431 protein-coding genes, 5 tRNA genes, 3 rRNA genes, 4 pseudogenes and 1 riboswitch (2 of these 444 running past the window's edge) are annotated in these 452488 nt (G+C 71.0%); of the genes and pseudogenes, 135 read left to right on the plus strand and 308 right to left on the minus strand.

Going from position 1 to position 452488, the window contains the following annotated elements:
• The 4 genes from HEP81_RS15800 to HEP81_RS15815 form a co-directional block, all read right to left on the minus strand.
• Positions 1-1097, minus strand: partial view of a serine/threonine-protein kinase gene (locus tag HEP81_RS15800; RefSeq protein ID WP_037657654.1) — the 5' portion only. It extends 604 nt beyond the left edge of the window; only the first 1097 of its 1701 coding nucleotides appear in the window; the start codon lies at positions 1095-1097; its stop codon lies off the left edge, out of view.
• A 163-nt stretch (positions 1098-1260) separates the two neighbouring features.
• Positions 1261-3942, minus strand: coding sequence for a protein kinase (locus HEP81_RS15805; protein ID WP_037657653.1), 2682 nt, complete (start codon positions 3940-3942; stop codon positions 1261-1263).
• 170 nt (positions 3943-4112) lie between these two features.
• The gene (locus HEP81_RS15810; protein WP_106979958.1) at positions 4113-6065 is read right to left on the minus strand and encodes a serine/threonine-protein kinase; all 1953 of its coding nucleotides are present in this window, start codon (positions 6063-6065) and stop codon (positions 4113-4115) included.
• Between the two features lie 218 nt (positions 6066-6283).
• Positions 6284-7993: a glycerol-3-phosphate dehydrogenase/oxidase gene (locus HEP81_RS15815; protein WP_037657650.1), complete on the minus strand. Its 1710-nt coding sequence runs from the start codon at positions 7991-7993 to the stop codon at positions 6284-6286.
• Between the two features lie 279 nt (positions 7994-8272).
• On the opposite strand from HEP81_RS15815, the gene HEP81_RS15820 reads away from it, so the two are divergent.
• Entirely contained in the window at positions 8273-9481 is a 1209-nt protein-coding gene (locus HEP81_RS15820) for a nucleotide sugar dehydrogenase (protein ID WP_037657646.1), read from the plus strand.
• A gap of 162 nt (positions 9482-9643) precedes the next feature.
• Positions 9644-10192 carry a hypothetical protein gene (locus tag HEP81_RS15825; protein ID WP_037657644.1) on the plus strand — a complete coding sequence of 183 codons (549 nt, stop codon included), beginning with the start codon at positions 9644-9646 and terminating at the stop codon, positions 10190-10192.
• A 98-nt stretch (positions 10193-10290) separates the two neighbouring features.
• Here HEP81_RS15825 and HEP81_RS15830 read toward each other — a convergent pair whose 3' ends face one another.
• The 4 genes from HEP81_RS15830 to HEP81_RS15845 form a co-directional block, all read right to left on the minus strand.
• On the minus strand, positions 10291-11415 hold the full coding sequence (locus HEP81_RS15830) for a GuaB3 family IMP dehydrogenase-related protein (protein WP_037657642.1): 1125 nt from the start codon (positions 11413-11415) through the stop codon (positions 10291-10293).
• 105 nt (positions 11416-11520) lie between these two features.
• Complete coding sequence (gene guaB, locus HEP81_RS15835) at positions 11521-13023, minus strand: IMP dehydrogenase (RefSeq protein WP_037657640.1); 1503 nt, start codon at positions 13021-13023, stop codon at positions 11521-11523.
• 139 nt (positions 13024-13162) lie between these two features.
• Positions 13163-13750 (minus strand): sigma-70 family RNA polymerase sigma factor, encoded by a 588-nt coding sequence (locus HEP81_RS15840; RefSeq protein ID WP_037657637.1) that lies wholly within the window; start codon positions 13748-13750, stop codon positions 13163-13165.
• A gap of 498 nt (positions 13751-14248) precedes the next feature.
• Entirely contained in the window at positions 14249-14860 is a 612-nt protein-coding gene (locus HEP81_RS15845; protein ID WP_003948568.1) for a response regulator transcription factor, read from the minus strand.
• A 380-nt stretch (positions 14861-15240) separates the two neighbouring features.
• On the opposite strand from HEP81_RS15845, the gene HEP81_RS15850 reads away from it, so the two are divergent.
• A complete protein-coding gene (locus tag HEP81_RS15850) occupies positions 15241-15570 on the plus strand; it encodes a WhiB family transcriptional regulator (protein WP_037657636.1) in 330 nt (109 codons plus the stop codon).
• Positions 15571-15757: 187 nt separating this feature from the next.
• On the opposite strand, the gene HEP81_RS15855 is transcribed toward HEP81_RS15850, so the two are convergent.
• Positions 15758-16660, minus strand: a complete 903-nt coding sequence (locus HEP81_RS15855; RefSeq protein ID WP_037657635.1) for a LysR family transcriptional regulator — start codon at positions 16658-16660, stop codon at positions 15758-15760.
• Positions 16661-16740: 80 nt separating this feature from the next.
• Between HEP81_RS15855 and HEP81_RS15860 the strand changes: the two genes are divergently transcribed.
• From HEP81_RS15860 to HEP81_RS15870, 3 genes are all read left to right on the plus strand, one after another.
• A complete protein-coding gene (locus HEP81_RS15860) occupies positions 16741-17409 on the plus strand; it encodes an MOSC domain-containing protein (protein WP_037657633.1) in 669 nt (222 codons plus the stop codon).
• Positions 17410-17472: 63 nt separating this feature from the next.
• The gene (locus HEP81_RS15865; protein WP_037657632.1) at positions 17473-18246 is read left to right on the plus strand and encodes an SDR family NAD(P)-dependent oxidoreductase; all 774 of its coding nucleotides are present in this window, start codon (positions 17473-17475) and stop codon (positions 18244-18246) included.
• An 83-nt stretch (positions 18247-18329) separates the two neighbouring features.
• Positions 18330-19037 (plus strand): ester cyclase, encoded by a 708-nt coding sequence (locus tag HEP81_RS15870; RefSeq protein ID WP_037657631.1) that lies wholly within the window; start codon positions 18330-18332, stop codon positions 19035-19037.
• 193 nt (positions 19038-19230) lie between these two features.
• On the opposite strand, the gene groL is transcribed toward HEP81_RS15870, so the two are convergent.
• The 4 genes from groL to HEP81_RS15890 form a co-directional block, all read right to left on the minus strand.
• Entirely contained in the window at positions 19231-20859 is a 1629-nt protein-coding gene (gene groL, locus HEP81_RS15875; protein ID WP_037657628.1) for a chaperonin GroEL, read from the minus strand.
• Positions 20860-20981: 122 nt separating this feature from the next.
• Positions 20982-21290, minus strand: a complete 309-nt coding sequence (gene groES / locus HEP81_RS15880) for a co-chaperone GroES (RefSeq protein WP_037657627.1) — start codon at positions 21288-21290, stop codon at positions 20982-20984.
• A 318-nt stretch (positions 21291-21608) separates the two neighbouring features.
• Positions 21609-22250: a polysaccharide deacetylase family protein gene (locus HEP81_RS15885; RefSeq protein ID WP_051850278.1), complete on the minus strand. Its 642-nt coding sequence runs from the start codon at positions 22248-22250 to the stop codon at positions 21609-21611.
• 291 nt (positions 22251-22541) lie between these two features.
• A complete protein-coding gene (locus HEP81_RS15890; protein ID WP_037657625.1) occupies positions 22542-23459 on the minus strand; it encodes a polysaccharide deacetylase family protein in 918 nt (305 codons plus the stop codon).
• Positions 23460-23550: 91 nt separating this feature from the next.
• Here HEP81_RS15890 and HEP81_RS15895 point away from each other — a divergent pair, with 91 nt between their 5' ends.
• Positions 23551-24786, plus strand: a complete 1236-nt coding sequence (locus tag HEP81_RS15895) for a THUMP-like domain-containing protein (RefSeq protein ID WP_037657680.1) — start codon at positions 23551-23553, stop codon at positions 24784-24786.
• A 54-nt stretch (positions 24787-24840) separates the two neighbouring features.
• On the opposite strand, the gene HEP81_RS15900 is transcribed toward HEP81_RS15895, so the two are convergent.
• Positions 24841-25878 carry an LCP family protein gene (locus HEP81_RS15900; protein WP_479681815.1) on the minus strand — a complete coding sequence of 346 codons (1038 nt, stop codon included), beginning with the start codon at positions 25876-25878 and terminating at the stop codon, positions 24841-24843.
• A gap of 114 nt (positions 25879-25992) precedes the next feature.
• A complete protein-coding gene (locus tag HEP81_RS15905; protein ID WP_037657623.1) occupies positions 25993-27030 on the minus strand; it encodes a LacI family DNA-binding transcriptional regulator in 1038 nt (345 codons plus the stop codon).
• 105 nt (positions 27031-27135) lie between these two features.
• Here HEP81_RS15905 and HEP81_RS15910 point away from each other — a divergent pair, with 105 nt between their 5' ends.
• From HEP81_RS15910 to HEP81_RS15925, 4 genes are all read left to right on the plus strand, one after another.
• A complete protein-coding gene (locus tag HEP81_RS15910; protein WP_037657621.1) occupies positions 27136-28473 on the plus strand; it encodes an ABC transporter substrate-binding protein in 1338 nt (445 codons plus the stop codon).
• A gap of 95 nt (positions 28474-28568) precedes the next feature.
• Positions 28569-29384, plus strand: coding sequence for a carbohydrate ABC transporter permease (locus tag HEP81_RS15915; RefSeq protein ID WP_106979959.1), 816 nt, complete (start codon positions 28569-28571; stop codon positions 29382-29384).
• 4 nt (positions 29385-29388) lie between these two features.
• Positions 29389-30288, plus strand: a complete 900-nt coding sequence (locus HEP81_RS15920) for a carbohydrate ABC transporter permease (RefSeq protein WP_037657617.1) — start codon at positions 29389-29391, stop codon at positions 30286-30288.
• Between the two features lie 34 nt (positions 30289-30322).
• Complete coding sequence (locus HEP81_RS15925; protein ID WP_037657616.1) at positions 30323-32650, plus strand: beta-xylosidase/alpha-l-arabinosidase; 2328 nt, start codon at positions 30323-30325, stop codon at positions 32648-32650.
• Between the two features lie 233 nt (positions 32651-32883).
• Here HEP81_RS15925 and HEP81_RS15930 read toward each other — a convergent pair whose 3' ends face one another.
• Genes HEP81_RS15930 through tsaB form a run of 4 tightly spaced genes read right to left on the minus strand, consistent with a single transcriptional unit; the run spans position 32884 to position 35369 of the window.
• Positions 32884-33141, minus strand: a complete 258-nt coding sequence (locus HEP81_RS15930; RefSeq protein ID WP_037657613.1) for a hypothetical protein — start codon at positions 33139-33141, stop codon at positions 32884-32886.
• Positions 33138-34226, minus strand: a complete 1089-nt coding sequence (gene tsaD / locus HEP81_RS15935) for a tRNA (adenosine(37)-N6)-threonylcarbamoyltransferase complex transferase subunit TsaD (protein WP_037657611.1) — start codon at positions 34224-34226, stop codon at positions 33138-33140. The genes HEP81_RS15930 and tsaD overlap by 4 nt, the downstream gene beginning before the upstream one ends.
• A complete protein-coding gene (gene rimI / locus HEP81_RS15940) occupies positions 34219-34695 on the minus strand; it encodes a ribosomal protein S18-alanine N-acetyltransferase (protein WP_051850281.1) in 477 nt (158 codons plus the stop codon). The genes tsaD and rimI overlap by 8 nt, the downstream gene beginning before the upstream one ends.
• 17 nt (positions 34696-34712) lie before the next feature.
• A complete protein-coding gene (gene tsaB, locus HEP81_RS15945) occupies positions 34713-35369 on the minus strand; it encodes a tRNA (adenosine(37)-N6)-threonylcarbamoyltransferase complex dimerization subunit type 1 TsaB (protein ID WP_037657609.1) in 657 nt (218 codons plus the stop codon).
• Positions 35370-35482: 113 nt separating this feature from the next.
• On the opposite strand from tsaB, the gene HEP81_RS15950 reads away from it, so the two are divergent.
• Complete coding sequence (locus tag HEP81_RS15950) at positions 35483-36043, plus strand: hypothetical protein (protein WP_037657608.1); 561 nt, start codon at positions 35483-35485, stop codon at positions 36041-36043.
• Positions 36044-37014: 971 nt separating this feature from the next.
• On the opposite strand, the gene tsaE is transcribed toward HEP81_RS15950, so the two are convergent.
• The 5 genes from tsaE to HEP81_RS15975 all read right to left on the minus strand — a co-directional run bounded on the left by tsaE (position 37015) and on the right by HEP81_RS15975 (position 42165).
• Positions 37015-37545 carry a tRNA (adenosine(37)-N6)-threonylcarbamoyltransferase complex ATPase subunit type 1 TsaE gene (gene tsaE, locus HEP81_RS15955; protein WP_037657605.1) on the minus strand — a complete coding sequence of 177 codons (531 nt, stop codon included), beginning with the start codon at positions 37543-37545 and terminating at the stop codon, positions 37015-37017.
• Entirely contained in the window at positions 37508-38746 is a 1239-nt protein-coding gene (locus HEP81_RS15960) for an alpha/beta fold hydrolase (RefSeq protein ID WP_037657603.1), read from the minus strand. Before HEP81_RS15960 ends, tsaE begins: the two co-directional genes overlap by 38 nt.
• 144 nt (positions 38747-38890) lie before the next feature.
• The gene (alr, locus tag HEP81_RS15965) at positions 38891-40069 is read right to left on the minus strand and encodes an alanine racemase (RefSeq protein WP_037657601.1); all 1179 of its coding nucleotides are present in this window, start codon (positions 40067-40069) and stop codon (positions 38891-38893) included.
• 210 nt (positions 40070-40279) lie between these two features.
• A complete protein-coding gene (locus HEP81_RS15970; protein ID WP_172636879.1) occupies positions 40280-41713 on the minus strand; it encodes an NAD(P)H-hydrate dehydratase in 1434 nt (477 codons plus the stop codon).
• 80 nt (positions 41714-41793) lie between these two features.
• Positions 41794-42165: a holo-ACP synthase gene (locus HEP81_RS15975; protein ID WP_037657599.1), complete on the minus strand. Its 372-nt coding sequence runs from the start codon at positions 42163-42165 to the stop codon at positions 41794-41796.
• Between the two features lie 52 nt (positions 42166-42217).
• Between HEP81_RS15975 and HEP81_RS15980 the strand changes: the two genes are divergently transcribed.
• The gene (locus HEP81_RS15980) at positions 42218-43009 is read left to right on the plus strand and encodes an SDR family NAD(P)-dependent oxidoreductase (RefSeq protein WP_037657597.1); all 792 of its coding nucleotides are present in this window, start codon (positions 42218-42220) and stop codon (positions 43007-43009) included.
• Between the two features lie 15 nt (positions 43010-43024).
• On the opposite strand, the gene glmS is transcribed toward HEP81_RS15980, so the two are convergent.
• Entirely contained in the window at positions 43025-44872 is a 1848-nt protein-coding gene (glmS, locus tag HEP81_RS15985; protein WP_078967450.1) for a glutamine--fructose-6-phosphate transaminase (isomerizing), read from the minus strand.
• A gap of 186 nt (positions 44873-45058) precedes the next feature.
• On the opposite strand from glmS, the gene HEP81_RS15990 reads away from it, so the two are divergent.
• Both HEP81_RS15990 and coaA read left to right on the plus strand, forming a co-directional pair.
• Positions 45059-46606, plus strand: coding sequence for an FG-GAP-like repeat-containing protein (locus tag HEP81_RS15990; protein WP_051850277.1), 1548 nt, complete (start codon positions 45059-45061; stop codon positions 46604-46606).
• A gap of 136 nt (positions 46607-46742) precedes the next feature.
• Complete coding sequence (gene coaA / locus HEP81_RS15995) at positions 46743-47711, plus strand: type I pantothenate kinase (protein WP_051850276.1); 969 nt, start codon at positions 46743-46745, stop codon at positions 47709-47711.
• 97 nt (positions 47712-47808) lie between these two features.
• On the opposite strand, the gene glmM is transcribed toward coaA, so the two are convergent.
• From glmM to rplM, 3 genes are all read right to left on the minus strand, one after another.
• Complete coding sequence (glmM, locus tag HEP81_RS16000) at positions 47809-49167, minus strand: phosphoglucosamine mutase (RefSeq protein ID WP_037657590.1); 1359 nt, start codon at positions 49165-49167, stop codon at positions 47809-47811.
• 194 nt (positions 49168-49361) lie between these two features.
• Positions 49362-49874, minus strand: coding sequence for a 30S ribosomal protein S9 (gene rpsI, locus HEP81_RS16005; RefSeq protein ID WP_010036632.1), 513 nt, complete (start codon positions 49872-49874; stop codon positions 49362-49364).
• 41 nt (positions 49875-49915) lie between these two features.
• Positions 49916-50359, minus strand: coding sequence for a 50S ribosomal protein L13 (gene rplM, locus HEP81_RS16010; RefSeq protein WP_037657589.1), 444 nt, complete (start codon positions 50357-50359; stop codon positions 49916-49918).
• A gap of 276 nt (positions 50360-50635) precedes the next feature.
• Between rplM and HEP81_RS16015 the strand changes: the two genes are divergently transcribed.
• Complete coding sequence (locus tag HEP81_RS16015) at positions 50636-51532, plus strand: hypothetical protein (RefSeq protein WP_037657585.1); 897 nt, start codon at positions 50636-50638, stop codon at positions 51530-51532.
• A gap of 12 nt (positions 51533-51544) precedes the next feature.
• Here HEP81_RS16015 and truA read toward each other — a convergent pair whose 3' ends face one another.
• The 37 genes and pseudogenes from truA to HEP81_RS16195 form a co-directional block, all read right to left on the minus strand.
• Positions 51545-52399: a tRNA pseudouridine(38-40) synthase TruA gene (truA, locus tag HEP81_RS16020; RefSeq protein ID WP_037657583.1), complete on the minus strand. Its 855-nt coding sequence runs from the start codon at positions 52397-52399 to the stop codon at positions 51545-51547.
• A gap of 146 nt (positions 52400-52545) precedes the next feature.
• Positions 52546-53019 (minus strand): 50S ribosomal protein L17, encoded by a 474-nt coding sequence (rplQ, locus tag HEP81_RS16025; protein WP_037657581.1) that lies wholly within the window; start codon positions 53017-53019, stop codon positions 52546-52548.
• Positions 53020-53180: 161 nt separating this feature from the next.
• Positions 53181-54203, minus strand: a complete 1023-nt coding sequence (locus HEP81_RS16030) for a DNA-directed RNA polymerase subunit alpha (RefSeq protein WP_003966937.1) — start codon at positions 54201-54203, stop codon at positions 53181-53183.
• 131 nt (positions 54204-54334) lie between these two features.
• Positions 54335-54739, minus strand: coding sequence for a 30S ribosomal protein S11 (gene rpsK / locus HEP81_RS16035; RefSeq protein WP_003956432.1), 405 nt, complete (start codon positions 54737-54739; stop codon positions 54335-54337).
• 66 nt (positions 54740-54805) lie between these two features.
• Complete coding sequence (rpsM, locus tag HEP81_RS16040; protein WP_037657579.1) at positions 54806-55186, minus strand: 30S ribosomal protein S13; 381 nt, start codon at positions 55184-55186, stop codon at positions 54806-54808.
• Positions 55187-55377: 191 nt separating this feature from the next.
• Positions 55378-55491 (minus strand): 50S ribosomal protein L36, encoded by a 114-nt coding sequence (rpmJ, locus tag HEP81_RS16045; RefSeq protein WP_003998809.1) that lies wholly within the window; start codon positions 55489-55491, stop codon positions 55378-55380.
• A 60-nt stretch (positions 55492-55551) separates the two neighbouring features.
• The gene (gene infA, locus HEP81_RS16050; protein WP_004927214.1) at positions 55552-55773 is read right to left on the minus strand and encodes a translation initiation factor IF-1; all 222 of its coding nucleotides are present in this window, start codon (positions 55771-55773) and stop codon (positions 55552-55554) included.
• 167 nt (positions 55774-55940) lie between these two features.
• Entirely contained in the window at positions 55941-56780 is an 840-nt protein-coding gene (gene map / locus HEP81_RS16055; RefSeq protein WP_037657578.1) for a type I methionyl aminopeptidase, read from the minus strand.
• Positions 56781-56883: 103 nt separating this feature from the next.
• Positions 56884-57549 (minus strand): adenylate kinase, encoded by a 666-nt coding sequence (locus tag HEP81_RS16060; protein WP_037657576.1) that lies wholly within the window; start codon positions 57547-57549, stop codon positions 56884-56886.
• A complete protein-coding gene (secY, locus tag HEP81_RS16065) occupies positions 57549-58862 on the minus strand; it encodes a preprotein translocase subunit SecY (RefSeq protein WP_037657574.1) in 1314 nt (437 codons plus the stop codon). The genes HEP81_RS16060 and secY overlap by 1 nt, the downstream gene beginning before the upstream one ends.
• A 189-nt stretch (positions 58863-59051) precedes the next feature.
• The gene (rplO, locus tag HEP81_RS16070) at positions 59052-59507 is read right to left on the minus strand and encodes a 50S ribosomal protein L15 (RefSeq protein WP_037657572.1); all 456 of its coding nucleotides are present in this window, start codon (positions 59505-59507) and stop codon (positions 59052-59054) included.
• Between the two features lie 2 nt (positions 59508-59509).
• On the minus strand, positions 59510-59692 hold the full coding sequence (rpmD, locus tag HEP81_RS16075; protein ID WP_003974250.1) for a 50S ribosomal protein L30: 183 nt from the start codon (positions 59690-59692) through the stop codon (positions 59510-59512).
• Positions 59692-60297, minus strand: a complete 606-nt coding sequence (gene rpsE, locus HEP81_RS16080; protein ID WP_007494753.1) for a 30S ribosomal protein S5 — start codon at positions 60295-60297, stop codon at positions 59692-59694. Before rpsE ends, rpmD begins: the two co-directional genes overlap by 1 nt.
• A 36-nt stretch (positions 60298-60333) precedes the next feature.
• Entirely contained in the window at positions 60334-60717 is a 384-nt protein-coding gene (gene rplR / locus HEP81_RS16085) for a 50S ribosomal protein L18 (RefSeq protein WP_037657570.1), read from the minus strand.
• A gap of 3 nt (positions 60718-60720) precedes the next feature.
• Positions 60721-61260 (minus strand): 50S ribosomal protein L6, encoded by a 540-nt coding sequence (gene rplF / locus HEP81_RS16090; protein WP_037657566.1) that lies wholly within the window; start codon positions 61258-61260, stop codon positions 60721-60723.
• A gap of 24 nt (positions 61261-61284) precedes the next feature.
• Entirely contained in the window at positions 61285-61683 is a 399-nt protein-coding gene (gene rpsH / locus HEP81_RS16095; RefSeq protein WP_037657563.1) for a 30S ribosomal protein S8, read from the minus strand.
• A 211-nt stretch (positions 61684-61894) separates the two neighbouring features.
• Positions 61895-62080 carry a type Z 30S ribosomal protein S14 gene (locus HEP81_RS16100; RefSeq protein WP_003948630.1) on the minus strand — a complete coding sequence of 62 codons (186 nt, stop codon included), beginning with the start codon at positions 62078-62080 and terminating at the stop codon, positions 61895-61897.
• A 5-nt stretch (positions 62081-62085) separates the two neighbouring features.
• Entirely contained in the window at positions 62086-62643 is a 558-nt protein-coding gene (gene rplE, locus HEP81_RS16105; RefSeq protein WP_037657562.1) for a 50S ribosomal protein L5, read from the minus strand.
• Positions 62643-62966 (minus strand): 50S ribosomal protein L24, encoded by a 324-nt coding sequence (rplX, locus tag HEP81_RS16110; protein ID WP_037657560.1) that lies wholly within the window; start codon positions 62964-62966, stop codon positions 62643-62645. Before rplX ends, rplE begins: the two co-directional genes overlap by 1 nt.
• 2 nt (positions 62967-62968) lie before the next feature.
• Complete coding sequence (rplN, locus tag HEP81_RS16115) at positions 62969-63337, minus strand: 50S ribosomal protein L14 (protein WP_003998823.1); 369 nt, start codon at positions 63335-63337, stop codon at positions 62969-62971.
• Positions 63338-63466: 129 nt separating this feature from the next.
• Positions 63467-63751 carry a 30S ribosomal protein S17 gene (gene rpsQ, locus HEP81_RS16120; RefSeq protein WP_018543912.1) on the minus strand — a complete coding sequence of 95 codons (285 nt, stop codon included), beginning with the start codon at positions 63749-63751 and terminating at the stop codon, positions 63467-63469.
• Positions 63751-63975, minus strand: a complete 225-nt coding sequence (rpmC, locus tag HEP81_RS16125; RefSeq protein ID WP_007494763.1) for a 50S ribosomal protein L29 — start codon at positions 63973-63975, stop codon at positions 63751-63753. The genes rpsQ and rpmC overlap by 1 nt, the downstream gene beginning before the upstream one ends.
• On the minus strand, positions 63975-64394 hold the full coding sequence (rplP, locus tag HEP81_RS16130) for a 50S ribosomal protein L16 (protein WP_018564810.1): 420 nt from the start codon (positions 64392-64394) through the stop codon (positions 63975-63977). Before rplP ends, rpmC begins: the two co-directional genes overlap by 1 nt.
• A 5-nt stretch (positions 64395-64399) precedes the next feature.
• Positions 64400-65221: a 30S ribosomal protein S3 gene (rpsC, locus tag HEP81_RS16135; protein WP_014674374.1), complete on the minus strand. Its 822-nt coding sequence runs from the start codon at positions 65219-65221 to the stop codon at positions 64400-64402.
• Positions 65221-65568, minus strand: coding sequence for a 50S ribosomal protein L22 (gene rplV, locus HEP81_RS16140; protein WP_026252021.1), 348 nt, complete (start codon positions 65566-65568; stop codon positions 65221-65223). The genes rpsC and rplV overlap by 1 nt, the downstream gene beginning before the upstream one ends.
• A gap of 45 nt (positions 65569-65613) precedes the next feature.
• Complete coding sequence (rpsS, locus tag HEP81_RS16145; RefSeq protein ID WP_003974263.1) at positions 65614-65895, minus strand: 30S ribosomal protein S19; 282 nt, start codon at positions 65893-65895, stop codon at positions 65614-65616.
• Positions 65896-65907: 12 nt separating this feature from the next.
• Positions 65908-66744, minus strand: coding sequence for a 50S ribosomal protein L2 (gene rplB, locus HEP81_RS16150; RefSeq protein ID WP_030811669.1), 837 nt, complete (start codon positions 66742-66744; stop codon positions 65908-65910).
• Between the two features lie 40 nt (positions 66745-66784).
• Entirely contained in the window at positions 66785-67204 is a 420-nt protein-coding gene (gene rplW / locus HEP81_RS16155; protein ID WP_037657557.1) for a 50S ribosomal protein L23, read from the minus strand.
• Positions 67204-67854, minus strand: a complete 651-nt coding sequence (gene rplD / locus HEP81_RS16160; RefSeq protein WP_037657555.1) for a 50S ribosomal protein L4 — start codon at positions 67852-67854, stop codon at positions 67204-67206. Before rplD ends, rplW begins: the two co-directional genes overlap by 1 nt.
• A gap of 8 nt (positions 67855-67862) precedes the next feature.
• Positions 67863-68507 carry a 50S ribosomal protein L3 gene (gene rplC / locus HEP81_RS16165; protein WP_005481233.1) on the minus strand — a complete coding sequence of 215 codons (645 nt, stop codon included), beginning with the start codon at positions 68505-68507 and terminating at the stop codon, positions 67863-67865.
• Positions 68508-68524: 17 nt separating this feature from the next.
• Positions 68525-68833, minus strand: coding sequence for a 30S ribosomal protein S10 (rpsJ, locus tag HEP81_RS16170; RefSeq protein WP_003948644.1), 309 nt, complete (start codon positions 68831-68833; stop codon positions 68525-68527).
• Positions 68834-69301: 468 nt separating this feature from the next.
• The gene (locus HEP81_RS16175) at positions 69302-69763 is read right to left on the minus strand and encodes a hypothetical protein (protein ID WP_233360031.1); all 462 of its coding nucleotides are present in this window, start codon (positions 69761-69763) and stop codon (positions 69302-69304) included.
• A gap of 94 nt (positions 69764-69857) precedes the next feature.
• Positions 69858-70010, minus strand: a complete 153-nt coding sequence (locus HEP81_RS42340; protein WP_338058779.1) for a hypothetical protein — start codon at positions 70008-70010, stop codon at positions 69858-69860.
• Positions 70011-70136: 126 nt separating this feature from the next.
• Positions 70137-70961 (minus strand): annotated as a pseudogene (locus HEP81_RS42345) (alpha/beta hydrolase); the annotation flags it as partial.
• Positions 70962-71687: 726 nt separating this feature from the next.
• Positions 71688-72131, minus strand: a complete 444-nt coding sequence (locus HEP81_RS16185) for a hypothetical protein (protein WP_037657552.1) — start codon at positions 72129-72131, stop codon at positions 71688-71690.
• 126 nt (positions 72132-72257) lie between these two features.
• Positions 72258-72449 carry a DUF397 domain-containing protein gene (locus tag HEP81_RS16190; protein ID WP_037657551.1) on the minus strand — a complete coding sequence of 64 codons (192 nt, stop codon included), beginning with the start codon at positions 72447-72449 and terminating at the stop codon, positions 72258-72260.
• Positions 72446-73291: a helix-turn-helix domain-containing protein gene (locus HEP81_RS16195; RefSeq protein WP_037657549.1), complete on the minus strand. Its 846-nt coding sequence runs from the start codon at positions 73289-73291 to the stop codon at positions 72446-72448. The genes HEP81_RS16190 and HEP81_RS16195 overlap by 4 nt, the downstream gene beginning before the upstream one ends.
• 142 nt (positions 73292-73433) lie before the next feature.
• Between HEP81_RS16195 and HEP81_RS16200 the strand changes: the two genes are divergently transcribed.
• Positions 73434-73844 carry an ATP-binding protein gene (locus tag HEP81_RS16200; RefSeq protein ID WP_037657548.1) on the plus strand — a complete coding sequence of 137 codons (411 nt, stop codon included), beginning with the start codon at positions 73434-73436 and terminating at the stop codon, positions 73842-73844.
• Positions 73845-73935: 91 nt separating this feature from the next.
• Here the strand turns inward: HEP81_RS16200 and HEP81_RS16205 are convergent, their stop codons facing one another.
• From HEP81_RS16205 to HEP81_RS16215, 3 genes are all read right to left on the minus strand, one after another.
• Complete coding sequence (locus tag HEP81_RS16205) at positions 73936-74595, minus strand: hypothetical protein (RefSeq protein ID WP_154822698.1); 660 nt, start codon at positions 74593-74595, stop codon at positions 73936-73938.
• Positions 74508-75041 (minus strand): hypothetical protein, encoded by a 534-nt coding sequence (locus HEP81_RS16210; protein WP_167739854.1) that lies wholly within the window; start codon positions 75039-75041, stop codon positions 74508-74510. Before HEP81_RS16210 ends, HEP81_RS16205 begins: the two co-directional genes overlap by 88 nt.
• A 107-nt stretch (positions 75042-75148) precedes the next feature.
• On the minus strand, positions 75149-75781 hold the full coding sequence (locus HEP81_RS16215; RefSeq protein WP_037657676.1) for a hypothetical protein: 633 nt from the start codon (positions 75779-75781) through the stop codon (positions 75149-75151).
• A 28-nt stretch (positions 75782-75809) separates the two neighbouring features.
• Here HEP81_RS16215 and HEP81_RS16220 point away from each other — a divergent pair, with 28 nt between their 5' ends.
• Entirely contained in the window at positions 75810-76490 is a 681-nt protein-coding gene (locus HEP81_RS16220) for a YrhB domain-containing protein (RefSeq protein ID WP_063755246.1), read from the plus strand.
• Positions 76491-76505: 15 nt separating this feature from the next.
• Positions 76506-76772: pseudogene (locus HEP81_RS16225) on the plus strand (toxin glutamine deamidase domain-containing protein); the annotation flags it as partial.
• 34 nt (positions 76773-76806) lie between these two features.
• Here the strand turns inward: HEP81_RS16225 and HEP81_RS16230 are convergent.
• The 17 genes from HEP81_RS16230 to HEP81_RS16310 form a co-directional block, all read right to left on the minus strand.
• Positions 76807-77787, minus strand: a complete 981-nt coding sequence (locus HEP81_RS16230; protein WP_051850273.1) for a hypothetical protein — start codon at positions 77785-77787, stop codon at positions 76807-76809.
• Positions 77788-77875: 88 nt separating this feature from the next.
• Positions 77876-79069: an elongation factor Tu gene (gene tuf / locus HEP81_RS16235; RefSeq protein ID WP_037657541.1), complete on the minus strand. Its 1194-nt coding sequence runs from the start codon at positions 79067-79069 to the stop codon at positions 77876-77878.
• Positions 79070-79224: 155 nt separating this feature from the next.
• The gene (gene fusA, locus HEP81_RS16240) at positions 79225-81351 is read right to left on the minus strand and encodes an elongation factor G (protein ID WP_037657540.1); all 2127 of its coding nucleotides are present in this window, start codon (positions 81349-81351) and stop codon (positions 79225-79227) included.
• A 39-nt stretch (positions 81352-81390) separates the two neighbouring features.
• Positions 81391-81861, minus strand: a complete 471-nt coding sequence (gene rpsG / locus HEP81_RS16245) for a 30S ribosomal protein S7 (RefSeq protein WP_003992340.1) — start codon at positions 81859-81861, stop codon at positions 81391-81393.
• Between the two features lie 2 nt (positions 81862-81863).
• Entirely contained in the window at positions 81864-82235 is a 372-nt protein-coding gene (gene rpsL, locus HEP81_RS16250) for a 30S ribosomal protein S12 (protein WP_003948652.1), read from the minus strand.
• Positions 82236-82507: 272 nt separating this feature from the next.
• Positions 82508-82930 (minus strand): hypothetical protein, encoded by a 423-nt coding sequence (locus HEP81_RS16255; RefSeq protein ID WP_063755245.1) that lies wholly within the window; start codon positions 82928-82930, stop codon positions 82508-82510.
• Between the two features lie 16 nt (positions 82931-82946).
• Positions 82947-83771, minus strand: coding sequence for a hypothetical protein (locus tag HEP81_RS16260; RefSeq protein WP_157854463.1), 825 nt, complete (start codon positions 83769-83771; stop codon positions 82947-82949).
• Between the two features lie 52 nt (positions 83772-83823).
• On the minus strand, positions 83824-87723 hold the full coding sequence (locus HEP81_RS16265; RefSeq protein WP_037657538.1) for a DNA-directed RNA polymerase subunit beta': 3900 nt from the start codon (positions 87721-87723) through the stop codon (positions 83824-83826).
• A 97-nt stretch (positions 87724-87820) separates the two neighbouring features.
• Positions 87821-91306: a DNA-directed RNA polymerase subunit beta gene (gene rpoB / locus HEP81_RS16270; RefSeq protein ID WP_037657535.1), complete on the minus strand. Its 3486-nt coding sequence runs from the start codon at positions 91304-91306 to the stop codon at positions 87821-87823.
• Positions 91307-91874: 568 nt separating this feature from the next.
• The gene (gene rplL, locus HEP81_RS16275) at positions 91875-92258 is read right to left on the minus strand and encodes a 50S ribosomal protein L7/L12 (protein ID WP_037657531.1); all 384 of its coding nucleotides are present in this window, start codon (positions 92256-92258) and stop codon (positions 91875-91877) included.
• 111 nt (positions 92259-92369) lie between these two features.
• On the minus strand, positions 92370-92900 hold the full coding sequence (rplJ, locus tag HEP81_RS16280; protein ID WP_037657529.1) for a 50S ribosomal protein L10: 531 nt from the start codon (positions 92898-92900) through the stop codon (positions 92370-92372).
• 295 nt (positions 92901-93195) lie between these two features.
• Positions 93196-94137 carry an SCO4651 family lipoprotein gene (locus tag HEP81_RS16285; protein ID WP_037657528.1) on the minus strand — a complete coding sequence of 314 codons (942 nt, stop codon included), beginning with the start codon at positions 94135-94137 and terminating at the stop codon, positions 93196-93198.
• A 168-nt stretch (positions 94138-94305) separates the two neighbouring features.
• On the minus strand, positions 94306-95031 hold the full coding sequence (gene rplA, locus HEP81_RS16290) for a 50S ribosomal protein L1 (RefSeq protein ID WP_037657526.1): 726 nt from the start codon (positions 95029-95031) through the stop codon (positions 94306-94308).
• 97 nt (positions 95032-95128) lie between these two features.
• Entirely contained in the window at positions 95129-95563 is a 435-nt protein-coding gene (rplK, locus tag HEP81_RS16295) for a 50S ribosomal protein L11 (RefSeq protein WP_037657523.1), read from the minus strand.
• 179 nt (positions 95564-95742) lie between these two features.
• Complete coding sequence (gene nusG, locus HEP81_RS16300) at positions 95743-96666, minus strand: transcription termination/antitermination protein NusG (RefSeq protein WP_037657521.1); 924 nt, start codon at positions 96664-96666, stop codon at positions 95743-95745.
• Positions 96667-96746: 80 nt separating this feature from the next.
• A complete protein-coding gene (secE, locus tag HEP81_RS16305) occupies positions 96747-97019 on the minus strand; it encodes a preprotein translocase subunit SecE (RefSeq protein WP_172636883.1) in 273 nt (90 codons plus the stop codon).
• A gap of 118 nt (positions 97020-97137) precedes the next feature.
• Positions 97138-97210, minus strand: a tRNA-Trp gene (locus HEP81_RS16310).
• Between the two features lie 257 nt (positions 97211-97467).
• Here HEP81_RS16310 and HEP81_RS16315 point away from each other — a divergent pair.
• Both HEP81_RS16315 and HEP81_RS16320 read left to right on the plus strand, forming a co-directional pair.
• Positions 97468-98694: a pyridoxal phosphate-dependent aminotransferase gene (locus tag HEP81_RS16315; protein WP_037657669.1), complete on the plus strand. Its 1227-nt coding sequence runs from the start codon at positions 97468-97470 to the stop codon at positions 98692-98694.
• Between the two features lie 133 nt (positions 98695-98827).
• The gene (locus tag HEP81_RS16320; RefSeq protein ID WP_037657514.1) at positions 98828-99859 is read left to right on the plus strand and encodes an adenosine deaminase; all 1032 of its coding nucleotides are present in this window, start codon (positions 98828-98830) and stop codon (positions 99857-99859) included.
• On the opposite strand, the gene HEP81_RS16325 is transcribed toward HEP81_RS16320, so the two are convergent.
• From HEP81_RS16325 to HEP81_RS16355, 7 genes are all read right to left on the minus strand, one after another.
• Positions 99856-100818: an IS481 family transposase gene (locus HEP81_RS16325; RefSeq protein WP_190275998.1), complete on the minus strand. Its 963-nt coding sequence runs from the start codon at positions 100816-100818 to the stop codon at positions 99856-99858. The genes HEP81_RS16320 and HEP81_RS16325 overlap by 4 nt on opposite strands.
• A 127-nt stretch (positions 100819-100945) precedes the next feature.
• Positions 100946-102001, minus strand: a complete 1056-nt coding sequence (locus HEP81_RS16330; RefSeq protein WP_037663363.1) for a UDP-N-acetylmuramate dehydrogenase — start codon at positions 101999-102001, stop codon at positions 100946-100948.
• 60 nt (positions 102002-102061) lie between these two features.
• The gene (locus HEP81_RS16335) at positions 102062-102463 is read right to left on the minus strand and encodes a hypothetical protein (protein ID WP_037663360.1); all 402 of its coding nucleotides are present in this window, start codon (positions 102461-102463) and stop codon (positions 102062-102064) included.
• A gap of 149 nt (positions 102464-102612) precedes the next feature.
• Positions 102613-102789, minus strand: coding sequence for a DUF397 domain-containing protein (locus HEP81_RS16340; RefSeq protein WP_037663358.1), 177 nt, complete (start codon positions 102787-102789; stop codon positions 102613-102615).
• A 5-nt stretch (positions 102790-102794) separates the two neighbouring features.
• Positions 102795-102971 (minus strand): DUF397 domain-containing protein, encoded by a 177-nt coding sequence (locus tag HEP81_RS16345; RefSeq protein ID WP_190275999.1) that lies wholly within the window; start codon positions 102969-102971, stop codon positions 102795-102797.
• Positions 102972-102976: 5 nt separating this feature from the next.
• Complete coding sequence (locus HEP81_RS16350) at positions 102977-103186, minus strand: DUF397 domain-containing protein (RefSeq protein ID WP_037663355.1); 210 nt, start codon at positions 103184-103186, stop codon at positions 102977-102979.
• Positions 103183-104058, minus strand: a complete 876-nt coding sequence (locus tag HEP81_RS16355; protein WP_037663375.1) for a helix-turn-helix domain-containing protein — start codon at positions 104056-104058, stop codon at positions 103183-103185. The genes HEP81_RS16350 and HEP81_RS16355 overlap by 4 nt, the downstream gene beginning before the upstream one ends.
• Before the next feature lie 156 nt (positions 104059-104214).
• Between HEP81_RS16355 and HEP81_RS16360 the strand changes: the two genes are divergently transcribed.
• On the plus strand, positions 104215-104640 hold the full coding sequence (locus HEP81_RS16360; protein WP_037663351.1) for an ATP-binding protein: 426 nt from the start codon (positions 104215-104217) through the stop codon (positions 104638-104640).
• Here HEP81_RS16360 and HEP81_RS16365 read toward each other — a convergent pair whose 3' ends face one another.
• The 7 genes from HEP81_RS16365 to HEP81_RS16395 all read right to left on the minus strand — a co-directional run bounded on the left by HEP81_RS16365 (position 104641) and on the right by HEP81_RS16395 (position 108401).
• Positions 104641-106104: an MFS transporter gene (locus HEP81_RS16365; RefSeq protein ID WP_037663350.1), complete on the minus strand. Its 1464-nt coding sequence runs from the start codon at positions 106102-106104 to the stop codon at positions 104641-104643.
• Between the two features lie 116 nt (positions 106105-106220).
• Positions 106221-106796: a TetR/AcrR family transcriptional regulator gene (locus HEP81_RS16370; RefSeq protein ID WP_172636884.1), complete on the minus strand. Its 576-nt coding sequence runs from the start codon at positions 106794-106796 to the stop codon at positions 106221-106223.
• Positions 106797-106933: 137 nt separating this feature from the next.
• Positions 106934-107362: a MaoC family dehydratase gene (locus HEP81_RS16375; RefSeq protein ID WP_037663347.1), complete on the minus strand. Its 429-nt coding sequence runs from the start codon at positions 107360-107362 to the stop codon at positions 106934-106936.
• Positions 107363-107369: 7 nt separating this feature from the next.
• Positions 107370-107822 carry a MaoC family dehydratase N-terminal domain-containing protein gene (locus tag HEP81_RS16380; protein WP_037663344.1) on the minus strand — a complete coding sequence of 151 codons (453 nt, stop codon included), beginning with the start codon at positions 107820-107822 and terminating at the stop codon, positions 107370-107372.
• A 132-nt stretch (positions 107823-107954) separates the two neighbouring features.
• Complete coding sequence (gene rpmG, locus HEP81_RS16385; protein ID WP_003948671.1) at positions 107955-108119, minus strand: 50S ribosomal protein L33; 165 nt, start codon at positions 108117-108119, stop codon at positions 107955-107957.
• A gap of 90 nt (positions 108120-108209) precedes the next feature.
• A tRNA-Met gene (locus HEP81_RS16390) sits at positions 108210-108282 on the minus strand.
• 46 nt (positions 108283-108328) lie between these two features.
• Positions 108329-108401 (minus strand) — tRNA-Thr (locus HEP81_RS16395).
• Between the two features lie 1012 nt (positions 108402-109413).
• Here HEP81_RS16395 and HEP81_RS16400 point away from each other — a divergent pair.
• Positions 109414-110664, plus strand: coding sequence for an amidohydrolase family protein (locus HEP81_RS16400; RefSeq protein ID WP_037663342.1), 1251 nt, complete (start codon positions 109414-109416; stop codon positions 110662-110664).
• Between the two features lie 27 nt (positions 110665-110691).
• Positions 110692-111348, plus strand: coding sequence for an SDR family oxidoreductase (locus HEP81_RS16405; protein WP_037663341.1), 657 nt, complete (start codon positions 110692-110694; stop codon positions 111346-111348).
• A gap of 28 nt (positions 111349-111376) precedes the next feature.
• Here the strand turns inward: HEP81_RS16405 and HEP81_RS16410 are convergent, their stop codons facing one another.
• Positions 111377-111589 (minus strand): hypothetical protein, encoded by a 213-nt coding sequence (locus HEP81_RS16410; RefSeq protein ID WP_037663339.1) that lies wholly within the window; start codon positions 111587-111589, stop codon positions 111377-111379.
• A 135-nt stretch (positions 111590-111724) separates the two neighbouring features.
• On the minus strand, positions 111725-111949 hold the full coding sequence (locus tag HEP81_RS16415; protein WP_037663336.1) for a hypothetical protein: 225 nt from the start codon (positions 111947-111949) through the stop codon (positions 111725-111727).
• A gap of 345 nt (positions 111950-112294) precedes the next feature.
• Between HEP81_RS16415 and HEP81_RS16420 the strand changes: the two genes are divergently transcribed.
• The gene (locus HEP81_RS16420) at positions 112295-112987 is read left to right on the plus strand and encodes a hypothetical protein (RefSeq protein ID WP_157854660.1); all 693 of its coding nucleotides are present in this window, start codon (positions 112295-112297) and stop codon (positions 112985-112987) included.
• Positions 112988-113126: 139 nt separating this feature from the next.
• Here HEP81_RS16420 and HEP81_RS16425 read toward each other — a convergent pair.
• Positions 113127-113208 (minus strand) — tRNA-Tyr (locus HEP81_RS16425).
• Between the two features lie 224 nt (positions 113209-113432).
• Here HEP81_RS16425 and HEP81_RS16430 point away from each other — a divergent pair.
• Positions 113433-113921: a YajQ family cyclic di-GMP-binding protein gene (locus tag HEP81_RS16430; RefSeq protein WP_037663331.1), complete on the plus strand. Its 489-nt coding sequence runs from the start codon at positions 113433-113435 to the stop codon at positions 113919-113921.
• A gap of 73 nt (positions 113922-113994) precedes the next feature.
• On the opposite strand, the gene HEP81_RS16435 is transcribed toward HEP81_RS16430, so the two are convergent.
• Complete coding sequence (locus tag HEP81_RS16435; RefSeq protein WP_037663330.1) at positions 113995-114264, minus strand: GlsB/YeaQ/YmgE family stress response membrane protein; 270 nt, start codon at positions 114262-114264, stop codon at positions 113995-113997.
• Between the two features lie 270 nt (positions 114265-114534).
• Between HEP81_RS16435 and HEP81_RS16440 the strand changes: the two genes are divergently transcribed.
• Positions 114535-114936, plus strand: coding sequence for a YccF domain-containing protein (locus tag HEP81_RS16440; RefSeq protein WP_037663327.1), 402 nt, complete (start codon positions 114535-114537; stop codon positions 114934-114936).
• Positions 114937-115056: 120 nt separating this feature from the next.
• On the plus strand, positions 115057-115614 hold the full coding sequence (locus tag HEP81_RS16445; RefSeq protein WP_078967751.1) for a DoxX family protein: 558 nt from the start codon (positions 115057-115059) through the stop codon (positions 115612-115614).
• Positions 115615-115681: 67 nt separating this feature from the next.
• Here the strand turns inward: HEP81_RS16445 and htpX are convergent, their stop codons facing one another.
• The 11 genes from htpX to HEP81_RS16500 all read right to left on the minus strand — a co-directional run bounded on the left by htpX (position 115682) and on the right by HEP81_RS16500 (position 127217).
• Complete coding sequence (gene htpX, locus HEP81_RS16450) at positions 115682-116545, minus strand: zinc metalloprotease HtpX (RefSeq protein WP_037663326.1); 864 nt, start codon at positions 116543-116545, stop codon at positions 115682-115684.
• A 204-nt stretch (positions 116546-116749) separates the two neighbouring features.
• Positions 116750-118396 carry an NADH-quinone oxidoreductase subunit N gene (locus HEP81_RS16455; RefSeq protein WP_078967750.1) on the minus strand — a complete coding sequence of 549 codons (1647 nt, stop codon included), beginning with the start codon at positions 118394-118396 and terminating at the stop codon, positions 116750-116752.
• Complete coding sequence (locus HEP81_RS16460) at positions 118393-119967, minus strand: NADH-quinone oxidoreductase subunit M (protein WP_037663324.1); 1575 nt, start codon at positions 119965-119967, stop codon at positions 118393-118395. The genes HEP81_RS16455 and HEP81_RS16460 overlap by 4 nt, the downstream gene beginning before the upstream one ends.
• 6 nt (positions 119968-119973) lie before the next feature.
• The gene (locus HEP81_RS16465) at positions 119974-121968 is read right to left on the minus strand and encodes an NADH-quinone oxidoreductase subunit 5 family protein (protein ID WP_037663321.1); all 1995 of its coding nucleotides are present in this window, start codon (positions 121966-121968) and stop codon (positions 119974-119976) included.
• Positions 121965-122339 (minus strand): NADH-quinone oxidoreductase subunit NuoK, encoded by a 375-nt coding sequence (nuoK, locus tag HEP81_RS16470; protein WP_037663320.1) that lies wholly within the window; start codon positions 122337-122339, stop codon positions 121965-121967. The genes HEP81_RS16465 and nuoK (HEP81_RS16470) overlap by 4 nt, the downstream gene beginning before the upstream one ends.
• Positions 122339-123016, minus strand: coding sequence for an NADH-quinone oxidoreductase subunit J family protein (locus HEP81_RS16475; RefSeq protein WP_051850679.1), 678 nt, complete (start codon positions 123014-123016; stop codon positions 122339-122341). The genes nuoK (HEP81_RS16470) and HEP81_RS16475 overlap by 1 nt, the downstream gene beginning before the upstream one ends.
• Entirely contained in the window at positions 123013-123594 is a 582-nt protein-coding gene (locus tag HEP81_RS16480; RefSeq protein ID WP_037663318.1) for a NuoI/complex I 23 kDa subunit family protein, read from the minus strand. Before HEP81_RS16480 ends, HEP81_RS16475 begins: the two co-directional genes overlap by 4 nt.
• Positions 123594-124562 (minus strand): complex I subunit 1/NuoH family protein, encoded by a 969-nt coding sequence (locus tag HEP81_RS16485; RefSeq protein ID WP_037663316.1) that lies wholly within the window; start codon positions 124560-124562, stop codon positions 123594-123596. Before HEP81_RS16485 ends, HEP81_RS16480 begins: the two co-directional genes overlap by 1 nt.
• Positions 124559-126157 carry an NADH-quinone oxidoreductase subunit C gene (locus HEP81_RS16490; RefSeq protein ID WP_063755292.1) on the minus strand — a complete coding sequence of 533 codons (1599 nt, stop codon included), beginning with the start codon at positions 126155-126157 and terminating at the stop codon, positions 124559-124561. The genes HEP81_RS16485 and HEP81_RS16490 overlap by 4 nt, the downstream gene beginning before the upstream one ends.
• On the minus strand, positions 126154-126756 hold the full coding sequence (locus HEP81_RS16495; RefSeq protein ID WP_037663315.1) for an NADH-quinone oxidoreductase subunit B: 603 nt from the start codon (positions 126754-126756) through the stop codon (positions 126154-126156). The genes HEP81_RS16490 and HEP81_RS16495 overlap by 4 nt, the downstream gene beginning before the upstream one ends.
• A complete protein-coding gene (locus HEP81_RS16500) occupies positions 126747-127217 on the minus strand; it encodes an NADH-quinone oxidoreductase subunit A (protein WP_106980092.1) in 471 nt (156 codons plus the stop codon). Before HEP81_RS16500 ends, HEP81_RS16495 begins: the two co-directional genes overlap by 10 nt.
• A 183-nt stretch (positions 127218-127400) precedes the next feature.
• Between HEP81_RS16500 and HEP81_RS16505 the strand changes: the two genes are divergently transcribed.
• From HEP81_RS16505 to rarD, 7 genes are all read left to right on the plus strand, one after another.
• Complete coding sequence (locus tag HEP81_RS16505) at positions 127401-128582, plus strand: sensor histidine kinase (protein ID WP_037663311.1); 1182 nt, start codon at positions 127401-127403, stop codon at positions 128580-128582.
• A gap of 156 nt (positions 128583-128738) precedes the next feature.
• Positions 128739-130112 carry a sensor histidine kinase gene (locus HEP81_RS16510; protein ID WP_037663310.1) on the plus strand — a complete coding sequence of 458 codons (1374 nt, stop codon included), beginning with the start codon at positions 128739-128741 and terminating at the stop codon, positions 130110-130112.
• A gap of 199 nt (positions 130113-130311) precedes the next feature.
• Positions 130312-130971, plus strand: a complete 660-nt coding sequence (locus HEP81_RS16515; RefSeq protein WP_275939554.1) for a response regulator transcription factor — start codon at positions 130312-130314, stop codon at positions 130969-130971.
• 273 nt (positions 130972-131244) lie between these two features.
• On the plus strand, positions 131245-133173 hold the full coding sequence (locus HEP81_RS16520; protein WP_190276000.1) for a 2-oxoacid:acceptor oxidoreductase subunit alpha: 1929 nt from the start codon (positions 131245-131247) through the stop codon (positions 133171-133173).
• Positions 133166-134227: a 2-oxoacid:ferredoxin oxidoreductase subunit beta gene (locus tag HEP81_RS16525; protein ID WP_154822712.1), complete on the plus strand. Its 1062-nt coding sequence runs from the start codon at positions 133166-133168 to the stop codon at positions 134225-134227. Before HEP81_RS16520 ends, HEP81_RS16525 begins: the two co-directional genes overlap by 8 nt.
• Before the next feature lie 184 nt (positions 134228-134411).
• Entirely contained in the window at positions 134412-135266 is an 855-nt protein-coding gene (locus HEP81_RS16530) for an SDR family oxidoreductase (protein ID WP_037658543.1), read from the plus strand.
• A gap of 140 nt (positions 135267-135406) precedes the next feature.
• On the plus strand, positions 135407-136393 hold the full coding sequence (gene rarD, locus HEP81_RS16535) for an EamA family transporter RarD (protein WP_051850333.1): 987 nt from the start codon (positions 135407-135409) through the stop codon (positions 136391-136393).
• A 27-nt stretch (positions 136394-136420) separates the two neighbouring features.
• Here rarD and HEP81_RS16540 read toward each other — a convergent pair whose 3' ends face one another.
• Positions 136421-137716 carry a hypothetical protein gene (locus HEP81_RS16540; RefSeq protein WP_063755253.1) on the minus strand — a complete coding sequence of 432 codons (1296 nt, stop codon included), beginning with the start codon at positions 137714-137716 and terminating at the stop codon, positions 136421-136423.
• 196 nt (positions 137717-137912) lie between these two features.
• Between HEP81_RS16540 and HEP81_RS16545 the strand changes: the two genes are divergently transcribed.
• The gene (locus HEP81_RS16545) at positions 137913-139031 is read left to right on the plus strand and encodes an amidase (RefSeq protein ID WP_037658545.1); all 1119 of its coding nucleotides are present in this window, start codon (positions 137913-137915) and stop codon (positions 139029-139031) included.
• On the opposite strand, the gene HEP81_RS16550 is transcribed toward HEP81_RS16545, so the two are convergent.
• From HEP81_RS16550 to HEP81_RS16565, 4 genes are all read right to left on the minus strand, one after another.
• Positions 139021-139896, minus strand: coding sequence for an ABC transporter permease (locus tag HEP81_RS16550; protein ID WP_037658547.1), 876 nt, complete (start codon positions 139894-139896; stop codon positions 139021-139023). The two genes, HEP81_RS16545 and HEP81_RS16550, sit on opposite strands and share 11 nt — an antisense overlap.
• The gene (locus HEP81_RS16555; RefSeq protein ID WP_051850334.1) at positions 139883-140866 is read right to left on the minus strand and encodes an ABC transporter ATP-binding protein; all 984 of its coding nucleotides are present in this window, start codon (positions 140864-140866) and stop codon (positions 139883-139885) included. The genes HEP81_RS16550 and HEP81_RS16555 overlap by 14 nt, the downstream gene beginning before the upstream one ends.
• A 46-nt stretch (positions 140867-140912) precedes the next feature.
• The gene (locus tag HEP81_RS16560; protein ID WP_037658549.1) at positions 140913-142154 is read right to left on the minus strand and encodes a LolA family protein; all 1242 of its coding nucleotides are present in this window, start codon (positions 142152-142154) and stop codon (positions 140913-140915) included.
• 293 nt (positions 142155-142447) lie between these two features.
• Positions 142448-143458 (minus strand): polyprenyl synthetase family protein, encoded by a 1011-nt coding sequence (locus HEP81_RS16565; RefSeq protein WP_037658551.1) that lies wholly within the window; start codon positions 143456-143458, stop codon positions 142448-142450.
• Between the two features lie 532 nt (positions 143459-143990).
• Positions 143991-144208, plus strand: a riboswitch (cyclic di-AMP (ydaO/yuaA leader).
• A gap of 3 nt (positions 144209-144211) precedes the next feature.
• Between HEP81_RS16565 and HEP81_RS16570 the strand changes: the two genes are divergently transcribed.
• Positions 144212-144697, plus strand: a complete 486-nt coding sequence (locus tag HEP81_RS16570) for a transglycosylase SLT domain-containing protein (protein WP_037658556.1) — start codon at positions 144212-144214, stop codon at positions 144695-144697.
• Between the two features lie 45 nt (positions 144698-144742).
• On the opposite strand, the gene HEP81_RS16575 is transcribed toward HEP81_RS16570, so the two are convergent.
• The 3 genes from HEP81_RS16575 to HEP81_RS16585 all read right to left on the minus strand — a co-directional run bounded on the left by HEP81_RS16575 (position 144743) and on the right by HEP81_RS16585 (position 148288).
• The gene (locus HEP81_RS16575; RefSeq protein ID WP_037658558.1) at positions 144743-145555 is read right to left on the minus strand and encodes a Cof-type HAD-IIB family hydrolase; all 813 of its coding nucleotides are present in this window, start codon (positions 145553-145555) and stop codon (positions 144743-144745) included.
• A gap of 161 nt (positions 145556-145716) precedes the next feature.
• The gene (locus HEP81_RS16580; RefSeq protein WP_037658560.1) at positions 145717-146928 is read right to left on the minus strand and encodes an FAD-dependent oxidoreductase; all 1212 of its coding nucleotides are present in this window, start codon (positions 146926-146928) and stop codon (positions 145717-145719) included.
• Between the two features lie 97 nt (positions 146929-147025).
• Positions 147026-148288, minus strand: coding sequence for a carboxylate--amine ligase (locus HEP81_RS16585; protein WP_037658562.1), 1263 nt, complete (start codon positions 148286-148288; stop codon positions 147026-147028).
• A gap of 239 nt (positions 148289-148527) precedes the next feature.
• Here HEP81_RS16585 and fahA point away from each other — a divergent pair, with 239 nt between their 5' ends.
• Together fahA and HEP81_RS16595 are read left to right on the plus strand one after the other, a co-directional pair.
• Complete coding sequence (gene fahA / locus HEP81_RS16590; RefSeq protein ID WP_037658565.1) at positions 148528-149748, plus strand: fumarylacetoacetase; 1221 nt, start codon at positions 148528-148530, stop codon at positions 149746-149748.
• Between the two features lie 177 nt (positions 149749-149925).
• The gene (locus HEP81_RS16595; protein ID WP_037658566.1) at positions 149926-150864 is read left to right on the plus strand and encodes a M56 family metallopeptidase; all 939 of its coding nucleotides are present in this window, start codon (positions 149926-149928) and stop codon (positions 150862-150864) included.
• A 45-nt stretch (positions 150865-150909) separates the two neighbouring features.
• On the opposite strand, the gene recQ is transcribed toward HEP81_RS16595, so the two are convergent.
• A complete protein-coding gene (gene recQ / locus HEP81_RS16600) occupies positions 150910-152913 on the minus strand; it encodes a DNA helicase RecQ (RefSeq protein WP_037658567.1) in 2004 nt (667 codons plus the stop codon).
• Between the two features lie 283 nt (positions 152914-153196).
• Here recQ and HEP81_RS16605 point away from each other — a divergent pair, with 283 nt between their 5' ends.
• Entirely contained in the window at positions 153197-153742 is a 546-nt protein-coding gene (locus tag HEP81_RS16605) for a hypothetical protein (protein ID WP_037658568.1), read from the plus strand.
• A 109-nt stretch (positions 153743-153851) separates the two neighbouring features.
• Here the strand turns inward: HEP81_RS16605 and nuoN are convergent, their stop codons facing one another.
• Genes nuoN through HEP81_RS16675 form a run of 14 tightly spaced genes read right to left on the minus strand, consistent with a single transcriptional unit; the run spans position 153852 to position 169847 of the window.
• Positions 153852-155501 carry an NADH-quinone oxidoreductase subunit NuoN gene (gene nuoN / locus HEP81_RS16610; protein ID WP_037658569.1) on the minus strand — a complete coding sequence of 550 codons (1650 nt, stop codon included), beginning with the start codon at positions 155499-155501 and terminating at the stop codon, positions 153852-153854.
• The gene (locus HEP81_RS16615) at positions 155498-157069 is read right to left on the minus strand and encodes an NADH-quinone oxidoreductase subunit M (protein WP_037658571.1); all 1572 of its coding nucleotides are present in this window, start codon (positions 157067-157069) and stop codon (positions 155498-155500) included. Before HEP81_RS16615 ends, nuoN begins: the two co-directional genes overlap by 4 nt.
• A 5-nt stretch (positions 157070-157074) precedes the next feature.
• Entirely contained in the window at positions 157075-158970 is a 1896-nt protein-coding gene (gene nuoL, locus HEP81_RS16620; RefSeq protein ID WP_037658573.1) for an NADH-quinone oxidoreductase subunit L, read from the minus strand.
• Positions 158971-158985: 15 nt separating this feature from the next.
• Entirely contained in the window at positions 158986-159285 is a 300-nt protein-coding gene (nuoK, locus tag HEP81_RS16625; RefSeq protein WP_037658575.1) for an NADH-quinone oxidoreductase subunit NuoK, read from the minus strand.
• The gene (locus tag HEP81_RS16630) at positions 159282-160124 is read right to left on the minus strand and encodes an NADH-quinone oxidoreductase subunit J (RefSeq protein ID WP_037658577.1); all 843 of its coding nucleotides are present in this window, start codon (positions 160122-160124) and stop codon (positions 159282-159284) included. The genes nuoK (HEP81_RS16625) and HEP81_RS16630 overlap by 4 nt, the downstream gene beginning before the upstream one ends.
• The gene (gene nuoI / locus HEP81_RS16635) at positions 160121-160765 is read right to left on the minus strand and encodes an NADH-quinone oxidoreductase subunit NuoI (protein ID WP_037658578.1); all 645 of its coding nucleotides are present in this window, start codon (positions 160763-160765) and stop codon (positions 160121-160123) included. The genes HEP81_RS16630 and nuoI overlap by 4 nt, the downstream gene beginning before the upstream one ends.
• The gene (nuoH, locus tag HEP81_RS16640; protein ID WP_037658579.1) at positions 160758-162134 is read right to left on the minus strand and encodes an NADH-quinone oxidoreductase subunit NuoH; all 1377 of its coding nucleotides are present in this window, start codon (positions 162132-162134) and stop codon (positions 160758-160760) included. The genes nuoI and nuoH overlap by 8 nt, the downstream gene beginning before the upstream one ends.
• Positions 162131-164635: an NADH-quinone oxidoreductase subunit G gene (locus HEP81_RS16645; protein WP_037658580.1), complete on the minus strand. Its 2505-nt coding sequence runs from the start codon at positions 164633-164635 to the stop codon at positions 162131-162133. The genes nuoH and HEP81_RS16645 overlap by 4 nt, the downstream gene beginning before the upstream one ends.
• Complete coding sequence (nuoF, locus tag HEP81_RS16650) at positions 164632-165981, minus strand: NADH-quinone oxidoreductase subunit NuoF (RefSeq protein WP_172427610.1); 1350 nt, start codon at positions 165979-165981, stop codon at positions 164632-164634. Before nuoF ends, HEP81_RS16645 begins: the two co-directional genes overlap by 4 nt.
• Positions 165978-166847, minus strand: a complete 870-nt coding sequence (nuoE, locus tag HEP81_RS16655) for an NADH-quinone oxidoreductase subunit NuoE (RefSeq protein WP_037658594.1) — start codon at positions 166845-166847, stop codon at positions 165978-165980. Before nuoE ends, nuoF begins: the two co-directional genes overlap by 4 nt.
• Positions 166844-168166: an NADH-quinone oxidoreductase subunit D gene (locus HEP81_RS16660; RefSeq protein ID WP_037658595.1), complete on the minus strand. Its 1323-nt coding sequence runs from the start codon at positions 168164-168166 to the stop codon at positions 166844-166846. The genes nuoE and HEP81_RS16660 overlap by 4 nt, the downstream gene beginning before the upstream one ends.
• On the minus strand, positions 168163-168921 hold the full coding sequence (locus HEP81_RS16665) for an NADH-quinone oxidoreductase subunit C (protein ID WP_037658596.1): 759 nt from the start codon (positions 168919-168921) through the stop codon (positions 168163-168165). Before HEP81_RS16665 ends, HEP81_RS16660 begins: the two co-directional genes overlap by 4 nt.
• Positions 168918-169472, minus strand: a complete 555-nt coding sequence (locus HEP81_RS16670; protein ID WP_009190037.1) for a NuoB/complex I 20 kDa subunit family protein — start codon at positions 169470-169472, stop codon at positions 168918-168920. Before HEP81_RS16670 ends, HEP81_RS16665 begins: the two co-directional genes overlap by 4 nt.
• Before the next feature lie 15 nt (positions 169473-169487).
• On the minus strand, positions 169488-169847 hold the full coding sequence (locus HEP81_RS16675; protein ID WP_030494815.1) for an NADH-quinone oxidoreductase subunit A: 360 nt from the start codon (positions 169845-169847) through the stop codon (positions 169488-169490).
• A gap of 669 nt (positions 169848-170516) precedes the next feature.
• Here HEP81_RS16675 and HEP81_RS16680 point away from each other — a divergent pair.
• The gene (locus tag HEP81_RS16680; protein WP_037658599.1) at positions 170517-171347 is read left to right on the plus strand and encodes a C40 family peptidase; all 831 of its coding nucleotides are present in this window, start codon (positions 170517-170519) and stop codon (positions 171345-171347) included.
• A 152-nt stretch (positions 171348-171499) separates the two neighbouring features.
• Entirely contained in the window at positions 171500-172123 is a 624-nt protein-coding gene (def, locus tag HEP81_RS16685; RefSeq protein ID WP_037658601.1) for a peptide deformylase, read from the plus strand.
• Here the strand turns inward: def and HEP81_RS16690 are convergent, their stop codons facing one another.
• Positions 172124-173407 (minus strand): geranylgeranyl reductase family protein, encoded by a 1284-nt coding sequence (locus tag HEP81_RS16690; protein ID WP_037658603.1) that lies wholly within the window; start codon positions 173405-173407, stop codon positions 172124-172126.
• A 97-nt stretch (positions 173408-173504) separates the two neighbouring features.
• On the opposite strand from HEP81_RS16690, the gene HEP81_RS16695 reads away from it, so the two are divergent.
• On the plus strand, positions 173505-174035 hold the full coding sequence (locus HEP81_RS16695) for a GNAT family N-acetyltransferase (protein WP_037658607.1): 531 nt from the start codon (positions 173505-173507) through the stop codon (positions 174033-174035).
• A gap of 109 nt (positions 174036-174144) precedes the next feature.
• Positions 174145-174453 (plus strand): PASTA domain-containing protein, encoded by a 309-nt coding sequence (locus tag HEP81_RS16700; RefSeq protein ID WP_078967510.1) that lies wholly within the window; start codon positions 174145-174147, stop codon positions 174451-174453.
• Positions 174454-174484: 31 nt separating this feature from the next.
• On the opposite strand, the gene HEP81_RS16705 is transcribed toward HEP81_RS16700, so the two are convergent.
• The 7 genes from HEP81_RS16705 to HEP81_RS16735 all read right to left on the minus strand — a co-directional run bounded on the left by HEP81_RS16705 (position 174485) and on the right by HEP81_RS16735 (position 179736).
• The gene (locus tag HEP81_RS16705; protein ID WP_037658609.1) at positions 174485-175177 is read right to left on the minus strand and encodes a demethylmenaquinone methyltransferase; all 693 of its coding nucleotides are present in this window, start codon (positions 175175-175177) and stop codon (positions 174485-174487) included.
• Between the two features lie 88 nt (positions 175178-175265).
• A complete protein-coding gene (locus HEP81_RS16710) occupies positions 175266-175868 on the minus strand; it encodes a hypothetical protein (protein WP_037658610.1) in 603 nt (200 codons plus the stop codon).
• A gap of 7 nt (positions 175869-175875) precedes the next feature.
• Positions 175876-177075, minus strand: a complete 1200-nt coding sequence (gene mqnC / locus HEP81_RS16715) for a cyclic dehypoxanthinyl futalosine synthase (RefSeq protein WP_037658612.1) — start codon at positions 177073-177075, stop codon at positions 175876-175878.
• Between the two features lie 42 nt (positions 177076-177117).
• Entirely contained in the window at positions 177118-177840 is a 723-nt protein-coding gene (locus HEP81_RS16720; RefSeq protein ID WP_037658614.1) for a prepilin peptidase, read from the minus strand.
• Positions 177837-178340 (minus strand): nuclear transport factor 2 family protein, encoded by a 504-nt coding sequence (locus HEP81_RS16725; RefSeq protein ID WP_051850335.1) that lies wholly within the window; start codon positions 178338-178340, stop codon positions 177837-177839. Before HEP81_RS16725 ends, HEP81_RS16720 begins: the two co-directional genes overlap by 4 nt.
• Positions 178341-178383: 43 nt before the next feature.
• Positions 178384-178845: a hypothetical protein gene (locus HEP81_RS16730; RefSeq protein ID WP_157854493.1), complete on the minus strand. Its 462-nt coding sequence runs from the start codon at positions 178843-178845 to the stop codon at positions 178384-178386.
• A gap of 42 nt (positions 178846-178887) precedes the next feature.
• Positions 178888-179736, minus strand: a complete 849-nt coding sequence (locus HEP81_RS16735) for a menaquinone biosynthetic enzyme MqnA/MqnD family protein (RefSeq protein ID WP_037658617.1) — start codon at positions 179734-179736, stop codon at positions 178888-178890.
• A 287-nt stretch (positions 179737-180023) separates the two neighbouring features.
• On the opposite strand from HEP81_RS16735, the gene HEP81_RS16740 reads away from it, so the two are divergent.
• The 3 genes from HEP81_RS16740 to HEP81_RS16750 all read left to right on the plus strand — a co-directional run bounded on the left by HEP81_RS16740 (position 180024) and on the right by HEP81_RS16750 (position 181422).
• Positions 180024-180227: a cold-shock protein gene (locus HEP81_RS16740; protein ID WP_003992177.1), complete on the plus strand. Its 204-nt coding sequence runs from the start codon at positions 180024-180026 to the stop codon at positions 180225-180227.
• A 175-nt stretch (positions 180228-180402) separates the two neighbouring features.
• A complete protein-coding gene (locus HEP81_RS16745) occupies positions 180403-181071 on the plus strand; it encodes a class I SAM-dependent methyltransferase (RefSeq protein ID WP_037658621.1) in 669 nt (222 codons plus the stop codon).
• A gap of 171 nt (positions 181072-181242) precedes the next feature.
• Positions 181243-181422, plus strand: coding sequence for a hypothetical protein (locus tag HEP81_RS16750; protein WP_037658622.1), 180 nt, complete (start codon positions 181243-181245; stop codon positions 181420-181422).
• 840 nt (positions 181423-182262) lie between these two features.
• On the opposite strand, the gene HEP81_RS16755 is transcribed toward HEP81_RS16750, so the two are convergent.
• The 6 genes from HEP81_RS16755 to HEP81_RS16780 all read right to left on the minus strand — a co-directional run bounded on the left by HEP81_RS16755 (position 182263) and on the right by HEP81_RS16780 (position 188563).
• Complete coding sequence (locus HEP81_RS16755) at positions 182263-185283, minus strand: AfsR/SARP family transcriptional regulator (RefSeq protein WP_106979978.1); 3021 nt, start codon at positions 185281-185283, stop codon at positions 182263-182265.
• Between the two features lie 171 nt (positions 185284-185454).
• The gene (locus HEP81_RS16760; protein WP_037658627.1) at positions 185455-186249 is read right to left on the minus strand and encodes an AfsR/SARP family transcriptional regulator; all 795 of its coding nucleotides are present in this window, start codon (positions 186247-186249) and stop codon (positions 185455-185457) included.
• A 115-nt stretch (positions 186250-186364) separates the two neighbouring features.
• Complete coding sequence (locus HEP81_RS16765) at positions 186365-187168, minus strand: ATP-grasp domain-containing protein (protein WP_051850336.1); 804 nt, start codon at positions 187166-187168, stop codon at positions 186365-186367.
• Between the two features lie 152 nt (positions 187169-187320).
• Positions 187321-187509 carry a DUF397 domain-containing protein gene (locus HEP81_RS16770; protein WP_037658628.1) on the minus strand — a complete coding sequence of 63 codons (189 nt, stop codon included), beginning with the start codon at positions 187507-187509 and terminating at the stop codon, positions 187321-187323.
• The gene (locus tag HEP81_RS16775; protein WP_037658629.1) at positions 187506-187757 is read right to left on the minus strand and encodes a DUF397 domain-containing protein; all 252 of its coding nucleotides are present in this window, start codon (positions 187755-187757) and stop codon (positions 187506-187508) included. The genes HEP81_RS16770 and HEP81_RS16775 overlap by 4 nt, the downstream gene beginning before the upstream one ends.
• Positions 187754-188563, minus strand: coding sequence for a helix-turn-helix domain-containing protein (locus tag HEP81_RS16780; protein ID WP_106979979.1), 810 nt, complete (start codon positions 188561-188563; stop codon positions 187754-187756). The genes HEP81_RS16775 and HEP81_RS16780 overlap by 4 nt, the downstream gene beginning before the upstream one ends.
• A 162-nt stretch (positions 188564-188725) precedes the next feature.
• Between HEP81_RS16780 and HEP81_RS16785 the strand changes: the two genes are divergently transcribed.
• Positions 188726-189175: an ATP-binding protein gene (locus HEP81_RS16785; RefSeq protein WP_037658631.1), complete on the plus strand. Its 450-nt coding sequence runs from the start codon at positions 188726-188728 to the stop codon at positions 189173-189175.
• An 863-nt stretch (positions 189176-190038) separates the two neighbouring features.
• Here the strand turns inward: HEP81_RS16785 and HEP81_RS16790 are convergent.
• Together HEP81_RS16790 and HEP81_RS16795 are read right to left on the minus strand one after the other, a co-directional pair.
• Positions 190039-190800 carry a G1 family glutamic endopeptidase gene (locus HEP81_RS16790; protein WP_037658633.1) on the minus strand — a complete coding sequence of 254 codons (762 nt, stop codon included), beginning with the start codon at positions 190798-190800 and terminating at the stop codon, positions 190039-190041.
• Between the two features lie 207 nt (positions 190801-191007).
• Positions 191008-192930: an AMP-dependent synthetase/ligase gene (locus HEP81_RS16795; protein WP_037658634.1), complete on the minus strand. Its 1923-nt coding sequence runs from the start codon at positions 192928-192930 to the stop codon at positions 191008-191010.
• Between the two features lie 264 nt (positions 192931-193194).
• Here HEP81_RS16795 and HEP81_RS16800 point away from each other — a divergent pair, with 264 nt between their 5' ends.
• The gene (locus tag HEP81_RS16800) at positions 193195-194037 is read left to right on the plus strand and encodes a MaoC family dehydratase (protein ID WP_037658635.1); all 843 of its coding nucleotides are present in this window, start codon (positions 193195-193197) and stop codon (positions 194035-194037) included.
• 46 nt (positions 194038-194083) lie between these two features.
• The gene (lgt, locus tag HEP81_RS16805) at positions 194084-194929 is read left to right on the plus strand and encodes a prolipoprotein diacylglyceryl transferase (RefSeq protein WP_037658693.1); all 846 of its coding nucleotides are present in this window, start codon (positions 194084-194086) and stop codon (positions 194927-194929) included.
• A 25-nt stretch (positions 194930-194954) separates the two neighbouring features.
• Here lgt and HEP81_RS16810 read toward each other — a convergent pair.
• The 5 genes and pseudogenes from HEP81_RS16810 to HEP81_RS16830 all read right to left on the minus strand — a co-directional run.
• A pseudogene (locus HEP81_RS16810) lies at positions 194955-195099 on the minus strand (DNA-binding response regulator); the annotation flags it as partial.
• 157 nt (positions 195100-195256) lie between these two features.
• Positions 195257-195919: a TetR/AcrR family transcriptional regulator gene (locus HEP81_RS16815; RefSeq protein WP_037658636.1), complete on the minus strand. Its 663-nt coding sequence runs from the start codon at positions 195917-195919 to the stop codon at positions 195257-195259.
• A gap of 102 nt (positions 195920-196021) precedes the next feature.
• Positions 196022-196321, minus strand: coding sequence for a DUF4229 domain-containing protein (locus tag HEP81_RS16820; RefSeq protein WP_037658639.1), 300 nt, complete (start codon positions 196319-196321; stop codon positions 196022-196024).
• A 92-nt stretch (positions 196322-196413) separates the two neighbouring features.
• Positions 196414-196938: a GNAT family N-acetyltransferase gene (locus HEP81_RS16825; protein WP_037658642.1), complete on the minus strand. Its 525-nt coding sequence runs from the start codon at positions 196936-196938 to the stop codon at positions 196414-196416.
• Positions 196939-196954: 16 nt separating this feature from the next.
• On the minus strand, positions 196955-197605 hold the full coding sequence (locus HEP81_RS16830) for a UdgX family uracil-DNA binding protein (protein ID WP_037658694.1): 651 nt from the start codon (positions 197603-197605) through the stop codon (positions 196955-196957).
• 296 nt (positions 197606-197901) lie between these two features.
• Here HEP81_RS16830 and HEP81_RS16835 point away from each other — a divergent pair, with 296 nt between their 5' ends.
• Positions 197902-198066: a hypothetical protein gene (locus HEP81_RS16835; RefSeq protein ID WP_157854495.1), complete on the plus strand. Its 165-nt coding sequence runs from the start codon at positions 197902-197904 to the stop codon at positions 198064-198066.
• A gap of 16 nt (positions 198067-198082) precedes the next feature.
• Here HEP81_RS16835 and mqnE read toward each other — a convergent pair whose 3' ends face one another.
• From mqnE to HEP81_RS16860, 5 genes are all read right to left on the minus strand, one after another.
• On the minus strand, positions 198083-199246 hold the full coding sequence (mqnE, locus tag HEP81_RS16840) for an aminofutalosine synthase MqnE (RefSeq protein WP_037658646.1): 1164 nt from the start codon (positions 199244-199246) through the stop codon (positions 198083-198085).
• A 38-nt stretch (positions 199247-199284) separates the two neighbouring features.
• Complete coding sequence (locus HEP81_RS16845) at positions 199285-199740, minus strand: Lrp/AsnC family transcriptional regulator (RefSeq protein ID WP_037658649.1); 456 nt, start codon at positions 199738-199740, stop codon at positions 199285-199287.
• Between the two features lie 76 nt (positions 199741-199816).
• A complete protein-coding gene (locus HEP81_RS16850; RefSeq protein WP_037658651.1) occupies positions 199817-200467 on the minus strand; it encodes a UbiX family flavin prenyltransferase in 651 nt (216 codons plus the stop codon).
• 96 nt (positions 200468-200563) lie between these two features.
• Positions 200564-201445 carry a menaquinone biosynthesis prenyltransferase MqnP gene (gene mqnP, locus HEP81_RS16855; RefSeq protein WP_037658696.1) on the minus strand — a complete coding sequence of 294 codons (882 nt, stop codon included), beginning with the start codon at positions 201443-201445 and terminating at the stop codon, positions 200564-200566.
• A gap of 14 nt (positions 201446-201459) precedes the next feature.
• A complete protein-coding gene (locus tag HEP81_RS16860) occupies positions 201460-202911 on the minus strand; it encodes a menaquinone biosynthesis decarboxylase (RefSeq protein ID WP_037658699.1) in 1452 nt (483 codons plus the stop codon).
• A gap of 181 nt (positions 202912-203092) precedes the next feature.
• Here HEP81_RS16860 and HEP81_RS16865 point away from each other — a divergent pair, with 181 nt between their 5' ends.
• The 5 genes from HEP81_RS16865 to HEP81_RS16885 all read left to right on the plus strand — a co-directional run bounded on the left by HEP81_RS16865 (position 203093) and on the right by HEP81_RS16885 (position 209482).
• A complete protein-coding gene (locus HEP81_RS16865; RefSeq protein ID WP_243279430.1) occupies positions 203093-203776 on the plus strand; it encodes a DUF6232 family protein in 684 nt (227 codons plus the stop codon).
• Positions 203773-204123 carry a hypothetical protein gene (locus HEP81_RS16870; protein ID WP_037658652.1) on the plus strand — a complete coding sequence of 117 codons (351 nt, stop codon included), beginning with the start codon at positions 203773-203775 and terminating at the stop codon, positions 204121-204123. The genes HEP81_RS16865 and HEP81_RS16870 overlap by 4 nt, the downstream gene beginning before the upstream one ends.
• A gap of 188 nt (positions 204124-204311) precedes the next feature.
• The gene (locus HEP81_RS16875; protein WP_037658653.1) at positions 204312-205718 is read left to right on the plus strand and encodes a condensation domain-containing protein; all 1407 of its coding nucleotides are present in this window, start codon (positions 204312-204314) and stop codon (positions 205716-205718) included.
• 105 nt (positions 205719-205823) lie between these two features.
• Positions 205824-207908 carry a hypothetical protein gene (locus tag HEP81_RS16880; RefSeq protein ID WP_106979980.1) on the plus strand — a complete coding sequence of 695 codons (2085 nt, stop codon included), beginning with the start codon at positions 205824-205826 and terminating at the stop codon, positions 207906-207908.
• Positions 207908-209482, plus strand: coding sequence for an ABC transporter substrate-binding protein (locus HEP81_RS16885; RefSeq protein ID WP_037658655.1), 1575 nt, complete (start codon positions 207908-207910; stop codon positions 209480-209482). Before HEP81_RS16880 ends, HEP81_RS16885 begins: the two co-directional genes overlap by 1 nt.
• A 27-nt stretch (positions 209483-209509) precedes the next feature.
• On the opposite strand, the gene HEP81_RS16890 is transcribed toward HEP81_RS16885, so the two are convergent.
• From HEP81_RS16890 to hemL, 10 genes are all read right to left on the minus strand, one after another.
• Positions 209510-210583 carry a CU044_5270 family protein gene (locus tag HEP81_RS16890; RefSeq protein ID WP_051850337.1) on the minus strand — a complete coding sequence of 358 codons (1074 nt, stop codon included), beginning with the start codon at positions 210581-210583 and terminating at the stop codon, positions 209510-209512.
• Positions 210580-211263: an RNA polymerase sigma factor gene (locus tag HEP81_RS16895; protein ID WP_037658656.1), complete on the minus strand. Its 684-nt coding sequence runs from the start codon at positions 211261-211263 to the stop codon at positions 210580-210582. Before HEP81_RS16895 ends, HEP81_RS16890 begins: the two co-directional genes overlap by 4 nt.
• A 45-nt stretch (positions 211264-211308) precedes the next feature.
• Positions 211309-211707, minus strand: a complete 399-nt coding sequence (locus tag HEP81_RS16900; protein WP_037658657.1) for an SRPBCC family protein — start codon at positions 211705-211707, stop codon at positions 211309-211311.
• A 25-nt stretch (positions 211708-211732) separates the two neighbouring features.
• A complete protein-coding gene (ccsB, locus tag HEP81_RS16905; RefSeq protein ID WP_037658659.1) occupies positions 211733-212830 on the minus strand; it encodes a c-type cytochrome biogenesis protein CcsB in 1098 nt (365 codons plus the stop codon).
• On the minus strand, positions 212827-214533 hold the full coding sequence (resB, locus tag HEP81_RS16910; RefSeq protein ID WP_037658661.1) for a cytochrome c biogenesis protein ResB: 1707 nt from the start codon (positions 214531-214533) through the stop codon (positions 212827-212829). Before resB ends, ccsB begins: the two co-directional genes overlap by 4 nt.
• Before the next feature lie 3 nt (positions 214534-214536).
• Entirely contained in the window at positions 214537-215289 is a 753-nt protein-coding gene (locus HEP81_RS16915) for a cytochrome c biogenesis CcdA family protein (RefSeq protein ID WP_037658705.1), read from the minus strand.
• 31 nt (positions 215290-215320) lie between these two features.
• Entirely contained in the window at positions 215321-215911 is a 591-nt protein-coding gene (locus tag HEP81_RS16920; protein WP_051850338.1) for a TlpA family protein disulfide reductase, read from the minus strand.
• A gap of 127 nt (positions 215912-216038) precedes the next feature.
• Positions 216039-217289 carry a polysaccharide deacetylase family protein gene (locus HEP81_RS16925; protein ID WP_037658665.1) on the minus strand — a complete coding sequence of 417 codons (1251 nt, stop codon included), beginning with the start codon at positions 217287-217289 and terminating at the stop codon, positions 216039-216041.
• A 182-nt stretch (positions 217290-217471) separates the two neighbouring features.
• On the minus strand, positions 217472-218125 hold the full coding sequence (locus HEP81_RS16930) for a histidine phosphatase family protein (RefSeq protein ID WP_106979983.1): 654 nt from the start codon (positions 218123-218125) through the stop codon (positions 217472-217474).
• A 53-nt stretch (positions 218126-218178) separates the two neighbouring features.
• A complete protein-coding gene (gene hemL / locus HEP81_RS16935) occupies positions 218179-219495 on the minus strand; it encodes a glutamate-1-semialdehyde 2,1-aminomutase (protein ID WP_037658709.1) in 1317 nt (438 codons plus the stop codon).
• Positions 219496-220437: 942 nt separating this feature from the next.
• Between hemL and HEP81_RS16940 the strand changes: the two genes are divergently transcribed.
• Positions 220438-220875, plus strand: a complete 438-nt coding sequence (locus HEP81_RS16940) for a hypothetical protein (RefSeq protein WP_037658670.1) — start codon at positions 220438-220440, stop codon at positions 220873-220875.
• An 80-nt stretch (positions 220876-220955) separates the two neighbouring features.
• Here HEP81_RS16940 and HEP81_RS16945 read toward each other — a convergent pair.
• From HEP81_RS16945 to HEP81_RS16965, 5 genes and pseudogenes are all read right to left on the minus strand, one after another.
• Positions 220956-221075 (minus strand): annotated as a pseudogene (locus tag HEP81_RS16945) (flavoprotein); the annotation flags it as partial.
• A gap of 26 nt (positions 221076-221101) precedes the next feature.
• On the minus strand, positions 221102-221635 hold the full coding sequence (locus HEP81_RS16950; protein ID WP_421673931.1) for a hypothetical protein: 534 nt from the start codon (positions 221633-221635) through the stop codon (positions 221102-221104).
• Between the two features lie 94 nt (positions 221636-221729).
• Positions 221730-223715 carry a hypothetical protein gene (locus tag HEP81_RS16955; RefSeq protein WP_172636886.1) on the minus strand — a complete coding sequence of 662 codons (1986 nt, stop codon included), beginning with the start codon at positions 223713-223715 and terminating at the stop codon, positions 221730-221732.
• Complete coding sequence (locus tag HEP81_RS16960; protein ID WP_037658674.1) at positions 223712-224890, minus strand: 5'-methylthioadenosine/S-adenosylhomocysteine nucleosidase family protein; 1179 nt, start codon at positions 224888-224890, stop codon at positions 223712-223714. Before HEP81_RS16960 ends, HEP81_RS16955 begins: the two co-directional genes overlap by 4 nt.
• Positions 224891-225634, minus strand: a complete 744-nt coding sequence (locus HEP81_RS16965; RefSeq protein WP_243279431.1) for an NUDIX hydrolase — start codon at positions 225632-225634, stop codon at positions 224891-224893.
• 178 nt (positions 225635-225812) lie between these two features.
• On the opposite strand from HEP81_RS16965, the gene HEP81_RS16970 reads away from it, so the two are divergent.
• The 4 genes from HEP81_RS16970 to HEP81_RS16985 all read left to right on the plus strand — a co-directional run bounded on the left by HEP81_RS16970 (position 225813) and on the right by HEP81_RS16985 (position 230019).
• Positions 225813-227468 carry a PP2C family protein-serine/threonine phosphatase gene (locus HEP81_RS16970; RefSeq protein ID WP_051850339.1) on the plus strand — a complete coding sequence of 552 codons (1656 nt, stop codon included), beginning with the start codon at positions 225813-225815 and terminating at the stop codon, positions 227466-227468.
• Complete coding sequence (locus HEP81_RS16975) at positions 227468-228553, plus strand: cobalamin B12-binding domain-containing protein (RefSeq protein WP_051850340.1); 1086 nt, start codon at positions 227468-227470, stop codon at positions 228551-228553. Before HEP81_RS16970 ends, HEP81_RS16975 begins: the two co-directional genes overlap by 1 nt.
• Positions 228550-229005: an STAS domain-containing protein gene (locus HEP81_RS16980; RefSeq protein WP_063755254.1), complete on the plus strand. Its 456-nt coding sequence runs from the start codon at positions 228550-228552 to the stop codon at positions 229003-229005. Before HEP81_RS16975 ends, HEP81_RS16980 begins: the two co-directional genes overlap by 4 nt.
• 168 nt (positions 229006-229173) lie before the next feature.
• Positions 229174-230019 carry an RNA polymerase sigma factor SigF gene (locus HEP81_RS16985; RefSeq protein WP_182788753.1) on the plus strand — a complete coding sequence of 282 codons (846 nt, stop codon included), beginning with the start codon at positions 229174-229176 and terminating at the stop codon, positions 230017-230019.
• Positions 230020-230103: 84 nt separating this feature from the next.
• Here HEP81_RS16985 and HEP81_RS16990 read toward each other — a convergent pair whose 3' ends face one another.
• Both HEP81_RS16990 and HEP81_RS16995 read right to left on the minus strand, forming a co-directional pair.
• Positions 230104-230532, minus strand: coding sequence for an ATP-binding protein (locus HEP81_RS16990; RefSeq protein ID WP_243279435.1), 429 nt, complete (start codon positions 230530-230532; stop codon positions 230104-230106).
• 92 nt (positions 230533-230624) lie between these two features.
• Positions 230625-231008 carry an STAS domain-containing protein gene (locus HEP81_RS16995; RefSeq protein ID WP_237533710.1) on the minus strand — a complete coding sequence of 128 codons (384 nt, stop codon included), beginning with the start codon at positions 231006-231008 and terminating at the stop codon, positions 230625-230627.
• 238 nt (positions 231009-231246) lie between these two features.
• Between HEP81_RS16995 and HEP81_RS17000 the strand changes: the two genes are divergently transcribed.
• Positions 231247-232311 carry a serine/threonine-protein kinase gene (locus HEP81_RS17000; protein ID WP_243279436.1) on the plus strand — a complete coding sequence of 355 codons (1065 nt, stop codon included), beginning with the start codon at positions 231247-231249 and terminating at the stop codon, positions 232309-232311.
• A gap of 29 nt (positions 232312-232340) precedes the next feature.
• On the opposite strand, the gene HEP81_RS17005 is transcribed toward HEP81_RS17000, so the two are convergent.
• Both HEP81_RS17005 and HEP81_RS17010 read right to left on the minus strand, forming a co-directional pair.
• Positions 232341-233018, minus strand: a complete 678-nt coding sequence (locus HEP81_RS17005) for a GAP family protein (RefSeq protein ID WP_037663469.1) — start codon at positions 233016-233018, stop codon at positions 232341-232343.
• A 193-nt stretch (positions 233019-233211) separates the two neighbouring features.
• Positions 233212-233823: a peroxiredoxin-like family protein gene (locus HEP81_RS17010; protein ID WP_051850686.1), complete on the minus strand. Its 612-nt coding sequence runs from the start codon at positions 233821-233823 to the stop codon at positions 233212-233214.
• Between the two features lie 75 nt (positions 233824-233898).
• Between HEP81_RS17010 and HEP81_RS17015 the strand changes: the two genes are divergently transcribed.
• Positions 233899-234513 (plus strand): TetR/AcrR family transcriptional regulator, encoded by a 615-nt coding sequence (locus HEP81_RS17015; RefSeq protein ID WP_037663465.1) that lies wholly within the window; start codon positions 233899-233901, stop codon positions 234511-234513.
• 58 nt (positions 234514-234571) lie between these two features.
• On the opposite strand, the gene HEP81_RS42670 is transcribed toward HEP81_RS17015, so the two are convergent.
• The gene (locus tag HEP81_RS42670) at positions 234572-235183 is read right to left on the minus strand and encodes a M55 family metallopeptidase (protein WP_421673932.1); all 612 of its coding nucleotides are present in this window, start codon (positions 235181-235183) and stop codon (positions 234572-234574) included.
• Positions 235184-235269: 86 nt separating this feature from the next.
• Between HEP81_RS42670 and HEP81_RS17030 the strand changes: the two genes are divergently transcribed.
• Entirely contained in the window at positions 235270-235545 is a 276-nt protein-coding gene (locus HEP81_RS17030; protein WP_037663463.1) for a hypothetical protein, read from the plus strand.
• A gap of 113 nt (positions 235546-235658) precedes the next feature.
• Positions 235659-237485, plus strand: coding sequence for a phosphatidylglycerol lysyltransferase domain-containing protein (locus HEP81_RS17035; protein WP_078967757.1), 1827 nt, complete (start codon positions 235659-235661; stop codon positions 237483-237485).
• Positions 237486-237566: 81 nt separating this feature from the next.
• Here the strand turns inward: HEP81_RS17035 and HEP81_RS17040 are convergent, their stop codons facing one another.
• The 4 genes from HEP81_RS17040 to HEP81_RS17055 form a co-directional block, all read right to left on the minus strand.
• Positions 237567-238961: a sensor histidine kinase gene (locus HEP81_RS17040; RefSeq protein ID WP_220512168.1), complete on the minus strand. Its 1395-nt coding sequence runs from the start codon at positions 238959-238961 to the stop codon at positions 237567-237569.
• Between the two features lie 18 nt (positions 238962-238979).
• Positions 238980-239708: a response regulator transcription factor gene (locus HEP81_RS17045; protein WP_078967756.1), complete on the minus strand. Its 729-nt coding sequence runs from the start codon at positions 239706-239708 to the stop codon at positions 238980-238982.
• A gap of 147 nt (positions 239709-239855) precedes the next feature.
• The gene (locus HEP81_RS17050; protein ID WP_037663456.1) at positions 239856-240431 is read right to left on the minus strand and encodes an FMN reductase; all 576 of its coding nucleotides are present in this window, start codon (positions 240429-240431) and stop codon (positions 239856-239858) included.
• On the minus strand, positions 240428-241546 hold the full coding sequence (locus tag HEP81_RS17055) for an LLM class flavin-dependent oxidoreductase (protein ID WP_037663454.1): 1119 nt from the start codon (positions 241544-241546) through the stop codon (positions 240428-240430). Before HEP81_RS17055 ends, HEP81_RS17050 begins: the two co-directional genes overlap by 4 nt.
• A 96-nt stretch (positions 241547-241642) precedes the next feature.
• Between HEP81_RS17055 and HEP81_RS17060 the strand changes: the two genes are divergently transcribed.
• Genes HEP81_RS17060 through HEP81_RS17070 form a run of 3 tightly spaced genes read left to right on the plus strand, consistent with a single transcriptional unit; the run spans position 241643 to position 242998 of the window.
• Entirely contained in the window at positions 241643-241981 is a 339-nt protein-coding gene (locus tag HEP81_RS17060) for a YnfA family protein (protein WP_037663453.1), read from the plus strand.
• Positions 241982-242030: 49 nt separating this feature from the next.
• Positions 242031-242807 carry an SDR family NAD(P)-dependent oxidoreductase gene (locus tag HEP81_RS17065; protein ID WP_037663451.1) on the plus strand — a complete coding sequence of 259 codons (777 nt, stop codon included), beginning with the start codon at positions 242031-242033 and terminating at the stop codon, positions 242805-242807.
• Entirely contained in the window at positions 242804-242998 is a 195-nt protein-coding gene (locus HEP81_RS17070; RefSeq protein WP_037663450.1) for a hypothetical protein, read from the plus strand. Before HEP81_RS17065 ends, HEP81_RS17070 begins: the two co-directional genes overlap by 4 nt.
• 26 nt (positions 242999-243024) lie before the next feature.
• On the opposite strand, the gene HEP81_RS17075 is transcribed toward HEP81_RS17070, so the two are convergent.
• From HEP81_RS17075 to HEP81_RS17085, 3 genes are all read right to left on the minus strand, one after another.
• Positions 243025-243339, minus strand: a complete 315-nt coding sequence (locus tag HEP81_RS17075; RefSeq protein ID WP_198422744.1) for a hypothetical protein — start codon at positions 243337-243339, stop codon at positions 243025-243027.
• Complete coding sequence (locus HEP81_RS17080; protein ID WP_086805898.1) at positions 243327-243617, minus strand: hypothetical protein; 291 nt, start codon at positions 243615-243617, stop codon at positions 243327-243329. The genes HEP81_RS17075 and HEP81_RS17080 overlap by 13 nt, the downstream gene beginning before the upstream one ends.
• 114 nt (positions 243618-243731) lie before the next feature.
• Positions 243732-244925, minus strand: coding sequence for an RtcB family protein (locus tag HEP81_RS17085; RefSeq protein WP_037663448.1), 1194 nt, complete (start codon positions 244923-244925; stop codon positions 243732-243734).
• A gap of 241 nt (positions 244926-245166) precedes the next feature.
• Between HEP81_RS17085 and HEP81_RS17090 the strand changes: the two genes are divergently transcribed.
• From HEP81_RS17090 to HEP81_RS17115, 6 genes are all read left to right on the plus strand, one after another.
• Entirely contained in the window at positions 245167-246000 is an 834-nt protein-coding gene (locus HEP81_RS17090; RefSeq protein ID WP_037663444.1) for a hypothetical protein, read from the plus strand.
• Positions 246001-246126: 126 nt separating this feature from the next.
• The gene (locus HEP81_RS17095) at positions 246127-246978 is read left to right on the plus strand and encodes a DUF3558 domain-containing protein (protein WP_243279438.1); all 852 of its coding nucleotides are present in this window, start codon (positions 246127-246129) and stop codon (positions 246976-246978) included.
• Between the two features lie 119 nt (positions 246979-247097).
• A complete protein-coding gene (locus tag HEP81_RS17100) occupies positions 247098-248528 on the plus strand; it encodes a DUF2637 domain-containing protein (RefSeq protein WP_063755293.1) in 1431 nt (476 codons plus the stop codon).
• A 180-nt stretch (positions 248529-248708) separates the two neighbouring features.
• Entirely contained in the window at positions 248709-249131 is a 423-nt protein-coding gene (locus HEP81_RS17105) for an RlpA-like double-psi beta-barrel domain-containing protein (RefSeq protein ID WP_037663441.1), read from the plus strand.
• A gap of 14 nt (positions 249132-249145) precedes the next feature.
• Entirely contained in the window at positions 249146-249754 is a 609-nt protein-coding gene (locus HEP81_RS17110; RefSeq protein ID WP_106980093.1) for a cell wall protein, read from the plus strand.
• 18 nt (positions 249755-249772) lie between these two features.
• On the plus strand, positions 249773-250636 hold the full coding sequence (locus HEP81_RS17115; RefSeq protein WP_037663437.1) for a MauE/DoxX family redox-associated membrane protein: 864 nt from the start codon (positions 249773-249775) through the stop codon (positions 250634-250636).
• Positions 250637-250699: 63 nt separating this feature from the next.
• Here HEP81_RS17115 and lysS read toward each other — a convergent pair whose 3' ends face one another.
• A complete protein-coding gene (lysS, locus tag HEP81_RS17120) occupies positions 250700-252439 on the minus strand; it encodes a lysine--tRNA ligase (protein WP_037663435.1) in 1740 nt (579 codons plus the stop codon).
• Positions 252440-252649: 210 nt separating this feature from the next.
• On the opposite strand from lysS, the gene argS reads away from it, so the two are divergent.
• A complete protein-coding gene (gene argS, locus HEP81_RS17125; RefSeq protein ID WP_037663433.1) occupies positions 252650-254431 on the plus strand; it encodes an arginine--tRNA ligase in 1782 nt (593 codons plus the stop codon).
• A 6-nt stretch (positions 254432-254437) separates the two neighbouring features.
• On the opposite strand, the gene HEP81_RS17130 is transcribed toward argS, so the two are convergent.
• Entirely contained in the window at positions 254438-255445 is a 1008-nt protein-coding gene (locus HEP81_RS17130) for a helix-turn-helix transcriptional regulator (RefSeq protein WP_051850684.1), read from the minus strand.
• An 82-nt stretch (positions 255446-255527) separates the two neighbouring features.
• On the opposite strand from HEP81_RS17130, the gene HEP81_RS17135 reads away from it, so the two are divergent.
• Positions 255528-255908 (plus strand): VOC family protein, encoded by a 381-nt coding sequence (locus HEP81_RS17135; RefSeq protein WP_154822744.1) that lies wholly within the window; start codon positions 255528-255530, stop codon positions 255906-255908.
• 10 nt (positions 255909-255918) lie between these two features.
• On the opposite strand, the gene HEP81_RS17140 is transcribed toward HEP81_RS17135, so the two are convergent.
• Both HEP81_RS17140 and HEP81_RS17145 read right to left on the minus strand, forming a co-directional pair.
• Complete coding sequence (locus HEP81_RS17140; RefSeq protein WP_154822745.1) at positions 255919-256896, minus strand: polysaccharide deacetylase family protein; 978 nt, start codon at positions 256894-256896, stop codon at positions 255919-255921.
• A 28-nt stretch (positions 256897-256924) separates the two neighbouring features.
• Positions 256925-257929 (minus strand): glycoside hydrolase family 11 protein, encoded by a 1005-nt coding sequence (locus HEP81_RS17145; RefSeq protein ID WP_154822746.1) that lies wholly within the window; start codon positions 257927-257929, stop codon positions 256925-256927.
• A gap of 306 nt (positions 257930-258235) precedes the next feature.
• On the opposite strand from HEP81_RS17145, the gene HEP81_RS17150 reads away from it, so the two are divergent.
• Entirely contained in the window at positions 258236-259063 is an 828-nt protein-coding gene (locus HEP81_RS17150; protein ID WP_037663431.1) for a DUF4253 domain-containing protein, read from the plus strand.
• Between the two features lie 27 nt (positions 259064-259090).
• On the opposite strand, the gene HEP81_RS17155 is transcribed toward HEP81_RS17150, so the two are convergent.
• The gene (locus HEP81_RS17155) at positions 259091-260551 is read right to left on the minus strand and encodes a helix-turn-helix domain-containing protein (protein WP_037663480.1); all 1461 of its coding nucleotides are present in this window, start codon (positions 260549-260551) and stop codon (positions 259091-259093) included.
• Positions 260552-260727: 176 nt separating this feature from the next.
• Here HEP81_RS17155 and HEP81_RS17160 point away from each other — a divergent pair, with 176 nt between their 5' ends.
• Positions 260728-261495, plus strand: coding sequence for a DUF4232 domain-containing protein (locus HEP81_RS17160; RefSeq protein WP_037663428.1), 768 nt, complete (start codon positions 260728-260730; stop codon positions 261493-261495).
• 26 nt (positions 261496-261521) lie between these two features.
• On the opposite strand, the gene HEP81_RS17165 is transcribed toward HEP81_RS17160, so the two are convergent.
• From HEP81_RS17165 to hemB, 3 genes are all read right to left on the minus strand, one after another.
• On the minus strand, positions 261522-262157 hold the full coding sequence (locus HEP81_RS17165; protein ID WP_037663427.1) for an NAD(P)-dependent oxidoreductase: 636 nt from the start codon (positions 262155-262157) through the stop codon (positions 261522-261524).
• 21 nt (positions 262158-262178) lie between these two features.
• The gene (locus HEP81_RS17170; RefSeq protein ID WP_037663425.1) at positions 262179-263201 is read right to left on the minus strand and encodes an LLM class flavin-dependent oxidoreductase; all 1023 of its coding nucleotides are present in this window, start codon (positions 263199-263201) and stop codon (positions 262179-262181) included.
• A 71-nt stretch (positions 263202-263272) separates the two neighbouring features.
• A complete protein-coding gene (gene hemB / locus HEP81_RS17175) occupies positions 263273-264265 on the minus strand; it encodes a porphobilinogen synthase (protein ID WP_037663424.1) in 993 nt (330 codons plus the stop codon).
• A gap of 207 nt (positions 264266-264472) precedes the next feature.
• On the opposite strand from hemB, the gene HEP81_RS17180 reads away from it, so the two are divergent.
• From HEP81_RS17180 to HEP81_RS17190, 3 genes are all read left to right on the plus strand, one after another.
• On the plus strand, positions 264473-265468 hold the full coding sequence (locus tag HEP81_RS17180; RefSeq protein WP_037663423.1) for a phospholipase D-like domain-containing protein: 996 nt from the start codon (positions 264473-264475) through the stop codon (positions 265466-265468).
• A gap of 229 nt (positions 265469-265697) precedes the next feature.
• Positions 265698-266789 carry a lytic polysaccharide monooxygenase auxiliary activity family 9 protein gene (locus HEP81_RS17185; RefSeq protein ID WP_037663421.1) on the plus strand — a complete coding sequence of 364 codons (1092 nt, stop codon included), beginning with the start codon at positions 265698-265700 and terminating at the stop codon, positions 266787-266789.
• Between the two features lie 307 nt (positions 266790-267096).
• Positions 267097-267702 carry a methyltransferase domain-containing protein gene (locus tag HEP81_RS17190; protein WP_157854662.1) on the plus strand — a complete coding sequence of 202 codons (606 nt, stop codon included), beginning with the start codon at positions 267097-267099 and terminating at the stop codon, positions 267700-267702.
• A gap of 32 nt (positions 267703-267734) precedes the next feature.
• Here the strand turns inward: HEP81_RS17190 and HEP81_RS17195 are convergent, their stop codons facing one another.
• The gene (locus tag HEP81_RS17195) at positions 267735-268061 is read right to left on the minus strand and encodes a nucleoside triphosphate pyrophosphohydrolase (protein ID WP_037663417.1); all 327 of its coding nucleotides are present in this window, start codon (positions 268059-268061) and stop codon (positions 267735-267737) included.
• Positions 268062-268189: 128 nt separating this feature from the next.
• The gene (locus HEP81_RS17200) at positions 268190-268639 is read right to left on the minus strand and encodes an ATP-binding protein (protein ID WP_037663415.1); all 450 of its coding nucleotides are present in this window, start codon (positions 268637-268639) and stop codon (positions 268190-268192) included.
• A gap of 160 nt (positions 268640-268799) precedes the next feature.
• Here HEP81_RS17200 and HEP81_RS17205 point away from each other — a divergent pair, with 160 nt between their 5' ends.
• Positions 268800-269633 (plus strand): DUF5753 domain-containing protein, encoded by an 834-nt coding sequence (locus tag HEP81_RS17205; protein ID WP_037663412.1) that lies wholly within the window; start codon positions 268800-268802, stop codon positions 269631-269633.
• Positions 269630-269812 carry a DUF397 domain-containing protein gene (locus HEP81_RS17210; protein WP_037663410.1) on the plus strand — a complete coding sequence of 61 codons (183 nt, stop codon included), beginning with the start codon at positions 269630-269632 and terminating at the stop codon, positions 269810-269812. The genes HEP81_RS17205 and HEP81_RS17210 overlap by 4 nt, the downstream gene beginning before the upstream one ends.
• A 74-nt stretch (positions 269813-269886) precedes the next feature.
• Here the strand turns inward: HEP81_RS17210 and HEP81_RS17215 are convergent, their stop codons facing one another.
• The 5 genes from HEP81_RS17215 to HEP81_RS17235 all read right to left on the minus strand — a co-directional run bounded on the left by HEP81_RS17215 (position 269887) and on the right by HEP81_RS17235 (position 275555).
• A complete protein-coding gene (locus HEP81_RS17215) occupies positions 269887-271590 on the minus strand; it encodes a bifunctional uroporphyrinogen-III C-methyltransferase/uroporphyrinogen-III synthase (protein ID WP_037663408.1) in 1704 nt (567 codons plus the stop codon).
• A complete protein-coding gene (gene hemC / locus HEP81_RS17220; RefSeq protein WP_037663406.1) occupies positions 271587-272546 on the minus strand; it encodes a hydroxymethylbilane synthase in 960 nt (319 codons plus the stop codon). The genes HEP81_RS17215 and hemC overlap by 4 nt, the downstream gene beginning before the upstream one ends.
• The gene (locus tag HEP81_RS17225; RefSeq protein ID WP_037663404.1) at positions 272543-274222 is read right to left on the minus strand and encodes a glutamyl-tRNA reductase; all 1680 of its coding nucleotides are present in this window, start codon (positions 274220-274222) and stop codon (positions 272543-272545) included. Before HEP81_RS17225 ends, hemC begins: the two co-directional genes overlap by 4 nt.
• Complete coding sequence (locus HEP81_RS17230) at positions 274219-274983, minus strand: redox-sensing transcriptional repressor Rex (RefSeq protein WP_037663401.1); 765 nt, start codon at positions 274981-274983, stop codon at positions 274219-274221. The genes HEP81_RS17225 and HEP81_RS17230 overlap by 4 nt, the downstream gene beginning before the upstream one ends.
• Before the next feature lie 281 nt (positions 274984-275264).
• Positions 275265-275555 carry a glutaredoxin family protein gene (locus HEP81_RS17235; protein ID WP_037663399.1) on the minus strand — a complete coding sequence of 97 codons (291 nt, stop codon included), beginning with the start codon at positions 275553-275555 and terminating at the stop codon, positions 275265-275267.
• Positions 275556-275674: 119 nt separating this feature from the next.
• On the opposite strand from HEP81_RS17235, the gene HEP81_RS17240 reads away from it, so the two are divergent.
• From HEP81_RS17240 to HEP81_RS17250, 3 genes are all read left to right on the plus strand, one after another.
• Positions 275675-276604 (plus strand): HAD family hydrolase, encoded by a 930-nt coding sequence (locus HEP81_RS17240; protein WP_078967753.1) that lies wholly within the window; start codon positions 275675-275677, stop codon positions 276602-276604.
• Positions 276605-276902: 298 nt separating this feature from the next.
• Entirely contained in the window at positions 276903-277697 is a 795-nt protein-coding gene (locus HEP81_RS17245; RefSeq protein ID WP_037663396.1) for an ECF subfamily RNA polymerase sigma factor, BldN family, read from the plus strand.
• A gap of 247 nt (positions 277698-277944) precedes the next feature.
• On the plus strand, positions 277945-279162 hold the full coding sequence (locus tag HEP81_RS17250) for a DUF5667 domain-containing protein (protein WP_037663394.1): 1218 nt from the start codon (positions 277945-277947) through the stop codon (positions 279160-279162).
• A gap of 80 nt (positions 279163-279242) precedes the next feature.
• Here HEP81_RS17250 and HEP81_RS17255 read toward each other — a convergent pair whose 3' ends face one another.
• The 14 genes from HEP81_RS17255 to proC form a co-directional block, all read right to left on the minus strand.
• Positions 279243-280322, minus strand: a complete 1080-nt coding sequence (locus HEP81_RS17255) for a lysophospholipid acyltransferase family protein (protein WP_037663392.1) — start codon at positions 280320-280322, stop codon at positions 279243-279245.
• A gap of 2 nt (positions 280323-280324) precedes the next feature.
• Positions 280325-281398, minus strand: coding sequence for an NAD-dependent epimerase/dehydratase family protein (locus HEP81_RS17260; RefSeq protein ID WP_037663390.1), 1074 nt, complete (start codon positions 281396-281398; stop codon positions 280325-280327).
• A 215-nt stretch (positions 281399-281613) separates the two neighbouring features.
• Entirely contained in the window at positions 281614-281712 is a 99-nt protein-coding gene (locus tag HEP81_RS17265; RefSeq protein WP_003948845.1) for a 30S ribosomal protein bS22, read from the minus strand.
• A gap of 134 nt (positions 281713-281846) precedes the next feature.
• Positions 281847-282059 (minus strand): helix-turn-helix domain-containing protein, encoded by a 213-nt coding sequence (locus HEP81_RS17270; protein WP_157854661.1) that lies wholly within the window; start codon positions 282057-282059, stop codon positions 281847-281849.
• 129 nt (positions 282060-282188) lie between these two features.
• Positions 282189-282986 carry a phosphatase gene (locus HEP81_RS17275; RefSeq protein ID WP_374193142.1) on the minus strand — a complete coding sequence of 266 codons (798 nt, stop codon included), beginning with the start codon at positions 282984-282986 and terminating at the stop codon, positions 282189-282191.
• 97 nt (positions 282987-283083) lie between these two features.
• The gene (locus tag HEP81_RS17280; protein ID WP_078967752.1) at positions 283084-284256 is read right to left on the minus strand and encodes an acetoin utilization protein AcuC; all 1173 of its coding nucleotides are present in this window, start codon (positions 284254-284256) and stop codon (positions 283084-283086) included.
• Positions 284207-285424 carry an MFS transporter gene (locus tag HEP81_RS17285; RefSeq protein WP_037663385.1) on the minus strand — a complete coding sequence of 406 codons (1218 nt, stop codon included), beginning with the start codon at positions 285422-285424 and terminating at the stop codon, positions 284207-284209. Before HEP81_RS17285 ends, HEP81_RS17280 begins: the two co-directional genes overlap by 50 nt.
• Before the next feature lie 23 nt (positions 285425-285447).
• Positions 285448-286194, minus strand: coding sequence for a VC0807 family protein (locus HEP81_RS17290; protein WP_037663382.1), 747 nt, complete (start codon positions 286192-286194; stop codon positions 285448-285450).
• A 105-nt stretch (positions 286195-286299) separates the two neighbouring features.
• Positions 286300-286944, minus strand: a complete 645-nt coding sequence (locus HEP81_RS17295; RefSeq protein WP_037663379.1) for an HAD family hydrolase — start codon at positions 286942-286944, stop codon at positions 286300-286302.
• 9 nt (positions 286945-286953) lie between these two features.
• Complete coding sequence (locus HEP81_RS17300) at positions 286954-287766, minus strand: DUF3050 domain-containing protein (protein ID WP_243279440.1); 813 nt, start codon at positions 287764-287766, stop codon at positions 286954-286956.
• 118 nt (positions 287767-287884) lie between these two features.
• A 5S ribosomal RNA gene (rrf, locus tag HEP81_RS17305) occupies positions 287885-288001 on the minus strand.
• Positions 288002-288072: 71 nt separating this feature from the next.
• A 23S ribosomal RNA gene (locus HEP81_RS17310) occupies positions 288073-291194 on the minus strand.
• 307 nt (positions 291195-291501) lie between these two features.
• A 16S ribosomal RNA gene (locus HEP81_RS17315) occupies positions 291502-293026 on the minus strand.
• Together the 16S, 23S and 5S rRNA genes form the textbook arrangement of a ribosomal RNA operon.
• Before the next feature lie 641 nt (positions 293027-293667).
• Positions 293668-294480 (minus strand): pyrroline-5-carboxylate reductase, encoded by an 813-nt coding sequence (gene proC, locus HEP81_RS17320; protein ID WP_037664338.1) that lies wholly within the window; start codon positions 294478-294480, stop codon positions 293668-293670.
• 263 nt (positions 294481-294743) lie between these two features.
• Here proC and HEP81_RS17325 point away from each other — a divergent pair, with 263 nt between their 5' ends.
• The gene (locus HEP81_RS17325; protein WP_243279444.1) at positions 294744-296642 is read left to right on the plus strand and encodes a lamin tail domain-containing protein; all 1899 of its coding nucleotides are present in this window, start codon (positions 294744-294746) and stop codon (positions 296640-296642) included.
• A gap of 154 nt (positions 296643-296796) precedes the next feature.
• Here the strand turns inward: HEP81_RS17325 and HEP81_RS17330 are convergent, their stop codons facing one another.
• The 5 genes from HEP81_RS17330 to HEP81_RS17350 form a co-directional block, all read right to left on the minus strand.
• The gene (locus HEP81_RS17330; RefSeq protein ID WP_037664340.1) at positions 296797-297570 is read right to left on the minus strand and encodes an ABC transporter permease; all 774 of its coding nucleotides are present in this window, start codon (positions 297568-297570) and stop codon (positions 296797-296799) included.
• A complete protein-coding gene (locus HEP81_RS17335; protein ID WP_106980125.1) occupies positions 297567-298370 on the minus strand; it encodes an ABC transporter ATP-binding protein in 804 nt (267 codons plus the stop codon). Before HEP81_RS17335 ends, HEP81_RS17330 begins: the two co-directional genes overlap by 4 nt.
• A 61-nt stretch (positions 298371-298431) precedes the next feature.
• Positions 298432-299202 carry a class I SAM-dependent methyltransferase gene (locus HEP81_RS17340; RefSeq protein ID WP_037664345.1) on the minus strand — a complete coding sequence of 257 codons (771 nt, stop codon included), beginning with the start codon at positions 299200-299202 and terminating at the stop codon, positions 298432-298434.
• Positions 299203-299360: 158 nt separating this feature from the next.
• On the minus strand, positions 299361-299867 hold the full coding sequence (locus HEP81_RS17345) for a hypothetical protein (protein ID WP_037664347.1): 507 nt from the start codon (positions 299865-299867) through the stop codon (positions 299361-299363).
• 110 nt (positions 299868-299977) lie between these two features.
• Entirely contained in the window at positions 299978-300232 is a 255-nt protein-coding gene (locus HEP81_RS17350; RefSeq protein WP_037664348.1) for an SH3 domain-containing protein, read from the minus strand.
• Positions 300233-300377: 145 nt separating this feature from the next.
• On the opposite strand from HEP81_RS17350, the gene HEP81_RS17355 reads away from it, so the two are divergent.
• Positions 300378-302492 (plus strand): serine/threonine-protein kinase, encoded by a 2115-nt coding sequence (locus HEP81_RS17355; protein ID WP_037664349.1) that lies wholly within the window; start codon positions 300378-300380, stop codon positions 302490-302492.
• Between the two features lie 72 nt (positions 302493-302564).
• Here HEP81_RS17355 and ilvD read toward each other — a convergent pair whose 3' ends face one another.
• From ilvD to HEP81_RS17375, 4 genes are all read right to left on the minus strand, one after another.
• The gene (gene ilvD / locus HEP81_RS17360; RefSeq protein ID WP_037664350.1) at positions 302565-304418 is read right to left on the minus strand and encodes a dihydroxy-acid dehydratase; all 1854 of its coding nucleotides are present in this window, start codon (positions 304416-304418) and stop codon (positions 302565-302567) included.
• Positions 304419-304597: 179 nt separating this feature from the next.
• On the minus strand, positions 304598-305233 hold the full coding sequence (locus tag HEP81_RS17365; RefSeq protein ID WP_037664351.1) for a TetR/AcrR family transcriptional regulator: 636 nt from the start codon (positions 305231-305233) through the stop codon (positions 304598-304600).
• Positions 305230-306042 (minus strand): sugar phosphate isomerase/epimerase family protein, encoded by an 813-nt coding sequence (locus HEP81_RS17370; RefSeq protein WP_037664354.1) that lies wholly within the window; start codon positions 306040-306042, stop codon positions 305230-305232. Before HEP81_RS17370 ends, HEP81_RS17365 begins: the two co-directional genes overlap by 4 nt.
• Before the next feature lie 84 nt (positions 306043-306126).
• Positions 306127-307059, minus strand: coding sequence for a Ppx/GppA family phosphatase (locus HEP81_RS17375; protein WP_037664356.1), 933 nt, complete (start codon positions 307057-307059; stop codon positions 306127-306129).
• A gap of 71 nt (positions 307060-307130) precedes the next feature.
• On the opposite strand from HEP81_RS17375, the gene HEP81_RS17380 reads away from it, so the two are divergent.
• On the plus strand, positions 307131-307970 hold the full coding sequence (locus tag HEP81_RS17380) for a DUF3109 family protein (protein WP_037664357.1): 840 nt from the start codon (positions 307131-307133) through the stop codon (positions 307968-307970).
• A gap of 572 nt (positions 307971-308542) precedes the next feature.
• On the opposite strand, the gene HEP81_RS17385 is transcribed toward HEP81_RS17380, so the two are convergent.
• On the minus strand, positions 308543-310222 hold the full coding sequence (locus HEP81_RS17385; protein ID WP_338058746.1) for a BACON domain-containing protein: 1680 nt from the start codon (positions 310220-310222) through the stop codon (positions 308543-308545).
• A 324-nt stretch (positions 310223-310546) separates the two neighbouring features.
• Here HEP81_RS17385 and radA point away from each other — a divergent pair, with 324 nt between their 5' ends.
• Positions 310547-311956 carry a DNA repair protein RadA gene (gene radA / locus HEP81_RS17390; RefSeq protein ID WP_037660303.1) on the plus strand — a complete coding sequence of 470 codons (1410 nt, stop codon included), beginning with the start codon at positions 310547-310549 and terminating at the stop codon, positions 311954-311956.
• 80 nt (positions 311957-312036) lie between these two features.
• On the plus strand, positions 312037-313161 hold the full coding sequence (disA, locus tag HEP81_RS17395) for a DNA integrity scanning diadenylate cyclase DisA (RefSeq protein WP_037660305.1): 1125 nt from the start codon (positions 312037-312039) through the stop codon (positions 313159-313161).
• Positions 313162-313209: 48 nt separating this feature from the next.
• Here the strand turns inward: disA and HEP81_RS17400 are convergent, their stop codons facing one another.
• Positions 313210-314046 carry a hypothetical protein gene (locus HEP81_RS17400; RefSeq protein ID WP_190276002.1) on the minus strand — a complete coding sequence of 279 codons (837 nt, stop codon included), beginning with the start codon at positions 314044-314046 and terminating at the stop codon, positions 313210-313212.
• 179 nt (positions 314047-314225) lie between these two features.
• On the opposite strand from HEP81_RS17400, the gene HEP81_RS17405 reads away from it, so the two are divergent.
• The 7 genes from HEP81_RS17405 (at position 314226) to HEP81_RS17435 (ending at position 320736) form a co-directional block, all read left to right on the plus strand.
• Positions 314226-315101: an HhH-GPD family protein gene (locus HEP81_RS17405; protein ID WP_037660308.1), complete on the plus strand. Its 876-nt coding sequence runs from the start codon at positions 314226-314228 to the stop codon at positions 315099-315101.
• A gap of 281 nt (positions 315102-315382) precedes the next feature.
• Entirely contained in the window at positions 315383-315922 is a 540-nt protein-coding gene (locus tag HEP81_RS17410; RefSeq protein WP_037660309.1) for a SigE family RNA polymerase sigma factor, read from the plus strand.
• The gene (locus HEP81_RS17415; RefSeq protein WP_220511611.1) at positions 315910-316575 is read left to right on the plus strand and encodes a hypothetical protein; all 666 of its coding nucleotides are present in this window, start codon (positions 315910-315912) and stop codon (positions 316573-316575) included. Before HEP81_RS17410 ends, HEP81_RS17415 begins: the two co-directional genes overlap by 13 nt.
• Positions 316576-316626: 51 nt before the next feature.
• On the plus strand, positions 316627-317331 hold the full coding sequence (gene cseB / locus HEP81_RS17420; protein WP_037660313.1) for a two-component system response regulator CseB: 705 nt from the start codon (positions 316627-316629) through the stop codon (positions 317329-317331).
• Positions 317332-317341: 10 nt separating this feature from the next.
• Positions 317342-318700, plus strand: coding sequence for a two-component system sensor histidine kinase CseC (gene cseC, locus HEP81_RS17425; RefSeq protein WP_037660315.1), 1359 nt, complete (start codon positions 317342-317344; stop codon positions 318698-318700).
• Positions 318701-319010: 310 nt separating this feature from the next.
• The gene (locus HEP81_RS17430; RefSeq protein ID WP_078967571.1) at positions 319011-320294 is read left to right on the plus strand and encodes an MFS transporter; all 1284 of its coding nucleotides are present in this window, start codon (positions 319011-319013) and stop codon (positions 320292-320294) included.
• Positions 320295-320328: 34 nt separating this feature from the next.
• A complete protein-coding gene (locus tag HEP81_RS17435) occupies positions 320329-320736 on the plus strand; it encodes a MerR family transcriptional regulator (protein ID WP_051850454.1) in 408 nt (135 codons plus the stop codon).
• A gap of 171 nt (positions 320737-320907) precedes the next feature.
• Here HEP81_RS17435 and HEP81_RS17440 read toward each other — a convergent pair whose 3' ends face one another.
• Positions 320908-322470: an MDR family MFS transporter gene (locus HEP81_RS17440; protein WP_051850455.1), complete on the minus strand. Its 1563-nt coding sequence runs from the start codon at positions 322468-322470 to the stop codon at positions 320908-320910.
• Positions 322471-322594: 124 nt separating this feature from the next.
• Between HEP81_RS17440 and HEP81_RS17445 the strand changes: the two genes are divergently transcribed.
• Positions 322595-323200, plus strand: coding sequence for a TetR/AcrR family transcriptional regulator (locus HEP81_RS17445; RefSeq protein WP_037660317.1), 606 nt, complete (start codon positions 322595-322597; stop codon positions 323198-323200).
• Between the two features lie 72 nt (positions 323201-323272).
• On the opposite strand, the gene HEP81_RS17450 is transcribed toward HEP81_RS17445, so the two are convergent.
• Positions 323273-323821 carry a M23 family metallopeptidase gene (locus HEP81_RS17450; protein ID WP_037660319.1) on the minus strand — a complete coding sequence of 183 codons (549 nt, stop codon included), beginning with the start codon at positions 323819-323821 and terminating at the stop codon, positions 323273-323275.
• A 457-nt stretch (positions 323822-324278) separates the two neighbouring features.
• On the opposite strand from HEP81_RS17450, the gene HEP81_RS17455 reads away from it, so the two are divergent.
• Positions 324279-324911 carry an HAD family acid phosphatase gene (locus HEP81_RS17455; protein WP_037660321.1) on the plus strand — a complete coding sequence of 211 codons (633 nt, stop codon included), beginning with the start codon at positions 324279-324281 and terminating at the stop codon, positions 324909-324911.
• Positions 324912-325954: 1043 nt separating this feature from the next.
• On the opposite strand, the gene HEP81_RS17460 is transcribed toward HEP81_RS17455, so the two are convergent.
• Positions 325955-328477, minus strand: a complete 2523-nt coding sequence (locus tag HEP81_RS17460; RefSeq protein WP_037660323.1) for an ATP-dependent Clp protease ATP-binding subunit — start codon at positions 328475-328477, stop codon at positions 325955-325957.
• Between the two features lie 429 nt (positions 328478-328906).
• On the opposite strand from HEP81_RS17460, the gene HEP81_RS17465 reads away from it, so the two are divergent.
• The gene (locus HEP81_RS17465; RefSeq protein WP_190276003.1) at positions 328907-329530 is read left to right on the plus strand and encodes an SCO3374 family protein; all 624 of its coding nucleotides are present in this window, start codon (positions 328907-328909) and stop codon (positions 329528-329530) included.
• Between the two features lie 43 nt (positions 329531-329573).
• Here the strand turns inward: HEP81_RS17465 and HEP81_RS17470 are convergent, their stop codons facing one another.
• From HEP81_RS17470 to HEP81_RS17515, 10 genes are all read right to left on the minus strand, one after another.
• Positions 329574-329909 carry a histone-like nucleoid-structuring protein Lsr2 gene (locus HEP81_RS17470; protein WP_037660325.1) on the minus strand — a complete coding sequence of 112 codons (336 nt, stop codon included), beginning with the start codon at positions 329907-329909 and terminating at the stop codon, positions 329574-329576.
• A 214-nt stretch (positions 329910-330123) separates the two neighbouring features.
• Positions 330124-330657, minus strand: a complete 534-nt coding sequence (locus HEP81_RS17475) for an amino-acid N-acetyltransferase (protein ID WP_037660327.1) — start codon at positions 330655-330657, stop codon at positions 330124-330126.
• Between the two features lie 9 nt (positions 330658-330666).
• Positions 330667-331086, minus strand: a complete 420-nt coding sequence (locus HEP81_RS17480; RefSeq protein ID WP_037660328.1) for a BlaI/MecI/CopY family transcriptional regulator — start codon at positions 331084-331086, stop codon at positions 330667-330669.
• Positions 331087-331245: 159 nt separating this feature from the next.
• Positions 331246-331425: a hypothetical protein gene (locus HEP81_RS17485; RefSeq protein ID WP_037660329.1), complete on the minus strand. Its 180-nt coding sequence runs from the start codon at positions 331423-331425 to the stop codon at positions 331246-331248.
• A 229-nt stretch (positions 331426-331654) separates the two neighbouring features.
• Positions 331655-332260 carry a hypothetical protein gene (locus HEP81_RS17490; protein ID WP_037660330.1) on the minus strand — a complete coding sequence of 202 codons (606 nt, stop codon included), beginning with the start codon at positions 332258-332260 and terminating at the stop codon, positions 331655-331657.
• A 156-nt stretch (positions 332261-332416) separates the two neighbouring features.
• A complete protein-coding gene (locus HEP81_RS17495; RefSeq protein ID WP_037660331.1) occupies positions 332417-333214 on the minus strand; it encodes a type III pantothenate kinase in 798 nt (265 codons plus the stop codon).
• Positions 333215-333219: 5 nt separating this feature from the next.
• On the minus strand, positions 333220-334197 hold the full coding sequence (gene nadC / locus HEP81_RS17500) for a carboxylating nicotinate-nucleotide diphosphorylase (protein ID WP_037660332.1): 978 nt from the start codon (positions 334195-334197) through the stop codon (positions 333220-333222).
• A 29-nt stretch (positions 334198-334226) separates the two neighbouring features.
• Positions 334227-335924 (minus strand): L-aspartate oxidase, encoded by a 1698-nt coding sequence (locus tag HEP81_RS17505; RefSeq protein ID WP_037660334.1) that lies wholly within the window; start codon positions 335922-335924, stop codon positions 334227-334229.
• Entirely contained in the window at positions 335921-336922 is a 1002-nt protein-coding gene (panC, locus tag HEP81_RS17510) for a pantoate--beta-alanine ligase (RefSeq protein ID WP_037660336.1), read from the minus strand. The genes HEP81_RS17505 and panC overlap by 4 nt, the downstream gene beginning before the upstream one ends.
• On the minus strand, positions 336919-337938 hold the full coding sequence (locus HEP81_RS17515; RefSeq protein ID WP_037660338.1) for a Rossmann-like and DUF2520 domain-containing protein: 1020 nt from the start codon (positions 337936-337938) through the stop codon (positions 336919-336921). Before HEP81_RS17515 ends, panC begins: the two co-directional genes overlap by 4 nt.
• A gap of 179 nt (positions 337939-338117) precedes the next feature.
• Between HEP81_RS17515 and HEP81_RS17520 the strand changes: the two genes are divergently transcribed.
• Positions 338118-339317, plus strand: coding sequence for a threonine aldolase family protein (locus HEP81_RS17520; RefSeq protein ID WP_037660340.1), 1200 nt, complete (start codon positions 338118-338120; stop codon positions 339315-339317).
• Positions 339318-339360: 43 nt separating this feature from the next.
• Here the strand turns inward: HEP81_RS17520 and HEP81_RS17525 are convergent, their stop codons facing one another.
• Both HEP81_RS17525 and HEP81_RS17530 read right to left on the minus strand, forming a co-directional pair.
• The gene (locus HEP81_RS17525; RefSeq protein ID WP_037660342.1) at positions 339361-340032 is read right to left on the minus strand and encodes a response regulator; all 672 of its coding nucleotides are present in this window, start codon (positions 340030-340032) and stop codon (positions 339361-339363) included.
• 31 nt (positions 340033-340063) lie between these two features.
• Positions 340064-341269, minus strand: coding sequence for a sensor histidine kinase (locus HEP81_RS17530; protein ID WP_037660344.1), 1206 nt, complete (start codon positions 341267-341269; stop codon positions 340064-340066).
• A 118-nt stretch (positions 341270-341387) separates the two neighbouring features.
• On the opposite strand from HEP81_RS17530, the gene HEP81_RS17535 reads away from it, so the two are divergent.
• On the plus strand, positions 341388-342413 hold the full coding sequence (locus HEP81_RS17535) for an SAM-dependent methyltransferase (protein WP_037660346.1): 1026 nt from the start codon (positions 341388-341390) through the stop codon (positions 342411-342413).
• 24 nt (positions 342414-342437) lie between these two features.
• On the opposite strand, the gene HEP81_RS17540 is transcribed toward HEP81_RS17535, so the two are convergent.
• The 3 genes from HEP81_RS17540 to HEP81_RS17550 form a co-directional block, all read right to left on the minus strand.
• The gene (locus HEP81_RS17540) at positions 342438-343589 is read right to left on the minus strand and encodes an NADH-quinone oxidoreductase subunit D (protein ID WP_037660348.1); all 1152 of its coding nucleotides are present in this window, start codon (positions 343587-343589) and stop codon (positions 342438-342440) included.
• 82 nt (positions 343590-343671) lie between these two features.
• Complete coding sequence (locus HEP81_RS17545; protein WP_172636891.1) at positions 343672-345117, minus strand: hypothetical protein; 1446 nt, start codon at positions 345115-345117, stop codon at positions 343672-343674.
• Between the two features lie 96 nt (positions 345118-345213).
• Positions 345214-346338 (minus strand): alpha/beta hydrolase, encoded by a 1125-nt coding sequence (locus HEP81_RS17550; protein WP_037660349.1) that lies wholly within the window; start codon positions 346336-346338, stop codon positions 345214-345216.
• A gap of 226 nt (positions 346339-346564) precedes the next feature.
• Here HEP81_RS17550 and HEP81_RS17555 point away from each other — a divergent pair, with 226 nt between their 5' ends.
• The 6 genes from HEP81_RS17555 to HEP81_RS17580 all read left to right on the plus strand — a co-directional run bounded on the left by HEP81_RS17555 (position 346565) and on the right by HEP81_RS17580 (position 351674).
• Positions 346565-348379, plus strand: a complete 1815-nt coding sequence (locus HEP81_RS17555) for a phosphatidylglycerol lysyltransferase domain-containing protein (protein WP_037660352.1) — start codon at positions 346565-346567, stop codon at positions 348377-348379.
• 68 nt (positions 348380-348447) lie between these two features.
• Entirely contained in the window at positions 348448-349326 is an 879-nt protein-coding gene (folP, locus tag HEP81_RS17560) for a dihydropteroate synthase (protein WP_078967573.1), read from the plus strand.
• A complete protein-coding gene (locus HEP81_RS17565; protein ID WP_037660354.1) occupies positions 349323-349865 on the plus strand; it encodes a nuclear transport factor 2 family protein in 543 nt (180 codons plus the stop codon). The genes folP and HEP81_RS17565 overlap by 4 nt, the downstream gene beginning before the upstream one ends.
• Positions 349866-350135: 270 nt before the next feature.
• On the plus strand, positions 350136-350495 hold the full coding sequence (folB, locus tag HEP81_RS17570; RefSeq protein ID WP_037660356.1) for a dihydroneopterin aldolase: 360 nt from the start codon (positions 350136-350138) through the stop codon (positions 350493-350495).
• Positions 350492-351103 (plus strand): 2-amino-4-hydroxy-6-hydroxymethyldihydropteridine diphosphokinase, encoded by a 612-nt coding sequence (gene folK / locus HEP81_RS17575; RefSeq protein ID WP_037660357.1) that lies wholly within the window; start codon positions 350492-350494, stop codon positions 351101-351103. Before folB ends, folK begins: the two co-directional genes overlap by 4 nt.
• 79 nt (positions 351104-351182) lie before the next feature.
• Positions 351183-351674 (plus strand): DUF3180 domain-containing protein, encoded by a 492-nt coding sequence (locus tag HEP81_RS17580; protein ID WP_037660358.1) that lies wholly within the window; start codon positions 351183-351185, stop codon positions 351672-351674.
• 36 nt (positions 351675-351710) lie between these two features.
• On the opposite strand, the gene folE is transcribed toward HEP81_RS17580, so the two are convergent.
• From folE to dacB, 6 genes are all read right to left on the minus strand, one after another.
• Complete coding sequence (gene folE / locus HEP81_RS17585) at positions 351711-352316, minus strand: GTP cyclohydrolase I FolE (protein ID WP_037660359.1); 606 nt, start codon at positions 352314-352316, stop codon at positions 351711-351713.
• Between the two features lie 124 nt (positions 352317-352440).
• Positions 352441-354480, minus strand: coding sequence for an ATP-dependent zinc metalloprotease FtsH (ftsH, locus tag HEP81_RS17590; protein ID WP_037660360.1), 2040 nt, complete (start codon positions 354478-354480; stop codon positions 352441-352443).
• A 219-nt stretch (positions 354481-354699) separates the two neighbouring features.
• The gene (gene hpt, locus HEP81_RS17595) at positions 354700-355260 is read right to left on the minus strand and encodes a hypoxanthine phosphoribosyltransferase (RefSeq protein WP_037660361.1); all 561 of its coding nucleotides are present in this window, start codon (positions 355258-355260) and stop codon (positions 354700-354702) included.
• 90 nt (positions 355261-355350) lie between these two features.
• Positions 355351-356418, minus strand: a complete 1068-nt coding sequence (gene tilS, locus HEP81_RS17600; protein ID WP_037660362.1) for a tRNA lysidine(34) synthetase TilS — start codon at positions 356416-356418, stop codon at positions 355351-355353.
• Positions 356419-356610: 192 nt separating this feature from the next.
• Positions 356611-357711, minus strand: coding sequence for a zinc-dependent metalloprotease (locus HEP81_RS17605; protein ID WP_037660363.1), 1101 nt, complete (start codon positions 357709-357711; stop codon positions 356611-356613).
• A 134-nt stretch (positions 357712-357845) separates the two neighbouring features.
• Positions 357846-359402, minus strand: coding sequence for a D-alanyl-D-alanine carboxypeptidase/D-alanyl-D-alanine endopeptidase (dacB, locus tag HEP81_RS17610; protein ID WP_037660365.1), 1557 nt, complete (start codon positions 359400-359402; stop codon positions 357846-357848).
• A gap of 124 nt (positions 359403-359526) precedes the next feature.
• On the opposite strand from dacB, the gene HEP81_RS17615 reads away from it, so the two are divergent.
• Together HEP81_RS17615 and HEP81_RS17620 are read left to right on the plus strand one after the other, a co-directional pair.
• Complete coding sequence (locus HEP81_RS17615) at positions 359527-360018, plus strand: inorganic diphosphatase (protein ID WP_037660367.1); 492 nt, start codon at positions 359527-359529, stop codon at positions 360016-360018.
• 114 nt (positions 360019-360132) lie between these two features.
• Positions 360133-361788: a threonine/serine exporter family protein gene (locus tag HEP81_RS17620; protein ID WP_037660369.1), complete on the plus strand. Its 1656-nt coding sequence runs from the start codon at positions 360133-360135 to the stop codon at positions 361786-361788.
• 5 nt (positions 361789-361793) lie between these two features.
• On the opposite strand, the gene HEP81_RS17625 is transcribed toward HEP81_RS17620, so the two are convergent.
• Entirely contained in the window at positions 361794-362825 is a 1032-nt protein-coding gene (locus HEP81_RS17625; RefSeq protein ID WP_037660371.1) for a DedA family protein, read from the minus strand.
• 134 nt (positions 362826-362959) lie between these two features.
• Between HEP81_RS17625 and HEP81_RS17630 the strand changes: the two genes are divergently transcribed.
• Positions 362960-363325, plus strand: a complete 366-nt coding sequence (locus HEP81_RS17630) for a YbjQ family protein (protein ID WP_037660373.1) — start codon at positions 362960-362962, stop codon at positions 363323-363325.
• Between the two features lie 36 nt (positions 363326-363361).
• On the opposite strand, the gene HEP81_RS17635 is transcribed toward HEP81_RS17630, so the two are convergent.
• Entirely contained in the window at positions 363362-364123 is a 762-nt protein-coding gene (locus tag HEP81_RS17635; protein WP_037660374.1) for a MerR family transcriptional regulator, read from the minus strand.
• Positions 364124-364301: 178 nt separating this feature from the next.
• On the opposite strand from HEP81_RS17635, the gene gad reads away from it, so the two are divergent.
• Entirely contained in the window at positions 364302-365708 is a 1407-nt protein-coding gene (gene gad / locus HEP81_RS17640; RefSeq protein WP_037660375.1) for a glutamate decarboxylase, read from the plus strand.
• A gap of 74 nt (positions 365709-365782) precedes the next feature.
• Here gad and HEP81_RS17645 read toward each other — a convergent pair whose 3' ends face one another.
• The 3 genes from HEP81_RS17645 to HEP81_RS17655 form a co-directional block, all read right to left on the minus strand.
• Positions 365783-366325 (minus strand): DinB family protein, encoded by a 543-nt coding sequence (locus HEP81_RS17645; RefSeq protein ID WP_037660376.1) that lies wholly within the window; start codon positions 366323-366325, stop codon positions 365783-365785.
• A 120-nt stretch (positions 366326-366445) separates the two neighbouring features.
• Positions 366446-367906 (minus strand): aldehyde dehydrogenase family protein, encoded by a 1461-nt coding sequence (locus HEP81_RS17650; protein WP_037660378.1) that lies wholly within the window; start codon positions 367904-367906, stop codon positions 366446-366448.
• 75 nt (positions 367907-367981) lie between these two features.
• The gene (locus tag HEP81_RS17655) at positions 367982-368806 is read right to left on the minus strand and encodes a helix-turn-helix domain-containing protein (RefSeq protein WP_051850460.1); all 825 of its coding nucleotides are present in this window, start codon (positions 368804-368806) and stop codon (positions 367982-367984) included.
• Positions 368807-369150: 344 nt separating this feature from the next.
• On the opposite strand from HEP81_RS17655, the gene HEP81_RS17660 reads away from it, so the two are divergent.
• The gene (locus tag HEP81_RS17660; protein WP_243279447.1) at positions 369151-369648 is read left to right on the plus strand and encodes an ATP-binding protein; all 498 of its coding nucleotides are present in this window, start codon (positions 369151-369153) and stop codon (positions 369646-369648) included.
• A gap of 68 nt (positions 369649-369716) precedes the next feature.
• On the opposite strand, the gene HEP81_RS17665 is transcribed toward HEP81_RS17660, so the two are convergent.
• The gene (locus HEP81_RS17665; protein WP_051850457.1) at positions 369717-369986 is read right to left on the minus strand and encodes a DUF397 domain-containing protein; all 270 of its coding nucleotides are present in this window, start codon (positions 369984-369986) and stop codon (positions 369717-369719) included.
• Between the two features lie 450 nt (positions 369987-370436).
• Here HEP81_RS17665 and HEP81_RS17670 point away from each other — a divergent pair, with 450 nt between their 5' ends.
• The gene (locus HEP81_RS17670; RefSeq protein ID WP_243279448.1) at positions 370437-370946 is read left to right on the plus strand and encodes a hypothetical protein; all 510 of its coding nucleotides are present in this window, start codon (positions 370437-370439) and stop codon (positions 370944-370946) included.
• A 145-nt stretch (positions 370947-371091) separates the two neighbouring features.
• Positions 371092-371610, plus strand: a complete 519-nt coding sequence (locus HEP81_RS17675) for a DUF4232 domain-containing protein (RefSeq protein WP_037660382.1) — start codon at positions 371092-371094, stop codon at positions 371608-371610.
• A gap of 26 nt (positions 371611-371636) precedes the next feature.
• Here the strand turns inward: HEP81_RS17675 and HEP81_RS17680 are convergent, their stop codons facing one another.
• Positions 371637-372746, minus strand: a complete 1110-nt coding sequence (locus tag HEP81_RS17680) for a DUF2786 domain-containing protein (protein WP_037660384.1) — start codon at positions 372744-372746, stop codon at positions 371637-371639.
• A 142-nt stretch (positions 372747-372888) separates the two neighbouring features.
• Here HEP81_RS17680 and HEP81_RS17685 point away from each other — a divergent pair, with 142 nt between their 5' ends.
• The gene (locus tag HEP81_RS17685) at positions 372889-373632 is read left to right on the plus strand and encodes a Clp protease N-terminal domain-containing protein (RefSeq protein WP_037660386.1); all 744 of its coding nucleotides are present in this window, start codon (positions 372889-372891) and stop codon (positions 373630-373632) included.
• Between the two features lie 48 nt (positions 373633-373680).
• Complete coding sequence (locus HEP81_RS17690) at positions 373681-375387, plus strand: bifunctional 3'-5' exonuclease/DNA polymerase (protein ID WP_037660387.1); 1707 nt, start codon at positions 373681-373683, stop codon at positions 375385-375387.
• A gap of 849 nt (positions 375388-376236) precedes the next feature.
• On the opposite strand, the gene HEP81_RS17695 is transcribed toward HEP81_RS17690, so the two are convergent.
• The 3 genes from HEP81_RS17695 to HEP81_RS41510 form a co-directional block, all read right to left on the minus strand.
• Positions 376237-379551, minus strand: a complete 3315-nt coding sequence (locus HEP81_RS17695) for an AfsR/SARP family transcriptional regulator (RefSeq protein ID WP_063755266.1) — start codon at positions 379549-379551, stop codon at positions 376237-376239.
• Positions 379552-380002: 451 nt separating this feature from the next.
• Complete coding sequence (locus HEP81_RS17700; RefSeq protein WP_037660388.1) at positions 380003-380896, minus strand: glycosyltransferase family 2 protein; 894 nt, start codon at positions 380894-380896, stop codon at positions 380003-380005.
• A gap of 158 nt (positions 380897-381054) precedes the next feature.
• A complete protein-coding gene (locus HEP81_RS41510; RefSeq protein ID WP_051850458.1) occupies positions 381055-381264 on the minus strand; it encodes a hypothetical protein in 210 nt (69 codons plus the stop codon).
• Positions 381265-381399: 135 nt separating this feature from the next.
• On the opposite strand from HEP81_RS41510, the gene HEP81_RS41515 reads away from it, so the two are divergent.
• On the plus strand, positions 381400-381954 hold the full coding sequence (locus HEP81_RS41515; protein WP_274599515.1) for a WYL domain-containing protein: 555 nt from the start codon (positions 381400-381402) through the stop codon (positions 381952-381954).
• Positions 381955-382114: 160 nt separating this feature from the next.
• On the opposite strand, the gene HEP81_RS17710 is transcribed toward HEP81_RS41515, so the two are convergent.
• From HEP81_RS17710 to HEP81_RS42675, 5 genes are all read right to left on the minus strand, one after another.
• Complete coding sequence (locus HEP81_RS17710; protein WP_037660390.1) at positions 382115-383299, minus strand: cellulose-binding domain-containing protein; 1185 nt, start codon at positions 383297-383299, stop codon at positions 382115-382117.
• 164 nt (positions 383300-383463) lie between these two features.
• Positions 383464-383952: a methylated-DNA--[protein]-cysteine S-methyltransferase gene (locus HEP81_RS17715; protein ID WP_037660392.1), complete on the minus strand. Its 489-nt coding sequence runs from the start codon at positions 383950-383952 to the stop codon at positions 383464-383466.
• Between the two features lie 12 nt (positions 383953-383964).
• Positions 383965-385452, minus strand: a complete 1488-nt coding sequence (locus tag HEP81_RS17720; protein WP_190276004.1) for a DNA-3-methyladenine glycosylase 2 — start codon at positions 385450-385452, stop codon at positions 383965-383967.
• 111 nt (positions 385453-385563) lie between these two features.
• Positions 385564-385812, minus strand: coding sequence for a hypothetical protein (locus tag HEP81_RS17725; protein WP_037664394.1), 249 nt, complete (start codon positions 385810-385812; stop codon positions 385564-385566).
• A 391-nt stretch (positions 385813-386203) separates the two neighbouring features.
• Positions 386204-386377: a hypothetical protein gene (locus HEP81_RS42675; protein ID WP_243279855.1), complete on the minus strand. Its 174-nt coding sequence runs from the start codon at positions 386375-386377 to the stop codon at positions 386204-386206.
• Here HEP81_RS42675 and HEP81_RS17730 point away from each other — a divergent pair.
• The 5 genes from HEP81_RS17730 (at position 386325) to HEP81_RS17750 (ending at position 392048) form a co-directional block, all read left to right on the plus strand.
• Complete coding sequence (locus HEP81_RS17730; protein ID WP_243279807.1) at positions 386325-387395, plus strand: MFS transporter; 1071 nt, start codon at positions 386325-386327, stop codon at positions 387393-387395. The genes HEP81_RS42675 and HEP81_RS17730 overlap by 53 nt on opposite strands.
• A gap of 171 nt (positions 387396-387566) precedes the next feature.
• On the plus strand, positions 387567-389417 hold the full coding sequence (gene asnB, locus HEP81_RS17735; protein ID WP_037664390.1) for an asparagine synthase (glutamine-hydrolyzing): 1851 nt from the start codon (positions 387567-387569) through the stop codon (positions 389415-389417).
• 148 nt (positions 389418-389565) lie between these two features.
• Positions 389566-389778 (plus strand): hypothetical protein, encoded by a 213-nt coding sequence (locus tag HEP81_RS17740; protein WP_154822781.1) that lies wholly within the window; start codon positions 389566-389568, stop codon positions 389776-389778.
• A complete protein-coding gene (locus tag HEP81_RS17745) occupies positions 389765-391198 on the plus strand; it encodes an Asp-tRNA(Asn)/Glu-tRNA(Gln) amidotransferase GatCAB subunit A (protein ID WP_051850773.1) in 1434 nt (477 codons plus the stop codon). The genes HEP81_RS17740 and HEP81_RS17745 overlap by 14 nt, the downstream gene beginning before the upstream one ends.
• A 22-nt stretch (positions 391199-391220) precedes the next feature.
• Complete coding sequence (locus tag HEP81_RS17750) at positions 391221-392048, plus strand: thioesterase family protein (protein WP_051850772.1); 828 nt, start codon at positions 391221-391223, stop codon at positions 392046-392048.
• A 74-nt stretch (positions 392049-392122) separates the two neighbouring features.
• Here HEP81_RS17750 and HEP81_RS17755 read toward each other — a convergent pair whose 3' ends face one another.
• Positions 392123-393370 carry a cytochrome P450 gene (locus tag HEP81_RS17755; protein WP_037664388.1) on the minus strand — a complete coding sequence of 416 codons (1248 nt, stop codon included), beginning with the start codon at positions 393368-393370 and terminating at the stop codon, positions 392123-392125.
• Positions 393371-393462: 92 nt separating this feature from the next.
• Between HEP81_RS17755 and HEP81_RS17760 the strand changes: the two genes are divergently transcribed.
• On the plus strand, positions 393463-394368 hold the full coding sequence (locus HEP81_RS17760; protein ID WP_037664386.1) for a LysR family transcriptional regulator: 906 nt from the start codon (positions 393463-393465) through the stop codon (positions 394366-394368).
• A 97-nt stretch (positions 394369-394465) separates the two neighbouring features.
• Here the strand turns inward: HEP81_RS17760 and serA are convergent, their stop codons facing one another.
• From serA to HEP81_RS17825, 13 genes are all read right to left on the minus strand, one after another.
• Positions 394466-396052, minus strand: a complete 1587-nt coding sequence (gene serA, locus HEP81_RS17765) for a phosphoglycerate dehydrogenase (RefSeq protein WP_037664384.1) — start codon at positions 396050-396052, stop codon at positions 394466-394468.
• A gap of 80 nt (positions 396053-396132) precedes the next feature.
• Positions 396133-396456 (minus strand): ferredoxin, encoded by a 324-nt coding sequence (gene fdxA / locus HEP81_RS17770; protein WP_037664382.1) that lies wholly within the window; start codon positions 396454-396456, stop codon positions 396133-396135.
• Between the two features lie 32 nt (positions 396457-396488).
• On the minus strand, positions 396489-397550 hold the full coding sequence (locus HEP81_RS17775) for a 2-oxoacid:ferredoxin oxidoreductase subunit beta (protein ID WP_190276005.1): 1062 nt from the start codon (positions 397548-397550) through the stop codon (positions 396489-396491).
• Positions 397543-399405 (minus strand): 2-oxoacid:acceptor oxidoreductase subunit alpha, encoded by a 1863-nt coding sequence (locus HEP81_RS17780; RefSeq protein WP_190276006.1) that lies wholly within the window; start codon positions 399403-399405, stop codon positions 397543-397545. The genes HEP81_RS17775 and HEP81_RS17780 overlap by 8 nt, the downstream gene beginning before the upstream one ends.
• Positions 399402-400253, minus strand: coding sequence for a VOC family protein (locus HEP81_RS17785; RefSeq protein WP_051850657.1), 852 nt, complete (start codon positions 400251-400253; stop codon positions 399402-399404). The genes HEP81_RS17780 and HEP81_RS17785 overlap by 4 nt, the downstream gene beginning before the upstream one ends.
• 4 nt (positions 400254-400257) lie before the next feature.
• Positions 400258-401598, minus strand: coding sequence for a hypothetical protein (locus HEP81_RS17790; protein ID WP_037663098.1), 1341 nt, complete (start codon positions 401596-401598; stop codon positions 400258-400260).
• Positions 401595-402680 carry an NAD(P)/FAD-dependent oxidoreductase gene (locus HEP81_RS17795; RefSeq protein ID WP_037663097.1) on the minus strand — a complete coding sequence of 362 codons (1086 nt, stop codon included), beginning with the start codon at positions 402678-402680 and terminating at the stop codon, positions 401595-401597. Before HEP81_RS17795 ends, HEP81_RS17790 begins: the two co-directional genes overlap by 4 nt.
• Positions 402677-404008, minus strand: coding sequence for a SidA/IucD/PvdA family monooxygenase (locus tag HEP81_RS17800; RefSeq protein ID WP_037663094.1), 1332 nt, complete (start codon positions 404006-404008; stop codon positions 402677-402679). The genes HEP81_RS17795 and HEP81_RS17800 overlap by 4 nt, the downstream gene beginning before the upstream one ends.
• Before the next feature lie 65 nt (positions 404009-404073).
• Positions 404074-404442 carry an aspartate 1-decarboxylase gene (panD, locus tag HEP81_RS17805; protein WP_037663093.1) on the minus strand — a complete coding sequence of 123 codons (369 nt, stop codon included), beginning with the start codon at positions 404440-404442 and terminating at the stop codon, positions 404074-404076.
• A 69-nt stretch (positions 404443-404511) separates the two neighbouring features.
• Complete coding sequence (locus tag HEP81_RS17810) at positions 404512-406113, minus strand: class I tRNA ligase family protein (RefSeq protein ID WP_037663091.1); 1602 nt, start codon at positions 406111-406113, stop codon at positions 404512-404514.
• A complete protein-coding gene (locus HEP81_RS17815; protein WP_037663089.1) occupies positions 406113-406466 on the minus strand; it encodes a cupin domain-containing protein in 354 nt (117 codons plus the stop codon). Before HEP81_RS17815 ends, HEP81_RS17810 begins: the two co-directional genes overlap by 1 nt.
• 41 nt (positions 406467-406507) lie before the next feature.
• Positions 406508-407752, minus strand: coding sequence for an FAD-dependent oxidoreductase (locus HEP81_RS17820; RefSeq protein ID WP_037663118.1), 1245 nt, complete (start codon positions 407750-407752; stop codon positions 406508-406510).
• Positions 407753-408449: 697 nt separating this feature from the next.
• Positions 408450-409064: a TetR/AcrR family transcriptional regulator gene (locus HEP81_RS17825; protein ID WP_037663086.1), complete on the minus strand. Its 615-nt coding sequence runs from the start codon at positions 409062-409064 to the stop codon at positions 408450-408452.
• A gap of 414 nt (positions 409065-409478) precedes the next feature.
• Between HEP81_RS17825 and HEP81_RS17830 the strand changes: the two genes are divergently transcribed.
• Positions 409479-410717 (plus strand): IS701 family transposase, encoded by a 1239-nt coding sequence (locus HEP81_RS17830; protein ID WP_078967741.1) that lies wholly within the window; start codon positions 409479-409481, stop codon positions 410715-410717.
• Between the two features lie 262 nt (positions 410718-410979).
• On the opposite strand, the gene HEP81_RS17835 is transcribed toward HEP81_RS17830, so the two are convergent.
• The gene (locus tag HEP81_RS17835; RefSeq protein ID WP_037663083.1) at positions 410980-411714 is read right to left on the minus strand and encodes an SDR family NAD(P)-dependent oxidoreductase; all 735 of its coding nucleotides are present in this window, start codon (positions 411712-411714) and stop codon (positions 410980-410982) included.
• Positions 411715-411803: 89 nt separating this feature from the next.
• Positions 411804-412448, minus strand: coding sequence for a ScbR family autoregulator-binding transcription factor (locus HEP81_RS17840; protein WP_037663116.1), 645 nt, complete (start codon positions 412446-412448; stop codon positions 411804-411806).
• A gap of 124 nt (positions 412449-412572) precedes the next feature.
• Between HEP81_RS17840 and HEP81_RS17845 the strand changes: the two genes are divergently transcribed.
• Entirely contained in the window at positions 412573-413505 is a 933-nt protein-coding gene (locus HEP81_RS17845) for a ScbA/BarX family gamma-butyrolactone biosynthesis protein (RefSeq protein ID WP_037663082.1), read from the plus strand.
• Between the two features lie 83 nt (positions 413506-413588).
• Here the strand turns inward: HEP81_RS17845 and HEP81_RS17850 are convergent.
• The 11 genes from HEP81_RS17850 to bldG all read right to left on the minus strand — a co-directional run bounded on the left by HEP81_RS17850 (position 413589) and on the right by bldG (position 430416).
• Positions 413589-413662, minus strand: a tRNA-Thr gene (locus tag HEP81_RS17850).
• Between the two features lie 137 nt (positions 413663-413799).
• Positions 413800-415425: an alpha/beta hydrolase gene (locus tag HEP81_RS17855; RefSeq protein WP_037663081.1), complete on the minus strand. Its 1626-nt coding sequence runs from the start codon at positions 415423-415425 to the stop codon at positions 413800-413802.
• A gap of 100 nt (positions 415426-415525) precedes the next feature.
• Positions 415526-416731, minus strand: coding sequence for a DNA polymerase III subunit delta' (locus HEP81_RS17860; RefSeq protein WP_037663080.1), 1206 nt, complete (start codon positions 416729-416731; stop codon positions 415526-415528).
• 145 nt (positions 416732-416876) lie between these two features.
• Entirely contained in the window at positions 416877-420149 is a 3273-nt protein-coding gene (tmk, locus tag HEP81_RS17865; protein WP_037663078.1) for a dTMP kinase, read from the minus strand.
• 157 nt (positions 420150-420306) lie between these two features.
• Positions 420307-423141, minus strand: a complete 2835-nt coding sequence (gene topA / locus HEP81_RS17870; protein WP_037663076.1) for a type I DNA topoisomerase — start codon at positions 423139-423141, stop codon at positions 420307-420309.
• Positions 423142-423409: 268 nt separating this feature from the next.
• Positions 423410-423607 carry a hypothetical protein gene (locus tag HEP81_RS17875; RefSeq protein WP_037663074.1) on the minus strand — a complete coding sequence of 66 codons (198 nt, stop codon included), beginning with the start codon at positions 423605-423607 and terminating at the stop codon, positions 423410-423412.
• Positions 423608-424175: 568 nt separating this feature from the next.
• Positions 424176-425696, minus strand: a complete 1521-nt coding sequence (locus HEP81_RS17880; RefSeq protein WP_037663072.1) for a N5-glutamine methyltransferase family protein — start codon at positions 425694-425696, stop codon at positions 424176-424178.
• A 148-nt stretch (positions 425697-425844) separates the two neighbouring features.
• Complete coding sequence (locus HEP81_RS17885; protein ID WP_037663071.1) at positions 425845-426477, minus strand: hypothetical protein; 633 nt, start codon at positions 426475-426477, stop codon at positions 425845-425847.
• A 192-nt stretch (positions 426478-426669) separates the two neighbouring features.
• The gene (locus HEP81_RS17890; RefSeq protein WP_037663068.1) at positions 426670-429078 is read right to left on the minus strand and encodes a sodium-translocating pyrophosphatase; all 2409 of its coding nucleotides are present in this window, start codon (positions 429076-429078) and stop codon (positions 426670-426672) included.
• Positions 429079-429434: 356 nt separating this feature from the next.
• Entirely contained in the window at positions 429435-429872 is a 438-nt protein-coding gene (locus HEP81_RS17895; protein ID WP_037663067.1) for an ATP-binding protein, read from the minus strand.
• Positions 429873-430074: 202 nt separating this feature from the next.
• The gene (gene bldG / locus HEP81_RS17900; RefSeq protein WP_010986038.1) at positions 430075-430416 is read right to left on the minus strand and encodes an anti-sigma factor antagonist BldG; all 342 of its coding nucleotides are present in this window, start codon (positions 430414-430416) and stop codon (positions 430075-430077) included.
• Positions 430417-430496: 80 nt separating this feature from the next.
• On the opposite strand from bldG, the gene HEP81_RS17905 reads away from it, so the two are divergent.
• Positions 430497-433016, plus strand: a complete 2520-nt coding sequence (locus tag HEP81_RS17905; RefSeq protein WP_078967738.1) for a DEAD/DEAH box helicase — start codon at positions 430497-430499, stop codon at positions 433014-433016.
• A 1098-nt stretch (positions 433017-434114) separates the two neighbouring features.
• On the opposite strand, the gene HEP81_RS17910 is transcribed toward HEP81_RS17905, so the two are convergent.
• From HEP81_RS17910 to ssd, 7 genes are all read right to left on the minus strand, one after another.
• Positions 434115-434594 (minus strand): Rv3654c family TadE-like protein, encoded by a 480-nt coding sequence (locus HEP81_RS17910; RefSeq protein ID WP_051850655.1) that lies wholly within the window; start codon positions 434592-434594, stop codon positions 434115-434117.
• Positions 434591-434965, minus strand: a complete 375-nt coding sequence (locus tag HEP81_RS17915) for a TadE family type IV pilus minor pilin (protein WP_243279451.1) — start codon at positions 434963-434965, stop codon at positions 434591-434593. The genes HEP81_RS17910 and HEP81_RS17915 overlap by 4 nt, the downstream gene beginning before the upstream one ends.
• On the minus strand, positions 434952-435152 hold the full coding sequence (locus HEP81_RS17920) for a DUF4244 domain-containing protein (RefSeq protein ID WP_093681769.1): 201 nt from the start codon (positions 435150-435152) through the stop codon (positions 434952-434954). Before HEP81_RS17920 ends, HEP81_RS17915 begins: the two co-directional genes overlap by 14 nt.
• A gap of 74 nt (positions 435153-435226) precedes the next feature.
• Positions 435227-436006 (minus strand): type II secretion system F family protein, encoded by a 780-nt coding sequence (locus HEP81_RS17925; RefSeq protein ID WP_106980089.1) that lies wholly within the window; start codon positions 436004-436006, stop codon positions 435227-435229.
• Between the two features lie 16 nt (positions 436007-436022).
• Positions 436023-436886, minus strand: coding sequence for a type II secretion system F family protein (locus HEP81_RS17930; protein ID WP_182788647.1), 864 nt, complete (start codon positions 436884-436886; stop codon positions 436023-436025).
• Positions 436879-438201: a TadA family conjugal transfer-associated ATPase gene (locus HEP81_RS17935; protein ID WP_243279453.1), complete on the minus strand. Its 1323-nt coding sequence runs from the start codon at positions 438199-438201 to the stop codon at positions 436879-436881. Before HEP81_RS17935 ends, HEP81_RS17930 begins: the two co-directional genes overlap by 8 nt.
• Positions 438198-439295 carry a septum site-determining protein Ssd gene (gene ssd, locus HEP81_RS17940; RefSeq protein ID WP_037663066.1) on the minus strand — a complete coding sequence of 366 codons (1098 nt, stop codon included), beginning with the start codon at positions 439293-439295 and terminating at the stop codon, positions 438198-438200. Before ssd ends, HEP81_RS17935 begins: the two co-directional genes overlap by 4 nt.
• Before the next feature lie 603 nt (positions 439296-439898).
• On the opposite strand from ssd, the gene HEP81_RS17945 reads away from it, so the two are divergent.
• Positions 439899-440729, plus strand: coding sequence for an HAD family hydrolase (locus HEP81_RS17945; RefSeq protein ID WP_037663065.1), 831 nt, complete (start codon positions 439899-439901; stop codon positions 440727-440729).
• 399 nt (positions 440730-441128) lie between these two features.
• Here the strand turns inward: HEP81_RS17945 and HEP81_RS17950 are convergent, their stop codons facing one another.
• Complete coding sequence (locus tag HEP81_RS17950) at positions 441129-441944, minus strand: Fic family protein (RefSeq protein ID WP_037663062.1); 816 nt, start codon at positions 441942-441944, stop codon at positions 441129-441131.
• 101 nt (positions 441945-442045) lie between these two features.
• Here HEP81_RS17950 and HEP81_RS17955 point away from each other — a divergent pair, with 101 nt between their 5' ends.
• The gene (locus HEP81_RS17955) at positions 442046-443062 is read left to right on the plus strand and encodes an ATP-binding protein (RefSeq protein ID WP_190276007.1); all 1017 of its coding nucleotides are present in this window, start codon (positions 442046-442048) and stop codon (positions 443060-443062) included.
• A 31-nt stretch (positions 443063-443093) separates the two neighbouring features.
• On the opposite strand, the gene HEP81_RS17960 is transcribed toward HEP81_RS17955, so the two are convergent.
• Positions 443094-444365: a polysaccharide deacetylase family protein gene (locus HEP81_RS17960; protein WP_037663061.1), complete on the minus strand. Its 1272-nt coding sequence runs from the start codon at positions 444363-444365 to the stop codon at positions 443094-443096.
• A 358-nt stretch (positions 444366-444723) separates the two neighbouring features.
• On the opposite strand from HEP81_RS17960, the gene acs reads away from it, so the two are divergent.
• The 5 genes from acs (at position 444724) to HEP81_RS17985 (ending at position 450177) form a co-directional block, all read left to right on the plus strand.
• Positions 444724-446682: an acetate--CoA ligase gene (gene acs / locus HEP81_RS17965; protein WP_190276008.1), complete on the plus strand. Its 1959-nt coding sequence runs from the start codon at positions 444724-444726 to the stop codon at positions 446680-446682.
• 206 nt (positions 446683-446888) lie between these two features.
• Positions 446889-448331 carry a Na+/H+ antiporter NhaA gene (gene nhaA / locus HEP81_RS17970; protein ID WP_037658506.1) on the plus strand — a complete coding sequence of 481 codons (1443 nt, stop codon included), beginning with the start codon at positions 446889-446891 and terminating at the stop codon, positions 448329-448331.
• 98 nt (positions 448332-448429) lie between these two features.
• Entirely contained in the window at positions 448430-448918 is a 489-nt protein-coding gene (locus tag HEP81_RS17975; protein ID WP_037658505.1) for a phage holin family protein, read from the plus strand.
• Positions 448915-449859: an alpha/beta fold hydrolase gene (locus tag HEP81_RS17980; RefSeq protein WP_037658503.1), complete on the plus strand. Its 945-nt coding sequence runs from the start codon at positions 448915-448917 to the stop codon at positions 449857-449859. The genes HEP81_RS17975 and HEP81_RS17980 overlap by 4 nt, the downstream gene beginning before the upstream one ends.
• A gap of 138 nt (positions 449860-449997) precedes the next feature.
• Positions 449998-450177, plus strand: a complete 180-nt coding sequence (locus HEP81_RS17985; protein WP_078967505.1) for a hypothetical protein — start codon at positions 449998-450000, stop codon at positions 450175-450177.
• Between the two features lie 13 nt (positions 450178-450190).
• Here the strand turns inward: HEP81_RS17985 and HEP81_RS17990 are convergent, their stop codons facing one another.
• From HEP81_RS17990 to nth, 3 genes are all read right to left on the minus strand, one after another.
• Entirely contained in the window at positions 450191-451390 is a 1200-nt protein-coding gene (locus HEP81_RS17990; RefSeq protein ID WP_037658501.1) for a MarP family serine protease, read from the minus strand.
• Positions 451391-451513: 123 nt separating this feature from the next.
• Positions 451514-452209 (minus strand): NUDIX hydrolase, encoded by a 696-nt coding sequence (locus HEP81_RS17995; protein WP_037658499.1) that lies wholly within the window; start codon positions 452207-452209, stop codon positions 451514-451516.
• 55 nt (positions 452210-452264) lie between these two features.
• Positions 452265-452488: the 3' portion of an endonuclease III gene (gene nth, locus HEP81_RS18000; protein WP_037658497.1), read on the minus strand. 799 nt of this gene lie beyond the right edge of the window; 224 of the gene's 1023 nt are visible here — the last part of the coding sequence; its start codon lies beyond the right edge, outside the window; its stop codon occupies positions 452265-452267.

Genomic DNA, 452488 nt, shown 5'->3' on the forward strand with positions numbered 1-452488 from the left:
GCGCCGCCGCCGAGCACGGCCGCGGCGGCGACGACCAGCGCGAGCGTGCGCAGCCTGCGCCGGGGCCGGACCGGCCGCCCGCCGCCGTGCCCGCCCGGCACCGGACCCACGGCGGTGGGCCCGACGGCCGACGGACCGACCGGCGTGGCCGGAACGCCGGTGGCCGAGCCGTTCACGGCGCGGGCGTTCGCGGTCTGCCCCGGCGTGCCGTAGCCGCCGGTGCTCCCCGGCCCGTGCAGGCCGGAGGTCTGGGTCGGCACATACGCCTGCGCGGCGTTCGGCCGGCGGCCCTCGGCGGCCTCGGCGAGCATCTGCTCGGCCTCCTCCGCGCTCGGCCGCCGCTCCGGCTCCTTGCGCAGCAGCGCGGAGATGACCGGGCCGAGCGGCCCGGCGTTCACCGGCTGTTCGGCCTCCTCCTCGACGACCGCCTGCATGGTGCTCAGCGGCGAGGTGCGGCGGAACGGCGAACGCCCCTCCACGGCCGTGTACAGCGTCGCGCCGAGCGCCCACAGGTCGGAGGCGGGGCCGGGGTCGTGGCCGCGCACCCGCTCGGGCGCGAGGTAGTCGACCGAGCCGACGACCTCTCCGGTGCGGGTGATGGTGGAGTCGCCCTCGATCTGGGCGATGCCGAAGTCGGTGAGCAGCACCCGTCCGTCGCGGCCGAGGAGAACGTTGCCGGGCTTCACATCGCGGTGCAGCACCCCGGCGGAGTGCGCGGCGCGCAGCGCACGCAGCACCCACAGCCCGATCCGCGCGGCCTCCCGCGGCTCGATGCGCCCCTGCTCCTTGACCGCGTCGGCCAGCGAGTTGCCCTCGACCAGCTCCATCACGATCCAGGGCCGGCCGTCGTGGTCGAGGACGTCGTGCACGGTGACGACCGCGGAGTGGTTGATGCGCGCCGCGGCCCGCGCCTCGGCCCGGGTCCGGGCCAGCAGGACCGCCTGGTCGCTGTCGGAGACATAGAGCGCGGCGGTCAACTCCTTGACGGCGACCGCCCGGTGCAGCACCTCATCGTGGGCACGCCAAACCCGGCCCATGCCGCCGCTGCCGATGGATTCGGCAAGCCGGTAGCGGCCCGCTATGAGCAGGCCCTGCATCTGATTCACGTTGCCCCGCAATGCTCTTGTCAGGGTCAGACTAAGGACCGGCCCGTTCGCAGGGAACAAGCGGGGTCCCAAGGAAACCGCACTGTGACGATGGTCATTTCCGCGTGAGAACGGGAACCGGCGCGCCGGGCCGGGCCCGTTGTGTACGCCGTGCTCAACCGGTGTAGCGGTACGTCGCGGTAGCTTCCTCGTACAGCCTGGTCACCTCGTCCCGGTCGGCGTCCGGGCCGCGGACCTGGAGGATGTGGTACCGGCCGTTCAGCAGGATCGCCATGTTGCGTACGTAAAGATCGCGGCCCTGTCCGTCGGTCCAGGTGAACTGCCCTTCGGCCATGGTCCGTCCGCCCACCTCGATGGTGCGCAGCCCGGTGGCGGTGGCCCAACTGGAGTCCCGGTACGGCTGGAGCTCGCGCTCCTTGTCCCGCTGATAGGCCATCGGATCGCTGCCGTACGCCGCCGAGCCGTCCCGTCCGGGTACGACCATCAGCTCGAAGTCGCCGTGCGCGTAGACGACTTCGCCGCTGCCGTTCTTCGGAGTGCGCGTCCAGCCTTGGGCGACGGCGATGTCGAAGCCCTCGGGGTCCTTGCGCAGGGTGAACCCGGCGGGCACGGAGGAGGTGCCGCCCGCCTGGGTGTCGGAGGCGGAGGGGCTGTGCCGGGAGGCGGCGGGTGCGGGGCTCGACCGCCCGGCCGAGGGGGTCGGGCCGGTCCCGCTCCGCCCGTGCGACGCGTGCTTCGGCATGAACAGCATCGCGTACGCGACCGCGCCGGCCAGCAGCAGGAGGATCAGCACGAGCAGCATCCGGCCGAGCCTGCTCGGCGAACCCCCCTCCTCCCGGTCCCGCTTGTGCCGGGCGTGCGCGTCGGGGAGCCCGGCGCGGCGCCGCCGCACCAGTTCGCCCCGGCGCCGGACGATCGGCAGCCGCCGGGGGTCGGGCGGCACCGGCACCACCCGGGTACCGGCCTCCGGCTCGGGCGCGGACCGCACCAGCGAGCGCAGCCAGCCGCCCAGTTCCTCGAAGTCGGGCCGCTCGGTGGGGTCCTGACGCAGCAGGGACTCCACCACCGGCCGCAGCGGACCGCACTCCTCGGCGTACGCGGGCGGCTCAGCGCACACCAACTGCACCAGTTCGGCGGTGGATTCCTCGGGATAGGGCGCGTGCCCCTGCACCGCGCGGAACAACAGCGCGCCCAGCGCCCACAGATCGGTGGCCGGCCCGACCGGCGCGGCCAGCTGCCAGTTCTCGTGCACGGGCCCGGCCTGCTCCGGCGCCCATCGCTCGGTCACCGGCCCCACCACGGCCATCCGCGCCTGCCGCGCCCGCTCGGCCGCGAGCGCCCCGCCGGGCCGCGCCCCGGAGGCGGCCGCCGCCTCGTCCCAACGGGCCTGACCCCCCGGCGGTACGGCGGCCACCGGGGCCGGGGTGTCGTGCCGCGCGGGTTCGAGTCCCCGGGGTCCCGGCGCGCCACGCGTCCCGTAGGGGTCGGCGGTACGACCGGGCGGCGGGACGTCGGGACGGGGGGCGGGTACGGCGGGGTACGGCGAGTCGGCCGACCGGTGCGGCGCCGGGGCCGCGGGGCGGGGCGCCTGGCCCTGGCGGTGGGGCGCGCCTTGCGGGTGCGGCTGCTGGGGGTGCGGCGGTCCTTGGGCGTACGGGGGACCCTGGGGACGCGACGCCCCTTGGGGTTGCGGCTCTTGGGGATACGGCTCTTGGGAGTACGGCCCCTGCGGGTACGGCGGCCCTTGGGGGTACGGCGACCCCTGGGGGTACGGCGCCGATCGCGCCGTACCCTCGTTCCCGCCCGCGCCCACGCCCTCGTGCTCGGCGGCCCGGTCGGCGTCCATGTCGCCCTCTGCGGCTCGCCGGGCGCCGGGCAGCGCGGCCCGTTCGCCCTGCTGGGCCTCCTGTACCCGGGCCGCGGCGCGGGCGCCCGCCCGGTACGCGGCGATGGCCCCGGCCCGCGCGGCACGGATGTCGGCGCCGCTCTCCAGCGCCCGCTGTCCCGCCGTACCGGACGCCTGGGACCCCCCGGGCGCCTCGGGCCCGCCGGACACGCCGTTCGCGCCGGGGACGCCCGGCGCACCGGCCGCCCGTGCCTGGATGGCGGCGCGCCGCGCCGCCTCCGGGTCCACGGCGTCGGGCACAACGATGTCAACGGGCCGTCGGGCACCCGGCAGGGCCTCGACGGCGCCCCCCGCATCGCCGTCCTCCTCCGCCCCCGGCACCGGGTCGTACCCGCACAGCGCCTCCTCCGCGGCGCCGGCGGCGAGACCGGTCAGCAGGACCCGGCCGTCGTCACAGACGAGGACCGTACGGGCGGTGACATTGCGGTGGACCCAGCCATGGGCGTGCAGGACGCGCAGGGCCATGAGGACGTCGGAGGCGACCTCGGCGGCGCGATAGGGCGTGAGGGGGCGCTCGGCGAGGAGCGCGGACAGCGGGCGGGCGGCGACCCACTCGCTGACGATCCACAGCGAGCCGCCCTCGGCGAAGACGTCGAAGACCTGGTCCAGCCGTGGATGATCGGGGATACGGGCCGCCGCCTGGGCGGCCTCCACGGCGCGCCGCACCGCGGGCTCGGCGGGCCGGCGTGTCGCGGCCCGCGCGGCCGGCACGGAACGCGCCCCGCGCCCGCGCGCGGTGAACCCCTCGGGCAGTCCGTCCGCGTCGAGCACCTCGGCCTCGACGACCTCCGGCAGCGGCACCTGACGGACCAGCACCTCCTGGCCGCTGTAGGTGTCGAAGGCGCGGGTGGCGGTCGGTTCGTACGCGTCGGACGGCGGCAGCGGCAGGCGGTAGCGGTCCGCCAGCACCCGGCCCGCGTAGTCGTCCATCCCGCCTGCCCCTCCCCCGGCCGCCCGGTTTGGTCACATCCGTTCGTCTCGTGGCCCGTTTCGCACCCGCGTCCGGCTCCGTACGGTCCTCAACCATTCACGATACGTGCCGGAGGCAACCCGCACCGCGCGGTTGCCCGATTCCGGTGCCACGAACCGCCTTCCGGGCTCTAGGACTTGGGCTTGAAGGACGCTGTCAGCGTCTTCCAGGTGTCCTTGCGCAGATCGCCGTCCCAGTCGCCGGCCTTCGCGGTGTACATCAGCGCGTACCCGAGGTGGTCGTTCACCACGAAGCCGCGGTCGACGGTGCGGTACTCGGTGCCGCCGTCGACGTAGGTGAACTCCCAGTCGGCCGTGTTCCAGCCCCGGTAGTCCGCCTCCTCGATCCGGATCCGGTGGTACTGGGAGCGCACCATGTAGTGCTCCTGGCTCTTCCAGTCCGCCACCGGGTCGTCCTTGGGCGTACCGGTCCAGGCCACGAGCAGTTTCTGCCCGTCGGGGCCGGTGTAGCGGTCACCGGCCGATCCGTGCGACTGGTACGACCATCCCTTGGGCAGCCCGAGCGAGTAGCCCTGGCCGCCCTTGCGGGTGGAGACGGCGGGCGCGCTGCCGGCGTCGGCGGACGCGCCCGCGCTGACGTCCTTGCCGGTGCCGGTCCCGGTCCCCGTGGCGGTGGGCGCCGTACTCCCGCCGTCCGTACGGGTACCGGCGGCCGGGCCCTTGCTCCGCCCCGCCCCGGCGGACGCGCTCGCGCCGGCCGTGGTCCGGGCGGCGCCCTTGTCGTCCTTGTCGTCGCCGCCGCTGAGGGCGACGGCCAGCACGGTGCCGATCACCGCGAGGGCGACCACCACGGCCACGACCACCAGCGTGCGCCGGGGCACCACATCCGTGAGCGAGGCCTTCGGCGCGGGCCTGGGCGGCAGGTCCAGATCCGGCGGGGGCATCACGGGCCAGCCCGAACGGGGCTTCGCCGACCCCGCGTTGCCCGCCGGGCTCCCGGCGGGGTTCGGCGTGGCCGCGCCCGGCCCCTTGCCGGAGGCGTTGCCGGAAGCCGAGGCGGAACCGCCGCTCTTGGGTCGCGCCGCGTCCGCCGCGGCACCGGTGGCGGCGCCGGCCGCGGCCCCCGCCGCCGCCTTGCGCACCGAACGCAGCGCGCCGCGCAGCTTCTCCGCGGCCTCCTCGCTGCGCTTGCCCCCACCCTCGGCCGGCTGCGCGGGCAGCGGTACGACCCGGGTGGCGTCCAGTGGTTCCGGCTCGCGCGCGTGGATGACCTTGTCGAGCAGGACGCGCGCCCCGGCGTCGTCCAGCCGCTCGGCCGGGTCCTTGGTGAGCAGGCCGTAGATGACGTCCCGCAGCGGGCCCGCGTTCTTGGGCTCGTCCAGCTGCTCGGTCATCACCGCGGTGAGCGTGGCGATCGCCGAACCCTTGTCGTACGGCGGCACCCCCTCGACCGCCGCGTACAGCAGCCCGCCGAGCGACCACAGGTCGGCGGCGGGGCCCGGCTTGTGGCCGCGGGCGCGCTCCGGGGAGATGTAGGAGGGGGCGCCGACGAGCATGCCGGTCGAGGTGATGGACGGGTCGCCCTCGACCTGTGCGATGCCGAAGTCGGTGAGGACGACGCGGCCGTCGTCGGCGATGAGCACATTGGACGGCTTCACGTCCCGGTGCAGGATGCCCTCGCGATGGGCGGAGCGCAGCACATCGAGGACGGCGAGGCCCACCTCGGCGGCGCGCCTGGGCTCCAGCACGCCGTCCTCGCGGATGACCTCGGCGAGGGACTTGCCCTCCACCAGCTCCATGACGATCCAGGGCCGGTCGTCCTCGTCGACCACGTCGAAGACCGTCACCGCGCTGTTGTTGCGGATCCGGGCGATCGCCTTGGCCTCACGCAGGGTGCGGGTGATCAGGCGCCGCTTCTCCTCCTCGTCGATGTTCGTCGGGAACCGCAGCTCCTTGACGGCGACCGTGCGGCCGAGGGTCTCGTCCTCGGCGCGCCAGACCGTGCCCATGCCACCGCGGCCCAGCACGTCTCCCAGCCGGTACCGCCCGGCGAGGAGACGCCGTCCGCTCTTGCCCTGCCGAGTCTCCTGACGAGATGTCCCCGCCCGCTCCGCCTCCGACATGCGTCCCCTCATGCAACCCGCCCTGACAGAGCCTCCATTGTCTCTCACCCGACAAGTGCTCCACGCCCTGGGGCCCCTCCCCCGGCCACCGCGAAGCTCCCCGAAGGCGCGCTTCGGCTTGACGGCATGACGGCCCGTGAGACCCCGGCGACCCGCGGTGCCGACCCTTCGGTCACACCCGGTCAAACCCCCTGCGCCGGACGCCCTCCGGCACCCCGTCAGCTGAGCGGCACGATGTCCGGCGCGCCCAGCCGCGCCGCGTCCGCCGTCAGGTCGTCGGGCTGGAGTTGGGACTCGCGTTCGGCCTCGACCCGCTTCTCGTAGTGCTCGACCTCGCGTTCGATCTGGTCCTTGTCCCAGCCGAGGACCGGGGCCATCAGCTCGGCGGCCTCGCGGGCGCTGCGGGTGCCGCGGTCGAAGGTCTCGATGGAGATGCGGGTGCGCCGGGTGAGGACGTCGTCCAGGTGGCGGGCGCCCTCGTGCGAGGCGGCGTAGACGACCTCGGCGCGCAGATAGTCGTCGGCGGCGCGCAGCGGTTCGCCGAGCGCGGGGTCCGCCTCGATGAGGTCGAAGATCTCCTCGGCCATCGAGCCGTACCGGTTCAGCAGGTGTTCCACCCGGACCGTGTGCAGTCCGGTGCGGGCGGCTATGCGGGCCCGCGCGTTCCACAGCGCGTGGTAGCCCTCCGCGCCGAGCAGCGGGGTCTCCTCGGTGACGCAGTCCGCGACACGCCGGTCCAGGCCGTGCACCGCCTCGTCGACGGCGTCCTTCGCCATCACCCGGTAGGTGGTGTACTTGCCGCCCGCCACGACCACCAGGCCCGGCGCCGGATGGGCGACGGTGTGCTCGCGGGAGAGCTTGCTGGTGGCGTCGGACTCGCCGGCCAGCAGCGGTCGCAGCCCCGCGTACACCCCCTGCACATCGTCCCGGCGCAGCGGCACGGCCAGCACCGAGTTGACGTGTTCCAGCAGGTAGTCGATGTCGGCGCTGGAGGCGGCCGGGTGGGCCTTGTCGAGGTCCCAGCCGGTGTCGGTGGTGCCGACGATCCAGTGCCGGCCCCAGGGGATGACGAAGAGGACGGACTTCTCGGTGCGCAGGATCAGCCCGCTGGTGGAGTGGATGCGGTCCTTGGGCACGACCAGGTGGATGCCCTTGGAGGCGCGGACATGGAACTGGCCGCGCTCGCCCACCATGGCCTGGGTGTCGTCGGTCCACACCCCGGTGGCGTTGACGACCTGCTGGGCGCGCACCTCGTACTCCCCGCCGCCCTCGACGTCCTGCACCCGGGCGCCGACGACCCGCTCGCCCTCGCGTATGAACCCGGTGACACGCGCCCGGTTGGCGACCCGCGCGCCGTACGACGCCGCCGTGCGCACCAGGGTGGCCACGAGACGGGCGTCGTCCACCTGGGCGTCGTAGTACTGAAGGGCGCCGACCAGGGCGTCCTTGCGCAGACAGGGTGCCACGCGCAGGGCCTGACCGCGGGTCAGATGGCGGTGCACGGGCAGGCCCCGGCCGTGGCCGCGGGCCATGGACATCGCGTCGTAGAGCGCGACGCCCGAACCCGCGTACAGCCGCTCCCAGCCGCGGTGCTGCAACGGGTAGAGGAACGGCACCGGTTTGACCAGGTGCGGGGCGAGCCGCTCCAGGAGCAGGCCGCGCTCCTTCAACGCCTCGCGGACCAGCGCGAAGTCGAGCATCTCCAGATAGCGCAGTCCGCCGTGGATGAGCTTGCTGGAGCGGCTGGAGGTGCCGGACGCCCAGTCACGGGCCTCGACCAGACCGGTGGACAGGCCGCGGGTGACGGCGTCGAGCGCGGTGCCCGCGCCGACCACTCCGCCGCCGATCACCAGTACGTCCAGCTCGTGCTCGGCCATCGCCGCCAGTGCCTCGGCGCGCTGCACCGGTCCCAGAGTCGCTGTCCTCACCGCTGCCTCCCGCTGTCGCTGACTCGCTCGCGTCGGCCGCACCCGGAGGGCGAGGCCGGTCACCACCACCTCATGCCCAAATTCTGACCGGCATGCCCGACTTCAGCCACCACGCGCCCGCGACCTGTGGACAACCGGCGCACATCCCCCGAGAGACACACGAACAGAATCCCACATAACGGTCATATTTACTCCTAGTGTGACAGTGCGCTCGTTCATCCTGTCCACAGCGGTTGCGCATCGGTTCCACTTCGGTTACTGGGAAGGACGGCCCACGCCATGTCCGCAGACCTCGCCGTCATCGGCCTCGGCCCCTACGGTTTGCCGCTCGCCCAGGCCGCGGTGGCCGCCGGCATCCCCACCCTCGGCTATGCCACCGGACCCGAGGCGGGGCCGCTGAGCCCCGCCGAGCTGCGCCGGATGCACGCGACCGGCTTCCGGCGCGCCACCGACCCGGCCCAGCTCGGCCGGGTGCGCACCGCGGTGATCTGCGCGCCCACCCCGCCCGGCGCCGACGGCGGCCTGGACCTCGGCCAGGTCGAGGCCGCCGCCCACACCCTGGCCGGACGGCTGCGCCCGAACACCACGGTCATCCTGGAGTCGCCGGTGCCGCCGGGCACGACCGAGGAATTCCTGCGTCCCCTCCTGGAGGAGGGCTCCGGGCTGCGCGCGGGCCGCGACTTCCATCTCGCCTACTCGCCCAGCCGGGTCGACCCCGGCAACCGCGCGCACACCCCGGCCGGCACCCCCAAGGTCATCGGCGGCCTCACCCCCGCCTGCACCGAGTCGGCCGCCGCCTTCTACGGCCGGCTCACCGACAAGGTGGTCCGCGCGCGCGGGCTGCGCGAGGCGGAGGCGGTGCAGATCCTGGAGACCAACTTCCGGCACGTCAACATCGCGCTGGTCAACGAGATGGCCGTGCTCTGCCACGAACTCGGTGTCGACCTGTGGGACGTCATCCGCTGCGCAGAGACCAAGCCGTTCGGCTTCCAGGCGTTCCGGCCGGGCCCCGGCGTCGGCGGCCACGCCGTCCCGCAGGACCTCACCGGATACGCGAGCCGCGCCCTGCGCATGGTGGAACTGGCCCAGCAGGTCAACAACCGGATGCCCGCATACGTCGTACAGCGCGCCGCGACGCTGCTCAACGAGCACGGCAAGTCCGCCCGGTGTGCGCGCGTGCTGCTGCTCGGCGTGACCTACAAGGCGGACCTCCCCGACCAGCAGGGCGCCCCGGCCAGGGAGATCGCCGCACGCCTGATGCAACTCGGCGCGTCCGTGAGCTACCACGACCCCTACGTGCCCGCCTGGAGCGTCCTGGACCGCCCGGTCCCACGCGTCGACTCCCTCTACGAGGCCGCCGCGGCCGCCGACCTGACGATCCTGCTCCAGCAGCACCGCACGTACGACCTCCAGGGCCTGTCGGTAAAGGCCCAACTCCTCCTGGACACGAGGGGAGCAACCCCGACGGGCGCGGCGAACCGGCTCTGAGGAGCGCTCCGTTCGAAACTCCGCACCAGGTCACGATAGGAAAACAACCGGGGCGTCGTCGGCCCTGCCTGTTAGTCTCCCCCGGACTTACCGCACACAGGTGCGAGTGGTCTCCCGTTCCACCTCATCCAGTTTGTGCCACAGCACGGGGGGATTTCTGTCATGAGCCAGTCAGCACCACCGCCGCAGCCGCAGCCCGGCCCGGTCGACGCCAACCCGTACGCCCAGCAGGCGCCGGCCGGTATGCCGTACCCGCCGCAGCCGGGCGCCCCCGGCATGCCGCTGGCCCCCGTCGCGCCCGCGCCGGTCCGCGGCAACCCGGCCCTCGGCCTCGTCGCCGCGGTGGTCGCCGCCGTGGTCGCCGCCGGGCTCTACGGCCTGATCATCGGCGGCACCAAGCACGAGATCGGCTACGCGGCCGTGGGTGTCGGCTTCGTCATCGGCCTCGCGGCGGGCAAGGCGGGCGGCCGCAACGCCGTCCTGCCGATCGCCTCCGTGGTGCTGGCGCTGGTCTCGGTGTACTTCGGCCAGCTGGTGGGCGAGGCGATGATCGGCGCCAAGGCGACCGGCCTGAGCTTCTCGCAGGTCTTCTTCGACCACTTCGACGTGGTGCAGAAGGCCTGGAAGCAGGATGCCGACCTGCTCACCTTCGTGTTCTTCGCCATCGCGGGTTTCGCCGCGTTCTCGGCCGCCAAGAAGGCCGCCCGGTAAGACGCGCCCCGAGCACGCGAAGGGGTCCGGCCACCGCTGCGGTGGCCGGACCCCTTCGCGTCGTACGAAGCCCCTGTACGAGACCTTCGAACCTCGGATCAGCGCTTGTGCTGGCTGTCCGCGACCGTCACCTCGACCCGCTGGAACTCCTTGAGCTCGCTGTAGCCGGTGGTGGACATGGCGCGGCGCAGGGCGCCGAAGAGGTTCATCGAGCCGTCCGGGGTGTGGGACGGGCCGGTGAGGACCTCCTCGATGGTGCCGACGGTGCCGAGGTCGACCTTCTTGCCGCGCGGCAGCTCCTCGTTGACCGCCTCCATGCCCCAGTGGTGGCCCTTGCCGGGCGCGTCCGTGGCGCGGGCCAGCGGGGAGCCCATCATCACCGCGTCGGCGCCGCAGGCGATCGCCTTGGGCAGATCGCCGGACCAGCCGACACCGCCGTCCGCGATCACGTGCACATAGCGGCCGCCGGATTCGTCCATGTAGTCGCGGCGGGCCGCGGCCACATCGGCGACGGCGGTGGCCATCGGGACCTGGATGCCCAGCACATTGCGGGTGGTGTGCGCGGCGCCGCCGCCGAAGCCGACCAGGACGCCGGCCGCGCCGGTGCGCATCAGGTGCAGGGCGGCGGTGTAGGTGGCGCAGCCGCCGACGATCACCGGGACGTCCAGCTCGTAGATGAACTGCTTCAGGTTCAGCGGCTCGTGCGAGGAGGACACGTGCTCCGCGGAGACCGTGGTGCCGCGGATCACGAAGATGTCCACGCCCGCGTCCACGACCGCCTTGGAGAACTGGGCGGTGCGCTGCGGGGAGAGCGCGGCGGCCGTGACCACACCGGAGTCGCGCACCTCCTTGATGCGGGCGCCGATCAGCTCCTCCTTGATGGGCGCCGCGTAGATCTCCTGGAGGCGGCGGGTGGCGCGCTCGGCCGGCAGCTCGGTGATCTCGTCCAGCAGCGGCTGCGGGTCCTCGTACCGCGTCCACAGACCTTCGAGGTTGAGCACGCCGAGGCCGCCCAGCTCGCCGATACGGATCGCGGTGGCCGGGGAGACCACGGAGTCCATGGGAGCCGCCAGGAAGGGCAGCTCGAAGCGGTAGGCGTCGATCTGCCAGGCGATCGAGACCTCCTTCGGGTCCCGCGTACGGCGGCTGGGGACGACGGCGATGTCGTCGAAGGCGTACGCCCGGCGGCCGCGCTTGCCGCGCCCGATCTCGATCTCAGTCACGTCTGTGGCCTTTCCTGTTGCGTTTCAGCGCCTTCCAGTATCGCCGACGGGTACGACAAAGGCGGCCCCGGATGTTCCGGGACCGCCTTCGGCACGCTCCGGTGACTACTTGGCGCTGTAGTTCGGCGCCTCGACCGTCATCTGGATGTCGTGCGGGTGGCTCTCCTTGAGACCCGCCGAGGTGATCCGCACGAAGCGGCCCTTGGACTCCATCTCCTCGATGGTGGCCGCGCCCACGTAGCCCATGGTCTGGCGCAGACCGCCGACCAGCTGGTGCAGCACGTTGGCGAGCGGGCCGCGGTAGGGCACCTGGCCCTCGACGCCCTCGGGCACGAGCTTGTCGTCGGACGCCACCTCGGCCTGGAAGTAGCGGTCCTTCGAGTACGACCGGCCCTGGCCGCGGGACTGCATGGCGCCCAGCGAGCCCATGCCGCGGTACGACTTGAACTGCTTGCCGTTGATGAACAGCAGCTCGCCCGGGGACTCCTCGCAGCCGGCCAGGAGACTGCCCAGCATCACGGTGTCGGCGCCGGCCGCGAGGGCCTTGCCGATGTCGCCGGAGTACTGGAGGCCGCCGTCGCCGATCAGCGGGATGCCCGCCTGGCGGGCGGCGCGGGACGCCTCGTAGATGGCCGTGACCTGCGGGACACCGATACCGGCGACCACCCGCGTGGTGCAGATCGAGCCCGGTCCGACGCCCACCTTGATGCCGTCGACACCGGCGTCGATGAGCGCCTGGGCGCCGTCGCGGGTGGCGACATTGCCGCCGATCACGTCCACGTTCACGCTGGACTTGATCTTCGCCATCCAGCTGAGGGCGTTGCTGTTGTGGCCGTGCGAGGTGTCGACGACCAGGAAGTCCGCGCCCGCCTCGGCGAGCGCCTGGGCGCGCTCCAGCGCCTCGGGGCTCGCGCCGACGGCGGCACCGACGAGCAGACGGCCCTCGGCGTCCTTGGCGGCGTTCGGGTACTGCTCGGCCTTGACGAAGTCCTTGACCGTGATGAGGCCCTTGAGGACGCCCGCCTCGTCGACCAGCGGCAGCTTCTCGATCTTGTGCTTGCGCAGCAGCTCCATGGCCTCCGGGCCGGAGGTGCCGACCTTGCCGGTGACCAGCGGCATCGGGGTCATGACCTCGCGCACCCGACGGCTGCGGTCGCTCTCGAAGGCCATGTCGCGGTTGGTCACGATGCCGAGCAGCTTGCCGGCCGGGTCGGTGACCGGGACACCGCTGATGCGGAACTTGGCGCACAGGGCGTCGGCCTCGGCGAGCGTGGCCTCCGGGTGCACCGTGATCGGGTCGGTGACCATGCCGGACTCGGACCGCTTCACCAGGTCGACCTGGTTGACCTGGTCCTCGACGGAGAGATTGCGGTGCAGGACGCCGACGCCACCGAGGCGGGCCATGGCGATGGCCATGCGGGACTCGGTCACCTTGTCCATCGCCGCCGACAGCATCGGGATGTTCACCCGGACGTTGCGGGAGATGCGTGACGAGGTGTCGACCGCGTTGGGGAGCACCTCGGAGGCCCCCGGCAGCAGCAGCACGTCGTCGTAGGTCAGCCCGAGTGTCGCGAATTTTCCGGGCACTCCGTCGACGTTGGCAGTCATGACACCTTCCCCAAATGGCCTTGCTCGGTGCGGATGTCCATGCTAACGGCAGGCATGGCCAGCAAATTCCACGGCGGAAGATCACCTTCGGCTTCGTATGTTCATACGGTGTTCGCGAAGACGCCGGGCGCCGATGCCGCTACTGCTCGGCGAGGGCCCGCAGTCGGCTCAGGGCCCGGTGCTGGGCGACCCTGACCGCTCCGGGTGACATTCCCAACATCTGTCCGGTTTCCTCCGCCGTGAGGCCCACCGCGATGCGCAGCAGCAGCAGTTCGCGCTGGTTCTCGGGGAGGTTGGCCAGCAGTTTCTTGGCCCACTCGGCGTCGCTGCTGAGCAGGGCGCGCTCCTCGGGGCCGAGCGAGTCGTCGGGCCGCTCGGGCATCTCGTCGGAGGGCACGGCGGTCGAACCCGGATGGCGCATCGCGGCGCGCTGGAGGTCGGCGACCTTGTGCGAGGCGATGGCGAAGACGAACGCCTCGAAGGGGCGCCCGGTGTCCCGGTAGCGGGGCAGCGCGAGCAGGACGGCGACACAGACCTCCTGGGCGAGGTCCTCCACGAAGTGGCGCGCGTCGCCGGGCAGTCGCGACAGCCGGGTGCGGCAGTAGCGCAGCGCCAGCGGATGGACGTGCGCGAGCAGGTCGTGCGTGGCCTGTTCGTCGCCGTCGACGGCACGAAGCACGAGAGCACCGATCGCCCCCTGGGCCGTGCCCGCCTCGTCGTCGCGCATCGGTCCATGGTGCCCTGCGGCCGTCCGGTCCGTCGCATCGTGCTGATGGTTGTGCACCGAAGCGTTATGAGCAGGTGCGCCGGCACTCATCCCCTGCGCCCTCCCCTTCCGCTCGACCGACTCGTCCCCGAGAGACTCCACACCCTCAAGGATGCGGCATCCGCGCCGAAACGAGCAGCGCCCGTCCGGTGGGCCGCCTTGCACGCCGCCGAACGGCACGCCCTGGCGGAGCGTACGCGGTATCTTCCGGCCGGCCGCGACGGACACCGGCCTGCGAGAACCCGCGGGGGCGGGCACCGGGGCGCGGGAAGCCGACGGGGACGCACGACACGGACGGCACCGCCGGGAGCGGGGCGCGCCGCGCCGACCGGGGGTCTGCCACGGCTCCGCTCGCCGGACCGGCGAGGGTCCCGGGCACCAGGGGCGTCTTCACGACGGCCCCCGAGAGCCAGGACTCGCCCGGCCCCGCGCGGCATGGCGCGCGGGGCCCGCCGGGTCCTACCTGACCAGGCCCCAGCGGAAACCGAGGGCCACCGCGTGGGCACGGTCCGAGGCGCCGAGCTTCTTGAACAGGCGCCGGGCGTGGGTCTTGACGGTGTCCTCGGAGAGGAACAGCTCACGGCCGATCTCGGCGTTCGAGCGGCCGTGGCTCATCCCCTCCAGGACCTGGATCTCACGCGCGGTGAGCGTGGGCGCGGCGCCCATCTCGGCCGAGCGCAGCCGGCGCGGGGCCAGCCTCCAGGTCGGGTCGGCGAGGGCCTGGGTGACCGTGGCCCGCAGTTCGGCGCGCGAGGCGTCCTTGTGCAGATAGCCCCGGGCACCGGCGGCGACCGCGAGGGCCACGCCGTCCAGGTCCTCGGCGACGGTCAGCATGATGATGCGCGCGCCGGGATCGGCGGACAGCAATCGGCGCACCGTCTCGACGCCGCCCAGGCCGGGCATGCGCACATCCATCAGAATGAGGTCGGAGCGATCGGCGCCCCAGCGGCGGAGGACTTCCTCGCCGTTGGCCGCCGTCGTCACACGCTCGACACCGGGCACGGTCGCGACCGCGCGGCGGAGCGCTTCTCGGGCAAGCGGGGAGTCGTCGCAGACGAGGACGGATGTCATGACCGCCCTCCGCAGCTGATGCGCGTCACCTTGAGCCTCCAGGCTGGTACGGAATCTCACCTGTGCGGTCGACCGTCTCGGACGCCTGCCCGAGCGCTTGTTTTTTCAACCGCCTCCGCACTCTCAACGACGGTCACTCGAAAGAGTTACGGGGCTGCACACCGTCATCGGCACTCTACGTGAGGGCACCGACACGGTGCAGACATGCTCAACGGACCCTCAACTTTTCATCACAACCTATGCCCCATTCAGCTGCTTTTCTTCCCGTTTCGTAGTGTTCGGGGCTAGATTCGCAATGAGTCATATTTACATCTCCTTAGACCGGAGATGTACGGTCGTTGGCACCGTATCCGCCCAGAACGGCTACAAGGGGTCACGTAATGGCAGATTTCTCCCGCCTTCCCGGACCGAACGCGGACCTGTGGGACTGGCAGCTGCTGGCTGCTTGCCGCGGGGTGGACAGCTCGCTCTTCTTTCACCCGGAGGGCGAGCGCGGGGCGGCTCGGAGCGCTCGCGAGAACTCGGCCAAGGAGGTCTGCATGAGGTGCCCGGTCCGTGCGGAGTGCGCGGCGCACGCGCTTGCCGTGCGCGAGCCGTACGGCGTCTGGGGCGGCCTGACCGAGGACGAGCGCGAGGAGCTGATGGGGCGGGCACGCAACCGCCTGGTGGCCGCCTCGACCACCGGCGGCGACACCGCCCACAGTCACTGAAGGAACGTTTCTGCACCCAGGGTCCGCCGGACGCTCCGGCGCCCCCACCCCCCTCCGGGCACGCCACGCGCGCCCGCGATTCCGCGCGGCTTCACGCCTCGGCGCCGCCCGGGGTCCCTGCCGGGCTCCTCACCTGGAGCCCCTACCGGGCTTCTTCACGCCTACCGGGCTTCTTCGCGGCGCGGTGTCACACCGCGCGCCCGGCCGCCCGCGACAGCTGCTCCAGGGTCGCCGCCACCGCCGGAACCTGTGCCAGATCGGGCAGGGTGAGCGCGACGATCTCTCGCCGCACCGCGGGTTCGAGGCGCACCGCGCGCACCCCTCGCGGCCGTACCGACTCCACCGCGAGCTGCGGCAGTACGGCCACGCCCAGACCCGCGCCCACCAGGCCGGCGACCGCCGGATAGTCGTCGGTGGCGAAGTCGATGCGCGGCGCGAACCCGGCGCCCTGGCAGACCTCCACCAGCTGGCCCCGGCAGCGCGGGCAGCCCGCGATCCAGGGCTCCTCGGCCAGCTCCCTGATGGCGACGGTCTCGGCGCGCGCGAGCCGGTGCCGCTCGGGCACCAGGGCCACCAGACGGTCGGTCAGCAGGGGGCGTACGACCAGGTCGTCCCAGTCCTCGGCGACCGCCGCGCCCTCGTAGCGAAAGGCAAGGGCGAGATCGCAGTCGCCCTCGCGCAGCAGCTCGACGGAGCGCGGGGGTTCGGCCTCCTCCAGGGAGACCCGGGTGCCGGGGTGCGCGGCGCGCAGGGCGGCCAGGGCGGTGGGGACCAGGGTGGAGCTTCCGCTGGGGAAGGAGACCAGCCGGACCCGGCCGGCCCGCAGGCCCGCGATGGCGGCGACCTCCTCCTCGGCGGCGGTGAGCCCGGCGAGGATGCCGGAGGCGTGCCTGACCAGGGCCTCGCCCGCCTGGGTCAGCCGCATCTCGCGGCCCGCGCGGATCAGCAGCGGGGTGCCGACGGAGGTCTCCAGGGCCTTCATCTGCTGGCTGACGGCGGGCTGGGTGCAGCCCAGCTCGCGCCCCGCCGCCGAGAAGGAGCCGGTGGCGGCGACGGCGCGCAGGACACGGAGATGACGGGCCTCGATCATCCCTCAAGCATAAGGCCGTCTTGGGGTCGACGTCCGAAATTCGCTCGACGCTTTGAGTAACGATCCCGTACGGTGCGGGCATGAAGCTTCTCTCCGTCAACGTCGGACAGGCCCGCCCGGTGCCGTACACAAGCCATCCGGGCGGCCTGACGGGCATCGACAAGAGGCCGGTCGAGGGGCCTGTCATGGTGTCCGCGCCGGGTCCGAAGGGGACCGCGGGCAGCGGGCTCGCCGGGGACACGGTGTGCGACCTGAAGCATCACGGCGGGGACGACCAGGCGGTGTACGCGTTCGCGCGCGAGGACCTGGACGACTGGGAGCGCGAGCTGGGCCGCACCCTGGCCAACGGCTGCTTCGGGGAGAACATCACGACCGGCGGGCTCGATGTCTCCGGAGCGCTGATCGGCGAGCGCTGGCGGATCGGTCCGGCGGTGGAGCTCCAGGTGACCTCGGGCCGTATCCCGTGCCGTACCTTCCAGGGCCATCTGGGCGAGCCGGGCTGGGTCCGCAGGTTCACCCGGAAGGCGGCGACGGGTGCCTACCTCCGGGTGATCGAGCCCGGCGAGATACGCGCGGGCGACGCCGTCGAGATCCTGCACCGGCCCGGCCACGGAGTGACGGCGGCGATGGAGTTCCGCGCGACCACCACCGAGCGGGAGCTGCTGCCCCGTCTGCTCGCCGCGGGCGACGACCTGCACCCGGAGGCGCTGGCCGCGGCCCGCAAGTACGTCGCGGAGCAGGCCCGCTGAGAACCCGTCACCGCATGGCGGACACGGCGGGTCCGGATCGTCCGCGATCACTAACCTTGGGTCATGACAACGGCTCTGATTACGGGATCGACCGCGGGGATCGGCGCCGCCTTCGCGCGGCGGCTGGCGGCTGACGGGCATGACCTCGTCCTGGTGGCACGGGACGCCAAGCGGCTGCGCGAACAGGCGACCGAGCTGCACGACCGGCACGGCATCGAGGCGGAGGTGCTGCCCGCCGACCTCTCCGAGGACAAGGGCATCGAGACCGCCGCCGACCGGCTCGGGGACCGCAAGAACCCGGTCGACCTGCTGATCAACAACGCCGGTTTCGGCAACAAGGGCCGCTATCTGGAAGTCTCCATGGCGGACGAGCTGACCATGCTCAAGGTGCACTGCGAGGCGGTGCTGCGGCTGACCTCGGCGGCGGCCGAGGCGATGCGCGAGCGCGGCCGGGGCGGGGTGGTCAATGTCGCCTCGGTGGCGGCCTTCGTGCCCCGGGGCACCTACGGCGCGTCCAAAGCGTGGGTCGTGCAGTTCACCCAGGGCGCGGCGCGGGACCTGGCCGGTACGGGGGTGCGGCTGATGGTGCTGTGCCCCGGGTTCGTGCGCACCGAGTTCCATCAGCGGGCCGGAATGGGGACGGACAACATCCCCGGCTGGATGTGGCTGGACGCCGACAAGCTGGTCGCGGCGGCCCTCACCGACCTGGCGCGCGGCAAGTCGCTGTCGATCCCGGACCCCCGTTACAAGGCGCTGATGGGATTGGTGAAGGTCACCCCGCGCGGGCTCCTCGGCGGGGTCACCTCCCGCACCGGGCGCAAGTACGGCCCGCAGTAGGCGGGGCCCGCGGGCGGGTGCCGACGGCGGTCCGGTGGGAAACTGGGGGTGACGACCGGATCAGGGGGGCCGGAGGCGGCGCCATGACCTTCGTACAGCTCATCGAGTGCAGGACGAACCGGCCGGACGAGATGAACCGGCTCATGGACGACTGGGTCGCGCGGGCCAGGGGGCGGCGGACGGCGACGCACACCCTGGTCGGCCGGGACCGCTCGGACGCCGAGCACCTGGTGGAGGTCGTGGAGTTCCCGTCGTACGAGGACGCGATGCGTGGCTCCGGCGGGCCGGAGAGCGACCGGGTCTTCCGGGAGATGGCCGCGCTGTGCGACGAGGCGCCCGTACTCATGGACCTCGACGTGGTGCGGGCCGAGCGGCCGGCCGAGGACACCGTACGACGCTTCTTCACCATCCTCGCGGCCCCCGGCGAACTCCCCCCGCTCAATGACCTGCTGGCCGAGGACGTGCACAGCCACGACCCGGTGAACCCGCAGGACACCATCGGCCTGGACCACGCGCGCGCCGAGTACCGCATGTGGCGCGCCGCCTTCGACTGCGCCTTCACCGTCGAGGACGTCCTCGTCCAGGACGACCGCGCCTGCGCCCGCTGGACCTGGCGGGCCACCCACCGGGGCGACTTCCTCGGCATCCCCGCGACCGGCCGCGATGTCACCATGAGCGGCACGACCCTCTTCCGCCTCGCCCCCGACGGCAAGATCACCGAAATCTGGTGGCAGCACGACCAACTGGGCCTGATGCAACAGCTGGGCGCGCTGGACGAGTTGGAGAACTAGCGGGCGCCCGGGGTTCCCGCCCGGACATAGCGGACTTCAAGGCCGGTGATGACGGCGATCGGCCGGGGCAAGAAGATCGCGGCGCCGAAGTCAGAGCGCTACGAGTTGACCAAGGCGCGTCCGAGGGGCGTGCGGCAGCGCGAAGGCCCGGCGCCCCAGAGGGGTTGCCGGGCCTTCGTCGGAGCGTCGAGGCTCAGTGGGCGTGGCCGTGGCTGTGGCCGTGGCCCGCGGCGCCCTCCGGCTCCTCTTCCTTCTTCTCGACGACCAGGGTCTCGGTCGTGAGCAGCAGGGAGGCGATGGAGGCGGCGTTCTCCAGGGCGGAGCGGGTCACCTTGACCGGGTCGATGACGCCGGCCTTGACCAGGTCACCGTACTCACCGGTGGCGGCGTTGTAGCCCTGACCCTTCTCCAGGTCCTTGACCTTGGAGACGATGACGTAGCCCTCCTGGCCGGCGTTCTCGCCGATCCAGCGCAGCGGCTCGACGACCGCGTTGCGGACCACGGCGACACCGGTGGCCTCGTCGCCGGTCTTGTCGAGGTTGCCCTCAAGGACCTTGGAGGCGTGCACCAGAGCGGAGCCACCACCGGAGACGATGCCCTCCTCGACCGCGGCGCGGGTCGCGGAGATGGCGTCCTCCAGACGGTGCTTCTTCTCCTTCAGCTCCACCTCGGTGGCGGCGCCGACCTTGATCACGCACACGCCGCCGGCCAGCTTCGCGAGGCGCTCCTGGAGCTTCTCGCGGTCCCAGTCGGAGTCGGTGTTCTCGATCTCGGCCTTGATCTGCGCGACGCGGCCGCTCAGGTCCTCCGACTTGCCGGCACCCTCGACGATCGTGGTGTCGTCCTTGGTGACGGTGACGCGGCGGGCGGAGCCGAGCACGTCGATGCCGACCTGGTCGACCTTGAGGCCGACCTCTTCGGAGATGACGGTGGCGCCGGTGAGGACGGCCATGTCCTGGAGCATCGCCTTGCGGCGGTCGCCGAAGCCGGGGGCCTTCACCGCGACGGCGTTGAAGGTGCCGCGGATCTTGTTGACGACCAGGGTCGACAGGGCCTCGCCGTCGACGTCCTCGGCGATGATCAGCAGCGGCTTGGAGCCGGACTGGATGACCTTCTCCAGGAGCGGCAGCAGGTCCGCGATCGCGGAGATCTTGCCCTGGTGGATCAGGATGTACGGGTCGTCGAGGACGGCCTCCATACGCTCCTGGTCCGTCACGAAGTACGGGGACAGGTAGCCCTTGTCGAAGGCCATGCCCTCGGTGAAGTCCAGCTCGAGGCCGAAGGTGTTGGACTCCTCGACGGTGATGACACCGTCCTTGCCGACCTTGTCCATGGCCTCGGCGATCAGCTCGCCGACCTGCTGGTCCTGGGCGGACAGCGCGGCGACGGCGGCGATGTCGGACTTCTCGTCGATCGGCCGGGCCGTGGCGAGCAGGTCCTCGGAGATCGCCTTGACGGCGGCGTCGATGCCCTTCTTCAGGGCGGCCGGGGAGGCACCGGCGGCGACATTGCGCAGGCCCTCGCGGACCAGCGCCTGGGCGAGCACGGTGGCGGTGGTGGTGCCGTCACCCGCGATGTCGTTGGTCTTGGTCGCCACCTCCTTCACCAGCTGCGCGCCGAGGTTCTCGTACGGGTCCTCGATCTCGACCTCACGGGCGATCGTGACACCGTCGTTGGTGATGGTGGGGGCGCCGAACTTCTTGTCGATGACGACGTTGCGACCCCGGGGGCCGATCGTCACCTTCACCGTGTCGGCCAGCTTGTTGACGCCGCGCTCGAGGGCGCGACGGGCGTCCTCGTCGAACTTCAGGATCTTCGCCATGACAGCGGGAGCCCTCTCGAAATCTTGTGGGTAAAAGACGAACTGCGCCCCGGACGCCCGGCTTCGTTATCGGTCGCGGGGGCCAGGGGCGCAGCTCAGAGCAGAGGTTTGCTCGGGGTGAATTACTTCTCGATGATCGCGAGCACGTCGCGAGCCGAGAGGACGAGGAACTCCTCGCCGTTGTACTTCACCTCGGTGCCGCCGTACTTGCTGTACAGGACGACGTCGCCGACCTTGACGTCGAGCGGCAGGCGCTCGCCGTTCTCGAAGCGACCCGGACCGACAGCGAGGACGGCGCCCTCCTGGGGCTTCTCCTTCGCGGTGTCCGGGATGACCAGGCCAGAGGCCGTGGTCTGCTCGGCGTCGAGCGGCTGGACCACGATGCGGTCCTCGAGCGGCTTGATGGCAACCTTGGTGCTGGCGGTCGTCACGATCCGACCTCCCCCTTCGGAGATCTCACGGGGTTAACTGTCTGAGGTGGCGACCAGGTCGATCCGTCGTCGCGGGTGCCGGACCTGCCCGTCGCGTTGTTGGCACTCTCCAGTGGGGAGTGCCAGAGCCGAGACTATGACCGGGATTAGCACTCGGTCAAGCGGAGTGCCAATTCCGTGCGGCGCGTCGGCCGAAAACGCAGGTGCGGGAGCGTTTGCCGGCGGGCGGTGTCGGGCGTGCCGTACCAGGGGCTGCGGCCCCGGACCTCCGCTGTCGGCTTGCGGCCTCCGTCCTCGGACGCCGGACGGGCCGGATGGCTACAGGTAGTCCTCCAGCCGTGCCGCCGTCAGGTTTCGGCTGCGGATGGCGTCCAAGAGGCGGGCGGTGGGGGCGTCCGGGAGGAGGCGGACGATGTCGCCGCGGCGGAGGTGGTGCGGGCCCCGGGGGTAGGTGAGGCCCGTCGGGGTGAGGGTGGCGCGCCACAGGACGACGGCCGTGACGCCGCAGTCGGCGGCCGCGCGCAGGGTCGTCGGGTCGTACGCGCCCCGGGGCGGGCGCAGGAGGTGGGTGCGGCGGGCGCAGAGCGCGGCGCGCTGGGTGGCGTACGGCGTGCCCGCCAGGGGGCGGGGCCCGGGGGTGAACCGGCTCACCGGCAGGCGGAGTTCACCGGGCGCGGCGGGGCGGTCGGTGGCGTCGTAGGTGAGGAAGACGACCCGGTCGCGGGTGGGGACGTGGTCCACGACCGGGGGCAGGGGCAGGCGGGACGGCGGCGCGGCGAGCGGCCGGACGTGCGGTCGCACCCCCTCCGCCGCCTTCCTGCCGAGCCGTTCGATGGGTACGACGGGCTGGGCGCACCCGGCGAGGAACAGGACCGCGGCGAGCACCCCGGCCGGGACGGACAGCAGAACCGCACCTCGCGAACGCCACCGCGCCGAAGGCTCACCGGCCGAGCGCCGCACCGGCACCCTCCCGGCCGCCCACCCCACCGGCGGGCGGCCGGGCCGGGCGGCGGCGGACGCCGTGCCGGGCCCGGCAGCCGGCCCGCGTACTCGGTGCGGCCCGCCTCCCGTCGTCCCACCGGCCGGGCCTCTCTCCCTCGCCCCACCGGCGGCGCCACCGTGCCCCGTCGGCGACGCCCCGGCCGGCCACCCGACCCGCCGTCCACCGGCCGCACGGCTCACCGTCGGCCCACCGGCCGTCGACGCCCCGCCGCACACCTCACCGCGCCCCCCATGACCGGCGCCGCCGACTCACAGGTAGTCCTCCAGCCGCGCCACCGCGTACCCCTCGCGCGTCACCTTGTTCAGGAAGCGGCGCATGTCGTCGACCATCGTGCCGTCCCAGTCGCTGCGGCCCCGGAAGTGGGTGAGGACGATGTCGCCCCGGCGCAGCTGCTGGTCGTCCTCGCGGAACTCCCAGTGGTCGACGTACACCTCCTCGTTCCAGATCGGGGCGTACTTGATGCCGCAGGACTTGGCGGCGACCAGGGTGTCCTGGTTGTAGTTGCCGTAGGGCGGGCGCAGGACGGTCGGGCGTCTGCCGAACTGCTTCTGCATGATGTCCTGCATGTCGCAGATCTCGTGCTTCTGCTCCTCGTAGGACAGCCCCGGCAGATAGGGGTGGGTCAGGGTGTGGTTGTTGAGGGTGTTGCCGTAGGACTGCGCCTTGCGGAAGTAGCCGTAGTCGTCCTTGACCAGGTAGTTGCTGAGGAAGGCGGTGTACGGGATCTTCAGGTCCCGCATCATCTGGAGGAACCGGGGGTCCTTCTCCGAGCCGTCGTCGATGGTGAGGAAGACGACCTTGTTCTTGGTCGGGACCGTGGTGAAGACCGGCGGCAGGCCCCAGTCCTCCTGGTGGTCCACCTCGAAGCCGGCGCGCGCGGTGATGCGGGGCTTCACCTTGGGCGGCGCCGGGGGTGCGATCGGGACCTCGTCCAGGCCCCAGCGTTTCGCGGCGGCGACCATGCGGGTGTGTTCCGCGGCCCGGGCGGCGCGCGGGTCGGGGGCGGCGTGACCGGCCGCGCCCTGCCCCGCCGCCGGGCGGGCGGTGCCCGGGCCGGAGCCGGAACCGGAGCAGCCGGTGACGAGGGCGGTCGAGGCGAGGACGGCGGCGGCACAGCCGAGGGCGACCCGTGCCCGACTTTTGTCATTTTGTACTACTAGTCGCATGGTCCTGGATCTTCGCAGGCACCACCCCCGCTCCCCGGACGACAACGCCGCCCTGACGCGCACCATCCACCGACTGGCCCACAATGACCCCGTGAACGACCTCGCTCCTCTCCTCACCCCCGAAGGCCGGGCCCTCCTCGAAGAGGTCCGCGGCACCGCCCCGGCCGATGAACTGGCCGTCGCCACCCGGCTGCGCCGCGACCACCCCGCCGACCTGGTGTCGGCCGCGCTCGGCCAGGCCCGGCTGCGGCAGCGCGCGGCGGCCAAGTTCGCGGCGGCGGACGCGGAGCGGATGTTCTTCACGCCGAACGGGGTCGAGCAGTCGACGCGGGCGAGCGTGGCGGCGTACCGGGCGCGGCGGCTGACCGATCTCGGGGTGACCTCGGTGGCGGACCTGTGCTGCGGGATCGGCGGTGACGCCATCGCGCTGGCGCGGGCCGGGATCCGGGTGCTCGCGGTGGACCGGGACCCGCTGACCGCGGCCGTGGCGCGGGCGAACGCCGAGGCGCTGGGGCTCACCGAACTGATGGAGGTGCGGGAGGCCGATGTCACGGAGGTGGACACCGCCGGGTACGACGCCGTGTTCGTGGATCCGGCGCGCAGGGGTGGGCACACAGGAGGAGGCGCGCGAAGCGCGTCGATGAGGGGCGGTGGCCGGGCGACGGGTGGGCGGATCTTCGACCCCGAGGCGTACTCGCCGCCGCTGTCCTGGGCCGTGGCCACCGCCCGCCGGGCACCGCACGCCGCGCTGAAGATCGCGCCCGGCATCCCGCACGAGACGGTGCCGCCGGAGGCCGAGGCGGAGTGGATCTCGGACGGCGGCGATGTGAAGGAGGCGGTGCTCTGGTTCGGGACCGGGGCGCCGGGCGCGGTGCGCGCCACCCTGCTGCCCGGCCCGCGCACCCTGCTCGGACGGGGCCTGCCGGATCCCGAAGTACGGCCGGTGGGGCGGTACTTGTACGAGCCGGACGGCGCCGTGATCCGCGCGCATCTGGTCGCCGAGGTGGCCGAGGAGGTCACAGGCGGGCTGATCGACGCGACCATCGCGTACCTCACCGCCGACGAGCTGCACCCGACCCCGTACGCCACCCCCTACGAGATCACCGACCAACTCCCCTTCAACCTGAAGAAGTTGAAAGCACTGCTGCGCGAGCGCGAGGTCGGGACGCTGACCGTGAAGAAGCGCGGGTCGGCGGTCGAGCCGGAGGAACTGCGGCGCAAGGTCAAGCCGCAGGGTCCGAACGCGGCGACCGTGTTCCTCACCCGGGTCGCGGGGGCGCCGACGATGCTGGTCGGCGGGCCCGCACGGCCGCCCGAGGGCCCCTGACCCGCTGCCGGCGCATCCGGCGCTCCGCGCGCCCGGCGGTCAGCGCCCTTGCGGTCAGCGCAGGGTCGCCCACAGGTTCTCGGCGTCCGGCTCCTTCGCGATCACCCGGTTGGGGTCCGAGGGCGCCGTGACGACCGGCATCATCACGGTCTTCACCTGGTCCGCGCTCAGCCCCTTCAGGCTCTTGCCCAGCTCGGTCAGCTCGCTCAGGGAGTCGAGGCCGGTGTCGGTGGTGAGGCTCTTGGTGACCGCGTCGGCGACCGTGTACAGCTCGGCCGGGTCGGTGAGCAGGTTCGTGCCGGATATCCGCTCCAACAGAGCCTTCACCAGCAGCTGTTGCAGACCTATGCGGCCGAGGTCACTGCCGTCGCCGATGCCGTGCCGGGTGCGGGCGAGGGCCAGCGCCTGCTTGCCGTCGAGGTGATGGGTCCCGGCCGCCAGGTGGAGATGGCTCTTGTCGTCGTCGATGTTCTGGGTCGTGGTGACGTCGACCCCGCCGAGCGCGTCGACCAGCTTGGCGAATCCGGAGAAGTCGATCTCGACGAAGTGGTCCATACGCACCCCGGTGATCGACTCGACCGTCTTGACCGCGCACACCGGACCGCCCACCGAGAAGGCGCTGTTGAACATCGAGCCGTACGCGACCGCCGTCGAACCCCCGTCGGGCAGCGGGCAGGAGGGGCGGGTGACGAGGGTGTCGCGCGGGATGCTGACCACGGTGGCGCGGGTGCGGCCCGCGTCGAGGTGCACCACCATCGCGGTGTCCGAGCGGGCGCCCGAACTGTCCCCGCCGCCCAGCTCCTTGTCGGCCTTGCCGCTGCGCGAGTCCGAGCCCAGCACCAGGATGTTGAGCGAGCCGGCCGGCAGCGGGGCGGCCGCGGCCGTGGGGGCGCTCGGGGAGGGCGCGATCATCGCGTGCGCGGGGCGGTCGTCGCCCAGCGCGCTGTCGATGTCGACGCCCTTGATGTTGTGGTCCAGATGCCAGTAGGCGTAGCCGGCCGTGGCCACCCCCAGCACCAGGGCCGCCGCCAGGGTGAGTCCGGCGATCCGCAGCACTCTCGAACGCCGGCCGTGCTCCTCGTGTCGCGTCACGACAGGAACGTAAGTCCGAATTATTAGGGGACTGTTAGCGGAAGCCTCCCGAAGAGGTTTTCTTCCGAAATTCTCATCGGCGGGGGGCAGTTGGCACGTCCTCGAAAGTTTCGATCACGCGGACGGCCGCCGCACCTCCGCCGTGCTGGAACGCACCACCAGACTGGTCGCCAACTCCATCCGGGTGGCCGCCCGTTCCTCGTGCGCGCTGCCCAGTTCGAGCACCAGGCGGGCCGCGGCCTCGGCCATCTCGGTCAGCGGCTGCCGTACGGTCGTCAGCGGCGGACCCACCCAGCGGGCCACCGGCAGATCGTCGAAGCCGACCACGCTGAGGTCCTCCGGGATGCGCAGCCCCAGCTCGCGCGCGGCCTCGTACAGGCCCACGGCCTGGAGGTCGTTGCCCGCGAAGACCGCGGTCGGCCGGTCGGGGCGGCGCAGCAGCTCCATGCCCAGGCGGTAGCCGGCGTCGTGGTGGAAGTCCCCGGCCACGATCAGCGAGGGGTCGACAGGCAGCCCGGCCGTCTCCAGGGCGGCGCGGTAGCCGTCGATGCGGGCGCGGCTGCACATCATCCGGGACGGGCCGCTGATCGCGCCGATCCGGGTGTGGCCCAGCTCCACCAGATGCCGGGTGGCCGCGAGCCCGCCCTGCCAGTTGGTGGCACCGATGGAGGGCACGTCCGGGCCCGGGTCGCCGGCCGGGTCGACCACCACGAACGGGATGGACCTGCTGGTCAGCAGCGCCTGCTGGGCGCCGTCCAGCTCGGACAGGACGAGCACCACACCGTGCGGGCGGCGGGCGGCGACCTGGTCGGCCCAGGAGCGGCCGGGGGTGAGCCGCCCGGCGGACTCGGACAGCACCACGCTGAGCCCCGCCGACTGCGCCACGTTCTCCACGCCCCGGATGACCTCCATCGCCCAGGCGCTCTCCAGCTCGTGGAAGACCAGGTCGATCAGTGGTGAGCGGGAGGCCTCGGCGCGCCTGCGCCGGTAGCCGTGGGCGCGAAGCAGCTCCTCGACGCGGGTGCGTGTCGAGGGCGCGACATCGGCTCTGCCGTTGAGGACCTTCGAAACAGTCGGAGCGGACACCCCGGCCTCGCGGGCGATCTCCGCGAGCGTCGCGGTCTGCGTTTCCACGGACTTCCCAGGCTTCATGCCCGCGATCGTAATCCCTGCGCGACCCCTTGACGAAGCCCTTGTTCCGCCATACGTTCCCGGAACATTCGGAACCCCACTCGAAACATTGCGAGGGCCAGGGTCATGGAGTCCACCACGTCCAACGGCGGGCGCGCGTTCAGCAGGCGCTGGGTGCTCGGCGCCGGTGCCACCACACTTGTCGCCGCCGGCACCGCCGGACTCACGGCCTGCGGCTCCTCCGGGGGATCGGGCGGCGGGGGCGCCCTCACCGCGTTCGTGTACGGCGACGACGCGGCCAAGATCCAGGTCGCGGCGATCGACCGGTTCAACTCCTCGGCCGCCGCGAAGAAGGCCAAGGGCAAGATCAAGCTGGAGAAGGTGCCCGGCTCCGAGTACCCGGCGAAGCTGCGCACCGCGATGGGCTCCCCCAACGCGCCCGACATCTTCTTCAACTGGGGCGGCGGCTCGATCAAGGCCTACCGCGACGCCAAGCAGCTGGTGGACCTCACCGACACCATCACCTCCGACCCGGTCCTCAAGAGCGGCTTCCTGCCCTCGGTGATCACGGCCGGCGGCATCGGCGGGCACAACTACGGCATACCCATGCGCGGCATGCAGCCCGTGATCCTCTTCTACAACAAGTCCCTCTTCGCCGAGCGAAAGCTCCAGCCGCCCACCACCTGGGACCAGTTGCTGGACATCAACACCAAGCTGAAGAAGGCCGGGATCACCCCGTTCGCGCTCGGCGGCTCGGACATCTGGCCCGAGCTGATGTGGCTGGAGTACCTGGTCGACCGGATCGGCGGGCCCCAGGTCTTCGACCGGATCAAGAACGGCGACGCCTCCGGCTGGGGCGACCCGGCCGTCCTCAAGGCCGCCCAGACGGTCAAGCAGCTCATCGACGACGGCGCCTTCGGCAAGGGCTTCAACTCGGTCGCCTACACCAACGGCGGCGCCCCGGCCGTGTTCGCCAAGGGCAAGGCCGCGATGCATCTGATGGGCTCGTGGGAGTACTCCACCCAGCTCGGCAAGTTCCCGGACTTCGCCCGCAAGAGCCTCGGCTGGACCGCGTTCCCGACCATCGAGGGCGGCGCGGGCGACATCCGCAATGTCGTCGGCAACCCCACCAACTACTGGTCGATCAACGCCCGTACGTCCAACAAGGACGCGGCGCTCGCCTTCCTGCGCGACTGCGCCTCCGAGACGTACGCCAAGGCGCTGATCGCCAACGGCGACATCCCGACCACCACCAACGCCGAGAGCCTGCTCGACGCCTCGCCGAACCCGGAGTTCGCCAAGTTCCAGTACAAGATGGTGCAGAACGCCCCGGCGTTCACGCTGAGCTGGGACCAGGCCGTCGACCCGAACGTGTCGACGCCGATGCTCACCGAGGTCAACAAGCTGTTCGTCGGCAAGTCCACGCCGAGCCAGTTCGTCTCGGCGCTCCAGGGGCTGAAGTGACCATCGGTACGACCAAGGGCGGCTCGCGTACCGGCACGGGCCGCCCCCGCCGGGGCACCGGGGCGAACGCGGGCCGCCCGCACGCCGCCCTGGCGCTGCCCGGCGTCCTGTTCTTCCTGTTCTTCGCCGCCGTCCCGATGGTGCTGGCCTTCTGTCTGTCCTTCACCGAGTGGAACGGCCTCGGCAACCCGCGGCCCGCCGGGCTCGCCAACTGGCGCAAGCTGTTCGACGACGACCGGCTCACCCAGTCCCTCACGGTCACCGTGCTGCTCACGGTGGTCAGCTGGGCCTTCCAGACGGTCGTCTCGATGCTGCTCGGTGTCTGGGCGGCGGGCCGCCAGCGCAACCGCGCGATCCTCTCGGCGATCTTCTTCGTGCCGTTCCTGCTGTCCTCGACGGCGATCTCGCTGCTGTTCTACGCCCTGCTCGACCCCAACTTCGGGATCATCCACGGCGACACCCTCGGCTCCACCAATGGCGCCTTCCTGGCGATCGTGTTCGTCGGCGGCTGGCAGTTCATCCCCTTCCACACCCTGATCTACCAGGGCGGGGCCCGGCAGATCCCCGAGGTCCTCTACCAGGCGGCGGCCATCGACGGCGCGGGCCGCTACCGCCGGTTCTTCTCCATCACGCTGCCCCAGTTGCGCAACACGGCGACCACCTCGGGCGTGCTGATGGTCGTCGGCTCGCTCACCTACTTCGAGACCGTCCTGATCCTCACCCAGGGCGGCCCCGGCACCGACACGGCGATCCTGCCGTACCTGATGTACGAGGCCGGCTTCAAGAGCTACGACTTCGGCTACGCCAGCGCCATCGCCTCCTTCCTGGTGGTGGCCGCGACCGCGCTGTCGCTGCTGCTGGTGCGGCTGTCCGGCTTCGGCACGATGCGCAGTACCCGGGAAGGAATGTGACGAAGTGTCACACGACACACTGCCCCACCCCGTGAAGACCGGCGCCGCGCCCGCGGCCCGGCAGGACGGGCGCCGCCGCCGGCACTGGACCCGGCGGCCCGATCCGCTGGCCGGCCTCGGCTCGGTCGTCTGGCTGGTCGTCGTCATCGTGCCCGTCTACGCGATGATCACGGCCTCGCTCACCCCGCGGGACGAGGCCCTGGGCAACAACGCCCTGAAGCCGCCCGCCCATCCGACGCTGGCCAACTACAGCACCGTGCTGCACAGCGGGTTCTTCCACTACCTGTGGAACACCGTGCTGGCGGCGGTGGCCGTCGTGGCGATCGTGCTGGTGCTGTGCGTGCCGCTCGCCTATGTGGCCGTGCGCACCCGGGGCTTCTGGTCCGGGGCCGCCTTCCGGCTGTTCCTGCTCGGCGTGGCGATCCCGGCGCAGGCCGTCGTCGTACCGCTGTATCTGATGATCGCCAAGCTGAACCTCTACGACAGCCTGCTCGCGATCATCCTGCCGACGGCCGCGTTCGCCATGCCGGTGGCCATCCTGGTGCTCACCGGCTCCCTCCGGGACATCTCCGAGGAGGTGTACGAGGCGATGGCCCTGGACGGCGCCTCGCCGCTGCGGATGCTGTTCCAGCTGGTCATCCCGATGTCCAAGGGCGGTATCAGCACCGTCGGGATCTACTCGGCGCTCCAGGCGTGGAACGGCTTCCTCTTCCCGCTGATCTTCACCCAGTCCGAGGGGCCGCGTGTGCTGACCCTCGGGCTCTTCAACTACGTGAGCCAGTTCGGTGTGGACATCCCCGCCCTGCTCGCCTCGGTCGTCCTCTCCGGCATCCCGATCTTCGCCGTGTATCTGGTGGCCCGTCGCGCCCTGGTGGGCGGCCTGATGGGTGTGGGCGGCAAGTGACCGCCGCCCGCGCCCCCTTCTCGACAGGAGTTTCATGAGCACCGCCCCCGGCACCGCGTCCGGCACCGCCCCCTGGCGCGACCCCGCCCTGCCCGCCGCCGTCCGCGTCGACGACCTCCTGGCCCGGATGACCCTGGAGGAGAAGACCGCCCAGCTGTACGGCGTCTGGGTGGGCGCGGCCACGGACGGCGACGGGGTCGCCCCGCTCCAGCGCGAGATGACCGCGGACCACGACTGGGACGAGCTGATCACCCTCGGCCTCGGCCAGCTGACCCGCTCCTTCGGCACCGCCCCCGTGGACCCGGCGCTGGGCGCGCAGGCACTGGCCCGCGCCCAGCGCCGGATCGCCGAGGCCGGCCGCTTCGGCATCCCGGCCGTGGCCCACGAGGAGTGCCTGGCGGGCTTCACCGCCTGGCAGGCGACCGCGTACCCGGTGCCGCTGGCCTGGGGCGCGACCTTCGACCCGGCTCTCGTCGAGGAGCTGGGCGGGCGCATCGGCCGGGATCTGCGCGCGGCCGGCGTCCACCAGGGCCTCGCACCCGTCCTGGACGTGGTGCGGGATCTGCGCTGGGGCCGGGTGGAGGAGACCATCGGCGAGGACCCGTACCTGGTCGGCACCATCGGCACGGCGTACGTCCGGGGTCTGGAGTCGGCCGGGGTCGTCGCCACGCTCAAGCACTTCGCCGGGTACGCGTCCTCAGCAGGCGCCCGCAATCTGGCGCCGGTGCGCGCGGGCGGGCGGGAGCTGGCGGAGGTGACGCTGCCGCCGTTCGAGATGGCGCTGCGCGAGGGCGGCGCCCGCTCGGTGATGGCGGCCTACACCGAGACGGACGGCGTCCCGGCCTCGGCCGACCCCCGGCTGCTGACCGGACTGCTGCGCGAGGACTGGGGGTTCACCGGCACGGTCGTCGCCGACTACTTCGGCATCGGCTTCCTCCAGTCGCTGCACCGGGTGGCCGCGGACCCCGCCGAGGCCGCGCGGATCGCGCTGGAGGCGGGCATCGATGTCGAGCTGCCCACGCTGAGCTGCTACGGCACACCGCTGGTGGACGCCGTACGCGACGGGCGGATCCCCGAGGCGCTGGTGGACCGGGCCGCGCGCCGGGTGCTGCTCCAGAAGTGCGAGCTGGGCCTGCTGGATCCCGACTGGACGCCGGAGACCGGCGAGAGGGTCGACCTGGACTCGGCCGGCAACCGGGCGCTGGCCCGGCGCCTCGCCGAGGAGTCGGTGGTACTGCTGGACAACCCGGGCGGGGCGCTGCCGCTGGTCCCGGACGCGCGGATCGCGGTCGTCGGGCCGCGCGCCGCGGACGCGCTGGCGATGCTGGGCTGCTACTCCTTCCCGTCCCATGTGCTCACCCACCACCCCGAGGTGCCGCTGGGCATCGACATCCCGACCGTCCTCGACGCCCTGCGGGCCGAACTCCCGGACGCCAAGGTCGCGTTCGCGGAGGGCTGCGGGGTCTCCGATCCGGACACCTCCGGTTTCGCCGAGGCGGTGGCGCGGGCGTCCGAGTCCGAGGTGTGCGTGGCCGTCCTCGGCGACCGGGCCGGGCTGTTCGGGCGCGGCACCTCGGGCGAGGGCTGCGACGCGGAGGACCTGCGACTGCCGGGCGCGCAGGCCGAGTTGCTGGACGCGCTGGTCGCGACCGGCGTCCCGGTGGTGCTCGTGCTGCTGACCGGCCGCCCCTACGCGCTGGGCCGCTGGCAGGGCCGGCTCGCCGCGGTCGTCCAGGCGTTCTTCCCGGGCGAGGAGGGCGGACCGGCGCTCGCCGGGGTGCTGTCCGGCCGGGTGAACCCCTCCGGGCGGCTCCCGGTGAGCGTGCCGCACCGGCCCGGCGGCCAGCCCTGGACCTACCTCCAGCCCCCGCTCGGCCTGGCCGGCGAGGTCAGCAACCTGGACCCGACCCCGCTGTATCCGTTCGGGCACGGCGGCTCGTACACCGCGTTCGCCTGGGAGGACTTCACCGGGCCCGAGGCGGAGATCCCGACGGACGGCGGGTACGACCTCTCGCTCACCGTCCGCAACACGGGTGAGCGCGCGGGCGCGGAGGTCGTCCAGCTGTATCTGCACGATCCGGTGGCCTCGGTGACCCGCCCGGACATCCGTCTGATCGGCTACCGGCGGGTGGAACTCTCCCCCGGCGAGGCCCGCCGCCTCACCTTCCGCTTCCACACCGACCTCTCCTCCTTCCCGGGCCGCACGGGCACCCGGATCGTGGAGCCGGGCGAGCTGGAGCTGCGCCTGGCCGCGTCCGGCACGGACGTACGGCACCGGGCGCGGCTGCGGCTGACCGGGCCTGTGCGTCCGGTGGGCGCGGGGCGGCGGCTGCGGTGCGAGGTGGCGGAGACGGAGGTCTGACCGAACGGGGCCCGACGCAAACACCCCGCCTCCGGAGTACCGGAGGCGGGGTGTGAGTGGAGCGCCGGGCAGGCCTTGCACCTGCATCTCCCCGCAGGAAGCGGGACGTCTTTCCTTGGACCACCAACGCACTGCGTTCGTACCGGCTTTCCGGCCGTTCGCTGTGTGATGATCATAGACCGATGCGGAAGGCGGCCGCAAACTCGCCCGGGACAAAGGGGACTCAGCCACCCCTACTCGGACGCGACCGCCTCGAAGCGCCAGCGGTGCACGGCTCGCGTCACCAACCGCGGGTCCGGTTCCGGGAGTTCCGGCAGCGTCGCGTCGTACGCGTCGGCCCACCACGTGATGACCAGCACCCGGTCCTGCGGCGCGCGGAAGGTCTCGCGGCGCAACGGCTCCCGGTCGAGCCGCTGTTCGCGGGCCCAGGCGAGGAGTTCCCCGCCCCGGCCCTCGACCGCGCGCGCCTCCCACATCAGCGCGACCGTCATGAGTACAGGTTCTCCTTGCTGACCTCGTGCACATGGTCGTGGTTCCCCGGCACGTGCGGGTCCGTGACCGGCAGGGAGGAGTCGGCCGACAGGTCCCAGCTGGAGGCGGCCCGGTTGCGGGCGACCATCTCGGCGCCGAGCGCGGCCACCATCGCGCCGTTGTCCGTGCACAGCTTGGGGCGCGGCACCCGCAGCCGGATGCCGGCCGCCTCGCAGCGCTCCTGGGCGAGGACACGCAGCCGGGAGTTGGCCGCCACCCCGCCGCCGATCATCAGATGGTCGACGCCCTCGTCCTTGCAGGCGCGCACGGCCTTGCGGGTGAGCACGTCCACCACGGCCTCCTGGAAGGACGCGGCCACATCGCGCACCGGGACCTCCTCGCCGGCCGCGCGCTTCGCCTCGATCCAGCGGGCCACGGCGGTCTTGAGGCCGGAGAAGGAGAAGTCGTACGCCGGGTCGCGCGGGCCGGTCAGACCGCGCGGGAAGCTGATCGCGGCCGGGTCGCCCTCCTTGGCGTACCGGTCGATGACCGGGCCGCCGGGGAAGCCCAGGTTCAGCACCCGGGCGATCTTGTCGAAGGCCTCGCCGGCCGCGTCGTCGATGGTCGCGCCCATCGGCCGGACGTCGGAGGTGATGTCCGAGGACAGCAGCAGCGAGGAGTGGCCGCCGGAGACCAGCAGCGCCATCGTCGGCTCGGGCAGCGGGCCGTGCTCCAGCTGGTCCACGCAGATGTGGGAGGCGAGGTGGTTGACGCCGTAGAGGCGCTTGCCGAGCGCGTAGGCGTACGCCTTGGCGGCGGAGACGCCGACCAGGAGGGCGCCCGCGAGACCGGGACCCGCGGTCACCGCGATGCCGTCGAGGTCCTTGGCGCTGACCCCGGCCTCCTTCAGGGCGCGGTCGATGGTCGGGACCATCGCCTCCAGATGGGCGCGGGACGCCACCTCGGGGACGACACCGCCGAAGCGGGCGTGCTCGTCCACGCTGGAGGCGACGGCGTCGGCCAGCAGGGTGGTGCCGCGCACGATGCCGACGCCGGTCTCGTCGCAGGAGGTCTCGATGCCGAGGACGAGGGGTTCGTCAGCCATTGATCTCGGTTCCTTGAACAGATGCGGAAGGGTCGGTCAGGCGCATCACCAGGGCATCCACGTTCCCCGGCTGGTAGTAGCCGCGCCGGAACCCGATGGGGGCGAAGCCGAAGCGCTCGTACAGCTTCTGCGCGCGGAGGTTGTCCACCCGCACTTCGAGCATCACCTCGTGGCACTCGAACGCGGTCGCCGCCCGCAGCAGATCGGTCAGCAGCCGGCCGCCGAGCCCCGAGCCCTGGAGGTCGCGGGCGACGGCGATGGTCTGGACGTCGGCGAGGTCGCCGGAGGCGGCGAGGCCCGCGTAGCCGACGACCCGGCCGGTGCCGTCCTCGGCGGTGACATAGCGCCGGGTGGCCGTGGCGCCCCGGGAGTGGGCCAGCTCGGACCAGAACATGCCCCGCGACCAGGCGTCCTCGGGGAACAGGTCCTTCTCCAGCTCCAGGACCTGGTCGATGTCCCACCAGCGCATCTCGCGCAGTTCGACGGTCACTTCGGGGTGACCACCTTGTAGTTCTTGGGGACCTGGGCGTCCGGGCGGCGCAGGTACAGCGGCCGCGGCGCGGGCAGTTCCTCCCCGGCGGCCAGCCGCTCGGCGGCGAGCGCGGCCAGCGCGGCGGCGGACACATGCTCGGGCTCATGGGCGCGCGGGAACGTGTCCGGATAGAGCAGGGCGCCCGCGCCGACCGCCGGGAGTCCGGCGACCTGCTCGGCGATGTCGGCCGGGCGGTCGACGGCCGGGCCGGTCAGCCGGGTGCGGGAGTCGGCGTACGTCGCCCAGTAGACCTCCTTGCGCCGGGCGTCGGTCGCCACGACGAAGGGGCCCTTCTCGATGTCGGCGGCGTAGGCGAGGCCGTCCAGGGTGCACACGCCGTACACGGGGACGCCGAGCGCCAGGCCGAAGGTGTCGGCGGTCATCAGACCGACACGCAGTCCGGTGTAGGGGCCGGGTCCGGTGCCGACGACGATCCCGGTGACCGTCTCCAGCGTGAGTCCGGCCTCGGTGAGGACCCGGTCGACGGCCGGCAGCAGCAGCTCCCCGTGCCGGCGCGCGTCCACCTGCTTCGACGAGGCGATGACGTCCGTGCCGTCGTGCAGGGCGACGGTGACGGCGGGCGTTGCGGTATCCAGAGCGAGCAAGAGCACGCGAACAGCCTACGGCGCCCGCGCCTCGCGCACGGCCGCACGGGGCGGAGGGTCACCGGCTGCTACGGTCTGTACGAAGTACGACATATCGCGCGCGGCGGAGGTGGAAGCAGGTGGCAGGGACCAGCTCGGGAATCGTGGCCGGCCTCACCGCGGCTGCCGTCGGGGTGGTCGGCTTCCTGGCCTACGAGGCGTACGCGACGGTACCCGCGGGTCTGGGCGCCCGCCCCGCGGCGAACGGCTCACCCGGCGGGCAGGCCACGAAGGCGCCCCGGGACCGGCTCCACCCGAGCGCCCTGCCGAGCGGCTCCGGCACGGGTGAACGGGTGGTGTACTCGGTGGACGACGACCGGGTCTGGCTGGTCGGCACCGGCCACCGGGTGCTGCGCACCTTCCGCGTCCACCCGGGCACCGTGGACCCGCCCATCGGCACGTACTGGGTCACCTCCCGCTCCCACGCCGTCACCGGCACGGACGGCATCCCCATCGAACACGTGGTGCGCTTCACCACGGTCGACGGCGTCACCATCGGCTTCTCCGCCCCCGCCACCGCCGACGCCGTCCCGGCCCCCGACGCGGGCACGAAGACGGGCGGCATCCGCGAGTCCCGCGCGGACGGCGACGCGATGTGGAAATTCGCCACGATCGGCGAACGGATCATGGTCATCCGCTGAGGGCTCCGCCGGGGAAGCCGACACCTTTGGGGGCCGGCGACGTTTCAGAGCCGAAGCCCCGCGGGGCGGTGGCCCGAGAGCCGGCGGGACGGCCCCGGGACCCGGCGACCCTCTGGGGGAACGACGCGCTCACGGGGGGGCGAGGCAACCCTGTGAAGGACGCGCCCCTGGGGCCCGGGCGGTCCTGGCGGCCCGATGCCTCCCACGGGGCCGACAGACCTGTGGGAACGGCGATCCTGCGCGGCGGCGAGCGACCCTGCGCGGGGCGGCAGCGCCTGCAAGCCGCCGCCTTGCCCCTCGCGGGGCGGCAATCTCACGGGAGGGCGGCGCCCCTCCGGGTGCGGCTCCTCGCGGCGTGCCGGGCGACGGACCGGGCGAGCTCGCGGGGCCGGTGACCCGCTGCCAGGGGGGCGCGACAATCCTGCGGGCCGACGATCTCGCGGGAGCACCGGCACACCGCAGCGACCCGCCCGCCGATGGACGGTCCGACCGCGCCGGAGGTGGCGGCGCGCCCGGGAACCGGACTCCTCCGGCAGGCCGACCGGACACCGGCAGCGCCGGGCCCTGCCGCAGGCGGCCGGGCCCGCCGGGACCGGCGACCCGCGTCCTTGGAGCCGGGCGGCCTCGCACGTGCTTGCCGGCGGCGACCCCCGCGGGAACCGCTCCCGGTGGCCCGCGGCCCGGCCGCCGGGGGCTTACGCGGCTCGGCGAGGGCTGTCCGCCCGCTGCGGGGCCCGGGGCTCCGGGGGGCGCGGGGGGCTGGAGATCTGGGCCGCGGCGGCGCAGGACGCCAGGAGGGCGTGCATGGGGACCGGGGCGGGGGGCTTCGGGGGGTGGGGGGCGGGCATGGGCGCCTCCTGAGGTGCGGCGGCGTAGTTAGGCATGCCTGACTACGGGCTGGACACCATGTCATCACGCCCGCGATGGCCACGCAACATCTTGCCGACGGCCTGTCGGAAAACCCGGCCGGGTTAAGCCGTGAGGGTCTCCAGGCCCGCCTCGGCCCAGCGCGCGCCGAGCCCCGTGAGGGTCACATGCCGTACCTCGTCCGTGGTGTCGCCGACCGCGCGGTGGATGACGAGCTGAAGCCGGTCGTCGGTCAGCTCCTCGACCTTGCCCTCGCCCCACTCCACCACGATCACCGAGTCGGACAGCGAGACATCGAGGTCCAGGTCCTCCATCTCGTCCAGACCGCCGCCGAGCCGGTAGGCGTCCACATGCACGAGCGGCGGGCCGTCGCCGAGGGACGGATGCACCCGGGCGATCACGAAGGTCGGCGAGGTGACCGCGCCCCGCACCCCGAGCCCCTCCCCCAGCCCCCGGGTCAGTGTGGTCTTGCCCGCGCCCAGTTCCCCGGACAGCATCACCAGGTCCCCGGCGCGCAGCAGCTTGGCGAGGCGCCGGCCCAGCTCGCGCATCTGCTCGGGCGAGGTGATCGTCAGCCGGGTCTCGGCCCGGTCGTGCTCAGCGGGGTCGTACGGTGCTGCTGCTGGACGTTCCATAGGAACTTACGGTAGCCGCTGCGGGCACCGCTCCCGCGCGGGTGAGCAGATCGGCGAGGCGGTCTATGACCACCTCCGGGTGCTCCAGCATCACCAGATGCCCGGCGTCCGGCACCAGCACCAGCTCGGCGTCCGGCAGCTCGTCGGCTATGGCCTCGCTGTGCCCGCTCGGCGTCACCAGGTCCTGCACACCCGCGAGCACCAGCACCGGCATCTGCCGGAAGCGGGCCAGCGCCCCCGTCTTGTCGTGGTCGGTGAAGGCCGGATAGAACTCGGCGACCACATCGATCGGCGTGGACTCGATCATCCGCTCGGCGAACCGCTCCACCGCCGGGTCGATGTCCCGCCCGGCGAACGAGTACCGCTTGATGATCCCGGCGAACAGCTCCGCCGTCGCCCGGCGCCCCTTCTCCACCAGCTCCGCCTGCTGCCCGAGCGCCCTGAGCACCCCCGGCAGGATCCGGCGTATCGCGTTGACACCGGCCACCGGCAGCCCGAAGTTCACCTCGCCGAGCCGCCCCGAGGACGTGCCCACGAACGCGGTGGCGGCCACCCGCTCCGCGATCAGCTCCGGGTACTGCGCGGCGAGCGCCATCACGGTCATCCCGCCCATCGAGTGGCCGACCAGCACGAGCGGACCCTCGGGCGCGGCGGCGTCGACGACCGCCTTCAGATCCCGGCCGAGCTGATCGATGGTCAGCGGCTCCCGGTCCCGGCTCTGGGCCACGCCCCGCCCGGAGCGGCCGTGGCTGCGCTGGTCCCAGTGCACGGTGCGTACCACCCCGCGCAGGGCCGCCCGCTGGAAGTGCCAGGAGTCCTGGTTGAGGCAGTAGCCGTGGCAGAAGACGACGGTGACCGGGGCGGGCGCCTTGCGGCCGAAGAGCCGGAGCCGGCGCGCGGAGGGCGTCCCGGCCGTGTCCGGCGCCACCTCGTCGACCTCGTAGTACAGCTCGGTGCCGTCATCGGCGTACGCCTTGCCCGGGGTGCCGCGCAGGGTGCCGTAGGGCCCCGCGGAGTCCAGGGCGAGACGTGCCTTGCGGCGCACCGCGCGGCCCACCGTCATCCGCTCGACGGCGACCCCGGCCGCCGCGCCCGCGGCGAGGACGCCTATCGCGGCACCGGCGATGCCCGTCGCCCGGCGCCAGCTCCCGGCCGCCGAGGCGACGGCGTCCGTCATCGCATCCGCCCTGCTGTCGCTCATGCGCCGCTCCTCCTCGCCGTCGTACCGGCTCACCGAACCGATTCGCCGTACCGATGTTCGCCGAGACAGGGGCGACCGGGTGCGCGGATGTGACCGTTGTTACACGTGACTTGGGTCAGCCGGTCGCGGTCTTCCTCGGACGGGTTATCCGCGCACGTCCTCGTTGACGTCATCGACATAGACGCGCGGCACCCGGGTTCCGATGCGCGTGACGATCTCGTACACGATCGTGCCGCAGGCCGTCGCCCAGTCCTCGGCGGTGGGCTCGCCCCGGTCGCCGGGGCCGAAGAGCACGGCCTCGGAGCCGACCGGCGGTTCGTCGCCGCCGAGGTCCACCACGAACTGGTCCATGGCGACCCGCCCGGCTGCCGTCCGCCACTTGCCGTCCACCAGCACGGGCCCGGCGCCGGAGGCGTGCCGCGGGACGCCGTCGCCGTAACCGAGCGGGACAAGGCCGAGGGTGGTGTCGCCGGGGGTGACGTAGTGGTGGCCGTAGCTGACCCCGTGTCCGCCCGGCACCCGCTTGACCAGGGCCAGCGAGGCGCTGAGCGTCATCACCGGGCGCAGTCCGAAGTCCGCCGGGGTGCCGACCTCGGGGCTGGGCGAGAGGCCGTACATGGCGATACCGGGACGGACCAGGTCGAAATAAGTCTCCGGAAGGGTGAGCGTGGCGGGCGAGTTGGCGATGTGCCGCACCTCGGGGCGCACCCCCTGCTCCTCGGCGTACGCCACCATCTCCCGGAAGCGGGTGAGCTGGGCGTCGATGGAGGGGTGGCCCGGCTCGTCGGCGCAGGCGAAGTGCGACCACAGTCCGGTGACCCGGACCAGTCCCTCGGCCTCGGCGCGCAGCGCGGCGGCGACCAGCTCCGCCCAGTCGGCCCCGGGCTGGCAGCCGTTGCGGCCGAGCCCGGTGTCGGCCTTGAGCTGGACGCGCGCGGTCCGTCGGGCGGCGCGGGCGGCCTCGGTGACCTCCCGCAGCGCCCACATCCCGCTGAGGGACATGTCGATGTCGGCCTCGATCGCCTGCCGCCAGGGCCCGCCGGGCACCCACAGCCAGCACAGGACGCGCTGGGTCAGCCCGGCCGCGCGCAGCGCGAGGGCCTCCTCGGGCAGGGCGGTGCCGATCCAGGTGGCCCCGGCCTCGACGGCCGCGCGGGCGCAGGGCACCGCGCCGTGGCCGTATCCGTCGGCCTTGACGACGGCCATCACGGCCGCGTCCCCCACCCGGGCACGCAGGGTCCGCACATTGGCGCGCAGCGCGCCCAGATCGATCTCGGCACGGGCGCGCGGGGGGACGGTCGGCACAGTCGCAGTCTCAGTCATGGCGCCCCCAGTCTCTCAGAGCGCGCGCCCGGCTCCCGGTGGCGGTGCGGATACGGCCACCTGGCGGGCGCAGCGGGCGGTACGGGTACGGCAGTTGACCGGCGCCGGTTCCCGCGACGTCCCGTACCGCGCCCCGCCGCCTCGGTCCCGCGCGCCCCGCCGCCTCGGTCCCGCGCGCCCCGCCGCCTCGGCGCCGCACATCCAGCCGCCTCAGTCCTCCAGCACGTCCCGCCACGCCTCCGGCACGCACTCCGCCACGTCATGCGCACCGGCCGGCGCGCCCTGAGCCGCGAACCGGCCCGCCAGGCCGTGCAGATACGCGGCGACGCTGCCCGCGTCCAGGGCGGACAGGCCCGCGGCGAGCAGCGAGCCGCCGAGGCCGGAGAGCACATCGCCGCTGCCCGCGGTGGCCAGCCAGGGGGTGCCGGTGGCGTTCACCCGTACCGCGCCGCCCGCCGCGTCCGCGACCAGCGTGGTCGAGCCCTTCAGCAGCACCGTCGCCCGGTACACCGCCGCCAGTTCGCGCACCGCGGCCAGCCGGGCGCCCTCGACCTCCTCGCGCGCCACCCCGAGCAGGGCCGCGGCCTCGCCCGCGTGGGGTGTCATCAAGGTGGGCGCGTCCCGCCCTCGTACGGCGTCCCGGTCCGCGAGCCGCAGCCCGTCCGCGTCCAGCAGCACCGGCACCTCGGCGGCCAGCACCTCGGCGACGGTCGCCGCGTCGTCGCCCGCGCCGGGACCGGTGACCCAGGCCTGCACCCGGCCCGCCTTGGCCGGTCCCCGGTCGGAGACCAGGATCTCGGGGAAGCGGGCGATGACCGCCTCCGCGGCCGGGCCGACGTAGCGCACCGCCCCCGCGCCGCCGCGCAGCGCCCCGGAGACGGCGAGCACCGCGGCGCCCGGATAGCGCCCGGAGCCGGCCGCGACGCCGACCACGCCCCGCCGGTACTTGTCGCTCTCGGCGGCCGGACGCGGCAGCAGGCGCGCCACGTCCGCGTGTTGCAGCGCCTCCAGTTCGGGCTCGGCGGGCGGTTCCAGGCCGATGTCGACCAGCCGTACGACCCCGGCGTACTCCCGCGCCGGGTCCACCAGCAGTCCGGGCTTGTACGTGCCGAAGGTGACGGTGAGGTCCGCCTGTACGGCCGCGCCCCGCACCTGACCGCTGTCCGCCTCGACCCCGCTGGGCAGGTCCACCGCGACCACCGCGGCCCGGGTCCGCGCCACCGCCTCCACCAGCCGCTCGGCGTCGGGCCGCAGCCCGCCCTTGCCGCCGATCCCGACGATGCCGTCCACCACGAGGTCGGCCCGCCCGATCGCGTCGCCGGCCGCCTCGGGCGCGACACTCACGCCCCCGGCCCGCCGCAGCGCGGCCAGCCCCTGGGCGTGCGCCCGCTCCGGCGACAGGAGGACGGCCGTCACTCCGGCCCCCCGTCGCGCCAGCCGGGCACCGGCGTACAGGGCGTCGCCGCCGTTGTCGCCGCTGCCGATCAGCAGGACCACCCGGCTGCCGTACACCCGGCCCAGCAGTTCGGCGCAGGCGGCGCTCAGTCCGGCGGCCGCCCGCTGCATCAGCGCCCCCTCGGGCAGCCGTGCCATCAGGGCCCGCTCGGCCGCCCGCACCGTCTCCACGCTGTACGCACTCCGCATGGCACCGAGTCTGCCCCGTAACCCCCACCGTCCACACCCGGGCCCGGCCGGTCGGCCCCGGACGTCCGCGCCGGAGCCGGTCAGCCCTCGGCGACCACCACGGCCGAGGCGATGCCCGCGTCATGGCTGAGGGAGATGTGCCAGGACCGCACCCCCAGCTCGGCGGCGCGCGCGGCGACCGTGCCACGCACCCGCAGCCGCGGCCGCCCGTTGTCCTCGACGTACACCTCGGCGTCCGTCCACAGCAGCCCCGGCGGTGCCCCGAGCACCTTGGCCAGCGCCTCCTTCGCCGCGAACCGGGCCGCCAGCGAGGCGATACCGCGCCGCTCGCCGCTGGGCAGCAGCAACTCCGCGGCCACGAACAGCCGGTCGGCCAGCTGCGGGGTCCGCTCCAGGGACGCCCGGAAACGGTCGATCTCCGCCACGTCGATCCCGACTCCGATGATGCTCATGGGCAGCACCCTAGGCGGGTGGCGTCCCGTCCATCCCCTCTACGCTTCCGGCATGACGAGCACCACGCCCCAACAGGGCTACCTCACCGACCTGTTCTCGCTGGACGGCCGTGTCGCCATGGTGACCGGGGGCAGTTCCGGCATCGGCCGGGCCATCGCCGGGGCGCTGGCGCGGGCCGGGGCGAGTGTGGTGGTCGTGGCCCGGGGCGAGGAGCAACGGGCGGCCACCGTCGAGGAGTTGACGGCAGACGGCTGCCGGGCGGCCGGGGTGGCCGGGGACCTCGGCAGCCGGACGGGCGTCCGGGCGGCGGCCGAGGCCGCCGCGGAGGTGTTCGGGGAGCCGGACATCCTGGTGAACTCGGCCGGGATCAATCTGCGGCCCCCGATGGACGAGCTGACCGAGGACGTCTGGGACGCCACCATGGCCGTGAACCTGGAGGCGCCCTTCCTGCTGGGGCAGCGGTTCGGGCCCGGCATGGCCGAGCGCGGCTTCGGGCGGATCATCCACATCAGCTCCCAGCAGGCGCACCGGGCCTTCGTGGGCAGCGGCGCGTACGGCGTCTCCAAGGGCGCGCTGGAGTCGCTCGCCCGCTCGCAGGCGGAGGCGTGGTCGCCGTACGGGGTCACCTGCAACACCCTGGTGCCGGGCTTCGTGATGACCCCGCTCAACGCGCGGCTGTCCGCCGACCCCGGGAAGGTCGCGGCGCTGGCCGCGCGCACCATGACCGGGCGCAACGGCCTCCCAGGGGACTTCGCGGGCGCCGCCGTCTTCCTCGCGAGCCGCGCCTCCGCCTACGTCACGGGCCAGTCGATCCACGTCGACGGAGGCTTCTCGGTGCATTAACCGTCGCCGGGCGCGCTACTCCACGGTCACCGACTTGGCCAGGTTCCGCGGCTGGTCCACCTCGTTGCCCCGGGCCGCGGCCAGCTCGCAGGCGAAGACCTGGAGCGGCACCGTGGCCACCACCGGCTGGAGCAGGGTCGGCGTGGCCGGGATACGGATCAGATGGTCGGCGTACGGGACGACCGCCTCGTCGCCCTCCTCCGCGATCACGATGGTGCGCGCCCCGCGCGCCCGGATCTCCTGGATGTTGGAGACGATCTTGTCGTGCAGCAGCGAGCGGTTGCGCGGCGACGGTACGACGACCACCACCGGCATGTCCTCCTCGATCAGCGCGATCGGCCCGTGCTTCAGCTCGCCCGCCGCGAAGCCCTCGGCGTGCATATAAGCGAGTTCCTTGAGCTTGAGCGCGCCTTCGAGGGCGACCGGGTAGCCGACGTGCCGGCCCAGGAAGAGCACGGTGTCCTTGCCCGCCAGGGTGCGCGCCAGTGCCCGTACCGGCTCCATGGTCTCCAGGACCCGCTCGACCTCCTCGGAGATCTTGGACAGGTCCTTGATCACCGCCTGGATCTCGTCGCCCCACTTGGTGCCGCGCACCTGGCACAGGTACAGGGCGACCAGGTAGCAGGCGACCAGCTGGGTCAGGAACGCCTTGGTGGAGGCGACCGCGACCTCGGGCCCGGCGTGCGTGTACAGCACCGCGTCCGACTCGCGCGGGATCGTGGAGCCGTTGGTGTTGCAGATGGCCAGCACCTTGGAGCCCTGCTCACGGGCGTGCCGCAGCGCCATCAGGGTGTCCATGGTCTCGCCCGACTGGGAGATCGCGATCACCAGGGAGCGGCCGCCGAGGATCGGGTCCCGGTAGCGGAACTCGCTGGCCAGCTCGACCTCGCAGGGGATCCGCGTCCAGTGCTCGATGGCGTACTTGGCGATCAGCCCGGCGTGGAAGGCCGTACCGCAGGCCACGATCACGACCTTGTCGATCTGGCGCAGATCGGCGGGGGTGATCCGCAGCTCGTCCAGGGTGAGCGAGCCGGACGGGTCGATCCGGCCGAGCAGGGTGTCGGCGACCGCCTTGGGCTGCTCGGCGATCTCCTTGAGCATGAAGTAGTCGTAGCCGTCCTTCTCGGCGGCCGAGGCGTCCCAGTCCACGTGGTAGGAGTGCACCTCGGCGGGCAGCCCGTCGAAGCCGGTCACGGTCACCCCGTCGCGGCGCAGCTCCACCACCTGGTCCTGGCCCAGCTCGATCGCCGAGCGGGTGTGCGCGATGAACGCGGCGACATCGGAGGCGAGGAACGCCTCGCCCTCGCCGACGCCGACCACCAGCGGGGAGTTGCGGCGCGCGCCGACCACCACGTCCGGGGCGTCCGCGTGCACCGCGACCAGCGTGAACGCGCCCTCCAGACGCCGGCACACCAGCCGCATCGCCTCCGCGAGATCGCCGGCCACCGAGTACTCCTCGGCCAGCAGATGCGCGACGACCTCGGTGTCCGTCTCGGAGTTCAGCTCATGGCCGCGTTCGGCGAGTTCGGCACGCAGCAGCGCGAAGTTCTCGATGATGCCGTTGTGGACGACGGCGACCCGGCCCGCGTTGTCCAGATGCGGGTGCGCGTTGTCGTCGGTGGGGCCCCCGTGGGTGGCCCAGCGAGTGTGTCCGATGCCCGTCGAACCGGCCGGCAGCGGCCGTTCGACCAGGTCCTTCTCCAGGTTGACCAGTTTCCCGGCCTTCTTCGCGGCGGCCAGACCGCCGTCCGCCAGCAGGGCGACGCCCGCCGAGTCGTATCCCCGGTACTCCAGTCGCTTCAGCCCGGCCATCACGACATCGAGCGCCGACTGCGACCCTACGTATCCCACGATTCCGCACATGAGCCGCAGCCTACGGGCCGATCGACCGTCAAAAGTGGCGCCGCGTGCCCGATTTCGGAAATCCTGGGCCCGTTCAGAGCACATCCGCGGCCTGTTCGTGACGCATCCGAGCCATCCGCACAACCGTGCGACCGTGTCGGGGGTCTACCGGCTGAACGTCGTAAGCGAACACCGGGAGACACACAGGTGAAGCGTAGACATCGCACCGTCCTCGCCACGGCCGTCGCCGCGACGCTGGCCGGGGGCCTGACCGTAGGGCTGTCCGGACCCGCCACCGCGGCCGGCTCGGGCACGACGACCGGCTCGGGCACGGTGGCCGCGAAGCGGCCCCTGACCGACTTCAACGGCGACGGGTACGGCGACTTCGCCGTCACCGCCCCGGCCGCCCGGCTGAACGGCAAGTGGCGGGTGGGCGCGGTCACCGTCCTCTACGGCTCCGCCCAGGGCGCCTCGGCGGCCCGGCGCACCACCATCACCCAGGACGCCTCCTGGGTGCCGGGCGCGGCCGAGAACGGCGATCTGTTCGGCGCCGCCACCACCGCGGGCGACTTCGACCACGACGGCTACACCGACCTCGCCGTCGGCACCCCGCTGGAGGACGTGGGCACGGACGTCAACGGCGGCCTGGTGCAGATCATGTGGGGCTCCCCGAAGGGCCTGACCTCCGCCACCACGATCCCCGACCCGGCCCCGGCCGCCCACGACCGCTTCGGCGCCTCGCTCGCGGCCGGCGACTTCGACGGCGACGGCCGCACCGACCTGGCCGTCGGCACCAACGGCTCCACCCTCTACACCTTCCGCAAGGGCATCTCCCGCGGCGGCAAGGCCGGCGCCCTCGCCACCCGCACCCTGCCGCTGCGCGCCGCGCCGGAGGCCGGGATCATCAACCTCACCGCCGGGGACGTCACCGGCGACGGCCGCGCGGACCTGATGGTCAACGGCCTGAACCCGGCCAAGGGCGCCGACGGCACGTACTACAACGTCAACTACTTCGTGCCCGGCACCGCCACCGGACCCTCCACCACCAGCGCCAAGAAGATGCCCGGCGGGGTCGCCGGCGCCATCGGCGACCTCGACGGCGACGGCCGTGGCGACATCGTCACCGGCGTCTACTGGGGCAGGAACAGCGCGAACGGCCCGATCGGCGGCAAGGTCGTCGTCACCTACGGCTCCGCCTCGGGCCCCTCCAGCCGCGTCCAGACCATCACCCAGGAGTCCGGCACCGTTCCCGGCGACTCCGAGAGCTGGGACAAGTTCGGCCAGTCGGTCGCCCTCGGCGACATCAACGGCGACGGCCTGCTCGACCTGGCCATCGGCGCCCCGCAGGAGAACATGCGGCTGTGGGGGCACATGTACTACAACATGGGCACCGTCACCGTGCTCTACGGCTCGAAGTCGGGCGTCGACACCAGCGCCGCGCCGCAGTACTTCTACCAGGGCAACCACGACGTCCCCGGCGACCCGAACGGCAACTTCGGTACGGCCGTGCTGCTCACCGACCTCGACCACGACGGCGGCGCCGACCTGATCGCCGGCACCCCGTGGGCGGACAACGGCGACGGCACCGTCACCGTGCTGCCCTCCGGCATCGCGGCGGACGGCACCCGCCGGATCGGCACCGCGGGGGCCCAGTTGTTCAAGCCCGGGCAGGTCGGGATGGAGATCCTCAACGCCATCCCGGAGTTCGGCAGCGTTCTCCAGAACTCCCGTCAGGTGTCCCTGATCAACACCTGACCGGCGCCCGAGGCACCGGCCGGTGCGGGGGTGGGGGCGTCCGCGTGACACACACCACTGTCGGCGTGACGTACCCCACCCCGCCACCCCGTTCAAACTCCGTTAACAATGGAATGTGATCTCACCGGTCCCCTCGATGCCCCGGAGCGCCCACCGGCACAGGCCGGAGGCGACTCCCTACGTCGACCTCACCCGAGCCGAGTGGAGCGCGCTGCGCGACAAGACGCCGCTGCCGCTCACCGCCGAGGAGGTGGAGAAGCTGCGCGGTCTGGGCGATGTGATCGACCTGGACGAGGTGCGCGACATCTACCTCCCGCTGTCGCGCCTGCTGAACCTCTACGTCGGCGCGACCGACGGCCTGCGCGGCGCGCTGAACACGTTCCTCGGTGAGAAGGGCTCCCAGTCCGGCACGCCGTTCGTGATAGGCGTCGCCGGCTCGGTCGCCGTCGGCAAGTCCACCGTCGCCCGTCTCCTCCAGGCCCTGCTGTCCCGCTGGCCCGAGCATCCGCACGTGGAGCTGGTCACCACCGACGGCTTCCTGCTGCCGACCAGGGAGCTGGAGGCCCGCGGCCTGATGTCCCGCAAGGGCTTCCCCGAGTCCTACGACCGCCGCGCGCTGACCCGTTTCGTCGCCGACATCAAGGCCGGCAAGAGCGAGGTGACGGCCCCCGTCTACTCGCACCTCATCTACGACATCGTCCCGGAGCAGAAGCTCACGGTCCGCCGCCCCGACATCCTGATCGTGGAGGGCCTGAACGTCCTTCAGCCCGCCCTGCCCGGCAAGGACGGCCGCACCCGCGTGGGCCTCGCCGACTACTTCGACTTCAGCGTGTACGTCGACGCGAGCGGCGAGGACATCGAGCGCTGGTACCTCAACCGCTTCCGCAAACTGCGCCAGACGGCCTTCCAGGACCCGGACTCGTACTTCCGCAAGTACACCCAGGTCTCCGAGGACGAGGCCCTGGACTACGCCCGCACCCTGTGGCGCACGATCAACAAACCCAACCTGACCGAGAACATCGCCCCGACCAGGGGCCGCGCCACCCTGATCGTCCGCAAGGGCCCGGACCACAAGGTCCAGCGCCTCCGCCTGCGCAAGCTGTAGAGGCGCCACGAAGGGGCGCGGGGAACCGCGCGACCGGCCACGGCGAGAGCCGCGGCCGGCGACGCACGGTCCCCCGCGCCCCGAACCCGCAAAATCCTTATCCCAGGGCCGACTTCACCGCATCGGCAAGGCGCGACGCGACCGACCTCGCCTGCTCGATGTCCGCCGCCTCGACCATGACGCGCACCAGCGGCTCGGTCCCCGACGGCCGCAGCAACACCCGCCCCGTGGAGCCGAGTTCCCGCTCGGCCTCGGAGACCGCCGCGGCCAGGTCGGCGGAGGTGCGCACCCGCGACTTGTCCACGTCCGGCACGTTGATCAGCACCTGCGGCAACCGCTCCATCGCGGACGCCAGTTCACGCAGGCTACGGCCGCTCTGCGCCACCCGCGCCGCCAGCAGCAGGCCCGTCAGCGTCCCGTCACCCGTCGTCGCGTGGTCGAGGACGATCACATGCCCGGACTGCTCACCGCCGAGCGCGTACCCGTGCTGCTTCATCTCCTCCAGCACATACCGGTCGCCGACCGCGGTCTGCACCAGCTGGATCCCGGCCTTCTCCATCGCCAGCTTGAAGCCGAGGTTGGACATCACGGTCGCCACCACGGTGTCGGCCCGCAGCGCGGAGCGCTCCCGCATCGCCAGTGCCAGCACCGCGAGGATCTGGTCGCCGTCGACCTCCTCGCCGGTGTGGTCCACCGCGAGGCACCGGTCGGCGTCACCGTCGTGCGCGATGCCGAGATCCGCGCCGTGCTCGACCACCGCCGCCTTGAGCAGTCCGAGATGGGTCGAGCCGCAGCCGTCGTTGATGTTGAGTCCGTCCGGCTCCGCGCCGATCGTGACGACCTGGGCACCGGCCCGGGTGAACGCCTCCGGCGAGACCCCCGCGGCCGCGCCGTGCGCCTCGTCCAGGACGATCTTCAGCCCGTCGAGCCGGTTGGGCAGCGCCGACAGCAGATGGCCGACGTACTGCTCGAAACCCTCGTCGTACGGCCGCAGCCGCCCCACTCCGGCGCCCGTCGGCCGCTCCCAGGGCTCACCGTGCCGGTGGGACTCGTAGACCGCCTCGATCCGGTCCTCCAGCTCGTCGGCGAGCTTGTGACCGCCGCGCGCGAAGAACTTGATGCCGTTGTCCGGCATGGCGTTGTGGCTGGCGGAGAGCATCACACCGAGGTCGGCGCCGAGCGCGCCGGTGAGATGGGCCACCGCCGGCGTCGGCAGCACGCCGACCAGCAGGACGTCCACGCCCGCGCTCGCCAGGCCCGCGGCCACCGCGGCCTCCAGGAACTCCCCGGACGCACGCGGGTCCCGACCGACCACGGCCTTCGGCCGATGGCCCGCGAAGGTACCCGCCTCGGCCAGCACATGCGCCGCGGCCACGGAGAGGCCGAGGGCCATCTCCGCGGTCAGATCCGCGTTGGCGACACCGCGCACGCCGTCCGTGCCGAAGAGTCGTCCCACTTGTCCTCCTGAGGAAGCGTCGATGGCGTAAACGGACGGGCGCCGCAGGAATGGGGGGCGCCTCGCCATCCGATCACACAAGCCTTTGAGCGTCTTGTGTCGTTATACGCCCTTGGCTGGGATAAACGAACGCCCCGACGGCACATGTGGCGTGCCGCCGGGGCGTTCGGAGTACGAGCAGCAGCTCCCGCTGTTTAGCGCTTGCTGTACTGCGGAGCCTTGCGGGCCTTCTTCAGACCGGCCTTCTTCCGCTCGACCGCGCGGTCGTCGCGGCGCAGGAAGCCGGCCTTCTTCAGGGCACCACGGTTGTTGTCGACGTCCGCCTCGTTCAGCGCACGGGCGACACCGAGACGGAGCGCACCGGCCTGACCGGAGACGCCGCCACCCGCGATGCGGGCGATGACGTCGTAGCGGCCCTCGAGCTCGAGCACCTTGAAGGGCTCGTTGACCTCCTGCTGGTGCACCTTGTTCGGGAAGTAGTCCTCGAGGGTGCGGCCGTTGATCTTCCACTTGCCGGTGCCCGGGACGATCCGGACGCGGGCAATGGCGTTCTTGCGACGGCCCAGGCCGGCGGCCGGCTGGGGCTCGCCGAAGCGGGAGGCCATGGACTCCGAGGTGTACTCACCCTCGACGGGGACCTCGGACTCGGTGGTGTAGCTGTCGATGTCAAGCTCTTCGAGCGGCTGCTCGGCAGTGGTCTCGGCCACGATTCTCCTCAGATTCTCTTCAGCTTTGGGGGTGGCCGGAATTACTGCGCGACCTGGGTGATTTCGAACGGCACCGGCTGCTGGGCAGCGTGCGGGTGCTGGTCACCCTTGTAGACCTTCAGCTTCGAGAGCATCTGACGGCCCAGAGTGTTCTTGGGGAGCATGCCCTTGACGGCCTTCTCGACGGCCTTCTCGGGGTTGTTCGCCAGCAGGTCGTCGTAGCGGACCGCACGCAGACCACCCGGGTAGCCGGAGTGGCGGTACGCCATCTTCTGGGTCCGCTTGTTGCCGGACAGGTGCACCTTGTCGGCGTTGATGATGATGACGAAGTCACCGGTGTCGACGTGAGGCGCGTAGATCGCCTTGTGCTTGCCCCGGAGCAGGGACGCGGCAGTGGTGGCGAGACGACCCAGGACGACGTCCTGAGCGTCAATGACGTGCCACTGGCGCGTCACATCGCCGGGCTTGGGGCTGTACGTACGCACGGTTCGTAGCCTTCGCTTCGAGTGAATGGTCCTGAACAGGTCACCGAAACGATCACGACAGCCTCGACCGCACCGCGGTGACGCAAACCGCGTGCTGATCGCTGGTCATCGGCCCGGTGGACCGGTGTAAGGGCCCGTCCCGTGAGAATGAGCAAGCCAATACACAACGAAGAAGCAGGTTACCTGGCGGCCCCCGGACGGGTCAAAACGAGGCAGGCCGCCCGGCGGGCCGCCGCTCGGTACTCGCCGTGATCCCCCGCGTCTAAGATGCGCCCCATGAGTAATGGGCAGGGGGGACCCCAGTCTCAGTGGGATCCCTGGAAACCGCAATCGCAGCAGCCCCAGCAGCAGCCTCAGCAGCCCTGGAGCGGCGGCGGCGACGAGGGGACACCCGACTGGGCCGCGCTCGCGGAGGCCTCGGAGAACCGCGGCAGGCGGCGCAAGCTGCTGTTCATCGGCGGCGGCGCGCTCGCCACGGTCGCCATCGGCGCCGCGGTCGCCCTCGCCGTCGTCTCCGCGAACGGCCACAACGACGCCTCCGGGCACCCCACCAAGGCGCCCAGCGCCTCACTGCCCGACGGCTCCCCCACCGCGCCGTCCTTCGCGCCCACCAGCGCCCCGCCGCCGCTGGACCCGAAGGTCTTCATATCCAGCGCCAAGAAGGACACCGCGCCGCTGAGCCCCGCCACCCTGTTCCCGGACGCGCGGCTCACCATGGGCAGCACGGTGTACAAGAAGGGCGCCACCGGCGACACCACCAGCTGCGCGGCGGCGGCCGGCGGCTCGCTGCCCAAGATCCTCGCCGCCGACGGCTGCACCCGGGTGATGCGCGCCACGTACACCAACGGCGACATCGCGGTCACCGTCGGCGTCGCCCTGTTCGACACCGAGGCCCAGGCCACGAAGGCCCGGCAGCAGACGGACGACCACAGCATCGTGCGCGCGCTGCCCGGCAAGGGCGTCGCCGCCTTCTGCGACGGCGCGACCTGCCGCTCGACCCGCAACGCCTACGGCCGCTACGCCTACTTCACCCTCGCCGGCTTCACCAACGGCAAGAACGTCACCACCAAGGACACCGCGGTCTTCCGCGCCGGTGACGATGTGGCGGAGTTCACCTTCCAGCAGATCCACCGACGCGGCCAGGCCCAGGCGTCGGCGGCGGCGAACCGCTAGAGAGGTCCTAGCTCAGCAGCACCCCGCCGACGGCAGCGAGCGCTTGTTGCGGGCCTCCTTGTTACGGGCGGCCAGCAGCTCGTCGGCGGGGTAGCCGACCTCTTCGAGGGTCAGCCCGTGCGGTCGTACGACATGGACGGCGGAGTCGCGCACCCCGGCGGCCAGCACCTTCCCGGGCCACTGAGGGCCCCGGTGCCCGTCGCCGACGAACAGCAGCGCGCCGATCAGCGAGCGGACCATGTTGTGGCAGAACGCGTCCGCCCGGACCGTCGCCGTGATGACCCCGTCCGCGCCCCGCACCAGGCTCAGGTCCTGGAGCGTGCGGATGGTGGTCGCGCCCTCCCGCTTCTTGCAGTACGCCGCGAAGTCGTGCTCGCCGAGCAGCGCCCGGGCGGCCTCGTTCATGGCGTCCACGTCGAGCGGCCAGTCGTGCCAGAGCACATGGCCGCGCAGCAGCGGGTCCACGCCCCCGGGATTGTCGGTGACCCGGTACGCGTACCGCCGCCAGATCGCCGAGAACCGGGCGTTGAACCCCTCCGGCGCCTCGGTCAGCCGCCAGATCCGCACATCCTTGGAGAGCCGCCCGGCGAGCCGCTTGAGCAGCTTCTCGCGGTGCTCCGCCCACAGCTCGGCCGGCAGATCGACATGTGCCACCTGCCCGCGCGCGTGCACCCCGGCATCGGTGCGCCCGGCCACGGTCAGCTCGTACGTCTCCTTGGACCGCGTCACCGTGCGCAGCGCGTCCTCGATCTCCCCCTGCACGGTCCGCTTCCCACCGGCCTGCTTGGCCCAGCCGTGGAAGTCGGTGCCGTCGTAGGAGAGATCGAGGCGGATACGTACATGCCCGGGCAGCGCTTCGTCACTCACACACAGATCCTCTCAGCTACAAAAAAGCGGGCCCGCCCCTTGGAAGGGAACGGGCCCACAAACGCGCCCCGAAGGGGCGCGGGGAACTGCGCGACCAGCCACGACAACAGCCGCAGCCGCCGACGCACAGTCCCCCGGCAGAACGCTTACGCGTCCTTCGACTCCTCAGCCGCAGCCTCGACCGGAGCCTGAGCCTCTTCGGCGTCCTTCGCGGAGCGCTTCGTCGCGGCCTCGGCCTCGCCCACGGCCTTCTGCTGCACCGTCAGCGCCTCGACCAGCTCGATGACAGCCATGGGCGCGTTGTCGCCACGACGGTTACCGATCTTGGTGATGCGGGTGTAGCCACCGGGACGGTTCTCGTACCGCGGGCCGATCTCGGTGAAGAGCGTGTGCACGATGCTCTTGTCCGTGATGACCTGGAGCACCTGACGGCGGTTGTGAAGGTCGCCCTTCTTCGCCTTGGTGACCAGACGCTCGGCGTACGGGCGCAGGCGGCGGGCCTTCGCCTCGGTCGTGGTGATGCGGCCGTGCTCGAAGAGGCTCTTCGCGAGGTTCGCGAGGAGCAGCTTCTCGTGCGCGGCGCTGCCGCCCAGACGGGCACCCTTGGTGGGCTTCGGCATAGTTCTTCTCCTGTGTGTCTGCCCCGGCCGTGTCAGGTACCGGGGTCAGTATCCGAGCAGACGGTTGTCTGTCGGAGACCCGCGCCCCGAAGGGGCGCGGGGAACTGCGCGACCAGCCGCAGCCGGCCGGCAGACGAAATCGAGCCCTGAGGCCCGAGTTCTCAGTACTGCTCGGTCTCGACGAAACCGGCGTCCGCGTCGTCGTCCGCGCCAAAGGCGTCCGCGGCGGCCGTCGGGTCGAATCCGGGCGGGCTGTCCTTGAGCGCCAGGCCCATGCCGGCCAGCTTCGCCTTGACCTCGTCGATGGACTTCGCACCGAAGTTGCGGATGTCCAGCAGGTCCGCCTCGGAACGCGCCACGAGCTCACCCACGGAGTGGATGCCCTCGCGCTTGAGGCAGTTGTACGACCGAACGGTGAGCTCAAGCTCCTCGATCGGCAGCGCCAGATCCGCGGCGAGCGCGGCGTCCGTCGGGGACGGACCCATGTCGATGCCCTCGGCGTCGATGTTCAGCTCGCGCGCGAGACCGAACAGCTCGACCAGGGTCTTGCCGGCGGAGGCCATGGCGTCACGCGGACGCATCGCCTGCTTGGTCTCGACATCCACGATCAGCTTGTCGAAGTCGGTGCGCTGCTCGACACGCGTGGCCTCGACCTTGTACGTGACCTTGAGAACCGGCGAGTAGATGGAGTCGACCGGGATACGGCCGATCTCCTGGCCCACCTGCTTGTTCTGCACCGCGGAGACGTAGCCGCGACCGCGCTCGACGGTCAGCTCCATCTCCAGCTTGCCCTTGCCGTTGAGCGTGGCGAGGACGAGGTCGGGGTTGTGCACCTCGACACCGGCCGGGGGCGCGATGTCGGCGGCGGTCACCAGACCCGGGCCCTGCTTGCGCAGGTACATCACGACCGGCTCGTCGTGCTCCGAGGAGACGACCAGCTGCTTGATGTTGAGGATCAGGTCGGTGACGTCCTCCTTGACGCCCGGCACGGTGGTGAACTCGTGCAGGACACCGTCGATCCGGATGCTGGTGACAGCGGCACCGGGGATCGAGGACAGGAGGGTACGGCGGAGGGAGTTGCCGAGGGTGTAGCCGAAGCCCGGCTCCAGCGGCTCGATCACGAACCGGGAGCGGAACTCGTCGACGACCTCTTCGGTCAACGAAGGACGCTGAGCGATCAGCATGGTGGAGATCCTTCAGTCAGGGGCGCCCGCTATTTGACGCCCGACTCAGTACTGCAAGGGTACGGGCGGTACGGCTTCCTCACAGAGGCCGTACCGCCCGAAACCGCAAAAAACCAGCGGAGCGCTGCGCGTCAGACGCGGCGGCGCTTCGGCGGGCGGCAGCCGTTGTGCGGGGTCGGGGTGACGTCCTGGATGGAGCCGACCTCAAGACCCGTGGCCTGGAGGGAGCGGATCGCGGTCTCACGACCGGAACCCGGGCCCTTGACGAACACGTCGACCTTGCGCATGCCGTGCTCCTGGGCGCGACGGGCAGCCGACTCGGCGGCCATCTGCGCGGCGAACGGCGTGGACTTCCGGGAGCCCTTGAAGCCGACGTGGCCGGCGGAGGCCCAGGAGATCACGTTGCCCGAGGGGTCCGTGATCGAGACGATCGTGTTGTTGAACGTGCTCTTGATGTGCGCGTGGCCGTGAGCGACGTTCTTCTTTTCCTTGCGGCGCACCTTCTTGGCAGCGCCCTGACGACCCTTGGGGGGCATCTACAAACTCCTAGAGGGAGGTGGTCGGTCCTACAGCGAAGACCGTGGAATGTGGTCCGCTGCGGACTACTTCTTGCCCGGCTTCTTCTTGCCGGCGATGGCGCGACGCGGGCCCTTGCGGGTGCGGGCGTTGGTGCTGGTGCGCTGACCGCGGACGGGCAGACCGCGACGGTGACGGAGACCCTGGTAGCAACCGATCTCGACCTTGCGGCGGATGTCGGCCTGGATCTCGCGACGGAGGTCACCCTCGGTCTTGATGTTGCTGTCGACGTACTCGCGGATCGCGACCAGCTGCTCTTCGCTCAGGTCACGAACACGGGTGTTCGGGTCGACGCCGGTCGCAGCCAGCGTCTCCTTCGAGAGGGTCCGGCCAATGCCGAACACGTAGGTGAGGGCGACCTCCACGCGCTTTTCGCGCGGGATGTCAACACCGGAAACGCGTGCCATTCAATGGCTCCTGGTGAATCTTCGGAGGTCTTCCGCAGAACCGGATCCCGGCCGCCGTACCAGGTACGAACCGGGTCCCCGGCCTCCGAGCCGGGGGTGTCGAGCCCATCGGCTCGGGATCTGCGTATGAACAATTCAGCTCGCGTCGCGCGAAGACTCTGCGATAGAGGTGCAGAGAGGGTGGTCGTGCGTCAGCCCTGGCGCTGCTTGTGGCGCGGGTTCTCGCAAATGACCATGACCCGACCGTGACGGCGGATCACCCTGCACTTGTCGCAGATCTTCTTGACGCTCGGCTTGACCTTCATGGGGTGAGGTTCTCCGGGTCAGTGCCATCGCACCGGGCGGGCCCGGGGCGCGGGCAAGATCTACTTGTACCGGTAGACGATCCGGCCACGCGTCAGGTCGTACGGAGACAGCTCCACCACGACCCGGTCGTCAGGGAGGATGCGGATGTAGTGCATACGCATCTTGCCGCTGATATGTGCCAGGACCTGGTGGCCGTTCTGGAGCTCGACCCTGAACATGGCGTTCGGCAGAGACTCGACGACAGTGCCCTCGATCTCGATGGCACCTTGCTTCTTGGCCACGCTTCGCCCTTCGAATCGACTACCTTGATCGACTCCCCTGCTTTCCCTTACGGGCGCATGCGGACATGCGGGTGCACGAGAGCCGACGAGTCAGTCTACGTCGGAGGAACCCGAAACGCGAATCGAGGGAGTCTTCCCCACAGGAGCGACCACTATGCGAGCTCTGTTCACTGCGCCAGGGGGTCGGGGGCCGTCGTGATGCCGAACTCCGCCAGCTTCGCCTTGCCGCCGTCGACCGCGGTGAGCACCAGCGGGCCCTCCTCCGTCAGCGCGACGGAGTGCTCCCAGTGGGAGGACCAGGTGCCGTCGGTCGTGATGACCGTCCAGTCGTCCTCGAGGACCTCGGTGCGCGGGGTGCCGAGGGAGACCATGGGCTCGATCGCCAGGCAGAAGCCGGGGACCAGCTTCGGGCCCTTGCCCCGGCGCCGTTCGACGTAGTTCAGCAGATGCGGGTCCATGTGCATCTCGGTGCCGATGCCGTGGCCGCCGTAGTCCTCGATGATCCCGTACCGGCCGCCGCCCGGCTTCGGCTGGCGGCGGATGTACGTCTCGATGGCCCGGGAGATGTCGACCAGCCGGTTGCCCAGCTTCATCGCGGCGATGCCGGCCCACATCGAGCCCTCGGTCACCCGGGACAGCTCGACCAGCTCGGGGGCGTGGCCGGAGCCGACGAAGGCGGTGTACGCCGCGTCGCCGTGCCAGCCGTCCACGATCGCGCCGCAGTCGATGGAGATGATGTCGCCGTCCTTGAGGACGACGTCCTCGGACGGGATGCCGTGCACGACCACATCGTTCACGGAGGTGCAGATGGTCGCGGGGAAGCCGCCGTACCCCAGGAAGTTCGACTTGGCGCCGTGCTCGGCGAGCACCTTGCGCGCGACCTCGTCCAGGTCCTTCGTGGAGGCACCGGGCACCGCGGCCTCTCGGGTGGCCGCGTGGATCGCGGCGACGACCAGGCCCGCCGCACGCATCTTGGCGATCTGCTCGGGCGTCTTGATCTGCACCATGGGGGGCCTGCGCTCTCCGTCACTCACGTCGGCTGGGTGTACCTGTACAACACTACGGCCGCGGCGCCCTCGGAAGGGCACCGCGGCCGGAAGGCGGCCGGACTCAGTGGTTCTCGGCCTGCTCGCTCTTCAGCGCCTCCAGCGCGCGCTCGGTGACCTCGTCCACCGGGCCCATCGCGGAGATCGTGCGGACCAGGCCCTGCGACTTGTAGTAGTCGATGATGGGCTCGGTCTGCGTGTGGTAGACCTCCAGGCGCGTCCGCACCGTGTCCTCGGAGTCGTCCGCGCGCTGGTACAGCTCGCCGCCGCAGATGTCGCAGACGCCTTCCTGCTGCGGCGGGTTGTACGCCACGTGGAAGACGTGCGAGGAGTCCTTACGGCAGATCCGGCGGCCAGCGATGCGCTTGACCACCTCGTCCTCGGGGGCCTCCAGGTCCAGCACCGCCTCGAGCGTCATCTTCTCGGTGCGCAGCAGCTCGTCCAGCGCCTCGGCCTGTGCGACGTTCCGCGGGAAGCCGTCGAGCAGGAAGCCGTTCACGGCGTCCGGCTGCTCCATGCGGTCCTTGGCCATGGCGATGGTGACCTCGTCGGGCACGAGGTTGCCGGCGTCCATGTAGGACTTCGCGAGCTTGCCCAGCTCGGTCTGCCGGCTGATGTTGGCCCGGAACAGGTCGCCCGTGGAGATGTGCGGGACAGCCAGCTTCTCAGCGAGCCGGACGGCCTGCGTTCCCTTACCGGCACCGGGCGGCCCGACGAGGACGATACGCATCAGCGGAGGAACCCTTCGTAATTGCGCTGCTGGAGCTGGCTCTCGATCTGCTTCACCGTCTCGAGACCGACACCCACGATGATGAGGATGCTGGTGCCGCCGAAGGGGAAGTTCTGGCTTGCTCCGAAGCCGACCAACGCCATTGTCGGTACGAGAGCGATCAGACCCAGATACAGCGAACCCGGCCAGGTGATCCGGTTGAGCACGTACGACAGGTACTCAGCGGTCGGTCGGCCAGCCCGGATGCCCGGGATGAAGCCACCATACTTCTTCATGTTGTCGGCGACTTCTTCGGGGTTGAAGGAGATCGCCACGTAGAAGAACGCGAAGAAAACGATGAGCAGGAAGTACGCGGTGATGTAAACCGGATGGTCACCCTTGGTGAGGTTCGTCTGCACCCACTGCTTCCAGCCCGAGTTGCCGCCCGCGAACTGGGCGACCAGGGCCGGGATGTACAGCAGGGACGAGGCGAAGATCACCGGGATCACACCCGCCTGGTTCACCTTGAGCGGGATGTACGTGGACGTACCGCCGTAGGACCGGCGGCCGATCATCCGCTTCGCGTACTGGACCGGGATGCGGCGCTGGGCCTGCTCGACGAAGACCACGAGCGCGACCATGACCAGGCCGACCAGGATCACGGTGCCGAACTCGATCCAGCCGCCGGCCAGGGTGCCCTGCTTCTTGATGGCCCACAGCGCGGACGGGAAGGTGGCGGCGATCGAGATGAACATCAGGATCGACATGCCGTTGCCGATGCCGCGGTCGGTGATCAGCTCGCCGAGCCACATCACCACCGTGGTGCCGGCGGTCATGCAGATGACCATGGTGATGGTCGTGAAGATCGCCTGGTCCGGAACGATGCTGGTGGCCACCGAGCAGCCGCTGAAGAGCGCGCCGCTGCGGGCGGTGGCGACGAGGCCGGTGCCCTGGAGGATCGCGAGGGCGAGGGTGAGGTATCGGGTGTACTGCGTGATCTTCGTGGTGCCGGCCTGGCCCTCCTTCTTGAGGGCTTCCAGGCGCGGGATGACCACGGTCAGCAGCTGAAGAATGATGCTGGCCGTGATGTACGGCATGATGCCGAGCGCGAAGACCGTGATCTGCAGCAGCGCACCGCCGCTGAACATGTTCACGAGGCCGAACAGGCCCTGGTTGGCCCCGGCCTCGCCCACGCACTGCTGGACGGCCTTGTAGTTGACGCCAGGGATCGGAATGTGGGTACCCACGCGGTAGGCCACGATGATGCCCAGCGTGAAGAGCAGCTTCTTGCGCAGGTCGGGCGTCTTGAACGCCCGGGCGAACGCGGTGAGCACGGTGCCTCCTGCGACCCCCGCGCAACTGCGTCAAGGGTGACGGTCTGAGGTTCGACGAATACGAGTGAGAACAGTGTTGGCCACCTTACCGGCGACCATGCCCCCCTTGGAACGACCAACCGGGGATACCTCATTGTGAGGTATCCCCGGTAGGGATCGTTTACGTCATCGCAACGTCGTCTGAGGGAGTCAGACGAGCTCGGTGACCGTACCGCCGGCGGCGGTGATCTTCTCCTTGGCGGAGCCGGAGACGGCGTCGACCGTCACCTGGAGCGCCACGGAGATCTCGCCCTGGCCGAGGACCTTGACGAGGCTGTTCTTGCGAACGGCACCCTTGTCGACGAGGTCCTGGACGGTGACCTCTCCACCCTGCGGGTAGAGCGCGGCCAGCTTGTCCAGGTTCACGACCTGGTACTCGGTCTTGAACGGGTTCTTGAAGCCCTTGAGCTTCGGGAGACGCATGTGGAGGGGCATCTGGCCACCCTCGAAGCGCTCCGGAACCTGGTAACGGGCCTTGGTGCCCTTGGTACCACGACCGGCCGTCTTACCCTTCGACGCCTCACCACGACCGACACGGGTCTTCGCGGTCTTGGCGCCCGGGGCGGGACGGAGGTTGTGGATCTTGAGCGGGTTCTGCTCCGCCATGATCAGTCGACCTCCTCGACCGTCACGAGGTGGCGGACGGTGTGCACCATGCCGCGGAACTCGGGGCGGTCCTCCTTGACGACCTGCGTGTTGATGCCCTTGAGACCAAGGGAGCGCAGGGTGTCGCGGTGGTTCTGCTTGCTGCCGATGTAGGACTTCACCTGCGTGATCTTGAGCTGAGCCATCACGCACCCGCCCCGGCACGCGCACGCAGCAGGGCAGCGGGAGCAACGTCCTCCAGAGGCAGACCACGGCGAGCCGCGACCTCCTCCGGACGCTGCAGACCCTTGAGGGCCGCCACCGTGGCGTGCACGATGTTGATCGCGTTGTCGGAGCCGAGCGACTTCGACAGGATGTCGTGGATACCGGCGCACTCGAGCACGGCACGCACCGGACCACCGGCGATAACGCCGGTACCCGGAGACGCGGGCTTGAGCAGCACGACGCCGGCAGCCTTCTCACCCTGGATCGGGTGCGGGATGGTGCCCTGGATACGGGGGACCTTGAAGAAGTGCTTCTTGGCCTCCTCAACACCCTTGGCGATGGCGGCCGGCACCTCCTTGGCCTTGCCGTAACCGACACCCACGGTGCCGTCACCGTCGCCCACCACGACCAGCGCGGTGAAGCTGAAGCGACGACCACCCTTCACAACCTTGGCGACACGGTTGATCGCGACGACGCGCTCGACGTACGCGGTCTTCTCGGCGGCAGCAGCGCCGCCGTCACGGCCCTTCCGGTCCCGCCGCTCGCCGCCACCGGCACCGCCTCCGCGGCGCTGGGGTCCAGCCATTGGATTACCTCTCTCTTTCCGCTAGCTACAAGCGGCTCAGAACTTGAGCCCGGCCTCGCGGGCGGCGTCCGCCAGGGCGGCGATGCGCCCGGCGTACTGGTTGCCACCACGGTCGAACACGACGGCCTCGACGCCCGCGGCCTTGGCCCGCTCGGCGACCAGGGCGCCGACCTGCTTGGCCAGCGCGGACTTGTCGCCCTCGCCACCGCGGATCGAGGTGTCCAGCGTGGACGCCGACGCGAGGGTGTGACCCTTCAGGTCGTCGATCACCTGCGCCACGATGTGGCGGTTGGAGCGGGTCACGACCAGACGGGGGCGCTCCGCCGTACCGGACACCCGCTTGCGGATCCGGATGTGACGGCGCTTGATCGCGGCGCGCTTGTAGGCGTCGCCCTTGAGGATCTTCTGCCCGTATGCCATGGCTTACTTACCCGCCTTTCCGACCTTGCGGCGGATGACTTCGCCCTCGTACTTGACGCCCTTGGCCTTGTACGGGTCAGGCTTGCGCAGCTTGCGGATGTTGGCCGCAACCTCGCCGACCTTCTGCTTGTCGATGCCCTCGACCTGGAAACGGGTCGGGGTCTCCACCTTGAAGGAGATTCCTTCAGGCGCCTCGACCAGGATCGGGTGGCTGTAACCGAGAGCGAACTCCAGGTTGGAACCCTTGGCGGTCACTCGGTAACCGACACCGCTGATCTCGAGCTTCTTCACGTAACCCTGGGTCACGCCGGTGATCATGTTCGCCACCAGCGTGCGGGACAGGCCGTGCAGGGCCTTGTTCTGACGCTCGTCGTTGGGGCGGGTCACCTGAAGGGTGCCGTCTTCGCCCTTGGCGATGTCGATCGGTGCCACGACGGTGTGGGTCAGCTCGCCCTTGGGGCCCTTGACCTTGACCGTGCGGCCGTCGATGGTGACGTCCACGCCGGCGGGAACCGCGATGGGGAGCTTGCCGATACGCGACATAGCTGTTTCCTCCGTTCCCTTCTGCTACCAGACGTAGGCGAGGACTTCCCCACCCACGCCCTTCTTGCCGGCCTGCTTGTCGGTGAGGAGCCCGTGCGACGTGGAGATGATCGCCACGCCGAGGCCACCCAGCACCTTGGGCAGGTTGGTGGACTTCGCGTACACCCGGAGACCGGGCTTGGAGATCCGCTTGATGCCCGCGATGGAGCGCTCACGGTTCGGGCCGAACTTCAGCTCGAGGACGAGGTTCTTGCCGACCTCGGCGTCCTCGGTCTTCCAGCCCGTGATGAAGCCCTCCTGCTGGAGGATCTCCGCGATGTGCGACTTGATCTTGGAGTGCGGCATCGACACCGAGTCGTGGTAAGCCGAGTTCGCGTTCCGCAGACGCGTAAGCATGTCTGCGATCGGATCAGTCATGGTCATGAATTGGCCTGTGGCCTTTCTCGCCGGGGTTTCCTATATGCGCCATCCCTCTCCCCGTACTGGGACGGGACGGGTGCGGCGCGGGGACCTACGGCGTAGTAAGTCGTTCAGGGCGGCAGAGGCCCAACCCTCCTAGCCTAAGCCATGAGAGTGGGCGCCCCTGCCGTCCCGGTTGCTTACCGAGAGGTCCAGGTATCCCTAAAAGCAGGGACTACCAGGAGCTCTTGGTCACGCCCGGCAGCTCGCCACGGTGAGCCATCTCACGAAGGCACACGCGGCACAGGCCGAACTTGCGGTACACGGAGTGGGGGCGGCCGCAGCGCTGGCAGCGGGTGTAGCCACGCACACCGAACTTGGGCTTGCGAGCAGCCTTAGCGATCAGAGCCTTCTTCGCCATCTCGCTCACGCCTCCTTGAACGGGAAGCCGAGGTGACGAAGGAGCGCGCGGCCCTCAGCGTCGTTGGTCGCCGTGGTGACCACGGTGATGTCCATACCCCGGACGCGGTCGATCTTGTCCTGGTCGATCTCGTGGAACATGACCTGCTCCGTGAGACCGAAGGTGTAGTTGCCACGGCCGTCGAACTGCTTGGGGGACAGGCCGCGGAAGTCGCGGATGCGCGGGAGCGCCAGCGACAGGGTGCGGTCCAGGAACTCCCACATGCGGTCGCCACGGAGCGTGACGTGGGCACCGATCGGCTGACCCTCACGCAGCTTGAACTGCGCGATGGACTTCCGGGCCTTGGTGACGGCCGGCTTCTGACCGGTGATCGTGGTGAGGTCGCGGATGGCGCCCTCGATCAGCTTGGAGTCGCGGGCGGCGTCGCCCACACCCATGTTGACCACGATCTTGACGAGGCCGGGGATCTGCATGACGTTCTCGTACTTGAACTCGTCACGCAGCTTGCCCGCGATCTCGTCACGGTACTTCTGCTTCAGACGCGGAGTGGTGGTGGTAGCCATCAGATGTCCTCACCCGTCCGCTTGGCAACGCGGATCTTGTTGCCCTCTTCGTCGAAGCGGTAGCCGACACGAGTGACGACCTTCTCGCCGTCCTTCTCCACGACCAGCTGGACGTTGGAGACGTGGATCGGCGCCTCGGTGGTCACGATGCCGCCGGCCTGGGAGCCACTGGCGGTCGGACCGGCCTTCGTGTGCTTCTTGACCCGGTTGACACCCTCGACCAGGACACGCTCGTCGCGCGGGTAAGCGGCAATGACCTTGCCCTGCTTGCCCTTGTCCTTGCCGGTGATGACCTGGACCAGGTCGCCCTTCTTGATCTTCATGCTTACAGCACCTCCGGCGCGAGCGAGATGATCTTCATGAACTTCTTCTCGCGCAGCTCACGGCCGACCGGGCCGAAGATACGGGTGCCGCGAGGGTCGCCGTCGTTCTTCAGAATGACGGCGGCGTTCTCGTCGAAGCGGATGTACGAGCCGTCCGGACGGCGGCGCTCCTTGACGGTGCGAACGATGACCGCCTTGACGACGTCACCCTTCTTCACGTTGCCACCGGGGATCGCGTCCTTGACGGTGGCGACGATGACGTCACCGATGCCCGCGTAGCGGCGACCGGAGCCACCGAGCACACGGATGCAAAGGATCTCCTTCGCACCAGTGTTGTCGGCGACACGCAGTCGCGACTCCTGCTGGATCACGTCTATCTCCTGAATGTCTGCCGGTTCCCCGGGGGCTGCTCGATCGAGCGGCCCCCGGAGCCTGGCGGAACTGTCCTGCGAGGGGCGCCCCGCAGGAACCTACTGGTGGAATTCCCTTGCGGGAATTACCTACTTGGCCTTCTCAAGGATCTCGACGACGCGCCAGCGCTTCGTCGCGGACAGCGGCCGGGTCTCCATGAGGAGGACACGGTCGCCGACACCCGCGGCGTTCTGCTCGTCGTGCGCCTTGAGCTTGTTCGTACGGCGGATGACCTTGCCGTACAGCGCGTGCTTCACACGGTCCTCGACGGCGACGACGACGGTCTTGTCCATCTTGTCGCTGACGACGAGACCCTCACGGGTCTTGCGGAAGCCGCGGGCCTCTGCGTTCTCAGTCACGTTCTTCTCGCTCATCAGGCGTTCTCCACCGTTTCGATGCCCAGCTCACGCTCGCGCATCAGGGTGTAGATCCGCGCGATGTCCTTGCGGACCGCCTTCAGACGGCCATGGTTCTCGAGCTGACCAGTCGCCGCCTGGAAGCGGAGGTTGAACAGCTCTTCCTTGGCCTCGCGGAGCTTCGCAAGAAGCTCCTCGTTGCCCAGCTCGCGCAGCTCGGACGCCTTGGTACCGGCCGACATCACGCTTCACCTGCCTCGCGCTTGACGATCCGGCACTTCATCGGCAGCTTGTGGGCCGCACGAGTCAGCGCCTCACGGGCGATCTTCTCGTTGGGGTACGACAGCTCGAACATGACGCGTCCGGGCTTGACGTTGGCGATCCACCACTCCGGAGAACCCTTACCGGAACCCATGCGGGTCTCGGCGGGCTTCTTGGTGAGGGGACGGTCCGGGTAGATGTTGATCCAGACCTTGCCGCCACGCTTGATGTGGCGGGTCATCGCGATACGAGCCGCCTCGATCTGGCGGTTCGTGACGTAGGCCGGGGTCAGCGCCTGGATGCCGTACTCGCCGAACGCAACCTGCGTGCCACCCTTGGCCATACCATCGCGCTTCGGGTGGTGCTGCTTGCGGTGCTTGACCCTACGGGGGATCAGCATTTCGGTCAGGCCTCCGTTCCGGTGCTCTCAGCCGGAGCGGCGGCGGGAGCCTCGGCCTTGGGGGCCTCGGCGCCGGCAGCCTGCTGCGGCTTGCGACCGCGCCGCTCGCCACCACGGCCACCACGGGCCGGGCGGTCGGCACCGCCACGGGCCGGGCGGTTACCCGCACGGGCCGCAGCGTTCTCGGCGCGGACCTCGGCGATGTTCTTGACGTCGCCCTTGTAGATCCAGACCTTCACACCGATGCGGCCGAAGGTCGTCTTGGCCTCGAAGAAGCCGTAGTCCACGTTCGCGCGGAGCGTGTGCAGGGGCACACGGCCCTCGCGGTAGAACTCCGAGCGGGACATCTCGGCGCCACCGAGGCGGCCACCGCACTGGATCTTGATGCCCTTGGCGCCCGCCTTCATCGCCGACTGCATGCTCTTACGCATGGCACGGCGGAAGGAGACACGGGAGGAGAGCTGCTCGGCGACGGCCTGGGCCACCAGCTGAGCGTCCGTCTCCGGGTTCTTGACCTCGAGGATGTTGAGCTGAACCTGCTTGCCGGTCAGCTTCTCCAGGTCACCGCGGATGCGGTCGGCCTCGGCGCCGCGGCGGCCGATGACGATGCCCGGACGAGCGGTGTGGATGTCCACACGGACACGGTCACGGGTGCGCTCGATCTCAACCTTCGAGATGCCGGCGCGCTCCATGCCGGACGTCATCATCCGACGGATGGCGACGTCTTCCTTGACGTAGTCCTTGTACAGCTTGTCGGCGTACCAACGCGACTTGAAGTCGGTCGTGACACCGAGCCGGAACCCATGCGGGTTAACCTTCTGGCCCATTACCGGGTTCCTTCCTTGCTGCTGACGACCACGGTGATGTGGCTGGTCCGCTTGCGGATCCGGTAGGCACGGCCCTGGGCACGCGGACGGAACCGCTTCAGGGTCGGGCCCTCGTCGACGTAGGCCTCGGAGATGACCAGGCTGTCGACATCGGTGTGGTCGTAGTTGTGCGCGGCATTGGCAATGGCGCTGTCCAGCACCTTGCCGACCGGAACCGAGGCTGCCTGCGGGGCGAATCGCAGAACAGCCTGGGCCTCCGTGGCGTCCATGCCACGGATGAGGTCCACCACACGGCGGGCCTTCATGGGCGTGACGCGGATGTACCGCGCCTGGGCCCTGGCTTCCATGGTTGTCCCTTCAGAGTTACTTACTTGTCTGAATGCGATCCGCGATTAGCGGCGCTTCGACTTCCGGTCGTCCTTGACGTGGCCGCGGAAGGTGCGCGTCGGCGAGAACTCGCCGAGCTTGTGGCCGACCATCGACTCGGTGACGAACACCGGGATGTGGGTCTTGCCGTTGTGCACCGCGATCGTGTGGCCGAGCATGGCCGGGACGATCATCGAGCGACGGGACCAGGTCTTGATGACGTTCTTGGTGCCGGCTTCGTTCTGCGTGTCCACCTTCTTGATCAGGTGGTCGTCGACGAAGGGCCCCTTCTTCAAGCTACGAGGCATCTCAACCCGTCCTTAGCGCTTCTTGTTCGTCTTGCGGCGGCGGACGATGTACTTGTTCGACGCCTTCTTGGGCGAACGAGTACGGCCTTCCTTCTTGCCCCACGGGGACACGGGGTGACGGCCACCGGAGGTCCGGCCCTCGCCACCACCGTGCGGGTGGTCGACCGGGTTCATGACGACACCACGGACGGTCGGGCGAACGCCCAGCCACCGCTTACGGCCGGCCTTACCCCAGTTGATGTTGCTCTGCTCGGCGTTGCCGACCTCACCGACGGTGGCGCGGCAGCGGACGTCGACCAGGCGGATCTCGCCGGACGGCATGCGCAGGTGGGCCATGGAGCCCTCCTTCGCGAGCAGCTGCACGGAGGCACCGGCGGAGCGGGCGAACTTGGCACCGCCACCGGGACGGAGCTCGATCGCGTGGATCGTGGTACCGACCGGGATGTTGCGGAGCGCCAGGTTGTTGCCCGGCTTGATGTCGGCCCCGGGACCGTTCTCGACGCGGTCACCCTGCTGGAGGTTGCGCGGGGCGAGGATGTAGCGCTTCTCGCCGTCGGCGTAGTGCAGCAGCGCGATGCGCGCGGTGCGGTTGGGGTCGTACTCGATGTGCGCGACCTTCGCCGGCACGCCGTCCTTGTCGTGACGACGGAAGTCGATCACACGGTAGGCGCGCTTGTGTCCGCCACCCTGGTGGCGAACGGTCACACGACCGGCGTTGTTACGGCCGCCCTTGCTGTGCAGGGGACGGACCAGCGACTTCTCCGGCGTGGACCGCGTGACCTCGACGAAGTCGGCGACGCTGGCGCCACGACGGCCCGGCGTAGTCGGCTTGTACTTGCGGATTCCCATTTCTCAGTCCTCGTCCGATATCGGACGATCCGGACCGCCCTTAGGCGGTCGGACCGCCGAAGATGTCGATACGGTCGCCCTCGGCGAGGGTCACGATCGCGCGCTTGGTGGCGGCACGCTGACCGAAGCCGGTCTTCGTGCGCTTGCGCTTGCCCTGGCGGTTGATCGTGTTGACCCCGGTGACCTTGACGTCGAAGACCGCCTGGACGGCCTGCTTGATCTGGGTCTTGTTGGCGTTCGGGTCGACGATGAACGTGTACTTGTTGTCGTCGAGGAGCGCGTAGCTCTTCTCCGAGACGACCGGCTTCAGCAGGACGTCACGGGGGTCCGTGTACGACTTGCTCAGCGGCGTCTCGACGGTGTTCTTGCCCTCGGTGGCGTGGCGACGCGCCTTGGCGACGCGCGCGGCCTTGGCGGCCTTGGCGGCCTTCGAGGCAATAGCGGGGTGACGGATAGCCATCAGGCCTCGCTCCCTTCGGTGTCAGCGGCCTTGGGGCCAGACACGAAGGACTCGAAAGCGGCCTGGGTGAAGACCACGTCGTCCGAGACGAGAACGTCGTACGTGTTCAGCTGGCCCGGCTCCAGGATGTGGACCTGGGGCAGGTTGCGGGCGGACAGCCACGCGGCCTCGTCGGAGCGGTCGACGACCAGGAGCAGGTTCTTGCGCTCCGAGATCTTGCCGAACAGGCTCTTCGCGGCCTTGGTGGACGCCTGGCCCTCGACCACGCCGGCGACGACGTGGATGCGGTTGTGACGCGCCCGGTCGGTGAGGGCACCGCGCAGGGCGGCGGCCTTCATCTTCTTCGGGGTGCGCTGCGAGTAGTCACGCGGCACGGGACCGTGCACGACGCCACCACCGGCGAACTGCGGAGCGCGGGTCGAACCCTGACGGGCGCGACCGGTGCCCTTCTGGCGGTACGGCTTCTTGCCGCCACCACGGACCTCGCCACGCGTCTTGGTCTTGTGCGTGCCCTGACGGGCCGCGGCCAGCTGCGCGACGACGACCTGGTGGATCAGCGGGACGCTGACCTTGGCGTCGAAGATCTCCGCGGGGAGCTCGACGGAACCGGCCTTCTCGCCCGCCGGCGAAAGGATGTCAACAGTGCTCATCGGTTACCTCAGGCCCCCTTGGCCGCGGTGCGGACCAGGACGAGGCCGCCGTTCGGACCGGGAACCGCGCCCTTGATGAGCAGCAGACCCTTCTCCGCGTCAACGGCGTGGACGGTCAGGTTCTGGGTGGTGACCCGCTCGTTGCCCATACGACCCGCCATGCGGAGGCCCTTGAACACGCGGCCCGGGGTGGCGCAGCCACCGATGGAACCGGGCGAGCGGTGCTTGCGCTGGGTGCCGTGTCCGGCGCCGAGGCCCTTGAAGTTGTGACGCTTCATGACACCGGCGAAGCCCTTGCCCTTGCTCTTGCCGGTCACGTCCACCTTGACGCCCGCCTCGAAGACCTCAGCAGAGATCTCCTGGCCCAGCGTGTACTCGGAGGCGTCCGCGGTGCGGATCTCGACGAGGTGGCGGCGGGGGGTGACGTCGGCCTTGGCGAAGTGGCCCTTGAGGGGCTTGTTCACCTTGCGCGGGTCGATCTCGCCGAACGCGATCTGGACGGACTCGTAGCCGTCGACGTCGTTCGTGCGGACCTGGGTGACGACGTTGGGGCCGGCCTTGACGACGGTGACCGGAACAACACGGTTGTTCTCGTCCCACACCTGCGTCATGCCGAGCTTCTCGCCCAGGATGCCCTTGATCTGCTTAGCCATTCTCAGATCACCAGCCCTCAGAGCTTGATCTCGATGTCGACACCGGCCGGGAGGTCGAGTCGCATCAGAGAGTCAACGGTCTTGGGGGTCGGGTCGAGGATGTCGATCAGGCGCTTGTGCGTGCGCATCTCGAAGTGCTCGCGCGAGTCCTTGTACTTGTGCGGCGACTTGATGACGCAGTACACGTTCTTCTCAGTGGGCAGCGGCACCGGGCCCGCGACCGACGCACCAGTGCGGGTCACCGTCTCGACGATCTTCTTCGCCGAGGAGTCGATGACCTCGTGGTCGTAGGCCTTGAGCCGGATGCGGATCTTCTGTCCCGCCATGGCTACTCAGTAGTCCTGTCTCTTCTAACGCTCTGGGACCCGGTGGTTTCCGGTACCCGCCTTCTCCGACCCACGCGGTCGGGCGTGTCGCGCTCCCGCTGACATGAATGTCCCTTGTTCGAACATCCCTGCGGGGAATGCACACGGCCCTTCCGGAAACCGCGGACCGGGGACCTCGGGCCCACCGGGCGCCTGGTCGGTGTCGCGCCCACACTTCCCGGAAGATTCCCGTACGTCCGCCCCAGTGCTGCCCGAGGGCAGTTAGGGCGACGAGTACTGTGGGACTCGCTTCCGGTCCTCCCGGCGGGAGGCGCGCAGCATCAACACTCGACCGAGCAACTCGGACAGTCTGCCATACAGCCGGGGGGCTCCGCCAATCGAGCCGAAGAGATTACCCCTGGAGTGACGTAGGTCAAGCCGAACCCGCGGTCGGCGCACCGGTGAGCGCGGAACGTGTGGCCGCGCCGCTCAGAAATGTTCGACCTCCTGGCCGTCCGGGACCTTGTAGCAGCCGGAGACGACATGGAGGCTCAGCTTCGGCGGGTCGTTCTTGGCCATCTGGACGATGTTGACGCCGGCCTTCCGCTGATCGTTGTCGGCGGTCAGGTTGACGTTCTTGTTCCTGCTGGTGTCCGGCCCGTACGTGACGATCTTCCAGCCGTGCCGCGGCAACTCGGTCCTGAGCCGTTCCATCGCCACGTCGAGGTCCTTCGCCGACGCCGGGTAGAAGCTCCACCAGTGGAAGATCCGGAAGTAGGTCTTCGTGTCCTTGCCCGGGCATTCGGCGACGAACGGATGACTGTCCGAGGTCCTCCCCTTGACGCCGATCAGGTCGTAGATGCCGCTGGACAGCTTCTGCATCGCGTCGGAGGCGTCACGCGAGGTACTCGTACCGGCGGACGGAGTCGGGTCGGAGTCTTTGTCGGTCATGCCGCATCCAGTGAGGGTGGTCATTACAAGGGGCAGGGCGAGCACACAGGCGCTCAGTCTGGTCTTCACGTCGGCGAGCCTTACGTCGTCGTAGCTACTTCACATGCGCCCACTCGTTCGGCGGCGGCTTCAGCGCCACGTCATCGCCCTTCCCGACGACGACCAGAGCCTGGTTCTTCAGGCTCTGCGAGGGACCGTGGGACGTCTCGTCCCAGTAGCCGCTGTGCCCTTCGGTGTCCGTGGTCATCTGGTTGGCACCGAAGTGCGGATCACTGGGGATGATGAAACCGTCCCCGCCGTGCCCCCATCGGCCGATGTCCGGGACCACGTCTCCGTCGGCCTCCTCGTTCCACACATGCCCCTGGGGCACGTCCAGTTCGTCGGCACGGGACACCTTGACCCCGGGACTGCCGGCGAAGACGAGGTCATCGGCGCTGACATGCCCCTTCTGGGCCGCGGCGCCGACGAGGGTCGTCCCGTACGAGTGGGCGATGACCGTACGGTGCGGATCCGTGTCCCCGGTGTGGGAGGTGTCGAGCCCGTCCAGGAACTTGTCGAACGCCGGCGCCCCGTCGTACGCGTAGTGCTCGAACGGCGCGTCCTTCCAGACGCTGTCCGGCGCGTCGTAGCCGAGCCAGGTGATCGTGGAGACGGACTCCCGTCGGCCTCGTCGTTGGCCGCGTGCCAGACCTTGGTCATCCGGTCGATGCCGCCACCGATGTTCCCCAGTTCCGACCCGGTACCGGGAACATAGACCGCCTGGTGGTCCGCGGTGTCCGGGTTGCCGTTGGCGATGATGGCGCGGCCGTCGCCGTCCGTGCTGAATCCCAGCAGGTACGCCTCGGGCAGCCCGTTCACCCCTGTCGCGTCGAAGCGTGTCTGGATCGCGTCCATGCCATCGAGGGACTTGCGCGCGTTCTTCCGCGCCTCCTCCCAGTCCTTCCACTCCTGGCTCTCGACGCTGAGGCCCTTCGGCATGGACCCGGTGTACGGGTCGATGTAGGGCTGGTACCGCTCGGGTTCCGGGTGCTTCTTCAGCCAGGCGTCGTAGTCCAGCCGGGCCTTCGCGTGCGCCTCGTCGAGCACGGTGCGGTTGGCCTGGTCCCGCGCGGTGGCGGGCAGTCCGTCCAGCGCGCCCACCGCGTCGGGGTGCGCCGACAGGTAGTCCGATCGCTGCTCGTCGGTCAGGCCCTGCCACCAGGCGGCGTTCTTCTTGGGATCGTCGTGCTCAGGCGGTCGGGGCAGTGAGTCGAAATAGTCCTTGCCCGCGTCGCGTACCCCGGCCGTGTCCGACGTGACGTCGGTCCAGTCCTTGTCGGAGACCACCAGGTCGTCGTCGGCCTTCAGGGCGCGCAGCTTCGGAGCCCACTTGACGTCGGCGTCCGTGGCCTCCTTCAGGGCGTCGCCGATGCGGTCGGCGAAACCGACGGCCTTGCCGAAGTTCGGGTTCGGGTGCATATGGACGGCCTGGCGCTCCAGCGCGGCCGACGTCGGGTCCGTCGGACTGGTGCTCACCCGCACCGTGCCGCCCTCCGGCACCTTGCCGTCGACCTCCTTGCCCCCGGCCGGGAAGCTCACCGAGCCGTCCGCGCCGACCGTGCAGCCCGCCGCCGCGGCGTCCTCCAGCGCGGCCTCCAGCTTCCGCTTGGCCGCGGCCATGTCGAAGGCGAAGCCGTCCAGCGCGGCGCCCGCCAGCGCGCACTCGGCGGCGGCGTAGTGGAAGTCCTTGGACAGCTCCTTCAGTTCGCGCAGGGCCGCCTTCGCGGTCTCGCCGGAGAGCTGGTTGCGGATCCCCGCCGAGATCCGGCTGTCCAGCGCCTCCCCGGCCTTGCCCGCCATCTCGCTCGTGGCGCGGTAGCCGTCGGCGGCGTCCTGGTACTCGGACGGCTTGAGGGACTTCAACGCGGCAAGATCCACGACCCGCTCACTTGCCCTTCGCCCGGCCGCCGACGGCCTCGGTGTCCTGGTACTCCGTCTTGATCTTCTGCAAGCCGTCCCGGACGTCCCCGTCGGTCATCGACAGATCGCGCCCCGCGCGCTCCAGCAGACCGCCCAGCTTCCCGCAGCGGCCGCTCACATCACCGACGTACTTCTTCCAGGAGTCGTAGAGCTCCTTCTGCGCCGCGGCCGACTCGCACCCGGCGCCGTCCCCCACCCCCGACTGCCCGTGCTCCAGCTTCCCCAGCGCCGTGCTCACATCGGTCCGCAGCGCCGTGACGTCTCCGCCGGCCGCCGACCAGACCTTCCGGTCCGACTTCAGCGGGTCTCCGTCGCCACCGGCGTCCGGCACGTGGTTCAGCCGCATCCGTGCGGAACCGGAACGCGTGGCGGCATCCGCCTTCAGCTGCTCCCATTCGTCCCAGGGCATGCCCGTGGTCCTCCCCCGTGCCCCACCTTATGAGTGAGGTATGAACTTCTTATGGGCCTCCTAAGTTAACAAGACGTCACTGCCGCCACATCCGCCGCGGGGGCTACAGCAGTTGAGTACCCGTACTCATTGCGTCCGCGCCGAGTACGTGACGAACGCGGTCCAGGTGCCGGGCGCGACGGTGAGGCAGGGACCTTCGGTGTTCTTGGAGTCGCGGATGTGGATGGTGGTGGGGGTGGGGGCGAACTCGACGCAGTCGTTGCCGTTACTGCTGTCGCTGTAGCTGCTCTTGAACCAGTGGAGTTCCGGGGTGCTCATAGTTCTCCCAGCGCTTGCTCGATGAAGGCCAGAGACTCCTCTGGCGTGAGCGCCTGAGCCCGGATGATGCCATAGCGCAGGTCGAGGAACCGGACTTGCCTGGGGCTTGAGACCGGGCGACCCGAGAAGTCACCGTCGGTACGCCCCATTCCCGTGCCATCGGCAAACTTGAGCACCTGAATCCGACCACCCGTCCCGGGGTGATTCGCACGGTCGGTCGGCATGACCTGAAGCTCCACGAACGGCAACTTGGCCACCTCCAGCATGTGTTGGAGCTGTCGGCGCAGCACCATTGTGTCGCCGATCGGGCGGCGCAGCGTCACCTCCTCCTGTACGAAGCTGAACTCCGGCGAAGGTGACTGCTCGAAGACGGACTTCCGGGCCATTCGTGCCGCCACCATGCGCTCCAGCTGGTCGGTCGAGTAGGCGGGACGCCAGGTACGCAGGAGTGCTCGCGCGTACTCCTCCGTCTGCAACAGGCCGTGGATGTTGTGATTGCTGTACAGCAGCATCTCCACCGCCCGCCCCTCCAACTCCGCCAGCTCCCGCACCTTCTTCGGGTACCGCGCCTTCCTCATGTCCTCCATGAAGGCCCGGAGGTGCCCCTGCGCCTTCAGGAGCGTGTCTGCCTTGTCGAGGAACTCCGGCCGAGGAATGCGCGCTCCCCGTTCGATCTTGCGGATCATGTCCTCGCCGTACCCCATGGCCTCGGCCAGCTCGGGTACGGTCATCCCGACCGCTTCCCGGCAGACCTTGAGCAGGCGCCCCACCGCTTGCACGATCGACTCGATCTCGTCGCCCGGCTCGACATCCCAACCCGCCTCGTCCACACCTTCGCTCACAGCTCCTCCTCCGGCGCGTGCTCGCTCGTACTCGTAACAACGCCCGAGACAGCCGAGACAGCCGAGACAAAGCCGAGACGGTCACCGTACGTACGGACACTGTTGCTTACTCAGCGAACCATCCGCCGCCACGCTGAGTGATGTGAACCAAGAAACCGTCGCCGCCACCCGCGACTTCATGCTGCTTCTGTCCCCCACCCCCCGCGGCGCCCGGCTCGCCCGGCTGCTCGCCGCGGAGCAGCTGCGGAGCTGGGGGATCCTCTCGGACGCGGCCACGCAGGTGATCGCCGAGCTGGCGGCGAACGCCGCGACCCATGGCCGGGTGCCGGGACGGAACTTCCAGCTCACGCTGAACGTCGTCGGCGACACGCTGCGCGTCGAGGTGACCGACACCCGCCGCGAGCGCCTGCCCGAGGCCCAACACCCCTGCGCGGAGGAGGAGTCGGGGCGCGGACTGCTCATCGTGGAGGCGCTGGCCGACCGCTGGGGCGTGTCGTCGGACGTCGTGCCGCGCAAGACCGTGTGGGCCGAGATCACGGTCCCGGGTCTTTGACGAATACGCGTGCACTGGGCGCGGCGCTCGCCTCACGCCGGCCGGGGCGCACGCGTGGGGCTGCCCCCGGCCACCGTGCTGCTCGGAGCGGTCAAGCCGCCAGCCGTACGCCGGTGCAGCCGCGCCGCTTCGCCTCGTGGTCGGCGAAGGCGCGCAGGGCGTCGCGGGCGAACGAGGCGGAGTAGTGCGGGACCGGGTAGGTGTCGGTGTCCCTGTCGTGCAGGTGGTACAGCACGAACACCGCCTGCTGCGCCGAGCGCGGGCAGGTCGCGGTCGCCCAGGCGTAGTCACGGTCGCCGTGCGTGGGACCGTAGCCCTTCTCCAGCTGATCGCCCTCGCTGGCCAGGAAGTCCTTGGCGGCGGCGCCGTAATAGGCGTACAGGCCGTAGCCGGGCTTCTTCGCCTTCGTGACCAGGTAGCAGTTGGTCTGCGGGGCGTCCGGGTCCGCCGGGTACTCCATGGCCTCGGGCGTGTCGGCCGCTGCCGCGTCCGTTCCGCGCAGCGCTGCGCAGGAGCCCTGGGCCCGCGCCAGGGGCTTCGCCGTTCCGGACGCGCCCAGCCGTGCGGCGGACAGTCCGCTGAGCCGCTCGCCCGCCTTCACCTGGCAGCCGTGCTTCTCGGCCGCCTTCTCGGCGGTCTCGGTGGTCACCCGGCCGAGACCGGTCAGGCTCGTGCCGTTCGACGCGCCGAGCAGGTCACCACAGGCGACCAGGGCCTTGTCCTTCTGGTTGACGCAGTCCAGTGCGGCCATGACCTGGTAGGTGCCGCCCGCGTACCTGAGGACACCGGCCCGGACTCCTGGGCGCGGACCCGGCAGGCGGCCAGGTAGTCGCCGTCGCCGTCCTCCTCGGCACTGAAGTCCGACGCATGCAGCGCCTCGCTCAGCCCGCCCTGGGCCAGCGAGCCGCCGCATGCCCGGTCCAGCGACTCCTCGCCGCCCCCGGAACCGAAGGCACCGCCGCCGTAGAGCACCGCTCCCACCAGCGCCAGTACCAACAGGCACGCCCCCGCGTACCACCCGGCGTGCACCTGTCGGGTCCCGGATTTCGTCTGCCACGACGTCATGATGTGAGCCAGCGGCTGGACGAGGTTCTTCGGCAGGTCCTGGGCGTGCTCGTCGGTGTGCAGCTCGTCCTGCGCCAGCCGCCCCACCAGGCCCTGCACCTGTTCACCCCAGATCTTGTGCGCCTTGCTCACGGCCCCGGACGTGAGCCAACCGTGCCCGATGTCCTTGTACAGGGCGTTCGCACTCGCCCTGCTTGGCGCGTTTCCGACGGCTCCGAAGACGGGCACCCAGCGCGTGCCTAGAAGGGCGGTGGCCCCCACGCCGGGGGCATCGGCGGAGCCATGAGCCGGCGGCGGTGGCGGCCGCGGCGGATCGCGGTCACGATGCAGATGGCCGGGACCGCGAGCGCCGCCGTGAGGAAGCAGCCGACCGCCGCGACCATGCCGACGGCCATGCCCCGCACCTGGGGCTTGTCGCCGAGGGCGAAGTCGGCGGACGGGAGGTCCGAGGTGCACAGGACGGGGTAGTCGCCGGTGGTCTTCGGGGTGAACTCGAAGACGCGTTCCCAGGAGCGGGCGCCGAGGGTGACGCGGAAGGTGCCGGACGGCTGGGTCACGGAGTCGGCGAGGGCCCGCGGCACGCGGCAGTCGACATGGCCCGGCGCGGACTGGGAGACGTAGATCGAGCGGGTCCTGCCCTGGGTGAAGCTGAACGTGCGCTGCTCGCCGCTGTTGAACGGGTGCGCCGTGTCGACCAGGTGCACCGTGTCCTTGACCGCCAGCACGCCGAACGCGATGCCGGCGCCGACCAGGACGAGGCCGAGCAGTGCCGCCACGACGTACCAGATACGCCGGGGCCGTAGATCCTTCGCGGGGGGCGGCGGGGCGACGTGGCCGCCGTACGGTGTGCCCCAGGTATTGGGTATGGACATGACGCCGCATCGTAGAGGAGGGGGCCGGATGGGGACCCGAGAGGAAGCCGTGGCGGCGGCCGGGCGGTGGCTGCGGACGACGGCGTATCCGGAGCGCGCGGATTCCGTCGTGCTGCTGCCGGAGACGGCCACGTGGTATCCGTACGCCTGGACGGTCCGCTTCGACTTCCGGGAGCATCTGGACACCGGGGACCCGGCGCAGGCCCCGTTCAGCGCCCTCGTCATCGTGCCGCACGACGGTACGGGGGCCCACTGGTCGCCCACACACCTGCCGGCGGAGCGGTATCTGGCGATGCGGGCGGCGCAGGGGCCGCGGGCGGACGATCCCTGGGTGCGCGCCGCGGCCTGGCTGCGGGACGTCTACGGCGGCCTGGTGGAGCTCGCCGTGCCGCCGAACCGGCAACCGGTGTACGAGACGGGCGCCGCCTGGCTGCTGGCCTGCCGGGCGGTCCCCCAGCCCGGATTCCCCGAGGAGCCCATGCTCGCGGCCTCCGTCGTGGTGCCGAAGGACGGCGGCACCCCCTTCCACCCCTCCCCCAGCGACCCGCTCGCCGACGTGGAGGCCCTGGCGCCTGGTACGGCGGCCCGGCGCGCGGCCGGGGAGCAGCTGCACGCCCGCGGCTGCCTCGTCGCCGTGCACTGCGGGATCGACGGCATCCCGGTGACCGCCCTGCCCTGGCGCCCCTTCCACGAGGCCCCCGGCTGGTGAGAGCGGCTCGGGCGGCGCTACTTCCCGCGGTTCGAGGCGGTCGCGGTGCGGGACTGGGACGATGTGGTCCGCGCCGTCGAGGCACCGGGGCCCGGCACCCGGGGCATCGTCCGGGTGCGCCGCCGGCTGCGCGACCAGGAGGTCAGCGGCAATCTGCTCTATGTGCACAACAACCAGGGCCGGGTCGTCTTCCTCGACGGTCTGGCGGGCGCGCTCGGCCGCCTCGATCCGCCGCCCCGGCTGCGCGAGCTGACCTTGCTGCGGACCCTGCCTGAGGGGTAGTCAGGCCCCAGGGAGAGTCAGGCCCCAGGGGTAGTCAGGAACGCGCCGCCGGCACCAGGTTGACCGCGCTGAGCAGGCCGCCGCCCGCGGGGAGGCCGAGGGTGGTGCGCAGGGTGCCGACGGCCGGGTCGCGCAGCGAGACGACGAGGCGGTAGGGCGGCGGGCCGGTGACGGTGCCGGTGGAGTCGGCGGGCGGTACGAGGGACCTCGCCACGGAATCGCCGTCGTGGCCGGGGCACAGGGCCTCGGCGGGGACGACGATCTCACCGCCGCCTCCGTCGCTCACGTCGACCGAAGCGCCCGAGGCACCCGAGGCACCCGATGCGCTCGCACGGGCGGCGGAGGGCCAGCTGACGGGCAGGCCGTGGGCACCGGCCACCAGGCCGTCCGGGCCCTCGATCTCCACGGCCGCGCCCTCACCGCCGAGCGTGCGCGAAACCCGGAGCGGTTTCTTCGTGCCGGGCGTGGTGAAACGCAGCCCGATGACGATGCCGCCCTCCCCGTCAGGGTCCGCCGCGTAGCCGTAGTGGCTCAGCGACAGCTGCGGGCCGGAAGCGGGGGAAGCGGGGGACGGCGGCTCGACGTCGGTGGCGCCCGCGGGGAGCGGGAAGTGGTGGTAGCCCTTGGTGCCGCACTGATCGCCGTCGGAGGTGCCGCCGCCGGGCAGGGAGACCGCCTCGGCCGGACCGGAGGCGGACCCGGCGGCCGGTGCGGGCGGCGAGGACCGCGGGACCGGGATCAGGCCCATCTGGAAGGCGCCGAAGACGACCACGGCCGCGACCGCGGTCCAGGGCGCCGCGGCCGCCAGCCAGGCGGTGGCCGACCGGGCGGTCCCCGACCGGGGACGCCGCGGCCGGCGTGGGCGCCGTACCCGGGCGGCCGCCAGCCGGTCCCGTGCCGACGCCTCCTTGGGGGCGCCCGCGCCACCGCCCTCCATCGCGTCCCGCAGGAACGCCTCCCACTGCTCGTCGGACGGGGACTCGTCGGGGCCTTGGGCGGGCGGAAGGCTGCTCACGGGCTCAGAGTACGACGAAGAGGCCCGTACGACCGAAGTCGTACGGGCCTCTCCAAAGGTCGGTCAGTGACCTTCAAGCAAGCGGAACTTACTTGACGATCTTGGTGACCTGGCCGGCGCCCACGGTGCGACCACCCTCACGGATGGCGAACTTCAGGCCCTCCTCCATGGCGACGGGCTGGATCAGCGAGACAGTCATCTCGGTGTTGTCGCCCGGCATGACCATCTCGGTGCCCTCGGGGAGGGTCACAACGCCCGTCACGTCCGTCGTACGGAAGTAGAACTGCGGACGGTAGTTGTTGAAGAACGGCGTGTGGCGGCCGCCCTCGTCCTTGGACAGGATGTACGCCTGCGCCTCGAACTCGGTGTGCGGGGTGACCGAACCCGGCTTGATGATGACCTGGCCGCGCTCGACGTCCTCGCGCTTGATGCCGCGGAGCAGCAGACCGACGTTCTCACCGGCCTGGCCCTCGTCGAGCAGCTTGCGGAACATCTCGATACCGGTGACCGTGGTGGTGGTCTTCTCGGTCTTGATGCCGATGATGTCGACGGTCTCGTTGACCTTCAGGACACCACGCTCGATACGGCCGGTGACGACCGTACCGCGACCGGTGATCGTGAAGACGTCCTCGATCGGCATCAGGAACGGCTTGTCGACGTCGCGCTCCGGCTCCGGAATCGCGGTGTCGACGGCGTTCATGAGGTCCAGGACGGACTGGGTCCACTGCGCGTCGCCCTCGAGGGCCTTCAGCGCGGAGACACGGACGACCGGCAGGTCGTCGCCCGGGAACTCGTACTCCGAGAGAAGCTCACGGACCTCGAGCTCGACGAGCTCCATGATCTCCTCGTCGTCCACCATGTCGGCCTTGTTCAGGGCGACGACGATGTACGGAACGCCGACCTGGCGGGCCAGGAGCACGTGCTCCTTGGTCTGCGGCATCGGGCCGTCGGTGGCGGCGACCACCAGGATCGCGCCGTCCATCTGCGCGGCACCGGTGATCATGTTCTTGATGTAGTCCGCGTGACCAGGGCAGTCGACGTGGGCGTAGTGACGCGCCTCGGTCTGGTACTCGACGTGCGCGATGGAGATGGTGATACCGCGCTGGCGCTCCTCGGGCGCCTTGTCGATGTTGTCGAACGGGGTGGCCTCGTTCAGCTCCGGGTACGCGTCGTGCAGCACCTTGGTAATGGCGGCCGTGAGGGTCGTCTTACCGTGGTCGATGTGACCGATGGTGCCGATGTTGACGTGCGGCTTAGTCCGCTCGAACTTCGCCTTCGCCACTGGGGTCCTCCTGTGGAGTGGTTCTGTACGCCTTACTTCATCGGCGCCAGGTGATCTTTGCTGGATAGCCCGGAACCCGGGGCATTCATCCTGGTATTCGGCTGAATGCCCCTTGAGGCTCCGGAGTCAAGCCTAAAGCGTGCGAACGCGGTGCGTTACTCGCCCTTGGCCTTCGCGATGATCTCCTCGGCGACGTTCCGGGGAACCTCGGCGTAGGAGTCGAACTGCATCGAGTAGCTTGCGCGACCCGACGTCTTGCTGCGGAGGTCGCCGACGTAGCCGAACATCTCCGAGAGGGGCACGAGGCCCTTCACGACGCGGGCGCCAGCCCGCTCCTCCATGGCCTGGATCTGGCCACGGCGGGAGTTGATGTCGCCGATGACCTCACCCATGTAGTCCTCGGGCGTGGTGACCTCGACGGCCATCATCGGCTCAAGGAGCACGGGCGAAGCCTTGCGCGCGGCCTCCTTGAAGGCCTGCGAGCCGGCGATCTTGAAGGCGAGCTCGGAGGAGTCGACCTCGTGGTAGGCACCGTCGTGGAGGATGACACGGACACCGGTCATCTCGTAGCCGGCCAGGATGCCGAACTGCATGGCCTCCTGCGCACCGGCGTCCACCGAAGGGATGTACTCCTTCGGGATACGGCCACCGGTGACCTTGTTCACGAACTCGTACGAGGTGTCGCCACCCTCGAGCGGCTCGATGCCGATCTGCACCTTCGCGAACTGACCGGTACCACCGGTCTGCTTCTTGTGGGTGTAGTCGACGCGCTCGACGGCCTTGCGGATCGTCTCGCGGTACGCCACCTGCGGCTTGCCGACGTTGGCCTCGACCTTGAACTCACGGCGCATACGGTCGACCAGCACCTCAAGGTGCAGCTCGCCCATACCACCGATGATGGTCTGGCCGGTCTCCTCGTCCGAGTGGACCTGGAAGGACGGGTCCTCCTCGGCCAGGCGCTGGATCGCGACGCCGAGCTTCTCCTGGTCGCCCTTCGACTTGGGCTCGATGGCGACCTGGATGACCGGCGCCGGGAAGTCCATGGACTCCAGGATGACCGGGTTCTTGTCGTCGGACAGCGTCTCACCGGTGGTGGTCTGCTTCAGGCCCATGACGGCGACGATGTCACCGGCGCCCACCGACTCGATCTCCTCACGCTTGTTCGCGTGCATGCGGTAGATCTTGCCGATGCGCTCCTTCTTGCCCTTGACGGAGTTCAGCACCGAAGAGCCGGACTCCAGGCGGCCCGAGTAAACCCGGACGAAGGTGAGCTTGCCGAGGTGCGGGTCGCTCATGATCTTGAACGCCAGCGCGGACAGCGGCTCGTCGTCGGACGGCTTGCGCTTGACGACGACCTCGGGGTCCTTGACGTCGTGGCCCTCGATGGCCTCGATGTCGACCGGCGAGGGCAGGTAGCGCACGACCGCGTCGAGCAGGGGCTGCACGCCCTTGTTCTTGAACGCGGTGCCACAGAACACCGGGGTGACCGTGGTGCCCTCGCTCTTGCCGGACGCGATGGTGATACGACGGATCGCGGCGTACAGCTGCTCCACGGAAGGCTCTTCGCCCTCCAGGTACAGCTCCATGATCTCTTCGTCGTTCTCGGCCACGGCCTCCAGCAGCTTGCCGCGGTACTCCTCGGCAGCCTCGGTGTGCGTGTCCGGGATGTCGACGACGTCGTACATCTCGCCCTTGGTGGCCTCGGCGGACCACACGAAGGCCTTCATCGTCACCAGGTCGACGACGCCCTTGAAGTCCGCCTCGGCACCGATCGGCAGCTGCATGACCAGCGGCTGAGCGCCCAGGCGGTCGACGATCATGTCGACACAGCGGTGGAACTCGGCACCGGTGCGGTCGAGCTTGTTGACGAAGCAGATACGCGGAACGCCGTAGCGGTCCGCCTGACGCCACACCGTCTCGGACTGGGGCTCAACGCCGGCGACGCCGTCGAACACCGTCACGGCACCGTCGAGCACGCGCAGGGAGCGCTCCACCTCGACGGTGAAGTCGACGTGGCCCGGGGTGTCGATGATGTTGATCGTGTGGTCGACGTCTTCCAGCGGCCAGTGACAGGTGGTGGCAGCAGAGGTGATCGTGATGCCACGCTCCTGCTCCTGCTCCATCCAGTCCATGGTGGCAGCGCCGTCGTGGACCTCACCGATCTTGTAGGACACACCGGTGTAGAACAGGATCCGCTCGGTGGTGGTCGTCTTGCCCGCGTCGATGTGGGCCATGATCCCGATGTTGCGGACCTTGGCCAGGTCAAGTGAAGTGGTAGCCATAAGGCTTCAGTCTTCTCTCGGTCTCGATGTGGGTAGCGACTACCAGCGGTAGTGCGCGAAGGCCTTGTTGGACTCGGCCATCTTGTGGGTGTCCTCGCGCTTCTTCACAGCGGCGCCGAGGCCGTTGGACGCGTCGAGAAGCTCGTTGAGCAGGCGCTCGGTCATGGTCTTCTCGCGACGGGCGCGGGAGTAACCGACGAGCCAGCGCAGCGCGAGCGTGTTGGCACGACCGGGCTTGACCTCGATCGGAACCTGGTACGTCGCACCACCGACACGGCGGGACTTGACCTCAAGGGTGGGCTTGATGTTCTCAAGCGCGCGCTTCAGCGTGATGATCGGGTCGTTGCCCGTCTTCTCACGCAGACCCTCCATGGCGCCGTAGACGATGCGCTCGGCGGTGGAGCGCTTGCCGTTCAGCAGCACCTTGTTGATGAGGGAGGTCACCAGAGGAGAGCCGTACACCGGGTCGATGATGACCGGGCGCTTCGGGGCGGGGCCCTTACGAGGCATTCTTACTTCTCCTTCTTGGCGCCGTAGCGGCTGCGGGCCTGCTTGCGGTTCTTGACACCCTGGGTGTCGAGGGAACCGCGGATGATCTTGTAACGAACACCGGGCAGGTCCTTCACACGGCCGCCGCGCACGAGCACGATGGAGTGCTCCTGCAGGTTGTGTCCCTCACCCGGAATGTAAGCAGTGACCTCGATACCGCTGGTCAGACGCACACGCGCGACCTTACGCAGGGCCGAGTTCGGCTTCTTCGGGGTGGTCGTGAACACACGCGTGCAGACGCCGCGACGCTGGGGCGAACCCTCGAGTGCGGGCGTCTTGTTCTTCTCGACCTTGTCCTGCCGGCCCTTCCGGACCAGCTGCTGGATCGTAGGCACTACTTCTCCGGTTTCTGTGTGCCGAATAGGTAAAGCTAACCTGGAACGCCTCCGACCCACGCGGTCGGGTGTGTCGAATCCGCCAGACTCCCGCCGCGAGGCGAGAAGGGCGCGAATTACGGTGGCCAGTCGTGGCTCGCCGTACGGTTTCAAGGCACGCACAGCAGCCAGGGCACACCCCAGGCACAAGGTCTGAGAGTACCTACCTCATTCGCTGTGGTCAAAACAAATGAAGCCGCACCCGACACGCCGGGGCTTGACACGCTCCATGTTCACCCATCCGAGTGAGCCAGGTAGTCCCGGATCAGCTTGGCATCATCCTGGTCCTTTTGCCTGCCCAACCTTTCCTTCCAGGTCAGGACCTCACGAAGAGGGGAGAACGGGATGCCCTGCACCCATTCCGCGTCCTCGATCATCTGATCGGGGCCAGGAGAGCCCGGAAGCCACCGGTCGAAGACCTCGACACTCCCCCCGCAGAGCGACACCAGGCTGCCGTACCCGGATGGCGGCGCTTCGGGAGTTCCAAGGCGCAGTACGGCCTGCCACGCCTTTCCCCGGGCCACGATGTCGAGATCGTGTACGACGCTCCGTAGCCCATGTGCGAGGAGCGGGCCGCTGCCCGTCACGACGTAGTCGGTGGCCGGCAACTCAAGTGAACGGAGCACACGAACCAGAGGATGCCCGGCCAGTTCCAAGGCGTCTTCCCCGCTACTAGAGGACAGGCATACCAACCGCCGAGCGTGCCGCCATGCTCATGGCCAGCGCCGCTATGACACTGGCCAGCGTACCGATGAGGAAGTACTCGGACGCGTGCTTGCCGTGTTCGGCGCTGGGGACGCGGGCCAGGGACTTCGCCGCGAGCACCAGAGCGGCCGCCTCTGGCTGGCCGGCCGCAAGGAACGCGAAGAGAAGCCCCCTTTCGAGCATCCCGATGAACGGGCCGCCGTTCATGAACTCCATCGCGGCCGAACGCTGGGGCCCTTCCTCCAACGCCGCTATCTCGCGCCGTACCGGTACTGTCGCGGTCTTCGCCAGGGTCCCGCCGCCGAATACTGCGACGAGCAGTGCGGAGATGAACACGGCCGCACGGTCGCTCCTCAGCAGTTCCAGTAACAGCGAGGTTGCCCGCCCGCCGGCGGTGCAAGCCGACAGAAGCAGCGCCGCCATGACGGCAGCCAGGCCAAAGCGCCTCGACGTGGCCCGCGATCCCGAGTCCCAAAACCGTACGTCCCAGAATCCCGGGCGCCACGGGTCACCCGAGCGTTGTAAGAGCATCGCTCCCGAGGCAGCCAGAACGGCGACACAGAGGGCGAACCACGGGCGCACGCGATCCACGTAGGGAAAGACGGTATAGGCACTCCAAAGGAGCACAGCAAGGGCTGCGGGACCGGGCCGTGAGCGATACCAATCCAGGCCGAACGGCACCACGAGCGCCGCCGCCAGACCGAAGAAGATACGAGCCGTCTCCAACAGATCTCCCCCCAACACCCATGCGACGTAGGGCACTTGGCCGACGCCGATCATTGTGGCGGACACGCCGAAGGGCGGCCACCCCCCATGGGAAGTGGCCGCCCTTCAGACTGCTCGCTTACTGGTTGTACGGACCGTAGTCGTAGTCCTCCAGCGGAACGGCCTGGCCGGAGCCCGTGCCGAAGGGCGAGTAGTCGATGTCGTCGTAGCCGACGGCCGAGTACATCGCGGCCTTGGCCTCCTCGGTCGGCTCGACCCGGATGTTGCGGTAGCGGGACAGACCCGTACCGGCCGGGATGAGCTTACCGATGATGACGTTCTCCTTGAGGCCGATGAGGCTGTCGGACTTGGCGTTGATCGCCGCATCCGTCAGGACTCGGGTCGTCTCCTGGAAGGAGGCGGCCGACAGCCAGGACTCCGTCGCCAGCGAGGCCTTGGTGATACCCATCAGCTGCGGACGACCGGAGGCGGGGTGACCGCCCTCCTGGACCACACGACGGTTCTCGGTCTCGAACTTCGAACGCTCGACCAGCTCGCCGGGCAGCAGCTCCGCGTCGCCCGACTCGATGATCGTCACACGGCGCAGCATCTGCCGGATGATGATCTCGATGTGCTTGTCGTGGATCGACACACCCTGCGAGTTGTACACCTTCTGGACCTCGCCGACCAGGTGGACCTGGACGGCACGCTGACCCAGGATGCGCAGCACGTCGTGCGGGTTGGTGGCACCCACGGTGAGCTGCTGGCCCACCTCGACGTGCTCGCCCTCGCGGACCAGGACCTTGGCACGCTTCGAGATCGGGAACGCCGTCTCGTCGCTGCCGTCGTCCGGGGTGACGACGAGCTTCTTCGTCTTCTCGGTCTCCTCGATCCGCACCCGGCCGGAGGCCTCGGAGATCGGGGCGACACCCTTCGGGGTACGGGCCTCGAAGAGCTCGACGACACGCGGCAGACCCTGGGTGATGTCGTCACCGGCCACACCACCGGTGTGGAAGGTACGCATCGTCAGCTGGGTACCGGGCTCACCGATGGACTGGGCGGCGATGATGCCGACCGCCTCACCGATGTCGACCAGCTTGCCGGTGGCCAGCGAACGGCCGTAGCACATCGCGCAGGTGCCGACGGCGGACTCACAGGTCAGGACCGAGCGGGTCTTGACCGTCTCCACACCGTGCTTGACCAGCTCGTCGATGAGCACGTCGCCGAGGTCGGTACCGGCCGGGGCCAGCACCTTGCCGTCGACCACGATGTCCTCGGCGAGGCAGCGCGCGTACACGGACGTCTCGACGTTGCCCGTCTTGCGCAGGACACCGTCCTCGCCACGCTCGGCGATCGCCAGCTTGAGGCCGCGCTCGGTGCCGCAGTCCTCCTCGCGGATGATGACGTCCTGGGAGACGTCGACCAGACGACGGGTGAGGTAACCCGAGTCGGCGGTACGCAGAGCGGTGTCCGCCAGACCCTTACGGGCACCGTGGGTGGAGATGAAGTACTCCAGCACGGACAGGCCCTCACGGAACGAGGCCTTGATCGGACGCGGGATGGTCTCGTTCTTCGCGTTCGACACCAGACCACGCATACCGGCGATCTGCCGCATCTGCATCATGTTTCCTCGGGCACCCGAGTCAACCATCATGAAGATGGGGTTGGTCTTGGGGAAGTTCTCGTTCATCGCCTCGGCGACCTCGTTGGTCGCCTTGGTCCAGATCGCGATGAGCTCCTGAGTGCGCTCTTCCTTGGTGATCAGACCGCGCTCGTACTGCTTCTGGACCTTCTCGTCCTGGGCCTCGTAGCCCGCGACGATGGCCTTCTTGGCCTCGGGCACGACGACGTCGGAGATGGCCACGGTGACACCCGAGCGGGTACCCCAGTAGAAGCCGGCCGCCTTCAGGTTGTCGAGCGTCGCCGCCACGATCACCTTGGGGTAGCGCTCCGCCAGGTCGTTGACGATCTCGCCGAGCTGCTTCTTGCCCACCGAGTAGTCGACGAACGGGTAGTCCTCGGGCAGCAGCTCGTTGAAGAGCGCGCGGCCCAGGGTGGTGCGCAGACGGAACGAGTCCCCCTGCTGCCACTCGGGCTCGCCCTCCTCGCGGGCCGGCGGGGTCCAGCCTCGCGGCGGGATGGTGCCCACCGGGAAGCGGATGTCGACCGGCGACTGGAGCGAGAGCTCGCCGGCGTCGAACGCCATGGTCGCCTCGGCCGTGGAGCCGAACGCGCGGCCCTCGCCCTTGACGTCACGCAGCTCGCCGTCGGTGGTGAGGAAGAACAGACCGAGGACCATGTCCTGGGTCGGCATCGTCACCGGGCGGCCGTCGGCCGGCTTGAGGATGTTGTTCGAGGACAGCATCAGAATGCGGGCCTCGGCCTGCGCCTCCGCGGACAGCGGGAGGTGCACGGCCATCTGGTCACCGTCGAAGTCCGCGTTGAACGCGGTGCAGACGAGCGGGTGGATCTGGATGGCCTTGCCCTCGACCAGCTGCGGCTCGAAGGCCTGGATACCGAGGCGGTGCAGGGTGGGCGCACGGTTCAGCAGCACCGGGTGCTCGGCGATGACCTCTTCGAGGACGTCGTACACCACGGTGCGGCCGCGCTCGACCATGCGCTTGGCCGACTTGATGTTCTGCGCGTGGTTCAGGTCGACCAGGCGCTTCATCACGAACGGCTTGAACAGCTCAAGGGCCATCGCCTTGGGCAGACCGCACTGGTGCAGCTTGAGCTGCGGGCCGACGACGATGACGGAACGCGCCGAGTAGTCGACTCGCTTGCCGAGCAGGTTCTGACGGAATCGACCCTGCTTACCCTTCAGCATGTCGCTGAGGGACTTCAGCGGACGGTTGCCGGGGCCCGTCACCGGGCGACCGCGACGGCCGTTGTCGAAGAGGGCGTCGACCGCCTCCTGGAGCATGCGCTTCTCGTTGTTCACGATGATCTCGGGCGCGCCGAGGTCGAGAAGCCGCTTCAGGCGGTTGTTGCGGTTGATGACACGGCGGTACAGGTCGTTCAGGTCGGAGGTCGCGAAGCGGCCACCGTCCAGCTGCACCATCGGACGCAGGTCCGGCGGGATGACCGGGACGCAGTCCAGGACCATGCCCTTGGGGCTGTTGGAGGTCTGGAGGAACGCGGAGACGACCTTCAGCCGCTTGAGGGCGCGGGTCTTCTTCTGGCCCTTGCCGGTGCGGATGATCTCGCGGAGCTTCTCGGCCTCTTCGTCGAGGTCGAAGGACTCCAGGCGCTTCTGGAGCGCCGCGGCACCCATCGAACCGTCGAAGTACGTGCCGAAGCGGTCGCGCAGCTCGCGGTAGAGCAGCTCGTCGCCCTCCAGGTCCTGGACCTTGAGGTTCTTGAAGCGGTTCCAGACCTCGTCGAGGCGGTCGATCTCGCGCTGCGCACGGTCGCGCAGCTGCTTCATCTCGCGCTCGGCACCCTCGCGCACCTTGCGGCGCACATCGGCCTTGGCGCCCTCGGCCTCCAGCTCGGCCAGGTCGGTCTCGAGCTTCTTGGCGCGGGCCTCCAGGTCGGAGTCGCGGCGGTTCTCGATGTGCTGACGCTCGACGGAGACATGCGCCTCCAGGGAGGGCAGGTCGCGGGTGCGGCGCTCCTCGTCGACGTACGTGATCATGTACGCCGCGAAGTAGATGACCTTCTCCAGGTCCTTCGGGGCGAGGTCCAGCAGGTAGCCCAGGCGGGACGGGACGCCCTTGAAGTACCAGATGTGGGTGACGGGAGCGGCGAGCTCGATGTGGCCCATCCGCTCACGGCGCACCTTGGCGCGCGTGACCTCGACGCCACAGCGCTCGCAGATGATGCCCTTGAAGCGGACACGCTTGTACTTGCCGCAGTAGCACTCCCAGTCCCGGGTAGGACCGAAGATCTTCTCGCAGAAGAGTCCGTCCTTTTCGGGCTTCAGGGTGCGGTAGTTGATCGTCTCGGGCTTCTTGACCTCGCCGTGGCTCCACTGACGGATGTCGTCAGCGGTGGCCAGGCCGATCCGGAGCTCGTCGAAGAAGTTGACGTCGAGCACTATGCGTCAATCCCTCTCAGGGTCGTGAGTCTGTGGTCTGAAACGGGGGCCTGGGGGTCGGCGGGGCCCTGTGGGTGAGGGCCCCGCCGGACTCCCGTCAGACCTCTTCGACGCTGCTCGGCTCGCGCCGGGACAGGTCGATGCCGAGCTCCTCCGCAGCGCGGAAGACATCCTCGTCGGTGTCACGCATCTCGATGGACATACCGTCGCTGGACAGCACCTCCACGTTCAGGCAGAGCGACTGCATCTCCTTGATGAGCACCTTGAAGGACTCGGGGATGCCGGGCTCGGGGATGTTCTCGCCCTTGACGATGGCCTCGTACACCTTCACGCGGCCGGTGACGTCGTCGGACTTGATGGTGAGCAGCTCCTGGAGGGCGTACGCGGCGCCGTAGGCCTCGAGGGCCCACACCTCCATCTCGCCGAAGCGCTGGCCACCGAACTGCGCCTTACCGCCCAGCGGCTGCTGGGTGATCATCGAGTACGGGCCGGTCGAACGGGCGTGCAGCTTGTCGTCGACCAGGTGGTGGAGCTTCAGGATGTACATGTAGCCGACCGAGATCGGGTCCGGGAACGGCTCACCGCTACGGCCGTCGAACAGCCGCGCCTTACCGGTCGGGAGCACCATGCGCTCGCCGTCGCGGTTCGGGATGGTGTGCTGGAGCAGACCCGCCAGCTCGTCCTCGCGGGCACCGTCGAACACCGGGGTGGCGACGTTGGTGCCGGGGGCGACCTGGTCGGCGCCGATGGCCTGAAGGCGCTCGGCCCACTCCTCCGCGAGGCCGGAGACGTCCCAGCCGCGGCTGGCGAGCCAGCCGAGGTGGATCTCCAGGACCTGTCCCGGGTTCATTCGGGATGGCACACCCAGCGGGTTGAGGATGATGTCGACCGGGGTGCCGTCCTCCAGGAACGGCATGTCCTCGATCGGGTTGATCTTGGAGATGACGCCCTTGTTGCCGTGTCGGCCGGCGAGCTTGTCACCGTCGGTGATCTTGCGCTTCTGCGCGACGTAGACGCGGACCAGCTGGTTCACGCCCGGCGGCAGCTCGTCGCCCTCCTCGCGGTCGAAGACGCGCACGCCGATGACCTTGCCGGTCTCGCCGTGCGGCACCTTCAGCGAGGTGTCGCGGACCTCACGGGCCTTCTCACCGAAGATGGCGCGCAGCAGGCGCTCCTCGGGGGTCAGCTCGGTCTCACCCTTGGGCGTGACCTTGCCGACGAGGATGTCGCCGGCGATGACCTCGGCACCGATACGGATGATGCCGCGCTCGTCGAGGTCGGCGAGGACCTCCTCGGAGACGTTCGGGATGTCCCGGGTGATCTCCTCGGGGCCGAGCTTGGTGTCACGGGCGTCGACCTCGTGCTCCTCGATGTGGATCGAGGAGAGGACGTCGTCCTGCACGAGGCGCTGCGACAGGATGATCGCGTCCTCGTAGTTGTGACCCTCCCACGGCATGAACGCCACGAGCAGGTTCTTGCCCAGGGCCATCTCACCGTTCTCGGTGGCCGGACCGTCGGCGAGGACCTGGCCCTCGATGATCCGGTCACCCTCGTTGACGATGACCTTCTGGTTGACCGAGGTGCCCTGGTTGGAGCGGGAGAACTTGTGCAGGCGGTACGTGATGTACGTGCCGTCGTCGTTCGCCGTGGTGACGTAGTCCGCGGAGACCTCCTGGACCACACCCGCCTTCTCGGCCTTGACGACGTCGCCGGCGTCCACGGCGGAGCGGTACTCCATGCCGGTGCCGACGAGCGGGGCCTCGGACTTGATCAGGGGCACGGCCTGGCGCATCATGTTCGCGCCCATGAGGGCACGGTTGGCGTCGTCGTGCTCCAGGAAGGGGATCATGGCGGTCGCGACCGACACCATCTGGCGCGGCGAGACGTCCATGTAGTCCACGTCCTCGCCACCGACGTAGTCGACCTCGCCGCCGCGGCGGCGGACCAGCACGCGGGCCTCGGCGAAGCGCAGCTCGTCCGTCAGCGGGGCGTTGGCCTGCGCGATGACGAAGCGGTCCTCCTCGTCGGCGGTCAGGTAGTCGACCTCGTCGGTGACCTGGCCGTCGATGACCTTGCGGTACGGGGTCTCGACGAAACCGAACGCGTTGACCCGGCCGTAGGAGGCGAGCGAGCCGATCAGACCGATGTTCGGGCCTTCGGGCGTCTCGATCGGGCACATGCGGCCGTAGTGCGAGGGGTGCACGTCACGGACCTCGAAGCCGGCCCGCTCACGGGAGAGACCACCCGGGCCAAGAGCCGACAGACGGCGCTTGTGGGTGAGACCCGACAGCGGGTTGTTCTGGTCCATGAACTGCGACAGCTGGCTGGTGCCGAAGAACTCCTTGATGGAGGCGACGACCGGCCGGATGTTGATCAGGGTCTGCGGCGTGATCGCCTCGACGTCCTGGGTGGTCATGCGCTCGCGCACGACGCGCTCCATACGAGCCAGACCCGTACGGACCTGGTTCTGGATGAGCTCGCCGACGCTGCGCAGACGACGGTTGCCGAAGTGGTCGATGTCGTCGGTCTCGACGACGATCGTGCCGCCGTTGTCACCCGTCGTCTCGGTCTCGCCGGCGTGCAGCTGCACGAGGTACTTGATCGTCGAGATGATGTCCTCGACGGTCAGGATGCCCGCGTCCAGCGGGGCGTCGGCGCCCAGCTTCTTGTTGACCTTGTAGCGGCCGACCTTCGCGAGGTCGTAGCGCTTCGGGTTGAAGTAGAGGTTCTCAAGAAGCGTCTGCGCGGCCTCACGCGTGGGGGGCTCGCCCGGACGCAGCTTGCGGTAGATGTCGAGCAGCGCGTCGTCCTGGCCCTGGGTGTGGTCCTTCTCCAGGGTGGCGCGCATGGACTCGTAGTCGCCGAACTCTTCGAGGATCTGCTCGGTGGTCCAACCGAGCGCCTTCAGAAGAACGGTGACCGACTGCTTGCGCTTGCGGTCGATACGCACACCGACCATGTCGCGCTTGTCGATCTCCATCTCCAGCCAGGCACCCCGGGACGGGATGATCTTGGCAGAGAAGATGTCCTTGTCGGACGTCTTGTCGATGGAGGAGTCGAAGTAGACACCGGGGGAACGGACCAGCTGGGACACCACGACACGCTCGGTGCCGTTGATGACGAAGGTGCCCTTGTTCGTCATGAGCGGGAAGTCGCCCATGAAGACCGTCTGGGACTTGATCTCACCGGTCTCGTTGTTGGTGAACTCGGCGGTGACGAAGAGCGGGGCGGCGTACGTGAAGTCGCGGTCCTTGCACTCGTCGATGGAGTTCTTCGGCGGCTCGAAGCGGTGGTCCCGGAACGTCAGGGACATCGACCCGGAGAAGTCCTCGATCGGGGAGATCTCCTCGAAGATCTCCTCCAGACCGGACTTGGTGGGGACGTCCTGACCGTTCTCCAGAGCCTCCTCGACCCGACTCTGCCAGGCGGTGTTGCCGAGCAGCCAGTCAAAGCTCTCGGTCTGCAGCGCGAGCAGGTTCGGAACCTCGAGAGGCTCCTTGATCTTTGCAAAGGAAATGCGCAGCGGGGCGGTGCTTGCGCCGTTGTTCGTATTCGCGGTCGAGGCGTTGCGCGAGGCGGCCAAGAGGGGGTCCTTCCGAGGGCTCGGACTCACTACGCGCGTACCGGCCCCTCCCTCAAACACGGAAGCGGAAACCCCAGGTCAAAGGGGCTTCGGTCATCGATGCTCGAGTGAGGGCAGACCCCTGGTGACGGGCAGGGGACAGCTAACAGGCAGCGCAAAGGGTCAGTGTAGCCACTTGGCACACTGATGTCCAGTGCGGGTTTGTCGAGACCCTCGCTGTGCTCACCGCTCTTGTCAACGCCCTCGGCATGCTGCCCTTCAACGCACGTTGATACTGCCCTCTTCGCCGTCGATCCATGCCTCGGATTCGGATCCTTGTGACGACGCGTCCTGAGAATTGCGCGCTGCGTGCGGTTCGTCAAGAGCCTCCCACCGGAACCCGGCCGTCCGGAGGCACGACGAAGATCACCATACCTCTCGCCCTCACGAGCGCAAGGCAACCGCGGTCACTCTCCGGATACGCCGAAGAGCGACCACCCGGATGGATGATCGCTCTTCGGTGCGTTCGCGTTACAGCCCTACAGGGCCGAGTTCAGCGCGCGTTCGAGTCCTGCGGACCCGTGAGGTCTTACTTGACCTCGACGGAGGCGCCGGCGCCCTTGAGGGACTCGGCGGCCTTCTCCGCGGCCTCCTTGTTGACCTTCTCGAGGACGGGCTTCGGGGTGCCGTCCACCAGGTCCTTGGCCTCCTTCAGGCCGAGGGAGGTCAGCTCGCGCACGACCTTGATGACCTGGATCTTCTTGTCGCCGGCACCGGTGAGGATGACGTCGAACTCGTCCTTCTCCTCGACGGCCTCGGCCGGGGCACCGGGGGCGCCCGGGGCGGCAACGGCGACCGCGGCGGCGGCGGTGACGTCGAACTTCTCCTCGAAGGCCTTCACGAACTCGGAGAGCTCGATGAGGGTCATCTCCTCGAACTGGGCAAGCAGCTCGTCCTGGGTGAGCTTCGCCATGATGGCGGTCCTTCCACTCAATCGGCAGGTGCCGGATGTACTGGGTAAGGCGGGCGTACGTCGGCCCGCTGCGACCCGCGCCGGGTGGTGCGGGTCAGAAAGCGAGCCGAATTACTCGGCACCGCCCTGCTCGGCCTGCTTGGCGCGCAGCGCGTCCACGGTGCGGACGAGCTTCGACGGCAGCGCCTGGAAGAGGGAGGCAGTCTGGGACTGCTTCCCCTTGAAGGCACCGGCCAGCTTGCTGAGCAGAACCTCGCGGGACTCGAGGTCCGCAAGCTTCTTGATCTCGTCGGCAGACATCGCCTTGCCGTCAAGGACGCCGCCCTTGATGACGAGATTCGGGTTGTCCTTGGCGAAGTCACGGAGACCCTTCGCCGACTCCACCGGGTCACCGGTGACGAAGGCGACGGCCGTCGGACCAGCGAAGAGCTGGTCGTCGAGCGCGATCCCGGCCTCGTTGGCCGCAATCTTGGTCAGCGTGTTCTTCACCACGGCGTACTGGGCGTTCTCACCGAGCGACCGGCGCAGCGTCTTGAGCTGCGCCACGGTGAGACCGCGGTACTCGGTCAGCACGGCGGCGTTGGAGCTGCGGAACTTGTCCGTCAGCTCCGCAACCGCGGCAGCCTTGTCGGGCCTCGCCATAGAGCCTCGGCCTCCTTCCGGGTGATTCGGACCGCGCGGACCCGAAGGAGGACTGGGTAAAACGAAACGCCCCGGCGCAGGCGCTCGGGGCGGACTCGACCGGCCGCACACGCGCTCGGCGCGCGCACTCCGGGAGTTCTTCCACTGACACCTGCGCGGGTCGTCCACTTTTCAGCGGATCCTTCGGCCACCGCGCCCTCTGCAAGCGCGCGGCAACGACCAGCGGTCTTTGGCTTCGTGGATGACAGTACGGGACCGGGGCGCCATGGAGCAAATCGGCCCCGGTCCCGAGGCGTCAGGAGCTGAGGCCGGTGCCGCCGGACGTGGTGCCGCCCGAGGGGCTGCTGACACCGCCGGACTTCATCATGTCGGCGATGTCCATGGTGTCGGCGGCCGGCGGCGCCTCGGCGGTGACCGCCACGCCGTAGTCGCTGTAGTGGGCGGTGCTGTTCAGCGTGCCGTTGGCGGTGGCCGCCTTCTCGCTCTTCTTGACCAGCAGGTTCTGGTCGTTGACCCAGATGTCGATGGCGTCCGTGGTGATGCCGGACTGCTTCAGCTGCTGCTTGAGCGCGGTGAGCTGATCGGCGCTGAGGTTGCTGCCCTTGCCCGCGAGGGCGGCGACGTCCACGGTGCCCGCGTAGTGCGTGGTGTGCTGCCCGTCGACCGTCTCCACGCCGACCTTCTTGACGTCGCCGGAGGCCAGCAGCATCTTCACCGACTGGTTCGGCGTGGACGTCTGGAGCTGGTCCTTCATGTACGCGCCGGAGGCGCCGCCGACCTTGGCCAGGTAGTCGAAGTCGTACTTGACCCAGTGCTTGCCGCCGGTCTGCTGGGCGAAGGCGTCGCTCATCTTCGCGTAGTAGGCGTCCGGCAGATAGCGGGCCTCCATGTGCGAGGTGCCGGCCTTGCGCATCGCGTCGGCCAGCTTGCCGCCGGTGTACGTGATGTCCAGGTTGCCCTTGAGGCCGTTGCCCCAGGTGAGGGCGCCGTCGGCGTTCATCGCCATGATGTCGCCCATGGACGTGGTCGCGCGCACCTTGGCCGAGTCGGCCTTGTCCGTGGACTGCTCGACGTCGCGCAGCACGGCGGCTACGGGGCTCAAGTGGACCGTGCCGGCACCCGACGCCTTGCTGTCGCCCTTGCCGGAGTCCGCGGAGCCACAGGCGGCCACCCCGGTCAGCGCCGCCACCACGGCCACGGAAAGGCTCACCCGGCGTACGGTCGTCGTGCTCTTCATTCTTGTCCTACCCCCTGCGAATCGTCTGCGTGCAGCCTAGTGCGGGCCGCTGACAGTCGTACGACGAACAGGTCGTACACAGAAAGGACGGGCCCCGCACCTCGAAAGGTTGCGGGGCCCGCCCTTCAGTACGCGTACCGGACGCGGCTACCGAGGTGAGCGCGAGGCTCAGACGGCGGCCGGGTCCTCCTCGACGAGGAGGTTGCGGGTGCGGTTCGGGTCGAGCTGAATGCCGGGGCCCATCGTGGTGGTGAGCGCGGCCTTCTTGATGTAACGACCCTTGGCGGCGGACGGCTTCAGACGGAGGATCTCCTCCAGCGCGGCGCCGTAGTTCTCCACCAGCTTGGTGTCGTCGAAGGACACCTTGCCGATGATGAAGTGCAGGTTCGAGTGCTTGTCGACGCGGAACTCGATCTTGCCGCCCTTGATGTCCGTCACGGCCTTGACCACGTCGGGGGTGACGGTGCCGGTCTTCGGGTTCGGCATCAGACCACGGGGGCCGAGGACGCGGCCGAGGCGGCCGACCTTGCCCATGAGGTCCGGGGTGGCGACGACGGCGTCGAAGTCCAGGCGGCCCTTCGAGACCTCGTCGATCAGCTCGTCGGCACCGACGATGTCGGCGCCCGCGGCACGCGCGGCCTCGGCACGGTCACCGGTCGCGAAGACCAGGACCCGGGCGGTCTTACCGGTGCCGTGCGGAAGGTTCACGGTGCCACGGACCATCTGGTCGGCCTTACGCGGGTCGACACCCAGACGGAAGGCGACCTCGACGGTGCCGTCGAACTTGGTCGTGGAGGTCTCCTTGGCGAGACGGACGGCCTCGAGCGGGGCGTACAGCTTCTCCCGGTCGATCTTGGCGTCCGCAGCGCGGAGAGCCTTGCTGCGCTTGCTCACAACTTGCTCCTGTGTGTTCTGAAGGAGTCGTGGTATCCGGGCCGAGCAGGCCCTGCCACGTGCGACCGGCTGCGGCCGCATTACCTGCTGGTGGTGGTCAGCCCTCGACCGTGACGCCCATGGAGCGCGCGGTACCGGCGATGATCTTCGCCGCGGCGTCCAGGTCGTTCGCGTTCAGGTCGGGCATCTTGGTCGTGGCGATCTCGCGGACCTGCGCCTGGGTGATCTTGGCGACCTTGGTCTTGTGCGGCTCGCCGGAGCCCTTCTCCACACCCGCGGCCTTGAGGATCATCTTGGCGGCCGGCGGCGTCTTGGTGACGAAGGTGAAGGAGCGGTCCTCGTAGACCGTGATCTCCACCGGGATGACCCAGCCACGCTGCGACTCGGTCGCGGCGTTGTAGGCCTTGCAGAACTCCATGATGTTGACGCCGTGCTGACCCAGCGCCGGGCCGACCGGCGGAGCCGGGTTGGCGGCACCGGCCTGGATCTGGAGCTTGATGAGCCCCGTGACCTTCTTCTTCTTGGGAGGCATAGCTCTCCGGGTCCTTTCGATTCGGGTCCTGCCCGCTCCCGGGGACAACCCGGACGCAGGCATACCGCACAACGATAGCGGGTATAGATGCGCGGCCAAAAACCGAGCAGGTCAGACGGGCTGTAGTCAGCCTGTCCGACCTGTTCGGAAGCGGTGGTCCAGAAGGGACTGGTGCTGGACTAGTTCTTCTGGATCTGGTCGAAGGAGAGCTCGACCGGCGTCTCGCGGCCGAAGATCTCCACCAGGCCCTTGACCTTCTTGGAGTCGGCGTTGATCTCGTTGATCGTCGCCTGGAGGGTGGCGAAGGGACCGTCGGTGACGGTGACCGAGTCGCCGACCTCGAAGTCCAGCACCTGGACCTCGACCTTGCGCTGCGGCGCGGGCTTGCCCTCGGCCTCGGCGGCCTCGCGGGCGGCCTTCTCCTCGGCCTCCGGGGCGAGCATCTTGACGATCTCGTCCAGGGTCAGCGGGTACGGGTCGTACGCGTTGCCCACGAAGCCGGTGACACCCGGCGTGTTGCGGACGACGCCCCAGGACTCGTTGGTCAGGTCCATGCGGACCAGGACGTAACCCGGCAGCTTGTTCTGCTTGATCGTCTTGCGGTCGCCGTTCTTGATCTGGACGACCTCTTCCTGCGGCACCTCGGCCTGGAAGATGTAGTCCTCGACGTTCAGCGAGACGGCGCGCTGCTCCAGGTTGGTCTTCACGCGGTTCTCGTAGCCGGCGTACGTGTGGATGACGTACCACTCGCCGGGCAGGGTGCGCAGTTCCTCGCGCAGGGCCTGGACGGGGTCGACCGGCTCGGCCGGCTCCTCCTCGACGGCCTCGGCGGCGGCGTCCTCGTCGCCCTCCTCGGCGGTCTCGTCCGCGTCCGTGTCCTCGGCGGTCTCGTCCGCGTCGGCGGCGGCCTCGGGGGCCTCCTCGTCGTCCGCGTCCTCGGTGTGCAGCGCGGCCTCCTCGGCCGGCTCGCCCGCCTCGGCCTCGGCAGCCTCGAACTCGTCCTGCTCGTCCGCGCCCTCGACGATGTCGAGCTCGTCGTCCACCAGCTCGGCAGCGTTCCCGCGAGGCTCGGTGGCGTCGTCGTTCAGGTTCGGGTCAGACACGATGGCTGCTTCTTCCTGGTTACATAGGGGTGGAACATGCGAAAACGGGCGCCGGTGCCACGGCGCCCTTCGCTCTTGGCTCAGCCGAAGACGTACTTGGCCGCGTGGTTGAGCCCATAGTCAATCACGGTCACCAGCGCGATCATGATGGCGACGAAGAAGATCACCACAGTGGTGTACGACGTCAGCTGGTTGCGCGAGGGCCAGACGACCTTGCGGAGTTCCGCGATGATCTGGCGGTAGAAGGTCGCCAGACGCTTCAGCGGACCCTTCTTGGCGCGCTTGCCGCCCTTGCGGGCCTTCTTGGCCTCGGGCACTTCGTCCTGGGCATCAGGCGTATCGATGGAGCCCACGGCGTCCGTCATAATCCTCACCTGATCCCGGGTCGTGGCCGTGCCGCGCCCGGTTACTGAGCCGCACGGCGGTGCATTGCTGTACGTACAAGCGCACACATCCTGGCGGTGTGTGTAGCAGGGCCGGAGGGACTTGAACCCCCAACCGCCGGTTTTGGAGACCGGTGCTCTACCAATTGAGCTACGACCCTTTGTGTGTCCCCAACGTACCGCATCCGACCGAGTGCTCGGTGGCACCGATCGTGACGGCTGCCGGAGGCCAACGAGGTGAGAGTGTACGTGGTCCGGGGCCCGGCGTCGAACAGAAAGTGTCGGCCCGTGCTCCCCGGAGCGAAGATCGTCCAGGCCGGGACGGATATTCGGATAGGTGTTCACGACTCGACCCGATGCCGTTCAGACTGTGAAACCCGTGTGCCCGGGACATTTCCGGTCTGGAAGCATGGGCTCCATGAGCGCTGCAACCCCTCCCACCGAGCGCCGGGTCTCCGCCCGAGTCGGCGCGATCTCCGAGTCCGCCACCCTCGCCGTGGACGCCAAGGCCAAGGCCCTGAAGGCCGCCGGGCGACCGGTGATCGGCTTCGGCGCCGGTGAGCCCGACTTCCCCACCCCGGACTACATCGTCGAGGCCGCGATCGAGGCCTGCAAGAACCCGAAGTTCCACCGCTACACGCCGGCCGGCGGGCTGCCCGAGCTGAAGGCCGCGATCGCCGCGAAGACGCTGCGCGACTCCGGCTGGGAGCCCGACGTCTCCCAGGTCCTCGTCACCAACGGCGGCAAGCAGGCCATCTACGAAGCGTTCGCCGCGATCCTCGACCCGGGCGACGAGGTCATCGTCCCGGCGCCGTACTGGACCACCTACCCGGAGTCGATCCGCCTCGCGGGCGGTGTCCCGGTGGAGGTCGTGGCCGACGAGACCACCGGCTACCGGGTCTCCGTCGAGCAGCTGGAGGCCGCGCGCACCGAGAAGACGAAGGTCGTGCTCTTCGTCTCGCCCTCCAACCCGACCGGCGCGGTGTACTCCGAGGCCGAGACCGAGGCGATCGGCCGCTGGGCCCTGGAGCACGGCCTGTGGGTGCTCACGGACGAGATCTACGAGCACCTGGTCTACGGCGACGCGGTCTCCGTCTCGCTGCCCGCGCTGCTGCCCGAGCTGCGCGACAAGTGCATCGTGGTCAACGGCGTGGCGAAGACGTACGCCATGACCGGCTGGCGGGTGGGCTGGGTCATCGGCCCCAAGGACGTGGTCAAGGCCGCGACCAACCTCCAGTCGCACGCCACCTCGAACGTGTCCAATGTGGCGCAGGCCGCCGCCCTGGCCGCCGTCTCCGGTGACCTGACGGCCGTGGCGAAGATGCGCGAGTCCTTCGACCGGCGCCGCAAGACGATCGTGCGGATGCTGAACGAGATCGACGGCGTGCTCTGCCCGGAGCCCGAGGGCGCGTTCTACGCCTACCCGTCGGTCAAGGCGCTGCTCGGCAAGGAGATCCGGGGCAAGCGCCCGGAGAACTCGGTCGAGCTGGCCGCGCTGATCCTGGAGGAGGCCGAGGTCGCGGTCGTCCCGGGTGAGGCGTTCGGCACGCCGGGTTACCTGCGGCTGTCGTACGCGCTGGGCGACGAGGACCTGGTGGAGGGCGTGAGCCGGATCCAGAAGCTCTTGGCGGAAGCCCGCGACTGAAACACCGATCGCGTCATGGCGGCGCCTCAAGCGGCTCATGCGAGTCGCTTGAGGCGCCGTTCATTTGTGCGGGCAAGACCTCGACCGGGGAAACGGCTACCGGGGAAGCGGGGGTGTGCGGCAGGATCTGGGAATGGAGCGTGTACGTGATCTCTCTGAGCTGCCGAAAGCCCATCTGCATCTGCACTTCACCGGTTCGATGCGGCCGAGCACCGTCCTGGAGCTGGCCGACAAGCACGGCGTGCGCCTGCCGGAGATGCTGACGGGGGCCCTTACCAGCGGCGAGCCGCCGAAACTCAAGGCGACCGACGAACGGGGCTGGTTCCGCTTCCAGCGGCTGTACGACGCGGCGCGCTCCTGTGTGCGCGAGCCGGAGGACATCCGGCGGCTGGTGCGGGAGGCCGCGCTGGAGGATCTGCGGGACGGCTCGGGCTGGCTGGAGATCCAGGTGGACCCGACGTCGTACGCGCCCCGGCTCGGCGGTCTGATCCCGACGCTGGAGATCATCCTGGACGCGGTGGACAGCACCTCCCGGGAGACCGGCCTCGGGATCCGGGTCCTGGTGGCCGCCAACCGGATGAAGCACCCGCTGGACGCCCGCACCCTGGCCCGGCTCGCGGTGCGCTACGCGGACCGGGGCGTGGTGGGCTTCGGCCTGTCGAACGACGAGCGGCGCGGCATGGCGCGGGACTTCGACCGGGCCTTCCACATCGCGCGCGAGGGCGGCCTGCTGTCGGCCCCGCACGGCGGCGAGCTGACCGGACCGGCCTCGGTGCGTGACTGCCTGGACGATCTGCACGCGGGGCGGATCGGGCACGGGGTGCGCGCGGCGGAGGACCCCCGGCTGCTGAAGCGGCTGGCCGACCGCCAGGTGACGTGCGAGGTGTGCCCGGCGTCCAATGTGGCCCTCGGTGTCTACGAGAAGCCCGAGGACGTGCCGCTGCGCACCTTCTTCGACGCGGGCGTCCCGATGGCCCTCGGCGCCGACGACCCCCTGCTGTTCGGCTCCCGGCTCGCCGCCCAGTACGAGATCGCCCGCCATGTCCATGGCTTCACCGACCCCGAACTCGCCGAACTGGCCCGCCAGTCCATCCGCGGCTCGGCGGCCCCGGAGGACGCCAAGGCGCGGCTGCTGGCGGGCGTGGACGCCTGGCTGACGTCCTAGGTGTGCTGTTCGGACAGGTTGGTGACGCGGCTGGCGGGTGGTTGGCCGCTGATGCCGGTGTGGGGTCGGTGGTAGTTGTACCAGTCGAGCCAGTCGGGAAACGCGGCCTGTCGTTCGGCGTCTGAGGTGTAGGGCCGGTGGTAGGCCCATTCGTCGAGCAGGGTGCGGTGGAAGCGTTCGACCTTGCCGTTGGTCTGCGGGCGCCAGGGCCGGGTCCAGCGGGGGCTGATACCCAGGTCGCGGCAGGTGTCGCGCCAGGTGTTCTTGGTGTAGGCCCAGGCGTTGTCGGTCAGGACGCGTTCGACGGTCATGCCGCATTCGGCGAACCAGGCGACTGCTCGCCGCAGGAAGCCGGCGCAGGTGGCGGCGGTTTCGTCGGGCAGGTCTTCGGTGTAGGCGAGGCGGGTGTGGTCGTCCAGGGCGGTGTGCAGGTAGGCGTAGCCGGCTCCGTTGCGGCGGTCCTTGTTCGGGCTGCCGGCCGCCCGGCCGAGGACTTTGTGGCCGCCGCCGTCGGGGATGCGGCCGAGTTTCTTGACGTCGATGTGGACCAGTTCGCCGGGCCGGGAGCGTTCGTAGCGGCGGATGGGCTCGCCGGTGGCCCGGTCCGTGGCGGCCAGGGCGGGCAGGCCGTGCCGGGCCAGGATGCGGTGGGCGGTGGAAGCGGCGACACCGGCTCGGGCGGCCAGCCGCACCGGCCCGATCCGGTGCTGGCGCCGAAGCCGCACGACTTGCAGCTCGACCGCGGCAGGAGTCTGGCGCGGGCTGTTGTGCGGGCGGCTGGAGCGGTCGTGCATTGCGGCCTCGCCCAGTTGCCGGTAGCGGTTCGCCCAGCGGGCGGCGGTCGTATGGCTGACCTGGAAGCGTTCCGCGGCCTGCCGCAGCGGCCAGCCGTCGTCCACGACACACCGGGCCAGACGCAGCCTGCCGGTCGGAGTCAGCGGGGCATTACGGTGGGACACGAGGGCCTCCTGGGCGTTGGTGCAGATGTCGCAATTCACACCGAACCCAGAAGGCCCTCACCTGTTCAAGCACCCAGCACGCGTGTCACCAACGTCCCGGGACAGCACACCTAGGGCCTGTCGGGGCTCAGAGACCGACGCCCACCATGACGGGCTCGTTGACCAGGGTGATCCCGAAGGCCTCGCGCACCCCGGCGACGACCTCGCGGGCCAGGGCGAGGAGGTCCTCGGTGGTGGCCTCGCCGCGGTTGGTGAGGGCGAGGGTGTGCTTGGTGGAGATGCGGGCGGGGCCGGTGCCGTAGCCCTTGGTGTAGCCCGCCTTGTCGATCAGCCAGGCGGCCGAGGTCTTCCTGCGGCCCTCGTCCGCGGGGTACGCGGGCGGCTCGACATCCTCCCCCAGCCGCTCGCGCACCCGCTCCTGGAACGCGGCGAACTGCTCCTCGGTGAGGATCGGGTTGGTGAAGAAGGAGCCGGCCGACCAGGTGTCGTGATCGTCGGCGTCGAGCACCATGCCCTTGCCGGCCCGCAGCTTCAGCACGGTCTCGCGGGCCCGGTCCAGCGGCACCCGGTCGCCCGGCTCGACACCGAGCGCGCGGGCGGTCTCGGCGTACTTGACCGGCGCGGACAGCCCGCCCGCGTCCGCCAGCTCGAACCGGACGCGCAGCACGACGTACCGCTCGGGGTCAGCCTTGAAGCGGCTGTGCCGGTACGAGAAGTCGCACTCCTCATTGCTCAGCGTGACCGTCTCACCGGTGCGCCGGTCGTAGGCGATCACCTCGGAGATGGTGGCCGAGACCTCCTGCCCGTACGCCCCGACGTTCTGGATCGGCGTGGCCCCCGCGGACCCGGGAATCCCGGCCAGGCACTCGATTCCGGCGAGCCCTGCTTCGACGCTGCGCGCGACCGCCTCGCTCCACACCTCCCCGGCCGCCAGCTCCAGGGTGGTCCCCCGCAGCTCGACCCCCCGGGTGGCGATCCGCAGCGCGGTCCCCTGGAATCCCTTGTCCCCGATGACGAGGTTCGACCCGCCGCCGACGACCAACAACGGTGTCCCGCTGTCGTCCGCCTCCCGGACGGCGTCGATCACCTCGGCATCCGTCTCGGCGGTCACCAGCCGCAGCGCGGGCCCGCCCAGGCGGAACGTGGTCAGCGGGGCGAGGGGGGCGTCGTGGAGTACGTGCACGGGGGAAAGCCTACGAGAAGGGCCGGGCGGGCCCGGTCACCCCTACCCACCGGAGCCCGGCTACAGAGGGCGGACGAAGTTCCTGCTGTTGTTGTGGTGGAACACGGTGAGCCCGGTCTGCGAGGAGCCCTCGGGGCGGGTGGCCCAGCGTTCGACGCGGGCGATCTCGGGGCATTCCGCGGCGCCGATCGCTCCGGCGAGCCAGACGTCCGCCGCGTCATCGGGTCCCGGGGCGGGCGCCGAGAACGGGGTGTCCGAGACCGGCTGCTCCTGGTGCTCGTGCTTCTCCCCGTCGGCCAGCTGGTGCGTGATCTGCCACCGCTCCTCGCGGTCCCCGCGGGTGAGAACCACGCCGAAGGGGACCTTGGCCTCGCCGGCCTCCGCGCAGGACTGGACGCGGCTCACGCCGGGGGTGTTCTTCACGGTGTCGATCAGCCAGTCCTGGAAGCGTTCAGGACGCATGTGGTGCATTCCCTCTGTCGGCGGCGGAGCCCGTCAGAGTAGGAGTACGGCCGGAACGGCACGCTGTGAAACGGGACCGCCTCACACCATCGTGGTAACTGCCGCCCGCCCCTGGTGGTGACCGGGGCAGGCGGCGTGTGATGGGGGGGTCAGGCGTACGAGGCGTACGGCACGAACTCCGCCCAGGCCTCCGGCGTGAGCGTGAGGCGGGGGCCGTCGGTGTTCTTGGAGTCGCGGACGTGGACCGTGCCGGGGGTGACGGCAAGCTCAACGCAGGAGTTGCCGTCGTTGCCATCGCTGTAGCTGCTCTTGAACCACGCCAGCATGCTTGTCAGCCCTCCGAGGCGTAAGGCACGAAGTTCGCCCACGCGGCGGGGGTCAGCGCCAGCCGGGGGCCTTCTACGTTCTTGGAGTCGCGGACGTGGACCGTGCCGGGGGTGACGGCAAGCTCAACGCAGGAGTTGCCGTCGTTGCCGCCGCTGTAGCTGCTCTTGAACCACGCCAGCATGCTTGTCAGCCCTCCGAGGCGTAAGGCACGAAGTTCGCCCACGCGGCGGGGGTCAGCGCCAGCCGGGGGCCTTCTACGTTCTTGGAGTCGCGGACGTGGACCGTGCCGGGGGTGACGGCGAGTTCGACGCAGGAGTTGCCGTCGTTGCCGCCGCTGTAGCTGCTCTTGAACCACGCCAGCTCGGAGGTTCCCCCGGCAGTGGTCTTGCGGATCATGTTTCTCCCAGCAGTTGCTCGATGAAGGGCAGTGATCTCCGTGGGGAGAGCGCCTGAGCCCGGATGGTGCCATACCGCAGATCAAGGATGCGTAGGTGTTTGGGTTCGGAGGTCGGCCGCCCGTTGAACGCCCCGTCGGAGCGGCCCACAGCCGTGCCGTCCGGGAACTTCAGCATTTCGATCCGGCCATCCAGCCCGGAGTGCGTGTCGCAGTCCATCGGCATCACCTGAAGCACGACGTTGTGCAACTGCCCCACCTCCAGCAAGCGTTCGAGCTGCTGACGCCACGCCATTGTGCCCCCGATGGGGCGCCTCAGGACCCCTTCTTCCAGGACGAAGCTGAGCGCTGGAGCAGGTGAGCGTTCGAAGACCGACTGCCGGGCAAGCCGTGCGGCCACCATGCGTTCCACGTCGTCAGGCGAGTACGGCGGTTGCGCCGCCCCGATCACCGATCGTGCGTGTTCCGGCGTCTGCAACAGCCCAGGGACGATGTGGCACTCGTACAGAGCGATCTCAACCGCTTTGGCCTCCAGCTTTCCCAGGTCCCGAACCGTCTTCGGATACCGAACCTTCTTGACGTCCTCCCACGTCGCCTCAATGACCCCGTTCGCGTTCAGCACCCGGTCCGCGTCGACCAGGTACTCCCGCCGTGGAATCCGTTTCCCCGCCTCGACCTTGTAGACCAGGTCCTCGCCGTACCCCACCAGCGCCCCGAACTCCGCGGCGCGCAACCCCGCCGCCTCGCGCAGCAGCTTCAGCTGCCGGCCCACCATCGTGATCACGGCGACACCCCACTCGTCGTCCGGATCCACCTCCCAGCCCGGCTCGTCCGCCTCGCCGTCGGGCCGTACCGCCTCGCCGTCCACCGACATCCCGAACCCCTCCGTTGTCCCGCGCGCGTAACGCGTCGCACTACCCGGAGCAACGATCCCGACAGCCTGGACAGCACCGGACAACCAGCCGACAGTCACCGCACGCAACCGCTCGATCACTCCTCACGGAGGGCATTTCCGGCCACGCTGAGGGGCATGAACCAGGAAACCGTCGAGGCCACGGCCCAACCCCCCACGCCCTCACCGGATTTCAGCCTGCTGCTGTCGTCCACCCGCCGAGGGGCCCGGCTCGCCCGGTTGCTCACGGAGGCGCAGCTGCGGCGCTGGGGGCTGCCCACGGAGACCGCGAGTCATCTCGTGGCCGAGCTGGCGGCCAACGCCGTGACGCACGGCCGGGTGCCGGGGCGGGACTTCCGGCTGACGCTGAGCCTCGTCGGCGAGACGCTGCGGATCGAGGTCACGGACACCCGGGGTGAACGGCTCCCCACGCGCCAACGGCCCGCCGAGGACGCGGAGTCGGGCCGTGGCCTGCTCCTCGTGGACGCTCTGGCGGACCGCTGGGGTGTGCGGGAGGACCGGTTTCCGTGCAAGACGGTGTGGGCGGAGTGCTCGCTCGGCTGATCAGCCGGACGTGGGCTCCAGGGCCGGTGCGGAGGTGGTCTCGGGCCGGGACTTCGGGCCGCTGGTGCGGCCGCGGCCCGGGATGGCCAGGCTCGCCAGGGCCGCGAGGGCGACCACGGCGGCGCCGGTGACCAGGGCGGGGCGCAGACCGTCCACGAAGGACTGGGCGGAGGTGTAGCCGCCGTACGCGGAGAAGATCGAGGACATGACCGCGACACCGAGCGCGCCGCCGACCTCGCGGAGGGCGTTGTTCGCGCCGGAGGCGATGCCCTGCTCGTGCGGGCGGACGCTGGACATCACCAGGTTGGCGGCCGGGGCGAAGTAGAGGGCCATGCCGATGCCACTGAGTATCAGGGCGGGCAGCTGGACCTCGTAGGAGGCGTGGGCGGTGACCACGTAGGCCATGTAGCCGAGGCCGGCGGCCTGGAAGAACAGGCCGGCCGCGACGACCGGGCGGCCGCCCACCCGGTCGGAGAGGACTCCCGCTATGGGCGCGACGAGCATCGGCATACCGGTCCACGGCAGCATCCGCAGCCCCGCCTCGGTGGGCGAGTATCCGAGGACGCCCTGCATGTACTGGCTGAGCAGGAAGATCGAGCCGAACATGCCGACGAACATCAGCATGCTCGCCGCGTTGATCCCGGAGAAGGCGCGGGAGCGGAACAGCCGCATCGGCAGCATGGGGTTGGCGGCGCGGGAGCCGTAGACCACGAAGGCGAGCAGGAGCGCGCCGCCGGCCGACAGGGCGGTCAGGACCACCGGGTCCGTCCAGCCGTCGGAGGGGCCGCGGACCAGGCCGTAGACGATCCCGAAGAGGCCGCCGCTGGCGAGCAGGGTGCCGGGGACGTCCAGGCGGGCGCCGGAGCCGCGGGACTCGGCGAGGCGGAGGCGGGCGAAGGGCAGCGTGAGCAGGCCGAGCGGAACGTTCAGCCAGAAGATCCAGTGCCAGGACACATGTTCGGTGAGGCTGCCGCCGATGAGCGGCCCGGAGGCCACGGCCAGGCCGTTGACGGCACCCCAGATGCCGTACACGGTCCCCCGTTTGGCGGCGGGCACGGCCGCCGTCAGCAGGGTCAGCGTCAGCGGCATCATCACGGCCGCGCCCACGCCCTGCACCGCGCGGGCGGCGATCAGCGAGTCGATGCCGGGGGCCATCGCCGCGGCGGCGGAGGCGCCGGTGAAGATCGTGAGCCCGACGATGAACAGCCGCCTGCGGCCGAACCGGTCGCCGAGCGCGGCGCCGAACATCAGCAGGCAGGCGAAGGTGAGCGTGTACGCGCTCACGGTCCACTCCAGGTCGTCCAGCGCCCCGCCGAGGTCCTTGCGGATGGCGGGCAGGGCGGTGGTGACGACGAGGTTGTCCAGGGCCGCCATGAATCCGGCGACGCTGGTGACGAGGAGGGCCCAGACGGCGCTCCGGCGGGTCTGCCGGGCCTCGTGGGCCTGTTCGGTCTGCTGTGACATCGCTCCCCCGGGGAAATGAGTTCCCAGTCGTTTCGGGTTTGGTTAGTAATCGATGACTAACTTTTGCGGGCGCACGTTCGTTCAGAGGTGCGCCCCGCCGTGCCCGCGGGCCGCGGCTACGCGTCCGGCTCGCCCGTCTCACGTTCGAACGGGAGCGTGTCCAGCCCCTCCCACACGCGGTGTCCGCGCGGGAAGCCCATGGCCACCAGGCAGTTGATGAGCATTCCGTAGGCCATGAACTCGGTCGTGCTCTTCACGCAGGGGCCGAGCGGCAGATCGACCGCGTCCCACAGTCGCATCCAGCCGGCCCTGACGGTCTCGCCGAACTCCCGGTCGCCCTCTTCCTCGGCGGCGGCGACGGCCAGGTACATCTGCATCTGCATCATCAGCCGCGAGGGCCGCTCGACGATCGCCGTGGTGTAGGCCTCGGCCATGGCATGCAGGGCCTCTTCCCCCTCCAGGCCCTCGGTCGCCTCGACGAACATGCCGATGGTTTCCTCCACGCAGCGTTCGGCCGCCGCGAGGAAGATCGCCCGCTTGCCCGGGAAGAGCCGGAAGAGATACGGCTGCGACACGCCGACCCGCTTGGCGATGGCCTCGGTGGAGGTGCCGTAGTAGCCACCCCTGCCGAACTCCTCCATCGCCGCGCGGACGACACTCTCGCGCCGCTCTTCTGCGCTCATCCTGACCATGGCAGTAAGTTAGTACTCAATTACTACTTTGGGCAAGTAGCTCTGATGCCAAGAAGCTTCGGGTGCGCGTAAGGGGCGCCTCGCACATGGCGGACGCCCCTTACGCGCGTACGGTCGTCAGGCTGGCCGTACGGTCGTCAGGCGAGCCGTACGACCGCTCGCGACATCCCCAGCACCTTCTGGCCGGCGCTGGTCGCGGTGAGGTCCACGCGGACCGTGTTGTCGTCCAGCTTGGCCGCGACCTTGGCGCTGACCTCGATCAGGGCGCCCTGGTCGTCGTTGGGCACGACGACCGGCTTGGTGAAGCGGACGCCGTACTCCACGACCGCGCCCGGGTCGCCGAGCCAGTCGGTGACCACGCGGATCGCCTCGGCCATGGTGAACATGCCGTGCGCGATGACGTCCGGCAGGCCCACCTCCTTGGCGAACTTCTCGTTCCAGTGGATGGGGTTGAAGTCACCGGAGGCACCCGCGTAGCGCACCAGAGTGGCGCGCGTCACGGGGAAGGTCTGCGCCGGGAGTTCGGTGCCGACCTCGACATCGTCGTAGCCGATCTTCGCCGTCATCAGCTGCTCAAACCTCCTCGGCCGCGCGGGCCACGAGCTTGGTCCAGGCGGTCACGACGTGCTCGCCCGCCTCGTCGTGCACCTCACCGCGGATGTCCAGGATGTCGTTGCCCGCGAGGGACTTGATCGCCTCGATGGTGGAGGTGACCGTGAGCCGGTCGCCGGCGCGGACCGGGCGGCGGTAGGCGAACTTCTGGTCTCCGTGCACGACCCGGCTGTAGTCCAGGCCGAGCTGCGGGTCCTCGATCACCTGGCCGGCGGCGCGGAACGTGATCGAGAACACGAAGGTCGGGGGGGCGATCACATCGGAGTGCCCGAACGCCTTGGCGGCCTCGGGGTCCGTGAACACCGGGTTGGTCTCCCCCACGGCCTCGGCGAACTCGCGGATCTTCTCCCGGCCCACCTCGTAGGGCGCGGTGGGCGGGTAGGTCCGTCCCACGAAGGACTGGTCGAGCGCCATGGCCCGGCACCTCCTGATGTCTGGATGTGAGGGTCCCAAACTAGCCGGGGCCCGGAGCCGGCCGGAGGCCCGACCGTGAAAACGCCGCGAGGCCGCCCCCTCGAAAGGGGACGGCCTCGCGGACGAGCCTATTTATCGCGTTTCGCGATGCGCGGTGTGCGCATTGCAACGCGGGCAGTGCTTCTTCATCTCCAGTCGATCCGGGTTGTTACGCCGGTTCTTCTTGGTGATGTAGTTCCGCTCCTTGCACTCCACGCAGGCCAGCGTGATCTTCGGGCGGACGTCGGTGGCAGCCACGTGAGTGCTCCTAAGACGAACGGATGGGCTTATTCAACGCAAGAAAGAGTAGCCGATTGAAGGACCGACCCCACAATCGGCTACTGTCAGTAGCGGTGACCGGACTTGAACCGGTGACACAGCGATTATGAGCCGCTTGCTCTACCGACTGAGCTACACCGCTTTGATGAGATCGGAACCCGTCTTACGACGGGAACCTCTCACACCAGAGCCCCAAAACGGAATCGAACCGTTGACCTTCTCCTTACCATGGAGACGCTCTGCCGACTGAGCTATTGGGGCGAGCGATGAAGACATTACACGGTCCGCCGCCGTTCACCCAAATCCATATCCACGCTGGGCCGAGACGCCTGCCGACGGGCCCGACGGGTGCGACTTCGGGGGCCGCGCGGGGCGGCTGTGAAGGGCTTCGGCGGGGGCCGCGGAGGGCTTCGCGGAGGTCGGGGCGGGGTGGGCCGGTGGAGCCGGGCGGGGCGCCGTCGACAGGGCCGTCCGGCCGGCGTGATGTCGACTCCGGTGGGCGCGCGCCGGGATCCGGGCGAGTGCGGGGGTGCGCCGAAGCGGAACAAGCCGGCAACTCGGGCGGGCGGACCGGGCCGGGGGGATCGTCACGGAAAGTAGCCTTCGTGGGAGCTGGACGCCGTGGACGGGCGTGGACGGGCCGCACCAGTGCCGGACGGCGGAGCGCATCCGGCGGGTTGGGCAGGGCCACGTCGGTACGGCCGCTCAGGCCGCGCTCGGAGGCCGATGGGAACCGGGGACGCGCCGGAGCGCACCGAGGGGCGGGAGGGCCGCACGGCCGCGGCCGCGGGCTTCCGGGGGGCCACGGGCGTCTCCGGGTGGCCCGCGCGAAACATGTCGCCACGTCAGGCGGGCGAGCGACCGCGCCTGTACGGCCGCGCGACCCAGGTCGGTTGACGCCGCGAGCGGGCACGGCCGCGCGGCGCGCGTCGATGGGTCGGGTGTGCGCGCTGGCGCATTCGCGTCGCACTCGCCGGTCGGCGGGCGGGCCGCGCCACAGCGGCGCCGGGAGACGCCCGGGAGGCCGAAGGCCCCCTGTAGGCCGCGCCTGGACCACGCCGGTACGACTATTTCGCTCCTGCGCGACCTGTGCCGTTCGTCACCCTAGGCTCGACACGCCCTGTGTGATCTTGAGGCACCCTGAGCCCCGGTCGCCGGTCACACCGCGTCACGAGCCCCCTCATGCCCTCCCCGAACTCCCCGAACCCCCCGAACCACTCAGCCCCCGAACTCCTCCGACTCCGACTCCGAACTCCCCCGACCTTGGAGCGCGATGCCCGACAGCCAGCCGCAGCCGCACCTGCCGTCGAACTCGTCGAATCCGTCGGGCGGTCTACTGCTGTGCGGGGCGCGGCTGACCGACGGCCGGTCCGTGGACGTACGGCTGGGCGGCGGGCGGATCGAGGCCGTGGGCACCGCGGGCAGCCTGGCGCAGGGGCCGGCCCGCGCGGGCGCCCAGCGGGTGGACCTCACCGGCTATCTGCTGCTGCCCGCCCCGGCCGAGCCGCACGCGCACGGCGACACCGCCCTGTCCGCCGAGCGGCCCGGCCCGGCCTCCTGCGACCCCGAGGACGTCCAGCGCCGGGCCACGGAGGCGACGCTGCTCCAGCTGGGGCACGGGGCGACCGCCGTACGGGCGCATGTGCGCGTGGGCGACGTACAGGGCCTCGGCGCGCTGAACGCCGTACTCCAGGCCCGGCGGGCGCTGCGCGGGCTCGCGGAGCTGACCGCGGTGGCGATGCCCCGGCTGCTGACGGGGGTGGCCGGGGCGGACGGGCTGGCGATGCTGCGGGACGCGGCGAAGATGGGCGCCGCGGCGGTGGGCGGCTGCCCGGACCTGGACCCGGATCCCACGGGGTACGTGGAGGCGGTCCTGGAGGTGGCCGCCGAGCACGGCCTGCCGGTGGACCTGCACACGGACGCCGCCGACCCGGCCCGGCTGTCCCGGCTCGCGGCGATGGCGGGTGGTCTGCGCCCCGGCGTGACGATCGGCCCGTGCGCCGGTCTCACGCGCCTGCCCGCCGAGGCCGCATCCCGCGCCGCGGACCAGCTCGCGGCGGCCGGGGTGACGGTCGTATGCCTGCCCCAGGGCGGCTGCGGCGGCACCGACCGGCGGGGCACGGCTCCGGTACGGCTGCTGCGCGCGGCCGGGGTGCGGACGGCGGCCGGCAGCGGCGCGTTGCGGGACGTGTCGAACCCGGTGGGCCGCGGGGACCCCCTGGAGGCGGCCTATCTGCTCGCCTCCGCCCACGGGCTGCGCCCCGAGGACGCCTACGACGCCGTGAGCGCGACGGCCCGCGCCACGCTGGGCCTGCCCCGGGTCCGGGTGGAGGCGGGGTTCCCGGCCGAGCTCCTGGCCGTGCGCGGCGACCATCTGCCGGGCGCGCTCTCCCTGGCGTACAGCCGGATCGTGATCCATCGCGCCCGGGTGGTGGCCCGTACGAGCGCGGTCCGGGAGTACTGCAACTCGGCGGCGGTCTCGGAACCGGGGCTGCCGCGGCAGGGGCGGGGCGAGGTGTCGTAGCACCGCCCGGGGCGTACGGTCTGAAGCATGCGCATTGTTATCGCTGGTGGTCACGGTCAGATCGCGCTGCGGCTGGAACGGCTGCTCGCCGCGCGTGGGTACGAGGTCGCGGGGATCATCCGCAAGCCGGAACAGAGCGACGACCTGCGGTCGGCCGGGGCCGAGCCGGTGGTGCTCGATCTGGAGTCCGCCTCGGTGGAGGACGTCACGGAGCTGCTGCGGGGCGCGGACGCGGCGGTGTTCGCGGCGGGCGCGGGTCCGGGCAGCGGTACGGACCGCAAGGAGACGGTCGACAAGGGCGCGGCGGTGCTGTTCGCGGATGCGGCGGTGCGCGCGGGCGTACGCCGGTTCGTGGTGGTGTCCTCAATGGGCGCCGACCCCGCGCACCAGGGCGACGAGGTGTTTGACGTCTATCTGCGCGCCAAGGGCGAGGCCGACGCGTACGTCACCCGTCAGAAGGACCTGGACTGGACGATCCTGCGGCCCGGATCGCTGACCAACGACGCCGGCACCGGCCTGGTCCGCCTGGAGGCGCACACCGGGCGCGGCACGATCCCGCGCGACGACGTGGCCGCCGTACTCGCGGAGCTGGTGGACACCTCGGCGACGGCCGGCCTGACGCTGGAACTGACGAGCGGTTCGACGCCGGTGTCGGTCGCGGTGAAGTCGGTGGCCGGGAACTGACCCCCGGGCGGCGGGAGTTGAGGACGCCTCAGAACAGCGGCAGCTGACCGGGGAACTCGGGTACGACGTATCCGTCCAACGTGGGCTGCGCGGCGCCGAGTTGAGCTTGCCGTCGCGATCCCTCGCAGGAGACGAGCCGTACGTCCTCCCGCGCTCCGGGCGGATCGTGCCGCGCGAAGCGGCCCGCCACGACGGCGATCTCGCGGTGGCACACGGGGCAGGTTCTGCGGCGGGAGGACATACCGCCAGTGTGCCTGCTCAGGTGTGCCGACGGTCGCGCCCGCTTCAGGTGCATGGCACCCGCTTCAGACGCGGGGCACCGCAGCAGCTGCGCGGCACCGCGTCAGCCGGGTGGCGCCGCTTCAGCCGGGTGGCCTCAGGTGCGCGACTGCGCCTCCCAGCACTCGGGGCCGACGCCGCGCCAGTCGATCAGTGGCGAGTCCGCGACCTGCTCCGGCTCGATCTCCAGGCCGGCCCGCCGCAGGAACTCCACGAGGTCCCGCACATTGTGCGCGAGCCCCAGGATCTCCCCGTCCACCCGGACCCGCCGCCCACCGCTCGGCGAGGGCAACTGGACGACGATGGGTCGCTTCCCGGCCATACCTCCAGCATCGTCCGGACCGGGGACGGTCGCACCCGCACCGGGTTCCGGTTCCGGATCGGACTCTGGATCGGGTTCCGCCGATCGGTATTCGCTCACCCGTTCGATTCTAGTCCCCCTCCCGGGCAGGAACGGCGGGGTCCCGTGGCCGTATGAGCGGGGATGCCGAGAAGTGCTGCCGGCGGCGTGCAACCCGTCGGGCGTGTTCGGGAGTACCTACGGGCGGACGTCCAAGCGGCCGCCGCTCCTGGTGGCCGCCGTAGGTCGACGCGCGGGCCCAGCGCGGTGGCCGTCGAGGACCGCCCGGCACGGCGCCGGGCGGCAGCTTTGAAGGAGAAATGCTCCGTGGCTCTCAGTTCTGCGAGGAAGGCGGCCATGGCGGCCGTCGCGGTCGCCGCGCTCGGCGGGGTCTCGTTCTTCGGCGCGTCCGCGAGCGAGGCGGCCCCGGGCCCGGCCGGCCATGCCTCGTCCACGCCCGCCCCCGCACCCGCCTCCGCCGTCGCCGAGCGGTCCGTTCCGGCGCATCGGCAGGCGCCGCAGGTGGTCACGCGGGTGATCGGCAAGGGACGGGTGGACGGGCACCGTTGGTCGGTGGCACTGGAGTTCCACCGGACCCTGCCCAAGGGCTACGCCCTGCCCACCCTGCCCGACGGCGCGTCGGCGCCCGGTACGTCCCTGTTGTGCCAGCGCATGTACATCGGCGGTGTCCGCATCGACCACCAGGGCGGCCCCTGGTCCGACTGCCAACCCGTCACCGGCACCAACGACCCCGCCCCCGCAGGCGAGATGGGCCTGTGGGGCCTCCACGACAAGGGGCTGGACGGCACCCGCCTCATGGTCGCCAACCCCGAACCCGACGTCGCCTACGGCCTCATCACCCTCACCAACGGCCACCAGATCAAAGCCACGACGGTCACGGTCCCCGGCACCACCTACCGCGCCTGGGCCGCACCCATCCCCGACGGACAGACCATCGCCGCCGTCGACCAGTACGACGACCACCATCACCGGCTCACCCACGACACCAACTGGCACTGACCGCACAGGCGACTCAGGGGGCCGGGGCCGGTCGGGGGGCGCCGGCTCCCGGCGTCCCAAAATCGTTCGGTTGGGATCCGACAACGAGAAACCCCCTCTGATCAGGTAATCAACCTGATCAGAGGGGGTTTCCCTACTGTGGCGGCGCCAGGATTCGAACCTGGGAAGGCTGAGCCGGCAGATTTACAGTCTGCTCCCTTTGGCCGCTCGGGCACACCGCCAAGTTTGCTGCCAATCGAACCCGCTTGCGGCGGTGTTCCCCGGCAACGACGTAAACAATACCTGATCCACGGGGGTGCTTCGCCACCCGGTTGATCTCCAGCCCTCGGGTCCCGGGGTGGCTAGGCTGGTGCGGATGCGGCCCGGCAGAACGCCGGGCCCGGCGGCCGCCGCCGCGCACGCCGGCACGCACCGACACACACCCCGATACAAGGAGCCACAGGACATGGCCGACTCCAGTTTCGACATCGTCTCGAAGGTCGAGCGGCAGGAGGTCGACAACGCCCTCAACCAGGCCGCCAAGGAGATCTCCCAGCGCTACGACTTCAAGGGCGTCGGCGCCTCGATCGCGTGGTCCGGGGAGAAGATCCTCATGGAGGCGAACTCCGAGGAGCGGGTGAAGGCCGTCCTCGACGTCTTCCAGTCCAAGCTGATCAAGCGGGGCATCTCGCTGAAGGCACTGGACGCGGGCGAGCCCCAGCTGTCCGGCAAGGAGTACAAGATCTTCGCCTCCATCGAGGAGGGCATCTCCCAGGAGAACGCCAAGAAGGTGGCGAAGATCATCCGCGATGAGGGCCCCAAGGGCATCAAGGCCCAGGTCCAGGGCGACGAGCTGCGCGTCAGCTCCAAGAGCCGCGACGACCTCCAGGCCGTGATCGCCCTCCTGAAGGGCAAGGACTTCGACTTCGCGCTCCAGTTCGTGAACTACCGGTAGGAACCGGGAGCGGAACGGAGAGAAGGGTGGGGCCTCTGCGGGCGCCCACCCTTCCGTGCTGTCGGGGCAGTGCTCAGCTGCGGCGGGAGTTGCCGAAGACCAGCCGGTAGGCGATCAGCAGCACCAGTGAACCGCCGATGGCCGCGACCCAGGTGGCACCGTCGAAGAAGTGCTTGCTGACCGGGTGGTCGAGCCAACGCGACGAGATCCAGCCACCGACGAACGCGCCCAGGATGCCGATGACGGTCGTACCCAGGAGGCCGCCGGGGTCGCGCCCCGGCAGCAGGAACTTGGCTATGGCTCCGGCCAGCAGCCCCAGAATGATCCAAGCGATGATGCCCATAGCGCCAACCCTGCCCTTTCGCGCCCGGTGCGCCCAGCCTCGTTCGTGAGATCTTGGTGAGGATGAGTGGTCCGCCGGGCGCACGTTCGTGCCGTCTTGGTGAACAGGACGCCGGCAAACCTCCCCCTGGTTGCCGCCGCCGGGTCGGGGGTTCGTCCCGGGCCGTTCCCGATCTCGCCACAGAGCGCCCCGGTACTGCTCGAAAAGTGTGACCGGCTGATACTTGTGCCAGCAGGGAAGCCCGGCGCAGTGACCTGAGAGGTGCCGATCATGAAGGTGTTCAACCTGCTGCTCAACATCCTGTGGCTGCTGTTCTGCGGCATCTGGCTGTCGATCGGCTATCTGATCGCCGCGCTGATCTGCTTCATCCTGATCATCACGATCCCGTTCGGCATCGCCTCGCTGCGCATCGCCGGGTTCGTGCTGTGGCCGTTCGGCCGGACCGCCGTGGAGCGGCCGGGCGCCGGTACCGGATCGGTCGTCGGCAACGTCATCTGGGTGATCTTCGCGGGCTGGTGGCTGGCCCTGGAGCATCTGATCACCAGCATCCCGCTGTTCCTGTCGATCATCGGGATCCCGTTCGGCTGGGCCAATCTGAAGCTCATCCCGATCTCGCTGATGCCGCTGGGCCGCGAGATCGTCCGTACGGACCAGGGGTTCGGCGGCCGCTGATCGATGTGCGGGGGCGCCGTACCTCCGGAATCATCGCTACAGGGGCGATGACGACGGGGGCACAGACGCCTGTCCAGGCCTGGGGGAAGCGCACATCCGGCATCCGTACGGAGTTCTCAGATGCCCAGGAACCACATCGGCCCGTCCACTGCCGCCGCACCCTCGGCCACCCGGCAGGGGGCCGGCCGTACGGGGGTGAGCGCAGCGGACTGCGGGCTGCTGCTGCTCCGGCTGACCTTCGGGCTGTTTCTCGCGGGCCACGGGTCCCAGAAGCTCTTCGGGCTGTTCGGCGGGCAGGGGCTCGCGGCCACCGGCAAGGGGTTCGAGTCGCTCGGCTACCGCCCCGGCAAGCTCTTCGCCGCGATCGGCGGCCTCTCCGAGCTGCTCGGCGGTCTCGGCCTCGCCGCCGGGCTGCTCGTACCGCTCGCGGCCGCCGCGATCGTGGGCGTGATGATCAACGCCATGGTCACCGTGAGCGCCGCCCATGGGGTGTGGGTGGACAAGGGCGGGGTGGAGTACAACATCTGCATCGTCGTCGTCGCCCTCGCCGTCGCGGCCATCGGGCCCGGCCGGCTCGCCCTGGACCGCTTCTTCCGGTGGGGGGAGGGCGGCTGGCCTCAGGCCGCCTTCGCCCTGGTGCTCGGGGGCTTGGGGGCGGCGCTCGCGCTGGCCCTGTGAGGGGCGCGGTGCGTAACCCCTGCCAGCAGCCGGATGAAGCAGCCGGATGAAGGCCGTACCACCGGCTTCACAGCCTGCGGCCCGCCATGCCCTCCAGGCGCTGGATCCGCTCCGCCATCGGCGGGTGCGTGGAGAACATCTTCGACAGCCCCTGGCCCGGGCGGAACGGGTTCGCGATCATCATGTGGCTCGCGGTCTCGATCCGCGGCTCGGGCGGCAGCGGCAGCTGCTGGGTGCCGATCTCCAGCTTGCGCAGGGCGCTCGCGAGGGCCAGCGGGTCGCCGGTGAGCTGGGCGCCCGAGGCATCCGCCTCGTACTCCCGGGAGCGGCTGATGGCCAGCTGGATCAGCGTGGCGGCGAGCGGGCCCAGGATCATGATCAGGAGCATGCCGAGCAGGCCGGGGCCCTCGTCGTCGTCCGAACGACCGATCGGGATCAGCCAGGCGAAGTTCACCAGGAACATGATCACCGAGGCGAGCGCGCCGGCCACCGAGGAGATGAGGATGTCCCGGTTGTAGACATGGCTCAGTTCGTGCCCGATGACGCCGCGCAGCTCGCGCTCGTCCAGCAGGCGCATGATGCCCTCGGTGCAGCACACGGCCGCATTGCGCGGATTGCGGCCCGTGGCGAAGGCGTTCGGGGCCTCGGTCGGGGAGATGTAGAGCCGGGGCATGGGCTGGCGGGCCTGTGTGGAGAGTTCGCGGACCATGCGGTACAGCGCCGGGGCCTCGAACTCGCTCACCGGGCGGGCCCGCATCGCGCGCAGGGCGAGCTTGTCGCTGTTCCAGTACGCGTACGCGTTCGTGCCGAGGGCGATCAGGACTGCCACGATCAGCCCGGTGCGGCCGAAGAAGCCGCCGATGATGATGATGAGCGCCGACAGTCCCCCGAGGAGTACTGCGGTCCTGAGCCCGTTGTGCCGGCGGTGCACCGTACGCCCTCCAAGTGGTACTGCGGGGAACCCTTCGGTCCAGTCCTTCGGTCCAGTGGACCCTTCCGCTCTGGTCAACGCCAGGCGGCGGTCACAAGTTCCCAGGTGGGCGGGGGCGGGCGCGGCGGCTGTACGAGTGAAGGGGGTCCGGCCGTACGGGCGAAAGGGGTTCCGCGGGTGCTCGCGGGGGCCCGCCGGTCCTCCTCAGAAGAGCCCGGTGGACGCGAACCGCAGCACCAGTTGAGGTGCCCCGGACAGGGCGACGCCCGCCACCCCGGCGAGGGCGATCGCGGCCGTCAGCGGGGCCGGGATCCGGTGCCGGACGGTCTCGCCCTCCGGGGCGCGGAACAGCAGGGCCGTCCACCGGAGGTAGTAGAAGAGGGCGATCACCACGTTGACGGCCATGACGACCGCGAGCCAGCCAAGACCCGCGCCGACGGCCGCCGAGAACACGGTGACCTTGGCGAACAGGCCGATGATCCCCGGCGGCAGGCCCGCCAGGCAGAGCAAGAAGAAGGCCATCAGGAGGGCCGTCACCGGGTTGGTGGCGTACAGGCCCCGGTAGTCGGAGATCCGGTTCCCGGCGCGGCCGCGGCCCACCACGGCGGCGACCGCGAACGCGCCGAGGTTCACGGCGGCGTACATGAGGGCGTAGGCGACGGTCGAACCGATCGCCTTCTGCGCGTCCTTGGCGTACCCGGCCGCCGCGATCGGTACGAGGAGATAGCCGGCCTGGCCGACGGAGGACCAGGCGAGCAGTCGTACGGCGCTGCGGGCGCGGGTGGCCTGCTGGCGCAGCGCGCCGACATTGCCGACGGTCATGGTGAGGGCGGCCAGGACGGCGAGCGCGGGCCCCCAGACGTCGGCGTACGACGGGAACGCCACCACGGTGACGAGGATGAGGCCGGAGAAACCGACCGCCTTGCCGACGACCGACAGGTAGGCGGCGACGGGCAGCGGCGCGCCCACATAGGTGTCGGGCACCCAGAAGTGGAAGGGCACGGCGGCCGTCTTGAAGGCGAAGCCGATCAGGGTGAGGACGACGCCCGTCTGGGCCAGGGTGTGCAGCTGGCCGGGGGTGTCCGGAAGCCGTTGCGCCACCTGGGTGAGGTAGAGGGTTCCGGTGGAGGCGTAGACGAAGCTGACGCCCATCAGGCTGACCGCGGTGGCGGTGACCGAGGACAGGAAGAACTTCAGCGCGGCCTCGGCGGACCGCCGGTCGCCGTGCCGGATGCCGACGAGGGCGAAGGCGGGCAGGGAGGCGACCTCCAGGGCCACGATCAGGGTGGCCAGGTCGCGGGCGGCGGGCAGCAGGGCGGCGCCGGCCGTGGCGGAGAGCAGCAGGAACCAGAACTCGCCGGACGGGACGCGCAGCCGGTCGTCGTCCAGGGTGGTGATCGACAGCAGGGCCGCGAGCAGGGCGCCGCCGAGGACCAGGAGCTGGATGACGAGGGTGAAGTGGTCGGCGGTGTAACTGCACGCGCGCGGGGCGCCGATGAGGGATCCGGGGCCCGCGCCGGTGCCGGTTCCGTTGCCGGTCAGGCAGAAGGTGGCGCGGTCGCCGTCCAGGAGCGGCAGCAGCATCAGCGCGGCGGCGGCGAGCCCGGCGACCGAGATCCAGCCGAGGACGTTCTTGCGGGACTCGGGCAGGAAGAGGTCGGCGACGAGCACGCCGAGCGCCACGACGGCGGCGATCAGGGGCGGGGCGACGGCGAGCCAGTCGACGGACTGGACCAGCGACGCGGCGGACGCGGCCAGGGGGTGTCCGAGCTGCTGGGCGAGGGGGTGGGCCGACGACGCGACGGAGGCGGCGGCTTCGGCGAGCGGCTGGGCGAGGGGCTGGGCGCTCATCGGGTGCCTCCTGCGAGCAGCTGGTGCACGGCCGGGTCGGTCAGGCCGAGCAGGGCCCGCGGCCAGAGTCCGGCGACGACGGTCAGGGCGACGAGCGGGGTCCAGGCGGCGAACTCATAGCCCTGGACGTCGGCGAGCTTCGGGACCTCGCGCTCGGCACCGCCCATGCAGACCCGGCGGACCACGATCAGCATGTACGCGGCCGTCAGCAGGGTGCCGAACGCGCCGATCGCCATGAAGGTGAGGAAGGCGGGGCGGCTGAGGTCCACCGCGGGTTTGAACGCGCCGAACAAAGAGAGCATCTCGCCCCAGAACCCGGCGAGTCCGGGCAGCCCGAGGGAGGCCACGGCACCGAAGGCGAGCAGTCCGCCGAGGCGAGGCGCCTTGCCGTACAGAGCGAGTCCGGTCTCCTCGGCCAGGGTGTCGAGGTCGGTGCTGCCGGTGCGGTCCTTGAGGGCGCCGACCAGGAAGAACAGCAGGCCGGTGATGAGGCCGTGGGCGATGTTGGCGAACAGGGCGCCGTTCACTCCGGTCGGGGTCATGGTGGCGATGCCGAGGAGGACGAAGCCCATGTGCCCGACGGAGGAATAGGCGATCAGCCGCTTGAGGTCGCCCTTCGCGCCCCGCCTGGCCAGCGCCAGACAGGCCAGGGAGCCGTAGATGATCCCGACCACGGCGAAGGCGGCGAGGTACGGCGCGAAGGTGCGGAAGCCGTGCGGCGCGACCGGCAGCAGGATCCGGACGAACCCGTACGTACCCATCTTCAGCAGGACACCGGCCAGCAGCACCGAGCCGGTGGTCGGCGCGGAGGTGTGGGCGTCGGGCAGCCAGCTGTGCAGCGGCCACATCGGGGTCTTGACCGCGAGCCCGAGACCGATCGCCAGAACGGCGATGACCTGCACGGACGCGCTCAGGGACCGGCCGTTGTCAGTGGCGAGTGCCACCATGTCGAAGGTGCCCGCCTTGATTCCGATCAGGAGCAGGCCGAGCAGCATGACGACGGAGCCGAGCAGCGTGAACAGGATGAACTTCCACGCGGCCCGGGTCCGCCCCTCGCCGCCCCAGCGGGCGATGAGGAAGTACATCGGGATCAGCACGGTCTCGAACGCGAGGAAGAACAGCAGCAGATCGAGCACGGCGAAGGTCGCGAGCGTGCCGGTCTCCAGCAGGAGCAGCAGGGCGACGAACGCCTTCGGGGACGGGCCCGTGGGCGGCTTGAAGTAGGAGTACAGCGCGCACAGGAAGGTCAGCAGCGCGGTCAGTACGACGAGGGGGAGCGAGATGCCGTCGATGCCGAGGTGGATCCGCACATCGAGCGCGGGGATCCAGCTGATGTCGGTCGTGGCCTGCATCCTCGACGGATGGTGGTGGTCGAAGCCGAGCGCGAGCAGGATCGCGGCGGCGAGGATCACCCCGGTCACGGTGACGCCGTGGCGCAGCACGGACTGCTCGGGCGACTTCCCCTTCAGTCCGGGCGGGGCCGGCAGGAGGGCGGCGACGGCGCCGATGAGCGGGCCGACGACGATCAATGCGAGAAGGACCCGCATCACGGACTCGTTGATATCGATCACGCCTGCTCACGCTCCCGTGGCGACGAGGACGACGGCGACCGCCAGGACGACGGTGCCGGCGAGCAGCGCGCTCACATAGGTCTGCACATTGCCGGTCTGGGCGCGACGTACGGCGGCCCCGAGCAACCGGGGCAGCGCGCCGGCGGCGCCGACGTAGGTGTCCACGACCTCGCGGTCGAGGAAGCGGACGAGGCTCGCCGCGGCCAGCACCGGGCGGACGAACAGCGCCGTGTAGACGGCGTCGAGGTGGAAGCCGACGGCCGCGTGCCGGTGCAGCGGGCCGAGCAGCGCCCGTCCGGGGTCCGCCGGGTCTGGGGCGTAGGCGATGTCGCCGTAGGCCGGGGTGTGACTGGCGATGGCCTCGGCCTCGACCCGTCCGGCGTCGCCCTCGGGGTGGGCGGCGACCGCGCCGAGCGGGGGGCTGACGAGGCTTCGGGTGGTGCGCTGCCAGACGCCGTAGGTGAGGAGGCCGCCGGCCACGGCGAGCCCCGTGCCGAGGATGGAGGTGAGCAGGGTCGGGGTCAGGGAGGCGCCGTCGAACCAGCCGGGCAGCGCGCGGTAGGCGAGCCCGCCGAAGGCCAGGGAGGGCACCGCGAGGACCCAGAGGACCGCGGTCATGGTGAGCGGCTGGCGGCCGTGGTCGGGAGCTTCGGCGCCCCGGCCGTGGAAGGCCAGCAGCCACAGCCGGGTGGCGTAGGCGGCGGTCAGTACGGCGGTCAGCAGACCGGCGACGAGGACCAGCCAGCCGGCCGCGCCGGGCACCTGCGCGGTGTCGCCGTGGGCCGCGTGTTCGGCGGCGCCGAGGACGGACTCCTTGGAGAAGAAGCCGCTGAACGGCGGGATCGCGGCGAGCGCGAGCAGGGCCACGGTCATCGTCCAGTAGGCGTCCGGGACCCGCTCGCGCAGGCCGCGCATGCGGGACATGGCGGCCAGCGAGTTGGTGCCGGCGGCGTGGATGATCACACCGGCGGCGAGGAACAGCAGCGCCTTGAAGGCGCCGTGGGACAGGAGGTGGAAGACGGCGGCACCGCGGTCGCCGACGGCGAGGGCACCGGTCATGTAGCCGAGCTGGCCGATGGTCGAGTAGGCGAGGACGCGTTTGATGTCGTCCTGGGCGAGCGCGGCGAGTCCGGAGCCGGTCATGGTGACGGCGGCCATCACGGCCAGGACCAGCATCGCGGCCCCGGATGCCTCGAACACCGGGAGGAGACGGGCGACGAAGTAGACACCGGCGGCGACCATCGTGGCGGCGTGGATCAGCGCAGAGACCGGCGTCGGGCCGGCCATGGCGTCCGGGAGCCAGGTGTGCAGCGGGAACTGCGCCGACTTGCCGGCCACGCCCGCGAGCAGCAGCAGGGCGACGAGCGTCGGATGGTGCAGGCCGCCGCTCGCGACCGTGCCGAGGACGCGGGTGATGCGGAAGGAGCCGGCGTCGGTGGCGAGCGCGAACAGACCGATCAGGAACGGCACATCGCCGAGCTTGGTGACCAGGAACGCCTTCAGGGAGGCGGCGCGGGCCTCCGGGGTCTCCCAGTAGTGGCCGACCAGGAAGTAGGAGCAGATGCCCATGACCTCCCAGCCGACCAGCAGCACGATCAGGTCGCCGGAGTAGACGACGAGCAGCATCGCGGAGGTGAACAGGGAGACGAGAGCGGCGTACGAGGGGTAGCGCGGGTCGTCGCGCAGATAGCCGGTGGAGTAGATCTGCACACAGGTCGCGACGAAGGCGACCAGGATCGCGACGAGCGCGGCGAAGCCGTCGATGTGCAGGGCCAGTTCGACGGGCACCGAGCCGGTGGGGGTCAGCTCCGTGTGCGCGTCCAGGGCCGGCCCGCCGCCCTGGCGGACGGCGACCAGCGCGGCCAGCACCAGTGCGGCCAGCGGCGGCAGCACGGCGAGCGGGCGCACGAAGCCGGGCGCGCTGCGGCCGAGCAGCAGTCCGGCCGCGGCACCGAGGAACGGCAGCAGGGGGACGAGTACGGCGAGGGTGGTCGTGGTCACGCGGTGGCCTCGGTCTTCTGTGCCGCGACGGCACCCGGTTCCGCGTCGCCCCGGCCTTCGGCGGTGTCGCGGAGCTTGTCGATGTCGGAGGTGCCGCGGTTGCGGTACACGGCGAGCACGATCGCCAGGCCGATGCCGATCTCGGCGGCGGCGACGGTGATGGTGAACAGGGTCAGCGCCTGGCCGGAGTGCAGGGTGTCGCGGGCGGCGCGGCTGAGCCAGACGTCGAAGGCGACCAGGTTGAGGTTGACGGCGTTGAGCATCAGCTCGACCGACATCAGGACCAGGATCGCGTTGCGGCGGGCGAGGACGCCGTACAGGCCGGTGCAGAAGAGGAGGGCGGAGAGTACGGCGGGGTAGACGAGGTGCATCAGCGGGCGCCGTCCTTCTGGGCGGGGACGGGTGCCGGCGTACGGGCTGCCGGCTCGTCGCCGGCGTCGCCATCGCCATCCGCATCGGCCTTGGCCTTGGCCTTGGCCTTGCGGGACAGGACGATCGCGCCGACCAGGGCCGCGAGGAGCAGCACGGACAGGGCCTCGAAGGGCAGCACCCAGTACCGGAACAGGCTCGCCCCGGTGACACGGGTGGTGCCGGCGGCCGGTCCGGTCAGGTCGATCCATGTCGTACGGAAGGCGTTGGTGACCACCCACACCAGGGCGACGGCGGCGGCGGTCGCGACGGCGAGGGCGACCCAGCGGTTGTCGGAGTCGGCGTCCGGGGAGCGGCCGATGGGGGCCCTGGTGAGCATCAGCCCGAACAGGAGGAGTACGACGACGGAACCGACGTAGATCAGGACCTGCACCCAGGCGATGAACTCGGCCGTGAGCAGCAGGTACTCCACGGCGAGGCCGCCGAGCGCGACCACCAGCCACAGGGCGGCGTGCACCAGTTGGCGGGTGGTGACGGTGATCAGCGCGGCGCCGAAGGTGACCAGGCCGACGAGGAGGAAGGCGATCTCGACCCCGGTCGGGGAGAGGAAGCCGTGCGGGGCCGCGGCGAGAGACCCGTGCGGGGCGGCGGCGAGGCTCAGGGTGGGGGCGAGGCTCATGCGTCGCCCTCCTCGGGTTCGGTCCGCGCGGCCTCGGCCTGCGCGGCGGCGGCCTGCTTCTCGGCGCTCTTGCGGGCGGCGGCGATCTCCTTCGGCTCCTCCGCGCCCGGGTCGAGCGCGGGCGGGGCCGGCACGGTCCACATCCACTCGCGGAGCTTGTCGCGCTCGTGGGTGAGTTCGTGGATGTCGGTCTCGGCGTACTCGAACTCCGGGGACCAGAACAGCGCGTCGAAGGGGCAGACCTCGATGCAGATACCGCAGTACATGCACAGCGAGAAGTCGATGGCGAACCGGTCGAGGACGTTGCGGCTGCGCTCGCGGCCACCGGGGGCGGCGGGCGGGACCGTCTCCTTGTGGGAGTCGATGTAGATGCACCAGTCGGGGCACTCACGGGCGCACAGCATGCAGACCGTGCAGTTCTCCTCGAACAGGCCGATCACGCCCCGGGTGCGGGGCGGCAGTTCGGGCAGGGTGTCCGGGTACTGCTCGGTGCCGTGCTTGCGCGTCATCGTGCGCAGGGTGACGGCGAGGCCCTTGGCGAGGCCGGAGCCGGGGATGCGGGGACGGGTCGGGGCCATCAGGAGATCACCACCTTGACGATGCCGGTGAGGGCGATCTGGGCGAGGGAGAGGGGGACGAGCAGGGTCCAGGACAGCTTCTGGAGCTGGTCCTCGCGCAGCCGCGGATAGGTGACGCGGAGCCAGATGACGACGAAGGCGAGGATCGCGGCCTTCAGCAGCGTCCAGACCCAGCCGAGTCCGTCGGCGCCCCAGGGGCCGTGCCAGCCGCCCAGGAAGAGCACGGTGGTCAGACCGCACAGCACGACGATGCCGGCGTACTCGGCGAGCAGGAACAGGGCGAAGCGCAGCCCGGTGTACTCGGTGTACGCGCCGAAGATGATCTCCGAGTCGGCGACGGGCATGTCGAACGGCGGGCGTTGCAGCTCGGCGAGCCCGGCGACGAAGAAGACGACCGCGCCGATGAGCTGCCAGGGCAGCCACCACCAGTGGAAGGCGTGCAGGATGCCCGGCAGCGAGACGGTGCCGGCCGCCATCGCGACGGAGGCCGCGGCGAGCAGCATCGGCAGTTCGTAGGCCAGCAGCTGGGCGGCGGTACGCAGGCCGCCGAGCAGGGAGAACTTGTTGGCGCTTGCCCAGCCGGCCATGAGCGAGCCGAGCACACCGACGCCCATCACCGCGAGCGCGAAGAACACGCCCGCGTCCACGGCCTGTCCGACGGCGCCCTCGCCCGGTCCGATCGGGATGACGAGCAGGACGAGCAGGTACGGCAGCAGGGCGACGGCCGGCGCGAGCTGGAAGACCCGGCGGTCGGCCTGCGCCGGGACCACGTCCTCCTTCTGCGCGAACTTCACACCGTCGGCGACCAGCTGGGCCCACCCGTGGAACCCACCCGCGTACATCGGCCCGAGCCGCCCCTGCATATGGGCCATCACCTTGTGCTCGGTCTGTCCCACGACCAGCGGGAAGACGAGGAAGACGACGAACACGGCCACGAGCCGCAGGGCGACGTCGAGTGCGCCGTTCACCGCGGGCCTCCTGGGGGGTCGGGCAAGGGGTCGGTCGGGGGGGATTCGGGGTCGGCGGAGGGTTGACCGGGCGCGGACTGCGAATCGGCCGGGTTCGAGGGGGTGGCGGGCTCCACGGACTCAACCGGTTCTGAAGGCTCGCTCGGCTCTGAAGACTCGGTCGGCTCCGGAGACTCGGCTGGCCCCGGAGGCTCGGTCGGCTTCGGAGGCTCGGCAGGTCGTGGCGGCTCGGGCGCGGGCCGCGGCTCGGCGGGGTCGGCGGCCTGCGGTCCGGCCGGCTCGTGCGGTCGTACGGCTCCTCGCGCGTCCCCCTTCCCGGGCTCCGCCTCGGCGGACCGGCCAGGCTCGTCGGACTGCCCCGGCTCGGCGGACCGGCCGGGCTCGTCGAACGCCGGGCGGGCGTGGTGCCACGGGGCGTCCGAGCTGCGCGGGGCCGTACGGCCGGCCGGGCGGTCGGCGTCGCCGGAACTCGCGGGCGCCGACGACGACTCGGTCGCCGAGGCCGGGGGCTCCGGAGCGCGCTGGGAGGCGGAACCCCCCGACGCGCTGCGGGCACGACGGGGACGGGCCGGTGCCGGGGCGGGCCCGGACGCCGCCGGACCCTCCGCCTCGGTCCTCGCGGTCTCGCCCTCGGCCGGGGCGGTACCGCTCTCCTGGGCCTGGCTCACCGAGCCCTCGCCCGCACCGCGCGTGCGCCGCGGCCGAGCCGCGCCACCGGCGGCGGCACCCGGCTCGGCACCGGCGGCGCCATCCTCGGCCCCCGGTTCCTTCGGCTCCCCCGCCACCTGACTCGCCGAGCCCTCGCTCGCACTCCGGGTCCGCCGGGGACGGACCGGAGCACCGGCCGCGCTCTCCTCCGCCGTCTGGCTCGCGGACCCCTCGCTCGCGCTCCGGGTCCGCCGGGGACGGACCGGGGCGGCGGCCTCCGTCGCGCTCGGCTGACCGGCCGAACCCTCCGCGGCCGTACGGGTGCGGCGTACCGGGCGGTCGCCGGCGGCGCGGGCCGGGCGGGCCGGGGCGGCGGGGAGTTGGCCCTTGAGGGGGCCCCACTCATTGGGGTCGGGGACGCCGGGCGGGAGCATCTGGCGGCGCTTGGGGCCGCCGTGCTCGGACTCGCCGGGCTCCTTCGCACCGGGCCAGGCCTTGGCGACACGGGCGGCGAGGACGAAGTCCTTGCGCAACGGATGGCCCTCGAAGTTCTCGGGGAGGAGCAGGTGTTCGAGCCCGGGGTGGCCCTCGAAGGTCACTCCGAACATCTCGTACGTCTCGCGTTCGTGCCAGGCCGCGCCGGCGTACACCCCGACGGCGGTCGGCAGCACCGGCGCCGAGTGCGGCACCGTCGTACGGACGAGGAGGCGGCGGACCGGGTTCAGGGCCACCACGTGGGCGGACACGCGGAAGCCGGCGCCCGGTTCGTCGACCGCGCTGAGCCAGTCGAAGTAGGTGCAGGTCAGCGTCGTACGGGCGGTCTCGAGCGCGGTGAGCCAAGCGGTCGGCGGGACGTCCACCGTCAGGATCTCGTACGACTCCTCGGCCACCGCCTCCGCACCGAACAGCTCTTCGACGGGGGCGGGCAGCCAGCCGGCCGTGCTCATCGCGCGCCCTCCTCGCCGGACGGGGCGGGCGGCCGTACCAGGCCGCTCTGGAGCGCGGCCGGAGACGGCCGGGCGCCGCCGTGACCGTAGCGCTCCCCCAGCGACTCGGCGGCGATCTTCTCCTGGAGCTTGAGGATGCCCTGGAGCAGCGCCTCGGGGCGCGGCGGGCAGCCGGGCACGTAGACGTCCACGGGGATGATCTGGTCGACGCCCTTGGTGACGGAGTACGAGTCCCAGTAGGGGCCGCCGCAGTTGGAGCAGGCGCCGAAGGAGATGACGTACTTCGGCTCGGGCATCTGTTCGTACAGTCGCTTGACGGCGGGGGCCATCTTGTCCGTGACCGTGCCCGAGACCACCATCAGGTCGGCCTGGCGGGGTCCCGGCGCGAAGGGGATGACGCCGAGCCGGATGAAGTCGTGCCGGGCCATCGACGCGGCGATGAACTCGATCGCGCAGCAGGCGAGGCCGAAGTTGAAGACCCAGAGCGAGTAGCGGCGGCCCCAGTTGAGAACCACCTTCATGGGCTCGGGCGCCAGCCTGGCCAGCGCGCCCAGCCGCTTGGGCTCGGGGAGGAGAACGGGGTCCGGGGTCACGTCCATGCCAGGACGCCCTTCTTGTATGCGTACAGCAGGCCGACGGCGAGGAAGCCGAGGAAGACGAACATCTCCACGAGGGTCGTCGCGCCGAATCCGGGGGCGGCGAAGACCGTCGCCCAGGGGAACAGGAAGACGGAGTCGACCGCGAAGATCACGTACAGGAAGGCGTAGACGTAGTAGCGGACCTGGGTGTGGGCCCAGCCCTCGCCGACGGGGTCGACGCCGCACTCGTAGGTCAGGAGTTTTTCCGGGGTGGGCACTACGGGGCGCAGCAGCCGTCCGGCGCCGAACGCGACCGCGACGAACAGCACGCCGACGACGGCGAGCAGCCCCACGGCCGAGTAGGACCGGAAATAACCGGCCCCCGTGACGACATGTCCGGCCGCGGTGACGACGTGTGCCGCGGCGATGGTCGAGTCCCCCAGCGTCTCCCGCACCGTCCGTCCCTCACTCCCTGACCTCATGACCTGTACGCACGGGAGTCTAGGCCCTGATAAAGAAGCGGTAAGCAGGCAGTCACGCCCCGGGACGCCCCGGAAGACCGGGGGTGAGTCCGGGGATGGGGGCCGGGGTGGGGTTTTCCCCCGTGAGTGGAGGGCGGTGTACCGCATGGCGCGGAAGGTGCCGCATTCGGCAGGCTGTCCGGTATGACCGCTCCCAGCTCCGCCGCCGGCCGGCCCGACGGCACCGACGGCTTCCCGCCTCCGAGGCCGGCCTACGACATCCACACCTGGAAGGAGATCGCGCACCTCCTGCTGAACCTGCCGACCACGGTGTTCGGCTTCGTCTACGCGATCACCGTGCTGTCCGTCGGCGGCGGCCTCGCCGTCACCGTGATCGGCCTGCCGCTGCTGGCGCTGTCCCTGCTGGGCGCCCGGCAGCTGGGGAAGCTGGAGCGGGCGCGGGCCAGGGCGCTGCTCGGGGTCCGGGTGGAGGAGCCGTCGCCGCTGCCGCTCGCCCGCGGCGGGGGCCTGTTCCAGCGGGCGTGGATGGCGCTGAAGGACCCGGTGGGCTGGCGCACTCTGCTCTACGACGTGATCCGGCTGCCCTGGGGCATCCTCACCTTCTGCACGGTGCTGACCTCGCTGTTCGTGCTGTGGCCCCTGCTGCCCTACCTCGCCAGAGGACTGGCGAACGTGGACCGGGCGATGGTGCGCGCCCTGCTCTCCCCCTCCGACGAACTGGAGCGCCGAATAGCGGAGCTGGAGTCGGACCGCGGTGTCGTGGTGGACACGGCCGCCGCCGACCTGCGCCGCATCGAGCGCGATCTGCACGACGGCGCGCAGGCCCGGCTGGTCAATCTGGCCATGGGGCTCGGCCTGGCCAAGGAGAAGTTGCTGGAGGACCCGGACACGGCGGCGGAGATGGTGGCGGAGGCGCACGGCGAGGTGAAGCTGGCCCTCCAGGAGCTGCGCGATCTGGCCCGGGGCATCCACCCGGCGGTGCTCACGGACCGCGGCCTGGACGCCGCCCTGTCCTCGGTCGCCGCCCGCTGCACGGTTCCGGTCAAGGTGACCGTGGACCTCGCGGACCGCCCCGCCGCGGCCATCGAGGGCATCGCCTACTTCACCGTCTCCGAGCTGCTCCAGAACGTCAGCAAGCACAGCGCGGCCCGCTCCGCGTCGGTGGACGTGTGGCGGACCGCGGACCGGCTGCTGATCCAGGTCCACGACGACGGCCGGGGCGGCGCCGCCCTGGACGGCGGCACCGGGATGCGGGGTCTCGCGGACCGGCTGGGCGCGGTGGACGGCCTGTTCGTGGTCGACTCCCCGGTCGGCGGCCCGACGGAGGTCACGGCCGAACTGCCGTGGCGGGACCGGGAGAAGTAGCCGCCCGGACGGCTCGGGACGCCCGCCGGGCCGACGGGGGTGGGGAAAACCCCCGGTTCAGGACGCCGACGGACTCCATGGTCCCGAGGGCCCCGGCACACGACTCTTGAGGTACGGCTGAACCGCCGGCTGGACGAGGAGAACGGGACGACATCGATGGCCACTCAGTACGGACACGGCGGGTACGGCCAGGGCTACGACACCGGCGACGACGAGGGGCGGTACGGATACGGCCCGCGCCCCGGCCGCCGCCCCCGGCTCCCCGCCGCGCTGCGGGCCCCGTTCGAGGGCCGCACCTGGCGGGAGCTGGGCTACGTCCTGCTCAGCCTGCCGATCGCGATCGCGCTGTTCACCTGGACGGTGACGATGGTGTCGCTGGGCGCGGGCCTGCTGGTGACCTTCCTCGGTGTCCCCGTCCTCGCGGCGGCGCTGGCCGGCTCCCGGGGCTTCGGCGCGCTGGAGCGGGTGCGGGCGCGGGCGCTGCTGGGCGTGGACGTGCCCGGCCCGGAGCCGCTGCGGGTGACCAAGCCGGGCGCGCTGGCCTGGATGGGCGCGGTCCTCAAGAGCGGCGCCTCCTGGCGGAGCCTGCTGTACTCCCTGGTCCAGTTCCCCTGGGCGCTCTTCACCTTCACGGTCACGGTGACCCTGTGGACGCTGAGCCTGACCCTGCTGACCTACCCCCTGTGGTTCTGGGTCTTCCCGACGTACGCGGGTGAGGGCGGCCTTCAGCTGTACGGCGACGAGCACCACCGCATCTATCTGGACAACCCCTTCGAGATCACCGTGACCGCGCTGGTCGGGCTGCTGTTCACGCTGGCCACGCCCTGGCTGGTGCGCGCCCTGACGACGGTGGACGGGCTGCTGGTGCGCGGGCTGCTCGGCCCCTCCCTGCTGTCGGAGCGGGTCGTGGAGCTGGAGTCGGACCGGGGCGTCGTGGTGGACACGGCCGCCGCCGACCTGCGCCGCATCGAGCGCGATCTGCACGACGGCGCGCAGGCCCGGCTGGTCGGTCTGGCGATGGACCTGGGGCTGGCGAAGGAGAAGATGCGGGAGGACCCGCAGGCGGCGGCGCGCATGGTGGAGGACGCGCACGGCGAGGTGAAGACGGCGCTCCAGGAGCTGCGCGATCTGGCCCGGGGCATCCACCCGGCGGTACTGACCGACCGAGGTCTGGACGCGGCGCTTTCGGCGGTGGCGGCCCGGTGCACGGTGCCGGTCCGGGTGGAGGTCGACCTGCCGTCCCGCCCGGCGCCTGCCATCGAGGGCATCGCCTACTTCACGGTCTGCGAGCTGCTCCAGAACGTCGCCAAGCACAGCGGAGCGCGCTCCGCCTCGGTCGATGTGTGGCACTCGGAGGACCGGCTGATGCTCCAGGTGACCGACGACGGGGCGGGCGGCGCGGACGCCTCCGCCGGCTCGGGCCTCGCGGGCCTCAGGGGCCGGCTGGACGCGGTGGACGGCATCCTGCTGGTGGACTCCCCCGCGGGCGGTCCGACGCGGGTGATAGCGGAACTCCCCTGGCGCGGCTGACCGACGGCGGCCGGGGCGGCCGACCACCAGCCAACTAGCGTCTGACCAGCGGATATACCGGCACTCGACCCAGTTGTCCACAGGCATCGCACGCTGTGTGCCGATTCCTGGAATGCTTGGTCCTCGTACGAAGGCGCGCCCCTCATGGGCGTCGCCACGGGACCGCGCATGACGGGGGCGAAGGATCGTGGAGGACAGGGTGCGGGTGGTGATCGCCGAGGATTCGGTGCTGCTCCGGGAGGGTCTGACCCGGCTGCTGACCGACCGGGGACACGAGGTGGTGGCCGGGGTCGGTGACGCGGAGGCGCTGATGAAGACCATCGCCGATCTGGCCGGCACGGGCGCGCTGCCCGATGTGGTGGTGGCGGACGTGCGGATGCCGCCGACGCACACGGACGAGGGGGTGCGGGCGGCCGTGTCCCTGCGCAAGGCGCATCCCGGGCTCGGGGTGCTGGTGCTGTCGCAGTACGTGGAGGAGCGGTACGCGACCGAGCTGCTGGCCGGTTCCACCCGGGGCGTGGGCTATCTGCTCAAGGACCGGGTGGCGGACGTCCGGGAGTTCGTGGACGCGGTGGTGCGGGTCGCCGAGGGCGGTACGGCGCTGGACCCGGAGGTGGTCACACAGCTGCTGGGCCGCAGCCGCAAGCAGGACGTGCTGGCCCGGCTCACCCCGCGCGAGCGCGAGGTGCTGGCACTGATGGCGGAGGGACGGACGAACTCGGCGATCGCCCGGCAACTGGTGGTCAGCGACGGCGCGGTGGAGAAGCACGTCAGCAACATCTTCCTCAAGCTCGGGCTGTCGCCGAGCGACGGGGACCACCGGCGGGTGCTGGCGGTGCTGACCTATCTGAACTCCTGACCGGACGCCTTCAAGAGGCTGTGGGCGGGCCTCCGCGTCAGGGGTGTGTCAGAGGATGCGGCTTCCGTGGGAATGAGGGGTGCCCGGCAGGAGAGCGGAGGGGCCAACCGGGGAAGGAAGCCCTGACATGTCAGCGCTACACGCCGACTCGAAACGTCATCCGAATCTTCGGATGACCACGGGAAGGCGACCCTAACCGACGTAGGGTTGATCCTGGGATGGTCCGTGGGACGACCACGCCCCGGACAGCCGCCTCGAAGGAGGTCCAGTTCAGTGACCAGCCAGGTCAGCAGCCCAACGGAGCAGGCCGACGGATCAGCCGTCGGGGAGCAGCGCAAACCGGGCGGCACGAAGGACGTGCGCCGCCTGGACCGGGTGATCATCCGGTTCGCGGGGGACTCGGGTGACGGCATGCAGCTCACCGGAGACCGATTCACCTCGGAGACCGCTTCCTTCGGCAACGACCTCTCCACCCTGCCGAACTTCCCCGCCGAGATCCGGGCTCCTGCCGGGACCCTGCCCGGTGTCTCCTCGTTCCAGCTGCATTTCGCCGACCACGACATCCTCACCCCGGGCGACGCGCCGAACGTCCTGGTCGCGATGAACCCGGCGGCCCTGAAGGCCAACATCGGCGATCTGCCGCGCGGCGCCGAGATCATCGTGAACACGGACGAGTTCACCAAGCGGGCCCTTCAGAAGGTGGGCTACGACGCCTCGCCGCTGGAGGACGGCTCGCTCGACGCCTACGGCCTCCACCCGGTGCCACTGACCACTCTGACGGTGGAGTCCCTCAAGGAGTTCGACCTCTCCCGCAAGGAGGCCGAGCGCAGCAAGAACATGTTCGCCCTCGGGCTGCTGTCGTGGATGTACCACCGGCCGACGGAGGGCACGGAGAAGTTCCTGAGGGCGAAGTTCGCGAAGAAGCCGGAGATCATGGCGGCGAACATCGCCGCGTTCCGGGCGGGCTGGAACTTCGGCGAGACGACCGAGGACTTCGCGGTCTCCTACGAGGTCGCCCCGGCGGCCAAGGCCTTCCCCACCGGCACCTACCGCAACATCTCCGGCAACCTCGCCCTGGCCTACGGTCTGATCAGCGCGTCCCGGCAGGCGGACCTGCCGCTGTTCCTGGGCTCGTACCCCATCACGCCGGCGTCGGACATCCTGCACGAGCTGAGCAGGCACAAGAACTTCGGGGTGCGGACCTTCCAGGCGGAGGACGAGATCGCGGGCATCGGCGCGGCGCTGGGCGCGGCCTTCGGGGGCTCGCTCGCGGTGACGACCACCTCCGGGCCCGGTGTGGCGCTGAAGTCGGAGACGATCGGTCTGGCGGTGTCTTTGGAGCTGCCGTTGCTGGTGGTGGACATCCAGCGGGGCGGTCCGTCCACGGGTCTGCCGACCAAGACCGAGCAGGCGGACCTGCTCCAGGCGATGTACGGGCGCAACGGTGAGGCGCCGGTGCCGATCGTCGCGCCGAAGACCCCGGCGGACTGCTTCGACGCGGCCCTGGAGGCGGCACGGATCGCGCTGACGTACCGCACCCCGGTGATGCTGCTGTCGGACGGCTACCTGGCGAACGGGTCGGAGCCGTGGCGCATCCCGGACCTGGAGGAACTGCCGGACCTCAGGGTCCAGTTCGCCTCCGGCCCCAACCACACCCTGGATGACGGCACCGAGGTCTTCTGGCCGTACAAACGCGATCCGCGGACCCTGGCCCGGCCCTGGGCGGTGCCGGGCACGCCGGGTCTGGAGCACCGCATCGGTGGTATCGAGAAGCAGGACGGCACGGGCAACATCTCCTACGACCCGGCCAACCACGACTTCATGGTCCGTACCCGGCAGGCCAGGATCGACGGCATCGAGGTCCCGGACCTGGAGGTCGACGACCCGCACGGCGCCGCCATTCTGGTGCTGGGCTGGGGGTCGACGTACGGCCCGATCACCGCTGCGGTACGACGCCTGCGCGGGGCCGGTGACGCGATCGCGCAGGCTCATCTGCGTCACCTCAACCCCTTCCCGCGCAATCTCGGCGAGGTCCTCGCGCGCTACGACAAGGTCGTGGTCCCGGAGATGAACCTGGGGCAGCTGGCCACCTTGATCCGGGCGAAGTACCTGGTCGACGCCCACTCGTACAACCAGGTCAACGGCATGCCGTTCAAGGCGGAGCAGCTCGCCACGGCACTGAAGGAGGCCATCGATGACTGACATCGGCAACGGACTGCTCCAGCTGGTGCCCAGGGCCGAGGCCAGGCAGTCGATGAAGGACTTCAAGTCGGACCAGGAGGTGCGCTGGTGCCCGGGCTGCGGCGACTACGCGATCCTCGCCGCCGTCCAGGGCTTCATGCCGGAACTGGGGCTGGCCAGGGAGAACATCGTCTTCGTCTCCGGCATCGGCTGCTCCTCCCGCTTCCCGTACTACATGAACACCTACGGGATGCACTCCATCCACGGCCGCGCCCCGGCCATCGCCACCGGCCTCGCCACCAGCAGACGCGACCTCAGCGTGTGGGTCGTCACCGGTGACGGCGACGCGCTGTCCATCGGCGGCAACCACCTCATCCACGCCCTGCGCCGCAATGTGAACCTGAAGATCCTGCTGTTCAACAACCGGATCTACGGTCTGACCAAGGGCCAGTACTCGCCCACCTCCGAGGTCGGCAAGGTCACCAAGTCGACCCCGATGGGCTCACTCGACGCGCCGTTCAACCCGGTGTCGCTGGCGATCGGCGCGGAGGCGTCCTTCGTGGCCCGGACCATCGACTCCGACCGCAAACACCTCACCGAGGTCCTGCGCGCCGCCGCCGAACACCCGGGCACCGCACTGGTGGAGATCTACCAGAACTGCAACATCTTCAACGACGGCGCCTTCGACGCCCTCAAGGACCGGCAGCAGGCCGAGGAAACCGTCATCCGGCTGGAACACGGACAACCGATCCGCTTCGGCGCCGAGGGAGCGCGCGGTGTCGTACGCGACCGGCGGACCGGTGATCTGGAGGTGGTCACCGTGACCCCGGAGAACGAGGCGGAGCTGCTGGTCCACGACGCCGGTGCCGCGTCCCCGACCACCGCCTTCGCCCTCTCCCGGCTCGCCGATCCGGACACCTTGCACCACACCCCGATCGGGGTCTTCCGCTCGGTCGAACGGCCGGTCTACGACGAGCAGATGACCGAGCAGCTGGACACCGCGATCGAGCAGCAGGGCAAGGGCGACCTGGGCGCGCTGCTCGCGGGCGGCGACACCTGGACGGTCGTCGGCTGACGCCATCCGTCGATACCGCCGATACCGACACACTGCTTCACGAGGCCCGGGACGACCGTTCCCGGGCCTCTTCGCATGCCCGGACGCTGCCCGGACGGTGTCCGAACGAGGGGCGCACTTTCTTTTAGTTAGCGCTAGCCGTATGGTTAGTGCCCTAGCCCCCTCGCAAGGAGTGTCAGAGACCATGAGCATCGTCGTCACCGGAGCCACCGGACACCTCGGCCGACACGTCGTGGAGCAGCTGCTGGAGAAGGTTCCGGCGGAGCAGATCACCGCCGTCGTACGCGACGAGAAGAAGGCCGCGGACCTCGCGGCGCGCGGCGTCCGGCTGGCCGTCGCCGACTACAACGCCCCCGAGACCTTCGACACCCTGTTCGCCGCGGGCGACAAGGTTCTGCTGATCTCGGGCAACGAGTTCGCCAACGACCGGGTGCGGCAGCACACCGTGGTGATCGAGGCGGCGAAGGCGGCGGGTGCCGCGCTGCTCGTGTACACCAGCGCCCCGGGCAGCCTGAAGGCCACGCTGGCCGACGACCACCGGGCCACCGAGAAGGTGCTGCTCGCCTCCGGCCTGCCGTACACGCTGCTGCGCAACGGCTGGTACCACGAGAACTACACCGAGCAGCTCGCCCCGGTGCTGGAGCACGGTGCCGTGGTGGCCGCGGCCGGCGAGGGCCGGGTCTCCTCGGCCGCCCGTGCCGACTACGCGGCCGCCGCGGTCGCGGTGCTGACCGGCGAGGGCCACGAGAACCGGACGTACGAGCTGGGCGGCGACGAGGCGTGGAGCTTCGCCGAGTACGCGGCCGAGCTGAGCCGTGCGGCGGGCCGGGAGATCGTCTACAACGCGGTCACCGAAGAGGTGATGGCGGGCATCCTCGTCGGCGCCGGGCTGCCCGAGCCGCTGGCCGCCGTCCTCGCCGGGGTGGACACCTCGATCGAACGAGGCGAGCTGGTGGTCGACTCCGGCGACCTCTCCCGGCTGATCGGCCGCCCGACGACCCCGCTGGCCCAGGCCGTCGAGGCCGCGTTCAAGGGCTGACCGGCGCCTGACCTGCGCCTTCCTCTGCGCGCCCCCGGCTGTCATGACCGTATGGCGATACGGACATGACAGCCGGGGGCGCGCGGCGTTACCTTCGTGCCCGCGCGCACGTCGGCGCAGGAGAAGCGGAGGGAGGGCCCGTGCCCGAGACGCCCAAGGGTGAGCACCGCATAGGTCTGCTGAACGGTTTCGCCGCCTACGGCATGTGGGGCCTGGTCCCCCTGTTCTGGCCGCTGATGAAGCCCGCCGGGGCGATGGAGATCCTCGCCCACCGGATGGTGTGGTCGCTGTTCTTCGTCGCCGGGGCCCTGCTGTTCGTACGGCGCTGGGCCTGGGCCGGTGAACTGCTGCGCCGGCCACGCCGGCTGGCGCTGGTGGTCGTGGCCGCCGCGGTGATCACCGTCAACTGGGGCGTGTACATCTGGGCCGTGAACGCCGGCCATGTGGTGGAGGCGTCTCTCGGGTACTTCATCAATCCGCTGGTCACCATCGCCATGGGCGTGCTGCTGCTGAAGGAGCGGCTGCGGCCTCTGCAATGGGTGGCGGTGGCGACGGGGTTCGCCGCGGTCGTCGTCCTGACCGTCGGCTACGGCCGCCCGCCGTGGATCTCGCTCTGCCTCGCGTTCAGCTTCGCGACCTACGGGCTGGTGAAGAAGAAGGTGGGGCTCGGCGGCGTCGAGTCACTGGCCGCCGAGACCGCGATCCAGTTCCTGCCCGCGCTCGGCTATCTGCTCTGGCTCGGCGCGCAGGGGCAGTCGACCTTCACGACCGAGGGCGCGGGGCACGGGGCGCTGCTCGCCTCCACCGGTGTCGTCACCGCTCTGCCTCTGGTCTGCTTCGGCGCGGCGGCGATCCGCGTGCCGCTGTCCACGCTCGGCCTGCTCCAGTACCTGGCCCCGGTCTTCCAGTTCCTGCTGGGCATCCTCTACTTCCACGAGGCCATGCCGCCCGAGCGCTGGGCCGGTTTCGCCCTGGTGTGGGTGGCCCTGCTGCTGCTCACGGGCAGCGCCCTGCACTCGGCACGCCGGTCGAGGAAGACCCTGGCCGCCCTGGAGTCGAAGGCCGCGCAGGCCCGGCTCGGCGCGCCCCGTACCGAGGCTCCGGGCGGGGCCTCGGTCGACGCCTGATCGTTTCCGCAGCCGTGCGCGGAGCGGTCACGCCGCTCCGTGCTCGGCCGTCCGCGCGGCCCGGGAGGCCCGGTCGGTGAGGCGCAGCATGCGGGCGCGGGCGGATTCCAGGGGGCGGGGGTCGTCGGCGGCGGGGCCCGGTTCGGCGGCGAGGTCGGCCCAGAGGTCTATCAGGTCCCGGCCGAGCCGCAGCCCCTCCTCCGGGTCCCGTACGGCACGCCAGGCGGTCGCGGCGCTCTGCACATTGCCGTAGGCCGCGTCCGCGTCCCGCGCGGTGCGGCGCAGCCCGGCCAGGTCCAGGGAGAGCCGGCAGGCGCGCACCGGTTCGCCCGCCAGGTAGGCGATGTAGGCGGCCAGTTCGCGCAGGTGCAGCACCTCGGCGTGATCGGCGCCGAGGACGGTGACGGCTTCCTCGACCGTGTGCTCGACGAGTTCCGCGGCGTCCTCGATCCGGCCCGCGCGCACGGCCTCGTTGATCCGCGTCATCGGCTCGGTGAGCAGTTCGGCCCCCTCCACGGTCACGGTGACCGGGCCGTCCCCGAGCACCTCTTCGGCCACGGCGTCGAAGCCGCGGGGCGGGGTGGGGGTGGCGGTGGTCGCGGGGACGGACTCGGTGGGCCAGCCGGTGGTGGTCTCGGAGACCCTCGGCGCGGGCGCGGGCGTGGCGGTGAGCGGCCGGGGGGCACTCACGACGGGCGCGGGAGCGACCACGAGGGGCGCGGGAGCATCTACGGCGGGAGCCGGAACGTGCCCGACCGGCGCGGAGGCGTCCACGACCGGCGCCGGGACGTCCACGGCAGGCGCGCCGGAAGCCACGGCGGCCCCGGGCGCACCGGTCACAGGCTCGACCCCGTCCCCAGCTCCGGCCGCGGCCCCAGCCACAACTCCTGCCCTGGCCCCGGTCTCCCCCTCGGACCCGCCTTCGCCCGACGACGCCGGCGCACCCGGCACCGACACCGCCGCCCCCATGACCGGCGCCGGGCCGAACTCGCCCCTCGGGGTCCGGAGGAATTCCGGTGCCTCGGGCTGAGCGACCCGGACGGCCTTGCCGGTGACCCGGCTGGAGCCGTCCGCCGACACCTCCAGCGGGACGACGCAGCCGGCGCGGTCGTCCTGGACAGTGGCCCGTATGGGGGTGCCGAGGCTGATGGCGAGGCGCTGGAGGTGGTTCAGGACGGCCTGCTGGATCTCCTCGCCCGGTGCCGCCACGACCGCCGCTCCGCCCACGGACGCGCCGCCCGCGCCGTACACCCGGACGGGCACCGCCGCCGGGTGCGCCACGGGTCCCGGCACCCGCTTCTTCTCGAAGCTCAGTCGCGCCATCGGTCCTTCCCTCACTCCCCCGCGCCGCGCACCGGCCGCACGCGTCCTGCGCACCAGTGTGTCCGTTCCATGCCCGCCTCCGCGTCACGCCGACGTCACAGCCTCGTCCCAACGGCTCGCGGGGCCCGGCAGGGAACCGCGACGGCGGTCGCGGATGTGCTGTTCAACGACGCCAACCAGGGGGAGAGACGGCACCATGACGAGCGCTCGGGAGATCGCCGCGGCCGTGCGCTCCGGCGCGTCCACGGCCGTCGAGGCGGTCACGGCCGCGCTGGCGCGGATCGAGCGCGTCGACCCGGTGCTGTGCGCCTTCGCGGAGGTGTGGGAGGAGGCGGCGCTGCGGGGCGCGCGGGCGGTGGACGAGCGGATCGCGGCGGGGGAACACCTGCCGCTGGCCGGGGTGCCGATCGGGGTGAAGGGCCGGCGGGGGCCCCGCGGGGCGGGGCCGCTGATCGCCGCCGGGTGCGTCCCGGTGGGGGCCACCGCCGTGCCGGGGCCCGGAACCGCCTGGCAGACATGGGGACTTGGGCGGTACGGCCGTACGGTCAACCCCTGGCGGTACGACCGCACGCCCGGCGGTTCCTCGGCGGGTTCCGCCGCCGCCGTGGCCGCCGGGCTGGTGCCGCTTGCCACCGGCAGCGACGGGGCGGGCTCGGTGCGGATCCCGGCCGCGTGGTGCGGGGTGGTCGGGCTGAAGGCGACCAACGGGCGGCTCCCCTCCGCCGACCGCACGGGGCTCGCGGCGCCCGGTGTGCTGACCCGGTGCGTGGCGGACGCGGAGGCGTACTGGCGGGCGATGGCCGGCCCGGCCGAGACACCCGGCGGCGGTGAGCGCCGTACGCCCACCGCCCTGTGGTCCGCCGGCCTCGGTTTCGCCGGCCCCGACTCCGAGCCGGTCGCGCTCGCCCGCGCCGCCGCCCACCGGCTCGCGGACGCGGGAGCCGTACGCCTTCTGCCGCCCGGCAGGCCCCTCCGCCTCGAAGACCCGGGCCCCGCCTGGCTCGCCCTGCGCGACGGCGGCGACCTCGGTACGGCCGCCCGCGTCCGCGCCGTCAACGACCGCAGGCTCGGCGCCCTCTTCCGCCGCGCAGACCTCCTGATGACCCCCACCACGCCCTGTGCCGCCCATGGCCACGACGGTCCGGGCGACCGCTACTCCACCGCTCTCACCTGGGCGTTCAACCTCAGCGGGCACCCGGCGCTCAGCCTGCCCGCGGGGCTCGGCCGGGACGGCTGCCCGGTGGGGCTCCAGTTGGTGGCGGCGCGCGGGCGGGAGGAACTGCTGCTGGCGGTGGCCGGTTCGGCTAGGTGGTGATGTCCCTGGTGGTGAACCGCGCCCATGCCGCCGAGCCGAACACCGCCGCGTACAGGGCCTGGAGGCCGAGGCCGCGGACGAGGTCGTGCCAGTAGACGGGGTCGCGCATCAGGTCGGCGAAGGACAGCCAGTAGTGGGAGAAGAGGTACGGCCGTACGGCGTGCAACTGGGGGAACTGGTCGAGGATCTGGGCGGTGACGACCAGGCCGACGGTGGCCGCCATCGCCGCGATGCCGCTGCTGGTCAGGGTGGAGACGAAGAGGCCGAGGGCCGCCACGCCGATCAGGGACGCGGCCACCACCAGCGCGATCACCAGGGCCCGCAGCAGGCCGTCGGTGAAGCTGATGGTCGTACCGGAGATGGTCATCAGGTCGCCGACCGGGAAGAGCAGTACCCCGGTCAGCAGTGCGGAGGCGGCGACCACCAGCGTGGCCAGCAGGCAGAACGCCACCACCGTCGCGTACTTGACGAGCAGCAGACGGGTGCGGCCGGCCGGGGCCACCAGGAGATAGCGCAGGGTGCCCGCGTCGGCCTCGCCCGCGATCGAGTCGCCCGCGACGACGCCGACCGCCATCGGCAGGAAGAACGGGAGGGTCGCGGCCAGCGCCGTGCACACCAGGAAGAGGCCGTTGTCGGTGACCTGGCCGAGGAAGGCGGGCCCGGCCGCGCCGGACGAGCCGCCGCCCGCCCGGACCTTCACCACGACCCCGATCAGCACCGGCACCGCCGCCAGCACCCCGAGCAGGACGAGCGCCCGCCAGCGGCGGAGCGTGGTGAGCAGTTCGCTGCGCAGCAGGCCCAGGGTCCACAGGGGGTGGGGCCCGCGCTCGGCGGCGGCCGTGGTCGCTGTGTCAGCGCGCGACATCGAAACCCTCCCCCGTCAGCGCCACGAACGAGTCCTCCAGGGAGGCCCGGCGGAGAGTGAACCCCCGTACCCGTACGCCCGCCGCGACCAGGGCCGCGTTCACCTCGGCGAGGTCGCGGTCGGGCGGCTCGCCGGTGACCTGGTCGCCGTCGGCGGTGACATCGGCGGCGCCCTGCTCCTTCAGCACCCGGGCCGCCTCCGCCGGGTCCGGGGTGGTCACCACGAGACGGTCGCGCGCCCCCGCCGCGAGGTCGGCCGTGGCGCCCTGGGCGAGCAGCCGGCCGCGGGCCATCACGGCCACATGGGTGCACACCTGCTCGATCTCGTCGAGGAGGTGGGAGGAGAGGAAGACGGTGCTGCCGTCGGCGGCGAGTTCCCTGATCAGGGTGCGGATCTCGCGCATGCCCTGCGGGTCCAGGCCGTTGGTCGGCTCGTCCAGGACCAGCAGCCGGCGCGGCCGCAGCAGCGCGGCGGCCAGGCCCAGGCGCTGTTTCATGCCGAGTGAGTACGCCTTCGCCCGCTTGCCCGCGGCCGCCGCGAGACCCACCCGCTCCAGGGCGGCGGCCACCCGGGCGCCCCGGGTGCGCGGGTCGGCGGTCGGGTCGGCCGCGTCCAGGCGCAGCAGATTGTCCCGGCCGGAGAGATGGCCGTACAGGGCGGGACCCTCGATGAGAGCGCCGACCTGCGGCAGGACCGTCCGGGCGGCCCGCGGCATGGGCAGGCCCAGGACGCGGGCCGTGCCGGAGGTCGGCTCGATCAGGCCCATCAGCATGCGGATGGTGGTGGTCTTGCCGGAGCCGTTCGGGCCGAGGAAGCCGAAGACGCTGCCCGCCGGGACGGTCAGATCGAGACCGTCCACGGCGAGTTGCCCGCCCCGGTAGCGCTTGGTGAGGCCGCGGGTGGCGATCACGCCGTCCGCGGCCCCTGGCCCGATCACGCCGTCCGCGGCCCCGGGCCGTACCGGGTCCATCGGCTTCCCCCCTCGACTCCCGTCGGCTCCCCTCGGCGGATGCGGCCTACTTGCCCGCGTCCGCCGCCTTCACCAGCGTGTCCTTGGTGACCGCGCCGGCGTAGACCTTGCCGTCGTCCGTCATCAGGACGTTGACCAGGCGGGTGGAGAAGACCGTGCCCTTGCCGAACTTCCCGGAGACCTTGTCGCCCAGCGAGCCGAGGAAGCCGCCGAGGTCGCCGCCCTTGTCGCCGGTGGGCAGGCCGCCCTTGGCGCCGGAGTCGAAGGTGGCGATGGACGTCCAGCCCTTGCCGATCACCTTGGGGGCGCCCTTGCCTTCGAGGCCCTTGGCGCCGTCCGTGCCCTCCAGGCCCTTGCCGGGGCCGGGCCGCTCCGCGCCCTTGCCCGCGCCGTCCTTCAGCGAACCGTCCTGCCGCTCGGTGACCTTCGCGCCCTTGGGCGGGGTGAAGGCGAACGTGGAGGCGGCGGGCCGGGCGAAGGAGACCTGGGTGAAGCCCGCGTCGAGCACGGCGGCGCCGCCGCTCCTCGGGGTCAGGGTGAACTTCAGCGGCATGCCGGTCTTCGCGTCCACGGCGATGTTGATCGCGCCGACCGTGGTGCCGGACTGGCGGGGCTTGATCTGCAACTTGTAGGCGTCGCGCCCGGCGACCTGGGCGGTGCCGTCGACGGTCACCGAGGTGGTGTCGTCCACCGCCTTCAGCGCCTGCTCGGCGAAGTCCTTGGGCGTGGCCGGGGGCTCGGTGCGGTCCTTGCCGGCGGCGGGCGCGGTGCCGTGGGAGACCTGGTCGCTCTTGCTGTCGTAGCCCCAGACGTCCTTGCCGTCATGGATGACGCTGTACTCGGCGCCCTGCTCCAGGAGCGAGAGCTTCTGCCGGTCCGGGCCGTCGGCCGCGACACGCAGGGTGTGCGTGCCGGAGAGCAGTTCGGTCAGCCGGGAGCTCGGATCGGCGGCGGAGCCGGAACCCGCGCCGGAGCCCTGGGCCATGCCGGAGGCGAGGCCGCTCTCCAGGCCGCCGAGGTCCGGCAGGCCCAGATCGGTGCTGATCTTCACGGTGCCGGACAGCTGCTGCACATCCGACTTGGCGATCTTGTTGATGAGCTGCTGAGCCGTGACCTTGGGCAGGTCCGGGTCGCCGGAGTCGGCGAGCGCCGGGACCAGCCCGATGGTGACCGCTGCCACCCCGACCACCGCGACCGGGACGGCGTACCGAGCGGCCTTGCGGCGGCCCGAGCGTGTCTCCTCGTCCCGCGCGGCGCCCGTTGCGTCGTCGGATTCGTACGGTGCCATGTGTGCCTTACCTCCGTCGTCGGCGGCGGCTGCCCTCACGCTGGTCCACCCGAGCCGCCATTCTCACCCGAATCGGTGAGGAGTGGTGATGTCCGTGGTGTCCATACGACCAAATTCGCGGTGAGGAGTCGTCAGCCCTCGGAGCCAACTCGGCGTACGACTGCGGTATGACACGTAGGGCGCACCCCTAGGGGTTCGAACGCATCCCTGACAGCAGGATGCGACGGGAACCCGGGGTAGGGCCACCTGGTGGACGCCGAACGGGTGGTTGTCCGGGGCACGGACACGGGCGGTCACCCGGCCCGGTGCACCACCGCGTCGCACAGCTCCGTCAGCGCCACCTTGGCATCGCACTCCCGCAGCGGGGCGAGCGCGGCGCGTGCCTCCTCCGCGTACCGCAGGGTGTCCCGACGGGCCTGCTCCAGGGCGGGGTGGGCGCGCAGCGCGGCCAGCGCCTCGGCGTGCCGGGCGTCGTCGGCGAGGTCGGAGTCCAGCAGCTCGCACAGGGCGAGGTCCTCGGGCAGGCCGAGCCGGGCGGCCCGCTCGCGCAGCCGCAGCACGGGCAGGGTCGGGATGCCCTCGCGCAGATCGGTGCCGGGGGTCTTGCCCGACTCATGGGAGTCGGAGGCGATGTCCAGGTAGTCGTCGGCGAGCTGGAAGGCCACGCCGAGCCGCTCGCCGTACTGGGTGAGCACGTCCACGACCGTCTCGTCGGCGCCGGACATCATCGCGCCGAACCGGCAGGACACCGCGACCAGCGAGCCGGTCTTGCCGCCGAGGACGTCGAGGTAGTGCTCGACCGGGTCGCGGCCGTCGGTGGGTCCCGCGGTCTCCAGGATCTGGCCGGTGACCAGTCGTTCGAACGCGAGGGCCTGGACCCGGACCGCCTCGGGGCCGAGGTCGGCGAGGATCTGGGAGGCGCGGGCGAAGAGGAAGTCGCCGGTGAGGACCGCGACGGAGTTGCCCCAGCGGGTGTTGGCGCTGTCCACGCCCCGGCGTACGGCGGCCTCGTCCATGACGTCGTCGTGGTAGAGCGTGGCCAGATGGGTCAGCTCCACGACCACGGCCGACGGCACCACTCCGGGCGCGTAGGGGTCGCCGAACTGCGCCGCGAGCATCACGAGCAGCGGCCTGAAACGCTTCCCGCCGGCCCGTACGAGGTGCTGCGCGGCCCCCGTGATGAACGGGACCTCGCTCTTGGTGGCCTCTAGCAGGCCTTCCTCGACAGCCGCCAATCCGGCCTGGACATCGGCTTCGAGAGCCTGGTCCCGCACGCTCAGCCCGAACGGCCCGACGACGGTCACGAGGGGTCTCCTGTCTGCTGGTGTCTGCTGCCGATTACGCGGTTTGTCGATAGGTCGCTGCCATCACTCAAGTCAGCGTATCCGGTCCGGTTTCGATCACCGATAGCGCCCACCCCGCACCCACCCGTCCAGCCCGGGCGGTATCGGATCATGACCGGCATACCTCCGCTCGGATGATGACAACGGACATTTTCCACTTAACAGGTAATCGGGAACTTCATCGCAACCCCGAGGATGGGCGGAGTGTCGACCCCACCCCACCGAGGGACGAATCCCCCATGCCCGATTTTCCATAGTTTGCCATTTCGTGAATTGGGTCACCTGGCCGACTTCCCGCCGGTGACCCCCCGACACCTCCTCCCGCCGCGCGCCGCAAGCGAGTTGAGCATTGGCATTCGCAAAGGATCAAGTGCCCCATAGGGTGGTGATCAAGGTCAAATGCCGCGATATAACAATTCAGCGCTTGTTCCCGGCATGTGCTCTCGCATACGTTCCCGAGCCATCGGGCGGACGCCTAATCCTGCCGCCGCCCGTACACCCATCGACAAACTCATTCGTACGGCAGGAGCGGGGGACCCAGGTAAGCCGCCGAACCGGACGACTCACATGGCGCAGCGCGTGACACAGCGCGCCGCACCGCGTGTTCGCACCGGACGGCTTGGGGTAAAGCCACGCCTCTCACGGGGCGCGACCGGGCACCTCCCCGCCCGAACCCGACAGCTCACCTCGCAGGCGTAGGAGAGGAACGTCCCCATGTCTGCTGCCGTTCAGCCGCGCCGTACCCGCGCCAACCGTCTCGTCCGTCTGATCGCCGTCGCCGGCACCGGCGCGGCCGTGCTCGCCATGCCGCTCGTGGGCGCGGCGACCGCGTCCGCCACCACCGGTACGACCTCGGCCGCCACCACGCCCGCCGGGTACCCGAACAACCTCGACGGCTGGATCCGCGAGTCCCTCGCGATCATGGCCGAGAAGAACATCCCGGGCTCCTACAACGGCATCTACCGCAACATCATCCGCGAGTCCTCGGGCAACCCGAACGCCATCAACCTGTGGGACTCCAACGCGGCCAAGGGCATACCGTCCAAGGGTCTGCTCCAGGTGATCGACCCGACCTTCAACGCGTACCACGTGGCCGGAACCTCGTTCAACATCTACGACCCGGTCGCGAACATCACCGCCGCCTGCAACTACGCGGCGGCGCGGTACGGCTCCATCGACAACGTCAACGGCGCCTACTGATCGACGCCGGGCCGTAGCGGCCCCTGGCACCACCGCTGTTCCCGGTCATCCGGCCGGGAACAGCCTTTCGAGGACGACGGCGATGCCGTCGTCCTCGTTCGATGTCGTGACCTCGTCGGCGACAGCCTTCAGCTCGGGGTGGGCGTTCGCCATCGCGACGCCGTGCGCCGCCCAGCGGAACATCGGGATGTCGTTGGGCATGTCACCGAAGGCGAGGGCGTCCTCTGCGGGGACCCCGAGCCGTTCGGCGGCCAGCGCGAGGCCGGTCGCCTTGGTCACCCCGCACGGCTGGAGCTCCACGGTCCCGGGTCCCGACATGGTGACCGTGGCCAGCGAGCCCACCACCGAGCGGGCCGCCGTCGCCAACTCGTCGTCGGACAGGGTGGCGTGGCGCAGCAGCACCTTGCTGATCGGCGCGCCCCACAGATCGTCGCGCCGGGCCACCCCGACCGCGGGCAGGGTCGGGTGGGGCATCCGGTATCCGGGTTCGATCAGGGTGAGCCCGTCCGTGCCGTCCTGGTCGACGGCCGCGAACACCGGGCCCACCTCCGCCTCGATCTTGCCGAGCGCGGTCTCGGCCAGCTCCCGGTCCAGCCGGACCGACCACAGCATCCGGCCGGACCCGGCGTCGTAGACCTGCGCCCCCTGCCCGCACACCGCGAGGCCCGTGGTGCCGAGGGCGGCCAGGAGGGGGCGGACTCTGGGGGCCGGGCGGCCGGTGACCACCAGATGCCGGGCCCCGGCCCGCTCCGCCCGCGCGAGCGCGGCCAGCGAACGCTCGGAGACGGTGTCGTCGCCGCGCAGCAGCGTCCCGTCCAGGTCGGTGGCGATCAGTGCGTACGCGGGGGAGGCAACCATGATCCGAGAATACGGACCCGTCCCCTCCACCAGCCTCCGTGTCCCTCCCCGACTCCCGTGTCATTACCCGGACTTGCGGGGGAGGCAACTTCAAGTGGGCTTAAGGGCAGTGGTGATGGGGAGGAGAGCGGGGGCGGCTGTCAGAACCGCGCCCCCTGTGCTCAGCCGTGCGCCCCCGCCAGGTGTCCCGCCAGCCTCGGGGAGGCGAACTCCGTGCCGCACACGAAGCGCATCACCGGGCCGTAGGAGGAGGCGGCCGGCAGACCGGTGAAGTAGAGGCCGGGGACCGAGGAGACGTAGCCGGCGCCGAGGCGCGGGGTGCCGCGGCTGGTGGCGAGGTGGGTGCGCAGGGTGGGACCGAGGAAGTCCATCGCGGCGATGTCCACGCGATAGCCGGTCGCGGCGAGGACATGGTCGGCGGTGAGGTGCTCGACGCGGCCGCCGTGGGTACGCACGGCCAGCACCGGGCCGCCGTCCTCCGCCGCCGCGCCCAGCACCCGCTCGACTTCCGTCACCTGTACGGCGCCCTCGAACCGCTCCCGCAGCCACCAGGCGCCGAGCGGGCCGAGCACCCGGCGCACCAGGAAGTGCCGGGTGGGCTCGGGCAGGAAGCGGTAGGGGTGCGGGCAGTAGCTGAACGCCCACAGCGACCAGGCCCGTCCGAACGGTGACTCGGGACGCAGCCTCGGCTGCTCCCAGGGCGGCGCCCCGAACGCGACCCGGCCGCGCCCCCGCGCCACCACCCGCACCCGGGCCCCGGCCTCCGCCGCGAGCGCGGCCGTCTCCAGCGCGGACTGCCCGGCGCCGACCACGATCAGCTCCTTGCCGGCGAACCGCGTGAGGTCATGGTGCTGGGAGCTGTGCGAGACGGGTCCCTCGGCAGCGGGCTCGGCACCGGCCGCCCGCCGCAGCTCGGCCGGGAGATGGGCGAGACCGGAGAGCCCGGTGGCCACCACGACCGCCCGCGCGACGAACGACTCTCCCGAGTCCAGCTTGAGTTCGAAGCCCCGGCCCGCGTCCCGCCCGGCCGGCTCCACGGAGACCACCCGCACCCGCTCCAGCTGCGGCACGAGCTGCCGCTGGAACCACTCGCCGTACCCGATGAAGGTCTCCACCGGGATGACGTCCTCGTCACTGACCAGCCGCCGGATCCCGGCCGCGGCGCAGTAGTCGGCGAGGGTGTGGCCGGGCTGCGGGCAGTCGAGGCTGGAGGCGGCGGGGGTCGATTTCAGCAGCATGCCCTCGGGCATATGGGCGCGCCAGCTGACCATGGGGTCGCCGAAGACCCGTACGGGCAGGCCGCGCGCCCGCAGATGGGCGGCGGTGGACAGGCCGAACGGCCCCGCCCCGATGACTGCAACCGGTCGGATCACGAAGTCCCTCCCCAGGACGCGTTTCCTCATGGCCTACTTGGGTGTGCCGCATGGCCTACTTGCGTGGCCGCATGGCCTACTTGCGTGGCCGCATGGCCTACTTGGGTGTGCCGCGGCGACGGTCCCGCCACAGCTGGCACAGATGCCGCGCGCCCGGCCGCACGAAGCGGGCGAGCATGGTGAGGAACGGCAGCGGATCGTCCCCCGCGAACCAGGCCAGCTCCGTCCCGCTCGCCCGCGCCGGCGCGTGCGGGGTCGTATATCCGCCGCGGCGGTAGGCGAGCAGGGCCGGCAGATCGATGTTCTCCACGACATAGCGGCGCCCGGCCCGCTGCTCCCCCTCGGGCACCGGCCGCCCGGTCAGATCGAGGTGCAGCGCCCGTACGACGTCCACGCCGGCCGCGCTCTCGAACAGCCGGAACTGCGCGCCCATCCGCGGATTGAAGTCCAGCAGCTTGTACTGTCCGTCGCGCCGGTCGAAGCGCAGATCCAGGTCGGCCACCCCGCTGAACCCGATCCGCTTCACGAACCGCGCCGCCAGGCCCGCGAGTTCGGGATTGTCGACGACGTACGCGTGCGCGGTCATACCCGCGTGCGGCGGCCAGGACCGCACCTTCACCCCGGTGAACAGCGCCAGCGGGTTCGCGTCCCGGTCGAAGCAGGCGTGCACGATCCAGTCCTCGGCCTGCTCGCGCGGCAGATACTCCTGGAGGATCACCCCGGGGTCCGGCCCCCATGCGCGGGCCAGGGCGAGCAGGCCCGCGCGGGTGGCGATCCGTGTGGTGCCGCCCACGGCGGGCCGGCTGCGGCGCAGGAACGCCTCCCGGTTCTTGGCCACCACCGGGAAGCTCGCGGTGTCGGCGAAGGCCACCACCTCCTCGTACGACCGCGGGAAGGCCGCCGCCGGGCTCACGAGCCCGTGCCCGTGCTCCTCGCACAGTTCGTGCAGCCCCTGCTTGCTGGCCACCCGGCGCGGCAGCCCGGGGTCCACCGGCGGGCAGAGGAAGGGTCCGGCCAGCTCCTCCCGGTGCTCGGCGATCAGGACGGCCGCCTCCTCGTCCGTCGGGATCAGCACGGCCGGGCGGCCGATCCGGCGGCCGATGCGCAGCAGCCCCCCGACCAGCTGCCCGGGGTCCTCCGCGCCGGTCGTCGGCCAGACGAACGCCCTGCGCAGATAGCGCGAGGCGGCCGCCGGTGTGTACGGGTCCTCGGTGATCGCGTACATGGGCACGCCGAGCCTGCCCAGGCTGCGGATCGCGCCCACTCCGCCGTGGTGCAGCGGGTAGGCGCCGAACTTGACGATCAGTCCCGGCACCTCACGGTCGACCTGCACGGACGCACCGACGGTGTCTTCGGCCACGGGTCCCCCCACGTGTCCCCCCAGGGGGACGGATCCACCCCGTCCGTCTCCCCCCGAAGGACGCTAAGCCGGAACTACCGCCTCCGACAAGGGTCTTTCGGACATTGCGAACTCTTGAGGCACTACGGGGGCAACCCCCCAGCCACTGCCCAAGACCGGTGTCCCGGCCGTAACGTGTGGCTCGATCACGTGCAACGCATCGCCATGCATGGCCTGGATGAGAGCGAGGCAGTACCCCGATGCCCCCCTTCGACGTCCCCGAGGGCGACCCCTTCGGCCCGCACAACCTTCCCTATGGCGTGTTCTCGCCCTCCGGCGGCTCGGAGCGCAGGGTGGGCGTCCGGCTCGGGGACCAGGTCCTCGACGCGGGCGCCGCGGCCGCGGCCCTCGGCTCGCCGCACCAAGCGCTGCTCGCCCGCCCCACCCTCAACCCGCTGCTGGCGGCCGGGCGCGCCACCTGGACCGAGGTGCGCTCGGCGGTCACCTCCTGGGTCACCGACCCCGCGTACCGCGAGACGCTCGCGCCCCTGTTCCACCCGCTGTCCGAGGTGTCCCTGCATCTGCCCTTCGAGGTCGCGGACTACGTCGACTTCTACGCCTCGGAGCACCACGCCCGTAACGTCGGCAAGGTCTTCCGCCCGGACGCCGCGGACTCCCTCACCCCCAACTGGAAGCATCTGCCGATCGGTTACCACGGCCGCTCCGGCACCGTCGTGGTCTCGGGCACGGATGTCGTACGGCCCTCCGGGCAGCGCAAGGGTCCCGCCGACCCGGCGCCGGTGTTCGGCCCCTCGATCCGGCTGGACATCGAGGCCGAGGTCGGCTTCGTGGTGGGCGTGCCGAGCGAGCAGGGGACCCCGGTCGCGCTCGGCGACTTCCGCGAGCACGTCTTCGGGCTGTTCCTGCTCAACGACTGGTCCGCGCGGGACATCCAGGCCTGGGAGTACGTGCCCCTCGGTCCGTTCCTCGGCAAGTCCTTCTCGACCTCGGTGGCGGCCTGGATCACCCCGCTGGACGCCCTGGAGCACGCCCGGGTGGCGCCGCCCGAGCGCACCCACCCGCTGCTGCCCTACCTGGACGACGCGGCGCCCGGCATCGAGCCCGGCGGCTACGACCTGCGGATCTCCGTGGCCCTCAACGGCGAGGTGATCTCCGAGCCGCCCTTCTCCGCCATGTACTGGACCGCCGCCCAGCAGCTCGCCCAGATGACGGTCAACGGCGCCTCCCTGCGCACCGGTGACCTGTACGGCTCCGGCACCGTGAGCGGACCCGAGGAACGGCAGCGCGGCTCCCTGCTGGAGCTGACCTGGAACGGCCGCAACCCCCTCGAACTGCCCGACGGCAAGCGCGCCTTCCTGGAGGACGGCGACGTGGTGACCCTGACGGCCTGGGCGCCCGGGCCGGACGGGACCCGGGTGGGCCTCGGCGAGGTGACCGGCCGGATCGTGCCCTCGGCCTGATCCGGTGGGCGCCGCGGGGCGGGCCGGGAGCGGACGGTTCGCTCCGACCCCTGACTCGCGGCGCCCCTCTTCGTCATACTGGCGGCAGCACGCACCGCCCACGGCGGCCACCCGCGCCGCCCCCTTCGCGCCGCCCGTCCGCGAACCCCCTCTCCGACCAGGAACCGGAGCCCCGGCATGACCGTCTGCCTGCTCCTGCTCACCGTCGTCGCCCTGACGGCGGCCGGGCCGGCACCGCGCGCGCTGACCCGGGCCGACTGGCCCGAGCGGGAACCCGTGGTCGCGCTGTGGGTGTGGCAGTGCCTCGTCGCCACCGTCCTGCTGTGCTGCCTGGCCGCTCTGACGCTGGGCACCGCGGCGGTCTTCCACACCGTGCGCGACCATGTGTTCGCCCCCGCGCCGCCCGCCGTCACCGCCGCCTACGACCTGTCCGCCGCACCGGTATGGGCCGCCGTCCTCACCGTCCTGCTGGCCGGCGGCGCCGCCTGGACCACGGCGATGCTCGGCCGGGAACTGGTCGAGGCCCGCCGCAGCCGCGGCCAGGCCCGCGCCGAACTGCGCGAGCGCGCCCCGGAGCTGCCCGCGGGACTGCCGATGGCGCGGGGCCCGATGCTGGTGCTGGAGGACGAGTACCCGGACGCCTGGTGGATGCCGGGGCATCCCCCGCAGCTGGTGGTCACCACCGGCGCGCTGCACCGGCTGACCGGCCACCAGCTGGACGCCGTCCTCACCCATGAGCGCGGCCACGCCCGCGCCCACCACGACTGGCTGCTGCATCTGTCCAGCGCGCTGGCCACGGGCTTTCCCCGGGTGCCGCTCTTCGCCCACTTCCGCGACCAGACGCACCGCCTGGTGGAACTGGCCGCCGACGACACCGCCTCCCGGCGCTGCGGCCATCTGACCACCGCGCTCGCGCTGATCGAGCTGAACCAGCACCGGGGCGTCCTGTCCTGTGCCTCCAGCCGCCGGCTGCTGGGCGAGCGGGTGGACCGGCTGCTGGAACCGCCCCCGCGGCTGCTGCGCCGCCAGCGCGCCCTGACCACGACGGTCGCCGCGCTGGTACCGCTCCTCCCGCTGCTGATCACCTTCGCACCGGGCCTCAAGGCACTGTCCTGAGCCGACGGCTCCGGGGCGCCTTGCGAGCCGCCGTTCCAGGACCGGCTATATCCAGTCCTCCGGCTCCGGCTCGTCCTCCGGGCCCGGCCAGTCGTCCTCCGGTGATTCGCCCGGCGCGGGCGGCCCGGCGGCGGCCGGTGCGGATCCGTTCAGGGAGGCCAGCACGGCGAGCACCTCCTCGCCGTACGTCGCCAGCTTCTTCTCGCCGACCCCGCTGATGCCGGCCAGGTCCCGCAGGGAGCCCGGCATGCTGGAGACGATCGCGCGCAGGGTGGCGTCGTTGAAGATGATGTACGGCGGCACGCCCTGCTCCTTGGCCTGCCCGGTGCGCCACTCCCGCAGCGCCTCGAAGGCGGGCTGGAGCTCCTCGGGCAGCTCGGCCACGGCGGCCTTGGCCTTGCCGCCGCCCCGGCCGGAACCGGAGCCCGAGGCCGAACGGGAGACGGCCGCCTTCTTCGGCTCCTTGCGCAGCGGCACCTCCCGCTCGCCGCGCAGCACCGTGCCGCTCGCCTCGGTGAGCACCAGAGTGCCGTACTCCCCCTCGACCGCGAGCAGCCCCTGGGCCAGCAGCTGGCGGATGGCGCCGCGCCACTCGCCCTCGGCGAGGTCCTCGCCGATACCGAAGACGGACAGCTGGTCGTGGTCGAACTGGATCACCTTGGCGGTGCGCTTGCCGAGCAGGATGTCCACGATCTGGAGGGCGCCGAACTTCTGTCCGCGCTCACGCTGCAACCGCACCACGGTGGACAGCACCTTCTGCGCCGCGACCGTGCCGTCCCAGGTCTCCGGCGGGGTCAGGCAGGTGTCGCAGTTGCCGCAGGCCGCCGCGCCCGGCTCCTGGCCGAAGTAGGCGAGCAGCTGGCCGCGCCGGCACCCGGCGGTCTCGCACAGCGCGAGCATCGCGTCCAGATGGGAGGCGGCCCGGCGGCGGAACGCCTCGTCGCCCTCGCCGGACTGGATCAGCTTGCGCTGCTGCACCACGTCATTGAGTCCGTACGCCATCCAGGCCGTGGACGGCAGTCCGTCACGGCCCGCGCGGCCGGTCTCCTGGTAGTAGCCCTCGATGGACTTGGGCAGGTCCAGGTGGGCCACGAAGCGCACGTCGGGCTTGTCGATGCCCATGCCGAAGGCGATGGTCGCGACCACGACCAGGCCGTCCTCGCGCAGGAACCGGGACTGGTGCGCCGCGCGGGTGCCCGCGTCCAGGCCGGCGTGGTACGGCACCGCCTCGACGCCGTTGGCGCTCAGGAACTCCGCGGTGCGCTCCACAGAGTTGCGCGAGAGGCAGTACACGATGCCCGCGTCGCCCGGGTGCTCCTCGCGCAGGAAGGCGAGCAGCTGCTTGCGCGGGTCGGCCTTGGGCACGATCCGGTACTGGATGTTGGGCCGGTCGAAGCTGGCGACGAAGTGGCGGGCCGCCGGCAGGTTCAGCCGCTGGGTGATCTCCTGGTGGGTGGCCCGGGTCGCGGTGGCCGTCAGGGCGATCCGCGGGACGTCCGGCCAGCGCTCGCCGAGCAGGCTCAGCGAGAGGTAGTCGGGCCGGAAGTCATGGCCCCACTGCGAGACGCAGTGCGCCTCGTCGATCGCGAAGACGGAGATCTTGCCGCGGGAGAGCAGGTCCAGGGTGCCGTCCAGGCGCAGCCGCTCCGGCGCCAGATAGAGCAGGTCCAGCTCGCCGGCCAGGAACTCGGCCTCGACCGTGCGCCGCTCGTCGAAGCCCTGGGTGGAGTTCATGAACCCGGCCCGCACACCGAGGGCGCGCAGCGCGTCCACCTGGTCCTGCATGAGCGCGATCAGCGGCGAGACCACCACGCCGGTGCCGGGTCTGACCAGGGCCGGGATCTGGTAGCACAGCGACTTGCCGCCGCCGGTGGGCATGAGGACCAGGGCGTCGCCGCCCGCCACCACATGCTCGATGATCGCTTCCTGCTCGCCCCGGAAGGCGTCGTACCCGAAGACCCGGTGCAGCGTGGTCAGCGCCTCGCTCGCGTCCGCTCCGGGTCCCTCGGTCACCACTGGCATCTGACTGATCCCGCCCGTCGCATCCATCGTCCTGTCCCCCGCCGGTCCCCCGTGTGCCGTCGTGCGCTCGCTGCCCACCACTGCCTCAACGATAGGGGCCCGCACCGACAGCCCCGGAGTTATCCACAGATGGCGAACAAATGTGCGAGCAAGTCAGGCCCTGAAGCGATCTCCAGGGGAACCCGATCATCACCCTACGTCGCATAGTCGTCACTCGAATGGCCGCCCCCGATGGCCCTCCACCCCCGCCCCGGACCATCCTTCTCGGTGCGACCCCGTCTCCTCCCCCAGGAGCAAGGAGCCCCGCACGATGCCCGCTCACCTGACCAGACCCGTCCTCGCCCTCGTCGCCTCCACCGTCGCCCTCGGCCTCGCGGCCTCCCCCGCCCGGGCCGACCGGGGGCCGGTCGACCCCTCCGTCTGGAAGCAGCTCGCGACGACGGTGTCGGCCACCGCGAAGTACCGGTCCGTCCCGCTCGCCGCGGCCGCCGGATACCGGCCCAACCCCTGCACCATGGACATGAACGACGGCATGGGCGCCATGGGGTACCACTACATCAACCCCGAGTACTACGGCTCCCTCGACCCGGCCAAGCCCGCCGCCCTGCTCTACGAGGACGACGGCAAGGGCGGCCGCAGGCTCACCGGAGTCGAGTGGATCGTGAAGGCCGGCAAGAACAGCGCGCGGCCCACGATGTTCGGCCGGAAGTTCGAGGGACCGATCACGGCGCACCACAACTCGACCATCCCGACCCACTACTCGCTGCACGCCTGGCTCTACAAGAACAACCCCAGCGGCCTGTTCTACGAGTGGAACCCCGACGTGAAGTGTCCCTACCCGGGCGCCCCGGGCTGAGCCGTACGGCAGCGCGCGCCACGGCAGCACGCTCCACGGCAGCGCGAAGGCCCCGGTTCCGAAAAGACGAAACCGGGGCCTTCCTCGCGCACGGGCGCGGTGAGCGCGCTCAGCGCACGAACACGCTCGCCTGGTTCGCCAGGTTCAGGAAGTACTGCGGCGCCACACCCAGCACCAGCGTGACCGCCACGCCGAGCCCGATCGCCAGCATCGTCAGCGGCGACGGCACGGCCACGGTCGGCCCCTCCGGCTTGGGCTCGCTGAAGAACATCAGCACGATCACCCGGATGTAGAAGAACGCCGCGATCGCCGAGGAGATCACACCGATGACGACCAGCGGGGCCGCGCCACCGGCCGCCGCCGCCTTGAACACGGCGAACTTCCCCGCGAAGCCGGAGGTCAGCGGAATACCGGCGAAGGCCAGCAGGAACACCGCGAAGACCGCCGCCACCAGCGGGGAACGCCGGCCGAGCCCGGCCCACTTGGACAGATGGGTCGCCTCGCCGCCCGCGTCCCGCACCAGCGTGACCACCGCGAAGGCGCCGATCGTCACGAACGAGTAGCCGGCCAGATAGAACAGGACCGACGACACGCCGTTCTTCGAGGTCGCGATGACACCCGCGAGGATGAATCCGGCGTGCGCGATGGACGAGTACGCCAGCAGCCGCTTGATGTCGGTCTGGGTGATCGCCACGATCGCGCCGCCCAGCATGGTGATGATCGCCACCGCCCACATCACCGGCCGCCAGTCCCAGCGCATCCCCGGCAGCACCACGTACAGCAGCCGCAGCAGCGCGCCGAACGCGGCCACCTTGGTCGCCGCCGCCATGAAGCCGGTCACCGGGGTGGGCGCGCCCTGGTAGACATCGGGCGTCCACATGTGGAACGGCACCGCGCCCACCTTGAACAGCAGGCCCATCACCAGCAGGGCCGCGCCGATGAGCAGCAGCGCGTCATTGCCCATGGTGTCGGCCAGTGCCGGGTTCACATCGGTGACCGAGCCGTCCACGACCTGGGCGATGCGCGCGTACGACACCGAGCCCGCGTAGCCGTACAGGAGCGCGATGCCGAACAGGGTGAACGCGGAGGCGAACGCGCCCAGCAGGAAGTACTTGACCGCGGCCTCCTGCGACATCAGCCGCTTGCGGCGGGCCAGCGCGCACAGCAGGTACAGCGGCAGAGAGAAGACCTCCAGCGCCACGAAGAGCGTCAGCAGATCGTTCGCCGAGGTGAAGACCAGCATGCCGGAGACCGCGAAGAGCAGCAGCGGGAAGACCTCGGTGGTGGTGAACCCGGCCTTGACCGCGGCCTTCTCGGTGTCGCTGCCCGGCACGGCGGCGGCCTGTGCGGCGAAGGAGTCCACCCGGTTGCCGCCCGCCGCAGGGTCGAGCCGGCGCTCGGCGAAGGTGAACAGGCCCACCAGACCGGCCAGCACGATGACGCCCTGGAGGAACAGCGAGGGGCCGTCGACCGCGATGGCGCCCATGGCGGCGACATGCGCCTTCGTGGTGCCGTACCCGTCGGCGGCGAGCCCGACGACCGCGGCGAACGCGGCGCACAGGGCGACGACCGACACGAACACCTGTGCGTAGTAACGGGACCTGCGCGGCACGAACGCCTCGACCAGCACCCCGACCAGCGCGGCGCCGAGGAGGATCAGCGTGGGCGACAATTGCCCGTATTCGATCTTCGGCGCGCCGATCTGGGGGATGCGGTCGGCCGCGGTTGTCCACAGGCTGTGGACGGCTGGGGTGCTCACTTGACCGCCTCCACCTCGGGCTTGGGGTCCTTCTTCTGGACGTCGGACATGGTGTGCTTGACCGCCGGGTTGACGATGTTCGTCACGGGCTTCGGATAGACGCCCAGGAAGATCAGCAGCACGATCAGCGGGGCGACGACCAGGACCTCACGCACCCGCAGATCGGGCATCGTGGAGACCTCGGGCTTCACCGGGCCCGTCATGGTGCGCTGGTAGAGCACCAGGGTGTAGAGCGCGGCGAGCACGATGCCGAGGGTGGCGATGATCCCGATCACCGGGTAGCGCGTGAACGTGCCGACCAGGACGAGGAATTCGCTCACGAACGGCGCGAGGCCGGGCAGCGACAGGGTGGCCAGGCCGCCGATCAGGAAGGTGCCGGCGAGCACCGGGGCGACCTTCTGCACCCCGCCGTAGTCGGCGATGAGCCGCGAGCCCCGCCGGGAGATCAGGAAGCCGGCGACCAGCATCAACGCGGCCGTGGAGATGCCGTGGTTGACCATGTAGAGGGTGGCGCCGGACTGGCCCTGGCTGGTCATCGCGAAGATGCCCAGGATGATGAAGCCGAAGTGGGAGATCGACGCGTACGCCACCAGGCGCTTGATGTCCCGCTGGCCGACCGCGAGCAGCGCGCCGTAGACGATGCTGATCAGCGCCAGGACGAGGATCACCGGCGTGGCCCACCTGCTGGCCTCCGGGAACAACCCGAGGCAGAAGCGGAGCATCGCGAAGGTGCCCACCTTGTCGACCACCGCCGTGATGAGGACGGCGACCGGGGCGGTGGACTCCTGCATGGCGTTGGGCAGCCAGGTGTGCAGCGGCCACAGCGGCGCCTTCACCGCGAAGGCGAAGAAGAAACCGAGGAACAGCCAGCGTTCGGTGCTCGTCGCCATGTGCAGCGAGCCGCTCGCGCGCGCCTCGGCGATCTGCTGGAGGGAGAAGTTCCCGGCGACCACATAGAGGCCGATCACCGCGGCCAGCATGATCAGACCGCCGACCAGGTTGTAGAGGAGGAACTTCACCGCCGCGTACGAACGCTGGGTGGCGGCCGCCTCCTCGCCCTGGGCGTGGGCACGGTCCCCGAAGCCGCCGATGAGGAAGTACATCGGGATCAGCATGGCTTCGAAGAAGATGTAGAAGAGGAAGACGTCGGTGGCCTCGAAGGAGATGAGGACCATCGCCTCGACCGCCAGGATCAGCGCGAAGAAGCCCTGGGTGGGGCGCCAGCGGCGGTTGCCGGTCTCCAGCGGGTCGGCGTCGTGCCAGCCCGCCAGGATGATGAACGGGATCAGTACGGCGGTCAGCGCGATCAGCGCCACCCCGATGCCGTCCACGCCCAGCTCGTAGCGCACCCCGAAGTCACGGATCCAGGTATGGGATTCGGTGAGCTGGTAGCGGGCGCCGCCCGGGTCGAAGCGGACCAGGACAGTGATCGCCAGCGCGAGCGTGCCGAGCGAGATGAGCAGGGCCAGCCACTTGGCGGCGGTGCGTCGCGCGGCCGGTACGGCGGCCGTGGCGACGGCTCCCAGGGCGGGGAGCGCCGCCGTCGCTGTCAGCAGGGGAAAGGACATCGGTATCAGACCGCCCTCATCAGCAGGGTCGCGGCGACCAGAAGTGCCGCGCCGCCGAACATCGAGACCGCGTAGGAGCGGGCGAAGCCGTTCTGGAGCCGGCGCAGCCGCCCGGACAGGCCGCCGAAGCCGGCCGCCGTGCCGTTGACGACCCCGTCGACCAGGCTGTGGTCGAGGTAGACCAGGGAGCGCGTGAGGTGTTCACCGCCGCGCACCAGGACCACATGGTTGAAGTCGTCCTGGAGGAGATCGCGGCGGGCCGCCCGGGTGAGCAGCGAGCCGCGCGGGGCGAGGGCCGGGACGGGCTTGCGGCCGTACTGCGCCCAGGCGATGCCCACGCCGATGACCAGGCACACCATCGTGGCGATGGTGACCTCCCCGGCGCTGACCGGGGAGTGGCCCTCGCTGTGGCCGGTGACCGGCTCCAGCCACTTGAGGAAGCGGTCGCCGATGCTGAAGAAGGCACCGCCGAGGACCGAGCCGACGGCCAGCACGATCATCGGGATCGTCATGACGGCCGGGGACTCGTGCGGATGCGGTTCGTGGCCCTCGGCGTCGGGCTGCCAGCGCTTCTCACCGAAGAACGTCATCAGCATCACGCGCGTCATGTAGAAGGCGGTGATGGCCGCGCCCACCAGGGCCGCGCCGCCGAGGATCCAGCCCTCGGTGCCGCCCTTGGCGAAGGCCGCCTCGATGATCTTGTCCTTGGAGAAGAAGCCGGACAGGCCCGGGAAGCCGATGATGGCGAGGTAGCCGAGGCCGAACGTGATGAAGGTGACCGGCATGTACTTCCGCAGGCCACCGAACTTGCGCATGTCGACCTCGTCGTTCATGCCGTGCATCACGGAGCCCGCGCCGAGGAACAGCCCGGCCTTGAAGAAGCCGTGGGTCACCAGGTGCATGATCGCGAAGACGTAGCCGATGGGGCCGAGGCCCGCGGCGAGCACCATGTAGCCGATCTGCGACATGGTGGAGCCGGCCAGCGCCTTCTTGATGTCGTCCTTGGCGCAACCGACGATCGCACCGAAGAGCAGGGTGACCGTGCCCACCACGGTGACGACGAGTTGGGCGTCCGGCGCCGCGTTGAAGACGGCCGCCGAGCGGACGATCAGATAGACGCCCGCGGTCACCATGGTCGCCGCGTGGATCAGGGCCGAGACCGGGGTCGGGCCCTCCATCGCGTCACCGAGCCAGGACTGGAGCGGCACCTGGGCGGACTTGCCGCACGCGGCCAGCAGCAGCATCAGGCCGATCGCGGTGAGCTTGCCCTGGGAGGCGCCGTCGACATGGCCGAAGACCGGGCCGAAGGCGAAGGAGCCGAAGGTGGTGAACATCAGCATGATCGCGATCGACAGGCCCATGTCGCCGACCCGGTTGACCAGGAACGCCTTCTTGGCCGCCGTGGCGGCGCTGGGCTTGTGCTGCCAGAAGCCGATCAGCAGGTACGAGGCGAGACCGACGCCCTCCCAGCCGACGTACAGCAGCAGGTAGTTGTCGGCGAGGACGAGCAGCAGCATGGCCGCGAGGAACAGGTTCAGATAACCGAAGAAGCGGCGGCGCCGTTCGTCGTGCTCCATGTACCCGACCGAGTACAGATGGATCAGCGAGCCGACGCCGGTGATCAGCAGGACGAAGGTCATCGACAGCTGGTCGAGGCGGAAGGTGACGTCCGCCTGGAAGCCCTCGACCGGGATCCAGGTCCACAAGTGCTGGATCAGTGTGCGGTGTTCGGCGTTCTTGCCGAGCAGGTCGGCGAAGAGGAGCAGGCCGATGACGAAGGACGCGGTCGACAGCAGGGTGCCGATCCAGTGGCCGACGCGGTCCAGGCGCCGGCCGCCGACCAGGAGGACGGCCGCTCCGAGCAGGGGCGCCGCGATGAGCAGCGCGATCAGTTTCTCCACGATTCTCCCGACCCCTTACAGCTTCATCAGGCTGGCGTCGTCGACCGAGGCCGAGTGGCGGGTACGGAACAGCGACACGATGATCGCGAGGCCCACCACGACCTCCGCGGCGGCGACGACCATCGTGAAGAAGGCGATGACCTGGCCGTCGAGGTTGCCGTGCAGCCGGGAGAAGGTGACGAACGCGAGATTGCAGGCGTTCAGCATCAGCTCGATGCACATGAAGACCACGATGGCGTTGCGCCTGATCAGTACGCCGGTGGCGCCGATCGTGAACAACAGGCCCGCGAGATACAGATAGTTGACCGGGTTCACTTCGACGCCTCCTCGGGCCGCTTGAACGTCTCCGGTTCGATCGGCGTCCGCTCCAGGCGCTCCGTGGAACGCTGTTCCAGCGCCCGCAGATCGTTGATGGCCTCCGTGGACACGTCCCGGATCTGGCCGCGTTCGCGCAGGGTCTTGCTGACGGTCAGCTCGGAGGGGGAGCCGTCGGGGAGCAGACCCGCGATGTCCACCGCGTTGTGCCGGGCGTAGACACCCGGGGCGGGCAGCGGCGGCAGGTGCTTGCCCTCGCGGACGCGCTGCTCGGCCAGCTCGCGCTGGGTCTTGGCGCGCTCGGTGCGCTCCCGGTGGGTGAGCACCATGGCGCCGACGGCGGCCGAGATCAGCAGGGCGCCGGTGATCTCGAAGGCGAAGACGTACTTGGTGAAGATGAGGGCGGCGAGGCCCTCCACATTGCCGTTGGCGTTCGCCTGGCCGGTGCCCGCGAAGTCCTTCAGGGAGGCGTTGGCGATCCCGGCGAGCAGCAGCACGCCGAAGCCGACCCCGCACAGCAGGGCCAGCCAGCGCTGGCCCTTGATGGTCTCCTTCAGCGAGTCCGCGGCGGTGACGCCGACGAGCATCACCACGAACAGGAACAGCATCATGATCGCGCCCGTGTAGACGACGATCTGTACGACGCCGAGGAAGTAGGCGCCGTTGGCGAGGTAGAACACCGCCAGGACGATCATGGTCCCGGCGAGGCTGAGCGCGCTGTGCACGGCCTTCTTCATGAAGACGGTGCACAGGGCGCCGATCACCGCGACGGTGCCGAGGACCCAGAACTGGAAAGCCTCACCCGTGGAGGTCGTATAGGCGGCGAGCTGCGCGCTCATGCGTCCACCTCCTGGTCCGCTGCCGTGTCTGCTTCGGAGGCCCCGGAGCCCTCGGAGCCCTCGGCCTCCTCGCCCTTGGAGACGGCGACCTGGCGGACCGTGCCGGGCGCGGCCTGGGTGACCAGGCCCCGGTAGTAGTCCTCCTCGGTGGTGCCCGGGAAGATGGAGTGCGGCGCCTCGACCATGCCCTCGTCGAGGCCGGCCAGCAGCTGCTCCTTGGTGTAGATGAGGTTCGCGCGGCTGGAGTCGGCCAGTTCGAACTCATTGGTCATCGTCAGCGCGCGGGTGGGGCACGCCTCGATGCACAGCCCGCACAGGATGCAGCGGGCGTAGTTGATCTGGTAGACGCGGCCGTAGCGCTCGCCCGGCGAGTAACGTTCCTCGTCGGTGTTGTCGGCGCCCTCCACATAGATGGCGTCGGCGGGGCAGGCCCAGGCGCACAGCTCGCAGCCGACGCACTTCTCCAGGCCGTCCGGATGGCGGTTGAGCTGGTGCCGTCCGTGAAAGCGGGGAGCGGTGGTCTTCTTCTGCTCCGGGTACTGCTCGGTGAGCCGCTTCTTGAACATGGCCTTGAAGGTCACGCCGAAGCCGGCCACGGGGTTCTGGAAACCGGGCTTGGTCTCCTTGGGTTCCTCAGCCATCGGACGCCTCCTTTCCATCCGAAGATCCCTCTGACGTTCCGTCACTCACAGTGTCGGGCCCGCCACTGACAATCAGCTCCCGCTCCCGCCCCGAGCGGCGCCTGGGCACCGGCGGCAGCTCCTGTCCGGGCAGTGGCGGCACCGGGAATCCGCCCGCCATCGGGTCGAACCCGGCCTGGTCCGCGGCCGTCTGCTCGACCGCCTGCGCCTTCTCGCGGAAGATGTCGACGACGAAGGAGATCAGCAGCAGGGCGAGCACCCCGCCGCCCACATAGAGGGCGATGTCGGCGAAGCCGTAGTGCTCGTTGCGCAGCGCCCGTACGGACGCGACGAGCATCAGCCAGGTCACCGAGACCGGGATCAGGACCTTCCAGCCGAGCTTCATCAGCTGGTCGTAGCGGACCCGGGGCAGGGTGCCGCGCAGCCAGATGAAGAAGAACAGCAGCAGCTGCACCTTGATGACGAACCAGAGCATCGGCCACCAGCCGTGGTTGGCGCCCGCCCAGAAGGTGCTGATCGGCCAGGGGGCCCGCCAGCCGCCGAGGAAGAGGGTGGTGGAGACGGCGGAGACCGTCACCATGTTCACGTACTCGGCGAGCATGAACATCGCGAACTTGATGGACGAGTACTCGGTGTTGAAGCCGCCCACCAGGTCGCCCTCGGACTCCGGCATGTCGAAGGGGGCGCGGTTGGTCTCGCCGACCATGGTGACGATGTAGAGGAGGAAGGAGACCGGCAGCAGCAGGATGTACCAGCGGTCGTGCTGCTGGGCCACGATCGTCGACGTCGACATGGAGCCCGAGTAGAGGAACACCGAGGCGAACGCGGCGCCCATGGCGATCTCGTAGGAGATCATCTGCGCGCAGGAGCGCAGACCGCCGAGGAGCGGATACGTGGAGCCGGAGCTCCAGCCCGCGAGGACGATGCCGTAGATGCCGACCGAGGCGACCGCGAGGATGTAGAGCATCGCGATCGGCAGGTCGGTGAGCTGCATCGTGGTACGGGTGCCGAAGATGGAGATCTCGTGGTCGGCGGGGCCGAACGGGATCACCGCGATCGCCATGAAGGCCGGGATGGCCGCCACGATCGGTGCGAGGACGTAGACCACCTTGTCCGCGCGGCGGACGATCAGGTCCTCCTTGAGCATCAGTTTCACACCGTCGGCGAGCGACTGGAGCATGCCCCAGGGGCCGTGCCGGTTGGGTCCGATGCGCAGCTGCATCCAGGCGACGACCTTGCGCTCCCAGACGATGGAGAACAGCACGGTCACCATCAGGAAGGCGAAGCAGAAGACCGCCTTGACGACGACCAGCCACCAGGGGTCGCGGCCGAACATCGAGAGGTCTTCAGCGGCGAGGTACGGGCTCATGCCTCCACCTCCTTGGGGGCCGCCTCGGCGGGGGCCGCCGGGCCGATGCGGACGAGGTTGCCGGGCTGTGCCCCGGTGTCGGAGGCGACGCCGCCGCCGACGGAGTTCAGCGGGAGCCAGACCACCCGGTCGGGCATCTCACCGATCTGGAGCGGGAGTTCGACGGTTCCGGCGGGACCGGTGACGGCGAGGAACTCGCCCTCCGCGACCCCCGCCTCGGCGGCCGTGGCGGCCGAGAGACGGGCCCGGGCGGCGCGCCGGGTGCCGGCCAGCGCCTCGTCGCCCTCCTGGAGCAGGCCCTGGTCGAGCAGCAGCCGGTGGCCCGCCAGTACGGCCTCCCCGGCGGCCGGGCGCGGTACGGCGCCCGCGGCCTCCCGGGGCTCGGTGGCGTACGGCCCGTCCCAGGAGCCGAGCCGGTCGATCTCCGCGCGGATGGTGCGCAGGTCCGGCAGCCCCAGGTGGACGTCCATCGCGTCGGCCAGCATGTGCAGCACCCGGGCGTCGGTCGGGGCCAGCCGGCGGGTCATCTGCTCCGGCTTGAGCGCGGCCTCGAAGGAGCGCACCCTGCCCTCCCAGTTGAGGAAGGAGCCCGCCTTCTCGGCGACCGCGGCGACCGGCAGGACGACATCGGCGCGTTCGGTGACCTCGCTGGGCCGCAGCTCCAGCGAGACCAGGAAGCCGACCTGGTCCAGCGCCTCGCGGGCGCGGGCCGGGTCGGGCAGGTCGGCGACCTCGACGCCCGCGACCACCAGGGCCGCCAGGCCGCCGTCCGCGGCGGCCTCGACGATCCGCTCGGTGTCCCGGCCGTAGCCCAGCGGCAGTTCGGACAGGCCCCAGGCGCCGGCCACCTCGGCGCGGGCGCGCGGGTCGGTCGCGGGGCGGCCGCCCGGCAGCAGCGCGGGCAGCGCGCCGACCTCCAGGGCGCCGCGCTCCCCGGCCCGGCGCGGGATCCACACCAGCCGGGCGCCGGTCGCGGTCGCGGTCCGTACGGCGGCGGTGAACCCGCCGGCGACCGAGGCCAGCCGCTCTCCGACGACGATGACGGCGCCCTCGCCGCGCAGCGCCTCGGCGGCCCGGGTGCCGGGGGCCTCCAGGCCGACGCCGCTCGCGAGCGCGTCCAGCCACTCGGTCTCGGTGCCGGGCGCGGCCGGCAGCAGGGTGCCGCCCGCCTTCTCCAAGCCCCGGGTGGCGTGTGTGGCCAGCGAGAACACCAGCTGCTTGTGCTTTCGCCAGGCCTTGCGCAGCCGCAGGAAGACGCCGGGGGCCTCCTCCTCCGACTCGAAGCCGACGAGGAGCACGGCGGACGCCTTCTCCAGCGCGCCGTACGTGACCCCCGTACCTTCCAGGTCACGCCCGCGGCCCGCCACCGTGGCGGCGAGGAAGCCCGCCTCCTCGGCGCTGTGCACCCGTGCGCGGAAATCGATGTCGTTGGTGTCCAGGGCGACCCGCGCGAACTTGCTGTACGCGTAGGCGTCCTCGACGGTCAGCCGGCCGCCGGTCAGGACGGCGGCCCGGGAGCGGGCGGCGCTCAGACCGCGGGCGGCGGCCTCCAGCGCCTCCGGCCAGGACGCGGGCTCCAGGACGCCGTCGGCGCCGCGCACCAGCGGGGTGTCGAGGCGGTCCTTGAGCTGGGCGTAGCGGAAGCCGAAGCGCCCCTTGTCGCAGATCCACTCCTCGTTGACCTCGGGGTCGTTGGCCGCGAGCCGCCGCATGACCTTGCCGCGCCGGTGGTCGGTGCGGGTGGCGCAGCCGCCCGCGCAGTGCTCGCACACCGAGGGCGAGGAGACCAGGTCGAAGGGGCGGGAGCGGAAGCGGTACGCCGCCGAGGTGAGCGCTCCCACCGGGCAGATCTGGATGGTGTTCCCGGAGAAGTACGACTCGAAGGGGTCGCCCTCGCCGGTGCCGACCTGCTGGAGCGCGCCCCGCTCGATCAGCTCGATCATCGGGTCGCCCGCGATCTGGTTGGAGAACCGGGTGCAGCGGGCGCACAGCACACAGCGCTCGCGGTCCAGCAGCACCTGGCTGGAGATCGGGACCGGCTTCTCGTAGGTGCGCTTGCGGCCCTCGAAGCGGGACTCGGCGTTGCCGTGCGACATGGCCTGGTTCTGGAGCGGGCACTCGCCGCCCTTGTCACAGACCGGGCAGTCCAGCGGGTGGTTGATGAGCAGCAGCTCCATCACACCGTGCTGGGCCTTCTCGGCGACCGGGGAGGTCAGCTGGGTGCGCACCACCATGCCGTCGGTGCAGGTGATGGTGCAGGAGGCCATCGGCTTGCGCTGGCCCTCCACCTCCACGATGCACTGCCGGCAGGCGCCGGCCGGGTCCAGCAGCGGGTGGTCGCAGAAGCGGGGGATCTCGATGCCGAGCTGTTCGGCGGCCCGGATGACCAGGGTGCCCTTGGGCACGCTGATCTCGATGCCGTCGATCGTCAGCGCGACGAGGTCTTCCGGCGGGAGGGCCGCCTCTCCGCCACCCGCGGGAGCGTTGGTGGTCACGGTCATGCGTTCACCTCCGGGCGGTCCGCCCAGGCCGTCGACTTGGCCGGGTCGAAGGGGCAGCCCCGGCCCGTGATGTGCTGCTCGTACTCCTCGCGGAAGTACTTCAGCGAGGAGAAGATCGGGGAGGCCGCGCCGTCGCCGAGGGCGCAGAAGGACTTGCCGTTGATGTTGTCGGCGATGTCCGCGAGCTTGTCCAGGTCGGACCTGGCGCCCTTGCCGGCCTCGATGTCCCGCAGCAACTGCACCAGCCAGTACGTCCCTTCGCGGCAGGGTGTGCACTTGCCGCAGGACTCATGGGCGTAGAACTCGGTCCAGCGGGTGACCGCGCGGACCACGCAGGTGGTCTCGTCGAAACACTGGAGGGCCTTGGTGCCGAGCATGGAGCCGGCGGCGCCGACGCCCTCGTAGTCGAGCGGCACATCGAGGTGTTCGGCGGTGAACATCGGGGTGGAGGAGCCGCCCGGCGTCCAGAACTTCAGCCGGTGGCCCGCGCGCATCCCGCCGCTCATCTCCAGGAGCTGGCGCAGGGTGATGCCGAGCGGTGCCTCGTACTGGCCGGGGCTCGTGACATGCCCGCTGAGCGAGTAGAGCGTGAAGCCCGGGGACTTCTCGCTGCCCATCGCCCTGAACCACTCTTTCCCGTTCTTCAGGATCGCGGGAACCGAGGCGATGGACTCGACGTTGTTCACCACAGTGGGGCAGGCGTACAGCCCCTCGACGGCGGGGAAGGGGGGACGCAGCCGCGGCTGGCCGCGGCGGCCTTCGAGCGAGTCGAGCAGCGCGGTCTCCTCGCCGCAGATGTACGCGCCGGCCCCGGCGTGCACGGTGAGGTCGAGGTTCAGACCGCTGCCGAGGATGTCCTCGCCGAGGAAGCCGGCCGCGTAGGCCTCGCGCACGGCCTCGTGCAACCGCCGCAGGACCGGGACCACTTCACCCCGGAGGTAGATGAAGGCATGCGAGGACCGGATGGCGTAGCACGCGATCACGATGCCCTCGATGAGGCTGTGCGGGTTCGCGTACAGGAGCGGGATGTCCTTGCAGGTGCCCGGCTCCGACTCGTCGGCGTTGACGACGAGATAGTGCGGCTTGCCGTCGCCCTGGGGGATGAACTGCCACTTCATGCCGGTCGGGAAGCCCGCGCCGCCGCGGCCGCGCAGCCCGGATTCCTTGACGTAGGCGATCAGGTCGTCGGGCGACATGGCGAGCGCCTTGCGCAGCCCCTCGTACCCTTCGTGCCGCCGGTAGACGTCCAGGGACCAGGAGCGGTCCTCGTCCCAGAAGGCCGACAGCACGGGTGCCAGCAGCTTCTCGGGGCTGGAGTCCTTGAGTTCTGCTGCCACGCTCATCACTCCCCCTCCTCGGCGGCGGGCCCTGCCGGGTGGGCGGGGTCGGAGGCCGACGTCTGGTGCGGCGCGTCATGGGAACTGAGGTGTTCGGCCGGCGACGGCTCGTGCACCGCGGCCCGCGCCTCGTCGTGCGGACCGCCGTCCCGCGGATGGACCACGCGCGCGGGCTCCGACTCGCCCCTGGCCAGGCGCAGTCCGACCAGCGAGGCGGGTCCGGCGCTGCCGCCCTCCTCGACGGCTCCGGGCCGCTCGTCCGGGAAGCCGGCCAGGATCCGGGCGGTCTCCTTGAAGGTGCACAGCCGCGCCCCGCGGGTGGGCTGTACGGCCCGTCCGGCGCGCAGGTCGTCCACCAGGTCCCGGGCGCTGCCGGGCGTCTGGTTGTCGAAGAACTCCCAGTTGACCATCACGACCGGCGCGAAGTCGCAGGCCGCGTTGCACTCGATGTGCTCCAGGGTGACCTTGCCGTCGTCGGTGGTCTCCCCGTTGCCCACGCCCAGGTGCTCCTGGAGGGACTCGAAGATCGCGTCGCCGCCCATCACCGCGCACAGGGTGTTGGTGCACACCCCGACCTGGTAGTCGCCGGAGGGCCGGCGCCGGTACATGGTGTAGAAGGTGGCCACCGCGGTGACCTCGGCGGTGGTCAGGCCGAGCGTCTCCGCGCAGAACCGCATTCCGGTGCGCGTGACATGGCCCTCCTCGGACTGCACGAGGTGGAGCAGCGGCAGCAGGGCGGAGCGGGAGTCCGGGTAGCGCGCCACGATCTCGCGCGCGTCCGCCGCAAGGCGTTCCCGTACGTCGTCCGGGTAGGCGGGCGCGGGCGGTTCGGGCATGCCCAGGCTGACGCCGTGCTCCGAAGAAGAGGTGGTCACCGGTCGACGCCTCCCATCACGGGATCGATGGACGCGACGGCGACGATCACGTCGGCGACCTGGCCGCCCTCGCACATCGCCGCCATGGCCTGAAGGTTGGTGAAGGACGGGTCGCGGAAGTGGACCCGGTAGGGGCGGGTGCCGCCGTCGGAGACCGCGTGCACACCGAGTTCGCCCTTGGGGGACTCGACGGCCGCGTACGCCTGGCCCGGCGGGACCCGGAAGCCCTCGGTGACCAGCTTGAAGTGGTGGATCAGGGCCTCCATGGAGGTGCCCATGATCTTCTTGATGTGGTCGAGGGAGTTGCCGAGTCCGTCCGGGCCGAGGGCCAGCTGGGCGGGCCAGGCGATCTTCTTGTCGGCGACCATGACCGGGCCGGGCGCCAGCCGGTCCAGGCACTGCTCGATGATCCCGAGCGACTGGCGCATCTCCTCCAGCCGGATCAGGAAGCGGCCGTAGGCGTCGCAGCTGTCGGCGGTGGGGACCTCGAAGTCGTACGTCTCGTAGTCGCAGTACGGCTGGGTCTTGCGCAGGTCGTGCGGCAGGCCGGTGGCGCGCAGGATCGGGCCGGTCGCGCCGAGGGCCATGCAGCCGGCCAGGTCGAGATAGCCGATGTCGCCCATGCGGGCCTTGAAGATGGGGTTCCCGGTGGCGAGTTTGTCGTACTCCGGGATGTTTCGGCGCATCTTCTTGACGAACTCGCGGATCTGGTCGACCGCGCCGGGCGGCAGGTCCTGGGCGAGTCCGCCGGGGCGGATGTACGCGTGGTTCATCCGCAGGCCGGTGATCAGTTCATAGAGGTCGAGAATCATTTCACGATCACGGAAGCCGTAGATCATGATCGTGGTCGCGCCCAGTTCCATGCCGCCGGTGGCGATGCACACCAGGTGGGAGGACATCCGGTTCAGCTCCATCAGGAGCACCCGGATGATCTTGGCGCGGTCGGTGATGTCGTCCTCGATGCCGAGGAGCTTCTCGACGGCGAGGCAGTAGGCGGTCTCGTTGAAGAAGGACGTCAGGTAATCCATGCGCGTGACGAAGGTGGTGCCCTGCGTCCAGGTGCGGAATTCGAGGTTCTTCTCGATACCGGTGTGCAGATAGCCGATGCCGCAGCGGGCCTCGGTGACCGTCTCGCCGTCGATCTCCAGGATCAGCCGGAGCACCCCGTGGGTGGAGGGGTGCTGGGGACCCATGTTGACGACGATGCGCTCGTCGTCGGAGCGGGCAGCCGACTGGACGACCTCGTCCCAGTCGCCACCGGTGACCGTGTAGACGGTGCCCTCGGTGGTTTCGCGTGCCGATGCGGACTCAGTGCTCACGAGTACGACCTCCGCTGGTCCGGAGCCGGGATCTGGGCGCCCTTGTACTCGACGGGGATGCCGCCGAGCGGGTAGTCCTTGCGCTGCGGGTGGCCCTGCCAGTCGTCCGGCATCATGATCCGCGTCAGGGCCGGGTGGCCGTCGAAGACGATCCCGAAGAAGTCGTACGTCTCGCGCTCGTGCCAGTCGTTGGTGGGATAGACGGGCACCAGGGACGGGATGTGCGGGTCGGCGTCCGGGGCGCTGACCTCCAGGCGGATCAGCCGGTTGTGGGTGATCGAGCGCAGGTGGTAGACGGCGTGCAGCTCGCGGCCCTTGTCGCCCGGGTAGTGCACGCCGCTGACGCCGGTGCACAGTTCGAAGCGCAGGGCGGGGTCGTCGCGCAGGGTGCGGGCGACGCGCGGCAGGTGCTCGCGCTCGATGTGGAAGGTGAGTTCGCCGCGGTCGACGATCGTCTTCTCGATGGCGTTGTCCGGCAGCAGGCCCTGTTCCTCCAGGGCGCCCTCCAGCTCGTCGGCGACCTCGTCGAACCAGCCGCCGTAGGGCCGGCTCGCCGGTCCGGGCAGCCGGACCGAGCGGATGAGGCCCCCGTATCCGGAGGTGTCGCCGCCGTTGTCGGCGCCGAACATGCCGCGCTGGACGCGGATCTCCTCGCCGCCCTGGCCGCGCTGGCCGGGGAGGTTGGAGGCGGAGAGGTCCTTCTCGGGGTTCACCCCGTTCGTCCCGCCGCCGTGGGTGCCGTTCGCGTCGCTCACCGCAGCAGCCCCTTCATCTCGATGGTGGGCAGGGCCTTGAGCGCCGCCTCCTCCGCCTCGCGGGCCGCTTCCTCGGCGTTCACCCCGAGCTTGGTGGACTGGATCTTCTGGTGGAGCTTGAGGATCGCGTCCATCAGCATCTCGGGCCGGGGCGGGCAGCCGGGGAGGTAGATGTCGACCGGGACGATGTGGTCGACGCCCTGGACGATCGCGTAGTTGTTGAACATGCCGCCCGAGGAGGCGCAGACGCCCATGGAGATCACCCACTTGGGATTGGGCATCTGGTCGTAGACCTGCCGCAGCACCGGCGCCATCTTCTGGCTGACCCGGCCGGCCACGATCATCAGGTCCGCCTGGCGCGGTGAGCCGCGGAACACCTCCATGCCGAAGCGCGCCAGGTCGTAACGGCCGGCGCCGGTGGTCATCATCTCGATGGCACAGCAGGCGAGGCCGAAGGTGGCCGGGAAGACGGATGCCTTGCGCACCCAGCCCGCGGCCTGTTCCACGGTGGTCAGCAGGAAGCCGCTCGGCAGCTTTTCTTCGAGTCCCATGTCTTATATGGCCCCTCAGTCCCATTCCAGGCCGCCGCGCCGCCATACGTACGCGTACGCGACGAAGACGGTGAGCACGAAGAGCAACATCTCCACGAGCCCGAAAAGCCCCAGGGCGTCGAAGGTGACGGCCCAGGGGTAGAGGAAGACGATCTCGATGTCGAAGACGATGAAGAGCATCGCCGTCAGGTAGTACTTGATGGGGAAGCGCCCGCCGCCGGCCGGCGTGGGGGTCGGCTCGATGCCGCACTCGTAGGCTTCGAGCTTGGCGCGGTTGTACCGCTTCGGACCGATCAGCGTGGCCATGACCACGGAGAAGATCGCAAAGCCTGCCCCGAGGGCTCCCAGTACGAGGATGGGCGCATAAGCGTTCACCGCTCCTCGCTCCTCTCAGTCGGCACTGACTGCTGGCGGTTCGCTGGGCCGATGAAGATCGAGAACATGTGAAGCAGGTCACAAGCCCAACTGCCTCGCATCCTATGCCCGCCGATCTGTGATCTGCGACACGGGGTATTCCACAAGCTTTGTGATCTCCACCACCTGACGAAGGATCATGAAGTCGGATGATGGCTGATCTTCATACACGAAGCGTTCAGTTGATCACTAGAAGTGACAATTTCGCCTGTCGTCGCAGGCCAAAGCGGGCGTCTCAATATCAAGAGAGTTCGCCTGCATGCAAATTGGTGCTGAGCACTCGATCTTGATAGTGGATCTCGCACACACGTCGGCGTGTGCATGTGTTCACGAACTCCCCCCACGCGCGGGACGTCGGCCTCCCGGCGAGCGTTCCGTGACCTCGGTCACAGTCACAGCAGCCTCTCAGGAACCGGGGTTGGCCAACCGCATCAACCGGTGGTAGGCGCGGGGCAATTCGGACGTAATGATCAAAGACCGTGATCAAGGGCTTGATCACGGGCGTCCGCAATGTCCGTTACGGCGTCAATAAAGGGCGACACGCCCGGGGTTTGAGGTCTCGATCGTGCAACTGTGGCGCAGCACACGTTTCTTGAAGATAGTGAGGAGCCCCTGATACCGGTTGTTCCCATGTCCCACACCGCTCACATACGCAGCCACCGGAAGCCCCGCCGCAGCGCGTCGTCCCTCGCGATGCGGGCCGGAGTTGCCGGTGGCGTCCTCAGCACCCTGGCAGTCGCCGGGGCCGCCGGTTCGGCCAACGCGGCCGAGCCGGTGACGCAGACCCTCGAACTGCCCACCCTGACGGCCGATCTGGCCACGCAGGCCGCCCAGTCCGCGGACGCCACCCAGCAGGCCGCGGCGAACTACCAGCTCCAGGCCGAGCGTGACGCCGCCGCCACGAAGGCCGCGAAGCAGGCCAAGGCGGACCTCGCCGACGCCAAGCAGAAGGCCGCCGAGGCCAAGAAGAAGGCCGAGGAGACCGCTCGCAAGGCCGCCGCCGAGCGCGCCTCGCGCAGCACCACCCGGATCGCCCTCACGGCCGACGACACCTCCGGCTCCACCGGTACCGGCACGAGCACCAGCACCGGCTCCTCCACGGCCACCGGTTCCGCCGCGGCGGTCGTCAGCTTCGTCAAGTCGCAGCTGGGCAAGGCGTACGTCTCCGGCGCCACCGGCCCCTCCGCCTACGACTGCTCGGGCCTGGTGCAGACCGCCTTCAAGCAGGTCGGCGTGAGCCTGCCGCGCGTCTCGCAGGACCAGTCGACCGCCGGCACCCAGGTCTCGCTGAGCGACCTCCAGCCGGGCGACATCCTGTACTGGGGCAGCGCGGGCAGCGCGTACCACGTCGCGGTGTACGTGGGCGACGGCATGTTCGTCGGCGCGCAGAACCCGTCCTCCGGCGTCTCCGAGCACCCGCTGTCGTACGACCAGCCGACGGGCGCCGTGCGCGTGCTCTGAGGTATCCCATACCGTTTCGCATACTTGAGGCGCGTTTCGCACCTCACGCAGGGCCGCAGCCGCTCGGGGGCAGCGGCCCTGCGGCGTTCCCTGGCATGCTCGGGCCGGACCGCCGTACGGCGGTTTCGTCCACGAGTGAAGGAGAAGACGCGATGCCACGCGTGTTCGTACAGGGCGCCCCTGTCGCCGAGTTCCCCCGGTACGCCCCCGAGGCCGGGCGCGGCGCGGTGCGCAGGATCACCGAGGTCGGCGAGGCGGTGCTGCACAAGCCGTGCCGGGACGTCACGGAGTTCGGGCCCGATCTCGCGGCGCTCATCGACGACATGTTCCGCACGATGTACGTCGCCGAGGGCGCCGGGCTCGCCGCGAATCAGGTCGGGGTCGATCTGCGCCTCTTCGTGTACGACTGCCCCGATGACGACGGAAACCGGCATGTCGGACACATCGTCAACCCCGTGCTGGAATCGCCCCTGAACGGGCGACGACTGCTGGACGAGGGCGAGGGCTGTCTGTCGGTGCCGGGGGCGGTGATGGCCGTACCCAGGCCGGACCGGGCACTGGTGCGCGGCCAGGACCGGGACGGCAGTCCGCTGGAGGTCGAGGGCACGGGCTACTTCGCCCGCTGCCTCGCGCACGAGACGGATCACACCAACGGGTACATCTATCTCGACCGGTTGACCAAGCGGGAGAAAAAGGACGCGCTGCGGCAGATGGGAGACCGGCGGGAGGAGGTCTACGCCCGCCGGTCCGCCCAAGAGGCCGCGCTCAGCGCCTGATCACGCCTTCGGGGTCACCTTCGTCAGGCCGTTGATGATCCGGTCCATCGCGTCGCCGCCCGTGGGGTCGGTCAGGTTGGCGAGGAGTTTCAGGGTGAACTTCATCAGGACCGGGTGGGTCAGGCCGCGCTGGGCGGCGATCTGCATGACCTTGGGGTTGCCGATGAGCTTCACGAAGGCGCGGCCGAGGTTGTAGTAGCCGCCGTAGGTGTCCTTGAGGACGCGCGGGTAGCGCTGGAGGGCGATCTCCCGCTGGGCCGGCGTCGCCCGCGCGTGCGCCTGGACGATGACGTCGGCGGCGATCTGGCCGGACTCCATGGCGTAGGCGATGCCCTCGCCGTTGAAGGGGTTCACCAGGCCGCCGGCGTCGCCGACCAGCAGCAGGCCCTTGGTGTAGTGCGGCTGCCGGTTGAAGGCCATCGGCAGCGCGGCGCCGCGGATCGGCCCGGTCATGTTCTCGGGGGTGTAGCCCCAGTCCTCCGGCATGGACGCGCACCAGGCCTTGAGGACCTCGCGCCAGTCCAGTTCCTTGAAGGCGGCGGAGGTGTTGAGGACGCCGAGGCCGACGTTGGACGTGCCGTCGCCCATGCCGAAGATCCAGCCGTAGCCGGGCAGCAGCCGCTCCTGCGAGCCGCGCCGGTCCCACAGCTCCAGCCAGGACTCCAGGTAGTCGTCGTCATGGCGGGGCGAGGTGAAGTACGTGCGCACCGCGACGCCCATCGGACGGTCCTCGCGCCGGTGCAGGCCCATCGCGAGGGACAGCCGGGTGGAGTTGCCGTCGGCCGCGACGACGAGCGGCGCGCGATAGCCGACCTCGCGCTTCTCCTCGCCGACCTTGGCCGTCACCCCGGTGATGCGGCCGGTGCGCTCGTCCACGATCGGCCCGGAGACATTGCAGCGCTCGTACAGCCGCGCGCCCGCCTTCTGCGCGTTTCGGGCCAGGATCTCGTCGAAGTCGTCGCGCTTGCGCACGAGTCCGTAGTTCGGGTACGCCGCGAGGTCCGGCCAGTCCAGCTGGAGGCGGGAGCCGCCGCCGATGATGCGCAGGCCCTTGTTGCGCAGCCAGCCGGCCTCCTCGGAGATGTCGATCCCCATGGCGACGAGCTGCTTGACCGCGCGGGGCGTGAGGCCGTCACCGCACACCTTCTCGCGCGGGAACTCCGTCTTCTCCAGGAGGAGTACGTCGAGACCGGCCTTGGCCAGGTGGTACGCGGTCGCGGAGCCGGCTGGGCCCGCGCCGACGACGATCACATCGGCGGAGTGGTCGGAGAGGGGCTCGGTCACGGCGGGATCTCCCCAAGTTCGAAATCTGCGTGCCGACGGGCACTGGACATGGGCAGTCTATTCAGCGGAATAGATCACCCGGCTGAAGGGCTGCCCTGTGAACCGACCTCTCCCCGCACCGCGGCTGCGCGTTCCCACCCATGAGGACGCCCTGGCCTGGCACCGGGTGTTCGCCGATCCCGAGGTGATGGAGTTCCACGGCGGCAAGGCCGCCCCGCTGTCCGTGTACGAGGAACTCACCGCGCGCCAGCGGCGGCACGACGCGGAACGGGGCTTCTGCTTCTGGACGATCCTGGACGAGTCCGACGAGGTCCTCGGCTTCACCGGCGCCCAGCCCTGGTCGCCGCAGTGGGGTCCGGTGGGCGCGATAGAGATCGGCTGGCGGCTCGGGCGGGCGCACTGGGGCAAGGGGTACGTCACCGCCGCCGCGCGCGAGACCCTGCGGCGGGTACGGGAGGCGGGCGTACCGGAGGTGGTGGCGATGGTACGGCCGGGCAATGAGCGGTCCATCGCGGTGACCCGGCGCCTGGGCATGCGGGCCGCGGAGACGTACCCGCATCCGACGCTGGCCGAGGACGCGCTCTGCTTCCGGCTGGAGCTCGACCGCCATACCGATAACGCAGCGTAGCCATCTGTCACAGTATGACACCGGCGCCTTCCGGCCGGAAGGCGCCGGAGTTACCCTTCCAGTACCGCTGGGGGTGACATCTGTGCACGTAACACCCAAAACACCCGATGTGCGTGTGCCGCGGCTGGTCGGTCTGATGGCCGTGGACGCGCGCGAGACCGCACGGGCCCGGGGGCTGTTCCTGACCGCGCCGGACCGCCCGGACTTCCACCGGGCGGTCGTGGACTACGTGGTACGCCAGTACCCGCCGCCCGGGGCGGAGGTGCCGGCGGACTCGATGGTGTACGTGTGGTTCGACTTCGCGGAGGGCGACGGCGGCGGAGGCGTGCGCGAACCGCGCGTCCCCCGGCCGCCGACGGGCGGACTCCAGCGGGAACTGGGGGAACCGGGGGACGCGTTCGAGATGATCGGCCGGTGAGGGCTTGAGGGTTTGAGGGCGGTGCGGCGGCTCAGTCCTTGAAGCCGCGGTGCAGGGCGACGACGCCACCGGTGAGATTGCGCCAGGCGACCCTGGACCAGCCGGCCTCGCGCAGCCGTTCGGCCAGGCCGGGCTGGTTCGGCCAGGCGCGGATGGACTCGGCGAGGTAGACGTAGGCGTCCGGGTTCGAGGACACGGCGCGGGCGACCGGGGGCAGGGCGCGCATCAGGTACTCGGTGTAGACGGTCCGGAAGGGCGTCCAGGTCGGGTGCGAGAACTCGCAGATCACGACGCGTCCGCCGGGCCTGGTGACGCGGTACATCTCGCGCAGCGCGGCGTCGAAGTCCTGCACATTGCGCAGGCCGAAGGAGATGGTCACGGCGTCGAAGGTGTCGTCCTTGAACGGCAGTTTCGTCGCGTCGCCCGCCGTGAACGGCAGCCAGGTGTGGCGCTTCTTGCCGACCTGGAGCATGCCGAGCGAGAAGTCGCAGGGCACGACGTAGGCGCCGGTGCGGGCGAAGGGGAGGGAGGAGGTGGCGGTGCCGGCGGCGAGGTCCAGGACCTTCTGCGCGGGGCGGGCGTCGACGGCCTGCGCGACTTCCTTGCGCCAGCGTCGGTCCTGCCCCAGGGACAGCACGTCATTGGTCAGGTCGTACCGTTCCGCCACGTTGTCGAACATCGAGGCGACTTCGTGCGGCTGCTTGTCCAGGGATGCGCGGGTCACTCAGCCATTGTCGCAGCAAGGTCCTGGCGGACGGCTTCGGGTGGGGCGTGCGGCCCCGACGTACCCGCGGCCGGAGCGGCGAAGTACCTCAACGGCGCCGATACAGCAGCCGGCCCCTGATGACCGTCGCCACGCACGTCGACGCCCCCCGCTCCGCCAGCTCCCCCTCGTCCGCGACGTCGAACACGGCGAAGGACGCCACGGAACCCCGTTCCCTGGGCGCCGGTACCTCCGGGGGAATCCCGCACGCGAGGGGGTCCAGGGACGGCACCCCGCCGGGACGCCCCGTACGGGGCAGCACGTCGAGCCCGGTGCGCCGTACCGTGTCCGCCGCCGCCGGACGGCACAGCGCGCCCGCCACCGCCACCGTCCCGTGCGCCAGCATCCGCTGCACCCCGCGCCGCGCGCTCCCGCCCCACCTGACGTCGTCCAGGGCGAGAGGGGCGAGCGCCTCGCCGGAGAGCGGCTCGGTGCCCAGCTCCCCGGCCTCCCGGGGGTCCGGGTGGTACGCCTCCTCCAGCAGCTCCGGGCCGTAAAGGTTGACGAACCCGGGCGTGAGAATCCCCGGCCACCGCCGCACCCGCGCCCGCGGATACCCGTCGGCCAGTTCCCCCAGCACTCCCGTGCCCACGACCCGCTCACCCTCGACGACGAGCGCGTGCCCCCTGGAGTCGGCGTGAATCGTCAGCACGGCGCGCTCAGTTGGCGGAGAGCAGCTTCAGCTCGGGATGCGCAGTGCCGCCCTCGATCGCCGTGGAGGAGATGTGCGAGACCACGCGGTCGTCGACCGGGTCGTTCGCCGGGTCCTCGTGCACGACCAGGTGCTCGTACGTCGTCGCACGCTGCGCCGGCACCCGGCCCGCCTTGCGGATGAGGTCGATGATCTCCAGCCGGTTGGAGCGGTGCTTGGCGCCGGCCGAGGAGACCACGTTCTCCTCCAGCATGATCGAGCCGAGGTCGTCCGCGCCGTAGTGCAGGGACAGCTGGCCGACCTCCTTGCCCGTGGTGAGCCAGGAGCCCTGGATGTGCTGGACGTTGTCCAGGAACAGCCGGGCGATGGCGATCATCCGCAGGTACTCGAAGAGCGTCGCCTGCGTACGGCCCTTGAGGTGGTTGTTCTCGGGCTGGTACGTGTACGGGATGAACGCGCGGAAGCCGCCCGTGCGGTCCTGGACCTCGCGGATCATCCGCAGGTGCTCGATGCGCTCGGCGTTGGTCTCGCCGGTGCCCATCAGCATGGTGGAGGTGGACTCCACGCCCAGGTTGTGGGCGGTCTCCATGATCTCCAGCCAGCGCTCGCCGCTCTCCTTGAGCGGGGCGATGGCCTTGCGCGGCCGCTCGGGCAGCAGCTCCGCGCCAGCGCCCGCGAAGGAGTCGAGACCGGCCTCGTGGATCCGGGTGATGGCCTCCTCGACCGACACCCCGCTGATCCGGGCCATGTGCTCGACCTCGGACGCGCCCAGCGAGTGGATCACCAGCTGGGGGAAGGCGTCCTTGATGGCCTTGAAGTGCTTCTCGTAGTACTCGACGCCGTAGTCCGGGTGGTGGCCGCCCTGGAACATGATCTGGGTGCCGCCCAGCTCGACGGTCTCCGCGCAGCGCCGCAGGATGTCGTCGAGGTCGCGGGTCCAGCCCTTGGCCGTGTCCTTGGGGGCCGCGTAGAAGGCGCAGAACCGGCAGGCCGTGACACACACGTTCGTGTAGTTGATGTTGCGCTCGATGATGTACGTCGCGATGTGCTCGATACCGGCGTACTTACGGCGGCGCACCGCGTCGGCGGCCGCGCCCAGCGCGTGCAGCGGGGCGTCACGGTAGAGGGCGACGGCCTCTTCCGGGGTGATCCGCCCACCGGCGGCGGCACGGTCGAGGACGGACTGGAGGTCGGCCTTCTCGGTCACCGGGGCGTCCCTTTCATCAGGGGATGGACGGACCGGACCAGCCTACGACAGCGCCGTATACGCGCCGATCAGCACCCCGGCAAGGGTTCCGCCCAGCAGGAACGGCCCGAACGCGACGCCCGTCTTCCGCGATGCCTTCCGTACGGCGACGAGCGCGCCGCCGTACAGGGCCCCGGCCAGGACCGCGGCGAACGTGCCGAGCAGCACCGTGGGCCAGCCGTACCACCCGAGCACGGCCCCCGCGCCGAGGGCCGATTTGGCGTCCCCGAGGCCCATTCCGCCCGGGTTCACCAGGTGCAGCACGGTGTATCCGGCGCCGAGCGCGAGGGCCCCGTACAGCGCGGTGGGCCAGTGCCCGGCGTGCCCGGGCAGCAGCGCGGCGAGCCCCAGCAGCGCGAGCGCGGCGGCGGCGAACGGCAGGGTCAGTACGTCGGGCAGCCGCCGCACCCGGACGTCGACCGCGCACAGCAGCACCCCCACCGGTGCGAGCGGCAGCCAGGCGAGCAGCTCGGGCCGGGGGCCGGTCGCGGCGGCGAGGGCGGCGCAGACCAGCGCGGTGAGGACGGGCAGGAGGAGTCCGGCGGGGGCCGGGCAGCCGGGGCACGCGGTGCGGCCGAGCCACCCGCGGATCGCATGTCCGTCCGCGCACCGCTCACGCCAGGGTTCGTCGTCCGGTACGGCGAACCGGAAGGCGGCCCTGGGCAGTACGGCGCCCGCCGCCGCACCCCAGCACGCGGCGACGGCCCACAGCAGCGCCTCGCTCATCCGGCTCGGCCCGCCCCGTGCCGGGCCGTGGGGGCCGGGGTGAAGTCGTCCGGCAGCCGGGGCGGCGGCCCCTGGGTCCACACCACGCGCAGGGCCGAGGCGGAGATCCGCCAGCCGTCGGCGGTCCTGACCAGTTCGGTGTCGGCATGCCCGGCCGAGACGAAGACACCGCCCGAACCGTCCGCGAGGACATGGGTGTTCAGCTGGGCGCCGCGGACGGTGGCCCGGTCGCCGTCGACCTCGACGACGGCGTTGGTGCCCAGATGCACGGTCCGGTCGAACAGGGCCATTCCCCGGCGGACATGGGCCAGCAGGGCGGGGCGCCCGTGGACGGTGCCGATGGGCATCTCCGCGGTGACGTCCTCGGTGTGGAACGCGCGCGCCCACTCCTCGTCGCAGGCCCCCTCGTCCAGGGAGCGCAGATAGCGGTCCATCAGGTCGGTGATCTCGGCGCGGTCGGTAAGGGCGCGCACCTGGCGCCGCAGCTCTTCGGTGTCCATGGCGGAAGGCTCCTCCCTCAAGCATGCTTGAGGTCAAGGCTGGTCAGCCGGTCTTCGTCAGCTCGGCCACCGGGTGGCCCTCCGACTCGCTCTCCGAGGTGCACTTCAAGTCGTCGCCGACCGGGGTCAGTTCGATCTGGTGGGGGGCGGGGTCGCAAGGTGCCCATGGGCAGGGTGCCGCCGAGACCGGTGGAATTGCCCTCCCAGGTGCCGGGGTAGCGGGCCGGGACGGCACCGCCGCCGGTGGTGGGGACTTCCGGTGGTGGGGACTTCCGGTGGGCGCGGGTTCGCCGTCGCCGGGGGCGGGCCCGCCCGTCGTCGGGGCGCCGGTCGAGGGGCGCGGGGCGCTGCCCAGCGCGAACTGCGGGTGCACGATCTTGACAGCGACCGTGCGGCCCCCGGCGCTGCGCCCGAGGTAGACCCGGCCCATCCCGCCGGCCCCGGGCCGTCCCAGCAGCCGGTACGGCCCGATGGCCGCCGGTTCGTCGCCGGCGAGCGGCTGCACGGTCTCCACCTCTCCCCCGTAGACCCGACCGCAGCCCAGCGATTACGGGCGGAGCAGTTCCACCTTCACATCGGCGGGGAAGCCGGTCGTGGGGCCGACCCGGCGGGCGAACTCGGCGACCGCGGCCAGCTGGGCGTCGCCGAAGCTGAAGTCCAGGGTGGTGAAGTACTTGGCGAGCGTCTGCGCGTCGAACGCCTCCCAGTGGGCGGCCTGTTCGGCGACCTTGTCGACCTCCTCCAGGGAGGCCTTCTTGGACTCCAGGAACGCCTGGTGCACCTGGTGGGTGATGAGCGGCTCGCGCTCCAGGTAGTCCCGCCGGGCCGCCCACACCGCGAAGACGAACGGCAGTCCCGTCCACTCCTTCCACAGCGCGCCCAGGTCGTGCACGTCGAGACCGTAGCGCGGGCCGTCGTGCAGATTGGCGCGCAGGGCCGCGTCGCCGATCAGTACGGCGGCGTCGGCCTCCCGCATCATCAGGCCGAGGTCGGGCGGGCAGGTGTAGTACTCGGGCTGGACGCCGTACCGCTCGCTCAGCAGGAGCTGGGCGAGGCGGACGGAGGTGCGGGAGGTCGAGCCGAGGGCGACCTTCGCGCCGTCCAGCTGCTCCAGCGGGACCTGGGAGACGATCACGCAGGACATCACGGGGCCGTCGCAGCCCACGGCGATGTCCGGGAAGGCGACCAGGTCGTCCGAGTTCTTCAGGTACTCGACCAGGGTGACCGGGGCGACGTCGAGCTCCCCCTGGATCAACCGCTCGCTGAGCTTCTCCGGCGTGTCCTTGGTCAGCTGGAAGTCGAGGAGCGTGCCGGTTCTCGCGAGCCCCCAGTACAGGGGCAGGCAGTTCAGGAACTGGATGTGGCCGACGCGCGGCCGGGTGCGAGAAATGTCCACATCGCGGGACTCTAGCCCTCGGCTGGTACGGTGCTCGGACCGGCCCCGCCGTCAAACGGGTTACCGGCTTTCAAACATCCGAGTGAAGTGATCTTGCCCTCTATTGCTTTCGGCTGCCTGCATGCTAGGCTCGCCGCAAGTTGCAGTTTGGTTTCCCTTGCAGTACAGAGCCTGCGGAGCATGTGACCGCGGGCTCTCGTCGTTTTCAGACGAATGCAGTGGTGCAGCACGTTTTCGCACCGGCAGGTTCTGGAGCAGGGCAACCCTTTTGGGCCCAAGGAGGGCTTATGGCTACCGGAACCGTTAAGTGGTTCAACGCCGAAAAGGGCTTTGGCTTCATCGCCCAGGAGGGCGGCGGCCCCGACGTCTTCGTTCACTACTCCGCGATCAACGCCAGCGGCTTCCGCTCCCTCGAGGAGAACCAGCAGGTGTCCTTCGACGTGACGCAGGGCCCGAAGGGTCCGCAGGCGGAGAACGTCACCCCCGTCTGATCACTGCCTGATCGCAGAACCTGAGAGCAGTACCCAAGGAGCCCCGCGCCGTCTTCGGCAACGGGGCTCCTGCCTTTTCCGCGGACGGTCCGTGGCGGCCGGAGCGAACGGTCCGCATACGGAACTATTTCTTCCGCGGTTCGCGATTCGTTCACGAACTACTACGTTTCGGGGCATGACCAAAACTCAGGACTCCCCGGACTTCCTGACCGCCACGCGCGCCTTCTACGACACCGTCGCCGAGGACTACGCGGAGCACTTCGCGAATCCCCTCGCCGACAAGCCGCTGGAGCGCGCCCTGCTCGCCGCGTTCGCGGAGCAGGTGGGCCCCGGAGCGGCCGTCGCGGACCTCGGCTGCGGTCCCGGCGCGGTCACCGGGCATCTCGCCGCCCTGGGCGTGGACGCCTTCGGTCTGGACCTCTCCGCCGCCATGCTGGCCGTGGCCCGCCGCGAGCACCCCGGGCTGCGGTTCGAGCGGGGTTCCATGCTGGACCTCCCGCTGCCCGACGGCGGTCTCGCCGGCGCCGTCTGCTGGTACTCCACCATCCACACCCCCGACGAGCGGCTTCCGGAGCTGTTCGCCGAGCTGTACCGCGTCCTGGCCCCCGGCGGGCGGCTGCTGCTGGCGTTCCAGACCGGCACGGAGCCCCGCAGGCTGGAGAACCCCTGGGGGCACCCGGTCACGCTGGACTTCCGGCGGCGGCGCCCCGAGGACATGGTCCGGCTGCTGGCGGGCGCGGGGTTCAACCTCGCCTTCCGTACCGTGCGCGAGCCCGACGACACGCTCGGCAAGGGTGTCGCACCGGTCGCACAGGCTTTCCTGGGCGTCGTCAAACCCCTCTGACACCCGCCCGACACCCGTTCTGACCTGCGCAGCCGAGTAATGGTCCCGACGGCCTCCCCGGCCCCGGTAACCGGCGGGGACGGCACTGGGACCGCTCCCCCCAAATATCGGTCGTGGCGCCGGGAGAGCCCGGCGACCGGAACCCGGTCCGTCTCTCACAAGGGGTTGCACATGCGTTCCATCGCACTGCGTACGAAGACGGCTCTGGCGGCCCTGGCGGGCATGGGCGTCCTCGCCCTGGGCCTCGCCGCCGCGCTGCCCGGCACCGGGCTGCACCAGGCCGTGGTGCAGGGCGGCAACCACTCCGTCCAGGCCTCCGACGACCACGGTCCGGGCTTCGTCCGCTCCTGATCCCCCGAAACAGCGAACGGCCGCCGCGGCACACCCCCACACTTCCCCCTCGCTCCCCCCACGCGAGCGCCCCTACGGCACCGGCCGGGTCCCCACCCACCGGTGCCGTCGCCGTATCCACCTGAACAACACGGCGGGTACGGACGCCGCGTGGGGCGGGGGCCGGGGATGGCGGGCCGGGAGCGGGGGACTCCAGGCCGGGGGTCGGAAGCCGAGGATCGGGAGCTGAGGAGTGCGGGCCGAGGACCGGGAGCTGTGAGGAGTGCGGGCCGGAGACCGGACCTAGGACCGGAGTCGAGGATCGCGGGCCGGAAGCGGGAGACCGCCGGTCGGGGACCGGAACCACGGGCCAGGTACTGCGGGCCGGGGCCGGGAACCGGCGACCACGGTCCGGGAACCGGAACCCGAGGACCGGAGACCAGGAACCGGAGACTGCGGGCCGGAGGTCGGGGACCCCGGCCGAGGCCGAATACCGGGAGGCGGGAGCCGGAATCCAGGGCCTGTGGCCGGTGACCACAGGCCGGGGGCTCGGGGCTGGGAGCCGGAAACCCGAGGACCGGAGCCCGAGGACCGCAGGCCGCAGGCCCCAGGCCGGGCCCCTCACGCCGAGAGCCGGAAACCGGGACCGGAATCCGCATGGCCGAGAGCCGGGAGCCGGGGCCGGAGACCGGGAGCCAGGAACCCCAGACCACGAGCCACCGGTCACGGCCACAGCAGGCCGCACGCCACCACCAGACCACGAGCCACCGGTCACGGCCACAGCAGGCCGCAGGCCACCGCCAGACCACGAGCCACCGGTCACGGCCACAGCAGGCCGCAGGCCACCGGCACCAGCCAGGATTACAGGCGGCGGCCCGCCTCCGTGACGCCCATTGCGTCGTACAGGGCCCGTGCCTCCGTGTGGTGGCGGTCGGCGGTTTTGTCGTCGTCCAGGGCCTGCGCGGCCTCCGCCATTCCGTGCAGGGCGTGGGCGATCTCGATGCGGTAGCCGTGCCGGGACGCCAGTTCGTGGGCCTGGCCGTGCAGTTCCATGGCCCGCTCGGGGGCGCCGCTGCGCAGATGGACCAGGCCGACCACGTTGGACACCGTCGCCTGCCGCAGCGCCGTACCCTCCGCGGAGACCAGATCGAGCGCCCGCTCGGCATGCTCCGCGGCCGAGCGCAGATCACCGAGCCGCTGGCAGACCCGCGCCCAATGGGCGAGGACCACCGCGACATTGGCCGGCTTGCGGGACTCGTCGCACAGTTCCAGCGCCTGGGCGAGACAGGCACGCGCCCGCTCGTCCTCACCGCTGCCGAGATGGGCGAGCGCGAGGAAGGTCAGGGAGTGGATCTCGTTGTTGCGCTCGCCCAGCCGCCGGTTCAGCTCCGTCGCCCGGGCCGCGTTGCGCGCGCCCTCGGCATGGTGCCCGGTCCAGATCTGCACCGTCGCGAGATTGACCAGCGCCTGCGCCTCCATCCGGGACAGCCCCAGCTCCCGGTGCAGCGCGATGCCCTGGTCCAGATACACGCGGGCCTGCTCGAAGTTGCCGAGCGAGCCGTGCAGCAGCCCGAGCACGTCCAGGCAGATCGCCTCGGAGCGCGGGTCGCTGCCCCGGGACAGCTCCAGGCCCTCCTGCGCGGTGGTGATGCCGTCCTGGAAGTCGCCGAGCCACCAGTGCGCCACGGCCAGGTTGCACAGGCTGATGCCGAGCAGCCCGTCGTCGTTCAGCTGACGGCAGGCGGCCACCCCGATCCGGCCGACGATCCGGAACTCCTCGTACCGGCCCCGCAGATCGAGGTAGAAGAGCAGATTGCGGGCGAGCAGCGCGGCCGGGCGGTGCAGCCCCTGCGTGCCGGCCTGCGCGACCACCGCGAGCAGCGCCTCGTACTCCCGGTCGAACCACCGCAGCGCCTGCTCGCCGTCGTCCAGCCTCGGCAGCGCGGGATTGTGCCCGGCCGGGGCCTCGCCGTAGCGGTTGCGGCCGGGGAAGAGGATCTCGCAGGCCCGGTCCGTGCTCTGGATGTAGTACGCCACAAGCCGCTCGACAGCGGCCTCCTCGTCGTCCTCCACCTCCCGCACGCTGAGCGCGTACGTGCGCACCAGATCGTGGAAGCCGTACAGCCCCGCCTCGTGCTGCTCCAGCAGATGCGCGTCCAGGAGGCACTCCAGGAGGTCCTCCGCGTCATGCCCGTCGGTGCCGAGCAGCGCCGCGGCGGAGGGCACGTCGATGGCACTGCCGGGATGCAGCCCGAGCAACCGGAACGCGGCCCGCTGGTCCTCGTCCATGGCCTGGTACGACAGCCTGAGCGTGGCCTCGACGCTGCGTTCCCCGGCACTCAGCTCCCGCAGCCGCCGGGTCTCGTCGGCGAGCCGGTCCACCAGGTACTGCACGGTCCACCGCGGCCGGTTGCGCAGCCGCGCGGTGGTGATCCGCAGGGCGAGCGGCAGCCCCCCGCACAGCCTGGCCAGCCGGTCCACGGCCCGCGGCTCGGCGGCGGTGCGTTCGACGCCCAGCATCCGGGTCAGCAGGGTGGTGCTGTCGCCGGGCGACAGGAGTCCCAGGGACAGCCACTCGGAGCCGTCGAGGTCGAGCATCCGGACCCGGCTGGTGACGATGGCGAGGCAGTCCTCGGACGCCGGCAGCAGCGGCCGTACCTGGGCGGCGTCGGCGGCGTTGTCGAGCAGGAGGAGCAGCTTCCGCTGGGCGGAAACGGTTCGCCAGAAAGTGGTACGACGCTCCAGGTCATCCGGTATGCGATCGTCCGGTATGCCCAGGGTGTGCAGTAAGGAGTGCAGTACGGCGCCGGGTTCCTGGGCCTTCTCGCCGGGGCTGAAGCCGCGCAGGTCCACGAAGAGCTGCCCGTCGGGATACTCGGGGGCCAGCAGATGGGCGGCGTGCACCGCGAGCGCGGTCTTGCCGCTGCCGCCCATGCCGTCCACGCCGACGATCCGGGTGCCGCCGGTGGCCGGGGCGCAGCCCACCGTGACCAGCCGCGCCAGCTCCTCGTCCCGGCCGGTGAAGTCCGGCAGGTCGTAGGGCAGCGTGCAGGGCGCGGGCTCGGTGCCGGAGGTCTGGGTGGCGTAGGGCACGGGGACCAGCAGGGCGGCACGGTCGGCCACCGACTGCGGTACCCGGGCGGCCACTTCGGGGCTGTCGCGCAGGATCGCCTCGTAGAGCCGGGTGAGTTCGGCGCCCGGGTCGATGCCCAGCTCCTCCACCAGCAGGTCGCGCACCCGCCCGAACTCCTCCAGCGCCTCGGCCTGCCGTCCGGCCCGGTACAGCGCCAGCATCAGCCGGCCGCGCAGCGTCTCCCGCAGCGGGTGGGCGGTGACCAACTCGCGCAGCGGCCCGACCAGTTCGGCGGACTGGCCCAGCTCCAGCTGGAGTTCGAAGTACTGCTCGGCGACCGCCATGTGGCGCTCTTCGAGTGCCGCCGAGGCCCCGCTGATCACGGAGCCGCCCGCGCCCGCCATCACCGGGCCCCGCCACAGCTCAAGGCAGGAACGCAGATGTCCGACGGCCTCCTCGGGCCGGCCGGCCGCCACCGCCTGCCTGGCCTGTCTGGAACGCTCCGTGAACTCATAGAGATCCAGCTGGTGTTCACCGAGCACGGCGCGGTACCCGGCGCCGTCAGTGACGATCAGTCCTGCGCCGTCCGGGATATGGGTCCGCAGCGCCGCAACGCACTTGCGGATCTGGTGACTTGCGGTCTGCGGCGGCTCGTCGTCCCAGGCCGCCGCGATCAGCCGGGACATCGGCACCATGCGGCCGGGTTCGAGCAGCAGGGTGACCAGCACCCGTTCCTGGGTCGGACTGCCCAGCCTCAACCGGCGCTCCCCACACCAGCCTTCGAGCGAGCCGAGGATGTTGAAGCGCACGACAGGACGACCGGATGCCGCCGATTCCACGAACCCGTCCCCTCCGCCCCGCCGCGCCGCCCGGCCCGAGATGTTCGGGACCACCCTAGGTTGTACCCGAACGAGCAACACGGAGGAGGTGATTCCGGCTACCTGGGGTCTTCCTCGGTCCTGGCGAACAGGCTAACCACCTCAGGCGATCTGGAGGAGGGTCGAACGCGCATCCCTGACGAGAGCGGGATCATGCCGCAGGATAGCGCTCTCAACGCGGCGTAGCGCGGGCGAGGGCTGGATGCCGAGTTCCTCGTCGAGCTGGCGGCGCATCCGGCGGAACACATCGAGCGCGTCCGCCTGCCGCCCCGAGCAGTAAAGGGCGATCATCAGCTGCTCGCAGAACCGTTCACGCAGGGGGTAGTGGGTGTGTGCCTCGGCCAGTTCCGCGAGCACCGCCGCATGCTGTCCGAGCCGCAGTTCCGCGTCGAAGCGCAGCTCCATGGCCCGCATCCGGTACTCCTCGTACCGGGCGCCGGCGAGCTGGCACAGGGTCCCGCCGGGGAACCCGCCGAACACCGGACCCCGCCACATCGCGAGCGCCTGCCCGAGCATCCGGGCGGTGCCCGCGGCGTCGTACGGGGACGCGGACTCCGCCTCCCGTACGGTCCGTACGAACTCGGCGGCGTCCATCTCGCCCTCGTCCACGGTCAGCCGGTAACCGGAGGGATGAATCGTCACCCGAGATACCGGACGCCCCGGTTCCAGGGCCTTCAACTTCCTTCGGAGCCTGCTCACATGCGCCTGGAGGGCATTGGCCTGGTTGTCGGGCACGGACTCGCCCCACATCTCCTCGACCAGGCTCTCCCCGGACACCGGCTGTCCCTCGCTGACCAGCAGCGTCTGTACGAGGGTGCGCTGGAGGTCGCCGCTGATCTCCGCCGGGCCGGACACGGTACGGACCTGTAGTGCCCCGAGGATCGAGAACTTCAGCATCCTGGCTCCGCCTCCTGTTGACGTCGCTGGCGTCGTCGTCCTTCTTCCGGCGACGTATCAACAGTGAGGCGCCCTCGTACCGTTTCGTTACCGATCCGGTCCCCGCGGCTCCGGATCAGCTCGCCTCGCCCGCGACCAGCTCGCCCAGCGAGGTCACCCGCTGGGCGGCGGCCGCCGGTGAGTCGGCGTGCACCACGAAGTGCCCGGGGCAGCAGCCGCCCTGCGCCGGCACGAACCGGACGCCCGGGATCGGCTGCTCGGGACCCGGTGGCCGGCTCGATTCGGCCGCGGCGGCGAACCGTTCCGGCCGGGCGACCTCCACGAGCTTTCCGGCCAGTACCCGTACGGCTCCGGCGGCGAGGTCGAATCCCCCGGCCACTCTGAGGAGTTCGGGGACCGGATCCTCCCCGAACCCCGCCCGGCAGCCGGTGATCACCGGGCCCTGCCGGGTCAGGGTGACCCCGGTGTGGGCGGGCCCGTACTGGTACCCGGTCAGGTCGAGGAGCGCGGTCACCACGGCCCGTACCTCCGCCGCGGTGTCCTCCGTCAGCGGGGCCGGGGAGAGCAGGCCGTACGGCATCCGGGCCGTGATCCCCACGGTCTGGTGCATGCCGTGCACGCTCAGCGTCTCCACGGTCAGCCGGGGCGCGCCGGAGACCGCCCCGGCGTCCGGCGACAGCCGGTTGTCCCGGACGAGGCGCTGTACGGCGTCCGGGTCCGCGAGCAGCCGCAGCGCGCGTGCGGGATTGACGAACAGCCCGGCCGCCGCGGCCTCCTTCAGGAGGGGCCGCAGCGCGGACTCGTCGTGCGTGTCGGCCCAGGCCGACCGCACTTGTACACCGGCCCGGTGCGCCTCTCTGAGGAGGCGTGCATCCGGGTTCAGCACGAAGATCCGGCTGACGTCGTTGTCTTCTTTCATACCTCTGCTCGGATGACGAAGTCGGCGAGGGTGGAAAGGCAGGCTACGAGCGCGAGTTACCGATCCGGTCCCGGACGGTTCCCCGGCATTTGGTTGCGGACAGAACGCCCCGTACGGTACCGGTCCCATCCCCTCGCCGACCCGTCAATCGCTCACCTCGCGTGTACTTGGGCAACTTGCAGGAAGGATGCCCAGGTGGAGGGGCGAACAGTGAGGTGAGCGGCGGGAAGTTTCGAGTCGCGGATGTGGATGGCGGCGGGGTGTGCGGCGACCTCGACGCACTCGCCGCCTTCGCCGCTGCTGTAGCTGGACTTGAACCACATCGGACTGTCAGCGCTCATGCCGTCTCCGTCTTCTCCGCGTCGAGGAAGGCGGCCCAGGTGGTGGGGCGGATGGTGAGGTGGGGGGCGGTGGGGCGCTTGGAGTCGCGGATGTGGATGGCGGCGGGGTGTTCGGCGATCTCAACGCACTCGCCGCCCGCTCCGCCGCTGTAGCTCGACTTGCGCCAGGTGTAGGAGAGTTCCACGCAGTCACCGCCCTCACCGCTGCTGTAGCTGGACTTGAACCAGGCCAGGTTCTCGGTGCTCATAGCTTGTCCACTTTCTCCGCGATCAGGGCGCGGGATTGCTTGGGAGTCAGCGCCATCGCGCGCATGATCCCATAGCGGTCGGCGATCTTCCGGACCTCATCTCGGTCGGTGATCAGCTGTGGGTGGCCCTGCGCTTCCAGGTACGCCACCTGTGCCTGTCCCTTCGGCACCAGAAGGTTGAACGCACTGTCTGGGTTGGGGTGTTCCTCCACCTGGGTCGGCATTACTTGGATCTCGACGTTCTGCCTGTCCCCGATGGTCAGCAGGTGGCGTAGCTGATCGGCATGGACTCGCGACCCGCCAATTGGCCGGTCGAGCACCGCCTCTTCGATGACGTAGCTGACGATGGGCGCCGGCCAGCGCTCGAAGACCTGCTGACGTGAGAGGCGGTCAGCCACCCGCTTCTCAATGATCTCCTCGCTGAGGAACGGCCGCCGCTTTGCGAACACAACCCGCGCATGAGCCTCGGTCTGGAGGAGTCCTTGCACGGCGTTGTTGCAGTAGTGGTGCAGCTCTACCGCCTGAGCCTCCGTTTCGGCGTGATCCCGGTACCACTCGGGGTGACGGGTCCGCGCCCTCCGCATCGCGTCCTCCACCTCGGGGATGACCGCGATCAGCAGCCCGTTGGCGTTGAGGATGGGGTCCGCCTTGACCAGGAAGTCCGGCCTTGGAGTCCGTACCCCCCTCTCCATGGCCGAGATGTGGTCCGGGCCATAACGGACCAGCGCCCCGAACTCCGACTGGCTGAGCCCTGCCCGCTCCCGCAACAGCTTCAACTGCCTGCCCACCATGGCGAAGACACCCATCGCGCCGTTCTCCTGCCCAGGAGTGTCCGGCCGCCGCTCTTGTTCGTCTACCACTCCGTCTTCCGCTCTCTCCGTACACGCGTCGACTCGTACCCGTACGACTACGCAGAGTCGCCGAGTTCCTCCTGGTCAGCGTAGGGAGAACCGGCCACGCTCGGTGTTGTGAATCTGGAAATCTCCACCCCCCTGAAAGAGTTGATCCAGCGGCTCAGCGCCACCCCACGCGGCGCGCGACTGGCCCGAAGGCTCACCGGAACCGCACTCGACAACTGGGGCTATCCCTACGACGGGCCGCTGAACAACACCGCCCAGCTCCTCGTCTCCGAGCTGGCGACCAACGCCGTCACCCACGGTCGCGTACCGGGCCGCGACTTCGAGCTGCGGCTGTTGCTGCTGCCGCAGGAGGACACCCTGCGCATCGAGGTGAGCGACACCCGGGGCGAACGCCGGCTGCAAATGCTCCGCGCCGCCTTCGGCGACGAACACGGCCGGGGCCTGATCGTCGTGGACGCGCTGTCCCGCACCTGGGGCGTCCGCGAACGCGTCGTCGGCAAGACGGTGTGGGCGGAGATCCCGCTGGCCGGTCCGCCCGGGGCGATCAGCGACCGATGAGACCGCGGACCGCGTCGCCGACCGGGGGCAGCTCGGTGGGCAGGGCCCGCTGATGGGCAGTGGTGCCCCCGCTGCCGCCGACGTGGTCGAAGTGGCCGACACGGCTTGCCGGACGGGATCTCCCGCATGCCACCCAGGAAGTCACCCGCCCTGCGCCGAAGCAACAGGACGCGGCCGGCATCGCTGACGACGGCGCCGACCACGAACCCGGCGACACCGTCCGCACGCGCCCCCGGCCAGGCCGGCCGGGAACTCGGGGGAAACAACGATCGTGCCGGCAGCTCTTTGTCCTCGGGACGGCCGCTCACGGTGTCACACGGTTCGGGGCGGCACAAAGGAGGCCATGCCGCGCGCGGTCCAGCGGCGGCGGGTCTGCGTCCACGACGCGGCCGACGCCGTAGCCGTACGCATGGAACGCCAGCGCGGCCGACCCCGCACCGAGCTGGTGCGCGTGGATGAGCCCGGCCGATCTCGCCGTCGACTCCGGGCAGTGCCTGCTCGACCTCGGCCGCACCGCCGAGGCCCGCGCGAGGACCGCCGAGGACATCGCCCTGCTGCCCCGCGCCCGCGACAAGACCCGCGGAATCTTCCTGACCTACCAGGCCAGGGGATGCCTGGAGGCCGACGACATCGAGCAGGCCCTCGCCGTCACCGGTGAATCGCTCGACCTGGCCAGCCGCATCGGCGCCCCGCGCTGCGTCGCCCTGGTCCACGAGCTGGCCCCGCCTTCGAGCCGTACCGCCGGGTCGAAGGGGTTTCGGAGTTCCTGGAACGGCTCAGGGCGGGCTGAGCGAACAGCCACGGGCCGGCCCCGGGACGCCGTAGCGTGCCCGGGGCCGGCCCGTCGGAGTGGGAGGCGGGGGTCAGCTGTGGTTGAAGGTGACCGAGAAGTTCTCGCCGCCGCTCAGCGCGGAGGTCGTCGCCTTGGTGGTGCTGCCCGAGGCCATGTTGATCTTGTCGGGCGAGTAGTTACCGATGGCCTGGCCGTTGGCGGTGGCGTTGGTGAAGTTCGCGGTGCCGAAGTTCGACAGCGGCAGCACGCCGGAGGAGCTGGACGGCGCCTCGGCTATGACCTCGGCGGACGCGTTGGACAGACCGCTCTGCGTCTTCTTGGTGGTCTTCGTCCACCCCTTGGTGGTGTCCGTGAGGGTCAGCGTGTACGAGGTGCCGCTGCGGGTGATCGTGGAGGTGAAGTGGTCACCCGCGCTCACCGCGTTGCTGTAGTTCACCGGGTACGCCGGGTACATCTCGTACCAGGACGAGTAGACCGCCCGGCCGCTGGAGCAGTCCGCCTCGGTGCCCGTCTGCTCCACGGAGTTGCTGCCGTCGCCGTCGATGCCGATCCAGAACGACGAGTACGTGGTCGAGCTGGTGCAGCTCACCGCCGGCTGCACCCAGCTCGCGGAGACGCTGGTGAACGTCGTACCGGTCGCGGCGTAGCCGGCCCAGTTGGAGCTGGTGCTGTTCCTGATGCCACCGACCAGGTGGTGACTGCTGATGTGACCGCTGACCGGGGTCATGCGCAGCGCAGGCGCGGCGACGGCGGCCGCGGGGGAGGTCGCCAGTGCCGACAGGACGGCGGCGGCGACGGCTGTGGCTGCGGTGAGGCGGATCGTGGCAGACATGCTGCTCCTTCTCGCGGGACTCGCGGTGCAGACGTAACTGGCGGCCACCAGGGGGGAGACGTGCGCCCGTGGTTGTCAGTGTGCAGTCAACGTGCGTCCCGTTGTCACCCGGCATCCGGGTTTTCACAGCAAAGGTCCTGCCAAGTACCTTCAGCAAAAGGGGTGTTGAAGGAGATACCGCCCGGCCCGCGAGGGCCCGGCGATCGCTCACAGCCCGTCGTACAGCCCCTCCACCTCCCGGCCGAAGTCCGCGAGGATTCGCGCGCGCCGCAGCTTCATGGAGGGCGTGAGATGACCGGCCTCCTCCGTGAAGTCGTACGGCAGGACGGTGAAGCGGCGGATGGACTCGGGCCGCGAGACGAGACGGTTGGTGTCGTCCACGGCGCGCTGGAGTACGGCCCGCAGGTCCGGGTCGTCGGTGACGAGTTCGGGCGGCACGGGGTGCTTCCCGTTCATCTGCCGCCAGTGGACGATGCCCTCGGCGTCGAGGGTGAGCAGGGCCGCGACGTACGGGCGGTCGTCTCCGACCAGCATCACCTGGGAGATCAGGGGGTGTTGGCGCAGCCAGTTCTCCAGCGGGGCGGGGGCCACGGACTTGCCGCCGGAGGTGATGAGGAGTTCCTTCTTGCGGCCGGTGATGGTGAGGTAGCCGTCGTCGTCCAGCTCGCCCAAGTCCCCTGTGTGCAGCCAGCCTTCGCGGGTGATGGGGACGACACCGCCGGCCTGTGGGTCCCAGTAGCCGCGCAGCACATGGTCGCCGGAGATCAGGATCTCCCCGTCGGCGGCGATCCGTACCCGGGTGCCGGGCAGCGGCCAGCCCACGGTCCCCAGCCGGGGTTTGAGCGGCGGCGTGACGGTGCTCGCGCCGGTGGTCTCCGTGAGGCCGTACCCCTCGTAGATCCCGATGCCCGCACCCGTGTAGAACGCGGCCAGGCGGCGCCCGAGCGGGGATCCGCCGCAGATGACGTGTCTGACCCGGCCGCCCATCGCCGTGCGGATACGGCGGTAGACGAGGGGGTCGTAGAAGCCGCGCTGGGTGCGCAGGACGCGGCCGGGTCCGTCGCCGGTGCCGGACTGGCTCGCCTGGAGCGCCTCGCCGTAGCGCCGGGCGACGGCGGCGGCGCGGTCGAAGACGGCACCCCGGCCGCCCGACTCGGACTGTGCGCGGGCCGAGTTGAAGATCTTCTCCAGCATGTAGGGGATGGTCAGCAGGGCGGTGGGCCGGAAGGCGGCGAGGTCCGGCAGCAGGTCCTCGGCCTTGAGGCTGGGCGCGTGCCCGAGGCGGACGCGGGCGCGGACGCAGGCGATGGCGACCATCCGCCCGAACACATGGGAGAGGGGGAGGAAGAGAAGCACGGACGGGTCGCTGTCGTGCTGTTTGAAGACGGGGTGGAGCAGTTCGATCGCGTTGTCCACCTCGGCGAAGAAGTTGCCGTGCGAGAGGGCGCAGCCCTTGGGGCGTCCGGTGGTGCCGGAGGTGTAGACGAGGGTGGCGAGGGTGGCGGGCCCGAGCATGCCGCGCCGCACCCCGACCTCGCCCTCCGGCACCGGCGCCCCCGCGTCCGCGAGCCGCTCGACATGCCCCTTCTCCATGATCCACAAGTGCCGCAGTTCGGGCAGGTGTTGCAGTTCGGGACCGAGCGCGGCGGCCTGGGCGCCGGTCTCGGTCACCAGGGCGACGGCGCCGGAGTCGTGCAGGATCCAGCGGGTCTGGAAGAGGGAGGAGGTGGGGTAGACGGGGACGGTCACGAGGCCCGCGGCCCAGGCGGCGAAGTCGAGCAGCGTCCACTCGTACGTCGTACGCGCCATGATCGCGATCCGGTCGCCGGGCACCAGCCCCTCCGCGATCAGCCCCTTCGCCACCGCGAGCACCTCCTCGGCGAAGCGCGCGGCCGTGATGTCCTTCCAGTGGCCGTTTCCGAGCTTGCGGCTGAGCACCACCGCGTCCGGGTCCTCGGCCGCGTTGTCGAACGGCAGGTCGGCCAGCGACCCATGGGTCACCGGCGCCGCGAACGGCGGTACGACGGCCTCCCGTACGGCTCCGTCGAGGCGCCGCGTGTGGGGCGCGACCAGCAGGGGCCGGCCGTCGTAATCGACGGCGGAGACATGGGAGTTGGAATGGGGGGACACGAGCGGCTCCTCGGGCGTGCGGCGAGGCGTTCACCGGCGGCCGGGCGCGCGGCGAACGAGCTGAGGTGAGGTGTTACCGCCGGTCAGGCGAGTGATCGTACGGGCCCGTTGTGGGGGCTTTGTGCGGTTCCGGGGACGGTACGGGGGTGGTACGGGGACGGGGCTGTGCGGGATGGTCGCGGCTTCTGGCACTGGCCGACCTGGGCTTACCTGCGGTAACTTTACCGCTCGGTAACGAGTTTGTTCCCGTCTTCGGGGGGTTTGATGTCGACCGTCCTCGACAAGTCACCCGCGCTGGGCCCGGTGTTGGCCGCCGGCGCGCTGCGCTCGCTGGGAAAGCGGCCCTCGGCCGGGGCGTCGTACCCGGACACCCGGCTGGTGCTGCCGGGGGTGCGCGCGGACCCGGCCCGGCTGGCGAGGTACGCCCGGCTGTGCGCCTTCCCCGCCCCCTCCGAGCACCTCCCGCTCCCCTATCCCCATGTCCTCGCCTTCCCGCTGGCGATGCGCCTGCTCGGCGCCCGGGACTTCCCACTCCCGCTGCTGGGCCTGGTGCATACCTCGATCGCACTCGCCCGTCACGCACCGCTGCCCGTGTCGGGTTCGTACGAACTCACCGTTTACGTATCGGGGTTGGCACCGCACCGGCGCGGTACGGAGGCGGCGGTGGTGACGGAGGCACGGCTGGCCGGGGAGCCGGTGTGGGAGTCCCGCAGCACGTATCTGTCCCGGCACCGGACGGCGGACGGGAGCGCCCCCGCCTCTCCCCCGGAGCCGCCGGCCCCCCTCCCGTCCCTCGTCTCCTGGGACGTGCCCGGCGATCTGGGCCGCGCCTACGCCGCCGCCTCGGGCGACCGCAACCCCGTCCACCTCACCCGCCTCACCGCCCGCCTCTTCGGCTTCCCCCGCGCCATCGCCCACGGCATGTGGACGGCGGCACGCTGCCTGGCGGAGCACGGGGACGTCCGCGCGGCACGGGTGGAGTTCCGGGCGCCGGTGCTGCTGCCGGGCGTGGTGCGGTACGGCGCGTCACCGGAGGGCGACCGGTTCGAACTGCGGGGCGCGGACGGCCGGGTGCATGTGTCGGGGCGGGTGGGCGAGGCCTCGTAGGACGCTGGCGGGCCCGGTAAGAGGTGCCCCACGTACCCTCGTCCCCATGCTGCTAGCCGCCATTCCCTCCCCCTCGGTGAACGGTTTCCACCTGGGGCCCCTGTACATCCACTTCTACGGCTTGATGTACGTCGTGGGTATCGGCCTCGCCGTCTACCTGGGCCGCCGCCGCTGGCAGGCCGCGGGCGGGGACCCGGAGCTGGTGGACGAGGTCGCGATGTGGGGTGTGCCGTTCGGCATCCTCGGCGGCCGGATCTACTTCGACCTGACCACGCCGAAGGGCATCCCCCACCACTGGTGGGGTCCGCTGGCGGTCTGGGACGGCGGGCTGGGGATCTGGGGCGGGGTCGCCCTGGCCACGGTGGTCTGCGTGTGGCGGCTGCGCCGGGCGGGGGTCTCGGTCGCCGGGATGATGGACGCGCTGGCCCCCTGCCTGCTGATCGCGCAGGCCATCGGCCGTATCGGCAACTACTTCAACCAGGAGCTGTTCGGCGGCCCGACCAGCCTCCCCTGGGGCCTGGAGATCGACCCCGCCTACCGTCCCGCGGGCTACCTCCAGAACGCCACCTTCCACCCCACCTTCCTCTACGAACTGATCTGGAACCTCCTCCTTGCGGCTCTCCTGATCCGCCTGGGCCGCAGCGGCCGGGTCCGCCCGGGCGGCCTGTTCCCGCTCTACGTCGCCGGCTACTCCGCGTTCCGCGTCTTCGAGGAGTCCCTGCGCGTCGACTACTCCCAGTACTTCCTCGGCCTGCGCCTCAACTTCTACATCGCGGCCCTGGTGGCGCTGGCGGGTGTGGTGTGGTTCGTGCTGCTGCAACGGCGTACGCCACGGGAGGCGATCGCGGAGCCCGCGGAGTCCGACGCCGAGGCGACCCCGGCCCGTCCGTGACGCGCGTGCGTCGCGCGTGCGCGGGTCAGCCGGTGCCGCCGGGCACGACCAGGCCGGACTCGTACGCGATCACCACGGCGTGGGTACGGTTCTGGGCGCCGAGCTTGGTCAGCACTGACCCCGCACGGCCGCGCGATCTCCGGGCCGGACAGACCGGTGGCCATCAGGCGCGGGCCGAGGGGGAGAGGATCGCCTCGCCCGACACCCCGACCCGGTCGCACGACCCCGAGCGCTACCACCGCGAGGCGATCCGCGAATCGGCCCGCTGTCCCCTGTACGGCGACTTCGCGGGCGCCATCACACCGTGCGCCTTCTGGCGAGGGACACTCAGGGCCGGGCGGCCGATGCCGCTCCCGGTGGGGCCCAGCGGTTGCCGGACATCAGGTTGCCGAGGCCGGACCAGGCGAAGTTCATCAGGGTGGCGGAGGCCTGGGCGGCGGTGGCGGTCGGGGTGGTGTTGGTCCAGTCGGCCAGGGATTCGGCGGCGCCGATCAGGGCCGCGGCGAGGCCCTCGATCTCCCGGGTGGACAGGTCGCGGGAGTGCGGGGACTCCAGGGCGGCGGTCGCGATCAGACGGGTGACGAAGGCGGTCATCTCCGCGCGCATGGCGTCGGCCTCGGCGGCGAACCGGGGGCCGTGGGTGCGGGCCTGGAGGTGGAGGACGGTCCAGCCGTCGGGGTGCTCGGCGGTGTAGGTGAAGAACGCCTGCACGCCGTCCCAGAGTTGGCGGTCGGCGGGGAGGCCGGGACGGACCGCCGCCCGCACGGCCTCGGTCAGGGCGGCGGCCTCGCGGCGGATGCACGCGGTGAAGAGGTCGTCCTTGGAGTTGAGGTAGAGATAGACCAACGGCTTGGAGACGCCCGCCAGTTCGGCTATCTCGTCCATCGACGCGGCCGTGTACCCGTGCCGGGCGATGATCTCCACGGCGGCGTCGAGCATCTGCCGCTCGCGCTCCGCCCTCGGCATCCGTCTGGTCCTGCCGCCACCCATGAGGGCAAGACTAGAGGGACGCCGGATCCGCCACCCGGCCTTTGACGATCTTGGTGAGCCCGGTGGCCGGTGCCGGGTACGGCTACGGGTGAGGGGGTCCGCTTACGACGGCTGGCTCTGCGCCCGCGCGCTGTCGTCGGCCATGTCCTCCTGGCTGCGGTTCGCCTCCAGGTTCGCCTTCATCCGGTCGACCCGGCCGACCACGTGCATCGAGGCCCGGTCCCGCTCCTTGCGCAGCACGACCCAGCTGATCGGCGCCGAGATGACCAGGGCGAGCAGGGCGATCCACAGGCCGTTGGAGCTGCCGAAGCCGCGCGGGAAGATGCCGGAGTAGACGGCTCCCCAGACGACCAAGAGGCAGCCCACGAAGATACCGAGGCGCTTCAGCGTGTAGCGGAGCATCTCAATCCACTCGTCCGATTCCAAAAGGGGTCATCGTCCAGTGAAGCACGTCTCGTGGGCGATCATGCAGCGGGGTCTGCGGGGGCGAACGGTCAGCCGAGGGACAGCAGCATGAAGATCTCGTCGCGGTCGTCGTCCGGGGCGACGCGGACGGCGCCGGGGACGCGGCCGACCTCCTTGTAGCCGCAGGAGCCGTAGAAACGCTCCAGGCCGTGGCCGCCGCGGCAGGACAGGCGGATCGCCTCGATGCCGGCCGTCGCGCGGGCCGCCTCCTCGGCGGCGGCGAGCAGGTCGCGGCCGTAGCCCTTGCCCTGATGGCGGGGGTGGACCATCACGGAGTACAGCGAGAGCCAGTGGGCGTTCAGATGCTGCGGGTTCCCGGTGAGGAACGCGGCGGCGGCGGTCGTACCGTGCGCGTCCCGGCCGACGAGGAGGCGGGTACGGCCCTGAGCCATATGCACGAAGTGGCGTACCAGCTCGGGCCGTATCTCCTCGCGGTGGACCGGCGGGACGAAACCGACGGCGCCACCCGCGTTCGACACGTCCGTCCACAGGTCGAGGAGGTCGTCGCGCAGGGCGGAGGTGATGGGGGGTTCCAGGGTGAAAGTAAGGGTCACCGGCGCATCTTATTCATTACCCGAGGGCTTGTACGGCGATTTTCAGATCGGCGAGAAAGCCCTGGTAGGCGGCGTCGCGGTCATCGGAGCGGAGCACGGACGACGGATGCACGGTGGGGAGCAGTCGTTCGGGGCGGCCGTGGATGTCCTGCTCGATGACGGTGCCGCGCACCCGGCCGACCCGGAAGGAGGAGCCGAGCAGCGCCTTGCCCGCGGTGGCGCCGAGGATGACGATCAACTCGGGTTGGACGAGCGCCAGTTCCCGCACCAGCCAGGGCGCGCAGGCCGACATCTCCCGCAGGGTGGGGGCGCGGTGGATCCTGCGCTTGCCGGGCTCGGTCTGCGCGAACTTGAAGTGCTTGACCGCGTTGGTGACGTACGCCTGCGCCGGATCCAGCCCGGCCTCCTCCAGCGCCTTGTGCAGCAGATGCCCGGCCGGGCCCACGAAGGGCCTGCCCTGCCGGTCCTCCTGATCACCGGGCTGCTCCCCCACGAGCATCACCCGGGCGTTCTGGTCCCCCTCCCCGAAGACGGTCTGGGTGGCGGGGGCGTGCAGGGGGCAGCCGCGGCAGTCGGCCGCCGCCGCGCGCAGGGCGCCGAGTCCGCCGCGGGCGGGGACGAAGGGGGCGGCGGTGTAGGCGTCCTCGGGGGTGGGGGTGGAGGCCATGTCCGCCGAGTACCCGGAGGGGCCGCAGGCACCCGAGTAGACGGAGAGGCCGTGGGTGCCGTGGGCGCCGCTCACCGGGTCCCGGTGGTCGTCCGCCGGGTCACCCACCAGATGCCGAGCGCCGTCAGAAGGGCGGCGGCCAGGGCGTACACCGGCAGCCAGAGGGTCGTCGTGGCGGACGTCTTCGTGCTGTGCCCTGGGGCGGGGGCGCGCCGCTGACTCAGCCTGCGGTCGGGGCGGCGGAGTCGTACAGATCTCTGGCGGTCGGGCGCGACGGCAGGAAGCCGCGCCTCACCGTGACCGGCGCAGAGCGGGGCGGGACGACCGTGGCCACGAGCGCTCTGGACACCCGGGGCAGCGGGGCGGTGAAGCTGAGGCGCCCGCTCGGCGACCGGGTCCTGCTGGACGCCTGCACCGGCCGCCCCCTCCCCTACAGGGGAACCGGCGGGCGGCCGAGGTGAGCGGGCGAGGAGGTCGTCAGAGGCGCATCGGCTGGGGGGAGTCGCGGCGGGACGGGTCCGCGGGGTCGTACTCGCGGATGATCTCGTAGCGCGTGTTGCGCTCCACGGGGCGGAAGCCGGCGTCGCGGATGAGGTCCAGGAGGTCCTCGCGGGTCAGCTTGTTCGGCGTGCCGTAGTTGTCCGCGTCGTGGGTGATCTTGTACTCGACGACCGAGCCGTCCATGTCGTCCGCGCCGTGCTGAAGGGCCAGCTGCGCCGTCTGGACGCCGTGCATGACCCAGAAGACCTTCACATGCGGGACGTTGTCGAACAGCAGCCGGGAGACCGCGAAGGTCTTCAGGGCCTCGGCGCCGGTCGCCATCGTGGTCCGCGCCTGGAGCCTGTTGCGGACCTTGCCGTCCTTCATGTCCACGAAGTCATGCTGGTAGCGCAGCGGGATGAAGACCTGGAAGCCGCCGGTCTCGTCCTGCAACTCGCGCAGGCGCAGCACGTGGTCGACCCGGTGGCGCGGCTCCTCGATATGGCCGTACAGCATCGTGGCCGGGGTCTTCAGACCCTTCTCGTGCGCGAGGCGGTGGATCCGGGACCAGTCCTCCCAGTGCGTCCGGTGGTCCACGATGTGCTGGCGGACCTCCCAGTCGAAGATCTCCGCGCCGCCACCGGTCAGCGACTCCAGGCCCGCGTCGATCAGCTCGTCCAGGATCTCGGACGCCGTGAGACCGGAGATCGTCTCGAAGTGGTGGATCTCCGTCGCCGTGAACGCCTTGAGGGAGACGTTCGGCAGCGCCGCCTTCAGCTCGCGCAGGGACCGCGGGTAGTAGCGCCACGGCAGGCTCGGGTGCAGCCCGTTGACGATGTGCAGCTCGGTGAGGTTCTCCGTCTCCATCGCCTTCGCGAGCTTGACGGCCTCCTCGATGCGCATCGTGTACGCGTCCTTCTCCCCCGGCTTGCGCTGGAAGGAGCAGTACGCGCAGGAGGCCGTGCACACGTTCGTCATGTTCAGGTGCCGGTTGACGTTGAAGTGCACGACGTCGCCGTTCTTGCGCGTCCGCACCTCGTGTGCCAGACCACCGAGCCAGGCCAGGTCGTCCGACTCGTACAGCGCGATGCCGTCCTCGCGGGTCAGCCGCTCACCGGAGCGGACCTTCTCCTCCAGCGCGCGCTTGAGCCCGACGTCCATGCCAACACCTTTCTACGACAGCTCGGCCTACGGTATCCCTAGACCTCTTCGGGCAGCTCGCCGACCCGGTTCTCCCACTTCGTGGACAGCACGATGGTGGTACGGGTCCGCGAGACGCCCTTGGTCCCGCTGAGTCTGCGGATGATCCGCTCCAGGCCGTCCACATCGGCCGCGCGCGCCTTCAGCATGAAGGAGTCGTCGCCGGCGATGAACCAGCAGTCCTCGATCTCCTTGAGGTCCCGCAGCCGCTGCGCCACGTCCTCGTGGTCGGCCGCGTCGGAGAGCGAGATGCCGATCAGGGCGGTGACGCCGAGTCCGAGGGAGGCCGAGTCGACCGTCGCGCGGTATCCGGTGATGACCCCGGCCGCCTCCAGCCGGTTGATGCGGTCGGTGACGCTGGGTCCCGACAGTCCGACGAGGCGCCCCAGCTCCGCGTAGGAGGCCCGGCCGTTCTCCCTGAGGGCCTGGATGAGCTGCCTGTCCACCGCGTCCATGCGATCGAAGCCTTCCGCTGAAGAGTTCCGGAGTGATGAAAGGTAAAGCACCTGCCGGGCCGCGGCCGACCACCGGTCACGGCCGGTCCGCGCCACCGCCCAGTTCGCCCCGCCAGCGCCGGTACAGCCCGTGCTCGACGCCCGCCGCGTCCAGCACCCGCCCGGCGACGAAGTCCACCAGGTCCTGGATGTGCGTGGCACCCGCGTAGAAGGCGGGCGAGGCGGGGACGACCGAGGCGCCGGCGTCGTCCAGGGCGACGAGATGCCGCAGGGTCTGGCCGTTCAGCGGGGTCTCCCGTACGGCGACGACGAGGGTGCGGCGTTCCTTCAGTGTCACGCTCGCCGTGCGCTGGAGCAGATCCTTGGACAGGCCCAGCGCGACCCCCGCCACACAGGCCGTGGAGGCCGGCACGATGAGCATGCCCTTCGCCGGGTACGACCCCGAGGAGGGGCCCGCCGCGAGATCGCCCGCGTTCCAGTACCGCACCCCGCTGACGTCCGCCGCGAAGGTCCCGGGCTTTCCGTCGGCCCCCCGGGCCAGCCATTCCCGCAGGTCGTCCTGCCAGTGGGCGTCCCGGAACGAGATCCCCGTCTCGTCCAGCAACGTCAGCCGGGAGGCCCGGCTGACCACCAGGTCGACGGCTTCCCCCGCCGCCAGCAGCGCCCGCAGCACGGCAGCCGCATACGGCGTCCCGGAAGCACCGGACACCCCCACGATCCAAGGCACGCGCCGCGTTTCTCCTGCGTTCACACCTTGAGCGTACCGGCGTGCCCACCCGGGCTCAGGCCGGGTGGGGGCAAGAAGCGGGCGTGCGCCCCGGGTTCAGACGGTCAGGCCCCGGACCAGCAGGTCCAGCAGGGCACACACGAAAAGGGCGATGCCGATGAAACCGTTGACGCTGAAGAACGCCCGGTTGAGCCGGGACAGGTCGTGCGGACGCACGATCCGGTGCTCGTAGAGGAACGCGCCGGCCACGATCACCAGGCCGAGCCAGAAGAAGGCGCCGGCGTGGGTGGCGAGGGCGTACCAGACGAACAGCGCGGTGGTGATCGTATGGCAGGCGCGGGCGCCCCAGATCGCGGCCGGGATGCCGAAGCGGGCCGGGACCGACTTCACGCCGATGGCGCGGTCGGTCTCCACGTCCTGGCAGGCGTAGATCAGGTCGAAGCCACCGATCCAGACGCCGACGGCGAGGCCGAGGATCACCGCGTCCCAGGACCAGCTGCCGGTGATCGCGAGCCAGCCGCCGATGGGGCCCATGGCCTGGGCGATACCGAGGATGGCCTGCGGGAAGTTCGTGAACCGCTTCCCGTAGGGGTAGACCACCATCGGGATCACCGCGATGGGCGCGAGGGCCAGGCACAGCGGGTTCAGGAGCGCGGCGGCGCCCAGGAAGACCACCAGGGCGACGAGCGCGCCGGTCCAGGCGTGCCGTACCGACATCGCGCCGGTCACCAGCTCGCGGTGCGCGGTACGGGGGTTACGGGCGTCGATCTCCCGGTCGATGATCCGGTTCACGGCCATCGCGAAGGTGCGCAGGCCCACCATGCAGACGGTGACCAGCAGCAACCGGGCCCAGTGGATGTTCTTGTCCAGCGTGTACATCGCCGTCAGGGAGGCGATGTAGGCGAAGGGGAGCGCGAAGACCGAGTGCTCGATCATCACCAGGCGCAGGAAGGCCTTCGTGCGTCCCGGCTGCGGCATCGTGGCGGCCGTACTCACAGGCCGTACTCCTTCCAGCGGCGGTCGACCAGGGCCGCCGTATCCGGGTCCGACAGGACCATCTCCGGCCACCCGCCGTCGCGCGTGTAGCCCTCCTCCGGCCATTTCCGGGTGGCGTCGATCCCGGCCTTGCCGCCCCAGAACTGCTGGTAGGAGGCGTGGTCGAGATGGTCGACGGGGCCTTCCACGACCGTGAGGTCACGGGCGTAGTCGGTGTTGCCGAGGGCGCGCCAGGCGACCTCGTGCAGATCGTGGACGTCGCAGTCGGCGTCCACGACCACGATCAGCTTGGTGAGGGACATCATGTGCGCCCCCCAGACGGCGTGCATGACCTTCTGCGCGTGCTTCGGGTACTTCTTGTCGATCGAGACGATCGCGCAGTTGTGGAAGCCGCCGGCCTCGGGCAGGTGGTAGTCCACGATGTCCGGGACGATGATCTTCAGCAGCGGCAGGAAGAAGCGTTCCGTGGCGCGGCCGAGCGGGCCGTCCTCGGTGGGCGGGCGGCCGACCACGATCGACTGGAGCAGCGGCCGCTTGCGCATCGTCACGCAGTCGATCTTCAGCGCGGGGAACGGCTCCTGCGGCGTGTAGAAGCCGGTGTGGTCGCCGAACGGGCCCTCGGGCAGCATCTCGCCCGGCTCCAGCCAGCCCTCCAGGACGACCTCGGCGTTGGCCGGGACCTGGAGCGGCACGGTCTTGCAGTCGACCATCTCGATCCGCTTGCCCGCGATGAACCCGGCGAACAGGTACTCGTCGATGTCACCGGGCAGCGGCGCCGTGGAGGCGTAGGTGACGGCGGGGGGACAGCCGAAGGCGATGGCGACGGGCAGCCGCTCGCCCCGGCGGGCGGCCACCTGGTAGTGGTTGCGGCTGTCCTTGTGGATCTGCCAGTGCATGCCGATGGTGCGCTTGTCATGGCGCTGGAGGCGGTACAGGCCGAGGTTGCGGACGCCGCTCTCGGGGTCCTTGGTGTGGGTCAGGCCCAGGTTGAAGAAGGAGCCGCCGTCCTCGGGCCAGGTGAACAGCGCGGGGAGCCGGTCGAGGTCGACGTCGTCGCCGTGCAGGACGACCTCCTGGACCGGCGCTTCCTTGATCTTCCTCGGCGGGACGTGCGCCATCGCGCCCAGCTTGCCGAACGCCTCGCGCACCCCGACGAAGCCGTGCGGCAGCTCGGGGCGCAGCAGCCCGCCGATCTTGTCGGAGATGTCGCCGTACGACTTCAGGCCGAGCGCCTTCAGGAGGCGGCGGTCGGTGCCGAAGACGTTCATGGCCAGCGGCATCGCCGAGCCCTTGACGTTCTCGAAGAGCAGCGCGGGTCCGCCGGACTTCTGCACCCGGTCGACGATCTCCCCGATTTCCAGGTAGGGGTCGACCTCGGCCTTGATGCGCTTGAGGTCTCCCTCGCGCTCCAGGGCCCGGAGCAGGGAACGAAGATCGTCGTAAGCCATGCCCCCCAGTATCTGCCACACCCCACCGGGACCCCGTCACCGGGCCCGGTCCACGGCCGGGCCGGGTGTCGGATCCCGTACGGGATCTTGTGTGCTTAACCACTTGCCAGTGCCGCGCGCGGGTCGGGTTAATGGTCGTCACCGAGCAGTCAGTTTCTGCCCGACCTCAGGGGGACGACAGATGCAGTACGGCCCGGGGCCGGAGCGCCCCGCCCAGGACCCGCCACCCGCGCCACCCGCACCCTCCGCCCCGCCCGCCCCGCCCGCCGCCGCGCCGCCCATGCCGGATGTTCCCGCGCCCTCGCCGCACCCGGTGCCGAGGATGCTCGATCTGCGGGTCAGCAAGCGGATCCTGTGGATCGGGCGGGCGGTGTATCCGCTGGCCAACATCGCCCGTGTGTACTCCTTCATGCTGCGGCCCAGGCGCAAGGAGGCGGTGCTGCGGTTCCTGCGGTACAGCGCCGGGACCATCGCCATCGCGATGCTCGTGATGCTGCCCAGCCTGCCCGCGCTGGCGCTGGGCGGCTCGGACGGGCAGTCGGGCGCGGCCGGTTACGTCGTCTTCGTCTGGCTCCTCGCCATCGGCGCCGAGATCTTCTTCCTGGCCGACATGATCGGTGTGCTGACCGCGAGCCCGCAGTTCGTCCTCGCGGTGGAGACCTCGGGCGCGTCCACCGCGCTGGTCACCAGCCAGGACCCGCGCTATCTGGACCAGCTGGTGGAGCAGCTCTCGTACGCCATTGAGCATCCGGACACCGAGTTCCGGGTGACGGTGCAGAGCCTCACGGTCTCGCCGAAGAACTACTACTTCGGGGACAACGTCAACATGTACGGCGGCAACGGGAACACGGGGATCAGCTCATGAGCGGTGACAGCTACTTCTACGGCGACAACGTGAACATGCACGGCGGCACCGGCAATATCGGCATCGTCAAGAACCAGGGCGGCGCGCCGACCGCGCAGGACCCGGCGCTGGCCGCGGCCCTCGCCGAACTCCGGCGGCTGGTGGCCGAGTTGCGGGCGCAGGTGCCGGAGCCCAGCGCGGCGCTGCTCGACGAGTCCGTGCCGGCCGCGACCGCCGACGCCCCCGTACCCGCGCCGGAGCGGCACCGGGCGCTGATGGCCATCGCCGGGATCGCGGCGACCGTCGGTACGGTCGGACAGCCGGTGGCGGAGGCGGTGCGGGCGATCATCGGGATGATCAACGGCTGATCGCCGGCCGAACCGTGGCCGACCCCCGGCCGCACCCCCGCATGGTCACTGTCGGTTAATCAGTCCCCCGTTCGGCCTGCCACCCGTTCCGTTGAAATGGCGGCGGCGGGCATGTCTCCGCCGCCTCCCACGGCATTGCCTTGGAGGGGGGCCCTATTCAGCAGGGCCCCTTCTTCGATGGGAGACGCGTGCGAATCACTGACATCCAGCGCTGCGGGGTACGGCCGGGACGGCTCGTCGAGTGGACGCTGAGCCCGGCCACCGTGGCGGCGGCGACCCGGCTGCCGGAGGACTCCCGGCCGCCGGCCTATATCCAGGAGTCGCACATCCGGACCGCCAAGTGCGTACGGGAGGAAGGGCTGTTCGTGCCGACCTGGCTCGGCACCGCCTTCGACCTGCCGGGCCGGGTCGACCTCGACGTGCTCCAAGAGGCGCTGCGCTCCTGGACGTTGCGGCACGAGACGCTGCGCAGCGGGTTCCGCTGGGCGGGTGAGGAGCTGCGCCGGTTCACCCTCGACCCCGCCGATGTGTCCCTGCACCGCGAGGACGCCGGGGAGTTCGACGACGCGGACCGGCTCACCGCGTATCTCCAGGACCGGTTCGACACCGTCGCCGACGCCCTGCGCTGGCCGAACCTCATCTACACCGCCGTCGTACGTGACGACTCCACCAGCGTCTACATGGCCTTCGACCACAGCAATGTGGACGCCTACTCGCTGACCCGGATCGCCGCCGAGGTGCACGAGGTGTACGACGCGCTCACGGCGGGCCGCACCGCCGACCGCCCCGCCCCCGCGGCCAGTTACGTCGACTTCTGCGAGATCGAGCGGGCCGACGCGGACCGGCTGGACGGCGACCACGACATCGTGGCCCGCTGGCGGGAGTTCATCCGGCGCGGCGGCGGCACCCTGCCGACCTTCCCGGTGGACCTCGGCCTCACCCCCGGCGAGCCGCTGCCCCCGCAGGCGATGCTGTGCGAGCCGCTCGCGGACGCGGAGGCGGCGGCCGCGTTCGAGGCGTACTGCCGCCCCTACGGCGGGAGCCTGGTCGGCGTGCTGGCGGCGACCGCGCTCAGCGTGCGGGAGCTGGGCGGGCAGTCGGTGTACCGGACGGTCGTGCCCTTCCACACCCGGGTCCGCTCGCGCTGGACCGACTCGGTGGGCTGGTACGTGGGCGGCGCCCCCATCGAGGTGCCGCTGACCGGCATCCGCGGCTTCCCGGACGTCCTGCGGGCGGTGCGCACGGAGCTGGGCGCGGCCCGCAAGCTGGCCCGGATGCCGCTGGCCCGGGTGCTGGCGCTGCTCGGCGCTGACTTCCGGCCCACCTCGCCCGACCTGTACTCGATCGTCTCGTACGTCGACACCCGGGCGGTGCCCGGCGCCGACCGGTGGACGGACATGCGGGCGCACGCGCTGCTGCGGGTGTCGTACGGCGACCAGGTGTGCGTCTGGGTGAACCGGCAGCACGAGGGGCTGTGGCTGGCCAGCCGCTACCCGGACACGGATGTCGCCGCGAAGAACATGCGGCTGTACGTGGAGCGGCTGCGGGACCACATCGCCTCGGCGGGCCACGGCAGCCTGTCCGCGGTGTCATGAGCGCACCGCGGCGCCATGGGCACACATCGTTATCCAAACGGGCACCACTGGCCCTGGCACGGAGCAACTACCCCTTTCTACACTGTTGTTGAGGGGGGCGATGCTGTGCGCACACGGTTGCACGGGCGGGGGGCGCTCTTCGACGCGGATCCGGCCGGACTCGCGCCGCGCCTGGTGGGCCTGGTCCCCGGACGCCATCGCGCCCATCCTCTGGAACACCCGGACGAGCCGCCCTTCGTGGTGCTCACCGGCGCCCGGGGGCTGGGCAAGAGCGCGGTGCTCGACGCGCTTCAGGAGGCATACCGGGGGCACACCCCGGTCGCGCTGATCGACTGTTCGGCCACGCAGTTCGCCGGGCCGCCCGCGGGCCGGCCTGCCGACTCCTGGTCGCCGTCGGCTCAGGCGCTGCTGGTGATCGCCGAGCAGCTGGCCGAGCCGGTGACCGGCGCCGGGCGGATCACCTTCCCGCGGCTGATGTCGGGCCTGGTCGCGGTGGCCGCGGGCGGCTGGGGCGACGCCGAGGCGGAGCGGATCCGCCGGGAGGTCGAGCGGATCCTGCTGCTGAACGAGCGGGGTCCGCGGATCGGCGCGTTCGCGGGCAGATGGGCGGGCAAGGTCGCGGCGAAGGTGGTCGCGGCCGCCACCGGCGCGGGCCCGCTGGTCTCGGGCGCCATCGAGGCCACCCTGGAGTCCGTCGCCGAGGGCTTCACCGGCCACAAGCACCAGAAGGCGTCGGAGTGGTACCGCTCGTACCCGAACGCCGGCGGCAACGCCGAGCGCGGGCTGATCCTGCTGTCCCAGCACTTCCGGGACGGCGACGGCTCGCGCGAGCACGCGGAGCGGTATCTGGTGCGGGCGCTGCTGGCCGACCTCGGCGAGGCGTACACCGGGTTCATGGCGAAGATGCAGCGCCTGGGCCGGCCCCTGGTGCTGCTCGACAACGCGCAGACGACCCCGGGCCCGGAGCTGACCGCGGCCGTGCTGCGCGATCGCGCGGAGGGCACCGGCGACCGGGTGGTGTTCGTGGCCGCCCGGCGCGGCGAGGGCCGGGCCGAACTGCCCAACGCCGTACGGCGGCAGCTGGCCGAGGTCGCCCGGCGCACCGGCTGGACACCGGACGCGGCCCCCTCCTCGCGGGCGCTGCTGGTCGCGCTGCCGCCGCTGAGCGCGGACGACACCCTGCACATCGTCGGCGCGCTGTGCGCGGACACCGCCGTGCCCTCCCATCTCCCGGCCGCCGCCCACCGGTTGACCGGCGGCAACCCGCTGGGCGTGGTGCTGCTCGCCGAGTCGGCCGCGCAGCATCTGCCCGAGGTGTCCTCGCTGGGCGAGCTGCTCAGCGCGGAGTTCCGTCCGGCCGAGGACCGGCCGGGCTCGCCGGTCCACCAGGCGCTGCTGGACCGGCTGGTGCCGGCCGCGTACCTGGAGGAGCTGACCGTGCTGGCCGCCGCCCACGACCACGAATCGGCGTGCGCCCTGGCCTCGGCACTGCTGCCGGACACCTTCGGACCCGCCGATGTACGGGCCCTTCAGACGCTGCTCGCCGAGGAGGGACTGCCCGTCGTACCGGGCCAGTTCGTCGGCGACCCGTTCGTGCGGACGCTGCTGCTGCTGCGGCTGCATCTGCGCGACGAGGACCACGCGTCATGGCGGCGCGCGCACGAGACGCTGATCGAGCACTACGCGGAGCCGGAGCGGGCGCCGTACCGGCTCTACCACGAACTCGCGCTCGGGGACGCCGAGTCGGCGGTCGCGCGCTTACGGGACGACTTCGCGGATGCCGACACCCGGGTGTGGCTGCGCACCCTGCGCTTCATCGCGTCCGCGCCCTACTTCCACGCGCACGACGCCGAGGGCCGTGACTTCGGCGGGCGCGGCGACCGGCGGGCCGCGGTCGCGCTCGGTGTGACGGACACCGGCTATCCGCTGCCGGAGGGTGTGGACGCCGTACTGCACCTGCGGGTACGGCGGTTGCTGCACGCGCTGTGGGAGCTGACGGATCCGCTGGTGCTGCCGGATCCCAAGGTGTGCGACCGGCTCCGCTTCGAGCTGGAGCAACTGTCCAATCTGCGCCCCGCCGCGGGCGCGCTGCTGTGGCGGGCCTCCCGGGACTGGCCGGCGGCCGCGCTGGCCGGACGCCCGATCGAGGGGCCGGCCGATCCTGAGGACGACGGTCGCGGGGAGGCCTGATGGCGGGGGGCATGGGGACCTGGGTACGCGAGCATGTGTGGGAGATCCCGCTGCGCCGGTATCTGTCCCTGCTGCTGGCGGCGGCCCTGGTGGCGGGCGGGGTGTTCGGGGCGCGCACCCTGATGCACGACGACCGGCGGTGCGCGCCGGGGGTGTCGCGGCCCGCGGGCAGTGACGAGTGCGTGGGCGTGGCGACCGGCGTGTACGACTTCGGCCAGCCCCGCTTCCACCAGGTGGTGGAAGCGATCGGGCGGGAGAACAAGGGCCTCAAGAGCGGGAGTTATGTCACGGTGGCGCTGATGCTGCCGTTCACCTCCACCTCGACGACCAATCTGAACGACATAGAGCATCAGCTCCAAGGCGCCTATCTCGCCCAGTACTCGGCCAACCACGACGCCAACGGGCAGTCCCCGCAGATCCGCCTGGTGCTCGCCAACTCGGGTACGGGCAAGGACAGCTGGCGGCCGACGGTGAGCCAGATGGACGGGATGACCCGGAGCGCGGACCGGCTGCGGGCGGTGGCCGGGATAGGGCAGAGCACCGATCCCAACCAGGCGGCCGTCGCGGCGTTGACCAAGCTCGGCATCCCGGTGATCGGCTCCTCCATCACCGCCGACGAACTGGCCAACGGGCAGCGCGGCAAGAAGGCCGACCCCTACCCCGGGCTCGCCCGGGTGGCGCCGACCAACACCGACGAGGCCCGCGCGCTCGCCTCCTACACCAAGGCCAAGGCGAACCGGGCCAACGAGAACAAGGCCATGCTGGTCTACGACAAGCCGGGCGACCCGTACACGAACTCGCTCAAGCAGTCGTTCAGCACACTGATGAACGGCTCGCCGTACCAGCCGGTCCTGGAGCAGCCGTTCACCCCGCCCGCCGACCGCAGCCAGGAGGGCACCACCGCCAACACCTTCCGGCAGATCACCAACATCGTGTGCGACACCCCCCGGGACACCCACACGATCCTGTTCGCGGGCCGGCACACCCAGCTGCGGCAGTTCGTGAACGCGCTGGGCGACCGCGGCTGCATGGACCGCTCCTTCCAGGTCCTCACCGGCGACGAGGCCTCCTACCTCACCTATGAGAAGGAGCTGAACCGCGACGCCCTGCGGCACAACCTCACCGTGCTCTTCACCTCCCTCGCCCATCCGGACGCCTGGCTGAAGAACCCCCCGAAGACCGGCGGTTCCACGGCGGACTACCAGACCCTCCAGCGGCTGCTGAAGACCGCCGAGCACAAGCCGGCCGGCCCGATAGGACCGGTCGCCCTGGACGACGGCCAGTTGATCATCGGCTACGACGCGCTCCAGCTCGCGGTGCACGGCATCCGCGAGGCCGTGCCGGAGGGCCGGAGCATCCCGACCCTCGCGGACGTCGGCCTCCAGTGGCCGCAGGTCAAGGGCTCGCTGAAGGTGGCCGGGGCGAGCGGCTGGATCTGCCTGGACGAGCACGGCAACCCCTACGACAAGGCCGTACCGATCGTGCGTCTGACCCCGGAGGGCGACTCGCAGTTCGTCCAGCTGGCCTGGCCGGAGGGGAAGCCGCCGGGGAAGGACTGCCTGCCGCCCGCGTGAGGGTCCGGGCCCCCGCCCGCGTGCGGGTCAGGACGCCTTGCCGGGTGTCGCGGGGTGCTGCTTCTCCTTGTCCACGACGGCCCGCTCCAGGATCGCGGTGCGCTCGGTGACGGTGCCGGGCCTGATGTCCTGGCCCGTCCCGACCTGCACACCCCGGCTGCCGAGGTAGGCGAAGGTGCCCCGGTCGAAGATCCACTCCTTGCGTTCGCCGGTCCCGGGGTCCAGCCGGGCCAGCGCGATCCCGTCCCGTCCGGCGGCGTCCTGGGAGTGCTCGACCACCACCACACCGGGGATCCGGGCCGCGGCACGGTAGAGGGCTGCGGCGGTCCGCGCGGGCACCAGCTGCTCGCCGACGATGTCCCCGATGATGTCGAACGCCTGCTGGTCCCGGTCGGTCTGGTGGTCGGTGCGGGCGTAGATCTTCTTCAGCAGCGCCCCGGGTTCGGTGGGCAGCGCCCTCGTCTCGTCGTACGAGTCACGGGTGATGTCGCTGTCCAGGGTGATACCCCCCTTCGGCTGGTACCCGGGCTCCTCCAGCCAGCCCTTGTGCCCGTCGGGGGACTGCCAGAACTCCCTGCCGTGCAGGGGCTCCACCAGGGTGCGGGAGGTGTCGTGTTCCAGGTTCTCGTCCGTGTAGGCGGAGGAGACCTCGCTCCTGACGTAGATGAACTGGTCCGGGCGGGGCGTCGGCAGGGCCTCGCGGCCCGCCGCGTCGGCGATGTGCTCGACCGTGGCGGCGAGGGCCACGGTCGAACCGGTCTGGATCCGTACGACCGGCGCCGCGACCGGGGCCGGCGCACCGGGCCCGCCGGAGCCGCCGGTGCCGGTCAGGGCGACGACGGCCACCCCGGCCAGGGCCAGCGCGGCCGGGACGCCGATCAGCACCGGGCGGCGCGGGCGCCCGCGGACCGGCCGGGGCGCCTTGCCCGGGGCGGGGGCGGGTTCGGTGGCTGTGGCGCTCTGGTCTCGCTGGATGTGGGCCATGAAGGCGTCCTCAAGTCGGCGATGGCGGTCGCGGGGCAGCTCCGGGTCACCGGGCGCCGGCAGCAGACGGGCCAGTTCCGCGGGGTCGGGTTCCCCGAACCTCGGTGTCCGCTTCATCGGTCCGTCTCCTCTCCCGACCGGGCCGCGCGGGTGCGGCCGCCCTGTTCTTGTCCGCTCCCGCCGACCGGTTCCATCCGCGCGTGCGGTCCCTTCTCGTGCGGTCCCCTCCGGTCGTACGATCCCCGCCGGCCCGCCGCCAGTTCCTCGGCGGCGAGCGCCCGCAGCCGGGTGCGGGTGCGCGAGAGCCGCGAGCGCACCGTGCCCACCGGTACGCCGAGCGCCTGGGCCGCCTCGGTGTAGCTCAGCCCGGACCACACGCACAGGGTGAACACATCGCGCTCACCGCGCCGCAGACGGCGCAGCGCGCGCCCGGCCGCGGCCAGCTCCTCGGCGGCCGCCATCCGCCCCACCAGCTCGTCCACGAAGTCCGGCACGGTGTCCTTGGCGGGCAGCCGGGTCAGCGCGACCGCGTGCCGGCGGGCGGCCCGCGCGGTGTTGCGCAGCACATTGACGGCGATCCCCATCACCCATGGCCGGGGCGTCTCCCCCTCGTCCCGCAGCTTCGCGCGCAGCCGCCAGGCCTCCAGGAACGTCAGCGACACGACGTCCTCGGCCGTCGAGCGGTCCCCGGAGACCCGTACCGCGTGCCGGAAGACGAGCTGCGCATGGGCGCGGAACAGCTCCCGGAACGCCTCGGGGTCGCCCGCTCGGATGCGGGCGTGCAGTGAATAGTCCACGCCCGCCAGTTGTCCGCGGCAGGCACCGGGTTCCGGTGTCCTGCGTCACATCGCAGTGATCAGTTGTTCGAATCTACGGCGCCAGTCCGTGTCCGAGGGTCCCTCGCCCTGGAACTCATGGGTGAAGCGCAGTACGCACTCCGCCGTCCCGTCCCGCTCCAGATGGAACCGCAGCCGCCCGCCGCCGCCCTCGTCGAGGGTGTACTCGGCGACCCGGTCCACGTCCCAGGCGGTGACCCGGCCCGAGCCCAGTCCCCGCAAGGAGACCGCGCCGTCGAGACGGGGTTCGAGAACGCCGACGGCGGTGCACCACGCCCCGATCCCCTCGGGGGTGGCCACCGCCGTCCAGACGTCTTCCATGGGCCTCGGGAGCCGCACCAGGAAATGGAGTATGTGCGTGTTCCCGTGGGTCTGACTGGTGCCCTGTGCGATGGAACCGCTCATGACTCCAGTGTGGGCGAGCCTTCGCTCACACGCCCGCGTAGGAGTGCTTGCCGGTGACGAAGATGTTCACGCCGTAGAAGTTGAACAGCCAGCAGGCGAACGCGATCATCGCCAGGTAGGCGGCCTTGCGGCCCTTCCAGCCGGCCGTGGCGCGCGCGTGCAGGTAGCAGGCGTAGGCGACCCAGGTGATGAACGACCAGGTCTCCTTCGGGTCCCAGTTCCAGTAGCGGCCCCAGGCGTCGCCCGCCCAGATCGCGCCCGCGATGATCGTGAACGTCCACAGCGGGAAGACGGCCGCGTTGACCCGGTAGGCGAACTTGTCCAGGGAGGCCGAGGCGGGCAGCCGCTCCAGCACCGAGGTGGCGAAGGAGCCCGGCTTGATCCCGGCCTCCAGCTTGTTCTCGTACGAGTCCTTGAACAGGTACAGGATGGTGGCGACCGCGCCGACGTAGAACACCGCGCCGCAGAAGATCGCGGTGGAGACGTGGATGTACAGCCAGTACGAGTGCAGCGCCGGGACCAGCTGGTCGCTGGCCGTGTAGAGCACGGTCACGGCGAGGCCGAGCAGCAGCAGCACCGTGGTGGTCAGGAACAGGCCCAGCCAGCGCACGTTCTTCTTCAGCGCCAGCAGTGCCAGGTACAGGCCCACGGCCACCGTGGTGAACGTGATGCTGAACTCGTACATGTTGCCCCAGGGCGCCCGGCCCACCGAGGCCGCGCGGGCGATCACGCCGGCGAGCTGCACCACGAAGGCCAGCACGGTCAGCGAGACCGCGATCCGGCCGTACATGTCGCCCTGGACGTCACCGCCGTGCGCGCCGGGCCCGTCCGGCACGTCCCGGGCACCGGCCGCCGCGCGCACGACGACCTTCGGGCGCTCCAGTACGGCGGTGCCGCCGGCCTTCTTGACGGTGACGGCGGGGCCCGCCTGCTGCTTGCCCCCGTCGGTGAGCGCGTTGGCCGTACGGGCCACCTTGCTGCGGCTGCCGAAGATCCACTCGGCGATGTAGGCGAGGAAGGCCAGCGTGTACACGGTCATCGCGGAGTAGATGAGCGTGTTGCTCATGTTCGCGAGATGCTCGTTGGTCGCTGTGGCCAGCTCTGTTGCGGCGGCGAGAGTCACTTCTCAGCCCCTTCGGCAGGTACGACGTGAGGGTCGGGGGAGGTTGCGGGGGCGTCGTCCGGGTCGGGTGCCCCCGGCGCCTGGTCGTAGAGGATCCCGGCGAGATCGCCCAGCTCCTCCGGCAGCTTGGCGGACTCGCTGCGGCCGAGTCCGGCCATCTCGACGACGGTCACACCGTCGGCACCGCGCACCGCCCGCACCCACACCCGGCGGCGCTGGATGAACAGGGACGCGGCGAGACCGAAGATCGCGGCGAGCGCGCCGGTCAGGGCCCAGATGCTGCCCGGCTCCTGGACGATCTCGAAGCCGGCCCACTGCTTCACGTCCTTCTCGAACGTGATGGAACCGGCGCCGTTCGGCAACGACATGGTGTCGCCGGGCTTGAGCAGCTTCTTCAGCAGCTGGCCCTTGCCGTCCTTGAACGCCTTCATGTGGCTCGTGTCGAGCTGGTACACGCTCTGCGGGATGCCCGCGTCCACACCCAGGTCGCCGTGGTAGGCGTTGACCGCGAGCAGCGGGTTCAGCAGCGCCGGGAACTGCGACATCATCGTGCCGGACTTCGGGTCGAAGGTCGGCACGAAGAACGCCTGGAAGCCGAGCTGCTCGCTCTTGCCCCGCGGGTCCTTGTAGCCGTCCATCACCTTGACGACGCCGTTGGAGGTGACATTGCCGTCGAGGGGCAGCAGCGGCACGGCGTCGCGGTAGACGACCTTGCCCTTGCCGTCGCGGACGGTGACCACCGGGGCGTAGCCGTGGCTGACGAGGTAGACCTTGGAGTCGCCGATGTGCAGCGGCTCGTTGACCTTGACCGTGGTGGTCTTGCGCTTGCCGTACGCGCCCACGCTGTAGTCGATCGTCGCCTGGAAGGTGCGGGGCGTACCGCGGTTGGGGCCGCTGCTCTCGTAGGTGCCGGTGAACTTCTTCAGGTCGAAGCTGAACGGCACCAGGTCGTCGCTCCGGAACAGGCTGCCCGACTTCATGTCGTCGTACATCGGCAGCGCGTTGGAGAAGCCGTCGCCCTCCACCATCAGCTTGGTGCCGTCCGACTTGTACATCTGGCCCCAGGCGAAGGAGACCAGGAGCACGATCAGGGCGATATGGAAGACCAGGTTGCCCAGTTCGCGCAGATAGCCCTTCTCGGCGGTGACCGCGTCACCCTCGGCGTGGGCGCGGAAGCGGCGCCGCTTGAGCAGCTTGAGCGCGGCCGCGCGGACCTCCTCGGGCTCCGCCGTCGTACGCCAGGTCGTGTACGCGGGCAGCCGGGTCAGCCGCTTGGGCGCGCCCGGGGGCCGGCCGCGCAGCTGCCCGATGAACTGCCAGGCGCGCGGCACGATGCAGCCGATGAGGGAGATGAACAGCAGGATGTAGATCGCGGAGAACCACACCGAGCTGTAGACGTGGAAGAGGCCCAGCTTGTCGTAGACCGGCGCGAGCGTCTTGTGCGCCTGCTGGAAGTCGGCGACCTTGTTGATGTCGGCGCCGGACTGCGGGATCAGCGAGCCGGGGATCGCGGCCAGCGACAGCATCAGGAGCAGCAGCAGCGCGACCCGCATGGAGGTCAGCTGCCGCCAGAACCAGCGGATCCAGCCGATCACCCCGAAGGCGGGCACGCCGGTGAGCGGCTCCTCGCGCGGGGCGGTGGACAGCTGGGACCCGGCGGCGCCGAGCTCCTCCTGGTCCTTGTCGGTTTCGGTCTTGCTCATCGATCAGATCCCCACAGTGAAGCCGTTGGACCAGGTCTGCATCTGCTGCACCAGGCTGTCCCAGGCACCGGTCAGCAGCAGCACACCGGTCACGATCATCATCGTGCCGCCGATGCGCATCACCCACACATAGTGGCGTTTGACCCAGCCGAAGGCGCCGAGGGCTTTGCGGAAGGCCACGGCCGCCAGCACGAAGGGCACGCCGAGGCCCAGGCAGTAGGCGATCATCAGGGTCGCCCCGCGCAGCGCGCTCGACTCCTGCATGGCGAGGATGTTCACCGAGGCGAGGGTCGGGCCGATACAGGGCGTCCAGCCGATCCCGAACAGCGCGCCCACTATCGGGGCGCCGAGCAGTCCGGTCGAGGGCCGCTTGTGGAAGCGGAACTCGCGCTGGGTGAACCAGGGCATCAGACCCATGAAGAAGACGCCCATGAGGATCATGACGACGCCGAGCACCTTGGACAGCGTGTCCTTGTGCTCCTGGAGGGTCCAGCCGAAGGAGCCGAACAGTGCCCCGCCGGAGACGAACACGGCGCTGAAGCCGAGCACGAACAGGGAGGCGCCGGCCACCATGCGCCCGCGCCGGGCCTCGGCCAGGTCGGTGCCGACCACGCCGGTGACATAGGAGAGGTAGCCCGGCACCAGCGGCAGGACGCAGGGCGAGAAGAAGGAGACGAGCCCGCCGAGCAGGGCGACGGGCAGCGCGACCAGCAGCGCCCCATGGAGCACTGTCTGGTTCTGCGCGGCCAGCGTCACGGTCTGGCCCAGCGTCACGGTCGTACCCACGTCACTTCTCCGCGACGACCGGCTTGAGCATCTTCAGCAGCGTGGTGTCGTCCAGCGCCTCCAGGGCTCGCGCGGCGACCTTTCCGTGCCGGTCGATGATGAGCGTGGAGGGGATCAGCTGGGGGTTCAGAGTGCCCTTCTTGAAGCGCAGCATGAGCTTGCCCGTGGGGTCGTACAGGCTCGGGTAGGTGATCCCGTGCGCCTTCTCGAACTCGACCGCGGGGGTCGTGCTGGTGTCGCGGGTGTTGATCCCGACGAACCGCACGCCCTTGCCCTCGTACGCCTTCGACACCTTGGCGAAGTACTGGGCCTCTTCACGGCACGGGCTGCACCACGAGCCCCAGACGTTGATGACGACGACCTGGCCCCGGTAGTCGGCCACGTCCACCGACTTGCCGTCGATCGTCTTTCCGGACAGGTCCGGGGCCGCGGTGCGCTTGCTGGCCGGCACGGTGTCGATGCCGTTGTTGCCGGTGACGAAGTTGGTGTTGCCGCCGCCGCCCGAGGTGCCGCCCTTGCCGCAGGCGGACAGGGACAGGGCCGCGGTGACGGCCACGGCGCCGAGCAGGACGGCGCGGCTACGGGTACTCATGTGAAAAGTTTCGCATGTCGTCCCCGGGGTTCTCGCGCACCCCCCTGCGGGGCGGAAAACCGCATTTCAGGAGCTATTTACACGGGACATTCCGGGCGCGGGCGCCGGGCCCGCGCCCGCGTGCGGCTCAGGCGAGGAACGTCTTCCAGCCACCGGTGGGCTGGTGCCCGACGTCCAGCGTGCGCAGCTTGTCGAGGACCTCGGGCTTCTGGACGTCGATCCAGTCCGTGAACTCCTTGAAGGAGACCATCCGGACGTCGGCGCCCTTGTCCCGCTGGGCCGCGATGTGCTTGAACGCCTCCTCGACGGAGTCCATGTAGATCCCGCCGTTCCACTGCTCGAAGTGGTTGCCGATGAAGAACGGCGCGCGGTTCGTCTCGTAGGCCCGCTGGAAGCCGGCGATGTACGCCGCCGCGGACTGCTTGCGCCAGCCCGGGTAGTTGTAGGCGGGCGCCTTGGTGGAGTTCACGGACTGGTTGGCGAGCATGTTGTAGTCCATGGACAGCACCTCGAAGCTGTGCCCGGGGAACGGCACGGCCTGGAGCGGGTAGTCCCAGATGCCCTGGCGCTTGACCGGCCACACCTGGCGGCCGCCCGGGGACGAGGCGTCGTAGCGCCAGCCCAGCTCGCGGGCGGTGGGCAGCAGGTTGTCCTGGCCCAGCAGGCAGGGGGTGCGGCCGCCGGCCAGCTCCTTGTCGTAGTCGAAGGGGAGCGCGGGCAGGTCGTGCCAGCCGGTGTTGGTCTTCCACTCCTTGACGAAGGACTTCGCCTGGTCGATCTCGCTCTTCCACTGCTGTGGCGTCCACCACTTCACCGAGCCGTGCGCCTCGCCGCAGAAGTGCCCGTTGAAGTGGGTGCCTATCTCATGACCCTCCAGCCACGCCCGGTTGACGTTGGTGAGGGTGGCCTTGATGTGCTCGTCGGTGAGGTAGCCGATGTCGGAGGCGCCGCGCGCGTTGTTCGGGGGCTCGTACAGCCGCTTCTTCGACTCGGGCAGCAGGTAGAGGCCCGAGAGGAAGAAGGTCATGTGCGCTTCGTGCTGCTTGGCGAGGTCGAGGAAGCGCGGGAAGAGGCCGTTGCCGACCTCGCCCGCGCCGTCCCAGGAGAAGACGACGAACTGCGGCGGGGTCTGGCCCGGCTCCAGCGGCTCGGGCTTCTTCGAGTGGCCGGGCTGCTTGCCGGTGAAGGAGGTGGAGCCGTCGCCGATCAGCTTGGCCGGCCGGTCCTTGCCGCCCTGCACCTGACGGGAACCGTCCGCGTGCCCGCCGCCGTCCGAGGACTTGAGGCCGCCGCAGCCGGACAGGGTGGCGGCGGCCGCGGCGCCCGCGCCGAGGCCGAGCATTCCCCGGCGGGAGAGGTTCCGGGAGACGGTGCGCATGAAGGATCCCCGATTCGTCGCGCGTGGTGATGGTGGTCACCCAGAGAGAGGGCGCGACGAACGGGGAGGTTCCTCTGATTAATATGTTTTTCGCAATATCCCTGGCAAAAATATCCTAAGCGCCACGTAACGGGCCGTCAGGCGCCGGACCGTCAGGCACCGGGCCCTCAGCCACCGGACCCTCAGGCGCCGAACGCCTTCCCCTGCCCGCCGCCCTTCTGCGGCTGGGCTCCCGCCCGCAGATGCGCGGGGACGAGGTCGATGGCGGGCTCGCTGTAGCCGACCGACACGATCTTGTCGCCGAGGTAGGTGAAGGACGTCAGCGAGGCGAGGGTGCACTGCCGCTTGCGCGGGTCGTGCCACAGCCGCCGCCGCTCCACGTACGACCGGACGATCCACACCGGCAGCTGATGGCTGACCAGCACCGCCTCATGGCCGCGCGCCCGGTCCTTGGCCGCGTCCAGCGCGCCCATCATCCGCACGACCTGGTCCACGTACGGCTCGCCCCAGGACGGCCGGAACGGGTTGACCAGGTGCTTCCAGTTGCCCGGCCGCTGAAGCGCGCCGTCGCCGACGCCGAAGGTCTTGCCCTGGAAGACGTTCTCGGCCTCGATCAGCCGCGCGTCGGTGTCCAGATCGAGACCGTGCGCCTTGGCGATCGGGGTGGCGGTCTCCTGCGCCCGCTCCAGCGGGGAGGCGCAGACATAGGTGATGTCGCGCGGGGCGAGGTGCTCCGCGACCCGGTCGGCCATCTTCCGGCCCAGCTCGGAGAGGTGGTAGCCGGGCAGCCGCCCGTACAGCACGCCGTCCGGGTTCTCCACCTCGCCGTGGCGCATGAGATGGACGACCGTGACGTCCTTGTCGCTGCCGCTCACACTGTTTCCGATGGTCACGCGGTGGCCTCCGCAGCCGCACGGGCCGCCGCCGGAAGGGCGTCGGCGATCTTCTGCACGGCCCGCTCGTCATGGGCCGTGGACACGAACCAGGACTCGAAGGACGACGGCGGCAGGTAGACGCCGTTCGACAGCAGCGAGTGGAAGAACGCGGTGAAGCGGTACGACTCCTGCCGCTTGGCGTCCTCGTAGTTGCGCACCTGCCGGTCGGTGAAGAACACCGAGAACATGTTGGACGCGTTCTGCAACCGGTGCGCCACGCCCTCCTTGCTCAGTGCCTCGGTGACCAGCGACTGGATCTGCGCGGAGACGGCGTCCACTTTCTCGTACGCCGCCTCGTCGAGCAGCCGCAGCTGGGCGATGCCCGCGGCGGTGGCGACCGGATTACCGGAGAGGGTGCCGGCCTGGTAGACGGGCCCCGCGGGCGCGAGGTACGCCATCACGTCGGCGCGCCCGCCGAACGCCGCGGCCGGGAACCCGCCGCCCATCACCTTGCCGAAGGTCATCAGGTCGGGCTTGACCCCGTCCACGCCGTACCAGCCGGCGCGGCTGGTACGGAAGCCGGTCATGACCTCGTCGGAGATGTAGAGGGCGCCGTTCTTGTGGCAGGCGTCCCGCAGTCCCTGGTTGAACCCGGGGGCCGGCGGCACGACACCCATGTTGCCGGGCGAGGCCTCGGTGATCACACAGGCGATCTCGCCGGGGTGGCGGTGGAACGCCTCCTGCACGGCTTCGAGATCGTTGTACGGCAGCACGATCGTGTCGCTCGCCTGCGCACCGGTGACACCGGGCGTGTCGGGCAGCGCGAACGTGGCGACACCGGAGCCGGCGGCGGCGAGCAGGGCGTCCACATGGCCGTGGTAGCAGCCGGCGAACTTGATCACCTTGGACCGCCCGGTGAAGCCGCGGGCGAGCCGGATGGCGCTCATGGTCGCCTCGGTCCCGCTGCTGACCAGCCGGACCTGCTCGACGGGCTCGACCCGGGCGACGATCTCCTCGGCGAGCGCGACCTCGCCCTCGCCGGGCGTGCCGAAGCTCGTACCGCGGGCGACGGCGTCCTGCACGGCGGCGATGACCTCGGGGTGCGCGTGCCCGAGGATCATCGGACCCCAGGAGCAGACGAGGTCGACGTACTCCCGGCCGTCGGCGTCGGTGAGGTAGGGGCCGCGCCCGGACACCATGAAGCGGGGCGTGCCGCCGACGGCGCGGAAGGCACGCACGGGGGAGTTCACACCCCCGGGCGTGACGACGGAGGCGCGGTCGAAGAGCGCCTGGGAGACGGGCGCTTCGTAGGGATAGGGCGTTTCGCTCAGGGCACTCATGACGTGCGGCTTCTCCGGCCTCTCGGACTCCGGTTGCGGGGTGACCTCCTCAGGGTAGGCCGCCCGCCCGCCGTGGTGACGGCCCGCCCGCGGTTCCGCGCCGCCGCGGCCCGCCATCTGCGAGACTGAGACCTGACACACAGCTCCTGGGCACGGAAGGATCAGGGACCGGGCGGATCCCCGTGGACTGTTGTTCCACCGCACGTTTCGGCGGGCGGCCGTGGGGGAGGTCACTGACACGATGATCGGGTTGCGCGGCGGGGGCCACGCGTCCTAGAAAAGCAGTCGGGTGGAGATATGCATCGCGGTGGCGGACTGGGCGAGGGGACCGATGACGTCGGTCCTCGACGTGCCCGGCGGGGAAGGCACCGGCGCGAAGCGGAGGAAGCGACCGAAGCACGTAGAACACAGGGTGCACCGGGTGAGCCCGAACGGTACGACCGGCCAGGCGAACGCCTGCACGACCAGCAGGCGGAGCGGACCACCGACAGGGCGAAGGACTTCCCGAGAGACCTCAGGGGAGACCGCCCGGCGGACTTCCCGAAGGACGCTCGGGGCGAACGGCCCGTGGACTTCCCGCGTGAGGCCCCGCGTGACCTTCGGGGGGACCGGTCGGCTGATCCCGCGCGGAACGCGGACGCGTCATCGGACTTTCCCCGCGATCTGCCGCGCGACGTCCCCCGGGATCTTTCGAGCGACCTCCCTCGGGATCTTCCGCGGGACGCACCCCGGGGCCTGCCCCGGAACACCGGCCTGGGCGGCCCGTCGGACTTTCCCCGGAACACCGGCCTGGGCGGTCCGCCGGACTTCCCCCGTGACCTCCCCTCGGATCCTCCGCCGGAGCGGCAGTCCGGCCGCGCGGGCGGTCGTCGGCGTACCCCCCGGACGGATCGGGTCGGTTCCCTCGGGACGGGCGGCGGGAGTGGTGGCCGGGTGGGGGTGACGTACAAGTACTTCGGCGCACCGGACGGCGCGACCGCGGCCCGCGTCCCCATCTCGATGCGCCCGGAGGAACTCGGCGGCGACGAGCTGGGCATGAACGGCATGTTCACCAAGATCAAGCCGGAGACGATGGCCGCGATGGTCCTGACCGGCATCGAGGGCATCCCCCTGCACAAGGTCCCGCCTCTCGAACTGGTCGTCCTGCACCCCGACTACGCCGTCGTCAAACTCCCGATGACCGTCGTCGACCCCCTGCGCGGCATCGGCGAGGAAGCCGTCGGCGCCGCGGCCTTCATCTGGTCGACCGTCCCCGACAGGGGCGGCCCCCGGGACGCGTTCAACGTCTACCAACTACTGCACGAGTGGCAGGACTTCAGCCACCGGCTGCATGAGGCGGGGCATCAGGCGTACTGCCTGGTGTGGCCCTGAGCCTCGGCTTCGGCGGGGCCGGCGGGGCTTTGGCGCGCGTGCCGTCCGGAGAGGACGCGAGCCCGCACCGGAGACCGGGGTCACCGCGCGGTGCGTACCAGCGGTTCCAGCGGTTCCAGTGCCTCGTCCCGGCGGAAGCGGCCCGCCCCTCCGCCGGTCTTCGGCCGGTGCGGTTCGTACGAGCCGATCAGTACGCCCACTCCGCCGGGTTGGTGGCGCGGTGGTCCTACCGCTCCGCGTAGCGCAGGAACTGGCGGCCCAGTACGGCCAGGGCGAGGGTCTGGGCGAGGGAGACCGTCACGAGCGGGGGCTGGACCGCGGGGGAGCACCAGAAGGCGATCACGCAGATCATCGGCAGGGCCACGTACGTGAACAGATCCACAGCGGCCTGCAGTCGCTTGCGCGTGGGGCGGCGGGCGTCGTCGCGGTGGTAGGTCTCCCAGCCGAACACCGCGCCGCGGGCGCCGCTGAGTTCGGCCAGCCGCGGTCCCAGCCGGTCGCGGACGTAGCAGCCGACGGCCGAGATCTTCTCGTCGTTGACCAGGTAGGTCCAGCCCAGGACCAGGCAGACCACGGGGACGGCGAGCAGCAGTTGGTCCTGCTCGCTCTGGACGGCGATCGCCAGGATCCCGGTGACCGCGGCCAGCGTGAAGTAGAGGAGGTTGTCGCGGAAACCTATCCGGGTCTTCTGCTCCTCCTTGAGGCGGTCGTACTCGGCCAGCAGCAGTCTGCTCTCGGTGACGTCATCCGTGGCGGCCACGGCCACTCCTAAACTCCGGCCCCGGCTGGGCTGTCGAGTGGGGCGGGCAGGGCTCCGGGGGTCCGGCCCCGCCCGCTCCGAGAACCCGGGAGGTTCAGCCGGCGGCGCTGAAGGACGGCAGGTTGTGGGGGTCGTTCCGTTCGAGCCAGCCCTTTCCGTCCGCCGCGATCCCCTCCAGGAGGCGGAAGGCGTGGATGAAACCGGCCGTATTGAGGTTGATCTCGGCCAGTTCCCGCGCGTTCTCGTCCGGCGCGAGTTGATGGGTGTCGGCGTCCGCGACACGGATGTTCCTGGCCGGCCCGTTGGTGAGGATGAGCTCCAGGTCGTAACCGACCTCGCTGCGTTCCGTGACCTGCACGGAGGACAGCGCGTCGAACCGGTAGTTGCTGCGCTGCGCGTTTCCGCGCTTCCCGTCGGTGAAGTCGAATTCCGAGCTGATCTCGCGGACACCGCCCTGGGTGACCAGGAAGAGACGGAAGGTGTAGCGGGAGTACCGCCAAGGTCCGCCCTTGACCCGGCCCCGCTTGTAGGGGCGTGCGGGGGTCACCAGGATGGTGTGCGTGATCAGGTCGCGCCAGGTGAGCTGGTAGTGGCGGAGCGCTTCGTCGACGAACAGCGTCTTGTCGCAGGTGAGCCAGTTCTCCATCTCCGGCTCGCTGGGCCGCATGTCCTCCAGGAAGGACTTCCAGCGCTGGTAGGCCGCTTGCCGCGCGGCCAGCCGCTCCTGGTATTCCCGGGTCTCCTCGGCCAGCCGGCGCTCCTCGCCCCCGGCCTCCAGCCACGAGGACGCGGCCGCGCGCCCGGACCAGACCACGCCGGCCACGGCCAGGACGGCCAGCGCCGTCTGCGGAGCACCGGCACCCGAGGCCACCGTGGCGAGCAGGGCCAGAGTCGTGCCGCCGAGAACGACGAGGGCGAGCACGCACAGCGCCTTCGCCGCCGCCGACGACCGGTTCGGGTGGCGTGGATCGAACAGACTGCCTTTGCCGTACCGGTCCCGGGCGTCCTCGGCGAGATAGCGGATCAGCCAGTTGACCCGGTCCACGCTGATCCGGCTCTCGCGGTAGAGAACCGCGATCTCGGCGGCAAGGCTGTCGCGGATGTCGCTGGTATGAGCGAGCCATTCGTGCGGGGCGAGTCCATAGGGCACGCGCACACCGAAGTAGTGGTCGAACGAATGCCGGACACGGTTGGTGAACCCGTCCCCGGTGGCGGCCGGATCGCCTGTGTGCGGTATCCGGAACATACGGTTCCTGACCTTCCGCTGATGTTCCTGGTACCACCACCGGCTGCCGAAGCGGGTCGCGGTGACGCCCGCACCGAGCGCCACGAGTAACTCGACGACCGCCGCCGTGGGATCGGCGACCAGGGACAGGACGCAGAGGAACAGGGTGACGACGGCGAACACGCCGATGCGCACCGGGAGGGCCGCCTTGGCGGCGGAGGCGGTGCTCGGGCGGGGCGGCAGGGCCCGCGGCCCGATGGGGTCGGGCTCGAAATAGGCCCAGACCCGCCGGATCCGGTCGTTGCCGAAGCGAGCCGCCTCGGCCCGCTCGCGGTTCTCGGCCCAGAGGCTGTCCTTCAGCCCCCCGGTGAGCACCAGGTCGAAGTGGTGCAGGATCGCGTCACGCCGGCGAGGTGACAGGGCCCGCAACCGCTCCACCACGCGCCCCGCCTCGCCGTCCTCGGTGCTGAGCATCATCAGCAGTTCGAAGGCGACGCGCAGAGCTTCCCTCCACTCCCCCTCGGGGTAGGTCCCCACGAGTTCGAAGGCGCGGTGCAGCCGCTGGAGTTCCTCGGCGCTGAGGTCGTGATAGGCGCGTGCGCTGAGCATGGCGAGCACCCAGTGGAAACGGACCTCCGCATTGTCGTATCCATGGGCGATCGCGTCGCTGATCATGTCGCGAGCACGGCTGGGGATGCCGTCCTCCAGGAACCGCACACCGACCTTGTACTTCTCCTGAGGCGACGCGTCGGGGTGGACGAAGTAGACGTTGGAGTTGTGTACGGTCTCGGCCTGGATCCCGACGGTGGAGTCGTACGCGGCCGAATTGTGCGTGCCGCCGTTGCCGTCGTTCATGACAGGTCACCCGCCGCGACGACCAAGGGTGCCAGCCTGGCGACCAGCTCGGGCAGGTCGGCGGTCAGGCCGCGTAACCTCTTGAGCGCCATGGTCGCCTTCTTGGACGACCCGGGCGTCCTCTCCCTCGCGGCCCGGCGGGCGAGGCCCAGCTCGGTCAGCGCCTCCCGGTAGGTGTCCTCGTCGAGGGTGCCCTCGGCGCGGTGCCGCTCCAAGTGCGCGTGCAGGGCGTCCAGTTCCGCGACCAGGTCCGCTGGGCCGCTCGCCTTCGAGCCCGCGTCCAGGTAGACGCTGCTGTCACGGACGGATCCGGCCATGATGCCGACGGTGCTCTGGTGCGCGGTGTTGCTGACGTGCTCTTCGCGCCTGTCGGCCGTCCGGGTCCTGTCCGTGTGGACGGGACGCGTAAGGGACTTGGCGGTCTGTCCCTGTTCCGCCACCAGTTCCACGGCCAGCCGGGTGGCGAACGCCGCCGCGTTCGCCGCGGCTCGCGGCTGCCAGTCTCGGTCCTTCGCGCTGTTCTTCGTACCGTCCGCCCGGTCGCTGATTCCCCGGATGATGGCCACCGGCGCGCCGTTGAGATGGCCGGCCTGCGCCACACCGGCGGCCTCCATCTCGATCGCGAGCGCGTCGTTGTAGTGCTGCCGGATCCAGCGCGCCTCGGCCGAGATCCTCGAGTTCTGCACGACCTCGCCGGCGGCGATCGCGCCGAAGCGCACCTGCGGCGCGCTCCCCTGCCCGGACGTGTCGTCGGCCCAGTCGTCCAGGCGTGCCAGATGCGAGCCGAGCTGGCTGATGCCGTGTGCCGTCTCCCACACCCGGGGACGGGCCTTGGCCCCGTCGTCCTCGCTGGTCGCGCCGTGGTAGGCGTACACATGGGTCGCCATCACCACGTCGCCCAGCCGGGCGGTGTCCCACAGCGCTCCGGCGACGCCGACGAACACCACGGCCACCGGCGAGAACTCCTGGATCGCCCGCTCGGCGATCACCGCGGCGGAGTGGTTCCCCTTGTTCGTCAGACCGAGCGCGACACGGCATGAAGTGCCCTGAACGGTTCCCACCTCGAACAGCGTCCCGCCCCTGTGACGGTGCAACCGGGGATCGGACAGTTTCCGGCGCACCGCCTGGTATTCGAGATTGAGGGCGGTGAGAATCACCACCAGGTCTTTCGACATCTAATTCCCTTTCTCTCCTGTGTCCTCTTCCGTCGCGGTCGGCACAGGTCGGCTCAGCGGCGGAAACAGCACCGTGGTCGGCCCGGCCCGGTACAGCCGTGCCGGCCGTCCCCCCGTGGTCTTGCGTCCGGAGCCGGCGGGGACGATGAATCCCTCCACGGCCTGGACTTTCCGATAGAAATTGCGGGTGTCGAGTTCGGTGCCCCATACCGCCTCGTACACCTGCTGCAACTCCGCTATGGTGAAGAGTTCTCCGCAGAATGCCGTGGCCAGTGCCGATGATTCGATTTTGGTACGCGCGCGTTCGATCCCGTCCGTCACGATCCGGCGGTGGTCGAAGGCCAGTTCCAGCGCGCCGGACAGAACGGATTCCGCGGGAATCCACGCGGCGTCCGAGGCATCCGTTCCGGCGACCGGTTCGGGCAGTCCCGGCGCGATCGCCAGGTGGGCCACGGAGACGACCCGCCCCCGGGGATCACGGCCCGCGGCGCCGTAGGTGGCCAGCTGCTCAAGGTGCACGTACCCGGCGGTCAGAGCGGTCTCCTCGCTCAACTCGCGGTGGGCGGCGTCCAGGATCTCCTCGCCGTCGTGGCTGAGGAATCCACCAGGCAGCGCCGGCATGCCGCGAAAAGGATCTTCACCCCGCTCCACGAGAAGGACACACAGCCGCCCCTCGCGCAGCGTCAGGATCACGAGATCGACCGTCAGGAGCACAGAGGGGGGTGACCAGGCGTCAGCTTCCACGCCAAGAAGGGTACTTCGGTTACTGTCACTTTCACAATAAGGGGATGTGGCGGCCCCTCGTCCCGTAGGTCCGGGCCGTGGGGGTGGGTTGCAACGGTGGAGTCGATGCGGGACGGTGAGCCGAACGGCAGTCAAGGACAGGAAGGTGGTGAGGTGCGCACGGTGCGTGCCTTCACTCGTGTCTCTTTCCCGCGGTTCACCCGCCCGCCCCTTCGACGACCAGGCCGGTACGGCATGGCCTGAGGCTCCCTACCCCGTCCTGGTCGTCGACCGGCACGGCGGCCTTGTGCGCGTCAACGCGGCCGCCCGGCTGCTGCTGCCCGACGCCGCGCGGGGCGACCGGCTGCACGAGCGGGTGCCCGCCTGGCTCTCCCAGGCCCACCGGCGCCTCGGCGACGGGACGCCCGGCACCTTCGCAGGGGCGACGGCAGGCCGCATCGACGACCGTTTCTTCGAGGCGCATCCGACCCCCGCCGGTGACGGCGACATCGTCTGGTGGCTGGTCGACGACACCGACCGCCGCCTGGCCGAGACGGCGCTGAGCGACGCACGGACGCGTACGGATGTCCTCTCGGAGGCGTCCAGCGCCCTGCTGTCCACCCTGAACGTGCCGCGGTGCATGGAGATGGCGGCGGCCATGGCCGCGGAACACCTCGCGGAGGCCGCCGTACTCGTCGCCCCGGCCCAGGGCAAGCGCTATCCCGTCACCTCCGCGCGCAGGGGCGGCCCGGTCACCCAGAGCACGCAGAAGGTGAACGTCGCCGAGGTACCCGGGCTGAGCGAGGCGCTCCAGGGCTTCCCGCCCGTGCCGGCCCGCTGGATCAATCCCGCGGACATCCCCGGCTGGGTGGTCCCGGAGAACTTCGCCGGGCCCGTGGGGTCCGTGATCGTCACCCCGCTGCCCGGCCACGGAGTGCCCGCCGGGGCCCTGATCCTGCTGCGCTCCGGCACCGAGCATGTGTTCAGCGAGGGCGAGGAGGTCTTCGCCCGCCTGTTCGCCGCCCGCGCCGGCGCCGCCCTCTCCGCGGCCCGCCTGTACACCGAACAGGCCGCGATCACCGCGACGTTGATGCACGAACTGCTGCCACCGGCGCTGCGCAGCGTGCACGGCGTCGAGTACGCCGGCGGCTACCGGGCGTCGAGGGACCACGAGCGGGTCGGCGGGGACTTCTACGACGTCCACCCGGGTACCGGCCCCGCCGAGGAGACCCTGGTCGTGCTGGGTGACGTCGCGGGCAAGGGGCTCGACGCGGCAGTGCTGACCGGCAAGATCCGCAACACCCTGCACGCCCTGCTGCCCCTCGCCGAGGACCACGGGCGCGTCCTCGAACTGCTCAACGGGGCGCTGCTCAGCTCCCACCACACCCGCTTCGCCACCCTCGTCCTCGCGTCCGTGCGCCGCCGGGACCACCAGGTGCATCTGCGGCTGACCAGCGCCGGACACCTGCCGCCGCTGATCGTCCGCGCCGACGGCACCGTCGAGGAGGCCGCCACCCGCGGCACCCTGGTCGGCGCGCTGCCGGACGTCACGGCGCACACGGTGCGGACGGTGCTCGCGCCGGGAGAGACGTGCCTGCTCTACACGGACGGCATCACCGAGGCCCGCGGCGGTCCGCTGGGCGACGAACTCTTCGGCGAACGCCGGCTGCGGCGGGCCCTGGCGGAGTGCGTGGGCATGCCGGCCGAAGCGGTGGTGGAGCGGGTGCAGATGCTGGCCACCCAGTGGATCGGCACGGGACGGCATGACGACATGGCCCTCGTGGCCTTCAACGCCCGGCGAAACGGCTCGCCGACGGGCGTGGACGGGTACGGGGACAGCGGGAGGGACGAGTAGTGGATCACTCCACCGAGCCGGCCACCTTGGTGAGCCGGCTCTGGCGGGCGGCGATCGACGCGGACGAGTACACGGCCGCCGGCATCGTGCACACCGCACTGGCCGAGGGGGTGGACGAGGAGGCACTGCTGCTGGAGCTGATCGCACCGGTACAGGAGATGGCCGGTGCCGAGTGGGCCGCCGATCGCATCAGCGTGGCGCAGGAGCACGCCGCCACCGCCATCAATGAGCGGATCGTCGCCTCCCTGGCCCACCGGCGCGGCGGCGGCCCCCGCTCCGCGCCCCGCGGCCGGGTCACGGTCTGCTGTGTGGACGGCGAATGGCACGCCTTCCCCGCCCGGCTGCTCGCCGAGGTGCTGACCCTGCGCGGCTGGCGGGTGGACTACCTAGGCGCCCAGACCCCGACCCCGCACATGATCGCCCATCTGCACCTCACCAACCCCGACGCCGTCCTGCTGTCGGGATCGATCCCCACGCACCTGCCAGCCGCCCACGCCGCCATCACCGCCTGCCAGGCCATAGGGGTCCCCGTCCTGGCCGGCGGCCGCGCCTTCGGCCCCGGCGGCCGCTGGGCCCGCAGGCTCGGCGCCGACCGCTGGGCGGCCGACGCGCGCGAGGCGGCGGCCGCGCTGGACGCGGGCGTGCCGCGGCCCGCCCCGTCGACGGCCCGGCAGGCGGTGGACGACCTGCCGCACCTGGCCGACCAGGAGTACACCCTGGTCCTCCAGTCCCGGACCCGGCTCGTGAAGCAGACCCTGATCGAGCTGGAGGACCGTTTCCCCGCCGTCCGGGACTACGACGAGGAGCAGCGGGAACGCACCGCGGAGGACCTCGCCCACATCGTCGGCTTCCTGGCCACCGCCCTCTACGTCGACGACCCCGACCTCTTCACCGCGTTCCTCGTGTGGACCGCCGACATCCTGGAGGCCCGCCACGTACCCGCGCGCTCACTGGTCGCCGCCCTGGACGTGCTGGCCGACGAGCTGCACGACTTCCCGCGCGCCCGGCGCCTGACCCGGCTCGGCGTCACGGCCCTCGGCGAGCGGTCCCCCTCGTCCGTCCCCGTCCCCGGCGTCCCCGCATGACCACCACCGAACCGACCGAGTTCACCGTCACCGCCCGGCGCGAGCACGCCGTGCTTGTCGTGCGGGTAGCCGGAGAACTCGACTACGACACCAGTGACGAGCTCGTGGACGAGGTGGTCCGGCAACTGACGGCCGGCCCCACGCCCCCCGCGGAGGTCCGCCTGGACTTCGGCGCGCTGACGTGGATCGACTCCTCCGGGCTGTCCGCCCTGCTGATGATCCACCGCCGCACCAGCGCCCTCGGCGCCGTCCTGCACCTGGACGACCGGCCGGAGATCCTGGAACGGCTGCTACAGGTCACCAACGTCCTGGGCCATCTCACCGCGCCGGTCGCCGACGCGGAACGCGGACGGCCGGAAGCGGGCGACGGCACCAGCGTGGCCCGCGCCACCGGGGCCCGCGCCGCTGACACCCGCACTTCTGACACCCGCGCCGCCGACGCCCGCACCTGACCGGTCGTCGGCCCGGAGCCCCGGAGCCCCGGAGCCCCGTGGAGAATCGTGCCGCGCACTCCGTCGAAGCCCTCATGGGTGTAGGTGCCGAACGACGGGGTAGACGCGCGAATGTCGTACCTCGTCTCCGAACGGCGGGCACGGTAACTGGTCTCGGGAGGGAACACCATGGCACTCATGACCACGACGGCAGCCGGCACGCGGGTCCCCGGCCTGCCCGATGTCGCCGACCCCTCCAAGGTGGCGCCCAAGGACGCCCGCGACCTCTCCCGGCTCTTCTTCGGGCAGCTGGCGACGCTGGAGGAGGGCACACCCGAATACAGCTACGCCCGCAACACGCTGATCGAGATGAACATGTCCCTGGTCCGCTACGCGGCCGGCCGGTTCCGCAGCCGGGGACCGGAGGAGATGGAGGACATCGTCCAGGTCGGCATGATCGGCCTGATCAAGGCGATCGACCGGTTCGAGCTGTCCCGCGAGGCGGAGTTCACCTCCTTCGCCATCCCCTACATCGTCGGCGAGATCAAGCGGTTCTTCCGCGACACCACCTGGGCCGTGCACGTGCCCCGGCGCCTCCAGGAGGCCCGGGTGCAGCTCGCCCGGGCGACGGAGGAGCTGCGCGGCCGGCTGGACCGCGAGCCGACGGTCAAGGAGCTGTCGGAGCTGATGAGCCTGCCAGAGGACGAGGTGCGGGAGGCCCGGCTGGCCTCGAACGGCTACAACTCCTCCTCCCTGGACGCCACCCTCGGCGGCAGCCAGGACGGTGAAGCCGCGCTGCAGGACTTCATCGGCGCCGAGGACACGGCCCTGGAACTGGTGGAGGACTTCCACGCGCTGGCGCCGCTGATCGCCGAACTGGACGAGCGGGACCGGCAGATCATCCACATGCGGTTCGTGGAGGAGCTCACCCAGGCCCAGATCGGCGAACGCCTGGGCGTCTCCCAGATGCACGTCTCCCGGCTGCTCTCCCGCTGCCTGGCCCGGCTGCGCGAGGGCATGCTCACCACCGGCTGAGAGCGGCACACGCCGAACCGGGGAGCAGGGGGCGGCAGCCCACAGCGGGGGTGCGGCCTCAGCAGGACGCGGCCCCCGCCCCCCTCAACCTCCCGGTTCGGCCCCGCTGTCGAGGAGCAGCTCGGCCACGATCCGCTTGCCCTCCCCCGACGGAACGGTCCGCACCTGTTCGCACAGCCGCGTGACGAGGTGCAGACCGTGGCCGCCGGCGCGGCGCGGGTCGGGTTCCCGCAGCAGGGGCTGGTCGGAGGAGCCGTCACGGACGGCGATGGTCAGCCGGGCGGCGTCGGCGGAGAGCTCCAGCAGCAGCGCGCCGGGTCCGGGGGCGTACCGCAGCGCGTTGGTGACCAGCTCGCTCACGACGAGCTGGGCGTCCTGGTTGGACTGCTGGTCGGGATGGTGGCCCGCGCGCGCCAGCAGGGTGCGCACGGCCCCGCGGGCGTCGGCGATGGAAATCCCCGCCATGCCCCAGACGGCGCTGTAGCGCGAGGGCGCCGAGCGGGGTTCATCCATCGCCTGGATTCCGAGCGGGCTGACCATGGAAGTGTCTCCGATAGGGCGTAAGTTCCTTTTGATCACAAATACTTCTCGTGTATGGCTCTCGGCTACCCGCTGTCCTCGTCCTCATGGGGTTCTTGACGGCCGGTACCCAAAGTGGCGCCGGTGTCCGAGATCGTGAAGTGTTCGAGGACCCCGCTGACGGCCAGCAGCCGCCGGACCGCCGGGTGCAGGGGGCCGAGCAGTACGAGGTCGCGGCCGTCGGACCGGTGACGGCGCCGCAGCGCCAGCAGGGCGTTGAGGAGCATGCTGTCGGCGAAGGTGACCCGGGACAGGTCGATCGCCGTGACGGGCAGCGCGGCGCGGTCGGCCGTCTGCCGGGCGGCCTCGAAGTCCTCGGCGTCGTCCCAGTCCACCTCGCCGCGCAGTGTGATCACGAAGGTCTCTTCGTGGCGGGTGACGTGCACCTTCATCTCCGAACCCGGATGCATTGCGTCATCCTCACATCACCGGCCTCCGTCAGGCCAGTCGCCGGTACGGCGGACACCTGAGCGCATCCCGACGCCCGCGGGGCCGCTACGCTTGGGCCGCTGCGGCACCCTCCCAACTGATCCGCTCCCGCGGTGAGTCACGGCCTGCGGCGATCCAGACGTCTTTGGGCATGAGGATGAAGAACAAGTGCTTATAGCGGGCCGATACAGGCTGCGGGACACCATCGGGCGGGGCGCGATGGGGGAGGTCTGGCGGGCCTTCGACGAGACGCTCGGCAGACCGGTTGCCGTGAAACTCCTGCTCCCCCACGACTCCGACCCCACCGCGTCCTCGCGGTTCCGGCTGGAGGCGCAGACCGCGGGGCGCCTCAGTCATCCGAACGTCGTCGGCGTCCTGGACTTCGGGGAGTTCGAGGGCCGGCTGTTCCTGGTGATGGAGCTGGTCGACGGGGGCAGCCTCGACGGGGTGCTCAGCGCCTCCGGGCCGCTGTCGGCCGAGCGGGTGGCCAAGATCGCCGCGCAGGCCGCCGTCGGGCTGGCCCTCGCGCACCGGCAGGGCATCGTGCACCGGGACATCAAGCCGGCCAACCTGCTGCTGTCCGCCGACGACACCCTGAAAATAGGCGACTTCGGCATCGCCCGCTTCTTCGACGACCCCAACTCCGCGCTCACCGCGACCGGACAGATCGTCGGCACCAGTCTCTACCTCGCGCCCGAGCGGGCTCTGGGCCGTACCGCGGGGCCGGCGTCCGATGTGTACTCCCTGGGCTGTGTGCTCTACCAACTCCTCACCGGCCGACCGCCGTTCCAGGCGGACAGCCCGCTCGCGGTGCTGCATCAGCACCTCGACGCCGCACCGGTACCGCCCCGGCAGCTGCGCACCGACCTCTCGCCCGCCTTCGAGAACTATCTGCTCGGCCTGCTGGCCAAGGAGCCCGAGAGCCGGCCCACGGCCGACGAGGTGGCGGACTGGTTCGGGCGCGGATCCTGGCGCGGCGCACCGGAGCCGCTGCCGGTCGCGCACCAGGGCCACGGCCGCTCGAAGCAGTCGCTCACCCCCGCCCCGAGGTCCACCCGCCACGCCGCCGCCCCGGCCCGCCGCGCTCCCGCTCCCCCGGCCCGTTCCGCCGGCGCGTACGCCCCGGCGGGCGACACCGAGTGGCAGACGAGCGTGCACCGGGCCGCGAACCGCCGCCCCCGCCTGCCGCTGCTCCGCCGTTCCCGCGTGCTGGCCGTCCTCGGCGGCACCGGCCTCTTCGTACTGGCACTGCTGGCGGGCATGGCCTGGTTCTCACCGAGCTGAGCGGCCGGGGCCGCGGGGTCACGGCAGCGTCAGGAGGCGAGGACGGAGATGCCGTCGCCGACGAGTTTCAGGCCCAGGACGAAGAACAGGACGGCCATCACGGCGACGCTGTGCTGAGCCGCCCACCCCTTCCAGTTGCCGAGGGTCGTCCTGGCCCGCTCGCCGCCGACGAGGAAGACTCCCAGCGGGGCCAGCAGGCCGAGGGTGGCGATGACGACGAAGATCGCCAGCACCGCGATCTGCTGTCCGACCGGCAGCCCGGCGGAGCCGATCGTGGCGCCCGCGGCGATGGTCAGCGGGGCGTTCTTGGCGTTGAGCGCGGCCAGGGCCAGTCCGAGTGCGAAGATCTTGGCCGGCGCGAGGCGGTCGATCGCCCCCATCCACTTCGGCAGCCGGGCCTGCGCGGGGTCCCGGGGCCGCCGGTGCCATTGCCGGGCGCCGAAGAGGACGAGGAACAGGCCCAGGGCGAGCTTGAGCGCTCCCGCCCAGGTGGGCGGCTGATGGTGGGCGGAGGCGCCGGAGGGGGAGGCGATCGCCAGCATCACCGCGCCGAGGACCGCGAGCCCCAGGATCCAGCCGACGGTGAACAGGACGCCGTTCAGACGTCCCCGAGGCGTGGCGAGGATCAGGATGACCGCGATGATCGGGAGCGGGCTGATCGCGACGGCGGCCGCGAAACCCAGCACGTCACCGAGGACTCCGCCCATGATTGCCTCCGTCCGGGCGTCGGGGAGCCCGTGCGAGCGGGCCACGGCGGCGACCGCACGGAAGCGGTACCGAGCAGGCCGGCCGGGCGCCGTACACGGCACGTCGGACTTCCATCGTCCTGCGCCGGACCGCATCTGTCCTCGGGAGCGCCCGGCGGGCCCGGCACCCGCCGCCGCGATCGCCGCTTCGCCCCTACGACCCCCTGGTGCCGCTCCGCGGAGCCCCCGCCTCCCCCGCCCGCGCCAGCACCTCGTCCACCGACCACTGGTCGTAGGCGTGCTCGCCGTAGCGTGCGGCCACGATCCTGCCCTCGGCGTCGATCAGGAAGTCCGCGGGCAGTCCCAGCCGACCCCCGTGCGGCTGGGCTGCCGGTGCGTGCTCCCGGCGGCGCGGGACGGTCCACGCGCTGCGCAGTACCGCGCGCAGGAGCGGGCCCCAGACGCGTGGGTTCAGCAGGGCCCGCGGTGCGGACTCCACGCCGAACTCGACGTACAGCCGCTTGTCCGGATCGGCCACGACGGGAAAGGGCAACTCGGTGACGTGCTCGCGCAGTTCGTCGGCGGGTGAGTGGAAGAGAACCACCTCGCGGATGCCGGCCGCCGTCAGTTCGGAGTGCCGCCGTACGACCGACCGCAGATGCAGATTGCACACCGGGCAGCCGGCGAAGCGCCGGAACTGGAGGTGGGTCAGCCGGGCCGGGTCGGGGTCGGGGAGTTCGACGGGCGGGCCCGTCACGGGGGTGAGGGTGCGCGGGGTGATCGAGGCCCCGGGGGCAAGGCGCCCTCCGGGCAGGGGAGTCGGCATCGACATCGGCCTCCTTGGTAGGCGTACGCCGTACACCTACCAAGGTTAGGCGTATGCCGTACGCTGTCAAGCGCCATGCCACGACCCCGCTCCCTGAGCCACGATCAACTGGCCGCCGCCGCGCTCGCCGTCCTCGACCGCGACGGTCTCGCCGCGCTGTCCATGCGCGCGGTCGCCAAGGAGCTCGGCGTGAGCACGATGGCGCTCTACCGGTACGTCCGCGACCGCGACGAACTGGAGCTGCTGGTCGTGGAGTTCGTGCTCGCGGCGGTCGACACCGGGGCGCCGGACGCCGGCCTGCCCTGGCGGGAGCGGATCGAGGTCCTGGTGCGGCGGATGCGGGACACGCTGGGCGCGCACCCCGCGGTCGTACCCCTCACCATGACCCACCGGCATCATTCGCGCGCGCTGCTCCGCTGGTCCGAGACGGTCCTCATGGTTCTCACCGGCGCGGGCTTCGACGGGGAGCGGCGGGTCATCGCCCTGCGGAGCCTGATCGCCTACGTCAGCGGCGCCCTCCAGCTGGAGCACCTGGGCGCCCTCTCCGGCGCGGGCACGGCCGCCATCTCGGCCCTGCCGCCCGAGGACTTCCCGCTCATGGCCGCCACGGGCCGCAGCGCCCGACAGGTGGACCCCGAGCGGGAGTTCTTCGGCGGACTGGCCGTCCTGCTGCGCGGTCTGGCCGACTGAGCCCCGCGGTTCAGGCCGGCCGGAGCCGGTCCGTTCAGGCCGACCGGAGCCGGTCCGTTCAGGCCGACCGGAGCCGGTCCGCCAGACCCGCCTCCTCGAACGCCGTCTCCACGTCCCGCCGTGTCTCCGTGAAGTGCGCCCAGCTGTCGACATGGGCGGCCACCACCCGGCGCGCGCCCAGGAGTTGAGCCGCTGCCGCCGCACCCTGGCCGTCGAGGACGAGGAGTGCGTCGTCGAGGGCGGACAGCCGGGGCGCGCCCGCGAAGAGGACGGCGGTGTCGACGGGGGCGTACCGGGCGGCGATCTCCCGCACGACGTCGAGGGAGGCGTTGTCGCCGCTGATGTACACGGTGGGCAGGCCGGACCCGGTCACGCGGACGGTGCGGATCGCCTCGGCCACCGGCGGGCCCCACTCGGTCGTCTCGGCGCACGCCGCGCGGGGGTGCGGGTCGCCGGGGCGCAGATCGCGCGTCGGGCCGTGGGCGTCGTGCACGAGGATCTCGTGGGCGCCGGCCGCCAGCGCGCCGCGCACCGCCGCGTCCATGTCCTCCGCCATCATGGAGCGGCCCCGCCCGTAGTCCCGGCCGCCCGGCTGGACGTCGGCGGCGCCGGCGAGGCCCGTGACGCCTTCCATGTCCGCACTCACGTGCGCACGCATGGCGTCGACCATGCCGGACCCTACGTATTGTAGGTTCCCAATCGGCCAGGGCCGCGAGGCCGTTCACACACCTGTTCCACCACGTCAACGGGGGATCCATGCAGGACACGGAGACGGCGACCAGCGGTGAGGTCTGCGCACGCAGCCTCGCACCGACCCTCGCCGTACTCGTCGTCAGCCTCTTCGTCGCCGCCGTCGGCGTGTACGAACTGTGCGGCTTCGGGCTGCACAGCCTCGACCGGCGCCCGCATCTGTTCAGCGACGGCCTCGCCACCGGCGGGGTGATCGTCGCGGCGGTCGCCGCCGGGGCCGCGGTGGGCAACCTGGCCTGGCTGCTGACCTCCGCCCGGCGCGGCACGGAAAGGACCGGGTAAGAAGCGAGCCCGGTACGCTCCTGTCCCGATAGACAGACCGGCGCATTTTTCCCTACAAGCTGTAGGGTCGCGCTCGTAGTCCCCGTCCCCCTTCCCCAAGGTGACCAGTCACCATGCCCGCTCCGCAGTCGACCGTCCCCTCCGCGCACGCCCCCGCCGAGCGTGCCCCGCGCCGCCAGTTCCCGCCGCTCACGCCCGGCCCCCGGCTACGCGCCGGCGCGGCCTCGGCCACGGTGTGGTACCTGCGGCTGATCGCCGTGCTCAACGTCCTCGCGGTCCTCTCCCTGCCGTTCCGCCAGGAGGTCCACGAGCACAACACCAGCAAGCTCTTCAACCAGGAGCATCCGCATCAACACGTCGGCGCGTTCTTCACGCCGTACCTGGCCACCGGCGGCCTGGTCTCGGCCGCGCTCGCGATCTTCCTGATGCTGGTGATGCGGCGCCGCAAGCGTGCCGCCTGGCTGACCAACATCGCGCTCGCCGGACCGCTCCTCGTGGTGTACGTCATCGGGCTCATCACCCAGGACCGGTACGCCGACCATGTCTTCAACTGGGTCTCCGCCGGTCTGACCGCTCTGTTCGTGGCCGCCCTGCTGATCGGCAGGCGCGAGTTCAACGCGGTCGGCGACCCCTCCAACCCGAAGCTGGCGCTGGCCGTCGGCGCGGGCGGACTGCTGGCCACCGGCGGCCTCGGCACCCTGCTGGTGCACGCCACCAACAAGCTGCCCGGCGCCAATCTCACCGACGAGATCGTCTACACCTATCTGCGCGGCATCAGCGTCGGCGTGTTCGCCGACCGCATCGACCATGTGCACGCGCCCCGTTGGACCGACATCACGGTCAACGCCCTGCTCGCCGCGGCCTTCTGCCTCGTCCTCTACGCCTGCTTCCGCTCCCCGCGCGGCGAGCAACTGCTCACCGCCGCCGACGAGGAGCGGCTGCGCGCCCTGCTCGACAGGCATGGCGCCCGCGACTCCCTCGGCTACTTCGCGCTGCGCCGCGACAAGGCCGCCGTCTTCTCCCCCAGCGGCAAGGCCGCGATCACCTATCGCGTGGTCGGCGCCGTCTCCCTCGCCTCCGGTGACCCGATCGGCGACCCCGAGGCATGGCCCGGCGCCATCGACGCCTGGCTCGCCGAGGCCCGTCGGCACGCGTGGATCCCCGCGGTCATGGGCGCGAGCGAGGAGGCCGGCACCGTCTACGCGCGGCACGGCCTTGACGCCCTCGAACTCGGGGACGAAGCGATCGTGGACATCGCCGACTTCACCCTCGAAGGACGCCCGATGCGGGTGGTCCGCCAGGCCCACAACCGGGTCAAGCGGGCCGGTTACACCGTGCGCATCCGGCGCCACGAGGACATCCCGGCCGACGAGATGGCCCATCTCATCGACCGCGCCGACCACTGGCGCGACGGCGCCACCGAGCGCGGCTTCTCCATGGCACTGGGCCGCCTCGGCGATCCCGGGGACGGCCGCTGCGTGATGCTGGAGTGCCGCGACGGCGACGACCAGCCGCGCGCCCTGCTCAGCTTCGTGCCCTGGGGCGAGCACGGCCTCTCCCTGGACCTGATGCGCCGCGACCGCGACTGCGAGAACGGCCTGATGGAGTACATGGTCGTCGAACTGCTGCTGCGCGCCGGGGACTTGGGGGTCCAGCGGGTCTCGCTGAACTTCGCCATGTTCCGCTCGGTCTTCGAACGCGGCGCGCGGCTCGGCGCGGGCCCGGTGCTGCGGCTGTGGCGCTCGGTCCTCACCTTCTTCTCCCGCTGGTGGCAGATCGAGTCCCTGTACCGGGCGAACGCCAAGTACCGCCCGGTGTGGGAGCCGCGGTTCCTGCTCTTCGCCAAGTCCAGCGACATCCCGCGGATCGGCCTGGCGAGCGCGCGGGCGGAGGGGTTCCTCACGTTGCCGGTGATCGGGGAGCGGTCGCAGCAGTCGTAGCGGTCGGGGCGTTCCCCCGCCCGCGCCCGGCGGCGGAAAGTCGCACCTGGGGCGGGGGCGGGGGACCTGGCGTAACAGGCCCTACCCCCCGCCCACCGTGAACCCGATCACCGCGCCCCCGCCCTCCCGGCGGTACGCGAACGGCGCTCCGCCGTGGGCCATCGCCACCTCGCGGACGATGGACAGGCCGAGGCCCGAGCCCGGCAGGGAGCGTGCGTCGGCGGCCCGGTAGAAGCGGTCGAAGATGCGGATCAGGTCGCCCTCGGCGATGCCGGGCCCCCGGTCCAGGACCTCGACGCGGACGGTGCCCGGCCGGGCCGGGCCCATGATGTGGACCTCGATCGGCGCCTGGCCCGCGCGGTCGAACTTGGCCGCGTTCTCCACCAGGTTGGACATGGCCCGCTGCAACATCCCCGGCCGCCCGTCGGTCGTCGTGTCGCCGCTCGCACGCAGCACGATCTGCCGTCCGGTACGCCGCGACGCCAGCCCCACCACCTCCTCCGCGATGTCGGCGAGGTCCACCCGCTGCGGCGGCTCGGTGTCCGACTGCCCGGCCGCGAGGTCCACCAACTCATTCACCAGGTCGGTGAGTTCGCGCGCCTCCTGGGTGAGGTCGGCGACGAGGTCGTCCCGGGTGTCCGGGGGCAGCTCGTCGATGCGGCGCAGCAGGGAGATGTTCGTGCGCAGCGAGGTGAGCGGCGTCCGCAGCTCATGGCCCGCGTCCTGGACCAGCCGCCGCTGGTCCTCCTCCGACTGCGCGAGCCGCCCCAGCATCCGGTCGAAGGCCCGCCCGAGCCGCCCCACCTCGTCGAGCCCGGCCACCGGGACCTCGATGCCGAGGCGCCGGGTGCGGGCGACGTCCTCGGCGGCGCTGGTGAGCACCACCAGGCGCCGGGTGATCCGGCGGGCCAGCCACCAGCCGAACAGCCCCGCCCCCACCACCACGGCCGCCATCAGGATCAGCGTCCGCTGCTGGAGCGTGCGCAGCAGATCCTCGGTGTCGCTGAACTCCTGCGCCACCTGCACCGCGCCCCGCCCGTCACCGAGCGAGACGGTGGCGATGCGGTAGAGGTCGTCGCCGACCTGGACGTCCTTGTGCTCGACCGCCTTGCCGGCCGTCCGCGCCAGCGCCATCGACCGGTCATGGGAGGTGACGGGCAGCGACGGATCGCCGTGGTCGACGATCTCGCCCTGCGCGCCGAGCACCTGCACATCGGTCCGGGCCGGCCGCACCAGATCGTGTCCCGGCCGGGAGGAGGAGAAGTCCTCCGGCTCCATCCTGTGCTGCCGTACCTCGTCCCGTACGTCCTGTACGACCTGGCTGAACACCGACTGCTGGTCGACGCGGACCAGCCGGGCCGCGGAGCCGTACGACACGATGCCGACGAGGATCGCGACGGCCGCGGTGACGGCGGCGAAGGAGATGGCGAAGGTGGTGCGCAGGGAGACCAGCTTGGGCCGGCGCCGAGCGAGCATCCGGCGCAGGCGGCCCACTCAGTCCTCCCGCAGCACGTAACCCACGCCCCGCACCGTGTGGATCAGCTGCGGGGCGCCGGGCTCGTCCAGCTTGCGGCGCAGATAGCCGACGTAGACGGCGAGGTTCTTGGAGCCGGGGCCGAAGTCGTAGCCCCAGATCCGGTCGTAGATCGTGGAGTGGTCGAGCACGATGCCGGCGTTGCGCACCAGCAGTTCGAGCAGCTCGAACTCGGTGCGGGTCAGCTCCAGCTCCCGCTTGCCGCGCCAGGCCCGGCGGGCCTGGAGGTCCATGCGGATACCGGCGGCCTCGACCTGCCGGTCGGAGAGCTGGGGCTCGCCCCGGCCGCCGCCGTCACCCACGGCCGGGCCCGCGGGGACCGGGGTGGTGCGGCGCAGCAGGGCGCGCAGCCGGGCGAAGACCTCCTCGACGTCGAAGGGCTTGACCACGTAGTCGTCGGCGCCGGCGTCCAGACCGGCGATCCGGTCGGCGGTCTCCACCAGCGCGGTGAGCATGAGGATCGGGGTGCGGTCGCCCTCGGCGCGCAGCACGCGGCAGACCTGGAGGCCGTCGATGCCCGGCATCATCACATCGAGCAGCAGGACGTCCGGTGGCGTCTTGTGGGCCTGTGCGAGCGCCTCGACGCCGTCGGCCACCGCCGTCACCTCGTACCCTTCCAGGGTCAGGGCACGTTCGAGGGCGTGGCGGATGGCACGGTCGTCTTCGGCGAGCAGCACAGTCTGGGGCACGTCACCAGTCTGCCAAGGCCGCCGACGGTTCGGCGGGGGTGGTTGGGCCTACGATCACCCTTTTTACCGCGCTCTCACCGTCACACGGGCAACCGGCCCGGGTCGCCTACCGTCTTCTCACCGACCGGGGTGGGGAAGCCGTGCCCCTCAGGACGCGCGCAGTGCCGCCAACTGCTCGGCGAAGGGCACCACTCCCGGCTCCTTACGGTGCTCCGTCTTCGGCAGCAGCGCGGCCAGTTCCTGTGCCGCCCGCTCGATCCGCTCCGGCAGGCCCTCCGCGCCCCAGTCCTCCGAGGCGGCGTAGACGCCGGTCGGCACGACGACGGCCCGCAGGTAGGAGAAGAGGGGGCGCAGGGCGTGGTCGAGGACCAGGGAGTGCCGTGCGGTGCCCCCGGTCGCTGCGATCAGCACCGGTTTGCCGGTCAGCGCGTCCTTGTCGAGGACGTCGAAGAACGACTTGAACAGCCCGCTGTACGACGCGCTGAACACCGGTGTGACGACGATCAGCCCGTCGGCCCCCGTCACCGCGTCCTGCGCGGCGGCGAGCGCCTTGCCCGGGAAGCCGCTGGTGAACTGGTGCGCGATCTCGACGGCGAGGTCGCGCAGCTCGATCACCTCGATGTCCACGGGTGTCCGGTCCGCCACCGCGGCGGCGAGCCGGTCGGCCAGCAGCCGCGTGGACGAGGGGACGCTCAGTCCCGCCGATACGACGACGAGCTTCATACGGCACTCTCCTGCTTCTCGTGCTTGTCCTGCTTCTCGTGCGCTTCCTTCGCGGCCAGCAGCGACCTGTGCGTCGGCGCGTCCGGCACGTCCGCCGGGCGGCCCTTCGCGAACTCCTCGCGCAGTACCGGTACGACCTCCTCGCCGAGCAGGTCCAGCTGCTCCAGGACGGTCTTCAGCGGCAGCCCGGCGTGGTCCATCAGGAACAGCTGGCGCTGGTAGTCGCCGACGGTCTCGCGGAAGGCCAGGGTCCGCTCGATGACCTGCTGCGGGGAGCCCACGGTCAGCGGGGTCTGCTCGGTGAAGTCCTCCAGCGAGGGGCCGTGGCCGTACACCGGGGCGTTGTCGAAGTACGGCCGGAACTCGCGCACCGCGTCCTGCGAGTTCTTCCGCATGAACGCCTGGCCGCCCAGGCCGACGATCGCCTGCTCGGGGGTGCCGTGCCCGTAGTGGGCGTAGCGCGCCCGGTACAGGTCGACCATCCGCTTGGTGTGCTCGGCCGGCCAGAAGATGTTGTTGTGGAAGAAGCCGTCGCCGTAGTAGGCGGCCTGCTCGGCGATCTCCGGGGAGCGGATGGAGCCGTGCCAGACGAACGGCGCCACGCCGTCCAGCGGGCGCGGGGTCGCGGTGAAGCCCTGGAGCGGGGTGCGGAACTTGCCCTCCCAGTCGACGACGTCCTCGTGCCACAGGCGGCGCAGCAGGGCGTAGTTCTCGATGGCGAGGTCGATGCCCCGGCGGATGTCCTTGCCGAACCAGGGGTAGACCGGGCCGGTGTTGCCGCGACCCGTCATCAGGTCGACACGGCCGTCGGCCAGGTGCTGGAGCATCGCGAAGTCCTCGGCGATCTTCACCGGGTCGTTGGTGGTGATCAGCGTGGTGGACGTGGAGAGGATCAGGTTCTCGGTCCGCGCGGCTACGTAGCCGAGCATCGTGGTGGGGGACGACGGCACGAACGGCGGGTTGTGGTGCTCACCGGTCGCGAAGACGTCCAGGCCGACCTCCTCGGCCTTCAGCGCGATGGCGACCATGGCCTTGATCCGCTCGCGCTCGGTCGGCGTACGCCCCGTGGTGGGGTCCGTCGTCACATCACCGACCGTGAAGATCCCGAACTGCATGGCCGCTCACCCTCCAATTGGTTGACCATTCAACTATACCGCCCAACAGTGCCCCTCACCCGGATATTCCGGGGGCCCGCGTGCCAAGCTGCCCCCATGCCGATCCTCCGTTCCGCCGCTCTCTTCGTCGTCGCCGCGATCTTCGAGATCGGTGGGGCCTGGCTGGTCTGGCAGGGGGTGCGGGAGCACCGGGGGTGGCTGTGGGCGGCCGGCGGGGTGGTCGCGCTCGGGGCGTACGGGTTCGTCGCGACCTTCCAGCCGGACGCGCACTTCGGGCGCATCCTCGCGGCGTACGGCGGGATCTTCGTGGCCGGTTCGATCCTGTGGGGCGTGGTCGCGGACGGTTACCGGCCGGACCGCTGGGACATCGCCGGGGCGCTCGTCTGCCTCGGCGGAATGGCGCTGATCATGTGGGCCCCGAGGAACGGCGGCTGAGCCTCGCCTACATTGGACGGAGCCGACCGACACACCCGAGGAGCAGCCCATGGCCACGTCCGCCCCGTCCGCCGCCTCCCGCATCGCCGTCGTCACCGGTGCGAGCAGCGGCATCGGCGCATCGACGGCCCGGCAGCTCGCCGCCGCCGGGTACCGCGTGGTGCTCACCGCCCGCCGCAAGGACCGTATCGAGGCCCTGGCGGAGGAGATCAACGCGGCAGGCCACGCGGCGACGGCGTACCCGCTGGACGTGACGGACCGCGCGGCCGTGGACGAGTTCGCGACGGCCTTCCAGACCATCGGCGTCCTGGTGAACAACGCGGGCGGCGCGCTCGGCGCCGACCCGGTGGCCACCGGCGACCCGGCCGACTGGCGCACGATGTACGAGACGAACGTCATCGGCACCCTGAACCTCACCCAGGCCCTGCTGCCCAAGCTGGAGGCGAGCGGCGACGGCGTCGTGGTCGTGGTCTCCTCCACCGCCGGACACGCGACGTACGAGGGCGGCGCGGGCTATGTCGCCGCCAAGCACGGCGCCCATGTGCTCGCCGAGACCCTCCGGCTGGAGATCGTCGGCAGCCCGGTGCGCGTCGTGGAGATCGCGCCCGGCATGGTCAGGACCGAGGAGTTCGCGCTGACCCGCTTCGGCGGCGACGCGGACAAGGCCGCGAAGGTCTACGCGGGCGTGGCCGAGCCGCTGACCGCGGACGACGTGGCCGAGACGATCACCTGGGCGGTGACCCGGCCCAGCCACGTCAACATCGATCTCCTGGTCGTCCGCCCGCGCGCCCAGGCATCCAACGCGAAGGTCCACCGGGAGCTGTGACGGCCGAAGACAGCACGGGCGAACCCGCGCCGGCCACCCCCGCAGAGGTCTTCGACGAGGACTTCGACAAGCGCCGCCTCGCCCGCGAGAAGCGGGACGAGCGCAAGGTCTGGTACTTCCTCGCCTACTTCCTCTTCGGCATCCACCTGGTGGCGTTCGTCATGATCTACGCCGTGCGGCACGGCAAGTAGGCCCACCGCCCCCACCGGGTCTCGGGTCAGCGGGCCGCCCGGCACGTCGGGTCGTCCACGATCACCGCGTTCGCCGGGACGATCTCGACATCGTCGTCGTCCTTCTGCTGGACGAACTTGGTGGTGGCGTACGCCCGCTTGCCCGCGCCGACGCACTTGGTTGCGAGGTTCCCGAACCCGTCGGGGAAGTTGTAGACCTCGGCGGGCGAGTCCTCCCCGGCGCGGCCCGCCACCGGGGCGTCAGCCTTGCCGCGCTCCTCGTAGTGCTGCCGGGAGCAGCCACTGAGCAGCAGCGTCGCGCAGACCCCCGCCACGGCGAGGGACGCGCTCAGCCGGCGCACGCCTTGTCCTCCACTATCTGCACGTTCGACGGCCCGCTGGCATTGGTCGTCACATACGCGCGAAACCCGTGCCCCACACATTTGGTGGCCAGGTTCCCGAAGCCGTCGGGCATGTTGTAGACCTCGGCGGGCGTGTTGTCCCCCGCCTTCCCCCGCACCGGCGCGTCGCCCTTGCCGCGCTGGTCGTCGTACTTCTGCGAGCAGCCCACGAGCAGACCCGCCACGATCACCACCAGACCCGCGGCCCGGATCGCCCCGCTGCTGCGCCCTCGGTTCATCGGCCGTCCCTCCCCGGAGAGTTCCCCACGCGGGCGCCGCACGGTCGGCACCCGCACCCTGAGGACAGCGCCGGGGGCCGGTATGGTTCCGGCCCCCGGCGAGCGCTCGCGGCCTCAGCCCTTCACGCAGACGACCTGCTTCAGCTTCGCGACGACCTCCACCAGGTCCCGCTGCTGGTCGATGACCTGGTCGATGGACTTGTAGGCGCCCGGGATCTCGTCCACGACACCGGAGTCCTTACGGCACTCCACGCCCCGCGTCTGCTCCTCCAGGTCCTTGGCGGTGTAGCGCCGCTTGGCCGCGTTGCGGCTCATGCGCCGGCCCGCGCCGTGCGAGGCGGAGTTGAACGAGCTGTCGTTGCCCAGGCCCTTGACGATGTACGAGCCCGTGCCCATGGAGCCCGGGATGATGCCGAGGTCGCCGGAGCCGGCCCGGATCGCGCCCTTGCGGGTGACCAGCAGGTCCATCCCGTCGTACCGCTCCTCCGCCACGTAGTTGTGATGGCAGGAGATCTCCGGCTCGAACAGCGGCTTGGCCTTCTTGAACTCCTTGCGGACGACGTCCTTCAGGAGCGCCATCATCAGGGTGCGGTTGTACTTGGCGTACTCCTGCGCCCAGAACAGGTCATTGCGGTACGCCGCCATCTGCGGGGTGTCCGCGACGAAGACGGCGAGGTCGCGGTCGACCAGGTCCTGGTTGTGCGGGAGCTTCTGGGCCACGCCGATGTGGTGCTCGGCCAGTTCCTTGCCGATGTTGCGGGAGCCGGAGTGCAGCATCAGCCAGACGGCGCCGGTGGTGTCGGTGCAGACCTCCACGAAGTGGTTGCCGCTGCCGAGCGTGCCCATCTGCTTGGTGGCCCGCCCCTGGCGGAAGTGGACCGCCTCGGCAACCCCGTCGAACCGCCCCCAGAATTCGTCCCAGCCGCTGGTCGCCAGGCCGTGGAAGCCGCCCGGCTCGATCGGGTCGTCATGCATGCCGCGGCCCACCGGGATCGCCTGCTCGATCTTCGAGCGCAGCCGGGACAGGTCGCCCGGCAGATCGTTCGCGGTCAGCGAGGTCTTCACCGCGGACATCCCGCAGCCGATGTCCACCCCGACCGCGGCCGGGCACACCGCGCCGCGCATCGCGATCACCGAGCCGACGGTGGCGCCCTTGCCGTAGTGCACGTCCGGCATCACGGCGAGGCCCTTGATCCACGGCAGCGTCGCGACGTTCTGGAGCTGGCGCAGGGCGCCCTCCTCGACCGTCGCCGGGTCCGCCCACATCCGGATCGGCGTCCGGGCGCCCGGCATCTCCACGTACGACATGACTTCTTCGTCCCCCCGGACTCGGCAACAAGAAACGACAACAAAGTGCTTAAAAGCATCAAAAAGGAAAAGCAACGCCAAGTGCATCGGAAGCGGACCGCGGACCGGCATCCACGGCGGCGCGTGCGATACACATTGTCTCCAGGCCGACCCCCGCCGCGGCAAGCGAATAACCAGCGGGGACACTGAGGCGACCATCGCGCGCATCCATCGGAGCGCAGCCGTCGGAAGGAGCACGCCCGTGCAGCGGAAGGCGTACGTAACCGGCACCGCCGCCCTGCTCGCGGCGCTGCTCGCGGGCTGCTCCGGCGGCTCGGGCGGCGGCGGCGCGGCGGACGACGCCAACCCGGGCGACGCCGGGACCGCCACCACCGCGGCCCAGCCCGGCCGCTACCGCACCCTCCCCGAGCCCTGCGGCGCGGTGAGCCGCGGCACCCTCGACGCAATGCTGCCCGGCATCAAGCAGATCGCCGACCCCGACCAGCGGGACAAGGCGTACCAGGGCGAGGCCGAGCTGACCTATGACACCGACCGCAAGGTCGGCTGCCGCTGGAAGGTCCCGTCCGCCGACGCCACCGACCGCCTCTCGGTCGACCTGGAGCGCGTGGTGTCGTACGACAACACGGTCAGCGACGACGACCAGGCGCGGGAGCTGTTCGAGCAGAAGGAGACGGCCGCCGATCTCCCCGTGCCGAGCGGCACCCCCTCGACGAACACGCAGAGTGACGGCGCGGACGCCTCCCCCTCGGGCTCCCCCTCGCCCACCAGCTCCCCGAGCGGCTCCCCCTCCGCGCCCGCCGCCTCGGACTCCCCCTCGGGCGCCATGGCCCCCGAACTCCAGCCGCGCACCCTCTCCGGCCTCGGCGACGAGGCGTATCTGGACGACAAGCTCGGCTCGTCCGGCGGGGCGGCCGCACAGCGGACGGTGACTGTGGTGTTCCGCACGTCCAATGTCGTCGTCACCATCCAGTACGAGGAGCAGCCGATGGCCGCCGGCGCCGCACCCGACAGCAAGGAAATGCAGGACAGAGCCCAGAATCTGGCCGCCAAGCTGGACGACGCGCTGGGCAGCTGATCCACTTCCGGGCCCCTCGCACTCCCGGCCGCAAAGGTCCCGAACGGAAACCGCACAGCTCCTTCACCGCGTACGGTGGCCCCGCAGGAACCCGCACGAACACCGAGCGTCATGAGTGAAGGAACCATGCAGCGAGCCAAGCGAGACGACCGTGACCGACTGGAACAGCGAAACAGGCGGCTGCGCCGTGCCCTTGTCTGCGCGGCCGCGGTCCCCGCGGTGCTGATCACCGCGGCCTGCTCCTCGGACTCCGGCGATTCCAAGCCCAAGAGCGACGGCACCAGCGCCTCCAAGCCGGCGGGCGACAGCGCGTCACCGTCCGCCAGTTCCTCCCCGACGGTGGCGCCGGCGACGTACAAGACGCTGCCGGACGCCTGCAAGGCACTGTCGAAGAAGACCCTGGGCGACATGGTGCCCAAGGCCGACTCCTCGGGCAAGAAGGGCAGTTCGGACGAACCGTCCTCCCGTGCCTCCTGCTCCTGGAGCAGCCTGAGCAACAACGGCGTCAAGGGCTCCCAGTTCCGCTGGCTGAACATCTCCCTGCTGCGCTTCGACTCCGACACCACCCGCGGCTCGGGCAACACCCAGGCCCACACGTACTTCACCAACCAGGTCAAGGACGCCCAGTCGGTGGGCGGCGCCAAGAACGCCAAGGTCGTCCCGGTGTCCGGCACCGGCGACGAGGCGACGTCCGTGCGCTACGACCTGAGCAAGAAGGAGGGTCTCTTCAAGCAGGAGACCCTGGTGGCGCGGGCCGAGAACGTCGTCGTCACCCTCGACTACAACGGCGCGGGTCTCGCGGGCGACAAGACCCCCGACCCCGAGGACCTCGCCAAGTCCGCGGAGAAGGCCCTCAAGGAGGCGGTGGCCTCGGTCTCCGCGGCCAACAGCGGCACCGGATCCGGCGGTTCCTCGGCCGGCTCGTCCACGAAGCCCTCCGGCAGCGCCTCGGCCTCCGCGGGCTCCAAGAAGAGCTGATCGAACGGGCTTACGTCTGACCGGCACCACGTGCGCCGCACACGTGTGCCACCCTGTTGCGCGCAACAACAGGCAACGGGAGGGGAGTACGAGTGGCCGCGCCACCGCAGCTGACTCGGATGCACCGGATACTCATCGGCATGGTCGTGGGCGGCGCCCTGATCATCGCGGGGATCGGCTTCGCCGGTTCCTACGCGGCCGTCCGTGAGCTGGCCCTGAAGAAGGGCTTCGGGAACTTCGCCTATGTGTTCCCGGTCGGCATCGACGCGGGTATCTGCGTCCTGCTGGCCCTGGATCTGCTGCTGACCTGGATCCGCATCCCCTTCCCGCTGCTGCGCCAGACCGCCTGGCTGCTGACGGCGGCGACGATCGCCTTCAACGGCGCCACCGCCTGGCCCGACCCGCTCGGCGTCGGCATGCACGCGGTGATCCCGATCCTGTTCGTCGTCGCCGTCGAGGCCGCCCGGCACGCCGTCGGCCGGATCGCGGACATCACGGCCGACAAGCACATGGAGGGCGTCCGGCTCACCCGCTGGCTGCTCTCCCCGCTGCCCACGTTCCTGCTCTGGCGCCGGATGAAGCTCTGGGAGCTGCGCTCCTACGAGCAGGTCATCAAGCTGGAGCAGGAGCGCCTCGTCTACCAGGCCCGGCTGCGCTCCCGCTTCGGGCGCGCCTGGCGCCGCAAGGCCCCGGTGGAGTCCCTGATGCCGCTGCGCCTTGCGCGCTACGGCGTCCCGCTCGCGAAGACGGCCCCCTCGGGTTTGCTGGCGGCGGGCATCGAGCCGGTGCTGCTGCCGCCGGTATCCCTCTCGGCGACGCCCGAACTCACGGCGGGGACGGACGCGATACCGGCGGCGGACGCGATACCGGGGGCGGACGCGGCCACCGCGGCACCGGCCACCGCCACCGCCGTCGCCACGGACCCGGCCGCACCCGGTGCGGTCGCTGGCGCGAACCAGGCCACCGCGACGGCCCCGGCCACGCAGGCCACCGCCCCCGGCCCCGCCACCGCCCCGGGTGCCCCGGCCGCCGTACAAGCGTCCGCGCCCACCCCCCACCCCACGCGGAACGCTCAGGGCCTCCAGGGCCCCCAGCACCCCCAAAGCCCCCCGCAGGACGAGCAGAGCCCCTGGTTCCAGTCGCCTCGGGAGGTCGAGTACCACGGCGGGTACGACCCCTCCTTCGAGCCGCCCCCGGACCCGCAGTACTACCCGGAGGAGCAGTACGAGGACTGGTACGAGGGCCAGCCCCCGGAGCGGTTCCAGCAGCCCTCCCCCGAGGAGACCGGCAGCTTCCCCATCCCGGTCGGCCCCAACCGCACCCGCGAGTTGGGCGAGGGCGGCGGCCTCCCCGCCACCGAACCGGACGAGGACGCCTTCTACCAGGTGTTCCGGCAGTCGATAGACGGCAGTTACCCCACCGCCCACATCCTGGGCGAGAACATCCAGGCGACGTACGGCACCCAGCTCAGCCCGGCCGAGCTGAAGTCCCTCGCCGCCCGCTTCCAGCAGCGCCACTCGGCGGAGCTGGAGGAGGACCACATCGCCTGACGCCTCGTGGGCCGTTCCCCGGAGCGGCCCACGAAACACTCCCGGCCGGGTACACCCCCTGGCCAACGCGCGTAGCAACGAGCATCATGGCTTGCGCCAACGCACCATCCCGCACCGTACTTTCGCCTCTCTTTTGTCATGCACCGGTCAATTCGAACCGTTCGACGAAGGGAAACAGCAATGGCTTGCGGATCCACCAGCCTGTGGGCGGGAGAGACCTCCTGGTTCTGCTGCGGCAGTTCCTGGGGCCCCTGCGGCAGCACCGGCACCGGCGCCTGCGGCACCTGCCAGTCCGGAAAGAACATGGCCGCCTGGCCCAACCTCACGGCGGCCTGCTGGAACGTCACCAACCCGGCGGCCTGCGGCGAGAACATGCCCAGACGCGGCTGCGGTTCGGTCGTGAACGTCAAGCACCAGTGCTCCGGCGCCGCCGTCTGCGTCACCCTCGCCGACTGCGGCCCCAACACCCAGATGTGGTGCAGCGAGCAGACCTGCTGCAACGGCTCCTGCCGCACCCACCGGGTCATCGACCTGACCCCCGCGGCCTTCTCGGCCATCGGCAGCCTCAGCTCCGGCCTGCTTCCCGTCTACATCTACGAGTGAGGAGGACCACCACCATGACCGGACGCCACGGCATCGACCGCCGCTCCCTCCTGACCAGCGCCGCCCTCGGCGGCGCCACCATCGTGGGCGCCTCCGCACTCGGCGGCCTGGACGCGGACGCCGCCTTCGCCGCCCCCATGCCCTCCCTGGACCCGGCGGCCTCCCGGTCGTCGTTCATCGACGGCCGGGTCAGCCAGATCAAGGGCAGCACCCTCGACGTCGTCGAGTCCGACGGCACCCACAGGCTCATCCAGCTCACCAACGCCACCAGCATCTGGAAGCTGGAGACCGTCACCGCCGAGGCCATCGAGACCGGCGACGGCCTGTACGCGCGGGGCGTCGAGATGCCCGACGGCAGCGTGGCCGCCGACGCGGTCTGGGTGAACATCGTCAACCTCTATGTCACCGTCCGCGGCATCGAGCGCTCCCGGCTGCATCTGAGCCACGGCCGCAACGCCCTGGTCGGCCACATCGTGGCGAAGCGCACCACCGCCTCCTTCCGCGGCGGCGCCCTCACCTCCAACCTCTCCCAGCTCAAGATCGGGCACCACGCCCAGGTGCTCGGCGCCTGGCGGCCCGCGGACGACAGCGTGGACATCGCCCGCATCAGCGTCGGGCACTGAGCCGAGGGGAATCTTCCGATGGCATCGCTCACCACGAACCTCGCGACCCTGCTGCTCGGCGTCCTGCTCGCCGCCACCGGCGCGGGCAAGGCGTTCGGAAGGCAGGCCGCCGGGCAGGCGGCCGGCACCGTCCTGGTCCGCGTCCTGAACGACGGCCGCCGCGCCACCCGGGTCCTGCGGGCCACCGGCGCGGTGGAACTCGTCGTGGCCGCGGGCCTGTTGGCCGCGCCGACCACCGTCGTCCCCGGGATCGCCGCCGCCGCCCTCGGCCTCGGCTTCCTCGGCTACCTCGGGTACGCCCGCGCCACCGCCCCGGAGTCGTCCTGCGGCTGCACCGCCCGCAGCGACGGCCCGATCACCTGGCGGGCGTTCGTCCGCGCGGGCCTGGTCGTGGTGGGCGGCGCCGCGGCCGCCGGGGCCAGGACCGCCTGGTGGACCCAGGCCGCCCGGCACCCGGTGGCATCGCTCGCCTTCCTCCTCGTCACCACGGCCGTGCTGGCCGCGTTCTCCAGCGACCTGGACCAGCTGTGGCTGGTCCCGCTGCGCAGGACCCGGCTGCGGATCCTCGGCCATCCGCTCGGCGCCGGCCCGGACGAGGAGGTGCCGGTGGCCGCCTCCGTCGAACTGCTGGAGCGCTCGCTGGCCTGGGTCGCCGCCGCGCCCGTCGTCCGCTCCGGGCTGATCGACCACTGGGAGGCCGACGGCTGGCGCTTCCTCCAGTTCGCGGGGGTGCACGACCCCGACGACACGGCCCGCCCGGTCACCGTGCTGTTCGCGCTGGACCCGCGCGCGACGAAGGACACCACCGACCGACCGGCGGTCCGGGTCACCCTGATCGACGACCGGACCGACGAACCGGTCCCGGTGGACCTGCTCGCCTGACGGGGAGAGGCACAAAAAACAGGGGCCCTCCGGCTGGAGGGCCCCTGTCCTGTGGTGCCTACGTCACTGCCCGAGCAGCGCCCGCACCCGCTCCTGGCCCACCGCGAGCAGCAGCGTGGGCAGCCGGGGACCGGTGTCGCGGCCCACCAGCAGCTGGTAGAGCAGCGCGAAGAACGTCCGCTGGGCGGTCTTGATCTCCGGCGGCAGCTCCTTGGGCGTGGCGTCCGCCGAGAACCCGGCCTGCACCTTCGGCACGCCGTAGACGAGGTGCGTCAGGCCGTCCAGCGACCAGTGCTGGGCCAGGCCGTCGAGCAGCAGCCGCAGCGACCGCTGGGACGCCTCGTCCAGCGACTTCAGCAGCTCGGCGTCCGGCTCCTCGCGCACGATGGTCCGCTGGTCGGCGGGCACATGCGTATTGATCCAGGCCTCGGCCTTGTCATAGCGCGGCCGGGCCTCCGCCAGCGAGGACAGCGGGCGCTCCGGGTCCAGCTCGGAGAGGATCCGCAGGGCCTGGTCCTCGTGCCCGGCCGTGATGTCGGCGACGGACGCCAGCGTGCGGTACGGCAGCGGGCGCGGGGTCTTCGGCAGCTCGGCGGCGGCGGTGCCGACCGCGCGGGTGTACGCGGCCACGTCACCCGGCAGCGCGGAACCGTCGGCCACCTTGGCGGCGAGCTTGTCCCACTCGTCGTAGAGCCGCTGGATCTCCTGGTCGAAGGCGATCTTGAAGGACTGGTTGGGCCGGCGGCGGGCGTACAGCCAGCGCAGCAGCTGCGGCTCCATGATCTTCAGCGCGTCGCCCGGGGTGGGCACGCCACCGCGCGAGGAGGACATCTTGGCCATGCCGGAGATGCCGACGAACGCGTACATCGGGCCGATGGGCTGGGCACCGCCGAAGATGCCGACGATCTGGCCGCCGACCTGGAAGGACGAGCCCGGGGACGAGTGGTCGACACCGCTCGGCTCGAAGATCACGCCCTCGTAGGCCCAGCGCATCGGCCAGTCGACCTTCCAGACCAGCTTGCCGCGGTTGAACTCGCTCAGCCGCACGGTCTCGGTGAAGCCGCACTCCTTGCAGACGTACGACAGCTCGGTGGTGTCGTCGTCGTACGAGGTGACCGTCGTCAGGTCCTTGCCGCAGCCGCCGCAGTACGGCTTGTACGGGAAGTACCCGCCGCCGCCCGCGGAGCCGTCGTCCTCGGCGGCCGCGCCGGAGCCCTCCTCGGCCTCCAGCTCGGCCTCGTCCACAGCCTTCTGCTGCTGCTTCTTGACCTTGGGCTTGGTGCGGTACTGGGCGAGGATCGCGTCGATGTCGCCGCGGTGCTTCATCGCGTGCAGGATCTGCTCGCGGTAGACGCCCGAGGTGTACTGCGCGGTCTGGCTGATGCCGTCGAACTCGACGCCCATCTCGGCCAGCGACTCGACCATCGCGGCCTTGAAGTGCTCCGCCCAGTTCGGGTACGACGAGCCCTTCGGGGCCGGCACCGAGGTCAGCGGCTTGCCGATGTGCTCGGCCCAGGACTCGTCCACGCCCGCGATGCCCGCGGGGACCTTGCGGTAGCGGTCGTAGTCGTCCCAGGAGATCAGGTGCCGGACCTGGTGCCCGCGGCGGCGGATCTCGTCGGCGACCAGGTGCGGGGTCATGACCTCGCGCAGGTTGCCGAGGTGGATGGGGCCCGACGGGGAGAGGCCGGACGCGACGACGACCGGTTTGCCCGGGGCCCGGCGCTCCGACTCCTCGATGACCTCATCCGCGAAACGGGAGACCCAGTCGGTGGTCTCGGTGCTCTGAGCCACGATCGGCACGTCCTTCTTTCTCCATCGGGCAGCCGTGACGGTCGCACGGCTGACCGCTCCATTGTCCCAGGCGGGACCACTTCCGCGAAAACGCCTTTTCAACGCGTGGGACGCGCTTCCCAGCACGCGCGTTCACCCGCGGACCGGAAAATCCGCTTGGGGCCGCGTGGGATACTGGGCGTGACGATCCATCCCCACGAGGAGAACGGCACCTCACCTATGGCCTCGGTCACGTCCCTCAGCGACTCCGTCCAGCAGCAGCTCGCGTCCGCCCTCTCGGCCACCCTGCCGGAGGCCGCCGGCGCGGACCCGCTGCTGCGACGAAGCGACCGGGCCGACTACCAGGCCAACGGGATCCTGGCCCTCGCCAAGAAGGCGAAGGCGAACCCGCGGGAGCTGGCCACGCGGGTCGTCTCCCAGGTGGCCACCGGCGCGGTGATCCAGGACATCGAGGTCTCCGGCCCCGGCTTCCTGAACATCACCGTCTCCGACCGGGCGATCACCGACAACCTCGCCGCGCGGTACGCGGACGAGACCGGCCGCCTCGGAGTGCCGTTCGCCGCGCACCCGGGCACCACGGTGATCGACTACGCCCAGCCGAACGTGGCCAAGGAGATGCACGTCGGCCATCTGCGCTCCGCGGTGATCGGCGACTCGGTCGTCCAGCTGCTGGAGTTCACCGGCGAGACCGTGGTCCGCCGCCACCACATCGGCGACTGGGGCACCCAGTTCGGCATGCTCATCCAGTATCTGGACGAGCACCCGCACGAGCTGGACCACAAGACGTCCACCGAGGACACCGCGGCCTCCGGCGAGGAGGCGATGTCCAACCTGGACCGCCTCTACAAGACGGCGCGCAAGCTCTTCGACTCCGACGAGGAGTTCAAGACCCGCGCCCGCCGCCGGGTGGTCGACCTCCAGGCCGGCGACCCGCACACGCTCGCCGTCTGGCAGAAGTTCGTGGACGAGTCGAAGATCTACTTCTTCTCCGTCTTCGAGAAGCTGGACATGGAGGTCCGCGACCCCGACATCGTCGGCGAGTCCGGGTACAACGACATGCTGGCCGAGACCTGCCGCCTCCTGGAGGAGTCCGGTGTCGCGGTCCGCTCCGAGGGCGCGCTCTGCGTCTTCTTCGACGACATCTTGGGCCCGGACGGCAACCCGGTCCCGCTGATCGTCCAGAAGTCCGACGGCGGCTACGGCTACGCGGCCACCGACCTCTCCGCCATCCGCGACCGCGTCTTCAACCTCAAGGCGAGCACGCTGCTGTACGTGGTGGACGCCCGCCAGGCCCTGCACTTCCGCATGGTCTTCGAGACGGCCCGCCGCGCCGGCTGGCTGAACGACGACGTGACGGCCGTCCAGCTGGCCTTCGGCACCGTGCTGGGCAAGGACGGCAAGCCGTTCAAGACCCGTGCGGGCGAGACGGTCAAGCTCCAGGACCTGCTGGACGAGGCGGTCGACCGGGCGACGGCCGTGGTCCGCGACAAGGCCGAGAAGGTGGGCCTGACCGAGCAGGAGATCGAGGAGAACGGCCGGTACGTGGGTATCGGCGCGGTCAAGTACGCCGACCTGTCCACCTCGGCGGTGCGGGACTACAAGTTCGACCTGGACCAGATGGTCTCGCTGAACGGCGACACCTCCGTCTACCTCCAGTACGCCTACGCCCGTATCCAGTCCATCCTCCGCAAGGCCGGCGAGGCCCGCCCCACCGCCCACCCGGAGCTGGAACTGGCCCCGGCGGAGCGCGCCCTTGGCCTGCACCTGGACCAGTTCGCCGAGACGGTCCTGGAGGTGGCCGCCTCCTACGAGCCGCACAAGCTGGCCGCCTACCTGTACCAGCTGGCCTCGCACCTGACGACCTTCTACGACCAGTGCCCGGTCCTGAAGGCCGAGTCCCCCGCCCAGATCGAGAACCGCCTCTTCCTGGTCGACCTCACTGCCCGCACCCTCCACCGGGGCATGTCCCTGCTGGGCATCAGGACCCCGGACAAGCTCTGACCCCGATCAGGGCCCCGGGTGGGCCTTGGTGACCGGTTCGCCGGCGGCCTCCGCACCGGAGCCGCCGGCGTTCTGTTGCGCCAGTTCCCGCACCCGCCGTACCAGGGCCTCCCGCACCTCGTCCGGTGCCAGCACCCGCAGCGGTGTCCCCAGCCCGAGCAGATAGCGGGCCAGGCCGTCCGCGTCGACGCCCCCGATGTCGACCAGGGTCGCGTCGGGGCCGTCCGGGCGGTGGGTGCCGATGGTCGCGGGGACGAGCCGGAGGGCCTGGTCGAGGGGGAGGGGGAGGCGGACGGTGGCGGACAGGGGGTAGGGGCCGTTCGCGATGTTCCGGGAGACCAGGTGGGCCGGGTCCGGGGGGTCGCTGAGGTCGGCGGGCCGGCCGGTGGGCTGGAGGCGGTCGACGCGGTCCGCGCGGAAGGTGCGCCACTGGCCGCGGGCCACGTCCCGGGCGACCAGGTACCAGAGCCTGCCCGTGTGGACCAGCCGGTACGGGTCGATGTCCCGGACCGTGGCCCGGCCCTCCGCGTCCGTGTACGCCAGCCGGGCCCGCTCCGCTCTCCGGCACACGGCCGCCAGCTCCAGCAGCAGCGCGGGGCTGACCCCCGAGCCGCGCGCGCCGGGGAGCAGGACGAGGGCGTCGTCCAGTTCGCCCAGGCGGTCCGCGATCCGGCGCGGCAGCACCTGGCGGAGTTTCAGCAGGGCGGAGAGCGCGGCCTGGTCGCTGCCCAGGGCGCGGTTCAGGGCCGCCTCGCCGAGGCCGACAGCGACGGCCAGCGCCTCCTCGTCGTCCAGGATCAGCGGGGGCACCCGGGAGCCGGCGCGCAGCCGGTAGCCGCCCCAGGGGCCGGCCTCGGAGTCGACGGAGTAGCCGAGTTCGCGCAGGCGGGCGATGTCCCGGCGGACCGTGCGGTCGGTGACCTTCAGGGACCGGGCCAGTTCGGCGCAGGTCCACGAGGGACGGGAGGAGAGGAGGTTCAGCAGGCCCAGCAGCCGGGCGGAGGTGGCTAGCACGGGGGTTTCCCGGGGGGAGTCTCGGACAACGGCGGCACAACCAGGACCGTACCTGTCCTGGTCACGTCGTACCGTTCCCCTCATGACTACGGAGACCACTCCCGCGATCCGCTACGCCGCCGTCACCTTCGACTGCGCCGACCCCGCAGGACTCGCCCGCTTCTACGGCGAGCTGCTCGGCTACCGCACCCTCTTCGCCACCGACGACTTCGTCCTGCTCGGCACCGAGGGCACCCCCGGCCTCGGCTTCACCCGTGTCGCCGACTACCGCCCGCCCACCTGGCCGGACCCCGCCCAGGGCAAGCAGGCCCATATCGAGCTGGGCGTGGACGACCTGGCGGAGGCCGAGCGGCGGAGCCTCGAACTGGGCGCCACCAAGCCGGAGTTCCAGCCGGGCGAGAAGCGCTGGACGGTGCTCCTCGACCCGGCCGGACACCCGTTCTGCATCACGACGCTGGCCTAGGGCTTCGGCCTCAGTTGGCCGTGCAGGTGAACGTCGGCCAGGTGGTGGAGCCGTTCTTCTGCACCGTGAGACCCCAGCTGTTGCCGCTGCCGTTGGACTTGGCGGTCAGCACCTGGGCACTGGGATAACTCGCGGCCACGTTCCAGGTCGACAGGACCTTCTCCGGGGCCGGGACGTTCGCTGTCACCGTCCAGTTGTTCGCCCCGCTCACCGAGACGTTCAGGTTGTACCGGTCGTCCCACACCTGCCCCGCGGTCACGGTCGTCGTACAGCCGCCGGTGCCACCACCGCCGCCACCGCCGCCACCGCTTCCGTCGGGTGCGACGGCGCGGCCGGTCTGGGGGGAGATCATCCCGGGGCACATTCCGCGGCTCGCCAGGTTCTGGGCGATCAGCGGGATGGCGGCCAGGCTGTTGGCGGGCCATTCGTGCATGAGGATGACCTGGCCGTTGCCGAGCCGGGAGACGGCCTGGACGATGGCGTCGGTACTGGCGCCGTTCCAGTCCCCCGAGTCGATGTCCCAGATCACCTCGGTCAGGCCGTACTTGGCCTCGACGCCCTTCAGCGTCGCGTCGGTCTCCCCGTACGGCGGCCGGAACAGCTTCGGCGTCCCGCCGCCGGCGCTCGCGACGGCCTGCTGGGTGCGGGAGACCTCCGAGTCGATCTGGGCCTGGCTCAGCTGGGTCAGGTGCGGGTGGGTGTAGCTGTGGTTGCCCACCCACATCCCGGCGTCGATCTCGGCCTTGACCTGGGCCGGGTACGCCGCCGCGTACTGTCCCTCGTTGAACATGGTGGCCCGCAGCCCGTTCTGCCTCAGGGCGTTGAGGACGGCCGGGGTGTGGTCGTTGGACGGGCCGTCGTCGAAGGTCAGTCCGACGTACCCGTTGCAGGTGGCGGCCCGTGCGGGGGCGGCGCCGACGGTCAGGGTGCCGGCCGTGGCCGCCGCGAGGGCGGCCGCGACGGCGACGGCGAGTCTGGCGGTGCGCATGCGCGTGCTCCTCCTTGTGGGTCCGGCCTCAGTTGGCCGCACAGCTGAACGTCGGCCAGGTGGTGGAGCCGTTCTTCTGCACCGTCAGACCCCAGCTGTTGCCGCTGCCGTTGGACTTGGCGGTCAGCACCTGGGCACTGGGATAACTCGCGGCCACGTTCCAGGTCGACAGGACCTTCTCCGGGGCCGGGACGTTCGCGGTCACCGTCCAGTTGTTCGCCCCGCTCACCGAGACGTTCAGGTTGTACCGGTCGTCCCAGGACTGGCCCGCGGTCACGGTCGCCGTGCAGCCGCCGGTACCACCGCCACCCGTGCCACCGCCCGAACCGGAGCTGTCCACGGTGATGTTGGAGCTGCCGCTGCTCTGGTAGCCCTCGGTCGCCATGATCATGTAGTAGTTGAAGCTGCCCAGGTTCATCCCATGGCTGGCCCAGGCGTCGAAGTGGTTGCCGGTGGTGATGGTGCCGCCGGTCCGCTTGGACTGCCGCACGCTCCAGTACTGGTTGAAGGTCTTGGTGCCCTCCACCGACGGGGCGTTGGTCCGGGTCGTCTCGTAGATGTCGTACGTCCCGCCGTCACTGGTGACCGTGCCCTTGAAGGTGCCGGTGGGCCGGTAGCTGCCCCAGTTGTCGACGATGTAGTACTCGACGAGCGGGTTCGAGGTCCAGCCGTACAGCGACAGATACACGTTGCCGGACGGGTTGAAGGTGCCGGAGTAGGTCACACTGCGGCGACCACCGTTGCTCCAGCCCTTGCCGGCCACGAAGTTGCCGGCGTTGCTCCAGTTGGTGCTGTAGTTGCCCGCGGACCCCAGGTTCATTGAGACGGTGCCACCGCCGTCGGTCCAGAACGAGTAGTAGTACCCGTTGTCGGTACCGGTCTGGTTCGAGGTGATGACCGTGTCGGCGCCGGCGATCCCGGCGCCGGGCAGGGTCAGCGCCCCGACAGCGAGCAGGACGACGGCGCAGACACCTCGGAAGAGCGAGGTGAGAGGGCCCCGGGGGCGGCGTTCTCTTCGGCTGCGGATCTTCATGGACGTGCTTCCTCCTCATGGATCTGATGGAGCCGGATGAGGGTGGAGCGACGCGCTGCGCGACGGTGCCTCAGTGTTGAGGCGTACACAAGGACAGTCAATGGTTTCGGTAGTAATTTCGAAACATTCGAGTCATCAAAGCCCCATATGCTAAAGGGTTTTGGCTGGTGAAGGGCCATCTCGCACGAACGTCACAGACTTCTCCGAGACGGCGGAGAGAGCAAGATCGAGAAGGGGTGCGACCCTTTCGAAAGTTTCGGAGCCCATGGGGGGTCATTGTCAGACCCTCCCCCTACAGTCACTCTCATGGCGACTCTTCCCAACCCGCTGCCCCGGCTGGCCACCGACCCCAGCGGCCGCAGCCTGGGGCTCCAACTGCCGCCCGGCAGGCTGCTCGACACGACCGAGAACGGCCCGCATCACGAGCCGCTGCTCTGGCTCGCGGACAAACCGGCCGGCCCCGGCACCTGGACCGCCCTCGGCGCCCCGGCCGCGCGCGCCGGGCTGCTGCCGGTGCTGGTGGAGACTGGCGGCCCTCAAGGCGGGCCGGACGAATGGGACTTGATGCCGGACGACGTCTCCTACCCCGGGGACCACGATCCGGAAGACGTCCTCGCCGAGTACTGGGAGGGTGACGAGGAGCCCGGCCCCGACGACGAACTCGGTGACCTCGTCGATCCGTTCGGGCCGCAGTGGCCCGGACTCGCCCCACCCAAGAAGCTCAGCGCCGACCCGGGCACCCGCGCCGCGCACACCGCCGACGAACTGACCGCCGACCAGGGCCAGTCCGTCTTCCCCGCCCCGCATCTCGCCCTCGTCCCCGCCCGCCGCTCCGCCGACATCCCGGCCGCGATCGGCTGGAGCGGCCCGCTGAACCACGAGAACGACGTGGCCCGGCTGTGCGCGGTCCTGCGCTCCTGGGAGGACCGCTTCGGCATACGGGTCGTCGCGCTCGGCTTCGACGCCCTGCTGCTGTCCGTGGCCGCCCCGCCGACCGATCTGGCCGAGGCCGAGGCGGTGGCGGCGGAGCACTTCGCGTTCTGCCCGGACAACATCACGCAGGGCGCGGACACCCTCCGCGCCTATGCGAAGGAACTGGTCGGCGAGACCACCTGGTTCTTCTGGTGGGACTGACCCGCCGGTGACGACGGCCGCCGGAAGCTACTGCGCGGGCGCCCACTTCTCGCCGCCCAGCGGGAAGGCGTAGGCGGGGCGCCCGTTGCTGCCGCTGGTGCGGAAGGGCCGGCCCTTGTCACCGATCTCCAGGGTGCCGTGCCGGCCACCGCTGGACCAGGACAGCTCCAGGTACCAACTGACGTCGTACGCCGAGGCGTTCGCCGTGACGTAGAAGACCTCGGGGTCCGACTCGCTCACACTGAGGGGGAATCCGCGCTGTCCGGCCACCGGCTGGACAGCCGGCCGTACGGCGTCCAGGGCGACGGTGAAGGAGTGGGTGGGCACCCCGCCGCCGCAGCCCACGCCGGGGTAGCCCATGGCGTAGTCGTTCCAGGCGAGCGGCGCGCGCTTGCCCGCCATCCGTACCGACATCCCCTCCAGCACCACGGTCTGCTTGCCGCTGCCCTGCACGGTGAGCGTGACGAACTGCTCGCCCGCCGAGACGGCCTGGTGCACGGCCACCCACGCGGGCGCGTCGTTCTCGACGGGCGGCGGGGACACGGCCGTGGGCGGGCGGTCGATCAGATAGTGCTGGGAGCAGGGGCTCTCCCAGGAGTACGGGTGGGTGGTGATCGCGAGGGGGACGGCCGTGGACTCCTTGTCGTCCGCGGTCGCCCCGCCCGCCGGTCCGCTCGTGGCGGCGTCCGGTCCCGCGCTGCTCCCCCGGTCGGCGGAGGGCGAGGGGTGCCGGGAGGAGCCCGACGGGGAGGGCGAGCCGCTGCCCCGGGACGCGGTGCCGGTCGCGGGCGCGCGGTCCTGGGCGGCGGCGGTGGCTCCGGCGGGCGCCGCGCCCTGCTCGGGGCGCCCGCTGTCGGGCAGCCCGAACGCGAGGGCCACGGCGCCGAGTACGGCGGCTCCGGTGACGGCGGCGATGAGGACGGGACGACGGGATCGGGCGCCGGTGCGGGGGCGGCCGCCTGCGCGGAGGCTGGTGCGGGAGCGGGACCCGGGAACGGCGGCTTCCGGAGCCGGGGTTGATGCCGGGTGCGGTTCCAGGTCCGCGTCCGGGGTCGGCTCAGGCACGGGCGCCGGGTCCGGTGCCGCAGCAGATGCCGGTTCCGGAGCCGGCCCCGATGCCGGTCCCGGAGCCGTTGCCGACGCGGGGGCGGACGGGGACGCGGACGCCTCCCCCGTCACCGCCTCCCCCACGACCTCCCCGACCGCCCCCGGTGCGACTCCCTCGGCCGCCTTCTTCCCCCGCCCCGCGTCCGCCAGCACCCAACTCCGGTGCAGCGCCACGAGTTCCTCCGGCGACGCCCCGCAGAGCCGCGCCATCCGCTCCACCGGGGCGTAGTCCGTCGGTACGGCCTCCCCGTTGCAGTAGCGGTGCAGCGTCGACGTGCTCATGTGGAGCCGCTTGGCGAGCATGCCGTAGCTGTGCCCTGAGCGGTCCTTCAACTCCCGCAGCCGCTCGGCGAACCCGGTCCCCCCGGTGCTTTCCGACACGATCCGTCCCCTCCCCTGTCCCATTCCCCCGTTCCAGGGAAGGGACGTTCTTGCAGGTCAACACCTATGTGGCCGTTCCAGCGTCCCGGATCGGCCGCCGGGGCTGGCGGGCGGGACAAAACGGCCCGCAGGCTGTGGACATCCAAGCACTCCACGACCCGGAAGCGAGAAGCGCCATGCGCAACCGCCGTACCCTCCGCACCCGTACCCCCCTGCTCGCCGTGGCCGGCGCCGCCCTCGCCGCGCTCGCCCTCACCGCGTGCGACAACGGCACGGGCACCAAGGACGAGGGCGCCGCCCGGCACACCCCGGCGGCCGGCGCGAGCGGCACGGCCGCCGCCAACCAGCCCTCCGCCGACGCGAATGCGCAGCAGGGGGCGACCGGCTCCACCGCCCACGGCACGCAGACCTCGGCCGGCGCCCACCGCGCCGGCGGCGGCAGCGGTACCCAAGGAACCCACGCCTCCGGCGGCACCCGCGGTTCCAAGGGCTCGGGCAACGCCTCGGACCCGGAGAACCGCGTCCTGTGCAACGGCTCCAACACCAAGGTCACCGCGCAGGTGCTGTCCCGCCCGCTCAACCACATGATGCTCACGGTCAAGAACACCGGCTCGAAGTACTGCGACCTGACGTACTACCCGGTGCTCCGCTTCGACGGGATGCAGTGGGCGCCCGGCGCCGACGAGTCGACCAAGCCGCAGGCGGTCACCACCCTCGCGCCCGGCGAGTCCGGCTACGCGGGCGTGCTGCTGTCCGCCGCCGACGGCAGCGGCGACGGCGGGCAGACCGGCCACAAGCTGACCGTGTACTTCCAGGGCATGACCCCGAACAGCGACGGCGGCGCCACGGCGAACGTCACCCTGCCCGCGAAGGGCGTGTACTACGACAGCTCGCTGAAGGTCACCTACTGGCAGCAGGACGCGTCCGACATCGCGGGCTGGTGACCCGAAGGCCCCGGTGGGGTGAGGGTCTAGTAGGCGATGGAGATATGCGCCCGGGGATGCGCGTCGCGCTCGATCTCGTCGACGACCGCCAGCGCGAAGTCGGCGCCGGAGATCTCCGACCTGCCCTGCTCGTCGAGCAGGGCGACCTCCCCGCCGACGCGGTACGACCCGGTCCGCTCACCCGCGGCCCAGGCGCCGTAGCCGCCCGCGGGCGAGATCAGGGTCCAGTCGAGCGAGCCGGGCGCGGCGGTGGTGAGCCATTCCCGGATCGCGTCCATCTCGCGCGCCTCGGACCGGAACTGCTCCGGGACGTCCCCCTCGGCGAACCGGGGCTCGCCCGGCGCCGGGCGCAGCGAGGAGAAGCCGCCGATCACGATCAGCCGGGCGCCGGCGGCGTCCGCAGCGGCGGCGATGTCCTGGTACAGGCCGAGCAGCCGGCCCACCAGGTCGCCGCGCGGCGACAGGGCCGCGACCACCGCGTCCCGGCCGGGTACCAGCCGTACCGCGTCCTCGGCCGCGCCCTGGGTGTACGACACCCCGTCGACCGGGGACTTCGGCGCCGACCGTGCGTACGACGCCACCTGGTGGCCCCGGGCCACGGCCTCGGCGGCGACGTTGGCGCCGGTGTAGCCGGTCCCGCCGATGATCAGGATCTTGCCCACGGCGACTCCCGCCGGTCAGGGTCAGCGCCAGCCGAGCGCCGGCGCGACATGGGTGAGGATGTTCTCCAGGACGTGACTGTTGTAGTCCACGCCGAGCTGGTTGGGCACGGTCAGCAGCAGCGTGTCGGCCTCGGCGATCGCCTCGTCCCCGGCCAGCTGCTCGATCAGGGCGTCGGGCTCGGCGGCGTACGTACGGCCGAAGATCGCCCGGGTGTCGGCGTCGAGGTAGCCGATGCTGTCGCTGCTGTCGCCGTCGCGGCCGAAGTAGGCGCGGTCCCGGTCATCGGTGAGCGCGAAGACGCTGCGCGAGACGGAGACCCGCGGCTCGCGTTCCCAGCCCGCCTCGGCCCAGGCCTTGCGGAAGGCCCGGATCTGCGCCGCCTGCTGTACGTGGAAGGGCGCGCCGCCCTCGTCGTCCTTGACGGTCGAGCTCATCAGGTTCATGCCGAGCCCGGCGGCCCAGGCGGCGGTGGCGTTGGAGCCCGCACCCCACCAGATGCGCTCGCGCAGCCCCTCGGAGTACGGCTCGATGCGCAGCGGTCCCGGCGGGTTGGCGAACATCGGGCGCGGGTTCGGCTCGGCGAAGCCCTTGCCCTGGAGCACCATCAGCAGCACCTCGGTGTGCTTGCGGGCCATGTCGGCGTCGGTCTCGCCCTCGCCGGGCGCGTAGCCGAAGTACCGCCAGCCGTCGATGACCTGCTCCGGTGACCCGCGGCTGACGCCGAGCTGGAGCCGGCCGCCGGAGATCAGGTCGGCGGCGCCGGCGTCCTCGGCCATGTACATGGGGTTCTCGTAGCGCATGTCGATCACGCCGGTGCCGATCTCGATGCGCGAGGTCCTCGCGCCGATCGCGGAGAGCAGCGGGAAGGGCGAGCCCAGCTGGCGGGCGAAGTGGTGCACCCGGAAGTAGGCCCCGTCGGCACCCAGCTCCTCGGCGGCCACCGCGAGGTCGATGGACTGGAGCAGCGTGTCGGAGGCGCTGCGGGTCTTCGAGTGCGGGCTGTCGGCCCAGTGGCCGAAGGAGAGGAATCCGATGCGTTTCATACCGCCGTGAACAGCGGACCGAGTTAATTGATTCCTCAACTATCGCTCGGCCCGCTCCGCACCCGCCCGATTCAGCGCAGCTTCTGCGCCACCTCGGTCGCCCAGTACGTCAGGATGTTCCGCGCCCCGGCCCGCTTGATCCCCGTCAGGGTCTCGAAGATCGCGCGGTCCCGCTCGATCCAGCCCTTCTCGGCCGCGGCCTCGATCATCGAGTACTCGCCGGAGATCTGGTACGCGGCGACCGGCAGGTCCACCGCGTCCGCGACCCGCGCGAGGATGTCGAGGTACGGCCCGGCCGGCTTGACCATCACCATGTCCGCGCCCTCGGCGAGGTCCAGCTCCAACTCCCGCAGGGACTCGCGCCAGTTGGCGGGGTCCTGCTGGTACGTCTTGCGGTCGCCCCGCAGCGAGGAGGCGACGGCCTCGCGGAACGGGCCGTAGAACGCGGACGAGTACTTGGCGGTGTAGGCGAGGATCGCCACGTCCTCGCGGCCGATCTGGTCGAGCGCGTCACGGATGACGCCGATCTGGCCGTCCATCATCCCGCTGGGGCCGACGATGTGAGCGCCGGCGTCGGCCTGCACCTGGGCCATCTCGGCGTACCGCTCCAGGGTGGCGTCGTTGTCGACCCGGCCCTCGGCGTCCAGCACCCCGCAGTGCCCGTGGTCGGTGAACTCGTCCAGGCACAGGTCGGACATGACGAGGAGGTCGTCGCCGACCTCGGCGCGTACGTCGCGCAGCGCGACCTGGAGGATCCCCTCGGGGTCCGTACCGGCCGTTCCCTGGGCGTCCTTGTTGCCGTCCTCCGGCACGCCGAACAGCATGATCCCGGAGATCCCGGCCTCGACGGCCTCCGCCGCGGCCTTCTTCAGGCTGTCGCGGGTGTGCTGGACGACGCCGGGCATCGCGGCGATCGGCACGGGCTCGCTCACGCCCTCGCGGATGAACGCGGGGAGGATCAGGTCGGCGGGGTGCAGACGCGTCTCGGCGACCATCCGTCGCATGACGGGCGTGGTCCGCAGCCGCCGGGGACGTGTACCGGGGAAAGATCCGTACTTCGTCATGCCTTCTACGCTACGCCCGCCCGCCCTCCTTCCTTACCGACGCCCTGTCGGCCCCGCGGCCTGGCATTGAGGGGCAAACCGGCACCCCCATACCGAGTTTTTGCGCCCCCCTGGCCATCTCTGGATCCGCGCGCCTCCCCAGCGTTCTACGCGCGTGGTGTCATGCACCCGACACCACACCCCCTGCCTCCCAAAAGGAGTCACGCAATGCTGCGGAAGGCCCTCACCCGCGCCGCTGTCGCCCTCGCCGCCGGCAGCGCCATCGCCGTCGCCGCCGTCCCCGCGAACGCGGCGACGTACTCGGCGTTCGCCTTCTCCCAAGCCGGTACCAGCCAGCCGGCGATCTACGACTTCATCAACTCGGCCACCAGCAAGCTCGACATGACGATGTACGAGCTGGAGGACACGACGGCCGTCAACGACCTGGTCGCGCTGGAGAAGAAGGGCGTCACCGTCCGGGTCGTCCTGGACCGGCAGCACAAGAGCGCGGACAACGCGGCGTACACGACGCTGACCAACGCGGGCGTGGGCGTCGTCTGGTCCTCCTCGTCCTACGTCTACACCCACCAGAAGACGATCACCGTGGACGGCACCAAGTCGCTCGTCCTGACCGGCAACCTGACCTCGCAGTACTACACGACCAGCCGGGACTACGGCGTCTTCACCGACGACAGCCGCGATGTCGCCGCCATCGAGAAGGTGTTCGACGCCGACTACGCCGGCACCGCGATCACCCCCACCGACGGCGACCACCTGCTGTGGTCCCCCACCGACTCGCGCAGCCGGCTGGTGTCCTTCATCAACGCCGCGACCAAGACGCTGGACGTGCAGGAGCTGGAGTTCAGCGACAGCACGGTCGTCAACGCGATCGTGGCGCGCGCCAAGGCGGGCGTGAAGGTCCGTGTCGTCCTCGAAGACCCCGCGAGCTACGCCAGCGAGGTCTCCGCGGTCAAGGCGGCGGGCGGCACGGTCGTCGGCTACTCCGACCCGAACGGCTTCTACATCCACGCCAAGGCCATGGTCGCCGACTACGGCCTGTCCACCCAGGCGGTGGAGGCCGGTTCCATGAACATCAGCAGCAACTCCCTGAGCAACAACCGGGAGTTGGGCATCATCATGACCGGCACGGGGGTGGCCCAGCCGGTGGCGCAGACCATCGAGACGACGTTCAGCAGCGACTACGCGGGCGGCACGGCGGCGTAGCCCCGCCCCCTCGATCACGTTCCCCCGGCCCGGTCGGGACGGCTCCGCCGCCCTGCCCGGGCCGCACTTTGTCCAGGCCGTTTACATATGGTTTACGCGTCCCTATCCTCCGAGAGTGGGAGCGCTCCCACACCGTTCGGCGCTTCGCGATTTCGCAACTGTCATGCCCATGCTTCTTCGCTCCTTGAGAGGCGCCTGTCCATGTCGATCTGCGAAAGGTCTCTCCCCCATGATCAGACGCAGCAGAACGGCGGCCCTGCTGGCCGCGTTAGCCGCCACGGTCTCCGCCCTGGGGCTGATCCTCCTCGGCTCGGGGACCGCGTCGGCGCACGGCGTCGCCATGTTCCCCGGCTCGCGCACCTACCTCTGCTACAAGGACGCCATCACGAGCAGCGGCGCGGTCGACCCGACCAACCCGGCCTGTGCGGCGGCCATCGCGCAGAGCGGGTCGTCCTCGCTCTACAACTGGTTCGCGGTGCTGGACTCCAACGCCGGCGGCAAGGGCCAGGGTTATGTCCCGGACGGCACGATCTGTAGCGCGGGCAACAAGTCGCCGTACGACTTCAGCGGCTACAACCTGGCCCGCGACGACTGGCCGAAGACGCATCTGACCTCGGGCTCCACCATCCAGCTCCAGTACAGCAACTGGGCTCAGCACCCCGGTGACTTCCGGGTCTACTTCACCAAGCAGGGCTGGTCGCCGACGACCCCGCTCGCCTGGTCGGACCTCCAGCTGGCCTCCACGGTCACCAACCCGCCCGCGTCCGGCTCGCCCGGCACGGACGGCGGTCACTACTACTGGAACCAGGCGCTGCCCTCGGGCCGTTCGGGCAACGCGCTGATGTTCATCCAGTGGGTGCGCTCGGACAGCAACGAGAACTTCTTCTCCTGCTCCGACATCGTCTTCGACGGCGGCAACGGCGAGGTGACCGGCATCCGGGGCAGCGGCGGTACGACCCCGCCCCCGGACGGCGGTGGCGGCACGACCCCGCCGCCCACCGGCGGCACCGGCTCCTGCATGGCCACGTACAACGTGGACAGCGCCTGGAGCGGCGGCTTCCAGGCCACGGTCACCGTGATGAACCACGGCACCGCCCCGATCAACGGCTGGCACGTCGGCTGGACCCCGGGCAGCGGCACGACGATCGGCAGCGTGTGGAGCGGCACCCTCTCCACCGCCTCGGGCGGCGGGGTGACGGTCGCCAACGCCGCCTACAACGGCACGATCCCGGCGGACGGCAGTACGACCTTCGGCTTCACCGCGACATCGTCGTCCGGCAACAACCTGCCATCGGGCTCGCTCAACTGCACGACCCCGTAACCGATCCGGCCGCCTGCGGACATCCCCCGGCTGCCCCGCTGTCGGCCCACCCGGCTGGGCCGACAGCAACGGCATCCGTCTCTCTACGGCTTGAGCGGCCCTGCCGCGCGGACACCGGACGGTGATCAGGCGTGGGTGGGTGTCGGTGCCAGGGCGTGTGCGGCGCGGGCGATGAAACGCGCGGCCTGGTCGACCTCCGTGGCCGTGGTGGTGCGGCCGACGCTGAAGCGGAGAGTCGCGCGGGCCTGCGCGCGGCGACGTGCCTGTCACCCTCCAGGGCAGGGAGCCGGAGGACGTGCTCTTCCCCATGAGCGAACTCATCGGGAAGATCTCCACGGCCACGGTCAGAACGCATTACCAGCCCCATAAGACCGCGATGAACCGGCGCGGCCCTTCTCCTGCCGCACGGGCCGTGACCGGCCACCTGACCGGTCCGCTCGACGTCAAAAGCGTCCTGGACCATGGCTGCGGCTACGGAGCCGACGTCGCCCACTACCGCTCATCGGGCCTGGACACCGAGGGCTTCGACCCCCACGAGGGGTTCGGCTGGCCGCGTCCCCGGCGGACCGACTTCGACCTTGTCACCTCGATGTTCGTCCTCAATGTGCTGCCCGACCCCTGGCAGCGGATCCAGGCACTCGAAGACGCGGCGTCCTTCGCGCGCCCCGGTGGACATGTCGTCGTGGTCACCCGGTCACCGGAGGAGATCACCAAAGCGGCCGCGGACGGCGGCTGGACGCCGCACCACGACGGCTTCTGGTCCAGCCGGAGCAAGGGCACCTTCCAGCGCGGCATCTCCCCGGACGAGATCGTCGCCCTCGCCCGCCGGGCCGGCCTCGTTCCCGCTGCCGAGGCCCCCGTGCTGCCTCTGCCCGGCGTCTGCCATGCCGTACTGACCAGGCCCGGAACGTGAGGTCCCGTGGAGATCGGCCGGACGGCCTCCGGTCAGCGGTTGCCCGTCCAGACGATCCGGTCGGAGAAGTCGCCGCGCTCGGCCGTCTTCGCCGCGCGGATCTTCTCCAACTGGTCCTCGCCGACTCCCAGGTCCGCGGCCAGCGCATGGACCACTTCCAGCACGTCCGCCAGCTCCTCCGGCGCCGCGTCGTCGTCCGCCGCGAGGAACTCGGCGACCTCCTCACCGAGCTTGTCCCGCAGCCGGCTGCGGTATTCGCCCCGGCCCGCGGTGTAGAAGACCGGCTCGGTCCCGCCGTCGCGAATGATCTGCGGAATCCGGTTCCGCACCAACTTCCCTTGCCTGCTGTAGGAGTTCACCCGTGCCCTCCTGCGCATGTCCGTGAGGCGAGCGCCGAATGTCGCCCCTTCATGCCGCCGCAGCCTAGGGAAGTCGCCTCACGACTGGCTATGCGCCCCCCGGTTCCCACCCGTTCGGGCGGCACCTCTCACCGTGACGGGTGGAACGCTGGTCCGAGCGGAGCGAACACGCACTCCGCCCACACCGTCTTGCACGGCACCGGGCCCTGGCGGACGCCCCAGCGGGTGGACAGGGTGTCGACCAGGAGGAGGCCGTAGCCGGATTCGGAGGGGGTGGGGTTGCGGGCCGGGAGGGATTCCGCGCGGGTGTCCGTGACCTCGATGCGCAGGACGCCCGGGGCCGGTACCGCCAGGGTCAGGCGGAAGCTGCGGCCCGGGACCCTGCCGTGCAGCACGGCGTTCGTCGCCAGCTCGGCCACGATCAGCCGGGCCGGGTCCAACGGGACTCCCCATGACTCCAGTTGCTCGACCGCGAGGAGCCTCGCCAGGCGGGCCCCCCTGCGGGTGGCCGACAGCGGTACGGAGAACTGGCGCGGTGGCTTTTGCGCCAGCGTGGTCTGCTGGGTTTCCTGATTCACATCACGCAGCGTGGCCGTTCCTGCGTAGCCTGTGAATATCGATGGCCCGTGCGACCAGTGCCTGTCCGTGAGTTGTCCGGTTCCGTCCGGGCTGTACGGCGTGACCCAAGGCGCGCGTCCGTGGTTGGGCCCGGCAGGAAGCGACGGGAGGGCGGCGGACGTGAGCGACTGGGACGCGGAACTGGAGGACGAGGAGGCCGGGGCCGTCATTCGCACGGTAGCCCGGCAACTGAAGCTGTGGCGCGAGGCGGCGGGCCTCACCCAGGCCGAGTTCGGCACGCTGATCGGGTACGGGGAGGAACTGGTCTCCTCGGTGGAGAGAAGGCGGCGGATTCCTCGTCCCGAGTATCTCGACGCCGCGGACGAGGCATTGCGGGCCGAGGGCAGGATCTCCGCGATGAAGACGGATCTGGAGGAGGTCCGGTACCCAAAGAAGGTACGGGACGTGAAGCGTCTTGAGGCCGAGGCGGTGGTGATCAGTTCCTACAACAACTCCGTTGTGGACGGGCTCCTCCAGACCCGAGACTACGCGCGGGCCGTCCTCGGATCTCGACGGCCGCCGTTCACGGTGGACGAGTTGGAGCGGCAAGTGGCCGCGAGGCTGGCTCGTCAGGAGATCATCAACCCCGCGACGGCCGAGCCACTCTTCAGCTTCGTGCTGTGCGAGTCGACGCTACGACGGCTGATCGGAGGCAAGATGGTCATGCGGGGACAGCTCGAACGACTCTTGGAGGCAGGCGAGTTGCCCAACATCGACCTGCAAGTTCTCCCCTTGGGCAGCGAGGAGAACTCGGGCCTCGACGGTCTGTTCCGGCTGCTCAAACTCAAGGACGGGACAAACGTGGGACTCAGCGAAGCACCGCTCGTCAGCCGTGTCCTCTGCAATCCCAAAGAGACCACTGCGCTCGACATGCGCTATGGGATCATCCGAGCCCAGGCTCTCACGCCCCGCAATTCACTGGCCCTGATCGAGAAAGTACTTGGAGAGACATGAGCCCCAAGCTGGAGTGGATAAAGAGCAGCTACAGCACGTCGGACGGCCCGTCCTGCGTCGAGGTGGCCACCATCCCGGACCACATCCTCGTCCGCGACTCCAAGAACCCCACCGGCCCCCGCCTCGCCCTCACCCCCACCACCTGGGCGAGCTTCCTGCCGTACGCGTCGAAGCACTGACGGCGAAAAGCCGACCGCCCACCCGGCAGCCAAGGGCTTCGGGTGGGCGGGTGGGCGAAGGGCCGCGAGAAACGTCAGGTCGTCGAACGACGCCTCCGCGCCCCCGGTCGGCGCTCGCTCGGGCGGGTCACCGGGTCGCCCGACTCCAGCGCCGCGTCGCGGCGCTTCGCGCCGAAGTCGGCCAGGGCCTCGGCCAGTTTCGCGACCGAGGGTTCCGGGGCCATGACGTCGACGCGGAGGCCGTGTTCCTCGGCCGTCTTCGCCGTCGCGGGGCCGATGCAGGCGATCACCGTCACGTTGTGCGGCTTGCCCGCGATGCCGACCAGGTTGCGGACCGTGGAGGACGAGGTGAACAGGACCGCGTCGAAGCCGCCGCCCTTGATCGCCTCGCGGGTCTCGGCCGGCGGGGGCGAGGCGCGCACGGTGCGGTAGGCCGTGACGTCGTCGACCTCCCAGCCCAGCTCGATCAGACCGGCCACCAGGGTCTCCGTGGCGATGTCCGCGCGCGGGAGGAAGACACGGTCGATCGGGTCGAAGACCGGGTCGTAGGGGGGCCAGTCCTCCAGCAGACCGGCGGCCGACTGCTCGCCGCTCGGGACCAGGTCCGGCTTCACGCCGAAGGCGATCAGCGCGCGAGCCGTCTGCTCGCCCACCGCAGCCACCTTGATACCCGCAAAAGCCCGAGCGTCAAGGCCGTACTCCTCGAACTTCTCCCGCACCGCCTTCACCGCGTTGACCGACGTGAAGGCGATCCACTCGTAGCGGCCGGTGACCAGGCCCTTGACCGCGCGCTCCATCTGCTGGGGCGTGCGCGGCGGCTCCACCGCGATGGTGGGGACCTCGTGCGGCACCGCGCCGTAGGACCGCAGCTGCTCGGAGAGCGCCGCCGACTGTTCCTTCGTGCGCGGCACGAGCACCTTCCAGCCGAACAGCGGCTTGGACTCGAACCACGAGAGCTGGTCGCGCCGGGCGGCGGCGGAACGCTCGCCGACCACCGCTATCACCGGGCGGCCACCGTCCGGCGAGGGCAGCACCTTCGCCTGCTTCAGCGTCTGCGCGATGGTGCCGAGCGTCGCGGACCAGGTGCGCTGGCGCGTCGTCGTACCGGCGACGGTGACCGTCAGCGGGGTGTCCGGCTTGCGGCCGGCCGAGACCAGCTCGCCCGCCGCGGCGGCCACCGCGTCCAGGGTCGTGGAGACGACCACCGTGCCGTCGGAGGCGCCGACCTCGGTCCAGCAGCGGTCCGAGGCGGTACGGGCGTCCACGAACCGGACGTCCGCGCCGTCCGCGTCCCGCAGCGGCACACCGGCGTACGCCGGCACACCCACCGCGGCGGCGACACCGGGTACCACCTCGAAGGGCACCCCGGCCGCGGCGCACGCCAGCATCTCCTCGGCGGCGTCCGTGTCGAGCCCGGGGTCACCCGAGACCGCACGCACGACCCGCCTGCCGCCCCGCGCGGCCTCCATGACAAGATGAGCGGCATCCCGGGCAGGAGACGGGGCAGCGGCGGTGGTTGACGTGCCGTCAACGACCGTGAGCTGCGGCGTGCCCGGTGGCGACGTGGAGAGGTTCCCGTCGGTGTGCACGACGGAGACGCCCTGCCGCGCGTGCGTCCGGATCACATCGAGCACCTCGGGCTCGGCGATCAGGACGTCCGCGTTCGACAGTGCCTCCACGGCGCGCAGAGTCAGCAGTCCCGGATCCCCGGGTCCGGCACCGAGGAAGGTGACGTGCCCGTGTTCCGGACCGGCGGCAGGAAGGGCGGTGGGGCTCAATGTGCTCGCTCCCCCATCAGACCGGCCGCGCCCTGGGCCAGCATCTCGGCGGCGAGTTCGCTACCGAGTGCCAGCGCACCTTCGTGCGTCTGGGGCACGGGACCGGTGGTGGACAACTGCACCATGCGGGTGCCGTCGGTGGTCCCGACGACGGCGCGCAGGCGCATTTCCTTGACAAACTGCCCGCCCTCCAACAAGTCGGCCAACGCACCCACAGGTGCGCTGCAACCGGCCTCCAGGGCGGCGAGCAGTGACCGCTCGGCGGTCACGGCGGCCCGTGTGAACGGGTCGTCGAGCTCGCCGAGCGCCGCGATCAGGTCCGCGCGCTGGGCGGCGCACTCGATCGCCAGGGCCCCCTGGCCGGGGGCGGGCAGAACCGTGTCGACCGACAGGAAGTCGGTCACCTCTTCGATGCGGCCGATCCGGTGGAGTCCGGCGGCGGCCAGGACGACCGCGTCCAGCTCGCCGTCGCGGACGTACCGGATGCGGGTGTCCACGTTGCCGCGGATCGGGACCGTCTCTATGTCCAGTCCGTGGGCGCGGGCGTACGCGTTCAGCTGGGCCATGCGGCGCGGGGAGCCGGTGCCTATGCGGGCGCCGCGCGGCAGGTCGGTGAACTTCAGGTCGTCGCGCGCGACGAGCACGTCCCGCGGGTCCTCGCGCACCGGCAGGGCGGCCAGGACCAGGTCCTCGGGCTCGGCCGTGGGGAGGTCCTTGAGCGAGTGAACTGCGAAGTCGACCTCGCCGCGCACCAGCGCGTCGCGCAGCGCCGTGACGAAGACGCCGGTGCCGCCGATCTGCGCGAGGTGCTCGCGGGAGGTGTCGCCGTACGTCGTGATCTCGACCAGCTCGACCGGTCGCCCGGTCACCCGGCGGACGGTCTCCGCCACCTGACCGGACTGGGCCATGGCGAGCTTGCTCCGCCTGGTTCCCAGTCGCAGTGCCTTGTCACTCATGCCGGTCGGTCCTTCGTTTCTGTGCTGTCCTCGGCCCGGGAGACGGAGGCGACCGTCTCGGGGTCGAGGTCGAACAGGGTGCGCAGCGCGTCCGCGTACCCGGTGCCACCGGGCTCGGCCGCGAGCTGCTTGATCCGCACGGTCGGCGCGTGCAGCAGCTTGTCGACGACCCGGTGCACGGCCTGGCGGATCTCGCCGCGCTGGCGGTCGTCCAGGTCGGGCAGGCGGCCGTGCAGCCGCGCGATCTCGGCGGCGACGACATCCGCGGCCATGGTGCGCAGCGCGACCACGGTCGGCGTGATGTGCGCCGCCCGCATGGCCGCCCCGAAGGCCGCGACCTCGTCGGAGACGATACGCCGCACCTGGTCCACGTCGGCCGCCATCGGAGCGTCGGCGGAGGCCTCGGCGAGCGACTCGATGTCCACCAGGCGCACCCCGGCGAGGCGGTGCACGGCTGCGTCGATGTCGCGCGGCATGGCCAGGTCGAGGAGGAAGACGACGGGCGCGGGACGCTCGGCGACCGGCTCGGGGCGGCGCCGCTCGGGGATCCGGCCCACGGTGGCGGCGGTCGCGGCGAGCGCGGTGATCAGCTCGGCGTCCACCTCGGCGGACTCGGTGGTACGGCCACCCGCCGGGCGCGTGTTGCCCCCGGCCGCCCAGGTCGCGTGCTGCTCCAGCGTGGCCGCGTCCATCCCGGCCACGGCGGCCTCGCCCAGGACGGAGAAGCCGGGCTGCGCCGCGGCCAGGTCCAGGGGGCAGTTCTCGTCGGCGGTGGGCTGCGGGGCCTCGGGCTTTACGGCCGTGAAACCGGGCTCGGTGACCGGCGGCTGTCCGGTGCGGCCCTCGACGGCCTGTGCGACCGACTCCGCCGTGAGCACCAGGCCCGTCGCCCCGGTACAGGAGACGACGACGTCGGCACGTGTCAGCTCGTCCGGCACGGCGTTCATCCGTACCGCACGGGCGGTCACCGCGTTGTCGTCGGCCTCCTGAAGGATCTCGGCGAGGCGCTCGGCACGGTCGAAGGTGCGGTTGGCCACGACGATCTCGGCGACCCCGGCCCGCGCGAGCGTGGCGGCGGCCAGCGAGGACATCGAACCGGCGCCGATCACCAGCGCCCGGCGCCCGGCCGCCCACCGCTGGACGTCGCCGCCCCCGGCCAGCTGCTCCAGGCCGAAGGTGACCAGGGACTGGCCCGCGCGGTCGATGCCGGTCTCGGAGTGGGCGCGCTTGCCGACCCGCAGGGCCTGCTGGAACAGGTCGTTCAGCAGCTTGCCCGCGGTGTGCAGGTCCTGGGCGCGGGCCAGGGAGTCCTTGATCTGGCCGAGGATCTGGCCCTCGCCGACGACCATCGAGTCCAGTCCGCAGGCCACCGAGAAGAGGTGGTGGACGGCCCGGTCCTCGTAGTGGACGTACAGGTAGGGGGTCAGTTCCTCCAGGCCGACGCCGCTGTGCTGGGCGAGCAGCGTGGACAGCTCGGCGACACCCGCGTGGAACTTGTCCACGTCGGCGTACAGCTCGATGCGGTTGCAGGTGGCGAGCACCGCGGCCTCGGTGGCGGGCTCGGCGGCGACCGTGTCGTGCAGCAGCTTGGTCTGGGCGTCCGCGTTCAGCGCCGCCCGCTCCAGCACGCTGACCGGGGCGCTGCGGTGGCTCAGTCCGACGACGAGGAGGCTCATGCGGGCATCACGGCGGGTACGTCCCCGTCGGGTCCCTGGTCGGCGTCGTCGCGGGGGGTGACGGCGGCGGCCTTGCCACCGTCGCCGGCCGCGGTCTCCTCACCGGACTTGCGCTGCTCGTGGAAGGCGAGGATCTGGAGTTCGATCGACAGGTCGACCTTGCGCACGTCGACGCCGTCCGGCACGGACAGCACGGTCGGCGCGAAGTTCAGGATGGAGGTGACCCCGGCGGCCACGAGCCGGTCGCAGACCTGCTGGGCGGCGCCGGCCGGGGTGGCGATGACGCCGATGGAGACCCGGTCGTCCTTGATGATCTTTTCGAGGTCGTCGGTGTGCTGCACCGGGATGCCCGCGACCGGCTTGCCGGTCAGGCCCGGGTCCGCGTCTATCAACGCGGCCACCCGGAAGCCGCGGGAGGCGAACCCGCCGTAGTTGGCGAGGGCGGCGCCGAGGTTACCGATACCGACGATGACAACCGGCCAGTCCTGGGTGAGGCCGAGTTCGCGGGAGATCTGGTAGACGAGATACTCCACGTCGTAGCCGACACCGCGCGTTCCGTAGGAGCCCAGGTAAGAGAAGTCCTTGCGCAGCTTGGCGGAGTTGACCCCCGCGGCCGCGGCCAGCTCCTCGGAGGAGACCGTGGGTACCGAGCGCTCGGACAGCGCGGTCAGGGCTCGGAGGTACAGCGGAAGCCTGGCGACGGTGGCCTCGGGAATCCCTCGGCTGCGGGTCGCCGGTCGGTGTGTTCGGCCAGTTGCCACGGTGCTCCTGATGGTAGAGCGGGGCTGCAGGCGGTCATACGTCCCCAGACCGCCCCGTCGACAGCAGGCTATGTCTTTGTGAACGCGTGCACAAAGATGGTGTCCGATTTGCCCGGCAGAAGTGACCGGGGTCACGCACCTTTCGCGCCGTTGGCGGGAACCGGCGGGCACACACCGGCGTGCCTTCGTTACTGGGGGCAAAACCGCACACGCTCCTCACGAATCCCGCCCCCGAGACCAAACCGCCCGTAGATCCTAAGCGACTTTCGGGACCAGTTGGACTAGTCGGTCAGTGCTTTGCGGAGTCGATCGGCGTTCACGCGCCAGAAGGTGTGCTGCTCACCGTCGACCAGTACGACGGGGATCTGCTCCCAGTACCGGTCGTACAGCGCCTTGTCCTCGCTGATGTCCTTCTGGTCCCACGGCACCCCGAGTTCCCCGCAGACCTTCTCGATCACGGCCTGCGCGTCGTCGCACAGATGGCAGCCGGGCTTGCGGATCAGGGTGACCAGCCGCTCGCCGGGCTCGGTCTTCGCGCTCTTGTCGCCGCTACGTCGGAAGAGTGGACTCATACCGGCCATTCTCGCGCGCCGCCCCGGCACACCGGGTTTAACCCTTGCCTCACCCGGAGTTCACGGTCTTTGAACCTTCCGGCTCCGGAAGCACCGAACAGACTGGCTATGCTCACGACATGGCCGCTCTCGGATGGCTCACTCCCCGTAGGCGCTCCGCCACGGCGCGGAGCGTGTTGGCAGGCGAGGCCTCGGCCGAGGCCGCCCGCAAGTCCTCGGAGGAGGCACAGGAGACCGCGCGGACCGACGCGGAGGAACCGGCCTTCCCGGTGATCGGCGACACCAGCGCGGCCGCCTTCTTCGACCTCGACAACACCGTGATGCAGGGCGCCGCGATCTTCCACTTCGGACGCGGCCTGTACAAGCGGAAGTTCTTCGAGACCCGCGACCTGGCACGCTTCGCCTGGCAGCAGGCGTGGTTCCGGCTGGCCGGGGTCGAGGACCCCGAGCACATGCAGGACGCCCGCGACTCGGCGCTGTCCATCGTCAAGGGCCATCGCGTCGTCGAGCTCCAGACCATCGGCGAGGAGATCTACGACGAGTACATGGCCGACCGCATCTGGCCGGGCACCCGCGCGCTCGCCCAGGCGCACCTGGACGCCGGACAGAAGGTCTGGCTGGTCACGGCTGCGCCGGTGGAGATCGCCACGGTGATCGCGCGCCGACTGGGTCTGACCGGGGCGCTCGGTACGGTCGCGGAGTCGGTGGACGGCATCTACACCGGCCGGCTGGTCGGCGAGCCGCTGCACGGGCCCGCCAAGGCGGAGGCGGTGCGCGCGCTGGCCTCGGCGGAGGGGCTGGACCTCGCCCGCTGCGCGGCGTACAGCGACAGCCACAACGACATCCCGATGCTGTCGCTCGTCGGCCACCCGTACGCCATCAACCCGGACGCGAAGCTGCGCAAGCACGCGCGGGAGAAGGACTGGCGGCTTCGGGACTATCGCACGGGGCGCAAGGCGGCGAAGGTGGGGATTCCGGCGGCGGCGGGTGTCGGCGCGGTGGCCGGTGGCACTGCGGCGGCGATCGCTTTGAGTCGCCGACGCCGGTAGCTGTTCGCCGACGGGGCCTCGGCCCTCCACGCGCCCGGAATTATGCCGCGGCCATTTCAAGATGTCCTGGAGTTCGCCCAAACACGCCCTTTTTCGGTCAAGAAGTGATCAGATTGCGGAACGGGATAGGGCAACAATCGGTTACAGATACGACGCAATCGGTGATTTGAGCAACTCGGTGTAGCAGGGCCTGCACGAAGCGTTATTCTCCTCAGACGCAAACCGGTACCCCTCCGTCGCTACGACGGGTGAACGGTTCCGCACTGCACGTGATGAAAGCTCTGCCTCTGGGAGTCCCGTGTACCCACACGTCGGGGTTGACGCCTCGGGCCTGGCTACGCTGCGCGCAACTGTCGCAACGGTCAAAGAGACGCTGCTGCGCGGCCTCGTCCCCACCGCGCTCACCGTCCCCGCCTTCGCCATCGCCGCGCCCACGGGCCCGTGCTACGCACTGGCCGACGGCGGCGCCGCCATCGCCAGACGCGGCCGCCCCGCGGGCGCGGGCGGCGGCGCCACCACCGCCCGCCGGCCGGCCGCCGACAGCGACAGCGCCCGGATGATGGATCTGGTCGAGCGCGCCCAGGCGGGCGAGGCCGAGGCCTTCGGGCGGTTGTACGACCAGTACAGCGACACCGTCTACCGGTACATCTACTACCGGGTGGGCGGCCGCGCCACCGCCGAGGACCTGACCAGCGAGACCTTTCTGCGCGCCCTGCGCCGGATCGGCACCTTCACCTGGCAGGGCCGCGACTTCGGCGCCTGGCTGGTGACGATCGCCCGCAACCTCGTCGCCGACCACTTCAAGTCCAGCCGCTTCCGGCTGGAGGTCACCACCGGCGAGATGCTGGACGCCAACGAGGTCGAGCGCTCACCGGAGGACTCCGTCCTGGAGTCCCTGTCGAACGCCGCGCTCCTGGACGCCGTACGACGCCTCAACCCGCAGCAGCAGGAGTGCGTGACGCTCCGCTTCCTCCAGGGCCTCTCGGTCGCGGAGACCGCCCGGGTCATGGGCAAGAACGAGGGCGCGATCAAGACCCTCCAGTACCGCGCGGTGCGCACCCTCGCCCGGCTGCTGCCGGACGACGCCCGCTGAAAGCCCCCGCCCCCGGCCCGCCACTCCGGGCGACCGCCAACTCACCTTCCGTAAAGGCACGTTGACTTTCCGCACGGATCGATCGGGGTCCGTAACCCAAGTGCCGCGCCAGTCGTTGTGCGGGATACAGGCTCCCTGTGGTCACCTCCCGGCCAGCCCATCGCTCGATCGGGTGGAGTGGCCGGGGGCGTGCAACCCTCAGGACCCCCTGGGGAGTCGACCGTCATGACGAGAGGAGGTGCCGCCAGTGATCGCGAACGTATCGGCGCACCGGCGGGCGAACGCCTTCGCCCAGGCCCTGGAGGAGCAGCCCGACCGGGACACGGCGGCCGAGCAGTCCGACGAACCGGCGGGTTCCCCGCCGACCACCGAGGAACTGACCGAGCAGGGCCGTCTGCTGGCCCTCGCGGACGGACTCGGCGCGCTGCCCAGGCCGCAGCTCGACCCCGACGTCAAGGTCGTCCAGCGCGCACAGCTGGTGGCCGCGATGGAGGCCATGCTCCAGGAGGGGACCGGGGCGGAGCCGACCGTACCGGAACAAAGGGGGAGCGAAGCGAAGGGCAGGGGCGCGCACCGGGCGAGCCCGCTGGGCAAACTCCGGCCGCGGACCAGGCTGACCAAGGGCCTCGCGGCCGGCGGACTCAGCGTGGGCGTGGCCGCGGGAGCCTTCGGCGGAGTCGCCGCCGCCAGCTCCCACGCCCTGCCCGGCGACTCGCTGTACGGACTGAAACGCGGCATCGAGGACTTCAAGCTCGACTATCTGAGCAATGGCGAGGACCAGCGCGGCCAGGTCTACCTCGACCAGGCCTCCACCCGGCTCGGCGAGGCCCGCCGGCTGCTGGAGCGCGGCCGCGGCGGCCATCTCGACCATGAGTCCATCGGCGAGATCCGCCGCACCCTGTCCGGGATGCAGCACGACGTCACCGAGGGCCACCGGCTGCTGCACGCGGCCTATGAGGCCGATCCGGACCAGCTGGGCCCGATCCAGGCGCTGTCCGCGTTCTCCCGGTCCCACCGCGAGGCATGGAGCGCGCTGAGCGACAAGCTGCCGGTGCAGCTCGGAGACGTCAAACAGCAGGTGTCGTCGGTGTTCGACGCCATAGACCAGGAGGTCGCCCCGTTGCAGTCCCTGCTGCCGCAGCAGTCCTCCCAGGGCGGCGACGGCAGGCACCGGGGCTCCGGCTCGGCGTCCCCCGGCACCCCTCGCTCGACCCCGCCGCGCCACAGCGCCCCGGCCACCGGTCACGGCACCACCGGGCACCCGACCGGCAGGGCCAGCGAGAGCACCGGGGACGGGCTGCTCGGCGGCAGCACCGGCGGCCTGCTCGACCCGCCGAAGTCCAGTGGCGACAGCAGCACCCCGCCCACCACCAAACCCCCGGCCACCGCCCCCGACGTCACCCTCCCCCCGCTCCTCCCGGGCCTCCTCCCGGGACTGGGGATCGACAACGACCAGGCGAACTAGGGAAGTACGACAGCAAGGGCGCCCCCACCCGAGCGGGGGCGCCCTCGTCGTCGTACCGCGGCCAGAAGCCGTACCGCGGGCTAGAAGAAGACCGATCGCCGCTGGACCAGCAGCTTGTACAGGGTGTGCTGGATCTGTTCCCGCACCTGGTCCGTGAGGTTGAACATCAGCATCGGGTCCTCGGCCGCCTCCGGCGGATACCCGTCCGTCGGGATCGGCTCGCCGAACTGGATCGTCCACTTCGTCGGCAGCGGCACCGCGCCCAGCGGCCCGAGCCAGGGGAAGGTCGGGGTCAGCGGGAAGTACGGGATGCCCAGCACCCGCGCGACCGTCTTCGCGTTGCCGATCATCGGATAGATCTCCTCCGCCCCGACGATCGAGCACGGAATGATCGGCACCCCCTGCCGCATCGCCGTCGACACAAAGCCGCCCCGCCCGAACCGCTGAAGCTTGTACCGCTCGCTGAAGGGCTTCCCGATGCCCTTGAACCCCTCGGGCATCACCCCCACCAGCTCGCCCTGCTCCAGCAGCCGTTCCGCGTCCTCCGCGCACGCCAGGGTGTGTCCGAGCTTGCGCGCCAGCTCGTTGACCACCGGCAGCACGAACACCAGGTCCGCCGCGAGCAGCCGCAGATGCCGGTCGGCCGGATGGTGGTCATGGACCGCGACCTGCATCATCAGCCCGTCCAGCGGCAGCGTCCCGGAGTGGTTGGCGACGATCAGCGCCCCGCCCTTGTCCGGGATGTTCTCGACGCCCTTCACCTCGACCCGGAAGTACTTCTCGTACACCGGGCGCAGCAGCGACATCAGGACCTGGTCGGTCAGCTCCGCGTCGTACCCGAAGTCGTCGACCTCGTAGTCCCCGGTCAGCCGGCGCCGCAGGAAGGACAGTCCGGCCGCCACCCGCCGCTCCAGGCCGCCCTCGTCAGCGGGCACGGGCCGGTCCACCGGCCGCTCGTCCTCGCCCACCGGGCCGTCCTCCGCCGCCGGCCCCCGCCCCGGCAGCCGCTGCACCTCACCCAGCTCACCGGCCCCGGCGTCGCCGCGGCCGCCGCGCCGGCCGCCCGCGCCCCGCCGTCTCCCGGACCGCTGTGGACCACTGCCGCTCCCGCTCCCCCGGGACCGGTCGTCGTCGAAGGGAATGACCTTGGCGTCCGCCATCGTTACCGCGCTCCTCGGTCGGCGCTCTGCGTCGTGGGCCGGCCGCCGTCCGGCAGGGCGAGCGCGGCGATCCGGTCGACGGCTCCCGCGACGGCCTCCGGCGGCAGCAGCCCCGCGCCCTGGCCCCGGGCGAAGTCCGCGAACGCCTCCGCCGTCGTATAACGGGGCGTGAACCCCAGCGTCTCGCGCATCTGGACGGTGTCCACGACCCGCCCATGGGTCAGCAGCCTGAACTGCTCCGGTGAGAAGTCCGTCATACCCAGCGTACGGACCAGGGAGCCGGCCCAGGTGACCGCGGGCAGCAGCAGGGGCACGGTGGGCCGCCCGAGCCGCCGGGAGCACTGCGAGAGCAGCAGCACCCCGTCCCCGGCGATATTGAACGTGCCGCTGTTGAGGGTGCCCCGGCGCGGCTCGTGCGAGGCCAGCCGCAGCACCTCCACCACGTCGTCCTCGTGCACGAACTGGAGCCGCGGGTCGTAGCCGAACACGGTCGGCAGCACCGGCAGCGCGAAGTACGAGGCGAGCGGGGTGTCGGCGGACGGACCGAGGATGTTGGCGAACCGCAGCACGCACACGGCCACATCGGGCCGCCGCCGGGCGAACCCGCGCACATACCCCTCGACCTCGACGGTGTCCTTCGCGAACCCGCCGCTGGGCAGCGACTTGGCCGGGGTGGTCTCCGTGAACACGGCCGGATCGCGCGGCGCGGAGCCGTACACATTGGTGCTGGACTTGATCACCAGCCGCCGCACCGCCGGCGACTTCTGGCAGGCACCGAGCAGCTGCATGGTGCCGATGACATTGGTCTCCTTGACCGTGGCGCGGTTGCCGCCGCCCAGCGCGGTGCCGGTGACATCGAGGTGTACGACGGTGTCGGCGCCGGTCTCGGCGAGCACTCTGGCCATGGTCGGCTGCCGGATGTCGGCCTGGATGAAGTCGGCCCCGCCCAACTGGTGCGCGGGCGGTACCGCGTCCACCGCGATCACCCGCTCGACCTCCGGGTCCCGCTGGATCCGCCGCACGAACCGGCCGCCCAGCTGCCGGGCGACCCCGGTGACGAGCACGACCTTGCCCAAGATCAGCGCCTTCCTTCCGCGTTACGCATGTTCCGCGTTCCCCGTGGGGGCCAACTTAGCGGGTGGGTGTTGCGCTGTGATGACTGCCCGCTGCGCGAGGTGACGGAAATTCCCCGGCCGGTGTCGGCCGGATCGCCACCGGGTCACCCGGGATACACCTGTGGCCCCCCATCATTGCCGATGGGGGGCCACAGAACACGCTCTCGCGTCGCCGCTTACTTCTTGTTGCGGCGCTGAACGCGCGTGCGCTTGAGCAGCTTGCGGTGCTTCTTCTTGGCCATCCGCTTGCGCCGCTTCTTGATAACAGAGCCCACGACTACCCTCGCTCACTTCTCATCACTCGGTTGTTTGGGCGCCATGGGCCCACACGACCTACGAGGGGCTAGCCTACCCAACCGAGCGCTGAGGTCGTAATCGAGGGTCTCCGGGGATCCCCCGGAGGGGATCGTCAGGCCGTCTCCACCCCCACATAGCTGTCGCGGAGGTACTCGTGAACCGCTTGCTCGGGGACGCGGAAGGACCGCCCCACCCGGATCGCGGGCAGATGACCGCTGTGCACCAGGCGGTACACGGTCATCTTCGACACTCGCATCACCGTGGCGACCTCCGCCACGGTCAGGAACTGAACCTCGTTCAGAGGCCTCTCGCCGGTTACAGCCATGACACACCTGAACCTTCCGCACTCGACGGCCACCGGCTTCCCCTTCCGGTGACTCTTCGTCGTTGCGTGCTCACTCCCCAGACTAGGTGCGGGTGATGCGAGTGGGGAAGAGGTGCACCCATCGGCGGCCTACTGTGACAGACACGCGCGTTTGAGTACGTAGCGGGTGAGTGGCAGGTAGTGACTAGACCGGACTCCGTCGTCCAGGGGTACGACGACCCGGACGGCGCCCTCCGCCTGCCCGACGAACGGCGCCGGATCGTCGGAGTCGGCCGGGCCGATCGCCTCGAACCCCAGCTGACCTGCGCCGCAGAGCCAGCCGTGGTCGCCGACGACCAGTTCGGGAAGCGGGCCGCCGGCGGCCGCGGCGGCCTGAAGGACGACCCTGACCGGCAGCGGCGAATGACAGTGCGCGCCAGGCTCACAACCGGGGCGCCCGCCCTCGGTTTCCCGCACCAACGCGACGCGTCGTACGTAGTCGATGCGATGCGTACGTAGACCGAACTGGGTCAATATGTCGACACAGCGACCCTGCGCCGGGGTGAGGACCTCACATCCCGCCGCCGAGAGGGCGTCCGCGAGGGCGGCGTAGAAACCCAGCAGCGAGCGCGGGTGCCCGGTGCCGAACAGCACCGGTGCGTGACGCCGCGCGGCCGCCGCGAGTCTTTCCGCGAAGGCATCCAGCGCGGCGAGCGTCCGCGCCGGATCGATCACATCCGGCCCCGAGCGCTGCCGAGGATCGGCCGAAACACCACACCTGCGCGCCATCAGCCCGAGCAACTCCGGCTCACCCCAGGCCCCTTGCGGGTCGATCCCGAGCAGCACCCGGGGATCGCGGGCCGCGAACTGACGGTACCTCCGCAGACTCCGCTCCCGGGGGGTCTCGACGACCCCGGCCAGCCGGGCGGCGGACAGGTAGGTCAACACGCTTGCGATGGTGGCGCATCGGCTTGCCCGGTAAGGGAAATACCGAGGGATTTGCGCACGGTTGGCGTAACAGGCCCCAGGGGACTACTGGACTTCCCTAGGGGAGCAGGCCCCGCAGGGGGAACGCCGCGCGGCGGGTCGCCAGGACGGACTGGTCGAGGCGGTCGGCGGGGTCGTAACCCCCCTCCCACGACGCCCAGGAGACCGGCCAGCGGCCGTCCGTCATCCGCTGGGGAGCCAGCTCGCGGGTGCGGGCGTAGACCTCCTGGCGCCAGCCCTCGGGGATCACCGTCTCCGGGGCGACCGGCCGCCCCGCCGCGATGGCCACGAGATGCGTCCAGGAGCGGGGCACGACGTCCACCACCGCGTAACCGCCGCCGCCCAGCGCGACCCACTTCCCGTCGGCGTACTCGTGCGCCAGCTCATGGCAGGCCAGTTGCACCGCCCGCTGCGCGTCCAGCGAGACCGCGAGATGCGCGAGCGGATCCTCGAAGTGCGTGTCGGCCCCGTGCTGGGAGACCAGCACCTGCGGCCGGAAGTCCGCGAGCAGTTCGGGCACCACCGCGTGGAACGCCCGCACCCACCCCGCGTCGCCCGTCCCGGCCGGCAGCGGCAGATTCACCGCGGCCCCCTCCCCTGCCCCGGCGCCGGTCTCCTGCGGCCACCCGGACTGCGGGAACAGCGTGCGGGGATGCTCGTGCACCGAGATCGTCAGCACCCGCGGGTCCTCCCAGAACGCGGCCTGCACCCCGTCCCCGTGGTGCACGTCCACATCCACGTACGCGACCCGCTCGACGCCCAGCTCCAGCAGCCGGGCGATGGCGAGCGCCGCGTCGTTGTACACACAGAACCCGGACGCGGCCCCCGGCATCGCGTGGTGCAGTCCGCCGGTGAAGTTCACGGCGTGCAGGACCTCTCCCCGCCACACCGCCTCCGCCGCCGCCACCGACTGCCCCGCGATCAGCGCGGACACCTCGTGCATCCCGGCGAACGCGGGATCGTCCAGCGTCCCGAGCCCGTACGAGGTGTCGGCGCCCGCCGGGTCCGCGGAGGCGGCCTTGACCGCCTCGATGTAGTCGTCCCGGTGGACGAGGCGCAGCGTGGACTCCCCGGCCGGCTTCGCCGCGACGATCTCCAGCTCCCGGTCGACTCCCAGGGCACCGACCAGCTTCCGGGTCAGCGCCAGCCGTACCGGGTCCATCGGATGCCCGGGGCCGAAGTCATAGCCCGTTACTGCCTCGTCCCACATCAGCTGTGCGCGGCCACTCATGCCCGCCACCGTATCGGCCCCCACTCGTCGCGAACGACCTGGCGTACACGAGCGTCACCAGCACCAACACCATCGGCAGCAGCATCGCCCCGCGATAGCTCCAGGCGTCTCCCACCGCGCCCACCAACGGCGATCCGACCAGGAATCCGACGTAATTGAAGATGTTCAGCCGCGCGACCGCCGCGTCCGACGCCCCGGGGAACAGCCGGCCCGCCGCCGCGAAGGTCCCCGGCACCAGCACGCACAGCCCAAGTCCCAGCAGCGTGAACCCGAGCATCCCCACCCATGCCCCGGGCGCCACCGCCACCACCGCGAACCCGGCGGCCGCCACCAGCGCCCCGAGCCGTACGACCGCCGCCGCGCCGAACCGCCGTACCCCGAAGTCCCCCAGGGCCCGCCCGACCAGCGTGGTCACCATGTACACGTTGTACGGCACCGTCGCCAGCTGCTCCGAGCTGCCCAGCACGTCCTTCAGGTACTTCGCGCTCCAGTTGGAGACCGTCGAGTCCCCGATGTACGCGAAGGTCATCACCAGGCACAGCGGCAGCAGCAGCTTGAAGACCACGCCCCCGCCGCCGCTGCCCTGCGCCACCGGCGCCGCCGCGTCCCCGTCGACGTACCACCGGCTGCCCACGAGCGTCGCCGGCAGCAGGACGGCCACCACCGGCAGGTACGACACCCACAGCGCGAGCTGCCAGTGCGCCCCGGCCCAGGCGAGCGAGGCCCCGACGATGCCGCCCAAGCTGTACACGGCGTGGAAGCTGAGCATGATGCTGCGTCCGTACGACCGCTGGAGGCTGACCCCGAGCATGTTCATCGAGGCGTCCAGCATCCCCACCGACAGCCCGAACACACCGAGCGCCACCGCCACCGCGGCCAACTGCCCCTGCCCGCCCGCCCCCGCGGCCAGCAGCGCGAGCAGCACCACCGGCTGGGACCAGCGCAGCAGCCGGCTGGGCCGGACCCGCTTGACCAACTGCTCGGTGGTGACACTGCCGACGCCCGCGAGCACCGGCACGGCAGCCAGAAAGACCGGTAGCAGGGCATCGGAGATGCCGTACCGGTCCTGGATGGCGGGGATGCGCGTCACCAGCAGGGCGAAGGCGGCGCCCTGGGCGAAGAAGGCGAACGCCAAAGAGGCCCTGCCTCGCCGCAGCAGTTCAGTCATGGCGGCGAGCGTAGGGCCCCGGCTTACTTGTGGGTAGACATCGCCAAAGGTGAATTTCCTTCAGCTTCGACGGTGGCGGTTCCGGCGGCGACCTCCGCCTCCAGCAGCCGCTCCATCGGGCCCGCGGCCAGCACCCCGCTGACCCGGAAGGCGACCACCATCGTGGCGATCAGGACGACGGTGCCGAGCCAGACCATGGTGTCCACGGGGACGGTGTAGGCGCCGACGACCCGGGCGACGCACTCGGCGAGCAGGGCCACGCCCCAGACGAGGGAGAACAGCCGCTCCCGCCGCCGGAAGTCCGCGGAGCGCACCGAGGTGCCGCCGGTCAGCCGCTGCCAGGCGGCCTCCTTGACCGCGTCCCCCTTCACCAGGAAGGGCATCACCGCGGTGGTCATCATCGGCCGGCCGAGCCGGACCGAGACCAGGATGCCGATGCCGACGGTGCTGCTGACCGCGCCGTCCTTGGCGAGCATCAGCCGCGGGTCCCCGGCGAGCGTGCTCACCAGCAGGGAGACGAGGTTGACCACCAGGATCAGGCAGGCCAGCGCGTTGGCCCGGCGCTCGCGCACCAGGCCCCACACGGTGCGCACCGCCGGGACCACACTGCTCCAGGCGAGCGCCGCGACGGTGCTCGCGCCGAGGCCGTCCTTGAGGACGTAGTACGCCCCGATGGGCACGGCCACATCGATGATGAGCGGCCGGAGGTTGTCCAGCATGCTCGGGTTCTGCCGCGTGTTCCGGCTGTGGTTCCCCGTGTTCTTCGTCATGCCCTCAGCTTCCCGTCCGGCGGGGGTGCGCCGGTAGAAACGTTCGTCCGGACGACGGCATGACAGATGTCAGGCACCGGCGGATGGCACGGGTCATACCGCGGGTCATTTCAGCAGGTCGGGCAACTCCCCCAGGTCCGCGAACAGTTGGGTGGCGCCGGTGAGCCGTTCGGCCGGGGTCATCGCGGTGAACCCGTACACGTCCATCCCGGCCGCCACGGCCGCCTGGACGCCCAGCGGGGAGTCCTCCACGACCGCGCACCGGCCGGGGGCGACACCCATCCGCTCGGCCGCGTACAGGAAGAGGTCGGGCGCGGGCTTGCCCTTGCCGACGTCCTGCGAGCTGAAGATCCGCTCCTCCTGGAACCACCGGTCGAGCCCGGTGGTGCGATGCCCCACCCTGATCCGCTGATGGCTCCCGGAGGAGGCCACGCAGTACGGCACCCCGTCCGCGGCCAGCTTCTCCAGCACCTCGGCGGCGCCCGGCACGGGCCCCAACTCCCGCTCGAACGCGGCGAAGACACGCGCGTGGAAGACATCGTCGAAGTCGGCGGGCAGCCGCTGTCCGGTGCGCTCCAGGACGAGATCGTGCACCCGGTGCATCGCCGAGCCCATGTAGTCGCGCAGCGAGTCCTCGTACGACGTCTCGATCCCCAGCTCGGTGAGGTAGGCCGCCAGATGCCGGTTGGAGATCGGCTCGCTGTCCACCAGGACGCCGTCGTTGTCGAAGATGATCAGGTCATAGCGCATGACCCCAGCCTAAGAGCCGGTGACCAGGGCTCCTTCGCGGAGCTGCCGCAGGATGGCGTCCCAGAACCGGGCCCGCTCGCCCAGCGCCTCGCGGACCGCGTGGGCGCACTCCTCCCATTTCCGGCTGTCGTCGCCGCAGAGGTCGACCAGCATGCGCATGGCCATGGGGGTGTGCTCGTCGGCGTCGACCTCGATGTGCCGTTGGAGGTAGTTCTTGAACTTGGCGAGGCTTCCGTCGCGGTCACCGATGCGGACGACCTGCTCGAACATCTCCGGGATCAGGTCCTCGCGTCCGAAGGCGAACACCGCGGCCTGGATGTGCACCGGGGCGGTCTCGATGACGCTCCAGGTCGCGCCGACGAAGTCCCGCACCGGGAGCGGCGCTTCCGCGGCCACGAGGGCCTTGGGGACGGGGGTGCCGGACCGGATCAGGTCGAGGAAGGCGTCCAGCGGTCCGGGGTCGGCGCCGGCGTCGTCCATCGCGGCCCGGTACAGCTCGAAGTGGGAGATGAATCCCTCACCCAGTTCGTCGCTCTCCTCCACCAGGGTGATCTCGTTGATCAGCCGGCGGGAGGCGACCGGGCCCTGCGGCACCCACGGCACGCTGGTGCAGGTCAGCTGCCGCTGGAGACTCTTCAGCAAGGACATGAAGTCCCATACGGCGAAGGCGTGGTGCTCCATGAACACCGCGACGTCCCGGCGGCTGCGGAAGCTCGTGTAGAGGGGGTGACCGGTGACCTCGGTACGGACGGCCGCGATGTGCTCTTTCAGCGCGAGGACACCGGGGTGCTCGACGGAGGACTTATAACGGGACATCGTCATGGGCTGATAACGTGCCGAACTCTTCGGAGGACACTGCGTGTCCCGGATATTGCCTCTGAAATTGTCCCGGAACGCAGAAAACCCCCGCACCAACGGTGCGGGGGTCTCCCTAAAAATTGTTCGGCGGCGTCCTACTCTCCCACAGGGTCCCCCCTGCAGTACCATCGGCGCTGAAAGGCTTAGCTTCCGGGTTCGGAATGTAACCGGGCGTTTCCCTAACGCTATAACCACCGAAACACTATGAAACTATCAACCAGCAAATGGTTGTTCGTGGTTTCAGAACCAACACAGTGGACGCGAGCAACTGAGGACAAGCCCTCGGCCTATTAGTACCGGTCACCTCCACCAGTTACCTGGCTTCCAGATCCGGCCTATCAACCCAGTCGTCTACTGGGAGCCTTACCCCATCAAGTGGGTGGGAGTCCTCATCTCGAAGCAGGCTTCCCGCTTAGATGCTTTCAGCGGTTATCCCTCCCGAACGTAGCCAACCAGCCATGCCCTTGGCAGAACAACTGGCACACCAGAGGTTCGTCCGTCCCGGTCCTCTCGTACTAGGGACAGCCCTTCTCAAGACTCCTACGCGCACAGCGGATAGGGACCGAACTGTCTCACGACGTTCTAAACCCAGCTCGCGTACCGCTTTAATGGGCGAACAGCCCAACCCTTGGGACCGACTCCAGCCCCAGGATGCGACGAGCCGACATCGAGGTGCCAAACCATCCCGTCGATATGGACTCTTGGGGAAGATCAGCCTGTTATCCCCGGGGTACCTTTTATCCGTTGAGCGACGGCGCTTCCACAAGCCACCGCCGGATCACTAGTCCCGACTTTCGTCCCTGCTCGACCCGTCGGTCTCACAGTCAAGCTCCCTTGTGCACTTACACTCAACACCTGATTACCAACCAGGCTGAGGGAACCTTTGGGCGCCTCCGTTACCCTTTAGGAGGCAACCGCCCCAGTTAAACTACCCATCAGACACTGTCCCTGATCCGGATCACGGACCCAGGTTAGACATCCAGCACGACCAGACTGGTATTTCAACGACGACTCCACCCACACTGGCGTATGAGCTTCAAAGTCTCCCAGCTATCCTACACAAGCCGAACCGAACACCAATATCAAACTGTAGTAAAGGTCCCGGGGTCTTTCCGTCCTGCTGCGCGAAACGAGCATCTTTACTCGTAGTGCAATTTCACCGGGCCTATGGTTGAGACAGTCGAGAAGTCGTTACGCCATTCGTGCAGGTCGGAACTTACCCGACAAGGAATTTCGCTACCTTAGGATGGTTATAGTTACCACCGCCGTTTACTGGCGCTTAAGTTCTCAGCTTCGCCCCACCGAAATGGAGCTAACCGGTCCCCTTAACGTTCCAGCACCGGGCAGGCGTCAGTCCGTATACATCGCCTTACGGCTTCGCACGGACCTGTGTTTTTAGTAAACAGTCGCTTCTCGCTGGTCTCTGCGGCCACCCCCAGCTCGAACAGCAAGTGTTCTCACCAGGTGTGGCCCCCCTTCTCCCGAAGTTACGGGGGCATTTTGCCGAGTTCCTTAACCATAGTTCACCCGAACGCCTCGGTATTCTCTACCTGACCACCTGAGTCGGTTTAGGGTACGGGCCGCCATGAAACTCGCTAGAGGCTTTTCTCGACAGCATAGGATCATCCACTTCACCACAATCGGCTCGGCATCAGGTCTCACCCTTATATGAATGGCGGATTTACCTACCACTCGGGCTACACCCTTACCCCGGGACAACCACCGCCCGGGATGGACTACCTTCCTGCGTCACCCCATCACTCACCTACTAACCGCTTGGTTCAGCGGCTCCACCACTCCCCTCAACTCCGAAGAGATCAGGGCGGCTTCACGGCCTTAGCATCACGATGCTCGATGTTTGACGCTTCACAGCGGGTACCGGAATATCAACCGGTTATCCATCGACTACGCCTGTCGGCCTCGCCTTAGGTCCCGACTTACCCTGGGCAGATCAGCTTGACCCAGGAACCCTTAGTCAATCGGCGCACACGTTTCTCACGTGTGTATCGCTACTCATGCCTGCATTCTCACTCGTCAACCGTCCACAACTACCTTCCGGTGCTGCTTCACCCGGCAGACGACGCTCCCCTACCCATCACAGCACCCGTTGGGGCTTATCGCTGCAATGACACGACTTCGGCGGTACGCTTGAGCCCCGCTACATTGTCGGCGCGGAATCACTAGACCAGTGAGCTATTACGCACTCTTTCAAGGGTGGCTGCTTCTAAGCCAACCTCCTGGTTGTCTGTGCGACTCCACATCCTTTCCCACTTAGCGTACGCTTAGGGGCCTTAGTCGATGCTCTGGGCTGTTTCCCTCTCGACCATGGAGCTTATCCCCCACAGTCTCACTGCCGTGCTCTCACTTACCGGCATTCGGAGTTTGGCTAAGGTCAGTAACCCGGTAGGGCCCATCGCCTATCCAGTGCTCTACCTCCGGCAAGAAACACACGACGCTGCACCTAAATGCATTTCGGGGAGAACCAGCTATCACGGAGTTTGATTGGCCTTTCACCCCTAACCACAGGTCATCCCCCAGGTTTTCAACCCTGGTGGGTTCGGTCCTCCACGAAGTCTTACCTCCGCTTCAACCTGCCCATGGCTAGATCACTCCGCTTCGGGTCTTGAGCGTGCTACTGAATCGCCCTGTTCGGACTCGCTTTCGCTACGGCTTCCCCACACGGGTTAACCTCGCAACACACCGCAAACTCGCAGGCTCATTCTTCAAAAGGCACGCAGTCACGAGAAACACCGAAGTGTTTCCGACGCTCCCACGGCTTGTAGGCACACGGTTTCAGGTACTATTTCACTCCCCTCCCGGGGTACTTTTCACCATTCCCTCACGGTACTATCCGCTATCGGTCACCAGGGAATATTTAGGCTTAGCGGGTGGTCCCGCCAGATTCACACGGGATTTCTCGGGCCCCGTGCTACTTGGGTGTCTCTCAAGCAAGCCGCTGACATTTCGACTACGGGGGTCTTACCCTCTACGCCGGACCTTTCGCATGTCCTTCGTCTACATCAACGGTTTATAACTCGCCCTACGGCCGGCAGACCGTAGAAGAGAGATCCCACAACCCCGCACACGCAACCCCTGCCGGGTCTCACACGCATACGGTTTGGCCTCATCCGGTTTCGCTCGCCACTACTCCCGGAATCACGGTTGTTTTCTCTTCCTGAGGGTACTGAGATGTTTCACTTCCCCTCGTTCCCTCCACACTGCCTATGTGTTCAGCAGCGGGTGACAGCCCATGACGACTGCCGGGTTTCCCCATTCGGAAACCCCCGGATCAAAGCCTGGTTGACGACTCCCCGGGGACTATCGTGGCCTCCCACGTCCTTCATCGGTTCCTGGTGCCAAGGCATCCACCGTGCGCCCTTAAAAACTTGGCCACAGATGCTCGCGTCCACTGTGCAGTTCTCAAACAACGACCAGCCACCCATCACCCCACCAGCCAAACTGGTGAGTGCACTGGGGCCGGCGACTGAGGAGAAGATCAGATCATTCCCTCAGACACCCAACAGCGTGCCCGACACCCCTCGCTGACAAGATCCGCGTTCCACGCCGAAGCAGTACTGGCGTTCTCATCATCCGAAGTGTGCCGAGTAGTCAACGTTCCACCCATGAGCAACCAGCATCAGACATTCGCTGATGTACTGGCCTCTGACCGAGCAGAGCCCGGTAAGAAGTGCTCCTTAGAAAGGAGGTGATCCAGCCGCACCTTCCGGTACGGCTACCTTGTTACGACTTCGTCCCAATCGCTGGTCCCACCTTCGACAGCTCCCTCCCACAAGGGGTTGGGCCACCGGCTTCGGGTGTTACCGACTTTCGTGACGTGACGGGCGGTGTGTACAAGGCCCGGGAACGTATTCACCGCAGCAATGCTGATCTGCGATTACTAGCGACTCCGACTTCATGGGGTCGAGTTGCAGACCCCAATCCGAACTGAGACCGGCTTTTTGAGATTCGCTCCACCTCACGGTATCGCAGCTCATTGTACCGGCCATTGTAGCACGTGTGCAGCCCAAGACATAAGGGGCATGATGACTTGACGTCGTCCCCACCTTCCTCCGAGTTGACCCCGGCGGTCTCCCGTGAGTCCCCAGCACCACAAGGGCCTGCTGGCAACACGGGACAAGGGTTGCGCTCGTTGCGGGACTTAACCCAACATCTCACGACACGAGCTGACGACAGCCATGCACCACCTGTACACCGACCACAAGGGGGGCACTATCTCTAATGCTTTCCGGTGTATGTCAAGCCTTGGTAAGGTTCTTCGCGTTGCGTCGAATTAAGCCACATGCTCCGCCGCTTGTGCGGGCCCCCGTCAATTCCTTTGAGTTTTAGCCTTGCGGCCGTACTCCCCAGGCGGGGAACTTAATGCGTTAGCTGCGGCACCGACGACGTGGAATGTCGCCAACACCTAGTTCCCACCGTTTACGGCGTGGACTACCAGGGTATCTAATCCTGTTCGCTCCCCACGCTTTCGCTCCTCAGCGTCAGTAATGGCCCAGAGATCCGCCTTCGCCACCGGTGTTCCTCCTGATATCTGCGCATTTCACCGCTACACCAGGAATTCCGATCTCCCCTACCACACTCTAGCTAGCCCGTATCGACTGCAGACTCGGGGTTAAGCCCCGAGCTTTCACAATCGACGTGACAAGCCGCCTACGAGCTCTTTACGCCCAATAATTCCGGACAACGCTTGCGCCCTACGTATTACCGCGGCTGCTGGCACGTAGTTAGCCGGCGCTTCTTCTGCAGGTACCGTCACTTTCGCTTCTTCCCTGCTGAAAGAGGTTTACAACCCGAAGGCCGTCATCCCTCACGCGGCGTCGCTGCATCAGGCTTTCGCCCATTGTGCAATATTCCCCACTGCTGCCTCCCGTAGGAGTCTGGGCCGTGTCTCAGTCCCAGTGTGGCCGGTCGCCCTCTCAGGCCGGCTACCCGTCGTCGCCTTGGTGAGCCATTACCTCACCAACAAGCTGATAGGCCGCGGGCTCATCCTGCACCGCCGGAGCTTTACACCATCAAGGATGCCCAAGATGGTCATATCCGGTATTAGACCCCGTTTCCAGGGCTTGTCCCAGAGTGCAGGGCAGATTGCCCACGTGTTACTCACCCGTTCGCCACTAATCCACCCCGAAGGGCTTCATCGTTCGACTTGCATGTGTTAAGCACGCCGCCAGCGTTCGTCCTGAGCCAGGATCAAACTCTCCGTGAATGTTTACCGGTAATCCGGTGCACAAACTGAAGAGCGGAACGGTCGGAGGAATAGTCCGACCGTTCACAGCGTCCTCGCTGTGTTTATTTCAAAGGAACCACGTCCCGGTCGTGATGACCGGAGACGGGGTATCAACATATCTGGCGTTGACTTTTGGCACGCTGTTGAGTTCTCAAGGAACGGTCGCTTCCTTTGTACTCACCCTCTCGGGCTTTCCTCCGGGCTTCCCTTCGGTGTTTCCGACTCTATCAGATCTTTTCTCGATCCGATTTCCTCGGCGCTTTCCAGGTTTCCGCTTTCGCGTTCCCCTTTCCGGCGGTTCCGACTCTATCAGATCCTTTCGGCGTCTGACCCCCAGTCAGCGGGGTTTGTCTTCCCGGCCGTTAGGCCGTTCCGACGAGTGAGACATTAGCGGATTCCCGGCTCCCGAGCTAATCGGGGGCCCGTTCTTTCGAACGTGGATTCCTCATTTCGCAAATACGCACGCCAAAGTGTTCGACGCCGAGGCGTCGGGTTGGGTGGTGCTCACGGAATGGCTGTCCGGGGACCGACCGGAGTCGGCGCTCACGTCGGACAACTCGGAGTACCTTACGGATCCCCCCGAGGTGTGTCAACCGCCGGCCGGTCCCTCCCGGCCAGGGTCAGTCCTTCGTGCCGGAGGCCAGCTCGCGGCTGCGGTCCCGGGCGGCCTCCAGGGCGGCGATGAGGGCCGCGCGGACGCCGTGGTTCTCCAGCTCGCGGATGGCGTTGATCGTCGTTCCGGCGGGAGAGGTGACGTTCTCCCGGAGCTTCACCGGGTGTTCGCCGCTGTCGCGGAGCATCACGGCGGCGCCGATGGCGGACTGGACGATGAGGTCGTGGGCCTTGTCCCGGGGCAGCCCGAGGAGGATGCCGGCGTCGGTCATGGCCTCGACCAGATAGAAGAAGTACGCCGGGCCGGAGCCGGACAGGGCGGTGCAGGCGTCCTGCTGGCCCTCGGGCACACGGAGCGTCTTGCCGACGGCGCCGAAGATGTCCTCGGCGGTGGCCAGGTGCTGCTGGGTGGCGTGGGTGCCGGGGGAGATGACGGACATGGCCTCGTCCACGAGGGCCGGGGTGTTCGTCATGACGCGGACCACCGGAGTGCCCTTGGCGAGGCGCTCCTCCAGGAAGGCGGTCGGGATGCCTGCGGCGCCGCTGATGACCAGGCGGTCGGCGGGGATGTGCGGGGCCAGTTCGTCGAGCAGGGCGCCCATGTCCTGCGGCTTGACCGTGAGGATCAGCGTGTCGGCGGTCTTGGCGGCCTCGGTGTTGCCGACCGGGGTGACTCCGTGCCGGGCGCGGAGCTCTTCCGCGCGTTCGGGACGGCGGGCGGTGACGAGGAGGTCCTCGGGCGCCCAGCCGGCTCGGATCATTCCGCTGAGCAGGGCTTCGCCGATCTTGCCGGTGCCGAGTACTGCGACTTTCTGGGTCATGCGGTTCAGTCTGGCACCGGGGGTATGCGGCCGGGGCGTATGTCCGGTTGGCGGGACGTTCGCGGTGCGCCCCGCTCGGACGGCGGCCGGGCGGCACCCCGGGGATGCGCGTCTGGCGTTCCGGTGGCCAGCAGGTGGCATTCAGCTGGCGTACACGCTGTCTCAAGGTGGTGCGGCCAGAGTCCCGCCTCGTGTCTACTTCACCCTCGCGTCCCGGCGTCGCCTCCATGTGCGCCGCTGCCTTGACGCTCTCAGGACTGCTCGTGACAGGGGTGGTCGCCGCTCAGCCCGCGGCCGCCGCGGACCCGGCCGGCTACCAGAACGTTCGGATCAACGAGGTCACCTCGTCGAACAGCGACACGGTGGAGCTGTACAACACCGGTTCGACCGCGGTGAGCATCAGTGGCTGGAAGGTGTCCGACGACAGCTTCTCGCCGCAGTCGTTCAGCCCGTCCGCCGGTACCGTCCCGGCGCACGGCTTCGTCACCTTCGACTCGCCCAAGGGACTGGGCGACTCGGACAAGCTGGTGATCTACACATCCGGTGGCACGGTGGTCGACCGCGTCGAGTGGGCGACCGGCATGGCGAAGCCGGCGATGGCGCGGTGCGGCGGTGACGGCACCGGCGCGTGGGTCACCACGACCGCGGCGCCCACGTTCGGCGCGGCGAACGCCGCGGGCTGCCCCGCGTCGCTCCCGGCCGCGAGCCAGGTGCGGATCAACGAGGTCACCTCGGACGGCGCGGACACCGTGGAGCTGTACAACGGCGGTTCGAGCGCGGTGAGCATCGGGTCGTGGAAGTACGTGGACAGCGACACCGGCCACTCCGCGGCCTCGGTCTCGTCCTCCTCGCCGAGCACGACCAGCATCCCGGCCGGCGGCTACGCGACGTTCGCCTCGACGCTCGGCCTGGGTGACAACGACTCGGTCTTCCTCACCGACGGCAACGGAAACACCGTCGACTCGGTGACCTGGGCGGCCGGTGGCGCCAAGCCGTCGGACGAGCGCTGCGCCAATGGCACCGGCGACTTCCGGACCGCCACGACCGCGACGCTCGGCGGCGCGAACTCCTGCTCGGGCGGCGGCGGTGGCGGCACCGGCGGCGGTCAACTGCTGGGCGGCGGCGGCTCGCTGACCAGCGGCTGCACCCCCGAAGCGCCCACGGGTACGGCTTCCACCCCGGCCGGCACCTCGGCGTGGCCGGGTGGCCTCGATGTCACGATCGCCGACAACGTCTGCGCGTTCACCACGTCCACCGGCCCCGAGGGGCGTGATGTGAGCGGGCTGGCGTTCGACCCGGCGAACCCGTCGGTGCTGTGGGCGGCCAAGAACAAGAACTGGTTGTTCAAGCTGGTCAAGAGCAACGGCAAGTGGATCCCGGACGCCTCGTGGAGCGCGACCGGCAAGCAGATCCGTTTCCTGGGCGGTTCCGGCGAGCCGGACTCCGAGGGTCTGACGGTCGGCGCCAACGGGCACCTCTACGTGACCTCCGAGCGCGACAACACCAAGAACACGGTCCCCAAGGACACGATCATGGAGTTCGACCCGACGGCCGGCGGCTCGACGCTCACGCCGATCCACCAGTGGGACATGACCTCGCAGTTCCCGCAGCTCGACACCGGCAGCAAGGACGACGCCAACCTGGGCTTCGAGGGCGTCGCCTATGTGCCGGACAGCTGGCTGACCGCGAACGGCTGGGTCGACCCGCTGACCGGCGCTGCCTACAACCCGGCGAACTACCCGCTGCACGGCTCGGGCCTGTTCTTCGCCGGTCTGGAGTGGGACGGCACGCTGCACGCCTACGGTCTGAACTCCGACGGTACGTTCACCACGTTCGGCGCGATCTCCACCGGCAAGGCCTCCGTGGTGGACGTGGCCTTCGACGCCGGTACCCAGCGCATCGTCGCCACCTGCGACAACGCCTGCGGTGAGACGCACACCTTCCTGAAGGTCAACGCCGCAGGCGCGATCGTCCCGGACGTGACCTACACGAACCCGGCCGTCATGCCGGTCGACAACCTGGAGGGCTTCGCCCTCGCGCCCACCTCGACCTGCGTCAACGGCTCGCGCGAGGCGGTCTGGACCGACGACGGCATCTTCGGCTTCGGCTCCGGAAGCTCCTCGTACGGCCACGCCCTCTACAGCGGCACCTTCCCCTGCTGAATCAGCTGCATCCCCCGCTGAACTACCCGCGGCGCTGAGGCTCCCGGCGGACGGGGTGGCGACCAAGGCCGCCCGCTGACCGCCGGGAGCTTCGTCGTACTCCGAGTACTGCTGCCCGTACCTGTACCCGTGCCCGTATCCGTATCCGTATCCGTCAGGGCGTGCGGCGTCGTAGCGTCGCCGCGCCCAGGGTCAGGACCAGCAGGGCGCAGCCGGTCACGATCAGGGCGTCGCGGGCGAAGGCCGCGGTCGGGTCGCGGTGGTGGAGGAGCTGCGTCATGGCGTCCACGGCGTACGACATGGGGAGGACGTCCGAGAGGGCGCGGAGGACGGGGTGCATGGTGGAGCGGGGGGTGAAGAGGCCGCAGAGGAGGAGTTGGGGGAAGATCACGGCCGGCATGAACTGGACCGCCTGGAACTCCGAGGCCGCGAAGGCCGAGACGAAGAGGCCGAGGGCCGTGCCGAGCAGGGCGTCCAGGAGGGCGACGAGCAGGAGCAGCCACGGGGAGCCCATGACGTCGAGGCCGAGCAGCCAGACGGAGAGGCCGGTGGCGAGCACCGACTGGAGGACGGCGAAGGCGCCGAAGGCCAGCGCGTAGCCGGCGATGAGGTCGGCCTTGCCGAGGGGGAGCGCGAGGAGGCGTTCGAGGGTGCCCGAGGTGCGTTCGCGCAGGGTGGCGATGGAGGTCACCAGGAACATCGTGATCAGCGGGAAGATCCCGAGCAGCGAGGCGCCGAGGGTGTCGAAGGTGTGCGGGCCGCTGTCGAAGACGTAGCGCAGGATGACCAGCATCAGGCACGGGACGGCGATCATCAGCGCGATGGTGCGGGGGTCGTGCCGCAGCTGGCGCAGGACACGGGTCGCCGTGGCGAGGGCGCGGGCGGGGCTGAGGGCGGCCGCGGGCCGGGGGGCCGTCGTCGGGTTCATCGGGTGCGCTCCTTGACGTTCGCCTCGGTGCGGGCCGCCGTGGTGGCCGCGTCGACCAGGTGCAGGAAGGCGGCCTCGACCGTCTCCGTGCCGGTGCGGGTGCGCAGTGCCTCGGGGGTGTCGTCGGCGAGGATCGCGCCCTCGCGCATCAGCAGCAGGCGGTCGCAGCGCTCGGCCTCGTCCATGACGTGGGAGGAGACGAGGAGGGTGGTGCCGCGGGTGGCGGCGAGGTCGTGGAAGAGCTGCCACAGGTCGCGGCGCAGTACCGGGTCGAGGCCGACGGTCGGCTCGTCCAGGACCAGGAGTTCGGGGGTGCCGAGCAGGGCGACGGCGAGCGAGACCCGGCTGCGCTGACCGCCGGAGAGGGAGCCGGCGGGGGCGTCCGCGTGGGTGGTGAGGTCGACGTCGGTGATGGCCCGGGTGATGTTCGCCCGGCGGCGGTCGGCGGCGGCGCGGCCGGGGTCGAGGACGGCCGCGAAGTACGCCAGGTTCTGGCGGACGGTCAGGTCCGCGTAGACGGAGGGGGCCTGGGTGACGTAGCCGACGCGGGTGCGCAGGGCGGGGTGGCCGGCCGGGCGGCCGAGGACGTCGAGGGTGCCGGTGACCTTGGCCTGGGTGCCGGCGACGGCGCGCATCAGCGTCGATTTGCCGCAGCCGGAGGGGCCGAGAAGGCCCGTGATCCGGCCGGGCGGGACGGTGAAGGAGAGGTCGTGCAGGACACTGCGGGGGCCGCGGACGACGGTGAGGTGGTCGGCATGGATGGCGGCGGGTGGGGGCGGGGCCGGCGACGCATAATTCATCACGCGATGAATAATCTGCGTGATGAGGTGGGGCGTCAAGGGCCGAGCGGCGCTTGTCCCGTCACCGCTTCCCGGCCACCAGGAGAAGCACGTCGTACGTCTCCTCGACCACACCGTCGGGGAAGACCTGCTGGAGGTGGGCTCGCTCCTCGGCCAGGAAGGCGTCGCGGGCGGGGGCGTCCATGACGAGGAAGTGGGAGTGGCTGCCGAGGTTGGCGAGGTGGGTGTCGAGCGGGACCCGGCGGCTCCAGCGGAGCTTGTGCCGGGTGAAGTCGAGACGGCCGCTGGGGTCGGCGGCGTCCGCGCGCCGCTCGCGGTCGGCCTGCCGGGAGTCCATGCCGGCGGCGCGGCGCGCCCGCTCGGACGACTCCGCGATCCACTCGACGTCCAGGGCGCTGGTGTTCCACCACAGCGCCAGCGCACCCCCCGGGCGCAGGACGCGCAGTGCCTCCGGCACCGAGTGGGCGGGGTCGGTCCAGTGCCAGGACTGGGCGTAGGTGAGGAGGTCGAGGGTGGCGTCGGCGAGCGGGAGGGCGTTGCCGTCGCCGCGGACCAGGGGGATGTCCGGATTGCCGCGGCGGAACTCGGCGGCCATGCCCGCGCCGGGCTCGACCGCGAGGACGTCCGCGCCGCGGGCGTGCAGCAGGCTGGTGGAGATGCCGGTGCCGGCGCCGACGTCCGCGACCCGCGCACCGGTCAGGGGCCGGTCGGCCGCCTGCTCGATGGTGTCGAAGAGGGCGGGCGGGTAGGTGGGGCGGTTGGCCGCGTACTGGGCGGCGGCCGCGTTGAAGGAGTGGGCGCGGGCGGGGTCGGCGGGTCGCGTGGTCGTCATACGGCCATGGTCGCCGGTGGCCGCCGCGTACGGCAGCGGCTTTGCCCGAGGTGCCAGGGCCTTTTCCCCGTCCCCGGCAGGATCCGGGAGGGAGGCTCTAGTGTCCTGAGTCTTTGATCCGTCGGCAGTAGCTGGCGAGGGATCAAAGACTCAGGACACTAGCGGCGGCGCTTCTTCTTCGAGGGGTTGCCCGAGCGGCGGGTGGTGCGGGCGGCGTGTTCGGCGCGGGCCTTCTCGTACTCCTCGCGGTGCAGCTTCTCGCCCGGGGCCTCGGTGAGGGAGCGGACGAAGTAGGCGGCGAGGGTGCCGACGAAGCCGATGGCGAGCAGTCCGCGCAGGGACGCCTGGCGCTGCGGGTCCTGGCGCTTGCCGAAGCCGGCCAGGGTGTTGCCGAAGGCGAGCGCGGTGCAGATCGCGAACATGGCGACGACCAGGACGGTCACGAATGCGCCGGTGTCGGCGATCTGGAGGCCCTGGAAGGCGAAGCGCAGCACCAGGCAGGAGGCGACCGCGGCGACGAGGGACCCTGCGGCGACACCGGCGCGGCGGGCCGCGTAGCCGTCGTCGTGGTGCACCCAGGACGTGCCGAAAAAGCGCAGGGGCTCGGGCCGCGGCCCGCCCACGGGTTCCTCCGGGGCGCCCGGGGCGCCGGTTTCGTCGCTCACGGGACGATTATGGCGCCGGAGGGCGGAGGACTCGCGGGCGGGTGCGGCGGGCACGGGCTCGGGCCCGGATACGGGATACGGGATACCGATGCGGATTCGGCGGCGGGGCGTCAGCCGCAGCGGTCCGCCACGAAGCCGTCGCTGCCCGTGTGGACGTACGCGTCCGCCACGAACTCGCCGTCGCTGATGTTGTCCCAGATTTTCGAGGTGCCGTACGTGCCGGTGACGCTGGTGCCCGTGGTCTGGCAGTAGATCGGGACCTTGGCGCCCTCGGGGAGGGTGCGGGTGATGCCGTAGCTGGTGCCGGGGCCGCTGCGGACGTTGACGCGGACGCCCGGGGCGACGGAGTAGTAGCGGACGGACATGCGGAATCTCCCCCGTGAAGCCCCACCGGAAGGCGGGGATCGTCGAATGCGAACGGAGGTTAGCAAGCCGCCTCGGTCTCGTACGAGCCATCGACTAGGCTCCGTGCGTCGCGCGCGGACGAGAGCACGGGGGGCGGTCCAGTCGATGACGCCACAGCGCAGCACCGGAGCGGGCGCGGAAGCCGATATGCCCGAGTATGCCGGGCATTACCACCTGGAGTCCCGGCTGGGCTCCGGCGGCATGGGGGTGGTCCACCTCGCCCGCAGTACGTCCGGGCTGCGCCTCGCCGTGAAGGTCGTCCACGCGGAGTTCGCGCGGGACCGGGAGTTCCGGGGCCGGTTCCGGCAGGAGGTGGCCGCGGCGCGCCGGGTCAGCGGTGCCTTCACCGCGCCCGTGGTGGACGCCGACCCGGAGGCCGCCCGCCCCTGGATGGCCACCCTGTACATCCCCGGCCCGACCCTGTCCGAGCAGGTGAAGGAGCACGGGCCGCTGGACGCCGGGCAGTTGCGGCGGCTGATGGCGGGGCTCGCCGAGGCGCTGCGCGACATACACCGTGTGGGCGTGGTGCACCGGGATCTCAAGCCGAGCAATGTGCTGCTCGCCGAGGACGGTCCGAAGGTCATCGACTTCGGCATCTCCCGGCCCAAGGACAGCGAACTGCGCACGGAGACCGGCAAGTTGATCGGCACGCCGCCGTTCATGGCGCCCGAGCAGTTCCGCCGGCCGCGTGAGGTCGGTCCGGCCGCGGACATCTTCGCGCTGGGCTCGGTGCTGGTGCACGCGGCGACCGGGCGGGGGCCGTTCGACTCCGACAGCCCGTACGTCGTCGCCTATCAGGTCGTCCACGACGAGCCCGATCTGTCGGGGGTGCCGGCGGGGCTCGCGCCGCTCATCGAGCGCTGTCTCGCCAAGGACCCGGACGAGCGGCCGACGCCGGACGAGCTGATGCGCCAACTGCGGTCGGTGGCGGCGTCGTACGACACCCAGGCGTTCATACCGGCACAGCGGAAGGCGAGTTCGGAGGGTTCCGGGAGCAAGGACGTGGCGGCGGCGGTCGCGGAGGGCACCGGGAAGGCGCCGTCGAAGAGGCGTGCCGTACGGCCCGGTCACGTCGTCGCCGTCGCGGCCGGGGTGCTCGCACTGCTCGTCGGCGGGGCTCTCGCCTGGGTGCAGTGGCTCGGCGACGACGCCCCCGCGGCGAAGGCTCCGCGCACGGCCGCGGTCGGGTTCGCGGGGTGGCGTACGACGCCGGTCGCCGGGCAGAGCGACGCGCCCCGGTGTGCCTTCGGGGCGGGCAAGGTGCTGTGCGCCGGGGCGGGGCAGGCGTACGCGCTCGATCCGCGCGGCGGCCGGGTGCTGTGGCGGCACCCCTTCACGGGGGCGCGCTGGAGCGCGGCGCCCGCGGTGTCAGGCGGCCTGGTGCAGGTGCGGGACGAGGCGGGGGACGTGGTGGCCCTCGATCCGGACACGGGCCGTACGCGCTGGCGGCACGCCCTGCCCACGGGTGCCGGGGCGCAGTACACGGACGGGACGCTGCTGATCACCGCGGCCGACGGCACGGTCACGGCGGTGGACAGCGCGTCGGGCCGTACCCGCTGGAGCCACCGGCTGCCCGGGGCCGGCCGGCCGAGCGTCGACACATATCCGGGCAGCGCCGCCGCCTACGCCTCGACCGCCTCCGCCGACGGCCGCGGCACCCGGCTCGTCGCGTTCGATCCGAAGAGCGGCGCGGTGCGCTGGGACACCGTGCTGACCGGGCTGCTGCGGCCGGTCGGCGCCACGGACGGCACGGTGTTCCTCGTGTCCGCCGACCCGGTCTACGGCGACACGGACGCGGTGGTCCGTTACGACGCCGCGACCCGGGCCGTACGACGGGTGGCGCTGCCCGCGCCCCGGCCGGACGTGCACGCCGTCGTGCGCGGGGGTGTGGTCTATCTGCTGGACGTCAACGGGGGCCTGGACGCCGTGGACACCGCGGCCGGGAAGCGGCTGTGGCACCTGGAGACATCGGTGAGCCGGGGGTCGGCGCTGGTCGCCGGGGACCGGTATCTGTACTTCTCCGCCGGTGACGGGCGGCTGCTCGCCGTGGACGCGCGGGGCGGGCGGCTCGCGGGGCAGACTCCGGCGCGGCCGGGGGACGGCACGGCGCGGATCGCGGCGCTGCGGGCCGCGCCGGTGCTCGTGGCGCCGCAGGTGTTCGGCTCCGCTCCCGACGGATCGGTGTTCGCGCTCGACGGGCGGGACCCGTCGGCCTGGTGAAACGTTCCCGGTCGTGCGAAAGGGGCCACTCCCCGCGGGGGCGGCCCCTTCGTCATGACGGCAGGACGGCGGTCAGCCCAGCTTGCTCACGTCCCGCACCGCGCCCTTGTCCGCGCTCGTCGCCATCGCGGCGTAGGCGCGCAGCGCGGCGGTGATCTTGCGGTCGCGGTTCTTCGGGGCGTAGTTGCCGTTCAGGGCCTGCTCGCGGCGGGCCAGTTCGGCGTCGTCCACCAGCAGTTCGATGGTGCGGTTCGGGATGTCGATGCGGATCCGGTCGCCGTCCTCGACCAGGGCGATGGTGCCGCCCGAGGCCGCCTCCGGGGAGGCGTGGCCGATGGAGAGGCCCGAGGTGCCGCCGGAGAAGCGGCCGTCGGTGATCAGCGCGCAGCTCTTGCCGAGGCCGCGGCCCTTCAGGTACGAGGTCGGGTAGAGCATCTCCTGCATGCCGGGGCCGCCCTTGGGGCCCTCGTAGCGGATGACGACGACGTCGCCCTCCTTGACCTCATGGGTGAGGATCCGCTGGACGGCCTCCTCCTGGGACTCGCAGACCACGGCCGGGCCCTCGAAGGTCCAGATCGACTCGTCCACGCCGGCCGTCTTGACCACGCAGCCGTCGACGGCCAGATTGCCGCGCAGCACCGCGAGGCCGCCGTCCTTGGAGTAGGCGTGCTCGGCGGAGCGGATGCAGCCGCTCTCGGCGTCGTCGTCCAGGGACTCCCAGCGCTCGGACTGGGAGAACGCCTCGGCGGAGCGGACGCAGCCGGGGGCCGCGTGCCACAGCTCGACGGCCTCGGGGGACGGGGAGCCGCCGCGCACGTCCCAGGTCTTGAGCCAGTCGGCGAGGGATGGGCTGTGCACGGCGTGCACGTCCTCGTTGAGCAGGCCCGCGCGGTGCAGTTCGCCGAGGAGGGCGGGGATGCCGCCGGCGCGGTGCACGTCCTCCATGTAGTACGTACGGTTCTTGCCCACGTTCGGCGCGACCTTGGCGAGGCAGGGGACGCGGCGCGAGACGGCGTCGATCTCCTCCAGGCCGAAGGCGACGCCCGCCTCCTGGGCGGCGGCCAGCAGGTGCAGGATCGTGTTGGTGGAGCCGCCCATCGCGATGTCCAGGGCCATGGCGTTCTCGAAGGCCTGGAAGGTGGCGACATTGCGGGGCAGGACCGTCTCGTCGTCCTGCTCGTAGTAGCGCCGGGTCACGTCCATGACGGTGCGGGCGGCGTCGACGTAGAGCTGCTTGCGCGCGGTGTGGGTGGCGAGGACCGAGCCGTTGCCGGGCAGGGAGAGGCCGATGGCCTCGGTCAGGCAGTTCATCGAGTTGGCGGTGAACATGCCGGAACAGCTGCCGCAGGTCGGGCAGGCGTTCTCCTCGATGCGCAGGATGTCCTCGTCGGAGACCTTGTCGTTGGCGGCTTCCGCGATGGCGTCGATCAGGTCGAGGGAGCGCACGGTGCCGTCGACCAGGGTGGCGCGGCCGGCCTCCATGGGGCCGCCGGAGACGAAGACCGTCGGGATGTTCAGGCGCAGGGCGGCCATCAGCATGCCCGGGGTGATCTTGTCGCAGTTGGAGATGCAGACCAGGGCGTCGGCGCAGTGGGCCTCGACCATGTACTCCACGGAGTCCGCGATCAGGTCGCGGGAGGGCAGCGAGTAGAGCATGCCGCCGTGGCCCATGGCGATGCCGTCGTCCACCGCGATGGTGTTGAACTCGCGCGGGATGCCGCCCGCCTCGGTGATCGCCTCGCTGACGATCCGGCCGACCGGCTGGAGGTGGGTGTGGCCCGGCACGAACTCGGTGAACGAGTTGGCGACCGCGATGATCGGCTTACGGCCGATGTCCGCGCCGGGTACACCGGAGGCACGCATAAGGGCGCGGGCGCCCGCCATGTTGCGGCCGTGGGTGACTGTGCGGGACCTCAGCTCGGGCATCGTCGCTCGCTCCTCGATGAACAGTTCTGGCTTTCTCCGAGCCTACGCCGACGCTCCAAGGAATGGACACGCTTGTCCGGAATGCGGGACGGGCATTTCATCGGGGCCGCCCTGCGCCCGTGGCCGGGGCTGCCTTCAGGGCTGTGTGCTGCTGCCTTCAGGGCTGTGTGGTGCCGCCTTCAGGGCTGTGTGAGGTGCTTCTGCACGACGGGTGACACGCGCGCGATGATCTCCTCCACGTCCGCCGAGGCGAGCGGTTCCAGCTTGAGGACGTAGCGCATCAGGGCCGTACCCACCAGCTGCGCGGCGGCCAGCTCGGCGCGCAGCTCGGCGTCCGGCAGGTCCAGCCGGGCCGCGACCCGGCGCACCAGCTGGGCGGCGACCAGGCGGCGGAAGACGGCGGCGGCGGTCTCGTTGGTGACGGCCGAGCGCAGGATCGCGAGCAGCGGGGCGCGGGTGGTGGGGTTCTCCCAGACGCCGAGAACGAAGCGGGCCAGCCGCTCCCCCACGCCGTCCGCCGGGCCCTCGGCGAGGGTGTCGGGGGCGGCGAGGGCGGGGGCGAAGGCGACCTCCACGGCCGCCGCGAAGACCTGTTCCTTGGTGCCGAAGTAGTGGTGGACCAGCGCGGAGTCCACGCCGGCCGCCTTGGCGATCTGGCGTACGGAGGTCTTGTCGTACCCGTGCGCGGAGAACTCCTCGCGGGCCGCGGTGAGGATGCGGTCCCGGGTGCCGGCGGACTCGGCGCGCGAGGGGCGGCCGCGGCGGCGGGCGGGGGGCCCGAAGGGCGGCTCGGCGGACGCGGTGGGGTCGGTCATCGTCGCGGGAGGCGGACGGCGGCGGCCAGGTGCTTGCGGGTGAAGGCGAGGGCCTCGGCGAGGTCGGCCTCGCGCTCGGCGCCGGACATCGCCCGCCGGGTGTTGACCTCGATGACGACGTGGCCGCCGAAACCGGAGACGGCCAGGTGCTCCAGCAGCTCGGCGCAGGGCTGGTCGCCGCGCCCCGGCACCAGGTGCTCGTCCTTGGCCGAGCCGCGCCCGTCGGCGAGGTGGACATGGCCGAGCCGGTCGCCCATGCGGCCGAGCATCTCCAGGGCGTCGGTACGGGCCGTCGACGTATGGCTGAGATCGATCGTGAAGTGCCGGTAGTCGTCCTGGGTGACGTCCCAGGCGGGGGCGTAGGCGAGCATCTCGCGGTCGCGGTAGCGCCAGGGGTACATGTTCTCGACCGCGAACCGTACGTCCGTCTCGTCCGCCATCCGCCAGACGCCGGCGACGAAGTCCCGGGCGTACTGGCGCTGCCAGCGGAACGGCGGGTGCACGACGACGGTGGAGGCGCCCAGCTTCTCGGCGGCGGCCCGGGCGCGGCGCAGCTTGGTCCACGGGTCGGTGGACCAGACGCGCTGCGTGATCAGCAGGCACGGGGCGTGCACGGCGAGGATCGGGATGCCGTGGTGGTCCGAGAGGCGGCGCAGCGCGTCGATGTCCTGGCTGACGGGGTCGGTCCAGACCATGACCTCGACGCCGTCGTAGCCGAGGCGCGCGGCGATCTCGAAGGCCGTCGCCGTGGACTCCGGGTATACGGAGGCCGTCGACAGCGCTACGGGAACGTCCCTTGGTTCAGCCACGCCGACACCTTAAGGGGTGGGAAGGTCCGCGTGTCGGGTGCTGCTCGCCGGTGTGAGCCAGGCCATCGGGCCCCTCGGGAGTGCTCAAGCGGAGCCCATGTGATCGAGTCGCCGCAGGATCACGCCCTCGCGCAGCGCCCAGGGGCATATCTCCAGGCTCTCCACCCCGAAGAGGTCCATCGCGCCCTCCGCCACCAGGGCGCCCGCCAGGAGCTGGCCCGCCCTGCCGTCGGAGACGCCCGGCAGTTCGGCGCGCTGGTCGGTGGTCATGCCGGACAGGCGGGGGACCCATGCCTCCAGGGATTCGCGTTTGAGCTCGCGCTGGACGTAGAGGCCGTCGGCGCTGCGGGCGGCGCCGGCGATGCGGGCCAGCTGCTTGAAGGTCTTGGAGGTGGCGACGACATGGTCGGGGGCGCCGAAGCGGGCGAACTCGCCGACCGTACGGGCGATCTCCGCGCGGACATGGCGGCGCAGGGCGCGTACGTCGTCCGGGGCGGGCGGATCGCCCGGCAGCCAGCCGGCGGTGAGGCGGCCGGCGCCGAGCGGGAGGGAGGCGGCGGCGTCCGGTTCCTCGTCGATGCCGAAGGCGATCTCCAGGGAGCCGCCGCCGATGTCCAGGACCAGCAGCTTCCCGGCGGACCAGCCGAACCAGCGGCGTACGGCGAGGAAGGTGAGGCGGGCCTCCTCGGCGCCGGAGAGCACCTGGAGCCGTACGCCGGTCTCCTCGGCGACGCGGGCGAGGACCTCGTCGGCGTTGCCGGCCTCGCGGACGGCGGAGGTCGCGAAGGGGAGCAGGTCCTCGACGCCCTTGTCCTCGGCGGCCTGGAGCGCGTCCCGTACGACGTCGACGAGCTTCTCGATGCCGTCGTCGCCGATGGCACCGCTGTCGTCGAGGAGTTGGGCGAGCCGAAGGTCGGCCTTGTGCGAATGCGCGGGCAGCGGCCGCGCGCCGGGGTGGGCGTCCACCACCAGCAGATGCACCGTGTTCGAACCCACGTCCAGGACACCGAGTCTCATATACGGAACGCTACTGCCAGAACGCGGCTCCACGGTCCCCGGACCGGGGGCGGGGCACTTACCCTGGACGGGTGCCAAAGACGAAAAAGGCGAAGTCCGCGAAAGCCGGTAAGACGGACAAGGCCGGCAAGACCGCCAAAGTTGCCAAGGGGTCGAAGGTGAGCGACGAGAAGGGGCTCGACTTCGCGCGCGCGTGGGTGGAGTTTCCGGACCCGGCGGACGACGAACAGGTCTTCCGCTGCGATCTGACGTGGCTGACCTCGCGCTGGAGCTGCATCTTCGGCAGCGGCTGCCAGGGCATCAAGGCAGGGCGCGCGGACGATGGGTGCTGCACGTTGGGGGCGCACTTCTCCGACGAGGACGACGAGAAGCGGGTCGCCGGGCATGTGGCGCGGCTCACGCCGGAGATCTGGCAGCACCACGCCGAGGGCACGAAGGACGGCTGGGTCTCGGAGGACGAGGAGGGGTCCCGGCAGACGCGGCCCTTCCAGGGGTCCTGCATCTTCCAGAACCGGCCCGGGTTCGCGGGCGGCGCGGGGTGCTCGCTGCACATCCTCGCGCTGAAGGAGGGCCGGGAGCCGCTGGAGACCAAGCCGGACGTGTGCTGGCAGCTGCCGGTCCGGCGGACGTACGAGTGGATCGACCGGCCCGACGACACACGGGTGCTCCAGATCTCCATCGGTGAGTACGACCGCAGGGGCTGGGGACCGGGCGGCCACGATCTGCACTGGTGGTGCACGTCGGCCACGTCGGCGCACGGTGCGGGGGAGCCGGTGTACGTGTCCTACCGCGCGGAGCTGACGGAGCTGATGGGCAAGGAGGGCTACGACCGGCTGGCCGAGCTCTGCGAGGAGCGCCTCTCCGCCGCGCTCCCCCTGCTGGCCCCCCACCCGGCGGACCCGACCCCCTGACGCCGCCGTCTCCCCGCCGGGCTGCACAGCCGGGCGGGTCCGGGCCACCCCTTTTCCCACCCACCCACCCGACTCGGTCGGCTGATGGGTGCCCCCGCACACTGCCCCGAGCTGAACAGCCGAGCGGCGTGCGGGCCCCGCCCTCTCCCAGCCACCCACCCGACTCGGTCGGCTGATGGGTTCACGGGCACACTGCTCCCAGCCGGAACCCCACGCCGAGTGAGCGGTCCGGCATGGGCTTCCCCGCTCCGCCCAGCCGCCTCGACGGGCTGATAACCGGAACACGGCGAACAGACCGACTCGGCGAGCCGACCGAGAGGGCACCCCGGCCGGAACACGGCGGCCAAGGACCCTCTGACCGCCCGTCCGACAACTCAGCCAGCTGACGGGCTCCCCCGGTGGGGCTCCCGTTCAGCCGGAACGCCATCAAAAACCGGCCCCCTCACCCCTCGCTCCCCCGCCCGCCCTACCCAACAGCGGGTCCCGAACTCTCACCCCAGCACGGCGACCGCCCACCGAAGTCCCCCGCGCGCCCTCACCGTAGGCGGCGAACAGGACCCCGTCGCGGCGTCCTAGCTCCCCGACGGAGTCGGTGTCTCGGTGGTCGTCCCGGACGGTGTCGGGGTGGGGGATGTGGAGGGCGGGGGGTCGGTCGGGGTGGGGGAAGGGGTCGGTGGGGTGGGGGGAGGGGAGGTGGAGGGGGAGGTCGGGGTCGGAGTCGGTGGTGGGGGCGGGGTGGGGAGGGGGCCGGAGCCGGTGATGGTGACCACCGCGCCGGCGGGGGCGATGGAGATCCGGGCCCGCCAGGCGCCCCGGGGTTCGTGGAGGTGGTCGACGTACGCCTTCAGCGTCACGCTCTCGCCGGAGGCCAGCGTGCCCGAGGACTGGCTCAGATACAGCCACGCGGAGCCGGTCACGGCGGACCAGCGGACCGGCTCTGTACCCGTCGCGGTCAGCGTGATCAGCGTGGTGTCGCCGTCGTTCGCCGCCGTCACCGACAGACTCCCGGTCGAACCGTCCGCCGTACCGGGCGCGACGCTCATCACCTCCACCGAGACATCCGGCTTGCCGTCCTTCCCCGCGCCCGGCTTCACGCTCGCGCTGCCCGCGTTCTCGTACCCCCCGCCCGTGCCGTTCCCGCCGATCGCGTCCGGGCCCCGCGCCTCGCGCGCGGTGCCGGGGTGGGCGTCCGGCTCCCCCGTCGGCGCGCCCCGGTACGCCGCCCACAGGGCCAGCACCGGCGCCGCCACCACCGTCGCCACCACCGTCGTCGTCACCGCGCGGGACCGCAGCCGGTCGCGGCGGGCCGCGCGGTCCCTGGGGTCCATCGGGAAGCCCCGCCGGTCGAAGCGGGGCGCGTCCGCGACCTTCGCCCGGGAGCGCGGGACGAGGGCCGCGCGGGGCGCCTCCAGGACGGGCAGCTCGGCGGGGGTGACCGTGGTGCCGGGCCAGCGGCCGGGGGCCGCGCGTTCGGCGCTGCGCCGGCAGCGCGGGCAGTCGTCGACATGCCGTACCAGCTCACGGCGGAGCGCGGTGCTGAGGATCAGCCTGCTGTCGCCGGTGAGATGGGCGACGCTCGGGCAGCCGCCGGACTCCACCACGGCGAGCGCGGCCCGGGTCCGCTCGACCTCGCAGGCGGCCGTGGCGAGCAGATCGCGGGCGGCGGCCGGTGCCACGCCGAGGACGGCGGCGACCTCGGGGGCGGTCAGACGGTGGCGGACGGCGAGCTCCAGGGCCTCGCGCTGCTCGGGCGTGGTTCCGGCCGCCTCCGGCCAGGCGAGCAGGGTCAGTTCGCGGTGCCGGCGCTCCTGGACCTCCGGGGGGAGGGCCGGGCCGGGCGCCTCGGGGTCCATTCCCCTGCCGCCCCTCCCGCTCTTCGCCGCGGCTCTGCCGGTACGGCCCGCCGCATGGGTGGCCTGACGTTTCTGCTTCGCCTCGGCCAGCTTGCGCAGACACGCCCACCGGGCCAGCGCGTACAGCCAGGCCCTGCGCTCCCCGTCGGTCCCCGGCCCGCGGTGGGCCCGCCGCTCGGCCAGGGCGAGGGCGTCGCCGAGCGCGGCGGTGGCCGTGTCGTGGTCGCACAGGATGGACAGGCAGTAGGTGAACAGGCCGTCCAGATACGACTCGTAGCGCGTCGACTCCCGCCGGGCGATGGTCCGCGCGGCGGCACGGTCCCGCGCCTCACGGGCGTCTCGCGCATCCCGCGCATCCCGCGCGTCATGCGCCTCACACGCTTCATGTGACTCAGACACACCAGGCCTCCGCACACCCTCGCGCGGTTCACGCCCCTCGCGCGCCTCTCGTGCTTCGCGCGCCACGCCGTGCGCCCGGTGCGCGCCGGTGGTGCGGGTGGTGGTCTCCGGGCTGCTGCTCATCACCCGTGCGACCGTAGGCGTCGGCGGAGCGCCCCTTCTGGAGCCTTGAGCACTTTTAATCCGTACGGGTGAAACGATCCCTCATAAGGGGACAGGAACCCTTTGCTCCGGGGCCGGATTCCGCGGGCCGCCGGCCGAAGCCCGTCCACCCACTTGGCGGCCCCCGGTCCCGTTGTCAGTGCCGCGGGCTACGGTTTCCGCATGGCTGCCCGTACCAAGACCACCAAGGACCGTCCGTCCTACCGCTGCACCGAGTGCGGCTGGCAGACGGCCAAGTGGCTCGGCCGCTGCCCCGAGTGCCAGGCGTGGGGCACCGTCGAGGAGTACGGCGCGCCCGCGGTCCGCACCACGGCGCCCGGCCGGGTCGTCACCTCCGCGCTGCCCATCGGCCAGGTCGACGGCCGGCAGGCCACCGCCCGCTCCACCGGAGTGCCGGAGCTGGACCGGGTGCTCGGCGGCGGGCTCGTACCGGGCGCGGTGGTGCTGCTGGCGGGCGAGCCCGGCGTCGGCAAGTCCACCCTGCTGCTGGACGTGGCGGCCAAGGCGGCGAGCGAGGAGCACCGCACCCTCTATGTCACCGGCGAGGAGTCGGCGAGCCAGGTGCGGCTGCGCGCCGACCGCATCAACGCGCTGCACGACCAGCTGTATCTGGCCGCCGAGACCGACCTCTCCGCCGTCCTCGGGCATCTGGACGAGGTCAAGCCCTCCCTGCTGATCCTGGACTCGGTGCAGACGGTCGCCTCCCCGGAGATCGACGGCGCGCCCGGCGGCATGGCCCAGGTCCGTGAGGTGGCCGGGGCGCTGATCCGGGCCTCCAAGGAGCGCGGCATGTCCACGCTGCTGGTCGGCCATGTCACCAAGGACGGCGCGATCGCGGGCCCGCGCCTGCTGGAGCACCTGGTGGACGTGGTGCTGCACTTCGAGGGCGACCGGCACGCCCGGCTCCGCCTGGTCCGCGGCGTGAAGAACCGGTACGGCGCGACGGACGAGGTCGGCTGCTTCGAGCTGCACGACGAGGGGATCATCGGCCTGGCCGACCCCAGCGGCCTCTTCCTGACCCGGCGCGACGAACCGGTGCCGGGCACCTGTCTGACCGTGACCCTGGAGGGCCGCCGCCCGCTGGTGGCCGAGGTGCAGGCGCTGACCGTGGACTCCCAGATCCCCTCCCCCCGGCGCACCACGTCGGGCCTGGAGACCTCCCGGGTGTCGATGATGCTGGCCGTGCTCGAACAGCGCGGCCGGATCAGCGCGCTCGGCAAGCGGGACATCTACTCGGCCACGGTCGGCGGCGTGAAGCTGTCCGAGCCCGCCGCCGACCTGGCCATCGCCCTGGCGCTGGCCTCCGCCGCGAGCGACACCCCGCTGCCGAAGAACCTGGTGGCCATCGGCGAGGTGGGTCTCGCCGGCGAGGTGAGACGGGTCACGGGCGTGCAGCGCAGGCTCGCCGAGGCCCACCGGCTCGGCTTCACGCATGCGCTGGTCCCGGGCGATCCGGGGAAGACCCCGCCGGGGATGAAGGTGCTGGAAGTCGCGGACATGGGGGATGCGCTGCGGGTCCTGCCCCGCTCCCGTCGCCGAGAGGCCCCACGGGAGCCGGAGGAGCGCCGGTAGACTTTGCCCAGGTCTCGCCCGTCCGTACGAACCGAGTGCGGGCACGGGCGCGCAGGCGAACCCCCGACCGGAGGAGTGCAGTGGCAGCCAACGACCGGGCAGCAGCTCCCGGAAAGTCCGGTGGGAGTGCCGGTTCCGATGGCCTGATGCGCGCCGCCCTGAGCGCCGTGGCACCCGGTACGGCCATGCGGGACGGCCTGGAGCGCATCCTGCGCGGCAACACCGGCGGGCTGATCGTGCTCGGCTCCGACAAGACCGTCGAGGCGATGTGCACGGGCGGTTTCGTGCTGGACGTGGAGTTCGCCGCGACCCGGCTGCGGGAGCTGTGCAAGCTGGACGGCGGCATCGTGCTCTCCTCGGACCTCTCGAAGATCCTTCGCGCGGGCGTGCAGCTGGTCCCGGACCCGACCATCCCCACCGAGGAGACCGGCACCCGGCACCGGACGGCGGACCGGGTCAGCAAGCAGGTCGGCTTCCCCGTCGTCTCCGTGTCCCAGTCGATGCGGCTGATCGCGCTCTACGTCGACGGCCAGCGCCGTGTCCTGGAGGACTCGGCGGCGATCCTCTCCCGTGCGAACCAGGCGCTGGCCACCCTGGAGCGGTACAAGCTCCGCCTGGACGAGGTGGCGGGCACCCTGTCGGCGCTGGAGATCGAGGACCTGGTGACGGTGCGGGACGTGTCCGCCGTCGCGCAGCGTCTGGAGATGGTGCGCCGGATCGCCACCGAGATCGCCGAGTACGTGGTGGAACTGGGCACCGACGGCCGGCTGCTCGCGCTCCAGCTGGAGGAGCTGATCGCGGGGGTCGAGCCGGACCGGGAGCTGGTCGTACGGGACTATGTGCCCGAGCCGACGGCCAAGCGCTCCCGCACGGTGGAGGAGGCCCTGTCCGAGCTGAACGCGCTCACCCAGGCCGAGCTGATCGAGGTCGGCACCGTGGCGCGGGCGCTGGGCTACACCGGGTCGCCCGAGACCCTGGACTCCGCGGTGTCCCCGCGGGGCTTCCGGCTGCTGGCCAAGGTGCCGCGGCTGCCGGGGGCGATCATCGACCGGCTGGTGGAGCACTTCGGCGGGCTGCAGAAGCTGCTGGCCGCGAGTGTGGACGACCTCCAGACGGTGGACGGCGTGGGCGAGGCGCGGGCGCGCAGCGTGCGGGAGGGACTCTCGCGGCTGGCCGAGTCCTCGATCCTGGAGCGGTACGTCTGATCTTCGGGCCCGGCAGGTCCGAGAAGTACCCGGCAGGTCCGAGAAGTACTAGTCCGCCGACAGCACGAACGACGCCTGGAGCTTCCCGTACCCCGGTGTCTTCGCCTCCAGCAGGTACGTCCCGGTCTTGGCGGTGCCGCCGGACGGGGTCGCGCAGTGGGCGGCGCTGGGGCGGCGGTCCCAGGTGACCGTGTAGGTGATGGTCTTGCCGGCCGGAACCCGGAAGAGCAGGTCGCCCGCGCCCTTGGGGCAGTCGGCGGAGGACCAGAAGGCGTTGTCGCCGTCGGCCGGGGTGATCGTCAACACCGTGTTCTTCGGGCCGAGATCGATCTTGCAGTCGGCGGACGAGGTGTTCTTCGCGGTGAGTTCAAAGGCCGGTGTCTGGTCCGGCGAGTAGGAGTTGTGCAGGCTGCGCAGGCCCAACGACACCGCGCCGGACGTGCAGTTCGCCAGCGTGGAGGAGCCGGACAGCGCGTCGCCCGCGGCGACCGCCCCGCCGCCCGCGGCGGACCCGCCGCCGGAGCCCGCGGCACCGCCCGCGCCCGAGCCGCCGTTTCCGTCGCCACCGCCGTCACCGGAACCCGACCCGGCCGACCCCGCCGAACCGCCGGACCCGGAGCCCGCGTCCGACCCGCCCGACTCGTCCCGCCCGCCCGGGTGTTGGCTGTACGCGGGGCCCGAGCCGGACGGTCCCGGCGTGATGGTGTTCGTGGGGTTCTTGCCGCCGGACGCGCCGGTGCCCTTCTTCCCGCCGCCCCCGCCTCCCGTCGTGACGATCCAGGCGATCAGCAGTGCCGAGACGGCGACCACCGACAGCAGTACGGCCCTCCTGCGCCAGTAGATGGAGGAGGGAAGCGGCCCGACCGGATTGCGCAGAGATCCCACGCCTGAACTCTACGAGAGTTCGGCGCGCGGCCTTGTCCCACCCGCCGTCCACGCACCAACTTTTCCGGATCATCATCCCGGTAACTGCCCCCGCAGGCACGGTTCTTCACTTACCGGCACGCTGGGTGACGGCCTCGTCACCCACGCCACCCCACGCGGCGTGGCAGGATCGGAAGGCCATGACCGAGAAAATCCACGCCCCCGTGATCGCCTGGTTCGACGCCCATGCCCGCGACCTCCCCTGGCGCCGCCCGGAGGCGGGCGCGTGGGGCGTGATGGTCAGCGAGTTCATGCTTCAGCAGACCCCGGTCAACCGGGTGCTGCCCGTCTACGAGCAGTGGCTGGCCCGCTGGCCGCGCCCCGCCGACCTGGCGAAGGAGGCGCCCGGCGAGGCGGTGCGCGCCTGGGGCCGGCTCGGCTATCCGCGCCGCGCGCTGCGGCTGCACGGCGCCGCGGTCGCCATAACGGAACGGCACGGCGGTGACGTACCGACGGAACACGCGCAACTGCTCGCGCTGCCCGGCATCGGGGAGTACACGGCCGCCGCCGTGGCCTCGTTCGCCTACGGGCAGCGGCACCCGGTGCTGGACACGAATGTGCGACGGGTGCTGGCGCGCGCGGTGACGGGGGTGCAGTACCCACCGAACGCGACGACCGCGGCCGAGCGGCGCCTGGCCCGGGAGCTGCTGCCTGAGGACGAGCGGACGGCCGCGCGCTGGGCCGCCGCCTCCATGGAGCTGGGCGCGCTGGTGTGCACCGCGAAGAACGAGGGGTGCACGCGCTGCCCGATCGCCGCGCAGTGCGCCTGGCGGCAGGCGGGCAAGCCGGAGCACCAGGGACCGCCGCGGCGCGGGCAGACGTACGCCGGTACGGACCGGCAGGTGCGCGGCAAGCTGCTCGCCGTGCTGCGGGAGGCGCACACCCCGGTGCCGCAGGCGCGGCTGGACCGGGTGTGGCACGAGCCGGTGCAGCGGGCCCGCGCGCTGGACGGGCTGGTGACCGACGGACTGGTGGAGCCGCTGCCCGGCGGTCTGTACCGGTTGCCCCTGACCTGATGCACAGTCAGATCACAGCGCCGCCCGCACTGTTACGGGCCGCCTCGCTCAATCAGAGCACAATAAAGGCCCCATAACTGGACATAAGCACCACACTCTTTATCCCGTTCCTACGGCCGTTACACAACCGACGGATAGCCGATTGCTAGCCGAAGGCTGGTCCGCACAGCCTCGTGACAACGACTGCCTACTTTCATTTCCGTGCCCGACAGACCACGGGCCGGCAGGACAGCGGGACTTCGGCGGGGGCCGAAGCACACGGGGAACGGAGGCGGTTGAACATGGCGCAGGGCGAGGTGCTCGCATTCGAGGAGTACGTCCGCACACGACAGGACGCGCTGCTGCGCAGTGCGCGCCGGCTGGTGCCGGACCCCGTGGACGCGCAGGACCTGCTCCAGACCGCGCTGGTGCGGACGTACGGCCGCTGGGACGGCATCGCCGACAAGCGGCTCGCGGACGCCTATCTGCGCCGGGTCATGATCAACACCCGGACCGAGTGGTGGCGGGCCCGCAAGCTGGAGGAGGTCCCCACCGAGCAGCTGCCGGACGCCTGTGTGGAGGACTCCACCGAGCAGCACGCCGACCGGGCCCTGCTGATGGACATCCTGAAAGTTCTCGCGCCCAAGCAGCGCAGTGTCGTGGTGCTGCGACACTGGGAGCAGATGTCGACCGAGGAGACGGCCGCGGCCCTGGGCATGTCGGCCGGTACGGTCAAGAGCACGCTGCACCGGGCGCTCGCCCGGCTCCGCGAGGAGCTGGAGGCCCGCGACCTGGACGCACGGGCGCTGGAGCGTGAGGAGCGGGAGCGTTGCGCGGCCTGACAGGGCCCGGGCCGGACTCGGCCCGTGGGAGTTGGCTGGCGGTGATCGCGGCGGTGGCCTCGGTCACCGCCCTCGCCCTTTTCGTCGGTGCGTGCGGCACGGGCGGCCTGGGGGCCCGGGACGAGGGCCCGGCCCACGCCTCGGCGGTGGCCGGGGCCGGCGCCGTGGCCTCGCCGTCACCCTCGCCGAACGATCCGGACAAGTACCGGAAGGTGGACGCCGTGCAGCTGCTCAAGCAGGATCCGGCGGTGTCCGCCACCGTCAAACGGGAGCTGAAGCCGTGCAGCGGCAACGAGTACCCCGTGGACATCTCCTACGGTGATCTGACCGGGTCCCCGGTGGACGACGTCGTGATCAACGTGCTGACATGCGCGGACGCGGTCGGGATCGGCTCGTATGTGTACCGGGACGATTCCGGCACCTTCAAGAACGTGTTCCGGACCGAGGAATCGCCGGTCTACGCCGAGATCGACCAGGGCCGGCTGTCGGTGACCAGGCAGTATTACGAGAAGGGCGATCCCATCTCCAGCCCGTCCGGTGAGATCGTGACGCCGTACAGCTGGAAGGCGGGACGGTTCACGCCGGGCAAGAGCGTGCGCAACGAGTACAGCAAGTCGGCCGGGCAGGTCCCGACGCCGGTGCCGGACAGCTGAACCGCCCTTCGACCGGACCACCAGCACTTCGTAAGGACAGAGAGCACCGGGATGGCAGACCAGACCCACGTTCTGTTCGTCGAGGACGACGACGTCATCCGCGAGGCCACACAGCTCGCCCTGGAGCGGGACGGCTTCGCGGTCACCGCCATGCCCGACGGGCTCTCGGGCCTTGCGGCGTTCCGGGCGAACCGCCCCGACATCGCCCTGCTCGATGTGATGGTGCCGGGTCTCGACGGGGTCAGCCTGTGCCGCCGGATCCGGGACGAGTCGACGGTGCCGGTGATCATGCTGTCGGCGCGCGCCGACTCCATCGACGTCGTCCTCGGCCTGGAGGCCGGCGCGGACGACTATGTGACCAAGCCGTTCGACGGCGCCGTACTGGTCGCCCGGATCCGGGCGGTCCTGCGCCGCTTCGGGCACGCCGGCCACTCCGCGCACCCGGAGGAGCCCGAGTCCGCGGTGCAGGGCGGCACGCTGACCTTCGGCGATCTGCGGATCGACACCGACGGCATGGAGGTGCTGCGGGACGGCCGGCCGGTGGCGCTCACCCCGACCGAGATGCGGCTGCTGCTGGAGTTCTCCTCGGCGCCCGGGACCGTGCTCTCCCGTGACAAGCTCCTGGAGCGCGTGTGGGACTACGGCTGGGGCGGGGACACCCGTGTGGTCGACGTCCATGTGCAGCGGCTGCGGCAGAAGATCGGCCAGGACCGGATCGAGACGGTCCGCGGCTTCGGCTACAAGCTGAAGGCCTGAACGGAGCGGTATGCGGGGGTTTTGGCGCCATCCGGTCCGGCGCATGGAGCGCGTGGGCCTGCACACCGGGATCCGGTGGAAGCTCAGTGCGGCGATCGCGCTGGTCGCCGGTCTCGTGGCGATCGCGTTGAGCCTGGTCGTGCACGACGCGGCCCGGGTCTCGATGCTGGACAACGCGCGCGACCTGGCCAATGACCGGGTCCAACTGGCACAGCGCAACTACGAGTTGTCCGGGCGGACGAACTTCCCGAACATAAAGATCGACGATCCGGAAATGCCGCCGGCCTTGCGCGAGAAGGTGATGGCCGGGCGCCGGGCGAGCGATGTCTCCGACCGGGGCTCGGGTCCGCCGGACATCTGGGCGGCGGTACCGGCCAAGGACGGGCATGTGCTGTCGCTGCACAGCCACTTCCCGGACCGTTCCATGGATGTGATGAAGGACCTGGACCAGGCCCTGGTCATCGGGTCCATCGCGGTCGTCCTCGGCGGCAGCGCGCTCGGTGTGCTGATCGGCGGGCAGCTGTCCGGCCGGCTGCGCAAGGCCGCGGCCGCGGCGCACCAGGTCGCGCGGGGCGAGACCGAGGTACGGGTGCGGGAGTCCATCGGCGGGGTCGTACGGGACGAGACCGACGATCTCGCGCGGGCGGTGGACGCGATGGCGGACGCGCTGCGGCAGCGCCTGGAGGCCGAGCGGCGGGTCACCGCGGACATCGCGCACGAGCTGCGCACCCCGGTGACCGGACTGCTGACGGCCGCCGAGCTGCTGCCGCCGGGCCGGCCCACCGAGCTGGTGCTGGACCGGGCCAAGGCGATGCGCACGCTGGTGGAGGACGTGCTGGAGGTGGCCCGCCTGGACAGCGCCTCGGAGCGGGCCGAGCTCCAGGACATCCTGCTGGGCGAGTTCGTCGCGCGGCGGGTGGCGGCGAAGGATCCGGACATCGTCGTACGGGTCGTGCACGAGTCGGAGGTGACGACCGACCCGCGCCGCCTGGAACGCGTGCTGTTCAACCTGCTCGCCAATGCCGCGCGGCACGGGCGGCCGCCGATCGAGGTGAGCGTCGAGGGCCGGGTGATCCGGGTCCGCGACCACGGTCCCGGCTTCCCCGAGGCGCTCCTCGCGGAGGGCCCGAGCCGTTTCCGCACCGGCAGCACGGACCGCGCGGGACAGGGCCACGGCCTCGGCCTGACCATCGCCGCCGGCCAGGCCCGCGTGCTCGGCGCCCGCCTCACCTTCCGCAACATCCGCCCCGCCGGCCTCCCCCCGGAACTCCCGGCGGAGGGCGCGGTGGCGGTCCTGTGGCTGCCCGAGCACGCACCGACGAACACGGGGAGCTATCCGATGCTGCCGCTGTCGGGGGGAGCGGGCTGAGAGTGCCGTCCCCGGCGACCGGATCCCGCCGGCGACTTTTTCCCTGGACGCATCAATGGGTTCCCCCGGACCAGAAGCCACGTCTTCGGCAGGCGTCGTACCACCTCTTGCCCGCCGTCTTTATTGCATGCCGCGCCTGGCTGCGCGCCACCCGCTACGTGGGCACGGTCAGCCCCACGCAGACGGATCCCAACATGCGCGCCAAGCACAAGTCGGCGTACCACCGGAGGAGTTCACCCGCCGGCAGATCAAGACCGCCTCCGTCGCCCACTTGACCTTCACCCCGACGTCAAGGTTGATGCTGCCCCCCATGCACACACCACAGAATCCTTCCGCCGAGCGAGGTAGCGGCTGGGCGCTGACCGTCCTGACCCTGTGCGCGTTCACCCTCGGCACCGGCGAGATCATGATCGCGGGACTGCTGCCGGAGATCGCCGACGACGCTGGGGTCTCCCTGTCCACGGCCGGGCTGCTGGTCAGCTCCTTCGCCCTGACCGTCGTCATCGGCGGCCCCGTCCTGGCCTTGACCACAGGACGCGCCCGGCGACGACGGCTGCTGATCGCCCTGATGCTCACCTATGTCCTCGGCAACGTCATATCCGCCGTGGCACCGTCGTTCTGGCTGCTGGCCACCGGCCGGATCGTCGCCGCGCTGGCCCACTCGGCCCTGATGCCGCTGTTCTTCGGCATCGCGGCGGACGTCGTGCCGCCGGACAAGCGCGGCATGGCGGTAGCCCGGGTCTCCCTCGGCTTCAGTCTGGCGATGATCGCCGGACTGCCCATCGGCACCGCCCTCGGCCAGTGGCTGAGCTGGCACGCCACGTTCTGGGCGATCGCCGCGCTCACCCTCGCGGCCACCGTGCCGGTCGCGGCCCTCGCGCCCGACACCCCGGGCATCTCCGAAGCCGAGGACCAGGGCCGGCTCAGGGAGTTGCGGGTTCTCGGCGATCGCCGGGTGCAGGTCGTCACCGGCATCACCGCGCTCGCCGCCGCCGCCTCCTTCACCGCGTACACGTACGTCACCCCGCTGCTCACCGACACCGTCGGCTTCGGCGAATCGACGGTCACCGTGCTGCTCTTGCTGTTCGGCATCGGCGGCACGGTGGGCAACCTCATCGGCGGCCGGCTGACCGACCGCTCGGTGCTCGGTGCGATCGCCCTCTCCGTCGCGGCACTTGCCGTGTCCCTGCTGCTCCTGGGCGCGTCGACCGGCGTCAAGGTGGTGGCGGTGGCGTTCCTGTTCCTTTTCGGTGCCGCGTACTACGCGGTGATCCCGGCCGTGAACACACGGCTGCTCAATGTGGATTCGCGGCAGGCCCGCACCCTGGCACTGACCGTGCAGAGCTCCGCGTTCAACCTCGGTACGGCGCTGGGCGGCTGGCTCGGCGGCCGGGTCATCGCCGAGGGCGCCGGGCTGCGCTGGCTGCCCGTGGTGGGCTCGCTGGTCGCGCTGGCCGCCCTGCTGCTCGCCGTCGGCGAGGTGAGAGGGGAACGCCGCGGCACAGCGGCGCGGGAGCCGGCCGTACACTCCGTGCCCACGCCTTCCGCGCCCGCGCCGGTCGCCGGGGAGCAGGCGTCCCGGAGCACCCACTGAACGTTCGTCACCCATGGCCAGAGGAGAGCGGCACATGCGCATCGGGGAGCTCGCGCACACCACCGGTACGACCACTCGCGCGCTGCGGTACTACGACGAGCACGGACTGCTGCATCCCGAGCGCACCTCCAACGGCTACCGCACGTACGGGTCGGAGGCCGTCCGGATCGTGGAGAACATCCGGCTGCTCCTGGCCGCCGGGCTCACCACGGAGGACCTGCTGCTCATCGACGGCTGTCTGCGCGACGAGTTGCTGAGCGACCATGACTGCGCGGACCCCCGCGCCAAGATCGCCGTCTTCGAGCAGCGGCTGGCGGTGATCCAGCAGCGCATCGGCGATCTCACGCGCGTGCGGAACCAGTTGCTCGACCGGCTCGGCGAACTGCGCAGGGGGACCTGCCCGTCCGCGGGCAGGTCCGGCGCCCAGCGTCCGGCGGCCTGACCGAAGCGGACGTACGGAAGGATCGCGCCCCGAGGGGGCGGGGGGAACTGCGCGACCAGCCCACGACGGCCGGCGGTCGATGACGTACCGGAAGCCCGCCAGGAACCCCCGGTACGACGAAGGCCCCCGGGGCGGGCACCCGCCGGGGGCCTTCGTCGTACCGGGGCCCGGTCAGACCGCCTCGACCAGCGGAGCGACCTGCTCCTCCGGCTGAGCCGCCTGCGGGCCACCCCGCAGCGGGACCTCCTTGACGAAGAGCGCGCCGACGAGCACCAGGACGGCGATCACGGCGCCCAGCAGGAACGCGGAGTGCGTACCCGCGGAGACCGCGTGCTGGTAGGCCTCGCGGGCCAGCGGCGGCAGCTTCGCCAGGCTCTTGGCGTCCAGCTGGGCGGACTGCTCGGTGATGCCCTTGCCGAGCGCACCGGCCCGCTCGGCCATGACGTCCTTGACCTTGTTGTTGAACAGCGCGCCCATGATGGCGACACCGAACGAGGAGCCGAGCGTACGGAACAGCGTCGTGGACGAGGACGCGACGCCCATGTCCTTCATCTCCACGCTGTTCTGCGCCACCAGCATGGTGATCTGCATCAGGCAGCCCATGCCGAGGCCGAGGACGGCCATGTAGACGCCGGAGGTGAAGCGGCTCGTGCCGGTGTCCATCAGCGACAGCAGGTACAGGCCCGCGACCATCAGCACACCGCCGACGATCGGAAAGACCTTGTAGCGCCCGGTGTTGGTGGTGACCCGCCCGGCGACCATCGACGTCACCAGCATCGCGCCGAGCATCGGCAGCAGCAGCAGACCGGAGTTGGTCGCCGACGCGCCCTGCACCGCCTGCTGGTACAGCGGCAGGAACAGCGTCGCGCCGAACATCACGAAGCCGGTGATGAAGCCGATCACGGACATCAGGGTGAAGTTGCGGTTGCGGAAGATGTGCAGCGGCAGCACCGGGTCGGCGGCCTTCGTCTGCCAGAACACGAACCCGGCCAGCGCCACCACGCCGATGGCTATGAGCTCCATGATCCGCGCGGAGGTCCAGGCGTACTCGCTGCCGCCCCAGGTGGTGACCAGCACGATCGAGGTGATGCCGATGGTCAGCAGCGCGACACCGAGGTAGTCGATGCCCGCCTTGGCCCGCTTGCGCGGCAGGTGCAGCACCGCGCTGACCAGGACCAGCGCGACCGCGCCGAGCGGCAGGTTGATGTAGAAGGACCAGCGCCAGCCCCAGTTGTCGGTGATGGTGCCGCCGACCAGCGGACCGCCGATCATCGCCAGCGCCATCACGGCGGCCATCATGCCCTGGTACTTGCCCCGCTCCCGCGGCGGCACGAGGTCACCGATGATCGCCATGACGCCGACCATCAGACCGCCGGCGCCGAGGCCCTGGATGGCGCGGAAGCCGATCAGCTCGCCCATGTTCTGGGCCATGCCGCTGAGCGCGGAGCCGATCAGGAAGATCACGATCGAGCTGAGGAAGGCGCCCTTGCGCCCGTACATGTCACCGAGCTTGCCCCAGATCGGGGTGGAGGCCGCGGTGGCCAGGGTGTAGCCGGTGACCACCCAGGACAGGTGCTCCAGGCCGCCCAGCTCGCCGACGATGGTGGGCATCGCGGTGCCCACGATCATGTTGTCGAGCATCGCGAGCATCATCGCGATCATGAGCGCGAGCAGTACGACGCGTACGCTCCGCTGTTTCTTGCCCTCCCGGGGGCTCTCCACCGTGTCCGCCATCTCTTCCCTACTCCCCCTCGGCGACTACTTACTTGCCGCCCGGCTAGTTAGTACACTGCGCAAGGTAGAGGGCAAACTAGCCGGGCGTCAAGTAAGTTTCCGCAGAAGCGCGAGGAGTACGAGGATGGGCGTCACCATGGACGGCACCAAGCAGCAGCGCCGCGGCAACACCCGCCAGCGCATCCAGGACGTCGCGCTCGAACTCTTCGCCGAGCAGGGCTACGAGAAGACCTCGCTGCGCGAGATCGCCGAGCGCCTCGACGTCACCAAGGCGGCCCTGTACTACCACTTCAAGACCAAGGAAGAGATCATCGTCAGCCTCTTCGAGGACCTGACGCAGCCGATCGCCGACCTGATCGAGTGGGGACGCGGCCAGCCGCACACCCTGGAGACGAAGCAGGAGATCCTGCGGCGCTACAGCGAGGGGCTCTCGAACGCGGAGCCGCTCTTCCGCTTCATGCAGGAGAACCAGGCGACCGTGCGGGAGCTGCGCATCGGCGAGACCTTCAAGGACCGCATGCACGACCTGCGGGACATACTGATGGACCCGGACGCCGAGCTGGTCGACCAGGTGCGCTCGCTCAGCGCGATGTTCACCCTGCACGCCGGGATGTTCGTGATGCAGGACCTGGCGGGCGATGTGGAGAAGCGCCGCCAGGCCGTGCTGGAGGTCGCCCTGGACCTGGTCACCCAGGCCCACGAGCACGCCCAGGCCGGCACCGACGACTGAGCCGCCCACGTCGACTCACTCGACTCGGGCGGCTCGGACGGCTCGCTCGGCGGCTCATACGGCCCGCCCGGCTCAGACGCGGACGCCCTTGCCCTTCAGGAAGGGCACCGGGTTGAGGGCGGAGCCGTAGTTCGGGGTGGTACGGATCTCGAAGTGCAGGTGGGGACCCGTGGAGTTGCCGGTGGAGCCGGACAGGGCGATGTGCTGGCCCGTCTTCACCTTCTGGCCGATCTTGACGTCGACGCGGGACAGGTGCGCGTACTGGGAGTAGACGCCGTTCTCGTGCTTGATCACGATGGCGTTGCCGTACGCGGGACCGTCACCGGCGCCGTTGGGGCCGGCCTTGACGACGGTGCCGCCGTGCACGGAGAAGACCTCGGTACCGGTGGACACCGCGAAGTCCTGGCCGCTGTGCTTGGCGACCCAGTGGGCGCCGGACTGGTTGAAGCCCGCGGAGAGCGAGTACTTCTTCACCGGGTCGACCCAGGAGGCCGCCGACGGAGCGGCGCTCGCGACTCCGGCGCCCAGCACGACCGGGACAGCGACACCGGCGGCCAGGAAGGCGGCGCGGGTACGGAGCGAGGACGTACGGGTGGCACGGAACGTGAAGCGCTTGGACATCGAGACCTCGTGAACTCGGGGACAGATCAGCCGCCCGGCGGACAGGCGTTCACCGCGGCGGCCATCCCTTGGTAACCGATCGCCCCGGCCGGGCGAAAGCGGTACATCTACGGCGCCCGGTAGTAGATGAGTCGAAAACTACCCATCGTCTTGACAGCCCCCGCGTCTACCCGGCATCCCCCGTCATGAACTGCCCGTTTCCGCCGGAAACCGAGGATCTACGAGCCTTTTGCCCGCCCTTTACCCGCCCGATGGATCCCACTATCGGGGCTAGTAAGGGATAAATCGCCTGTGCGGCATGTCACCGGCTTCGCGTACCGGCGGGGCCCTGAATGTGATGCAGACCCCTATCCACCTACCGTTCGGTAACCCTACGGTTCCTCTCACGCCATCCGCACCACAGATCATGCACCTGCCATCCGGCACCGCGTACGTGACGTGAGAGGAACCCCCACCGATGACCAGCCCCCTGGCGCGCCGCCTCACCGTGACCGCCGTCTCCGTGGCCGCCCTGGCCGCCGTGGCCGCCCCGGCCCAGGCAGCGGACGCCACCACGGCCCCGGCCACCACCGCAGCAGCGAGCGCCACGACCGGCAAGGTCGACTTCGCCACCTGGCAGAACGACTGCCAGACGGTCATGGACCAGACCATGCCGTACCTGGAGCAGCGCATCGCCACCGCGAAGCCGGGCGAGAAGCAGGCCATCGTCTTCGACATCGACAACACCACGCTGGACACCGACCTGGGCTTCTCGATCCCCCAGAAGGCCAACAAGCCCGTGTTCGACGTCGCTCGGTACGCCCAGGACCACGGCGTCGCCCTCTTCTTCGTGACCGCCCGCCCGGGCATCATCGAGGCGCCCACCAAGTGGAACCTGGAGTACGACGGCTACCAGGTCTCCGGCATCTACGTGCGCGGCCTGTTCGACCTGTTCAAGAACGTCGCGGACTACAAGACCGCCCAGCGCGTCGACATCGAGAACAAGGGCTACGACATCATCGCCAACATCGGCAACAGCGCCACCGACCTGTCCGGCGGCCACGCCGACCGCACGTTCAAGCTGCCGGACTACAACGGCCAGCTCTCCTAGGGCAGTTAGGCTCCCTCCGTAGACTTCTGACGGCCCTGCGACCACGGGGGTGGCGGATGGAGCCGAAGGTACTGGGCGACAGACTCGCGCCCGCCGCGACCGGCCCGCTGGTGCGCAGGCCGCTCGCGGCGGAAGCGGTGGACTCGCCGTTCCCCGCAGGCTGCTGACCCTGGGCGACCTGGAGATGGACGCCGTCCAGGCCGTACGGCTCGGCCACCGGCAACTGGCCCGCGAACTGCTCCGCTGCGCGGACACCTGCCACTTCCTGGAGTTCCTCCTTCGTCGCCCGCACACTCGTGGAGCAGAGCCGGGCACAGGTCGAACTGATCGCCAGGGTGGACAAGTTGATCGTCCGCGTACCGCGCCGACGCCCGCGACACCGCCTTCGAGGACGCGCCGCCCGATCCGATGCCCGGGGAGCGCCCGGTGACCGGCACCGGGCGGCTGCGGGCCGAGGAAGCGTGCTGGCCGTGGCTGCGTCTCCAGGGCGCGCGGCGGATCGAGGAGTTCCTGGACGCGGGAATGCCGGAGACGACGATGTCCCTCATCCTGTCGGACATCTCCGACCTCACCGATTTAGGCGCTCTTCTTCCATTCGGCGAGCTGCGCGGTCTGTGGCTGGACGGCTGCCCGGCCGCACACGGCCTGGAGCGGCTTTCCGTTCTGCCGGTCGACGCACCGCTTGAATACCTGGCCCTCGGCAGGTCCAGTACCGACAGCACGGGATTACGGCGGGCTGAGCCACTGGCCGCTCACCGCGGAACCGACGGTCGGCGACTGGCACGAAGTCGCGGAACTCCCCGTCCTGACGGACCTCCATCAGAACGGGAGGATCGTCCGGGAATACTCTCGCTCTCTCACCCGTATGTCAGAACTCCCCCGCATCGAAGCACTTGAGGTCCGGATGCCGGCCGGCAACGAGGACTTCTCCCCCTGCCTCCCGCTGCCGAGAACTCTTCCCCAACGCCCGACTCACCGTGGAAGAAAACTGAAAGGGGCCGGTGCCCAAAAGCACCGGCCCCTTCAGTTGACGCGCCGCAGGCTTACGCGTCCTTGCTCAGGTTCGGCCCGCCACCCGCTGCCTGCTCGATCGGCGGGGCGTCCGGCAGGGCCGACTTCTCCTCGCCGCGGAAGGTGAAGGTCGCGTTGTCGCCCTCGCCCTCCGTGTCCACGACCACGATGTGGCCGGGGCGCAGCTCGCCGAAGAGGATCTTCTCGGAGAGGCTGTCCTCGATCTCGCGCTGGATGGTGCGGCGCAGCGGCCGGGCGCCCAGCACGGGGTCGTAGCCCTTCTTGGACAGCAGCTCCTTGGCGGACTGGGACAGCTCGATGCCCATGTCCCGGTCCTTCAGGCGCTCGTCCACCTTGCCGATCATCAGGTCGACGATCCGCAGGATGTCCTCCTGCGTCAGCTGCGGGAAGACGACCACGTCGTCGACGCGGTTGAGGAACTCGGGCCGGAAGTGCTGCTTGAGCTCGTCCTGGACCTTGTTCTTCATGCGCTCGTAGTTGGTCTTCGTGTCACCCGAGGCCGCGAAGCCCAGGTTGAAACCCTTGGAGATGTCCCGGGTGCCGAGGTTGGTCGTCATGATGATGACCGTGTTCTTGAAGTCCACGACCCGGCCCTGGGAGTCGGTCAGGCGACCGTCCTCCAAGATCTGGAGCAGCGAGTTGAAGATGTCCGGGTGGGCCTTCTCGACCTCGTCGAACAGGACGACGGAGAACGGCTTGCGGCGCACCTTCTCGGTCAGCTGGCCGCCCTCTTCGTAGCCCACGTAGCCGGGGGGCGAACCGAAGAGACGCGAGACCGTGTGCTTCTCGCTGAACTCCGACATGTCGAGGGAGATCAGCGCGTCCTCGTCGCCGAAGAGGAACTCGGCGAGCGCCTTGGACAGCTCGGTCTTACCGACACCAGACGGGCCGGCGAAGATGAACGAGCCACCGGGGCGCTTCGGGTCCTTCAGACCGGCGCGCGTACGGCGGATCGCCTTCGACAGCGCCTTGACGGCGTCGACCTGGCCGATGACCCGCTTGTGGAGCTCGTCCTCCATGCGCAGCAGACGGGAGGACTCCTCCTCGGTCAGCTTGAAGACCGGGATGCCGGTGGCAGTGGCGAGGACCTCGGCGATCAGCTCGCCGTCGACCTCGGCGACGACGTCCATGTCGCCGGCCTTCCACTCCTTCTCGCGCTTGGCCTTGGCGGCCAGGAGCTGCTTCTCCTTGTCGCGCAGCGAGGCGGCCTTCTCGAAGTCCTGCGAGTCGATCGCGGACTCCTTGTCCCGGCGGACGCCGGCGATCTTCTCGTCGAACTCGCGCAGGTCCGGCGGCGCGGTCATCCGGCGGATGCGCATCCGGGAGCCGGCCTCGTCGATCAGGTCGATGGCCTTGTCCGGCAGGAAGCGGTCCGAGATGTAGCGGTCGGCCAGGGTGGCGGCCTGGACCAGCGCCTCGTCGGTGATGGAGACGCGGTGATGCGCCTCGTACCGGTCACGCAGGCCCTTGAGGATCTCGATGGTGTGCGGCAGGGACGGCTCGGCGACCTGGATGGGCTGGAAGCGGCGCTCCAGGGCCGCGTCCTTCTCCAGGTGCTTGCGGTACTCGTCCAGCGTGGTCGCACCGATGGTCTGGAGTTCACCGCGGGCCAGCATCGGCTTGAGGATGGAGGCGGCGTCGATGGCGCCCTCGGCGGCACCCGCACCGACCAGCGTGTGCAGCTCGTCGATGAACAGGATGATGTCGCCGCGGGTGCGGATCTCCTTGAGGACCTTCTTCAGGCGCTCCTCGAAGTCACCGCGGTAGCGGGAACCGGCGACCAGGGCGCCGAGGTCCAGCGTGTAGAGGTGCTTGTCCTTCAGCGTCTCGGGCACCTCGCCCTTGACGATGGCCTGGGCGAGGCCCTCCACGACGGCGGTCTTACCGACGCCGGGCTCACCGATCAGCACCGGGTTGTTCTTGGTACGGCGGGACAGCACCTGCATGACCCGCTCGATCTCCTTCTCGCGCCCGATGACCGGGTCGAGCTTGGATTCACGGGCGGCCTGGGTGAGGTTCCGGCCGAACTGGTCCAGGACCAGGGAGGTCGAGGGGGTGCCCTCGGCCGGGCCGCCGGCGGCGGCGGTCTCCTTGCCCTGGTAACCGGAGAGCAGCTGGATGACCTGCTGCCGCACCCGGTTGAGGTCGGCACCCAGCTTGACCAGGACCTGGGCGGCGACGCCCTCGCCCTCACGGATCAGGCCGAGCAGGATGTGCTCCGTGCCGATGTAGTTGTGGCCCAGCTGAAGGGCCTCGCGGAGCGACAGCTCCAGGACCTTCTTGGCACGAGGAGTGAAGGGGATGTGCCCGGACGGGGCCTGCTGGCCCTGACCGATGATCTCCTCCACCTGCTGGCGGACCGCCTCGAGCGAAATGCCGAGGCTCTCCAGGGCCTTAGCGGCGACACCTTCGCCCTCGTGGATGAGACCCAGGAGGATGTGCTCGGTGCCGATGTAGTTGTGGTTGAGCATCCGGGCTTCTTCCTGAGCCAGGACGACAACCCGCCGCGCGCGGTCGGTGAACCTCTCGAACATCGTTAATCGCTCCTCAGAGCGGTCAGGCAGTGGGGGGAACTTCCCCTCCCTGTCCTTCCGCAGCTTAGTCCCGCAAGCGGGGACCGCTCATTCCAACTGCCGACACCGTCCTTGGCCTCCTGACCCCGAACGCCGACATCTGCTCCAACCCGATGGTGCGAGACGATGTTCCCGCAGGCCAGGCAGTTACCCCACTCGCCACTACGCCGATGGCGAACGGGAGACCGCCGCGCCCGCACGTCGCCCCCTCCCACTAGGCATGTCTTACCCGCAGGGACTGACACTCCATGCCGAGCGCACCGGTTCCCTCCGCTATGGGCGAACAACCTTGCGGCTCCCCCACCACCGGACGCTTCCCATTTCGGCACGATGTGCGATCAATAGGACACTCAGCGTAACTTGCCGCCTGTCCCACCGGTTGCACCCGGCATGACTGGCACGGTCTTCACGACCTCCACGGTCCCCCTTCCGCGCCGCCCCGTCGAACCGGGGGCGCCCGGCGCGCGCGGGCGCGGATCGGCGCGGCTGTGCGCGGTGCGGCGCTGGTACGAGGACGAGCTGGGCTGGCCGACCGTGCCCGGGTCTCCGCCGGGGCTGCCGACCGGGCTGCGCTTCGACGTCCTGGATGTGCCGGCCGCGGCGGGCGCGCGGGCGCTGCGGCATCTCGCGCCGGGTTCGCCGGTGGCCCTGCGGGGCGACCGGATGCGGCTGCTGGTGGCCGCGGGCGGCGCGGAGGAGATGCCGGGGCTGCTGGACTGGCTGGAGTGGAGCGCGGTGGCGCTCGATCTGCGGGTCCTGGGGGCGGGGGGCGTCATGGAGGCGCCGCTGCCGCCCGGCGGGCCGCTGCCGCCGTCCGGGAGCCTGAAGGGGGCCGCCGTGTGGCTGCGGCCCCCTGGGCCGGGACACGAGGCCGATGCCTCGCTGCCCGTGATGCCGGGCATGGGACGCGAGGGGAGCGCCCCAGATCTCGTACGGCTGGTGGACACGGTGGCGTTGTGGTGTCACCGGGTCCGGCTGCGGCGGGAATGCGGCGGGGTGCCGGTCTCGCCGTAGTGCCGTACTGATTGTCGTACCGAAATTCGACCGATTCGGCTGATCAGCCGTTGGCCTTCTCGTACGCCTCGCGGATGGAGGCGGGGACGCGGCCGCGGTCGTTGACCTCCAGGCCGTTCTCCTTGGCCCAGGCGCGGATCGCCGCGGTGTCCTGGTTGCCGCTGGAGGCGGCGCGCGCCTTTCCACGTCCACCGGAGGCACGGCCACCGGTACGACGACCACCCTTGACATAAGGGTCGAGAAGGCCGCGCAGCTTGTCCGCATTGGCGGTCGTGAGATCGATCTCGTACGTCTTGCCGTCCAGCGCGAACGTCACCGTCTCGTCCGCCTCGCCGCCGTCGAGGTCGTCGACAAGAAGGACCTGAACCTTCTGTGCCACCGGATTTCCTTTCATCGATAACGTTGAGGGTCAGGGTGCGCGCGTCCGCCCGTTTCGCCGCCCCTGTTATATGCAGTACTGCACTACGTCGGAAAGCAAACCGCTTTTGCGGGAAAAACACAAACCCCTGGGAGAGGGCTGAGGAGAGCTCACGGGCCGGAAAGATACGCGTTTCGGACATAGGGCACCGTGCATAGTCACCGGGCAAAGACGATCACAGATGCAGAAGCATCCGGCTGTTGCCCAAGGTGTTCGGTTTCACTCGTTCGAGTCCGAGGAACTCCGCGACGCCCTCGTCATAGGAGCGCAGGAGCTCCGCGTAGACATCGGTGTCGACCGGTGTCTCACCGATCTCGACGAAGCCGTGCTTCCCGAAGAAGTCGACTTCGAAGGTCAGGCAAAAAACCCGGCGAACACCGAGCCAACGTGCTGTGTGCAGCAACTTCTCCAGCAACTGATGGCCGACGCCCGCGCCCTTGAGGCCGGGCTTCACCGCGAGAGTGCGGACTTCCGCGAGGTCCTCCCACATGACGTGCAGCGCGCCGCAGCCGACGACCTCGGCGTTGTCGTCCCGTTCCGCGACCCAGAACTCCTGGATGTCCTCGTAAAGCGTGACCGTGGCTTTGTCGAGCAGGATGCGGCCCTGGACGTAGGCATCGAGGAGGTCGCGCACGGCCGGCACATCGCCGGTCCTGGCCCGGCGGACCGTGATGGCTTTTGCGGAGACTTCGGGACGCTCTGCGGACATGAGCGGACGCTATCGCCCGCCGGCGTCCTCCGCCGAGCCGGGGTTCTCCTGTTGCTCCGCTTGTGCGGGCCGCGGTTCCGCGGCTTCGGGGGCTTGCCGGGTTTCCGGTCCCTGGACGATGCGTACGGCGTCCTGAAGGGCCTGGCGCTGTTCCTCGCTCATCATCCCGAAGAAGGCGACGAGTGCGGCGGCGGGGTTGTCACTCTGTGACCAGGCGTCGTTCATGAGAGCGGCGGCGTAGGCGGCGCGGGTGGAGACGGCCTCATATCGATAGGCCCGGCCTTCCGCCTCGCGGCGCACCCAGCCCTTCTGATGGAGATTGTCCAAAACCGTCATCACGGTGGTGTACGCGATGGTGCGTTCCTGCTGGAGGTCTTCCAGGACTTCTCGAACGGTCACCGGGCGGTTCCACTTCCACACCCGCGTCATGACCGCGTCTTCGAGTTCTCCCAAGGGGCGAGGCACAACTCAGAACAATAGTGGGAGATCGGGGCAATGACGTGCCGGACGTGGCGGGACCTTGTAAATCCGGACAAAAAGGGCACGTGCGGGGAAACCGACAGCCGGTGACGGCTCTACGGGCTCGGCTCAGACGTCGGTCGCGGCGGAGCCGCCGCGCACCGCCTCCGCCCGCGCGATCGCGGCGTCGACAGCCGCGTCCTCCTTGGCCTTGGCCGCCCCACCCTGGGTCTTCACGATCACCCGAACCACACCGATGAAGAACACGGCCATCACGACCGGGGGCACAAGCGCGGAGACATAGTCCATACGACCAGAGTAGCCATGCCCTACCGGGCGAATCGGGCGGGGTGGGTATAGCCCGAGGGAGTGTCGGACTTCGGAACGCCGACCGGGACGCGGCCGCAGCCGACCCCGCACGGGCCCGCCCCGAAAGGGCCCGTGCGGGGGGTCCCGTTGTGTGCGGCGGCCCCGGCGGAAGCCCTGCCCCGGCAGCCTCACGGCGCCCGCCAGGAGGGTGGCCGCGCACCCCTCCCCGTCAGCAGACCAGCTGGTGCGGCGGAGCCGGGGGCTTGCGGCGGGGGAAGACTTCGCCGGGGGTCGGGATGGGGCGTTTGGGGGCGGCGGGGTCGGGCCGTTCGGCGGGGGCCGGCTTCGGGGCGGGCTTGGGGGGCTGCTTGTCGGCGTCCTCCGACTGTCGGGCCGCGCCGCCCGACAGGGCCAGCAGACGCGTCCGCGCGGGCGGCACCGCCGGCGCCGGGACCCTGCGCGCGCCCCGGGCGAAGCGAGCCCGGACGTCCTGCTCCGCCAGCACCCGGCAGCGCTCCAGCAGCGCCGCCGCCCTCGGGTTGCCGCGCAGCGCCCGCAGCGCCGCGAGATCGTCCGGCACCGGTCGGTACGCGGCGCCCAGCGCCTCCTCCAGAAGGGCGAAGTAGCCGGCCGCGGTACCGGGCAGCGCGGCCCGATAGCGGTCCAGATCGGCCAGCAGGAAGGCGCGCAGTCTCACCCCCTCGCGGATCGCCTCGTCGAGCGACTCGGCGAGCCGGAGGCAGTCCTGGACGTCCTCGGCGGACGTGCGGCCGGGGTGAAGGGCGAGGGCGAGGGCGCGGCGGAGCACACGCAGCTCCTCCGCGCCGAACGCCATGCCGCCGCGGGATCCGTATGGCGTGGGCATGCGGCGACGCTATCGCTAATCGGACAAAAGTGACACAACGGGATGATGTGTCGCGGGGGTTTCCCTCTAAAGCCTTGGTTCGAAGCCGAGACCCAAAGCTCGGCGGGATCCCAGGCATCGGAGTGATCAGAGCCGCGACATGTTCCGCTCGTACACCAGCCGCAGCCCGATCAGCGTCAGCCAGGGCTGGTGCTCGTCGATCACCGACGCCTCGCCGAGCACCATCGGCGCGAGGCCGCCCGTCGCGATCACCGTCACGTCGTCCGGGTCGTCCGCCAGCTCGCGCGCCATCCGGCCCACCACCCCGTCGACCTGGCCCGCGAAGCCGTACACGATGCCCGCCTGCATGGCCTCGACCGTGTTCTTGCCGATCACGCTGCGCGGCCGGGCGACCTCGATCTTGCGCAGCTGGGCGCCCTTGACGCCCAGCGCGTCGACGGAGATCTCGATGCCGGGGGCGATGACACCGCCCACGTACTCACCGCGCGCGGAGATCGCGTCGAAGGTGGTCGCCGTACCGAAGTCGACCACGATCGCCGGACCGCCGTACATGTCCACCGCCGCGACCGAGTTGACGATGCGGTCGGCACCGACCTCCTTGGGGTTGTCGGTGAGGATGGGCACGCCGGTCTTGACGCCCGGCTCGACCAGCACCGCGGGCACATCGCCGTAGTAGCGGCGGGTGACCTCGCGCAGTTCGTGCAGGACCGACGGGACGGTGGCACAGATCGCTATCCCGTCGATGCCGTCGCCCAGTTCGTCGCCGAGCAGCGGGTGCATGCCCATCAGGCCCTGGAGCAGCACCGCCAGCTCGTCGGCGGTGCGCCGGGCGTCGGTGGAGATGCGCCAGTGCTCCACGATGTCCTCGCCGTCGAACAGGCCGAGGACAGTTTGCGTGTTGCCGACGTCGATCGTGAGCAGCATGGCCGTTACTCCGCCTCCCGCAGGTCCAGGCCGATGTCCAAAATCGGCGAGGAGTGGGTGAGCGCGCCGACGGCGAGGAAGTCGACGCCCGTGTCGGCGTAGGCGCGCGCGGTCGCGAGCGTCAGCCGGCCCGAGGCCTCCAGGAGCGCCCGCCCGGCGACGATGCCGACGGCCTCCGCGCACTCGTCGGGCGTGAAGTTGTCCAGCAGGATCAGGTCGGCGCCCGCCTCCACGACCTCGCGCAGCTGGTGCAGCGTGTCGACCTCGACCTCGATCGGCACGTCCGGGAAGGACTCCCGTACGGCCTTGAACGCCTCGGCGACGCCGCCCGCGGCGACCACGTGGTTGTCCTTGACGAGGGCCGCGTCCGACAGGGACATGCGGTGGTTGACGCCGCCGCCCGCGCGGACCGCGAACTTCTCCAGGGCGCGCAGGCCCGGCGTCGTCTTGCGGGTGTCGCGGACCTTGGCCTTCGTGCCCTCCAGGGCGTCCGCCCACGCGCGCGTCGCGGTCGCGATGCCGGACAGCCGGCACAGCAGGTTCAGCGCGCTGCGCTCGGCGGTGAGCAGGTCCTGGGTGCGGGTGGTGACGGACAGCAGCCGCTGCCCGGCCTCGACCCGGTCGCCGTCCTCCACATGCCGCTCGACCTCGAACTCGTCCGTGCAGACCACGGAGAGCACGGCCTCGGCGACGCGCAGCCCGGCCACGACGCCCGCCTCGCGCGCGGTGAAGTCACCGGTGGCCACGGCCTCCTCGGAGATGGTCGCGACCGTGGTCACGTCCACCCCGCCGGCCAGGTCCTCCTGGATGGCCACGGTGGCGATGTCCTCGACCTCGATCGGGTCGAGCCCGGCGGCGGCCAGCAGCTCGGCGAGCACGGGGTCCAGCCCGCACTCCAGGTACTCCTCGTCGTGCTCCGCACCGCAGCCACAGCCGTCGCCGCAGCCGCCGGTCGTCACGAGGGGAAGGTCGTCGGTGCTCACGTCTGTCACTGCTCCTGTGGCGCTGGGTATTACCGGGTAGGGGGAAAGTCTGCTGTGTCGGTGGGGCGCACCGCCAGCGAACGGTCCGGATCGAGCGTGACGACGATATGGCGCCGCCAGCGGGCGTCGTCGCGCTCGGCGTGGTCCTCGCGCCAGTGGCAGCCGCGGGTCTCCTCGCGCAGCTGGGCGGCGGCGACCAGGACGCGGGCCACGCACAGGAGGTTGGTGGCCTCCCAGGTGTCCACGCCGGGCTCGGCGGTCTTGCCGTGCACGTCCAGGGCGTCCCGGGCGTCCGTGTGCAGCCGCTGGAGCTGCTCGGCGGCCCCGCCGAGGGACTCCGCGCTGCGCAGCACGCCCGCGCCCTGGGTCATGATCCGCTGGATGGCGAACCGGGACTCGGGGGCGAGCAGCGGGTGCGCGGGCCTGTCCGGGTGCGGGACCGGCTCGGGCACCCGCGCGGGCAGGCCGTCCGCGGCGCGCTCGGCGACGATGTCCGCGACGATCCGCTCGGCGTAGACCAGGCCCTCCAGGAGGGAGTTGGAGGCGAGCCGGTTGGCGCCGTGCACGCCGGTGCAGGCGCACTCCCCGCTCGCGTACAGGCCCGGCACGGTGGTGCGGCCGTGGTCGTCGGTGCGCACGCCCCCGGAGGCGTAGTGGGCGGCCGGGGCGATCGGGATGGACTCGGTGACCGGGTCGATGCCGTTGGCCCGGCAGGCGGCCAGGATGGTCGGGAAGCGGTGCTCCCACATCTCGGCGCCGAAGTGGCGGGCGTCGAGGAACATGTGCTCGGCGTCCCGCTCCTGCATCCGCCGCATGATGGCCTTGGCGACGATGTCCCGGGGCGCCAGCTCGGCCAGTTCGTGCTGCCCGACCATGAAGCGCACGCCGTCGGCGTCGACCAGGTGGGCGCCCTCGCCGCGCACCGCCTCGGAGACCAGCGGCTGCTGGCCCTCCGCGTCGGTGCCGAGGAACAGCACGGTCGGGTGGAACTGCACGAACTCCAGGTCGCTGACCTCGGCGCCCGCGCGCAGCGCGAGGGCCACGCCGTCGCCGGTGGACACCGGCGGGTTGGTGGTCGCGGCGAACACCTGACCCATGCCGCCGGTGGCGAGGACCACCGCGGGGGCGTGCACGGCGCCCACCCCGTCGTGCTGGCCCTCGCCCATGACATGCAGGGTGACGCCTGCCGTGCGGCCCTCGGCGTCCGTGAGCAGGTCCAGGACCAGCGCGTTCTCGATGGTGCGCAGACCGCGCGCGCGGACCGCCTCGACCAGCGCGCGGGAGATCTCGGCGCCGGTGGCGTCGCCGCCCGCGTGCACGATCCGGCGCCGGTGGTGGCCGCCCTCCCGGGTGAGCGCGAGACCGCCCTCGGAGGACTCGTCGAAGTGCGCGCCGGTCTCGATGAGCCGTCGTACCGCCCCCGGGCCCTCGGTGACCAGGAGGCGTACGGCCGTCTCGTCGCACAGGCCGGCGCCCGCCACCAGGGTGTCGTCCAGGTGCTGTTCGGGGGTGTCGCCCTCGCCGAGGGCGGCCGCGATGCCGCCCTGGGCCCAGCGGGTGGAGCCGTCGTCCAGACGGGCCTTGGTGACGACCACCGTGGTCAGCCCGGCGGCCTCGCAGCGCAGGGCCGCGGTCAGCCCGGCCACGCCGGACCCGACGACGACCACGTCCGCGGCGATGGCCCAGCCGGGGGCGGGCGCGTGCAGTCGTATGCCGGTGCTGGTCACGAGGCGGCTCCCAGGGTGCCGAAGGTGAGCGGGAGGTTGTCGATCAGCCGGGTGGCGCCGACCCGGGCCGCGACGGCGAGGACCGCCTCGCCGGTGAAGTCGTCGCCGATCTCGGTGAAGTCGGACGGGTCGACCAGGGCGAGGTAGTCCGGTTCGAGCGGCGGGTCGTAGCGCATCGCCTCGTCCAGGACCTGGCGGGCGGCGGCGCGGACGGCGGCCGGGCCGCCCGGGGCGGCGGTGGCCACCGCGTGCGCGTCGGCGGCCGCGCGGGACTCCCCTATCGCGCTCAGCGCCTCGGCGCGCGCCTGGGTGGCGGGCACTTCGAGGGCCCGTGCGCGCAGCGCCTCCTGCGCGGCGTGCCGGTCGCGGCCGGCGAACAGCGCGCGGGACAGGGCGAGCGCGGTGCGGCGCTCGTCGGGTGACAGGAAGCGGTTGCGGCTGGACAGCGCGAGGCCGTCCTCCTCGCGCACGGTCGGCACGCCGACGATCTCGATGCCGAAGTTCAGGTCCCGCACCATGCGCCGGATCAGGGCGAGTTGCTGGGCGTCCTTCTGGCCGTAGAGGGCGACGTCGGGGCGGGTGAGGTGGAGCAGCTTGGCGACGACGGTCAGCATGCCGTCGAAGTGGCCGGGCCGGGAGGAGCCCTCCAGGCGTTCGCCCATCGGGCCCGCGGTGACACGGACCTGGGGGTCGCCGCCGGGGTAGACCTCGTCCACGGAGGGCGCGAACACGGCGTCGGCACCGGCCTGTTCGGCGATCTTCAGATCGGCTTCCAGGGTGCGCGGGTAGCGGTCCAGGTCCTCGCCCGCGCCGAACTGGAGCGGGTTGACGAAGACGGTGACGACGACCTCGCCGTCCGGGCCCGCGATCTCGCGCGCGGTGCGGACGAGGGTGGCGTGGCCCTCGTGCAGGGCACCCATGGTCATCACGACGGCGCGGCGGCCCTTGCGGGTGCGGGCGTGCAGCTCCTGGGCGGTGTGGAGCAGGGCGGTGGTCATCGGTCGTTCCCCTCGGTGCCGGTCGGGCCGTCGGTGCCGTCGTTGTCGTCGCTCTCGATGCCGGGTGTGCCGGGCGGGCCGGGCGTGCCGGGCGTGCCCGGTGCGCCCGCGGCCGTGCCGTCGGCCAGCGCGCCGAGCAGGTCCTCGGCGAGTTCGGGCTTGAGCAGGCCGTGCGCGAGGGCGCGGTCGGCGGTGGCGCGGGCCATCGCGACATAGCCCGCGACGGCGGCCGGGGCGTGCTTGCGCAGCTCGACGAGGTGCGCGGCGACGGTGCCCGCGTCCCCGCGCGCGACCGGGCCGGTCAGGGCCGCGTCCCCGGAGCGCAGGGCGTTGTCCAGGGCGGCGCCGAGCAGCGGGCCGAGCATCCGGTCGGGGGCCTCGACACCGGCCGTGCGCAGCAGTTCCATGGCCTGGGCGACCAGGGTGACCAGGTGGTTGGCGCCGAGCGCGAGGGCCGCGTGGTAGAGCGGGCGGTTCTCCTCGCTGATCCATTCCGGCTCGCCGCCCATCTCGATCACCAGGGCCTGGGCGGCCAGCCGCAGTTCCTCGGGCGCGGTGACGCCGAAGGAGCAGCCCGCCAGGCGCTGGACGTCGACGGCGGTGCCGGTGAAGGTCATCGCGGGGTGCAGGGCGAGCGGCAGGGCGCCGGCCCGCAGGGCGGGGTCGAGGACCTTGGCGCCGTACCGTCCCGAGGTGTGCACGAGCAGCTGCCCCGGCCGGACGGCACCGGTCTCGGCGAGGCCGGTGACCAGGGCGGGCAGCACATCGTCGGGGACGGTGAGCAGCACCAGGTCGGCGCGCTGGAGGACCTCGGCGGGCGGGACCAGGGGCACGCCCGGAAGGAGGGCCTCGGCGCGCCTGCGGGAGGCGTCGGAGACACCGGAGACGGCCACCGGGCGATGCCCGGCGAGCTGGAGGGACGCGGCCAGCGCGGGGCCCACCCGGCCGGCGCCCACGACGCCGACGGTGAGCCGCGCGGGGCGGTCCTGGTGGTCTTGCTGGTGGACTGTACTCACGCGACGGCGGCCTTCCCGTTCCAGTCCGCTTCGGGTACCGGACGATGTACCGGACGATTTCTCGTCATGTTAACGCTATCTCGGTCCGGTGCCGACCGGTTGTCCACAGGCTGTGGGTTTCACCACCCCCGGTGCCGGTGCCGCGGAATTCCCGGTGCCCCGGGCGGCCCCGGCGCGGCATGATCCCGGGCATGACCGAGACATCTGGGCAGGACACGCACACCACGACCGGGGAGCGCACGGAGCCTACGGCCAGGGAGCGGTGGGCGGCCGTACGGCGGCGGGGCGCACGCCGGCTGAATCACGCGGCGGCGGGCGACTCGCTCCGCGAACGCCTCGCCGACCTGGCAGAGGCGGGCGCGGGGGTCTACGACCTGGACGAGCCGACCGACATCTACGGCAACCGGATCGTCGCCGACCTGGAGGAGCGGGTCGCCGCGCTGCTGGGCACCGAGGACGCCGCGTTCTTCCCGTCGGGCACGATGGCCCAGCAGGTGGCGCTGCGCTGCTGGGCGGGCCGCACCGGAAATCCCGCGGTGGCCCTGCACCCACTCGCCCACCCCGAGGTGCATGAACGCAACGCCCTCAGCCAGGTCAGCGGGCTGCGGCCGGTGCATGTGGGCAGCGGGATCAGCCAGCCGACGGCGGCGGAGATACGCGGCCTGGCGGAGCCCTTCGGCACGCTGATGCTCGAACTGCCGCTCCGGGACGCCGGTTTCGTGCTGCCCACCTGGGAGGAGCTGACCGAGCTGGTCGAGGCGGCGCGGGAGCGGGAGGCGGTGGTACATCTCGACGGCGCGCGCCTGTGGGAGTGCACCGAGCACTTCGGGCGCCCCCTGGCGGAGATCGCGGGCCTGGCCGACAGCGTCTACGTGTCGTTCTACAAGTCCCTCGACGGCCTCGGCGGCGCCGCGCTCGCCGGGCCCCGAACGCTGATCGAGGAGGCGCGGACCTGGCGGCACCGGTACGGCGGGCAGATCTTCCAGCAGTTCCCGACCGCGCTGTCCGCGCTCATCGGCCTGGAGCGGGCGCTGCCCCGGCTGCCCGAGTACGTCCGCCACGCGCGCGTGGTCGCCGGCGCGCTGCGCGAGGGGTTCGCCGAGGCGGGTCTGCCCTGGGCGCGGGTGCACCCGGAGGTGCCGCACACCCATGAGTTCCAGGTCTGGCTGCCGTACGCGCCCGAGGTGGTGGCCGAGGCGGCGCTGCGGCAGGCCGAGGAGACCTCGGTGGCCCTCTTCCCGGGCCACTGGTCGGGCGCCGCGGGCCCCGGCATGGCCTGCACGGAGGTGTCCGTGTGCGCGGCCGGCCTGGAGTGGACGGCGGAGGAGGTGCGGGCCGCCGTACAGGACTTCGTACGACGGCTGCCGGGGCGGGACTGAGGAGGACGGCCCCGGGGGCTGGCCGGTGCCGGGCGTCCGCGGCTCAGCGGTGGCCGCCGGCCCGCACCAGGCCGGTCTCGTAGGCCAGCACCACCACCTGCACCCGGTCCCGCAGCCCCAGCTTGGTGAGGATGCGGCCCACATGGGTCTTCACGGTCGCCTCGGACAGCACCAGCCGGGCCGCGATCTCCCCGTTGGACAGGCCCTGTGCGACCAGCACCATCACCTCGCGCTCCCGCTCGGTGAGCCGCTCCAGCTCCTTGTGCTTGGGGTCGCGGCTGCCGGAGGGCAGCATCGGCGCGAACCGGTCCAGCAGCCGGCGCGTGGTGGAGGGCGCCACCACCGCGTCACCGCTGTGCACGGCGCGGATGGCGGCCAGCAGCTCACCGGGCGGCACGTCCTTGAGCATGAAGCCGGACGCGCCCGCCTTCAGCCCGGAAAAGGCGTACTCGTCCAGGTCGAAGGTGGTCAGGATCAGCACCTTGGGCGGGTCGGGCTGCTCGCAGATGCGCCGGGTGGCCTCCACGCCGTCGAGCTTGGGCATACGGACGTCCATCAGGACGACGTCGACCTTGGTGGAGCGCAGCGCCTCCAGGGCCTCGACGCCGTCGCCCGCCTCGGCGACGACCTCCATGTCCGGCTGGGCGGCGAGCACCATTCCGAACCCGGTGCGCAGCAGCACCTGGTCGTCGACGAGCATCACGCGGATCGTCATCGGGGTCCTTCTTCCATCCGTCTTCGGTGACTCAGTGCGCCGGTTTGAGCGGCAGAAGGGCGCTGATACGGAACCCTCCGCCGGGACGCGGCCCGGCGTCCAGGGTGCCGCCGACCATGCCGACGCGCTCGCGCATCCCGATCAGGCCGTGCCCCCGGCCGTCGGCGCCGCCCTCCTCGTACAGCTCCTGCGGGGCGCCCTTGCCGTCGTCCTCCACGAGCAGGCCCAGACCGTCGTCGAAGTAGACCAGACGCACGCTCGCGCCCGTGTTCGGACCGCCGTGCTTGCGGGTGTTGGTGAGCGCCTCCTGCACGATCCGGTACGCGGTCAGCTCCACCCCGCTGGGCAGCGGGCGCGGGGTGCCCTCCACCTTGAAGTCGACGGGGAGGCCGGAGCGGCGGCACTGCTCGACCAGCTCGTCGATCTGCTCGACGTCGGGCTGCGGGACGTACTCCCCGCTCTCCTGGTGCTCACCGGTGCGCAGCACGCCCAGCAGGCGGCGCATCTCGGCGAGGGCCTGGCGGCCGGTCGAGGAGATCGTCTCCAGGGCCTTCCTCGCCTGGTCGGGGGCGGCGTCCAGGACGTAGGCGGCGCCGTCGGCCTGTACCACCATCACGGACACGTTGTGCGCGACGACGTCGTGCAGCTCCCGGGCGATCCGGGCGCGCTCGGCGGCGACCGCGACCTTCGACTGCGCCTCGCGCTCCTTCTCCAGGCGGGCCGCGCGCTCCTCCAGCTGGGCGAAGTAGGCGCGCCGGGTGCGCATGGAGTCGCCGAGCACCCAGGCGAGCGCGAACGGCACGGTCTGGAAGACCACGATGGCGACCCGCCCGAGGAAACTGGAGTGCTCCGCGGGCCAGCGCAGCTGCGCCATGGGCGCGGCGCAGAAACTGGCGACCAGGGCGAGCCGGGAGGCCCAGCGCGTGCCCATCGTGGCGACCGTGTAGGCGATCGCCAGCAGGGCGAAGTCGGCGACGGTCGTCTCCACGTCCAGCACCAGCTGGGCGAGGCCGGTGGCGAGCGCGAGCAGCAGCATCGGCTCCGGGAACCGGCGGCGCAGCGCGACGACGACGCACAGGACGGCGGAGACCACGATCGCCGCGGCGAACGAACCCCGGTGGGCGGGCGTCCCCTGAAGGTTGGCCTCGCTCAGCACCGACAGCCCGAACAGGACGACGGCCCAGAAGGAGTCGACCCCGGTCGGGTGGCGGCGGAGGAAGTCGTAGAGGCGCTGCACGTAACCCAGAGTAGGGAAACGGAATGCCCGACCGGGTCAACCGGAGGGCCGATCCGGGCCCGGCGGACGTACTCCCCAAGGTGGAGGAGATGATCATCTGTGGGCCTACCCTGGTGCCGTGACGCAGGAGACGCGGGGGCAGCGGCGGGACACCCCCGAAAGCCCGCGCGGCTGGCGGGCGGCAGCCCAGGAGGCCCTGTACGGCCCCGCCGGCTTCTACCGGCGCCCGGAGGGGCCCGGAGGGCACTTCCGGACGTCCGTGCACGCCTCACGGCTCTTCTCGGGGGCCGTGGCGGAGCTGCTCCGGCGGGTCGACGCGGCGCTGGGACGGCCCGCCGCGCTGGACTTCGTGGACATGGCCGCCGGGCGGGGCGAACTGGTCACCGGTGTGCTCGCCGCCCTGCCGCGGGAGGTGGCGGCGCGCGTGCGGCCGTACGCCGTGGAGATCGCCGACCGCCCCGACGGCCTGGACGAACGAGTTGTCTGGCGCGGCGAGCCCCCGGCGGAGATCACCGGGCTGCTGTTCGCCAACGAGTGGCTGGACAACGTGCCCGTGGACGTGGCCGAGACGGACCCGGCGGGTGTGCCCCGGTACGTGCTCGTCGGCGACGACGGCAGCGAGCGCCTCGGCGACCCGGTGGCCGGCGCGGACGCGGACTGGCTGGCGCGCTGGTGGCCGCTGGGCGGCGGGGAGGGGGCGCGGGCGGAGATCGGGCTGCCCCGCGACCGGGCGTGGGCGGCGGTCGCGGGCCGGGTGACGCGCGGGCTCGCGGTGGCCGTGGACTACGCCCACACCGCCGACTCGCGCCCTCCGTTCGGCACTCTCACCGGCTTCCGCGCGGGCCGCGAGACGATCCCCGTACCGGACGGGACCTGCGATCTCACGGCCCATGTCGCCCTGGACGCGTGCGCGGCGGCGGACGGGCGCCCGGCCCCCGCGCGCCTGCTGACCCAACGCGCCGCTCTGGGCGCCCTCGGCGTCACCGGCACGCGCCCCCCGCTGGCGCTCGCCTCCACCGACCCCTCCGCCTATGTGCGCGCCCTCGCGAGCGCCGGAGAGGCCGCCGAACTCACCGCCCGGGGCGGCCTCGGCGACTTCGGCTGGCTGCTCCGGACGGTGGACATCGCGGACCCGCTGACCTGAGCCGGCCTGCCGACCGGGCCGGGCCTACTTGTCGATGTCGCCGACCACGAAGAACATCGAGCCCAGGATCGCCACCATGTCCGCGACCAGCGTCCCGGGCAGCAGCTCGGTCAGTGCCTGGATGTTGTTGTACGACGCCGAGCGCAGCTTGAGCCGGTACGGGGTCTTCTCGCCCTTGCTCACCAGGTAGTACCCGTTGATCCCGAGCGGGTTCTCGGTCCAGGCGTACGTATGGCCCTCGGGCGCCTTCAGCACCTTCGGCAGCCGCTGGTTGATCGGTCCGGGCGCCAGCTGGGCGATCCGGTCCAGGCAGGCGTCCGCGAGGTCCAGCGCGTTGTGCGTCTGCGCCAGCAGCACCTCGAAGCGGGCCAGGCAGTCGCCCTCGCTGCGGGTGACGACCTTCAGCGTGTCCTGGAGCTCGCCGTACGCAAGATAGGGCTCGTCGCGGCGCAGGTCGAAGTTCACGCCCGAGCCGCGCGCGATGGGCCCGCTCACTCCGTAGGCGTGCACCGCCTCGGGAGCGAGCGCGCCGACCCCGCGCGTGCGCCCCCGGAAGATCTCGTTGCCGAGCACCAGGTCGTCGAAGACGTCCATGCGCGAGCGCACCGCCGCGACGGCCGCCCGGGCGCGGGTCGTCCACCCGGCGGGCAGGTCCTCCTTGAGGCCGCCGACGCGGTTGAACATGTAGTGCATGCGCCCGCCGGAGACCTCCTCCATGACGTTCTGGAGCACCTCGCGCTCGCGGAACGCGTAGAACACCGGGGTGATCCCGCCCAGTTCCAGCGGGTAGGAGCCGAGGAACATCAGGTGGTTGAGCACCCGGTTCAGCTCGGCGAGCAGGGTGCGCGTCCACACCGCGCGCTCGGGCACCTCCATGCCGAGCATCCGCTCCACGGCGAGGACCACGCCCAGCTCGTTCGAGAACGCCGACAGCCAGTCATGGCGGTTGGCCAGCATGACGATCTGCCGGTAGTCCCGCGCCTCGAAGAGTTTCTCGGCGCCGCGGTGCATATAGCCGATCACCGGCTCGGCCCGCACGATGCGCTCGCCGTCCAGCACCAGCTTGAGCCGCAGCACGCCGTGCGTGGACGGGTGCTGGGGCCCGATGTTGAGCACCATGTCGGTGCTCTCCGCGGCACCGCCGATCCCGACCGTGGTCTGCGTCGTAGGACTCATGCCCCCAGTTTCCCCCATGCCGGGACGCACGAGGGCCCGGCTCCCCAGAGCGGGAACCGGGCCCTGCGCAGGACGTGCGCCGTCAGGAGGCCGCGCTGCGCAGCCCCTGGATGTCGATCACCTCGGTCTCGTCGTGCGCCGTCAGGTCGATGACCTGGCCGACACCGCGCGCGCTCTCGTCGGCGGGCTTGAACTCCGCCTCCGCCTCGGCCTTGTGCACGGCCAGCGCCTCCTGGCCGACGACATCGGCCAGGTCCTCGTTCTGCACGGCGTCCAGCGCGGCCTTCGGTGTCGCCTTCTGCGTGCCGAAGAAGTCGAAACCACCTTCGGTCAGCGGGCGCCGCACCGGCGACGCCGGTACGACGGCCACGGCGGTCGGCACGGTGAAGTGCCCGGCGGAGGTCCGGCCCATGGGGGCGTCGGAGGCGGCGGAGGCCACGGGGAGTTCGGGGGCTCCGGGTGCCTCAGCGGTCTCGGCGGCCTTCGGGGTCCCGGTGGTCTCCGGCGCGGCGGGCTCGGCGGCCGTCGCGTGCCCGTCGGCCGTCAGCGGCCGGTCCTGCGCCGCCGCTTCACCGGCCGGCAGATCCTGCACGCCCTCGGCGCTCCCGAAGCTCTCGGCACCCGAGGCGCCCTCGGCGGCCGGCGCGTCCTCGCCTTCCGGCACGGGCTCGGCCTCGGCCCCGGGTGCCGTCTCGGCCCGGACCTCGTCCCGCCCGGCTATGTCTCCCTCGGCGCCGTCCCCTTTGGCACCGGCCTCGTCCTCGCCCACGGTCCCAGACGCGGACCCGGCCTCGGGCTCCGACGCGGAAGCGGACTCGGTGGCGGGGGCGGAGACAGTGGCGGTCTTCGCGCGCTCGGCGCCCCCCACCGAATCCCGCTCGAACGCCGCGAGTGCCCGAAGCGCCTGCCCGTACAGCTTGGCGCCCTCGGCCGAGAAGACGTCGTACGCCTTCTCCGCCTCCTCGCCGTCGGCGGTGTCCGGCTCGGCGCTCCGCGCGGGCGGCAGCGCCGGGGAAGCCGCGCGGGACGGCAGCGAGGGCGCCGTACGCCCGGCCGGCTCCAGCGCGGGCGCGCCCGACTCGATCTCCAGCAGGCGGCGCCCCTCCAGGGCGCTGGCGCGCTCGGTCTCCGCGGTGGCGTAGCGGCGCAGCAGGGCGGCGTGCTCATTGCGCAGGCCCGCCAGTTCGGCGCGCTTGGCACGCAGCCGCTGCTCCAGCTTGCCGCGCAGTTCGCGCGACTCCTCCAGGTCGGTCTCCAGCTCGGCGACCCGTTCCTCGAAGCGCCATTCGTCGCCGGCCCGGGCGCGGGTGAGGTCGGCGACCTGTTTGCCCGCGTGGATGTCCCAGCGGCGCATCACGAACGCACCGGCGAGGGCGGTCGCCGCGGCGGCCCCGGCCAGCACGCGCAGGACCGCGGCCTCGGAGAACACCCAGGGACCCAGCGCGCACACGACGGAGACGCCGGCGATCGCGGAGGGAGGCAACAGCCGGTGCAGAGGCGGGGAATGGCGATGGCGTCCACGTGGCATGGCCAGAAACTTACCGCGCGTAGGCGAACGATGGGCGCCCGCCCCGCAAAAACACGGCCATACCGAGCGCTTCACAGGGCGTCAGGATCGAAACGCTCAGTGCGAGACAAGCCGGGCACTGAGCCACTGGAGCGCCGCCGGGATCTCCCGGCGCCAGGTGTTGAAGTTGTGGCCGCCGCTCGGGAGGATGATCGAAGAAACCCTGGTCACGTTCGTGTCCTGGACGTTCTTGATGAACCGAAGCGTGTCCTTGTAGTTGTGCTCACCGATTTTGCTGCTGGTGACGAGCAGTGACGTTTCCGGGGCCGACTGGTGCTTGAGCATCCAGAAGAGGTTGGCACGATCGCGCAGGTTCTTGTCCCCGTGGAACAGGTCACCGGTGGTCGCGTCGATCGGCGCCTTGTAGTACGGCGACAGGCCCACGGCGGCGCCGTACGCCTTCGGGTGGTGCATGGCGATCTTCAGCGCGCAGTACCCGCCGGTCGAGTCGCCGATGATGCCCCAGCTCGCGGGCGTGGCGTCCACCCGATAGCGGCTCATCACCGACTCGCGCAGGTCCTTGGCGAAGAACGTCTCCGTCTTCGGGCCCCCGGGCACGTCCACGCACTCGGTGTCCCGCGGCGGCGCCACGGACGGGCGCAGCATCACCAGGATCATCGGCTGCATCTTGCCGTCCTTGGTGAGGCGTTGTGCCGTGCTCGGGTAGTCCAGCTTGTCCACCAGCGCCTGCGCGGTGCCGGGGTAGCCGGTCAGCACGACCGAGACCGGGAACTTGCGGTTGCGCTCGCCCGCCTGGAAGTACTCCGGCGGCAGGTACACGAACGCGGGCGCCGCGATCTTCGTCGTACGGCCCAGGATGTCGATCTTCTGCACCTGCCCGGCCACCTGCGGCACCCCGCTGCTGACCCCCGGCACCCGGGAGGCGGAGACCACCCGGATCGGGCTGGCGGCGCCGTCCGCTATGTGGTCGACGACCACGCCCTGGCCGTCCTCCTGCCCGAACAGGTCCGCCCAGGTCGCGTAGAAGCCGAAGGCCTGGTTGGCGGCGAGGCCCACCGAGGCGAACACCGCGACCTGGGTGGCGAGCAGCAGCCCGACCCGCCCGCTGACGGCCCGCCAGTGCTGCCGGGCGAGGCGTGGCCATAGCCACACCGTGCCCGCGAACAGCACCACGGCGAACATGATCGCCAGCAGCAGCACCTTGTTGCTCGTGAGACCCATGGACTGTTCCTGCCTGCGCTCCAGGCCCCTCGCGCGCCCACGCTTCGTCGCGTGGGTTTGCCCAGGGCTTTCCTCGGCCTTTGGCCCGACTTTCCGGTGGGGAGTGAACCTCTCTCCCCAAGACACCGTCCTAGAGGGCGCAATGTCACCGGATGCCCGATCGGGCCCGGGTTCAAGGTCTCTCGCAGAACTACGGGATGCGATGTCTGTCAGGATAGATGGGGAAATGTCGGGCGGGGTTCCGGGCCGATCAAGCCGGGCGCGGCGCATACTGCGCGGCCCGCGCCCCGAGGCCGTTCCCGGCCTGGTCGGCAGGGCTGTCGCCCTCGTCGGGCTCCTGGACATCGCCGCCGGGGTCTTCCCGCGCTTCCGGCACAGCCGTATGCACACCCTCGCCGAGGTGCTGCCCGGGTCCTTCGGGCCCTTCGCGGCGGCGCTCTCGCTGAGCACAGGTGTGCTGTTGCTGCTGCTCGCGCACGGACTCAGGCGGCGCAAGCGCCGGGCATGGCGCGCCGCGGTCGCGCTGCTGCCGGCCGGCGCGGTGGCCCAGCTGGCCTACCGGCACTCGCTGATCGGCCTGCTGATCACGATCGTGCTGCTGGTACCACTGGTGCGGCACCGCCGGGAGTTCGCGGCCCTGCCCGACCCGCGCAGCCGCTGGCGCGCGCTCGCCAACTTCGTGCTGATGAGCGCCGGTTCGCTGATCCTCGGGCTGATCATCGTCAGCGTCCACCCGCACCGCACGCTGGGCGACCCGAGCCTGGCCGACCGGCTCACCCATGTCGTCTACGGCCTGTTCGGCTTCGAGGGCCCGGTCGACTACCAGGGCGCGACGTCCTGGACCGTCGCCTTCTCGCTCGGCGCACTCGGCTGGCTCACCGCCGTCACCACGATCTACCTGGCCTTCCGCCCCGAGCACCCGGCCGCCCGGCTCACCGAGGACGACGAGGTCAAACTGCGCGAGCTGCTGGTCAAGCACGGCCGCCGCGACTCCCTCGGCCACTTCGCGCTGCGCCGCGACAAGGCGGTCGTCTTCTCGCCCAGCGGCAAGGCGGCGGTCACCTACCGCGTCATCTCCGGCGTGATGCTCGCCAGCGGCGACCCCATCGGCGACGTCGAGGCCTGGCCGGGCGCCATCGAGCGCTTCATGGACGAGGCAAAGGCGCACTCCTGGACCCCCGCGGTCGTGGGCTGCTCGGAGACCGGGGGCGAGGTGTGGACCCGCGAGACCGGCCTGGACGCCCTGGAACTGGGCGACGAGGCGGTGGTGGACGTCGCGGATTTCTCGCTCGCCGGGCGCGCCATGCGCAACGTCCGGCAGATGGTCAAGCGCATCGAGCGGGCCGGCTACGAAACCCGGGTACGGCGTATCTCTGACCTCGGCGAGACGGAACTGGAGCGCATCCGGCGGGCCGCGGAGGACTGGCGCGGCACCGACACCGAGCGCGGCTTCTCCATGGCGCTGGGCCGCATCGGCGACCCGTCCGACGGCGACTGCCTCATAGCCACCGCCCACAAGGCCGACGACGAACCCGGTGAGTACGGCGACCTGAAGGCGATCCTGCACTTCGTGCCCTGGGGCACCGACGGCGCCTCGCTCGACCTGATGCGCCGCGACCGCAGCGCCGACCCCGGCATGAACGAACTGCTGATCGTGGCCGCCCTCCAGGCCGCCCCCAAGTTCGGCGTCGCCCGGGTCTCGCTGAACTTCGCCATGTTCCGCTCCGCCCTCGCACGCGGCGAGAAGATCGGCGCGGGCCCGGTGCTGCGCGCCTGGCGCGGGCTGCTGGTGTTCCTCTCGCGCTGGTTCCAGATCGAGTCGCTGTACAAGTTCAACGCCAAGTTCCAGCCGCGCTGGGAGCCGCGCTTCATCGTCTACCGCGCCACCACCGACCTGCCCCGCATCGGCTTCGCCACCATGCAGGCCGAGGGCTTCGTCACCCTGGCCCTGCCACTGCCCCGCTTCCTGCGCCGCCGGCGCTCGGCAGCCGAACGCGCGTGCGCCCACACGGTGGCCGAACGGGACGCCCGTGCGGCGTGATCACCCTTCCCGGCGCCGCCTGAACCCTCCGGGCCGTGGCGGCGCCGCCCGGGGCCTACGCTGAACGTATGAACAACCACAGCGGGCGCGGCCGAGTGGCGGGCCTTCCGGCATGGGACCGGTGCGCGGTCATGGGGGTCGTGAACGTCACCCCCGATTCCTTCTCCGACGGCGGCCGCTGGTTCGACACCACCGCGGCCGTCAAGCACGGCCTCGACCTGGTCGCCGAGGGCGCCGACCTGGTGGACGTGGGCGGCGAGTCCACCCGCCCGGGCGCCACCCGGGTGGACGAGGACGAAGAGCTGCGGCGGGTCGTCCCGGTCGTGCGCGGACTCGCCTCCGAGGGCGTCGTGGTCTCCGTGGACACCATGCGCGCCTCCGTCGCGGCCCGCTCCCTCGAAGCCGGCGCGGCCCTCGTCAACGACGTCAGCGGCGGGCTCGCCGACCCCGAGATGATCCCGGTCGTCGCCGACGCCGGAGCCCCCTTCATCGTCATGCACTGGCGCGGCCTCCTGGAGGGCGCCGCCGTCCACGGGGTGTACGACGACGTCGTCGGCGAAGTCGTCGACGAACTGCGCGCCCGGTTGGACGCCGTACTGGCCGGGGGCGTCGCGCCCGACCGGATCGTGGTCGACCCCGGTCTCGGCTTCTCCAAGGAGGCCGAGCACGACCTCGCCCTCCTCGCCCACCTCGACCGGCTGACCGCCCTCGGCCACCCCCTGCTGGTGGCCGCCTCCCGCAAGCGGTTCCTCGGCCGGGTCCTCGCCGGACCCGAGGGCGCGCCCCCGCCCGCCCGGGAGCGCGACGCCGCCACCGCCGCCGTCTCCGCGCTCGCCGCGCAGGCCGGTGCCTGGGCCGTACGCGTCCACGAGGTGCGCGCCACCGCCGACGCCGTACGGGTCGCGCGCGCGGTCGAGGCGGCCCGGACGACGGACGGAGCCCGGTGAGCGCCCCGCACACCGACGTCGAACAGGTCGAAGCCGCCAACACCGCCTTCTACGAGGCCCTGGAACGCGGTGACTTCGAGGAGGTCTCGGCCCTCTGGCTCACCCCCGCCGACCTGGGCGTGGACGAGGAGTACCACGACCCCGCGGACAGCGGCGTGATCTCCTGTGTGCACCCCGGCTGGCCGGTGCTCACCGGGCGCGGCGAGGTCCTCAGGTCGTACGCCCTGATCATGGCGAACACCGACTACATCCAGTTCTTCCTCACCGACGTCCATGTCTCCGTCACCGGCGACACCGCGCTGGTGACCTGCACCGAGAACATCCTCAGCGGCGGCCCCGCCCCGGCGGAGGGCGACGAACTCGGGCCGCTGGTCGGCCAGCTCGTCGTCGCCACCAATGTGTTCCGGCGCACATCCGAGGGCTGGAAGCTCTGGTCGCACCACGCCTCCCCCGTGCTCGCCGAGACCGACGACGATGACACCGAGGGCGACGACGACGGCACGAACGGCCTGCATCCGGACGACGGTCCGCTCGGCTGAGCGAGCGGGAACCGGACGGGAAAAGGGGCGGTCGGCCGGACGGTTCCCGGAAGTGGTTGGAATCACCTCCCCCTGGGTATGACCGGCTACCAACCCCCGACGCGACCGGGTTCACCGGGGAAAACGGGCGGGGAGCCCTGCCGTTCCCGGCCGCGCCCGCGCCCCTGGGGCCCGGCGCTGTCGGTGCCCGCAGGTAGATTCGTCTGCGACCGGTGTCTCGCACGCACGCGGTACGACCGGTCGTTCCCGACGATTGCAGGAGTGATTCGCGTGGATCGTGTCGCGCTGCGCGGCCTGAAGGCTCGCGGGCACCATGGCGTGTTCCCCAGGGAACGCGAGGAGGGCCAGACCTTCCTCGTGGACCTCGTCCTGGGCCTGGACACCCGGCCGGCCGCGGCCGACGACGACCTGACGAAGACCGTGCACTACGGCGTCGTGGCCGAGGAGGTCGTGGCCGTGGTCGAGGGCGAGCCGGTGAACCTCATCGAGACCCTCGCCGAGCGGATCGCCCAGACCTGCCTGAAACACGAAGGGGTCCAGGAGGTCGAGGTGTGCGTCCACAAGCCGGACGCCCCGATCACCGTCCCCTTCGACGACGTGACCGTCACCATCACCCGGAGCCGAGTATGACCCGACCTTTCGTCCAGGGTCACAGTGACCCGACCGTCCAGCCGGTGCCCGCCTCGGTCGTCGAGCGGGTGGACGCCGCGGACACCACCCTCCAGAACCCCAAGTGGGCCGTGATCTCCATCGGTTCCAACCTCGGCAACCGCCTGGAGACCCTCCAGGGCGCCGTGGACGCGCTGGAGGACACGCCCGGCGTCCGCGTGAAGGCCGTCTCGCCGGTCTACGAGACCGAGCCGTGGGGCGTCGAGCCCGGCAGCCAGCCGTCGTACTTCAACGCCGTCGTGGCCCTGAAGACCACCCTGCCGCCGTCCTCCCTGCTGGAGCGGGGCCATGCCATCGAGGAGGCGTTCAACCGCGTCCGCGACGAGCGCTGGGCGCCGCGCACCCTGGACGTGGACATCGTCGCCTACGCCGATGTCACCTCCGACGACCCGCAGCTGACCCTGCCCCACCCGCGCGCCCACGAGCGCGCCTTCGTACTCGCGCCCTGGCACGACGTGGACCCCGGCGCCCAGCTGCCCGGCCGCGGCGCCGTGGCCGAGCTGCTCGCCGCCGTCACCCGCGAAGGTGTCGAGCCGCGCGCGGACCTGGAACTCCGACTGCCCGAGTAGTCGTTAAGGTCAACGACGACTCGGCAGTCAAGCATCCGGGCTCATCCGGGACCCGGGCCGGGGGAACTGAAGGGACACCGTGAGAGAGCTGCGCATCAGGGTGCTGGTCGGCGTGTTCGTCGTGGCCGGCATCCTGTCCTGGGCGGGCGCCCGCCTCTGGAACTCGATCGGGACCCTGCCCAGCGTCCCCCTGGCCGCACCCGTCGTGCTCGCCCTGATCGCCGTGGTGCTGCTGGCCACGGCGCTCTCGCTGCGCGCCCGCTTCAAGGCCCAGCGCGAGCGGCGCCCCGGCGCGAAGGGCGTCGACCCGCTGATGGCGGCCCGCGCGGTCGTCTTCGCCCAGGCCAGCGCCCTGGTCGCCGCCCTCGTCGCCGGGATGTACGGCGGCACGGGCGTGTTCCTGCTGGAGCTGCTCGACCTTCCGCCCCGCCGCGACCAGGCCTTCTACGCCGGTTTCTCCGTCCTGGCCGGACTCGCCGTCATAGCGGCCGCCCTCTTCCTGGAGCGCGTCTGCAAGCTCCCCGAGGACGACGACCAGGACCACCACCAGGGCGCGGAACCGGCGGCGTGACCGCCGGTCCCCCGGGCCCTGTGCCGAAATCCCGGCTCAGCGCGCCATGATGAGGCTCATGGCCTCGTTGCGGGTCGCCGCGTCCCGCAGCTGACCGCGCACCGCGGACGTTATGGTCTTGGCGCCGGGCTTGCGGATGCCGCGCATCGACATGCACATGTGCTCGCACTCGACCACCACGATCACGCCCCGCGGCTCCAGGATCTCCATCAGGGAGTCCGCGATCTGCGTGGTGAGCCGCTCCTGCACCTGCGGCCGGCGGGCGTAGACGTCCACCAGCCGGGCCAGCTTGGACAGGCCGGTGATCTTCCCGGTGACCGACGGGATGTAGCCGACATGGGCGACGCCCCGGAACGGCACCAGGTGGTGCTCACAGGTCGAGTACACCTCGATGTCCTTGACCAGGACCATCTCGTCATGGCCCAGGTCGAACGTCGTGGTGAGCACGTCCTCGGGCTGCTGCCACAGGCCGGCGAAGATCTCCTGGTACGCCCGCGCCACCCGGGCCGGCGTCTCGCGCAGCCCCTCGCGGTCGGGGTCCTCACCGATGGCGATCAGCAGCTCGCGTACAGCGTTCTCGGCGCGCTTCTCGTCGAACTCGCCGACGGGGCGCTCGCTGTCCAGCGTCACCGGGTCGGTCATCTGATGCCTCGTTCCTGTCGTCCCACGTGCGGGCATACGGAAAATGCCGCGCCCCCCAGGCTAGAACCTGGGGGGCGCGGCGTTCATTCCGGGCCCGAGTGGCCGGGAAGCGACCTAGGTGCGGTCAGCTCTCCGGGCGCTCCTCCGGGGTCTGGTCCGTCACGGGGGCGGACTCGGTGGCGGTGGACTTGACCGTGCTGATCGCGGCCGTCGTGCCGTTCGCACCGTTGGTCAGTGCCAGCTCCTTGGGGGAGAGCACCGGCGGGCGGGTGGACGGGGTGCGGCGCGAGGAGCCGGTCCAGGCGGGCCGCGCCGGGCGCTTGACGATGGAGGCGAAGACCTCGGCGATCTCCTCCTTGCCCAGCGTCTCCTTCTCCAGCAGCTGGAGCACGAGGTGGTCGAGCACATCGCGGTTCTCGACCAGGATCTCCCAGGCCTCGTTGTGCGCGGTCTCGATGAGCTTCTTGACCTCTTCGTCCACCAGCGCGGCGACCTCTTCCGAGTAGTCGCGCTGATGCGCCATCTCACGGCCGAGGAAGGGCTCGCTGTTGTCGCCGCCGAACTTGATGGCGCCGAGCCGCTCGGTCATGCCGTACTGGGTGACCATCGCACGGGCCAGGTTGGTGGCCTTCTCGATGTCGTTGGCGGCACCGGTGGTCGGGTCGTGGAAGACCAGTTCCTCGGCCGCCCGGCCGCCCAGCATGTAGGCGAGCTGGTCGAGCATCTCGTTGCGCGTCGTCGAGTACTTGTCCTCGTCCGGCAGGACCATGGTGTAGCCGAGGGCACGGCCGCGGGACAGGATGGTGATCTTGTGCACCGGGTCGGAGTTCGGCGAGGCCGCCGCGACCAGGGCGTGACCGCCCTCGTGGTACGCGGTGATCTTCTTCTCCTTGTCCGACATGATCCGGGTCCGCTTCTGCGGGCCCGCGACCACGCGGTCGATCGCCTCGTCCAGCGCCAGGTTGTCGATCAGCTTCTGGTCGCTGCGGGCGGTGAGCAGCGCCGCCTCGTTCAGCACGTTGGCCAGGTCGGCGCCGGTCATGCCGGGGGTACGGCGGGCGACGGCGGCCAGGTCGACGTCGGGCGCGACCGGCTTGCCCTTCTGGTGGACCTTGAGGATCTCCAGACGGCCCTGGAGGTCCGGCGGGTCGACGGCGATCTGGCGGTCGAACCGGCCGGGACGCAGCAGCGCCGGGTCCAGGATGTCGGGCCGGTTGGTCGCCGCGATCAGGATCACGCCGCCCTTGACGTCGAAGCCGTCCATCTCGACCAGCAGCTGGTTGAGGGTCTGCTCGCGCTCGTCGTGACCACCGCCGAGGCCGGCGCCGCGGTGGCGGCCGACCGCGTCGATCTCGTCGACGAAGACGATCGCCGGGGCGTTCGCCTTGGCCTGCTCGAACAGGTCGCGGACGCGGGAGGCGCCGACACCGACGAACATCTCCACGAAGTCCGAACCGGAGATCGAGTAGAAGGGCACCCCGGCCTCGCCCGCGACGGCACGCGCCAGCAGGGTCTTACCGGTACCCGGGCGGCCGTAGAGCAGCACACCCTTGGGGATCTTGGCGCCGACGGCCTGGAACTTGGCCGGCTCCTGGAGGAACTCCTTGATCTCGTGGAGCTCCTCGACGGCCTCGTCACAGCCGGCGACGTCGGAGAAGGTCGTCTTCGGGGTGTCCTTGGTGATGAGCTTGGCCTTGGACTTCCCGAAGTTCATGACCCGGGAGCCGCCGCCCTGCATCTGGTTCATCAGGAACAGGAAGACGACGACGATCAGAACGAAGGGCAGCAGGGAGAGCAGGACACCGACGAACGGGTTCTGCTTCGACGGCGCGACGGTGTAGCCGTCCGGGATCTGCTTGTCCTGGTACTTGGTCTGCAGGTTGTTTGCGAGCTGGACGCCCTGGTCGCCGATGTAGCTCGCCTGGATCTTGGAGCTGCCCTCGACCTTCTGGCCGTCCTTGAGCGTGACCTTGACGGTCTGCTCGTCGCCGGTGGTCAGCTTGGCCGACTGGACCCTGTTGGCATTGATCGCCGCGACGACCTGGCCGGTGTCCACCGACTTGTAGCCGCCGGACGAGCCGACGACCTGCATCAACACGACCACGGCAAGGACGGCCAGCACGATCCACATGACCGGCCCACGGAAGTATCGCTTCACGTCCATCCATACGGAGCGATGCCGCCCCGTCCCTCCTGCCATAGTGAGTTTGATAAGACAGTTCTTCCGACGGTACCCCAGCCTTGGCGCCCGAAGCCGCGTGAAGCCGCTTCGAGAGCCGGGAAACCCGTCTCTGCATGCTTCAACGGCACGGGACCCGCCGGGGTTCCCGATCACCTCGCCGGGCTTGGGCCGAGTGGCTCAGCCCATGTGCCCGGTTCGGTGTCAGCCGCCGTAGACGTGCGGCGCGAGCGTACCGACGAACGGCAGGTTGCGGTACTTCTCGGCGTAGTCGAGGCCGTAACCGACGACGAACTCGTTCGGAATGTCGAAGCCGACCCACTCCACGTCGATGGCGACCTTGGCGGCGTCCGGCTTGCGCAGCAGCGTGCACACCTTGAGGGAGGCGGGCTCGCGCGAACCGAGGTTGTTGATCAGCCAGGACAGGGTCAGGCCGGAGTCGATGATGTCCTCGACGATCAGGACGTCACGGCCCTTGATGTCGGTGTCGAGGTCCTTGAGGATGCGCACGACGCCGGAGGACTGGGTGCCCGCGCCGTACGAGGACACGGCCATCCAGTCCATGGTGACCGGGGTGGACAACGCCCGCGCGAGGTCGGCCATGACCATCACCGCGCCCTTGAGGACGCCGACGATCAGCAGGTCCTTGCCCGCGTACTCCGCGTCGATCTTCGCGGCCAGCTCGGCCAGCTTGGCGTCGATCTCTTCCTTGGTGATGAGCACCTTCTCGAGGTCGGCACCCATGTCTTTCGCGTCCACCCGCATCACTTTCGGTCGTCCCGCACTTACGGCCGCAATCACGGCCTCCGGCTGCCCCGTACCGGCCGCCGGAGGGTCGCTCCGAACGGTCGGGATTCAGCCTTGCCGAATCACCAGTCTGCCACCCTGCCGCTGGGCGACGACTCTGCCCGGGAGATTGATGGCTCCCTGGCCGCGCCAGCCGGTGATCAGGCGGTCGACTTCCTCGATGTGACGGGCGAACAGGGAACCGGCCGGGGCGCCCGCCTCGATGGCGGCGCGGCGCAGGATCCGGCGGCGCACGGCGGGCGGCAGGGCGTAGAGCTTGGCGCACTCCAGCAGTCCGGCGGCGTCCCGTACGGAGGCCTCGGCCTGGCTGGCCCAGGAGTCGAGGGCGTCGGCGTCGTCGCGGGAGAGCTGGGCGGTGCGGGCGAGCGCCTCGACGACGCCCTTGCCGAGGGCCTTCTCCAGGGCGGGCAGACCCTCGTGGCGCAGCCGGGAGCGGGTGTAGGCGGGGTCGGTGTTGTGGGGGTCGTCCCAGACGGGCAGGGACTGGACCATGCAGGCCTTGCGGGCGGTCTGCCGGTCGAGGTGGAGGAAGGGGCGCCGGTAACGGCCGCCGGCCCCCGAGACCGCGGCCATTCCGGACAGGGAGCGGATGCCGGAGCCGCGGGCGAGGCCCAGCAGGACGGTCTCGGCCTGGTCGTCGCGGGTGTGGCCGAGCAGGACCGCGGCGGCGCCGTGGCGGTCGAGCGCGGCGTCCAGGGCGGCGTAGCGGGCGTCCCGGGCGGCGGCCTCGGGGCCGCCGTCGCGGCCGACGTCGACGGAGACGGACTCGACGGGGTCGAGGCCGAGGCCGCGCATGCGCAGGGCGACCTCTTCGGCACGCAGGTCGGAGCCGGGCTGGAGGCCGTGGTCGACGGTGATGCCGCCGGCGCGCAGACCGAGCCGGGGGGCTTCGAAGGCGAGGGCGGAGGCGAGGGCCATGGAGTCGGCGCCGCCGGAGCACGCGACGAGCACGAGAGGGCTCTCGGGCGGGGCCACCAGCACGGATCCGAGCGGGGAGGGGAGCCGCTCGGCCAGCCGGTCCGGGCGCTCGCCGGAGGTCGGGAGGGTGTTCAGGATGTCGTGGAGGACGCGGCGGACCGCCAGGCGTATCGCCGCGACCGCAGGATGGGGACCCATTGTCCGGTTCCCTTCATGAAGTATCCGGGGGGTGAGCCTGATTCGGTCACTCAGAGTGTGTAGATGGTGACAGAAGCGGGCCGTTCCCCGAGCATCGCACGCCTACGCATGAGCCACGGTCCCTCGGACGGGTGATTGGAGGGGCGTTCGACTGCCGTCGGCCGGATTCGATTCACGACCCCGGCGTGCGTTTCACGACTCGGCCTTGCGGTGCACCCGCGCGACCCAGTCCGCCGGTTTGGCGATCTCCGCCTTGGTGGGCAGGGTGTTGGGCGAGGTCCACACGCGGTTGAAGCCGTCGATGCCGACCTGGTCCGTGACGGCGCGTACGAAGCGTTCGCCGTCCCGGTACTGCTTGAGTTTGGCATCCAGGCCCAGCAGTTTGCGCAGGGCCTGGTCGAGTCGGGAGGCGCCCTTGGCGCGTCGCTGCTGGAACTTCTCCCGGATCTCGGCCACGGACGGCACGACGCTCGGGCCGACCCCGTCCATCACATAGTCCGCGTGGCCCTCCAGCAGGGACATCACGGCGGTGAGGCGGCCGAGGATCTCGCGCTGGGCGGGGGTCTGCACCAGCTCCACGAAGGAGCGGCCGCCGTCGTCCTCCTCGGTCTCGGGGCGGCCCCCGGCGAGGGACTGGGCGGCCTCCCGGATGCGCTCCAGGAAGGTCATGGGGTCGACGTCCGTCTCCGCCAGGAAAGACTGGATCTCGCCCTCCAGGTGGTCACGCAGCCAGGGCACGGCCGTGAACTGCGTGCGGTGGGTCTCCTCGTGCAGGCACACCCAGAGGCGGAAGTCGTGCGGTTCGACGTCGAGTTCGCGCTCCACATGCACGATGTTGGGCGCGACGAGCAGAAGGCGGCCGCCGCCGTTCGCACCGGCGGGCAGATCGCGGCCGGCGGGGGCGAAGGTCTCGTACTGGCCGAGGACGCGGGAGGAGAGGAACGAGAGCAGCATGCCCAGTTCCACGCCGGTGACCTTGCCGCCGACGGCGCCGAGGACGGCGCTGCCCGGGGTGCCGCCGCGGCGTTCCTGCATCTTGTCCAGGAGCGGTTTGAGGATTTCCCGGAAGCCGGCGACATTGGCCCGGACCCAGCCGGGGCGGTCGACGACGAGCACGGGGGTGTCGTGGCTCTGCTCGGTCTCCAGCCGGGTGAAGCCCCTCACGTGCTCCTCCGAGGCCTTCGCGTGCCGCCGCAGCTCCGCGACGACGGACCGGGCCTCGTCACGCGAGACGTCGGGGCCGGGCCGTACGAGCCGAGTCGCGGTCGCCACCGCGAGGTTCCAGTCGACCATCCCGGGGGATGCGGTGCCTCCGAAGCCTGTCATGCGTCAACGGTACGTGAGCGTTACCACTTGGGGCAGGCCGTGGGCGCCGGGATCGGTGGGGCACCGGGTCGGCGCGGGCCGGTCGCGGTGCCCCCGGCGGGTCAGCCGCAGCCGCACGCCGACAGTGCCGTCGCCGTCTTGTCCAGGGCCGACTGGGCGGCCATCGGGTCGGCGGTGCCGGTGGCCAGGAAGGCGAAGGCGAGCAGTCGGCCGTCCTGGTCGACGACCGTGCCTGCCAGGGTGTTGACGCCGGTCAGGGTGCCCGTCTTGGCGTGCACGAGACCGGCCGCGCCATCGGCGTAGCGAGCGCTGAGCGTGCCGGTGAAGTGGGCGATGGGCAGGCCGGTGAGCAGGGGGCGCAGACCGGGGTGGTCGGGGGTGCCGGCCTTGACCAGGATCGCGGTCAGCAGGTCGGCCGTGAGCCGGTCGTCGCGGTCGAGGCCGCTGCCGTCGTGGAAGGCCGCACCGGTGAGCGGCAGGCCCAGCTTCCGCAGCTGCCCGGCGATCGCCTTCGCGCCCCCCTCGAAGCTGCCGGGCTGCCCGCTCGCGAGGCCCGTCTGCCGGGCGAGGGCCTCGGCGATGTCGTTGTCGCTGTTGGTCAGCATGCGTTCGACCAGGGCGGACAGCGGCGGCGAGGAGACGCTCGCGACGGTCTCGGCGCCCGCGCTGCCCTTCGCCGGGGCGGGGCCGGTCGCATCGACGCCGGCGGCCTTGAGGAAGCCCGCGAACTTCCGCGCCGCGTCCTGCGCCGGGTCGGCGACCCGGCGCACGGGTCCGCTGGTGGAGTTGTCGGTACGTCCCTCGTCGGCGACCAGCGCGCTGACCTGAGCCAGGTTCTCGTTGACCCCGATGGGATGCAGGGCGGGACCGGCGTAGAGCGTCGTGTCGTACGACAGTGCGATCTTGTGGATGCCGCGTTCCCGCAGCGCGGCCGCCGTCCGTGTCGCCAGAGTGCGCAGGCTCGCCCATCCGTCGGCCTTGGCGTGCGCGGTGAGCGTCGGGTCGCCGCCGCCGACCAGGACGAGTCCGCGGGTGCCGCCCAGGAGCGCGGTCCGGGTGGTGAAGCGGTGGTCCGGGCCGAGCGCGTTCAGCGCGGCGGTGGCGGTGGCGAGCTTGGTGGTGGAGGCGGGCGTGAGCCCCTTGTCGGGTCCGACGCTGTAGAGCCGCTTGCCGGTGGCCACGTCGACCACCACCGCCGTATGGCCGTCCCCGAGCGCCGCGGAGCCCAGGAGCGGCCCCAGGACGTCCGCCAGGGCCGTGCCGCCCGCCGCCGGGGCCTGCCGGGTGTCCACGGGGCTGGTCGCGGCGCCCAGGCCCGCCAGGACGGCCGGGGCGCTCGGCGCGGGCCGCGGACCGCCCGCCGCGGGGCCCGGCCCGTGATCTGCGCCACGTGCGTGCTCCAGGGCGGTTGCCCGGTCCCGCTCGGCCGTACGCTGACCGGTGGCGTCCCACGGCCCGGCAAGGGTCACCACTGCGGTGGCGAGCACCAGGCCGGCGGTGGCGGCGCCCGCGGTGTACTGCAAGGTGCTGAGGGAACGCGGACGGGGGAGGTCGGCGAACAGCGGTCGTACCGTGGAAATCAAGCGTGTGACCTGCGGCTTCGCCGTTCTTACGGCGTGCGTGAGACGCGGTCGTACGGCGCTCGCGATCCGCCTCACCCGCGGTCCCGCGGCCCGCCAAGGCCCGAGCTCTGGCACGACCACCAGCCCCTTTCGCGATCACACACCTGCGTGAGGGACACTTAATCACCAGAACTATGTGCTGATCATGAAGGAGCCACCGGTGGAGTTCGACGTCACGATCGAGATCCCGAAGGGTTCGCGCAACAAGTACGAGGTGGACCACGAGACCGGTCGGATCCGTCTGGACCGTCGCCTCTTCACCTCGACCGCTTACCCGACCGACTACGGATTCGTCGAGAACACCCTCGGCGAGGACGGCGACCCGCTGGACGCGCTGGTCATCCTTGACGAGCCGACCTTCCCGGGCTGCCTGATCAAGTGCCGCGCGATCGGCATGTTCCGGATGACGGACGAGGCGGGCGGCGACGACAAGCTGCTGTGCGTGCCGGCCACCGACCCCCGGGTGGAGCACCTGCGCGACATCCACCACGTGTCGGAGTTCGACCGCCTGGAGATCCAGCACTTCTTCGAGGTCTACAAGGACCTGGAGCCCGGCAAGTCCGTCGAGGGCGCCAACTGGGTGGGCCGCACGGAGGCCGAGCAGGAGATCGAGCGGTCCTACAAGCGCTTCAAGGAGCAGGGCGGTCACTGACCCCTGGTTCGCGAGACGGGCCGCACGCTTTTGTGTGCGGCCCGTTTGCATGCCCGCCCGCGGTGCATGCGCATACTGAGGCCAGCGGAAGGTGTCGTTCAGGGACGGTGCGAGGTGACGGAGGCGGACGACCGCAAGCCCCGGTCGGACGAGGCGCGGTACGACCCGGAGATCACATCGGAGTTCGCCATCCCCAAGGGACTCGACGTCCCGAAGACGGGGGGCGAGCCGGAGACGACCTCCGAGTTCCAGGTGCCGCAGGGGCTGCTCACGCCGCAGCCGCCGGCCGGTGAGCCGGAGGGGTCGGCGTTCAGCACGCCGCGCACCTACGACGCCCAGGGCGGCCTGGCCGCGTTCACGCCGGCCACCGGGGTGCCCCTGGTCAGCCTGGTCAAGGACGCGCCCTGGCAGGACCGGATGCGCACCATGCTGCGCATGTCGGTGGCGGACCGCCCGGCGCCCGAACCGGTGCAGCACGAGGAGGAGAGCGGCCCGGCCGTCCCGCGCGTGCTGGACCTGACCCTGCGTATCGGTGAGCTGCTGCTGGCGGGCGGCGAGGGCGCGGAGGACGTGGAGGCCGCGATGTTCGCGGTGTGCCGGTCCTACGGCCTGGACCGCTGCGAGCCCAACGTCACCTTCACCCTGCTGTCGATCTCGCACCAGCCGTCCCTGGTCGAGGACCCGGTGACGGCCTCGCGGACGGTACGGCGCCGGGGCACCGACTACACCCGGCTGGCGGCCGTCTTCCGGCTGGTGGACGACCTGTCCGACCCCGAGACCCATGTCTCCCTGGAGGAGGCCTACCGGCGGCTCGCGGAGATACGGCGCAACCGGCACCCCTACCCCGGCTGGGCGCTGACCCTGGCCAGCGGGCTGCTGGCGGGCGCCGCCTCGATCCTCGTCGGCGGCGATCTGATCGTGTTCTTCGCGGCGGCGGTCGGCGCGATGCTCGGCGACCGGCTCGCCTGGCTGTGCGCGGGGCGCGGGCTGCCGGAGTTCTACCAGTTCACGGTGGCCGCGATGCCGCCCGCGGCGATCGGGGTGGCGTTCGCGCTGGCCCATGTGGATGTGAAGGCGTCCGCGGTGATCACCGGTGGGCTGTTCGCGCTGCTGCCCGGACGGGCACTGGTGGCGGGCGTCCAGGACGGCCTGACGGGCTTCTACATCACCGCCTCGGCCCGTCTCCTGGAGGTCCTGTACTTCTTCGTGGGCATCGTCGCCGGGGTGCTGCTCGTCCTGTACTTCGGCGTGAAGGTGGGCGGCAAGCTCAACCCGGAGGCGGCGCTGCACATCTCCCCGCGGCCCCTGATCCAGATCGCGGCCTCCATGCTGCTGTCGCTGACCTTCGCGGTGCTCCTCCAGCAGGAACGGTCCACCGTGCTCTGGGTGACCCTCAACGGAGGCGTCGCCTGGAGCGTGTACGGCGCGATGCGCGATGTCGCCGACATCTCGCCGGTGGCCTCCACGGCCGTCGCCGCCGGCCTGGTCGGGCTGTTCGGGCAGCTGCTGTCCCGCTACCGGTTCGCCTCCGCGCTCCCCTACACGACAGCGGCGATCGGGCCGCTGCTGCCCGGTTCCGCCACGTACTTCGGCCTGCTGAACATGGCGCAGAACAACGTGGACAAGGGGCTGGTGTCACTGGCCAACGCGGCGTCGCTGGCCATGGCGATCGCGATCGGGGTCAATCTGGGCTCGGAGGTCTTCCGGCTCTTCCTGCGGGTCGGCTCCCCCGGGAAGCGCCGGGCGGCGAAGCGGACCAGGGGCTTCTGAGGGGCTCACTGCTCCCGGTAGTCGTACGGGTACTGGTTCTGGCCCTGGCTCTGGCCCTGGCTCTGGCCCTGCTGCTGCGGGTACTGCCGCGGGTCGTAGTACGGCTGCTGGGGCTGGTTCCAGTCCTGCTGCTGGGGCTGCTGGTACTGCGGCTGCTGATACTGGGGCTGGTGCTGGTTGCCGTAGCCCTGGCCGCCGTAGCCCTCCTGGTTGCCGTAGCCCTGGTCGTGCCCCTGGCCGCCGTACTGTTGCTCGCCGTACTGCTGCTCGCCATACTGCTGCCCGCCGTACTGCTGCTGCCCGTGGCGCTCGTCCGGCTCGATGCGGCGCAGCCGGGTGGTGGCGTCGTCCATGACCGGCGGCTGCGGGAACCGCGGCGCCTCGGCGGCCGGGCGGGGCCGCTCCGCGGGGGCCTTCTTGCTCTTGGCGCGCGCCCTGAGGTACTCGATCGCGATCGGCACCACCGAGACGAGGACGATCAGGATCAGGATCGCCTCGATGTTGTTCTTGACGACGGCGATGTTGCCGAGCCAGGAGCCGAGCAGCGTGACACCCGCGCCCCACAGGGTGCCGCCGATGACGTTGAAGATCAGGAAGGAGCGGTAGCGCATGCCGCTCACGCCCGCGATGATCGGCGTGAAGGTGCGCACCACCGGCACGAAGCGGGCCAGGATCAGCGACTTGGGGCCGTACTTCTCGAAGAACTCGTTCGCCTTGACGACGTTCTCCTGTTTGAACAGGCGCGAGTCCGGCCGGTTGAACAGGGACGGGCCGACCTTCTTGCCGAACATGTAGCCCGCCTGGTCACCGAGGATCGCGGCGACGCAGATCAGGGCGATCGCGCCCCACAGCGGGAAGTCCAGCTGGTGCGAGGTGATCAGCAGACCGCAGGTGAACAGCAGCGAGTCGCCGGGCAGGAAGAAGCCGATGAGCAGGCCGGACTCGGCGAAGACTATGAGCAGCAGACCCCAGATGCTGTACGTGTCGAGCAGATAGTTGGGATCGAGCCAGCTCGGGCCTAGGGCGAGTGTCATCACGGGTCCGGGCTCCTGAAGGGGGGAGAAGGGGCGGCTACGGTGACCGGGTAGGGCCGCACAAAGCTATCAACGTGACGTGAGCGCCCCGGGTTCCCCCGATGACGCCCGGGACGACGGGAAGAAAGCGGTGATCCATGGGACTCGACGACTTCGGCGGCGGTCAGGGACCCCAGCCGGACGTACTGGTCGTGACGACGAACGACGTGCCGGGCCACCGGGTGGAGCGGGTGATCGGCGAGGTCTTCGGGCTCACCGTGCGCTCCCGGCATCTGGGCAGCCAGATCGGCGCCGGGCTGAAGTCGATGATCGGCGGCGAGCTGAGGGGGCTCACCAAGACGCTGGTGCAGACCCGCAACCAGGCCATGGAGCGCCTGGTGGAGCAGGCACGCGCGCGGGGCGCCAACGGGGTGCTCGCGTTCCGGTTCGACGTGACGGAGGCGGCGGACACGGGCACCGAGGTCTGCGCCTACGGCACGGCGGTGGTCCTGGCCCGGGAGTGACCCGGGTCCAGGACCGGTTCGGGGCGCGGCGGCCGCTCAGGAGGCCTGCCGGTCGGCGTTCGCCAGGATCGCGGCGTGCAGGTGTTCGGCGAGCCCGGGGTGCATCGCGTCGTAGTACGCCTTGAAGCGCTCGTCGGCGACATACATCTCGGCGAGACAGCGGTGCATCGGGTACGGGCAGTCGTAGAACCACCGGCCGATGTGCTGCCGGTGCTCCTCGGCCATGGCCCTGGCGGCCTCCCCCGTCGCGGGCTCGCCCGCGGCCACCAGACGGGTGTAGCGCTCGCTCCAGTCGTCGACCTCGGCCCGGAGCCGCTTCCAGTCCTCCTTGCTGTAAGTGGCGGCGCGGCGCTGGGACTCGGCCCACTGCGCCGTGCCGCCCCAGCGGGCCTCCGCCTCCTCGGCGTACTGCTCGGGATCCTTGTCCCCGAACACCTCGAACCGCTCCTCGGGTGTCAGATCGATGCCCATCCTGCGTGCCTCCATGGCGTGTTCCACGGCCTCGGCCATCCGGCGCAGCTTCTCGATCCGGGCGGTCAGCAGGGCATGCCGGCGGCGCAGATGCGCGCGCGGGTCCGCGTCCGGGTCGTCGAGCAGCACCGCGACCTCGTCGAGCGGAAAGCCGAGCTCCCGGTAGAACAGGATCCGCTGGAGCCGGTCGAGGTCGGCGTCGGTGTAGCGGCGGTGACCCGCATGGGTGCGCCCGCCGGGCGCCAGGAGGCCGATCTCGTCGTAGTGGTGCATGGTGCGCACCGTGACACCGGCGAACCCCGCGACCTGTCCCACGGAGTAGCCCAACTGTCCACTCCCTTCCGTTCGTCGGTCGGTACGACGGTCAGCCTGCGGCCTCACGTGACGTGAGGTGCAAGTCCGCGGCGATCCTGATGCCGGGGCACGGGGGTCAGGGTAGGCGTCCGGGTCATTCCGGATGTCGGGGTGGTGCGGCCTTGCATAAGGTGGCGGCGAGGAGGCAGCCATGGCCCTGCACAAAGGTCCGCAGAAGCATCAGGAGCGGGTGTTGTCCGTCAACCCGTTCTTCGGGGAGGCGAACCCGGTCGGCGGTATGACCGAGGCCCCGCCCACGCACCGGCTTCCGGACGCCCCGATGCCGCCCACGACGGCGTATCAGCTGGTGCATGACGAGCTGATGCTGGACGGCAATTCCCGGCTGAATCTGGCCACGTTCGTCAGCACCTGGATGGAGCCGCAGGCCGGCGTGCTGATGGCGGAGTGCCGGGACAAGAACATGATCGACAAGGACGAGTATCCGCGCACCGCCGAGCTGGAGCGGCGCTGCGTGGCGATGCTCGCGGATCTGTGGAACGCGCCGGATCCGGCGGCCGCGGTGGGCTGTTCGACCACCGGGTCCAGCGAGGCGTGCATGCTGGCCGGGATGGCCCTCAAGCGCCGCTGGATGCAGCGCAACGCCGACCGGTACCCAGGCGCGCGGCCCAACCTGGTGATGGGGATCAACGTCCAGGTGTGCTGGGAGAAGTTCTGCAACTTCTGGGAGGTGGAGGCGCGGCTGATCCCCATGGACGGCGACCGCTACCACCTGGACCCGCGGGCGGCGGCCGAGCTGTGCGACGAGAACACCATCGGTGTCGTCGGCATCCTCGGCTCGACCTTCGACGGTTCCTACGAGCCGATCGCCGAGCTGTGCGCGGCCCTGGACGCCCTTCAGGAGCGCACCGGCCTGGACATCCCGGTGCATGTGGACGGAGCCTCCGGCGCGATGGTGGCGCCCTTCCTGGACGAGGACCTGGTGTGGGACTTCCGGCTGCCGCGGGTGGCCTCCATCAACACCTCGGGACACAAGTACGGGCTGGTGTATCCCGGTGTCGGCTGGGCCCTGTGGCGGGACTCGGAGGCGCTGCCCGAGGAGCTGGTCTTCCGGGTGAACTACCTGGGCGGCGACATGCCGACCTTCGCCCTTAACTTCTCCCGCCCCGGCGCCCAGGTCGTCGCGCAGTACTACAACTTTCTGCGTCTGGGCCGCGAGGGCTACCGGGCGGTCCAGCAGTCCACCCGTGACGTGGCCCGCTCCCTCGCCGACCGCATCGAGGGCCTCGGCGACTTCCGGCTGCTGACCCGGGGCGACGAACTCCCGGTGTTCGCGCTGACCACGGCTGACCATGTCACGGCGTACGACGTCTTCGACGTCTCCCGCCGGATGCGCGAGAGCGGTTGGCTGGTCCCGGCGTACACCTTCCCGGCCAACCGCGAGGACCTCTCCGTCCTGCGCATCGTCTGCCGCAACGGCTTCTCGCACGACCTGGCCGACCTCTTCCTGGCCGACCTGACCCGCCTCCTGCCGGAACTGCGCCGCCAGCCGCACCCGCTGAACCGGGACAAGGAGGCGGCGACGAGCTTCCACCATTAGGACACCATCGGGCAGGACACCACCGGGCAGGACGGCGCGGTGGCCGCGGCCAGCGGTGGCTCGGCGGGCTCCGGTCAGCCCCGCGCCCGCTCCAGGGCCACCAGCTCGAACGCGGTCTTCCCGTCGAGGGACTCGCGGACGATGTCGGCGTGGCCGGCGTGGCGGGCGGTCTCCCGGATCAGATGGAGGCAGAGCCAGCGCAGGGAGACCCGGCCCTCCGGCGGGAACCAGGGGTCCGGCGGAAGCGGGAAGGTGTCGTCCAGGCTCGGCGCGGAGCGGATGAACTTCTCCGTCTCGGCGGCGACCCGCTCCCAGTGGGCGAGCTGCGAGGCCACCGTCTCCTCGCCGACCAGCTCGAAGCTCTCGTGCCAGTTGGACTGATCCCGCCGTACCGGCGGCGCCTCCTGCCGGGCCCGGGCGAGCCACATCTGCTCGACCTCGGCGGCATGCTTGAGCAGCCCGCCCAGTGACAGCTCGCTCGCGCTCGGCCGGCTGCGGGCCTGCTCCTCGGTCAGCCCGAGCACCGACCGGCGGATCCCGCCGCGCTGCTCCTCGATGAACGCCAGCAGCGCTCCCCGCTCGTCGCCCCGCACCTCTGCGGACACATGCGTGACCATGACCGGTCGCCTTTCCTCGGTTCGCCGTGGCGTTCGCCCCGACATCGAAAAAGCTACGGGCCCTCTAGGTCAGATCCTGTCCTAAAGGGCCGTGGCGGTGGTCGGGAAGATCGGCGGCGATCAGAACGGGAAGCCGCTGCGCCCGTGCTGGACGGAGATCCACTTGACCGTGGTGAACGCCTCCAGGGTCGTCTCGCCGTTGAGCCGGCCGACACCGGAGTGCTTCTCGCCGCCGAAGGGCACGATCGGCTCGTCGTGCACGGTGCCGTCGTTCACATGGAACATGCCGGTGTCGACCCGCTTGGCGAAGGAGACACCCCGCTCGATGTTCCCGGTGTGCACGGCGCCGCTGAGGCCGTAGGGCGTGTCGTTGACGATCCGCACCGCCTCTTCCTCGCCGTCGAACGGCACCAGGAAGACGACCGGTCCGAACACCTCCTGCTGGAGGAGCGGGGAGTCGGCGGGGACGCCGGTGAGCACCGAGGGCTCGACCAGGTTGTTGGTCGTACCGCCGTGCACCAGCGCCGTCGCACCCTCCGCGAGCGCCTGCTCGACCACGCCGGAAACGGCGTTCGCCTGCGCGGAGTTGATCACCGGGCCGATGACGGTCTCCGGGTCGCTGGGATCACCCACCTTGAGGGTGCGCACCTTGGCGACGAACTTCTCGGTGAACTCGTCCGCGACCGAGCGGTCCACCAGGACCCGGTTGGCGGCCATGCAGACCTGGCCCTGGTGCACGAACCGGCTGAAGACCGCCGCGTCCACCGCGTAGTCGAGGTCCGCGTCGTCCAGCACCACCAGTGCGCTGTTGCCGCCCAGTTCGAGCACCGAGCGCTTGAAGTTCGCGGCGCATACCGTGGCCACGTGCCGGCCCACCTGGTCGGAGCCGGTGAAGGAGATGACCTTCGGGACGGGGTGCTCGATGAAGGCGTCGCCGATCTCGGCGATGTCGGTGACGACCACGTTCAGCAGCCCGGCGGGCAGGCCCGCCTCCTCGAAGAGCCGGGCGATCAGGGTGCCGCCCGCGATCGGGGTGTTCTGGTGCGGCTTGAGCACCACGCCGTTGCCGAGCGCGAGGGCCGGGGCGACGGACTTCAGCGACAGCAGGAAGGGGAAGTTGAAGGGGCTGATCACGCCCACGACGCCCACCGGGACCCGGTAGACGCGGTTCTCCTTGCCCTCACCCGGGGAGGGCAGGATCCTGCCCTCGGGGCGCAGCGCCAGATGGACGGACTCGCGCAGGAACTCCTTGGCGAGGTGCAGCTCGAAGCCGGCCTTCACCCGGGTGCCGCCGAGCTCCGCGATGATCAGGTCGGCTATCTCCTGCTCGCGGTCCTCGACCAGTCTGAGCACCCGCTCGAACACCGAGCGCCGGGCGTACGGGTTGGTGTCCGCCCATGCCTTCTGGGCGCGCTCGGCCGCCCGGTAGGCCTGGTCGACCTCGTCGACGGTGGCAACCGTGATCGAGGCCAGCTTCTCGTCGTCGTACGGATTGAAGTCGATGACGTCCCAGGAACCGCTGCCCGGTCGCCATTCGCCGTCGATGTACTGCTGGGCCAGGTCGCTGAAATAGGACGACATGTGATCCCTCAATCACTAGCGGAGCCGGAACCCGGCCACGGTCTGAGTCTGATCACGCGTCATCCTACTTGCGGGTCAAGTGAGTTGGCGTAGTCCTCGCAGAAGATCACGGCTCTCGTCCGGACCCGGGCTGTCCTGCTGCAACTCCTTCAGCGCCTGCTCGTACTGGGCCACGTCCTCGCGCTTGTCGAGGTACAGCGCACTGGTCAGCTGCTCCAGGTAGACGACGTCGGAGAGGTCGGACTCGGGGAAGCTGAGGATGGTGAAGGCGCCGCTCTCGCCGGAGTGCCCGCCGAAGCTGAACGGCATGACCTGGAGCCGCACATTGGGCCGCTCGGAGATGTCGATGAGGTGCTGGAGCTGGCCGCGCATCACCTCGCGGTCGCCGTAGGGGCGGCGCAGGGCGGCCTCGTCCAGGACGATGTGGAACTCGGGGGCGTTGTCGGAGAACAGGTACTTCTGGCGCTCCAGGCGCAGCGCGACCCGCCGTTCGACGTCGTCGGCGCTCGCGCCCTTCATGCCGCGCCGGACCACCGCGCGGGCGTACTCCTCGGTCTGGAGCAGACCGTGCACGAACTGCACCTCGTAGGCGCGGAGCAGGGTGGCGGCGCCCTCCAGGCCCACATAGGTGGGAAACCAGTTGGGCAGGACGTCGCTGTAACTGTGCCACCAGCCCGCCACATTGGCCTCGCGGGCGAGGGACAGCAGCGACTGGCGCTCCGCCTCGTCCGTGATGCCGTACAGCGTCAGCAGGTCCTCGACGTCCCTCGTCTTGAAGCTCACCCGGCCCAGCTCCATCCGGCTGATCTTCGACTCGGACGCTCGGATGGAATACCCCGCCGCCTCACGCGTGATCCCCCGAGCTTCACGCAGTCGCCTGAGTTGCGAGCCGAGCAGCATCCGCCGCACCACCGATCCGGGCTCTCCCGCGCTCACGTTCGCCAGCCTCCCCAACCGTCTTCAGGGGCCGAAGTCTGCCACTAAAACGCTTCGCGCAGTACTCGTACGGTTACGGAAACGGAGAGCACGGGGCCGTTTTCGACAGACGGGGCGGCGACGATGTCGGTACCACTGGCGGAAACCCTCATGGAGATGGCAGAAAAAATGGCCAAGAAGTGGTACGGGACTGTCCATTTCGGTCGCGTGCACGTGCATCTGCCCTTGCATCTGCTCTTCGCATCCGAAACCATGGTCCCGCGCCACCGCTGCATCGCAACGACCGCGAATTCCCGGGAGTGCCTCGCATGGGGACGAATGGATCGACCATGCTCAAGCCGTTACGGCAGGGCCTTCCGCCGTTGGACCCCGCGGCCGTGTCCAGCGCCGCGTCCTGTGCTCTGCCGGCGCGGTACGAAGCGGTGCGCGAGGCTCGGCGGTTCACCCGGGACACCCTTGAACAGTGGGGCGTGAACGAGCGCTTCGACGATGCCTGCCTGGCCGTCTCCGAACTCGTCACCAATGCGCTGCGGCACGCGCTGCCGGGTGAGCACGGGTGTGCGGAGGAGCATGTCTCCTCGGTACGGCTGCACTTGATGCGATGGGCCGAGCGGCTGGTCTGCGCGGTGCGGGACCCCAGTCATGAGTCGCCGGTGCCGCAGGACTCCGACGACTTCTCGGCGGAGTCCGGACGGGGCCTCTTCCTGGTCGAGTCCTTCGCGGACAGCTGGGGCTGGCATCCGCTGGCCGGTCCACTGGAGGGGAAGGTCGTCTGGGCGATGTTCCACGTGGAACAGCCGGCCTGACCATCTACGCGCGTCGCCGTCTCCCCTCTTCCTCGCCCGCACACCGGCATGCCCGGGTGCGGGCGAGTTCAGCCTGCGATCAGGTGGTCGAACTCGCCGTCCTTGACGCCCAGCAGCATCGCTTCTATCTCGGCCCGTGTGTAAACCAGCGCGGGACCGTCCGGGAAGCGGGAGTTGCGGACGGCGACCTCACCGCCCGGCAGACGCGCGAACTCCACGCACGAACCCTGCGAGTTGCTGTGCCTGCTCTTCTGCCAGGCCACTCCGTCCAGCTGCGTGGCAGCCATGCCGTTGTACACGTCGTACCCCCCGAACACGCCGTCAACGTCGCGGTCCACAGGTCGCTCCCCGGTGTGCACTGGCTGGTGAGGCCATAGATGCGGTGGTCAACTGACCTGGATCATAACCCCCGCCTCACGTGCAACTGCACGAGCAGATGCACGTGCACGGCGAGTGTTCTCACAGTTACAGCCTTGACGCGCGCTTTACCTGACGATGTGCGACCGTATGCCGCCGTTTTCACCGAAGCCGTCTCAGCGCCTGCCCTGGAGCGGGCGATACACGCCCGCCCCACTTCCTTTCGACCATGATCATCCATGGCGCGGGTCGGGCCGGATCACCGGGATCGGCTTCCTTGTGCACAAGGAAGAGACGCATTCCGGGCCCTTACTGTTCCACGCCCGGTAAGGAAGTCCTGGCGCACGGAAGTTCCCGGCGGGCTCTGCTGATAGCTTGCTGCGGGCCGTCCGGCCGAGGGCGGCCGACGCCTACAGCTTGGGGAGCCTGACGTGACTTCGGCGACTGCTTCGACCGGTACACGGGTGCGGATCGCGGCCCTGGCCGCGGGACTGGTGGGCGCGCTGGCGCTGACGGCGTGCGGCGGCGGTGGCGGCGGCGACCACTCCTCCACGGACCCGTCGGCCATGACGAGCGCCGCCCCCACACCGTCCTCGTCCGCCGACGGCTCCAAAGTCAGCGGCGCCTCCGGCAAGCTCCAGGGCAGCTGGCTGGCCACCAGCGGCGGCACCATCGTGGCCCTGGTGATCAACGGCAAGCAGGCCGGGATCTTCGCGACCGGCGGCACGGTGTGCAGCGGCACCGCGGGCACCGAGTCCGGCATGCAGATGATCCATCTGACCTGCGCCAAGGGCAGCAAGGACCGCACCACCGGGATGGTCGACTCGGTCGACGGCAGCTCCATGAAGGTCACCTGGTCGGGCAAGGTGGGCCAGGAGACGTACACCAAGGCGGAGGGCGGCAAACTGCCGTCCGGCCTGCCGACCGCCGCGGCGCAGTGACACCCCCCTCTCGTACGGCACTCCCCTCTCGTACGGAAAACACGGGAAACACCTGAAGCGGTGATTTGCGAGGGGCGCGCGAACGGGGCCGCCGTCCAGGCGCGATGATGCAGGAGCACCGTCACGACCTCGATGGGACCTGCTCATGCGCGCCTTTCCGCTCACCGTCACCGCCGTTGCCGCCGCCCTGCTGCTGACCGCCTGCGGTGGCGGGGGCAACAGCGGCAGCGGGGGCAAGAACAGCTCGGCCTGCCAGATCGGCGGGGTGTCCCTCCAGGTCGGAGCGGCGAGCGTGGCGCCGGCGGCGGGCGACACCGGCGAGGTGCCGGTCAGCATCACCAACCAGAGCAAGACCTGCACGCTGGAGGACTTCCCCGGCGTCACCCTGGGCAGGTCCGGCACGAGCGCGAAGCTGTCCGCCCAGAAGGGCGCGAAGGGGCAGACCCTGAAGCTCGCCAAGGGCGACGCCGCGACCTTCACCATCAGCTATGTGCGCGGCAAGGACGGCGACGCCACCAGCCTCGCGGCCACCGACCTGAAGATCACCCTGCCCGGCGGGGACGCGGTGCAGAGCTTCCCCTGGAAGTACGGCCCGATCGCCGGCCAGGGCGCCGCGACCAAGCCGAACGCCTCCGTGAGCACCTTCCAGCAGGCCGGCGACTGAGGCGCCGGGGGCGCGGGGACCGCGTCTCAGTCCAGCCGTGGCCGCGCCCTGACCTGGGCGCGGTCGGCGGCGGCCGCGCCCTCCGTCCAGCCCGCCTCGTCGCTCACCCCGCGCAGCCGGGTGGTGGTGGTCTGCGGGAACATCCGCTCCATGCGGCCGGTGACCGCCACCTCGCGGGTGGCCAGCACCGGCAGCAGATCCTGGGTGACCTGACTCTCGGCGGCAGTCGCGAGCCGCGCGCCGACCCGGTGGGCGTAGGCGGCGAGGAAGGACTGCCGGAAGGTCTTGGTGCGCTTGCGCCCGGCCGCCCGCTGGCCCGCCTCGGCCTTGGTCATGGCGTGCGTGGCCTGCACCAGCAGCGAGGTGTAGAGCAGTTCGACCGCCTCCAGGTCGCCCTCGAAGCCGACGACGGTGGAGAAGCAGAGCGGTTCGTTCCACACCGCGCGGCAGTGGTTGGCGGTGGCCACGGCGTCCAGCAGGACGGCCTTGGCCTGTTCGTACGGCGGCTCGACGCCTATCCGGCAGGCCCCGGGCGCGTCCGGCGCGGGCGCGGCGGCGGCCAGCAGCGCCTCGTCGACACTGTGCCGGGCCATCAGCTCCTGCGCCTTGGCGGTCAGGGCCTCGGCCTCCTCCGGGTAGCCGGTCGCCTCGGCCTTGGCGAGCAGCGCGCGGATGCGGCCCAGGAGCCGGGAGGCGGCGGGGTCGTGGGTGCGGCGGGTCTCCTCCTCAAGGGGTTCGAGGGAGGGCAGGCGCAGCAGCAGGCGGTACAGCTCCAGGACGGTGGTGGCATGGGAGAAGCGGTCGGCTCCGGAGACCGGGCCCTCGGGCAGCTCGTCGAGCTGGGCGGCCCAGCGGCGCCCGCGCGGCCGGTCCGCGCCGGACTGCGCCCGGATCAGGGCCGCGGCCAGCCGCACATGCGGCTGGTCGAGGTCGCGCCGCACGAGCCGTACGACATCGGCGGGTGCCCAGCCGCGCCGCCACGCGGTCGCCATGAACTCCTCCCCGCGCCGCGCGAGTTCGGGGTCCGCTGCGGGGTCGGCGGCGAGCAGGGAGGCACCGGTGTCGAGGCCGGTGTCGGTGTCGTCGTAGAGCGCGGCCCGAAAGGCCCGCTCGACCGTGCTGGCAGAACTGGTCACAGCGCCGATCGTGCCACGCCCCGCCGACAACGCGCCGAGCACCGTCCACAGCCTGTGGATAAATCCACGCCGTCAGGCGCTCGGGGTTCTTCACTGTCAACCATCGGTTGACACTCTCGTGGGCGCAACCTACGGTTGACACATGGCGACCAACCCGAACATCACGGCATCCGTGCGCCTCGACGACCTCATCGAGGCCATCAAGAAGGTTCATCCCGAACCCCTCGACCAGCTACAAGACGCGGTGATCGCGGCCGATCACCTCGGCGATGTGGCGGACCATCTGATCGGGCACTTCGTGGACCAGGCCCGCCGCTCCGGCGCGTCCTGGACCGAGATCGGCAAGAGCATGGGCGTGACCCGGCAGGCGGCGCAGAAGCGTTTCGTGCCGAAGGAGTCCGCCGACCTCGACCCCAACCAGGGCTTCAACCGCTACACCCCGCGCGCGCGGAACGTGGTCATGGCCGCGCACAGCGAGGCGGTGGCCGCCCGCAACCCCGAGGGCCGCCCCGAACACCTCGTCCTCGGGCTGCTGGCCGAGCCGGAGGGCATCGCGGCGAAGGCGATCACCGCGCAGGACGTCCCGCTGGACGCCGTGCGCGAAGCCGCGACGGCCGCGCTGCCGCCGGCCGCCGAGGAGGTCCCCGACCTCGTCCCCTACGGCCCCGAGGCCAAGAAGGTCCTGGAACTCACCTTCCGTGAGGCGCTGCGGCTCGGGCACAACTACATCGGCACCGAGCACATCCTGCTGGCCCTGCTGGAGCACGAGAACGGCGCGGGCGTCCTCAGCGGGCTCGGCGTCACCAAGGCCGCGGCCGAGGAGTACGTGGACAGGGTCCTCGCACTGCTTCTGGAGAAGCGCTCAACGACCCCCACCGAGGACTGAAAGCGCAGGTCACGGCGATTGTCAGTGTCGCCTGCCACACTCGCAGTCATGGCCGACCGGTGGGCACTCGCTCCGGCCGAGGACGGTGGCGTGGACGTCGCCCCCCTCGGCCCGGACGGGCTGCCCGCCGGACCGGTGCGGCGGGAGAGCGATCCCGCCGGGGCGGTGCGGAGCCGCCCGGAGGTGACGCGCTGGGTGTGGCGGTCGACCGCCGATGTCTATCCGCGCCTGCTCGCCACGGGGGTGCGAGTGGAGCGGTGCTACGACATCGAGGTCGCCGAGACCCTGCTGCTGGGCCACGAGGGGCGGTACGGCGAACCACGCTCGGCCGCCGCCGCCCTGGCCCGCCTCCGGGGCGGCCCCGTGCCGGCCGACCCGCCGCAGCGGGCGGCCGATCCGGGCGCCCAGTCCCCGCTGTTCGAGTCCACCGGCGCCACGCTGCCGCTGGCCGACCTCCTCGCGGTCTACGCCGACCAGCTGCGACGGCACGAGAAGGCGGGCGACCCGGGCCGGATGCGGCTGCTGACCGCCGCCGAGTCCGCCGGCACCCTGGTGGCCGCCGAGATGAACAGGGCCGGGCTGCCCTGGAGCGCCGAGGTGCACCGCGGGCTGCTGCACGATCTGCTCGGGGAGCGGTATGCGGGCGGGGGCGAGCCGCGCCGTCTCGCGGAGCTGGCGGACGAGGTGTCCGCCGCGTTCGGCCGCCGGGTCCGGCCCGATCTGCCGGCCGATGTGATCAGGGCGTTCGCGCAGGCCGGGATCAAAGTGCGGTCCACCCGCCGCTGGGAGCTCCAGACCCTCGACCATCCGGCCGTCGCACCGCTGCTCGAATACAAGAAGCTGTACCGCATCTGGGTGGCCCATGGCTGGTCCTGGCTCCAGGACTGGGTGCGCGAGGGCCGCTTCCGCCCCGAGTTCCAGGCCGGTGGCACGGTCACCGGGCGCTGGGTGACCCATGGCGGGGGCGCCCTTCAGATCCCCAAGGTGATCCGGCGGGCCGTGGTCGCCGACCCCGGCTGGCGGCTGGTGGTGGCCGACGCCGACCAGATGGAGCCGCGGGTGCTGGCCGCGATCTCCCGTGACCCCGGTCTGATGGAGGTCGCGGGCCGGGAGAGCGACCTCTACCAGGCGGTGTCCGACCGGGCCTTCTCCGGCGATCGCGACCAGGCCAAGCTGGCCGTGCTCGGCGCGGTCTACGGCCAGACCTCCGGTGACGGACTGAAGAACCTCGCCGCGCTGCGCCGCCGCTTCCCCAAGGCCGTCGCCTATGTCGACGACGCGGCGCGGGCGGGTGAGGAGGGCCGGCTGGTGCGGACCTGGCTGGGCCGCACCTGTCCACCGGCCGCGGGCGTCGGCGAGGACGCGGCGGAGGAGGCGGGCATCCCCATCGGGGCCGGGGAGGACGAAGGGGAGACACCGGCCGACGGCCAGACCGCCTGGGTGCCGGGCTACGCCTCCACCAACTCCCGTGCGCGGGGCCGCTTCACGCGCAACTTCGTCGTCCAGGGCAGCGCCGCGGACTGGGCTCTGCTGCTGCTCGCCGCGCTGCGCCGCTCCTGCGCCGGGCTGCGGGCCGAACTGGTCTTCTTCCAGCACGACGAGGTGATCGTGCACTGCCCCGCCGAAGAGGCCGACACCGTGGTGGCCGCCATCCACGAGGCGTCTGCCCTCGCCGGGCGGCTGACCTTCGGCGAGACACCGGTGCGGTTTCCGTTCACGACGGCGGTGGTGGAGTGTTATGCGGACGCGAAGTAGGGGGGCGCGGGTGTGCTGCGCCGCCGCGCGGGGTGACACGCAACCCATACGCACCGGTGCCGGCCGACCGGCCACCGCCGAGCGACCATGCGCCTGACGGCCGATCGCTGCCACATGGGGTGACGCCGGACCCCGTCGACCGACCGCCGCCGAGCGGGGCGGCACCGAACTCCCGTCAGCCGATACCGAAACCGCGCGGAGCGGCGCCGGAGGACCGGCCACTGCCGAACAGGCAAACACCTGACGGCCGACCGCTGCCACACGGGGCGACGCCGGACCCGCACGGGACGGCCCGGGCCCGAGAGGGCAGGCGCCGGGCGGCCAGCCGTCGTCGTCGGGCGGGGCGACGTCGCACTCCCTTCGGCCGATACCGAAACCGCGCGAGCCGGTGCCGGGCGACCAGCCGCCGCGCAACCGGCGCCGGAGCCGCACGGGGCGGCTCCGGGCGAGCGACCGCTGCCGGGCGGGCATGCGGCTGGCGGTCGACTACCGCCGGGGGGCACCGGGTCAGTGCGTGGCGACGCCGGGCGGCCCGCCGCCGTCGGGCAGACACGCGCCTGACAGCCGACCGCTGTCGCACGGAGTGAGACCCGAGCCGCACGGGGCGGCTCCGGGCGAGCGACCGCTGCCGGGCGGGCATGCGGCTGGCGGTCGACTACCGCCGAGGGGACACCGGGTCAGTGCGTGGCGACGCCGGGCGGCCCGCCGCCGTCGGGCAGACACGCGCCTGACAGCCGACCGCTGTCGCACGGAGTGAGACCCGAGCCGCACGGGGCGGCTCCGGGCGGGCCCGCGCCGTCGAGTGAGCCGGGTGGGGATAGGGCGAACGGCCGGGCGGCGTAGGTCGGTTCACTCGGACAGTAGGTGTCGCAGTTCGGTCAGGACGGTTTGTTCGTCCGTGCCGGTCAGGGCGGTGAGGGCGGTGTGCCAGGCGGTGCGGGCCTCCCGGTGGCGGCCCTGGGCGTGCAGCAGGAGGCCGTGCTGGTGGCGGGCCAGGCCGCCCGTGTAGCGGTCGGCGCGGGCGTCGGCGCGGCGCAGCAGCTCGCCGCACTCGATGTACGCCCGCTCCCCCTCCCCCAGCTCCCGCAGCGCGCGGACCAGGCCGAGCCGGGTCTGGGACTCGCCGTGCCAGTCGCCGTGCCCGCCGAGGATGCTCAGGCTCTGCTCGAAGTGCCGGGCGGCGGCGGCCGGTTCGCCGAGGGCGAGATGGGCGTAGCCGATGTTGCAGTGCGCGGAGTGGCGCACGATGACGGCGCCGACCGTCTCCCCGATCGCCAGCGAGCGCCGGTGCTGCTCGATGGCGGCGCGTGGATCGGTGTGTTCGTAGAGGTTCCCGAGATGGCTGTGGGTGACGGCCTCGCCGACGGGATCGTTCAGCAGCCGTGCGTAGGACAGGCTCTGCCGCAGCGCCTCCTCGGACTCCGCGAACCGGCCGAGTCCCTCCAGCAGCAGCCCCCGGTTGTTCAGACAGCGCCGGATGCGGCTGGCCACCCCGAGCCGCCGCCAGCTCTCCAGGCAGCGGTCGGTCAGGGCGAGCGCGTCCTTGTGCCGGCCGGTCAGGAAGTGCAGGCCCGCGAGGTCGCCGAGGGCGTACGCCCGCGCCTCCTCGTCGTCGAGCCGCCCTGCCGCCCCGAGCGCGGCCCGCCCGAGCACCTCCATCTCCGCGACCCGGCCACTGCGCTGCACATACGGGAACAACAGGCGGGTCAGCACCGAGAGATGGGCCAGCCTGCGCGGGTCCTCCGCGTCGGCGTTGCGTGCCACCAGCGCGACCACGTTCTCCAGCTCCGTCTCGCCCCAGGCGAACGCCTGCCCGGCCGACTCGAAGGATCGCAGCCCGGCCACATCGGCGGCGTGCTCCGGCGGCTGCGCGGGAGTCGGCCGCAGCCGGTCGTCCAGGTCGAGGCCGGGTTCCACGATGGCGACGAGCGCGCGCTCGGCCACGGCGGCGTACCAGCGCAGGGCGACGAGGTCGGGGTGCACGTCGGTCCGGGGACAGGTGGCAGCCCGGTCGGCAGGGGAGGGGCCGGCCGTCGTAAGGACCTCCTCCTTCGAAGCCAGTTCGCGGGCGAACTCGCGGACCAGGTCGTGCGGGGTGTAGCGGCCGTAGGCGGTCTCCTCCAGAAGGGCCACGTCGACCAGGCGGTCCAGGGCGGCCTCGGCGCGGCGTGCGTCGATGCCGGTGAGGCGGGCGAGAAGCGGGGCACCGTAGGTCGGCAGGTCGAGCGCGCCGACGCGGCGCAGCACGAGGGCCGCGTCCCGGTCGGCCTCGCGGTCGGCGGCGGCGAGGGCGTCATGGGCGACGGCGAGGGAGCGCCGGACGCTGAGGTCGTCGTACTCCAGCTGCCGCAACCTGCCCCCGGTGGCGGCCAGTTGACCGGCCAGCACGTCCGGGGTGAGGGCATGCCGGGCCACGAGCCGGGCGGCGACCACGCGCAGCGCCAGCGGCAGCCCGCCGGTCAGCTCGACCAGGGCGTGCCCGGCGTCCAGTCCCGGACGGCCGCTCAGCGCGCGGAGCAGGGTCGCGCTGTCCTCGCCGGTCAGCGGGGTGAGCGGAAAGCGGCGGGCGCCGTCGAGGGTGGTCAGCGGGGAGCGGCTGGTGACGATCACCGCGCAGCCGGGGCCGGCCGGGAGCAGGGGGCGTACCTGGGCGGCGTCGGCCGCGTCGTCCAGGACCAGCAGCATGCGGGCGGGGGCGAGCAGAGAGCGGAGCAACGCGGTTGCCGCGTCCGCGTGTTCGGGCACATTGCGGGGCTCGACCCCGAGATCGCGGAGCAGGGAGGCGAGGGCCCGCACCGGGGCGAGCGGGGGCATGCCGGGGGTGGCTCCGTGCAGATTGACGTAGAGCTGACCGTCGGGGAAACGTTCCCGCAGCTCATGGGCCACATGCAGGGCGAGCGCGCTCTTGCCGACGCCCGCCATGCCGGAGACCACGGCGACGGCCGGGCCCGGCGCGGGCGGCTCGGTCAGCGCGTGCCGCAGGGCGCGGTGGATGGGAGTACGGCCGGTGAAGTGGGCCGGTGGGGGCGGCAGTTGGGCGGGGGGTGGGGGGTGCGCTGCGGGCGTGGCGCCGTCGGGCTCGCCCTCGCGTTCGCCGTCGCGGCCGCCTTCGCGCTCGCCGCCGCCCTCACCTTCACGCTCGTCCGCACGCGAAACCTCGGAAGCGACCGGCTTCAGCTCGCCGTCGCCTCCCCGTGCGGGCGGGTGTTCCGTCCGATTCCGTTCCCCCGCCGGGCGGCCGGCCTCGGTCGGCCGACAGGACTCACCGCCGGCCGCGCCCTCCCCCGCGTCCTCGCCCTCCGGGAGCCATGCGTCGCTCCCGTCGCTCCCCCGCAGCACCTCCACATGGGCCTCGCGCATGGCGGGGCCGGGTTCGACGCCCAGTTCCTCGATCAGGCGGGCGCGCAGATCGCGGTGGACGGCGAGGGCCTCGGCCTGGCGGCCGGTGCGGTGCAGGGCGAGCATCAGCTGACGGTGGTACGCCTCGCGGAACGGATGCTCGGCGACGAGGGCCGACAGCTCGGGCACGAGCGCCGCCAACCGCGTTCCGCCGATTGCGAGTTCGGCGTCGTACCGCCATTTCAGCAGGATCAGCCGCGCCTCCTCCAGACGCGGCACCAGGGTGTGGCCGCCGAGGTCGGGCAGCCCGCTGAGCGGGGTGCCGCGCCACAGCGCGAGCGCCTTCGTGCAGGACCGTACGACGCCCGGCCAGTCCTGCCGGGCGTGCGCGGCACGGGCATCGGTGACCAGCGCGTCGAACACGTCCACGTCCCGCTCGCCCTGGTCGACGCGGAGCAGATAGCCCGGCGGCACGGATCTGAGCCGTTCGGGATCGTCCAGGAGCCGGCGCAGCCGGGTGACATGGTTGTGCAGGGACGCCTGCGCGGAGGCCGGCGGCGCCCCGCCCCACAGCGCGTCCTTCAGCGACTCCACCGACACGACCCGGCCGGGCTCCAGCAGCAGCGCGGCGAGGAGGGCGCGCACCTTGGGGCTGCCGATGGCGCGGGCGGCGGTGTCGGGTGTGCCCTCACCGGGGACGGGATGGTGAGGGGCGGCGTGGCCGGGGGTGGCGGGCACCGCGTCGCACGGCGTCTCGTACGTCGGGCGGTCGTAGAGGACCAGCGGACCCAGCAGTCCGAACCGCAGCTCGCGCCGCCCTTTCACGCCGCTCCACTGCCTTCCCGCGCCGGCCGGGCCGACCGTGCTCCGCGGCGGGCGTGCACCCGCCGTACTCCTGGCGGGAATCCGTCCCGCAGGCGACGATTTCTCGCCACCTTTCGCGGGCGGTTCCCTGTCGCCGTCCGCGGGGCGATCGACCCTGGTCAGTGGTCGTCCGGACGTCCGGACGCCGGTCCGCTCACCGGCCTGCCGCCGCTGCCGCCGGGTGAGTTCCGGTCATCCGACCTGTCACGCACCGACGCTCCCTCGGCCACATGTTAGCGATCCGTTGGTGAGACTTGATGTGATCATTCCATCGGAACCGGCCCGACGGCGCGCGCGTCAGTCGCGTAACTCGGGGGAGTGTCGCCGCAGGTCGGATCCGGGGACGTGGGTGGTCCCGGTCGGCGGAGGTGAACGACCGGGACCCCGTCCCGCCGCCCCCTGCCCCGAGCGCTCAGATCACGGGCGGGCGGCCCAGCTTGGTCAGCCGCCACACCGTCCGCCAGCGCATCGGCCTGCGCTCCCCCGCCGGTTCCCGGACCCCCTCCACGAACCCGCCGAACCATGCCTTGAGTCCGGCCGCGGAACGGGTGCGGGCGAGGGTGAGCAGGGTCCAGACCCCGAGGTGGACCGGGATGAGCGGCAGCGGCAGCCGGCGCCGTACGAGCCAGACGCGGTTGCGGGCGTTGACGCGGTAGTAGATGGCGTGCCGGGCCGGGGAGGTCTTGGGGTGCTGGAGCAGCAGTTCCGGGCAGTAGCGGATCCTCCAGCCGGCGTCGGCGGCGCGCCAGGCGAGGTCGGTCTCCTCGTGCGCGAAGAAGAACTCGGCGGGCCAGTCACCGGTCTCGGCCAGCATGGCCGTGCTCAGGGCGTGGCCGCCGCCCAGGAATCCGGTGACGTAGCCGCCGCGCAGCGGGTCGGAGCCGCCGATCCTGGGCACGTGCCGCTGCTGGGTCTCGCCGTGCTCGTCGGCGATGCGGAAGCCGACGATGCCGAGGCGCGGTTCGGCGGCGTACAGGTCCCGTACCCGGCGCAGCACATCGGCGTCGACGAGCAGCCCGTCGTCGTCGAGTTCCACGACGACGTCGATGTCCCCGAACTCCCGCAGCCGGGCGAGGGCGACATTGCGGCCGCCCGGGCAGCCCAGGTTCTCCGGCACATCGACGGTGGTGACCTCGCCGGGCAGCGAGAGGCGGCGGGCGAACTCGGGGAGCCGGCAGCCGTTGCCGACGATCACGATCCGGGCGGGGGCGAGGTCCTGCTTGGCCACGGACTCCAGCAGGGCGTCGACCTCGGCGGGCCGGTTGCCCATGGTCACCACGGCGACGGCGATCCTCGGCTCCACCATGTGCACACCCCATCAGGCAGCGGCGACGCGTTCCTGACCGCGCGCCGCCCATCGTTCACCAAGAGGTCGCGCCACCTGCGCCGGTTCGCCGCCCGTCGATCCCTTTACAACCTTTTTGCGATGCTTTGCTGGTCGCGGCGGAATCCCGGTTCGGGACATCACACGGCAAGCAACAACTCCGCCAGTCCCTTGGGACGCGACAGCATCGGCCAGTGCCCGGTGGGCAGTTCGGTCATGGTCCAGCCCGGGCCCGCCAGCATCGCGAAGGCCGGCAGTCCGGCCGCCACCATGGCCCGCACCTGTTCGACCGTGAAGGTGGCGGCGATCAGGGTGCGCGGGGTGTCCGGGATCTCGGCGGGCCGGCGCACGGGGCCCAGCACCAGCGCTGCGGGCTGCGCGGTCGCGCGCGGCGCATCTGTGTCAGATCGCCCGCCGAGAGTCCGGCCAGCGAGACCGGGTCCCGCCGCTGGTCGTCCTCGTCGAAGGGCCGGGCCGCCCTGGACCTGGCCACCGCGGCCCGCGACCGGCGCCGGGTCCGCATCACCTACCGGTCCTGGCGGGGCGAGACCTCCACCCGAGACCTGGACCCCTACGGGCTGGTCCTGCACGGGGGCCGCTGGTACGTGTCCGGACTCGACTCGCGCCGCGCCGAGATCCGGGTGTTCCGGGTCGATCGCGTCCGCTCCCTGCGACCCGCCGCGCACCCCCGGGCGACCGAGCCGCCACCCGGGTACGCCCCCGCCGCGCAGCTCGCCTCGGCCCTCGGCGAGGTCGCGGGCCGGCACCGGGTCCGGGTGCTCCTGCACACCACCCTGGAGCAGGCGGCGCGCCGAATCCCGCCGGGCGCGGCGACCCTCGTCCAGACCGCCGAGGGAGTGCTGCTGGAGACGCGCGCCGAGCGGTTCGACACCATGGCCTGCTATCTGGCGGGGCTCGGCTGCCCGCTCACCGTGCACCACCCGGCCGAACTCCGCGAGGCACTCGCCCGATTGTCCGACAGGCTCGCCTCCAGCGCGGCATCGGGCGGGCGGGACATGGGGCCCGTGCGCGGACGATGAGACGCGCTGCCGGGGGCCTCGCCCTCCTTGAGAGCCCTCAGCAGCCGGACCCGTTACGGGGTCACGCGGCGGCGCCGTGCCGTCCGCCGCGTCCCGATCGGAACACGGCGGACGGCACGGTTGCGGTACCGGCGTGTACGACGCCCGGGCCGCCGCCCCCTCAGCAGTCGATCGGCGCGGAGCCGACCGCCACGTCGTCGAACCACAGGGTGTCGTCACCGCCGCCGTAGCTCTCCCAGCCGAGGCGCAGGCCGGTGGGGCGCGGTGCGGTGGTGCGGGACAGCCACTGCTGGTCGATGTCCGCGGTGGGGACGCCGTCCTGGTGCAGACCGGGAACCTGCTGGTCGCCGAGCCAGGTGTCGAGGTGGCCGTTCGACGTGTCGACCATGAAGCGCAGGCACTGCCAGCTGCCGGTGGGCAGCGGCGCGCTCTGCGCCACACCGGCCGGGCTCTGCGCGGGCAGGGTGGCGTCGTCGAGCTCGCGGTTCCACTGGAGGGCGCCGTTCTGGCCGCCGATGCGCAGCGCCTTGCCGCCCTGGGAGCTGTCGGGCATGGAGACGAAGGCGACGTGTCCGGCGGGGAGGGCGGTGGTGTGCCGTACCCACATACGGAGGTACACGGGCCCCACCGACGACAGGTCCGCCGTGGTGGCGACGAAGGCGTGGTTGCAGTACCCGGCCTTGCCTTCCACCCGGATCGACTTGCCGCCGCTGTGCGCGACGGAGGTGTCGACCGTGACCGTGCCGGTGCCCTGGCAGTCGGGCGCCGTGAACTGCCAGGCGCCGGAGGGCGTGGTCCCGCTCTGGTCCTCGAACCCGGTGCAGATCACGGCGCCCCCGCAGCCACTGCTCGGCGGCGGGGTGGTCGGCGGGGTCGTGGTCGGCGTCCCCGGATCGGTCGGCGCCGTGGCCCCTCCGCAGGACACCCCGTTCACCGCGAAGTCGCTCGGCGTGGGGTTCGCCGCCTGGTACGTGCCCTGGACCCCGAAGTCCGCGGAACCCCCCGTCGCCAGGGCGCCGTTCCACCCGGCGTCCGTGACGGTGACCGCCTTCCCGCTCTGCGCGACGCCGGCGTTCCAGGCCGAAGTCACCTGCTGGTCGCCGCCGTACGTCCAGGTCAGCCGCCAACTCGTGACGGCGGGACCGAGGTTGGTGACCTTGATCGCGGCGGTGTATCCACCGGACCACTGATTGACGGCGTAGTCGACCCGGCAACCCGAGTCCGCCGCGGCGCTGCTGACCGGCGCCGCGACGAGGGCGGCCAGCAGCAGCCCGACGGCCGAGAACCCCGCCGGCACCGCCGATACCCAGGGGTGGTGCCGTAATCGCGGGACAAGAGTGCGCATGTCTACCTCCGAGCCAGTGGGTGGGAGGGTGCCGTTCCCGACTATGGGAGCGCTCCCACACATGAGAGCGACTCCGGCCGGAGGCTGTCAATGCGCCGGACGTACGAGTCCCCGGCCGGGGCAACGCGGCGCGGCTCCGGCCGGGGACTCGGCGGCGGGCTGACTCAGAACAGGGCCGTGCCGCGTTCGAAGTCGAGGAGGCGGCGCTTGCGGTCGAGGCCGCCGCCGTAGCCGGTGAGGCTGCCGTCGCTGCCGACGACGCGGTGGCAGGGCACGATGATGCCGATCGGATTACGGCCGTTGGCGAGACCCACCGCCCGGGAAGCGCCCGGCTTGCCCAGGGCGTCGGCGAGCTGGCCGTAGGTACGGGTCTCGCCGTAGGGGATGCGGACCAGCTGGTCCCAGACAGTGCGCTGGAACGGGGTCCCGCGCAGGTTGAGTTCGAGGGAGAACTCGCGCAACTCACCCGCGTAGTACGCCTCCAGCTGCTCCCGGGCGGCATCGAAGCAGGCGAGCGAGTCGTCGCGGGGGCCGAAGTCCTCCTCGGGTGGGCGGTGCCGCTGAGCGGTCATGTACAGACCGCACAGGGCGCCGTCGGCGGCGACCAGGGTGAGCAGACCGTACGGGCTGTCGGTCTCGGTGTGGCAGATCATCGCAGAACCCACTTACACAGGAAGGAAGTTGATCGGGTGGCTGTCGGTCGCCCACAGATACTGCACCGCGTACGCCCGCCACGGACGCCATGCCTCCGCACGCGCGATCAGCGCCGCGGGCGTCGACGGCAGCCCCAGCTCGGCGGCCGCGCGGCGGATACCGAGGTCGGTCGGCAGGAACGCGTCCGGATCACCGAAGGCACGCATGGCGATGACATCGACCGTCCAGGGCCCGAACCCGGGCAGCGCGAGCAGCCGGGCCCGGGCCTCCGCCCAGTCCGACTCCACTCCCAGGTGGAGGGTGCCGTCGGCGAGTTGACCCACCAGGGTGGTGAAGGTGGCGCGCCGGGTGCGGGGCATGGCCAGGGTGTCGGGGTCGAGGGCGGCCAGTGCCTGGGGCGAGGGGAAGAGGTGGGTGAGGCCGCCCTCGGGATCGTCCACGGGTGTGCCGTGCGCGGTGACCAGGCGGCCGGCGTGGGTGCGGGCGGCGGCCGTTGACACCTGCTGGCCGAGTACGGCCCGTACCGCGAACTCGGCCTCGTCCACCGTGCGGGGCACCCGGCGGCCCGGTGCCTTGTCGACCAGGGGGGCCAGCAGCGGATCGGTGCGCAGCCGGTCGTCGACCGCGACCGGGTCGGCGTCCAGGTCCAGCATCCGGCGGCAGCGGCTGATCGCCACGGCCAGGTCGCGCAGGTCGCTGAGGGTGAGCCGGCAGGCGATGTGGTCGGGGCGCGGGGCGAGGGCGGCGATCCCGTGCCCGTACGGCAGCCGCAGCGTGCGACGGTACGCACCGTCCCGCCATTCCTCCACGCCCGGTACGGCGGTGGCGGCGAGGTGGCCGAAGAGGTTGTCCGGGTTGAGCGGGGCACGGAACGGCAGCCGCAGCGACAGCGTGCCCGGGGTGGTCTCGCCCGCCGCCCGCCCGGCCGGCACCCGCCGGCGCAGCTCACTGGGGGACAGCGCGAAGACCTCGCGGACGGTGTCGTTGAAGGCGCGGATGGAGGAGAAACCGGCCGCGAAGGCGATCTCCGCCATGGGCAGCGGCGTGGTCTCGATGAGCAGCCGGGCGGTCTGGGCGCGCTGGGCGCGGGCGAGCGCCAACGGGCCCGCGCCCAGCTCGGCGAGCAGCTGCCGCTCGACCTGGCGGGTGCTGTAACCGAGCCGGGCGGCCAGGCCCGGCACACCCTCACGGTCCACGACCCCGTCCGTGATCAGGCGCATCGCACGGGCCACCAGATCAGCGCGCTGGTTCCACTCCGGGGAGCCGGGACTCGTGTCCGGGCGGCAGCGCTTGCAGGCGCGGAACCCGGCCTGCTGGCAGGCGGCCGCGCTCGGGTAGAACGTCATGTTCCCCGGCTTGGGCGGAACCACAGGACAACTGGGCCGGCAGTAGATCCGGGTGGTCAGCACGGCCGTGTAGAACCAACCGTCGAACCGCGCGTCCTTCGACTGCACGGCACGCACACAATGCTCCCGGTCGAAGTGCGTCGCTGTCTGCATGACTCCAGGATGACCAGGACCGAAGCGGCACGCTGGCGGAAATCCGACATGAGCGTGGGCCGCCGGACAGCTCGGCCGGCACGGCCCAGGACGCCTGGCGATGACGCCTTGTCACACGTTCTCGTCCACCGGACGGTAGACGCTCAGCTCCCGTGCGGTCATCTCGTCGAGGACGCGCTGCCATTCAAGGGCATTCTGCTCCAGCCATTCCCGTTGCATGGACAGCTCGACGCAGTAAGCCGGCACGCTTTTGTCACACGTGCGAAGTGCCTCTTCTTTCTGCGCCTCGACTTCCTCGCGACTGAGCCCCGCAGCCCGCTCCCGCACTTTCCTGCGCACCGTCTCATCGGACTCGAACATTGTTCTTCCCCATTCAGTGGCGCGTCTCACCAGGGCACCCAGAGAAACAGCGGGAGAGGCCACTGTCTAGCGGGTTTGCGACGTCAACCCTCCAGATATGGGGAAACCTCTCTCTGGTACGGACAGATGTGCGACTCGGCTAAGTCGTCGCGGACCGAGGAGGCTCCACGGCGCTCCACAGCCCCCAGGGCACCCCAGCTGACCTGCGCGCACGCGGCGCCGGGCGACCGCATGGACGGGCCTCTGCCACGTCCGGGTGACGGCGGGGCTGTTGTTGATGTCGAGAACCTGCCAGAGGATGACGCCTGTTCCTGCTGGACTGGTGGACACACTCCGCATGTGCAGCCCAACTCAGGACGGAATTCATGTCCACAACAACCACCCCTTCTGTTCAATCCCCCGCACCATCAGGCCGTTCGCCCTTGATTTCCTGGCTGGCCGTCATTTCCGTGATGCTGGGGATCTTCGCCATCGTCACCACCGAAATCCTGCCGATCGGCCTGCTCACCTCGATCGGATCGAGCTTCACCATCTCGGACGGAATGGCTGGTCTCATGATGACCATGCCCGGGTTCCTGGCCGCGATTTCGGCCCCGCTGGTCACGGTGACCACGGGGCGGATCGACCGACGGGTCATGCTGGGTGTGTTCATCCTCCTGTTGGCGCTGGCCAACTTCCTGGCCGCCGTCGCGCCGAACTATTGGCTGGTCCTGGTCTCCCGCGTCATGGTGGGGGTTACCATCGGCGGCTTCTGGTCCATCGGAGCCGGCCTGGCCGGGCAGCTGGTGCCTGCCAAGTCCGTGGGCCGCGCGACCTCGGTGATCTTCTCCGCGGTGCCGCTCGGCTCGGTACTCGGGGTACCGCTGGGCACGTTCATCGGTGATGTCGCGGGCTGGCGGATCGCTTTCCTCGCCATGGGCGGCTTCACGCTGGCCGTCCTCGCCCTGCTGCTGGTGGTGGTCCCGCCGCTCCCCGCCGACCAGGCGACCCGCCTCGACGTACTCGGCGGCATGCTCCGCAGTGTCAACACCCGCTTCGCCCTGGTCATGACCTTCCTGGTCGTGCTCGCCCACTTCGGCACGTACACCTACGTCACACCGTTCCTGGAGCAGGTGACCCACGCGGGCTCGGGGCTCATCACGGTCTACCTGCTCATCTACGGAGCGGCCGGCATCGCCGGCAACTTCTTCGGCGGTTCCACGGTGGGGCGCTATCCGCGGGCCACCTTCGCCGCGGCCGCCGCGCTGATCGCCGCCGCGACCCTGCTCCTGCCCGTCCTCGGCACGTCGGACGCGGGAGCGGTGGCCCTGCTGATCGTCTGGGGCGCCGCCTACGGAGCCGTGCCGGTCTGCTCCCAGACCTGGTTCTCCAAGGCCGCGCCCGACTCCCCGGAGGCGTCCTCCGTCCTCTTCACCGCCTCCTTCCAGGCCACCATCTCCATCGGAGCCCTGGTCGGTGGGGCTGTCCTGGACCGTTCCTCACCCTCGACCGTCATGACGCTGGGCGGCCTGGCCGCCGTCCTGATGGTGCTCGTGGCCTGGGCCCACCGGGCAGGGAAGTACACGTGGCCCAAGGCCTCGTAGCCGCACCGCGCCGAGTCCGGCCGGCCTGCCCGGCATCCGCCCCACAGCGTTCACCCGCTCGTCCGGTCGCCCCGCCCCGGCGGCCGGGCGGGCGGCGCCTCCCCGTCCCTCTCTCGGACCACCTCGATGAGCCAGGTGCTCACCACCGCCTATCTAAGGAGACCGTCGCTTATGTGCGGCATTGCGGGCTGGATAGATTACGGGCGCGACCTCACCCAGGAGCGCGCCATCGTCGACGCCATGACGCAGACGATGGCGTGCCGCGGTCCTGACGCCGAAGGTGTGTGGATCGACCGGCACGCCGCCATCGGGCATCGCCGGCTCTCCGTCATCGACCTGGAGGGCGGGCGTCAGCCGATGGCCGCCGAGCAGGACGGGCGTACGTTGGCGGTGCTGACCTTCAGCGGCGAGATCTACAACTACCGCGAGCTGAGGGCGGATCTGATCTCCCGCGGACACCGCTTCCGTACCGAGAGCGACACCGAGGTGGTGCTCCAGGGGTACCTGGAGTGGGGCGAGGGCGTCGTCGACAAGCTCAACGGCATGTTCGCCTTCGGCATCTGGGACGTCCGGACCCAGGAACTGCTCCTGGTGCGTGACCGGATGGGCGTCAAGCCGCTGTACTACTACCCCACCGCGGACGGCGTCCTGTTCGGCTCGGAGCCCAAGGTCATCCTCGCCAACCCGGAGATCCCGCGCCGGGTGAACACGAACGGCCTGCGCGAACTGCTCGACATGGTGAAGACCCCCGAGCACGCCATCTTCACCGGCATGCACGAGATCCGGCCGGGACACACGGTCCGCGTCCGCCGCCAGGGGCTCGTCAAGCGCCGCTACTGGGCACTTGAGGCCAGAGAGCACACGGATTCCCTCGAGACGACCATCGACACGGTCCGGGGGCTCCTCGAGGACACCGTCAGCCGGCAGCTCATCTCCGACGTACCGCTGTGCAGCCTGCTGTCCGGCGGGCTGGACTCCTCCGCCGTCACCGCCCTGGCGGCCAAGGCGCTGGCCGCCGAGGGGGCCGGGCCGGTGCGGTCGTTCTCGGTCGACTTCGTCGGCGCCGCGGAGAACTTCGTCCCGGACCCGCTGCGGAGCACCCCGGACGCCCCGTTCGTCCGCGACCTGGCCCAGCACGTGGCGGCGGAGCACAAGGAGATCCTGCTCAACAGCGACAACCTGAGCGACCCCGACGTCCGGGCCGCGGTCCTCGCCGCCACCGACCTGCCGCCCATGTGGTACGGCGACCTGTGGCCCTCCCTGTACCTCCTCTTCAAGGCGGTACGGGAGCGGTCCACCGTGGCCCTGTCCGGTGAATCGGCCGACGAACTCTTCGGCGGGTACAGCTGGTTCCACGACCCCGAGGTCCTCACGGCCGAGACGTTCCCCTGGCTGACCACGACGCCGGGACCCTTCTACGACGGGACACCGCTGTTCGACGGGGGGCTGCTCAGCACGCTCGACATCCCCGGCTACCGGCGGTCGAGCTACGGCGACGCCATCGCCGAAGTGCCGGTCCTGCCGGGCGAGACGGGCCTGGAGAAGCGGATGCGGGAGATCAGTTACCTCAACCTGACGCGCTTCCTCAACACCCTCCTCGACCGCAAGGACCGTATGAGCATGGCAGTCGGGCTGGAGGTCCGCGTACCGTTCTGCGACCACCGGCTCGTGGAGTACGTGTTCAACGCCCCGTGGGCCATGAAGACCTTCGACGGGCGGGAGAAGAGCCTGCTGCGCGCGGCCACCCGCGACGTCCTGCCCGAGTCGATCGTGCAGCGGGTGAAGGCGCCGTACCCGAGCACGCAGGACTCCGGGTACGAGAAGAAGCTCCGCGACCGGCTCGCGGAGGTGCTCGGCGGCGGCGACGCCCCCATCCTGCCGCTCCTCGACAAGGAGCGGGTCCGCGGCCGCCTCGACGGCAGCATCAGCACCGCCAGCACCCAGATCACCCGGATCGACCTGGAGGTTCCGCTCTGGCTCAACGCCTGGCTGGAAACCTACGGCGTCACGGTCGACCTGTGAGCGCGGATTCCGCGTAGCCCTGCGGTCCGCCGACCGCACGGCACCCACTCTCCCGGTGGCCTCTGAATCCCCCGTCGGGGCCACCGGGTCTCTTCACGTGAGCGAACAACGCGGTATCCGGCTCCGATCACCCGGAAGGCATTCCACGATGGCCGCTGCGAGACCGTACCCCCCGTCCGCGCGATCGGCTCCGCCGCCGGACGACCGGCCCGGCGAAGTGGCCGAACTGGCCGCCCGGCTGGGCCGTCTCATCGGCCGGCTGCGGGTCCTGGACCTGGACGGTGTCACCCCGGCTCCCGTCTTCCGGGCCCCGGCCGGCCCCGCTCCCACCACCCCGGGGCCCCTCGATGCAGCCCTTTGAACTCACCATCGAGCACGCGGCGGCGGCCATCGCGGCACGCACCCTGTCCCCCGTCGAACTCGTCGACTCGGTGCTGGACCGGTGCGACGCTGTCGAGCGGCGGCTCCACGCGTACGTCACCGTCGTGGCGGACCGCGCGCGCCAGGACGCGCGGCGGGCCGAGAAGGAGATCCGCGACGGCCTCCACCGCGGGCCGCTGCACGGCATCCCGTACGGCCTCAAGGATCTGTTCGACGTCTCCGGGATCCCCACCACGGCCAGTTCCCGGGTCTGGGCGGACCGTATGCCCGACGGGGACAGCACGGTGGCCACGCGGCTGGCGGCCGCCGGCGCGATCCTGATCGGCAAGACCCACACCCACGAGTTCGCCTATGGACTGCTCACTCCGCAGACAGCCAATCCTTGGCACGCGGATGCCATCGCCGGAGGGTCGAGCGGCGGTTCGGCGGTCGCGGTGGCGGCCGGGTCGGCGCTGTTCGCGCTGGGTACCGACACCGGAGGCTCGATCCGCATCCCGGCGGCGCTCAACGGCATGGTCGGCCTGAAGCCCACGTACGGCCTGGTCTCCCGGCACGGGGTGGCGCCCCTCGCGTGGTCCCTGGACCACGTCGGCCCCATCGCCAGGACCGTCCGCGACACCGCGACCGTCCTGAGCGCGCTGGCCGGCCACGACCCGGCCGACCCCGCCAGCGCCGCCGCTCCGGCCCACGCGCCCGCGGCATACCCGGCGGGCCCGCGGGGGCTGCGGGGGCTGCGCGTCGGCGTGCCCGACACCTACTACTTCGACCGTGTCGATCCGCAGGTGGAGGCAGCCGTCCGGGAAACGGTCGAGCTGCTGCGGGAGCTCGGTGCCGCGGTGACGCCCGTGAAGCTGCCGCTGGTCGAGCACATGGAGGCCACACAGTGGGGCCTGATGGCCCCCGAGGCGTCGGCGGTCCACGAGGAGACCCTGCGCGCGGCGCCCCACCTCTACGGCCCGGACATCCGGCTGCTCCTGGAGGCGGGAAGCCATGTGTCCGCCCTGGACTATCTGCGCGCCCAGCGCACCCGCTCCCTCATCAGCGACGCCTGGATCCGGCTCTTCGGCGGCGTCGACGTGCTGATCGCCCCCACCTCCCCCATCACGGCGGCACGGCGCGGTCAGGAGACCGTGCGCTGGCCGGACGGCGTGACCGAGACGGTCACCGACGCCTACGTCAGGCTCTCCTCCCCCGCCAACATCACCGGATTCCCCGCGCTGTCCCTGCCGGTCGGCACGGACTCCGCCGGGCTACCCATCGGTGCCCAGTTGATCGCCGCGCCCTTCTCGGAGTCCGTCCTCTTCCGGGTGGGAACAGTCATCGAGGAACAGCGCACGGACACTGGCGGACCTGCCGATGTGCCCCGGACGGTCGCCATCCACGAATCCTCAGACTCCTGAGGCAGGACCCGGAGGCTTACTCGTGAACCCTGAGTTCGTTCCGTCCCCCGAGGTGCTCCCCGAGGCCTTCTACCACGAGCTGGGGGGCGGCCGGTACGAGAGCACCCCGGCCACCGCGGGCCCGTGGAGCGCGAAGTCGCAGCACGCCGGCCCCCCTTCGGCCCTGGTGGGGCACGCGATGGAGCGGCACGATCCCCGGCCGGGCATGAGGATCGCCCGCATGACCGTGGAGCTGTTGCGGCCGGTGCCGGTCGGGGACCTGACGGTCACGGTGCGCACGGTCAGGTCCGGCGGCAGCGTCGAGGTCCTTGAGGGGGAGATCACGGCGGGCGGCGAGACGGTGCTGCTGGCCCGGGCCTTCAGGCTGGTCGCCAGCCCGCCGTACACGCCGTCGCTGGGGCCCGTCCCGTCCGCCCCGGCCCTGCCCGGACCGCAGCCCCCGCACACCATGGCGGACGCCCATCTGGACGGCTACATCGCGGCGATGGAGTGGCGGTTCGAGGACGGCCGGGGCTTCGACTCGCTCGGTCCTGGCACCGCCTGGGCCCGCCAGCGGATCCCCCTGGTGGCCGGTGCCCCGGACTCTCCGCTGACCAGGGCGCTCACGGTGGCCGACAGCAGCTGGGCCGTCGGCTTCGAGCTGGACCACCACACGAATCTCGTCATCAACACCGATGTGACCCTCGCCCTGCACCGCGATCCCGTCGGGCAATGGCTGTGCCTGCGCTCGCACACCGAGGCCAGCCCCGACGGTTCGGGGCTGGCCCTCGGGCAGCTCGACGACGAACTGGGGGGCTGCGGCCGGGTGTTGCAGACCCTGCTGGTCACCGAACGGCGCGACCGGCCGTGACCGGCCGCGCCGGGAGGCCGCCCCACGGCGGAGCGCGGCGCGCGCCCCGCCGAGTGCCGTCCGGGCCCGAGGGGTCAGCCGGGCCATTCGACGAGCAGGCTCCGCGGGCCGCGGAAGGAGACGTTGGCGGGGAAGTCGAAGTCCTGGTCCTGCGTCAGCCGCATCTCCGGCGCCCGCTGCGCCAGCAGATCGAGGGCGATCCGGGCTTCCATCCGCGCCAGCGGCGCCCCGATGCAGTAGTGGATGCCCTTGCCGAAGGCGAGGTGGCGACGGGAGTCGCCCCGACGGATGTCGAAGGTCTCCGGGTCCTCGAAGTGCTTCGGGTCCCGGTTGGCCGCGCCGAGCAGGATGAGGACCTTGGCCTCGGCGGGGATCTCGACCCCGCCGACGTCCACCGCCCGGGTGGTGACGCGCCGCCAGGCGGGGATGCTGCTGTCGTAGCGCAGCAGCTCTTCGACCGCCTTGGAGATGAGTCCGCGGTCGGAGCAGATCGCGGCCCACTGCTCGGGGTTGGCCAGCAGCTGGCGGATCGCGTTGCCGGTGAAGCTGGTCGTGGTCTCATGGCCGGCGAAGCTGAGCCCGTAGGCGACGTTGGTGATGTCTTCGAGCGACAGCGCCTCGGGGTTCTCCTCGCGGATCCGGATCAGATCGCTGGTGAAGTCGTCCACCGGACGCGCGGCCCGCTCGGCCACGAAGTTCTCGCAGTACTCCCAGTAGTGCGTCATGTTCGTGGCGATCTCGCGCTGCTCGTCGCCGCTCGGACGGCCCCAGCTGAACGCGATGCGGTTGCCGCACCAGCTCTTCAGCATGTCCATGTCCTCGTCCGGGAATCCGATGAACGTGAAGATCATGTACGCGGGCAGCGGGTAGGTCAGCGCGCTCACCAGGTCCACCTGTCCGGGCTTGATGGCGTCCACGAGTTCCGTGGCCTTGGCCCAGACTTTCGGCTCCAGCGCGGCGATCCGCCGCGGTGAGAAGCCCGTCATGTTGTGCTTTCGAATGCGGGTGTGCCGGGGCGGGTCGCAGTCCGACATCACCGGATAGGCGCGGAACCCTTTCTTCAGAATATCCTGCGCCTCCGCCGACATGGGGAAGACCGGCTTCTGTCCGACCGCCGCGGAAAACGTTCCCGGGTCCTTGAGAACAGCCTCGATGTCGTCGTACCGGGTTATCACCCACATATCGATGGCCGCCGCGTAGAACGCCGGAGCCTCCTCCCTGACCGCGGAATGTATCGGATACGGGTCGGCTATGTATTCGTCGCCAAGCGGGTCGAAACCGTGATGCACCGGGCATCCCGTAGTCGCATCCATCGGCGTCATTGCCCAACCTCCTCGACTTGGTTCTACAAGTCTCCGCCATGACCGTCGAATTGAAAACGGAAGAATCATGAAGCGTGTTATGGGATTCCCTAATGACTGAGCGGATCAGTCTGCGCCGGCTGCACGCCTTCGTGGCCTGTGCCGAGGCCGGAACCATGACGGGAGCGGCGCGTCAACTGTTCGTGTCGCAAGGGGCGGTGTCGGTCGCGATCGCCCAGCTGGAACGCCAGATCGGTGTGCAACTGCTCCTTCGTTCCAAGGCGAAAGGGCTCACACTCACCGACGCCGGCCGGCGCCTCCTGCCGGACGCCCGGGCCCTGCTGGCCCGGGCCGACGAACTTCAGGCGGGAATGCGGGACTTGGGCCACGCCCCGTCCGGCAGTCTGGTGATCGGCTGCTTCACCACCATTGCCCCGTTCCTGCTGCCCCGGGTCCTGGAGGAGTTCCAGGCCAGCCACCCCCGGGTGACCCTGGATTTCGTGGAAGGCTCCCTCACCGATCTCCAGCAGCGCCTGCTGGAAGGGGAATGCGAGGTGGCCGTTCTCTACGGCGTCGACATTCAGGCCGGCATCGACTACGACACGCTCTACCCGACCACGCCGTACGTCCTGCTGCCGGCCGCTCATCCACTGGCGGCGAAGGGGGAGATCCGGCTGGCCGACCTCGCCGACCACGACATGATCGCGCTCGATGTCCCGCCCAGCCTGCGCTACTTCAATGAAGTGCTGAGCAGCGCCGGGGTGTCCCCCCGCATCCGGCACCGCACGGAGAGCTTCGAAATGGTGCGGAGCCTGGTCGCCCGGGGTGTCGGCTACTCACTGCTCATCCAGCGCCCCATCGCGGACGTCAGCTACGAGGGGCGTGGCCTGGTGATCCGCCGGATCCAGGACGACGTACGACCGCTGGATGTCGTGCTGGCCCGGCCGGCGGGTGTCCGGCTGACGGGCCGGGCCGCCGCCTTCACCGCGTTCTGCCACGCCTCGGCGGCGCGCCGGTAGCGAAGTACCGGACACGCGTACTCCCCCGCTCCGGGTGCGGGGCGGGGGAGTACGGGTGGAACGGGCACTCTGGCGGGGCGGCGACGGCGCGCGTTCCCTACGGCGTCAGGCGTACAAAACGCGCGGACGCCTCGTCGAGCGCGGCCACGAGGCGGTGCACGAGGGAGTCCGGGACGTCGCTGTCGACGGACATCGCCGCCATCGCCCTGCCGTCGGACCGGGCGACCGCCATATCGGCGATGTTGACGCCGGAGGCACCGAGGATCTGTCCCGCCCTGCCGATGGCCCCGGGTTCGTCGGTGTACCAGAGGAAGAGCATGCGGCCCGTCAGGCCCAGCTCGATCTCGTGCTCCCCGACCTCCACGAGCTTGTGGGTGCGTTTGTGACCGGACAGCGCACCGGCCACGGCCAGGGGCGTGCCATCGGGCAGTACGCCGCGGATCGCGAGGGCGCTGCAATGGGCGGGGCTCTCGGAACTGGTCGCGAAGCTCACGAAGACACCGGTCTCGCGAGCGAGCTCCGCCGCGTTCACCAGCGAGAGCGGCAGGGGAGTGAGCCGGGCGAGGACCCCTGTGAGCGCGCCGGCCCGCAGCACCGTCACGTCATGGCGGGTCACCTCGCCGCGGACCTCGACCTCCAGTCGCGTGACCGTCCGGCGTCCCGCGAGTTCCGTGAAGAGGCGGCCGAGGTCGTCGGCGAGCGCCAGGTAGGGACGGACCTCGTCCGCGACGGGGCCGCCCGGGGCGTTCACCGCGTCGGGCACCAGTTCCCCCTCAAGGACCCGGCGCACCGCGTGGGCCACGGCCGTCCCGGCTCTCTCCTGCGCCTCGTGGGTCGAGGCACCGAGGTGCGGGGTGACCACCACGTTGTGCAGTCCGAACAGCGGGGAGGCGGTGCACGGCTCCACCGCGAACACGTCCAGCCCGGCTCCGGCGACGCGTCCGTCCTTCAGCGCCGCGGCCAGCGCGTCCTCGTCCACGATGCCGCCGCGCGACGCGTTGACGATCCGCACGGAGCTCTTGACGAGGGCCAGCTCGCGCTCGCCGACGAAGCCGGCCGTCTCCGGTGTCCTGGGCAGGTGCACGGTGATGAAGTCGGCCTGCCGGAGCAGTTCGTCGAGCGGGACGAGATCCGCGCCCGCGCGCAGGGACCGCTCCTTCGTGGCGTAGGGGTCGTGGGCGAGGATCCGCATGCCGAACGCGGACATCCGCCGCGCCACCAGGGTGCCGATGCGGCCGAGCCCGATGACGCCCAGGGTTTTGTCCGCCAGTTCGACACCGGTGTGCTTTCGGCGGTCCCACGCACCGCTCTTGAGCGAGAAATCGGCCTGCGGGATGGTGCGGGCGGTGGACAGCAGCAGTCCGCAGGCGAGTTCGGCGGCGCTGACCACGTTGGCCCGAGGAGCGTTGACGACCAGGACACCGGCCTTGGTGGCCGCCGGGACCTCGATGTTGTCCAGGCCGACGCCGGCCCGTGCCACCACCCTGAGACGGCGCGCGGCGTCGATCACCTGGGCGTCCACCCGGGTGGCGCTGCGCACCAGCAGCGCGTCCGCGTCTGCGACGGCGGCCAGCAGCGCCGCCCGGTCGGTCCCGTCGCAGTGCCGGACGTCGAGGTCCGGGCCGAGCGCGGTGATCGTGGCGGGCGAGAGTTCTTCGGCTATGAGGACTGCGGGCTTGGCCATGGTGAGAACTCGATCCGTGAAAGGCGCGCGGGACGGAAAGGTCGAAGAGGACGGCGAAAGCGGTACCGGCGGCGATCGGCTCAGGTGGTGGACGGTGCGGGAACGGCGTCCACCACCGCGTGGTCGGCGGCGAGCGGGGCATGACCGCGCGCGCCGCCGGGAAGGCCCAGGCCGTCGAAGACCTCCCGGTCCGCCGTGCGGAAGGCGCTGAGCTCCTGCGGCAGATCGTCCTCGTAGAAGACCGCCTCGACGGGGCAGACCGGCTCGCACGCCCCGCAGTCCACGCACTCGTCCGGCTGGATGTACAGCTTGCGCGGGCCCTCGTAGATGCAGTCGACCGGGCACTCCTCCAGACATGCCTTGTCCTTGATGTCCACGCAGGGTTGAGCGATGACGTATGCCATGGGTGTCTCCGGTGTCAGCGTTCGGCCGGGGGTCAGCCGGCCACGGTCCAGGTGTCGTTGCCCGCGAGGAGCGCGCCCAGGTCGCCCTTGCCAAGCAGTTCGTGGGCCACGTCGAGCTGGTCGGCCATCAGCGTGTCGTAGACGGGGCGCTCCACCGACCGGAAGACGCCGATGGGGGTCCGGTGGAGGGTGTCGGGGTCGGCGAGCCGGGAGAGGGCGAAGGCCGTCGCGGGCGAGGCGGCGTGGGCGTCGTGCACGAGGACGCGGGACTCGTTCTCGTCGGTATCGGTGACGACCGCGAGGTCGCCGGTGGCCGGGTCGCGGACGACCGCCTTGCCGAGCCCGGCGCCGAAGCGGATCGGTTGTCCGTGTTCCAGCCGGATGACGGTTTCCTCGGCCTGCTGCCGGTCCTTGAGGGCGTCGAAGGCGCCGTCGTTGAAGATGTTGCAGTTCTGGTAGATCTCCACCAGTGCGGTGCCCGGGTGTTCGGCGGCGGCGCGCAGGACCTCGGTGAGGTGTTTGCGGTCGGAGTCGATGGTCCGGGCCACGAAGGACGCCTCCGCGCCGATCGCCAGCGACACCGGGTTGAACGGCGCGTCGAGCGAGCCCATCGGGGTCGACTTGGTGACCTTGCCGACCTCGGAGGTGGGCGAGTACTGGCCCTTGGTCAGACCGTAGATCCGGTTGTTGAACAGCAGGATCTTCAGGTTCACATTGCGGCGCAGGGCGTGGATGAGGTGGTTGCCGCCGATGGACAGCGCGTCGCCGTCACCGGTGACGACCCACACGCTGAGGTCGCGTCTGCTGGTGGCGAGGCCGGTGGCGATGGCCGGGGCGCGGCCGTGGATGGAGTGCATCCCGTAGGTGTTCATGTAGTACGGGAAGCGGGAGGAGCAGCCGATGCCGGAGACGAAGACGATGTTCTCCCTGGCCAGCCCCAGTTCCGGCATGAAGCCCTGGACGGCGGCGAGGATCGCGTAGTCGCCGCAGCCCGGGCACCAGCGCACCTCCTGGTCCGACTTGAAGTCCTTCATCGACTGCCTGGCCTCGGCCCTGGGCACCAGCTGGAGCAGTCCGTTGCCGATGTCAGTCATCGATGGCCTCCTTCAGTGCCGTGGCGAGCTGCTCCGCCTTGAACGGCATGCCGTTGACCTGGTTGTACGAGTGGGCGTCGACCAGGTACTTCGCCCGGATCAAGGTGGCCAGCTGCCCCAGGTTCATCTCCGGGACCACGACCTTGTCGTAGCGCGCGAGGACCTCGCCGAGATTGCGCGGGAAGGGGTTGAGGTGACGCAGATGAGCCTGCGCGATCGCGTCACCGGCCCCGCGCAGGCGTCGTACCGCAGCGGTGATCGGGCCGTACGTCGACCCCCAGCCCAGCACCAGAATGGCGGCGCCGTGCGGGTCGTCGACCTCCAGGTCCGGGACCTCGATGCCGTCGATCCTGGCCTGCCGGGTACGGACCATGAAGTCGTGGTTGGCCGGGTCGTAGGAGATGTTGCCCGTGCCGTCCTGCTTCTCGATACCACCGATGCGGTGCTCCAGACCCGGCGTGCCCGGCACCGCCCAGGGCCGGGCCAGGGTCCGCGGATCGCGTTTGTACGGCCAGAAGACCTCGGTGCCGTCATCCAGGGTGTGGTTGGGGCCGGAGGCGAACTGGACCCTGAGGTCCGGCAGTTCCTCCAGGTCCGGGATGCGCCACGGCTCCGACCCGTTCGCCAGGTAGCCGTCCGACAGCAGCATCACCGGGGTGCGGTACGTCAGCGCGATCCGTGCCGCCTCCAGGGCCGCGTCGAAGCAGTCCGCCGGGGTCTTCGGCGCGACGATCGGCACCGGCGCCTCACCGTTGCGCCCGTACATCGCCTGGAGCAGGTCCGCCTGCTCGGTCTTGGTCGGCAGACCCGTGGACGGACCGCCCCGCTGGATGTCCACCACCAGCAACGGCAGCTCCAGCGACACCGCCAGACCGACGGTCTCGCTCTTGAGGGCGACACCGGGCCCGGAGGTGGTGGTCACGGCGAGCGAGCCGCCGAAGGCCGCGCCCAGCGCCGCGCCGATGCCCGCGATCTCGTCCTCCGCCTGGAAGGTCCGCACCCCGAAGTTCTTGTGCCTGCTCAGCTCGTGCAGGATGTCCGACGCCGGCGTGATGGGGTACGAGCCCAGGAACAGCGGCAGGTCCGCCTGCCGGGACGCGCTGATCAGACCGTAGGCCAGGGCGAGGTTGCCGGAGATGTTGCGGTAGGTGCCGGTGGGGAAGGCCTTGGCCGCCGGGGCGACCTCGTAGGAGACCGCGAAGTCCTCGGTCGTCTCGCCGAAGTTCCAGCCCGCCCGGAACGCGGCGATGTTCGCCGCCGCGATCTGCGGCTTCTTCGCGAACTTCCGGCGCAGGAAGGTCTCGGTGCCCTCCGTCGGCCGGTGGTACATCCACGACAGCAGCCCGAGGGCGAACATGTTCTTGCTGCGCTCGGCCTCCTTGCGGGCCAGGCCGAACCCCTTCAGCGCCTCGATCGTCAGGGTCGTCAGGGGTACCGGATGCACCCGGTAGCCGTCCAGCGAGCCGTCCTCCAGCGGCGAGGCGTCGTAGCCCACCTTCTGAAGGGCCCGCTTGGTGAACTCGTCCGTGTTCACGATGATCTCGGCGCCGCGTGGCAGATCGCCGATGTTGGCCTTCAGGGCGGCGGGGTTCATCGCGACGAGGACGTTCGGCGCGTCGCCCGGGGTGAGGATGTCGTGGTCGGCGAAATGCAACTGGAAGGACGAGACGCCCGGCAGGGTCCCGGCAGGAGCCCGGATCTCGGCGGGGAAGTTCGGCAGGGTGGAGAGATCGTTCCCGAACGACGCCGTCTGCGCCATGAACCGGTCGCCCGTGAGCTGCATACCGTCACCGGAGTCGCCCGCGAAGCGGATGATCACCCGGTCCGGACGCCGGACCTCGTGTTCGGTGGTCATGAGGCATCGGTTCCCGCGGTACTCCGCACGGCGGCCGCGGGCGTGGACGTCAGGCCGGTCGCGCTGTCCCAGACCTCGGCGACGGAGCCGTCGTCGAGCTGGACGAGTCGGTGGCCGCGGGGGTGAGCGCCCGGGATGTCCTGCGGCGCGGAGGTCACCAGCGCCAGCCGGACATGCGGGGCGCTGGTGAATTCCGGGCCGTCCGTGCCGACGAGGAGCAGGTTCCCGACGGTCGCCAGTTCGACGGCGTCGGGGGTGTCCAGCCGGAGCCGGGTGTCGCAGGCGATGCCGAGAGCCGTCTCGTAGAGCCGGAGCAGGGAGTCGAACATGCTGCGGCTCACCGCCTTGCGCAGGAGCAGCCGCACGCCGGGACGCCCGGTCTCCCGCGGTTCCGGGGGACACGGCTGTTCGCCCGGGTTGGGGCGGTGCTCGACGAGTTCGGCGATCGCGCCGTCGGGAAACCGCACGCGGGCGCGGCTGCCGGGGAGAATCCGCTCCGGGGGTTCCAGGACGGTGGCACCCACCTGGTTCAGACGGCCCAGCGCGCCGTCGAGCGAGGGCACGATCACGGAGTAGGCCGTCTGGCGCTGGATGGCGGTGAAGGGCCGGGCGCTGGCGATCAGCAGCATGTTCCCGACCGCCGCGAGCTCCAGGCCGCCGAAGTCGGGGATCGGCATCCGCAGGTCCGCGGGGGTAGCGGTGAGTCGTTCGTAGGAGCGGATGCGGTCGTCGAGGACGGCGACATCGATGAGGGACCGGGCCAGCAGGCGCGGACCGGCCAGCAGGGCGGAGTCGGGCATGGTGCGGAACCAGCGGTCCGGCAACGCGGCCATGGGAACGGCGGACATCGCGTCAGGGCTCCTTCACATGATGTGGCGTGGGGGCGCCCCACCAGCGCTGGACAGTGAGCCCCCAGGACGCCAACTCCTCGTGGACGAGGCGCCGTAGGGACGAGGCGTCGCCGAAGTGGTCGGGGATGCCGGTCACGGTCACGGTCAGCCGGTCGCCGGTCCGCAGCAGGCAGAGCGAGGCGCGCAGCCGGGCCCGGTCCGGCAGCACACCGGGCACGTTCATGGTGCGGACGGCGATGCCGGCGGCCTGCCGTCCGGCGAACCGGGCGATGGCGTCGGGGGTTCGGCCGAAGTTGGACGCGACGACGGTGGTCTGCTGTGCGCCGGGGTTCTTGAGCCGATGAGCGTGCCGCGCCGGGAGCAGGTGCCACAGGGGTTCCGGGACGAGGGTGGCGCTGTGTTCTCCCGTGCTCCGGAGCAGATCCTTCGTCGCCCCGCGGATCCCCCGGAGGCTGCCGCGCCGGGCGGGGCCGCCCGGCACCGTCAGCGGCACCACGACCAGGGCGTTGGCCCGTGCGTCGTGGACGGATCGCCGCAGGCTCACCGGGATGCCGACGTCGAACGATCCGGACGGGCCGTCGGCCGCCGCCGACCGTACGAGATTGGCGGCGATCTCGATGAAGAGGCTGTTGGCCGTCCCGCCGAACCGGTCCGCCTGCCGCTGCCACAGGGCCGCGTCCGTCTCGAAGATCGCCGAGGTGAAGAAGCGCGGTTCGGCCGAGGGGGCGGGGCGCGTCGGGGGCGGGGGCTGGAGCGCGGACCTGATCCGCGCGCGCCGGGCCGGGCTCGCCAGGGTCGCCGGGAGCCAGTGCGCGGCGGCCAGGCCGCCCCGGAGCGTCTGCCGCGCCAGGTCGGCGAGGTCGTCGAGCACGCGGGGAGCGGCAGGCGGGCGGTGGGCCTCGTGCCCGCCGGACCCGATGGCGTCGAAGATGCCGAGCCCGTCGCAGCGGAAGTGCGGCACCGTCAGGGAGACGAGGGTGCCTGCGCCGTACGGGGCCGCGGCCAGCCGCCACAGGGCGGCGTCCCCGGGCCCCAGGGGCGCCTTGACCTGGGTGTCGATCCAGTCGGTCAGGGTGGCGTCGGTCAGCGGCGCCGACGTGGTGCACAGGGCTTCCGCATTGCCGGCGCGCACCCAGCTGCGCCGTGCGCCGGGCACCCGCGCGGGCTGGGCCCGGCGGCTCAGACGGCCTTGGTCGAGGCTCTCCCAGGCGGCTCGCAGAGCGGCGCCGGGCACCGGGTCCGCGAAGGTCCACAGCACCTGGACGACACGGGTGGAGCCCAGCGTGTCGGCGGTGCGGTGGAGCATCTCGTCGGTGGGGTTCAGGCGCACGGTGGCCGTCATCGGGCAGCCTCTTCCTGAAGGCGCGCGGCGGCGAGCTCGCCGATCGCGGGGGCCAGTTTGAATCCGCCGCCGTTCCAGCCGGTCGCGGTGACCAGGCCGTCGAGTCCGGTCCGGGCGCAGACCTCGCCGTCGCCCTCCGGTGCCATCGCGTCGTACGCGGTGACACCGCCCGCGGCCGGGGCGGTGGCCAGTTGCGGATAGCGGTGGCGGACCACCGCGCGGACGCGCTCCTGCTCCTCGGGTGGCACGTCCGGCCGTACGGTCTCGGGGACGTCGGTCTTCCGGGACGAGACCCCCGCCAGCACCAGCGCGTCCGAACCCCATGGCCGCAGCCAGGCGCCCGTGGTGCGGTCCACGAGGGTGGGAAGGGAGCTGAGGCCGGCGGGTTCGGCCATCCGGAACAGGCAGTAGCTGACGGCTCGGGTGCGCAGGGGCAGATGGACACCGGCGGTCTCGGCCAGGGCGGTGCTGCCCGCGCCCGCGGCCAGCAGGACGGCCCGGGCGGACACGGGTCCCACGGTGGTGCGGACGCCGGTCGCGCGGGAGCCGGAGGTGAGCAGATGGGTGGCGCGGGCCCGGATCAGCAGGAGCCGGGGGCCCGCGTCGCGCGCCATGGCGTGGGCCGTCGGTCCGACCGGGAGCCAGCCCGCGTTCGGTTCGTGGACCGCGGCCAGCTCGTCGGGCACGTTCAGGGCCGGGAAGCGGGTGGCGAGGTCCGCCGCGGTCAGGATCTCCGCCTTGTGGCCGCTCGCGTCGAGATCCGCGACCGCCGCGGCGGCCCGGGGGAGATCGCTGTGCGCGACGAGGCTCAGGCTGCCCTGACGGCACACCGCGGGCCAGGTCCCCCGGTGGCCCCGCCGGAGATAGCGGTCGAGGCCGGCGGTGGCGTGCCGCCGGCGGGCGGGGGAGAGGTCGAAGGCGCGGACCAGCCCGCCGGAGGCGCCCGTGGCGCCTCCGGCGATGCCTGCCATGTCGATGACGGCGACGGTGAGACCGCGGACGGTCAGCCGTTCGGCTGTGGCCAGCCCGATGATCCCGCCGCCGACGACGGCGACGTCGGCGGTGATGGCGGACCGGGTCACGGCGCGGTCCCGGCGGCCAGCAGCTCCTCGCGCCCGCGGGTGTCGTGCCGCAGGATCGAGTCCACGATGTCGGTCGCCCGTACGGAGAGCATGGCCAGTGCGCCGGCGTCGCCCATGCCGTGGCTCGCCTCGCAGAGCCCGTTGAGGTAGACCTTGAGCGGTCGCGAGGTACCGGCCTCGGTCTTCAGCTCGATCGAGTAGTCCCGCGCGACCACGGGGGTGCCGTCCTCGTCGAGCGGAAGACGGTGGGCGATGCCTTCCAGGAGCGGGTGGTACGGCTCGTCGCCGGGCTCGCCGCCGAAGTCCCTGAAGCCGGTGGCCAGGATGACGACGTCGGTGTCGAGGATCTCCTCGGTGAGGTGGTTGATGTCGCGCAGGACCATGCGGTGCCCCTGGCCCTGCGGCCTGCTGATGACGGCTTCGCGGAAGGGCTTCATCACGAGCCGGTCGGAACCCGTGAGGTCGTACTCGCGCTGCACGCCGACCAGTCGGTCGATGACGTCCTGGTCGCAGGCCGCGTAGTTTATGGACCGCAGCTCGTTGCGCAGCCGGCGTTTCTTGGCGCTGGGCAGCGAGTGGAAGTAGTCCACGAACTCGGGCAGGAACACCTGCCGGCTGTAGGGGCTGGTGTCCTTGAGCCGGAACCCGATGCTGCGGTGGACGGCGGTCACCTGCCGCACGTTCGGGCGGCCGAGCAGATCGAGGATGATCTCGATCGCGCTCTGGCTGGCCCCGACGACCGCGACCCGGATCGGCTTGTCCTTGAAGTGCTCCATGGAGGTGAGGTAGCGGGTGGAGTGGAAGACGCTCTCCCCCAGGCCCTTCTGGAACACGTAGGGGATCCGGGGGGACCGGCCGGTGCCCACGGAGACGCTCCGGGCGAGGTAGCGGCCGCCGTCGTCGGTCTCGACGCAGAACAGCTCGCTTCCGTCGTCGCCCTCGACGAGCGAGAGGTGCGCGGCCGACCGGCCGTAGTCCACCTGGTCGCGGAAGGCCTCGGCGACCCAGGCGAGGTAGCTCGAATACTCCCTGCGCAGCGGGAACTTGGCGTTGAGGTGCAGATAGCCCGTCAAGTCGCCCTGTGCGGCCAGGTACTTGACGAAGGTGTGCGGGCTGTCCGGGTTGCGTTGCATGGCCAGGTCGCGGAAGGGGTTGTTCTGGATGTCGGCGCCCGGCAGGAGTTGTTCTTGCTGCCACTGGAACCCGGCGGACCGCTCGATGAAGTGGGCCAGGCCGGCGCGGCCGCGCTCTTCGAGCGCGACCGCCAGGGAGAGGTTCGCGGGCCCGAACCCCACTCCCAGCACCGGGTGTATCTCATGGGTTGTCACGGTTCACGCATCCTCGACTTGTCGTGCATGCAGGAACGTTGTTTCAGTGCGGGCGGGCTCAGGGTTCACGCGCCGAGAAGCGCCGTCTCGGTGATCGTGTTGGTCTCGTCGACGTGGACCACGCGGGACTTGTGGTCGGCGACCTCGTCCGGGGTCAGCTGTGCGTAGCTGATGATGATGACCTTGTCGCCGGTCTCCACGAGGCGGGCGGCGGCACCGTTGACGATGACCTGGTTGGCGGCCGGCTCGCCGAGGATGGTGTACGTCTCGAATCGGGCGCCGTTGTTGATGTTGACGACGTGCACCAGCTCGTGGACGCCGATGCCGGCGGCGTCGAGCAGTTCCGGCGAGATGGTGATGGACCCGACGTAGTTCAGGTTGCTGTCGGTGACGGTGGCGCGGTGGATCTTGGCGTTCATGAAGGTGCGCAGCATGGTGGGTCTCCTCGGAAGGCAATGGGTTTCGTCGTACGGAAGTGGCGCGCGGAACGGCTCACCCGCGGATCACGGCGCAGCGGTGAGCGGGGCGGCCGGTACGGTCAGGCCGCGGAAGGAGTTCTCCGGTGTGACGGCGAGGTCGGCGAGCAGGGGCGCCTTGCCGACGGTGGAGGGGCCGGCGAAGGCGGCCGAGATGTGCTCGGCGAGGTCCGGGGTGACCGGCCAGGCCAGGGTGCGCAGGGCCCACAGGAACCGCAGCGCGCCACAGACGTCGCTCGCGTCGTCGAGCTGGATCCGGGCGCAGCGCAGCGCCAGCACCTCCAGGTGGAGGGCCACGGCCTCGGCCGCCCTGCGGACGCTGAAGTTCTCCAGCCGGTAGGCGTCCTCGAAGCGCCGGCGGGAGGCCTGAAGGGCCGCGTCCCACCAGGGTGAGGGCGTCGTGTCGACATGACGGCCGGTCAGGGCGCCGAGCCCCTCGGCGATCGTGGCGAGCGGGGTGTCGAAGCGTGCCGCGATCGTGTCGGCGGCGATGGGTTCGCTGAACTCCGCCCGCTGTAGTTCGGGGCTGGTCAGGGCGAGGACGAACCGCGCCCGGTCGCGGCCGACGGACTCCAGGTAGTCGCGCGCCCAGCGCACGTCCCCCTTGCTGGTGGAGAACTTGCGTCCCTCCAGCATGTAGTACTGGTTGGTGAGCGTGCGCGTCCTGGGCAGGTGCACCGGCATGCCGTGCCGGGCCGCGAGCAGCGCCAGGGTCACATAGACGAAGGCGTTGTAGAAGCCGTTGTCGATGCCGATGAACTGGACGAGTTCGTCGTACTCGGCCCCGGTGTCCAGGCGGGCCTGCTGCATCCAGTAGAGGTGTCCGACGTAGATCTCCGGCCAGGCGTTGATGGCCTGCGGCTGGATGCCGGGGCCGTCCCATTCCACCGTGATGCCCCAGGTGGTGGGGTAGGTGAGCGGGATGTAGGGAAGCCGCCCGGCGAGCGTGTCGGCCACGACCTTGGCCAGGTCCGGGCGCAGCTGCACATCGGTGGTCCGGTACCAGTTGGTGATCAGGGACCGGTGGCGTTCGAGGTCCAGGACCCAGATGGAGACGGCGCGCCGCGGCAGGGCCGAGGCCGTGTCGGACACCGGCAGCAGGGCGCCGGGCAGGTTGTAGAGGCCGCATGCCTCGCACACGCCGGCTCTGGCGTGGGCCAGGCAGGTGGGACACAGTCCGGTGACGAATGCCTCGGCCTTGTACTCCCCGCTGTCGGGGTCGTAGGGCAGCTCCACCTCGCGCAGGTCGAACGCGCCGTGCTCCCACAGGCGGGTGAAGAAGGAGCGGACGAAGGCGGTGTAGTCGTCGTCGGGCCGTTCGAACAGGTCGACGTCGACTCCGGCCAGCTCCAGCGACTTCGTCACGCTGTCCAGAGCGTCCTGGATGAGCGCCTCCGGCGTGACACCGAGCCGTTCCGCGGTGGTGACGACATAGGTCTGGTTGTCATCGGTGCTGGTGGCGAAGGCGACGTCGTGCCCGAGGACCTTCTGGGACCGGGCGCATATGTCACTGTTGAGGACCGGCCCGGCGAGATGGCCCAGGTGCAGGTCGCCGTTGGGGGTGGGGGGCGAGAAAGTGACGTTGACACGGCGCGGGGCGGGCGTCCCGGCGCCCGGGGAGTCGGCCATCACGCGTCCTCACCGTGCCCGGCGGGCTGCAACCAGTAGATGCTCACGAACGTCAGCGGGTCGGCCTCGCTGGTGTTCGTGACCTCGTGGTCGGTGCCGTGCGGGATGTAGACGACGTCGCCCGGGGTGATCGGGCGCTCCTCGGTACCGACGCGCAGATGGCCCTGCCCGCTGATGAAGATGAAGGTCTCATCGGTGGCGTGGCCGTGGGGCGTGCTGGACTCGGTCGGCCGGATCGAGCACAGGGTGCTGTTCCACGGCGGCGCGACGACCCCGTCCCAGGGGTAGAGCTCGCGGATGTCGCAGCCGTTCTTCCGGATCAGGGTGTCGTCGGCTTCGGTCTTCACATGCACGGTGGAAGTCCCTTCGATGGATGCGTCGGGGCCGGCGCGGGCTAGCCGAGGGCGAGCAGGCGCTGGATGGTGCCGGGGTGGAAGGATTCGTCGGGGACGCCGAACGCCCCCTGGAACGTGGCGAGTCGGGAGCCGGCCAGCACCGGATCGGTGGGCCACGCCTGGGCGTAGGCCTTGCGGCGGGCGGCGCCTTCAGGGGTGAAGGTCATGTTCATCGCGGTCCGGACCGCGCCCGAGATCCGCAGCCGACGCATCCGCTCCTCGCGTTCGTCCACGTACGGCTTGAGGATCTGCGGGGACCATGCGCTGCTGGAGCGCAGCGCCTCCCACACCAGGCGGGCGTCCCGGAGCGCGATGGACAGACCCTGGCCGACCACGGGATCGGTCCAGCCGGCCGCGTCGCCGATCAGTACCGCGCCGGGGACGACGGGGCCGTCCGTCCAGGCGTCGTTCATCGGATAGAAGGCGCAGGACTCCGACGGGGTGGCCGTGGCGAACATCTCGCTGTGCGGGATGCAGTCGAGCTGGAAGGCCCTGAGGAAGTCGGCCTGGCGGGTCGGGCCGGCGAAGCGGCCCTTCTGCGCGACATCGTGCAGCAGATACAGCCGGGCCTTGGCGCCCGCGCGCGGGAAGACGAAGTAGAGCAGATCCTTCTCGGTACCGATCGAGGTGACGTTGGCGGGCCACTCGTGGAGGTCTTCCACGAGCATGCCGCCGCCCAGCGAGTTCGGCGGGGTCTGGGTCAGGGAGATGCCGAGTTGGCGCCGCACCGTGGAGGTGCGTCCGTCCGCTCCCACGACGAGCCGGCAGGGGACCTCGTACTCGATGTCGTTGTACTCGTAGCGCACGCTCGGGTGCGGCCCGCCGGTCACCGTGACATCGCCGATTCCCCGTACGACCGTGGCCCCGGCCTCGGCGGCGGCGGAGGCGAGCGCCTCACATGCCTCGGGGTGGCCGACGTCGAGCACACCGCGGATGCCGGGAAGCATCTCGTCCAGGTGGAGGGCGTTGGCCCGGGCGGTCTCGGGGTCGACGATCTCGTCGAATCCGATGAAGCGGTCGATGTAGGTGCCTCCGGCGTCGAGCAACTGCCGCTCCAGGCCGAGCCGGAGAAGTTCGACCACGCCCCAGCAGTTGATGACCTCGCCGCGCACCTTGTCCCGGTAGACGGTCTGGCGTTCCAGGAGCAGTACGTCGTAGCCGTCCCCCGCGAGCGCCGCTGCCAGCGCGGATCCGGCTATACCTCCCCCGATCACCACTGCGTCCCTACGCTCAGCTGTCGCCATGAAGCCCTCCACAGAAGCCTTTTCAAGGCATTGCCGTATGGACCGCCCGGGAAATGGGCAGCCGGAATTCTGAGCTGGTCGAATCGTTGGAGTTGCCGCAGGCCGTAAATGCGGCAGGGCGAGACAGGGAACTGCTCCAGAAATTCCCGGGCCCCCGCCCGGACGAGCGGGGCGCGGTTGCCGGCAGGCCCAGGTGGCGGGCGCCGTCCGACGGTGGCCATGAGCGGAACCCGGCCGCTCCAACTCTCAGTGCGGAAGCCGCCGATCACCGCCGGGAGGATCTTGGGGCCCCATGGCGACAGCGGCCGCCCGCGCGGAGATCACACCGGCCAGTTCCGTCTCCACCACAGGTCCGCCCCTTGGATGAGTGTCCGTTACGCATTCCACGATCCGGGTCCGCGCCGGGGGCGGCAATGCCGACTCGCGAAAATCGTGACCCGATTCGCGCAAAGATGCGAATGACACCACTGCCGGAAACGGGCGGGCGGGCCCGGTCGATTTTCTGATCACCGAGCCCGCTTCTTCGGTGACACGGCGGCACGAGGGCGGTGGTGCGGAGCGGGCCGGTCGGTCATGTCCGGTGCGGGTCGGGGAGAGGCCCCGGGGGATCTGCCTCACCGTGGGCCACGGGCGTGCACCACGGGCCCGGTGAGGGAGCGTCACCCGGTCCGGCGAGCCGCGCGGCGAACCGGCCGCCTCATGAAGGCGTGCGGCTGGAGGGAGCGCAGATGCCTCGCTGGATGATGTTCCACATCTGTCTGATCTCCTCGACGGCGCCCGGTTCGCGCGGCTCCTCGTCGCCCTGCGCGGACCCGCGCGCCCGGTACTCGGCGCCGAGGACCAGGGATCGGGACAACGTCGCCAGATCCTCCGGGCGGACGGCCGCGTGCAGTTGCCCGTCACGGTAAGCCTGTCCGAAAAGATCCCGCACGGCGGCGATCCAGGACGTGGTCCAGGCGAGGTCGTGGTCCGGCCGCTCGCGGCTGAGCCGTGCCGCGGAACGCACCGCCGGCTCCTCCTCCAACAGCCGGGCCAGTTCGAGCGTCACGTCGATGGCCCGGTGCAGCGCGGGCGCCGGGCCCGCCGACAGACCCTCCAGAGCGGCCCGGGTGATGGCCTGGCCCTGCACCTGCACGGCGGAGGCCAGTTCGTCCTTGGTCGCGAAATGGAACGACAGAGCGCCCATGGTGATACCGGCGGCCCGGCAGACCCTGTTCAGCGCGGTGCCGTCATACCCGCGCCGATCGAACTCGGACGCCGCGGCACTCACCAGGGCTTGCCGGGTGCGTACCGCGCGCAACTGCCTTGTCATGCATGTCTCCCAACAGAGCGTCCCCCTCCGGAGGTAGCAGCGGGGTGGCAGGCCGCGCCTCGCGTACGGCACGCGCCGTGAACGCCGAACGCGCCGCCTCGTCCATCCCCGGCCCGACCCGGCGGCGGAGCGCCACGCGGCCCCCCACAGGAGCGGGGTCACGTGCCACCTCCTGCCACAGGGCGCCGCCGAGGGGCCGATCTGGTTGCCCAGCGGTCGTGGCGGCCAGTGTGACTCCGCAGGTCAGCGTCGACAAGTCCGTCGATCACGGGTTGACCGGTTCGCACAGAGCCGACCCCTGTACTACGGCACGAGCGCCGGGCCGGCGGGTTGGCTGATTCCCCTCGATAAAAAAATAGCAACTCCTATTATTCTTCCGATCATCGACCTCTTGAGCCGCACCTGGGAGCCCTCATGATCAATGTCATGTACGGCGCAGGCCGCCTGTCCACCCTGGAAGCCGGGCAACGAGTTGCCGAATTCGCCGATCAACTCTTCGCACATCTGCCGCGGGCGGACCAGCGCCGCTGGGCCGCGGCGTACCTGACGGGGCTCCTTGCCGTCTCGGGGAGGAAGTCCATGCGCAGCATGGCCGCCGCGATCACCGACTCCCCCACCGCCTCCCAGTCCTTGCACCGTTTCGTCAACGCCAGCCCCTGGGAGTGGCAGCCCGTCCGCGACGAGCTGAGGCGCTGGGTGGCGGCGCGGACGCGCCCCAAGGCGTGGACCGTCGGCACCGCCGTGGTCCCCAAGCGGGGGGACCAGTCGTGCGGGGTGCACCGCAGGTTCGTCCCGGACCTGGGCCGCACCATCAACTGCCAGGTCGGCATGGGGCAGTTCCTGGCGGCGGGCCGCAGCCAGGTCCCCGTCGACTGGCACCTGCACCTGCCGAGCGAATGGAGCGAGGACCGGTTACGCCGCCGTACCCGCATACCCGAGGCCGTCCAGCCCCTGCCGGCCTGGGCGCAGATGCTCGAACTGGCCGACGCCCTGGCCGCGGACGGGTCCCCGGCACTGCCGCTCGTGGCCGACCTCCGCGACTGCGCGGAACCCGATCGGCTGCTTCACGGTCTGCGCCGGCGTGGGCACGATTTCGCCCTCACCGTTCCCGGCACCCTGCCGGTACTGCCCTCCGTGACGGCCCACCCCTCCGGCTCCGGCAGGGACCCGGCCGTCTCACCGGTCAGCGCGCGCCGGTTCCTGGAGACGGAAGGCGAACTGCTGCGTTCGGTCATCGGGACGAGTCACCTTCGCCCCTCGCGCCCCACGCGCGTGGTCACCGGCCTGATCCGGCTGCCCCGCGGTCCTCAGCCGCAGCGCTTCTACCGGCTGTTCGCCGAAGTCCCCCGCGAGGGCGAGCGGCCCACCACCGCGTGGCTCACCACCCTGGTCCACCTGTCGATGGAGGAACTCCTGGAGCTGGCCTCGCTGCCGGGCACCACACCGCGGGCGCTGCGCCGACTGGAAGGCAGTTTCGGGTTCCAGGACTTCGAGGGGCGCTCCTACCCCGGCTGGCACCGGCATGTGACGCTGGTGTCGGCGGCCTGTTGCTACCAGGAACTGTCGGACACCGATCCGACCGGCCTGTCCAATACCGTCTCCGCCGCACCGCTGCTCCGGGCCCCGCGGCGGACGGCGGGTCTCCGCGTCTGAGCCCCGACCGCTTCGCCCGTCCGACCCCGTGGCGCAGGACAGCACGGAAAGCCTCGCCACGGGTCCACGGGCTCACGGGCTCACGGGCTCACGGGCTCACGGGCTCACGGGCTCACGGGACCACGGCCCACGGCCCCACGGCCCACGGGACCGCGAGGCCACGAGGCCACCGGCCCACGGCCCTCCCTGCCCCACCCGTCCGTGCACGCGCGGCAGGTGGCCCACCTGGGCCGCGCCGCACCGGCGTCCCGCCCGCCACCGCTCACACCGCGCTCCACCCTCCGTCCACGGCGATCGCCCCACCGGTGACGAAGGACGCCCGGTCACTGCACAGCCAGAGCGCGGCCTGCGCCACCTCGTCCGGGTCCGCCAGCCGCTTCTGCACCGCGCGCCTGGTCAACTCCCGCTCCACCTCGGGTGCGCCGACCAGGTACGGCTCCAGCTGAGCCGTGCGGGTGGCGCCCACCATCAGCGCGTTCACCCGGATCCCGGCGGCCCCGTATTCGGCCGCGGCGGCCCGGGTGAGGCCGAGGACCGCGTGCTTGGCCGCGATGTAGGGGGCCGTGGCGCCCGTCGCCGAATGCCCGGCGACGCTGGAGGTGTTGACGATCGTGCCACCGCCGCTCTGCCCCAACATGACAGGGATCTGCCGGCGCATGCAGTTCCAGACGCCCCGCACGTTGACATCCATCACCATGTCGTAGGCGTCCTCGTCGAGTTCGTGAAGGACGGCACCGAACGTCCCCGAACCGGCGTTGTTGAAGGCGGCGTCCAGCCCTCCGAACTCCTCGACCGCCCGGGTGACAGCGGCCTCCACGTCCGCGGGACTGCGCACATCCCCCGGTACGGCCACCGCCCTCCCCTGCCCGCCCCGGATCGCCTCGACCAGCTCCTCGAGCCGGTCCTTGCGCCGGGCCATCAGTACGACGGCCGCGCCCTCTTCGGCGAAGAGCCTCGCGGCGGCGGCCCCGATGCCGCTCGACGCTCCCGTGATCATGACCGTTCGACCCTGTAACGCTCGCGATACATGCGGCATGGGCAGATTTAACGCGATCCATGAGGGACACGACAGCCTTTAGACGGCGATCAAGCCTGATTCCCGTCAATCGCCGGAGAATCACCCTCACGCCGCCGCAGCGCCTCCATGACACGGCCCGCGCACTCCTCGGTGGCGATCAGCGGCAGCAGGAGGGACCACATCTGCCGTATACGGTCCGGCAGGTCCCGCCGCCCGCTGTCGAGCTGGGAGTTCATCTGCGCCCCCGTGCTGGCGTTGACCATCAGCTGCGCCAAGGTCAACACGTCCACCTCCGGCCGCAACTCGCCGTTCTCATGGGCCTCGTGAAGGAACGGAAGGATCACTCCCGCCCACTGGCGGTAGGAATCGCCCTCCTCGCTGCGGACGAAGTACTCCTGGTCCATCACCAGTCGGGCGCCCGCCAGCAGTAAAGGGTCCTGAGTGAGCCGCGTCGCCCACTCCAGGGTGATGTCGACGGCGCCCTGGAGGCCGGCCGCCGCCGGTGACATCACCAGCTCCGGCTGGGCCCGGACTATCTCGCGGGCGAGGTGCTCCTTCGATTCGAAGTGGAAGTAGAGCGCCCCCAGCGTGAGGTTCGCCCTACGGGTGATCTTGCTGACGCTCGCCCCTGCGAAGCCCAGCTCGGCGAAGACCTCGGCACCTGCCCGCAGGATGGCCGCCCGCGTCCGGGCGCTCCGTTCTTGTTGAGCCATAGACCTGTCCTCGTACTCTCTCGACAAATAAATATAGTCATCATTATGTTGGTCACAGAACCCCTTGCACCACTGCCTTTGGCACATGCCGCCGCCTGACTCGCGCCGTTCCAGGGGGAACATCATGAACGTGACAACTGGCTCGATCACGCCCCTCAAGGGTGTCCAGCCCGTCTGTGCGACCCTCACCCGCAAGACCGTACCCGGCCAGGTGTTCTTGTCGGGATGGCGCAGCCACGATGACGGGATCTCACACACCGTCATCGCTCACTGGCCCACGCGCCACCCCCTCTACGCACCGCACGCGGATCGCTACAACCCCCTGCTCTTCTCCGAGACGATCCGACAGTCCCTCGCCCTGTTGTCGCACGTCGCGCACGAGGTCCCCCTGGACTTCCGTCTGGGATGGGAGTCCTACGACAGCTCCATCGTCCCGGCGGCGCTGAGCGCCCGGACGCCACCGACCGACGTACGCCTGACGATCACTCACACCAAGGTGACCCGCCGCCGGCTCGGCTCCACCCACCTCGCCGCCCAGATCACGGCCATGCGCGACGAGCAGCCTCTCGGCATCGCCCGGGTCCGCTACATCGCCCATCCCCCGGCGATCTACAGCAGGCTTCGCGGAGAGTACGCGGACGCACAGGCCGCCACCGCACGTGCCCTGCCCCTGGGCCCCGCTCTCGACGAAGCCGTCCGCGGCGGCGCGACCTCGCCGGAGAACGCCGTCCTGAGTCCGCTCGGGGAGCCGCACCGCTGGCAGCTGCGGGCGGACACCGCCAACCGCGCCTTCTTCGACCACGACCACGACCACATACCGGGGCTACTCCTCCTGGAGGCCGCCGCCCAGGCGGTCCACGCCATGTCAGGCACCGCCCGGATCGCCCTCATGGAGTTCGACGCCAGCTTCGTCCGCTACGTCGAACTGGACGCCCCCTGCTGGGTCGAGGCCACCCCTCTGCGCCGCAACAGGGGCGGCATGGTCAGCACGGACGTCACCGGGGAGCAGAACGGCAGACACGTCTTCTCCATACATGTCACCGCCGAACTCACCTGAACCCGAGGCGGCCGACGCCGCAGAGCCGCCCACGAAAAGCAGAAAGGCCCAGGTCAGATGCTATCTGTCCTGGGCCCCACCTGAGCCGCTTTCGGGATTCGAACCCGAGACCTACGCATTACGAGTGCGTTGCTCTGGCCATCTGAGCTAAAGCGGCGTGCTGCGTGCACCTAGGGTGCGGTCGGCAACGTCGGTAAGTCTACACAGTTTCCGGGAGTGCTTCGTACCGGCCCCGGGCCGAGGAGATCCGGGGCCGGACGGGGGCCGGGGCCGGCCTGATCCGAGAGAAAGGCCCTATGAGCAGCGTTTGCCCGGGGAGGGCGGGGTGCCGTGGAGGAGGTAGGTGTCGATGGCGGAGTCGATGCAGGTGCTGCCGCGGAGGAAGGCGGTGTGACCGTCGCCCGCGTAGGTCAGGAGGTGGCCGGAGGAGAGCTGGTGGGCCAGGGACTGGGCCCAGCGGTAGGGGGTGGCCGGGTCCCGGATGGTGCCGACGACCACGATCGGCGCCGCGCCCTTCGCCGTGATGCGGTGCGGCTCGCCCGTGGCCCGCACCGGCCAGTACGCGCAGTTCAGCGACTGCCAGGCCAGGCCCTCGCCGAAGACCGGTGACGCCTTCTCGAACGCGGACTGTGCCTGCCGCAGCTGATCGACACCGGTGAAGGCGGGCGGCAGATCCAGGCAGTTCACGGCGTTGTTGGCCATCATCAGATTGCTGTAGTGGCCACTGGCGTCCCGCTCGTAGTAGCTGTCGGAGAGGGCCAGCAGCGCCGCGCCGTCGCCCTTCATCGCCGAGGTCAGCGCCGCGCGCAGCTGGCTCCAGGCGCCCTCGTCGTACATCGCCGCGATCACGCCGGTGGTGGCCAGCGCCTCGCCCAGCTTGCGGCCGTCGCCGTCGCCCGTCGCCACCGGATGGCCGTCCAGCTTGCGGAAGAAGGCCCTGAGGTGGTCGGCGGCCCGCGTCGGCGTCGTGCCCCTGCCCCCGATCGGGCAGTCCGTGCGGCGCAGGCAGTCCCGGGTGAAGGCCTGGAACGCCGTCTCGAAGCCCTGGGCCTGCTCCAGGTTCACCGTGCGGGAGTCCAGCGAGGGGTCCAGCGCGCCGTCCAGGACGACGCGGCCCACCCGGCTCGGGAAGAGGCCGGCGTAGGTCGCCCCGAGGAAGGTGCCGTACGACGCCCCGACGTAGTTCAGCTTCGCGTCGCCCAGCGCCGCGCGCAGGATGTCCGTGTCCCGGGCCACCTCGACGGTGGAGACATGCCGCAGCAGCCGCGCCGAGTGCTCCCCGCAGGCCTGCGCGAACTTCTCGTCCGCCGCGACCGCCGCGTTCTGCTCCGCCCGGTCGTCCGGGGTCACGTCGGTCTGTGTGTACGTGTCCATCCGGCGGTCGTCGAGGCACTCGACGGGCTCGCTGCGGGCGACGCCGCGCGGGTCCATCGCCACCATGTCGTAGCGTGCGCGGACCTCGGCGGGGTAGCCCAGACCCGCGTACTGCTGGAGGTAGCCCACCGCCGAGCCGCCGGGGCCGCCCGGGTTGACCACCAGGGAGCCGAGCGGCTTGCCCTTGCCGGTGGCGGCCTTGCGGGTCACCGCGAGCCGTACGTCGCCCGCGCCCGGCCGGTCGTAGTCAAGCGGCGCCTTCAGCGTGGCGCACCGGAAGCCGGAGGCGCCGCAGTCGCGCCAGGTCAGCCGCTGTGTGTAGTACGGCGCCAGCGCGGCCGGAATCGCGCGCGGCAGCGGGGCCAGGACGGGGGCGCTCGTCGCGTCGCTCCGTGCCGACGCCGCGGAGGACGGCTTGATCGAGCTGCTGCCAGGGGAGCACGCGGACACGAGGAGCGCCGCGGTCATCAGGGCGACGGCCGTGAACCGGGCGCGGGCCGCGGGACGCCCGTCGCACGGCCGGGAGAGGGAGGACCTGGTCTGCATCAGGCGAGCGTAACGCTGGGCGATGCGGCGGATGCGGGGAGTTGGGATTGTCTCCCCGTACGGGGGACGGGGCGCGGTGAGGGGGTCGGGAGGGGCATCGTCAGCCCGCCCGCAACGCCATCGTCATCGCCTCCACCGCCAGCAGCGGAGCCACATTGCGGTCCAGGGCGTCACGGCACGCGGCGATCGCCTCGATGCGGCGCAGGGTGGACTCCGGGGAGCCGGCGCGGGCCAGCCGGTCCAGGGCGTCCTCCGCGTCGGTGTTGGCGATCGCCACCCGGGAGCCGAGCTGGAGGGCGAGGACATCGCGGTAGAAGGTGGTGAGGTCGCCGAGGGCCACATCCAGGCTGTCGCGCTGGGTACGGGTCCGGCGGCGCTTCTGCATGTCCTCCAGGTCCTTCATCACGCCCGCCGTGCCGCGCGGCAGCCGGCCGCCCTGGGCCGCGCCGAGCGCCGCCTTCATCTCCTCGGCCTCCCTGCCGTCCATCTCCTCGGCGAGCTGCTTGGCGTCCTCGGCGGCCGCGTCGACCAGCTCCTGGGCGGCCCGCAGACAGGCGCCGACCTCGTCCAGGCGCAGCGGGAGCTTCAGGACAGCGGCGCGGCGCTCGCGGGCGGCCGGGTCGGTGGCCAGGCGCCGGGCGCGGTCCACATGCCCCTGGGTGGCGCGGGCGGCGTCGGCGGCGGCCCGCGGGTCCACGCCGTCGCGTCGTACCAGCATGTCGGCGACCGCGTCCACGGACGGGGTGCGCAGGTTCAGGTGGCGGCAGCGGGAGCGGATGGTCGGCAGGACGTCCTCGATGGAGGGGGCGCACAGCAGCCAGACCGTGCGGGGGGCGGGCTCCTCGACGGCCTTGAGCACCGCGTTCGCCGACTTCTCGTTCAGCCGCTCGGCGTCCTCGACGAGGATGATCTGCCAGCGGCCGTTCGCTGGCGCGGTGAACGACTTGCGGACCGTGTCCCGCATGTCCTTCACCAGGATCTCGGCGCCGACCGCGGCGACCGCGGTGACGTCCGCGTGGGTGCCGAGCAGCGCGGTGTGGCAGCCGTCGCAGAAGCCGCAGCCGGGGGCGCCGCCGAGGGCCCGGTCGGGGCTCACGCACTGGAGGGCCGCGGCGAAGGCCCGCGCCGCCTGGTCGCGGCCCGCGCCGGGCGGCCCGGTGAACAGCCACGCGTGCGTCATCCGGGACGTCTCCGGCAGCGGCTCGTCCGCCGCGGCGGCGGTGACCAGAGCATCGGCGTCCCGAGCGGCGGCGCCCAGCACCGCGCTCACCTTCTCCTGCCCGACGAGGTCGTCCCACACGCTCATGGGTCACGCCGCCCTTCCGTCACACTCCGCGTTCCGACCTCCATTGTGCGGGTGGGGTCTGACAACCGGGACCACGCCGGGAACGCCGGACGGCGCCCGCCTCCTGCCGCAGCAGGACGCGAGCGCCGTCTCGAAGGGTCCGGGATCAGCCCCTGCGCCCCCTGCGGGGACCGTCCTCGTCGTCGTACGACCCCAGCAACTCGTCCGCCAGCGACGGCAGATCGTCCAGCGGGGTCTCCTCGGCCCAGTCGGGGCGCGGGCGACGGCGGGCGGTGCCCTCGGCCCCGGGCTGGGGCATCTCGCGGGTGCGGTCCTCGGAGCCGTCGGGGCCCGCGGACCGCTCGTCGCGGAAGAAGCCGCGCGGCATCCGGTCGGCCGGGGCGTCGTCGCGCACGGGCGGCAGTACGGCCGTCTCGTCCGGGCCCACCTGCGGCAGTACGGCGGTCTCCTCGGCGGCGCTCGCGGGCACCTGCGGCAGCACCGCCGTCTCGTCCGCGGCACCCGGCACGGCCGGCGGCTGGGGCAGCTCGGCGGTCGTCTCGGCCTCGGAGGGCGTGTGACGAGCGTTCCGGGCGTCCCGGCCGGAGGACCGCTCGTCCTCGGCCGGCGAGACGATCGGCGTGGGCACCGTCTCCTCCGTGCCCGGGCCGGGCGACACCACCGGGGTGGCGACCGTGACCGCGTCCGAGGTCACGCCGGGGGCCTTCGGCTGGGGGCTGCCGGGCCTGCGGGCGGCCACATCGGCGGCCGCCGCGGCCTCGGCGGCCTGGCGGCGGGCCTCCTCGGCACGGAGCAGGGCGCTCTCCGCCTTGCGCTGCGCCTCCAGGCGCCGGGCCGCCTCCTCGGCACGCTCCTTGGCCTGCCGGGCCTCCTCCTCGGCGCGGATCCGGGCCTGGCGGGCCTCCTCCTCCGCGCGCAGCCGGGCCTCTTCCTCGGCCTGCCTGCGGCGGCGCTCCTCCTCCGCCTTGCGGCGCGCCTCCTCCTCGGCGCGGGCCTTCTCCTCGGCGAGCAGCCGCTGCCGCTCCTCCTCGGCGCGCCGGGCCGCCTCGGCCGCCCGCTGCCGGGCCTCCTCGGCCTGCCGCTCGGCCTCGCGGCGCTGCGCCTCCTCCAGCTCGCGGCGCTTGCGCTCCTCCTCCTCGGCACGCAGCCGGGCCAGCTCCTCCTGGCGCTCACGCTCCAGGCGCTCCTCCTCGGCCTTGCGCGCGGCCTCTTCCTCGGCCTTGCGGCGCGCCTCCTCCTCGGCCTTCCTGCGCGCCTCCTCCCGGGCCTCGATCTCGGCCTGGGACAGCGGCAGCACGGTGTCGAGGCGGTGCCTGATCACGGTGGTGACGGCCTCGGGCTCCTGCCCGGCGTCGACCACCAGATAGCGGCCGGGGTCGGAGGCGGCCAGGGTGAGGAAACCGGAGCGCACACGCGCGTGGAACTCCGCGGGCTCCGACTCCAGCCGGTCCGGGGCCTCGGTGAACCGCTCGCGGGCGGCCTCCGGCGCGACGTCCAGCAGCACGGTCAGATGCGGCACCAGACCGTCGGTCGCCCAGCGGTTGATGCGGGCGATCTCGGTCGGGGACAGATCGCGGCCGGCGCCCTGGTAGGCGACGGAGGAGTCGATGTAGCGGTCGGAGATCACCACCGCGCCGCGCTCCAGGGCGGGGCGTACGACGGTGTCGACGTGCTCGGCTCGGTCGGCGGCGTACAGCAGTGCCTCCGCGCGGTGGGACAGTCCGGCCGAGGAGACGTCCAGCAGGATCGAGCGCAGCCGCTTGCCCACCGGGGTGGCCCCCGGCTCGCGGGTGAGCACGACCTCGTGGCCCTTGCCGCGGATCCACTCGGCGAGCGCCTCGGCCTGGGTGGACTTGCCGGCGCCGTCGCCGCCCTCCAGGGCGATGAAGAAGCCGTTCGTGGCCTGCGCCTCGACCGGGTCGTCGCCGCCGAGCAGCGCGTCCTTGAGGTCCTGGCGCAGCGGGATGCCGGAGCGGTCGTCGACCTTGGCGAGCACCAGGGCGGCCACCGGCAGCAGCAGCGCGCCGATCAGCATCAGGGTGAACGAGGCGCCGCCGTGCGCGAACACGAAGCGGCCGTTCTCCAGCCGGTGCCGGCCGATCAGTCCGGCGATCACCGGGGCGATCACGGCGCCGAGCGCTATGAAGACGCGCACGACGGCCTGGAGGTGCTCGGTGACACGCGCCCGGCGGTAGTCCTCGGTCTCCTGGTCGAGCAGGGCGTGCCCGGTGTTGGCGGCGACGCCCGCGCCCAGGCCCGCCAGGGTGACGATCAGCAGCACCGTGGTGACGTCCGGGACCAGACCGGCGGCCAGCAGCGCGATGCCGGTGAAGGCGATCGCCAGGGCCAGCAGCCGGCGGCGGGACAGCGAGGGCAGCACCGCGGGGGCCGTACGGATGCCGACCGCGACGCCGCCGGTCAGACCGAGCACCAGCAGGCCGAACAGGACCGGGCCGCCGCCCAGGTCGGTCGCGTGCAGCACGCACACGGAGACGGCGGCGGCGATGACTCCGGCCACGGCGGCGCAGGCGAGGACGAGCAGCGGGATCGCGCCCGTGCGCCCCTTGTCGACACCGGCGCCGGTGCGCGGGCGGCGCAGGCCCTCCAGCGGGGAGCGGGGGCGCGGGGTGCGCGTGCCGGGCAGCTCCAGGAAGGTCAGCAGGGAGAGGGAGGCGGCGAACAGGCCCGCCGCCACGTACGACGCGAGGGCCGCGTGGTGCTGGTCGAACCAGGGCAGGCCGGTGCCCAGCAGGTTGTTGAGCAGGGCGGCGAGGACCAGGGCGGCGGCGGCCAGCGGTACGGCGAGGAAGGTGGTGCGCAGCGCGAGGCGGCGCAGGGCGTCCAGGTGGTCCGGCAGCGGCCGGACGGTCGCGCCCTCCGGCGGCGGGGCGGGCAGCAGGGCCGGGGCCGCGCCCTCGCGGCACACCGTCCACAGCCGCTCGGCGACGCCGGTGACGAAGGCGGTGACCAGCAGCACTGCGGGCGCGTCCGCCGGGGTCCAGTCGATCCACAGGGGGGCCACGATCAGCAGTGCGGCGCGCAGGCCGTCGGCGCCGACCATGGTCCAGCGGCGGTCGAGCGGGCCCTCCTGGGCGGTGAGCGTCGTCAGCGGCCCGAGCAGGACCGCGCCGAAGAGCAGTGCGGCGAGGCCGCGGGCCGCGAAGACCGTCGCGACCGCGAACGCCACGCCTCGGTAACCGCCGCCGAACGATCCCTGGGTGATCGCCGCCTGGAGGACGAGGATGACCAGGACGAGAAGGGCGAGGGTGTCGCCGACACCGCTCACCAGCTGCGCGCTCCACAGGCGCCGCAATTGCGGTCGGCGCAACAGGGAACGCACGGCGCGTTCGCGGGAGTCCGCGACCAGGGCGTCGTCCGGTGCTGGAGTGTGGGCCGTTGGCTGCTCGGCTCGCGTCATGCGTTCAGCCTATCCGCAGCCACCGACACCACACCCCGCACTCCTGGCATGCGCACGCCCCGACACCAAAGTGATGCCGGGGCGTGCGCGGGGCGAAACGAGACGCCCGGGGTCTCGGCCCGGTGAGCCGAGTCGGGTTCAGTCCTCCGAACCGGGCTCAGTCCTCCGAACCGGAAGCCGTCGACTTGGTCGCCGTCGCCTTCTTGGTGGTCGTCTTCTTCGCCGTGGTCTTCTTCGCGGCGCTCGCCGTCGTCTTCTTGGCCGCCGTCTTCTTGGCGGCGGTCTTCTTCGCCGGGGCGGTCTTCTTGGCCGGCGCCTTCTTGGCGGTCTTCTTGGCCGGGGCCTTCGCCCGCTTCTCGGCAAGAAGTTCGAAGCCGCGCTCCGGGGTGATCTCCTCGACGCTGTCGCCGGAGCGCAGGGTCGCGTTGGTCTCGCCGTCGGTGACGTACGGCCCGAAGCGGCCGTCCTTGACCACGACCGGCTTCTTGGAGACCGGGTCCTCGCCCAGCTCCTTCAGCGGCGGCTTGGCGGCGGCCCGCCCGCGCTGCTTGGGCTGGGCGTAGATCGCCAGGGCCTCTTCCAGCGTGATGGTGAAGATCTGGTCCTCGCTCTGGAGCGAGCGCGAGTCCGTGCCCTTCTTCAGATACGGCCCGTAGCGGCCGTTCTGGGCGGTGATCTCCTGGCCCTCGGCGTCCGCGCCGACGACACGCGGCAGGGACATCAGCTTCAGCGCGTCGTCCAGCGTCACCGTGTCCAGCGCCATGGACTTGAAGAGGGAGGCGGTGCGCGGCTTGACCGCGTTCTTGCCGGTCTTCGGGGTGCCCTCGGGGAGGATCTCGGTGACGTACGGGCCGTAGCGGCCCTTCTTGGCGACGATCTGGTGGCCGGTGGCCGGGTCGGCGCCCAGCTCGACATCGCCGCTGGGCTCGGCCAGCAGCTTCTCGGCCAGCTCGATGGTCAGCTCGTCCGGCGCCAGGTCGTCGGGGATGTCGGCGCGCTGGTGCTGCTCGGTGTCCTTCTCGCCGCGCTCGATGTACGGGCCGTAGCGGCCGACCCGCAGCACGATGCCGTTGCCCACCGGGAAGGAGGACACCTCGCGGGCGTCGATCGCGCCCAGGTCGGTGACGAGTTCCTTGAGGCCGCCGAGGTGGTCCCCGTCGCCGTTGCCCGCGTCGGCGGCGGCGCCGCTGATGGTGCCCTCGCCGAAGTAGAAGCGCTTCAGCCACGGCACGGCCTGGGCCTCGCCGCGGGCGATGCGGTCGAGGTCGTCCTCCATCTTGGCGGTGAAGTCGTAGTCGACCAGCCGGCCGAAGTGCTTCTCCAGAAGGTTTACGACGGCGAAGGACAGGAAGGACGGCACGAGCGCCGTGCCCTTCTTGAAGACATAGCCGCGATCGAGGATCGTGCCGATGATCGACGCATAGGTCGACGGCCGGCCGATCTCGCGCTCTTCCAGCTCCTTGACCAGGGAGGCCTCGGTGTAGCGGGCCGGGGGCTTGGTGGCGTGGCCGTCGACCGTGATCTCCTCGGCGGACAGCGCGTCGCCCTCGGCGACCTGCGGCAGCCGGCGCTCGCGGTCGTCCAGCTCGGCGTTCGGGTCGTCGGCGCCCTCGACGTACGCCTTGAGGAAGCCGTGGAAGGTGATCGTCTTGCCGGAGGCGCTGAACTCCACGTCCCGGCCGTCGGCGGCGGTGCCACCGATCTTCACGGTCACGCTGTTGCCGGTCGCGTCCTTCATCTGGGAGGCGACGGTCCGCTTCCAGATCAGTTCGTACAGCTTGAACTGGTCGCCGGTCAGACCGGTCTCCGCGGGGGTGCGGAAACGATCACCCGAGGGACGGATCGCCTCGTGCGCCTCCTGCGCGTTCTTCACCTTCACCGCGTACGTACGCGGTTGGGGGGGCAGGTAGTCGGCGCCGTACAGCTGCGTGACCTGGGCGCGGGCGGCCGCGATGGCGGTCTCGCTCAGCGTCGTGGAGTCCGTACGCATGTACGTGATGTAGCCGTTCTCGTACAGCTTCTGGGCGATCTGCATGGTCGCCTTGGCGCCGTAGCCGAGCTTGCGGCTGGCCTCCTGCTGGAGCGTCGTCGTACGGAACGGCGCGTACGGCGAGCGGCGGTACGGCTTCGACTCCACCGAGCGCACGGCGAAGCGGGTGTTCTCCAGGGCGGCGGCCAGCGAGCGGGCGGTGGCCTCGTCCAGGTGGAGGGTGTTCGCGGTCTTCAGCTGCCCCACGGAGTCGAAGTCACGGCCCTGCGCGACACGCCGTCCGTCGACGGTCTGCAAGCGCGCGACCAGCGACGACGGGTCGGAGGAGTCGCCCGCGCGGCCGGTGCCGAAGGTGCCGGTGAGGTCCCAGTATTCGGCGGAGCGGAAGGCGATGCGCTCGCGTTCCCGCTCGACCACGAGCCGGGTGGCGACGGACTGGACACGGCCGGCCGACAGCCGGGGCATGACCTTCTTCCACAGGACCGGCGAGACCTCGTAGCCGTAGAGGCGGTCGAGGATGCGCCGGGTTTCCTGGGCGTCGACCAGCTTCTGGTTGAGCTGGCGCGGGTTGGCGACGGCCTCGCGGATCGCGTCCTTGGTGATCTCGTGGAAGACCATCCGCTTGACGGGGATCTTCGGCTTGAGGACCTCCTGGAGGTGCCAGGCGATGGCCTCGCCCTCGCGGTCCTCATCGGTGGCCAGGAAGAGTTCGTCGGAGTCCTTCAGCAGGTCCTTGAGCTTCTTGACCTGGGCCTTCTTGTCCGCGTTCACCACGTAGACCGGCTGGAAGTCATGCTCGACGTCCACACCGAGGCGGCGCACCTCGCCGGTGTACTTCTCGGGCACCTCGGCGGCGCCGTTGGGGAGGTCACGGATGTGCCCGACGCTCGCTTCGACTACGTAGCCGGGGCCGAGGTAGCCCTTGATCGTCTTCGCCTTGGCAGGCGACTCGACGATGACGAGTCGGCGGCCGCCCTGTGCGGTCTCGCTGGTCGGGGACAACTTCGCTCTTCTCTCCGGTCGACGCTGTGGCCTCCCCAGGCCTTGGTCCCGGGGTCGCGGCGTACTGCTGGCACGTGTGGCGCTGCGGAGTGTGACGGTACATCCCGCCCCCGTGTCAAACGGGAAAAGCCCACAACGGCCACTCGAACGGTAACCCGACTACCGGCATTCCTGCCGCCCGGAGTGCCGGGTACCCCGTCCGGGTCTGTCCGGAGCGTGACGCTCCTCTTACTCTCGCGACACACCGGGGAGCGGGCGCCCGCCGACGTCAGAGGCGTGTGAGGCAGTAGCCGCCGAGGGCAAGCGCAAGGGTTCCGGCCACGCTCGCGAGGGTGGCCGATGCGACCCGGTTCACACCGAGGGCCACCGCCTCACCGCGCCGCAGCCGCACCCCGGTCCATACCAGCAGAGCCCCTCCGAACAGGACAAACACCAATCCGACGAAAGCCGCCGGCCCCCGCTCCATGCGCCACCCACCTCTTCCGAGTCCACCCGGCGCGTGGACCTTGACACGCGGGGGCGACGACCGGGCGACCTCGGGGTGAACAGGGGGCCGACGGAACGACGCCCAAGGGGGTGTGAAAGCACGAGTACGACCCCCCCCCGCCCCGGGCCAGATATTTTTCCGGCCGTTTTGCAATCGACGGGCGGCCGAGCCGGGGTACGTACCGCCCGCGTGCGGCGGCGCCCCGCCGACGACGAGGACGAGCCTCCGGGCGTCGGCCGGGCCGAAGGCGGGCGCGTGCCGGGTACGACGGCCCGCGCATGGCGGGAATGGGCCTCCGCGCGCGGCCGACCCCACGTGAGCACGCGCGGGGTCCGTCGCCGTCAGCACGATGTGCGCAGGTCCCGAGCGCGCCCGCCCCTCCAGATTTCGCGCCCACCGCAGATGACCGCCCTCGCGTACCCCGGACGGCGCGCCCACCCGCGAGTCGGAACCCGCCGCCGATCACGAGCCGCGCCGACCCCACCGGGACACCCCCAGGCGCCCGGCCGACACGGCCCCCACAACGGCCCCGCGGGGAGCCGCCCCCTCAGACCACCGGCTCCAGGAACCCCTGTTCCACCAGGAGGCGGATCTGGGCCGGGGTCTGGTCGCGGAGGCGGACGGCGTCCTCGCCCATCAGCTGGGCGATGGCGTCCAGGATGCGGCCGGCGCTCAGGGTGCCGTCGCAGACGCCCGCGAAGCCCGCGCCGACCGTGTCCACCTTGGTGGCGCGGCGCATGCCGCGGTGCTGGCGGAGCACGACGTGCTCGGGGTCCTCCGCGCCGGGCAGCCCGACCTGTTCCTGCACCACCTCGCCGACCAGCCTGAAGTGATGGGCGAGCAGCGCCGCGTCGTCGTGCTCGCGGAGGTAGTCGAGGCGTTCGAAGTGCGCCCGGACGGTGTCCCCGAGGGGCTGCTCCACGGGGTGCGGCCACTCCTCCACCGTGAGGGACGGTTCGGCCGCGCCCGTCCTGCGCAGGGTGATCCAGCCGAAGCCGATCGCCTTGACCTTGCGCGCCTCGAACTCGTCGAGCCAGGCGTCGTACCGCGCCTGGTACTCCGCCGGGTCCCCGCGGTGGTCTCCGGCGTCCCGCAGCCACAACTCGGCGTACTGCGTGACGTCCTGCACCTCGCGCTGCACGATCCAGGCGTCGCACCCGCGCGGCACCCACGACCTGAGCCGGTCCTGCCAGTCCTCCCCCGCCACGTGCTGCCAGTTGGCGAGGAACTGCGCGAACCCGCCCTCGTTCAGCCGTTCCCCCGCCTGCTGGACGAGGGAGCGGCACAGATCGTCCCCGCCCATGCCGCCGTCACGGTAGGTGAGCCGGGCGCCGGGCGAGATCACGAACGGCGGGTTGGAGACGATCAGGTCGAACTTCTCGTCGTCGCGCACCGGTTCGAACAGCGATCCCTCGCGCAGCTCGGCGGCGGGCGCGCCGGAGAGCGCCAGCGTGAGCGCCGTGATGTGCAGCGCGCGGGGGTTGAGATCGGTCGCCGTCACGCGCGTGGCGTGCCGGGAGGCGTGCAGTGCCTGGATGCCCGAGCCGGTGCCGAGGTCCAGGGCGGCGGCGACCGGCGTGCGCACGGTGATCCCGGCGAGCGTGGTGGACGCGCCCCCGACCCCCAGCACGACACCCTCGGCCCGCTGGCCGATACCGCCCGCGCCGCCGACCGCGCAGCCCAGGTCGGACACGATGAACCAGTCCTCGCCGCCGGGCCCGCCGTACGGCCGTACGTCCACCGCGGCGGCCACCTCGTCGCCGCCCACCCGCACCAGCCACCCGGTCTCGACCGCTTCCTCGACGGGGAGCACGGCGGCCACCCGCGCGCGGGGCACGGGCTGCTGGAGCAGGAAGAGCCGTACGAGGGTCTCCAACGGCGTGTCGCCACGGGTCGCCCGTAGCGCGGGCACGGTCTCGCTGCGGGCCAGCGCCGTGTACGCGGGCGCGCCGAGCAGTTCGAGCAGCCCGTCGGCGGTGAAGGAGGCGGCCAGCAGCGCGTCCCGCAGCCGCGCGGCGGCCTCGGGACGGTCGGCGGCGGGCAGGGGGGCGGGTCCGGAGTCAGTCACGGTCCCATTGTGTCCCGCGCGGACCGAGGGGGACGGCGCACACAGCCGTCCCCCACCCGCGTCGGACATCGGTCGACCCGCCACAGGCTTCACGCGCGCGTCAGGGACCGGTCGGCTCCGCCGCGGCCATCACTCCTCGGGCGCGGCCTCAGCCCGCCGTGGAGGCCGCGGAGGGCGAGGACGCGCCCGAGGAGGCGACCTTCTTGCAGCTGGGCTGCTGGGCGATGGCGTCCTGCACCTCGCCCTGCTGGAGGGCCTTCAGCGACTCGGTGCCGCTCTGGTGCTTCTTCTCCAGCTCGGTCATCTGCGTGGCGACGTCGTGCAGCCCGGAGGCGAACTTCGCCTGGTCCTTGGTGTCCAGGTCGTCGACCTGCTTCTTCAGATCGGCGTAGGAGGTCGAGAGGCTGTTGAAGCTCTTCACGACATCGCCGAGCCGCTTGGCGCCACCGGAGACCCCGGGAGGCGCGCCTGCCTCGTTGACCGCGGTCGCGATCGCCTTGTAGCCGTCGGCCATGTCCTGGAAGGCCTTGGAGTCGGTCTTCTGGAGCGTCTCGGGCTTGGCCGTGTCGGCGGCCGTCGTGGAGATCGCCGCGTTCGCCGCCTTGATCTTCGCGTCCTGCGCGGGCACGGCGTCGCACACCGACTTGGCCCAGGAGACGAGCTTGGGGTCGGGCCCCTTGGGGGCGCTGTTGCCGCTGCATCCCGACAGCGCAGCCACCAGTACCGCACCGCCGGACAGTGCGGCCGCGAGCTTCTTGTTCACCGGATTGGTCCCTTCCATGGCTCTCGGGCCCCGGACCCTACACGGCGGACGCACACCCTCCGCACACCGATCGCCCCCTAAGTACCTTTTATTACTTTTTGCGCGAGAGAAGGCTCACGACGGGGCCGTACGCGCGCACACGAACGGGCGGGCGGCGCTCCCTTCGCACGCACCGCCCGCCCGCCCTTTGCGCAGGCCGTCTGCCGAAACCTACGAAACCACCGCCGCGTCGGCCGAGTTGGCGACCCGTTCGGCGCTTTCCTCCTCGTCGCCGACGGCGATGCCGCGCCGCTTGGAGATGTACACGGCCGTGCTGATCACCAGCAGCGCGAGGACCGCGACCCCGATCCGTACGCCGAGGTTCTTGTCGTGGCCGTAGGAGAACTTGATCACCGCGGGCGCGATGAGCAGCGAGACCAGGTTCATGACCTTCAGCAGCGGGTTGATCGCCGGGCCCGCGGTGTCCTTGAAGGGGTCGCCGACCGTGTCGCCGATCACCGTGGCGGCGTGGGCCTCGCTGCCCTTGCCACCGTGGTGGCCGTCCTCCACGAGCTTCTTGGCGTTGTCCCAGGCGCCGCCGGAATTGGCGAGGAACACCGCCATCAGCGTGCCCGCGCCGATCGCGCCGGCGAGGTAGGAGCCGAGCGAGCCGACGCCGAGCGTGAACCCGACGAAGATCGGCGCCATCACCGCGAGCAGTCCGGGCGTGGCCAGCTCCCGCAGGGCGTCCTTGGTGCAGATGTCGACGACCTTGCCGTACTCGGGCGTCTCCGTGTAGTCCATGATCCCGGGCTTCTCACGGAACTGCCGCCGCACCTCGAACACCACCGAGCCCGCCGACCGCGACACCGCGTTGATGGCCAGTCCGGAGAAGAGGAAGACGACCGCGGCGCCCGCGATGAGGCCGACCAGGTTGTTGGGCTGCGAGATGTCCAGGGAAAGGCTCAGCGGCGCGCCGGGCCCGCTGAGCTTCTCCCCGACGTCCTGCACATTGGTGGTGATCGCGTCGCGGTACGACCCGAAGAGCGCCGACGCCGCGAGCACCGCGGTGGCGATCGCGATGCCCTTGGTGATCGCCTTGGTGGTGTTGCCGACCGCGTCCAGGTTGGTGAGCACCTGCGCGCCGGCGCCCTCGACGTCGCCGGACATCTCGGCGATGCCCTGGGCGTTGTCGGAGACCGGCCCGAAGGTGTCCATGGCGACGATCACACCGACCGTGGTCAGCAGGCCGGTGCCGGCCAGCGCGACCGCGAACAGCGCGAGCATGATCGACGTACCGCCGAGCAGGAACGCGCCGTACACACTGAGCGCGATGAGCAGCGCGGTGTAGACGGCGGACTCCAGGCCGAGCGAGATGCCGGACAGGACGACGGTGGCCGGTCCGGTCAGGGAGGTCTTGCCGATGTCGCGGACCGGGCGCCGGTTGGTCTCGGTGAAGTAGCCGGTCAGCTGCTGGATGACGGCCGCGAGCAGGATGCCGATGGCCACCGCGACCAGGGCGAGGATCCGCGGATCGCCGTCCTTGGCCTTGATCGCCGCGTCCGTCACTCCGCTGAGGTCGGCGTAGCTCGACGGCAGATAGACGAAGACGGCGACGGCGACCAGCGCGAGGGAGATCACCGCGGAGATGAAGAAGCCGCGGTTGATCGCGGTCATGCCGCTGCGGTCGGTGCGCCGGGGGACGACCGCGAAGATGCCGATCATCGCGGTGATCACGCCGATGGCGGGCACCAGCAGCGGGAAGGCGAGCCCGGAGTCGCCGAAGGCGACCTTGCCGAGGATCAGCGCGGCCACCAGGGTGACGGCGTACGACTCGAAGAGGTCGGCCGCCATGCCCGCGCAGTCGCCGACGTTGTCGCCCACGTTGTCGGCGATCGTGGCGGCGTTGCGCGGGTCGTCCTCCGGGATGCCCTGCTCGACCTTGCCGACCAGGTCGGCGCCGACGTCGGCGGCCTTGGTGAAGATGCCGCCGCCGACTCGCATGAACATGGCGATCAGGGCGGCGCCGAGGCCGAAGCCCTCCAGGACCTTCGGCGCGTCGGCGGCGTAGACGAGCACCACACAGGAGGCGCCCAGCAGGCCGAGGCCCACCGTGAACATGCCGACGACACCGCCCGTGCGAAATGCGATCTTCATCGCGGTGTGCGAGACGGTGGTGAGATCTTTTTCGGGTTCGCCCTCGCCCGGGGTCGCTTCCCGGGCCGCGGCGGCGACCCGCACATTGCTTCGTACCGCGAGCCACATGCCGATATAACCGGTGGCGGCCGAGAACACCGCGCCGATCAGGAAGAACACCGAACGCCCGGCACGCTGATTCCAGTCGTCCGCGGGCAGCAGCAGAAGCAGGAAGAAGACGACGACGGCGAATACGCCGAGCGTGCGCAGCTGCCGGGCGAGATACGCCTTGGCGCCTTCCTGTACCGCTTCGGCGATCTTCTTCATGCTGTCGGTGCCCTCGCCCGCGGCGAGCACCTGGCGCACCAGGATCCCCGCGACCACCAGCGCGGCGAGGGCTACCGCCGCGATGACGGCCACGATGACCCTGTTGCCGTTGGTGAGCACCGCGGCCGCGAGGTATGTGGGGTGGTCCAACTCAGAGGGGTAAGAAAGCCCCGCCATTCGTCCTCCTTGACGCTTGGGCTGAGCTCAAGATGTGGACGGATTGTAGGTACCCCTGAGTGATGTCAAAAGAGCACGGTAAACAGAATTGGCCTGCACACACCGGTTGGCGAACCCGAAAGAGGTAATGCCTCAAAAGCATTGACGGACGTCGCCGATCCCATTGAATCTTGATCGAATGATACGGCTATTGATCGTGAATTACTTCACGAATTCCGGCGGCACCGAAGGAGCGGTCGGAAATGATCTGCCAAAAACACGATCAGGGCCCTGCTCGGCAGGGCCCTGATCGTATGTTCGTGTCTGGGGACTGTCCTCGGACGGCCGTGCCTCAGGGCTGTCCTCGGACGGCGATGTCAGCCGACGGTGACCGCTGGCGGGGCGGCGGGCCAGGTCATGCGGATCAGTCCGCCGTTCTCCCCGGTGGTGACCTCGACGTCGTCCACGAGGCCGCTGATGACCGCGAGGCCCATCTCGTCCTCCTCGGCCTCCACATCCGCGTCCGCCGAGGCGCCTCCGGACACCCGCTCGGCGGGGACCGTGTGCGGGGCTTCGTCGCCGACCTCGATGGAGAACTGTTTCTCCTCCTCGATCAGCGCCACCTTCACCGGCGCGTCGATACCGCCGATCTGGTGGAGTCCCACGGCACGGGAGCACGCCTCACCCACGGCGAGCCGCACCTCGTCCAGAACGGCCTCGTCCACTCCGGCCCTGCGTGCCACCGCGGCCGCCACCAGCCGGGCGGTCCTGACGTGCTCGGGCAGCGCGCTGAAGCGGAGTTCGACGGTGGCCATGCATCCCCCTCACGACTACGGGACTGCGGTCGGGCGGGCTCGCCGGGCCCGCCCCTCAGGAAATTCGTTACCCGGATCCGCCCGGGCACACCCGGCACAGCCCCCACGGGGTGCGAGACGGAGTACAACGGCCGGAATCAGGCATGCCCCACCGGCGACCCCACCGCGGGCAGAGGCCGGCGGCAGGGTCGGTCGGACAGGGTCAGTCGGTGGCCGCCACCGCTTCCTCGACCGAGGTGTGGATCGGGAACACCTTGGTGAGGCCGGTGATACGGAAGATCTTGAGAATGCGCTCCTGGTTGCAGACCAGGCGCAGCGAGCCCTCATGGGCACGCACCCGCTTCAGGCCGCCGACCAGCACGCCGAGTCCGGTGGAGTCGAGGAAGTCCACGCCCTCCATGTCGACGACAAGATGGAAATTGCCATCGTTCACCAGCTCGACCAGCTGCTCGCGCAGCTTTGGCGCGGTGTATACATCGATTTCGCCACCGACCTCGACGACCGTACGATCGCCGACGGTACGGGTCGACAGGGACAGGTCCACGGATCCTCCAGCACCTTGCTATCGAGCGGTCGCCCCTCGGGCACTCGGCCTGCGGCCCCCGGGACGCAACGCCAGCCGCGATGGCATTCAATCACTTACCGGCCTGCGTGTACGACGCCTTGGCTCCATTGTCCGTCACGCCAGTGACACACTCGGTGCCGATGGCCAAGAATCACCGATCCGATCGACCCGTGCCGGACCCGGCGTCCCGCCCGTCTCCGGGCGCTGTCCTGGGCAGACTCGCCTCCGGTCCGAGCCGGGCTGCGCGCATCACTCATACGGAGCACTTGCCCCCGCGCACCGGCCGCCATGCCATCTGGCCTGACCGGATTCGGCCCGAGGTGATCGCGGCCGTCCAGGAGTGCGGCATCGAGCATCCCTGGGCGCATCAGGCGCTGGCCGCCGAGCACGCCCTGGACGGCGATTCGGTGGTCGTCGCCACCGGCACCGCCTCCGGCAAGTCCCTCGCGTATCTCGTGCCCGTGCTGTCCACCCTTTTGGAGGGTTCCCGGGCGCCGAACGGCCGAGGGGCCACCGCGCTGTACCTCTCCCCCACCAAGGCGCTCGCGGCGGACCAGTGCCGGTCGGTGAAGGAACTTTCACAACCGCTGGGCACCGCGGTCCGCCCGGCCGTGTACGACGGCGACACCCCGTACGAGGAACGCGAGTGGGTACGCCAGTACGCCAACTACGTCCTCACCAACCCCGACATGCTGCACCGCGGGATATTGCCCTCCCACCCGCGCTGGTCCTCCTTCCTGAAGTCGCTGAAGTACGTCGTCATCGACGAGTGCCACACCTACCGGGGCGTCTTCGGCTCGCATGTCGCCCAGGTGCTGCGCCGGCTGCGCCGCGTCTGCGCCCGTTACGGCTCCTCCCCGGTCTTCCTGCTGGCCTCCGCGACCGCCGCCGAGCCCGCCGTCGCCGCCCGGCGGCTGACCGGCCTGCCGGTGGTGGAGGTCGCCGACGACGCCTCCCCGCGCGGCGAGCTGGTCTTCGCCCTGTGGGAGCCCCCGCTCACCGAGCTGCACGGCGAGAAGGGCGCGCCCGTACGGCGTACCGCCACCGCCGAGACCGCCGATCTGCTGACCGACCTGACCGTGCAGGGCGTGCGCTCGGTCGCCTTCGTACGCTCCCGGCGCGGCGCCGAGCTGATCTCGGTCATCGCCCAGGAGAAACTGGCCGAGGTGGACCGCTCCCTGGTCCGGCGGGTCGCGGCCTACCGCGGTGGCTACCTCCCCGAGGAGCGCCGCGCCCTGGAGCGCGATCTGCACTCCGGGGAGCTGCTCGGACTCGCCGCCACCACGGCCCTGGAGCTGGGTGTGGACGTCTCCGGTCTGGACGCGGTGGTGATCTGCGGCTACCCGGGCACCAGGGCCTCCCTGTGGCAGCAGGCGGGCCGTGCGGGCCGCTCCGGGCAGGGCGCCCTCGCGGTCCTCGTCGCCCGGGACGATCCTCTGGACACCTTCCTCGTCCACCACCCGGAGGCCCTGTTCGACCGGCCGGTGGAATCGACCGTCCTCGACCCCGACAACCCCTACGTGCTCGCCCCGCACCTGTGCGCCGCCGCAGCGGAACTCCCGCTGACCGAGGCGGACCTCGAACTGTTCGGTCCCGCCTGCGCGGACGTGCTGCCGCAGCTGGAGGCCGCGAAGCTGCTGCGCCGGCGGACCCGGGCCTGGCACTGGACCCGCCGGGAACGGGCCGCCGACCTCACCGACATCCGCGGCGGGGGCGGGCGGCCGGTGCAGATCGTGGAGGAGGGCACGGGGCGCCTGCTCGGCACGGTCGACGAGGCCGCCGCGCACTCCACCGTCCACGAGGGCGCGGTCCATCTCCACCAGGGCCGCACCTATCTGGTGCGCTCCCTCGACCTCGCGGACTCGGTCGCCCTGGTCGAACAGGCGGAGCCGCCGTACTCGACGGTCGCCCGCGACACCACCGCCATCTCCGTCCTGGAGACCGACACCGAGATCCCCTGGGGCGCGGGCCGGCTCTGCTACGGCTCCGTCGAGGTCACCAACCAGGTGGTCTCCTTCCTGCGCCGGCGTCTGATCAGCGGCGAGGTGCTGGGCGAGACCAAGCTCGACCTGCCTCCTCGTACGCTGCGCACCCGCGCGGTGTGGTGGACGGTCACCGAGGACCAGCTGGACGAGGCCCGGATCAACCCGGAGATCCTCGGCGGCTCCCTGCACGCCGCCGAGCACGCCTCCATCGGCATGCTGCCGCTCTTCGCGACCTGCGACCGCTGGGACATCGGCGGCGTCTCCGTCCCGCTCCATCCCGACACCCTCCTCCCGACGGTCTTCGTGTACGACGGCCACCCCGGCGGCGCGGGCTTCGCCGAGCGTGCCTTCCACACCGCCCGCGCCTGGCTCACCGCCACCCGCGAGGCCATCGCCTCCTGCGAGTGCGACGCCGGCTGCCCCTCCTGCATCCAGTCCCCCAAGTGCGGCAACGGCAACGACCCCCTCCACAAACGCGGCGCGATCCGCCTCCTGACAACCCTGCTGCGCGAAGCCCCGGCACCACTGGAGGAGGAGGCGGATCCCCTCCCGGGCGAAACGGCGCCGGCTTCGGGACGGGGCGCGGGCGGCTGACCGACGGGGAATCGGGGGCGGGCACGGGGTAACGGGAGGCGGGTGAGGGGCGGACGGGAGCCGGAGACCCAGAGGGGGCGAGGGCAGGCCGGGAGGTAGAAGGCGGACGGGCGGGTGGGCCGGGGGCTGGGGATACGCCGAGCTGGGAGTCGGCGGCCTGGAGACCTGCGGGCCGAGTGCAGAAGGGAGGACGGGGCCGGGGCAGGCTCGATCGCCGAGGGCAGGTCCAGGGGCCCGGTGGCCGGGGATACGCCGAGCCAGGGGCTGGCAGGCCCTGGAACAGCCACCTGGGGGCCGGCGGGCGACTCCGCCCGGCGTCCGCTCGCCGGCTCCCCAGAGCGGCGTGTGGAGGATCGGGGGACTGCGGGGCGGATGCCAGTAGGGCGGAAGACGGCGAGGCAGGGGCGCGGGCCTGCGGGGGGCCGCCCGGCACCCATGTCACCGGCTCCCCAGAGCAGCGCGTGGCGACGGCCCGGGTACCGGCACATCGGAAGACGGCGAGGCGGGGCGACGGCCGATGAGCGCCCCACCCGAAACCCACCCCACCGGCCCAGGGCAGCATGTTGCGACGGGCCACCTGCGGCATCGGGCCGGGGCCGGCACGGCGGGAGGCGGTGGGGCGAAGGCGAAGGCCAGTGAGCGCTCCGCCCGGCGCCCACGTCACCGTCACCAACTCCCCAGAGCGGCCTGCAACAGGCCAGGTCTCGGCACGACGGAAGGCAGCGCGGCGAAGGCGAAGGCCAGTGAGCGCTCCGCCCGGCGCCCACGTCACCGTCACCAACTCCCCAGAGCGGCCTGCAACAGGCCAGGTCTCGGCACGACGGAAGGCAGCGCGGCGAAGGCGAAGGCCAGTGAGCGCTCCGCCCGGCGCCCACGTCACCGTCACCAACTCCCCAGAGCGGCCTGCAACAGGCCAGGTCTCGGCACGACGGAAGGCAGCGCGGCGAAGGCGAAGGCCAGTGAGCGCTCCGCCCGGCGCCCACGTCACCGTCACCAACTCCCCAGAGCGGCCTGCAACAGGCCAGGTCTCGGCACGACGGAAGGCAGCGCGGCGAAGGCGAAGGCCAGTGAGCGCTCCGCCCGGCGCCCACGTCACCGTCACCAACTCCCCAGAGCGGCCTGCTGCGGGCCAGGTGTCGGCACGACGGAAGGCGGTAGGGCGAAGGTGAGGGCCGGGGGGTCTGGCGGGCCCGCTCTGGAGCGGATCTCGGCTGTGAACGGGCCGCTTCCCGAGGCCGCTGTCACGTCCGCGATCTCGCCCGCCACCGTGCAGCGCACCAACCGGACCTCCTGGGCCCACGCCACGCGGCTGGCCAGGGCGCAGGCCACCTCGCCGCCCTCCGCCCAGTGGTCCGCGGCCGCGAGCGCCGCCAGGTCCGCGCCGCCCGCCGCCCGGTGCCGGACGGTGACGGCGTGCCCGAGCGCCAGCACCGCGCCGAAGACCACACAGAGCACCGCGATCGCCCCCAGGCTCCAGACGGTGGCGGAACCCCGGTCGGAGCCGCACCGGCCCGCCGTACGCCGAGCCGGGACCCGGACCCAGCCGCTGCCCCGCGCCCACGCCCCCTGCCGCCTCACGGCCCCGCCCCCTTCTCGCCGGCCGTCTCCTCCGCCAACGCCACCGCCTCCTCACGGAGTTCGAACGGCAGGCCGCTGAGCACCGGCGGTCTTGCCACCACCGTGACCCGGACCTGGTCGCCCTCTCGTCCGACCGTCACCCGGGCCCCGCTCGGCGCTGCCTGACGGGTCACCGACAGCACCGCGGCGGGCGGGTCCTGGCGGGCGGCGGCCCTGGCGCCGACCCGGGCCGCGTCCACGCACCGGATCTGCGCCGCCGCCATGAGCAACGCCCACACCAGCGCCATCGTGAAAGCCACCAGCACGCACAGCGCCATGGCCGCCTCCGCCGTCACGAAGCCCTGGTCCGAGCCCCGTTCACATCCGCGCACTGAGGGCCTTCTTCACGATGGACTGAAGCTCCGCCCGGACCGCGCCGCTGGTGACTACCTCGTAGAGCAGCAAGGCGAATCCGACGGCCGCGATGATCCCCATCGCGTACTCGGAGGTCACCATCCCGGAGTCCCGGCGGCACACCCGCCGCACCCCGGCCAGCACTTCGACGATCTTCCTTTTCATCTCAACTCCCACGGTTTTTAGATCAGTTCGCACGTTTCTCATCCTCTTCTCCGCCCCTTTTCCGTCGCCGTCCCTCACCTCCCCGCCATCACCCCGCCCGCCAGCCCGATCACCACGGGCAGCACCCCGATCGCGACGAAGGCGGGCAGGAAGCACAGGCCCACCGGCGCGGAGATCAGTACGGCCGCCCGCCGGGCCCGTGCCGTCGCGGTGCGGCCCCAGTCCGCGCGGGTGTCCGAGGCGATGCGGGCCACCGGAGCGGCGGCGGGCAGCCCCGACTCGTCGGCCCGCTCCAGCAGCCGCGCCAGGGCACCCGCGCCCGGCAGCGCGGCCAGCCCGTGCCACGCGTCCGCCGGGGTACCGCCGAGCCGCACCTCCGCCGCGCCCCGCGCCAGCGCCTGCCCGACGGGTCCGCCCAGGGCCTCCCCCACCGCCTGCGCGGCGACCACGGGCCCGGCGCCGGCCGCGATGCAGGCCGCCAGCAGATCGGCGGCGAGCGGCAGTTGGCGCGCGGCCTCGGCGGTGTCGACGGCCGCCGCGCCGCCCGCCACCGCCCGGATCGCCCGCAGGCGCCAGAGCACGGCACCGACGCCGAGCCCGAGCAGCGCCCCGACGGCCCCGCCGACCAGCACCCACACCCCGCCCACCGCGCCCACCGGCGGCAGCCAGCGTCGTACCGCGTCCATGACCGCCGACGGCGGCTTCTCCGGACCGGGCTTCGGCCCCAGCAGTACGGCCGCCCGCTGTCGCGCCCGGCGTCCCCGCCGGACCGACACCACCAGTCGGCCGCCCCAGCCGAGCGCCACCGCCACGACCACGGCCGTCCCCAGCCTGTGCACAACATCCCCGCTCACGTCCTCACCCCTCCGTTCACGTCCCCGCCCCCGCTCCCCGCACGATCCGCGCCGACCACCACAGCCCGGCCGTCTCGAACACCGCGCCGATCAGCAGGCAGCCGAGGCCGGGGCCGCTGTGCAGGAGGACCCGCAGCGGGGCGGCGCCCATGGCCGCGCCGAGGAGGAGGCCGAGGACGGGGAGGGCGGCGAGCAGGACGGCGGTGGCTCTCGCACCGGCCAGTTGGGCGCGCAGGTCGGCGCGTTGGTCCCGTTCGGCGCGCAGGGCGCCGTCCAGCCGGTCGAGACCGGCCGCGAGGCCCGCGCCCTGGTCGACGGCCACCCGCCAGCACGCGGCCAGTCCGAGCAGTCCCTCGGCGCCCGGCTGCCGGGCCGCCATGGCGAGGGCGCCGGGCACATCCCCGCCGAAGCGGGCCGCCGCGACCACGGCCGCCAGTGCCTCGCCGAGCCCGCCCGAGTCCCGCGCGGCCCGCAGCAGCGCCTCGCCCGGCTGCCGTCCGGCCCGCACCTCACCGGCGAACATCCCGCACAGGGCGATCACTTGGTCCACCCGCCGCTCCCGGGCGCGTCTCGCCTCCCCGGCCAGCCGCACCCGACGCAGCACGGGCACCCCGGCCGCCCCCGCGAGGACCGGGATCACCGAGCCGCCCAGCACCGCGAGCAGCAGCCCCGCGACCAGGGCCCACCACTCGATCCCCCAGCGGTCGCGCCATCGCCGTAACGCGGAGCCGAGTTGGTCCTGGACCGACGGCCCGGCGCCCGGCCCGCCGTCCCCGGCCAGCAGCAGCCGCGCCCGCCGCACCCCGTGATGCCGCTCGCACAGCAGCCACCCCAGCGCGGCCAGACAGATCAGCGCGGCCCCCATCGACATCTCACCCATCACCTTCGCCACCTCCGAACCCGCCACCGCCGCCCCTCCGGAACCCGTCACCTCGACCAACCCCGAACGCGCCACCACCGCCGTCCCCGGTCCCGTCCCCTCCGCCGCCCTCGAACCCGTCGCCTTCGCCGCCGCCCCCGTCCGCGAACCCACCCGCCCCACCCAGCAGTCGGGCCAGCCGCCCCCACCCCTCCTCCCGGACGAACGCCCGCTCCCCCCACCGCAGCGCGGGTACCGTCCGCACCAGGCCCGTGGCGTCCCGCTCCAGGACGTGCACCTCCGCGATCCGGCGCCGGCCGGAGCGGTCACGCGCCAGGTGGAGCACCACGGACAGGGCGGCCGCCAACTGGCTGTGCAGCGCGGCGCGGTCGAGTCCCGCGGCCGTGGCCAGCGCCTCCAGGCGGGCCGGGACATCCCCGGCGGTGTTGGCGTGGACCGTGCAACAGCCGCCCTCATGACCGGTGTTGAGCGCGGCGAGCAGATGGACGACCTCGGGTCCGCGCACCTCTCCGACGACCAGCCGGTCCGGTCGCATCCGCAGGGCCTGGCGCACCAGGTCCTGAAGGGTGACCAGGCCCGCGCCCTCCTGGTTCGCGGGCCGGGTCTCCAGCCGGACGACATGCGGGTGGTCGGGTCTGAGCTCGGCGGAGTCCTCGGCGAGCACGATCCGCTCGTCGGCGCCGACCAGGCCCAGCAGGGCGCTGAGGAGCGTCGTCTTGCCGCTGCCGGTGCCGCCGCTGACCAGGAAGGACAGCCGGGCGGCCAGCAGGGCGCGCAGGAGCCGGTCGCCGCCGGGCGGGACCGTGCCGGCCGCCACCAGTTCGGCGAGGGTGAAGGCCCGGGGCCGTACCACCCGCAGGGCCAGGCAGGTGCAGCCGACGGCGACCGGGGGCAGCACGGCATGCAGCCGGGTGCCGTCGGGGAGCCGGGCGTCCGCCCATGGCCGGGCGTCGTCCAGCCGGCGTCCGGCCACCGCGGCCAGCCGCTGCGCGAGGCGTCGTACCGCCGCCGCGTCGGGGAAGGTGACCGGCGTCAGCTCCAGGCCGCCGCCCCGGTCCACCCACACCCGGTCGGGCGCGGACACCAGGACGTCGGTGACCTCGGGGTCGGCGAGCAGCGGCTCTAGCGGCCCGCTGCCGACGAGTTCGGATCTCAGCCGCTCGGCCACCCCGAGGATCTCGGCGTCCCCGAGCACCCGCCCCTGCGCGCGCAGCGCCTGCGCGACCCTTGCCGGGGTGGGTTCGGCACCGCTCTCGGCGAGGCGTCGGCGCACCCCGTCGAGCAGGGCGGCCTGGTCGAGCGCCGCGAAGCTCACCGCGCACCCCCGGACTCCACCAGCGCCTGCTCCCAGAAACCGGTGCAGAACCGGGCCAGTGGGCCGCGCCCGCTCGCGCCCGGCGGTCTCCCGCCGCCCCTCGGCCGCAGCAGCCCGGGCTCCACCGGCACCTCCCCCGCGAGCGGCAGGCCGAGCAGACGGGCCACCTCACGGTCGTCCAGACCGGGTGCGTACGGTCCGCGCACCGCGACCCGCAGATCGCGGACGGCCATGCCGACGGCGGCGGCGATCCGGCCGGCCGCGGCGACCGCGCGCAGTTCGGCGGGGACGACGAGGAGGGCCAGGTCAAGCTGGGCGAGGACCTCGCCGACCCCCTCGTCAAGGCGGCGGGGCAGATCGACCACGACGGCGCCGCCGCGGCGCCGGGCGGCGGCGAGCACCGCGCGCACGGCCTGGGGCGGCACCGCGACGCAGTCGCCCCGGTCCCAGCTGAGCACCCGCAGGGAGTGCAGGGCGGGCAGCGACTCCTCCAGGGCGCCGCCGCCCACCCGCCCCCGGGAGGCGGCGAAGGCCGGCCAGCGCAGCCCCTCGGCGCCCTCGCCGCCGAGCAGCACATCGAGCCCGCCGCCGAGCGGATCGGCGTCCACCAGCAGGGTGCGCAGCCCCTCGCGGGCGGCGGTGACGGCCAGCGCGCAGGCCAGGGTGGACGCGCCGGCCCCGCCCCGGCCGCCGATCACGCCGACGGTGAGGGCCGGGCGGCCGACCCCCTCGGCGACATCGGCGATCCGGTCGACCAGCCACTGCTCGCCCTCGGGGAGGATCAGGACATGGTCGGCGCCGATCTCCATGCCGCGCCGCCATACGTCCGGGTCGTCCTGGTCCCGGCCGATCAGCACCACCTGGCGCCGGCGCGCGGCCCCGAGCAGCCGATGGGCGGCGTCGTCCCCGACCAGCACGAGCGGGGCCGCCGCCCAGGTGTCTCCCTGGTCGGGGACGCCGTGGTGCACCTCGGGTGTCGCGCCCGCGGCCGCGCACAGCCGCAGCAGATCGTCCAGGAGCGCGGCGTCCTCGGTGACGATGAGCGGACTGCCGCCGCAGGCGGGCGGTGGGTCATCGGTGATGGTTCCGGACACGGTGTTCCCCCTTCGCCGCGCGGCCCCGTGGCCACGCGATTTCCCGACATCTGGAGAACCGGTGGGCGGCTTCCATATGAACGGCGGCATGAACGGCGAGATGAAGGCCGACCGGAATCGGCCATACGCCTCCCGCAAACGGAACCGGCCGTGAACTCGCCGCGGCGGGAGTGCGTGGGAAACACGGTGCGGCGATCCGCGAAATAATGTGGATCTTGGTGGAAAACCGTGGACAACTCAGGCCCTGTGAATAACTCCGTCACCCGAACCGGTGACGCCGGCACCGACCCCTGTGCGGCATCCACAGCGCAGCCCTACGATTACCCGGAGTAACGAATCATGGGCGCGCGGGAGCGGCGGTCGCGACGCGAAAGCGTCGGCCGCTCGGCCGTGCGAGGGAAGGAAAGAGGCGGAAAAACCCGTCCGGACATGCGACGACCCCCGCCGGGGGGGAGAGCGGGGGTCGTCCCCACGGCCGACTCGGGGGGGGAGGAGCCGGACCGGGTTAGCACGGTCGCGAACGATCCGTGACTTCCATGGTGTACCCGAGAGCCTTCTCAGGCAAACCCACGCGCCACACCTTACGCCGAATGGTGGGCGCCTATGCTCGGGGACGTGGAAAACCACTCCTTGCCTCGCGCGGCGGCCTTCTTCGACCTGGACAAGACGGTCATTGCGAAGTCCAGCACACTCACCTTCAGCAAGTCCTTCTACCAAGGCGGGCTGATCAACCGCAGGGCCGCGTTGCGCACCGCCTATGCCCAGTTCGTGTTCCTGGCCGGCGGTCTGGACCATGACCAGATGGAGCGCATGCGCGCCTATCTCTCGGACATGGTCCGGGGCTGGAACCAGCAGCAGGTGCGGGAGATCGTCGCCGAGACCCTGCACGACCTGATCGATCCGATCATCTACGACGAGGCAGCCTCACTCATCGAGGAGCACCACACGGCCGGCCGGGACGTGGTCATCGTGTCCACCTCGGGCGCCGAGGTGGTCGAGCCGGTCGGTGAACTCCTGGGCGCCGACCGGGTGGTGGCCACCCGCATGGTCGTCGGCGAGGACGGCTGCTTCACCGGCGAGGTGGAGTACTACGCCTACGGCCCGACCAAGGCGGAGGCGATCCGGGAGCTGGCCCTCTCCGAGGGCTACGACCTCGACCGCTGCTTCGCCTACAGCGACTCGGCGACCGATCTGCCGATGCTCCAGACGGTCGGGCACCCGCACGCCGTCAACCCCGACCGGGCGCTGCGCCGCGAGGCCGTCGCGCGCAACTGGCCGGTGCTGGAGTTCCGCCGCCCCGTCCCGCTCAAGAAGCGGCTGCCCACCCTGTCCGTACCGCCGCGCCCCGCGCTGGTCGCGGCGGCGGCCGTGGGAGCGGCCGCCGCGACGGCCGGACTCGTCTGGTACGCCAACCGCCGCCGCGGCACCGCCTGACGGGCCCCGCCCGGCACCCACGCACCACCGGACGCCCGCCGCCCGCCGTCCGAGGCCCTTTTCGCCCCCTTCACCCCTGCTCGCGCCGGAAAGTAAAGAAGTGCGAGCAGGGGTTCCGCTTGTCCCCACCGCGCGGTACAAAGAAATCAGCGGCCCGCGCGACCATGGACATCCGAGAGGATCCCCAGTCACTACGCATTTGGCCCACGGACCACTGCATGAACACGGGGCACCCACGCGACGTCGACCCGTCGAATACGGGCCAGCCGCACCAGGTACGGGCAAAGTCCCCGTCCTGATGGGCGAGTTATCGAGGACGCTTGGTAACCCGGTGCTCATGCCAGCGGCGGTACGAGAATTCGTACCGCCGCATCTCTGTCCGCACCCCGGTGCGAAACCTCAGGCCGCGCCGCGCTGAAGCGCCTCGCACACCGCCGTCGACTCCCGCGCCCCGAACTCGACCGCGCGCCCGCAGTGCGCGATCCACGCCGCCATGCCCTCGGGAGTGCCCGAGACATAGCCCTCCAGCGCCGCCAGGTACTCGGCGCGCCCCTGCTCCGCGTGGCCGACCTCGGCCGGGCAGACCGCCTTCGGGTCCAGGCCGCTGCCGATCAGCACGATCCGCTCGGCGGCGCGGGCGACCAGCCCGTTGTGCGAGGTGAAGGGGCGCAGCGCGAGCAGTTCGCCGTGCACCACGGCCGCCGTCACCAGGGCCGGCGCGGAGCTGCCCGCGATGATCAGGTCGGCGAGGCCGTCCAGCCGCCCGGAGACCTCCCGCGCGTCCGGCAGCGGCAGCTCGATCAGCGGCTCGTCCACCGCCTCACCGGCCTGGCGCGGCCGGCCGACCCGGCTCTCGTCGCTCGCCGCGGCCACCAGGTGCAGCCGGGCCAGCACCCGCAGCGGTGACTGCCGCCAGATGGACAGCAGTTGGCCCGCCTCGGCCGTCAGCCGCAGGGCCGCACCCATCACCCGCGCCTCGTCGTCGGTGCCGAAGTCGGTGCGCCGTCGTACCTCCTCCAGCGCCCAGTCGGCGCCGGACAGCGCCGCCGAGCCGCGGGCGGCGCGCAGGGCCGCCTCGGAGGTGACCGCGTTGCTGCGGCGGCGCATGATCCGGTGTCCGTAGACCCGGTCCACGGCCTTGCGCACGGATTCCACGGACTCGGCCACGCCGGGCAGTGCGCCCAGGGCCGCGAGCGGATCGGCTGTCGTACTCATGAGTACGACAGTACGCACCCGACCGGCAGACCCCTCGAAGGAGTGGTCTTCTTCACTCAACCATGCCACCTACAGCTATCGCGCAACTACGCTTGGTGAACATGAAAATTGCTTTCGTCGGGAAGGGCGGCAGCGGCAAGACCACGCTCTCCTCCCTTTTCATCCGCCACCTCGCCGCGTCCGGGGCCGCCGCCGTCGCGATCGACGCGGACATCAACCAGCACCTCGGCCCCGCGCTCGGCCTGGACGAGGCCGAGGCGGCGGCGCTGCCCGCCATGGGCGAGCGGCTGCCGCTGATCAAGGACTATCTGCGCGGCAGCAACCCGCGCATCGCCTCCGCCGCCACCATGATCAAGACGACCCCGCCGGGGCGGGGCTCGCGGCTGGTGCGGGTGCGCGAGCCCAACCCGGTCTACGACGCCTGCGCGCGTCCGGTGGAGCTCGACGGCGGCGCCGTCCGTCTGATGGTCACCGGCCCCTTCACCGACGCCGATCTCGGAGTCGCCTGCTACCACTCCAAGACCGGAGCGGTGGAGCTGTATCTGAACCACCTGGTCGACGGCCCCGACGAGTACGTGGTGGTCGACATGACCGCGGGCTCGGACTCCTTCGCCTCCGGCATGTTCACCCGCTTCGACATGACGTTCCTCGTCGCCGAGCCGACCCGCAAGGGGGTCTCCGTCTACCGCCAGTACAAGGAGTACGCCCGGGACTTCGGCGTCGCCCTGAAGGTCGTCGGCAACAAGATCCAGGAGCAGGACGACATCGACTTCCTGCGCGCGGAGGTCGGGGACGACCTGCTGGTCACGGTCGGGCGCTCGGACTGGGTGCGGGCCATGGAGAAGGGCCGCCCGCCGCGGTTCGACCTCCTGGAGGAGGCCAACGCCCGTGCGCTGGCGACCCTTCGGGCCACCGCCGACGCCACCTACGAGCGGCGGGACCGGGAGCGCTACATGCGCCAGATGGTGCACTTCCATCTGAAGAACGCCGAGTCGTGGGGCAATGAGCGCACCGGGGCCGACCTGGCGGCGCAGGTCGACCCCGGCTTCGTGCTCGGCGAGGGCGTCGAGGCGAGCCTCGAAGCGGGCGTCGAGGCGAGCGTGTCGACGCCCGCCTGACGACTCCGGCCCGACGACTCCCGCCCGGCGCCTACCCCTTGACGGCCGGCGCCCCGGGGACTCCCTTGGGCGCCGGGGCCGGGTGGCCGGAGAGGTAGGACGCCCAGCCCTGCTTGGGTGCCTCGCCCACCTTCAGGCTCCGCAGTCTCTCCAGGGTCTTGGGGTCCTGGGCGTCCAGCCAGTCGGCCAGTTGGTGGAAGGAGACGCAGCGCACCTCGGGCTTGCCGCAGACCTTCTTCACCACGTCCTCGACGGCGTGCATGTACGTGCCGCCGTTCCAGGACTCGAAGTGGTTGCCGATGACCAGGGGCGCGCGGTTGCCGTCGTAGGCCCGGTCGAAGCCCTGGAGGAGGCTGTCGCGCACTTGGTCGCCCCATTCGCCGAACTTGTCGGGGTCGCCCTGGGTCTTGGTGCCCGACTGGTTGATCATGTAGTTGTAATCCATGGTCAGCTCTTCGAAGTTGTGCCCGGGGAAGGGGACCAACTGCATGGACAGGTCCCACAGGCCGTTCTTCTTCTTCGGCCAGAGCTGGTTGTCGACCCCGCTGGAGTCGTAGCGGAAGCCCAGCTGGCGGGCCGCCTGCACGAAGTTCTTCTGACCCTCCAGGCAGGGGGTACGGCCGCCGATCAGCTCCTTGTCGTAGTCGAAGGGCAGCGGGGCCGCATTCTTCATCCCGGAGTTCGTCTTCCAGTTCTCCACGAACTGCTTGGCCTGGGTGATCTCGCTCTTCCACTCGTCCACCGACCAGGTGCCGACCCCGCCGTCGGGCCCGCAGAAGTGGCCGTTGAAGTGGGTGCCGATCTCGTTGCCCTCCAGCCAGGCGAGCCGGGCCTGCTTGGCGGTGTCGCTGATCCCCTGCTGGTCGTTGAAGCCGATGTCGGAGCTGCCCGGCGAGTGCTGCGGGGGCTTGTAGAGGTCGCGTTTGTCCTCCGGCAGCAGATAAACACCGCTGAGGAAGAACGTCATATTGGCGTTGTTCTCCTTGGCGACCTTGCGGAAGTGCGAGAACAGCTTCTGGCTGTCCTCGCCCGCTCCGTCCCAGGAGAAGACGACGAACTGCGGGGGCTTCTGACCCGGCTTCAGCCGCTCGGGCCTGGGCAGATGGGGCTGCGTACCGGTGTACGCGGTCGACCCGTCGCCGATCAGCCGGAGCACGCTCTTGGGTGCGGGCGCCGCGGGCGCCCCCTTCTGCGGGCCGGACGTCCCCTCCCGCACAGCATGGGTGCCGCTCCCGCACGCCGCGAGCGAGACGGCACAGGCCGCGGCGACCACGCCGACGGCGATCCTCTGGTTGGCGGCCATGTTCCGCCCACCTTCTTCCTTCTCTCAGACGAACGCTGACAAGGGCTTTTTGTGGTGATCCGCCGGGTTTGAACCTGCGGCACCGCCCAAGATCACACGGGCCCGAGAAGGAATGAGGATGACAAGCCGATCAAATGACTTATTCATCATTCCGAGGGATCGACTAGGTCATTTGCCCCGAAAAGTTATGAATGATCTTTACGTGGCATTACTGATCCTTTGCGAATCGTTACTCCACCCCCTCCCCTCTCGATCGCACAGGTCTAAACCAATTTTTCCGACGACCCTTGTCACCGGCCCCTCACGTCTGATGAGCTGTGGCCTGGGACACATCGGACACCCTTGAAAGGCGGATGTCGTGAGCAATGAGAGCCTGGCCAACCTGCTGAAGGAAGAACGCAGGTTCGCGCCCCCCGCCGACCTGGCCGCACACGCCAACGTCACGGCGGAGGCGTATGAGCAGGCCAAGGCTGACCGGCTCGGCTTCTGGGCCGCGCAGGCCCGCCGGCTGACCTGGGCCACAGAGCCGACCGAGACGCTGGACTGGTCGAACCCCCCCTTCGCGAAATGGTTCAAGGACGGCACCCTCAACGTCGCCCACAACTGCGTCGACCGGCACGTCGAGGCCGGCCACGGCGACCGGGTCGCCATCCACTTCGAGGGCGAGCCCGGCGACAGCCGCGCCATCACCTACGCCGAACTCAAGGACGAGGTCTCCCGCGCCGCGAACGCCCTCCTCCACCTCGGCGTCCGCAAGGGCGACCGCGTCGCCGTCTACATGCCGATGATCCCCGAGACCGCCATCGCCATGCTGGCCTGCGCCCGCATCGGCGCCGCCCACTCCGTCGTCTTCGGCGGCTTCTCCTCCGACGCACTCGCCACCCGCATCAAGGACGCCGACGCCAAGGTCGTCATCACCTCCGACGGCGGCTACCGCCGCGGCAAGCCCTCCGCCCTCAAACCCGCCGTCGACGAAGCCGTCGAAAAAGCCGGCAACGTCGAACACGTCCTCGTCGTACGCCGCACCGGCCAGGACGTCGCCTTCAACGACACCCGCGACATCTGGTGGCACGACCTCCTCGCCGCCCAGCCCACCGAACACACCCCCGAGGCGTTCGACGCCGAACACCCCCTGTTCATCCTCTACACCTCCGGCACCACCGGAAAACCCAAGGGCATCCTGCACACCTCCGGCGGCTACCTCACCCAGGCCGCCTACACCCACTGGGCCGTCTTCGACCTCAAACCCGAGACCGACGTCTTCTGGTGCACCGCCGACGTCGGCTGGGTCACCGGCCACTCCTACATCGTCTACGGCCCCCTCGCCAACGGCGCCACCCAGGTCATGTACGAGGGCACCCCCGACACCCCCCACCAGGGCCGCTTCTGGGAGATCATCCAGAAATACAAGGTCTCCCTCCTCTACACCGCCCCCACCGCCATCCGCACCTTCATGAAGTGGGGAGACGACATCCCCGCCAAGTACGACCTCTCCAGCCTGCGCATCCTCGGCTCGGTCGGCGAACCCATCAACCCCGAAGCCTGGATCTGGTACCGCAAACACATCGGCGCCGACCACACCCCCGTCGTCGACACCTGGTGGCAGACCGAGACCGGCGCCATGATGATCTCCCCCCTGCCCGGCGTCACCGAGGCCAAGCCCGGCTCCGCACAACGCCCCCTGCCCGGCATCAGCGCCACCGTCGTCGACGACGAGGCCCACGAGGTCCCCGACGGCGGCGGCGGCTACCTCGTCCTCACCGAACCCTGGCCCTCCATGCTCCGCACCATCTGGGGCGACGACCAGCGCTTCAAGGACACCTACTGGTCCCGCTTCGAAGGCAAGTACTTCGCCGGCGACGGCGCCAAGAAGGACGACGACGGCGACATCTGGCTCCTGGGCCGCGTCGACGACGTCATGCTCGTCTCCGGCCACAACATCTCCACCACCGAGGTCGAATCCGCCCTCGTCTCCCACCCCGCCGTCGCCGAGGCAGCCGTCGTCGGAGCCACCGACGAGACCACCGGCCAGGCCATCGTCGCCTTCGTCATCCTGCGCGGCACCGCCTCCGCCGACGACGAAACCCTCACCGGCACACTCCGCGACCACGTCGGCGCCACCCTCGGCCCCATCGCCAAACCCAAACGAATCCTCCCCGTCGCCGAACTCCCCAAGACCCGCTCCGGCAAAATCATGCGCCGCCTCCTGCGCGACGTCGCCGAGAACCGCCAACTCGGAGACGTCACCACCCTCACCGACTCCACCGTCATGGACCTCATCCAGTCCAAACTCCCCGCCACCCCCAGCGAGGACTGATCCCGTACGACGGACAAGGGGCGCCCGGCATCCGCCGGGCGCCCCTTCCGCAGGTCAGGGCCCACCGGTCCGCGCCGCCTTTCCCTCGCCCGAGAAGTTAGGTAAAGTAACCAAAGAGTCAAGAAGTCAATAAGATCCATCTGGGGTGCGCCGGGAAGTCTGGTCGGCAGGTACATCGTCCTGCCCGCTTCCGGAGGTCCCCCCTCGTGACCGCGCCCCGCCCCCCGCACCCCGCCCGCAAGGCCCTCGGACGCCTGTCCCTGCCCGAGCGGACCTATGTCGCGGACGCCCTGCGCACGGAGACCGTCGGCGGAGTGCTTCTGCTCCTCGCCGCCGTGACCGCCCTGATCTGGGCGAACGTCCCGGCGCTGCGCCACAGCTACGAGGCGGTCAGCCACTTCAGCTTCGGCCCCGGAGCCCTCGGCCTTGATCTGTCGGTCGCCCACTGGGCCGCCGACGGTGTCCTCGCGATCTTCTTCTTCGTCGCCGGTATCGAGCTCAAACGCGAACTGGTCGCCGGGGACCTGCGCGACCCCAAGGCGGCCGTGCTCCCCGTGGTGGCCGCCCTGTGCGGCATGGCCGTACCCGCGCTCGTCTACACCGTCACCAACCTCGCGGGACACGGCTCCGCACAAGGCTGGGCGGTGCCCACCGCCACCGACATCGCCTTCGCGCTCGCCGTCCTCGCGGTGATCGGCACCTCGCTGCCCAGCGCCCTGCGCGCCTTCCTGCTCACCCTCGCCGTCGTCGACGACCTCTTCGCGATCCTGATCATCGCGGTCTTCTTCACCGACCGGCTGAACTTCGCCGCGCTCGGCGGCGCGTTCCTCGGCCTCGCCGTCTTCTGGCTGCTGCTGCGCAAGGGCGTGCGCGGCTGGTACGTCTACCTGCCGCTCGCCGTCGTCAACTGGGCGCTGATGTACAACAGCGGCGTGCACGCCACCATCGCCGGTGTGGCCATGGGCCTGATGCTGCGCTGCACCACCCGCGAGGACGAGGCGCACTCGCCCGGCGAGCGCGTCGAGCACCTGGTGCGGCCCCTGTCCGCCGGGTTCGCGGTACCGCTGTTCGCGCTGTTCAGCGCCGGTGTGGTGGTGTCAGGGCGGGCGCTCGGCGATCTGTTCACCCGACCGGAGACCCTCGGCGTGGTGTTGGGCCTGGTCCTCGGCAAAGCGCTCGGCATATTCGGCGGCACCTGGCTGACCGTCCGCTTCACCCGCGCCTCCCTGAGCGAGGACCTCGCCTGGCCGGACGTCTTCGCGGTGTCCTCGCTCGCCGGCATCGGCTTCACGGTCTCGCTGCTCATCGGCGAACTGGCCTACGACGGCGACGCGCTCCTCACCGACGAGACCAAGGCCGCCGTCCTCACCGGGTCCCTGATCGCCGCGATCTGTGCCACCGTGCTGCTGAAGATACGCAACGCCAAGTACCGGCGGCTGTGCGCGGCCGAGGACCGCGACGACGACCTCGACGGCGTCCCCGACGTCTACGAGGAGGACGATCCGGCGTACCACCTCCGCATGGCCCGGATCCTGGAGCGCAGGGCCGCGGAACACCGGCGGATCGCCGCCGAGCGGACGGCCGCGGCGGACGACGGGCGTGCGGAAGTACCGGGCGGGGCAGGCGACGACGGCCGCCGTCCGGCATGATCTGACGAGACGGTACAAATCAAGACGGTGACCCGGGGCAGGGCGGCGGCCCGCCCGGCAGGCCCGGGGACACGAAAGAACTCGTAAGGGAGAACGCGATGAGCGCACCCGACGGCAGCCCGGTCGGCGCCGAACGCAGCATCGGCCAGCTGTTCGCCTCGGCGACGACCGATTTGTCGGCGCTGGTGCACGACGAGATCGCGCTGGCCAAGGCGCAGCTCAAGCAGGACGTGAAGCGCGGCGCGACCAGCGGCGGCGCGTTCTCGCTGGCGGGCGCGGTCCTGGTCTTCTCCCTGCCGATGCTCAACTTCGCCCTGGCGTACGGCATCCGCACCTGGTCCCACTGGAACCTGGCGATCTGCTTCGTGCTGTCCTTCGCGGCAAATGTGCTCGTCGCCGGTCTGCTCGCGCTGATCGGCGTGGTGTTCGCGAAGAAGGCCAAGAAGGGCCAGGGTCCGCAGAAGGTCGCCGCGTCCATGAAGGAATCGGCGAGCGTCCTGGGCAACGCCAAGCCGCACCCGCGCCCGGAGCTTCCCGAGGATCGCAGCCCCGCGGCCATCGAGGCTGTGGCACGCTCGTCGTCATGACGGACCCCGCTCAGGACCCCGCCCATCCCTCGCTGGTACGGATCGGCCTGCCCGGACACCAGGTGATCCACCGGGACGTCGCCGCCAATGGCGCCCGCTTCCACATCGCGGAACTCGGCGACGGCCCCCTGGTGCTGCTGCTCCATGGCTTCCCGCAGTTCTGGTGGACCTGGCGGCACCAGCTGGTCGCCCTCGCGGAGGCCGGCTACCGGGCGGTGGCCATGGATCTGCGGGGCGTCGGCGGCAGCGACCGCACCCCGCGCGGCTACGACCCGGCCAACCTCGCCCTGGACGTCACCGGTGTCATCCGTTCCCTCGGCGAGCCGGACGCCGCGCTGGTCGGACACGACCTCGGCGGCTATCTGGCGTGGACCGCGGCGGCCATGCGCCCCAAGCTGGTGCGCCGGCTCGCGGTGGTGTCGATGCCGCACCCCCGGCGCTGGCGCGCGGCGATGCTGCGCGACGCCCGGCAGACGGCCGCCAACTCCTACATCTGGGGTTTCCAGCGGCCCTGGATCCCGGAGCGTCAACTCACCGCGGACGACGGGGAGCTGGTGGGCCGTCTGATCCGGGACTGGTCCGGGCCGCGCCCGCCGGAGGACGAGGCGGTGCGCATGTACCAGCGCGCCATGTGCATCCCCTCCACCGCGCATTGCTCCGTCGAGCCGTACCGCTGGCTGGTGCGCTCCCTGGCGCGCCCGGACGGCGTGCAGTTCTACCGCAGGATGAAGCGTCCGGTGCGGGTGCCCACGCTGCATCTGCATGGTTCACTCGATCCGGTGAGCCGCACGCGTAGTGCCGCCGGTTCCGGGGAGTATGTCGAAGCGCCGTACCGCTGGCGGCTGTTCGACGGGCTCGGGCATTTCCCGCACGAGGAGGACCCCGCGGGGTTCTCGACGGAGCTGATCAACTGGCTGAAGGACCCCGAGCCCGACCGGTGACGACGCGGCGCGGAACCGATGCGTGGAGTATCCGGTTCCTCGCCACTTGTCCCCCGTTCGGCCACATGCCTGCCGCATACGCCAATTGGCCGCCGTCCAAGCGGTTATCGACCTTGAGGCGGGGGCACACGGACCGGTATGGGCTTGACGCACGACTACAGTGACGCACCCCGCAACCGCCGCTCGGCCACGGGCCTGAGCATGCCTCAGCGAGGCACCCCGCAACTCGCGGAAGGCGAACTGCGGGTGGGGATCCCGCGCATCCTGCGCCGCCGGGCCCGCTGGGTTTCGGTGCGGCTGCGTCACCCGCGCAACTGAGCCGCCCCGCGGCTCACAGCGCGCAGCTGTCCGTGCCCACCTGTTCGTTCGCCGTGCGACCGCGGGCGATGTCCGGCCGGATCTCGTCCGCCGTCAGCGCGTAACCGGTCTCGGCGTCGTCCAGGGACTTGGCGAACACCACCCCGTAGACCCTGCCGTCAGGGGTGAGCAGGGGTCCGCCGGAGTTTCCCTGGCGGACGGTCGCGTACAGCGAGTAGACATCGCGGCGCACGCTGCCGCGGTGGTAGATGTCCGGGCCGTTGACCGAGATGCGCCCGCGCACCCGGGCCGCGCGCACGTCGTACGAGCCGTTCTCCGGGAAGCCGGCCACGATCGCGCCGTCGCCCCCGGCCGCGTCCGGCGCGGAGAACTTCAGCGCGTCCGCCTTCAGGTCCGGTACGTCGAGTACCGCGATGTCACGCTTCCAGTCGTACAGCACCACCTTGGCGCCGTACCGCCGCCCCGCTCCGCCTATCTGCACGGTCGGCGCGTCCACCCCGCCGACGACATGCGCGTTGGTCATCACCCGGCGGTCGGCGAAGACGAAGCCGGTGCCCTCCAGGACCTTGCCGCAGCTCTGCGCGGTGCCGGTGACCTTGACGATGGAGCGCTGTGCGCGGGTGGCGACGGGGCTGCCGGCGAGGGCCGGGTCCGGTGGCTGGACGTCCTTGATGGGCTCGTCGGAGAACGGGCTGAAGACCTGCGGGAAGCCGTTCTGCGCAAGCACCGAGGAGAAGTCCGCGAACCAGCCGTCGGCCTGGGCGGGCAGCGCCCGGGAGACCCCGAGCAGCACCTTGGAGCCGCGCACCTGCTTGCCGAGGGTCGGCAGGGTGGTGCCGGCCAGGGCGGAGCCGATCAGCCAGGCGACCAGCAGCATCGCCACCACATTGACCAGCGCGCCACCCGTGGCGTCCAGGGCGCGGGCCGGGGACCAGGTGATGTGCTTGCGCAGTTTGTTGCCGAGGTGGGTGGTCAGGGCCTGGCCGACGGAGGCGCAGACGATGACGACGACCACGGCCACGACGGCGGCGGTGGTGCCCACCTCCGCGTTGTCGGTCACCGCGTCCCAGACGACGGGCAGCGCGTACACCGCCGCGAGGCCGCCGCCCAGGAACCCGATCACCGACAGGATGCCCACGACGAAGCCCTGGCGGTAGCCCACCACCGCGAACCACACGGCAGCGACCAGCAACAGGATGTCCAGCACGTTCACCGCTTCAGGCCCTCGCCTACTCCATTCCGCTTCCCGCGGCTCGGACGAGGCGTCCGGCCCGCCCCCATGGGGACTTCAGGAACCCCGCGTCCCCGGGAAAGAGACAGCACGGGGATCACCCTGTCATGAGCTCCAGTCGAGCGGGGCCAGCTTCTCCCGGTCCCAGGGGCGCTCCCAGCCCGCGTAGTGCAGCAGCCGGTCGATCACCCCGGCCGTGAAACCCCACACAAGGGTCGATTCGACCTGGAATGCCGGACCCCGGAATCCGCTGGGGTGGACGACGGTGGTGCGGTTGGCGGGGTCCGTGAGATCCGCCACGGGGACGGTGAACACCCGCGCCGTCTCGTTCGGGTCCACCGCGCCGACCGGGCTGGGCTCGCGCCACCAGCCGAGGACGGGGGTGACGACGAAGCGGCTGACCGGGATGTACAGCCGGGGCAGCACGGCGAACGGCTGCACACCGCGGGGGTCGAGCCCGGTCTCCTCCTCGGCCTCGCGCAGGGCGGCGCGCAGCGGGCCCTCGCCGAGCGGGTCGCCGTCCTCGGGGTCGAGGGAGCCGCCGGGGAAGGACGGCTGGCCCGCGTGCGAGCGCAGTGAGCCGGAGCGCTCCATCAGCAGCAGTTCGGGGCCGCGGGCGCCCTCGCCGAACAGGATCAGCACGGCCGACTGACGGCCCGAGCCGTTCTCCGGCGGCAGGAAGCGGCTGAGCTGGAGGGGTTCGATGGTCTCGGCCGCGCGCGCGACCGGGTGCAGCCATTCCGGCAGCCCTCGGCCGTCCAGCACCACCGCGTCGCCTCGCGCCTCACTGGCCCACGTCATCGCCCACCCCCGTCATTCCGTGTCGTCCAACGCCGAGGGCGTCCAGTTCGTTCCGTCACGCGGCCCCCAGCGGCGGCGCGGGCCTGCCGCCCGCGTCCAGATAGGCCTGCGGCGGGTTGAGCCGCTGCCCCGGCAGGCCGCCCTTCTCGTACTTCAACAGCTTCTTCGCCTTCTCCGGGTCGGTCTCGCCCTCGCCGTAGGCCGGGCAGAGCGGGGCGATCGGGCAGGCGCCGCAGGCGGGCTTGCGGGCGTGGCAGATACGGCGGCCGTGCCAGATGA

Origin of the sequence: Streptomyces griseofuscus, from assembly GCF_014673495.1 — a bacterium.
In the GTDB taxonomy this organism is placed as follows: Bacteria; Actinomycetota; Actinomycetes; order Streptomycetales; family Streptomycetaceae; genus Streptomyces; species Streptomyces murinus.

What these genes read in the sequence shown, in the direction of transcription:
- HEP81_RS15805 (WP_037657653.1), bottom strand. Translation starts at nt 3,942, where the DNA reads ATGGACGACTACGCGGGCCGGGTGCTGGCGGACCGCTACCGCCTGCCG.
- HEP81_RS15810 (WP_106979958.1), bottom strand. Translation starts at nt 6,065, where the DNA reads ATGTCGGAGGCGGAGCGGGCGGGGACATCTCGTCAGGAGACTCGGCAG.
- HEP81_RS15820 (WP_037657646.1), top strand. Translation starts at nt 8,273, where the DNA reads ATGTCCGCAGACCTCGCCGTCATCGGCCTCGGCCCCTACGGTTTGCCG.
- HEP81_RS15825 (WP_037657644.1), top strand. Translation starts at nt 9,644, where the DNA reads ATGAGCCAGTCAGCACCACCGCCGCAGCCGCAGCCCGGCCCGGTCGAC.
- guaB (WP_037657640.1), bottom strand. Translation starts at nt 13,023, where the DNA reads ATGACTGCCAACGTCGACGGAGTGCCCGGAAAATTCGCGACACTCGGG.
- HEP81_RS15840 (WP_037657637.1), bottom strand. Translation starts at nt 13,750, where the DNA reads ATGCGCGACGACGAGGCGGGCACGGCCCAGGGGGCGATCGGTGCTCTC.
- HEP81_RS15845 (WP_003948568.1), bottom strand. Translation starts at nt 14,860, where the DNA reads ATGACATCCGTCCTCGTCTGCGACGACTCCCCGCTTGCCCGAGAAGCG.
- HEP81_RS15850 (WP_037657636.1), top strand. Translation starts at nt 15,241, where the DNA reads ATGGCAGATTTCTCCCGCCTTCCCGGACCGAACGCGGACCTGTGGGAC.
- HEP81_RS15855 (WP_037657635.1), bottom strand. Translation starts at nt 16,660, where the DNA reads ATGATCGAGGCCCGTCATCTCCGTGTCCTGCGCGCCGTCGCCGCCACC.
- HEP81_RS15860 (WP_037657633.1), top strand. Translation starts at nt 16,741, where the DNA reads ATGAAGCTTCTCTCCGTCAACGTCGGACAGGCCCGCCCGGTGCCGTAC.
- HEP81_RS15865 (WP_037657632.1), top strand. Translation starts at nt 17,473, where the DNA reads ATGACAACGGCTCTGATTACGGGATCGACCGCGGGGATCGGCGCCGCC.
- HEP81_RS15870 (WP_037657631.1), top strand. Translation starts at nt 18,330, where the DNA reads ATGACCTTCGTACAGCTCATCGAGTGCAGGACGAACCGGCCGGACGAG.
- groL (WP_037657628.1), bottom strand. Translation starts at nt 20,859, where the DNA reads ATGGCGAAGATCCTGAAGTTCGACGAGGACGCCCGTCGCGCCCTCGAG.
- HEP81_RS15890 (WP_037657625.1), bottom strand. Translation starts at nt 23,459, where the DNA reads ATGCGACTAGTAGTACAAAATGACAAAAGTCGGGCACGGGTCGCCCTC.
- HEP81_RS15905 (WP_037657623.1), bottom strand. Translation starts at nt 27,030, where the DNA reads ATGAAGCCTGGGAAGTCCGTGGAAACGCAGACCGCGACGCTCGCGGAG.
- HEP81_RS15910 (WP_037657621.1), top strand. Translation starts at nt 27,136, where the DNA reads ATGGAGTCCACCACGTCCAACGGCGGGCGCGCGTTCAGCAGGCGCTGG.
- HEP81_RS15925 (WP_037657616.1), top strand. Translation starts at nt 30,323, where the DNA reads ATGAGCACCGCCCCCGGCACCGCGTCCGGCACCGCCCCCTGGCGCGAC.
- HEP81_RS15930 (WP_037657613.1), bottom strand. Translation starts at nt 33,141, where the DNA reads ATGACGGTCGCGCTGATGTGGGAGGCGCGCGCGGTCGAGGGCCGGGGC.
- tsaD (WP_037657611.1), bottom strand. Translation starts at nt 34,226, where the DNA reads ATGGCTGACGAACCCCTCGTCCTCGGCATCGAGACCTCCTGCGACGAG.
- rimI (WP_051850281.1), bottom strand. Translation starts at nt 34,695, where the DNA reads ATGCGCTGGTGGGACATCGACCAGGTCCTGGAGCTGGAGAAGGACCTG.
- tsaE (WP_037657605.1), bottom strand. Translation starts at nt 37,545, where the DNA reads ATGGAACGTCCAGCAGCAGCACCGTACGACCCCGCTGAGCACGACCGG.
- HEP81_RS15960 (WP_037657603.1), bottom strand. Translation starts at nt 38,746, where the DNA reads ATGAGCGACAGCAGGGCGGATGCGATGACGGACGCCGTCGCCTCGGCG.
- alr (WP_037657601.1), bottom strand. Translation starts at nt 40,069, where the DNA reads ATGACTGAGACTGCGACTGTGCCGACCGTCCCCCCGCGCGCCCGTGCC.
- HEP81_RS15970 (WP_172636879.1), bottom strand. Translation starts at nt 41,713, where the DNA reads ATGCGGAGTGCGTACAGCGTGGAGACGGTGCGGGCGGCCGAGCGGGCC.
- HEP81_RS15975 (WP_037657599.1), bottom strand. Translation starts at nt 42,165, where the DNA reads ATGAGCATCATCGGAGTCGGGATCGACGTGGCGGAGATCGACCGTTTC.
- HEP81_RS15980 (WP_037657597.1), top strand. Translation starts at nt 42,218, where the DNA reads ATGACGAGCACCACGCCCCAACAGGGCTACCTCACCGACCTGTTCTCG.
- glmS (WP_078967450.1), bottom strand. Translation starts at nt 44,872, where the DNA reads ATGTGCGGAATCGTGGGATACGTAGGGTCGCAGTCGGCGCTCGATGTC.
- coaA (WP_051850276.1), top strand. Translation starts at nt 46,743, where the DNA reads ATGCCCCGGAGCGCCCACCGGCACAGGCCGGAGGCGACTCCCTACGTC.
- HEP81_RS16015 (WP_037657585.1), top strand. Translation starts at nt 50,636, where the DNA reads ATGAGTAATGGGCAGGGGGGACCCCAGTCTCAGTGGGATCCCTGGAAA.
- rplQ (WP_037657581.1), bottom strand. Translation starts at nt 53,019, where the DNA reads ATGCCGAAGCCCACCAAGGGTGCCCGTCTGGGCGGCAGCGCCGCGCAC.
- HEP81_RS16030 (WP_003966937.1), bottom strand. Translation starts at nt 54,203, where the DNA reads ATGCTGATCGCTCAGCGTCCTTCGTTGACCGAAGAGGTCGTCGACGAG.
- rpsK (WP_003956432.1), bottom strand. Translation starts at nt 54,739, where the DNA reads ATGCCCCCCAAGGGTCGTCAGGGCGCTGCCAAGAAGGTGCGCCGCAAG.
- rpsM (WP_037657579.1), bottom strand. Translation starts at nt 55,186, where the DNA reads ATGGCACGCGTTTCCGGTGTTGACATCCCGCGCGAAAAGCGCGTGGAG.
- rpmJ (WP_003998809.1), bottom strand. Translation starts at nt 55,491, where the DNA reads ATGAAGGTCAAGCCGAGCGTCAAGAAGATCTGCGACAAGTGCAGGGTG.
- map (WP_037657578.1), bottom strand. Translation starts at nt 56,780, where the DNA reads ATGGTGCAGATCAAGACGCCCGAGCAGATCGCCAAGATGCGTGCGGCG.
- HEP81_RS16060 (WP_037657576.1), bottom strand. Translation starts at nt 57,549, where the DNA reads ATGCGTATCGTCCTCGTCGGGCCGCCCGGTGCCGGTAAGGGAACGCAG.
- rplO (WP_037657572.1), bottom strand. Translation starts at nt 59,507, where the DNA reads ATGGCGGAGCAGAACCCGCTCAAGATCCACAACCTCCGTCCCGCCCCG.
- rpmD (WP_003974250.1), bottom strand. Translation starts at nt 59,692, where the DNA reads ATGGCTCAGCTCAAGATCACGCAGGTGAAGTCCTACATCGGCAGCAAG.
- rpsE (WP_007494753.1), bottom strand. Translation starts at nt 60,297, where the DNA reads ATGGCTGGACCCCAGCGCCGCGGAGGCGGTGCCGGTGGCGGCGAGCGG.
- rplR (WP_037657570.1), bottom strand. Translation starts at nt 60,717, where the DNA reads ATGGCATACGGGCAGAAGATCCTCAAGGGCGACGCCTACAAGCGCGCC.
- rplF (WP_037657566.1), bottom strand. Translation starts at nt 61,260, where the DNA reads ATGTCGCGTATCGGCAAGCTCCCCATCGCGGTTCCCGCCGGCGTGGAC.
- rpsH (WP_037657563.1), bottom strand. Translation starts at nt 61,683, where the DNA reads ATGACCATGACTGATCCGATCGCAGACATGCTTACGCGTCTGCGGAAC.
- HEP81_RS16100 (WP_003948630.1), bottom strand. Translation starts at nt 62,080, where the DNA reads ATGGCGAAGAAGGCTCTGATCGCTAAGGCTGCTCGCAAGCCCAAGTTC.
- rplE (WP_037657562.1), bottom strand. Translation starts at nt 62,643, where the DNA reads ATGGCTACCACCACCACTCCGCGTCTGAAGCAGAAGTACCGTGACGAG.
- rplX (WP_037657560.1), bottom strand. Translation starts at nt 62,966, where the DNA reads ATGAAGATCAAGAAGGGCGACCTGGTCCAGGTCATCACCGGCAAGGAC.
- rpsQ (WP_018543912.1), bottom strand. Translation starts at nt 63,751, where the DNA reads ATGAGCGAGAAGAACGTGACTGAGAACGCAGAGGCCCGCGGCTTCCGC.
- rpmC (WP_007494763.1), bottom strand. Translation starts at nt 63,975, where the DNA reads ATGTCGGCCGGTACCAAGGCGTCCGAGCTGCGCGAGCTGGGCAACGAG.
- rplP (WP_018564810.1), bottom strand. Translation starts at nt 64,394, where the DNA reads ATGCTGATCCCCCGTAGGGTCAAGCACCGCAAGCAGCACCACCCGAAG.
- rpsC (WP_014674374.1), bottom strand. Translation starts at nt 65,221, where the DNA reads ATGGGCCAGAAGGTTAACCCGCATGGGTTCCGGCTCGGTGTCACGACC.
- rplV (WP_026252021.1), bottom strand. Translation starts at nt 65,568, where the DNA reads ATGGAAGCCAGGGCCCAGGCGCGGTACATCCGCGTCACGCCCATGAAG.
- rpsS (WP_003974263.1), bottom strand. Translation starts at nt 65,895, where the DNA reads ATGCCTCGTAGCTTGAAGAAGGGGCCCTTCGTCGACGACCACCTGATC.
- rplB (WP_030811669.1), bottom strand. Translation starts at nt 66,744, where the DNA reads ATGGGAATCCGCAAGTACAAGCCGACTACGCCGGGCCGTCGTGGCGCC.
- rplW (WP_037657557.1), bottom strand. Translation starts at nt 67,204, where the DNA reads ATGGCTATCCGTCACCCCGCTATTGCCTCGAAGGCCGCCAAGGCCGCC.
- rplD (WP_037657555.1), bottom strand. Translation starts at nt 67,854, where the DNA reads ATGAGCACTGTTGACATCCTTTCGCCGGCGGGCGAGAAGGCCGGTTCC.
- rplC (WP_005481233.1), bottom strand. Translation starts at nt 68,507, where the DNA reads ATGGCTAAGCAGATCAAGGGCATCCTGGGCGAGAAGCTCGGCATGACG.
- rpsJ (WP_003948644.1), bottom strand. Translation starts at nt 68,833, where the DNA reads ATGGCGGGACAGAAGATCCGCATCCGGCTCAAGGCCTACGACCACGAG.
- HEP81_RS16175 (WP_233360031.1), bottom strand. Translation starts at nt 69,763, where the DNA reads ATGACCGACAAAGACTCCGACCCGACTCCGTCCGCCGGTACGAGTACC.
- HEP81_RS42340 (WP_338058779.1), bottom strand. Translation starts at nt 70,010, where the DNA reads ATGACCACGGACACCGAAGGGCACAGCGGCTACTGGGACGAGACGTCC.
- HEP81_RS16185 (WP_037657552.1), bottom strand. Translation starts at nt 72,131, where the DNA reads ATGCCCTGGGACGAATGGGAGCAGCTGAAGGCGGATGCCGCCACGCGT.
- HEP81_RS16190 (WP_037657551.1), bottom strand. Translation starts at nt 72,449, where the DNA reads ATGAGCACCCCGGAACTCCACTGGTTCAAGAGCAGCTACAGCGACAGC.
- HEP81_RS16205 (WP_154822698.1), bottom strand. Translation starts at nt 74,595, where the DNA reads ATGGCCGCACTGGACTGCGTCAACCAGAAGGACAAGGCCCTGGTCGCC.
- HEP81_RS16215 (WP_037657676.1), bottom strand. Translation starts at nt 75,781, where the DNA reads ATGTCCATACCCAATACCTGGGGCACACCGTACGGCGGCCACGTCGCC.
- HEP81_RS16220 (WP_063755246.1), top strand. Translation starts at nt 75,810, where the DNA reads ATGGGGACCCGAGAGGAAGCCGTGGCGGCGGCCGGGCGGTGGCTGCGG.
- fusA (WP_037657540.1), bottom strand. Translation starts at nt 81,351, where the DNA reads ATGGCTACCACTTCACTTGACCTGGCCAAGGTCCGCAACATCGGGATC.
- rpsG (WP_003992340.1), bottom strand. Translation starts at nt 81,861, where the DNA reads ATGCCTCGTAAGGGCCCCGCCCCGAAGCGCCCGGTCATCATCGACCCG.
- rplL (WP_037657531.1), bottom strand. Translation starts at nt 92,258, where the DNA reads ATGGCGAAGCTCACCCAGGACGAGCTGCTTGCCCAGTTCGAGGAGATG.
- rplJ (WP_037657529.1), bottom strand. Translation starts at nt 92,900, where the DNA reads ATGGCGAGGCCCGACAAGGCTGCCGCGGTTGCGGAGCTGACGGACAAG.
- HEP81_RS16285 (WP_037657528.1), bottom strand. Translation starts at nt 94,137, where the DNA reads ATGAAGAGCACGACGACCGTACGCCGGGTGAGCCTTTCCGTGGCCGTG.
- rplK (WP_037657523.1), bottom strand. Translation starts at nt 95,563, where the DNA reads ATGCCTCCCAAGAAGAAGAAGGTCACGGGGCTCATCAAGCTCCAGATC.
- HEP81_RS16315 (WP_037657669.1), top strand. Translation starts at nt 97,468, where the DNA reads ATGAGCGCTGCAACCCCTCCCACCGAGCGCCGGGTCTCCGCCCGAGTC.
- HEP81_RS16320 (WP_037657514.1), top strand. Translation starts at nt 98,828, where the DNA reads ATGGAGCGTGTACGTGATCTCTCTGAGCTGCCGAAAGCCCATCTGCAT.
- HEP81_RS16335 (WP_037663360.1), bottom strand. Translation starts at nt 102,463, where the DNA reads ATGCGTCCTGAACGCTTCCAGGACTGGCTGATCGACACCGTGAAGAAC.
- HEP81_RS16340 (WP_037663358.1), bottom strand. Translation starts at nt 102,789, where the DNA reads ATGCTGGCGTGGTTCAAGAGCAGCTACAGCGATGGCAACGACGGCAAC.
- HEP81_RS16345 (WP_190275999.1), bottom strand. Translation starts at nt 102,971, where the DNA reads ATGCTGGCGTGGTTCAAGAGCAGCTACAGCGGCGGCAACGACGGCAAC.
- HEP81_RS16350 (WP_037663355.1), bottom strand. Translation starts at nt 103,186, where the DNA reads ATGATCCGCAAGACCACTGCCGGGGGAACCTCCGAGCTGGCGTGGTTC.
- HEP81_RS16355 (WP_037663375.1), bottom strand. Translation starts at nt 104,058, where the DNA reads ATGTCGGTGGACGGCGAGGCGGTACGGCCCGACGGCGAGGCGGACGAG.
- HEP81_RS16360 (WP_037663351.1), top strand. Translation starts at nt 104,215, where the DNA reads ATGAACCAGGAAACCGTCGAGGCCACGGCCCAACCCCCCACGCCCTCA.
- HEP81_RS16365 (WP_037663350.1), bottom strand. Translation starts at nt 106,104, where the DNA reads ATGTCACAGCAGACCGAACAGGCCCACGAGGCCCGGCAGACCCGCCGG.
- HEP81_RS16370 (WP_172636884.1), bottom strand. Translation starts at nt 106,796, where the DNA reads ATGGTCAGGATGAGCGCAGAAGAGCGGCGCGAGAGTGTCGTCCGCGCG.
- HEP81_RS16375 (WP_037663347.1), bottom strand. Translation starts at nt 107,362, where the DNA reads ATGACGGCGAAGATCGGCTACGACGATGTCGAGGTCGGCACCGAACTC.
- HEP81_RS16380 (WP_037663344.1), bottom strand. Translation starts at nt 107,822, where the DNA reads ATGGCGCTCGACCAGTCCTTCGTGGGACGGACCTACCCGCCCACCGCG.
- HEP81_RS16400 (WP_037663342.1), top strand. Translation starts at nt 109,414, where the DNA reads ATGCCCGACAGCCAGCCGCAGCCGCACCTGCCGTCGAACTCGTCGAAT.
- HEP81_RS16405 (WP_037663341.1), top strand. Translation starts at nt 110,692, where the DNA reads ATGCGCATTGTTATCGCTGGTGGTCACGGTCAGATCGCGCTGCGGCTG.
- HEP81_RS16410 (WP_037663339.1), bottom strand. Translation starts at nt 111,589, where the DNA reads ATGTCCTCCCGCCGCAGAACCTGCCCCGTGTGCCACCGCGAGATCGCC.
- HEP81_RS16415 (WP_037663336.1), bottom strand. Translation starts at nt 111,949, where the DNA reads ATGGCCGGGAAGCGACCCATCGTCGTCCAGTTGCCCTCGCCGAGCGGT.
- HEP81_RS16430 (WP_037663331.1), top strand. Translation starts at nt 113,433, where the DNA reads ATGGCCGACTCCAGTTTCGACATCGTCTCGAAGGTCGAGCGGCAGGAG.
- HEP81_RS16435 (WP_037663330.1), bottom strand. Translation starts at nt 114,264, where the DNA reads ATGGGCATCATCGCTTGGATCATTCTGGGGCTGCTGGCCGGAGCCATA.
- HEP81_RS16440 (WP_037663327.1), top strand. Translation starts at nt 114,535, where the DNA reads ATGAAGGTGTTCAACCTGCTGCTCAACATCCTGTGGCTGCTGTTCTGC.
- HEP81_RS16445 (WP_078967751.1), top strand. Translation starts at nt 115,057, where the DNA reads ATGCCCAGGAACCACATCGGCCCGTCCACTGCCGCCGCACCCTCGGCC.
- HEP81_RS16455 (WP_078967750.1), bottom strand. Translation starts at nt 118,396, where the DNA reads ATGAGCGCCCAGCCCCTCGCCCAGCCGCTCGCCGAAGCCGCCGCCTCC.
- nuoK (WP_037663320.1), bottom strand. Translation starts at nt 122,339, where the DNA reads ATGCACCTCGTCTACCCCGCCGTACTCTCCGCCCTCCTCTTCTGCACC.
- HEP81_RS16475 (WP_051850679.1), bottom strand. Translation starts at nt 123,016, where the DNA reads ATGAGCCTCGCCCCCACCCTGAGCCTCGCCGCCGCCCCGCACGGGTCT.
- HEP81_RS16480 (WP_037663318.1), bottom strand. Translation starts at nt 123,594, where the DNA reads ATGGCCCCGACCCGTCCCCGCATCCCCGGCTCCGGCCTCGCCAAGGGC.
- HEP81_RS16490 (WP_063755292.1), bottom strand. Translation starts at nt 126,157, where the DNA reads ATGAGCACGGCCGGCTGGCTGCCCGCCCCCGTCGAAGAGCTGTTCGGT.
- HEP81_RS16495 (WP_037663315.1), bottom strand. Translation starts at nt 126,756, where the DNA reads ATGGACGTGACCCCGGACCCCGTTCTCCTCCCCGAGCCCAAGCGGCTG.
- HEP81_RS16500 (WP_106980092.1), bottom strand. Translation starts at nt 127,217, where the DNA reads ATGAGGTCAGGGAGTGAGGGACGGACGGTGCGGGAGACGCTGGGGGAC.
- HEP81_RS16505 (WP_037663311.1), top strand. Translation starts at nt 127,401, where the DNA reads ATGACCGCTCCCAGCTCCGCCGCCGGCCGGCCCGACGGCACCGACGGC.
- HEP81_RS16510 (WP_037663310.1), top strand. Translation starts at nt 128,739, where the DNA reads ATGGCCACTCAGTACGGACACGGCGGGTACGGCCAGGGCTACGACACC.
- HEP81_RS16525 (WP_154822712.1), top strand. Translation starts at nt 133,166, where the DNA reads ATGACTGACATCGGCAACGGACTGCTCCAGCTGGTGCCCAGGGCCGAG.
- HEP81_RS16530 (WP_037658543.1), top strand. Translation starts at nt 134,412, where the DNA reads ATGAGCATCGTCGTCACCGGAGCCACCGGACACCTCGGCCGACACGTC.
- HEP81_RS16540 (WP_063755253.1), bottom strand. Translation starts at nt 137,716, where the DNA reads ATGGCGCGACTGAGCTTCGAGAAGAAGCGGGTGCCGGGACCCGTGGCG.
- HEP81_RS16545 (WP_037658545.1), top strand. Translation starts at nt 137,913, where the DNA reads ATGACGAGCGCTCGGGAGATCGCCGCGGCCGTGCGCTCCGGCGCGTCC.
- HEP81_RS16550 (WP_037658547.1), bottom strand. Translation starts at nt 139,896, where the DNA reads ATGTCGCGCGCTGACACAGCGACCACGGCCGCCGCCGAGCGCGGGCCC.
- HEP81_RS16555 (WP_051850334.1), bottom strand. Translation starts at nt 140,866, where the DNA reads ATGGACCCGGTACGGCCCGGGGCCGCGGACGGCGTGATCGGGCCAGGG.
- HEP81_RS16560 (WP_037658549.1), bottom strand. Translation starts at nt 142,154, where the DNA reads ATGGCACCGTACGAATCCGACGACGCAACGGGCGCCGCGCGGGACGAG.
- HEP81_RS16570 (WP_037658556.1), top strand. Translation starts at nt 144,212, where the DNA reads ATGTCTGCTGCCGTTCAGCCGCGCCGTACCCGCGCCAACCGTCTCGTC.
- HEP81_RS16575 (WP_037658558.1), bottom strand. Translation starts at nt 145,555, where the DNA reads ATGGTTGCCTCCCCCGCGTACGCACTGATCGCCACCGACCTGGACGGG.
- fahA (WP_037658565.1), top strand. Translation starts at nt 148,528, where the DNA reads ATGCCCCCCTTCGACGTCCCCGAGGGCGACCCCTTCGGCCCGCACAAC.
- HEP81_RS16595 (WP_037658566.1), top strand. Translation starts at nt 149,926, where the DNA reads ATGACCGTCTGCCTGCTCCTGCTCACCGTCGTCGCCCTGACGGCGGCC.
- recQ (WP_037658567.1), bottom strand. Translation starts at nt 152,913, where the DNA reads ATGGATGCGACGGGCGGGATCAGTCAGATGCCAGTGGTGACCGAGGGA.
- HEP81_RS16605 (WP_037658568.1), top strand. Translation starts at nt 153,197, where the DNA reads ATGCCCGCTCACCTGACCAGACCCGTCCTCGCCCTCGTCGCCTCCACC.
- HEP81_RS16615 (WP_037658571.1), bottom strand. Translation starts at nt 157,069, where the DNA reads ATGTCCTTTCCCCTGCTGACAGCGACGGCGGCGCTCCCCGCCCTGGGA.
- HEP81_RS16630 (WP_037658577.1), bottom strand. Translation starts at nt 160,124, where the DNA reads ATGAGCGCGCAGCTCGCCGCCTATACGACCTCCACGGGTGAGGCTTTC.
- nuoI (WP_037658578.1), bottom strand. Translation starts at nt 160,765, where the DNA reads ATGGCTGAGGAACCCAAGGAGACCAAGCCCGGTTTCCAGAACCCCGTG.
- nuoH (WP_037658579.1), bottom strand. Translation starts at nt 162,134, where the DNA reads ATGAGCCCGTACCTCGCCGCTGAAGACCTCTCGATGTTCGGCCGCGAC.
- HEP81_RS16645 (WP_037658580.1), bottom strand. Translation starts at nt 164,635, where the DNA reads ATGACCGTGACCACCAACGCTCCCGCGGGTGGCGGAGAGGCGGCCCTC.
- HEP81_RS16670 (WP_009190037.1), bottom strand. Translation starts at nt 169,472, where the DNA reads ATGGGACTCGAAGAAAAGCTGCCGAGCGGCTTCCTGCTGACCACCGTG.
- HEP81_RS16680 (WP_037658599.1), top strand. Translation starts at nt 170,517, where the DNA reads ATGTCCCACACCGCTCACATACGCAGCCACCGGAAGCCCCGCCGCAGC.
- def (WP_037658601.1), top strand. Translation starts at nt 171,500, where the DNA reads ATGCCACGCGTGTTCGTACAGGGCGCCCCTGTCGCCGAGTTCCCCCGG.
- HEP81_RS16720 (WP_037658614.1), bottom strand. Translation starts at nt 177,840, where the DNA reads ATGAGCGAGGCGCTGCTGTGGGCCGTCGCCGCGTGCTGGGGTGCGGCG.
- HEP81_RS16725 (WP_051850335.1), bottom strand. Translation starts at nt 178,340, where the DNA reads ATGGACACCGAAGAGCTGCGGCGCCAGGTGCGCGCCCTTACCGACCGC.
- HEP81_RS16740 (WP_003992177.1), top strand. Translation starts at nt 180,024, where the DNA reads ATGGCTACCGGAACCGTTAAGTGGTTCAACGCCGAAAAGGGCTTTGGC.
- HEP81_RS16745 (WP_037658621.1), top strand. Translation starts at nt 180,403, where the DNA reads ATGACCAAAACTCAGGACTCCCCGGACTTCCTGACCGCCACGCGCGCC.
- HEP81_RS16750 (WP_037658622.1), top strand. Translation starts at nt 181,243, where the DNA reads ATGCGTTCCATCGCACTGCGTACGAAGACGGCTCTGGCGGCCCTGGCG.
- HEP81_RS16760 (WP_037658627.1), bottom strand. Translation starts at nt 186,249, where the DNA reads ATGCTGAAGTTCTCGATCCTCGGGGCACTACAGGTCCGTACCGTGTCC.
- HEP81_RS16765 (WP_051850336.1), bottom strand. Translation starts at nt 187,168, where the DNA reads ATGAAAGAAGACAACGACGTCAGCCGGATCTTCGTGCTGAACCCGGAT.
- HEP81_RS16770 (WP_037658628.1), bottom strand. Translation starts at nt 187,509, where the DNA reads ATGAGCGCTGACAGTCCGATGTGGTTCAAGTCCAGCTACAGCAGCGGC.
- HEP81_RS16775 (WP_037658629.1), bottom strand. Translation starts at nt 187,757, where the DNA reads ATGAGCACCGAGAACCTGGCCTGGTTCAAGTCCAGCTACAGCAGCGGT.
- HEP81_RS16780 (WP_106979979.1), bottom strand. Translation starts at nt 188,563, where the DNA reads ATGGGTGTCTTCGCCATGGTGGGCAGGCAGTTGAAGCTGTTGCGGGAG.
- HEP81_RS16790 (WP_037658633.1), bottom strand. Translation starts at nt 190,800, where the DNA reads ATGTCTGCCACGATCCGCCTCACCGCAGCCACAGCCGTCGCCGCCGCC.
- HEP81_RS16800 (WP_037658635.1), top strand. Translation starts at nt 193,195, where the DNA reads ATGTCGACCGTCCTCGACAAGTCACCCGCGCTGGGCCCGGTGTTGGCC.
- lgt (WP_037658693.1), top strand. Translation starts at nt 194,084, where the DNA reads ATGCTGCTAGCCGCCATTCCCTCCCCCTCGGTGAACGGTTTCCACCTG.
- HEP81_RS16815 (WP_037658636.1), bottom strand. Translation starts at nt 195,919, where the DNA reads ATGGGTGGCGGCAGGACCAGACGGATGCCGAGGGCGGAGCGCGAGCGG.
- HEP81_RS16820 (WP_037658639.1), bottom strand. Translation starts at nt 196,321, where the DNA reads ATGCTCCGCTACACGCTGAAGCGCCTCGGTATCTTCGTGGGCTGCCTC.
- HEP81_RS16830 (WP_037658694.1), bottom strand. Translation starts at nt 197,605, where the DNA reads ATGGCCTCCACCCCCACCCCCGAGGACGCCTACACCGCCGCCCCCTTC.
- mqnE (WP_037658646.1), bottom strand. Translation starts at nt 199,246, where the DNA reads ATGGACGTCGGGCTCAAGCGCGCGCTGGAGGAGAAGGTCCGCTCCGGT.
- HEP81_RS16845 (WP_037658649.1), bottom strand. Translation starts at nt 199,740, where the DNA reads ATGGACGCGGTGGACAGGCAGCTCATCCAGGCCCTCAGGGAGAACGGC.
- mqnP (WP_037658696.1), bottom strand. Translation starts at nt 201,445, where the DNA reads ATGCCGCAGCCGGGACGCACGAAGGCCTTCCTGCGCCTGGTGATGATC.
- HEP81_RS16860 (WP_037658699.1), bottom strand. Translation starts at nt 202,911, where the DNA reads ATGGCTTACGACGATCTTCGTTCCCTGCTCCGGGCCCTGGAGCGCGAG.
- HEP81_RS16865 (WP_243279430.1), top strand. Translation starts at nt 203,093, where the DNA reads ATGCAGTACGGCCCGGGGCCGGAGCGCCCCGCCCAGGACCCGCCACCC.
- HEP81_RS16870 (WP_037658652.1), top strand. Translation starts at nt 203,773, where the DNA reads ATGAGCGGTGACAGCTACTTCTACGGCGACAACGTGAACATGCACGGC.
- HEP81_RS16885 (WP_037658655.1), top strand. Translation starts at nt 207,908, where the DNA reads ATGGCGGGGGGCATGGGGACCTGGGTACGCGAGCATGTGTGGGAGATC.
- HEP81_RS16890 (WP_051850337.1), bottom strand. Translation starts at nt 210,583, where the DNA reads ATGAAGCGGACACCGAGGTTCGGGGAACCCGACCCCGCGGAACTGGCC.
- HEP81_RS16900 (WP_037658657.1), bottom strand. Translation starts at nt 211,707, where the DNA reads ATGAGCGGTTCCATCGCACAGGGCACCAGTCAGACCCACGGGAACACG.
- resB (WP_037658661.1), bottom strand. Translation starts at nt 214,533, where the DNA reads ATGAGCAAGACCGAAACCGACAAGGACCAGGAGGAGCTCGGCGCCGCC.
- HEP81_RS16920 (WP_051850338.1), bottom strand. Translation starts at nt 215,911, where the DNA reads ATGAGTACCCGTAGCCGCGCCGTCCTGCTCGGCGCCGTGGCCGTCACC.
- HEP81_RS16925 (WP_037658665.1), bottom strand. Translation starts at nt 217,289, where the DNA reads ATGCGCACCGTCTCCCGGAACCTCTCCCGCCGGGGAATGCTCGGCCTC.
- HEP81_RS16930 (WP_106979983.1), bottom strand. Translation starts at nt 218,125, where the DNA reads ATGCGCCACGGCGAGGTGGAGAACCCGGACGGCGTGCTGTACGGGCGG.
- HEP81_RS16955 (WP_172636886.1), bottom strand. Translation starts at nt 223,715, where the DNA reads ATGAACGACGGCAACGGCGGCACGCACAATTCGGCCGCGTACGACTCC.
- HEP81_RS16960 (WP_037658674.1), bottom strand. Translation starts at nt 224,890, where the DNA reads ATGTCGAAAGACCTGGTGGTGATTCTCACCGCCCTCAATCTCGAATAC.
- HEP81_RS16980 (WP_063755254.1), top strand. Translation starts at nt 228,550, where the DNA reads ATGACCACCACCGAACCGACCGAGTTCACCGTCACCGCCCGGCGCGAG.
- HEP81_RS16985 (WP_182788753.1), top strand. Translation starts at nt 229,174, where the DNA reads ATGGCACTCATGACCACGACGGCAGCCGGCACGCGGGTCCCCGGCCTG.
- HEP81_RS16990 (WP_243279435.1), bottom strand. Translation starts at nt 230,532, where the DNA reads ATGGATGAACCCCGCTCGGCGCCCTCGCGCTACAGCGCCGTCTGGGGC.
- HEP81_RS16995 (WP_237533710.1), bottom strand. Translation starts at nt 231,008, where the DNA reads ATGCATCCGGGTTCGGAGATGAAGGTGCACGTCACCCGCCACGAAGAG.
- HEP81_RS17000 (WP_243279436.1), top strand. Translation starts at nt 231,247, where the DNA reads ATGGGGGAGGTCTGGCGGGCCTTCGACGAGACGCTCGGCAGACCGGTT.
- HEP81_RS17005 (WP_037663469.1), bottom strand. Translation starts at nt 233,018, where the DNA reads ATGGGCGGAGTCCTCGGTGACGTGCTGGGTTTCGCGGCCGCCGTCGCG.
- HEP81_RS17010 (WP_051850686.1), bottom strand. Translation starts at nt 233,823, where the DNA reads ATGCCGACTCCCCTGCCCGGAGGGCGCCTTGCCCCCGGGGCCTCGATC.
- HEP81_RS17015 (WP_037663465.1), top strand. Translation starts at nt 233,899, where the DNA reads ATGCCACGACCCCGCTCCCTGAGCCACGATCAACTGGCCGCCGCCGCG.
- HEP81_RS42670 (WP_421673932.1), bottom strand. Translation starts at nt 235,183, where the DNA reads ATGGTCGACGCCATGCGTGCGCACGTGAGTGCGGACATGGAAGGCGTC.
- HEP81_RS17030 (WP_037663463.1), top strand. Translation starts at nt 235,270, where the DNA reads ATGCAGGACACGGAGACGGCGACCAGCGGTGAGGTCTGCGCACGCAGC.
- HEP81_RS17035 (WP_078967757.1), top strand. Translation starts at nt 235,659, where the DNA reads ATGCCCGCTCCGCAGTCGACCGTCCCCTCCGCGCACGCCCCCGCCGAG.
- HEP81_RS17040 (WP_220512168.1), bottom strand. Translation starts at nt 238,961, where the DNA reads ATGCTCGCTCGGCGCCGGCCCAAGCTGGTCTCCCTGCGCACCACCTTC.
- HEP81_RS17050 (WP_037663456.1), bottom strand. Translation starts at nt 240,431, where the DNA reads ATGAAGCTCGTCGTCGTATCGGCGGGACTGAGCGTCCCCTCGTCCACG.
- HEP81_RS17055 (WP_037663454.1), bottom strand. Translation starts at nt 241,546, where the DNA reads ATGCAGTTCGGGATCTTCACGGTCGGTGATGTGACGACGGACCCCACC.
- HEP81_RS17060 (WP_037663453.1), top strand. Translation starts at nt 241,643, where the DNA reads ATGCCGATCCTCCGTTCCGCCGCTCTCTTCGTCGTCGCCGCGATCTTC.
- HEP81_RS17065 (WP_037663451.1), top strand. Translation starts at nt 242,031, where the DNA reads ATGGCCACGTCCGCCCCGTCCGCCGCCTCCCGCATCGCCGTCGTCACC.
- HEP81_RS17080 (WP_086805898.1), bottom strand. Translation starts at nt 243,617, where the DNA reads ATGAACCGAGGGCGCAGCAGCGGGGCGATCCGGGCCGCGGGTCTGGTG.
- HEP81_RS17085 (WP_037663448.1), bottom strand. Translation starts at nt 244,925, where the DNA reads ATGTCGTACGTGGAGATGCCGGGCGCCCGGACGCCGATCCGGATGTGG.
- HEP81_RS17095 (WP_243279438.1), top strand. Translation starts at nt 246,127, where the DNA reads ATGCAGCGAGCCAAGCGAGACGACCGTGACCGACTGGAACAGCGAAAC.
- HEP81_RS17100 (WP_063755293.1), top strand. Translation starts at nt 247,098, where the DNA reads ATGCACCGGATACTCATCGGCATGGTCGTGGGCGGCGCCCTGATCATC.
- HEP81_RS17105 (WP_037663441.1), top strand. Translation starts at nt 248,709, where the DNA reads ATGGCTTGCGGATCCACCAGCCTGTGGGCGGGAGAGACCTCCTGGTTC.
- HEP81_RS17110 (WP_106980093.1), top strand. Translation starts at nt 249,146, where the DNA reads ATGACCGGACGCCACGGCATCGACCGCCGCTCCCTCCTGACCAGCGCC.
- HEP81_RS17115 (WP_037663437.1), top strand. Translation starts at nt 249,773, where the DNA reads ATGGCATCGCTCACCACGAACCTCGCGACCCTGCTGCTCGGCGTCCTG.
- argS (WP_037663433.1), top strand. Translation starts at nt 252,650, where the DNA reads ATGGCCTCGGTCACGTCCCTCAGCGACTCCGTCCAGCAGCAGCTCGCG.
- HEP81_RS17135 (WP_154822744.1), top strand. Translation starts at nt 255,528, where the DNA reads ATGACTACGGAGACCACTCCCGCGATCCGCTACGCCGCCGTCACCTTC.
- HEP81_RS17140 (WP_154822745.1), bottom strand. Translation starts at nt 256,896, where the DNA reads ATGCGCACCGCCAGACTCGCCGTCGCCGTCGCGGCCGCCCTCGCGGCG.
- HEP81_RS17145 (WP_154822746.1), bottom strand. Translation starts at nt 257,929, where the DNA reads ATGAAGATCCGCAGCCGAAGAGAACGCCGCCCCCGGGGCCCTCTCACC.
- HEP81_RS17150 (WP_037663431.1), top strand. Translation starts at nt 258,236, where the DNA reads ATGGCGACTCTTCCCAACCCGCTGCCCCGGCTGGCCACCGACCCCAGC.
- HEP81_RS17160 (WP_037663428.1), top strand. Translation starts at nt 260,728, where the DNA reads ATGCGCAACCGCCGTACCCTCCGCACCCGTACCCCCCTGCTCGCCGTG.
- HEP81_RS17170 (WP_037663425.1), bottom strand. Translation starts at nt 263,201, where the DNA reads ATGAAACGCATCGGATTCCTCTCCTTCGGCCACTGGGCCGACAGCCCG.
- hemB (WP_037663424.1), bottom strand. Translation starts at nt 264,265, where the DNA reads ATGACGAAGTACGGATCTTTCCCCGGTACACGTCCCCGGCGGCTGCGG.
- HEP81_RS17180 (WP_037663423.1), top strand. Translation starts at nt 264,473, where the DNA reads ATGCTGCGGAAGGCCCTCACCCGCGCCGCTGTCGCCCTCGCCGCCGGC.
- HEP81_RS17185 (WP_037663421.1), top strand. Translation starts at nt 265,698, where the DNA reads ATGATCAGACGCAGCAGAACGGCGGCCCTGCTGGCCGCGTTAGCCGCC.
- HEP81_RS17190 (WP_157854662.1), top strand. Translation starts at nt 267,097, where the DNA reads ATGAGCGAACTCATCGGGAAGATCTCCACGGCCACGGTCAGAACGCAT.
- HEP81_RS17210 (WP_037663410.1), top strand. Translation starts at nt 269,630, where the DNA reads ATGAGCCCCAAGCTGGAGTGGATAAAGAGCAGCTACAGCACGTCGGAC.
- hemC (WP_037663406.1), bottom strand. Translation starts at nt 272,546, where the DNA reads ATGAGTGACAAGGCACTGCGACTGGGAACCAGGCGGAGCAAGCTCGCC.
- HEP81_RS17225 (WP_037663404.1), bottom strand. Translation starts at nt 274,222, where the DNA reads ATGAGCCTCCTCGTCGTCGGACTGAGCCACCGCAGCGCCCCGGTCAGC.
- HEP81_RS17235 (WP_037663399.1), bottom strand. Translation starts at nt 275,555, where the DNA reads ATGAGTCCACTCTTCCGACGTAGCGGCGACAAGAGCGCGAAGACCGAG.
- HEP81_RS17240 (WP_078967753.1), top strand. Translation starts at nt 275,675, where the DNA reads ATGGCCGCTCTCGGATGGCTCACTCCCCGTAGGCGCTCCGCCACGGCG.
- HEP81_RS17255 (WP_037663392.1), bottom strand. Translation starts at nt 280,322, where the DNA reads ATGGCGGACGCCAAGGTCATTCCCTTCGACGACGACCGGTCCCGGGGG.
- HEP81_RS17270 (WP_157854661.1), bottom strand. Translation starts at nt 282,059, where the DNA reads ATGGCTGTAACCGGCGAGAGGCCTCTGAACGAGGTTCAGTTCCTGACC.
- HEP81_RS17280 (WP_078967752.1), bottom strand. Translation starts at nt 284,256, where the DNA reads ATGAGTGGCCGCGCACAGCTGATGTGGGACGAGGCAGTAACGGGCTAT.
- HEP81_RS17285 (WP_037663385.1), bottom strand. Translation starts at nt 285,424, where the DNA reads ATGACTGAACTGCTGCGGCGAGGCAGGGCCTCTTTGGCGTTCGCCTTC.
- HEP81_RS17290 (WP_037663382.1), bottom strand. Translation starts at nt 286,194, where the DNA reads ATGACGAAGAACACGGGGAACCACAGCCGGAACACGCGGCAGAACCCG.
- HEP81_RS17295 (WP_037663379.1), bottom strand. Translation starts at nt 286,944, where the DNA reads ATGCGCTATGACCTGATCATCTTCGACAACGACGGCGTCCTGGTGGAC.
- HEP81_RS17300 (WP_243279440.1), bottom strand. Translation starts at nt 287,766, where the DNA reads ATGACGATGTCCCGTTATAAGTCCTCCGTCGAGCACCCCGGTGTCCTC.
- proC (WP_037664338.1), bottom strand. Translation starts at nt 294,480, where the DNA reads ATGACCCAGAAAGTCGCAGTACTCGGCACCGGCAAGATCGGCGAAGCC.
- HEP81_RS17330 (WP_037664340.1), bottom strand. Translation starts at nt 297,570, where the DNA reads ATGAACCCGACGACGGCCCCCCGGCCCGCGGCCGCCCTCAGCCCCGCC.
- HEP81_RS17335 (WP_106980125.1), bottom strand. Translation starts at nt 298,370, where the DNA reads ATGAATTATGCGTCGCCGGCCCCGCCCCCACCCGCCGCCATCCATGCC.
- HEP81_RS17340 (WP_037664345.1), bottom strand. Translation starts at nt 299,202, where the DNA reads ATGACGACCACGCGACCCGCCGACCCCGCCCGCGCCCACTCCTTCAAC.
- HEP81_RS17350 (WP_037664348.1), bottom strand. Translation starts at nt 300,232, where the DNA reads ATGTCCGTCCGCTACTACTCCGTCGCCCCGGGCGTCCGCGTCAACGTC.
- HEP81_RS17355 (WP_037664349.1), top strand. Translation starts at nt 300,378, where the DNA reads ATGACGCCACAGCGCAGCACCGGAGCGGGCGCGGAAGCCGATATGCCC.
- ilvD (WP_037664350.1), bottom strand. Translation starts at nt 304,418, where the DNA reads ATGCCCGAGCTGAGGTCCCGCACAGTCACCCACGGCCGCAACATGGCG.
- HEP81_RS17365 (WP_037664351.1), bottom strand. Translation starts at nt 305,233, where the DNA reads ATGACCGACCCCACCGCGTCCGCCGAGCCGCCCTTCGGGCCCCCCGCC.
- HEP81_RS17375 (WP_037664356.1), bottom strand. Translation starts at nt 307,059, where the DNA reads ATGAGACTCGGTGTCCTGGACGTGGGTTCGAACACGGTGCATCTGCTG.
- radA (WP_037660303.1), top strand. Translation starts at nt 310,547, where the DNA reads ATGGCTGCCCGTACCAAGACCACCAAGGACCGTCCGTCCTACCGCTGC.
- HEP81_RS17405 (WP_037660308.1), top strand. Translation starts at nt 314,226, where the DNA reads ATGACCGAGAAAATCCACGCCCCCGTGATCGCCTGGTTCGACGCCCAT.
- HEP81_RS17410 (WP_037660309.1), top strand. Translation starts at nt 315,383, where the DNA reads ATGGCGCAGGGCGAGGTGCTCGCATTCGAGGAGTACGTCCGCACACGA.
- cseB (WP_037660313.1), top strand. Translation starts at nt 316,627, where the DNA reads ATGGCAGACCAGACCCACGTTCTGTTCGTCGAGGACGACGACGTCATC.
- cseC (WP_037660315.1), top strand. Translation starts at nt 317,342, where the DNA reads ATGCGGGGGTTTTGGCGCCATCCGGTCCGGCGCATGGAGCGCGTGGGC.
- HEP81_RS17430 (WP_078967571.1), top strand. Translation starts at nt 319,011, where the DNA reads ATGCACACACCACAGAATCCTTCCGCCGAGCGAGGTAGCGGCTGGGCG.
- HEP81_RS17435 (WP_051850454.1), top strand. Translation starts at nt 320,329, where the DNA reads ATGCGCATCGGGGAGCTCGCGCACACCACCGGTACGACCACTCGCGCG.
- HEP81_RS17440 (WP_051850455.1), bottom strand. Translation starts at nt 322,470, where the DNA reads ATGGCGGACACGGTGGAGAGCCCCCGGGAGGGCAAGAAACAGCGGAGC.
- HEP81_RS17445 (WP_037660317.1), top strand. Translation starts at nt 322,595, where the DNA reads ATGGGCGTCACCATGGACGGCACCAAGCAGCAGCGCCGCGGCAACACC.
- HEP81_RS17450 (WP_037660319.1), bottom strand. Translation starts at nt 323,821, where the DNA reads ATGTCCAAGCGCTTCACGTTCCGTGCCACCCGTACGTCCTCGCTCCGT.
- HEP81_RS17455 (WP_037660321.1), top strand. Translation starts at nt 324,279, where the DNA reads ATGACCAGCCCCCTGGCGCGCCGCCTCACCGTGACCGCCGTCTCCGTG.
- HEP81_RS17460 (WP_037660323.1), bottom strand. Translation starts at nt 328,477, where the DNA reads ATGTTCGAGAGGTTCACCGACCGCGCGCGGCGGGTTGTCGTCCTGGCT.
- HEP81_RS17465 (WP_190276003.1), top strand. Translation starts at nt 328,907, where the DNA reads ATGACTGGCACGGTCTTCACGACCTCCACGGTCCCCCTTCCGCGCCGC.
- HEP81_RS17475 (WP_037660327.1), bottom strand. Translation starts at nt 330,657, where the DNA reads ATGTCCGCAGAGCGTCCCGAAGTCTCCGCAAAAGCCATCACGGTCCGC.
- HEP81_RS17480 (WP_037660328.1), bottom strand. Translation starts at nt 331,086, where the DNA reads ATGACGCGGGTGTGGAAGTGGAACCGCCCGGTGACCGTTCGAGAAGTC.
- HEP81_RS17485 (WP_037660329.1), bottom strand. Translation starts at nt 331,425, where the DNA reads ATGGACTATGTCTCCGCGCTTGTGCCCCCGGTCGTGATGGCCGTGTTC.
- HEP81_RS17490 (WP_037660330.1), bottom strand. Translation starts at nt 332,260, where the DNA reads ATGGCGTTCGGCGCGGAGGAGCTGCGTGTGCTCCGCCGCGCCCTCGCC.
- HEP81_RS17495 (WP_037660331.1), bottom strand. Translation starts at nt 333,214, where the DNA reads ATGCTGCTCACGATCGACGTCGGCAACACGCAAACTGTCCTCGGCCTG.
- panC (WP_037660336.1), bottom strand. Translation starts at nt 336,922, where the DNA reads ATGACCACCGCCCTGCTCCACACCGCCCAGGAGCTGCACGCCCGCACC.
- HEP81_RS17520 (WP_037660340.1), top strand. Translation starts at nt 338,118, where the DNA reads ATGATCCCGGGCATGACCGAGACATCTGGGCAGGACACGCACACCACG.
- HEP81_RS17525 (WP_037660342.1), bottom strand. Translation starts at nt 340,032, where the DNA reads ATGACGATCCGCGTGATGCTCGTCGACGACCAGGTGCTGCTGCGCACC.
- HEP81_RS17540 (WP_037660348.1), bottom strand. Translation starts at nt 343,589, where the DNA reads ATGAGTCCTACGACGCAGACCACGGTCGGGATCGGCGGTGCCGCGGAG.
- HEP81_RS17545 (WP_172636891.1), bottom strand. Translation starts at nt 345,117, where the DNA reads ATGCCACGTGGACGCCATCGCCATTCCCCGCCTCTGCACCGGCTGTTG.
- HEP81_RS17550 (WP_037660349.1), bottom strand. Translation starts at nt 346,338, where the DNA reads ATGGGTCTCACGAGCAACAAGGTGCTGCTGCTGGCGATCATGTTCGCC.
- HEP81_RS17555 (WP_037660352.1), top strand. Translation starts at nt 346,565, where the DNA reads ATGTCGGGCGGGGTTCCGGGCCGATCAAGCCGGGCGCGGCGCATACTG.
- folP (WP_078967573.1), top strand. Translation starts at nt 348,448, where the DNA reads ATGAACAACCACAGCGGGCGCGGCCGAGTGGCGGGCCTTCCGGCATGG.
- folK (WP_037660357.1), top strand. Translation starts at nt 350,492, where the DNA reads ATGACCCGACCTTTCGTCCAGGGTCACAGTGACCCGACCGTCCAGCCG.
- folE (WP_037660359.1), bottom strand. Translation starts at nt 352,316, where the DNA reads ATGACCGACCCGGTGACGCTGGACAGCGAGCGCCCCGTCGGCGAGTTC.
- ftsH (WP_037660360.1), bottom strand. Translation starts at nt 354,480, where the DNA reads ATGGACGTGAAGCGATACTTCCGTGGGCCGGTCATGTGGATCGTGCTG.
- hpt (WP_037660361.1), bottom strand. Translation starts at nt 355,260, where the DNA reads ATGCGGGTGGACGCGAAAGACATGGGTGCCGACCTCGAGAAGGTGCTC.
- tilS (WP_037660362.1), bottom strand. Translation starts at nt 356,418, where the DNA reads ATGGGTCCCCATCCTGCGGTCGCGGCGATACGCCTGGCGGTCCGCCGC.
- HEP81_RS17605 (WP_037660363.1), bottom strand. Translation starts at nt 357,711, where the DNA reads ATGGTCGACTGGAACCTCGCGGTGGCGACCGCGACTCGGCTCGTACGG.
- HEP81_RS17630 (WP_037660373.1), top strand. Translation starts at nt 362,960, where the DNA reads ATGGGACTCGACGACTTCGGCGGCGGTCAGGGACCCCAGCCGGACGTA.
- gad (WP_037660375.1), top strand. Translation starts at nt 364,302, where the DNA reads ATGGCCCTGCACAAAGGTCCGCAGAAGCATCAGGAGCGGGTGTTGTCC.
- HEP81_RS17645 (WP_037660376.1), bottom strand. Translation starts at nt 366,325, where the DNA reads ATGGTCACGCATGTGTCCGCAGAGGTGCGGGGCGACGAGCGGGGAGCG.
- HEP81_RS17650 (WP_037660378.1), bottom strand. Translation starts at nt 367,906, where the DNA reads ATGTCGTCCTATTTCAGCGACCTGGCCCAGCAGTACATCGACGGCGAA.
- HEP81_RS17655 (WP_051850460.1), bottom strand. Translation starts at nt 368,806, where the DNA reads ATGCTGCTCGGCTCGCAACTCAGGCGACTGCGTGAAGCTCGGGGGATC.
- HEP81_RS17660 (WP_243279447.1), top strand. Translation starts at nt 369,151, where the DNA reads ATGGGGACGAATGGATCGACCATGCTCAAGCCGTTACGGCAGGGCCTT.
- HEP81_RS17675 (WP_037660382.1), top strand. Translation starts at nt 371,092, where the DNA reads ATGCGCGCCTTTCCGCTCACCGTCACCGCCGTTGCCGCCGCCCTGCTG.
- HEP81_RS17685 (WP_037660386.1), top strand. Translation starts at nt 372,889, where the DNA reads ATGGCGACCAACCCGAACATCACGGCATCCGTGCGCCTCGACGACCTC.
- HEP81_RS17690 (WP_037660387.1), top strand. Translation starts at nt 373,681, where the DNA reads ATGGCCGACCGGTGGGCACTCGCTCCGGCCGAGGACGGTGGCGTGGAC.
- HEP81_RS17700 (WP_037660388.1), bottom strand. Translation starts at nt 380,896, where the DNA reads ATGGTGGAGCCGAGGATCGCCGTCGCCGTGGTGACCATGGGCAACCGG.
- HEP81_RS17710 (WP_037660390.1), bottom strand. Translation starts at nt 383,299, where the DNA reads ATGCGCACTCTTGTCCCGCGATTACGGCACCACCCCTGGGTATCGGCG.
- HEP81_RS17715 (WP_037660392.1), bottom strand. Translation starts at nt 383,952, where the DNA reads ATGATCTGCCACACCGAGACCGACAGCCCGTACGGTCTGCTCACCCTG.
- HEP81_RS17720 (WP_190276004.1), bottom strand. Translation starts at nt 385,452, where the DNA reads ATGCAGACAGCGACGCACTTCGACCGGGAGCATTGTGTGCGTGCCGTG.
- HEP81_RS17725 (WP_037664394.1), bottom strand. Translation starts at nt 385,812, where the DNA reads ATGTTCGAGTCCGATGAGACGGTGCGCAGGAAAGTGCGGGAGCGGGCT.
- HEP81_RS42675 (WP_243279855.1), bottom strand. Translation starts at nt 386,377, where the DNA reads ATGGTCATCATGAGACCAGCCATTCCGTCCGAGATGGTGAAGCTCGAT.
- asnB (WP_037664390.1), top strand. Translation starts at nt 387,567, where the DNA reads ATGTGCGGCATTGCGGGCTGGATAGATTACGGGCGCGACCTCACCCAG.
- HEP81_RS17740 (WP_154822781.1), top strand. Translation starts at nt 389,566, where the DNA reads ATGGCCGCTGCGAGACCGTACCCCCCGTCCGCGCGATCGGCTCCGCCG.
- HEP81_RS17745 (WP_051850773.1), top strand. Translation starts at nt 389,765, where the DNA reads ATGCAGCCCTTTGAACTCACCATCGAGCACGCGGCGGCGGCCATCGCG.
- HEP81_RS17755 (WP_037664388.1), bottom strand. Translation starts at nt 393,370, where the DNA reads ATGACGCCGATGGATGCGACTACGGGATGCCCGGTGCATCACGGTTTC.
- HEP81_RS17760 (WP_037664386.1), top strand. Translation starts at nt 393,463, where the DNA reads ATGACTGAGCGGATCAGTCTGCGCCGGCTGCACGCCTTCGTGGCCTGT.
- serA (WP_037664384.1), bottom strand. Translation starts at nt 396,052, where the DNA reads ATGGCCAAGCCCGCAGTCCTCATAGCCGAAGAACTCTCGCCCGCCACG.
- fdxA (WP_037664382.1), bottom strand. Translation starts at nt 396,456, where the DNA reads ATGGCATACGTCATCGCTCAACCCTGCGTGGACATCAAGGACAAGGCA.
- HEP81_RS17775 (WP_190276005.1), bottom strand. Translation starts at nt 397,550, where the DNA reads ATGACTGACATCGGCAACGGACTGCTCCAGCTGGTGCCCAGGGCCGAG.
- HEP81_RS17780 (WP_190276006.1), bottom strand. Translation starts at nt 399,405, where the DNA reads ATGACCACCGAACACGAGGTCCGGCGTCCGGACCGGGTGATCATCCGC.
- HEP81_RS17785 (WP_051850657.1), bottom strand. Translation starts at nt 400,253, where the DNA reads ATGTCCGCCGTTCCCATGGCCGCGTTGCCGGACCGCTGGTTCCGCACC.
- HEP81_RS17790 (WP_037663098.1), bottom strand. Translation starts at nt 401,598, where the DNA reads ATGACGGCCACCGTGCGCCTGAACCCCACCGACGAGATGCTCCACCGC.
- panD (WP_037663093.1), bottom strand. Translation starts at nt 404,442, where the DNA reads ATGCTGCGCACCTTCATGAACGCCAAGATCCACCGCGCCACCGTCACC.
- HEP81_RS17810 (WP_037663091.1), bottom strand. Translation starts at nt 406,113, where the DNA reads ATGGCCGACTCCCCGGGCGCCGGGACGCCCGCCCCGCGCCGTGTCAAC.
- HEP81_RS17820 (WP_037663118.1), bottom strand. Translation starts at nt 407,752, where the DNA reads ATGGCGACAGCTGAGCGTAGGGACGCAGTGGTGATCGGGGGAGGTATA.
- HEP81_RS17825 (WP_037663086.1), bottom strand. Translation starts at nt 409,064, where the DNA reads ATGACAAGGCAGTTGCGCGCGGTACGCACCCGGCAAGCCCTGGTGAGT.
- HEP81_RS17830 (WP_078967741.1), top strand. Translation starts at nt 409,479, where the DNA reads ATGATCAATGTCATGTACGGCGCAGGCCGCCTGTCCACCCTGGAAGCC.
- HEP81_RS17835 (WP_037663083.1), bottom strand. Translation starts at nt 411,714, where the DNA reads ATGATCACGGGAGCGTCGAGCGGCATCGGGGCCGCCGCCGCGAGGCTC.
- HEP81_RS17840 (WP_037663116.1), bottom strand. Translation starts at nt 412,448, where the DNA reads ATGGCTCAACAAGAACGGAGCGCCCGGACGCGGGCGGCCATCCTGCGG.
- HEP81_RS17845 (WP_037663082.1), top strand. Translation starts at nt 412,573, where the DNA reads ATGAACGTGACAACTGGCTCGATCACGCCCCTCAAGGGTGTCCAGCCC.
- HEP81_RS17855 (WP_037663081.1), bottom strand. Translation starts at nt 415,425, where the DNA reads ATGCAGACCAGGTCCTCCCTCTCCCGGCCGTGCGACGGGCGTCCCGCG.
- HEP81_RS17860 (WP_037663080.1), bottom strand. Translation starts at nt 416,731, where the DNA reads ATGAGCGTGTGGGACGACCTCGTCGGGCAGGAGAAGGTGAGCGCGGTG.
- tmk (WP_037663078.1), bottom strand. Translation starts at nt 420,149, where the DNA reads ATGACGCGAGCCGAGCAGCCAACGGCCCACACTCCAGCACCGGACGAC.
- HEP81_RS17875 (WP_037663074.1), bottom strand. Translation starts at nt 423,607, where the DNA reads ATGGAGCGGGGGCCGGCGGCTTTCGTCGGATTGGTGTTTGTCCTGTTC.
- HEP81_RS17885 (WP_037663071.1), bottom strand. Translation starts at nt 426,477, where the DNA reads ATGGAAGGGACCAATCCGGTGAACAAGAAGCTCGCGGCCGCACTGTCC.
- HEP81_RS17890 (WP_037663068.1), bottom strand. Translation starts at nt 429,078, where the DNA reads ATGGCGGGGCTTTCTTACCCCTCTGAGTTGGACCACCCCACATACCTC.
- HEP81_RS17895 (WP_037663067.1), bottom strand. Translation starts at nt 429,872, where the DNA reads ATGGCCACCGTCGAACTCCGCTTCAGCGCGCTGCCCGAGCACGTCAGG.
- HEP81_RS17905 (WP_078967738.1), top strand. Translation starts at nt 430,497, where the DNA reads ATGGCATTCAATCACTTACCGGCCTGCGTGTACGACGCCTTGGCTCCA.
- HEP81_RS17920 (WP_093681769.1), bottom strand. Translation starts at nt 435,152, where the DNA reads ATGAAAAGGAAGATCGTCGAAGTGCTGGCCGGGGTGCGGCGGGTGTGC.
- HEP81_RS17930 (WP_182788647.1), bottom strand. Translation starts at nt 436,886, where the DNA reads ATGGGTGAGATGTCGATGGGGGCCGCGCTGATCTGTCTGGCCGCGCTG.
- HEP81_RS17945 (WP_037663065.1), top strand. Translation starts at nt 439,899, where the DNA reads ATGCTCGGGGACGTGGAAAACCACTCCTTGCCTCGCGCGGCGGCCTTC.
- HEP81_RS17950 (WP_037663062.1), bottom strand. Translation starts at nt 441,944, where the DNA reads ATGAGTACGACAGCCGATCCGCTCGCGGCCCTGGGCGCACTGCCCGGC.
- HEP81_RS17955 (WP_190276007.1), top strand. Translation starts at nt 442,046, where the DNA reads ATGAAAATTGCTTTCGTCGGGAAGGGCGGCAGCGGCAAGACCACGCTC.
- HEP81_RS17960 (WP_037663061.1), bottom strand. Translation starts at nt 444,365, where the DNA reads ATGGCCGCCAACCAGAGGATCGCCGTCGGCGTGGTCGCCGCGGCCTGT.
- HEP81_RS17975 (WP_037658505.1), top strand. Translation starts at nt 448,430, where the DNA reads ATGAGCGCACCCGACGGCAGCCCGGTCGGCGCCGAACGCAGCATCGGC.
- HEP81_RS17980 (WP_037658503.1), top strand. Translation starts at nt 448,915, where the DNA reads ATGACGGACCCCGCTCAGGACCCCGCCCATCCCTCGCTGGTACGGATC.
- HEP81_RS17985 (WP_078967505.1), top strand. Translation starts at nt 449,998, where the DNA reads ATGGGCTTGACGCACGACTACAGTGACGCACCCCGCAACCGCCGCTCG.
- HEP81_RS17995 (WP_037658499.1), bottom strand. Translation starts at nt 452,209, where the DNA reads ATGACGTGGGCCAGTGAGGCGCGAGGCGACGCGGTGGTGCTGGACGGC.